The organism is Pseudomonas sp. LBUM1670, from assembly GCF_059695695.1.
The window spans coordinates 4344385-4802922 of record NZ_CP166783.1; the positions used below are offsets into that span (position 1 = coordinate 4344385).

Below are 458538 nucleotides of genomic sequence, written 5' to 3' on the forward strand. Positions count from 1 at the left end.
AAGCGTCTTTACGATGTGCCACGCCGACCTTGTTCAGGTAGTGCTCGGCTTTCTCGCGGGCTTCGGCCTTGGACATGCCGAGCACGTGGACCGGCGCTTCCATGATGTTTTCCAGCGCGGTCATGTGTGACCACAGATTGAAATGCTGGAACACCATCGACAGGCGCGAACGCATGCGTTGCAGCTGTTTCGGGTCGGCGGCCTTCAGCGCGCCGTCCTTGCTGGCCACCAGTTTCAGCTCTTCGTTGTTGAGCAGAATCTTGCCCGCGTGCGGCTGTTCCAGCAGGTTGATGCAGCGCAGGAAGGTACTTTTGCCGGAGCCACTGGAGCCGATGATGCTGATCACATCGCCAGCCGCCGCTTTCAGGGACACGCCCTTGAGCACTTCGTGACTGCCATAGCGTTTATGCAGGTCTTGGACTTCAAGTTTGTACATGCGGTCGGTTCTCACAAAAACAGTCAGTCAGTCGTTGAGCAAGCGCCCGTGACGCAGCGCTTCGCGCCCCGCCACCTTGGCCAGCCAGAAACCGGGTTGGGCATAACGCAGCCGTTCAATGGCAAACAGCACCCCGGACGTACCAGCACACACCGTGCTGACCCGATCCGATAACGGATCGATCACTTCGAAAATCTCGTCGCCGGCTTCAATCCACTCACCGGGTTTACGCAGGAAACTCACCACGCCAGGATGCGGTGCGAACAGCATTTCGGTGCCTTCGAACGGCATGCCTTCGCAGGCGTCCTGTGCAGGTTTCGGCCATTCGCCGCTGATCAAACCCTGCTCGGCGAGGAACGCGAGAATGCCTTCGGCGTAAGCCTCGGCGTCAGCGCGACCGGTGTCAGACTGACCACCTAATTCGATGGTAGTCGCCAGGCAGGCCAGTGGAATCTGCGCGTCCGGGAACTGACGCGACAGACGCAGCCACGGCAGCGAGCACGCCTCGTCGAAAGAACTGCCGCCGGAATCTTCCGCCAGCAGGCCCACTTTCACATTCAGGTGCGCGGCGAGCGAACGCCATTGCGGCCAGTGTTGCGGCAAGGCGTACATGTGCAACGCGGCTTCGCAATCGCAGTGCAGATCCAGCACCACATCGGCGGTGCAGGCATGGCTGAGCAAAACACGCTGCATGCCTTGCAACTGGCTCGCGGCGGGTGGCAATGCGGCCAGCGCATCGCTCATGGCCTGGCGGATCAAGCGGATGTTGGCGTGCGGATCATCGCCCAGATGTCCCTCGAGTTGGGCGGCCACAGGCTCACTCAGCTCGACGAAATCACGGTTGAAATTCTTGCCGCTGCCCGCTTCGAAACGCCCTTGATGACTGCCTTGCAGCAGTTGACCGAGACCCAGTGGATTGGCCACCGGCACCAGTTCGATCACACCGTTGAGCAAGCCTTGGGCTTCGAGTTCGGTCAGACGTTTTTTCAGCTCCCAGGCCGTGCGCATGCCCGGCAATTCGTCGGCGTGAAGGCTGGCCTGAATGTAAGCCTTGCGCTCGCCGCTGCCGAAGCGGAACACCGAAACCTGGCGTTCGCTGCCCAGGTGACTCCACGGCAATACATGATCGATGCGTTCCATATTAGTGCTTCCGCGGGGCCAGGTAGCCCAGCCAGCGGCGCTCGGCCAGTTTGAACAGCTTCACCAGCATGAAGGTCAGGCAGAGGTAGAACACGCCAGCGGTGATGTAGGCTTCGAACGGCAAGTAGAACTGAGCGTTGACCGTGCGCGCGGCACCGGTGATGTCGATCAGGGTCACGATGGACGCCAGACTGGTGGTCTGCAGCATCATGATCACTTCGTTGCTGTACTGCGGCAGCGCCCGGCGCAGGGCCGATGGCAGCAGAATCCGCTTGTACATCTTGAAGCGCGACATGCCCATCGCCTTGGCCGCTTCGATCTCACCGTTCGGCGTGGCGCGCAGGCTGCCGGCGATGATTTCTGCGGTGTAGGCGCTGGTGTTGATGGCGAACGCCAGGCACGCACAGAACGTTGCGCTGGACAGCCACGGCCACAAGAAGCTTTCCCGCACCGCTTCGAATTGCGCCAGACCGTAGTAGATCAAAAACAGCTGCACCAGCATCGGCGTGCCGCGGATCACGTAGGTGAAGAGCCAGGCGCTCATGTTGACGGCGGCGTTCTTCGAGACGCGCATCAGGCCCAGCGGCAAGGCCGCCAGCAGACCGAAAAACAGCGACAGCGCGAGCAATTTGAGGGTGGTCACCAGGCCGCCGAAGTACAGCGGCAAGGCCTCCCAAATGACGTTGTAGTCGAAGATCATAGATCAGCCGCCCTTACGCCTACCGAGTAGCGCTTCTCAAGGTGACGCAATGCCAGCAACGAGACACTGGTGATCACCAGGTACATCGCCGCCACTGCGAGGAAGAAGGTGAAAGGCTCGCGGGTGGCATCTGCCGCCTGCTTGGCCTTGAACATCATGTCTTGCAGACCCACCACCGAAATCAGCGCGGTGGCCTTGGTCAATACCAGCCAGTTGTTGGTGAAGCCCGGAATCGCCAGGCGAATCATCTGCGGCACCAACACCCGGAAGAACACCTGAAAACTGCTCATGCCGTACGCCATGCCGGCTTCTGCCTGACCTTTCGGGATCGCCATGAACGCGCCACGGAAGGTTTCCGACAGGTACGCACCGAAGATGAAGCCCAGGGTGCCGATACCGGCGGCCAACGGGTTCAGGTCGATGTAATCGTCATAACCGAGCATCGGAGCGACGCGGTTGAGCAGGTCCTGACCACCGTAGAAAATCAGCAGGATCAGCACCAGGTCGGGAATCCCGCGAATGACCGTGGAATACAGATCGCCCAGCCAGGCCAGCCAACGCACCGGGGAAAGACGCAGCGCAACGCCGATCAGACCCAGCAGGATGGCCAGGGCCATGGACGACAAGGCGAGCTGAAGCGTCAGCCATGCGCCATCGAGGATGACAGCCCCGTAGCCTTTCAACATGATTCAGGTCCTCGAAAGTTGGGATGAAAAAATGGCGCAAACCTCAGAGATCCTGTTGCTTGCGCCATTTCGGACTTGTCGCCGGGACGTGTTACTGGCCGTAGATATCGAAGGCGAAGTATTTGTCCTGGATTTGCTTGTATTTGCCGTTCTCGCGAATGGCGGCGATCGCGGTGTTGATCTTGTCTTTCAGCGCGTCACCCTTGCGAACCGCGATACCCACGCCGTCGCCGAAGTATTTGACGTCGGTGAAGGCCGGGCCAACGAAGGCGAAACCTTTGCCGGCGTCGGTTTTCAGGAAACCGTCATCCAGCAGCGTAGCGTCTGCCACGGTGCCGTCGAGGCGACCGGCAGCCACGTCGAGGTAGATTTCGTTCTGCGAACCGTACGGCTTGACCTCTGCACCCAGCGGGGCCAGGACTTCGCGGGCGAAACGCTCGTGGATCGAACCACGTTGCACGCCGATGTTCTTGCCTTTCAGCTCGGTCAGGCCTTCGCTGACTTGAGTGCCGGCCTTCATGACCAGGCGAGCCGGGGTGTTGTAGTACTTGTTGGTGAAGTCCACGGACTTCTTGCGGTCTTCAGTGATCGACATGGACGACAGGATCGCGTCGATCTTGCGCACTTTGAGTGCCGGGATCAGACCGTCGAACTCTTGCTCGACCCACACGCACTTGACCTTCATCTCTTCGCAGAGGGCGTTGCCGATGTCGTAGTCGAAACCAACGATGCTGCCGTCCGGCGCTTTGGAAGCGAACGGAGGGTATGCCGCTTCGATACCGATTTTTACGGGCTTGTCATCGGCGAAGGTTGGCAGGGACAGCACGGACAGTGCCAGGGCGCCAAGCAGCACGAGTTTCTTCATCTTGGGACTCCATCGGTAAAGGGCTAAAACGGCAGAGTGAGCGACAGCCCAATATGCGAGTGAGTGGAACCGGAAAGCGTTGCTGCGTCCTACAGTGCATGTGCGAGTTTTCAACACAGGCAACGACGAGCGAGTGATCGGCATTCTAACGACAGGCCGGAAGCCGATATTTCTTCAATGCGACAACAAATTACAGAAGCACCGAGAAAGCCGTTTAGGCACGTTGACAGCCTTGCAAATTCATGCAAGAGCAAAAGACAGTGAACCGACCTATGTTGCAAATTGCGGGCCTATTATTGGCAAAGCCTTCTAATCCGGCAAGCGTAGCGTGGCTTCTTATTTCTGGCGGGTCGCATGGCTGCGCTGATGCGGGGCTTTGCGTTTCCCATCGCCCCGTATCGGATCGAGCGGTTACACATTCAGTTACTTGAATCGTCGTAGGTAACAGTAGGAAATGACCTACGGATGAAGTCGATAATTATTGATCGTTGTTTATGTGGTGTCTGATCGGCCCTCTTCGCGAGCAAGCCCGCTCCCACAGTGGATTTGAGTCGGGCACCCATTTTGTGTTCGCTGGAGAGCCACTGTGGGAGCGGGCTTGCTCGCGAAGAGGCCCGACCTGCCAACTCAAAACCATCAGGCAATAAAAAGCCCCACCAGACTCAACACCTGGCAGGGCTTCAATCACTCCAAACGCTACTTACGCAACATTCATCGTCTTATGCGTATCAATCAAATGCTGCACCACACCCGGATCCGCCAGGGTCGAGATATCCCCCAACCCATCGTACTCAGCCGTAGCAATCTTGCGCAGAATCCGCCGCATGATCTTGCCCGAACGGGTCTTCGGCAGCCCCGGCGCCCACTGAATCACATCCGGCGAAGCAATCGGGCCGATCTCTTTGCGCACCCAGTTCTTCAGTTCCAGGCGCAACTGCTCACTCGCCTCTTCGCCAGCGATCAGGGTGACGTAGACATAAATGCCCTGCCCCTTGATGTCGTGCGGCACACCGACCACGGCCGCCTCGGCGACTTTCGGGTGCGCAACCATCGCGCTCTCGATCTCGGCGGTGCCCATGCGGTGGCCGGACACGTTGAGCACGTCATCCACGCGCCCGGTGATCCAGTAGTAACCGTCCTCGTCACGACGCGCACCGTCACCGGTGAAGTACATGCCGCGGAAGGTCTTGAAGTAGGTGTCGACGAAGCGATCATGGTCGCCATACAGCGTACGCGCCTGGCCTGGCCACGAATCGAGAATCACCAGGTTGCCCTCGGCAACACCTTCGAGGATGTTGCCCAGGTTGTCCACCAGCGCCGGCACCACGCCGAAGAACGGACGTGCCGCCGAACCCGGCTTGAGACCGTGAGCGCCCGGCAGCGGGCTCATCATGTTGCCGCCGGTTTCGGTCTGCCACCAGGTATCGACGATCGGGCAACGGGATTGGCCGACGTTCTTGTAGTACCAATCCCACGCTTCCGGGTTGATCGGCTCACCGACCGAACCCAACAGACGCAGGCTGCTGCCGTCAGCCCCTTCAACAGCGGCTTTGCCCGACGCCATCATCGCGCGGATCGCGGTCGGCGCGGTGTAGAGGATGTTGACCTTGTGCTTGTCGACGATCTTCGCCACCCGGGTGATGTCCGGGTAGTTCGGCACGCCCTCGAACAGCACGGTGGTCGCGCCGTTGGCCAGCGGGCCGTAGACGATGTACGTGTGGCCGGTGACCCAGCCGACGTCGGCGGTGCACCAGTAGATTTCGCCCGGGCGGTAGTCGAACACGCGCTCATGGGTCATGGCGGCGTAAAGCAGATAACCGCCAGTGGTGTGCTGCACGCCCTTCGGCTTGCCGGTGGAACCGGAGGTGTAAAGGATGAACAGCGCTTCTTCGGCGCCCATCTCTTTCGGCGCGCAGACACTGCCCGCCACTTTCATCAGGTCTTCGTACCAGATGTCGCGATGCTGGTTCCACTTGATGTTGCCACCGGTGCGCTTGCACACGATGACTTTCTGGATGCTGCTGGTTTCCGGGTTCGTCAGCGCGTCGTCGACGTTGGTCTTCAGCGGGATCTTCTTGCCGGCACGAATGCCTTCGTCAGCGGTGATCACCACTTTGGATTTGCAGTCGATAATCCGGCCGGCCAGGGCTTCCGGCGAGAAACCACCGAACACCACCGAGTGAATCGCGCCGATCCGGGTGCAGGCCAGCATGGCGACCACGGCTTCGGGAATCATCGGCATATAGATTGTCACCACGTCGCCGCGGTGCACATCCTGGCCGCGCAAGGCGTTGGCGAACTTGCAGACTTGTTCGTGCAACTCGCGGTAGGTGATGTTGCGGCTCTCGGAAGGGTCATCCCCTTCCCAAATGATCGCGATTTGATCGCCGCGCTCGGCCAGATGACGGTCGAGGCAGTTGTAGGAAACGTTCAGCGTGCCGTCGGCGAACCATTTGATGTCGACATGGTGATCGTCGAAGGACGTCTGCTTCACCGTGGTGAAAGGCTTGATCCAGTCGAGGCGCTTGGCTTGCTCGCGCCAGAAGCCGTCAGGGTTGACGACCGACTGCTGGTACATGGCTTTGTAGGTTGCCTCGTCGGTCAGCGTATTGGCTGCCACCTCGGGACGAACGGGATACAGAGAAGCCGCACTCATCTTTCTTACCTCGGTGAAATAGTTGTTTTTGTATGACCCCGTTGTAGCCCGGGCGGCCCTATAGAACCATTCGACGATGGTAGTAACAAGCCCCTACAAATTATCGTAATAAGCCCGGAACGGCCGTCCCAAACACCACGCAATCCCCTGTAGGAGCGAGCTTGCTCGCGATAAACCTGAGAACCCCACGGGGTGCCAGACATGGCGCGTTATCGTTCACGACCATCGCGAGCAAGCTCGCTCCTACAACGTTATCCACCGATTGTTACGAAATCTGTCAAAGGTGTTTATCAAAACCCCACCTATATGAACGTAACCCCCACGCCTAAAATCAGCCTCGCCAACCAGGCAAACCCTGATTAACCCAGTTGCAGCCCCCACGAAGGCAGTTAATCAAAAAAACCGGTAACCCAGTTCCACACGCAACCCCAAAACGGTTGCGTGCCCCCACTCGACCTCTAAAAGGTAAAACCGAAATGAAAGCTTTATTAGTTCTGGCCCTTTCCAGCCTGTGCGCAACCGCCATGGCAGACGAGGTCCCGGCTGATGTCGCACAGCAACAACCGGCCATCGAGGAATACACTTACTCGACTCACCTGGACATCGCCAAAGTTGTCTCCATGAGTGAAATCCCCAATGTTTGCGAAGTTGTCCCGATGAAAATGGAATACGACGACTCCAAAGGCCAACGCCACATTCTGCGCTACAGCGTCATGGGTAACGGCTGCTCCAACGGCTAATCACCCGCACCTCAACTTAACGGTTCGACCCACCCGCCCCGCTGCTCAAGGTAGATGAAGCGCTGACCCGTATAGATCGAATTAGACGATAGATTTAAGCGTTTATTTGCGCTTTTTAATCTATTTTATCGGCGTAGTATGAATTCCACACCAAGGCACACAACGCCAACGAACCTGGAGCCACTACCATGAAAACCCAACTGATCCTCGCCCTGACCCTGTCTGTCCTGGCCGCCAACACCTTCGCCGCCGATGGTTACGACCAAACGGGTTCGGCAGCTTTCACCACCGAAGCGGCTGTCGCGTCTGACGGATACGACCACACCGGTTCGGCCTCCTTCGCCGCCGATGGCGCCGATCACATCGGTGCAGGCAAACTCGCTTCCGACGGTTTTGATCACACCGGCGCCGCCAAAGTCGCCGCCGATGGCTCCGATCACACCGGTGCCGCCAAAGTCGCTGCCGATGGTGCAGATCGCGTCGGTGCCGCTCGCCTCAGCTGATCATCGAGCGTGACTTTACAGCCCGACTTCGGTCGGGCTTAGTTGTGTCTGGGGCCATCGAAAACCGACTCAAAACACAACATGTAGTGAAAAACGCAGTTTTTTGGCTGTTTTTTGAACACCACTAACATTTATGAAAAAAAATCTGCACCCGCGATCCCCAGCCAAAGCCCTATAAACCCTCGCTCCGACCGAAAAACCCTCCTTCTCGACCGCTCCATGCGCGGATTCGCCCCACCACGGCCGCAAAAATTTCCCTATAATGCCGGCTTAAACGGGCCTGCAATATTCCCTTACAGGGATGACAGCCAGTCCGAAGCCCAGGCCGAAGTCTTCACCGACTACAGCGCCGTCAGCGGCTCTCGGAACCCCGTACAAAATTATGTTTATTTGCCTGCGTGTACCGCGGCAAAAAACGCTATCCAACGCGGCTAGACCGGTCGTGTGAAAAACCAACCAATCAGTTTTCACACGGGCATCTGGCCCTCACGCAGGAGACGACACGTCATGCTGAGCTGGGACGAATTCGACAAAGAAGACAGCGGCGAGACCGTGGTAAAAGGCGCCAACGCCGGCCACGCAACTGAAGCCAACATGGACCGCCTCGACACCGCCGGTGGTGTTGCTGCTCAAGAAGCTCGCGCTGTGACCGCGTCTGACTCCGCCGCCATCGCTCGCGCCAAGGCTGCCCTGGACAACCTCGACATCGCCGAAGGCCTCGCCGAACTCGAAGGCGCCTCCGCCCGTGTCGCCGTCGACGAAAAGCGCATGATCAACTGCCGCGCCGACCTCAACCAACTCGTACCCTTCAAGTACGACTGGGCCTGGCAGAAATACCTGGACGGCTGCGCAAACCACTGGATGCCGCAAGAAGTCAACATGACCGCCGACATCGCCCTCTGGAAAGACCCGGAAGGCCTGACCGACGACGAGCGCCGCATCGTCATGCGCAACCTCGGCTTCTTCTCCACCGCCGACTCCCTGGTTGCCAACAACCTGGTCCTGGCCGTGTACCGCCTGATCACCAACCCGGAATGCCGCCAGTACATCCTGCGCCAGGCCTTCGAAGAGGCGATCCACACACACGCCTACCAGTACTGCATCGAATCGCTGGCCATGGATGAAGGCGAGATCTTCAACATGTACCACGAGATCCCATCGGTCGCGAAAAAAGCCACCTGGGGCCTCAAATACACCCGCTCGATCTCCGATCCGAAGTTCGAAACCGGCACCGTCGAAACCGACAAAGAATTGCTGCGCAACCTGATCGCCTACTACTGCGTTCTGGAAGGCATCTTCTTCTACTGCGGCTTCACCCAAATCCTCTCCATGGGCCGCCGCAACAAAATGACCGGCGTCGCCGAGCAGTTCCAATACATCCTGCGCGACGAATCCATGCACCTGAACTTCGGCATCGACGTGATCAACCAGATCAAAATCGAAAACCCGCATTTGTGGGATGCTGAGATGAAGGAAGAGGCTTCGCAGATGATTTTGCAAGGCACTCAGCTGGAGATTGAATACGCTCGGGATACTATGCCTCGCGGCGTACTCGGCATGAACGCGGCGATGATGGAGGACTATCTGAAGTTCATCGCTAACCGTCGTCTGTCGCAGATCGGTCTTAAAGAAGAGTATCCGGGGACTACGAATCCGTTCCCTTGGATGAGCGAGATTATGGACTTGAAGAAAGAGAAGAATTTCTTTGAGACTCGGGTTATTGAGTATCAGACTGGTGGGGCGTTGAGCTGGGATTGATGGCTCGAGGATTGAACCTGTTGTGATGAAAAAGCCAGGGGCGAAAGCTTCCTGGCTTTTTTACTTATCTTCAATGTACAAACCGAAGTTATGGCCGATAGACTTAAGAACAGATGCTCGTTTTTCAAAAATCATCTTTTGATAGAGTGCCACCAATACCGAACCGCTACGCACTCCCAATGCCAAGCGTGGAAGTTGGGAATCAGGAATAAAACCCTGATTCATTCTTTAGCCAATCAATTGCTACAGCGGAAGAATCATTGAAGGGTGCTTCAACTTCACTTCATCATCGAAAAAATTTCTGAACGTAATTACGTTATTGTGGCCAGCGTAAGCTGACTCTTTCGCTTTCTTCAAAGACTCCGGCACTATCAGTGAAATCGAGTTTCTATCCATCTCTTTAATGGCTTCACCCGACACTCGATCATCAACAGTAGCGAGAAAGATTGCCCCAAACGGCTTCTCTAACGCCAACTGCTTCCATCGCTCGCGCAGAGTTGTCTTTAAGGAAACTATAACTGCATCACCCTTGATATTGAGCTCCTTAACGTTAGGCAACACAAAATCCGGGCGCCGGCCACCGAAGACGGCCTGCGCTTCGTGACGAATTCGGCCATCCCTAAAAAGCCTGGCTACATGATGCTCAAACGAAAGCCCAGCCCTGCTCTTCCTGGTTTGAGCCGCACTGAGGAATATTGAGTCGAGCTCAGAGAACGCCCGAACAAGATTGCCAACAGGATCACCACCTCCATGAAGGAGAATTCGAGCGACTTGAGCTGCACGAAAGCGAATCTCGGCCTGTTTATAAATGGAATACTCAATGTCCCTGCTGATGCGCATTCGGTTGCGGGACATGCCTTGTGTGTTGGCGGATGATCCATTCAATCAGCGGGGATCTTGGTGGCGTAAGGTGTCACGAGTGTTGCGAGGGTTCTGATTGTTCATTGCCGTATAAAAAATCCGCTGATTGAATCTTAGGCAGCGGATTTTGAGTATTTGATAGGGTCATGTGTACGCTGTTTTTATCAGCCAGGGTTGGACTGCTATCAGTTGAGCCAGACTGATGGCGCAAATTCAAAGCAGCACCTGTGGAAAGCCACCTGAGTCGCAACGGCATGGGTGGCTTTTCGCATAGGGTGGGAGGTTCCGGCGGAGTATCGGTTTTAGATGCCCGCAACCTCACAGTGATGGATGATTACTTTACGCAAGGCACGCCGCCCTCTATTCGTGACTTGGGAGTTGCCAGTTGGTAAAACGCATTCAAGGCGATGTACCAACCAGGCACCTCTCCTGCTCTGGTTCCTCCAGCCCGATGAATCGCCGTACTCTTTGAGCCCCGGGCGCCTGGAGGATCGTCTGGGGGGATGCATCCAACTGCACGCGACCGTTTTCCATGAAGATCACCCGGTTGGAAATCGACAGGGCAAAGTCCATTTCGTGGGTGACAATCAGCAGGGTCATGCCTTCACGGGCCAGGCTGGTGATGACCGTGAGCACCTCGCCGACCAGTTCCGGGTCGAGCGCTGAAGTGGGTTCGTCGAACAGCAGGATGTCCGGGTCCATAGCCATAGCTCGGGCAATCGCAACGCGTTGTTGCTGGCCGCCGGACAGTTGATGCGGGTATTTGTGGACGTGGGCCAGCAGGCCGACTTTGTCGAGTAGCTGGCAGGCGCGTTGTTCGCTCAGTGCACGGCTGTCACCGTGATAACGCGGGGCGAGGCAGATGTTGTCCAACAGTGTCCGGTGCGGGAACAGGTTGAAGTTCTGGAAAACCATGCCGATGCGCCGCACGCCCTGACGAACCCGGCGGCCATCCGGTTTGTCCTCGGCATTGATGAAGCCCTCTCCGAACAACAGGATTTCGCCCTGATCGATGCGTTCCAGGCCATTAATGGTGCGGATCAACGAGGTCTTGCCGGAGCCGGACGGGCCGATGATGGAAATCACCTGGCCGCTTTGCACCTTCAAGTCGATGCCTTTGAGCACATGATGATCGCCGTAGCGTTTGTGCACGTCCCGCAGGTGCAGGGCCGGGGCCGCACCTTTGGCTGGGAGGCTGACTTTGCTCGGTACCCTAGGTGCCAGACTGTCACGCAGCACTTGTGTCGAGGCGCTCTCCAGGGTTTGCGGTGTACGCAGGTTCAGATCCAGGTAACGTTCCAGACGCTGCAAGGCGAAGCCAAACACTGTGACGATCAGCACGTAGTACACGCCCACAGCTGCCAGGGTCTCCATAACCAGGAAGTTCTGGGCATACAGGCGCTGGCCGACCGTCAGCAGTTCGGTCAGTGAAATCACCGAGATCAACGAGGTCAGTTTGACCACCGTGATGTATTCGTTAATCAACGTCGGCAGTGAGATACGAAACGCTTGAGGAATCACGATAAGCCGTTGCAGGCCAAGCAGCCCGATCCCCAGGGCACGGCCCGCTTCCTTCTGGCCCTTGGCGACCGAAATCAGCCCGCCACGATGAATTTCGGCCATGTAGGCGGCCTCAGTAACCACCAGTGCCAACAGACCGGAATAAAACGGCACCGACAGCACCGGCCCGGCACTGGGCAGCAGCTGTGGCAGGTTGTAGACGAAGACCACCAGCACCAGCAGCGGAATACTGCGAAAGAACCAAATGTAGAGTGATGCGGGGATGCTCAACCACCGCACGCTCGACAGTTTGGCCGATGCCAGGACGAAACCCAGCAGCATGCCCAGGAACCAGGCCAGGGTGCTCAGTTCGATGACAGTCAGGCTCGCCGCCCAGAAGTCAGCCATGGTGAACAGCGAAACAAAGTAAGACCAATCGAATTGCATAGATACCTCGCACAAGCCACGCCCCCGATCGAGGGCGTGGTTTCAGGCATTACTCGGAGACCGGTTCCAGGTCATAGGTCTTGAGAATGGCGGCGTACTCGCCGCTGGCCTTACTGTCGGCCAGGGCCTTGACCAGCGCCTGATAGGTCGCGTCGGCGTCTTTCTTGACGTAGATGCCCAAGGTCTGCGGGTAAACCAGCTTCTGCGAAGTGACGATCACACGGCCGTTGGTACGCTGGGCGATCATGTGCGCGGCACCAGCGATTTCCACTTGGGCCTGGATGTTCTTCGACAGCAGCGCCTGCGTCACCTCGGGTGCCGAGGGAAACTCGCTGACGGTGATTGCGCCTTTGTTGTTCGGCACGCAGTAGTCGCTGGACAACTGACGGAACTTGCCAACCCAGGTGGTGCCCTGCTCCAGCCCGACCTTCAGGCCGCACAAGTCTTCGGGAACCTGCGGGGTCAACTCACTGCCCTTCGGCACCATGATCGCCGCACCAGTGTTGGCATAAGCGATGGTACGCGCCTGGGCCTGACGCTCAGGGGTGATGTACATGCCGGAAATGATCGCGTCGTAATGCCCGGCGTTGAGGCCGTTGAGCAGATTGGGAAACTTGGTATCGACGAAGTTAGCCTTGACCCCCATCGCCTTGGCCAGGGAATGGGCCAACTCAGGATCGGAGCCGACCACGTTCTTGTTGGCGTCATAGGACTCGAACGGCGGATAGGTGATTTCCATTCCGACCTTCAACACACCGGGGGTCGTGGTGCTGGCGAAGGCGGTACTGGCGCAGGACAAAATAGCGGCGAGCAGGCTCAGTCGGGTCAAGACGCAGGGGGTTTTCATTATAGGAAGCTCCGGTGGTTGTTTTATCAGGAATGAGTGGCGGTGTTCTTAAGACGGCCGAAGCTCGATGGCTTGCGGGCCCGGGGCGGCAGCTCAAGCTCGCCGTTCTCGACGCGTTTGCGCAGGTACTGGTAGGTCTGCAGGGCTTGACTCCACATGTGTTCGCCAATCGCCAGCGCCTCGTAGTCCTGAGCGTCGTTGATGAATGCCGGCAACGGCTTGATCAGTGTGTGGTAGTCGCAGGCGTAAAACAGCGGGAAGCTATAGCGCTCCTGAGCCACCTTGCGCACTCGGTGCGCCGTGGCTACAAAGGTCCCAGCGGTCATAACTTCCAGCATGTCGCCGATGTTCACCACAAACGCATCGGGCATTGGCGGTGCGTCGATCCACTGATTCTGGTCGTTGAGCACCTCCAGCCCTGGCTGGTCGGCGTGCAGGATGGTGAAGCACTCGTAGTCGGTATGCGCGCCGATGCCCGGAGCGTCCACGGCGGTGGCGTCGAAGGGGTAATGGATCAGCCGCAGCTTGGAAGGCGGACGGGTGACCAGTGCGTCGAAGTAGCCCTCCTCCAGGCCCAGGGCCAGGGCGAAGCCATCAAACAGTCGGCGGCCGAGGGCAAACACGGCCTGATAGTAGTTTTGTACTGCAGCCTGAAAACCCGGCACGTCGGGCCAGTGGTTCGGGCCCAGCAGCGGCGTACGACTCAGGAACAGCGGATCATCCACCGGCACTTCGAAGCCAATGTCGAAGGCCTCTTTGTGGTCCGGCTTGCCCTTGGAGTACACCTCCTCACCTTCGGGCACGAAGCCCTTGTGGCTTTCCGAGGCGCCGATGTAATGGCGCATCTTGGTCTCCAGGGGCTGCGCGAAATAATCCCTGCTCGCCTGGCGCAGGCCCTCGATCAGCGCCGGTTCGATGCCGTGCCCGGTGATGTACAGAAAGCCCACATCGCTGGCGGCACGGCCCAGTTGCTCGGCCACCGCCAGGCGATGCTCCAGTTCGATACTGAAGAGACCGGCGATGTTCACCACCGGGATGCTGTTGAAATTGGCCTGGGTCGGCGAAGTCTTACTCATGGAGGGCTCCTTCACGGGTGAAACGGTCGAAGTGTTCGCGCTCGGTTCGCGCCATCCATTGGTTCAAGGTCCAGAGATCGGCCATCGGCATGTTGGTGAAGGGCAAGTGATGCAGATACCCGTCGGCACCGAACTCCGGGGTCAGGGTGCTGACTGCATAGCCGCGCTGAAGCTGAGAAGCCCAGACCGCCTCCCAGTGGCGCTGGTGAAACGCCAGTTCACGGGCATATTCCGGGGCGGCGGGATGGGGAACTTGCGGGCCTTGGTCATAACCGACCCGGGCTTGAATGTGATGCACGCGCTCGACGAAGGACGACAGATCGTCGGCCGGGTCGTCCAGCAACCGCTCACAGCACACCACCCAATGGCTGATGTCACTGGTGAAACGCAGTTCCGGCAGTTGGCGAATCAGTTCCAGAGTCACCCAAGGGCTGTACAGGGAGCGGGCACGGTGAGTCTCGAAACTGCAGAACACACCATGCGTGGCGGCCATTTCCATGGCCTGGCCAAAGAACTCGACCTGCTGCGCCAATGGCCAGCGGTCATTGCCCGCGAGCAGATTGACGAAACGAGGCGTCAGTTCCGAGGCCCAGCCCAGCTTGCGATCAATGTCGGCCAAATGCTGGGCAGGCGTGGCGCGCTGATCGGGCAACACATCGTAAGCACTGAATAGGGTGCAGATGTAGGGGACGTGATTACTGCGCAGGAAAGCGCCGAACTCGCCACGCTCATCGGCCTGCAGTGGCAGGCGTGCTTCGATGCCATCGAAGCCGGCGGCGAGCAATTCATCCAGGGCGGATGCGTGACTGGCGGTATAGCCCCACAAGGTACGGAAAATGTCTAACTTCATGCATTCCTCTCGACTGCGTCGGGCCACTAGCGGATTGGGCTGGTGGCGTTGCTGGGCAGTCAAAAAGGGGATGCTGCGGGCTGCTGCTCTGATGGCTTCGGTCCCGTGCGACGGATCCTAAGCCTACGAAGGCAAATAATTGAATAGCGTTCAGCAAATAGTTAGTTCAGAAATTCATGAACTAACAATGTCGGACTGGATTGTGCCTGCGGTAGTCCCTCCGACGATTAATGCCTGATGACTGGAGTGAAAGCTGTTGACCCGACTGTCCAACTGATCAAGCCCCATCCTTTGTAGGAGCGAGCTTGCTCGCGAAGGTCGTGAACGATAACAAATCCAGTTGCCCAGTGGCGTCCTTGGGTTTTTCGCGAGCAAGCTCGCTCCTACAGGGGGCGGTGTATTGCCGTTGGTTTTGCGGTGTTTTGAAAAGAGTCAGTGCAACCCGCCGCGCCTCCCGCTATTAATACCCTTCCCCACTCAAGGACCCGAGCCAACCATGAAATTCGATCTCGCCTACTGCCTCAGCCTCGACGACAAGTTGTCGATCTATGACGTGCGCGATTTGAATTTTGACGAGACGATGGAATTCGATTCCGCGAAGGAACACTTCCAATGTCCCAATGACGCATGCAGGGCGGCGTTCGATGTGGCGAATGTGTTGACGACGTTCAACGCCAAAAACGTGAACTACGTTCGCACCCCGCACTTCAAGAACACGCCCAGCACCCGGCATGTGGCGGATTGTCCTTATGTCAGTCTCAAGGCTTTGGCATCAGGTGTAGACGCGGACGGTGCGGAAACGGATGACAGTCGCGAGGAGCATTTCCCGTCGGAGTTGTTGCTGACTCGGCGTCAGTATGTGCGTAAGCCGTCGAACCCGGCGGTAGCGGCGGATGTGGAGCGGGATGATCCGAAGCCCTCTTCGGCGGCCAGTGATGCCGAGCACCCGAGCCACGAATCAGCACCAGACAAGACCAGCATCTTCGCCCACCCGGTGGAGTGTTTTGTCTCGAACTTCGAGGACAAGGACCTGCTCAAGCGCATGCCGCTGAAGATTGGCGAGCACACGGCGCCTTATGGATCGTTCTTCAAGAAGATCGAATATCTGACAGACAACAAGGGGTTGATTTACTGGGGCAAGATCAAGGAGATCAAGGATTACACGCAGAGCTTTCGCATCGATTTCGAGCAGAAGGTCTGGTTCAAGCAGGCGGATGAGGCGAAGAAGAAGCCTTATTCAGTCAACGTTTACTTGAGCAAAAAGTTGATCGAGAACTACCGCAAGCGCAAAGCGTTTCTGGAAGAGATCAAGCATGCCATCGACAGTGAGGCGGAGTTGTTTTGTTTCTTTTATGGCGTGACGCCGGAGCTGAAGCAGGTGCCGAGCAAGAAAAACCCCGAGCAGACGTTCGGGGTGTTCAGTGCGAATATCGAGAACCTGGATCACTTTATTATTCGTGAGGTGCCGGGGTTGGCGGGTAAGTAAGCGCCCCACGCAGGCCTCAGAACAACTCAAACCGCTGCTCCTTCACATCCCGCGAATCCAGGCCGATCAGTACGCTGAACTCCCCCGCCTCGGCTGCGTACTCCAGTTGCGCGTTGTAGAACTTGAGGTCTTCTTCGCTCAGGTTGAAGCGCACGACTTTTTCTTCCCCGACTTGCAGCATGATTTTTTGATAGCCCTTCAATTCTTTGACGGGGCGGCTGATCGAGGCGCTGATGTCGCGGATGTATAGCTGTACAACGGTTTCCCCCGCGCGCTGGCCGGTGTTTTTCACCACCACGCTCGCGCCCAGGACTTCGCCGCGCTTGAGGCTTTGGCGGGTCAGGGTGATGTCCGAGACGCTGAACCGGGTGTAACTCAACCCGAACCCGAACGGATAAAGCGGCCCGTACGCTTCATCGAAGTAGCGCGAAGTCACCGCTCGCGGCGCATCGGCTTTGTAGGGGCGACTGGTGTTCAGGTGGTTGTAGTACGTAGGCACCTGGCCCACGGAACGTGGGAAGCTGATCGGTAGTTTTCCTGAAGGGTTGTAGTCCCCAAACAGCACATCGGCGATGGCGTTGCCGCCTTCGGTGCCGCTGTACCAGGTTTCCAGTACCGCATCGGCCTGCTCGTGTTCCATGCCAATGGACAGCGGTCGCCCGTTCATCAACACCAGCACCAGGGGTTTGCCGGTGCTTTTAAGTGCGCTGATGAGCTGCGCTTGATACCCCGGCAAGGCAAGACTGGCGCGACTGGCGCCTTCGTAGGACATGCCCCGAGATTCACCGACTACTGCCACCACTACATCGGCCTGTCGGGCGATATCCACGGCTTCTTGCAACATGTGCGTCGGTGAACGGGGGTCGACTTCCACATCGGCTGGGTTGGCACCGGGAGCGTTGAGGTAGTCGAGGACCAGAGGGTCATCCGTGACATCGGCTCCTCGGGCATACAACAACCGGTCCGGCGCCCCCATGGCCCGGGCAATGCCGTCATACACCGAGATCGCCTGCGCGGGTGAGGCGATGGAGCTCCAGTTACCCAGTATGTCGAGGCGACTTTTGGCCAGAGGTCCGACGACAGCGACCACGGCGGACTTGTCGAGCGGCAGCACGGCCCGTTCATTTTTCAGCAACACCAGGCTTTTGCGGGCGATGTCCCGCGCCTGCTCGCGATGCAGGCGATGCTCGGCATTGATATCCGGTGGATCATCCTTGGCGGCGCCGATGCGCAGGTAGGGATCGGCAAACAATCCCAAATCGTACTTGGCACCCAGTACTTCTCGTACGGCATCATCGATGTCTTCCTGCGGCACCGCGCCTGATCGCAACAGGCCGGGCAGTTCATCACGAAACAAAGTGTCGGACATGCTCATGTTGACCCCGGCCTTGATCGCCAGCATGGCCGCTTCACGCCCATTGCTGGCCACCCCATGACTGACCAGGTCGGCCACGGCATTGAAGTCACTGATGATCAACCCTTTGAAGCGCCATTGCTGGCGCAGCAGATCGCGTATCAACCAGGTATTGGACGTGGCGGGTATGCCGTTGATGGCGACGTAGGTCAGCATCATCGCACCGACATCAGCCTTCACCGCGGCCCGATAAGGTGGCAGGTAGTCCTGATACATTCGCGGCAGGCTCATGTCCACCGAGTTGTAGTCGCGCCCGCCTTCCGCGGCACCGTACAGGGCAAAATGCTTGGCGCTCGCCATGACGTTGCTGGCGGCGTCGCGCGTGGTTCCTTGCAGCGCGTTGACCATCGCCTCGGTGTAGCGGGCAGACAGGTAGGTATCCTCGCCCCAGCCTTCCGACGCGCGGCCCCAACGCGGATCCCGAGCGATATCGACCATCGGCGAAAACACCATGTCCAGCCCGTCTGCGCTCGCCTCTTGCGCGGCGATGCGCCCGGACAGCGCAATCGCGTCGGTATCCCAAGTGGAAGCCAGGCCAAGGCCGATGGGAAACAGCGTGCGATGGCCGTGAATCACGTCGTAGGCGAAGAACAGCGGGATTTTCAAGCGACTGCGCAGGGCTGCGTCCTGGAACTGCCGCAGCTCCGCCCGGCCCACCACGTAAAAGACGCCGCCCAGTCGCGATACGGCAGCCTCCTCGAGTAATTGCTCGCGGGGCGATTGCACGCCGATGCAATTGAGTCTGAGCTGGCCGATCTTTTCTTCGACCGTCATCTGCTGCATCAGATTGTCGATGAAATGGAGCTTGGTAAAGTCTGGCGCAGATTCAGGCCGCAGTTGCGCCCAACTACACTCACTGCTCAAGAGAGTGATCAGGATCAACCAGGCGGCTTTGCGCATCGTTTCCGTCCCAAGGGCCAGGGTGTTCAGCGTCCCTCAAACAAAAATCAGCGTCTACTGTCAGCTCTGACAGGTGGCTGCTTCAAAATGCCAAATGCGGTAATGCCATGCTCGCCATCACCAGCCCTAATAAGCCAATGTACACCCGCGCATGGATTCGGTCCGGTATCCGCCCGATCCATGGCGTGGCCAGCCGGATGCCGAGCATTGATCCGGTGGTCAATATCGCAAACGCCAGCAGATCCACGTAACCGATAAACCACGGGCCCAGATCAAACTCAGTGAACCCCGCCATCGCTATGTAAGTCAGCGTCCCGGCCAGCGCCACGGGCAGGCTCAGCGGATTGGCCATTGATGTCGCCTGAGACATGCTCAACCCACAGCGCCGAAGTAGCGGCACGGTCATGACGCTGCCGCCCACGCCGAGAAATGTCGCGATGGCGCCGATTCCTACGCCGCCCCCGGACACTTCCGCCCTCCCCAATCGCCGTAGGACTCCGCTCTCGGACTGCGTGAGAAATCCGCGCCTGAACAGACAATCCACAATGGTCACGCCCAGGTACGCAATAAACGCATACCGAATCACCTCACCACTCACCCTTATCGCCGCCACTGCACCGACCACCGCCCCCAGCCCGATAAACCCACCCAACGGCCACAGGTAATGGCGAATCAGATTACCCGCGCGGTGATGTTTTCCAGTGGCGACCAGTGCGTTGACGATCATCACGCAGGTCGAGGTGGCGACGGCAATGTGCATCGCCGAGTGACCAATCGGATCGTCTGCACCGTGGCTGGCCATGAGCATGCGGTACAGCAGTGGCACGACGACGAAGCCGCCGCCGAAGCCGAACAGCACGGCGGTGACGCCGGTCATGCAGCCGAAGAGTGTCAGCAAGAGATAGAACATTGCGCGTCGTCCATTGGTTGAGAGCGGTCAACGATAGAGCGATGCGGCTTGGCCTGCTTCAGCAAGTCAGCCAATAATGTTTGCGTTTACGCCAACTGCTGGAAGCCGCTCGATGCGCAATGTTTCGATTGATTTGCTGGATGACACGCCACGGTCGGTGGTGGCGGTCGGTACGGATTATTCCTACGGTCAGGTGTTGCCCTGTCATACGCATAGGCGGGCGCAGTTGTTGTACGGCGCTACCGGGGTGATGCAGGTCAGCACGCATGACGGCAATTGGGTGGTGCCGCCGCAGCGGGCGGTGTGGATTCCGGCGGGGGTGGCGCATGAGGTGTTGATGCTGGGGGTGAGTACGCGGAGTTTGTACATCGAACCGGCGGCGGTTGATCTGGGGAGTCGTTGTCAGGTAATCAGTGTTTCGCCGTTGATGCGGCATTTGCTGATGGAGGCGGTGGAGATTCCACTGGCGTATGACGAGGCCGGGCGTGATGGGGCGTTGATCGACTTGCTGCTGCACGAACTGGCGCGCAGTGCTCACTTGCCGTTGCATATTCCGCTGCCGGTGGATGCGCGGCTGCTCGGGTTGTGCCAAGGCTTTTTGCAGCGGCCCGATGCGCATCAGTCGCCGCAGCACTGGGCGGATCAGTTGCACGTCAGTCTGCGCACGTTCAATCGCCTGTTTCGCCAACAGACCGACCTGAGTTTCAGCCAGTGGCGGCAGCGCGCTTGCGTGGTTTTGGCGCTCGCGCGGCTGGCGGTGGGTGAGCCGGTGACGCGGATTGCGCTGGATTTCGGCTATGACAGCCCGGCGGCATTTTCGACGATGTTTCGCCGTGTGTTGGGTCAGGCGCCGTCCGTCTGGTTGGAAGGGGCGAAATAGCAATAATCAAAAAATGAGTTTGATCCGGGCGCAAAACAACTGTACAAAAACACAGTACATTTTGAATCAGCACTCTCGAACCCGGAGAACACCATGGCCTCTTATGCGATGAAAATCACCCTGGAACGTATCGCCCTCTTCCAATTCACCCCAGCCCATTGCGCCCAGGCCCGGGCGATGTTGGGTTGGAGCGTTGATGAGCTTTCCCGGGAGTCTGGCGTTTCGGTCGACGTGATTGAGCGATTTGAGGCCAGGCGAGATGTGTCGGATGAAAACCGCTTGGCGTTGGCGTATCGGTTTGAGTCGGAGGGGTTGGTGTTCTTCCCGGGGTTTGCGCCGGGGCGGGGGATGAGTGTTAAAGGGTCTGCGTCGAATTCGGTGGGGCGGGCGGATTTTGCGATGGTTGAGTGATTTGAAAGGTCGCAGCTCTAATGCTCGATAAGCGTTTGAGCTGCGACCTTCATCAACTACGGCTTGAACGCAGGCGTCCGCCGCGCATGGGAAACTTGTTCATATCCATAGGCCAATGCCAGAAGCTTTGCCTCGCTCCACCGCGGTCCATAGAAGAAGATCGATGTCGGCACACCGTTATCGGCGATGCCGGTAGGCACCATGATGCCGGGGTATCCCGCCAGCGGTACGACGTTCATGGCAGGCGATTCGACATCCGAGACGATGGCATCCAGTTGATGTGTTACCAGCCATTGGTCGATGGCAGCGGCGTTTTCACTTTGAATTTTCTGCCAGAGGTGATTGTAGGTTTGCTCGTCGAAGACAACTTTGCTGGCCGCTATCAACGTGTCTTGATTGAAACCCTCAACGTTTGGAGCATTGAACAATAGAAGGTCTTCCAGTGTGTAGGCAGGAATGCCAGTGCGAGTCGCCAGGTAACGAGGCAGGTCTCGCTTGATACCCATGTGAAACGCTTCGTCTACCCGTTCCGACAATGGATCACTCAGTTCCACGGGTATCAACGTTGCACCTGCAGCCTGCATGAGTTCCAACGCTTGAGAAAACTGAGGGTCGCTGAGAAGCGGCAAATTGCTGCGATCGAATTTGGCGGGGTATCCGATTCGCCGCCCTACCAGTGCGTTCGGACGCAACAGAGCTGTGTAGTCCGTTTTATCCAGACCATGGGGTTTGTTCACCGGGTCGGCGGGATCGCTACCTGTCATGGCATTCAACAAGAGTGCCGCCTCGCGAACCGTGCGTGCCATGGGCCCGGGGGTATCCAGTTTTTGAGTCACGGGGATGATGCCACTACGGCTTAACAGACCTACCGTAGGTTTGATGCCCACTACCCCATTCATGGACGCAGGGCAGCTAATCGAGCCGGCGGTTTCTGTTCCGACTGCCAAGGGTGCAAACCCTGCAGCGACGGCAGCGCCTGAACCGGAACTGGAACCGCACGGATCACCACTCAACACGTGCGGATTTTTGGTTTGCCCGCCACGCCCGCTCCATCCGCTGGGGAGGGTCGGGTCGCGAAAATTGGCCCACTCACTGAGATTGGTTTTTCCGAGAATCACCGCGCCAGCCGCCCGGAGACGTTGCACGACGAAGGCATCCTGCGCGGCGGGTCGCCCGACCATGGCCCGCGACCCTGCGCTGGTCTGCATCTGGTCGGAGGTATCGATGTTGTCCTTGAGCAATACCGGAATGCCATGCAGGGGCCCGCGGATGTAACCTGCTTTCCGCTCCCGGTCCAGGGACTCGGCCATGGCCAATGCATCAGGGTTGAGTTCGATGATGGCGTTGACCATCGGCCCTTGTTTATCCAGCGCTGCAATCCGCTGTTGCAGGTGCTGCACGAGCCCTACAGCGCTCAACTGGTTGCGATCCATCCGCTGACTGAGTTCATCGACACTTAGATATTCCAGCCTTGTTTCGCGTACAGGCGAAGCGGCACTTAACGTTACTTCCATGTGAATTAGATCCTTTTTGACTGATTCCTGTAGGAGCGAGCTTGCTCCGGGCGGCGTTCCGACGATGTACGTAAAGGCGACGCGTTTATTCAGGAATTACGCGTTATCGTTAACGTCCATCGCGAGCAAGCTCGCTCCCACTTCCAGCCTACAGAGGCGGCTGGAAAAGTCGGTCATCACTTATCGCTGGATCACGTATGAATATTCGCGTTCATCTGTAGCCAGTGCAGCCAACACTCTGTTGATACACCCGCTGCTCCACCTCATACCACCACGCACTGCCCCGCTGCGGGTAGATCACATTGAATGCCTCACCCATTTGCGGCGTGGTAATCGACACACTGCGTTCCCAGGCCAATGCCAGAATCCGGTCAAACGGTTCGTACCAGGCGTGCATCGACAGATCGAAGGTGCCGTTGTGAATCGGCAGTAACCAGCGGCCTTTCAGGTCGATGTGCGCTTGCAGGGTTTGTTCCGGCTGCATGTGAACGTGCGGCCACTCAACGTTGTAGGCGCCGGTTTCCATCAATGTCAGGTCGAAGGGGCCGAATTGTTCGCCGATGCATTTGAAGCCGTCGAAGTAGCCGCTGTCACCGCTGAAGAAGATCCGCGTGTCGCCGTCGATCATCACCCATGAAGCCCACAACGTGCTGTTGCCATCGAACAGGCCACGGCCGGAAAAGTGTTGCGACGGTGTGGCGACGAACTGGATACCGGCGACTTCGGTGCCTTGCCACCAGTCCAGTTGCCGCACTTTGCTGGCGTCGATGCCCCACTTGATCAGGGTGTCGCCGACGCCCAGCGGGGTGAGGAAGTATTTGGCCTTGTCCGCCAGTTTGAGCACAGCCTGGTAATCGAGGTGGTCGTAGTGATCGTGGGACAGGATCACCGCTTCAATCGGCGGCAATTCTTCAAGGCTGATCGGCGGCTGGTGAAAGCGCTTCGGACCGGCCCATTGCACCGGCGAAGCGCGCTCGGCGAAGACCGGGTCGGTGATCCAGAATTTGTCCCGCAGTTTCAGCAATACGGTGGAATGCCCGAGGCGATAGACGCTGTGGTTGGGCGCGGCGATCAGCGCATCACGGGTCAGGCGTTGCACCGGAACAGCAGCGCTCGGCCGGGTGCTGCGCGGTTTGTGGAAGATCATGTTCCACATGATGCGCAGCATTTTGCGCAAGCCTTCTCGTTGCACGGGCGCATGGTTTCGGAAATGCCCTTCTGCCTGACGGGAAGCTTCAGGCGCAGAGGCGTTAGTGGAATTGGCCATGACAGAATTACTCCAGGAAACCGCACGATTCGCAGTTTCTGCTTTAAGACGATAAATGGCCAAGGCACGCACGCATCAGCCGAACACTCAATTTTTGACTGGGCAGGATTAACAAAACATTACACTGCACAGTGTAGTTTCTAGGTTGCATCAAAGCCGATGACAAGTAAACTGCTGAGTGTAATTCCTGACTTCTTCTGACGAAGCGTACTTATGACAGCTCCACAGCGCCTGACCGACCGAAAACGCGAAGCGATCATTCAAGCGGCGATTGCCGAATTCCGTGCCAACGGTTTCGACATCACCAGCATGGACAAGATCGCCGCCACCGCTGGCGTGTCGAAGCGCACGGTGTACAACCACTTCCCCAGCAAGGAAGAGTTGTTCGCCGAAATCCTCAATCAGTTATGGGCGCGGGTGACGGCCGAACAGGAAATGTCCTACCGCCCTGATCTACCTCTTCGGGACCAGATGAGCCGGATGCTGCTGGCGAAATTGCAGGTGATGGGCGATGACAATTTTCTCGACCTGGCGCGGGTGGCCATTGCGGCGACGATCCATTCTCCTGAACGTGCGCAGAACATGGTCGCGCGAATGGGCGAGCGTGAAGAAGGTTTGACCGTGTGGATTCGCGCCGCTCAGGCCGATGGACGATTGAAGCCGGTCGATCCGGAGTTTGCCGCCCAACAGCTTCAGGGAATGCTCAAATCCTTTGCCTTCTGGCCGCAGATTTCCATGGGGTTGCCCGGCCTTTCCCCCGAGATGCAGAGCACCGTCGTAGAGTCGGCGCTGGACATGTTCCTGGCGTGTTATCAGCTCTAGATCAAGCACTTATTCCCACTGGAATAAATGACAATGTCCGCCGTTTAACCGATGAACAGTAGCTCTGAAAAAACACGGCAATGTGTTTCAGAATGAATCTGGCGCAGATGTTATCGAAAACCAACGCGGCTCCGTAGGAGCGAGCTTGCTCGCGATGAACACAAATGCGCCGCGTTAATCCAGCAAACACGCATTATCGTTAACGTTCATCGCGAGCAAGCTCGTTCCTACAACGGCAATTTCAACGCCCGCCCCAACTCATCAAACAACGTCACCACCGAACGCAACGCACGACAGTCCGGACGGGTCAGCAACCACAATGCGGTGTCGTAACCGTGCAACGGTTCGCTCAACGGTTGCAGTCCGTCGCCCATCAGAAAGTCCGGCAACGCCGCAACCCCCAACCCGGCCCGCACCAGTTCGGTGACCGACAACATGCTGTTGCAGCGATAACCCGGTGTGACGCCGGGCAACTGCTGACGGCGCCACGCGACGGTGGGGTGATCGGGGAGGAAGTCGTCCGGGGCGACCCAGGTGAGCGACGCCAGGTCTGCGGCATTAACCGATTTCAGATACGCCGGGCTGGCACAGACGCGATAGGACACCTGTGCCAGACATCGGCCCACCAAGTGTTCGGGCGGGTTTCGGGTAAGGCGCAAGGCGATGTCCGCGTCCCGGCGGCTGAGGTTGGCGAAGTCGTTGGACGTGCTTAACTCGAGGGTCAGCGCGGGATAGCCGGGCATGAACTGCGCCAGCGCCGGCGCCAACAAACCTTGCAGGACCGAATCGGTGCAGGTCAGGCGCACGGTGCCGCTGATGACTTCACCGCCCTGCTCCACGCCGATGCGCGCCGCCTCCAGCGCTTGTTCGGCGCGCTCGGCCTGTTCGGCCAACGTCTGCGCCAGGCTGGTCGGCAAGTAGCCAGCGCGGCTCTTTTCGAACAGTTGCTGACCGAGTGCGGCTTCCAGCCGGCGCACGGCGCGGAACACGGTCGAGACGTCGACTTTCAACAACGCCGAGGCCCGGGCCAGCGAGCCGCCGCGCACCAGCGCGAGGATCAGGGCCAGGTCGGGGTAATCCAGTCGATAGTGCGTCGCTGCATTGATCACTTGGGATAACGCCAATATTGAGTGCGTGAACGCCAATCTATAGTGGGCTCCAGGAATCAACAAGCGTCGAGAGCACTCATGGAAAACACCGCCATCCGCATCGCCCTGATCGGCGATCACGACCCGCAAGTCACCGCCCACCAGGCGATCCCCGTCGCCCTCGGCATGGCTGCCGAACACACCGGACTGGACGTGCAGTTCCAGTGGCTGGCCACCGACCGCATCAACGACGACACGCCGCTGGAAGACTTCGACGGTTTCTGGTGTGTGCCGGCCAGCCCTTACCGCGACATGGACGGCGCGTTGCGAGCGATCCGTTTTGCCCGCGAACAACGGCGACCTTTCCTCGGCACCTGCGGCGGGTTTCAACACGCCGTACTCGAATACGCCCGCAATGTTCTGGGTTGGCAAGATGCCGAGCACGGCGAGAAATCACCCGATGCGACGCGAGCGCTGCTCACGCCGCTGACCTGTGAGCGGGTGGAAGTCATCGACAGCATTCATCTGGTTGAAGGCTCGTTGATCGCCAGGGCGTATGAAAGCGCCGAGATTCGTGAAGGTTATCGCTGCCGTTACGGTGTGAATCCCGAGTTTGAACGGGCGTTATTGAGCCAACAGCTGTGCGCTGTCGGGCACGATTCATCAGGGGACTTGCGAGCGGTGGAATTGCATGGGCATCCGTTCTTTGTCGCCACGCTGTTTCAACCGGAACGCGCGGCGCTCAAAGGTCTGTTGCCGCCGCTGGTTAGTGCATTGATCAAGGCGTGTGTGAGGCAAAAATCATGATTGCCCAGACACCGGAACCGCCTTACTACGCGGTGATTTTCACTTCCCTGCGCACCGAGGGCGATCAGGGGTACGCCGAGGCCGCCGAGCGCATGGTTGAACTGGCGCGTGAGCAACCGGGGTTTCTTGGGATCGAATCGGCGCGGGGCGAGGATGGGCTCGGGATGACGGTGTCCTATTGGGCCAGTGAGGCGGCGATTCTGGCGTGGAAACATCATCCCGAGCACAGCGCGATTCGTGAGCGTGGGCGTTCGACCTGGTATTCGGCGTGTCATACGCGGGTGTGCAGGGTTGAGCGGGCCTATGGGTTTCAGCAGTAGATGTGTGGTGTTCTTTAGGCCGCCTTCGCGAGCAAGCCCGCTCCCACAGAGGATATGTGTCGTTCACAAAACCTGTGGGAGCGGGCTTGCTCGCGAAGAGGCCGGCACAAACACTGCAAATCTCAACTCTGTACAAGACTGCGCACCGCCGAAATCTCCGGCACTTCCCGCCGATTCATATACACCCGCAACGGCTCGGTAATATTGATCCGGTCATCAATGTGCTGATCCAGCAACAACTGAATCAACTCGCGCTTAAGCGTCATGGCCTGCTCCGGCCCCGGCGCCCAGACAAATTCACTCGCAGGGATAATGCCGTCATCCGCCACGTCCATGCCGAAGGAATCTTCGCTGAAACGCACGATGTACTGGCCGGTTTTGCGATTGAGGCCGACGAAACCTTTGAGCTGGTCGGCGGCCTGGCAGATGAGCTGGGAAGTGATGCGCATGATAAACCTCACACAAGTGATCGATGGTTTACACGCAGGGCAAGATGAAAGGCGTTCCCTCTGCCGGGGAAATTGCCGGAGCCAAGAGTACTGCAAAGAGCCGCACAAAAGCGCTGAAAAAATCTGCTTTAAACACGTTTATGTCGGTCTCGCGATAGCGCAAGCGGCGCTCAGTTGTTAAAAGTGGACGTCTTAGAAAACACTCTGCGAAAGGATCTCGACCATGACTGTTACTTTCACCAAGAGCGCTCTGCTGCTGAGCGTGCTGCTCGGCCTCGGCCAGGCGCAGGCCGCCAGCGAGCCAGGCCCGGCCTCACTGGCAACACGCTCGGGCATCCCGCACCCGGCGGTGATTGCCCACCGTGGCGCCTCCTTCGATGCACCGGAATCCACCGCCGCGGCCTACAAACTGGCGCGCGATCTGGGTGCCGACTACCTGGAACTGGACCTGCAACGCAGCAAGGACGGCGTGCTGTTTGCCCTGCACGACAACAACCTGCAACGCACCACCGACGTCGCCAGCAAATTCCCTGAGCGCAAGGACAGCCCGGCCAACGCGTTCACGATCGCCGAGCTGAAAACCCTCGATGCCGGCAGCTGGTTCAACACCGCGTACCCGGATCGCGCGCGTCCTTCCTACGCGGGTCTGAAAATCCTGACCCTCGACGAAATCATCGACATCGCCCAAGGCACTCCGCTGCACAAGCCCGGCCTGTACATCGAAACCAAAGAACCCAAGCAATTTCCCGGCATCGAGCGCGACCTCAAGGATAAATTGCAGGATCGCGGCTGGCTGAGTCCGGCCGGTTCCAAACTGGCGAAAAGCAATCTGGCGGTCGGCCAGGGCAAAGGCAAGGTGGTGCTGCAAACCTTCGAGAAGAGCAGCCTCGAACTGCTGGAAAAAGAAATGCCGCAGGTGCCGAAGATTCTGTTGCTGTGGGTCGGCGAAGGCAGCATCGAGCCGAAGTCCAAAGTGACGTTCGCCGAGTCTGGCGACAAGGATAAAGCCACGTACTACGCCAAACAGGAACCGAAGGACAAGGCCGAATTCCAGCAATGGGTCGAGTACGCCAAGGCTCAGGGTGCGATCGGCACCGGGCCTTCAGCAGCACTGACCAAGGGCGGCGATCAGAGCTACTCGGACCTGGTGAAACCGTGGATGAACCAGTACACCCACGATCAGGGTTTGTTGGTGCACGTCTACACCGTCGATGATGCGGTGGATTACCAGAAAGTCATGGACGCCGGGGTCGATGGGATCTTCACCAACCGCGCCAGCGAGCTGCTCAAGTTCTACAAACGCCCGGCGGCGGCGAGTGTGGCGCAGCTGCTGACAAACAACGGTTATTGATCCAAAACCGTGGCGCACCCTTCGCGAGCAAGCCCGCTCCCACAGGATTGATGCAGAACATGTGGGAGCGGGCTTGCTCGCGAAGCCTTTGCAAACGACGCGGTCCCGGGAATTAAGCCTGAATTAAGTTGCCACATTTAATCTGGCCCCACTTAAACGGCTCACCCAAGGAAAGAACTTCATGATGACTTTGACTGCCCTGTTCACCGCTGCCGCCCTGACCCTCACCGCAGGCCTGGCCCAGGCGGCTGATGTTCCCGTCGATCAGATCCCGCAGTTGGTCAAAGACGGCAAGATCAAGTCGCTGGAAACGCTGAACAAAATCGTGCTGGACTTGCACCCCGGTGCCACGATCACCGACAGCGACCTCGACAAACACTCCACCATCTACGAGTACGAAGTTGAACTCAAAGACGCCAAAGGCGTTGAATGGGACGTGGACTTGAACGCCGCCACCGGCGAAGTCCTGAAAAACAAGCAAGACGACTGATACACACACAACAAAGCCGCACGATTTTCGGATCGTGCGGCTTTTTTGCGTTCCGGTGACGCCTTATGCGCTCAAACGCGCCGTCACTTCATTCAACTGCCCCGACAACCCGTGCAGGTTGTGGCTGGCGGCTTCGGTGCGCTGCACGTTGTCCAGGTTGGTACTGGCGATGCTGGTGATTTCGGTGAGGTTGCGCGAGATGTCTTCGGCGACCGAGGTCTGCTCTTCGGCAGCGGTGGCGATCTGGCGGTTCATGTCGCGGATGGCTTCCACCGCGTGGGTGATGCGCTCCAGCATGGCACCGGCCTGAGTCACTTGCTCGACGCTTTCTTCACTGCGCGACTGACCGCTTTCTATCGCCTGGGCCGCGTCCACCGCACCGGTTTGCACGGTCTGGATGATCTGGTTGATCTCGATGATCGACGCCGCCGTGCGCTGGGCCAGGCTGCGCACTTCATCGGCCACCACCGCGAAACCGCGCCCGGCTTCACCGGCACGGGCGGCTTCGATAGCCGCGTTGAGCGCCAGCAAATTGGTCTGCTCGGCGATGCCGCGAATCACTTCCAGCACTTTGCCGATGCGGCCGCTGTCGGTTTCCAGCTGTCGAATGACCGTCGCGGTGTTGGCGATTTCGCCGCGCATACGGGTGATGGTGTGGATGGTGCCCTGCATGACTTTTTCGCCTTGCTGGGCGGACTGGTCGGCGTCATCCGCCGCACGCGCGGCATCGGCGGCGTGGCGCGCGACTTCCTGCGCGGTGGCGGACATTTCGTTCATCGCCGTGGCCACCTGGTCGGTGCGGTTGAACTGCTCGTTGGTGCCGCTGGCCATGAGGCCGGCGATCGCTTTCAGCTCACCGCTGGCGCCGTCCAGATCCTTGGCACTGACCTGCAGGCGGCTGAAGGTGTCGGCGAGGAAATCGCGCAGCGTGTTGGCCGCGGTCGCCAGTTTGCCCAGCTCATCCTGGCGGGTGCTGGCCACGCGGTCGGCAAACTTGCCCTGGCTGAGTTGCGCCACGTAGTCGATCAGTTTGCGAATCGGCTCGACCAGATTGCGGTTGACCAGCCACAAGCTGAACAGGCCGATCAACAGACCTGAAGCGAGCATCACGATGATCCCCAGCAACACAGTGCGATCGGCGCTGGCGCTGATCAGCTTCGACTGTTCGGCACCCTGTTTGCGCAATTCACTGACCAGTTCGCTCAGTTGATCACTGGTCGCCCGGTCCACGCCCTTGACCGCCGTGTCGCCCGCGGTTGAATCGGCACCGGCCGCCACGTAGGCATCACGGCCCTTCTGGTAGGCCGCGCCTAACACGCGGTGTTCGTCACGCAGACGCTCGATGCGGGTCTTGAGTTGCGGCTCGATGCCCTTCTGCCCGGCCAGTTCGCCGAGGATGCCCTGCACTTCGCGCTGACGGTCTTCGAATTGCTTCCAGTATTTGTCCAGGTCCGCCGGTTGCTTGCCGCGCAGCAGGACGTTCTTCCATTCCTGGACCTGCACCTTGAATTGCAAGTTGGCTTCATCGATCAATTGTGAAGTGTGCAGCGGCCCTTCAATCAGATTCGCGTAGCTCTGAACGCCGCTGGACAGAAAGTGAAAACAGGCCAAAGCGATCAACAGCATCGCAAACAGACTGCCGCTCAGCAGAGCGAGAATTTGCGCTCTCAATGACTTTTGCAAAAACATCGGCAAGTACTCATGACAGGAATGAGGCACGCCCGGTGTGAGGCGTGAAAGTAATCCGGACATCCCTGTCTGCGGCGTGGGCCGGTGGTCGAAGGCGCGCAACTTAACCTAAGCGTGATCGGCGTTCCAGAGCGCTTCTTGAAGATAATCCGACCAACAGCAACGCAAACGTTTGCGTTACCAAATCGTCACAAAAATGTCATCACGCCTTGCGATGATGCGGCCTGTAGGAGCGAGCTTGCTCCGGGCGGCGTTCCGACGATGGTCGTTAACGAAAACGGGGCGTAGCAGGATGAACGCGGTGCCCTTGCGTTCATCGCGAGCAAGCTCGCTCCTACGAGAGTCACTCCCCTTGCGAGACTTCATGAACCACAGCATCGACCAAAGCCATCGCGACCCGGACCTGTTCGGTCTGCTGTACGGTTTCAGTTTTCGCCCCGGCGAACGCGGTCGCGAGATCGATTCGGCCATGGCATTGCGGTGCCTGCAGCAATCGGACGACAGCGACGAATTTCTCTGGCTGCACTTGAACCTCGCCCACGCCGCGTGCGAGCGCTGGATGAAAAGTCATCTGGAATTGCCCGACGAGTTTTTCGAAGCCCTACATGAAGGCTCGCGTTCGACGCGCATCGAGCATGTCGATTCGGCGTTGCTGGCGGTGGTCAACGACGTGGTATTCAACCTCAGCAGCATGGTCTCCTCGGATGTGTCGACGCTGTGGGTGTGCGCCCGCAGCCGGCTGATCATCAGCGCGCGCCTGCAACCGCTGCACTCGGTGGACAAGTTGCGTTCGTCGGTGAAGGCCGGTGAACGCTTTCGCTCGCCGCTGGAATTGCTGGTGCATTTGCTGCGCGACCAGGGTGAAGTGCTGACGCAGATCGTGCGCAAGACCAGCCTCAGTGTCGATCAGATCGAAGATGAGTTGCTGTCCTCGCGGCTCTCGACCAACCGCGCGGAGCTGGGCGCCAATCGCCGGGTGCTGGTGCGCCTGCAACGATTGCTGGCGCTGGAACCGGGCTCGTTGCTGCGCCTGCTCAACCGTCCGCCGCAGTGGTTGCAAAAGGAAGACGTGAAGGAGCTGCGCAAGTCCACCGAGGAGTTTGCGCTGATCATCAACGACCTCACGGCGCTGGGTGAACGGATCAAACTGTTGCAGGAAGAGATTGCCGCCAACCTCAACGAACAGAGCAACCGCACGCTGTTCACCCTGACGGTGGTGACGGTGCTGGCGTTGCCGATCAACATCATTGCCGGTTTCTTTGGTATGAACGTGGGTGGGGTGCCGCTATCCGAGGATCCGGAAGGGTTCTGGATTCTGGTGGCATTGGTGGCGACGTTTACCGTGATTGCGGGGCGTTGGGCGTTTCGTAAGCGCCAGGATCTGTAGGAGCGAGCTTGCTCGCGAAAAACCTGAGGGCGCCGCTGGATATCTGATTTTACGCGTTATCGTTCACGACCATCGCGAGCAAGCTCGCTCCTACAGGGGACTGTGTTGGGTTCAAAAAACTCAAACACTGATTTAGCGCAGCCTCTCTGTAACATTTGGCAATGATCATGACTGACACTCCCTCCCCCCTCAGGATTGTCCGTTATGGCTACTCCTTCCTACACCGCCGCCCAGGCGTCCGCCCGCAGCGCGAAGCCGCAGTTCGATAAAAAACCCGGCCTGCTGACCATTGTGATTTTCTTCGCCGTGCTGGCCATCGGGCTGTTGTTCACGGCATACAGCCTGATGCACGACATGAACGAACTCGGCACGGTGGTCACCACCTGGACGCCGTTTCTGCTGCTGGGCGTGGCGCTGCTGATCGCGCTGGGCTTTGAGTTCGTCAACGGTTTCCATGACACCGCCAACGCAGTGGCCACGGTGATTTACACCAACTCCCTGCCGCCGAACTTTGCGGTGGTCTGGTCCGGGTTCTTCAACTTCCTCGGCGTGCTGCTGTCGAGCGGCGCGGTAGCGTTCGGCATCATCGCCCTGCTGCCGGTGGAGCTGATTTTGCAAGTCGGGTCGTCCGCCGGTTTCGCGATGATTTTCGCCCTGCTGATCGCGGCGATTCTGTGGAACCTCGGCACGTGGTGGCTGGGTTTGCCGGCGTCTTCGTCGCACACCCTGATCGGTTCGATCATCGGTGTCGGCATCGCCAATGCCTTGATGCACGGGCGTGACGGCACCAGCGGCGTGGACTGGGCGCAAGCGACCAAGGTCGGTTATGCGCTGCTGCTCTCGCCACTGGTCGGCTTCGGCTGCGCCGCGTTGTTGCTGCTGGCCCTGCGCGCCTTCGTCAAGAACCGTGCGCTGTACAAAGAGCCCGAAGGCAACACCCCGCCACCGTGGTGGATTCGCGGCATGTTGATCCTGACCTGCACCGGCGTGTCTTTCGCCCACGGCTCCAACGACGGGCAGAAAGGCATGGGCCTGATCATGCTGATCCTGGTGGGCACCCTGCCGATGGCCTACGCGCTGAACCGCACCATGCCGGCGGATCAGTCGCTGCAATTCGCCGCCGTGGCCGAAGTCACCCAGCAGGCGCTGATGAAAACAACCTCGCTGCCGGCGCCGGCCGATCCGCGTCCGGTGCTCTCCGAATACATGCGCAGCAAGGAAGCCACGCCGCAACTGATCCCCGCCCTCGCCGCGCTGGCCGGCAACATCGGCAATGAAGTGAAGGGCTACGGTTCGCTGGCGAAAGTCCCGGCCGAGGCCATGGGCAACGTGCGTAACGACATGTACCTGACCAGCGAAACCATTCGCCTGATGGACAAGAACAAGGTCGGCAACTTCGACGCCGACACCACCGGCAAGTTGCAATTGTTCAAGCAGCAAATCGACAACGCCACGCGGTTTATCCCGCTGTGGGTGAAAATCGCGGTGGCGATTGCGCTGGGCCTGGGCACCATGGTCGGATGGAAACGCATCGTGGTGACGGTCGGCGAGAAAATCGGCAAGACCCACCTGACTTACGCCCAGGGTGCCTCGGCGGAAACCGTGGCCATGCTGACCATCGGCGCGGCGGACATGTTCGGATTGCCGGTGTCGACCACTCATGTGCTGTCTTCGGGTGTGGCCGGGACCATGGTTGCCAACGGCGGCGGTTTGCAGATGAAGACCATCCGCAATTTGCTGATGGCCTGGGTGTTGACCTTGCCGGCGGCGATTTTGCTGTCGGGCAGTCTGTACTGGCTGTTCACCCAAATCTTCTAACCCGCGCAGCCCGCCCCCCTGTAGGAGCGAGCTTGCTCGCGATGGACGCCAACGATAACGCGTATTCTCTGGATGCACGCGTCGCCCTGAAATCCATCGCGAGCAAGCTCGCTCCTACAGGGGGCGTTATGCTGCGATCTTTGGCTTTTATCCTTCACAAGCCTGGCGCATGAGGACCCGCTCCCGCACCACGTCATACGCCCAGTGGTAAACGTAGGTGTACGGCAGGAAAAACAGCAACACACCGATATCCAGCAGGAACGCCTGCCACAGGCTGACCTTCAGCCACCAGGCAATCAGCGGTACGCCAACCGCCACCAGTCCGCCTTCAAACAGCAGCGCATGGACCACTCGCAGCCAAGCGTTGCGCTCCAGGTCGAAACGCTCAAGCAGGCGATCGAAAATCCCGTTGAACACCACGTTCCAGGCCAGCGCCAACGCCGCGATCACCACCGTGACGACGCCCATGTCGAGCATCGGTTTGTCCATGATCCACGCCAGCAACGGGGTGCAGATCACGATGGCCAGCAGCTCGAAGCCGATGGCCTGAAAAATACGTTCAGTAATGGATTTTTGGATGTTCATGAGCAGAACTCCTGAGTGACTGTGGTTGCCATGATCCATCCTCACACCGATACTTCAAAACCAATAACCATCGACCAAGGCGATAGTTCATGGCCTCCCAGGAAGTGTTGCAGGCATTTGTGCAAGCGGCGACCCAAGGCTCGTTTTCCGCAGCGGCGCGCAAACTCGGCCGCAGTCAGTCGACCATCAGCGCGGCGGTGGCGAGCCTGGAGATTGATCTGGATCTGATCCTGTTCGATCGCAGCAGCCGCAAGCCGACCCTCACTCCGGCCGGACATGTGATGTTGCAGCGGGCCGAGGAAATCCTCGCGGCGACCAGCCGTCTGGAAATGACCGCCAGCCAGTTGGCTCAGGGGGTTGAACCGAAGCTGACCGTGGCGATTTCCGACACCTATCAATCCGACCGCTTCGAAGCAGCACTCAGTGCGTTCGAACAGCGATACCCGGACCTGGAACTCGAATGCCTGATCGCCGAATGCGATGACCTGGTGGCGCTGGTGCAAAGCGGTCGCGCGCATGTGGCGTTCGCCGAGCAGCAAGAAAGCTACCCGCCGGATCTGGTCAGCTCGACGGTGGCAGAGCGTACGGAAATTGCCTTGTTCGTGTCCCGCGAGCATCCGTTGGCGGCACTGGCGGGCGTCGATCAGGAAATCTTGCAACAGCACCGGGAGTTGCGTCTGGCGACGATCGTCAATCCGTATGAAAGCCGCGCCAAGGGGCGCGTCTGGTCGGCACCGAGTTATTTGATGCTGCTGGAAATGGCTCAGGGCGGCTTCGGTTGGGCACCGTTGCCGCGATGGCTGGTGGGGCGGTTTGGCGCCGGGACGTTGCAGGAGTTGAATGTGCGCGGGTGGCCGAAACCGTTGTTCGTCGATGCGCTGTGGTCGCGGCTGCATCCGCCGGGGCCGGCGGGGAGCTGGTTGTTGGGCAAGATGCTGGAATAGCGGTGAGGCATTCGCGAGCAAGCCCGCTCCCACGTTTGATCCGGTTCATCCAGGAAGGACTCGGTCAATGTGGGAGCGGGCTTGCTCGCGAAGAGGCCCGCCAGATCACATCACTTTAACGCCCTGATCCGAGCCTCGATAAACCGCCGCTCCGGCACCTGCTGCGTCAATTCCAGCGCCCGCTCAAACGCCGCCCGCGCCTCGTCCACCCGTCCCAACTGCCGACAAAACTCCGCCCGCGCCGAATGCGCCAAGTGGTAATCCAGCAATTCCCCGCGTGCAAGTATTCCTTCAATCAACGTCAACCCCGCCAGCGGCCCATCCCGTCTGGAGATCGCCGCCGCACGGTTCAACTCGATCACCGGCGAAGGCACGGCCGCCAACAGCACGTCATACAGCCCCACAATCTGCAGCCAGTCGGTCTCCCCCGCCGTCGGCGCTTCGGCATGCACCGCCGCAATCGCCGCTTGCAGGCAGTAAGGTCCGAACCGTCGCGTACTCAGTGCCCGCTCGATCAGCGCGCAACCTTCGGCCATCAACCCGGCGTCCCACAGTGAACGGTCCTGCTCATCCAGCAGGATCAGCTCACCACTTGGCGACGTACGCGCCGGACGCCGTGACTCGTGCAGCAGCATCAACGCCAGCAGGCCCATTACTTCGGGCTCTGGCAGTAATTCCATCAGCAAACGCCCGAGACGGATCGCCTCGCGGGTCAAGTCTTCCCGAGTCAGCTCGGTGCCGACGGACGCCGAGTAACCTTCGTTGAACACCAGGTAAATCACCCGCAGCACGCTGTCGAGTCGCTCGGGCAATTCCGCCAGGGTCGGTACTTGATAGGGGATTTTCGCGTCGCGGATTTTCGCTTTGGCCCGCACGATGCGCTGGGCAATGGTCGCCGGTGCCGAGAGAAACGCCCGGGCGATTTCTTCGGTGGTCAGGTCGCAGACTTCGCGCAATGTCAGCGGCACTTGAGCATCCGCCGCCAGTGCCGGGTGACAGCAAGTGAAGATCAGGCGCAAGCGATCGTCTTCCACGTCTTCGTCACTCCAGTCGGCCTGCTCCAGCGCCTCCAGTTGAGCGATCAACATCGGCCGGGACGCGGCAAACCGCGCACGGCGACGCAACACGTCGATGGCCTTGAAGCGCCCGGTGGACACCAGCCACGCCCGTGGGTTGTCCGGCACACCGTCACGCTGCCAGCGCTCGACCGCGATAAAAAATGCCTCGTGCAAGGCCTCTTCGGCGAGATCGAAATCGCCGAGCAAACGGATCAGGGTCGCCAGGATCCGCCGCGACTCTTCGCGGTAAACCTGCTCGACCCGAGCCTTGACCGACACCCCGGGCATCAGTCCTGCGTGCCTACGGTCACCAGCGTTACCATGGAATCTCCTTGCTTGTGATCGTCAGGGATTCAACTCGCGAACAGGTCGCACCTCGACACAACCCACCCGGGCCGCCGGAATGTTTCCGGCGACCTGGAGAGCTTCATTGAGGTCTTTGGCGTCGATCAGGTAGAAGCCGGCCAACTGCTCCTTGGTTTCGGCGAACGGGCCGTCGGTGATCGACATCTTGCCGTTGCGCATGCGCACGGTGGTGGCGGTCTGCACCGATTCCAGCGCCTCGGCGGCGAGCATGCGGCCGCTGCCCTGGATCGATTCGGCGTAGGCCATGCACTCGGCGTCCCGGGGGCTTTCGGGCAGTGAGTGCAACTCCTGTTCATTGCTATAGACCAGGCATAAATACTTCATGGGGCTCTCCGATCGAACTGATCAACTATGGTCGCAGTTTGGCGTTTTGGCGCTGCTTCCCGACGATCAGGGTTCCAGGTTGAACAGCGTGGTGCCGCTCAGCATGTCAAACGGGGCCGACCAGTGTTCGTGAACGATGCGCCATTGCCCGGCCTCGCGCCGGTAGCAGGCGGTCACGCGCATCCAGCAGGCCTGGGTTTCGCCCTTGTCGTTGGTGCCGCCGCAGTGAGCCAGCCAATGAGCGAAGGCGATGTGCTCGTCCGCCACGATGTTCATGTGGTCGAAGTCAAACGTGTGCGCGCCCTGGCACATTTCCATGCACTCCAGCCAATGTGCGCGGTAGGCGGCCTTGCCGCGGATTTGCAGGGCTTTGACCGCGTCGTAGGAGACGATGTCATCGCCATACAGGGCCATGATTTTTTCGACATCCTTGGCGATGACCGCCTGGCGATAGGTGTCGATCAGGGTCTGGATTTCGTGTGTCGCCGTCATGGTGGTTCTCCGTGGTTTTTGTTGTGAAGACACCCTTAGTCGTCCGGCAAGACGCCAGATCGACAGTCAAATTAAAAATAATCCATGGGCGCAAACTCGCTAGAATCCGACGCTCATTTCTGTTGGAAAAAGGACACTCCAGTGACAACCCGACTCGTGCCTTACGAAACCCTGAACCCGCGCCAGCGCCAGCAGGTCGAGGCCATCGAAGTTCACCAGGAACAGATCAAGTTCTCCGGCGACATCCACGGTGCGTTGCACACCTTGTTGTCCAAACCCGGCCCCGGCGTCAAAGGATTTGCCCTGCTGGTCGAGGCGGTGCCCGTTGCCTTCCTGCTGCTCAAACGCCCACCGGCGTTGCCCGCGTGGGCCGATGAACACAGCGCCACCCTGCACGCGTTGCAAGTCGACCAGCGTCATCAGGGCAAAGGTTATGGCAAGGCCTGTTTGCAAGCCCTGCCCGACGTCGCGCGTCAGGCGTTTCCGGAAATAAAAGCGCTGGAGTTGTCGGTGGACGCGGACAACGAGGCGGCTATCGCGCTGTATGCAAAGTTCGGCTGGGTCGACAGCGGCGAAGCGTATAAGGGCCGGATCGGTTACGAACGGCGCATGGGACTGGTTTTTTAGGTCGACCACATAACATGTGGGAGCGGGCTTGCTCGCGAATGCGGTGTGTCAGTCGATATCATCATGTGACTGATACACCGCATTCGCGAGCAAGTCGGATCGCCGCACCGCCGCTCCCACCGTAGGTTTTCGGTGTTTGATGGAATTTGGTTACAACGCCAACACCATCTCATGCCAAGCCATCCCGCCATGATCCGACGCGGAAGGCTTGACGTAGACAAACCCGAACCCGGCATACAGCGGAATATGCCGTTCCTTGCACATCAGGTTAATGCTGGTCTTGCCCAATACACGCATCCGCTCGATGAACTCGCCCATCAGACGTTTCGCCAGGCCCTGCCCCTGATACTCCGGGTGCACCACCACCGACATGATCACCACGTGCGGGCCGGCCGGGTCGTGGCCGATCAGTTCCTTGAACGCTTCGTCCGACATCTCGACCTGAAACGCCGCCCCGGAGTTGATGAAACCGGCTACAACACCTTCCACTTCGGCGACGATAAAACCTTCAGGCCAGGTGGCGATGCGGGTGGCGATTTTTTCCCGGGTGGCGGCTTCGTCGCCTTCGTAGGCAGCGGTTTCGATGGCGAAACAGCGGTCCAGGTCGATGGGGAGGACGTGGCGGATGACGGTTTTCATGGCGGGTCAGGAATCAGCGAGGGAAAGGCTGGGGATCATAAATTAATAAGGAGTTCATATCGATCACCGCGGGCGCCGTAAAGCCGGCGTATAGGCGCTGTCATTGCGCCTCGGTTCAGATTATTGATGTGTCCTGTCTCTTCCAGTCAACGAGGGAACACACCATGAGCAGCGTTCAGATCGGGCTTCTTATGCTGTTGGGCATCAACACATTTGGCTTTGCCACGTTGTCGATCGACCTGTTGCGGGTACGACGGTTGAAGCAAGGCAAATAACATTCAAGAGGCGGGCACGGGTCCGCCTCCTGACTGGGTTATCAAGCCTTGAGCGGCAGCCAGATTTCCAGCACGCCGGTGTTGAGCTTCGGGTTGAAGTCTTCGCTGTAGCGTTCGAATTCCGGGGCGTCCGCCGCCTCTTTACCGGACTGCGGCAACCAGGTTTTCCAAATGTACTGAAACGTCGCGGGCAACTGGTCCAGCGAGCCTTTGTGCTCGAACACCGCGTAATGCTGGGGTTGAACCTCAACCCAGCGGTACTTCTCGGGCAGGTCGTCGAGTTTGTCGATCTCGACGCCGGCGATGTATTCGAAGCCGCCCTTGCCATCCGGATTGCAGCAGATGCCGTAGGTTACTTCGCTTTTTTGACCGGGAATTTTGCCAATCTCGGGAACGAATTTCTCCCAGAGTTCGGGAATGCCTTGCGTGGTCTGCTGGGTAAATCGACCACCAAGCCCTGCAATGAGCAGAAAGTGCCCGTGCTCGAAACGTGGCTCGGCCGGTTTTACGCCTGATTGCTCGTCCATGACTCAACTCCTGAGACGAAAAAAGTGGGTTCGGCTGGGAGTATAGAACTCAAACCCGATTCGCCCAATTACAGTGCATGCAACGCCTCGACGGCGCCCGCGCCCACAAACTCGTTATAGCCAGATAGAATCACGTACACCGCGAAATAGCAGAAGATCGCCGCCGATGCCATGTAGGAGTAACGCAGCAGTTTGTCGCCCAGCAACTTGCCGCCATGGCTCGCCGCGAAACACAGACCTACGCACCACAGCACGCCGGCGCAGAGAAAACCGCCGAGAAACAGCGCCGAACTGAGGGTGCCACCGCCACCGGAACGCGCGATCAGTGTGCCGCCCACCGCGGCAAACCAGAGAATGGCGCTGGGTGACGACATGGCGAGAAAGATCCCACGGAAAAACTCTTTGCGGTGGGAGTTTTGACCGACTTCGGCGGCCTGGGCCAGTACCGCCTCGTGGTGAATCGCCGAATAAATCATCTTCGCCGCGAAGTACACCAGCAACGCCGAACCGCCGATCCACAGCACCCAACGCACGGTTTCGTATTGCAGCAAAACGGTCATGCCGGCCAGCGCCAGCACCGCGTAAACCAGGTCACCGACGCACGTCCCCAACCCCAGCGCAAAGCCTTGAAAATAGCCGCGCTGCATCGCCAGGGTGATCATCGCGATATTGGCCACGCCGATGTCCAGGCACAGTGAAAGGCTCAGCAAGAAGCCACTGCTAAATTCCATCGACCGATTTCCTTCGGAAAAAATTGTTTACGTTGAGGCTGGACAGTCTGCCACACCTGCCCTTACATTCCGCCACAGGTCACCGCAGTGACCAGCGTCGCTCGGACGGTTCCGGGCGCTTACGTTATCCGAGGCAACAATGGCCGAACAAGGTTCGCCGCGCCGCTTTGCGCGCATAGATCGACTCCCCCCTTACGTTTTCAACATCACCGCCGAGCTGAAGATGGCCGCCCGTCGTCGTGGTGAAGACATCATCGACTTGAGCATGGGCAATCCCGACGGCCCGACGCCGCCGCACATTGTCGAAAAACTCGTCACCGTCGCCCAACGCGAAGACACCCACGGTTACTCCACGTCCAAGGGCATTCCGCGTCTGCGCCGGGCGATTTCCAACTGGTACAAGGAACGCTACGAGGTCGATATCGACCCTGAAAACGAAGCCATCGTGACCATTGGTTCCAAGGAAGGCCTGGCGCATTTGATGCTGGCCACCCTGGACCAGGGCGACACGGTTCTGGTGCCGAACCCGAGCTACCCGATTCACATTTACGGTGCCGTCATTGCCGGCGCCCAGGTGCGTTCGGTGCCGCTGATTCCGGGCGTGGACTTCTTCGCTGAACTGGAACGGGCGATTCGCGGCTCGATTCCGAAACCGAAAATGATGATCCTCGGCTTCCCGTCCAACCCGACCGCGCAGTGCGTTGAGCTGGATTTCTTCGAGCGGGTGATCGCCCTCGCCAAGCAGTACGACGTACTGGTGGTGCATGACCTGGCCTACGCCGACATCGTTTACGACGGCTGGAAAGCCCCGTCGATCATGCAGGTTCCGGGCGCCAAGGACATCGCGGTGGAGTTTTTCACCCTGTCCAAAAGCTACAACATGGCGGGCTGGCGGATCGGCTTCATGGTCGGCAACCCGGAACTGGTCAACGCCCTGGCGCGGATCAAGAGTTACCACGACTACGGCACCTTCACCCCGCTGCAAGTTGCGGCGATTGCGGCGCTGGAAGGCGATCAGCAGTGCGTGAAAGACATCGCCGAGCAGTACCGGCAGCGACGCAACGTGCTGGTCAAAGGCCTGCATGAATTGGGCTGGATGGTGGAAAACCCGAAAGCGTCGATGTATGTCTGGGCGAAGATTCCCGAGGCGTATGCGCACCTGGGTTCGCTGGAGTTCGCCAAGAAACTGCTGGCCGAAGCCAAGGTGTGCGTGTCACCGGGCGTGGGGTTTGGTGAGTATGGGGATGATCATGTGCGCTTCGCGCTGATCGAAAACCAGGACCGGATTCGTCAGGCCGTGCGCGGGATTCGCGGGATGTTCCGGGCGGATGGGTTAGTCAGCAAAACCAACGCCTGACACATAACACTGTGGGAGCGGGCTTGCTCGCGAATGCGGTGTGTCAATCAACATCAACGTTGACTGACACGCCCCCTTCGCGAGCAAGCCCGCTCCCACATTTGGTTTTGCGGTGTTACTTAAACGAACAACGACAGCAGCAGGATGAAGCCCAGGCCCACGACGGACAGAATGGTTTCCATCGCCGTCCAGGTCTTGAAGGTTTCTGCCACGGTCATATTGAAGTACTGCTTCACCAGCCAGAAACCGGCGTCGTTGACGTGAGACAGGATCAGCGAACCGGCACCGGTGGCCAGCACCAGCAACTCACGGTTCACACCCGGCATCATCCCCACCACCGGCACCACAATGCCTGCGCCGGTAATGGTCGCCACGGTCGCGGAACCGGTCGCGATACGGATCACCGCCGCCACCAGCCAAGCCAGCAGGATCGGCGAAATTTGCGCGGCCACCGCCATGTTGCCGATGACATTACCAACGCCGCTGGTCACCAGCATCTGCTTGAAGCCACCACCAGCACCGATGATCAGGATGATCGCGGCGGTCGGCGCGAGGCTCGCGTCCAGCCACTTGAGCATCTGGTTGGAACCAATGCCCTGCTTGTAACCGAAGGTGTACAGCGACAGCAGCAATGCCAGCAGCAGTGCCGAGATCGGGTGACCGATCAGGTCCATGAAGGTGCGGAAGAAATTGCCGTCCGGCAGCACCACATCAGCAAAGGTCTTGAGCAGCATCAGGAACACCGGCGATAGCACGGTGATCAAGGTGATCGCGAAGCTCGGGAGATCGGCAGAATCGTTCTCACGCGCCAGTTGATCCACCAGTTCCTGATTCGGATGACCGGGAATGTACTTGGCAATGAAGGTGCCGTAGATCGGGCCGGCGATAATGGCCGTCGGCAGCGCAACGATCAGGCCGTAGAGAATGGTTTTACCGATGTCGGCACCGAACACGCCGATGGCCAGCAACGGGCCCGGGTGCGGCGGCACCAGACCGTGTACGGCAGACAGACCGGCCAGCAGCGGGATACCGATCTTGATGATCGACACGCCGGTACGCCGGGCGACGATGAACACCAGCGGGATCAGCAGCACGAAACCGATTTCGAAGAACAGCGGAATGCCGACCAGGAACGCGGCGAACATCATCGCCCACTGCACCTTGTCCTTACCGAACGCACGAATCAGGGTCTGGGCAATCTGATCCGCCCCGCCCGACTCGGCCATCATTTTGCCGAGCATGGTGCCCAGCGCCAGGATGATCCCGACGAAACCGAGCACCCCACCGAAGCCGTCCTGGAACGCTTTGATGATGGTGCCGATCGGCATGCCGGAAGTCAGCCCGAGAAAGGCTGCGGCGATGATCAGGGCAATGAACGGGTGAAACTTGAACTTGGTGATCAGGACAATAAGCCCGATCACCGTGACCACTGCATCGAGCAACAGGAACGTCTCGTGGGACATGCCAAACATTAGGGGTGTCTCCTGGTTGTTGTTGTTATTAAAGCGGGTAATTCGAAAGCCATAAGGACAGCGCTATCTCTTCAAGAAAAATTAACCGGCGCGTTTCAAGCCGTGTTCCAGCCACCAGTGGTGCGCTTGAACGGCCAACTCATCGACGCTGTGGTTCGAGGCGTCGAGGGCCAGGGTCAGCGGCTCGCCAACGGGGGACTCAAGGGTGGCGAACTGGCTGTCGATCAAGGTCGACGGCATGAAATGGCCCGGCCGATGGGAGACACGATCGGCAGCCACTTCAGGCGTGAGTTCAAGGAACACGAAGCCCAGGCCCGGCAAGGCGCTGCGCAGACGTTCGCGATAGATGTGTTTGAGGGCCGAGCAGGTCAGCACCGGGCGTTCGCCCTTGGCATCGACGCGGCGCAGTTCGTCGCACAGGCTGTCGAGCCAGCCGGCGCGGTCGTCGTCGTTCAGGGGAATGCCTGCGCTCATCTTTTCGATATTGGCGGCAGGGTGAAAAGTGTCGCCTTCAATGGCAGTGGCGCCGCTGAGCTCGCACAAGGCTTCGCTGACGCACGTCTTGCCGCAACCGGCAACGCCCATGATGACCAGGGCGGTGATGGGATGATTCATGTAACACCTCAGCGCGCAGACAGCGCTACCTTTGCCAGTTATGACACTCGACGAAAAGTAGAAGTTGCCGACGCCTTCTTGTCATTTTTGTGGGTTGCAGCATGTTCGTTCCCGACGCCGAAAAGCGAGGTTCAGGCAAAACTCGCTTACGCATTTGCAGCGGCTTCGGGACAGCGCTACCTTAGTGCCTTGAATTTTGTTTGGCAAGCCGCCCGATGACCTCTCCTAAAAACGATAAAAATACTCGAACCACTGGCCGCCCTACTCTGAATGAAGTCGCCCGACTGGCCGGCGTCAGCCCGATTACCGCCTCCCGCGCCTTGCGCGGCGTCAGCACGGTGGCCACTGAACTGGTGGAAAAAGTCCAGAAAGCGGCGCTTGAACTCAACTACGTGGTCAACCCCGCCGCCCGCGCGTTAGCCTCGGCCCAGAGCCATTCCGTGGTGGTGTTGGTGCCGTCGCTGTCCAACTTGCTGTTCATCGACACGCTGGAAGCCATTCATCAGGTTTTGCGTCCCAAGGGCTTCGAAGTGCTGATCGGCAACTTTCACTACTCGCGTGATGAAGAAGAAAACCTGCTGCGTAATTACATGGCGTATCAGCCGCGCGGCTTGCTGTTGACCGGGTTTGATCGCACCGAGAGTTCGCGACGGATGATCGAGGCGAGCAATATTCCCTGCGTGTACATGATGGAACTGGACAGTGCCGCCGGGCTCAATTGTGTCGGTTTCTCGCAGCTCGCCGCCGGTGAAACGGCGGCGGAGCATTTGCTGTCACGCGGTCGCAAACGCCTGTCTTACATCGGCGCGCAACTGGATCAACGCACGTTGCTGCGCGGCGAAGGGTTCCGCAAAGCCCTGCAAAAGGCCGGTCGGTATGACCCGGATCTGGAAGTGCTGACCCCGCGCGCGTCCTCCGTCGGTCTGGGTGGCGAATTGTTCCTGCAACTGATCGCCAGTCATCCTGATGTCGATGCAATCTTCTTCGGCAATGACGACCTGGCGCAAGGCGCACTGCTTGAAGCGATGCGCTGCGGAATCAAAATCCCCGAACAGGTGGCGATCCTCGGTTTCAACGACCTGCCGGCCTCGGCCCACATGGTCCCGCGCCTGAGCAGCATCAGCACCCCGCGCGAGGCGATTGGCCGACGCGCGGCGGAGCAGATGCTGACCTTGATGGCAGGCAACACGGTGGCGAAGCCGGTGCAGGACATGGGGTTTGAGTTGAAGGTGCGCGAAAGCACGTAAACCCTGTAGGAGCCGGCTTGCTGGCGATGGCATCACCTCGGTCCGTCAGATACAGCGAGGTGATGCCATCGCCAGCAAGCCGACTCCTACAGGGGTATTCTGTCCGTACGGGTAGTAGATTCCAAAAGCGTCTGATCGCTATAGGAGTGGCTCAATGGAACATGCACTGAAGATTCTCGGTAAAGCGTCGTCCATCAACGTCAGAAAAGTCCTTTGGACCTGCGACGAATTGGGCCTTTCCTACGAGCGCGAGGACTGGGGCAGCGGGTTCGCATCGACCCACAGCCCGGAATTTACCCGGCTCAACCCCAACGCGCAGGTGCCAGTGATCGTCGATGAGGCCGGCGTGCTGTGGGAGTCCAACACCATCTGCCGCTATCTGGCCGGCAAACACCCGCATGCGGATCTGCTGCCACACGAACCGGCGGCGCGTGCTCGGGTTGAGCAATGGATGGACTGGCAAGCCACCGATCTCAATACTTCCTGGAGCTACGCGTTTACGGCGCTGGTGCGCAAAGATCCGGAGTTCCAGGACGCGCATCGCATTGCCACCGGCGTGCGCGACTGGAATCAGAAGATGAGCATTCTTGAGCATCAACTCGCGACCACCAAAGCCTATGTCGCCGGACCACGGTTCACGCTGGCCGACATTGTCATCGGGCTGTCAGTCAACCGCTGGCTGATGACACCGATGGATCGACCTGACTTCCCCGCCATCGACGAGTATTTCCAACGGTTGGCGCAACGCCCGGGATTCCTGAAACATGGCTGCAACGGCCTGCCTTGAAGCCATGCCAGCTTCGCGGTGGTCGACGGCTGCCGCCCGGCGGCAAGCCGTAATGCCAGTCAGTCAAGCGAAGGTGATGCACTGTAGGAGCGAGCTTGCTCGCGATGGTCGTGAACGAAAACGCGTATTACCTGAGTAAACGTGGCGTTCTGAAGTCCATCGCGAGCAAGCTCGCTCCTACAGATCGGTGTTTCAGTTCAACTGCAGCGTTGAGTTGAACTGGCTGATCGCATCCACGACATGCCGCGACCCCTGCTGAATTTCCAGGATCACCTCCCCCGCCTCGTTTGCCAGTTCCACCCCGAGACCGGTCCGGCTCAAACTCGACTGCATGCTCGACACCGCGCTCAATGACAAATCGTGGTTCTTGCGCACCACGTCGACGATCTCCAGCGTCGCCTGGCTGGTCCGTGCGGCGAGGCTGCGAACCTCATCGGCGACGACTGCGAAGCCACGCCCGTGCTCCCCGGCCCGGGCCGCTTCGATCGCCGCGTTGAGCGCCAGCAGGTTGGTCTGATCGGCAATGCCGCGGATGGTCTGGACGATGGTGCCGATGCTGTCGGACTGCTTGCTGACCGCGTCGATGCTCAACGCCGCCTCGTTCAAATCCCTGGAAATGTCCTGGATGATCTGCACCGTTTGCTGCACCACCTGCGACCCCTTCTGCGCACAGGCGTCGTTCTGGACCGAGGTGCTGTGGGCCGATTCGGCAGCGGTTTGCAGGGTGGTCACCTGATTCGTGATGTCGCTGGCGAACTTGACCACTTTGTACAGCCGGCCCTTGGTGTCGAACAACGGGTTGTAGGACGCTTCAAGGAAAAGGGTATGGCCGTGTTTATCTTTGCGTTCAAAACGTTGCGAGTGATATTCGCCGCGATTCAGTGAGGCCCAGAACGCTTTGTAAGCCTGGGATTCGGCTTCGGCGCGGTGGCAAAACAGGCTGTGGTGTTGGCCAACGACTTCTTTAAGCGAGTAATGGGTGGGTCTTCAGGAAGTTTTCATTGGCGGTGATCACATGACCTTCGGGGGTGAATTCGATTACCGCCATGGAACGACCGAGCGCCGCGAGCATGCTTTCGCTTTCGTGTTCCTTGTAAACCCTGGCAGAGATGTCGGTGGCCACTTTGATCACGCTTTTTACCTGGCGGTCGGGGCCGAAAACCGGCATGTAACTGGCTTCGAGCCAGATCTCCTTGCCCCGCTTGTCCAAGCGCAGGAAGGTGCCGCTGACCGGTTCGCCACGGGCCAGCTCACGCCACAATCTGGCGTAGTCTTCGCTGCGATAAAACGCTTCTTCGCAAAAGATCCGGTGATGTTTGCCACGCACTTCTTCGACGCTGTAACCCATGGCGGCGCAAAAGTTTTCGTTGGCATCGAGGATGATGCCTTCAGGGGTGAACTCAATCATCGCCATCGAACGGCTGACGGCGGCCAACTTGGCGTTGGCCTCGGTCAGCGCGTCACTGTAGCGCTCGATTTCCAGCAGGTCAGCCTTGTGATGTCGGTTAAACATGGTCTATCACCCTAAGCGCGGTCTTTTGATTGATGAAAGTTCTTTGGTCTTTCAACGTTCCATGGAACAGGCACACGCATTCCTCCACAGGAGGGATGGTCAGGTGATCAATGATGTTGAATCGGAGAGTCCATGTGGCAACGCTCTTATCAAGACATCCGTCTCTTGATAGCCCGGGACCGGGCCAACCCTGATGTATTCATAAGTAACTCCCTTTATCGAAAAGCTCCCTGTTGCTCAGCGCCGGCGCCTTGGGTTGCGCACTCTTGAGCCTCGGTCCCTCATATTGTGACCGACATAGTTAATTACGACACAGCATAGACAGCCGCAATAGTCTTGCAAGGCCATTGTTATGCCACTACCGAGGACAAAATCGTTTCAGCTCAGGCCGATTCACTTTTTAGCCAGCACGCCCAACAGAGCCTGCACCGCCGCCGAGGGTGAATCAGTGGCCGGCGTTGGTGCGGTTTCAGGAGAGGGTTGATTTGCGCCCGACAGGGCAAGCAGCGTTGGCCGCGGAGTTGGTGTAGGTCTTGAGACCATTCGCGAGCAAGCCCGCTCCCACGTTTGATCGCATTCTTACAGGAAGAACCCGGTTAAATGTGGGAGCGAGCCTGCTCGCGAAAGCGGTGTAACAGGCGCTGAAGAAACTACAGACTCGAACTCACTTTGGTAGCCACTTCCCCCGGCACCCACCCCTTCCACACCTGCGGCTGATCCCGCAAAAACGCTTCCGCCACCTGACGCGGTTGCTGGCGCTTTTCGCTCATCTGGGCAAGGGTCTCGTTCAGCAGACCGATCGGAAAATCGACTTTCTCGAAGAACGATACCAAATCCGGATACTGCGTCTTGAACGGTGCGGACACGCCGATGGCCAGGCTCGCCGGCATCGAGCGTGTGCCTTTAGGGTTCGGGTTGTTGGCATCGGCCAGGGTCTTCCAGGCTTCGGCGTCGAACGGCGGCTCGTCGAGTTTCACCAGTTTGAAACGACCCAACAGCGGCGTCGGCGACCAGTAGTAGAACAACACCGGTTTGCCTCGGCGGATCGACGATGCGACCTCGGCATCCAGCGCCGCGCCGGAGCCGGTGCGGAAGTTGACGAAGCTGGCGGTCAGGTCATAGGCCTTGAGTTTCTGACTGTTGACGATTTCCGAGGTCCAGCCGGTCGGGCTGTTGAGGAAGCGTCCGCGGCTCGGGTCTTCGGGGTCGCGGAACACATCCTTGTAGCGCGCCAGGTCGGCGACGGATTTCAGCTCGGGAGCCAGCGGTTTGATGCCGCGCTCCGGGTCGCCCTTGATCACGTATTCCGGCACCCACCAGCCTTCGGTGGCGCCTTTGACCGTGTCGCCCAGACCAAACACTTTGCCTTCCGCGGCGGCTTTGACCCAAGCCGGACTGCGCCCGGCCCACTCTTCGCCAATCACCTGGATGTCGTTCTTGGCCAGCGCGGCTTCGAGGCTGACGGTGCTGCCTGGCAAGGTGTCGGTCGGGTAGCCGTAACCTTTTTCGACGATCAACCGCAGGATCTCGGTGATCAGGCTGCCGCTTTCCCAGGTGATGTCACCGAAGTGGATCGGTGCGGTTTTTTCTGCGGCGGGAACGTGGCTGGCCACAAGGCTCAGGGCGAGCAGCGAACTGCCGAGCAGGGTTTTGATCGATTTCATGCGGACCTCTGGTGCAAGGGTTCATTGGCGCTGTGCTGGGCGCACAACGCTTGGGAGCGGGTCATGTAGACGCTGACCGAGCGTTGGGAAATGCCCAGCTCGGCGGCGATTTGCGGGTAAGTCAGGCCATCGATTCGCGATAACAGGAACGCCGCCCGGACCTTGCCCGGCAAGCGTTCCAGCGTTCGGTCGAGGCCGTGCAATGCCTGGGTCAGTTGCAGCAGTTCCTCGGGTGAACCCGTTTGCGGCTGATCGAGGTGTTGCAGTTGATCGAGGTGCTGACGTTCCAGATCACGGCGACGCCAGAGCTGATAGATCAGCCGGTGGGCGATGGTGGTGAGCAAGGCACGAGGTTCGCGAATCGGGGTCAGGCCCGGGGATTCGAGCAGTTGCGCGAAGGTTTCGGCGGCGATGTCTTCGGCGTTGGGACTGGCCCCCAGATGCCGTCGCAACCGTGCGCACAGCCAGGGGTAATGGGCGCGGAACAATCCGCCCACGACGTTGCGATGGGAAAAGTCGGTGCCGGACATAGAGGCTCCAAGGGTTAAGGTCGCTGAATGTCCGGTGGTCCGGTGAAGCGAATCCTAGCAAGGAGCCTTATTCTTTAATAATACTTAAAATGCATTTTTATATTCGATTATGGAATTTAAGTTTGAGGGTGATCGTGTGATCGCCTTCGCGGGCAAGCCTCGCTCCTACAGATTCTGTGCCGATCATCAATCCAGAGATCGACACAGAACTTGTAGGAGCGAGGCTTGCCCGCGAATGGTCTCCAGTCAACGCAGGCGCCGGAACCCCAACACCTCGGCTTCCTGTTGATAGTCGAGAACAATTTGATAGTCGCTCTCGCTCGCCGGCAGCACCTCCTGCAAACCAAGGACTTCAGCCACATCGGGCAGCTCCCGCAACGCCTCGTTCATCACCTGCCGCAGCGCCTCAACCTGTTCATCGCTAACAGGCGCAGCGGTGATGTACGGCAAGGTCGGGCTGAACGCGCTACGCACCACCACTCGCAGCCCCGCCACTTCCTCTTCGGCGTGGCGCGAGAGGTAGGCGAAGGTCACGCTGTCGATGGCCGCCAAATCGGCCTGGTCTTCACGCAGCCAGCGCAGGCTCTCGCGGTGGCTGCCGCTGATACCGACACTGGCGAAGAACTGCCCGTCGCGGTGCAGCGGCGCCAGTCGCTGACGCAGCAAATTCATGCCGCTGTTGGAGTCTTCGCCGTTGATCACACCACGGCTGCCAAAAAACGCAGGCAAGGTCCGGCGTGGATCATCGGCGCGGCTCAACAAAAGGCTGCAATGGTTGCCTCCCGTACTGTCCGGCAGTTCGTAGCGAGGCCGGCCGATGACCCGAACCTGGCCGCGCAATGCGGTCATCAGCGGATAGCCGCAGGTTTGGGTCAGCAGCAAGTGCGGGGACAGCCATAGCTCCATCAGCGACAGTTTTTCGGCATTGCGGCGAGTGGTGCCCAGACGCTCGAGGATTCGCGTCAACCAGCGCTCGTTGGCCTGGCGGACCGGTTCGGGGGCGACGTACATGAGTAGCTCAGCGATGTCTTGAGTCATCAAAATATCCCATACAACAAAATTCAAATGTGGGAGCGGGCTTGCTCGCGAAAGCGGTGTGTCAGTCAACATCATTGTTGAAATTAAACCGCCTTCGCGAGCAAGCCCGCTCCCACAAGGGGGAATGCATTCGCACTCAGTGGAACGGGTGTTTCGGGCTGTCGATCGCCTTTATCCCATTCTCGCGCCACAACTGGCCATAACCCTGCACCAGAAACCCGCCGCTGCGCGCCAGCCACTGCTCGCGGCGCGTGTGATAGGCGCGGGGCAAGTCGTACCAGGGCAGGCCCGGCAAGTCGTGATGCACCAGATGAAAATTGAGGTTCAGGAACAGCCAGCGCCACGGCCAGGCAGCTTCATTGAGCACGGTGCGTTGCTCGGGTTGCGCATGGGGTCGGTGTTCGTAGTAAGAGCGGATCATCGCAATCGACAGCGCCGGCACACTGATCAGCAACAGGTAATGCCACACCGGCAGCACGCTGTAACGGGCGATGAACAGCAACATCAGCAGGGTCAGCGCGCCGTGGGTCAGCCACATCAACCAGGCCTGCCGCTGACCCGCTTTCAGACGTTGCAGTTCTTCCCCCGCCAGCGCCAGCAACGCCAGCGGTGCACCGAGGAGGAAGCGCCCGAGCAGGGTTTTGTTCAGCCAGTGCAAGCTCTGTTCGAACAGTGAACGGCCCTGCCACTGCTCGGCGCTCAGGTAGTGGCTTTCCGGATCGATACCAGGCAGGGTCAGGTCTTCGTCGCGGTGATGCAGCAAGTGGCTGTCGCGATACAAGGTGTAGGGATACCAGACGGCGAACGGTGCGTAGCCGAGGATTTTGTTCAGGGTGGTCCAGCGCGTGGGATGCCCGTGGAGCAATTCGTGCTGCACCGACAACCAGAGCACCACCAATGGAATCAACCACAGCGTGCTCCACCACACACCCAGTCGGGCACTGCCCAGCACGATGCTGAACCAGCCGGCGTACACGCCGATCAGCAGCAACCAGGTCGGCCACTCGGTGCGCGCGGTCAGGCGTTGGCGCAGGGTTTCGATTTCTTCTCGGTGGGCGCTATCGAAGTAATGGGGCATGGCGTTGCTCAGATCGGGGACCAGTCCCCTTCTGTGCAATGGCGCCGGGAAATCTTGCAGATTATTTGGTTATTTCTTCTAAACGCGTGTGGCGAGGGAGCTTGCTCCCGTTGGACTGCGTAGCAGTCCCTTTGAAGGACCGCTTCGCGCCCCAGCGGGAGCAAGCTCCCTCGCCACAAGTTCACTGTCAGGCTCGGTTGCTGCGGGGATCAATGGCCGAACACATCCACCTTCTTGGCCTTCTTGTCCGCGCGTTTCTCATCGGCGGTTTTCGCCGGTTTCTTCTTTGCCGCTTTTTTTGAATCCATGCCTTTGGCCATGATACGTACTCCACTCATACGGGATGTGAGATCAGGTATACACCTATCGCCGGGCGTGCGTTCTTTTATAATCGCGCACTTTGAGCACACACAGACCCCACCCATGCCCGACACCCAGTACACCTTGCTCGCCGAGCCGCTATGGCCCTTGATGAACAAATTTTATCGTGCTCACCAATCGTCGATGAAAGCGGTGCGAGACGCTCAATTGTGGGTCGCCAGACGCGACGAGATCATTGGCGCCCTGTGCTTGCGCCCGGTCTCGGGCGGGCATTGGCTGACCGGTTTGTTCGTCGATCCGGCGTGCCGCGAACAAGGGATTGCGGCGGCGTTAATCGCCGAAGCGGTGAAAGGTCTCGAACAACCGGTGTGGCTGTTCTGTCATCCGGACTTGCGCGACTTTTATGAACGACGCGGCTTTACCTGCGATCCGACCATGCCTTACGCCATGGTCGAACGGTTGAGCCGTTATGCGCGCAGCAAGCCGATGATTGCGATGGGCCTGGAACCGGTCGGGTAGCCTGCAGAGATTACTGTGGGAGCGGGCTTGCTCGCGAAGGCGGAGTGTCAGTCAGCATTGATGTCGCCTGACACTCCGCCTTCGCGAGCAAGTCGAATCGTCGCACCGCCGCTCCCACAATGGTTTTGTGGTGGTTTCAATCGTCGGCGTTGGGATCGAGATCCGGGAACATCACTTCGGTGAACCCGAACTTACTGAAGTCGGTAATCCGCGACGGGTACAACCGGCCGATCAGGTGATCGCATTCGTGCTGCACCACACGGGCATGAAAGCCCTCGGCAATGCGCACGACCGGCTCGCCCTTGGGGTCGAAACCTTCATAACGAATCTGCTGGTAACGATCCACCGCGCCGCGCAGGCCGGGCACCGACAGGCAGCCTTCGAAACCCTCCTCCATCACCGGGCTCAACGGCGTGATCAGCGGATTGATCAGAATGGTCTGCGGCACCGCTTCGGCATCCGGATAGCGCTCGCTGTGCTCGAAACCGAAGATCACCAGTTGCAGGTCCACCCCGATCTGCGGCGCAGCCAGGCCGACCCCGCCGACGCTTTCCATGGTCTGGAACATGTCGTCGATCAGTTGCCACAACTCCGGGCTGTCGAACATTTCGGCCGGGACCGGCGGTGCAACACGCAGCAGGCGCTCGTCGCCCATTTTCAGGATTTCACGGATCATTTTATGACTTCGTCAGTGGGTGGCTTGATCGAGTGATCCCGACCCAGCCCGGAAACGTGGTGTTTCTCTTCATGGACAGGACCATGCTCGCCGGGGACCTTTTCGCCGGGGTCCTTGCCTTCGGTCGACATGTGTTCGATCACCGCATTCATTTCCGCGCCAAGCAACAGCACCGCCGCGGAAATATAGAAGTACAGCAACAACACGATGATCGCGCCGATACTGCCATACATGGCGTTGTAGTTGGCGAACTCCTTGACGTACAGACCGAAACCCACGGACGCGAGGATCCACACCACGACGGCCAGCACCGAACCCGGCGTGATAAAGCGGAACTCCTGTTTGACGTCGGGCATGACGTAATAAATCAGCGCCACGGCCACCATCAGCAGAATCACCACCGCCGGCCAGCGGGCGATGGTCCACAGCGTGACGATGAAGTATTCGAGGCCGACTTGCGCCGCGAACCAGGTCATCACCTGCGGCCCGAGCACCATCAGTGCAGCGGCGATCAGCAACATGCCGGCGATGCCGACGGTGTAGATGATCGACAGCGGAAAACGCTTCCACGCCGGACGGCCTTCGACCACGTCGTAAGCAGCGTTCATCGCGCTCATCATCAGTCGCACACCGGCAGACGCCGTCCACAGGGCGATCACGATACCGACCGACAACAAGCCACCCTTGGCTTGCTGGAGTTGGTCAATCACCGGGTTCACCTGCTCCAGCGCCTGGGGCGGCAGGACCAGTTCCGATTGCAGGCGCAGCCAGGAGAAGAAGTCCGGCAGGTGCAGGAAACCGATCAGGGCGATCAGAAAAAGAATGAAGGGAAACAACGAAAACAGCATCTGATAGGCCAGCGCCGAGGCATAGGTCGACATCTCGTCGTCGACGAACTCGGTGACCGTGCGCACCATCACACGGTGGATGGGCAAACCTTTCATGTCCGGGAAAATCATGAGCGTCTCCTTTTCGCCGCAAATCGGTTGAAGTCGTGGCGACTCAGGGGCCGTTTTCTACATCAAAGTAGCCTACTTGGCGACTTTGAAACAATTTCCGTGAGCAAGTTCAGGCTGACACAAAAACGGCCATCCGCGGATGGCCGTTTCTGATACACATCAAAAGTCGAATCAAGCCTTGTCGACACCTTTTTTGATCGCGTCCTTGGCTTTGCCTACTGCTTGCTGAGCTTCGCCTTTCCTTTCCTGCAGTTTGCCTTCGGCTTGCAGTTTGGTGTTGTCAGTCGCCTTGCCGACGCCTTGCTTGACGTTGCCGACCGCTTCGTTAGCCATGCCTTTTACTTTATCGCCAGTGCTGCTCATGGTGTTTCTCCTGTGAACAAATCAATGAGAAAAGTCGTTACACAAGGATTGACCGGAGGCGTTTGCGCGGAGTTTCATTTATTTTCACCGCGACATTTCATCGTTCAGTGCAGGTTGCGCTTTATGTTTGCCGACCAACCCCCGAGAATGCGCAACGTATTCAGGCCGTGGCGCTGAAGATCCAATCCCGTAGGAATGTTATGAAACTCGATAAAAAGCAGGCCATTGCCCGCAGAAACCAGGAACTCGGCGGTGCTGTGCTTGGCGTCAACAACTGCCATTTCGCCGAATTGAACCGCAACCGCAACATCTGGTGGTTCGATCTCCCGGTGGCGCGTCTGGCCATTGGTCAGTACGAATGGATTCACCTGCTGATGCACACGCCGGACACCGACGAACTGCTGCACCTGAAAGTGCCGACGGTGTTCCTGCGCGAGAAGCTCGAAGGGCTGGTGGTGCGCAACCAGGGCAAGCGCAAGGCTGCGTTGAGCCTGGAATTGAGTGCGGACAAGGATTCGTACTTGCAGGACATGCGCCCGGCGGGCACCAACGTCAATTTCGCGCCGTTCCGCCAGTAGGCCAAAAGCAAAGCAAAAGCAAAAGCTTCGCGAGCAAGCCCGCTCCCACATTTTGGATTGCATTCTTTCTGCAGGAACTCGGTCAAATGTGGGAGCGGGCTTGCTCGCGAAAGCGGTCTGACAGGCGCTGAAATCTTGATCAGAAACAAGAAGCCCCGCATCTGCGGGGCTTTTTGTTTATTACGCGCCTACTTTCTTCGCATTCAGCTTCTTCAGCTCTTCATCCCGCAATTCCCGACGCAGGATCTTGCCAACGTTGGTAGTCGGCAGCGCATCGCGGAACTCGACCGAACGCGGCACCTTGTAGCCGGTGACGTTGGCACGCATGTGATCCATCACCTGGTCCTTGGTCAGCGTCACACCCGGTTTGGCGACGATGAAAATCTTGATCGCCTCGCCCGACTTCTCGTCCGGCACGCCGATGGCCGCGCATTGCAATACGCCTGGCAGGGTCGCGAGTACGTCTTCCAGTTCATTCGGGTACACGTTGAAACCGGACACCAGGATCATGTCTTTCTTGCGATCGACGATTCGCATGTAGCCGTCAGGCTGGATCAGCGCGATGTCACCGGTCTTCAACCAGCCTTCGCTGTCGAGCATTTCATCGGTGGCTTCCTGGCGCTGCCAGTAGCCCTTCATCACCTGCGGACCTTTCACACACAGCTCGCCGATCTCGCCCAACGGCTGCTCCACGCCGGCATCGTCGATGACTTTGCACAGGGTCGACGGAACCGGGATACCGATGGTGCCGATCTGGATGTGCTGAATCGGGTTCACAGTCGCCACCGGGCTGGTTTCGGTCATGCCGTAACCTTCGCAGATGGCGCAACCGGTGACCGCTTTCCAGCGCTCGGCCGCCGCCAGTTGCAGGGCCATGCCGCCGGACAGGGTGACTTTCAGCGCCGAGAAATCCAGCTTGCGGAAGCCTTCGTTGTTGCACAGGGCAACGAACAGGGTGTTCAGGCCCACGAAACCGCTGAACTTCCACTTAGACAGTTCCTTGACCATCGCCGGCAAGTCGCGCGGGTTGCTGATCAGGATGTTGTGGTTGCCGATCAGCATCATCGCCATGCAATGAAAGGTGAACGCATAGATGTGGTACAGCGGCAGCGGCGTGATCAGGATCTCGCAGCCTTCGTTGAGGTTGGACCCCATCAGCGCCTTGCACTGCAGCATGTTGGCGACGAGGTTGCGATGGGTCAGCATTGCGCCCTTCGCCACGCCGGTGGTGCCGCCGGTGTATTGCAGCACCGCCACGTCGCTGCCGGCCGGGTTGGCTTCAGCCACTGGCTGGCCATGGCCCTTGCTCAACACGTCGTTGAACTTGATGGCTTTGGGCAAGTGATACGCCGGGACCATCTTCTTCACGTATTTGATGACGCTGTTGATCAGCAGACGCTTGAGCGGCGGCAAGAGGTCAGCCACTTCGGTGACGATGACATGCTTGACGCCGGTTTTCGGCACGACGGTCTCGGCCAGATGCGCCATGTTGGCCAGGCACACCAGGGCTTTGGCGCCGGAGTCGTTGAACTGGTGTTCCATTTCCCGCGCGGTGTACAGCGGGTTGGTATTGACCACGATCAGCCCGGCGCGAATGGCACCGAACACCACGACCGGGTACTGCAAGACGTTGGGCAACTGCACGGCGATTCGATCGCCCGGCTGCAAGTCGGTATGCTGTTGCAGGTAAGCGGCAAAGGCACCGGACAATTCGTACAGTTCACCGTAGGTAATCGTCTTGCCCAGGTTACTGAATGCCGGTTTGTCGGCGAAGCGTTGGCAGGACTGTTTCAACACTGCCTGAATATTCGGATACTCGTCCGGATTGATGTCGGCAGCAATCCCGGCAGGGTATTTATCCTTCCAGAAGTCTTCGATCATGGAAGCCCACTCCTCAGCAACGCGAATTCAAATATCGCATTTGATGCGATTATTATTGGTGTTTTATTGTTGGTGAGTCTGGCTTTTACAGAAGGCCTAGATGTCACAAAACGCGCCGAGAGTAGCAGCTTTGCATAGGGCCTACTAGAGCCAAAAGTGTCCTACAAAGTCACGTTTGTGACTCAAGAATTACAAGCGGTCATTTTAGAGCAAAGATTCTATAAAAGCTCTGAACCCCCCTGAAACCGGGGCTTAAGGCGACAGTGTAGGAGCGAGCTTGCTCGCGAAAAACCAGAGGCCGCCGCGTGACTTCAGGTTTCTCGCGTTATCGTTGACGACCTTCGCGAGCAAGCTCGCTCCTACAGCGAACGCGCGAAGCGCGGCCATTCACCGATCAGGCAATATCCCGCAACTCCCGCCGCAGAATCTTGCCCACCGGCGTCATCGGCAACGACTCACGCAACACGATGTGCTTGGGCACTTTGTACGCCGTGAAGTTTTCCTTGCAGTAGGCCTTCAGCTCTTCAAGGCTGACCCCCGACTCACGCGCCACCACAAACAACTTCACCGCCTCGCCCGAACGTTCGTCCGGCACACCGATGACTGCGCAGTTGGCGACTTTCGGGTGAGCCATCACCACGTCTTCGATCTCGTTCGGGTACACGTTGAAACCCGAGACAATGATCATGTCTTTCTTGCGATCGACGATGCGCACAAAACCGTCCGGGTCGATCACCGCGATGTCGCCGGACTTGAACCAGCCTTCGGCATCCAGCACTTCGGCGGTGGCTTCGGGTTTCTGCCAATAGCCCTTCATGATCTGCGGGCCCTTGATGCACAGTTCGCCGCGCTCGCCCATCGGCTGCTCGACGCCTTCATCGTTGATGACTTTCAGCGTGGTGCCCGGCACCGGCAGGCCGACCGTACCGATTCGCGACTTGTTGCCGTACGGGTTGGTGCACGCCACCGGCGAGGTTTCGGTCAGGCCGTAGCCTTCGGTGATGCGGCACCCGGTCAGTTGCTCCCAGCGCTCGGCGGTGGCCTTGACCAGCGCGGTGCCGCCGGAGTTGGTCAGTTTGAGGCTGGAGAAATCCAGGGTCTTGAAATCCGGATGGTCCATCAACGCGACGAACAGTGTGTTAAGCCCCAGCAAACACGAGAACCGCCAGTTCTTCAGTTCCTTGATGAAACCGCCAATGTCCCGTGGATTGGTGATCAGCACGTTGTGGTTGCCGGTCACCATCATGCACATGCAATTCGCGGTGAAGGCATAGATGTGGTACAGCGGCAGCGGCGCGATCATCACCTCCTGGCCTTCGCGCAACAGCGGCTGGCCATCGTTGCCGAACTGCCCCAGGCACGCCCGCACCTGCTGCATGTTCGCCACCAGGTTGCCGTGGGTCAGCATCGCGCCCTTCGCCAGGCCGGTGGTGCCGCCGGTGTATTGCAGCACGGCGATATCGTTGAGACCGGCGTTGAGTGGCTTGATGCCCAGGCCCCGGCCCAGGCGCAGCGCGCTCTTGAAGGAAATGGCCTGCGGCAAGGAATAGTCCGGAACCATTTTCTTGACCTTGCGCACCAGGGTGTTGACCAGCCAGCCCTTGGCGGCGGGCATCATGTCGCCCATCTTCGCTTCGATCAGGTATTGCAGGTCGGTGTCGGGCAGCACTTCCTGGACCTTCTGCCCGAAGATGTTCAGGTAGACCAGCGCCCGGGCACCGGAATCCTTGAACTGATGACGCATCTCCCGCGCGGTGTACAGCGGGTTGGTGTTGACCACGATCAGCCCGGCGCGCAACGCACCAAACACGGCAATCGGGTATTGCAGGACATTGGGCATCTGCACCGCGATGCGATCCCCCGGCACCAGGTCGGTGTGGGTTTGCAAGTAACCGGCGAACGCGGCGCTGTAGCGTTCCAGCTCGGCGTAGGTCAGGGTCACGCCCATGTTGCTGAAGGCCGGGCGGTCAGCAAATTTCTTGCAGGAACGCTCGAACACCTCGATCACCGACTTGTAGGCCCCTTGATCGATGTCCAGGGGCACGCCGGCCGGGCGTTTGTCATTCCAGAAATCAGGTTGCATTGTTCTTGTCCTCTTTACCTGAACCTATCCGGGGGCCGCTTTCTGCTGTCTTGAAAACAAAAAGCAAAATGCGGAGCTTCACGGACACTAGCAGCTATGACGAAACAGGCAAATATGCCAATGGGCGACATTGATCCTGTGAATCTCGGTGCCGTGGCGTGGCCTGATCAGACGGCAAGCGAAGGATGCGCTATACAATGCACCGAGCCCATGCAAAGGAATCGCCATGATCCACGACACCTTCTGGCTGACCGCGAGTGACCGCAGCCGCCTCTTCGTCAACCAGTGGCTGCCCGCCGCGCCGTTGAAAGCGGTGATCCTGCTGGCCCACGGCATGGCCGAGCACAGTGATCGCTATGCCCGTCTGGCCGAAAAGTGCTGCGAACAGGGCTACGGCGTTTACGCGCCTGACTTGCGTGGACATGGCAAAACTGCCGAAAACGGGACACTCGGTCATTTCGCCGATGACGATGGCTGGTGCAAGGTGGTCGGTGACCTGGCCAGCCTCAATCAGCACATCGGCCAGCAACATCCCGGCGTGCCGATCGTGCTGCTCGGCCACAGCATGGGCAGTTACATCGCTCAGGCTTATCTGCTGCATCACAGCGCCAGCCTGCACGGCGCGGTGCTCAGTGGTTCGAATTTTCAACCTGTGGCGCTTTATCGCGCGGCCCGGCAGATCGCCCGCCTCGAACGATTGCGCCAGGGACCGAAGGGTCGCAGCGCGCTGATCGAATGGCTGTCGTTCGGCTCGTTCAACAAGGCCTTTAAACCGGCACGCACACAATTCGACTGGCTCAGCCGCGACCCGGCGGAGGTCGACCTGTACGCCAACGATCCGCTCTGCGGCTTTCGTTGCACCAATCAGCTGTGGATCGATTTGCTCGGCGGCTTGCAGCAAATCAGCAAAGCGTCCAATCTCGCTCAGCTTGATCCGGGCCTGCCGCTGCTGGTGATTGGCGGTGAATGTGATCCGGTGAGCGAAGGCAAGCGTCTGAAAGATCTTGCCGAGGCGCTACGCGCCGCTGGCAGCCAGAGCCTGCAACTGACGATTTACCCGCAGGCACGGCATGAACTGTTCAACGAGAGCAATCGCGATGAAGTGACGGCCGACGTGCTGAGCTGGATCGCGCAAGCCCTGAGCCACCGCCGCCCACCCCGATCCGAATAGTTTTTTTGTGGTTTTTTTATTTGTCACAGGAATTGAAACCGATGACCCAGGTTACCAACACCCCTTACGAAGCCCTTGAAGTCGGGCAGACCGCCAGCTACAGCAAGACGGTCGAAGAGCGCGACATTCAACTGTTCGCCGCGATGTCCGGTGACCACAACCCGGTGCACCTGGACGCCGAGTTCGCCGCGGGCACCATGTTCAAGGAGCGTATCGCTCACGGCATGTTCAGCGGCGCACTGATCAGCGCAGCCGTTGCCTGCGAGTTGCCTGGGCCGGGCACCATTTACATCGGTCAGCAGATGAGCTTTCAGAAGCCGGTGAAAATTGGCGACACGTTGACGGTGCGTCTGGAAATTCTCGAGAAGCTGCCGAAGTTTCGCGTGCGCATTGCCACTCGCGTGTTCAACCAGCGTGATGAGTTGGTGGTGGATGGCGAGGCGGAGATTCTGGCGCCGCGCAAGCAGCAGACCGTAACGTTGCCGACACTGCCGGCGATCAGCATCGGCTGATCGACCGTCCCCCTGTGGCGAGGGAGCTTGCTCCCGCTGGGGTGCGCAGCGCCCCCAAAATCCGACACCGCGGTTAATCTGACTAACCGTGGTGGCAGGGTTTACGACTGCTTCGCAGCCGAGCGGGAGCAAGCTCCCTCGCCACAGTGACTTCTAGCGCTCCTGCACCTGCACACTCGCCGTCATTCCCGAACTCAAGTTGATCCCCTCGGGCACCTTTTCCAGTTTGATCCGCACCGGGATCCGCTGCGCCAGCCTCACCCAGTTGAACGTCGGCTCCACCTCCGCCAACAACTGCCCATCCGGCGTGGTGTTGCGATCGGTAATCCCGCGGCTGACGCTTTCCACATGCCCTTGCAGCGCCTCGCCCGCACTCATCAACCAGACCTTTACCGGATCGCCGACACGAATCCGCGGCAGTTTGGTTTCTTCGAAATACGCCTGCACATAGAACGTCGAATCGTCGATCAGTGCCATCACCGCTTGCCCGGCATTCACGTAATTGCCTTGGGCCAGACGCAAATTAGTGATGTGTCCGCTGCGTGGCGCATGAACCTGGCTTCGGGCGAGGTTGAGTTCGGCCACCTTGGCTTCGGCCTGGGCTTCGCGCAGTTCGCCAAGGGCGATGCCGGCGTTGATTTGCGCATTCTCACGCAGCTCGGCACTGATCGCCTGCGGGCCGAGGGCAGCGCGGCGACTGGCTTCGCGCTCACGCAGATTGAGTTGTTGCTGACGGGTTTGTACCACCGCTTGCGCCTTTTCCAGCGCGGCTTCAAACCGGTCGCGGTCAATGCTCAGCAACAGATCGCCGGCTTTCACTGGCTGGTTATCGAACGCCTTGAGTTCACGCACCCAGCCCGATACGTCCGGGGCGATCACCACCACATCGGCGCGAATCCGCGCATCCCGCGTCCAGGGCGTGAGCATGTAGTACTGCCACAAATGGAAACCGGCAAAAATCGCCAGCGCCACCAGGCACAGGGTGACCGCGACACGTACGGATGTACGCATGTTCAACTCCTTATAAAGGTCCGAGGACGACGGTGATCAGGGTCAATACACAGACGTACAAGGCGCAATCGAATAACGCTTCGTGCCAGATCCAGCGGCCGGCCGGGGTCAGGCGCAACAGCAGGCGCAAGCCTGCGGTGACGAACAGCGCCAGCAGCACATAAATCAGAAACGGGCTGAGCAGCACGCCGCCCACCGACCATTCACGCAAGCCCATGGCTTTGCTCCTGTTGACGACACCATGCGCGCCAGCTGTTCTGCAATTGCAGCACGGCGCCCTGGGCCAGTTTCACCGGGTCGCTGGGCGGCAACGCGTACAAGGTTTTCAAGAATTCTTCGCTGGGCTGTTCCAGGGCATCGGCACAATGACCGCTCGGGCCATGTTCGAGGACTTTTTCCAGCGCCTCAAGATAGCGTCGCTGCGGCGCACTGACCGGCACCTGCGCCGCCGCCAGGCTCAAGCGCAAATGCAGCAATTCGTCGCCGATGTCCAGACCGAGCAAGCCGTCATCCCAACGACTGCGCGCCGGCTCCGGCAGTTCCGGATAGTGCCGCGCCAGTTGCAGTAAACGGTCGGCCATGCGCCCGCCGAACCAGCTTTCGGCACCGGGCAGATTGCGCCGGGTCAGGCGCACCAGATCGTCGAGGGTTGCCGCCAGCAAACGCCGACCGTGCCAGGCCGGGTTGCGCAGGATCAGCAAGTGAAACGCCAACACGGCGGCACCTACGCCCATCACCATGGCTTGAGCGCTGTTGAGGAACGTCGCGACGTCGAACTTCATCGCATTGAGCGGCGAGACCAGAACGATGAAGACCATGCAGAACGCAGTGGCCGTGGCGCCGATCTGTGGCTTGGCCATGCCCAGCGCACCCAGAAACAACGGCACGCCCATGCCCATGCAGAGCAGCTCGAAACCGCTCCATTGCGGCAGCAGAATCTGCCCGACGATAAACGCCGCCGGTATCGCCAGAAAAATCCCGCGCATAAAACTCATGCCGATTTGCGCGCCGTTTTCGCGACTGGCGAACAGGCTGCACACCACGCAGGTCAGCACCAATGCGCCTGAGGCGGCGGGCCAGGCAGTCGCCAGCCAGAAACACGACACCACCAGAAACGCCAAGGCACTGCGCGCCCCGAAGACCAGTGCCAATGACAGGTCGCGGTGCGGGGTGAGGGTGCGCGGCGGGTCGACGGTTTCCTTGCCCTCCTCCACCGCGGTCAATGCCGCGTTCGCCGCCATCGCGGTGTCCATCAGCAGGGTAAAACGGACCAGGCAATAACTCTGCGCGGAACTGATCTGTGGATCATGGGACGCATCGAGCAAGCGTGGTCGCAAGGCTTGCAACGTCGCGGTATCCGGGCTGGCGAGTGCTTCCTGAACCTCTGTCATCCACGGCATCAACTGTTCGGCTTCCTGTGGTTCCAACTGCTTCCACTGACGGTGCACCGAACGGGCAATGCGCAGCAGCATCAACAGTTTCTGGCTGAGTCCGCTGATGGCCCGCGCACGTTGACGGCCGAGCCCGCCTTCGAACCAGGCGTGCTCGCGCTGAGCATCCACCGCGACGATCCGGCCGAGGATTTCCAGCAGGCCCTTGCGCGCCTGACCATCGCCGGCCAATGTTGCGTGCGCGGCATTCATCCCGCTCTGCCACGCGGCTCGCGCCTGATCCGCCAGTTGCCGCTCAACCCGCATCGGCCACAGCAACGCACTGGCGGCGGTGGCGCAGAGAATGCCCAGACAGATTTCCGTGCCGCGCGCCACGGCTTGATCAAACACCGTCAGCGGATGGGTGATGGCCGGCAACGCGATGATTGCCACGGTGTACCCGGCCAGCACAAACGAATAGGACCAGGCACTGCGCAGCAAGGTCGAACTCGCCGTACACAGCCCGAGCCACAACGCCAATGCCAAAAGAAACAACCACGGCGTCTGTGCGAACAGGCTCATGAACACCACCGACATGATCGTTCCGATCAGCGTCCCCAACACGCGCGCCAAGCCTTTTTGCACCACCATCCCGGACAACGGCTGAGCAACGATGAACGCCGTCATCAACGCCCAGGCCGGTTGTTCCAGCCCCCAGCGCAATGCCAGCCACAGCGCGAGGCCGCCGCCGAGCAGGGTCTTGATCGCAAATTGCAAGGCGCGGCGGTCAGGCGCAAATAAAGCCTGCAGAGTGATGGGCACGTAAAGCTCTCACGGTTTAACGATTGTAGGAGCTGCCGAAGGCTGCGATCTTTTGATCTTGCTTTTGGCGACATTCAAAAGATCGCAGCCTTCGGCAGCTCCTACAAGGGCAATTACCGTGTTAATTCCCGGGCACAAAAAAAACGCCAGACTGGCTGGCGTTTTTGACAGGCTTTGCGCGCTTACGAGCGTGCGCGTGCCTGGTTACGCAGGGCTTTCACCTGATCGTGATTGCGTTGCACGCCGTGATACTGACGTTCAACCAGGTCACGAATGCCCACCAGGTTGTGCTTGTTGATTTTCTCGATGGCTTCTTTGTAAGCCTTCAGCGCATGGTCTTCACCGCGTTCGGCTTCGTTCAGCACGGCTTCTTCGTCCTTGCCGGTGAACATGGCTTTCACGTCGACCCAGCGACGATGCAGGTCGCCGCTGACGCTGGTGGAAGTTTCCGGATCGCCACCCATCGAACGCACGGCGGTTTGCAGTTCCGAAGCCGCAGTGGCGCAGTCGGCGGAACGCTGGATGAACAGCGTTTTCAGTTCTGGATGTTTGATGTCTTCAGCGCAGGTCTTGAACCCTTCCTGACCGTCTTTGCTGGTTTCAATCAGGTCGTTGAGTACAGAGATCGCTTCTTTATTCATGTCGGTCATTTTCAATTCCTCACGGGTTGATGAAAGATGCAATAGCTATTGCACCCTGCATGCCAGCTTTGAATTGATAACTTAGTTCTTAAATTTCAATGATTTAACTTTTAATTGGAAATCTGTATCCGCTTTTTTTGCATGATCTGTCATTTGGCCTGCATGCAGAATGCCTGTATTTTCCAGACTGATTGAATCAAGACGACTGATTGATGAACCCTGAAAAACTCGAACTGCTGATTACCCGCGAAATGCCCTTCGGCAAATACAAGGGACGCATCATTGCCGACCTGCCCGGTCCTTACCTTAACTGGTTCGCTCGTGAAGGCTTCCCCCATGGCGAACTGGGCGGCTTGCTGGCCCTGATGCAGGAAATCGATCACAACGGTTTGTCAGAGCTGCTTGAACCGCTGCGCGCCAAACATGGCAAACCCGCCCCTCGCCACTGAGCTGTCCGCATGCCCGACAACACCCGCCGCGCCCGTGATGAAATGTTTTGGCAGACCTTTGCCGACCGCTATGCCGTCGAAGCCGGCCCGGTGAATCTGGAAAACGGTTACTTCGGGCGCATGTCGCGCACGGTGGTCGAGGAATACCAACGCAACATCGAACTGATCAACCGCAGTAACTCGGTCTATGTACGCCAGCGTTTCGAACAGGGCGAAAACCTTGCGATCCTTGCCCAGCTTGCCGACCTGATTGGCGTGACGGCAGAATCCGTCGCCTTCACCCGCAACGCCTCGGACGGCTTGCAATCGCTGATCCGCAATTACAATCGCCTGCAGCCGGGCGATCAGGTGCTGATCTGCGATCTGGAGTACGACACGGTCAAAGGCGCCATGCGCTGGCTCGCGCGTCATCGTGGCGTGGAAGTGATCGAGATAGAACATGCGCACCCCGCCAGTTTCGACAGTTTGCTGGCCACCTATCACGACGCCTTCGTGCGTTATCCAAAACTCAAGCTGATGGCGCTGACCCACGTCACTCACCGCACCGGGCTGGTGATGCCAGTGAAGGCAATTGTCGCTGCCGCCAAGGAATACGGTATCGACGTGATCCTCGACGGCGCCCATGCCCTGGGTCAGATCGAATTCAAGCTCGATGACCTCGGCGTCGCATTCGCCGGTTTCAACCTGCACAAGTGGATCGGTGCGCCCTTGACCCTGGGCTTCATCCATATCGCTCCGGAGCGCCTGGCCGACATCGACCCGGACATGGGCGAGATGCATTTCCCGGTCACCGACATTCGCGCCCGCACGCCTTACAGCACGCCCAACATCCCGGCGCTACTGACACTGCCGCTGGTGTTCGAGGAGCATCGGGCGATGGGCGGTTCTGCCGCCAAGGGTGCACGGCTCAATTACCTGCGTAACCATTGGGTTAGCGCCGTGCGTGACTTACCGGGCATCGACGTCATGACCCCGGATGACCCTCGGCTGTATTGCGGCATTACGTCGATGCGTTTTACCCGCCATGTCGACCAGCAAGCGATGGTCGAGCGGCTGCTCAAGGACTACAACCTGTTTACCGTGATGCGCAGCGGTGCAGCGTCTGGCCCGTGCATCCGCATTACGCCGGGGCTGACCACCACCGCAGCGGACATGGATGCGCTGAGCGAAGCACTGAACGAGCTGCGCTGACCTCATACGGTGTACTTGTCAAAGTCCTCGGGTTTGATCTGCGAGGAAGCCGCAAACGTGTCGATGCCGATGGTCATGTGGCCGAAAAAGCCGTCTTCTTTCGAGTCCCGGCTGAGGCTGTGAACGGTCAGGGTCGAGGCTTCGCCGCCCATGGTTTCATAGAGAACGTCCTGGTTGTTGGTCAGTGGCGCAACGCCACGGCCGCTGTACTCCCGGGTGTTGAGCACCGAACGTGAAGCCACTTCGGGAAAGTAAAGCTGACCTACCCAGGCGACGTGACGTTCTTCCAGATAGTTGTTGCCGGCCGTCACGCGTACAGCGACGTGGATGTGCAGCGCGCGCCCGGCATAGAAACCCGGGTAGATCGTGGTAAAGCGCACGATGCCTTTGCGGTCCGTGAACTGGCCGCCGCGCAGGTACGTATCGTCATCGGTGCGCGGGATCGCGCCGATATCGTCGGCGTCGACTTCCTTGTCCGGGTCGATCTTGCTCCAACCCGAATACGCACCACGCGCATTGCAATGCCAGATATCGACGATGGTGCCGGGGACCGGCTGACCGGTCATCGCATCGACGATCGTCAGCCGCAGCACCAGGGGAATGCCATCCATGCCTTCGCTGATGTTTCGTCTGATCAGTTTCGGGTTTCGAAAATACGGGCCGGCGATCTGTTCGGGTGACAGCACGTGAGCCGGTTGTGCGGAGGTAACTGAAGTGTTGTCGTCCATGACGTTCTCTCTTCCATAAGATGAACGCAGGTTAACGCCGGACGAGCGGCGAGAGGCGGTAACTATGTATCGCGTGATGTCCCCCTGTGGGAGCGGGCTTGCTCGCGAAAGCGGTGTGTCAGGCAATATTGATATCGACTGACACGACGCCTTCGCGAGCAAGCCCGCTCCCACAGGTTTTTTCGCGGGCAAAAAAAAACGGTGCACCGACCAAGCGCACCGTAAAGCCGTAGAACACACAACGAAGTGTCAGGTAAAAACAATCAGTCCAGCAGCGCCAAGGCCTCGGCGGTGCATTCCTGAATGCGGGCCCAGTCGCCGTTCTTGATCCACTCCGGATCAAGCATCCAGCTACCGCCCACGCACATCACGTTTTTCAACGCCATGTAGCTTTTGATGTTAGCAGGGCTGACGCCGCCGGTCGGGCAGAATTTCACTTCGCCGAACGGGCCGCCCAGGGCTTTGATTGCCGCGACGCCGCCACTGACTTCCGCCGGGAACAGCTTGAAGCGGCGATAGCCCAGACCGTAGCCTTCCATGATGCCCGAGGCGTTGCTGATGCCCGGCAACAGCGGGATCGGGCTGTCGACGCTGGCTTCGAGCAGGTCACGGGTGATGCCCGGCGTGACGATGAACTGCGAACCCGCCGCTTCAGCGGCGGCCAGCATGTGGCGATCGAGCACGGTGCCGGCACCGGTCACCAGTTCCGGACGCTGCTCGCGCAGGATCTGGATGGCCTTGAGGCCGAATTGCGAACGCAGGGTCACTTCCAGGGCGGTCAGGCCACCGGCCGCGAGGGCGTCGGCCAGCGGCAGCACGTCCTGTTCGCGAGCGATGGTGATCACCGGCAGAATCCGCGCCTTGGCACAGAGGCTGTCGATCAGGGCAACTTTGTCCGCCATGGAAACGGTCGGGGATGGGCTTGTCATAGCGGCTGTTCCTTGGCTCATGGGCACCAGTAAATCTCTAACGTAGGTTGCAGAAACGCGCGAATCGGCATGGCGGCGACATCGTCACCGGCCAATGCGGCACTCAAGGTGGTCAGCTTGGACTGACCGGAAATCGATAGAACAGTGTGTCTGGCCGAGGCCAGCAGCGCGCGACTCATGGTCAGGCGTTGATGCGGCACGGTCGGCGCCAGCATCGGGTAGCAACGACGCGTGCCGTCGCTTTTCAAGGCGTCGACCAGGTTCGGGCTGTTCGGGAACAGCGACGCGGTGTGACCGTCGTCGCCCATACCGAGGATCAGCACGTCGATCGGTGGCAGCTCTGCTAACAGGCGGTCGGCTTGCTCGGCCGCTTGTTCAAGGTTGGCGCTGGCGCTATAGAGGCTCAGAAATTGAGCCTTGGCCGCCAGACCTTGCAACAGGTAACGCTTGAGCAGACCGGCATTGCTGTCGACGTGTTCCACCGGCACCCAGCGCTCGTCGGCCAGGGTCACCACGACCTTGGACCAGTCCAGCGTCTGCTTGGCCAGGTGCTGGAAAAACGCCACCGGACTGCGACCGCCCGAGACCACCAATGTCGCGGTGCCCGAGGCGTCAATCGCTTCGCTCAGTTGTTTAGCCACTTTCAGCGCCAGGCCTTCGGCCAGCAGCACCGGACTTTTGAACGCATGGGCGCTGACGCCCTGCGGCAATTGCAAATTAGATATCGCCATACCACGACCTCCCATCCCGCGTGATCAGAGCAATGGAGCTCATCGGTCCCCAGGACCCGGCCGCGTACGGCTTGGGCGCATCACCGGATTTTTTCCACCCGGCGATCAACTGGTCACACCACTTCCACGCGGCTTCGATTTCATCTTTACGGACAAACAGGTTCTGATTGCCGCGCATCACTTCCAGCAACAACCGCTCGTAGGCATCGGGAATCCGTGCGCTGCGCCAGGTGTCGGAAAAATTCAGCTGCAACGGACCGCTGCGCAGCTGCATGCCCTTGTCCAGGCCTTGTTCTTTGGTCATCACGCGCAAGGAAATGCCTTCGTCCGGTTGCAGGCGGATAATCAGCTTGTTGCTGATTTGCAGGCGCTGCTCCGGGGCGAAGATGTAGTGCGACGGTTCCTTGAAGTGGATGACGATTTGCGACAGCTTCTGCGGCATGCGCTTGCCGGTGCGCAGGTAGAACGGCACGCCGGCCCAACGCCAGTTGCGGATGTCGGCACGCAGGGCGACGAAGGTTTCGGTGTCGCTCTGGGTGTTGGAATTCGGTTCTTCCAGGTAGCCCGGCACCGGTTTGCCTTCGCTGTAACCGGCAATGTACTGGCCGCGCACCACCTGAGTGGTCAGGCCTTCCGGACTGATCGGCGCCAGCGCCTTGAGCACTTTGACTTTCTCGTCGCGGATGCTGTCGGCGGACAGGTCGGCCGGTGGGTCCATGGCGATCAGGCAAAGCAGTTGCAGCAGGTGATTCTGGATCATGTCCCGCAGCTGACCGGCCTTGTCGAAGTAGCCCCAGCGGCCTTCGATCCCGACCTTCTCGGCCACGGTGATTTCCACGTGGGAGATGTAATTCTGGTTCCACTGGGTTTCGAACAGGCTGTTGGCGAAACGCAGGGCGATGAGGTTTTGAACGGTCTCTTTGCCCAGGTAGTGGTCGATGCGGTACGTGCGGTTCTCCGGGAAGAACTGCGCCACGGCGTCATTGACCTTGCGCGAGGATTCCAGATCGGAACCGATGGGTTTTTCCAGCACGACGCGGGTGTTTTCCGTCAGGCCGACCTTCGCCAGGTTCTCGCAGATCGCACCGTAAACAGCGGCCGGCGTGGCGAAATAGGCAATCACTCGTTGAGCGCTGCCGGCCATTTCGGCCAGGGCCACATAGTCTTCGGACTTGAGGAAGTCGACGTGCAGATAACTCAAACGGGCCAGAAAGCGTTCGAGCACCGCTTCGTCCAGCTCTTTGGCCCCGACGTAGCGACGCAGCTCGGAAGCGATGAATGCCAGATGCTCCTGCTCGCTGCCGGGCTCACGGGCCAGCGCGATGACTCGCGTGTCCTCGTGCAACAGGCCTGCGCCATCAAGTTGATAGAGGGCAGGAAACAGCTTGCGCAAGGCCAGATCGCCGAGGGCGCCGAACAAGGCAAAGGTGCACGGTTCAACCGTAATCGAAGGCATGATGTTTGTTCTTTTATCAAGTTAAGCTACAAATACCTTTTTTCAAGGCATCGCTCAAGAGAAAATGTAGTAATAACCACAACATTTTCGCAAAATATAGATTCCGAGTGGTGGTCAGTCGGAGCCATCAGTAGGATAGGCCACCGCTTGGGGCCGCATCAAAGGCCCAATTTGCATAGCAACACCCTTATTTGCATTGCAGAGCACTCTTGTAGGCGAACCAAGGAAACCATATGGACCGCGTGCGAAATTTACTGGAACAGATCCAGAATCGCCTTGAAGACCTGAACAAGGCGGAACGCAAAGTCGCCGAAGTGATCCTGCTCAACCCACAGCAGGCCACCCGGTTCAGCATCGCCGCCCTCGCCCAGGCCTCCAAGGTCAGCGAGCCGACGGTCAACCGTTTCTGCCGTTCGTTCGGCGTCAGCGGTTACCCGGAGCTCAAGCTTCAACTGGCCCAGAGCCTGGCCAGCGGCGCGGCGTATGTCAGCCGTGCGGTCGAGGCCGACGACAATCCGGAAGCCTATACCAAGAAGATTTTCGGCAGCGCCATCGCCTCGTTGGACAGTGCCTTGCAGGCCCTGGACCCGAGCCTGATCAGCCGCGCTGTCGACCTGTTGATTCAGGCCCGGCAGATCCACTTCTTCGGCCTCGGCGCCTCGGCCCCGGTGGCGCTGGATGCGCAGCACAAATTCTTCCGCTTCAACCTGGCCGTCACCGCCCATGCCGACGTGCTGATGCAGCGCATGATCGCGTCAGTGGCCCACACCGGCGAGTTGTTCGTGATCATTTCCTACACCGGCCGCACCCGCGAACTGGTGGAAGTGGCGCGTATCGCCCGGGAAAACGGCGCTTCGGTGCTTGGTCTGACAGCGGAAGGTTCGCCGCTGGCCAAGGCCAGTACGCTGAGCCTGAACATTCCGCTGCCGGAAGACACCGACATCTATATGCCGATGACGTCGCGGATCATTCAGTTGACCGTGCTGGATGTGTTGGCGACCGGGATGACGTTGCGTCGCGGGGTGGATTTCCAGCCGCATTTGCGCAAGATCAAAGAGAGCCTGAATGCGAGTCGGTATCCGGTGGGGGATGAGTTCAACTAGCTCCTCTATTGCCTGCCAGGGCCTCTTCGCGGGCAAGCCTCGCTCCTACAGATTATCGGCGCTCTCGCGACTGGCGTAATCCTGTAGGAGCGAGGCTTGCCCGCGAAGGCGTCGGTTGTAACACCGCAAATTACGCGCCCACCCGCGCCTGCAAACTCAAATGCGCCTTCTGCCCCGGCGCCAGACTCAGGCTATCGGTGCCGCCGCTCGCCGCTTCCACACAGACAAACTCGGAAATCTCGTTCCAACTGACACCCAATAGCGGCCGCGCCCCCGGGTGCCAGACCACCGTGTCCGCATCGTCACCCGTATCAATGCACAACTCCCGCTGCCAGGCGTGGTCCTTGAGCTGCAATTCACCGTCATGCTGGAACACGCGCTGACAGCCACCCTCCACCCGTAACTCGCCTTCCTGCTGGCAAACCTGACGGTTCAACTGGTCATAACCTTGCACACCGTCGAGCCCAGACAGCGCTATCTCGCCGACATCACCAATACGCCAATAGGCATGCAACGCCTGGCTCAACTGGCACGGCAGGCTGTCCTGATGTTCGGTGCTCAGGCGCAAATCCATGCGTTCGCCAAGGTGGGCATGCAAGTCCACTTGCCAGTCGCACAACTGCAGTTGCCAGTGCAGGCGCACACCCTCTTCGTCATGGCTGCTGTCGAGCAGTTTCCAGTCCAGCAACCGCGCCCAGCCATGGGATGGCCACGCATTTTCACTCGGATGCCGGCCGTACCACGGCCAACACACCGGAACGCCGCCACGAATCGCGCCAACGTGCGGCCACTTCGCTGCGCACCAGAGCCAGGGTTTCTGGCCCTTGGGCTGGAAGTGCAGCAACTGCGCGCCCTGACGACTGAACACCGCCTGACACAGCGGATGATCGATCACCAGCACATCGCGCATCTGATAGCGCTCCCACGCGAACACCGGACGCTCGCGCAAGGATTTGAAGAAGCGTTGTAGCGGATGCTCATGCATGTGCCACGGTCCTGAAAATCATGGGTGTACTCGTCTATCCAAACAGCTCGCACAGTGCTTTTTGTGGCGAGGGAGCTTGCTCCCGCTGGGCTGCGAAGCGGCCCTAAAACAGCCACCGAAATTCTCCAGACAAACCGCACTCATCGGACTTGCGACTGCTTCGCAGCCGAGCGGGAGCGAGCTCCCTCGCCACAAATGCAATCGCCGGAAATGCCCGATTGCTCACTCCCAAAAAAAAGCGGACAGCCTGGGCTGTCCGCAAAAATGCGCACATAGAGAGGAGCTTATCGCAACAGCGTTAGAACACCGACTGAATTTTCAGGCCGGCGACCAGCGCGTTATCGACTTCATCCACACCACCCGGGTGAGTGATGTATTGCAGGTTAGGACGCACGGTCAGCCAGTTGGTAACGTGGAAGCCGTAGTTGATCTCGTAGTTGTACTCGGTGGTACGCAGTGGCGAGAACAACGGATCTTCGTACTCGGTGACACCATTGGAGGCGTTGACCAACTCGGCGTTTTTCTTCACGTCATCGTTGACATGGATACGGGCGAAACCGATACCGACGTCATCTTTTGGACGCGCATCGAACGGGCCCTTGTACACAAGCATCAGCGACTGGTAGTTGTCGACGATGTTGGTGTCCTTGTCGTGGAACGTGGCGTTGGCTGAAACGGTCAGGCCGCGGCTCTTGTCACCGTTGTGGTCGGTCAGCTGTTGCTGTGCCACAAACCAGTAGCCGGATTTACTGTCGTGGCTGCGGTAAGCATTGCCGCTGGTGGCCGCGTCATTACCGTTGGCGTCTTCACGAACGTCATCGGCGTTGGCCGTGCTTTTGTAATAACCGACACGGTATTCGCCCGGCAGGTTGTTCGGGTTAGGCAACCAGACCAGTTCGACCGGCAACACGGTGCCTTTGGTACCACTGCCGCTGAGCTTGAAGCCGTTACCGTGCTCCAGTTGCGACGGGTTCTGGTTGTAGGCGCCGATCTGCGCATAGAACTCAGGCGAGATGTTGTACTTCACGCGGATCGCGGCCTGGCTGACCGGCCAGTTGTACCAGATGTTGGTCGCCCAGTTACCCACTTGGGAACCGCAGAACGCCAGGTTCTGGAACTCGCAAGGGAAGGTGTTGAAGTCTTCGCCTTCGCCGAAGTAACCGGCCTTGACGTCCAGTTTACCGTCGAGGAACTGGTGCTTGATCCACAACTGGGTCAGACGGACCATGTGACCACGGCCGTAGACTTCCTGGGAAGAACTCAAGGTGCCGGCACGCGGGTCGCCGACACGGTCATTGGAGATGTTCTCGCCGTTACGGTTGGTCAGCTGGATCTTCGCTTGGGTGTTATCCCAGCCCCACAACTTTTGCAGGTCCAGCGCCACGCCCAGGCCAAACTGGTCGGCATAACGCGCAGTCTTGTCGTTGTTGTAGCCGCCGTGGAGGTTGCCGCCCACTTCACCGACGTAGTCCATCTTGATGTCGATGCCCTGCTCGATCAGCCGCGTCCGCTCGCCACCCCAATCGCCGGTCATCCATTCGGAATCGGCGCTGAACGCGTCAGCCGCGTGCACACTGCCGGCCAGCATCATTGCTGCAATCGCTGACAACTGGCAGATAAGCTGAGCGTTGTTGTTCTTCTTCATCCCTACATCCTCGTTTTATTGTTATTAACTGTTTTTATCTAACGCGGTTTACATCCCCTGTGGGAGCGGGCTTGCTCGCGAAAGCGGTGTGTCAGTCGACATCTGTGTTAAATGACACACCGCTTTCGCGAGCAAGCCCGCTCCCACATTTTTTGATCTTCAGCGGCCTTTGAACTGGGCTACGTTGGCACTGTGAGCCTCGGTTTTCGGAACACCGGCCACCCCCAAACGCTCCCCGGTCTTGGCATCAAAAAGCAGCACTTTCGATGGATCGAACTGCAGGGTCAGGGTCTCGCCCACGGCCGGTGCAACGTCCGGCGCCAGACGGCAGCAGACCTTGGTGTCATTCAGATTCACGAACACCAGCGTGTCGGGACCGGTCGGCTCGGTGACCTGCACTTCCGCGCGAATGGTCGGCAAACCGTTCGGTTCGCTGCCCGCCAGCACGATCTGCTCAGGGCGCATGCCGAGGATCACTTCGCGGTCTTCCAAACCGGCGTCCTGCATGCCCAACGGCAATTCACAGCGCGCCTGGCCGCTGTCGAGCAGCGCCACCAGACGACCGTCCTTGCGCTGCAAGCGCAGGGGAATGAAGTTCATCGGCGGCGAACCGATGAAGCTCGCGACAAACAGGTTGGCCGGGTTGTTGTAGATGTCTTTCGGCGTGCCGAACTGCTGAATGATCCCGTCCTTCATCACCGCCACTTTGTCGCCCAGTGTCATTGCTTCGATCTGGTCGTGGGTCACGTAGACCGTGGTGGTTTTCAGGCGCTGGTGCATCAGTTTCATTTCGGTGCGCATCTCGACGCGCAGCTTGGCGTCGAGGTTGGACAGCGGCTCATCGAACAGATAAATCTTCGGCCGCCGCGCCAGGGCACGGCCCATCGCCACACGCTGTTGCTGACCACCGGAGAGCTGGCCGGGTTTGCGGCTGAGCAGGTGTTCGATCTGCAACAGCTTGGCCACACGGGCGACTTCTTCGTCGATTTCCGCGGTCGGCATTTTGCGAATCTTCAGGCCGAACGCGATGTTGTCACGCACGCTCATGGTCGGGTACAGCGCGTAGGACTGGAACACCATGGCGATGTCCCGGTCTTTCGGGCTCATGCCGCTGATGTCGGCGTCGTCCACCAGAATCGCGCCGCCGCTGATGTTTTCCAGACCGGCGATGCAGTTCATCAAGGTGGATTTGCCGCAGCCCGACGGGCCGACCAGGATCAGGAACTCACCGTCATCGATCTTCAGTTCGATGTTTTTCAGGGTGTCCGGCAAACCGGCGCCGTAGGTCTTGTTGACGTTGCGTAATTCGAGAGTTGCCATGTTTCTACCCCTTGACCGCGCCGGACGTCAGCCCACGCAGGAAATACTTGCCAGCGAATATGTAGACCAGCAGTGTCGGCAGCCCGGCGATCATCGCGGCGGCCATATCAACGTTGTATTCCTTGGCCCCGGTGCTGGTGTTGACCAGGTTGTTCAGGGCCACGGTAATTGGCTGGGCATCGCCACTGGCGAAGACCACGCCGAACAGGAAGTCATTCCAGATCTGGGTGAACTGCCAGATCAGGCAGACCATCACGATCGGGATCGACATCGGCAGCAGGATCTTCCAGAAAATCGTGAAGAAACCCGCGCCATCCAGGCGTGCCGCCTTGACCAGCGCATCCGGAATGCTCACGTAGTAGTTGCGGAAGAACAGTGTGGTGAACGCCAGGCCATAGACCACGTGCACCAGCACCAGACCGGTGGTGGTGTTCGCCAGGCCGAATTTGCCGAGGGTGAACGAGGCTGGCAGCAGCACGGTCTGGAACGGCAGGAAGCAGCCGAACAACAGCAGGCCGAAGAACAGCTGCGAGCCACGGAAGCGCCACATCGACAGCACGTAGCCGTTCATTGCACCGATGAAGGTGGAGATCAGAACGGCCGGCACGGTGATTTTCACCGAGTTCCAGAAGTAGCCGCCCACCACGTCCCAGGCCTTGATCCAGCCGATGCCGTCGATCACGGTCGGCCAGCTCAGCAGGTTGCCGGTGCGGATGTCTTCCGGGGATTTGAAACTGGTCAGCAGCATCACCACCAGCGGGATCAGGTACACCGCAGCGGCCAGCAACAGCGTTGCGTAAATCGCGATGCGACTGAAGCTGATCGCCGGTTTGCCAAGTTGATTACTCATGGCGTTTGCCTCGCAATTCGGAGTACAGGTACGGCACCAGAATCGCCAGGATCGCGCCGAGCATCATCATGGCGCTGGCCGAACCAATGCCCATCTGGCCACGGCTGAAGGTGAAGGAATACATGAACATCGCCGGCAGGTCGGACGAATAACCGGGTCCGCCAGCCGTCATCGCGGCCACCAGGTCGAAACTCTTGATCGCGATGTGCGCGAGAATCATGAAGGCGCTGAAAAACACCGGGCGCAGGCTTGGCAGAACGATCTTCAGGTAGATGGTCGGCAGGCTCGCGCCGTCGACTTGCGCGGCACGGATGATCGACTGATCGACACCACGAAGGCCCGCCAGGAACATCGCCATCACAAACCCGGAGGCTTGCCACACGGCAGCGATCACCAGGCAGTAAACCACGCGATCCTGATCCACCAGCCAGTCGAGACGGAAGCCTTCCCAGCCCCAGTCACGCAGCATCTTGTCCAGGCCCAGGCCCGGGTTGAGCAGCCATTTCCACGCCGTACCGGTGACGATCATCGAGAGCGCCATCGGGTACAGGTAAACGGTACGGATAAAGCCTTCCTTGCGAATGCGCTGATCCAGCAGCACCGCGAGGAACACGCCCAATACCAGGCTGATACCGATGAACATGCCGCCGAACACCGCGAGGTTCTTGCTCGCGACCCACCAGCGATCGTTGTCCATCAGGCGGATGTATTGCTGCAGGCCGACCCACTTGTAGCTCGGCATGAAGCTGGAATTGGTAAAGGACAGTACGAATGTCCAGATGATGTAACCGTAGAAACCAACCAACACGATCAGCATGCTCGGCGCGAGTACCAACTTGGGTAACCAGCGTTGCAGCGCATCGAACGGTGAGGCTTTGCTGAAAACCGCCACAGAGCTCATCGGGATAATCCTGGTGAAGAGGAAGTGATACCGGCACGGTGATCCCCGGTGGGAGCGGGCTTGCTCGCGAAGGCGTATCAGTCGACATCAATGTTGAATGTCAGTCCGCATTCGCGAGCAAGCCCGCTCCCACATGGGGGTCAGGCTGTGTCAGGAATTACTGGGCAGCTTTGACAGCCGATGCCAGTTGGGCGCTGGCCTTGGCCGGGTCAGCGTCCTTGTCGTTCATGAAGTTGGTGACCACGTCGAAGATCGCGCCCTGCACGGCCAGGGAAGTGGCCATGTTGTGCGCCATGCTCGGTTGCAGGCCGCCGGTCTTCTCGTCCGCCAGGAAGTCCTTGGCGGAGGTTTGAGCGCAGGCGTCGAAGCCGAGCTTGTCCATCTCGTTCAGCATGTCGGTACGGACCGGGATCGAGCCCTTGTTGATGCTGAAGACTTTCTGGAAGTCTGTGCCCAGAGCAACCTTGGCCAGGTCCTGCTGAGCAGCGATGTCGCCCTTGCGATCCGCTTTCAACTTGAATACAGCCATCGAGTCGATGTTGTAGGTGAAGGCTTTTTCGGTGCCCGGGAACGGCACGCACTGGTAGTCCTTACCAGCAACTTTCTTCGCTGCGGTCCATTCGCTTTTCGCCCAGTCGCCCATCATCTGCATGCCGGCCTTGCCGTTGATGACCTCGGCGGCAGCGATGTTCCAGTCACGACCGGCGCGGTTCGGGTCCATGTAGCCGGTGAGTTTTTTCAGCTCGGTGAACGACTGGGTCATCTCAGGCCCGGAGAGGGTTTTCTGATCCAGGTCTACCAGGGCTTTTTTGTAACCGTCGGCGCCCATGACCGAGAGCACCACGTCTTCAAACACGGTGCTGTCCTGCCAAGGCTGGCCACCGTGGGCGAGCGCGATGAAGCCGGCGGCTTTGAGCTTGTCGCCGGCGGCGTAGAATTCTTCGAGGGTGGTCGGGGCTTTGTCGATCCCGGCTTTCTTGAACACTTCCGGGTTGATCCACAGCCAGTTGACGCGGTGAATGTTCACCGGCACGGCGACGTAATCGCCTTCGTATTTCACGGTGTCGGAGACTTTCTTCGACAGCAGGTCATCCCACTTTTCCGACTTGGCGACGTCGGTCAGGGTGTCGGTGCTGAGCAGGCCAGTGCTGCCCCATTCCTGGATGTCCGGGCCCTTGATCTGGGCTACGCCCGGCGGGTTACCGGCGACGGCGCGGCTTTTCAGTACGGTCATGGCAGTGGAACCGCCACCCCCGGCGACTGCGCCGTCCTTCCAGGTGAAGCCGTCTTTTTCGACTTGAGCCTTGAGGACATCGACCGCTGCTTTTTCACCACCCGACGTCCACCAATGAACGACTTCCACTGAACCTTTGGAATCGGCGGCAAGGGCGCTGAGGGGAAATGCACTGAGGGGAAGCAGCGAAGCGAGAGAAATGACAGTAGCGAGGCGAGAAATCGCGTTCATCGAGAAGTACCTTTCTTGTTGTTATGCATGCAAGTCTGGTGCTTGCGCTGCATAGGATTTTAAACAGGAGTCGTCCCTTCGCAGGTAACGAAGGGACGCGTGAATGTCACCGCATGGTTACATAGAGCCGCTCTGGGACAACCTCGCCAAGGCAGTGGCCATGCTCGGCGCCAGCGGCAGGCGCGGAATCAGCACGGCTTGCCAGGCGTGATAAAGATCGGGTTTTCCGCCCCAGATATCGGCGCTCGGCTGGTTCTGCGGATTGAGTTCATGGTGCCAACTGCCATCGCAGCGATCGATGAAATGACGGTCACAAAACTCCCAGAACAGTCGGTACCAGCTTTCGTATTGCGCCTCGCCCGTGCGTTTGAGCAGCGCGCTGGCGGCGGCGCTGGCTTCGCAGTGGGTCCAGTGCAAACGATGGCGAACCACCGCGCGGTTGTCCCAATCGAGGGTGTAGACAATCCCGGGCAGCCCGTCGACATCCCAGCCGTGACGGCAGTTGTGCTCGAAGAGTTTTTGCGCGTCGGTGACGAGCCATCCCGGCGTCAGCATTCCGGCCTGCACCCGCGCCGCTTCAAGGTGCAGCAACAGTCGCGCCCATTCGAAGCCGTGGCCCGGCGTGGTGCCGTAAGGACGAAAACCGTCGGCCGGGTTGTCGTGGTTGTAGTCGCGCAACGGCTGCCAGTCGCGGTCGAAATGCTCGACCACCAAGTAGTCGTTGGCGGCAGCGTGACCGTGGATCACACGCTCGACAATGCGTTGCGCGCGGCACAACCAGCGATTGTCTCGAGTGACATCGGCCAAGGCGAGGAAGGCTTCGGTGGCGTGCATGTTGCTGTTGGCGCCGCGATAGCGCTCTTCTTCACTCCAGTCGCGACTGAAGGATTCGCGCATCGAGCCCTCCTCCTCGCTCCAGAAATGCGTGTCGATGATGTTGATCGCGTCATCGAGCAAGGCTTGTGCGCCGGGTCGTTGCGCGACCACGGCGGAACTGGCGGCCAGGGCGACGAACGCGTGCAGGTACGCCGCTTTGCCGGTGTTGCCGTCGCGGTGTTCAGGGGCGGCGAACCAGCCACCGTGTTCGGCATCCTTCAATGGGCCGCTGAGTGCCTGGACGCCGTGATCGACCATCTCGGCGAAACCCGGCATGCCCTGGATATGCGCCATGGCAAAGCTATGGGTCATGCGCGCGGTGTTCATGGTTTCGGCGTGGGCGTTGGTCGGGAGACGGCCCTTTTCATCGAGATTGCCGAAACCTTCGGCAAGCTTCGACGCCTTGGCAAACGCCAGCAGGCGCAGGCCCTCGGCGGCGAGCCATTGCTGATGGGCCGGCGCGTTCAGCCAGCTGCTGAAGGCGGGTTGGAAGGTGTCCATGGGGTGCCTTTTTTGTTGTTATGACTGCGGGCAGTCTAAACAACGGGCGGTGGCGGGCTTGTAACGAAGGGGGCGAGTTATGTCACCAACCTGTGACATTTACCTTGAGGAATATGTTGAATCAAATGACGCCTTCGCGAGCAAGCCCGCTCCCACATTCAACTGCATTCCTTCAGAAGAAACTCGGTTGAATGTGGGAGCGGGCTTGCTCGCGAAGAACGATAACGCGGTCTAATTAGTCAACACTACGAGGCAACTGCAACGTCACCCGCAACCCGCCTTCACGCAGGTTTTGCAAACTGACCTCCCCGCCATGACTATGCGCAATGTTGCGCGCAATCCCCAACCCCAACCCATACCCCTGCTGCTGCCCGGCCAAGCGGAAGTGCGGCTCGAACACCTGCTCCAGCCGCTGCTCCGGCACACCCGGCCCTTCGTCATCGACATGCAGGACAAACGCGTTCTCATCGTCATCGATATGCAGATGCGCGTTCTGTCCGTACTTCAAGGCGTTGTCGATCAGGTTGCCGATGCAGCGCTTGAGCGCCAGCGGTTTGCCCGGGTACGCCGCCATCGCCCGGCCCTGCTGGGTCACACGGCCATTACCGGTGGGCGCCAGATACGGCTCCACCAGGCAATCGAGCACATGGTTGAGGTCCACCGGCTCGATGTTTTCGTGGATGTCGGTGTCTTTCACGCATTGCAGGGCGCCCTTGACCAGCAGCTCCAGCTCATCCAGATCGCGGCCGAACTTGGCTTGCAGCTTTTCGTCTTCGAGCAATTCGACACGCAGTCGCAAGCGGGTAATCGGCGTACGCAAATCATGGGAGATCGCGCTGAACAACTGGCTGCGTTCAGTCAGGTATCGGCTGATGCGTTCGCGCATGGCGTTGAACGCGCGGCCCACTTCAACCACTTCACTGCCACCGCCCTCTGCCACCGGCTCGACTTCCGCACCGAGGGACATGTCCCGCGCCGCCCGCGCCAGACGTTTGAGCGGCCGGCTCTGCCAGTGCACCAGCAGGCCGATAAACAACAGCAAAAAGCCGCTGGTGAGGACGATGAACCAGACTTGCTGCGCCGGCAGGCCTTGCTCTTCAAGGCTGGTGTAGGGCTCGGGCAACAGCGAAGCGATGTACAACCACTCGCCCGGCGCCATCTGGATTTGCGTGACCAGCACCGGCGGATTCACCGGCTCGAGCGTCAACGCGTAATGCGCCCAGGAGCGCGGCAACTCATCGAGTTTCAGGCCACCGTTGAAAATCCGCAGATCTTCGGGACTCACGAAGGTCACCGAAATATCCGTGTCCTGGCCGAGCGACTGGCGCAGCACTTCGTCCACCGCTTTGAGCACCGCTTCTTTGCGCGGGGTGATCGGCAGCACTTCCATGCCCAAAGGCTTGTCGTTCAGGGTCACCACAAAACGGGTGCCGCCCATGCTGCGCAACTGGTCGAGCACCAGCGGCCTGAACGCGACCGGCAGCGAGCGAAAGTAACTGACGCTGGCGGTCATCGAATGGGCGAGGCTGCGGGCGCTGGTGACCAGGCCTTCCAGCTGTGTGGCGCGCAGTTGCGAGACCCAGATCACGCTCGACAACGCCTGGGCGAACAGCACCGCCAGCAGGGTCAGCAACAACATCCGCCCGAGCAGCGAACGTGGCACTGGCACCTTTGCCGCAAGCTTGCGGAAAAACTCAGTGACCATTGCTGGCAACCACATTGGCTGCCAGTTGGTAGCCACTGCCGCGCACGGTGCGGATCAGCCGTGGCGGTTTTTCGGTATCGCGCAGGCGTTGGCGCAAACGGCTGACCGCCATATCGACGATGCGATCCAGCGGCATCAGATCGCGGCCACGGGTGGCGTTGCCGATAGTGTCGCGGTCGAGGATTTCCTGCGGGTGATCGAGGAACAGTTTCAGCAGGGCGAAATCGGCGCCGGAGAGAATCACTTCTTCGCCGTCGATGTGGAACAGCCGATGGCTGACCATGTCCAGCCGCCAGTCATCGAAGGCCAGCACTTCGCTGCCGGAACGTTCCTGACCGAACTGCGCGCGACGCAACAAGGCTTTGATGCGCGCCTGCAATTCACGGGGACTGAAGGGTTTGCCAAGGTAATCGTCGGCGCCCAGTTCCAGACCGATGACGCGGTCGGCTTCGTCGGAGCTGGCGGTGAGCATGATGATCGGCACCTGCGCCTGACGCGGGTGCTGGCGAATCCAGCGGCAGAGGCTGAAGCCGTCTTCGTCGGGCAGCATCACGTCGAGGATCACCAGATCGCTCGGCGCGTCGTTCATGGCTTGCCGGAAACCGGCGCCGTCGGGCGTGGTACGCACCTGAAAACCCGCGCGGGTCAGGTAGGTGTCCAGCAACTCGCGTATCTCTTGATCGTCATCGACCAACAAAATCGACTTGTTGACTGAGCTCACGGGGCGGCGTCCTTGTTGTTTGAATGGGCGGATTATGCCTTAAGCACCGATTTTACAAACACCACAAAACCAGTGTGGGAGCGGGCTTGCTCGCGAAAGCGGTGTGTCAGTCAACGAATGTGTTGAATGTTAAACCGTCTTCGCGAGCAAGCCCGCTCCCACATTTTTGATCGCATTTCAGGTCTGGTCGAGCGCCACACCCGCGCCAACCAACCCGGAATACGGCGCCGTCACCAGCCACACCGGTATCCCCTTGAAGTAATCGCTCATGCAGCCCTTGTCGGCAAAGCACCGCGCAAAACCGCTTTCAAGGAAGAAATCGGCAAACCGCGGAATCACTCCACCGACGATAAACACGCCACCGCGCGCGCCTGTGGTCAGCACGTTGTTGCCGGCCACGCGGCCGAGCCAGCAGCAGAACTGTTCCAGCACTTCCAGCGCAATCGGATCGCCTGCCAAACCGGCTGCCGTAATGGCTTCCGGCGTTTCGAGCACAGGCGTGTGACCGTCCACCGCGCAGATCGCCCGATAGACGCGCGGCAAACCGCTGCCGCTCAACGCCGTTTCAGCGCTGACATGGCCGATCTCGTTGAAGATGTGCTGCCACAGCTGAGTTTCCCGCGGGCTGCTCAGGGGTAGATCGACGTGACCGCCCTCGCCCGGCAACGCAGCGAAACGGCCTTCACCCAAGTCGAGCAACGTGCCAACACCCAGGCCGGTGCCCGGACCAATCACTACCGCCGGGCGCAACGGCTCCGGCGTGCCTTCGCAAACCACGCGGAATTCGCCCGGTTGCAAACGGGTCATGCCCAGCGCCATCGCCGAGAAGTCGTTGACCAGCAGCAGTTGATCGACCTGCAAGGTCTGGCAGAACGCCTTGCGACTGAGGCGCCAGTGATTGTTGGTGAACTTGAATTCATCACCACTCACCGGGCCGGCCACCGACAGGCACACCGAACCGATCGAACCCAACGCCAGACCGAGCCCGCTCAGGTAGAGCGCAATCGCCTCCTCCGGGCTGGCATGATCCGCCGTCGCCAGCACCTGAACCGATTCCAGCTGCTGGTTTTTCCACAACGCGAAACGTGCGTTGGTCCCACCGATGTCACCGACCAAAGCCAGTTTCAATTAAGCGTCTCCAGGGCAGAAGTAAAGGCGCTGGCGCCCTGCTCTGCGGAGCTGAAGGCCATGCGCATGAAACCAAACAGCTCGCGACCGCTGCCAATGTTGTTGCCCAACAGGCCCTTGGCAGGTTCGCGCGCGGCGAATTCGTCGGCGTCCACCTTAAGCTCCAGGATGCCTTTGACGCCATCGACGCGGATGATATCGCCCTCTTGCACCCGCGCCAAAGCGCCGCCCACGTACGCTTCAGGACTGACGTGAATCGCCGCCGGGATTTTCCCCGAGGCGCCGGACATGCGCCCGTCGGTGACCAGCGCGACTTTGAAGCCGCGATCCTGCAGCACACCGAGGAACGGCGTCATTTTGTGCAGTTCAGGCATGCCATTGGAGCGCGGGCCCTGGAAGCGCATCACCGCGACAAAATCCTTCTCCAGCAAACCGGCCTTGAACGCATCGGCCAGATCCTGTTGATCCTGGAACACCATCGCTGGCGCTTCGACGACCTGGTTTTCCAACGCGACCGCCGAAACTTTCATCACGCCACGACCGAGGTTGCCTTCCATCACGCGCAAACCGCCTTCCGGCGAGAATGCGCGCGCCACCGGACGCAGGATGTTTTCGTCGAGGCTTTCAATCGGGCCTTCGCGCCAGACCAGTTCACCGTTATCGAGGAACGGCTCTTTGGTATAGCGGCTCAGGCCGTGGCCGAGCACGGTGTTGACGTTTTCGTGGAGCAGCCCGGCTTCCAGCAGCTCGCGGATCAGGAAGGACATGCCGCCCGCGGCCTGGAAGTGGTTGATATCCGCTTTGCCGTTCGGGTAGACGTGGCTCAGGGTCGGCACGACTTCGGAGAGGTCGGCCATGTCCTGCCAGGTCAGTTGAATGCCCGCTGCCATCGCGATGGCCGGCATGTGCAATGTGTGGTTGGTCGAACCGCCGGTGGCGTGCAGCGCCACGATCGAGTTGACCAGCGAGCGCTCGTCGACGATTTCGCCGATCGGCATGAAGTCGCCGTTCTGCTTGGTCAGGCGCGTGACCTGGTGAGCCGCCTCGCGAGTCAGGGCATCGCGCAGGGGTGTGTTCGGGTTGACGAAAGAGGCGCCCGGCAAGTGCAAGCCCATGACTTCCATCAGCAACTGGTTGGTGTTGGCGGTGCCGTAAAAGGTGCAGGTGCCGGGGCTGTGGTAGGACTTCATTTCCGATTCCAGCAACTCTTCGCGCGAGGCCTTGCCTTCGGCATAGCGCTGACGCACATCGGCTTTCTGCTTGTTGGAAATGCCCGAGACCATCGGCCCGCCCGGCACGAAGATCGTCGGCAGATGACCGAAGCGCAACGCGCCCATCATCAGGCCCGGCACGATCTTGTCGCAGATGCCAAGCATCAGCGCGCCGTCGAACATGTTGTGGGAAAGGGCAACAGCGGTGGACAGCGCGATCACTTCACGGCTCGGCAGGCTCAGTTCCATGCCCGGCTCGCCCTGGGTCACGCCATCGCACATGGCCGGGGTGCCGCCGGCGAACTGGCCGACGGAACCAATCTCGCGCAAGGCTTTTTTGATCAGTTCAGGGAAGACTTCGTACGGCTGGTGCGCCGAGAGCATGTCGTTATATGACGAAACAATCGCGATGTTGGCGGAGTTCATCATCCGCAGGCTGTTCTTGTCTTCGGTGCCGCAACCGGCCACGCCATGGGCGAAGTTGGCGCATTGCAGCTTGCCGCGCATCGGACCGTCGCTGGCCGCACCGCGAATGAGCGCAAGGTAAGCCTCGCGTGTTGCACGGCTGCGGGCGATAAGCCGTTCGGTGACCTCAAGGACGCGGGGATGCATGTGTAGAACTCCAGGCTAACGGATGTGGCGACCTGATTGTCTATGCTGAACAAGCGCCGTTGTCGATGGGATGACAGACGGTTTTCTTGATCGGTCGGACCAGTTGATTCAGGTCACTCGTTGTAGATTGAACAAAATATTGCCATTAAAAAGGCTTGTTTTCTATTTTTATGCGAATAATCTTGTAATTCCAACAACAAAACGACGGCGGCCCTGTTAAATGACTCTTCGAATCGCAATCAATGGTTTTGGCCGTATTGGCCGCAACGTCCTGCGTGCACTGTATACCCAAGGTTATCGCCAGGATCTGCAGATCGTTGCCATCAACGATCTGGGCGACAGCGCGATGAACGCTCATCTGCTCAAGTACGACACCGTTCACGGCACGTTCGATGCCGATGTCCAGCACGATCAGGAAAGCCTGACCGTCAATGGCGACCGTATTTCCGTCAGCGCCATTCGTAACCCGGCCGACCTGCCCTGGGCCGCTGAAAAGATCGATGTCGTGTTCGAATGCACCGGTCTGTTCACCGACCGGGCCAAAGCCGCTGCGCATATTACGGCCGGCGCTCGCAAAGTGATTATCTCGGCCCCGGCCAAAGGCGCCGACGCCACTGTGGTTTATGGGGTGAACCACGACATTCTGCGCCAGTCCCACCAGATTATTTCCAACGCGTCGTGCACCACTAACTGCCTGGCTCCGGTAGCCCAGGTGCTGCACCGCGAGTTGGGCATCGAAAGCGGTTTGATGACCACGATTCACGCCTACACCAACGACCAGCACCTGACTGACGTCTACCACACCGACCCGTACCGCGCCCGTTCGGCCACCCAGAACATGATCCCGAGCAAGACCGGCGCCGCCGAAGCGGTCGGCCTGGTGCTGCCGGAACTGGCGGGCAAACTGACCGGTATGGCAGTGCGCGTTCCGGTGATCAATGTCTCGCTGGTGGACCTGACCGTGCAGCTGAAACGAGAAGCGAGCGCTGACGAAGTGAACGCGCTGCTCAAAGAAGCCAGCCAGCATTCGAAGATTCTCGGTTACAACACCCTGCCGCTGGTTTCCAGTGACTTCAACCACAACCCGCTGTCGTCGATTTTCGACGCCAACCACACCAAATCCAGCGGCAAGCTGCTCAAGGTACTGGCCTGGTACGACAACGAATGGGGCTTCTCCAACCGCATGCTCGATAACTGCCTGGCGCTGTGCAACGCCGAGTAAGCGAAGCTGACGAGTAGGAGCTGCCGAAGGCTGCTCCTACAGGACGCATTAAGCCTTGGAGCAACAGCCCATGATCGGTATCAGCTTTACGCAAAAGACCGTGGCGGCGCGCAAGCGTATCGCCTTGGTCGCCCATGACCACTGCAAGGTGTTTTTACTGGACTGGGCCGAGCGGCACAAAGACAAGCTCGCGCAACATGAACTGGTCGCCACCGGCACGACGGGGCTGTTGTTGCAACAACGCCTCGGCCTGCCGGTGGAAAGCATGATCAGCGGCCCGTTGGGCGGCGACCAGCAACTCGGCGCGCGAATCGCCGAGCAGCGCGTCGACATGCTGGTGTTCTTCTGGGACCCGTTCGAACCGCAGCCTCACGATCCGGATATCAAGGCGTTGCTGCGGGTCGCTGCAGTCTGGAACATTCCGGTAGCGTGCAACGAATGCAGCGCCGACTACCTGCTCAGCAGCCCGTTGATGGATCAGGCGCACTCACAGCGCATCCCGGACTACGCGACTTACCTGCTGGGCCGGGCATAAACCTTCACAATTCAATCCTTGACCACCCGAGCGGATGATAAGCATTATCATTCGCTCGAAATGGATCAGGTCCTCCCGTGAGTCAATCACGCTTCAATCACGTCTTCATCGCCCAGCGGGTTTCTCTGCTGCGCACGTTGGAGCGAATGGTCAACAATCACAGCACCGCCGAAGACCTCCTGCAGGAAACCTACCTTCGCGTGACCCGGGCGCTCAGCGAACGGACCATCGAACACCTTGAACCCTTCGTTTTCCAGACCGCCCGCAACCTGGCGCTGGACCATCTGCGTGCGCGGCGCATTCAGTCGCGCACGATGCTCGACGACGTCCCGCCGGACGTGCTGGAAAGCATCGCCGCCCCCGCCAGCAGTGCCGAGGACGCCGCCCATGCCGAACAATTGCTGGAGCGTTTGAACGTGAGCCTCGGTGAGCTCAGTGCCCGTCAGCAACAGATCTTCATCCTCAGTCGTCTGCACGGGCACAGTTATCTGGAGATTTCCGAAAAGCTCGGTGTGTCGTTGAGCACTGTGCAAAAGGAGTTGAAGCTGATTATGGCCATCTGCATCGGTGTCGCCGAGCGGGTAAACGGCGACTGAGCACGCAAGGCTTTGCTAACCTTGCCCATCTTCAAGCTTCACTAAAAAAACAGCCGTGCAAAGACACTGCCGAGGAAACACCGTGACGGACATCCACCGTTCCCCTCCGCCCTCCCCGGTGCGGGACGCCGCAAGCGCGATGGACCAGGCTTTGGACTGGTTGATCGTCATGGGCAGTCCGAGCGAAGAACAGACTCGCCAGTTCCACGAATGGCTGGATACCGATCCTTTGCATGCACAAGCGTTCGCCAAGGCCCAAGCGATCTGGGATGGCCCACAAGTCGTGCAATGTGCGCAAAACCTGGCCGCCCTGCCACCCAAAGTGACCGTGCTGTCGCGCCTGCGCCCGCACTGGAAACCGCTGGCCACCGCCGCCGTGCTGATCCTCGGTGTGTTCAGCTTCAGCAATTTGCCGATGCGCCTTCAGGCCGATCACTTGACCGTGGTTGGTGAACGCCAACGCCTGCAACTGGAAGACGGTTCGAAGGTCCTGCTCAATACCAATTCGGCGTTCTCCAGCACCATCAATGATCAAAGGCGTGTCGCACGTTTGTATCAGGGCGAGGCGTTTTTCGAAGTGCCGGCCCATCTCGGCCAGCCATTGGAAATCGACGCCGGCCCGGTGAAAGCCAGCGTGCACGACACGGCGTTCGCGGTGCGTTATCTCGACGGCGTGGCGCAGGTTCGGGTGCAGCGTGGCGATGTCGATTTGCTGGCAACCCGTGACAACGCACGGATCCGCTTGTCCGCCGGCGAGAGCATCAGCATCGGCCCCAACGGTTTCGACCGGCCCGCCAAGCTCGATGCCGCGACCGACCTGGCCTGGGTCCAGGGCCGGCTGGTGTTCGAGAACTGCCCGCTGAGCCAGGTGCTGGCGGAGCTGCGGCGTTACTATCCGGGCTGGATCATCAACAACAACGACCAGTTGGCGAACGTCGCCGTGACCGGCAATTACCGTCTCGATCAGCCGCTGGACGTGGTCCGGTCGCTGGCGCACATCACCTCGGCACGGCTCCAGGAATTCCCGGCGCTGGTGATCCTGAACTAAATGAGAATTATTTTTACTCGATAGCTGAAGCTCGTACGTCTCGTTATAGCCAATGCAATTGATTCGCATCTTTGGATGCCAATCAGCACCTATAAAGATTCGTGCGACACGGAGCGCTATCGATGTCCTCTCGCCTTACCCGCCACTCTTCCTCACCGTCCCGCGTGCTCTCGCTGTTGACCGCCGCCATCCTGATGGCCGGCAGCGCGCCGCTCATGGCCGCCACCGCCGCCGAGCAGCCGGCGCGCAACATGGGCGATTACGCGTTCGCCATCCCGCAACAGTCGCTGGTCTCGGCACTCAACGCCTTCACGGCGGTGACGGGCTGGCAGGTCGGCTTGCCGGCCGAACTGGCGCAAGGCGTAGCCTCGCCGGGTGCGCGAGGGTCCTTGTCGCCGGAGAAAGCCCTGGATCGCCTGTTGGTGGGGACCAACCTGAGCTATCGCAAACTGGGCAACCACAACATCGTCCTGGAGAAGCGCCTGAGCAGCGGCGCCCTCAACCTGCAACAGGTGACCATCAGCGCCACCCGTCAGGAACAAAGCATTGAAAGCGTGCCGGGCACCGTCACAGTTCACACCCGCGAAGAGCTGGACCGCAACAACGTCAACACCATCAAGAACCTGGTGCGCTACGAACCGGGTGTTTCGGTGGGCGGCGCCGGTCAGCGCGGCGGGATCAGCGGCTATAACATCCGCGGTATCGACGGTGACCGGATCCTGACCCAGGTCGACGGCGTCGAAGTACCCAACGACTTCTTCAACGGCCCCTACGCCAAGACCCAGCGCAACTACGTCGACCCGGAAATCATCAAACGCGTCGAAATCCTCCGCGGCCCGGCCTCGGTGCTCTACGGCAGCAACGCCATCGGCGGCGCGGTCAGCTATTTCACCCTCGATCCGGATGACATCATCAAGCCCGGCAAAGACGTCGGCGCCCGCCTGAAAACCGGCTACAGCTCCGCCGACGACAGCTGGCTGAAGTCCGCCACCGTGGCCGGCCGCGCCGATCAGTTCGATGGTTTGCTGCATTACAGCCAGCGCGACGGTCACGAAACCGAATCCTATGGCAGCAACAACGGTACCGGCCTGGCGCGCACCGCCGCCAACCCGGAAGACGTGCGCACTTCCAATGTGCTGGCCAAGATTGGCTGGAACTACAACGAAGATTCGCGCCTTGGCCTGACTTACGAAAAGTACAAGGATGATCGTGACACCGATCAGAAAAGTGCCTACGGCGGTCCGTACGACGCAGGCAAGCCTATTAATCCAAGCTTCCTGCCCGGCGGCATGTATCAGTGGCGCACCGGTAACGACACCATCACCCGCGAGCGCTTCGGCCTGGAACACAGCTTCGCCCTCGACAGCCTGCTGGTGGACAACGTCAAGTGGAGCCTGAACCATCAGGTGGCCAAGACCGACCAGAGCACCGAAGAGTACTACTACCCGTTCTCACGCAAAGTGCTGCGTACCCGGGAAACCCTTTACGAAGAAAAGCAGTGGGTGTTTGACGCACAACTGGACAAGGCTTTCAGCATTGCCGACACCGAGCACCTGCTGACCTACGGCACCACGCTCAAGCAACAGAAAGTCACCGGCTCGCGCAGCGGCAACGGCACCTGCCTAGCGGTCTTTGGCAGTTGCCGAACCGTTGGCGCCGTCAGCCCACTGGACGTACTGAAAAAGTCCAGCGACTTCCCGGACCCGACCGTCAACACCTACAGCCTGTTCGCCCAGGATCAGATCAGCTGGGACAAATGGACCTTCCTGCCGGGCCTGCGCTACGACTACACCGAGCTCCAGCCGCACATCACCCAGGAATTCATGAACACCGTTGCGGCCGATGGCCGTGGCACCGTCAGCAACGAGACCAAGACCTGGCACCGCGTGTCGCCGAAATTCGGCCTGACCTACGCCCTGACCGACCACTACACCTGGTACGGCCAGTACGCCGAAGGTTTCCGCACGCCGACGGCCAAGGCGTTGTACGGGCGCTTCGAGAACACCACCACCGGTTATCGCGTGAAACCGAACCCGAACCTCGAGCCGGAAACCAGCCAAGGCTTCGAAACCGGGCTACGCGGTAATTTCGAGTCGGGTTCCTTCGATGTGGCCGTGTTCTATAACAAGTACCGCGATTTCATCGAAGAAGATGCCATCACCCCGGGTTACAGCGAGCAGACCTTCCAGAGTGCCAACATCAAGCACGCCACCATCAAGGGCGCAGAGGTCAAGGGCCGTCTGAACCTCGACGCTTTCGGCGCGCCACAAGGTCTGTATACCCAGGGTTCGGTGGCCTACGCCTACGGTCGCAACAATGACAACGGCGAACCGATCAACAGCGTCAACCCGCTGACCGGCGTGTTCGGCCTCGGATACGACCAGGACAACTACGGTGGCTTGCTCAGCTGGACGCTGGTGAAGAAGAAAAATCGCGTCGACGACAGCAACTTCAAGTCGCCGGACGGCGTCAGCAGCCAGTTCAAGACGCCGGGCTTCGGCGTGCTGGACCTGACCGGTTTCTACAAAGTGACCGACGACGTGACCGTCAGCGCCGGGGTCTACAACCTGACCGACAAGAAGTACTGGTTGTGGGATGACGTGCGCGGTTACGACGGCGTCGGCGAGGCTTCGGTCATCAGCCCGGCCAATCTTGATCGCTTGACTCAGCCGGGTCGCAACGTTGCGGTCAATCTGGTCTGGGACATCTGATCCTGCCCACCTCGCTGCGCGGTTTTAATAGAACCGCACAGTGAGGTTTTTTTACGCTCAGGCGTCTTCTTGTTCGTCTCGTTACCAAGCGCCTCTTTTCTTCAAGGATTTCTCATGACTACCCAGGACACTGCTCAACGCCCGGCTTTGCGCTCGCAACGTTTGAATCAGGTTACCAACGAGCCACACACCAGACTCGATGCACTGGTGAAAGCTCACGCACCGTTCGAAACCCGGGCCAATTTCGCCCGCTTCGTGGTTGCGCAGTATTTGTTTCAGTCGGAACTGGTGGGGCTGTACAACGATGCCGAACTGATCGCCATCGTTCCTGACCTGCCGGCGCGCTGCCGTGCCGAAGCGGCCAAGGCTGACCTGGCTGATCTGGAAACGGAAGTGCCGGCGCCCGTCGCCGGAGCCGTGAGTCACCCGAGCAAAGCCGAAGCACTAGGCTGGCTGTTTGTTTCCGAAGGTTCGAAGCTTGGCGCGGCGTTCCTGATCAAGCGTGCAGTTGGCTTGGGCCTTAGCGAAACCTTCGGCGCCCGTCATCTCGGCGAACCGGCCGGTGGCCGCGCTGAAGGCTGGAAAAGTTTCGTCAAAACCCTGGATAGTCTGGAGCTCACCGAGCAGGAAGAAGCCGAGCTGGATAAAGGCGCCGTCGCTGCGTTCAACCGCTTTACTGTTCTGCTGGAACAGGCCTACGCCACCACCCCCGAACTCGCCTGACTGAATGCGATCCTGTGGGAGCGGGCTTGCTCGCGAAGGCGTAGGGTCAGCCGACATCAATGTTGACTGTCACACCGCCTTCGCGAGCAAGCCCGCTCCCACAGGAAATGCGTACATTCAAGACTCCATCAAAACCTGCCGATGTGCGCCGTACTGGTCACCCTAAGCCCCCATGTCTCGCCCAGCTGCCTCAAAACTATCCCGCCTGCTGTTCGGCGCACTCGCCTACATCAGCCTCGCCATCGGCCTGATCGCCATCGTCGTACCGGGCTTGCCGACCACCGAGTTCATCCTCCTGGCCGCCTGGGCCGCGACCAAGAGCTCGCCGCGCCTGAGTGCCTGGCTGGAAAACCATCGGTTGTTCGGCCCGATCCTCGTTAACTGGCGCAACGGCAAGATCGTCGCGCGTCGGGCCAAAGTCAGCGCCTCCGTCAGCATGCTGCTGTGCGCCGGACTGATGCTTTTCATGCTTGATCACGGCTGGCCGGTTTATCTCGCCATCGCCGGCATGAGCCTGGGCAATCTGTGGATCTGGTCACGACCGGAATCATTGCCGCAATCCTCCTGAAACACACCGCGATTTTTCCCTGTTTTACCGCGCTTTTCGGCACATTTTTCCGCGCAAACGTTCAACCATGACCGCTCGTCGGAGCCACCTTCATGCATCCTCCTCCCACGCCGATGGGCAGTGAATGGCGCTGAAGGGATTTGGCGAACCGGGTCGACCTCGACTCACAGCCAACACTTCATTCATTCGCGAGTTCGTCCTATGTTCGACTCTCTGTCCATCCGCCTGAAAATCGTTTTGCTCTCCGGTCTCTGCCTGCTGGGCGTGGTCGTCCTGATCGTCAGCATGAACTTCTACCAGACCAACCAGAACGATGAACTGGTCAGCGCCTCCAGCAGCAAAATGCTCACCGACAGCGTGCAGAACCTGCTTCAGGCCAAGGCTGCCGAACAAGCCGTGCGGGTGCAGAAAACGTTCGGCGAAAGCCTGCTGGTGGTAACTGCCCTGGCAGACCAGATCAAGGACATGCGCACCCTGGCCGCGAAGCGCTCGCTTGAGGCCGGTGCCCTGCGTGAAGAGTTGAACCAGAGCCTGAAAACCGCGTTCGAGCGCAACAGCAAAGTGCTGGGAATCTGGCTGGCGTTCGAACCCAACGGCCTCGACGGCAAGGACAGCGAGTTCGCCAATGACGCCGCTCGCCAGTCCAACGAAGCCGGTCGCTTCGCCAGTTACTGGAGCCGCGCCGGTGGTGCCGGGCTCAACACGATCATGGTCGAAGACGACATGACCAAAACCACCTTGAGCCTCAGCGGCACCCCTTACAACAGCTGGTACACCTGCCCCCGCGACAGCAAGCGCACCTGCCTGCTGGACCCGTATGCCGACACCGTCGGCGGCAAGGAAATGCTGATGACGACCATTTCCGTACCGCTGCTGGTGGACGGCAAATCCATCGGCGTGGTTGGCGTGGACATCGCCCTCGACGCCCTGCAGGCAGCGGCTGTCGATTCCCAGCGTGATCTGTTCAACAGCGCCGGGCACATGCTGATTGTCTCCGGCAGCGGCGTGCTCGCCGGTTACAGCGTCGACGCAAGCAAGGTCGGCAAAAGCATCGGTGAGACTCTGGGTGCGGAAGGCAAGGATGTCCTGCAATTGCTCAGCGGTGGCGCACCGAAAATCCTCGAACAAGGCGACTTGATCCGTGCGGTGTACCCGGTCAGCCCGATCAGCGATTCCAAAGCCTGGGGCGTGGTGATCGACCTGCCGAAACAAGTGCTGCTGGCCGATTCGGTGAAGCTGCAAACGGTACTCGATGACGCCCAGCAAAGCGGCACGATCGAAGCGGTGCTGGTGGCCGTCGCTGCTGGGCTCGTGGGTCTGTTGCTGATCTGGCTCACCGCGTCGGGCGTGACCCGACCAATCAACAGCGTGGCCGAGATGCTCAAGGCGATCGCCAGCGGCGACGGCGACCTGACGCAGCGTCTGCACTACGGCAAGAAAGATGAACTGGGCGAACTGGTGAGCTGGTTCAACCGCTTCCTCGACAAGCTGCAACCGACCATCGCGCAGATCAAACAGAGCATCACCGACGCCCGCAGCACCGCCGACCAGTCTTCTGAAATCGCCCGCCAGACCAGCGAAGGCATGCAGGTGCAGTTCCGCGAAATCGACCAGGTGGCCACTGCGTCCAACGAAATGAGCGCCACCGCTCATGACGTCGCCAACAGCGCCTCGAACGCGGCAAACGCGGCCAAAGGTGCGGATCAATCGGCCCGCGATGGCATGTCGATCATCGAACGCAGCACCCGTGACATCAATCAACTGGCCGACGAAGTCAGCAAGGCTGTGACCGAAGTCGAAGCATTGGCGGTCAACAGCGAGCAGATCGGTTCGGTACTGGAAGTGATCCGCAGCATCGCCGAACAGACCAACTTGCTGGCACTCAACGCCGCCATCGAAGCGGCCCGGGCCGGGGAAAGCGGTCGTGGCTTTGCGGTGGTGGCCGACGAAGTGCGCAACCTGGCCAAACGCACCCAGGATTCGGTGGAAGAAATCCGCCACGTCATCGAACGCATCCAGACCGGCACCCGCGGCGTGGTCGCCACCATGCACTCAAGCCAGACCCAGGCCCACAGCAACGCCGGGCAGATCCAGCAAGCGGTCCAGGCGTTGAGCAAAATCAGCGACGCGGTCACCGTGATCAGCGACATGAACCTGCAAATCGCCAGCGCCGCCGAACAGCAAAGCGCCGTGGCCGAAGAGGTCAACCGCAACGTCTCGGCGATCCGCACCGTCACCGAAACCCTGACCGGCCAAGCCACCGAATCGGCGCAGATCAGCAGCCAGCTCAATTCCCTGACCAACCATCAGATGAAACTGATGGATCAGTTCCGGGTGTAGAGAACCACCACAAATCCCTGTGGGAGCTGGCTTGCCTGCGATAGCGGTGTGTCAACCAACTTAGATGTCGGCTGACACACCGCTATCGCAGGCAAGCCAGCTCCCACAGGGTCAGGTGTTCGGCCGACAATCGGCGTTTTCATCTAATCGAGTAGTGTTTTGGACTATGCTCGGGCTCTCGCTCAGGAGGGCTTTCGATGACTGATTTACTCACGTCCATTCAAGCCGCACTCGGCTTGCCCCGCACCCCGATTCCTTTCACCTCAAACGGCGCCCTGCCCTCGGCGTTTGCCGTCACCGACCTGGCCTGCGCCAGCATCGCCGCCGCCGGCCAGGCTGCCAGCGAATGGCTGCAGCAGCAGACCGGTCGCTTGCCCAGCCTTGAAGTCGATCGGCGCCTCGCGTCTTTCTGGTTCGCAATGTCGATCCGTCCGGTGGGCTGGAGCGTTCCGCCGCTGTGGGACCCGGTTGCCGGCGACTACCCGACCCACGACGGCTGGATCCGCCTGCACACCAACGCACCTCATCACCGCGCAGCCGCCGAAAGCGTACTCGGCGCTTGTGCCGACCGCGCCGCCGTGGCGAGCAAGGTTGCGCAATGGGCGAAAAGTGACCTGGAACAGGCCGTGGTCGACGCCGGTGGCTGCGCGGCTGAAATGCGTACCTGGGCGCAATGGCAAGCGCACCCCCAGGGTTTGGCCGTGAACGCCGAGCCGTTGATTCAGTTCTGCGCCGGTAACCCTCAACAACCGAAATCGTGGAAAGGTTGGGTGGCGCAACCCCTGGCCGGGATCAAGGTGCTGGACCTCACGCGCGTGCTCGCTGGTCCCGTCGCCAGTCGTTTTCTCGCAGGCCTCGGTGCCGATGTCTTGCGTATCGATCCACCGACCTGGAACGAACCGGGCGTGGTGCCGGAAGTCACGCTGGGCAAACGCTGCGCAAGGCTGGACCTGCACAACCATGACGATCGAGCGGTGTTCGACAGCCTGCTCAAGGACGCTGATATCTTGCTCCACGGCTACCGCGCCGACGCACTGGAAAGGCTGGGTTACGGTGTCGCCGAGCGTCAAAAACTGACGCCAGGCCTGATTGATGTGTGCCTCAACGCCTACGGCTGGAGCGGGCGATGGCAGAACCGTCGAGGCTTCGACAGCCTGGTGCAGATGAGCAGCGGGATTGCCGAAGCGGGGATGCAGTGGAAGAAAGCGGACAAGCCGATGCCGTTGCCGGTGCAGGCGCTGGATCATGCGACCGGGTATTTGATGGCGGCTGCGGCGATCACCTTGTTGGGACGGGGAGGATCGGCGCGATTATCGTTGGCGCGGACGGCGAAGTTGTTGATCGAACAGGGTGCAGGGACGGATGAACCGTTGCGCGCAGAGGACGAAAACGATCAGGGCATGTTGGTTGAGCAGACGTCATGGGGGCCGGCGCATCGGTTGCAAGTGCCGCTGAAAATCACCGGAACGCCATTGCAGTGGGCGATTCCGGCCGGGGAATTGGGTTCCCATCGCCCACAGTGGTAGTGACTGTACCGGCCCCTTCGCGAGCAAGCCCGCTCCCACATTTGACCGAGTTCACCCAAACAAAACCGGTCCCTGTGGGAGCGGGCTTGCTCGCGAAAGCGGACGAAAATTCAGTACAAATTCCGGATCAGCTCAGTCAGACCGGCTCAATGATGTCCAAAGCACCTGCGCCGCATACCCTCGAAAAGGTCGCCAGACCTCAGCCCGAGCCAACAACTCCCGAGCCGTCACCCGCGCACCTTCAACCGCCGCCAATGCCTTGATCAACCCCACATCCCCACCCGGAAACGCATCCATCTCCCGCAACTGCCGCAACGCAATGTACTGCGCCGTCCAGTCGCCAATCCCGTGCAACGCCAGCAACCGCGCCACACCGCCCTCACGCCCCGGTTCAAACAACAACGGATCATCAAGCAACGCCTGAGCCACACCCGACAACGTACGGCCACGACTTTTCGGCATGCCCAACGTCGCCAGATCCGTCTCCGCCAAAATGCTCGCCTCAGGAAACACATGAGTGACACCGGGCAGAACAGATGCCAGAGGTTGCCCATACTGCGCCACCAGTTTCCCCGCCAGCCGGATCGCCGCGCCCACCGTAATCTGCTGACCCAACACCGCACGGATCGCCAGTTCCAGACCGTCCCACGCCCCCGGAACCCGCAACCCCGGCCGCTCGGCAATCAACCGCGCCATCAACGGATCAGTCTTCAACTGTCGATGGATCGTCGGCAGGTCCGAATCCAGATCAAACATCCGCCGCAGCCGCGCAACGATCTCCGGCACCGCCGCCGGGTCAGGAAAATCCAGCGTCACTTCAAGTGAGTTCGAAAATCCGGGCCCGATAGAAAACCTGCCGTGAACGCCATTCAAACCGATGCTGCGCGAGTAAACGCCATCAATCACCGTTTCCATGCCGACCACGGCCCGCGCCGACAAAAAACCCAGCATCGCCGGCCAGTCATAGGGCGGCTGATACTCCAGCAGCAACCTCACAGCGACAGCAAGCCGCTATACAACCCATAGGCCGCCAGCCCGGCGCCGGTGATCACGCAGGTAAAAATCCCTTTCTCGAGGGTCGTGAACAAGGGTTCGCCCTGTTCGTGTTTGGCCTTGGCGAACAGAATCACCCCCGGCGCATACAGCAGCGCCGAGAGCAGCAAATATTTGACCCCGCCGGCATACAGCAGCCACACCGCATAACCCAGGGCAATGCCGCCGATCATCAGGTCCTTGGTCCGTTCCGCCGACGCGTGTTCGTAGGTTTCACCCCGCCCGCTCAACAGCACCGCATACGCCGCCGACCACAAATACGGCACCAGAATCATCGAGGACGCGAGGTAAATCAGGCTGGTGTAAGTCCCGGCGGAAAACAGCGTGATCAGCAGGAAGATCTGGATCATCACGTTGGTCAGCCACAGCGCGTTGACCGGCACACGGTTGGCGTTTTCCTTTTTCAGGAAGGCCGGCATGGTTTTGTCTTTCGCCGTGGCGAAGAGGATCTCGGCGCAGAGCAGTGCCCAGGACAACAGCGCACCGAGCAGCGAAATCGCCAGGCCAATGCTGATCAACAACGCGCCCCACGGCCCGACGATGTGTTCCAGCACGGCCGCCAGCGACGGGTTCTGCAGGTTGGCCAGTTGCGGCTGGCTCATGATCCCCAGCGACAACACATTCACCAGCACCAACAGCGCCAGCACGCCGAGAAAACCAATGACCGTCGCCCGCCCGACATCGGAACGTTTCTCCGCCCGCGCCGAATACACACTGGCGCCCTCGATGCCGATGAAGACGAACACGGTCACCAGCATCATGTTGCGCACCTGATCCATCACGCCACCGAAAGTCGGGTTGCTGCGGCCCCAGATGTCGCGGGTGAAAATGTCGGCTTTGAACGCCACGGCGGCGATCACGATGAACATGATCAGCGGCACGATCTTGGCCACGGTAGTCACTTGATTGATGAACGCCGCCTCCTTGATCCCGCGCATCACCAGAAAATGCACGGCCCACAGCAACACCGACGCGCAGCCTATGGCGATGGGCGTGTTGCCCTCGCCAAACACCGGAAAGAAATAACCGAGGGTGCTGAACAGCAACACGAAGTAACCGACGTTGCCCAGCCAGGCGCTGATCCAGTAACCCCAGGCGGACGAGAAACCCATGTAATCGCCGAAACCGGCCTTGGCATAGGCGTAGACCCCGGAATCCAGCTCGGGCTTGCGATTGGCCAGCGTCTGGAACACGAAGGCCAGGGTCAGCATGCCCACGGCGGTGATGGCCCAACCGATCAATATCGCGCCGGCATCGGCTCGGGCCGCCATGTTTTGCGGCAAGGAAAAAATCCCGCCGCCAATCATCGATCCCACCACCAGCGCGATCAGCGCGCTGAGGCGAAGCTTTTGCGTCGGTTGCGACATTCCAGCGTCTCCTTTTTCCTCGTCACAAAGGGATAACTTTAACTTAATAGATAAACGGTAATAACGTTTATTAATTGATGGCAATTCGCGTCTTTTTATTTATAGCCGATGCTTCTATAGCCAAGGCCAGCAATAGCAATTTTTTATGCAGATCCTTATACATCCATTCAATAATGAGACAAGTGTCAAAAATTTGCGGAAACCGAAAAACAAACTAGCTTAAAAACTCCAAGCAATAGGAGTTATTCCTGCTTGATCTGGCCGAGGCCTCTGGATAGGGCTTTTCCGGCGATACCGCTATGCCCGTCGAAGATTCACAAGTCTGTCATTAACAATGGAATGTGCCCATGCACTGATCTATGTCAGCTGATTGAACTGCTAACAGAATTAATCTGTTGTCTCTTTTCTCCTGCATTGGAGTCATGCAATGTCTGAATCCCCCGGAAAACTGAAACTCGGTGCACTTGTTGCGTTGGTTGTCGGCTCTATGATTGGTGGCGGGATCTTCTCTTTGCCCCAGAACATGGCCGCCAGTGCCGACGTCGGCGCCGTGCTGATCGGTTGGGCCATCACCGCCGTCGGCATGCTGACCCTGGCCTTCGTCTTCCAGACCCTCGCCAATCGAAAGCCTGATCTGGACGGCGGGGTCTATGCCTACGCCAAGGCCGGGTTCGGCGACTACATGGGTTTCTCGTCCGCCTGGGGTTACTGGATCAGTGCGTGGCTGGGCAACGTCGGTTACTTCGTTCTTCTGTTCAGCACCCTCGGCTACTTTTTCCCGATATTCGGCGAAGGCAACACCGTTGCCGCTGTAATTGGCGCTTCAGTGCTGCTCTGGGGCGTGCACTTCCTGGTGCTGCGCGGGATCAAGGAAGCGGCGTTCATCAACCTGGTGACCACCGTCGCCAAGGTCGTGCCGCTGCTGCTGTTTGTCCTGATCGCGATTTTCGCCTTCAAGCTGGATATCTTCACCGCCGACATCTGGGGCGTGAAAAACCCGGACCTGGGCAGCGTAATGAACCAAGTGCGCAAGATGATGCTGGTCACCGTCTGGGTGTTCATCGGCATCGAAGGCGCGAGCATTTTCTCGGCCCGAGCGGAAAAACGCAGCGACGTCGGTAAAGCCACCGTGATCGGCTTCATCACCGTGCTGCTGTTTCTGGTGCTGGTGAATGTGCTGTCGCTGGGCATCATGACCCAACCGGAACTGGCCAAACTGCAAAACCCGTCGATGGCCGCGGTGCTGGAACACGTGGTCGGTCAATGGGGCGCGGTGTTGATCAGCGTCGGCCTGATCATTTCCCTGCTCGGGGCGTTGCTGTCGTGGGTGCTGCTGTGTGCGGAGATCATGTTCGCTGCCGCCAAGGACCACACCATGCCGGCGTTCCTGCGCAAGGAAAACGCCAACCAGGTGCCGGTCAATGCCTTGTGGCTGACCAACGCGATGGTGCAGCTGTTCCTGATCGTCACCCTGTTTTCGGCCAGCACTTACCTGTCGCTGATCTACCTCGCCACCTCGATGATTCTGGTGCCATACCTGTGGTCCGCGGCGTATGCGCTGCTGCTGGCGGTGCGCGGCGAGAGTTATGAAAACGCGGCGGGTGAACGCAGCAAAGACCTGTTCATCGGCGCCGTGGCGTTGATTTACGCGGTCTGGCTGATCTATGCCGGCGGGGTCAAATACCTGCTGCTCTCTGCCCTGCTCTATGCCCCCGGCGCGATCCTGTTTGCCAAGGCCAAGCTCGAAGTCAACAAACCGGTTTTCACCAACGTCGAGAAGCTGATTTTCGCCGCAGTCGTCGTGGGCGCCCTGGTGGCGGCTTACGGGCTGTATGACGGTTTCCTGACCCTGTAACACCTGACTCATTTGTCATCTGGAGGAACACGGTAATGACCACGGAAAAAGTTAAGTACGGCGTACATTCCGAAGCCGGCAAACTGCGCAAAGTCATGGTTTGCTCCCCCGGCCTGGCCCACCAGCGGCTGACCCCGAACAACTGCGACGAACTGCTTTTCGATGATGTGCTGTGGGTCGCCCAGGCCAAGCGCGACCATTTCGACTTCGTCACCAAAATGCGTGAACGCAACATCGACGTGCTGGAAATGCACAACCTGCTGACCGACATCGTCGCGATTCCCGAAGCGCTGGACTGGATTCTGGAACGCAAGGTCACCGCCAATTCGGTCGGCCTTGGTCTTATCAATGAAGTCGGTTCGTGGCTGCGCAGTCTGGAGCCGCGCAAGATCGCCGAGTTCCTGATTGGCGGCGTGTCCGCCGATGACCTGCCGGACAGCTTCGGCGGCAAGACCATTCAGATGTTCCGCGATTTCCTCGGCCACTCCAGCTTCATTCTGCCGCCGCTGCCCAACACCCAGTTCACCCGCGACACCACCTGCTGGATTTACGGTGGCGTGACGCTGAACCCGATGTACTGGCCGGCGCGTCGTCAGGAAACCTTGCTGACCACGGCGATCTACAAGTTCCACCCGCAGTTCACCAACGCCGACTTCGAGATCTGGTACGGCGATCCGGACAAGGAACATGGCAGTTCCACCCTTGAAGGCGGCGACGTCATGCCGATCGGCAATGGCGTGGTGCTGATCGGCATGGGCGAACGTTCGTCTCGCCAGGCCATCGGTCAACTGGCGGTGAACCTGTTCAAGAACAAGGCTGTGGAACGCATCATCGTCGCCGGCCTGCCGAAGTCCCGCGCAGCGATGCACCTGGACACTGTGTTCAGTTTCTGCGACCGCGACCTGGTCACGATCTTCCCGGAAGTCGTGAATCAAATCGTCGCCTTCACTCTGCGACCTGACGAAAGCAAACCGGGCAGCATCGACATTCGCCGCGAAGAAACCAGCTTCCTCGACACCGTGGCCAAGGCCCTCAATCTCAAAGCATTGCGCGTAGTGGAAACCGGCGGCAACAGCTTCGCCGCCGAACGCGAACAGTGGGACGACGGCAACAACGTGGTGGCCGTGGAGCCTGGCGTGGTGATCGGTTACGACCGCAACACCTACACCAACACCCTGCTGCGCAAGGCCGGTATCGAAGTCATCACCATCAGCGCCGGCGAATTGGGACGCGGCCGTGGCGGGGGCCACTGCATGACCTGCCCGATCATTCGCGACCCTATCGACTATTAAACGACCATCCCCCGGCCGCACTGACCCGGTAGCGGCCGGGCCGATTACCGAACTCAAGGAGAATCATCATGGCGTTCAACATCCACAACCGTAACCTGCTCAGCCTGGAGCACCACACGCCCCGTGAGCTGCGTTACCTGCTCGACCTGTCCCGCGACCTCAAGCGCGCCAAATACACCGGCACCGAGCAGCAACACCTCAAGGGCAACAACATCGCGCTGATCTTCGAAAAGACCTCGACCCGCACCCGTTGCGCCTTCGAAGTCGCGGCCTATGACCAGGGCGCCAACGTCACTTACATCGACCCGAATTCCTCGCAAATCGGCCACAAGGAAAGCATGAAGGACACCGCCCGCGTACTCGGGCGCATGTACGACGCCATCGAATACCGTGGCTTCAAGCAGGAAATCGTCGAGGAGCTGGCCAAGTTTGCCGGTGTGCCGGTGTTCAACGGCCTGACCGACGAGTACCACCCAACGCAAATGATCGCTGACGTGCTGACCATGCGTGAGCACGCCGACAAACCGATCCACGAGATCAGCTACGCCTACCTCGGCGATGCGCGCAACAACATGGGTAACTCGCTTTTGCTGATCGGCGCCAAGCTGGGCATGGACGTGCGCATCTGCGCGCCGAAAGCCCTGTGGCCCCTCGACGATCTGGTCTCGCGCTGCAAGCAATACGCGGAAGAAAGCGGCGCCCGCATCACCTTGACCGAAGATCCAAAAGCAGCGGTCAAGGGCGTGGACTTCATCCACACCGATGTTTGGGTGTCGATGGGTGAACCGGTCGAAGCCTGGGCCGAACGCATCCAGCAACTGCTGCCCTACCAGGTCAACGCGGAACTGATGAAAGCCACCGGCAACCCGCGCACCAAGTTCATGCACTGCCTGCCCGCGTTCCATAACAGCGACACCAAGATCGGTAAACAGATTGCCGAGCAGTATCCGAACCTGTCCAACGGCATCGAGGTCACCGACGACGTGTTCGAGTCGCCCGCCTGCATCGCCTTCGAGCAAGCGGAAAACCGCATGCACACGATCAAGGCGATCCTGGTATCGACCCTGGCTGACCTGTAACGGCTGACCCGGCTCCCACTGACAAAACACGGTCAATGTGGGAGCGGGCTTGCTCGCGAAGACGGTGTATCAGGCAACATTTATGGTTCTGACACGCCGCCTTCGCGAGCAAGCCCGCTCCCACACTTGATCCGGTTTCGACAGGAGGACCGGATCGCTCGCAATTTCTTTGTTTAGAAGGACTAAATCATGCGTATCGTCGTTGCTCTGGGCGGTAACGCCCTGCTCCGCCGTGGTGAACCCATGACCGCGGACAATCAACGCGCCAACATCCGGATTGCCACCGAGCAAATCGCCAAGATTTACCCCGGCAATGAACTGGTCATCGCCCACGGCAATGGTCCGCAGGTCGGCCTGCTGTCGCTGCAAGCGGCGGCCTACACCTCGGTTTCGCCTTACCCGCTGGACGTGCTCGGCGCCGAAACCGAAGGCATGATCGGCTACATCATCGAACAGGAACTGGGCAACCTGCTGGACTTCGAAGTGCCCTTCGCCACCCTCCTGACCCAGGTCGAGGTCGACGCCAACGACCCGGCGTTCCAGAACCCCACCAAACCCATCGGCCCGGTGTACGCCAAGGCCGAGGCGGAAAAACTCGCCGCCGAAAAAGGCTGGGCGATTGCCCCGGACGGCGACAAATTCCGTCGTGTGGTGGCCAGCCCGAGACCGAAACGCATCTTCGAAATCCGCCCGATCAAATGGCTGCTGGAAAAAGGCAGCATCGTGATCTGCGCCGGCGGTGGCGGCATCCCGACGATGTATGGCGCCCACGGCAAACTGCAAGGCGTGGAAGCGGTGATCGACAAGGACCTGTGCTCGGCGCTGCTGGCCGAACAGCTGGAAAGCGATCTGCTGGTGATCGCCACCGACGTCAATGCCGCCTTCATTGATTTCGGCAAACCGACCCAGAAAGCCATCGCCCAGGCGCATCCGGACGACATGGAAAAACTCGGTTTCGCCGCCGGCTCCATGGGTCCGAAGGTCCAGGCTGCCTGTGAGTTCGCGCGCCATACTGGAAAAGTCGCGGTGATCGGTTCACTCTCGGACATCGAAGCGATCGTCCAGGGCAAGGCCGGTACGCGTATCACCACGGCGAAACCTGGCATAACTTATTTATAAGGAGAAACGTCAATGGCAACGTTCGAGCCCGGTCACTTGCACATCGAGCGCCACGCGCTGACCCCTGATGATGTCAACTACAACGTGCACCTCGACTATGAGGTCACGCAGGATCCCAAGAAAGGCAAAGGGATGCTGTTCACCATGCACGGCAGCCTGCAGGGAAAGGACATGACGGAGACCTTCTTTCTGGCCAAGGAGGAGGCTTACAACTTCGCCAACAACGTGACGAAAATCGCCGAGAAGTACGGAATCCCGAAAACACACAGCCAGATCGGCTCGGTTCACAAGCACTACGATTTAATGTTTGAAGACATCCGGAAGCAGTTGGATATGAAATCCGGCGACCCGGTAAACCTTGAGAACTTCGAATAGCCCTATTCCCCTGGATGAACGCTGTACCTGTGGGAGCGGGCTTGCTCGCGAAGGCGGTGTGTCAGGCAACATTTATGGTTACTGACACACCGCCTTCGCGAGCAAGCCCGCTCCCACAGGGGATCATCGTTGCGTTGAAGTCCTGCGCCAGATTTCACCATTCGCCCGCCCCAAGGCATAATTGCCACCCTCCGCACTCCAGAACCAAAATCGCCCCATGCGTATCCACGTCAGCTTCATCGACCGCGTCGGCATTACCCAGGAAGTCCTGGCCTTGCTCGGTGGGCGCAATCTCAATCTGGATGCGGTGGAAATGGTTCCGCCCAACGTCTACATCGACGCCCCGACCCTCAGTCCCGAGGTGCTCGAAGAGCTGCACGATGCGTTGCTCAGCGTGCGGGGTGTGCAAGCGATGACGGTGGTCGATATCCTTCCAGGTCAGCGCCGGCACTTGCAGCTCGACGCATTGCTTGCGGCGATGACCGATCCGGTGTTGGCACTGGACAGCGCCGGCAAGGTGCTGCTGGCGAACCCGGCACTGATCGCCCTGTACGGGCGTGAACCTGCCGGTGAAAGTGTGGCGGATCTGTTTGCCGATCCCGCCCTGCTCGACACCCTGCTGGAACAGGGCTTTCGCTTGCCGTTGCGCGAGATCACCGTCAACGGCCAGACCCTGTTGCTGGACGCCACGCCGATCACCGACGCCGGCGCGCTGCTGACGCTGTATCAACCGAACCGCATCGGCGAACGCCTCTCGGCGCTGCACCACGACCATGCCGAAGGGTTCGACGCGTTGCTCGGCGAATCCCCGGCAATTCGTACCCTCAAGGCCCGCGCCCAACGTGTAGCGACACTTGATGCGCCGTTGTTGATCCAGGGTGAAACCGGCACCGGCAAAGAACTGGTGGCCCGCGCCTGTCACGCCATCAGCGCTCGGCACAGTTCACCGTTTCTGGCATTGAACTGCGCGGCATTGCCGGAGAACCTCGCCGAAAGCGAACTGTTCGGCTATGCACCCGGCGCCTTCACCGGCGCGCAACGGGGCGGCAAACCTGGGTTGATGGAACTGGCGAATCAGGGCACGGTATTTCTCGATGAAATCGGCGAAATGTCGCCGTACTTGCAGGCGAAACTGCTGCGTTTCCTCAACGACGGCAGCTTCCGGCGTGTGGGCGGCGATCGCGAGGTGAAGGTCAACGTGCGGATCCTCAGCGCTACGCACCGCGATCTGGAAAAAATGGTCAGCGAAGGCACGTTCCGCGAAGACTTGTTCTATCGCCTCAACGTCCTGAACGTCGAAGTCCCGCCGCTGCGCGAACGTGGTCAGGACATTTTGCTGCTGGCCCGGTACTTCATGCAGCAGGCCTGTACGCAGATTCAGCGGCCGGTGTGTCGTCTGGCTCCGGGCACTTACCCGGCGCTGCTGGGCAACCGTTGGCCAGGCAACGTGCGGCAACTGCAGAACGTGATCTTCCGCGCCGCCGCGATTTGCGAAAGCAGCCTGGTGGACATCGGCGACCTCGACATCGCCGGCACCTCCGTGGCGCGCCAGAGCGACAGCGAAGTCGACAGTCTGGAACAGGCGATGGAAGAGTTTGAAAAAACCCTGCTGGAAAAACTCTACGTCAGCTACCCCTCGACCCGGCAACTGGCCAGCCGCCTGCAAACCTCCCACACCGCGATCGCCCATCGGTTGCGCAAGTACGGCATACCCAACAAACCATAAGCCTTACTCAGTCAAAAATGTGGGAGCGGGCTTGCTCGCGAAAGCGGAGTGTCAGTCGACATAGATGTTGAATGTTGAGCCGCCTTCGCGAGCAAGCCCGCTCCCCCATGTACTTCGTCGCCTTCAAATCGAGTTCAAAAACGACCTCCATCTGTACTGAAAGCGCTACAGCGGAATGATATCGATACACCCCTTCCCGATCACCGCTGTGCAAGGCTTTGATCCACCTAGACTTTTTTCTTCCCTTCAAGCTGTAGCGATTTCGCTACAGACAACTCGTCTCCATCTCGCACAAAACCCCATAATCTATTGATTTATAAGAAATAAATAACATTGGCCGCAAAATTGCTTAGTAACCGCCCATAAAGCAGGGCTTTTGCCCAAGCATTCAATCGCGTCCACCAGACGAGTCTGGCCCCTTAGGAGTTTCCATGAGCGAGTTGCGTTTTACTGAAGATCACGAATGGCTGCGTACCGAAGCTGACGGCAGCGTCACCGTCGGCATCACCGCTTTCGCACAGAACGCCCTGGGCGACGTGGTTTTCGTACAACTGCCTGAGCTGCAGTCCTACGACAAAGGCGCAGAAGCCGCCACCGTGGAATCGGTAAAAGCCGCCAGCGGCGTGTTCATGCCACTCGATGGCGAAGTGCTTGAAGTCAACCCGGCGCTGGACAGCAGCCCGGAGCTGGTCAACGAAGATCCGCTGGGTGAAGGCTGGTTCTTCCGCTTCCAGCCAAGCGACGCCTCGGCTGTCGCCAAACTGCTGGATCAGGACGCTTACGACCGTCTGATCAAAGCCAACGCCGAAGCCTGAGGAGCGCGAACATGACTCAAGTAAACCTTACGACCGCCAACGAATTCATCGCCCGCCACATCGGCCCGCGCGCCGGCGACGAGCAAGCGATGCTCAACAGCCTCGGTTTCGACTCGCTGGAAGCCCTGAGCGCCAGCGTCATTCCGGACAGCATCAAAGGCACCAGCGTGCTGGGCATGGACGATGGCCTGAGCGAAGCCGACGCCCTGGCGTTGATCAAAGGCATCGCCGCCAAGAACCAACTGTTCAAGACTTACATCGGCCAGGGCTACTACGGCACTCACACGCCGTCGCCAATCCTGCGCAACCTGCTGGAAAACCCGGCCTGGTACACCGCGTACACCCCGTACCAGCCAGAAATTTCCCAGGGCCGTCTCGAAGCGCTGCTGAATTTCCAGACGCTGATCAGCGACCTGACCGGCCTGCCGATCGCCAACGCCTCGCTGCTGGATGAAGCCACCGCCGCTGCCGAAGCCATGACCTTCTGCAAACGCCTGAGCAAAAACAAAGGCAGCCACGCGTTCTTCGCCTCGGTTCATTGCCACCCGCAAACCCTCGACGTGCTGCGCACCCGTGCCGAGCCATTGGGCATCGACGTCGTCGTCGGCGACGAGCTTGAACTGACTGACGTGACGCCGTTCTTCGGCGCTCTGCTGCAATACCCGGCGAGCAACGGCGACCTGTTCGACTACCGCGCACTGACCGAACGCTTCCACGCCGCTAATGCACTGGTTGCCGTCGCCGCAGACCTGCTGGCCCTGACCGTGCTGACCCCGCCAGGCGAATTCGGCGCCGACGTGGCCATCGGCAGCGCGCAACGCTTCGGCGTACCGCTGGGCTTCGGTGGCCCGCACGCTGCTTACTTCTCTACCAAAGACGCGTTCAAGCGCGACATGCCGGGCCGTCTGGTCGGTGTTTCCGTGGACCGTTTCGGCAAGCCGGCCCTGCGCCTGGCCATGCAGACCCGCGAGCAACATATCCGCCGCGAGAAAGCCACCAGCAACATCTGCACCGCGCAGGTTCTGTTGGCCAACATCGCCAGCATGTACGCCGTGTATCACGGCCCGAAAGGCCTGACGCAGATTGCCAACCGCATTCATCACCTGACCGCGATCCTCGCCAAAGGCTTGAGCGCACTGGGCCTGACCGTCGAACAAACCAGCTTCTTCGACACCCTGACCCTGAACACCGGCGCCAACACGGCCAAACTGCACGACAAGGCGCGTGCGCAGCAGATCAACCTGCGCGTAGTTGATGGCGAGCGTCTGGGCCTGTCCCTCGACGAAACCACTTCGCAAGCTGATGTGGAAACCCTGTGGGCCTTGCTCGCCGACGGTAAAGCGCTACCGGACTTCGCCGCCATCGCCGCTTCGGTTGTTAGCGCAATCCCGGCCGCTCTGGTGCGTCAATCGCCGATCCTCAGCCACCCGGTGTTCAACCGTTATCACTCGGAAACCGAGCTGATGCGCTACCTGCGCAAGCTCGCCGACAAGGACCTGGCCCTGGATCGCACCATGATCCCGCTGGGTTCCTGCACCATGAAACTCAACGCTGCCAGCGAAATGATCCCGGTGACCTGGGCTGAATTCGGTGCCCTGCACCCGTTCGCTCCGGCCGAACAAAGCGCCGGCTACCAGCAACTGACCGATGAACTGGAAGCGATGCTCTGCGCCGCCACCGGTTACGACTCGATCTCCCTGCAACCGAACGCCGGTTCGCAAGGTGAATACGCCGGCCTGCTGGCGATTCGCGCTTATCACCAGAGCCGTGGCGAAGACCGTCGCGACATCTGCCTGATCCCGTCCTCCGCCCACGGCACCAACCCGGCCACCGCCAACATGGCTGGCATGCGTGTGGTCGTAACGGCTTGCGATGCCCGCGGCAACGTCGACATCGAAGACCTGCGCGCCAAGGCCATCGAGCACCGCGAACACCTCGCTGCGTTGATGATTACTTACCCGTCGACCCACGGCGTGTTCGAAGAAGGTATCCGCGAAATCTGCGGCATCATTCATGACAACGGCGGCCAGGTGTACATCGACGGCGCCAACATGAACGCGATGGTCGGCCTCTGCGCGCCGGGCAAGTTCGGCGGCGACGTGTCGCACCTGAACCTGCACAAAACTTTCTGCATCCCTCACGGTGGCGGCGGCCCGGGTGTCGGCCCGATTGGCGTCAAGTCGCACCTGACCCCGTTCCTGCCGGGCCATGCCCAGATGGAGCGCAAGGAAGGCGCGGTCTGCGCGGCACCGTTCGGCAGCGCGAGCATTCTGCCGATCACCTGGATGTACATTCGGATGATGGGCGGCGCGGGTCTCAAGCGTGCTTCGCAATTGGCGATCCTCAATGCCAACTACATTTCCCGTCGCCTCGAAGAGCACTATCCAGTGCTGTACACCGGCAGCAACGGTCTGGTGGCGCACGAATGCATCCTCGACCTGCGTCCGTTGAAAGACAGCAGCGGCATCAGCGTCGATGACGTCGCCAAGCGCCTGATCGACTTCGGTTTCCACGCCCCGACCATGTCGTTCCCGGTCGCCGGCACGTTGATGATCGAGCCGACCGAAAGCGAATCCAAGGAAGAGCTGGACCGCTTCTGCGACGCCATGATCCGCATCCGCGAAGAAATCCGCGCAGTGGAAAACGGCACCCTGGACAAGGACGACAACCCGCTGAAAAACGCTCCGCACACCGCCGCGGAAATCGTTGGCGATTGGACGCATCCGTACAGCCGCGAACAAGCGGTGTATCCGGTCGCGTCGCTGATCGAAGGCAAGTACTGGCCGCCGGTCGGTCGCGTCGACAACGTCTTCGGCGATCGCAACCTGGTTTGCGCCTGCCCGTCGATCGAAAGCTACGCTTAAACAAGTGGGGGCGGGTTCGCTCGCCCCACTCAAGAACACCGCATCCCCCCCTGTGGGAGCGGGCTTGCTCGCGAAAGCGCTGGAACAGTCACCATCAATGTTGCCTGACACACCGCTTTCGCGAGCAAGCCCGCTCCCACAGGGGTCCGTGTAACGCCTCAAATTTCCGCCAATTCCTATAACAAGAAACCGGAGAACAACCATGTCGTTAAGCGTGTTCGACCTGTTCAAGATTGGCATCGGCCCCTCCAGCTCCCACACCGTCGGCCCGATGCGCGCCGCTGCGCGTTTCGTCGAAGGTTTGCGCCGTGAAGGGCTGCTGGCCGCCACCACCTGCGTCAAAGTCGAGCTCTACGGCTCACTCGGCGCCACCGGCAAAGGACACGGCAGTGACAAGGCTGTGCTGCTCGGCCTGGAAGGCGAACACCCGGACACCGTGAACACCGAAACCGTCGCCGCCCGTCTGCAAGACATTCGTGGCAACGGTCGCTTGAACCTGCTCGGCGAACACAGCATTGCGTTCAACGAGAAAGAACACCTGGCGATGATCCGCAAACCGTTGGCCTATCACCCCAACGGCATGATTTTTCGCGCGTTCGACGCCGCGGGCCTGCAGATCCGCAGCCGCGAGTACTACTCGGTCGGCGGCGGTTTCGTGGTCGATGAAGACGCCGCCGGCGCCGACCGTATCGTCGAAGACGCCACACCGCTGACCTTCCCGTTCAAAAGCGCCAAGGACCTGCTCGGTCATTGCGCCACTTACGGCCTGTCCATCAGCCAGGTGATGCTGACCAACGAAAGTGCCTGGCGCCCGGAAGCGGAAACCCGCGCCGGCCTGCTGAAGATCTGGCAAGTGATGCAGGACTGCGTCGACGCCGGTTGCCGCAACGAAGGCATCCTGCCCGGCGGGTTGAAGGTCAAACGGCGAGCGGCAGCGCTGCATCGGCAACTGTGCCAGAACCCGGAATCGTCGTTGCGCGATCCGCTGTCGGTGCTGGACTGGGTCAACCTGTACGCCCTGGCGGTCAACGAAGAAAATGCCAACGGCGGGCGCGTGGTCACCGCGCCTACCAACGGTGCAGCGGGCATCGTCCCGGCGGTTTTGCATTACTACATGCGCTTCATCCCCGGCGCCAACGAAGACGGCGTCGTACGCTTTCTGCTGACGGCCGCCGCCATCGGCATTCTCTACAAAGAAAACGCCTCGATCTCCGGTGCCGAAGTCGGCTGTCAGGGTGAAGTCGGCGTGGCCTGCTCCATGGCGGCGGGCGCCTTGTGCGAAGTACTGGGCGGCACCGTGCAGCAAGTGGAAAACGCCGCCGAAATCGGCATGGAACACAACCTCGGCCTGACCTGCGACCCGATCGGCGGGCTGGTGCAAGTGCCGTGTATCGAGCGCAACGCCATGGGTTCGGTGAAAGCCATCAATGCGGTGCGCATGGCCCTGCGCGGCGACGGTCAGCACTTCGTCTCCCTCGACAAAGTCATCCGCACCATGCGCCAGACCGGCGCCGACATGAAAAGCAAATACAAGGAAACCGCCCGTGGCGGTTTGGCGGTCAACATTATCGAGTGCTGATGCGCGCTCATTGCATCTGCACACTTTTTTCAGGAGCTGGATATGTCCACCGAACAACTGTTGAAAACCCCGTTGCACGCACTGCACATCGAACTCGGTGCCCGTATGGTGCCGTTTGCCGGCTACGACATGCCGGTGCAATACCCGCTGGGCGTGATGAAAGAGCACCAGCACACCCGTGATCAGGCCGGGCTGTTCGATGTCTCGCACATGGGCCAGATCCGCCTGACCGGCGCCAATGCCGCCAAGGCCCTGGAAACCCTGGTGCCGGTGGACATCATCGACCTGCCGGTGGGCATGCAGCGTTACGCGATGTTCACCCACTCGACCGGTGGCATCCTCGACGACCTGATGGTCGCCAACCTCGGTAACGACGAACTGTTCCTGGTGGTCAATGCGGCCTGCAAGGATCAGGACCTGGCGCACCTGCGTCAGCACATCGCTGATCAGTGCACGATCGAGCCGTTGTTCGAAGAACGCGCATTACTGGCCCTGCAAGGTCCGGCGGCAGTCACCGTGCTTGCGCGCCTGGCGCCTGAAGTGGCGAAGATGACTTTCATGCAGTTCGCCCGCGTGAAACTGCTGGGTGTGGACTGCTTTGTCAGCCGCTCGGGTTACACGGGTGAAGACGGTTTCGAAATTTCCGTGCCGGCCACTGATGCCGAAGCCCTGGCTCGTGCCCTCCTGGCCGAACCGGAAGTCGCGGCCATTGGCCTCGGCGCCCGCGATTCACTGCGCCTGGAGGCCGGCCTGTGCCTCTACGGCCACGACATGAACACCAAAACGACCCCGATCGAAGCCAGCCTGTTGTGGGCCATCTCCAAGCCTCGTCGTGCCGATGGTGCGCGGGCCGGCGGCTTCCCTGGCGCTGAAACCGTATTCGCCCAGCAACAAGCCGGTGTCAGCCGCAAGCGCGTAGGCCTGTTGCCGCAGGAACGCACACCGGTGCGCGAGGGTGCAGAAATCGTCAACGAAGCGGGCGACATCATCGGCACCGTTTGCAGCGGCGGGTTCGGCCCGACCTTGGGCGGCCCCTTGGCCATGGGTTACCTCGACAGCGCTTACATCGCCATCGACACACCGGTGTTCGCGATCGTTCGTGGGAAAAAGGTGCCAATGCTTGTAAGCAAAATGCCATTTGTGCCACAACGCTACTATCGTGGCTGATTGACTGTTTCTATAAGTAACGCGGTTGCGTTAACAGTGCACTAATGTGTAACGCAATCGCCATAAAATAGTGCATGTCTCTGGCTCTAAGCTTCGTTTATGAACTTTGCTTATAACGATCGAAAACAATTGAACACCGCTATCGCATAAGCCAGCACTAGTTGGCGCGCGATGCCACCAACACGAGCAAAACCGGGCCTCTCACAGGGCTTGTTTTTTCTCCCGTAGTTGGCGTAGAGTTTATTCACTGTGTTTGCATGGGTCGCTTGGAATCGTGACCTGGGCAGTAGCCTACAAGTTAGCTACATCCCGTTCGACGTCTTCTTACTCTCCTGCAACCAGCCCCAGTACTCTTTCATGAGAAGGAGACTGTCATTAATTTTTGCGTCAAAGGAAATAAGAAATGTCCCAACGTCAGAGCGGTACCGTCAAGTGGTTTAACGACGAGAAAGGTTTTGGTTTTATCACTCCAGAAAGCGGTCCGGATCTGTTCGTGCATTTCCGCGCTATTCAGGGCAACGGCTTCAAGAGCCTCAAAGAAGGCCAGAAAGTGACCTTCATCGCCGTGCAAGGCCAGAAAGGCATGCAGGCTGACGAAGTTCAAGCAGAAGCCTAACCTTCTGTTACGAAAAAGCCCCTGATGCTGACATCAGGGGCTTTTTTGTGCGCGTAAATCCGTAAAATGGCTTTTTTTTCGCAGAGAACCCTGCCATGTCGAAACACCTGCTCAAACCACAGGGCGACTTTCCCGCCGCGACCCTGGGTCGCCGCCTGGCAGCGATGTTTTATGACTTCCTGTTGTGCACCGCCCTGCTGATCGTGACCAGCGGCGTTTACAAGATGATCCAGATGGCGATCATCGGCGAAGACAAAATGCGCACGCTGACCGAAGCCGGCGCGCTGGACGGTGATCCGTTGTTGTCGACGGTGTTGTTGTTCGTGCTGTTCGGCTTCTTCGCCAAATTCTGGACTTGGTCCGGCCAGACGCTGGGCATGCAGGTGTGGTGCATTCGTGTGCAGAATGCCGATGGCTCATCTATCAGCCTGTGGCAGGCGCTGCTGCGGTTCGTCGTGTCGATCGCATCCTTGCTGTGTGTGGGCCTGGGGTTTATCTGGTCGCTGTTCGATAAACAGAAACGCAGCTGGCATGACATGTATTCCAACACCCAGCTGGTGCGGATCCCGAAGAAAACAAAGTAACTGCGGATAGCAAAAATCACTGTGGGAGCGGGCTTGCTCGCGAAAGCGTTGTGTCAGACAACATCTATGCTGTCTGATACTCCGCTTTCGCGAGCAAGCCCGCTCCCACAATTTTTTTGCGACTTGACTGATAAATCTCAGGCGTTACCGGCCAGCTTCATCCGCGCAGCCTGGGTGAAGTCGAGCATCCGCTTCAACGGCCGAATTGCCTGCGGGATCAGCGCCGGATCAACAAAGATCTCGTTCGTCCCTTCTTTCAAGCTCTTCAGCACGCGCTCAAGCGTATTCATCGCCATCCACGGGCAATGTGCGCAACTGCGGCACGCCGCGCCGTTACCCGCCGTTGGCGCCTCGATGAAGACCTTGTCCGGGCACAGCTGCTGCATCTTGTAGAAGATGCCACGGTCAGTGGCGACAATCAGCGTCTTGTTCGGCAGGCTTTGTGCCGCAGCGATCAGCTGACTGGTGGAACCGACGGCGTCCGCCAGTTCGATCACCGAAGTCGGCGATTCCGGATGCACCAGAATTGCCGCATCCGGATACAGCGCCTTCATGTCTTCAAGCTGCTTGGATTTGAACTCTTCGTGAACGATGCAGGCACCGTCCCACAGCAACATGTCCGCGCCGGTCTTGCGCTGGATGTAGGTGCCCAGGTGTTTGTCCGGGCCCCAGATGATCGTCTCGCCGTTATCCATCAGGCTTTCGACGATTTCCAGCGCACAGCTTGAAGTCACGACCCAGTCCGCCCGGGCTTTGACCGCTGCTGATGTATTGGCGTACACCACGACAGTGCGTTCCGGGTGCTGATCGCAAAACGCCGAGAACTCATCCACCGGGCACCCCAGATCCAGCGAGCAGGTCGCTTCCAGCGTCGGCATCAGCACGCGTTTTTCAGGATTGAGGATTTTGGCGGTTTCACCCATGAACTTCACGCCGGCGACCACCACGGTCTTGGCCGGGTGAGCATTGCCGAAGCGGGCCATCTCCAGCGAGTCGGAGACACAGCCACCGGTTTCTTCAGCCAGGGCTTGAATGACCGGATCACAATAAAAGTGGGCAACCAGCACCGCGTCCTGAGCCTTAAGCTCGGCGGCGATGGCAGCACGGTAATAGGCCTCCTCCTCGACCGTCAGCGGCTTGGGCTGCTTGGCGTCGAGGTGGGCTTGAACCAGAAGGCGTTCGGAAATCTGCGTCATGTTCGCAAGACCTGCAGGCGCATTCGCGCGAAAGTCGAGTATACACCCGGCTCCGGACCCTTCAGGGTACCGCCGGGAAAGTGAGTATTCATCAGGCACGGAGAGCGTTGAAGCTGCGCAAGGCTACAGAATATCCCGTGGATGCAAAAGATGATTCTGACCTGCGTCATGCGGTGCCGCCCCGAACCGGGCCGACCTTAAATCGCGTGCAAAAAAAAATCCGGAAATCCTCACTTGCGTGGGCCTTCCAGACTTTTAAAACTGCTACAAAAATGGTGGGTCGTGTGGGATTCGAACCTACGACCAATTGGTTAAAAGCCAACTGCTCTACCAACTGAGCTAACGACCCGCTGTGTGGTGGCGCGTATAATACTGATTTTTAACGGTTATTCAACACCTAATTTGAAATAAATCAGAAATAAGGTGTTGGATCGCTGATTCCGGCGGTCGCGAAGCCTTCCGCACGCAGTCTGCAGCTGTCGCATTTGCCGCATGCACGACCATTATCGTCCGCCTGATAGCAGGAAACGGTCAGGCCATAATCAACGCCCAGCTTCACACCCGCCTCGACGATTTGCGCCTTGCTCAGGTTTTGCAGTGGGGCCTGGATACGGAAGCCATTGCCTTCCACACCGGCCTTGGTCGCCAGATTGGCCATGCGTTCGAAAGACTCGATGAACTCGGGACGGCAGTCCGGGTAACCGGAATAGTCCACTGCGTTCACACCAATGAAGATGTCACGCGCGCCCAGCACTTCGGCCCAACCCAGCGCGAGGGACAGAAACACCGTGTTGCGCGCCGGCACGTAAGTCACCGGAATACCTTCGCCAGCCTCTTCCGGCACGTCGATGCTGCTGTCGGTCAGTGCCGAGCCACCGATGCCGTTCAGGTTCAGACCGATCACCTTGTGTTCGACTACACCCAAATCCCGGGCAACACGCTCGGCGGCGTACAATTCGGCATGGGACCGCTGACCGTAGTCGAAGCTCATGGTGTAGCAGCTGTAGCCTTCAGCACGAGCCATGGCCACGACGGTTGCCGAGTCCAGACCACCGGACAGCAAAATGACCGCACGTTTTTCAGCAGTGTTCAGTGGTTCCGTCATATCAGCGCCCCGGCTCGTCATTCCAAAGATATTTATGCAGCTGCAATTGCAGTCGTACTGGCAGGTTGTCCGCCACCACCCAATCCGCCAGATCCCGAGCATTCAGGTCATGGTGGCTTGGCGAGAACAGCACTTCGCCGGCACGCCGGTCCAGACCGTACTGAATCAGCTTCGACACGGCCCAGTCGTAGTCTTCCCGCGAGCAGATGACAAATTTCACCTGATCGTTGGGCGTGAGCAGTTCGACGTTCTCGTAGAGGTTGCGATGCGCTTCCTTCGAACCCGGGGTTTTCAGGTCGACAACGCGACTGACCCGTGAATCTACCGCCGAGATATCCAGTGCACCACTGGTTTCCAGTGACACTTCGTAACCGGCGTCACACAACTGCTTGAGCAATGGGATGGCGTTGGGTTGTGCCAGCGGCTCGCCGCCGGTGACACAGACATAACGCGGGCGGAAACCGGCCACTTGCTCGAGGATATCGTCGAGCGTGCGAACAGTGCCGCCAGAGAACGCATAGGCGCTGTCGCAGTATTGGCAACGCAATGGGCAACCGGTCAGGCGCACAAAAACAGTGGGCAGCCCGGCGGTCCGCGTTTCACCCTGCAACGAGTAGAAAACTTCGGTGATTCTCAATGTTTCTTGCATAGTCGCCACGGGCATAACAGCTAAACAGGCTGTCCGCCTCCGTCAGGCACTTCAAGGAACCCCGCCAATGCGCAGATCCCAAAAAGCGTGTTTCATAAAAAGGGCGTGAATTCTAACGAAAAAACCCGCGACAAGCGCGGGTTTCTTCGAAACGGGTCTGGCAGGCTTACATGCGCTGCAGATCGCGTTGGGCCAGCTGAGCGGCGGAAGTGCCCGGATATTGGGACACGACCTGCTGCAGAATGCCTTTGACCTTGTCGGGATGACCGAGGCGGCGCTCTACATCAGCTAGCTTGTACAGCGAGTCAGGCACTTTGTTGTGCTTTGGGTACAGCTGCGAAACCTTGGCAAATGCCTGACCTGCACCCTGCAGATCGCCTTTGGCCAGGTTCACTTCGCCCAACCAGTATTGGGCATTGCCCGCGTACTGGCTGTTCGGGTATTTGCGCAGGAAAGCGGCGAAGGCCTGGCTGGCCTTGTCGAAATCCTTGGCCTTGATCAGGTCGAAGGCTGCATCGTAATACAGTTTTTCCTTCGCCGGATCCGCCGGTTCGCTACCCGCGGCAGGCGCTTGAGTGGAAGTGGCAGCGGCTGCCGCCCCCGCACCTGCGCCAGCTGCCGCACCGGGGGCGTTCAAATCGCCACCGGTAGAAGAATTCTCAGGAGTCGCGGCTGGTGCAACGCCGGTTCCTATGCGCCGATCAAGATCCTGATATCGCTCCAGGTTTTCCTGCTTCATGCGCGCTACATCGTTTTGCAGAACTTCGATGATGCCTTGTTGGCGCGAGATCTGCTCCTGCATCGATTGCAGTTGGTTGAACAGCTCGCCCTGTGCCGAGACAGGGGCCGAAACCCCTCCCCCGGCATAGGCGCCGTTCGTACCGTAACCCGCAGGCGGATAACTGCTCCCGCTATTGTTATAGCCGGAGTCATTATCGACCACAGGAACCGCAGCCCACACCGCAAGCGGTGCGAGACTGAGAGCCAAAACAGTTACAGCACGACGGCACGTTCGCATGACGAATTACTTACGCAGTTCGACGCGACGGTTTTGAGCCCAGGACTGCTCGTCGTTGCCGGTAGCAACTGCACGCTCTTCGCCGTAGGAAACCAGTTCCAGCTGAGCTGGGGAAACACCTTGCAGTACCAGGTAGCGTTGAACGGCTTTCGCACGACGCTCGCCCAGTGCCATGTTGTACTCACGAGTACCACGTTCGTCGGTGTTGCCTTCCAGAACAACGCGAGCGCCGTTTGCTTTCAGGTCTTTGGCGTGAACGTCCAGGGAGCGCATGGCTTCTGGCTTCAGGTCCGAGCTGTCGTATTCGAAGTAGAAGGTGGTGATTGCGCGCAGAGCAGCTTCTTCGCTCAGGGAGCCATCAACGGCACCAGTGTTAGCGCCGTAACCAGCGTTTGGATCGACAGCGCCTTCACCGGCATTGTCGCCGCCTTTGGACGAGCAACCTACAGCTACAGCCATGGCCAGAGCCAGCGCAGCAAATTTACCAAACTTCAGCATTTCCATCGTGAAACTCCTAATGAACCCCAGTGTGTTAAGTAAAACGTGTAGCGCCGCGTCAGTTCAGGTAAGGGGACCAGGACGGTTCTCTGACTTCGCCTTGTGCGGTAGGAAGCGGGAGCCTCACGCGTCCATTAATGGACACGAGCATCAAGACTCCCCGGCCCTGCTGGCGGGTGGCGTAGATTACCATGGTGCCGTTGGGCGCAACAGTAGGCGACTCGTCCAGAGTGCTATCAGTGAGGATTTTTACGCTTCCGCGCTGCAAATCCTGGGCCGCCACCTTGAAATTAGTGAAGCCATCCTGGCGGTGAATCATCACCAGGGTCTTTTCATCAGCCGAAAGCTTCGGGTTGGCGTTGTAGTTACCGATAAAGGTCACACGCTCCGCGCCGCCGCCGCCCACGCTGGTTTTGTAGATCTGTGGCTTGCCGCCACGGTCTGACGTGAAGTAGATGGTCGAACCATCCTTACCCCAGAACGGTTCGGTGTTGATGCCGGGACCGTTGGTGACGCGAGTGATCTGACGCGAACCCAGGTTCATCACATAAATGTCCGGGTTACCGTCTTTCGACAGCACGAACGCCAGGCGATTGCCATCCGGCGACCAGGCAGGCGCTCCATTCAGGCCTTCGAAGTTGGTGATCTGCTCACGGCGACCGGTGTCGATGTTCTGCATGAAAATACGCGGACGCTTCTGCTCGAACGACACATAAGCGATGCGCTTGCCATCCGGTGCGAAACGCGGCGACAGGATCGGCTCGCGCGATTGCAGCAGGGTCACGGCGCGGGCACCGTCATAGTCCGAACGTTGCAGCGTGTAACGCGTGTTCTTCTCGGAGAAACGCTCTGCCGTCACGTACAGCAGACGAGTCGAGAACGCACCTTTGATACCGGTGAGTTTTTCGAACGACTGGTCCGCAATGTAGTGCGACATGTCGCGCAGTTGATCAACGCTGCCCGACACGCTACCGGTCAGCACTTGCTGTTCGGTAGCGACGTTGAACAACGCGTATTGAACCTGCAGGCGACCGCCCGCCGGAGCGATGCTGCCGACCATGACGTACTGGGCGCCCAGCGCCTTGAAGTCACGGTAGATGATTTCGCTGGCCTGGCTCGGCTGGCTGATCATGTTCTGCTTTGGAATCGGCGAGTAGTAACCCGAGTTACGCAGGTCGTTCCCGATGATTTCCGCCATATCGTCCGGCAGCACGCTGCCGCCCTGGTTGCCGAACGGTACGACGGCGATCGGAGTAGCCCGATCGCTGCCGCTGGTGACCAGAATGTTTTTTTCATCTGCCGCCGCTATCCCTGCCATGCAGCAGATCACGACCAGCATTCCTCGAAGAAGGTTTCTCACAAGGCTAGATCCTCAGGTGTGAATGTCATCTTGAATGAACGATACGGGGCGAAATCGCCCGGCTTCATTCCCTGCATTTCTGTCAAACGTCCAATATTCTTCACCGCCGCTACAGCCGAAGCGTCAAACGGACCGTCGCCACTGGACCTGGACACGCTGACCGAAGTCACCGTACCGTCCGGCAACATGCCGATTTGCAACACGACCGTCATGCCTTTGCGTGCCGAAGGTGGACGAGCCCAGCCTTCCGCTGCACGCGCACGAATCAGGTCATCGAAACTGCCGGCGACTTCGTCACCCTGCTCATCCGCCAAGGCCTGCTGACGCTGCGGCGTGTCGGAAAGCAAATCTGCCAGGGCCTGAGCCTTTTTCTCTTCGGCGGATTTACGTGCCGCTTCCTGCGATTTCTTCTTCGCAGCATCGGCAGCAGCTTTCTTCTTCGCGTCTTCGGCGACTTTCTTCTTCGCCTCTTCAGCTTCAGATTTCTTCTTGGCGTCTTCCGCGGCTTTCTTCTTCGCGTCTTCGACGATCTTTTTCTTGGCTTCTTCAGCGGCCGCTTTCTTGGCCTCTTCTTCAGCCGCTTTCTTGGCTTCTTCTTCAGACTTCTTCTTGGCTATATCAGCCAATTGTTTCTCTTCAGCCTTTTTGGCTTCGGCGGTCTTCTTCGCTTCATCGGCTTTCTTGGCTTCATCAGCCTTTTTAGCCTCTTCCGCTTTCTTCGTCTCGTCGGCCTTCTTGGATTCTTCGGCTTTTTGAGCCGCGTCTTCCTTCTTTTGTTCCGCAGCCTTGATCGCTTCCTGCTCGATCAACTTCTGTTCCATCTGTTCGACTTCGGTCTGGCGCGCGGCGGATTTCTTCGCCTCACCCGCAATCTTCTGATTGGTCTGGGTGGTCGCCTGACTTTTCGATTTCAGCTGGTACAGGGTTGCCTGGACAATCGGCCTGGCCGGCGGCAGCTCCGGTGTGAAGGCAAAACTGACGAACAGCATGCCAAACACCAGCACGTGCAAGACAATTGCCCAGACACTAGGCCAGAAGTAGCTTTCCGAGGCTGTTGGCTCTCGCTGTTGCTGCATCAGGGCGCCTCGGTAATCAGGCCAACGTTACCGACGCCGGCTTTCTGCAACCCGCCCATGGCGCCCATGACGGAACCGTAATCAACGGTCTTGTCGCCGCGGATGAACACTTGGGTACGCTTGCCGCCTTCAGTACCGGCGCGAACGATCTTGGTCACGGCGTCAGTCATCTGCGGCAAGGTCATTGCCTTGTCCTGCTGCTTTTGTGTGTCGACTTCGCTGCCAAGGTTCCAGTAGTAGGTCTTGTCAGCCTTGATCGAAATGGTCAGGACCTGGGTGTTGTTGTCCTGCGGCAAGGCTTCGCTGGAAACCTTGGGCAGATCAACTTTCACGCCCTGATTGAGCATCGGCGCGGTCACCATGAAGATCACCAGCAGTACCAGCATCACGTCGATGTAAGGCACCACGTTCATCTCGGCGACCGGCTTGCGCTTTTTGCGAGCTCGAGCGATTAAAGCCATTGGAAATTACCTGCTTATTCTTCGCTGGTGTGCACTTTGCGGTGCAGGATCGCCTGGAATTCATCGGCGAAGGTGTAGTAACGACTGGTCAGCGTTTCGCTGCGAGCGGCAAAACGGTTGTAAGCGATAACGGCCGGGATGGCGGCGAACAGACCGATCGCGGTAGCAATCAGTGCCTCGGCGATACCTGGAGCCACAGTGGCCAGGGTCGCTTGCTGGGCAGTTGCCAGACCACGGAAGGAGTTCATGATGCCCCAGACCGTACCGAACAGACCGATGTACGGGCTGACGGAACCGACGGTGGCGAGGAATGGCAGGCTCTGCTCGAGCTTTTCTTCTTCGCGGGAAATGGCGACGCGCATGGCGCGGGCCACGCCTTCCATGACCGCTTCCGGGTCAACGCCTGGCTGCTGGCGCAGACGGGAGAATTCCTTGAAGCCGGCGCGGAAGATCTGCTCGACGCCCGAATCCGGATCAGGGTTGCTGCCGGCCTGACGGTAGAGTTTGGACAGATCGATACCCGACCAGAAGCGCTCTTCAAAGCTCTCCAGGGCACGTCGACCGGCGCGCAGCAAGTTGCTGCGCTGAAAGATCATGATCCATGAGGTCACCGATGCGGCTACCAGGATCAGCATTACCAGTTGCACCACGATACTGGCATTGCTGACCAGGCTCCACATGGAGGAATGGTCGACGACGTTAGCTTCCACGCTTTATCTCCTGCTTTGAGTGTGTACCCGCGCCGCTCACGTCGGCAAAGGCCGCACGTAGAGCTTCGGGAATGGCCCGGGGTTTCAAACTGTTAGTGCGCACACAGGCCACCAGAAACTGCCCTTCGCAGAGCAGCGCATTATCCGTGGCTCGCCTGACCTGCTGTTTGAAGCGCAGGCTGACACGGTTCAATTCGATTACTTCAGCGCTTACCAGCAGTTCGTCGTCCAGTCGCGCCGGCGCGTGATAACGCGCTTCGCTGGAATGCACGACAAACAACAGGTCCTCTCCTGCCAGCTGGGATTGGGCAAAGCCCAGCTCCCGGAGCCGCTCGGTTCGAGCCCGTTCCATAAACTTGAGGTAATTAACGTAATACACGATGCCGCCCGCATCGGTGTCCTCGTAATAAACGCGACAACGATGTGCGAACGGCTCAAGCCCGTTTTGCGCGCGCATACTCTAGTGCTTACTCCTCAGGTTGCCAATCCGGCCAGGCAACTGTTTTTCATTGATTCACGGCTTTCCGGCAAAACCACGGTCCTAGGACAGCACAATGCCCGAAAATTCTGCCCGCAAATGTTAATTAATCGTCCACGGCATCGAGGAACTCGTCTACCACGGGCATTTCGCCCAATCGTGACGGAATATTTAAACCGAAGTGCAGATAGGCGTGACGAGTGACAACACGCCCGCGCGGTGTGCGCATGATGTAGCCCTGCTGGATCAGGTACGGTTCCAGCACGTCTTCGATGGTGTGGCGCTCTTCGCTGATCGCGGCGGCCAGGCTGTCCACGCCGACCGGCCCGCCGTCGAACTTCTCGATCATGGTCAGCAGCAGACGTCGATCCTGATGGTCGAAACCACGCTCGTCGACATCCAGCAGATTCAACGCGAGATCGGCAATCGGTTTGGTGATGTGGCCCTGGGCACGAACTTCGGCGAAATCGCGCACCCGGCGCAGCAGTCGGTTGGCGATCCGTGGGGTGCCACGGGCACGGCGGGCAATTTCGAAAGCGCCTTCCGGATCCAGCGGCAAGCCGAGGATGGTCGCCGAACGGCTGACAATCGTTGCCAGATCAGCGGTGCTATAGAACTCAAGACGCTGGACGATCCCGAAACGGTCGCGCAACGGATTGGTCAGCATGCCGGCGCGAGTCGTCGCCCCCACCAGCGTGAAGGGCGGCAAATCCAGTTTGATCGAACGCGCGGCCGGCCCTTCACCAATCATGATGTCGAGCTGGAAATCTTCCATGGCCGGGTACAGCACTTCTTCGACAATCGGCGACAGCCGATGAATTTCGTCGATGAACAGCACGTCGTGCGGCTCGAGGTTGGTCAGCAGCGCAGCCAGGTCACCGGGACGCTCAAGGACCGGGCCGGAGGTGCTTTTGATCGACACGCCCATTTCCTGGGCGATGATGTTGGCCAGGGTGGTTTTACCCAGGCCCGGCGGGCCGAAGATCAGCGTGTGGTCCAGGGATTCGTTACGCCCACGGGCCGCCTGGATGAACAACTCCATTTGCTCGCGAACGGTCGGCTGACCAATGTATTCGGCCAGACTGACAGGACGAATCGCCCGGTCCTGGACTTCCTCGCGGTCGCGCGGGCCAGGCGTGGCGGTTATCAGACGATCAGCTTCAATCACTTAGATCATTCCCTTCAGGGCACGACGAATCATGTCTTCACTGCTCAAACCTTTCTCCTTGATCGCGGAAATCGCCTTGGTGGCTTCCTGCGGTTTGTAGCCCAGGGAGATCAGCGCGCTGACCGCGTCGTTTTCGGCGGTAGCGACCGGATGCGGCGCATCTGGCCCACCCGGCTGGTTTGGCACCAGGGCAAACATCGCCGGCGCGGTTTCCCAGGCCTTGAAGCGATCCTTGAGTTCCACCAGCAAACGCTCGGCCGTCTTCTTGCCCACGCCCGGCACCTTGGTCAGCGCCGAGGTGTCCTGGGATTGCACGCAACGTACCAGCTCATCGACTTCCAGACTCGACATCAGGGCCAGCGCCAGTTTCGGCCCCACACCATTGAGACGAATCAATTCGCGAAAAAAGTCTCGCTCACGCTTGCTGGCGAAGCCATAGAGTAACTGCGCGTCTTCGCGTACGACCAAATGGGTGTGCAGCGTCAGCGGTTCACCGACCGACGGCAACCGATACAGCGTGGTCATGGGCACTTCAAGTTCATACCCCAGACCGTTTACATCCAGAATCAGGTGCGGCGGCTGTTTCTCAGCCAGTGTGCCGCGCAAGCGTCCAATCACGTTTCAGATCCTTGAGCGTTGGCCAGCGCGGTGCTGGCGACTGACAGAACAAGGGTTTTGCGCCGACAACACAGGCGCAAAACCCTCATTCCGTAAAAAATGACTGCTGATGCTATCAGAGACGCAGGCGCCCGCCACGACTGCGTGCCGTGCCCAAGCCATGTGGCAGCAGGCTGGAACGGGTGTGGGCATGGCATATGGCAATCGCCAGGGCATCCGAGGCATCGATTTGCGGCTTGCTGGTCAGTTTCAGCATGTGCATGACCATCATCTGCACCTGCTCTTTATTGGCGGCGCCGGTCCCGGTCACGGCCTGCTTGACCTGGGTGGCGGTGTATTCAGCGATTTCCAGATTTTCCTCGGCGCCGGCAACGATTGCCGCACCGCGGGCCTGGCCGAGTTTCAACGCGGAGTCGGCGTTGCGAGCCATGAAGACTTTTTCGATGCCCATGGTGACCGGGCCGTAGGTCTGGATGACTTCCCGCACGCTGCGATAGACGATTTGCAAACGCTCATGCAGTTCGCCGGAACCGGTGCGAATGCAGCCCGACGCCACGTACACGCAGCCACGCCCGGTATCGCGTACCACGCCATAACCGGTAATGCGCGAACCGGGGTCGATACCAAGAATTAAAGTCATAACGCCTGCGGTTAAGGTAAGAGCACCATTTTCAATACAGCGAATAACAAATGTGGGAGCTGGATTGCCTGCGATGGCGTAGGCACATCAAACAATGATGTAGCCTGACACGACGCCATCGCAGGCAAGCCAGCTCCCACATTAGATCTTAGTCGTGCCTGTCAAAGCTGTGCGGCCACCGCCTCGGGGATATCCGCGTTGGAATAGACGTTCTGCACGTCATCCAGGTCTTCAAGCATGTCGATCAGCTTGAGAACCTTCTCGGCACCTTCCAGATCCAGTTCGGCACTGGTGGTCGGCAGCATGACGATTTCCGCATCATCGCCTTTGAAACCGGCCGCTTCCAGTGCGTTACGCACGGAGTAGAAACCGGCGAACGAGGTGAACACGTCGATGGAGCCGTCTTCGTTGGTGACCACGTCATCGGCGTCGGCTTCCATGGCCGCTTCGATCAGGGCGTCTTCATCAACGCCCGGCGCGAAGGAAATCTGCCCCTTGCGCTCGAACAGATAGGCCACGGAACCGTCGGTACCCAGATTGCCGCCGCACTTGCTGAACGCATGGCGAACAGCCGCTGCGGTGCGGTTACGGTTGTCGGTCATGCACTCGACCATCACCGCCACACCACCCGGACCGTAACCTTCGTAGGTCAGCTCAACCATGTCGTCGGTGTCGGCAGCACCTGCGCCGCGGGCCACCGCGCGATCGATGATATCGCGGCTCATGTTCGCGCCCAGCGCCTTGTCCAGGGCCAGACGCAGACGCGGGTTGGAGCCCGGATCACTGCCGCCCTGACGGGCTGCAACGGTCAGTTCACGAATCCACTTGGTGAAAATCTTGCCCTTCTTGGCATCCTGACGTTCTTTGCGGTGCTTGATGTTCGCCCACTTGGAATGACCCGCCATAACTCGCTCCGAATTCTCTTTGAAACGTTGCCCGCTGTGCACGATGCGACAGCCAGCAATACAAAAATCTTGACCTAAAGAAAAAGCGCATCCCAAAAGGATGCGCCTTTGCGGTCAGCCTTACTCTGCCTTTGGCGTTTCGCGCAGACGAATGTGCAGTTCGCGCAATGCCTTGGCATCTACAACGCCCGGCGCCTGAGTCATGACGCACGCCGCGCTCTGGGTTTTCGGGAAGGCAATTACTTCACGGATCGACTGGGCACCGGTCATCAGCATCACCAGACGGTCCAGACCGAAGGCCAGGCCACCGTGCGGTGGCGCGCCGTATTTCAGGGCGTCGAGCAGGAAGCCGAACTTCTCTTCCTGTTCAGCTTCGCTGATGCCCAGCAGACGGAATACCGACTGTTGCATTTCCTTGCGGTGGATACGGATCGAACCGCCACCCAGCTCGGTGCCGTTCAGGACCATGTCGTAGGCACGGGACAGAGCTGTCGCCGGGTTGGCTTCCAGTTCTTCCGGGGTGCATTTCGGTGCGGTGAACGGGTGGTGCAAGGCGGTGAAGCTGCCGTCGTCGTTCTCTTCGAACATCGGGAAGTCGACAACCCACATCGGCGCCCACTTGCAGGTCAGCAGGTCCAGATCGTTACCGACCTTGATCCGCAGCGCGCCCAGGGCTTCGCTGACGATCTTGGCCTTGTCGGCACCGAAGAACACGATGTCGCCGTCAACCGCGCCTACGCGATCAAGGATCACATTGAGGTTGGCTTCCGGGATATTTTTGACAATAGGCGATTGCAGCCCCTCGACGCCCTTCGCGCGCTCGTTGACCTTGATGTACGCCAGGCCCTTGGCACCATAGATGCTGACGAACTTGGTGTAGTCGTCGATCTGCTTGCGCGGCATGCTCGCCGCGCCAGGAACGCGCAGGGCGGCGATACGGCATTTCGGATCGTTGGCAGGACCGCTGAAGACCTTGAAGTCGACTTCTTTCAGCTGGTCGGCAACGTCCACCAGTTCCAGCGGGTTGCGCAAGTCTGGCTTGTCGGAACCGTAGCGACGCATGGCCTCGTCCCAGGTCATGTGCGGGAACTCACCAAACTCCAGATCCAGCACTTCCTTGAACAGGTTGCGGATCATGCCTTCGGTCAGGCCCATGATGTCTTTTTCATCGAGGAAGCTGGTTTCGATGTCGATCTGGGTGAATTCAGGCTGACGGTCGGCACGCAGGTCTTCGTCGCGGAAGCACTTGGCGATCTGGTAGTAACGGTCGAAGCCGGCCACCATCAGCAGTTGCTTGAACAGCTGCGGCGATTGCGGCAACGCGAAGAAGGAACCGGCGTGAGTACGGCTCGGCACCAGGTAGTCGCGAGCACCTTCAGGGGTGGCGCGGGTCAGGATCGGCGTCTCGACGTCGAGGAAGCCGTTCTCGTCCAGGTAGCGACGGATGCTGGTGGTCATGCGCGAACGCAGACGCAATTTTTCGAGCATTTCCGGGCGACGCAGGTCGATGAAGCGATAGCGCAGGCGGGTTTCTTCGCCGACGTCAGAGAACTCGTTGAGCGGGAACGGTGGGGTTTCCGCTTCGTTCAGGACTTCCAGCTCATAGCCCAGCACTTCGATCATGCCCGACGCCATGTTGGCGTTGCCGGCACCGGCCGGACGCAGACGGACCTTGCCGGTCACTTTCACCACGTATTCGCTGCGCACGCGGTCGGCGGCGGCGAAGGTTTCAGCGCGATCCGGGTCGAACACCACCTGGGCCAGACCGTCACGATCACGGATATCGAGGAAAATCACCCCACCGTGGTCACGGCGACGGTGAACCCATCCGCAAAGGGTAATTTCCTGGCCTTCCAGGCTTTCGTTCAGTTGGCCGCAATAATGGCTGCGCATCATGGTAGTGGTTTCACTTCTCGTAATTCGAAATTCGGTTGGAGGCCTTGCACTCGGAATGATGCAAGAGCTCGCACGTGTCGTTCAACTCAGGTTCCAGACCCTAGTCGGCTTTGTCGCCGCCGGCCAGGTTCTTCTTGGAACCGGTCTTGAAATCGGTTTCGTACCAGCCGGTGCCGCTGAGGCGGAAGCCCGGCATGGACAGCATCTTTTTAAGCTCTGGCGCCTGGCAGGCAGGGCAGTCGACCAGCGGTGCTGCGCTGATCTTTTGAATGGCTTCCAACTGATGACCACAGGAAGCACATTGATAGTCGTACATCGGCATGGGGGTTGTCTCGGCGATCAGATTGCTACCGCACACGCTGGGTTTTGCGGCAAAGAGCGGGATTATATCCATTAAATGCAGCCTGTGCAGCCGTAAGACTGCACAGACCGACACTCGACGCTTTCCGCTGCCACGGGGCTACGCCATGACGCCGCAACGCTCCTCCTTCAGGCTGTGCACAACGCAGACAACCCGCACCAGCCCGCTGAAATTCTTCACCCCGCCGTGCCGCAGATGCACTTCGCGATCCACGTGGGACAGCAGGGCACTGACCGAGCAGCAATTGATCCTGGCCATTTCCCCCAAAATATCCCAATAAACCTGCTCAAGCCGCAAACAGGTGGCAAAGCCATTCAAACGTATCGACCGGGATAATGGCCGAGCCAGGCCCATGTCGAATTCACTGACAAACGGATCGATCCTTACATCCTTGAACGGACCCACCCTCCCCTCGTTTAACCTGCTTTCATAAACCATCCGTTGACACTCCTTTGCCATCCCTGGTTTCTATAAGAGCCGTGTTGCGGGTCTTATAAAAGCGCAGGCGCAAAGTTATATCCAGATGACTTTATGACCATCAACGTAGGATAAGCCAACAACTGAAGGCAGATCATGGAGACCGTCCTAGTCAGGACAATGTCTTACGCAAACGGGTGAAAATTCACTCAACGGAAAGGCTCCGAACGACAGAGCGCGAACAACGCCTGACAGCGTCATCCGCGCACTGAAAACACTATCAGTCCAGCAACGAACGCAACATCCACGCGGTTTTCTCGTGAACCTGCATGCGCTGGGTCAGCAAATCCGCCGTTGGCTCGTCGCTGACTTTGTCGAGCAAGGGAAAGATCCCGCGCGCAGTCCGTGTGACGGCTTCCTGCCCTTCGACAAGTTGCTTGATCATGTCCTCTGCACTGGGCACACCCGCTTCTTCCTTGATGGAAGAAAGGCGCGCATAAATCGAATAGGCGCCCGGAGCAGGAAAGCCAAGCGCACGAATTCGTTCGGCAATCAAATCGACCGCCAGGGCCAACTCGTTATATTGCTCCTCGAACATCAGGTGCAGGGTCCGAAACATGGGACCGGTGACATTCCAGTGGAAGTTATGGGTTTTCAAATAAAGTACATAAGTGTCCGACAGCAGACGTGAAAGTCCGTCGACGATGGACTTGCGGTCCTCTTCACTGATACCGATATCGATTGCCATGTGTTTCCCCTAAAGGTGATGAATTTCATCCGACAGGTGCAGGACCACTCTAGCAAGGCTGTCGCGCAACCGCAGTCCGGATTGCCCCCGCGACCTGCGACAAATCGCCCCCGATGCACCGCTGGACTCCCTGATTTGAGTAGCTGCAAGCTTTGCTGTTAAATAGACAGTGTGTCGCTGGTGCCTATTTTTTCGGGCGCTGCGCATAGGCTGATACCGGGTGCGTGCCCAACGCCTCTTATAGTTCTGAAGCGAACCGCACCCCATCAGCTCTTCCTTGTGATCCGTCTTAACGTGAGTTAATCAAAATGTTGAAAATCGTCCACCTGCTAATGGGCGCAGCAGCCCTGCTGCTGTCCTTCATCCCTAGCCTGCGATCCGAAGCTGTTCCTTACCTGCAACAACCCGATGCGCTGTACCTGGCCTTTTTCGGCCTGCTCAACCTCACCCTCGCACCTGTCATTCCCTACTGGAACAAAGGTCCGCGTCATCAACTGCAAAACCTGGTCAGCGCCCTGCTGGTTCTGACTGTTGTTCTGCAAATGCTGACGCTGCTCGCGCCGATGCCTGTCATCGCCGGTCAACCTGCCGTTCTGTTCAGCCTGGTGGCTGCCCTGATCGCCGTTCTTCTGCACCTGGCCATCAGCTTCTACAAATCTTCACCGGCCACCGCCTCGCCAAGCTATGACATGAGCAACCGCGATACCGGCACCGTCAAGTGGTTCAACACCTCCAAAGGCTTCGGCTTTATTTCCCGTGATTCCGGCGACGATATTTTCGTGCATTTCCGGGCCATTCGTGGCGAAGGCCATCGCGTTCTGGTCGAAGGCCAGCGCGTGGAATTCTCCGTCATGAATCGTGACAAGGGCCTGCAAGCCGAAGACGTGATCGCCGCGCTGCCGCGACGCTGATTCAACGCTAAAAAAACCGCGAGCAGCCTGGCTGTTCGCGGTTTTTTATTGCCTTTTTTTAAACAAAAAGCCTTGAAATACAAAACTCAGTAATGCGGCGGTGGCGCTTCTTCTTCAAAGGTTTCGAACTGACCGGCCATTTCCTCCTGCCGCTTGAGCAGGGCGGCCATTTGCAGTTGCAGACGCTCCACTGCGCGCTGCTGCGTCGCCAGCACATCACTCAACGCCTGGATGGTGTCATCCTGAAACGCCAGCTGGCTCTCCAGATCGGTAACGCGTTCTTCCAGGCTCATGATTCAACCCTCCAGAAACGTGAAATCTTCGGTCAATACCAGACGCAGCCGCTCGCGAATGAGCGCGATCTGCTCCGCCGTGTACGGTTTGGCCGGGTGCTTGCCCCATACCGGCGCGGGCCAGGCGGCGTCCTCGCGTTTGCGCACAATCACGTGCATGTGCAACTGACTGACAACGTTCCCCAGGGCCGCGACATTCAACTTGTCCGCGTCGAACGAATCCTTGAGCATTTCCGCCAGCGCGGTCGTTTCCTGCCACAGCTGCCGCTGGTCGGCGACATCCAGCTGAAATATCTCACTGATATCGTCGCGACGAGGTACCAGGATGAACCACGGGTAGTTCGAATCATTGGACAACAGCAACCGGCTGAGCGGGAAATCCCCGATCGGTAACGTGTCTTGTTGAAGTCGTGGATCTAAAGCGAACACTGCGCGCACTCCCGGCTATTCATCATTTTCAGCTTAGCGCCCATCCCGAGAGACGGCGCACCAAGCGACAGGACGGCAGCATACCTGCGAACGTCGCCGGCTTCACGACGAACCGCCGCCAAGGCTCACCATCCCCGACAAACCATAATGCAGGCGCTCCGTGATGAGACATTTTTCGCCAGAGCGCACCAATACAGAACGGCAAACCCCGTAAAAAATACTGAATGACCGATAAACCGAGGTCTGTTCACGTTCCACGACAGGCCCTGCTGTATGAATTCAGTACAGCGATTAAGATTTTTTGCACCAAAACCGCACAGTACGTCTACGCTGAGTGCGTCGGGCATCCGCCAAGTACTCACTGACGGGGTGAACCGGTAACGTTTTGGGTTGTCGTGCAGTCGGCCAGGTAGGTGCAACACGATGCAAACCATGGCGTCAAGCCCCATTAAAAGGTGCTTGTAACCCCCGGTTTTATGCGATTTTTACGGAAACAGGCAGGCGTTCAGAAAAAAAACCTGCGAAAACCTGATTTGTGCACGCTTGTTGCATTCACACTCACATCGCCTTCGGAGCGTCCGCTGGAAGTGGAAGCCTCAAGGCAATAAAAACAGTGGCAAGGTTGCCCGATGGAGATTCAAACGTTTCACCAAGGACTCTTTTTACCGATGCTCAAGCCCTGGAAAACAGCGTTAAAGTTGTCCTTCCTATTGCATTGGGGCTGTAAATTTGCGACATCTACCAAGCCATTTGCGACAGGGTCGTAAAGAAGCTGAAAGGTTAGATGCGCAAGTATCGCCAACATGGTCGGCGTGATATAAGTTTGCGCCGACACAAAAAGAAAGAGCCGCCCAGATAATAAATCAGGTGGGACGGCAGTACTCTTCTAAAACCAAAGGAGCAAATCACGATGCGCGTGATGAAGTGGAGCATGATCGCACTGGCAGTTGCAGCAGCAGCCAGTACTCAAATGGCTACGGCCGCACCTTTCGTAAGTGACCAGTCTGAAGCCAAGGGTTTTGTTGAAGACAGCTCGTTGAACTTGCTGGTTCGCAACTACTACTTCAACCGTGACAACAAAGACGGCGCCCGCGACGTCAAAGACTGGACCCAAGGTATTTGGGGCACCTTCAACTCCGGTTACACCCAGGGTCTTGTTGGCGTCGGCGTTGATGCATTCGGTTACCTGGCCATCAAACTGGATGGCGGCGATGGCACTTCCGGTTCGGGTAACATGAGCCGTAGCGACACCGTCAACGCCAACGGTGGCCGCGACGTCAACGACAGCCAGGGTAAAGCCGGCGCAGCCGTTAAATTCCGCGTCTCCAAAACCGAGCTGAAATTCGGCGACATGTCGCCAAGCACTGCTCCAGTGTTTGCTGTTGGCGGTTCCCGTATCCTTCCTCAAGTTGCCAGCGGTTTCCAACTGCAGAGCAGCGAAGTCAAAGACCTTGACCTCGAAGCCGGCCACTTCTACTCGGGTTCCAGCCAGGACAAAAACGCCCGTGACGGCGACCTGTGGGCAAACTATGCTGGCGAGAAAGCCAACAGCATGGACTATTTCGGTGGCAAGTACGGCATTACCGATAACCTTTCCGCATCGCTGTATGGCGCCAAGCTGGAAGACATCTGGAACCAGTACTACGCCAACGTGAACCTCACCACTCCATTTGGTGGTGACACGTCGCTGAACACTGACTTCAACATCTATCGCACCACCGACACCGGTGACGCGAAAGCCGGTGACATCAGCAACACGGCCTACTCGCTGGCCACTGCTCTCTCGTTCCTGAAAGCACACACCATCACCCTGGCCTTCCAAAAGGTTAATGGCGATACCCCGTTCGACTACGTCGGTATCGGCAAGAACAACCGTGGCGGCGACTCGATCTTCCTCGCCAACTCCATCCAGTACTCTGACTTCAACGCCCCTGGTGAGAAGTCTGCCCAGGTTCGTTACGACCTGAAAATGGCTGAGTACGGCGTTCCAGGTCTGAGCTTCATGACCCGTTACGTGAAAGGTTGGGACATCGACGGCACCAACACCCCAGCAGGCAGCGCTTACGCTGGCCTGTACGGTGAAGATGGCAAGCACAACGAAACCAACTTCGAAGCCAAGTACGTTGTTCAGTCTGGCCCGGCAAAAGATCTGTCCGTCCGCTTCCGTCAAGCTTGGCACTTTGCTAACGCCGACGAAGGTGAAGGCGACGTGAAAGAGTTCCGTGTGATCGTCGACTACCCGCTGTCGATTTTGTAATCGCATCCAGCTAGTTTGCGGTAACAAACAAAAAGGCCCATCTTCGGATGGGCCTTTTTTTGTTGGCTTCTGCATTACGTCTTGAAGAACATGTCTGACTGAAAGGTCAGACATTAATTGAAAAACCGATCATTACACCGTTGCCGATTCCTGAACCACTCGAATAACTCGCTGTGGAAACGGAATATCGATACCCGCTGCTTTCAAACGATCACGGGCTTGTTCGTTAAACATGAACATCACATTCCAGTAGTCAGCGGTCTTGACCCAGACCCGTAGCGAAACAGTGATCGAGCTTTCGCCCAGCATAGAAATGACCGCTTCCGGTGCCGGTTCATTCAACACCCGCTCATCCCTGGCCAGTTCCAGCAATACTTCACGGGCCTGTTGCAGATCCGCGTGGCAATCCACGCCTACATCAAACACTACTTTGCGTGTCGACTGGCGGTTGGTATTGGTGATGATGCCGTTCGACAAATTGCCGTTAGGGACGATGATGGTTTTGTTATCGCCCGTACGCAGCACGGTATGGAAGATCTGAATGCTGTCGACCGTACCGGCGACACCCTGAGCTTCAATCCAGTCACCAATACGGAACGGACGGAACAGCAGAATCAACACGCCACCGGCGAAGTTCGCCAGGCTGCCCTGCAAGGCCAGACCAATGGCCAGACCCGCCGCACCGATCGCCGCGACGAAGGAAGTCGTTTCCACGCCGATCATCGAGGCCACGCTGACGATCAGCAAAACCTTGAGAATAATGTTTGCCAGGCTACTGATGAACCCTTGCAGCGCCAGGTCGGCGTTACGCAGCGCGATCAGACCGCCCAGTTTCTGCGTCACTTTATTGATCAGCCACCAACCGATGGCCAGTGTGATGATCGCCAGCAGCACACGACTGCCGTATTCCATGATCATCGGAATCCAGGCTTGGGACGCCTTTACCAGGTTGTCCACTTCAGCATTCAAGTCCATCTACGTTCTCCTGATTTCCCGGCTACCCGGCCGCGAAAAAATTATGCGGCAGAAAAAACCCACCGGATTGAGCACAATCGAGGTGGGAGCGGGCTTGCTCGCGAAGGCGGTGTGTCATTCAACATTAAGGGTGACTGATACACCGCTTTCGCGAGCAAGCCCGCTCCCACAGGGTCCAGCGCGAACAATCAGTCGCGGAAGTTGTTGAACTGCAGCGGCATGTCGAACGTCTTGGCGCGCAGGGCCGCGATGGCTTCCTGCAAATCGTCCCGCTTCTTGCCGGTGATGCGCACTTGCTCGCCCTGAATGGCCGCCTGAACCTTCAACTTGGCGTCCTTGACGTGAGCGACGATTTTCTTCGCCAGCTCTTTGTCGATGCCTTCCTTGAGGACGGCTTCCTGCTTCATCAGCTTGCCCGACGCGTAGGCGTCCTTGACTTCAAGGCACTGCACGTCGATTTTGCGCTTGACCAGCGCCAGCTTGAGGATCTCAATCATCGCTTCGAGCTGGAAATCGGCTTCAGCGGTCAGGTTGACGGTCAGGTCCTTTTCCTTGAACTCGAAGGTGCCTTTGCCTTTCAGGTCATAACGACGATCGAGTTCCTTGACGGCGTTCTCGACCGCGTTGGTGACTTCGTGTTTGTCCAGTTCGGATACCACGTCGAACGACGGCATGTAATCTCTCCAATAAAGGGCGCGCTCGATCAAGATGGAGCACGCCTGGCTTGCGGTTAAAATCCGCGCTGATTATAACGGGTCTTTCCCATCATTCACTGCGAGCCTCCGATGAGCGCCTTAAACAGAGCAAAAAGCTGATGTCCACGACCTGGCATGTTTTGGGCGCCGGCAGCCTCGGCACCTTATGGGCCACGCGTCTGGCGCGGGCCGGGGTGCCGGTCAGGCTGATTGTGCGGGATGCGGCGCGTTTACAGTCTTATCAGTCGGCGGGCGGTCTGACGCTGGTGGAGCATGGCGAAGCAAAAACCTGGGACATACCCGGCGAGACGGCCGACAGCGACGAGCCGATCAATCGCCTGCTGGTAGCCTGCAAAGCCTACGATGCCGAGCAGGCCGTGGCCCGACTGGCACCGCGACTGGCACCTGGCGCCGAGCTGATCCTGTTGCAGAACGGTCTCGGCAGTCAGGACGCCGTCGCCGCGCAGATTCCGCAGGCGCGCTGCATTTTTGCGTCGAGCACCGAAGGCGCGTTTCGCGATGGCGACTGGCGCGTAGTGTTCGCCGGTCACGGTTACACCTGGCTGGGGGATGCCGGACATCCCGTGGCGCCGATCTTGCTGGATGACGTGAGTGCCGCTGGCATCCCCCACGAATGGAGCACCGACATTCTCACAAGGCTGTGGCGCAAACTGGCGCTCAACTGTGCGATCAATCCGCTGACGGTGCTGCACGATTGCCGCAACGGCGGCTTGCAGGATCATCAGTGCGAAGTCGCCACCCTCTGCGGTGAATTGATCGAGTTGCTTGAACGCTGCGGCCAGCCGGCAGCGGCCGAGGACCTCCAGCAGGAAGTCGAGCGGGTGATTCACGCCACAGCAGCCAATTTCTCCTCGATGTATCAGGACGTCGCGAATCGGCGCCGAACCGAAATCAGCTACCTGTTGGGCTACGTCTGCAAAATTGCCTCGCGACATCAGCTGAACCTTCCGCACCTCAACCAGTTGCAACAGCGGCTGATCACCCATCTGCACAGCCTTGGATTGCCCAGCGACTGAGCAGCGGCTACGCTGGCCACTTGTTCCTTTTCAGCGATAAAACTGATGCCATTGCGCCAGCGCCTTGAAAACCTTCCGGTCGGCCAGAAACTGCTGGCCGCCCTGCTGGTGCTGTTGACCACCGTTTTGCTGGTCGCCAACCTGACCTTCATCAGCGCCGCGTACTACATTTCCCAGGAAAGCATGGCGCCCCAGGCCTTGCAGACCATCGGCCGGCTGGTGTCCAACCCGAGCCTGGTGTCCGAAGCACTGGCATCGCCCCAAAGTGCGCAACGCCTGCTCGATGAACTCAACAGCTACTCGCCGCTACGTGCCGCCGCCCTTTATAACGGCAAGGGTGAACGGCTGGCACAGTTGCAACATGGCGATCATCTGAACTTGCCGGAGCGCTTCCGCCACATCGAATCCTGGCAAGCCACCGAATTTCGCAGCAATCAGCTGATCACCCTGCCCCGCCCCGGCACTGCGCCCGGCCACTTGTTACTGGTCGCCAGCAGCGAGTTGCCCATGGCTTTCTACACCGGGACTTTGACCGCCAGCCTCGGCATCCTGATCTTCAGTGTGCTGTTGTGGCTGGTGATCGCCCGGCAGATCAAACGCCTGATTACCCGGCCGATCCATCAGCTGGAAGAGCTGTCCCGGCAAGTGACCCGGGAAGAGAACTACGCCCTGCGCGCCTCCCGCGGCAACCACGACGAAATCGGCAGTCTGGCCGAAGCCTTCAACACCATGCTCTCGCGGATCGAGGCGCGGGAGCAGCAACTCAAACGCGCGCGTGACGATTCCCAGGCCGCTTACGATCAGGCCCAGGGCCTGGCCGAAGAAACCCGTCACACCAACCGCAAACTGGAACTCGAAGTCCAGGTGCGCAGCAAGATCGAGAAGAAACTCACCGGGTTCCAGAATTACCTCAACAGCATCATCGACTCCATGCCATCAGCGCTGATCGCCCTCGACGAGCAGCTCTACGTGACGCAATGGAATCAGGAAGCCAGCGCCCTCTCCGGCACGCGGCTGGACGAAGCGCTGAATCAGCCGATCTTCCTCGCCTTCGAACCGCTCAAGCCGTTTCTGCCGCAGCTCAAACTAACCGTCGAGCAACACACCGTGGCGAAGATCGAGCGCGTGACCTGGTTCAAAGACGATGAGCCCAGGCATTACGCCCTGACGTTTTACCCGTTGATGGGCGGCGCCGGGCGTGGCGTGGTCATCCGGATCGACGACATTACCCAGCGCCTGTCCCTGGAAGAAATGATGGTGCAGTCGGAAAAAATGCTCTCGGTCGGTGGCCTCGCCGCCGGCATGGCCCACGAGATCAACAACCCGCTGGGCGCGATCCTGCACAACGTGCAGAACATTCGCCGACGCCTGTCCCCCGAGCTGCCGAAAAACCTCGAACAGGCCGAACAGATCGGCATCGAGCTGGACACGGTCAACGAGTACCTGAAAGCGCGTGAAGTGCCGCAGTTACTCGACGGCATCCAGCAGGCCGGTGCCCGGGCGGCGAAGATCGTGACCCACATGCTCAGTTTCAGCCGCCGCAGCACCCGACAAATGGCCCCGTGCGATCTGCCGGCGCTGATCGATCAGGCCGTGGAAATCGCCGGCAACGATTTCGACCTGGCGATCGGCTTCGACTTCAAGGGCCAGGCGATCATTCGCCAGTTCGATCCGGCGCTGGGCCCGGTGCCCGGCACCGCCAACGAACTCGAACAAGTGCTGCTCAACCTGCTGAAAAACGCCGCGCAAGCCATTCACCAGCGCGAAGACGACCGTGAGCCGGGGCGAATCATTCTTCGCACGAAGCTGAATCCACCGTGGGCGGAAATCCAGGTCGAGGACAACGGCATCGGCATGAGCGAGAGCGTGCGCAAACGCACCTTCGAACCGTTTTTCACCACCAAGGAAATCGGTCAGGGCACCGGGCTTGGGCTGTCGGTCTCGTATTTCATCGTCACCAATAACCACAAAGGTCAGATGGAAGTGCAATCAACCCTGGGCCAGGGCACCTGTTTCACTTTGCGTCTGCCGTTGGCGAGCAGCCCGCTCGTCTCTCAAGAACTCAATCAGCTATCGAGGTAACCATGGGCTTTCGCTTGTCGAAGATTTACACCCGAACCGGCGACAAAGGCGAAACCGGGCTGGGCGACGGCCGCCGCGTGACCAAGGACCATCCCCGGATCGAGGCCATTGGTGAAGTCGATACGCTGAACAGTCAGGTCGGTGTGCTGTTGGCCGGGCTGGCGGCGGAAAGTGGTGAGTATCCGGGTTTGAACGAAGTGATCGAGGTGTTGGCACCTTGTCAGCATAGGCTGTTCGATCTGGGCGGAGAGCTGGCGATGCCGGTGTATCAGGCGCTGAACGCGGCAGAAATTGAACGCCTGGAAGCGGCGATCGACGTGTGGAATGAAGAACTGGGGCCGCTGGAGAACTTCATTCTGCCGGGAGGTTCCGCGCTGATTGCCCAGGCTCATGTGTGCAGAAGTCTGGCGCGCGGTGCCGAGCGGCGGTGTCAGCAGTTGAATGCGATTGAGCCGTTGGCCGGGGTTGGGTTGGCGTATATCAATCGGTTGTCGGATGTGTTGTTTGTGGTGGCGCGGTTGATTGCCAAACGGCAGGGGATTGCGGAGATTTTGTGGCAGCCGGCGGTGAAGCCTCAGGATTGATCGGCGCCTGTCAGGACGCCTTCGCGAGCAAGCCCGCTCCCACAGTGGATTTGTGTACGCCACAATCCCTGTGGGAGCGGGCTTGCTCGCGAAGGGGCCAGCAGCCTCACAGCAGAATCAAGCCTCAGGCCAAAACGCCCGAATCCCCGCCACACCTTGGGCGCCTGCCGCCCAAGCTTTATCAACCTGTGTCGGCCCAACGCCACCCAGCAAAAACACCGGTTTGCTGAACCCCTCGATCAACGCCGAAGCCTGCTCCCAACCCAACGGCTGAGCCCCCGGGTGCGTCAAGGTCGGCTGCACGGGCGACAAGGTCACAAAATCCACGCCCATCTGCTCCGCCAGCGCCAGTTCTTCAGCGTTATGGCAGGACGCCGCCAACCAGCGCGACGCCGGTAGCGGACGGCCGGCAGCTGCGTATTTGCGCAGTTGTGCCGAGGTGATGTGCCAACCGGCCGACGGGAAATCGCCCAGCCACTCGAACGGCCCCTTGATCATCAACTGCGCCTTGCCGGCACACAGCCCCGCCGCATCCACCGCCAGATCGCGGTATTTCGGATCGTAGCCGTTGGGTGCCCGCAGCTGGATCAGCTTGATACCGCCCGCGATGGCTTTCTGAATTCCACGCAGCAGGGCCGGGGTTTCCAGGTCTTCGGGGGTAATCAGGTACTGCGCAGGCAACCGTGCGGCTGCAACAATCGGCTGGTTGGCTGCCGGAAATTCATAGCTCGGCAGATCACGCGGCGCGACCCACTCCAAAGGCTGGCCTTCGGCACCGTGTGGTTCGCCGGTAAAGGCCGAGACTTCCCAGACATCCAGCAACACTTGCTTGTCCGGGTAGTCATGACGGACCTTGATCAATGGTCGTGCAGCGTTGACCACAATCCCCAACTCTTCGTGAAGCTCGCGAGCCAGCGCGGTTTCGACTGACTCATCGGCCTCGACCTTGCCACCGGGAAACTCCCACAGGCCGCCCTGATGCTGGGTATCGGCACGACGCGCGATCAGAATTTTGCCAGCGCTGTCACGGATAACAGCGGCAGCCACGTGTACTCGTTTCACTGCCCGATCTCCTCCAGACCTGCCTTTTGCCATGCCTTGAAGGCTGGCCATTGGTAGATCGTTTCGACGTAGGCCTCATCCACCGCCGGCAACTTCACCTGATAGGTGCGCAGGCGAACGGCAATTGGCGCGAAGAAGGCATCCGCCAGGGTCGCACCGCCAAACAGAAACGGACCGGTTTCGGTCGCGGTTTCTCGGCACTCGGCCCACAACGCCAGCATGCGTTCGATGTCCGCCTGGACGTCAGCCGGCGTCGGCGACAGCGGTGCGTCGCGACTCAGATCGAACGGCATGTTGCCACGCATGGCGAAGAACCCGGCGTGCATCTGCGCGCACGCCGAACGCGCCTGTGCGCGGGCGGCGACATCTTTGGGCCAGAGGCCGGCGTCAGGGAATTGTTCGGCCAGGTATTCGGCAATCGCCAGGGAATCGGCGATGGTGCCTTGTGTGGTTTTCAGCAGCGGGACTTTACCGGTCGGCGAATGCTTGAGCAGACGTTCACGGGTGTCCGGCTGGTTCAGCTTGATGAGCTCTTCGGTGTATGGAGCGCCGGCCAGATCGAGGGCCAGTGCGCCGCGCAGGGACCAGGAGGAAAGCAGTTTGTCGCCGATGATCAGGTGGAGGCTCATGTTCGGGACCTTTTGATTAGGGAAACAGCCCAGAATTTTTAGTGTCTGGTAGTCCGCCTTCGCGAGCAAGCCCGCTCCCACAGGGTTAGCGCAGGTCCTGTGGGAGCGGGCTTGCTCGCGAATGGCGGCGACTCGGTGTTAAGTACGGTACTCAGCGTTGATCTTCACGTATTCGTGGGACAGGTCGGTGGTCCAGATGGTTTCGCTGCAATCGCCGCGACCCAGTTCGATACGGATGGTGATCTCTTCCTGCTGCATCACCGCCGCGCCCTGGGCTTCGGTGTAGGTCGATGCGCGGGCGCCATGGCTGGCAATGCACACGTCGCCAAGGAATACGTCGATCTTGCTCACATCCAGGTTTGGCACGCCGGCACGGCCGACGGCGGCGAGGATGCGGCCCCAGTTCGGGTCGGACGCGAACAATGCAGTCTTGATCAACGGCGAGTGAGCCACGGTGTAACCGACGTCCAGGCATTCCTGGTGATTGCCGCCGCCGTTGACTTCAACGGTGACGAACTTGGTCGCGCCTTCGCCGTCGCGAACGATAGCCTGGGCCACGTCCATGCACACTTCGAATACGGCCTGCTTGAGCTTGGCGAACAATTCACCGCTCGCGGAGGTGATTTCCGGCAGCGCGGCCTGACCGGTGGCGATCAGCATGCAGCAGTCGTTGGTCGAGGTGTCGCCGTCGATGGTGATGCGGTTGAATGACTTGTTGGCGCCATCCAGCAACAGGTTTTGCAAAACATCGCGGGAGACTTTGGCGTCAGTAGCGATGTAGCCGAGCATGGTGGCCATGTTCGGACGGATCATGCCCGCGCCTTTGCTGATGCCGGTGACGGTGATGGTCACGCCTTCATGCTGGAACTGGCGGCTGGCGCCCTTCGGCAGCGTATCGGTGGTCATGATGCCGGTGGCGGCGGCTTCCCAGTTGTTGACCGACAGATCGTCGAGAGCGGCTTGCAGCGCGCCTTCGATCTTCTCGACCGGCAGCGGTTCGCCGATCACACCAGTGGAGTACGGCAGCACCAGGCTGGCGTCGACGCCGGTCAGTTCAGCCAGTTTCGCGCAGGTGCGTTCGGCGGCGGCCAGGCCAGGTTCGCCGGTGCCGGCGTTGGCATTGCCGGTGTTGGTCAGCAGGTAACGCACCGGACCTTGCACGCGCTGTTTGGCCAGAATCACCGGCGCGGCGCAAAAAGCGTTCAGGGTGAACACGCCCGCGACGGTGGAACCTTCGGCGCAGCGCATGACCACGACATCCTTGCGCCCGGGGCGCTTGATGCCGGCCGAGGCGATACCGAGTTCAAAACCGGCAACCGGGTGCAACGTTGGCAAAGGACCAAGACCAACAGCCATGAATGCGCTCCTTAATAAATGATGTCAGCACCGCTTTCAGGAAGAACGGTGGTGTAAATGGCAAAACGCCGCGACGGCTGATGCCGGTCGCGGCGCGGGTATTTCAGCGTATGAAACGGGCTTTACTGGATCTGCCCGTGGCAATGCTTGAATTTCTTGCCCGAACCGCAGTAGCACAGTTCGTTACGGCCCAGCTTCTGTTCGTTGCGTACCGGCGCTACGGCGAGGGCTACATCGACCTCTTCACCGAGCAGTTCCGGTTGCTCGAGACCAGGTGCTTCGTCGTGCTGGAACTGCATGCGTGCCGCCAGAGCTTCGGCTTCCTGGCGCAGGCGCTGCTCTTCTTCGATCGGGTCTTCGCGGCGAACCTGAACGTGCGACAGCACACGGATCGAGTCGCGCTTGATCGAATCCAGCAGCTCGGAGAACAGCGTGAACGACTCGCGCTTGTACTCTTGCTTCGGGTTCTTCTGGGCGTAGCCACGCAAGTGGATGCCGTGACGCAGGTGGTCCATGGTCGACAGGTGGTCTTTCCACAGGTCGTCCAGCACGCGCAGAACGATTTGCTTCTCGAAGGTGCGCAGCGCATCGGCGCCCGCCTGGTCTTCTTTCTCGTTGTACGCTGCAATCAGCTCCTGCATCAGCTTCTCGCGCAGGGTTTCTTCGTACAGGTGATCGTCTTCGTCGAGCCACTGCTGGATCGGCAGTGCCACACCGAAGTCGCTCTGCAACGCCGCTTCCAGACCGGCCACGTCCCACTGCTCAGGCAGCGACTGCGGTGGAATGTGTGCGCTGACGGTCGCGTTGAGTACGTCCTGACGGAAGTCGGCGATGGTTTCACCGATGTTGTCGGCGGCCAGCAACGTGTTACGCATGTGATAGATCACTTTACGCTGTTCGTTGTTGACGTCGTCGAACTCGAGCAGTTGCTTGCGGATGTCGAAGTTGCGACCTTCAACCTTGCGCTGGGCCTTCTCGATGGCGTTGGTCACCATGCGGTGCTCGATCGCTTCACCGGACTGCATGCCCAATGCTTTCATGAAGTTCTTCACCCGGTCAGAGGCGAAGATGCGCATCAGGCTGTCTTCCAGCGACAGGTAGAAACGGCTGGAACCGGCGTCACCCTGACGACCGGCACGACCACGCAGCTGGTTGTCGATACGGCGCGATTCGTGACGCTCGGACGCGATCACCTGCAAACCACCCGACTCGAGCACTTGCTGGTGGCGTTTCTGCCAGTCAGCCTTGATCTGGGCAATCTGCTCTGGCGTTGGATCTTCCAGGGACGCGACTTCCACTTCCCAGTTGCCGCCCAACAGGATGTCAGTACCACGACCGGCCATGTTGGTGGCGATGGTCAGTGCACCCGGGCGACCGGCCTGGGCAATGATCTCGGCTTCTTTTTCGTGGAACTTGGCGTTCAGAACCTTGTGCTCGATGCCTTCCTTCTGCAGCAGTGCAGACATGTGCTCGGAAGTTTCGATGGTTGCAGTACCCACCAGCACCGGACGGCCGTGAGTCATGCATTCCTTGATGTCGTTGATGATCGCCGCGTATTTCTCTTCGGCGGTCAGGAACACCAGGTCGTTGTAGTCTTTACGCGCCAACGGCTTGTTCGGCGGGATGACCATGACCTGCAGGCCGTAGATCTGGTGGAATTCGAACGCTTCGGTGTCCGCGGTACCGGTCATGCCGGACAGCTTGTTGTACAGACGGAAGTAGTTCTGGAACGTGGTCGACGCCAGTGTCTGGCTTTCGGCCTGGATGTTCAGGTTTTCCTTGGCTTCGATGGCCTGGTGCAGGCCTTCGGACAAACGGCGCCCCGGCATGGTACGACCGGTGTGTTCGTCGACCAGGACGACCTGACCGTCCTGCACGATGTATTCAACGTTGCGATTGAACAGCTTGTGCGCGCGCAGGCCGGCATAAACGTGGGTCAGCAGGCCCAGGTTGTGCGCCGAATACAGGCTCTCGCCTTCAGCCAGCAGGCCGACGCGGGTCAGCATGTCTTCGATGAACTGGTGACCGGCTTCGTTGAGTTCGACCTGACGGGTCTTCTCGTCGACGGTGTAATGGCCGGCCTTGGTGACTTCGCCCTCGACTTCTTCAACGTGCAATTCGAGCTGCGGGATCAGTTTGTTGATCTCGATGTACAGCTTCGAGCTGTCCTCGGCCTGACCGGAAATGATCAGCGGGGTACGCGCTTCGTCGATGAGGATGGAGTCGACTTCGTCGATCACGGCAAAGTTGAGTTCACGCTGGAATTTTTCTTCCATGCTGAACGCCATGTTGTCGCGCAGGTAGTCGAAACCGAATTCGTTGTTGGTGCCGTAGGTAATGTCGGCGGCGTAGGCCAGACGTTTCTCTTCCGGCGGCTGGAATGGCGTGACCACACCGACCGACATGCCGAGGAACTCGTAGAGCGGACGCATCCAGTTGGCGTCACGGCGGGCCAGGTAGTCGTTCACGGTGACAACGTGCACGCCTTTGCCGGACAGCGCGTTGAGGTAAACGCCCAGTGTAGCCACCAGGGTCTTGCCTTCACCGGTACGCATTTCCGCGATCATGCCTTCATGCAAGGTCATGCCGCCGATCAGCTGGACATCGAAGTGGCGCATACCCATGACGCGCTTGCCGGCTTCGCGGGCGACCGCAAAGGCTTCTGGCAGCAGCTTGTCGAGGGTTTCCCCTTTGGCGATGCGGGCCTTGAACTCATCTGTCTTGGCACGCAATTGATCGTCCGAAAGGGCCACCATTTGCTCTTCGAAGGCATTGACGAGTTGCACCGTCTTGAGCATGCGTTTGACTTCACGCTCGTTCTTGCTTCCAAAAAGTTTCTTTAACAAAGGCGCAAACATATCGGCAGGATCTTCCACACTAAAGGGATGGAGGGCGGCCCCGTGAGTCGCCCGTGCAGCCCTCATGGCCGCATGCGAACGAGCATTCTACCCGGAAACGATGGTGAGGAAAGTGGCGTTATTCCACGATGCATGCACTGCGTTGTAACGGGGCTCACTTAAAATAAGGGCTTTTTGCTGAACTTCAAGCCGCTTACGGCAGAAGTTACTTGTTGATTTAATGGGTAAAGCGCGCGCAAAGCAATGGGTCGGGTGCATCCAGTGCTTTCTGCTACCATGGCGGCTCTGTTACTTCAGGTGTCTGATCATGGCATTTCGCCCTCTCACGGCCAGAGCACCCGCCGTTCTGCTTCGCGAAGCCAAGCCGCTCAAAGCCATCTTTGGCCACGCTCAACGCCTGGGTCATTTACAACGTCTGCTGGAAAGCCAATTGCAGCCCGCCGCCCGCGAGCATTGCCATGTGGCGTCGTGGCGCGAAGGCAGTTTGTTGCTGATTGTCACCGATGGTCATTGGGCAACGCGTCTGCGTTATCAACAGAAGCGTCTGCAACGGCAGTTACAGATGTTTGATGAATTCGCCAGCCTGACCCGGATTCTGTTCAAGGTGCAGCCACCGACCGTTCAGCAAGGGGCGGCGGGGCATACCATCAGTTTGTCCACCGATGCTGGTGCCACCATTCAGGCTACGGCTGACGGGATTACTGACCCCAACCTGCGAGCAGCGCTTGAGCGATTGGCGGCTCACGCCAAACCCAAGGATTGATTTAAATCAAATGTGGGAGCGAGCTTTGTGGTGAGGGGATTTATCCCCGTTCGGCTGCGAAGCAGTCGTAGATCCTAACAACTCGGTGTGGATGAAAGAATGACGGGGCCGCTTCGCAGCCCTACGGGGATAAATCCCCTCACCACAAGGCTCGCTCCCACAGTTTTTTTGACCGTGGTGCCCTGTTAGCGACGTTTGTTGCCGCCGAGCAGCGAGCCCATCAGCCCGCGCACCAACTGCCGCCCCAACTGATTGGCCGCCTGTCGCATCGCCGATTTCAGTGCCTGCCCTGCGGCCGTGCCGAGAAACTCCCCGGCCTTGTCGGTGAAGCTCGGCTCCTCCGGCGCAGACTTGCCCGGTGCTGTTTCGGCTTCTGGTGCCAGCCCTTTACGGCCCATCAACACCTCATAGGCCGACTCACGATCAACCGGTTTGTCATACCGACCCTTGAACGGCGAACCGGCGATCAGCACCGTGCGCTCGGTTTCGCTCAACGGCCCGATCCGCGATTGCGGCGGTGCGACCAGGACGCGCTGAACCATCTCCGGCGTGCCCTTGTCCTGCAACGTGCCGACCAGCGCTTCGCCAATCCCCAGTTCAGTCAACACCGACAAGGCGTCGAACGCCGGGTTCGGCCGGAAGCCATCGGCCACGGCCCGAAGGGATTTCTGTTCCTTGGCAGTGAACGCGCGCAAGCCATGCTGGACGCGCAGGCCGAGCTGCGCCAGCACGTCATCCGGCAAATCGCCCGGCGACTGGGTGACGAAATACACGCCCACGCCTTTCGAGCGAATCAGCCGCACCACCTGCTCCAGACGTTCCTGCAACGCCTTGGGGGTATCGGCAAACAATAAATGCGCCTCATCGAAAAACAGTGCCAGCAGCGGTTTGTCGGCATCGCCGCGCTCCGGCAGTTCCTCGAACAGTTCGGCCAGCAGCCACAAAAGGAAAGTCGCGTAGACCTTTGGCGCTTCGTGCACCAGACGACTGGCATCCAGCAAGTGAATGCGCCCGCGACCCTCGGCGGTTGGCTGCAGAATGTCTTCGAGTTGCAGTGCCGGCTCGCCAAACAACGCTTCGGCGCCCTGTTGTTCCAGAATCGCCAGCCGCCGCAACAACGCCTGACTCGACCCCGTGGTCATCAGCGCGGCGTCGTCCCCCAGCAATTCGGGGTGGTCACGCAGGTGATTGAGCAGCGCCTTCAGGTCCTTCAGATCCAGCAGCAGCAAGCCTTCGCGGTCCGCGACCTTGAACGCGGCGTACAACGCCGACTGCTGACTGTCGGTCAACTCCAGCAAGGCGCCAATCAATAGCGGTCCCATTTCGCTCAAGGTGGTGCGCAATGGATGACCGGACTGACCGTGAATGTCCCACAGGGTGACCGGATAGGCCTGAGGCGTGTGATTCAGCCAGGGCATCCCGGCGATTCGCTCGGCAATTTTGCCTTGAGGGTTGCCGGCCGCGCCGAGACCGCACAGGTCACCTTTGATATCCGCCGCAAACACGGCCACGCCGGCATCGCTGAACGCTTCGGCCAGTCGTTGCAAAGTGACGGTCTTACCGGTCCCGGTAGCGCCCGCGACCAGACCGTGACGGTTCGCCAGGCGCATGGCCTGGGCGATCGGTTGCCCCGCGAGATCGGCACCGATAACGAGTTGCGATGAATCAGGCATTTGGTCACCTTTGGTTAATCTTTGATCCAGCATGGCCGATAGCGATAGTTGTGAGACTCATCCAAAAACAGTGTCGGTAATCCCTAAGGAGAGGACGGAAACATCAGCTTGTTTTCATTACCGCCCGTTTTGCGTGCCTTTATAAAAGCATGCCCTAATAATAAGACCTTAGCGGAACCCCAAGCCATGAACAAAAATCTGCGCTTCAGCCATAAAATCCTGCTTGCCGCCGCCCTCATCGTCATTGCCGCGTTCGCCTCGTTCACGCTGTACAACGACTATTTGCAGCGCAACGCCATTCGCGAGGACCTGAACAACTATCTCAATGAGACGGGCGATGTCACCGCGAATAACATCCAGACCTGGCTCGCGGGCCGCATCCTGCTGATCGAGAGCCTCGCTCAGAACATCGCCCTCAATCCGGCACAAGCCAATGTCGCCAATCTGCTTGAGCAGAAAGCCCTGACGTCGACCTTCATGGCGTCCTACCTGGGCGACGCCAGCGGCAGCTTCACCATCCGCCCGGATGCAAAAATGCCCGACGGCTTCGACCCACGGGTTCGCCCTTGGTACAAAGGCGCGGAAAGCAGCAGCACCTCGACCCTGACCGAACCGTACATCGACGCAGCCACCGGCCAACTGATCATCTCCATGGCCACCGCCTCGAAAAAGGCTGGCCAAAGCGTCGGCGTAGTGGGCGGCGACCTGAGCCTGCAAACCCTGATCGACACCCTCAGCGCCCGTGATTTCGACGGCATGGGTTATGCGTTCCTGGTCAGCGCCGACGGCAAGATCCTGGTGCACCCGGACAAAGCGCTGGTGATGAAATCCCTGGTCGAGGCGTACCCGAAAAACACCCCGCGCATCAGCCGCGACTTCAGTGAAGTGGAGGTCGACGGCAAGACCCGCATCGTCACGTTCAGCCCGATCAAAGGCCTGCCCTCGGTCAACTGGTACATCGGCCTGTCGGTGGATAAAGACAAAGCCTTCTCGATGCTCAGCGAATTCCGCGCCTCGGCGGTCGTTGCGACCGTCATTGCGGTTGCGATCATCATTGCCTTGCTGGGCATGTTGATCCGCCTCCTGATCCAGCCGCTGCACGTCATGACCCGCGCCATGGCCGACATCGCCGACGGCGAAGGTGATCTGACCAAGCGCCTGACTATCCAGAACAACGATGAGTTCGGCCTGCTCGGCACCGCATTCAACCGTTTCGTGGAGCGCATTCACGGTTCGATCCGTGAAGTGTCCTCGGCCACCGGCCAAGTTAACGAAGTTGCCCTGCGCGTGGTCGCGGCTTCCAACTCGTCGATGTACAACTCCGACCAGCAAGCTTCGCGCACCAGCAGCGTCGCCGCCGCGATCAACCAGCTCGGCGCCGCCGCCCAGGAAATTGCACGCAACGCCGCCCAGGCGTCGAGTCAGGCCAGCGATGCCCGCAGCCTGGCCGAAGACGGCCAACAAGTGGTGGATCGCAGCATTGTTGCGATGAACCAACTGTCGAGCATGCTCAGCGCCTCCAGCACCAACATCGAATCGCTGAACAGCAAAACCGTGAACATCGGACAGATTCTCGAAGTGATCACCAGCATTTCCCAGCAAACCAATCTGCTGGCGCTCAATGCCGCTATCGAGGCCGCCCGCGCCGGTGAAGCCGGGCGTGGTTTTGCCGTGGTGGCCGATGAGGTACGCAACCTGGCACACCGCACGCAGGAATCGGCGCAGCAGGTGCAAACCATGATCGAGGAGCTGCAAGTCGGCGCCCGCGAATCCGTCAGCACCATGAGCGACAGCCAGCGTCATAGCCAGGACAGCGTGGAAATCGCCAACCTGGCGGGCGAGCGTCTGAACAGCGTGACCTTGCGGATTGGCGAAATCGACGGGATGAACCAGTCGGTGGCCACGGCGACCGAGGAACAGACGGCGGTGGTCGAGTCGATCAATGTCGACATTACCGAGATCAATACGCTGAACCAGGAAGGGGTGGAAAACCTGCAATCGACGTTGCGGGCGTGTTCGGACCTGGAGCAGCAGGCGGCGCGGCTGAAGCAATTGGTGGGTAGTTTCCGTATCTAGTGTCTGAACCGACCCCTTCGCGAGCAAGCCCGCTCCCACAAGGTCTTGCGCTAGACCTGTGGGAGCGGGCTTGCTCGCGAAGGCGGTCTGCAACACACCGCAAAAACCTCGCCGACATCCCCGCCACAAAACCCCAACCGAACATCTATCCTTCATAAAGGTCAACCAAGGGAGAACAACGGACCGGAGGAATGTTCATCGTGCATATCGCTGACATAACCATGTTCTACGCCCCTGCCAGCGGTGGCGTGCGCACTTATCTGGATGCAAAGCACCGTCGCCTGGGAATCAAGCCGGGCATTCGCCACAGTCTGCTGATCCCTGGGTCACACCTGAGTGAACAGGATGGCGTTTACACAGTTCCGGCCCCCGCCCTGCCGTTCGGCAAGGGCTATCGTTTCCCTCTCCGTCTCGCGCCCTGGCGCAATGTCCTGCAGGATCTGCAGCCCGATCTGATTGAAGTCGGCGATCCGTACCTCACGGCCTGGGCGGCGCTCGATGCCCGCCGCCAACTCGATGTGCCGGTGATCGGCTTTTATCACTCCGACCTGCCGCTGCTGGTCAGCAACCGCATGGGCAACTGGGTCACCCCCAATGTCGAGGCCTATGTCAGCAAACTCTACGGCAATTTCGACCGGGTGCTGGCACCGAGCCGGATCATGGCCGACAAATTGATCAGCCTCGGTGTGAAGAACGTTTTCGTCCAACCGCTGGGTGTCGACCTGCACACCTTCCACCCCGATGCCCGAGACCCGGGCCTGCGCGCAGAATTGGGCATCGATGAAAATACCCATCTGCTGATTTTCGCCGGGCGCGGCTCCAAGGAAAAAAACCTGCCGGTGTTGCTCGACTGCATGAAACGCCTGGGCCGCCGCTATCACCTGCTGCTGGTGGGTTCGTCGATGCCGGCGGCGGTGCCGGACAACGTGACCGTGGTCGATGAGTTCTGCCCGGCGGCGCAAGTCGCAAGACTGATGGCCAGCGCCGATGCGCTGGTACACGCCGGCGATCAGGAAACCTTCGGCCTGGTGATCCTCGAAGCCATGGCTTGCGGCATTCCAGTGGTGGCCGTGGCAGCCGGGGCTTTTCAGGAAATCATCAGCGCTGAATGCGGCCTGCTTTGCGCGCCGAACAACTCAATGGCGATGGCCAACGCCGTACGGGAGCTGTTCGGTTCGGGCAGTGCCGTTTTGGGCCAACAGGCCCGCAGTCATGTCGAGCGACAGTATTCCTGGGACACGGTGGTCAACAGCCTGCTGGGCCATTATCACGCCGTCCTCGGCAGCCATTGGCCGCAGATCGCCAATGGCTAAGCCCATGAACGCGCCCAGCCTGTTACTGGTGTTGCACGACGTCGCGCCGCACACCTGGGCCGATTACCAACCCTTTGTCGAAGACGTCGACGCCTTGGGCGAAGTGCCGATGACCTGGCTGGTGGTGCCGGATTTCCACAGGTACAACGATCTGGAGGCGCATCCGGGATTTCGGCGTTTGCTCACCAACCGTGTCGCCCGAGGCGACGAACTGGCGTTGCACGGCTATTTTCATTGCGATGAAAGCCCGTCGCCTCACACCCCACGAGACTGGTTCATGCGCCGCATCTATACCCACGAAGGCGAGTTTTACAGCCTGTCTCGGGAAGCTGCCCTCGCCCGCCTGCGGGCCGGCATTGAAGTGTTCCATCGCTACCACTGGCCGCTCGAGGGTTTTGTCGCCCCGGCCTGGCTGATGAGCGAAGGGACGCGCCAGGCCTTGCGCCAGTTGCCCCTGAGTTACACCAGCGATCCGCAGCACCTGTATCGTCTGCCGGATTTCACCCCGGTAGATGCGCCGGGATTGGTCTGGAGTGCGCGCAGTGCCTGGCGTCGGGGTTTGTCAAAGCTGGTCAGCGATCAACGCGAACACCGCTGGCATCAGGCCCCGGTGATTCGCCTGGGGTTGCACCCGGTGGACATGCGTCACCCCTTCTCACGCAATTATTGGCTGCAAACCCTCAAGCGCCTGCTCGACGAGGGCCGCGTGCCGATGACCAAGGCGCGGTGGCTGGCGCTGCACAACGACCGTGCCGGTCGCGCCGCATGAACCGCGCAATTCTACTGTTTGTCGCGCTGCTCGCTGCCGTGCTGATTCCTCTGTTGCTCGGCGGTAACCAGACCTGGTCGCGACTGCAGGGTTTTCCATTGACGTGGCTGTTGATCATGTTCGGCATGATCCTGCTGTGCTGGGTGGTGAACACGATGCGCTTGCGTCTGTTGCTGGGTGATCAGCGCGATAAGGTCAGCCCGGTCAAAAGCCTTGGCGTGGTGATGGCGGCCGAGTTCGCCTACTGCGCCACACCGGGCGGCAGCGGCGGACCGCTGACGATCATGGCGCTGCTGGCACGCAACGGCGTGCGCCCGGCCCGGAGTAGCGCGGTGTTCGCCATGGATCAACTGAGCGATCTGCTGTTCTTTCTCTGCGCGTTAAGCGGGATTTTGATTTATGCGCTGTTCCAGCACCTCAGCGAACGGATGGAATGGTTGCTGATTGTCAGCGCCGGGTCGATGTTCGGCGGGTTGCTCAGTTGCGTAGTGATCGCGCGTTACCACCGACTGCTGATCCGTTTGAGCGGGCGGTTGCTCGTTCGTCTTAATGTCAAAGGCAGCACGCGAATGCGTTGGGCGCGAAAACTCCTGCATTTTCTGGCGGCGTTTACTGACACGCTGAAGTTGCCCTTTCAGACGTTGATCAAGGTGTTTGCCCTGACCTGTGTGCATTGGATGCTTCGGTACAGTGTGTTGTATCTGGCGTTGCGCGGGCTTGGCGCGGATTTGCAGTGGGCCTGGAGTTTTTTGATTCAGATGCTTTCGCTGAGTGCGGGGCAGTTCAGCCTGTTGCCGGGCGGTGCTGGGGCGGCGGAGCTGACTTCGGCGGCGCTGCTGGCGCCGATGGTGGGGAAATCTACGGCGGCGGCGGCGATTTTGATTTGGCGGGCGGTGACTTATTACTTTTATCTGGTGGTGGGGGGGCCGGTGTTTTTGTTGATGCTGGGGCGGCCGCTTTTGAAGAAGTTGATGAGGTTTAGGCAGGTTTAGTGGGTTTTGATTGTGTACATATCCGTTTCTGCGGTGATGGCGGCTATTGGTTTCGCCCTTATGGCGAGTCACTTGGAAGAGCCCCAAGTAACCAAGGGCTCTTGCCCGAATGGCACTTACTTAGCTGCCGGCAACGTCATTTACGCTGTGAAATTGGAGAAGGCTGGCCTTGGTCTACGGTGATAGTTGCGAACACACGCCGAAAACCAAGGACACAGCCCAGATGAATCGTAGACGCCAAATTGTTCAGCATCAACAACATCGCCTGCGTCAGCACGCCTCCAACGCCGACGCCTACGCATTCTTCGATTTGCTCACGGCCCCGCAGCTATTGCCCGTTGTAGAGTCCTCACTGCCCGAGCATCGGGAGCGGTTGTTTCCGCCGACCGAAACGCTTTCCATGTTTCTCGCCCAGGCGATGGGGGCTGACCGCTCCTGTCAGAATGTCGTCAATGATTTTTCAATAAAACGCGTCTGTGGAGGCTTGAGCCCTAGCAGTACCAGGACCGGGGCCTATTGCAAAGCCAGAAAACGACTGCCTGTCGAAATGGTCTCTACATTGCTCCATCACACGGGCGCGTTGATCAGCGATCATGCCCCGACATCCTGGCGCTGGCTGGACAGGCCGGTACGACTGGTGGATGGCACTACGATCAGCATGCCCGACACGGCGGCAAACCAGGCCGCCTACCCTCAATCTCGTGGTCAGAAAGTCGGTATTGGTTTTCCACTGTCTCGAATGGTCGGTATCGTTTGTTTGTCCAGTGGCGCTGTCTTAAATGCTGCCGTGGGCCGTTTCCAAGGCAAGGGCGGGGATGAGCAGACGCTCCTCAGGTCGATGCTGGATACGCTGAAAACAGGCGATATCCTTTTGGGCGATGCCTATTACGCCACTTATTTTCTGCTTTGCGAATTACAGCGCAGAGGCGTGGACGGTGTGTTTGAACAATACGGTATACGTCGGCGCAGTACTGACTTTCGACTGGGCCAAAGTTTGGGCACAGAAGATCACCTGATCGAATATCAAAAACCTGCGCGACGACCTGTGTGGATGAGCCAGCGGTATTTTGAACAGGCCCCGGAGCGATTGCAGGTTCGGGAACTTAGAGTGGATGGCAAAACCTTGGTTACCACCCTGAGGTGCCCCAGGCAGGTACCGAAGACGGCGCTCAAGTCGCTGTACAAGAACCGCTGGCATGTGGAGCTGGACTTACGCAATCTCAAAGCGACGCTGGGCTTGGGGAAGCTGAGCTGCAAGACGCCGGATATGGCTATCAAGGAGCTGTGGGTTTATTTACTGGCGCACAACCTGATTCGAATGATCATGGCGCAGTCGGCCGCACTGGCAGACTGTTTGCCACGAGAGCTGAGCTTCAAGCACAGCCTCCAGCTTTGGCTGGCACTGAGGCAATACGGCGATCCCGGAAGAGACAATTTTTTAACATTGCTGGAATTGATCGCCCAACGACGCGTTGGAAATCGCCCGGGCCGCATCGAGCCGCGTGCTGTTAAACGACGACCCCAAGCCTACCCTTTGCTGACCAAGCCACGTTCGCTGGCAAGGGCAGAGGTTCGGGCGAATGGTCATCCGAAACACGTTAAGTAAGTGCCATTCGGCTCTTGCCCCTTTCGTTCGGTGCCTCGCTAAGGCTCGGCATGCCCTCGCTCCGGTCCTGCTCCGTGGGCCCGCCGCGATCGGCCATCCATGGCCGTGCGCGGCCTCTCGAGGGGGCGACTACCGCAACAGCAAAACGAGGCGGCCTGTGGGCCGACCTGGGCATCAAGCGGGCGCGCTTCGCTGACTTCATCGTTCACATAATCTGGACTTGCAATGAGTACCTGTGGGAGCGGGCTTGCTCGCGAAAGCGGTGGGTCAGACAACATTTATGGCGACTGACACTCCCTCTTCGCGAGCAAGCCCGCTCCCACAGTTAGATTTTTGTGGGGCATGGCATTGCTGTTCACCGTTCACCGCCGATGACCTGACCGGACTAGACGTCAGGTCGGCTCTCAGGCCGCCTCGCTTTGGCTTTTGATCTTCTTGCCCCCTCGAGAGGCCGAGTGGAGGTTCTGCGCAGTGGGCAACCCGGCATGGATGCCGGGTTAGCCGCGCACGGCCATGGATGGCCGATCGCGGCGGGCCCACGGAGCAGGACCGGAGCGAGGGCATGCCGAGCCTTAGCGAGGCACCGAACGAAAGGGGCAAAAGCGCTTTGGTTACTTTCGCGCTTTTCGAAAGTGACTCGCCGTAAGGGCGAAACCAATAGCCGCCATCACCGAAGAACCGGATATGTACCCAATCAAAGCGCCCGCACGCCAAACCTCAAGGTCGCTTCGCCGGCAAGCCAGCTCCAACAGGCTCAGAATCCGGATTCAACTCCTCCCACAACTCCACCGCCCCCGGAAACTCCGTGCCATCTTCAGGACTCAAGTCATCCGGATCATAGCGGCTCAAACACCCCTCCCCCAACGTCGCGGGAGCCTTGGAAACAGCTTTGTCGAGCGGATCGGCCATAGTCAAATCCTCAGTGCAGAAACGGCGAAGGGCCTGAAGCGATTGAACGCCCAGGCCCTTCGAATTTCAACCGTATCGTGCGGGTATCAGAACACCACGGTTTTGTTGCCATGCACCAGCACCCGGTCTTCCAGGTGATAACGCAGACCACGGGCCAGCACCATCTTCTCGACGTCACGACCGAAACGCACCATGTCTTCGATGCTGTCGCTGTGGCTGACACGCACAACGTCCTGCTCGATGATCGGGCCGGCGTCCAGCTCTTCAGTCACGTAGTGGCACGTCGCACCGATCAGCTTTACCCCACGCAGGGAAGCCTGGTGATAGGGTTTGGCACCGACGAACGACGGCAGGAAGCTGTGGTGAATGTTGATGACTTTGTGGGCATATTCACTGCACAACTCGGGCGGCAGGATTTGCATGTAACGGGCAAGTACCACCACTTCGGCTTCGTGCTGTTTGACCAGGCGCGAGACTTCGGCGAACGCCGGTTCTTTATCCTGTGGATTGACCGGCACATGGTAGTAAGGAATACCGTGCCATTCGACCATGCTGCGCAAATCGTCATGGTTGGAAATCACGCAGGAGATTTCGCAGTCCAGTTCATCGCTGTGCCAGCGGTGCAGCAAGTCAGCCAGGCAATGAGACTCGCGGCTGGCCATCAACACCACGCGCTTTTTCTGCGCGGTATCGGTGATGCGCCAGTTCATCGAGAACTCTTCGGCAATCGGCGCGAACGCTTCGCGGAAGGCCTCGATACCGAAAGGCAGCGAATCGGCACGAATTTCGTGACGCATGAAGAACCAGCCACTGAGATTGTCCGAGTGGTGGCTCGCTTCAGTGATCCAACCGTTATGTGACGCCAGAAAGTTACTGACTTTAGCAACGATGCCGACGCGGTCCGGGCAAGCAATCACCAGCCGAAAAGTGCGCATGAGGGGGAAACTCCAGAACTTCGCAAAGGCCGCCATTCTAGCGATTGCGCGGAAAAACTGCAGTATAGATGACACCTTGCGTTGTGCCAGGGCGGCTGGCACAAGCGTTGAAGCACCCGCTCACCCGCGCAATGGTGCTCTTGTTGTCAATCTTCAACTGCTCAATTGTGAATATCTGTGATACCGCGCCACACTACTTAACTGCACATCCAGTTTGTGCCCTATTCACCACAACTAATTTAAATAAACTCCGGTTTAATGTTTACTTGATGAAACACCCTGACTATTATTGCCGCACTGTCCCCTGCCATCCAGCGCCCTACATAAGGTAGTCCTCATGTCCTTGATCAACGAATATCGTGCCACCGAAGAAGCTATCAAAGAGCTGCAAGCCCGTTTGAAGAACCTGTCCCAAGACGACAAACTGCAAACCGAGCTGGAATTCGAAGGCAAACTGCGCACCCTGATGGGCGAATACTCCAAGTCCCTGCGTGACATCATCGCGCTGTTGGATCCAGAATCCAAAACCAAAGCTCCACGCGGCGGCGCAGTAAAAACTACTGGCACCAAACGCGCTCGCAAAGTTAAACAATACAAAAACCCGCACAACGGCGAAGTCATCGAAACCAAAGGTGGCAATCACAAAACTCTGAAAGAGTGGAAAGCCAAGTGGGGCGGTGACGTGGTTGAAGGCTGGGCTACCCTGCTGGGCTAAGCCGCAACGCTTTTCGCCGCGACAAAAAAGAACGCCAGCAAACGCTGGCGTTTTTTTATGCCCGGTATTCAGAGCCGGGCACTTTCATTTTCAAAGATTCAAACGTTTGCGCAATGCCTGGACATAATTGCTCCACTCGTTGAGCACGTTTTGCTGGAATGGCGTCGCAGTAATATTCAAGTGGGCCGCGGCCTCTACAAAAGTTTCCAGCGTATTGGGTGCTCCCCACTCAGGATCTGACAAACGTTGCTGACAGAATATTCGCCAACGATCTTGCTCCTCGAAACTCAACGTATCGGGAAAGTTACGCGCTCGATATCGAAACAATAATTCGGGCAAACGTTCATCATCGAAAGGCCAGTGTTCCTTTGCTAATTGCGCCGGGTCAGCCGCTCGGACTTGCTCACAAAGGCGCCGATCCCGATCACCAATAAATCCATCGTATAACTGTTGCTCAGGGTCCTGGCTCTGGGTGAAATCTTCGCTGGCATAAATCGCCTGAACTTTATCTCGCCAAACTTGTTGTGCGTCACTTAGCCGCAGCGCGCGCTCCTGATAAAGCGCCATATCCAGTCCGAGGCGTTGCTGATCATCGGGACGAAGTACCGACAGCGGCGCCACCACCGGGCATTTGTTGATATGGATAAGCTTCAGTGGCACCGGCAACTCGCCCGCGGCCAAGTCGTCGCGACGGGTATACAAGCGCTGGCGCAAGGTGTCGGCGTCCAGATCAAGCAAGCCCTGCGGGTCCAGGTGCAGATCACACACAATCAACGCGTTCTTGTTGCGCGGGTGCCAGGCCAGCGGCAGCACCACGCCGACATAACTGCGCGCCGCCGAAAAGCGCCCGGAAATGTGCACCATCGGTTGCAACAGCCGAATCTGATCCATCACCTTTTGTTTACCGCGCAACTGAAACAGCCAGTCGTACAGCTTCGGCTGTTTTTCCCGAATCAAACGGGCCAGCGCGATCGTCGCGCGAACGTCCGACAGCGCTTCGTGGGCGTTGCCGTGATCAATGCCATTGGCTGCGGTCAGGCGTTCGAGTTTGAGCGTGACCCGACCCTCGTCATCCTTCGGCCAGACGATGCCATCCGGACGCAAGGCATACGCCGCGCGCACCACATCGATCAGGTCCCAGCGGCTGTTACCGCCCTGCCACTCGCGCGCGTACGGGTCGAAAAAGTTGCGGTACAGACTGTAACGAGTCATCTCGTCGTCGAAACGCAAGGTGTTGTAACCCGCGCCACAAGTGCCGGGCGCCGCCAGCTGGGCATGCACCCGGGTCATGAAATCAGCTTCGCTCAAACCGTGCCCGGTCAATTGGCCGGGCGTGATGCCAGTGATCGCGCAGGCCGCCGGATGCGGCAGGATGTCTTCACTGGGCTGGCAGTAAAGGTTGACCGGCTCGTCTATTACATTGAGATCGAAATCCGTGCGAAGCCCCGCCACTTGCAGCGGACGGTCGCAACGGGGGTTGATGCCGGTGGTTTCATAGTCGTACCAGAAGATCGAGGTCACGGGCTATTCCTGAACTGAAGATCGGCGAAGTCTAGGCGTTTGCATCCCGCCCCGGCCAGTGATCTTGCATTCAATCATCTCTGGCCACGCACCGTGCAATACATAGTTATGTCGTTTTCCCCCAAGAGACTGCTAGCATCGGCCGGACAGAGAATCCCGATCAGGCCTCATCATCAGGTTGCCCATGCTCGAGACCACAGCACTGCCAAGGAAAGCGACGCTGGCCCCGCCACTGGATACGCGGTATCAGGTTGAAACGCCGGAAGGCATCGACTTGCCACTGCGCCCGGCCGGGTTGATGGTTCGTGCGCTGGCGTTCTCCATCGACCTCGGACTGCGCGGGTTGATTCTGGGTCTGCTGTTTATCGTCCTCGCGTTTCTGGGAAAACTCGGCGCCGGGCTGGGCTCGATCCTGCTCTTCGGGGTGAGCTGGTGGTACATGGTGCTGTTCGAGGTGCTCAATCAAGGGCGCTCGCCGGGCAAGCAATGGATGGGCCTGCGGGTGGTGCAGGATGACGGCACGCCGATCGGCTGGTCCGCTTCGCTGCTGCGCAACCTGCTGCGCTTTGTCGACCTGTTGCCGTTCGGTTATTTCCTCGGCGTCATCAGTTGCCTGCAACACCCCAATTTCAAACGTCTCGGCGACCTGGCCGCCGGCACGCTGGTGATCTACCGCGAACAGCCGCTCACCCGACCACAACTGCCTGACGCCGAGCCACGGCGCCCGTCGTTTGCCCTGACGCTGCCCGAGCAACGCGCCATCCTCGGGTTTGCCGAACGCCAGGGCGAACTCTCCGAAGCGCGGGTCACCGAACTCGCCTCCATCCTCGCGCAACCGTTGAAGGTTTCACCGCCACGCGCCGTGGCGGAACTCAACGGCATCGCCCGCGGCTTGTTGGGCCCCGCATGAAGCAAAGTCTTTTCGAGAATCGCCACAAGGCTGAATGGGTGCAATTTTCCCTTATGCTCGACAGGCTGGAGCGGAACAAGGACACCTCACGGCTTGCCAGTTTCCCGAAAGATTATCGAAGGCTCTGCCAGCATCTGGCCCTGGCTCGTGAGCGCGGTTACAGCAGTTTTCTGATCGACTCTTTGCAGCAACAAGTCCTGCGCGGGCACCAACAGCTCTATCGGCATCGCAGCCGACTGGGTGCCAATGTGCTCGGTTTCATCCTCGCGGACTTCCCGCGACTGGTGCGCGAGCAATGGCGTTTCGTGCTCGCCGCCAGCCTGATGTTTTTTGGCAGCCTGATCGGCTTTGCGTTGCTGGTGTACCTATTCCCGGATCTGGTCTACAACCTGATCCCGGCCGAACAGGTCAGCGAAATGCAAGGCATGTACGACCCTGTCGCCGGTCACCTGGGGCGCTCGGCGGAACGGGCGGCCAGTGAAGACTGGGTGATGTTCGGTTTCTACATCATGCACAACATCGGCATTGCCTTTCAGACCTTTGCCAGCGGTTTGCTGTTTGGCCTGGGCAGCGCGTTTTTCCTGTTCTTCAACGGGTTGATGATCGGCGCGGTGGCCGGGCACCTGACGCAGATCGGCTACGGGCAAACCTTCTGGTCGTTCGTGATCGGCCACGGCGCCTTCGAACTCAGCGCCATTGCCCTGGCGGGCGCTGCCGGCCTGCAACTGGGCTGGGCCTTGATCGCACCGGGACGACTGCCGCGCGCCGAAGCCTTGCGAGTGGCGGCGCGCAAAAGTGTACTGCTGATTTGCGGGGTCATGCTGTTTCTGCTGATTGCAGCGTTTATCGAAGCTTACTGGTCGTCAATGACCGGGCCTGCGCCGATGACCAAGTATCTGGTCGGTGCGACGCTGTGGTTTTTGGTCGCGATGTATCTGCTGTTTGCCGGACGGACCCGCCATGCGCCTGAGTGACGCGACCGTGGTAATCCGCCCGCGTACAACCTGGGAAGCCATGGACCTGGGCGTGCTGCTGAGCCAGCGGCACCGACGCCTGCTGATGACCAGTTGGGCCCTCGTGACCCTGCCGGTTTTCGCCCTGCTCACTTTGCTGCTGTGGGATTCCCCCTCCCGCGTAGCGTTCATCTTCTGGTGGCTGAAGCCCGCGTTCGAACGCCTGCCGCTGTACATCCTGTCCAAAGCCATGTTCGGTGAAACGCCCACGCTGAAGCAGGCGCTGCGCCAATGGCCACGCCTGCTCAAGCCACAATTGCTGGCCAGCCTGACCTGGCGACGCTTGAGCCTGAGTCGCAGCTTCCTGTTGCCGGTGGTGCAACTCGAAGGCCTGAGTGGTCTGGCACGACAACAGCGCTTGCAGGTGTTGTTGCAACGCGACGGTGGGGCTGCGCGCTGGCTGACGATCATCGGCGTGCATCTGGAAAGTGCGTTGTGGATCAGCCTGATGGTGCTGTTCTACCTGCTCCTGCCGCCACAGGTCGAACTCGACTGGAGCTGGCAGACATTGCTGTCCGCCGCCTCACAAGACTGGCGCTGGCTGGAGCACCTGACCAATGTGTTTTACGTGTTGGTGCTGGTGGTGTGGGAACCGATCTACGTAGCCTGCGGCTTCAGTCTTTACCTGAACCGGCGCACGGTGCTGGAGGCCTGGGACATCGAGCTGGTGTTCCGCCGCCTGCGCCAACGCTTGAGCGGGACCGCCATCACCTTGCTGTTGGCGGCATTCCTGCTGATGCCAACCGGGCAAAACGTCTGGGCCGCCGAGCCGGCCATTTCCCCCGACAGTCCGCGTTTGCTGGACCAGCCACTGAGCAGCCAGGCGTCCCGTGACAGCATCAAGGCAATCCTCGATCAGCCTCCGTTCAAGAACAAGGAAACCGTCACGCGCTATCGCTTTGGCGAGGACAAGCCATCCGCCGAAACCCCTGGCGACGGCAAAGCCCCCGAATGGCTGAAGGCCCTGCTCAAGTTACTGAATACCCAGCGCTTCGGCACATTGGCGACCTTTATAGAAGTCGTGCTGTGGGGCGCCGTCATCGGCGCGATCGGTTTGTTGATCTGGCATTACCGGGAGTGGTTGCGGGCCTTTGTCAGTCGTCGACCGGCGTTGAAGGGTAAAGTCGCACGACCGTTACTGCAGCAGGCATTCGGCCTGGACCTGAACCGTGAGACCCTGCCCGACGACATCGCCGCCAGCGCCGAAAGCCTCTGGCAATCCAACCCTCGCGAGGCGCTCGGGTTGCTCTATCGCGCCCTGCTCAGTCACTTGCTGCACGATTACAACATGGCGCTCAAACCCGCCGACACCGAAGGCCAGGTACTGGAGCGCGTCGAACAACTGCAACAACCCGCCCTGTTGGCCTTCAGCAAAAACCTGACCGGGCACTGGCAGAACATGGCCTACGGACATCGCCTGCCACCGGCGCATGTGCGACAGGAACTGTGTGATGGCTGGCGGACCTTGTTCGGTCCGGGAGCGGCGCATTGAACCGGCGATTGTGGTTGGCCGCTGGCGTGTTCATCGCCGTGCTGTTGGGCGCGTTGAGTCTTTATCTGTACGCCAGGGCGACGCCCTATCAGGCAGAAATCGATCACGGTCCGTCGCCCGAAGCCCAGGCCAACCCTTATCTGGCCGCCGAGCATTTCCTGCGCAAGCAAGGCCTGACCGTCAGCCATGCCAACAGCCTCGACATGCTGCCCACGCTGGAACCTCGACAACGCAGCCTGTTGTTGCTCGGCGACCGCTCCAGTATGACCCCGCGCCAGATCGATCAAGTGCTGAACTGGACCCGCGCCGGCGGGCGGCTTTTATTCATCGCCGAGTCGTTATGGGATGAAAAACTGGGCCAGAGCAACGACCTGCTGCTCGACCGGGTGAAGGTGCACCAGTCTCTGAGCAAAGACCTCAAGGACCCGCCGCCCGACACCGGCAAGGATCCCTACCCCAAACTGACCAAGCTGTACCTTGAGGACGAAGACGCGCCGGCCTACGCCACCTTCGATACCGCGTTCCATCTCGAAGACCCGAAAAATCTCGCGCAAGCCTGGGCCAACAGCGGCAAGGCCACGCACATGATGCAGCTGAACCACGGGCTCGGGTCGATCATCGTGGTCACTGACGCCGAGCTGTGGAAAACCCCGGCCATCGACCGGTACGACAACGCCTGGCTGCTCTGGTACCTGACCGCTGACACGAACGTGACCCTGCTGTTCAACACCGACCACGACAGCCTGCTGACCTTGTTGCTGCGCTATTTCCCCCAGGCGCTGGTCGCCCTCGTCGCCCTGATCGGCCTTGGCCTCTGGCATGTCGGCGTGCGCCATGGCCCGTTGATCGAACCCGCCCCGAGAGCCCGTCGGCAACTCCACGAGCACCTGCGTGCCAGCGCCGATTTCATGTGGCGCCGCACCGGTCAAGCCAGCCTGTTGCAAGCCTTGCAGCAAGACATCCTGCACCGGGTCCGGCGCCGTCATCCCGGTTTTGAACAACTCGGCGTCGCCGAACAATGGCTGGTGCTCGCACGCCTGACCGGCCAACCCACACGCGCAATCAGCCAGGCCATGAGCCCGCGACCGAAGCAACGGCTGTCCAGCGTTGAATTCAGCCGTCAGGTCGCCCACCTGCAAACCTTGAGGAACGCCTTATGATGAGTGAACAGATCGAGCCCGGCGCACCGAGCCATGCCGCGCAGCAACGCCAGCGCGCCAGTCAGTTGGCGCAGGCCGTGCGCAGCGAATTGCAAAAAGCCGTGATCGGCCAGCACACGGTGATCGACGACGTGCTCACAGCGCTGATTGCCGGCGGCCATGTGCTGCTCGAAGGTGTGCCGGGGTTGGGCAAAACCTTGTTGGTGCGCGCCCTCGCCCGCTGCTTCGGCGGCGAATTCGCGCGCATCCAGTTCACCCCGGACCTGATGCCCAGCGACGTCACCGGACACGCGGTGTACGACTTGCACACCGAGCAATTCAAACTGCGCAAAGGTCCGTTGTTCACCAACCTGCTGCTCGCCGATGAAATCAACCGCGCCCCGGCGAAAACCCAGGCGGCGCTGCTCGAAGCCATGCAGGAACGCCAGGTCACCCTTGAAGGCCGCGCCCTGCCCATCGCGCAACCGTTCATGGTGCTCGCGACGCAAAACCCCATCGAACAGGAAGGTACGTATCCCCTGCCGGAAGCCGAGCTGGATCGCTTCATGCTCAAGGTGCGCATGGATTACCCCGACGCCGATCAGGAGTTGGACATGGTGCGCCAGGTCAGCCGCTCGACCCGGGCCGACATGCTCGACGTGCAGCCGCTACGGACTGTGTTGCAAGCCAAAGATGTGCTGGCACTGCAACGCATCGCCAGCGATCTGCCGCTGGACGATCAGGTCCTCGACTACGCCGTACGTCTGGCGCGCACCACCCGTAGCTGGCCAGGCCTGACGCTCGGCGCCGGGCCTCGGGCCTCCATTGCCCTGGTACGCTGCGCTCGGGCGCGGGCCTTGTTGCGCGGTGGCGAGTTTGTGATTCCGGATGACATAAAAGGCTGCGCACTGGCGGTGCTGCGCCATCGTGTGCGCATTGCGCCGGAGCTGGATATCGAAGGGTTGGAGGTCGATCAGGTGTTGCAGCAACTGCTCGATCAAGTGCCGGCGCCGCGGTTGTGAACATCGTCGCCGGGGGAAAATATCGCAGCCTTCGGCAGCTCCTACGGGGGTGCGCGTTCAACGTAGGCGCTGCCGAAGGCTGCGATCTTTTGACCTGCCTGCACGGTGCCAAATCATGAAACCCTCACGCGTGCTATTAATCTGGCTCGCCGTGCTGCTGGTCATTGGCATCGTGCTGGGCGCATTGCGGGCATTGGAGATCGCCGTTCCATCAACGCTGTTGTCGATCAACTGGGGTTTATTGCTGGCGCTACTGGCCCTGGCAATACTCGATGCTGTGCGCCTCAAACGCCTGCCGTCGCCCCGGATAACACGACAAATGCCCGGCAGCCTGGCACTCGGCCGTTGGAGCGAAGTGCGTCTTGAGGTTGAGCATGACTTTCCCCAGCCACTGACGATTCAGATCTTCGACCACGTACCTGACGACCTAAACTTCGAAAACCTTCCCCTGTCAGTCGAGCTTCAACCAGACCAGCACAGCCGGATCGGCTATCGCCTGCGTCCGCTCAAGCGCGGCCACTTCACCTTCGAACACTGCGAAATCAACCTGCCGAGCCCCTTGGGCCTGTGGTCCGACAAACGCCTGCTAAACGTGCCCGACCACACCCGCGTGTACCCCGACTTCGCCCGCCTCTACGGCGGCCAACTGCTGGCGGTGGATAACTGGCTCAGCCAGCTCGGCGTGCGCCAGCGGCAACGACGCGGCCTGGGCCTGGAGTTTCATCAGCTGCGGGAATTCCGCGAAGGCGACAGCCTGCGCCAGATCGACTGGAAAGCCACCGCCCGCCAGCGCACGCCAATTGCCCGCGAGTATCAGGATGAACGCGATCAGCAGATCATTTTCATGCTTGATTGCGGACGACGCATGCGCAGCCAGGACGGCGAACTGGCGCATTTTGATCACGCGCTCAATGCCTGTCTGTTACTGAGCTACATCGCCCTGCGCCAGGGTGATGCGGTGGGGCTCAGCACCTTTGCGGTCGAGCAACCGCGCTATCTCGCCCCCGTGAAAGGTGCCGGTCAACTCAACGTTTTGCTCAACACGGTCTACGACCTGAACAGCACCCAACGCAGCGCCGACTATCAAGCCGCTACAACGCAACTGCTGGCCCGGCAAAAACGCCGCTCGCTGGTCGTGCTGGTGACCAACCTGCGGGACGAAGACGATGAGGAGCTGCTGACTGCCGTCAAACGCCTGAGCAAGCAGCATCGGGTACTGGTCGCGAGCCTGCGCGAAGACGTACTCGACAACCTGCGTCAGACGAGTGTGCAAACGCTGTCGGAAGCATTGGTCTATTGCGGGACGGTGGACTTCTTGAATGCACGGACCGAACTGCATGAACGGCTGCATGCCCATGGCGTGCCAGTGCTGGATGCAAGCACCCATGAACTGGGTGCCGCGCTGGTGACGCGCTACCTGGAATGGAAGAAAGCCGGGGCGTTTTAGTGACTGTGACGCGAGTGCGGAACGGGACCGCGTGCGGGACGTAAAGGGGCTACATCGGCTTGCGCCGTTGCCTACAGATCAGCCAGAATCCGCCGGCTTGTGCGCCTTGGGCTCGCCACGTAACTTGATCCGCGTCGCTGATTTCCAGCGATCGGGTTTAGTCGCCCGGGTGGGATACGGCTCATTGAAGGGATAAAACGCAAATGTCCAACTCCACACCGAATTCCCCGTACGCGGCATGTCGATGTTCACCGTCGCCCCCGACGCCGACCCCAGATCCATCGCCATCCAGGCCTTCGAAACCTTTTGCTCCGTCAACGACCTCTTGCTCGATCTGGCCGACAGCCTCGACGACAAGGCACGGCGTGCGGCCGTGGTCATTTATCAGTTGAGTGAGTGGGGGTTGATGCTGGTGGAGAAGTCATTGGCAGATGAGCAGGCAAGCGGCGCGGTTTAGCATCTATCCGTTCAAATTGTGTTGTTTTATCTGACGCCTTCGCGAGCAAGCCCGCTCCCACACTGGACCTCCGAGGTACACAAATCTGTGCCCAAAGAAGATCCAATGTGGGAGCGGGCTTGCTCGCGAAGGCGCCAGATCAAACACCGCAACCTTCAGGCAGACGCCGGCAACGGCTGAAAACTGAAGTACTGCTTCAACGCCTCCACCAATTGCTCATACTCCGGCGGTGCCCGTTGCAGGCTGAACCCGGCGTCGTAATGGTGAGGGGTTGCGTCTTCATGGCACCACAAGCAGCAAGCCCTGATATCGATGACCTGCTGGCAGCCATCGGCCATGGGGATCTTCAGGCGCAAATCGAAATCCGCGCCGATCATGATTGGCAACTGACTAATGAGCATCAGCCCGTGTTCAGAGACATTGCCCAGGAAGCCAATCGGTTTGTCGGTGACACTGTTGAACACTTTCAGAAAATACGGCAGTTGATGCCGCTCGATCCGGCGGTCAGTAAACATGCTCAATTCGCCCAGCAAGGCCCTTAAGCAGGGCCGCACTAATGCTTCGGAACGGGCCTGCCTGCCTGTATAAAACGTGAGCCAGACAAAGGGCGCGCTCTCCCCGATCCCGGTGCAACAGTCCATAAAGCCGCTGTCGCTTACTCCCGCCGATCACAGGTGTTACGTCGATTTAGAAACAAGATTCTAAACCGGTTATTCGACTATAGCTCACCACCGCCGGTGAGCCAGCCGTTGAACGACTACTGCAATCAGAACCGGGTCGGACGCACCGCCGCCGAGCTGCGCAGCGGGTAATGACCCAGCGACTGCAAGGTTTCCAGACGGGCCTGGGCGCGGTAGGCGTATTCGCTTTGCGGGTACGAAGCGATGATGAACTGATAGGTCTGCGCCGCATCGACAAACAGTTTCTGCCGCTCCAGACACAAACCGCGCAGCATCGACACTTCCGGCCACACATAAGACCGCGCGCGGCTGGCGCGTTCGACTTTGGACAGTTCGAGTGTCACCTGCTCGCAATTGCCACGGTCATAGGCCTTGTAGGCATTATTCAAATGATGGTTCATCGAAAAACGGGTGCAGCCCACAACACTGAGGGCAAGAATGGCTATGAGCACGAATCGCATGGGGGTTCTCCTGTCGTGAACTCTTTATCGACCCGTTGACGAAAATCTTCAAGAATGTTCGTTTCAATAAACAAGCGAATAACAAAGCTCTTCACAAAAAGTAGTGCACATGAACAATGACTACACCCCGAGAGCATAGTAGCCTCACTCAGCGCTTGAACTCAGGAGTCTTTGCATGTCCGTCCGTCGTACCAAAATCGTCGCTACCCTTGGCCCGGCCAGTAACTCGCCGGAAGTTCTCGAACAGCTGATTCTGGCTGGCCTGGACGTCGCCCGCCTGAACTTTTCCCACGGCACTCCCGACGAGCACAAGGCTCGCGCGAAGCTGGTGCGTGACCTGGCCGCCAAGCACGGGCGCTTCGTTGCCCTGCTGGGCGACCTGCAAGGCCCGAAAATCCGTATCGCCAAATTCGCCAACAAGAAGATCGAGCTGAAGATCGGTGATCAATTCACCTTCTCCACCAGCCATCCTCTGACCGAAGGCAACCAGCAAGTGGTCGGCATCGACTACCCGGACCTGGTCAAGGACTGCGGCGTGGGCGACGAGCTGCTGCTCGACGATGGTCGCGTGGTGATGCGCGTCGATACCGCCACTGCCACCGAACTCAACTGCACGGTGATCATCGGCGGCCCGCTGTCCGACCATAAAGGCATCAACCGTCGCGGCGGCGGCCTGACGGCTCCAGCCCTGACTGAAAAAGACAAGGCCGACATCAAGCTCGCCGCAGAAATGCAGGTCGACTACCTGGCCGTGTCCTTCCCGCGTGATGCCGCCGACATGGAATACGCCCGTCAACTGCGCGACGAAGCCGGCGGCACTGCCTGGCTGGTGGCGAAGATTGAACGCGCCGAAGCCGTGGCCGACGACGACACACTCGACGCACTGATCAATGCCTCCGACGCTGTCATGGTCGCCCGTGGTGACCTCGGCGTGGAAATCGGCGACGCCGAGCTGGTGGGCATTCAGAAGAAGATCATTCTGCACGCACGCCGCCACAACAAGGCGGTGATCGTCGCGACCCAGATGATGGAGTCGATGATCCAGAACCCGATGCCGACCCGCGCCGAAGTGTCCGACGTGGCCAACGCCGTGCTCGACTACACCGACGCCGTGATGCTCTCGGCCGAAAGTGCTGCCGGTCTGTACCCGCTGGAAGCCGTGCAAGCGATGGCGCGCATCTGCGTCGGCGCTGAAAAGCACCCGACCAGCAAGACTTCCAGCCACCGCATCGGCAAAGTGTTCGAAAGCTGCGACCAGAGCATCGCCCTGGCGGCCATGTACACCGCCAACCACTTCCCGGGCGTGAAGGCGATCATCGCCCTGACCGAAAGTGGCTACACGCCGTTGATCATGTCGCGCATCCGTTCTTCGGTGCCGATCTACGCGTTCTCCCCGCACCGCGAAACCCAGGCCCGCGCGGCCATGTTCCGTGGCGTCTACACAATTCCGTTCGACCCGGCGTCCTTGCCGCCTGAGCAAGTCAGCCAGGCTGCGATCGACGAGCTGTTGAAACGCGGTGTTGTGGAAAAAGGCGACTGGGTCATCCTGACCAAGGGCGACAGCTACCACACCATCGGCGGCACCAACGGGATGAAAATCCTGCACGTTGGCGATCCGATGGTCTGAGTGACCGGTTGCTGAAAAAAGAAAGCCCCGCCGTGTGAATGGCGGGGCTTTTTGGTTTCTGATCCGGAAGATTTGTTGTCTGGGCTGACGCCTTCGCGAGCAAGCCCGCTCCCACATTTAACCGAGTTCTACCAGAAAGAATGCAGTCAAATGTGGGAGCGGGCTTGCTCGCGAAGGGGCCAGCCCGGTCACCACAAACTCAATGCCTGTTGATAAACCCCGACAACGCCGCCACCGCTTCCGGCGAACGCAGCCGTTGGGTGAACAACGCGCCCTCTTCTTCTATCACTTTGCGCAATGGCTCCCGGTCCGGGGCTTTCATCAATTGCTTGCTGATGCGCACCGCTTCCGGTGGCAGCGACTCGAAACGCAGCGCCATCTGCCGCGCCTTGGCCAATGCGGCTTCGCCACTGTCCAGGGCTTCGGTCGCGATGCCCCACTCCGCAGCCTGTTCACCGCTGAAGCCTTCACCGAGCAGCAACAGCTCCGCCGCTTTGGCGTGCCCAAGCAATCGAGGCAGGAGCAGGCTGGAACCGAACTCCGGGCAAAGCCCGAGATTGACGAAGGGCATACGCAATCGCGCATCCCGGCTGATATACACCAGATCGCAATGCAGCAGCATCGTCGTGCCGATTCCCACGGCAGCACCGGCCACGGCGGCGATCACCGGTTTGCGGCATTTGAGCAGGGTCAGCATGAACTGGAACACCGGACTGTCCAGGTTACTCGGTGGTTGTTGCAGGAAGTCGGCGATGTCGTTGCCGGCGGTGAAGCACTCGGCGGAACCGGTGATCAGCACGGCGTTGATTTCGGGGTCGGTGTCAGCCTGTTTCAGCGCTTCGGCCAGATGGCTGTACATGGCGCGGGTCAGGGCGTTTTTCTTGTCGGGGCGGTTCAGGCGCAGGGTCAGCAGGCCGCGTTCGCGTTCAATCTGGATGGCATCGGTCATGGAAGGTCTCGCGTCTGAAAAGTCAGCGCTCAACCGCGGGGCAGGAAGACGTCGGCCAGCAGTTGATTGCGCGGCAGTCCCGCCAGGTACAGGCGCCGGGCAAAGGCGTCGACGCTGTCGGGAGACCCGCAGAGTAAGGCTTGGGTTTGCCGGGAAACAAGCCGCAGTTGCGCCAAAGCCGCGGGCAACTCGGTCGGTGTCCACAGTTCGATGCTGAGGTTCGGGCGGCTGGCAGCCATGGCTTGCAGGGGCTTGGCCAGATAATGCTCATCGGCATCATGGGCGAGGTGAATCACGCGGATAGCGCCTTGGTGATCCTGGCGCAAGGCTTCGCGCAAGACGCCAAACAACGGGCCCAGCCCCGTCCCGGCAGCCACCAACCACAGCGGCCGGGTGTGCCAGTCGGCGTCGTAATGCAGCGCGCCGCCCCGCAGTTCACCGAGACGCAGCGGGTCGCCGATCTTCAACTGACGCGCGGCGTCACTGAATTCACCGGGGTGGCGACAATCGAGGTGGAACTCCAGAAAACGGTCTTCTTCCGGCAGGCTGGCCAAGGAATAAGGCCGCGCCACGTTGCCGGCCCACAAGACCAGATGCTGACCGGCGCTGTAGCGCATCGGGCGTTGTGGTGTCAGGCGCAGACGCAAAACGCTGCTGCTCAACCAATCGACGGCGGCGACTTCGGCCGGGCGGCCGTCCTGTTGCGGGTCGAAGGTGTGCACCTGCAAATCCTCGACCACCTGACACTGGCACGCCAGGCGCCAGCCTTGCTGACGCTGCTCTGCGCTCAGGGCATCGGGCCGGCTGTCGCTCGGCAATCCTTGCGTACATTGCACCAGGCACGCATGACAACTGCCGGCGCGACAGCTGTAAGGAACGGACACACCGTTTTGATTCAACGCGTCCAGCAGGTTGCTGCCAGGCGCCACCGACCATTGACGATCGCCGACCCGCAACTCAGGCATCAACGTTCTCCCACGCCGCCGCGCAACGATTGCGGCCGTCACGTTTGGCGCGATAGAGCGCCTGATCGGCACGCTGCAAGGCATCGTCGAGATCGTCGCCCAGCTCCAGCAGCGTCATGCCCGCCGACAGGCTGAGGTTGCCCACTTTCAAGCCGATCAACTCGACGTCGGTGAAGGCAATCCGCAACCGCTCGCAGCAAGACGTCAGGCGTTCAGGGCCGCAATCGGGCAGCAGCACCACGAACTCTTCGCCGCCATATCGGGCCAGCACGTCCCCCTCACGCAAACAGGCGCTGGCCACACCGGCAAAAGCTTGCAGCACCTGATCGCCCGCCGCGTGGCCGTGCACATCGTTGATGCGTTTGAAATGGTCGAGGTCGATCAGCGCCAGGCCATGCACCACGCCGAGTTCCATGGCGTTGAGTTCGCGTGAGGCCAGGCGCAGGAAATGGCGGCGGTTGAACAGCCCGGTCAATTCGTCTGTCGCCACCAGGTCTTCGAGCTGACGCATCATCCCGCGCAGGGTGTCCTGATGCGCCTGCAAGGCGAACCGGCGCTGACGCATCCGTTGGCGGGAGGCCTGGACGTGACGTGCATAAAGCTCCAGCCAGACCAGCACGATAAACAGCACGCACACCTGCAACGCTGCCAGCGCCGGGTCGGCCAACTGGAAGTGGTAGCCCTCCCACAGCGTGATCGCACTGAAACTGAAAAACACCAGCAACGCGCACCGCACAAAGGCACGACGCGACAGATGAAATAGCCCGAACAGCAGAATCAGCACGTAGAACACCAGAAACGCGCCGCGTGCCTCATCCAGATTGGCGACCAGCCAGGTTTGCCAACCCAGCCCCAGCAACACTTGCGCTTCGGTCAGGCTGGGGTCGGAAAACCGCAGATTCCAGCCGCTGTAAAACAACGCGAACAACGTCGCCTGGCTGATGACCACCAGCGCGCTGCCGACGGCGACGTTGGCCAGCGGTTCATCGTAATGGTCGGTGAAAAACGCCAGCCACAGCAGCAGTAAGGCCAGGGCATAAGTGCCGGCTGCGAGGGCAAAACGTCTGAGCAAAAGGCGCTGGATGGCGTTATGGGTCAATCGTTGACTCACCGTGCGAAAGGAGGCTGACCGAGTGTCCTACTCTACAGACCGAACGCCACTTTAGTGGCGTGCCTGACAAATGACCATTCAATTTTTAGAGCTATAGCCTGGCGTCAATGCCATGGCCCGACTGACCGCTGATTTGCGCACGGCTCTTTGTGGGAGCGGGCTTGCTCGCTAAGGCGTCGGCACATCCAGCATTGATGTGGCTGGCACACCGTCTTCGCGAGCAAGCCCGCTCCCACCAAAAGCCCATCCGCAGGTTTATTTGCATCGTCGGCTTATGCGACCAACGATTGACTGCCGGCGCGTGTGCCCGCCAGCGAGGCGCGTTATACTGCCGCGCCTTTTTAGCGTCGCGCCAGCATGCCCGGCGTGCCTTGAAAGGTGCTTGCAACCGACCGATGCACCCAAGCTGCAAGCACCTTATTGAATGTTCCCGTCTTTTAGAGGAGCGCGACTCATGACCGTGATCAAGCAAGACGACCTGATTCAGAGCGTTGCCGACGCCCTGCAGTTCATTTCCTATTACCACCCCGTTGATTTCATCCAGGCGATGCACGAAGCCTACCTGCGCGAAGAATCGCCAGCGGCCCGTGATTCGATGGCGCAGATCCTGATCAACTCGCGCATGTGCGCCACCGGCCACCGCCCGATCTGCCAGGACACCGGCATCGTGACCGTGTTTGTCCGCGTGGGAATGGACGTACGTTGGGATGGCGCCACCATGGGCCTGGACGACATGATCAACGAAGGCGTGCGCCGGGCTTACAACCTGCCGGAAAACGTCCTGCGTGCCTCGATCCTCGCCGACCCGGCGGGCGCTCGTAAAAACACCAAGGACAACACCCCGGCCGTTATCCACTACTCCATCGTTCCGGGTAACACCGTGGAAGTGGACGTGGCGGCCAAGGGCGGCGGTTCCGAGAACAAGTCGAAAATGGCCATGCTCAACCCGTCCGACTCGATCGTCGACTGGGTGCTGAAGACCGTTCCGACCATGGGTGCCGGCTGGTGCCCACCGGGCATGCTCGGCATCGGCATCGGCGGCACCGCCGAGAAAGCTGCGGTGATGGCCAAGGAAGTGTTGATGGAATCCATCGACATTCACGAGCTGAAAAAACGCGGCCCGTCCAACCGTATCGAAGAGATGCGCCTGGAGCTGTTCGAGAAGGTCAACCAACTGGGCATCGGCGCTCAGGGCCTCGGTGGCCTGACCACCGTGCTCGACGTGAAGATCATGGATTACCCGACCCACGCCGCTTCGTTGCCGGTGTGCATGATCCCGAACTGCGCCGCCACCCGTCACGCGCACTTCGTGCTCGACGGTTCCGGCCCTGCCTCGCTGGAAGCGCCACCGCTGGACGCCTACCCGGAAATCGTCTGGGAAGCCGGTCCGTCGGCCCGTCGCGTCAACCTCGACACCCTGACCCCGGAAGACGTGCAGAGCTGGAAGCCGGGCGAAACCGTCCTGCTCAACGGCAAGATGCTCACCGGTCGCGACGCCGCGCACAAGCGCATGGTCGAGATGCTCAACAAGGGTGAAACCCTGCCGGTGGACCTGAAAGGTCGCTTCATCTACTACGTCGGCCCGGTTGATCCGGTGCGCGAAGAAGTCGTTGGCCCTGCCGGTCCGACCACTGCAACGCGGATGGACAAGTTCACCCGTCAGATCCTCGAGCAAACCGGCCTGCTGGGCATGATCGGCAAATCCGAACGCGGCCCGAACGCGATCGACGCGATCAAGGACCACAAGGCCGTTTACCTGATGGCGGTCGGCGGCGCGGCTTACCTGGTGGCGCAAGCGATCAAGAAATCCCGTGTCGTTGCGTTCGCTGAACTGGGCATGGAAGCGATCTACGAGTTCGACGTGAAAGACATGCCGGTCACCGTTGCCGTTGATAGCAAGGGTGAATCGGTACACATCACCGGTCCTGCCATCTGGCAGCAAAAGATCAGTGAAAGCCTGGCGGTAGAAGTGCAGTAAGCGCTTCGACTGACAAAGAAAAGGCGACAGGGTCATGCTCCTGTCGCCTTTTTTTTTGCCCGCACATCCCCCTGTAGGAGCGAGCCTGCTCGCGATGGTCGTGAACGATAACGCGCGTAATCTGAATAAACGCGGCGTTCTGGAGACCATCGCGAGCAAGCTCGCTCCTACAGGGGGCGCGGTGTGCATGGTATGGTGCGCCCCCTCCGCAAACATTGTGTAATGCCCGGCATGTCTGAGTCTTCCCGCACCCTGCGCCTGACGCTGTACACCTTTCTTATCCTCGCCGGTGCAGCCCTCGCCGCCACGCTGGCCATGCGTCAAGCCGAGCGTCAGGCCCTGGTGGAAGACGCCGCCCGTGCCAATCAGCAACTCGGGCTCTACGCCACGTCGTTGCACACCCTGATCGAACGCTACCGCGCCCTGCCCGCAGTCCTGGCGCTTGACCCCGAGTTGCGTTCAGCGCTCAACGGTCCGGTCACGCCCGACCAGCAGGACGCGTTGAACCGCAAACTGGAAAAGATCAACGGCGCCGCCCAGTCCTCGACCCTGGAACTGCTCGATCACACCGGCCTCGCCGTGGCGGCGAGCAACTGGCGTTTGCCCAGCAGTTACGTCGGCCACAACTACGGTTTTCGTCCTTACTTCAGCCAAACCCGCACCCACGGCACCGGGCGTTTTTATGCGGTGGGCGTGACCAGCGGGATTCCGGGGTACTTCCTGTCCAGCGCCGTGACCGATGACGCTGGCCGGTTTCTCGGCGCGATGGTGGTGAAGCTCGAGTTTCCCGAACTGGAACGCGAATGGCGTCAGGGCAGCGACACGCTGCTGGTCAGCGACGCACGCGGGATCATCTTCATCGCCAATCAACCGGGCTGGCGCTATCGCCTGTTGAAACCGCTGGGCGACAGCGATCACGCCGAGCTCAAGGCCACCCGCCAATACGACAAGCAACCGCTGACGCTGCTGGACTATCAATCGCTGCGCCGCTTCGACGACAACAGTGAGCTGGCGCGGGTCGATGGCCCGGACGGCAAAGCGGATTACCTGTGGGAATCCCTGCCGCTGACCGCCGAAGGCTGGACGCTGCACCTGCTGCGCCGCCCACAGGTCGCGTTCGAAGACAGTCGCAACGCCGCGCTCGCCGCTGCCGGGCTGTGGCTGACGCTGGTGTTTCTGCTGCTGTTCCTCAACCAGCGCTGGCGTCTGGCAAAAATGCGTCAGCGCAGTCGCGAAGAGCTCGAACAGCTTGTACTAGAGCGTACCCGCGATCTGCGCACGGCTCAGGACGGTCTGGTGCAATCGGCCAAACTCGCGGCCCTCGGCCAGATGTCCGCAGCGCTGGCCCATGAAATCAACCAACCGCTGACCGCGCAGCGCATGCAGCTGGCGACACTGCGACTGTTGCTCGATCACGGCCGCGTCGACGACGCCTACAAGGCATTGAAACCGGTGGATGACATTCTGACGCGCATGGCCGCCCTCACCGGCCACCTTAAAACCTTCGCCCGCAAAAGCCCCAGCGGCTTGCGCGAGCGCGTGGATTTGGCTTCGGTGGTGGACCAATCGCTGGAGCTGCTCGACACTCGCCTGCGCGATGAACAGGTCAGCACCGTGCTGCACCTGACCCGTCCGGCGTGGGTGCGGGGCGATGCGATCCGGCTGGAACAGGTGCTGATCAATTTGCTGCGCAATGCGCTGGATGCGATGCAGGATAAACCCTGTAAACGCCTGGAAATCCGCCTCCAAACCGAAGGACAGCTCTGGCGCCTGAGCGTCATCGACAACGGCGGTGGCATCGCCGAAGAAAACCTGGCGAAGGTCTTCGATCCCTTTTTCACCACCAAACCGGTGGGCGATGGCCTGGGCATCGGTCTGGCCGTATCCTTCGCCATCGTTCACGAATCGGGCGGACGCCTGAGCGCCGATAATCACGACAACGGCGCGGTGTTCACATTCACCCTGCCCATCGATCCGGAGGCGCCTGGCGCATGCTGAATTCAGTGATGGTGGTCGACGACGAAAGCAGCATCCGCAGCGCCGTCGAACAATGGCTGAGCCTGTCGGGTTTCGAGGTGCAACTGTTCAGCCGCGCCGATGAATGCCTGGCGCAGTTGCCGAAGCATTTTCCCGGCGTGATCCTCAGCGACGTGCGCATGCCCGGCATGTCCGGGCTGGAACTGCTGGCCGAAGTTCAGCGCCGCGATGCCGACTTGCCGGTGATTCTGCTGACCGGCCACGGCGACGTGCCGATGGCCGTCGATGCGATGCGCGATGGCGCTTACGATTTCCTCGAAAAACCCTTCAGCCCGGAAACTCTGCTCGGCAGCTTGCGCCGTGCGCTGGACAAACGCCGGCTGGTGCTGGAAAACCGCGCCTTGCACGAGCAGGCCGACAACCGCGCCAAACTCGACGCGACATTGCTCGGCGTGTCCCGTGGTTTGCAGACACTGCGTCGGCAAGTGCTGGACCTGGCGGCGTTGCCGGTCAACGTATTGATCCGCGGTGAAACCGGTAGCGGCAAGGAGCTGGTTGCCCGTTGCCTGCATGACTTCGGTCCGCGCGCCGACAAGCCGTTTGTCGCGCTCAACTGCGCGGCGATTCCCGAGCAATTGTTCGAGGCCGAGCTGTTCGGCCACGAGAGCGGTGCGTTCACCGGCGCTCAGGGCAAACGCATCGGCAAGCTTGAATACGCCGATGGCGGCACGCTGTTTCTCGATGAAATCGAAAGCATGCCGCTGGCCCAGCAAGTGAAATTGCTGCGGGTGTTGCAGGAACAGAAGCTTGAGCGGTTGGGTTCCAATCAGAGCATTCGCGTGGATCTGCGGATCATCGCTGCGACCAAACCGGACTTGCTGGACGAGGCGCGGGCCGGGCGTTTTCGCGAGGATCTGGCCTATCGGCTGAACGTCGCCGAGTTGCGGTTGCCGCCGTTGCGTGAGCGCCGTGAAGATATTCCGTTGTTGTTCGAGTCGTTTGCGCAAAACGCTGCCGAACGATTGGGGCGCACATTCCCGCCACTGAGCGGCCCGCAGTTGAGCCATTTGCTGAGCCACGACTGGCCGGGCAATGTGCGCGAACTGGCAAACGTGGCCGAACGTCAGGTGCTGGGGCTGGGCGAACCTGCGCCCGAGGGCGTCGATCCCGGGCAATCGCTGGCGGCGCAGCAGGAAGCGTTTGAAGCGCATTGCCTGCGCGCGGCGTTGACCCGGCACAAGGGCGATGTGAAAGCGGTGCTTGAAGAGCTGCAACTGCCGCGTCGCACGTTCAATGAAAAGATGCAGCGGCATGGGTTGACCCGTGAGATGTTTCTGCAAGACAGCTGATTTTTGTGTGTCTGATCCGGCCCCTTCGCGAGCAAGCCCGCTCCCACAATGGATCGGTGTACACAGTTCAAATGTGGCAGATGTTTTTGCAGGAAAGCTGATTTTTGTAGTGTTTGATCGGGCCTCTTCGCGAGCAAGCCCGCTCCCACAATGGTTCGGTGTACACAGTTCAAATGTGGGAGATGTTTTTGCAGGAAAGCTGATTTTTGTAGTGTTTGATCGGGCCCCTTCGCGAGCAAGCCCGCTCCCACAATGGTTCGGTGTACACAGTTCAAATGTGGGAGCGGGCTTGCTCGCGAAGAGGCCGGCACAGACGACACAAACCCATGAGCCAAATAAGCGAATTTCCGCTCACACCCACTTTCCAATAAGCGGATTTCCGCTCATGAAATCCTGCCACCCCCTCTAAACCGGCCCTCCTTCGATTGGCACACCTCCTGCTATAGCCCCAGCAGGCTGCGTTTTAACGCGCTCCACAAAAACAATTAAACGAAGGATCCTTCAATGGATAACTCCAACGCCCTGCCCCTTGGGTCGGCTGCCGTGCCGGCCAAAGAAAGAACCACCGCCAGTCGCATCAAATCGATTTTCAGCGGCTCGGTCGGCAACATGGTCGAGTGGTACGACTGGTACGTCTACGCCGCCTTCTCCCTGTACTTCGCCAAGGCCTTCTTCCCCAAAGGCGACACCACCGCACAACTGCTGAACACCGCCGCGATCTTCGCCGTGGGCTTCCTGATGCGCCCGATCGGTGGCTGGCTGATGGGCCTGTACGCCGATAAGGCCGGTCGCAAGAAAGCACTAATGGCTTCGGTGTACCTGATGTGTTTCGGCTCGCTGCTGATTGCCCTGAGCCCCGGTTATGAAACCATTGGCATTGGCGCACCGATCCTGCTGATTTTCGCCCGCCTGCTGCAAGGCCTGTCGGTCGGCGGCGAGTACGGCACCTCGGCGACCTACCTCAGCGAGATGGCGACCAAGGAACGTCGCGGTTTCTACTCCAGCTTCCAGTACGTGACCCTGATCTCCGGCCAGCTCATCGCGTTGGCGGTGTTGATCGTGTTGCAACAAGTGCTGACCACCGAAGAGCTGTATGCCTGGGGCTGGCGTATCCCGTTCGCCATCGGCGCGCTGTGTGCCGTGGTCGCGCTCTACCTGCGTCGCGGCATGGAAGAAACCGAGTCGTTCACCAAGAAAGAGAAGGCCAAGGAAAGCGCGATGCGCACCTTGATGCGCCATCCGAAGGAACTGATGACCGTGGTCGGCCTGACCATGGGCGGCACCCTGGCGTTCTACACCTACACCACGTACATGCAGAAATACCTGGTGAACACCGTCGGCATGAGCATCTCCGACTCCACCACCATTTCCGCGGCCACGCTGTTCCTGTTCATGTGCCTGCAACCGATCATCGGCGGGCTGTCGGACAAGGTCGGTCGTCGGCCGATCCTGATTGCCTTCGGCATCCTCGGCACGCTGTTCACCGTGCCGATCCTGACCACCCTGCACACCATCCAGTCGTGGTGGGGCGCGTTCTTCCTGATCATGGCGGCGCTGATCATCGTCAGCGGCTACACCTCGATCAACGCGGTGGTGAAAGCCGAACTGTTCCCGACCGAGATTCGCGCGCTGGGCGTTGGTCTGCCGTACGCGCTGACCGTGTCGATCTTCGGCGGTACTGCTGAATACATCGCGCTGTGGTTCAAGAGCATCGGCATGGAAACCGGTTACTACTGGTATGTCACCGCGTGCATCGCGGTGTCGTTGCTGGTGTACATCACCATGAAAGACACCCGCAAGCATTCGCGGATCGAGACGGACTGAGTTCGCCAGCGCAACAAAAAATGGGGCAGACCTTAACGGGTCTGCCCCGAATGGCACTTACTTAACGTGTTTCGGATGACCATTCGCCCGAACCTCTGCCCTTGCCAGCGAACGTGGCTTGGTCAGCAAAGGGTAGGCTTGGGGTCGTCGTTTAACAGCACGCGGCTCGATGCGGCCCGGGCGATTTCCAACGCGTCGTTGGGCGATCAATTCCAGCAATGTTAAAAAATTGTCTCTTCCGGGATCGCCGTATTGCCTCAGTGCCAGCCAAAGCTGGAGGCTGTGCTTGAAGCTCAGCTCTCGTGGCAAACAGTCTGCCAGTGCGGCCGACTGCGCCATGATCATTCGAATCAGGTTGTGCGCCAGTAAATAAACCCACAGCTCCTTGATAGCCATATCCGGCGTCTTGCAGCTCAGCTTCCCCAAGCCCAGCGTCGCTTTGAGATTGCGTAAGTCCAGCTCCACATGCCAGCGGTTCTTGTACAGCGACTTGAGCGCCGTCTTCGGTACCTGCCTGGGGCACCTCAGGGTGGTAACCAAGGTTTTGCCATCCACTCTAAGTTCCCGAACCTGCAATCGCTCCGGGGCCTGTTCAAAATACCGCTGGCTCATCCACACAGGTCGTCGCGCAGGTTTTTGATATTCGATCAGGTGATCTTCTGTGCCCAAACTTTGGCCCAGTCGAAAGTCAGTACTGCGCCGACGTATACCGTATTGTTCAAACACACCGTCCACGCCTCTGCGCTGTAATTCGCAAAGCAGAAAATAAGTGGCGTAATAGGCATCGCCCAAAAGGATATCGCCTGTTTTCAGCGTATCCAGCATCGACCTGAGGAGCGTCTGCTCATCCCCGCCCTTGCCTTGGAAACGGCCCACGGCAGCATTTAAGACAGCGCCACTGGACAAACAAACGATACCGACCATTCGAGACAGTGGAAAACCAAGACCGACTTTCTGACCACGAGATTGAGGGTAGGCGGCCTGGTTTGCCGCCGTGTCGGGCATGCTGATCGTAGTGCCATCCACCAGTCGTACCGGCCTGTCCAGCCAGCGCCAGGATGTCGGGGCATGATCGCTGATCAACGCGCCCGTGTGATGGAGCAATGTAGAGACCATTTCGACAGGCAGTCGTTTTCTGGCTTTGCAATAGGCCCCGGTCCTGGTACTGCTAGGGCTCAAGCCTCCACAGACGCGTTTTATTGAAAAATCATTGACGACATTCTGACAGGAGCGGTCAGCCCCCATCGCCTGGGCGAGAAACATGGAAAGCGTTTCGGTCGGCGGAAACAACCGCTCCCGATGCTCGGGCAGTGAGGACTCTACAACGGGCAATAGCTGCGGGGCCGTGAGCAAATCGAAGAATGCGTAGGCGTCGGCGTTGGAGGCGTGCTGACGCAGGCGATGTTGTTGATGCTGAACAATTTGGCGTCTACGATTCATCTGGGCTGTGTCCTTGGTTTTCGGCGTGTGTTCGCAACTATCACCGTAGACCAAGGCCAGCCTTCTCCAATTTCACAGCGTAAATGACGTTGCCGGCAGCTAAGTAAGTGCCATTCGGGTCTGCCCCTTTTTCGTTCTGTGGACACAAATCCTGTGGGAGCGGGCTTGCTCGCGAAAGCGGATTAACATTCGATAAATGCGTTGCCTGACACACCGCCTTCGCGAGCAAGCCCGCTCCCACAGTTGAACCGCATCGCTGGAAATTATCCGCTCGTCCTTGCACCATGTCCGCGTCCCGAAAATCCCAGGAATTTACGCTATGCCCGACGACATCCACTACTACGAACCCGCCAACGGCCACGGCCTGCCGCATGACCCCTTCAACGCCATCGTCGGCCCGCGCCCCATCGGCTGGATTTCTTCGCAGGATGCCAACGGCCGCCTGAACCTGGCGCCGTACAGCTTCTTCAACGCGTTCAACTACATTCCGCCGATCATTGGATTTTCCAGCGTCGGACGCAAAGACAGCCTGAACAACATCGAACAAACCGGCGAGTTCGCCTGGAACCTGGCGACCCGGCCGCTGGCCGAGCAGATGAACCAGAGCTGCGCCATGGTCGGGCCGGAGGTCAACGAGTTCGAGTTGTCGGGGCTGACGCCCGTCGCGTCGAAAATCATTCAGGTGCCACGCGTCGCCGAAAGCCCGGTGTCCTTCGAGTGCAAGGTCACGCAGATCATTCAGTTGCAGCGGGCCGACGGCAACGTGGTGCCGAGCTGGCTGATTCTCGGCGAAGTGGTGGCCGTGCACATTGCCAAGTGGCTGTTGAAAGACGGGGTGTACGACACCGCCGCGGCAGAACCGATTCTGCGCGGCGGCGGGCCAGCGGACTACTTTCAGCTGGGCCCGGAGGCATTGTTCAAGATGTTCCGCCCGGGAGCGGTCAAGTAATTACCAGAGCAGGTCGGTTTCTTCTTTGACGTCTTTAAGGCGGGTCAGCTCTTTGGCGGCAGCCAGATCGGCCTCATTGGCAGTCTTGAAGATTTGCCCTGCAAGGACTTTGTGAAAGCGTGGCGCCCCTGAACCACCCAGGGCTTTGACGGCAATCGCGGCGTGGTAACCGCCCTCGCCCGGTACTACAGCGGAAACAGCTTCGAAATGTTCAAAGGCTTTGCGTGCCATGTCGCGGATCCTGGCTGATTGAGAATTGCGCCATTAAACCCTCAACCTGCCATTTTGTGTACCCAGGACTGGGACTGCCCCGTCGCCTGAGCTGCCGACACTTCCTTGAAGGTATGAAAATCCAGGCTGTTGACCACCAGCTCCTGCACCAGCTCGGCGAAAACCTCCATCGCTGGCGTGCTGAAATAGGCAGTCATGGCTTGCTGATGAGTCCAGAAACCGGACACCAGCCACAGCTCGGGATCGCATTGCGAATGCTGCAGGGAAAAATTCAGGCAGCCAGGCGCGGTGCGCGACGGTTCGATCAAGGCGCTCAGGCGCGCACCGAGTTCCGCCGAACGCCCGGCGCGGGCGCGGACAAAGGCCATATGACTGACGGGGATCTGCGTAGACATGTTCAACCCTCCCAGATACTCGAGTGGCAGCCGTGGGACGGGCTGCGACAGGATCCAAGGTTAAGCGCCCGCACGCCGCCCCGTTAGTCGATTCCTGCCGGCTTGTTGCACAATCCTGCGAGGCTGCATTTCGCACCTGTAACAATGTGTAAAACTTGTCACGGGGCTGAAACACAAGGTTCGAGCAAGTTTTCCCTACGCTAAACAGCCAGAGCCACCCGCCTCTGCAACCCCGTGCAGAATCAGGCAAGCTTTTCGCAGGATGTGTCTACCGCTGTGCCTTGCACAAATTTAAGCTCAGCTCATTCCCACTGCTTCACCGAGGATGCCCTGCATGTCGTCGCTCGATCACTTTCAAGCCCCGCTGGACGCCGACATGGAGAAACAACGCGCGGAACTGGCGGCCATCATCCGCCGCAACACCACGGAGGATGGCAATTATGCGACCGCCGTCGACTCGCTGTTCCTGGGTAAACACAGCCAGTCCCATGACTTCGCCCCGGTGCTGGCGCAACCGGCGTTGTGCATCATGGCGCAGGGGCGCAAAGAGGTCAGGCTGGCCGACGAATACTTCAATTACGATCCGCTGAATTACCTGGTGGTGTCGGTCTCCATGCCCCTGAGCGGGCGAATAGTGAACGTCACGTCTGAAGAACCGATCCTCGCGGTACGGCTGGACATCGACCCGGCGGAAATCACCGCGCTGATCGCCGACGCCGGCCCGCTCGGCGTACCGACCCGCCCTACCGGTCGCGGCTTGTATGTCGAACGGATCGACACGGCGATGCTCGACGCAGTGCTGCGTCTGGCGCGATTACTGGACACACCGAAAGACATCGCCATGCTCGCACCGTTGATTCGGCGGGAGATTCTCTATCGGTTGCTGCGCAGTCAGCAGGGCTATCGGCTGTATGAAATTGCCATCGCCAACAGCCAGAGCCACCGCATCAGCCAGGCGATCAAATGGCTCAACGGCAATTATGAGCAGCCGTTGCGCATTGATGATTTGGCGAAGGAAGTGAATTTAAGCGTGTCGACGTTGCATCACCGGTTCAAGGCGATGACGGCGATGAGTCCGTTGCAGTATCAGAAGCAGTTGCGCTTGCAGGAAGCCCGGCGGTTGATGCTGGCGGAAGGGCTGGAAGCGTCGGCGGCGGGGTATCGGGTGGGGTATGAAAGCCCGTCGCAGTTCAGCCGGGAGTACAGCCGGTTGTTCGGGGCGCCGCCGTTAAGGGATTTGGCGCGGTTGCGGTTGACGGTCTAGCTGAGATTTATAGTGTTTGTGCCGGCCTCTTCGCGAGCAAGCCCGCTCCCACAATGGTCCGGTGTACACAGTTCAAAATGTGGGAGCGGGCTTGCTCGCGAAGAGGCCAGTCAGGCCAACATCAAATCCGGATCAAGCGCCGAGAACCCGGCATGCCTCAGCCGGAAGGGTCACGGAAACCGGGTTGCCAATGCTCAACCCAAACCCCTGACACGGCGTGCTCAACGCCGTAAACGACACGCCCGAACACTCCACGGTCGTCTCGATCGTCGCACCGATATCACGCACGAACGTCACCTTGCCCAGCAACCGGTTCCCCGCCGTCGCCTGCGGGTGCGACAGTTGCAGGTCTTCAGGGCGGATCAGCATTTTCACCTTCTCGCCGGCCACGATGCTGCTGCAGATCGGCACTTCCAGCGCATCGCCGCCGGGCAAGCCCACCTTGCCGTTACCCAGCGCCGTGGCCGGGAAGATGTTGCCCGAGCCGATGAAATCCGCGACGAATTCGTTCGCCGGATGACGATAAATCTCGATCGGCGTGCCGACCTGCTGCACGCGATGCTCACCCAGCACGACAACGATATCGGCCATGGTCATGGCTTCACGCTGGTCGTGGGTCACCATGATGGTGGTGATGTTCAAGCGCTGTTGCAGTTGACGGATTTCCACCTGCATCGACTCGCGCAGCTTGGCATCCAGCGCCGACAGCGGTTCGTCCAGCAGAAGGATTTTCGGGTGGTTGGCAATCGCTCGGGCAATCGCCACGCGCTGACGTTGGCCGCCCGACAGTTTCGCCACCGGGCGATCAATCATTTCCTTTAACTGAATCAGTTCCAGCAACTCCACCACCCGCGCCTGCTGATCAGCCTTGCTGACCCCGCGCAGTTTCAGCGGATAGGCGATGTTCTCCCCCACGGTCATGTGCGGGAACAGCGCCAGGGATTGAAACACCATGCCGAAATTGCGCTGATGCGCCGGCGTGTGGCCGATGTCTTCACCGTCCAGGCGAATCTCGCCGCCGGTCAGGGTTTCGAGCCCGGCGATCATCCGCAGCAGCGTGGTTTTTCCACAGCCCGAAGGGCCGAGGAAACACACCAGCTTGCCTTCCGGCAAATGCAGGTTTACATCTTTTACCGCGCAGGCCGAGCCGTAATGTTTCTCGACGTTTTCCAGAATCAGACCAGACATGTGAATCACCTCAAGAAATCAGAACGAAACGCCACCTTCACCGACCAGCTTCTCCAGCGCCCAGATCAGGACGAAGTCGATCAGCACGATCAGCACGGCAAACGAAAATACGGTGGGGTCGAGCGACGACACGGTGCGGCTGTACATCCAGATCGGCACGGTCATCACGTCGATGGTGTAGAGGAAATAGGTCACGGTGAATTCGTTGAACGAGACGATGAACGCGAGCAGCATTCCCGCCAGAATCCCCGACTTCATCAGCGGCACCACCACATCGACAATCGCCCGCAACGGTGAGGCGCCGAGCATTTGCGCGGCCTCTTCGACTTCGCTGCCGATGGAGAGCATGGCCGCCGTGCAGTTTTTCACCACGAACGGCAAGGCCAGAATCACGTGGGCAATCACCAACCGCGAGGTGGTCATCTGGAACGGCAGGCTGTCGAACACCAGCAGCAACGCCAGGCCCAACACCACCATCGGAAACACCAAGGGTAGCGACATCAATTGCAACGCCACGGCTTTGCCGCGGAACTCGCAACGGGTCAGCGCGTAGGCCGCCGGCACGGCGATGATCGTGGCGAAGACCATGGTCAGGCACGCGACCATCAGGCTGGTGGACATGGCTTTGCCGAGGCTCAGCACATCGCTGGAATCCGGTGACACGAAGGTGTGCCAGGCGGCCTTGTACCATTGCAGGCTGTAGCTGCTCGGCGGGAAGTCGAGGTTCGACGCACCGCTGAACGACATGACGATCATGGTCAGGATCGGCAGTACCGCCAGCAGCAGAATGAAGCCCGAGAGGATGCCGGCAAATTTGCCGGTATCGCCCGGCAACAGTGAGTGACGCTTCTTGATCACAGCGCTCATTGCGAAGCCTCCAGCATGCGCCGACGACGGCCGGTGACGTATTCGGACAAGGTCATGATGGCGAGCGTGGTGACGATCAGCACCACACCGGCGGCGGATGCGGCGGGCCAGTTCATCAGCGGGGCAATCTGGTCATGGACCATCACCGCCAGCATCGGCACGCGCCGGCCACCGAGCAGCAAAGGCACCACGAAACTGCTGGCGTTGTAGGCGAAAACCAACGTCGCGCCGGTAATGATCCCCGGAAAACTCATCGGCAACACCACTTGGCGAAACACCTGCAAGCGACTGGCGCCGAGGGTGGCGGCGGCCTCTTCGTACGTACGGGCGACGCCGCGCATGGCGCTGGCAATCGGCAATACGGCCAACGGGAACGCGGTTTGCACCAGGCCCATCAACACGCCGTTCTGGTTGTACAGCAGCATGATCGGTCGCTTGATCAGGCCCAGGCCCATCAGTGCCTGATTGAGCATTCCGCCCGGGCCGAGAATCACCAGCCAGCCGTAGCTTTGCAGCAGCAGGTTGACCAGCAATGGCAACAGCACCGCGGCGAGGAAGATCCGGCGCACAAACGGCGAAGTCAGGCGCGACATGGTGTAGGCCACCGGGATCGCCAGCACCACGGCGATCACCGCGCTGATCAGCGCCAGGCGCAGGGTCAGCAGCAAAGATTTGAGGTAATACGGTTCTAGCAGCTGGGCGTAGCTGGCCAGGCTGAACCCGGTCCATTCCGCGCCTTTGGTGCCCACGCTCATGCGCAGCACCAGCAGGCTGGCGGCGATCAGCACGCCCAGAAACAGCATCGACGGCGAAAGGAAAAACCAGGCGCGCGTCGTCGGCGAAACACCCCGGTTGGCGCGCGCGGGAGCCGCGGCGACCGGATGGGTCAGAGGTTGGTGTTCCATAGCAAGGGTCTCGTCAATGGAAAGCAGCTGGCAAACACAGCCTTCGAAATCACCGTAAACCCTGTGGGAGCGGGCTTGCTCGCGAAAGCGGTGTGTCAGTCACATCAATGCTGGATGTGCCTACGCATTCGCGAGCAAGCCCGCTCCCACATTTGATTTGTGGTGTTCTCGGGACTGTGTTCGCCACTCGATCAGGAAGAAAAGATTTCCGTGTAACGACGAATCCATTGGTCATGCACGGTGGCCAGGAAGGCGTTGTCGTGCATGATTGCTTTCTCGGCGATCTGATCCGGCGTGAGGATGTACGGGCTCTTGCGCGCTTCGGCGGAGATGATCGCCTTGGCGTTGACGGGGCCGTTGTAGATATCCTCAGCCATCTTGCCCTGCACCAGCGGGTCCAGAGAGTGGTTGATGAACGCGTAGGTCAGGTCGGTATCGCCCGGGCGATTCTTCGGCATCACCGAGAGCATCAGGTCGGTGTAGAAACCTTCCTTCATGCCAAACGTGGCGCCCAGACCGTAGGCTGGATCGCGGATCTGTTTCGGGAAGAACGCCGGTGCGTACAGGCCGCCCATGTCCAGGGAACCGGTGCGGAACAGCTCGGCGATCTGGTTCGGGTTTTCACCCAGGGTCACCACACGACTCTTCAGCTCGGCGAGTTTCTTGAAGCCAGGCTCGATGTTGTGCTCGTCACCACCGGCCAGTTTGGCGGCGATGATGATCAGGTCCATGGCCTCGGTCCAGTTCGGCGGCGGCAGGAAGATGTTCGGCGACAGGTCCGCGTCCCACAGGGCGGCGTAACTGTTCGGCGCTTCCTTGATGCTGCGGGTGCTGTAGACCAGGCTGTTGCACCAGAGCAGGTAACCGATCCCGTGGCCATTGGCGCCGGTGCGGTATTTCTCCGGCACATCGACCAGGTTGGGAATGCGGTTGAGGTCGGGTTTTTCCAGCAGGTTGGCGGCGGCCAGACCTTCGGCGCCGACGCCGGCCAGGGTGATGATGTCGTATTGCGGACGATCACCGCCGGCCTTGAGTTTGGCGACCATTTCCGAGGTACTGCCGGTTCGGTCAGCGATGACCTTGCAGCCGTACTTGTCTTCGAAAGTTGCCGCGATGTTGCGCAGCGCTGCCAGCCCGGTGTCATCGGACCAGGTCAGCAAACGCAGGGTTTTACCCTGGAAACGGGTGTCGCTGGCATTGGCCTTGACGAAGGGCAAGCTCATGGCCGCCGCTGCCACCGAGGCTACGCCCACGGTTTTTATGAATTGACGTCTGTTCAGATCGTGCTCGCCCATTACGGACTCCCTTTGTTTTTTTAAGTATGAGGTTGGTCGCAACCGTTGCATCCGCGCGGCCAGATCTGCGTAAGCCCCCGTATTCAAAGGGCTTGAGCTGAGCCGGCGGTTCATCCTGAGGTCGTGCAAAACACCTGACTATCGATAAATATTCATTGAAGCCATGACGCCAGCGCATGCCTCATCGCGAGGCACACGCTCACCTTTTTCGTGCCGTCAGACGGCGCGAATCACGTGTTTGATTTCCTGGAAAGCCTGCAAGCCCCACGGCCCCAATTCGCGGCCGAAGCTGCTCTGCTTGTAGCCACCCCAGGCGGTCTGGGGGAAGATCACTTGCGGCGCGTTGATCCACACAAGCCCCGCCTGCAAAGCGTTGGCGACCCGATCGGCCGCCTCGGCGTCGCGCGTGACGACGCTGGCTACCAGACCGAACTGGCTGTCGTTGGCCAGGGCAATCGCCTCGGCTTCAGAGGTAAAACTGCGCACGCAGATCACCGGGCCGAAAATCTCTTCACACCACAACGCACTGTCGAGGGGCACTTCGGTGAAAATCGTCGGCTGCAAAAAATAACCGCGCGGCAAATCTGCAGGACGATTGCCGCCGCAAATCAACTTGGCGCCCGCACTCAAACCACGATCGATGTGGCCGAGCACGCGCTGGTATTGCGCCTGATTGACCAGCGCGCCCATTTCCACATTCGGGTCGAACGGGTCGGCCACGCGAATGGCTTCGGCGCGCGCCTTCAGGCGCAGGAGGAATTCGTCGGCCAGTTCATCGGCGACCAGCACGCGGCTGGTGGCGGAACACATTTGCCCGGCGTTGAAGAAACCACCGCCACAGGCCACTTCCACGGCCAGTTCGATGTCGGCATCGGCCAGCACCAGCAGCGAGGATTTACCACCGAGTTCCAGGCTCACGCCCTTCACGGTTTCGGCGGCACGCTGCATCACTTGCACACCGACCGCGTTGCTGCCGGTGAAGGAAATCTTGGCGATTCGCGGGTCCGCCGAGAGCGGCGCGCCTACCGCCAGACCGGTGCCACAGACCACGTTGAACACGCCCTTCGGCAACCCGGCCTCAGCGATGATCGCCGCCAGTTCCAGCTCCGGCAGTGGCGTCACTTCGGAAGGCTTGAGTACCACGCAGCAACCGGCGGCCAGGGCCGGGGCGAGTTTCCAGGCGGTGGTGACCATCGGGAAATTCCACGGCACGATCAGGCCGACCACACCGCACGGCTCACGGCGCACACGGGCGCTGAAGTCGTCGGTGGGCAGTTCGACGTTGCTGTCCTGTTTCGCGTCGAGGCCTTCGGCCAGACCGGCGTAGTACTCGAAGGTAGCAATCACGTCATCGACGTCGATGGCGGCTTCGAACAGTGGCTTGCCGTTGTTGCTCGACTGCAACTGCATCAACTGCTCGCGACCGGCCTGCACCCCTGCGGCGATGTTGCGCAGGATCGCGCCACGCTCGGCGCCGGTGGTTTGCGACCAGGCCTTGAAGGCTGCGGTCGCCGCATTCACGGCTTGCTCGACGGCGCTTGCATCACCGCCATTCACGGTGGTCAGCAGCGCTTCGGTGGCCGGGTTGATCACGCGCAGATGTTCGCTGCCAGCCGACCATTTTCCGTCAATGAACAGACCATCGAGCGTGGTGGGGAAAGTCATTTCGACACCGCCTTCATCCACTGGGTCTGGTCGATTTCAATCAGGGTCGGACCCTGGCGATCGGTGGCGGCGCGCAGCGCACTGCGCAACTGATCAACACCGTCGACCGCTTCAGCCGCGCAGCCCAGCGCTTTGGCGACACCGATGAAGTCCGGGGTGTAGATGTCCACGCCGACCGGTTCGATGGCGCGGTTGACCATGTATTTCTTGATCTCTTCGTAGCCCTGGTTATTCCACAGCAGGACGATCACCGGAGTGCGCGCTTCAACGGCGCTGGCCAGTTCCGGCAGGGTGAATTGCAGGCCGCCGTCGCCGATCAGGCACACCACCGGAGGACGCGCGCCGCTTTCAACGCTACCGCCAAGCCAGGCGCCAATCGCTGCCGGCAAGGCGTAGCCGAGGGTGCCGTAACCCGTGGACGAGTTGAACCAGCGGCGCGGACGCTCCGGGTTGAAAGTCAGGTTGCCGGTGTACACCGGTTGGGTCGAATCGCCGACGAATACCGCATCCGGCAATTCGTGCAGGACGGTTTCGAGGAAGCGGGTCTGGGCCAGTGTCGGCGCGTCCCAAGTGGCGGCGAGGTCTTCGCGCAGACGCGCAGCGCGGACCTGGCCCCAATCGTTGCGGCGCTCGGCCAGCGACTTGTGCGACAACGCGCTGAGCAAGGCTTGGGCAGCGTTGCGCGAGTCGGCCACCAGGGCAATTTTCGGCGGGTAGTTGCGCACGGTCTGGTCCGGGTCGATGTCCACGCGCAGCAGCACGCCGGGAATCTCGAAACCGCCGGCGAAAGTGACGTCGTAATCGGTCTCGGCCAGTTCGGTGCCGATCGCCAGCACTACGTCGGCCTCCGCTACCAGCGCGCGGGTCGCGACCAGGCTTTGGGTCGAGCCGATCAGCAGCGGATGGTTGGATTCGAGCATGCCTTTGGCGTTGATGGTCAGGGCCACCGGCGCGTCGAGCAATTCGGCCAGTTCAGTCAATTCAGGGGCAGCATCGATGGCACCGCCACCGGCAAGAATCAGCGGGCGCTTGGCACCGGCGAGCAGGTCGGTCATGCGGCTGATCGCGCTCGGCGAAGCACCGGCGCGGTCGATGTTGACCGGCAGGCTGCTGAGCAGGTCATCGGCTTCTTCGACGAGGACGTCCAGCGGAATTTCGATGTGCACCGGACGTGGACGACCGGCCTGGAACAGGGCGAAGGCGCGAGCCAATACGCCCGGCAACTCGGACGCCGACATCAGGGTGTGGGAGAACGCTGCCACGCCGCCGACCAATGCGCTCTGGTTCGGCAGTTCGTGGAGCTTGCCGCGACCGCCGCCCAACTGGCTGCGCGATTGCACGCTGGAGATCACCAGCATCGGGATCGAATCGGCATAGGCCTGGCCCATGGCGGTGGTGATGTTGGTCATGCCCGGGCCGGTGATGATGAAGCACACACCCGGTTTGCCGCTGGTGCGTGCATAACCGTCGGCCATGAAACCGGCGCCCTGTTCGTGACGCGGAGTAACGTGGTTGATGCTCGAACGGGCCAACCCGCGATACAGCTCCACGGTGTGAACCCCGGGAATGCCGAACACCTGCTCAACCCCGTAATCTTCGAGTAACTTGACCAATACTTCGCCGCACGTCGCCATGTCTTTTGCCCTTTTTGTTCGTTTGAGACGCCGGGCCTGCGCAGTGTTTATGATGAGTGGGCAGGTCCAGGGATGGCCTCATTGGAACGGGCGACACGTAGCCGCAACAATGGATAAAAAGTCATACTAGCCATGTCCTCACGTCATACCTTGGATCCCAATGAAACGATTGCCTCCCCTGCCGGCGCTGCACACTTTTCTGATCACCGCGCAGTGCTGCAACTTCACCCGCGCGGCCGAACAGCTGTTCATCACCCAGGGCGCGGTGAGTCGGCAGATCGCCGGGCTGGAAGAGCATCTCGGTTATGAGCTGTTCATTCGCCAGGCCCGAGGCCTGGACCTGACGGCCGAAGGACGGGAGTGGCTGCCACGGGTGCAGCAGATTTTCGGCTTGATCGACGAGGCGGTGGAACAGATCGGCGAGAAGCGCGAAACCCTGCAACTCAAGGCGCCGACCTGTGTGATGCGCTGGTTGTTGCCGCGTCTTTTGCAGTGGCAACGGGAGCGTCCGGACGTGCCGGTGGAGCTGACCACCACGGTCAAGCACGGCGTGGATTTCCATCGTGAGCAGTTCGATGCGGCGGTGATGTATGGCGCGCCGCCGGACAGTACGCTGACGTCTTATCTGCTGTTCGATGAGCAACTGACGCCCGTGTGTTCACGACCGATGCTGGAAGGCCCGACGGCACTGCAGACACCGGCGGATCTGCAACAGCACTTGCTGCTGCACCCGACAAGGGATGAGCGCGACTGGAATGCCTGGTTGAAAGCGGCAAACCTTCAATTGAGCAACGTCAGCAAAGGCCAGCATTTCGAAACGCTGGACCTGGCGATGTCGATGGCGTCTCAAGGGACGGGCATCGCGATTGGGGACTGGTCGTTGATTGGCGACGATCTCAGCGCCGGGCGGCTGGTCATGCCGTTTGAATTGAAGGTGAAGACGGGGTTGGCGTATTACCTGGTGTCCCCGGAGAAACCCGGGCCTTCGCCGAAATTGCGCGAGTTGATGGGGTGGTTGGTGGAGCAGGCTCAAAGCCGCTGAAAAGCTGAAAAGCTTCGCGAGCAAGCCCGCTCCCACATTGGATCTGCTGTGACACAGAAATGTGAACACCTCAGATCAATTGTGGGAGCGGGCTTGCTCGCGAATGGTATACGCCGCGCTATCAATACCCGACAGTAAACCGCTGGCGGGAGTGCTTCGGCATCTCCACTTCATCCAGCAGCGCAATCGCATAATCGGCGAAGGTAATCCAGCTCCGCCCTGCACTGCTCACCAGCAAATCATCCTTGCCAATCCGAAACGCTCCCGTGCGCTCGCCTTCGACAAACTCCGCCGACGGTGACAGAAAAGCCCAGTCCAGATCCTTTTCCTGACGCAGGTTTTCCAGAAACAAAGCACCCGCGCCCGCTTCGGTTTTGTACTCCTGCGGAAAGCCCTCGCTGTCGACAACGCGAGTACCGTCCGGCAACAACAGCGAACCGGCACCACCCACCACCAACAAGCGTTTCACGCCGGCCTGTTTCACCGGCCCGATGACGGCGCTGGCAGGAAGGGTCGCGAAGTGCGCGGCGCTGATCACCACATCATGACCCGCGATCGCCACTTGCAACGCTTGGGCATCGAGGGCATCGACACGCTTGCTGACCACCCCGGCACGCTGGCCGATCTTCGATGTATCGCGGGCGATGGCGGTAACGCTGTGACCGCGACGCAGGGCTTCTTCCAACAGTTGGCTGCCGGCACGACCGCTGGCACCGATGATTGCGATGTTGCTCATGACGTTCTCCAGTTGGCTGTATCTGTGAAAAAAAGTAGTGCGAAAACGTTTCCTTGTGGCGAGGGGATTTATCCCCGTTGGACTGCGCAGCAGTCCCGAGCTTTTAAAGTTCGGTTGCATCAGTGGCGTTCTCTGACGACTGCTTCGCAGCCGAACGGGGATAAATCCCCTCACCACAGACAAGCTCTATAGCCACAGATAATCCCACGGTCACATAAACTCATTCACCCCACTTCATCTCGCCCTTCGCGACTTTCGCGCTCAGTTCCAGCGAGCTTTCTTCGCCCAGTGTCGGGTAGCGTTTTTTCATGGCGACGATCAGCGCAGCAGCGTCTTTGGCCTTGGCGGTTTCCTGGTCGAAAGCCTTGATGTATTCGGCGGTGAACTGCACAGCCGCGAGGGAGCGCGCGCTCTTGCCGAGGTAATGACCCGGCACGAGGGTGTTCGGTTTCAGGGTTTCGATGGCGTGCAGCGTAGCCAGCCAGTCGGTGTGGGATTGCGCGGTTTGGGTGTCGGCCATCCACACGTGAATGTTTTCCGCGACGACCACGCCACCGACCACTGCCTTGATCGACGGGATCCACACAAATGTGCGATCCGGTTGCTTGCCCTCAAGCCCCACCACCTGCAACTTCTGCCCTTCGAGCATCAGGCTGTCGCCCTTGAGCACGCCCGGCACGATGGTTCTGGCCGGCACATCGGCGCCCATTTTCGGGCCCCAGAACGCCAGTTTGCCGTCGACGGTTTTCTTGATGTGATCCACCGTCGGTTGCGAGGCGAGCACTTTGGCGTTGGGGAATGCAGCGGTCAGGGTGTCGAGGCCGAAGTAGTAATCCGGGTCACCGTGGCTGATGTAAATGGTGGTCAGTTGCTTGCCACTGGCGCGGATTTTTTCCACCACCTGCTCGGCCTGGGATTTGCCGAACTGCGCGTCCACCAGAATCGCGTCTTTCTCGCCGCTGACCAACACCGAGGTCACCGGGAAGATTGCCTTGTCGCCCGGGTTGTAGACATCCAGCGTCAACGTCGAGGCCGCCGCGTGAGCCGCGAAACCGAGGGTGGCCGTGGCCAGCAAAATGCGCTTGAGGGAAGTGAAACCGATCATCTGTTGCTCCGTTGGTAGTCGACGCCTTTTGTAGGAGCGAGCTTGCTCGCGATGGACTTCAACACACCGCGTTTAACCGGTGAGCACGCGTAATCGTTAACGTCCATCGCGAGCAAGCTCGCTCCTACAGTTGGACAGAGCTTAGTTGCCTTATTCATTACAAAAAATGCGATGCTGGAACATAGTTTGTTTCTGAAAGCGGGCAAATCATGGATCGTCTACAAGCAATGCGGGTGTTCGTCACGGTGGTCGACCTCGGCAGCCAGTCGGCCGCCGCCGATCACCTGGAGCTGTCACGGCCGGTGGTTTCGCGGTATCTGGCGGAGTTGGAAGACTGGGTCGGCGCACGCCTGATGCACCGCACCACGCGCAAGTTGAGCCTGACTGCCGCCGGCAGCGAGATCCTGCCACGGTGTCGGCAGATGCTCGACCTGTCTTCGGACATGCAGGCCGCCGTCAGCGAACCCGACGATGCACCGCGCGGCCTGCTGCGGATCAGCGTCAGCACCTCGTTCGGCCAGGCGCAATTGGCGGATGCCATGGCCGCCTACGTCAAACGTTACCCCCACGTCAGCATCGACCTGCAGATGCTCGACCGTACGGTAAACCTGGTGGATGAGCGCATTGATCTGGCGATTCGAACCAGCAATGACCTGGACCCGAACCTGATTGCGCGGCGGCTGACGGTCTGCCGCTCGGTGGTCTGCGCCGCCCCCGCTTACCTGCAAGAGCATCCGGCACCGACGCAGGTCGAAGACCTGAGCCAGCACAACTGCCTGACCCATTCCTATTTCGGCAAAAGCCTGTGGCATTTCGAGCAGGACGGCGAACCGGTCTCGGTGCCGGTGCAGGGCAACATCAGCGCCAATGAAGCCAGTACGCTGCTGCGCGCGACGATGGCCGGCGCCGGGGTGGCGATGCTGCCGAGTTATCAGGCGGGTGTGCATATCCACAGCGGCGAACTGATCCGCCTGTTGCCCCAGGCCGAACCGCGCCAGATGAACATCTACGCGGTGTACGCCTCCCGCAAACACATGCCCGCGGCGCTGCGTACCCTGCTGGACTTTCTGGTGGTGAGATTTCCGGAAGAGCCGGAATGGGATATCGGCCTGTAACCGGATCCCTTTGTGGGAGCGGGCTTGCTCGCGAAGGCGGTGGATCATTCAACACAGATAGCGACTGACCCACCGCCTTCGCGAGCAAGCCCGCTCCCACAGGGGGATATCAGTGTTCTGAATGTCGGGTTACATGCGCAGGACGCGTGACTGGCAACTCACCGCCGCTGACCTATGCTGAAAGTAGTACCGAAAGGTATTCGTTCAGAGGTCAACGCCATGAACATCAAAACAAGAAGATACCTCGCGATTTTCATCACCTGCGCGGCCTCGCTGGCGTTGTATGGCACGGCGGCCTGGCGCGTCGAGCAGTTACGGCAACTGCCCCGTGAATACGCGAGCTGTAACTTCGAGCGTTGCATCCCCCACAACGCGACCCTCAACGCCCTTCGGTAACGAAGGGGATCAGGCCTCGTTGTCCTGATCGGCCTTCAAGCGGTCGCGAAAAGCCTTGGGCGAGATCCCCACCCGGCGTCGGAACAGGCGCGTGAAGTTGGTCGGATCGGAAAACCCCAACACGTCGGACATTTCGTAAATGGTCATGCTGGTGTAGGTCAGCAAGCGCTTGGCCTCCAGCAATTGCCGCTCGTGCATGATCTGCAACGCCGGTTGTCCCGCCAGCTCACGGCAGGTGCCGTTGAGGTGCGACACCGAAATCCCCAGTCGATGCGCCAGGTCCTCGACCTTGACGTGCTGACGATAAGTCTCTTCCACCAGCTGGATAAAGCCGTTGAGGTACTCCCGGGCGCGTTGCGGACGCTGACTGGCGGAGCGACGCTGAAGCGCCTGACGACTGACCCATACCATGATCACGCTGACGAGCGAATGCATGTGCATTTCCCGGGCCGGTTGATGGCCGGTGTATTCGTTTTGCAAAGCCGAAAACAGACTGTTGAGGTACTCACCGTCATTGCCGGCCAGATAACTGTCGGCCTGGGCCAGAGCATTCACCGAGTTGCCCAGTTGCGCCTGAAGATGGGCGATCAGCGGCGCGGCCAGGGTCACGACAAACCCTTCGACATCCTCGGAAAAACGATAACCGTGCACCGATAACGGCGGTAAAACCAGGATGGCCGGTTCGCTCAGCTGCGTACGTTTACCTTCGATTTCAAGCTCTGCCTGACCTTTGAATACGAACAGCAACTGGCACAAATCAGCGTGGCGATGGGGTTTGATTTCCCATTGGTGCTCGCGGCTGCGTTTGGAGATGGTTTCGCAATGCAACAAGTCCGGAGTCGGCCAGTCCAGGCTTTCACCGTAGAGCTTGAATACCGGTATCGAAGGCAGGTCAGGCTTGTTCATAACGTCAATCCAGGCCTCGGGAGGTAGCGGGCGATAATCGCACCGATTGGCAGAATGTACAGCGATCGGCTCAGTTTTCACCTTCAATTGACAGACCCGCAAGTGAAAAATGCAAGCACTCGATCCATAAAATAATCACCGACCCTCGTCTGGTCCGATCATCGCTTCTGGGATGAGCTCAAATCCCGGCTGCCGACTGCGCTGGCCGAGTCGCCGGTGACCGGGCCTTCCATCGAAAGAAGCATCGCTCTGAAGCGGGTCGAAAAACCATTGCGGAAAATTACGTCGGGCTTCCTTATGAGGCTATCGAATAGCTTCCTACCGACTTACACTGGCGAGCATCCCCGCTCGCCCTCAGCTCTTGCGGGACCCTCACTGCCCGCAGGTTCTCCCGTGACCAATCTCAACCAGCCTGAAACGCCCAAACCGGCCATTCGCAGCGTGCTGATCGCCCTGATGCTGGCGATTTTTCTCGGCGCGCTGGACCAGACCATCGTCGCCGTATCGATGCCGGCCATTTCCGCGCAGTTCAAGGATGTCAGCCTGCTGGCCTGGGTGATTTCCGGCTACATGGTGGCGATGACCGTGGCGGTGCCGATCTACGGCAAACTGGGCGACCTGTACGGTCGGCGCAAGTTGATGCTGTTCGGCATGGGGCTGTTCACGATGGCGTCGTTCTTCTGCGGCATGGCGCAAAGCATGGAGCAGCTGGTGCTGGCGCGGATTGTTCAGGGCATTGGTGCCGGCGGGATGATTTCGGTCAGCCAGGCGATCATCGGCGACATCGTGCCGCCTCGCGAACGCGGTCGCTATCAAGGTTATTTCAGCAGCATGTACGCGGTGGCCAGCGTGGCCGGCCCGGTGCTCGGCGGTTACATGACCGAATACCTGTCGTGGCGCTGGGTGTTCCTGATCAACCTGCCACTGGGTCTGGGCGCGTGGCTGGTGGCCAATCGCACGCTGGTGGGGCTGCCCGTGCCGCAGCGCAAGCCGATCATCGATTACCTCGGCACGCTGCTGATGATCATCGGTCTGACGGCCTTGTTGCTCGGCATTACCCAGGTCGGCCAGGGCCATTCGTGGCGTAGCGCGCAGGTGTTGGGTTTGCTGGGTTGTGCGGTGGTTGTCCTGGCGTTGTTCGTCCGGCATGAACGCAGTGCGCGGGAGCCGTTGCTGCCCATGCACCTGTTCGCCAACCGCAATGCGATCCTGTGCTGGTGCACGATTTTCTTCACCAGTTTCCAGGCGATCTCGCTGATTGTGCTGATGCCGTTGCGCTTCCAGAGTGTGACGGGCGCCGGAGCTGACAGTGCCGCGCTGCACCTGTTGCCACTGGCTATAGGTTTGCCGATCGGTGCGTATTTCGCCGGGCGCCGGACCTCGGTGACCGGGCGCTACAAGCCGATGATCCTCACCGGCGCCATCCTGATGCCGCTCTCGATTCTCGGCATGGCGTTCAGCCCGCCCCAGGCGCTGGTGCTCAGCAGTCTGTTCATGGTGCTCAGCGGGATTGCCTCTGGCATGCAGTTCCCGACGTCATTGGTCGGGACGCAGAACTCGGTGGAACAACGGGACATCGGCGTGGCGACCAGCACCACCAACCTGTTCCGCTCCTTGGGCGGCGCGGTGGGTGTGGCGTTGATGTCGGCGCTGTTGCTGGCATTGCTGCAAGACTCGAGTTTCGCCCACCTGGCCGGCTCGACGCTGATTGCCGAGGGCAGCTCGGGGAATGTCTTGCTGGACGGTTTGAACGCCGCAGCGGGGGATGCGCAAGACGCCTTGCGCGCAGAATTGCAGCTGACCTTCCGGCATTTGTTGATGGTGAGTGCGGCGGTGTCGTTGCTGGGGTTGGCGGCGGCGATTGCGATGCCGAACCGGGTGTTGCGGGGGCGGGAGGACAAGGTTCGGTAGGCGGACCGAGTCGTCTGCATTCGCGAGCAAGCCCGCTCCCACAGTTGACCGCGTACTCTGGAACAACTCGGTCCAATGTGGGAGCGGGCTTGCTCGCGAATGCGGTCTGTCAGCCACCACCACTCAAGGGCTGTAATACCCCACAGCCACCAAAAAATGTCCAACCTTTTTCAGGTACGCGTGCTTGTCCTCGACCTTCCCGGTCACCGGATTTTTCCACCGATATTCGTATTCGCCATCATCCTGTTCTGCCATCAACGCCCTTCTTATACGACTGCTTCGCAGCCGAGCGGGACGGTGCGGCGTTCCGACAAGCTCCCTCGCCACGTGTCGAGCAAACAGGTTCTTACGGCTTGGCCCGCAACTGCTGCTGCAAATTCTGAATCTGCGCCTGAAGGGTGTTGATGTTGCGGGTGACCTGGCCACGGAAGGCGTCGAACTCGGCGGTGTTGGACGAGGCTGGCGCGGCGGCCGGGCGGTTATCCTGCTCGCTTTTGAGCACGATCACATCCTGTTCCAGACGCTCGATCGCGGCGCTCGGGTTGCCTTGTTTCTTCAGCGCGACGATGTCGGCGCCGAGGCTTTTCAGCTGTGCGTCGAATTTGTCAGTGTCCGCCGGGGCACTTTTCAGCGCGGCCAGTTCGCTGCTCAAGGCTTTGACCTGGGCCTGCAATTGCGCGTTGGCGGTCTGGTGCTCGGTGTTCTGGGCGGTGGCTTGCGCCAGGCGCTTGTCCAGATCAGCGGTTTGCGCGGTCATCTGCGCCAGACGCTTGTCCAGGTCCGAGGTCTGGCCGACAACGCCTTGTTGCTGCTTGCTCTGATCCTGGAGTTTGCTTTCCAGTTGCTTGATTTGCAGTTTCAGCGCTTCGCTGTCGCTGGTGACGTTGGTCTGGCTGGCGACGACCTTGCCGGAAATATCCTGCAAGCGCCCCGCCGCGTCCTCACTGATACGCGCGAAACTTTCCTGGGTCGCCACCAGTTGCTGTTCCATCAGCGAGATCTGCTGAAAGCTCCACCAGGCCAGGCCGGCGAACGCAAAAAACAAGGCACCGACCAGTGCCCACAACGGGCCGGTGCTGGCAGCCTTGACCCTGACCACTGGCGGCGTACGCGAATGCACCGTGGTGCGCGCGGTGGTCGGAAAATCATCGTCGTCGAGGAGGTCGGCACGCAGGCTCGGTACATCGTCGAAGTCGTCGTTGGCATCGTTACGCATGGACATTGAGTCAACCTTTGTGGAACGCGGTGATGGCTTGATGTGGCGCAGTATAAACCCGTCTGCCGCACCGATTGACCCTGAACCTCACTCTCCGTTCAGTAACGGGATTTGTCAGTGAATAGCCTGAGCCTTCCACCAGCCGCAGAATTCATCGAGGGCGGTCCAGAGACTGACTTTCGGATCGTAGTCCAGATAATGCTGCGCGCGGCTGATGTCCAGGGTGAAATTTTTGTTCATCACCTGCATGCCCAGGCGCGACAGGGTTGGCTCGGGGCGACCCGGCCACAGCTTGCACACACCCTCGTTGAGCGCCGCCACGGTGTAGGCCAGGCCGTAGGAACGGTAGCGGGTCACTTGTGGGACATCCATCTTGCGCATGACGTAATTGACCACGTCCCACAACGGAATCGGCGTGCCGTTGCTGATGTTGTAGACCTTGCCCAACGCCGATCCGCTGGCCAGCAAACTGCTGAGCAACGCTTCGTTGAGGTTTTGCACGCTGGTGAAATCGACCTTGTTCAGACCGTTGCCGACGATGGCCAGCCGACCCTTGCGTTGCATCTTCAGCAGACGCGGGAAGATGCTCATGTCGCCGGCACCGGTCACGAAGCGCGGGCGCAGGGCCAGGGTTTCGAGGCCGAATTCCTGGGCACCGAAGACCTTTTGCTCGGCCAGGTATTTGGTCGCCGCATAGGGATGCTTGAAGCGCTTGGGGACCTGTTCTTCGGTCAACCCGAGGTGATCGCGGCCATCGAAGTAGATCGACGGCGAGGACAAATGCACCAACCGCCGGACACGCTGCTTCAGGCAGGCTTCGACTACGTTTTCGGTAACCTGCACATTGCCTTGATGAAAGTCCTGATAACGTCCCCACGCGCCGACAGCCCCGGCGCAATGCACCACGGCTTCGACGTCGGAACACAGGTCGCGCGCCAGTTCCGGGTCGCTCAGGTCGCCCTGAATGAACTCGGCGCCGCGGCGCACCAAGTGTTCGACGCCTTCGGCCCGGCGACCGTTGACCCGCACGTCCAGGCCCTGCTCCAGGGCGAAACGCGCAAAGCGTCCGCCGATGAAGCCGCTTGCGCCGGTGACCAGAATCTTCATGTAGAGCTCCGAATATTTCGTTTTGCGTAGTGCGTGTGGTCTTGACGCTGCCGGTCAGTGCAACGGCACCAGCCATTGCTTCGACGAGCGCACCAATTGATCGGTCAGCAACCCCAGCAACTGACCGCCATTACGCCAATGATGCCAGTACAGCGGCACATCGATGGGCTTATCTGGCAAAAGCTCGCGCAAAACCCCTCGTTCCAGTTGATCGCGCACCTGCAATTCTGGTACCAGGCCCCAGCCGAGACCGGCTTCGGTCAGGCGAATGAAGCCTTCGGATGAAGGGCATAGATGGTGTTCGAAACCGCCGTCTACGCCGAGGGACGCGAGGTAGCGATGCTGTAGGAAATCGTCGGGGCCAAAGACCAGCGCCGGCGTTTTCGACAACTGATCGGCGCGAACTCCTTGCGGAAAATGCCGGGCGATGAACGCCGGGCTGGCCAGCGCGCGATAACGCATGGCGCCCAACAGCACGCTGCGTGCACCGGCCACCGGTCGTTCGCTGGCGCAGACACACGCCGCCACTTCGCCTGCGCGCATGCGTTTAAGGCCGACGGTCTGGTCCTCGACCACCAGATCGAGCAGCAGGTGTTGCTCGGCACAAAACTCACTCACCGCTTCCGCCCACCACGTGGCGAGACTGTCGGCATTCAGGGCGATGCGCAGACGTTCCGGCAGGCCTTCTTCATCCAGCGCCGGGACCAGCGTTTGCAAGTCTCGCTCCAGCAAGCGCACTTGCTGCACATGGTTGAGCAAGCGTCGACCGATTTCCGTCGGGGCCGGCGGCGTGATCCGTACCAGCACTGGTTGGCCGACCCGCGCCTCCAGCAGTTTGATGCGCTGGGAGATCGCCGATTGCGACAAGCCGAGCACCTGCGCGGCGCGTTCAAAACCGGCCTGCTCGACCACGGCGGCCAACGCAGAAAGCAATTTATAGTCGAACATCAGTTTTCCTAATGAGCGATCAGCATGATTGGTTTTTCTTATACAGGTTAGCAGCGGAGAATGCCCGCAAGAACTCTTGAACAAGGATCACCGACATGGCTGGGGAAACTTCATTGGCAACGCTTCTACGCAGCATGAGCCCGCAACTCAACGCCGGCGAGTATGTGTTCTGCACGTTGCGCGACGGCCAATTGCCGCCGGGTCTTGAGATCGTCGGCAGCTTTCGCGAGCAGGAAGGTCTGACGGTGATTCTGGAACGTTCCCACGCTGAACGATCAGGTTTCAGCTTCGACTACGTCGCTGCCTGGATCACCCTGAACGTGCACTCGGCGCTGGAAGCCGTCGGTCTGACCGCCGCATTCGCCACGGCTCTGGGCCAGGCCGGCATCAGCTGCAACGTGATTGCCGGTTATTACCATGACCATTTATTCGTCGGCCAGGCCGATGCCGAACGTGCCCTGCAAGTGTTGCGGGACCTGGCGGCGAACGCGGAGTAAGACCTTATGTGGCAAAGCTATGTAAACGGCCTGTTGGTGGCCGCGGGGCTGATCATGGCGATCGGTACTCAGAACGCGTTTGTGCTGGCCCAGAGCCTGCGACGTGAACATCACCTGCCGGTGGCGGCGCTTTGCGTGACGTGCGATGCGTTGCTGGTGGCTGCCGGCGTTTTCGGTCTGGCGACCGTGCTGGCGCATAACCCGATGCTACTGGCGGTGGCCCGTTGGGGCGGCGCGGTGTTTCTGATCTGGTACGGCAGCCTCGCGTTGCGCCGGGCCTTCTCGAAACAAAGCCTGCAACAGGGTGAAAACCAGACGGTACGTTCACTGCGCGCCGTGCTGCTCAGCGCCTTGGCGGTCACCCTGCTCAACCCGCACGTTTATCTGGATACCGTATTGCTGATTGGCTCCCTTGGCGCGCAACAAACCGAGCCTGGCGCTTATGTAGTGGGCGCGGCCAGTGCGTCGTTGCTGTGGTTTTTCACCCTTGCCCTCGGTGCCGCATGGTTGGCGCCGTGGTTGGCTCGGCCAAGCACATGGCGGATTCTGGATCTGTTGGTGGCCGTGATGATGTTCACCGTGGCGGCTCAACTAATCACCAGCGCCTGATTTATTCCAAAAGGCTCTGGAACCTCTATTCCACACAGTTGTTGCGTGGTTATGCCGCACCCCCGGTGCTATGATCCGATCCGATGCGCCGCAAAGAGTACAAACTCCCCCGGCGCTTGTCTGGCCGCCCGTGATCGGCCTTGCGCTCACCGCAACTGACCTGATTAGGAGAATCATCATGGCTTTCGAACTGCCGCCGCTGCCTTACGCACACGATGCCCTGCAGCCGCACATTTCCAAGGAAACTCTGGAATACCACCACGACAAGCACCACAACACCTACGTCGTGAACCTGAACAACCTGGTGCCAGGCACCGAGTTCGAAGGCAAGACTCTGGAAGAAATCGTCAAATCTTCCTCCGGCGGTATCTTCAACAACGCCGCTCAGGTCTGGAACCACACTTTCTACTGGAACTGCCTGGCGCCAAACGCCGGCGGTCAACCAACCGGCGCACTGGCTGAAGCCATCAACGCTTCTTTCGGTTCGTTCGACAAGTTCAAAGAAGAATTCAGCAAAACCTCCATCGGCACCTTCGGTTCCGGTTGGGGCTGGCTGGTGAAAAAGGCTGACGGTTCCCTGGCCCTGGCCAGCACCATCGGCGCCGGCAACCCGCTGACCAGCGGCGACACCCCGCTGCTGACCTGCGACGTCTGGGAACACGCTTACTACATCGACTACCGCAACCTGCGTCCGAAGTACGTCGAAGCATTCTGGAACCTGGTCAACTGGAAATTCGTGGCTGAGCAATTCGAAGGCAAAACCTTCACCGCTTAATCTCGACGCCAGTCAAGAAGCCCGGCTTTTGCCGGGTTTTTTTTTGCCTTTTAAAATCCCTACAGAATTCGCGTACACCCGCAAGAAATTGGTCGGCTGTCAGGTCGTCATCGCAGGCAAGCCAGCTCCCACAAGGTCCGGGGAACATCCGCGAAAATCTGATCCGCCGTCAGGCCGCCTTCGCCGGCAAGCCGGTCTCGCTCCCACAATGGGAATACGGCCAAACCAACCAAACCACGAGGTCGAGCGTTAGCTCGCCTTGCGCTTTTGATCTTGCTTTTGATCTGCCCGCCCCTTCGGAAGGCCGAGTGGAGGTTCTGCGCAGTGGGCAGCCCGGCATGGATGCCGGGCTAGCCGCCCCCGGCCATGGATGGCCGATGGCGGCGGGCCCACGGAGCAGGACCGGAGCGAGGGAACGCCGAGCTTTAGCGAGGGGCCGGACGCCGGGGCGAAGACCTTTGCTTCCTTTGGGGCGTTTGCCAAAGGGAGTCGCCGTAAGGGCGAAACCATAAGTAGCCGTTACCGCAGAAATGGATATGTACACCCGAAAGAAAATGGTCGGCTATCAGGCCGCCATCGCAGGCAAGCCAGCTCCCACAGGGTCAGGGGACATTCACAAAATCGAGTTTGCTGTCAGGCCGCCTTCGCGAGCAAGCCCGCTCCCACACACAGGCCGATTTCCGACAATGAAACCAGCCTTCACCCCCTTGCCCCAACGCCACAGCCGTCTAACATCAACCAAATGGAAAATATGTCCAAATCCCCCTCAAGTTGAAGGACTCGACTACCGACACAGTACTAATAGGGCAAATACTCCAGGCACCAGCATTTCGGCCAACCCACAGGCAAATCACCCTGTGTTTGATTGTCCCTTTGACTGCCATCACGGGATTGCCAATACTCATGGCAACTTGATGCTACCTGCACGGAACAAGGAATGACTCTTTGAAGCTGGAACTCAAGAACAGCTTGTCGGTAAAGTTGCTCCGGGTCGTGCTCCTGTCGGCATTGATCGTCGGCGTGGTCTTGAGCTGCGCGCAGATTGTTTTCGATGCCTATAAAACACGCCAGGCCGTGGCCAGCGATGCCCAGCGCATCCTCGACATGTTCCGCGACCCCTCGACCCAGGCCGTCTACAGCCTGGACCGGGAGATGGGCATGCAGGTGATCGAAGGCCTGTTTCAGGACGACGCTGTGCGCCAGGCCTCCATCGGCCATCCCAATGAAGCCATGCTCGCGCAAAAATCCCGCGACTTGCAGCAATCCAACAGTCGCTGGCTGACCGACCTCATCCTCGGCAAGGAACGCACCTTCACCACCCAACTGGTGGGGCGTGGCCCGTACAGCGAGTACTACGGCGACCTGAGCATCACCCTCGACACCGCCACTTACGGTGAAGGATTCATCGTCAGTTCGGTGATCATCTTCATTTCCGGCGTGTTGCGCGCCATGGCCATGGGGCTGGTGCTGTATCTGGTTTATCACTGGCTGCTGACCAAACCGCTGTCGCGGATCATCGAGCACCTGACCGAAATCCACCCGGACCGCCCCAGCGAACACAAGATTCCGCAGCTCAGGGGTCACGAAAAAAACGAACTGGGCATCTGGATCAACACCGCCAACCAGCTACTCGAGTCCATCGAACGCAACACGCACCTGCGCCACGAAGCGGAAAACAGCCTGCTGCGCATGGCCCAGTACGACTTCCTCACCGGTCTGCCGAACCGCCAGCAATTGCAACAGCAACTGGACAAGATCCTCGTCGACGCTGGCAGGTTGCAGCGGCGGGTCGCGGTGCTGTGTGTCGGCCTCGATGACTTCAAGGGCATCAACGAGCAGTTCAGCTACCAGACCGGCGACCAGTTGCTGCTGGCCCTGGCCGATCGCCTACGAGCCCACAGTGGTCGCCTCGGCACTCTCGCCCGTCTTGGCGGCGACCAGTTCGCCCTGGTACAGGCCGATATCGAACAACCTTATGAAGCGGCCGAACTGGCCCAAAGCATTCTTGATGACCTCGAAGCGGCGTTCGCCCTCGATCATCAGGAGATTCGCCTGCGCGCCACCATCGGCATCACCCTGTTCCCCGAGGACGGTGACAGCACCGAGAAGCTGCTGCAAAAGGCCGAGCAGACCATGACCCTGGCCAAGACGCGCTCGCGCAACCGTTATCAGTTCTATATCGCCAGCGTCGACACGGAAATGCGCCGCCGTCGCGAGCTGGAAAAAGACCTGCGCGATGCCCTGACCCGTAACCAGTTCTACCTTGTCTACCAACCGCAGATCAGCTACCGCGATCATCGGGTGGTGGGCGTCGAAGCGTTGATTCGCTGGCAGCATCCCGAACATGGGCTGGTGCCGCCGGACCTGTTCATCCCGTTGGCCGAGCAGAACGGCACCATCATCGCCATCGGCGAGTGGGTGCTGGATCAGGCCTGCAAACAATTGCGCGACTGGCATGACCAGGGTTTCACCGACCTGCGCATGGCCGTGAACCTGTCGACCGTACAGTTGCACCACGCCGAGCTGCCGCGAGTGGTCAACAACCTGCTGCAGATGTACCGCCTGCCACCTCGCAGCCTGGAGCTGGAAGTTACCGAAACCGGCCTGATGGAAGACATCAGCACCGCCGCCCAGCATCTGCTGAGTCTGCGTCGCTCCGGAGCGCTGATCGCCATCGACGACTTTGGCACCGGATACTCATCACTCAGTTATCTGAAAAGCCTGCCGCTGGACAAGATCAAGATCGACAAGAGCTTCGTTCAGGACCTGCTCGATGACGACGACGACGCGACCATCGTTCGGGCCATCATCCAGTTGGGCAAGAGCCTGGGCATGCAGGTCATTGCCGAGGGTGTGGAAACCGCCGAGCAAGAGGCCTACATCATTTCTGAAGGCTGCCATGAAGGTCAGGGTTACTTCTACAGTAAACCGCTGCCGGCGCGGGAATTGGGTGCCTACCTGAAGCAGTCCCAGCGCAGCAATGCGGCGATTTTGTAAAAATCCAAAGATCGCAGCCTCGTTTCACTCGACAGCTCCTACAGAAGCACGCGGTCCAATGTAGGAGCTGCCAAGTGAAACGAGGCTGCGATCTTTTTCTGAACGAGAAATATTTACAAGCACAACCCTTTACACATAATGCGAAAGATTTGCATTATGTCGCAGTTTTGCGCGCCCGCTGCGCCATTCCACCCCCTCTCGAAGCAGGATGTTCGCCATGATTCGTATGCCTCTGGCTACCGCCAGTCTGTTGGCCATCGCTATTTCCCTCGCCGGTTGTGGCGAAGGCAAAGACAAAGCTGCCGCACCAGCGCCTACTCCAGCCGCCACCACCGCGCCGGCCCCGGCTGTTGCGCCTGCCGCTGAAGCTAAAGTCGACGAAGCCGCCGCCAAAGCCGTTGTCGCGCATTACGCCGACATCGTCTTCGCCGTTTACAGCGATGCCGAATCCACCGCGAAAACCCTGCAAACCGCCGTCGACGCCTTCCTCGCCAAGCCGAACGCCGACACCCTGAAAGCCGCCAAGGCGGCCTGGATCGCTGCTCGCGTTCCTTACCTGCAGAGCGAAGTGTTCCGCTTCGGCAACACCATCATCGACGACTGGGAAGGTCAGGTGAACGCCTGGCCACTGGACGAAGGCCTGATCGACTACGTCGACAAATCCTACGAGCACGCACTGGGTAACCCGGGCGCCACGGCCAACATCATCGCCAACACCCAGGTTCAGGTCGGCGAAGACAAGATCGATGTGAAAGACATCACTCCGGAAAAACTCGCCAGCCTGAATGAGCTGGGCGGTTCCGAGGCTAACGTCGCCACCGGCTACCACGCCATCGAATTTCTGCTCTGGGGCCAGGACCTGAACGGCACCGGCCCTGGCGCCGGCAAGCGTCCGGCTTCCGACTACCTGGAAGGCAAAGGCGCCACCGGCGGTCACAACGATCGTCGTCGCGCTTACCTGAAATCCGTGACCCAGCTGCTGGTCAGCGACCTGGAAGAAATGGTCGGTAACTGGAAGCCGAACGTGGCCGACAACTACCGCGCCACCCTGGAAGCGGAACCGGCTGAATCCGGCCTGCGCAAAATGCTGTTCGGCATGGGCAGCCTGTCCCTGGGCGAACTGGCGGGCGAGCGCATGAAGGTTTCCCTGGAAGCCAACTCCCCGGAAGACGAACACGACTGCTTCAGCGACAACACCCACAACTCGCAGTTCTACGATGCCAAAGGCGTTCGTAACGTGTACCTGGGCGAATACACCCGCGTCGACGGCAGCAAAATGACCGGCGCCAGCCTGTCGTCCCTGGTAGCCAAGGCCGACCCGGCTGCCGACACCGCGCTGAAGGCCGACCTGGCTGCGACCGAAGCCAGGATGCAGGTCATCGTCGATCACGCCAACAAGGGTGAGCACTACGACCAACTGATCGCCGCCGGCAACACTGCCGGCAACCAGATCGTCCGTGACGCCATCGCTTCCCTGGTCAAGCAGACCGGTTCGATCGAAGCGGCCGCTGGCAAACTGGGCATCAGCGACCTGAACCCGGACAACGCTGATCACGAGTTCTGATCAACGCTGGCTGAGTGATTAAAGAGGCGACCTCCGGGTCGCCTTTTTTGTTGGCCCGAACGCAGATCAAAATGTGGGAGCGGGCTTGCTCGCGAAGGCGCCGTCACATTCAACATCATTTGGGACTGACACACCGCTTTCGCGGGCAAGCCCGCTCCCACAGGGATTGTGATTACCCTGATGTAATAATCATCGCCAAACCCTGCCCCACATCAACCAAACGATAATTCCTCTTATTCAATCCCCCCTGCCCTGTTAGACTTTGCGCCCTTGTTTTGCTCGTCTTGCAGGATGTCTGATGCCCTCGCTGCTTCTTCGCTTGTCCGCACTGTTTCTGGCCCTGGGCCTGAGTGCCTGCGATGACGCCCCGCGTTTTACCCAAGCCGAACCCGGTGAAGCCCGGTCCGGTGGCAGCGCGACCGTGCGCAAGACCGATCAGAATGCCTTCTCCTTGCCCTCCGCCAACCTGCCGCCCTCCCGGCGCGTGGACTTCAGCGTCGGCAACAGTTTCTTCCGCAACCCCTGGGTGATCGCCCCGTCGACCACCACCGCGCGGGACGGCCTCGGCCCGTTGTTCAACACCAACGCCTGCCAGAACTGCCACATCAAGGACGGCCGCGGTCATCCGCCTACGCCTGATGCGGCGAATGCCGTGTCGATGCTGGTGCGTCTGTCGATACCCGATGCGCCGGCCTACGCGAAAGTCATCGAACAGCTCGGTGTCGTCCCGGAGCCGGTCTACGGTGGGCAATTCCAGGACATGGCCATCCCCGGCGTCATTCCGGAAGGCAAGGTACGGGTCAATTACTCGCCGGTGCCGGTCCGCTTCAAGGACGGCACCGAGATCGAGTTGCGCAAACCCAGCCTGAACATCACCCAGCTGGGTTACGGTCCAATGCACCCTGACACCCGTTTCTCGGCCCGCATCGCTCCGCCGATGGTTGGCCTCGGCTTGCTCGAAGCGATCCCCGAGGAAGCAATCCTGGCCAACGCCGACGCACAGGCAAAAGAAAAAAACGGCATCACCGGGCGACCGAACCGGGTCTGGGATGACACCCAACAGAAAACCGTCCTCGGACGATTTGGCTGGAAAGCCGGGCAGCCGAACCTCAATCAACAAAACGTGCACGCGTTTTCAGGTGATATGGGCCTTACCACGCGCCTGCGACCGATGGATGACTGCACCGACGCGCAAACCGGGTGCAAGCAGGCGCCCAACGGCAACGGACCGGAGGGCGAACCGGAAGTCAGCGACAACATCCTGCGCCTGGTGCTGTTCTACAGCCGCAACCTGGCCGTACCGGCCCGCCGCGATGTCGGCACGCCGCAAGTGCTGGCCGGCAAGAATCTGTTTTTCCAGGCCGGCTGCCAGTCCTGTCACACGCCGAAATACACCACCGCCGCCAACGCGGCAGAACCTGAACTGGCCAATCAAGTGATTCGCCCCTACAGCGATCTGCTGCTGCACGACATGGGCGACGGTCTGGCCGACAACCGTACCGAATTCCAGGCCAGTGGCCGCGACTGGCGCACCCCGCCGTTGTGGGGCATCGGCCTGACGCAGGCGGTCAGTGGCCACACTCAGTTTTTGCATGATGGCCGCGCCCGCAACCTGCTCGAAGCCGTGCTCTGGCATGGCGGCGAGGCGCAAGCGGCGCAGCAACAGGTTTTGTCTTTTAACGCCGAGCAGCGCGCTGCATTGCTGGCGTTTTTGAATTCCCTTTAATTCGCGTTAAATCAGCGGGAGCCTCACATGTTCCGTCCCAAGTTGTTGTTCACCAGCCTTGCCGCACTGGCCCTCGGCGCCTGCTCACCGCAGGATCCGCAGGCCGTCACGTCGGCGGCTATCGCCAAGTCGGTGATCCTGCCGACCTACACGCGCTGGGTTGAAGCCGACCGCCAGTTGGCTGTCAGCGCTCTGGCCTATTGCGAAGGCAAGGAAAACCTCGACACCGCCCGCGCCGACTTCCTGCACGCGCAGAAAGCCTGGGCCGAGCTGCAACCGCTGCTGATCGGGCCGCTGGCCGAGGGTAATCGCGCCTGGCAGGTGCAGTTCTGGCCGGACAAGAAAAACCTTGTCGGTCGTCAGGTCGAGCAACTGGTCACCGCCCAGCCGCAGATCGATGCCGTAGAGTTGGCCAAGTCCAGCGTTGTGGTTCAAGGCCTCTCCGCCTACGAATACATCCTGTTCGACAGCAAGCCGGACGTGGCCAACGACGCGCAAAAAGCCAAGTACTGCCCGCTGCTGAAAGCGATTGGCGAGCGCCAGAAACTGTTGGCCGAAGAGATCCTGAAAAGCTGGAACAACACCGACGGCATGCTCGCGCAGATGAGCAAGTTTCCGAACCAGCGCTACGCCGATTCCCACGAAGCCATCGCCGATCTGCTGCGCGTGCAAGTCACCGCTCTGGACAGCCTGAAGAAAAAACTCGGCACGCCGATGGGCCGTCAGACCAAGGGCGTTCCGCAACCGTTCCAGGCCGATGCGTGGCGCAGCCAGTCGTCCCTGACCGGCCTCGAAGCCAGCCTCGCCGCCGCCAAAACAGTGTGGGAAGGCGTCGACAACAAAGGCTTGCGCGGTCTGTTGCCGAGCGAGCAGAAGCCGCTGGCCGACAAGATCGACGCCGCTTACGCCGCGTCCCTGAAACTGTTCGCCAGCAACCAGCGTTCGCTAACCGAGATGCTCAACGACGACGCCGGTCGCCAGCAACTCAACGACCTCTACGACAGCCTCAACGTCGTCCATCGCCTGCACGAAGGCGAACTGGCCAAGGCGCTGGGCATCCAACTGGGCTTCAACGCCAACGACGGTGACTGATGAGGGCGAGTGCCATGCTGCGACGACAGGCTCTGACGTTAGGTAGTTTGCTGCTGGGAGCAGTGACACTGGGCGGCTGGACGCTGTTCAAGCAAAAGGACAAGAGCCCGCTGTTGCTCTCGGCGCGGGACGATACTGACGGCAAGCATTACGCCGTCGGTTACCGGCTGGACAGTACACGGGTGTTCGCCACCCGGGTCGGCCAGCGGTGCCACGACATCATCAATCACCCGACGCTGCCAATTGCGCTATTTGTCGCCCGTCGCCCAGGCACCGAGAGCTACCTGATCGACCTGCGCGACGGCACGCTGTTGCAAACCGTGGCCTCGCAGCCGAACCGGCATTTCTACGGTCACGCGGTGATTCACCAGAGCGGCGACTGGCTGTACGCCACCGAGAACGACACGTCCGATCCGGGTCGCGGTTTGCTCGGTGTGTATAAGTTTGAAGGCGAGCGCCTCGTGCACAGCGGCGAAATTTCCACCCACGGCATCGGCCCGCATCAGGTGTCGTGGATGCCCGATGGCGAAACCCTGGTGGTGGCCAACGGCGGGATTCGCACCGAGGCGGAAAGCCGGGTCGAGATGAACCTTAACGCCATGGAACCGAGTTTGGTGCTGATGCAACGCGACGGTACTTTGTTGAGCAAGGAAACCCTGGCTCAACAGATGAATAGCGTGCGGCATCTGGGGATCGCCAGCGACGGCACCATCGTCGCCGGTCAGCAATTCATGGGCCCCTCCCACGAATCTTCGGAACTGTTGGCCATCAAGCGGCCCGGGCAACCGTTCGTGGCATTCCCCGTGCCCGAGCATCAGCTGCAGGCGATGGGGCATTACACCGCCAGCGTCGCGGTACACAGTGACTTGCGGCTGGTCGCTTTGACGGCGCCACGAGGCAACCGCTTTTTCATCTGGGACCTGGACAGCGGTGAAGTGCGCCTGGATGCGCCACTTCCCGATTGCGCCGGGGTGGGTGCGGTGGCTGACGGCTTTGTCGTGACGTCGGGTCAAGGGCGCTGCCGTTACTACGATTGCCGCCAGACAGATCTTGTTGCAAAACCGCTGGAGCTGCCGGCGGGGCTTTGGGATAACCACTTGCATCTCATCTGAACGACCCGCTCTTGTAGGAGCGAAGCTTGCTCGCGAAGGCGGCGGCACATTCAAATTTGATGTGTCTTGACGTACCGCCTTCGCGAGCAAGCTTCGCTCCTACAGGTTTTGCGCATGCCTGAGAAAAGTGCCAGTTGGAATCCCCCTTCCACTCAGAGTAATGTGCCCGCCTGTCTCACCTGATTTTCTCCAAGGAACTGGAAATATGCTGCGTCGCCGCATGCTGATCATGTTGGGTGTTGTTCTGCTGATCGTGCTGGTCCTGGCCGGTTACAAAGCCTTTTCCATCTACACGATGGTGCAAGGCTTCTCCGCGCCGAAACCGCCGATAAGCGTTGCCGTGGCCACGGCCACCGAGCAGCCATGGCAGGCGCGTCTGCCGACTGTCGGCACGCTCAAGGCACTGCAAGGCGTGGACCTGAGCCTGGAGACCGACGGCACCGTCATCGATTTGCAGTTCGAGTCAGGGCAGAAGGTCAAGGCCGGTCAACCCCTCCTGCGCCTCGACAGCGCCGTGGAAAGTGCCTTGCTGGAAACCGCCCAGGCCGACCTCGGGCTGGCCCAGCTCGATTACGGTCGCGGTAGCCAACTGGTAGGCAGCCAGGCCATTTCCAAAGGCGAATTCGACCGACTTTCGGCGGTGCTGAAAAAGAGCAAAGCCACGGTCAATCAGCTCAAGGCTGCGCTCGGCAAAAAAAGCATTTTGGCTCCCTTTAGCGGCACCATCGGCATTCGTCAGGTGGACGTCGGCGACTACGTGGCCAGCGGCACCATGATTGCCACCCTGCAAGACCTCAGCAGTCTCTACGTCGACTTTTTCGTGCCCGAACAGTCGGTGCCGAAGATCGCCATCGGCCAGCCGGTTGAAATCATCGTCTCGGCCTACCCGGCGCAGACCTTCCCCGGCACCATCAGCGCGATCAATCCGAAACTCGAGAACAGCACGCGCAACATGCAGGTCCGCGCGACCCTGGCCAACCCCGACGGCAAACTGTTGCCGGGCATGTTCGCCAGCCTGCAGGTGATGTTGCCAGACCCGCAGCCGCGCATCGTCGTGCCGGAAAGCGCGGTCACGTACACGCTGTACGGCAACTCGCTGTACGTCGTCGCACAGAAAAAAACCGAAGACGGCAAGCTGGAAAAAAACGACAAGGGTGAGCCGATTTTGATCGCCGAACGCCGTTTCATCGAAACCGGCGAGCGCCGCGACGGTGTGGTGATGATTACCAAAGGTGTGCAGAACGGTGAAAAAGTGGTCACCGCCGGCCAGATCAAACTGGACAACGGCGCGCACATCGCGATCAGTGACGACAAGACTTTAGCCGGGCAGAACAGCCCGCCGCGTGCGGACTGATCAAGGAATCCCCATGGCTTTTACCGACCCGTTCATCCGCCGCCCGGTGCTCGCCTCCGTGGTCAGCCTGTTGATTGTACTGCTGGGCTTTCAGGCCTGGAGCAAGCTGCCACTGCGCCAGTATCCGCAAATGGAAAACGCCCTGATCACGGTGACCACCGCCTACCCCGGTGCCAACGCCGAAACCATCCAGGGCTATATCACCCAACCGATGCAACAGAGCCTGGCGAGCGCCGAGGGCATCGACTACATGACCTCGGTCAGCCGCCAGAACTTCTCGGTGATCTCGATCTACGCGCGCATCGGTGCCAACAGCGACCGCTTGTTCACCGAGCTGCTGGCCAAGGCGAACGAGGTGAAAAACCAGTTGCCTCAGGATGCCGAAGACCCGGTGCTGAGCAAGGAAGCTGCCGACGCCTCGGCGCTGATGTACATCAGCTTCTTCAGCAAGGAACTGAGCAACCCGCAGATCACCGATTACCTTTCGCGGGTGATTCAGCCCAAACTAGCGACCCTGCCGGGCATGGCCGAGGCCGAGATTCTCGGCAACCAGGTGTTCGCCATGCGCCTGTGGCTGGACCCGATGAAGCTCGCCGGTTTCGGCCTGAGCGCCAGCGATGTGACCGATGCCGTGCGCAAGTACAACTTCCTCTCCGCCGCCGGCGAAGTGAAAGGCGAGTACGTGGTCACCAGTATCAACGCCAACACCGAGCTCAAATCCGCTGAAGCCTTCGCTGCGATTCCACTCAAGGTCGATGGCGACAGCCGCGTGCTGCTCAGCGATGTCGCGCGGGTTGAAATGGGCGCGGAGAACTACGACACCATCAGCTCCTTCGGTGGCACGCCCTCGGTGTACATCGGCATCAAGGCCACGCCCGGCGCCAACCCGCTGGACGTGATCAAGGAAGTGCGCAAGATCATGCCGGACCTGGAAGCCCAGCTTCCGCCGAACCTCAAGGGTGAAATCGCCTACGACGCCACGTTGTTCATTCAGGCCTCGATCGACGAAGTGGTGAAAACCCTGTTTGAAGCGGTGCTCATCGTGATTGTGGTGGTGTTCCTGTTCCTCGGGGCGCTGCGCTCGGTAGTGATCCCGGTGGTGACAATTCCGCTGTCGATGATCGGCGTGATGTTCTTCATGCAGATGATGGGTTACTCGATCAACCTGCTGACCCTGTTGGCGATGGTGTTGGCCATCGGCCTGGTGGTGGACGACGCCATCGTGGTGGTGGAAAACATCCACCGCCACATCGAGGAAGGCAAGACCCCGCTCGATGCAGCCATCGAGGGTGCTCGGGAAATCGCCATGCCGGTGGTCTCGATGACCATCACTCTGGCGGCGGTCTATGCGCCGATCGGTTTCCTCACCGGCCTCACGGGGGCGCTGTTCAAGGAGTTCGCCCTGACACTGGCCGGGGCGGTGGTGATCTCCGGCATCGTCGCCCTGACCCTGTCGCCGATGATGTGCGCCTTTCTGCTGCGCCACGACGAAAATCCCAGCGGCCTGGCCCATCGCCTCGACCTGATTTTCGAAGGCCTCAAGCGCCGTTACCAGCGCATGCTGCACGGCACGCTCAACACGCGCCCGGTGGTGCTGGTGTTCGCGGCGATCGTGCTGTGCCTGATTCCGGTGTTGCTCACCTTCACCAAATCGGAGCTGGCACCGGACGAGGATCAGGGCATCATTTTCATGCTGGCCAACGCCCCGCAGCCGACCAACCTGGATTACCTGAACACCTATACCGACGAGTTCATCACCATTTTCAAGGCGTTTCCCGAGTACTACTCCTCGTTCCAGATCAACGGTTTCAACGGCGTGCAATCGGGGATCGGCGGCTTTCTGTTGAAACCATGGAACGACCGCGACCGCACGCAAATGCAGATCCTGCCTGAGGTGCAGAGCAAACTGGAAAGCATTCCCGGGTTGCAGATTTTCGGCTTCAACCTGCCTTCCCTGCCGGGTACTGGCGAGGGGCTGCCGTTTCAATTCGTCGTCAATACCGCCAAGGATTACGAGTCGCTGCTGCAAGTGATGGACCGGGTGAAAAAACGCGCGATGGCGTCCGGCAAGTTCGCCTTCGTCGACGTCGACCTGGCGTTCGACAAGCCCGAAGTCGTGGTGGATATCGACCGGGCCAAGGCCGCGCAGATGGGTGTGTCGATGCAGGATCTGGGCGGCACACTGGCGACGTTGCTGGGTGAGGCGGAAATCAACCGTTTCACCATTGAAGGCCGTAGCTACAAAGTGATCGCGCAGGTCGAACGGCCGTTCCGGGACAACCCCGACTGGCTGAACAACTATTACGTGAAAAACACCCAGGGTGAACTGCTGGCCCTGTCGACCCTGATCACCGTGTCCGACCGGGCGCGCCCGCGGCAGTTGAATCAGTTCCAGCAACTCAACTCGGCGATCCTGTCCGGGGTGCCGTTGGTGAGCATGGGTGAAGCCCTCGACGCTGTGCGCCAGATTGCCCGGGAAGAGGCGCCGGTGGGTTTTGCCGTCGACTATGCCGGGGCATCGCGGCAGTACGTTCAGGAAGGCAGCGCGCTGTGGGTGACGTTTGCCTTGGCACTGGCGATCATTTTCCTGGTGCTGGCGGCTCAGTTCGAAAGTTTCCGCGACCCGCTGGTCATTCTGGTGACGGTGCCGCTGTCGATCTGTGGCGCGTTGATCCCGCTGTTCCTCGGCTGGTCGAGCATGAACATCTACACCCAGGTCGGGCTGGTGACGCTGATCGGGCTGATCAGCAAGCACGGGATCCTGATCGTCGAATTCGCCAACCAGCTGCGCAAGGAAAAGGGCCTGACGCCGCGCGAGGCGGTGGAGGAAGCCGCGGCCATACGCCTGCGCCCGGTGTTGATGACTACCGCAGCGATGGTGTTCGGCATGGTGCCGTTGATCATTGCCACGGGGGCAGGCGCTGTCAGCCGGTTCGACATCGGCACGGTGATCGCCACGGGGATGTCGATCGGGACGTTGTTTACGTTGTTTGTGTTGCCGTGCGTGTACACGCTATTGGCTAAACCCGACGCCATCAAAGAACACACATAACCCTTGTGGGAGCGGGCTTGCTCGCGAATGCGGTGTGTCATTCAGCATTAATGTTGACTGATACACCCCATTCGCGAGCAAGCCCGCTCCCACATTGGTGGGGTGGTGTGGTTGAAATTGAATTCCATAAAAAAGGCCTCGCATTTGCGAGGCCTTTTATTTGGGCTTCAATCTGGTCAACTCTGCGGCCTCAGTCCTTGAGAAAGTCCGAACATGAACAGCAGTAAATCATGATCGGGTTGGGTTGCAACGGCTGCTTTGGCAACCCGCGGCATCGGACAACGCGCGTCCCCGTTCACTGAACTGAGGACTTGCGTGCGGGGCTGCTCCCAAGCCGCCACCGCCAGTGAAGCAACTGCCAAGGCTCCTATCAAAAACAAACCTCGTGCAATTTCGAGTTTCATTGCTTTAAACCTTTGATAGCGCTGCCAAACGCCGTCTCATAAAAGTAGACGAGTTTCTTCCAGTCCGTCGTGCTGAACGACGAGTGGCGACGCAATTGCTTCAGGTCATGGGATGCGGCGCGACGGGCGGTCAAACGTCGGCGGCATTTCTCCAGATCGATCAACGCAACGTCGACTTTCGCCGCCTCGCCCTCACCGGTAACCCGGACGAAGACGTGCTTGATGTAGAGACAACTGTGCTGCCACCGCCCCTTGTGCATGCGCACCAGGTTATCGGCCAGCTCCTTCAGCACGCGATCGTGCACCGCTTCACCATGACGCTCGCTCCCGCCGCCTGCGTACCAGTGCTCGATTTCCTCGAAACCGTCCAGTGCCTTGGTCACCAGCAATGCGCGCCACTTGTGAACAGGATCGCGCTGCGCACCACAGAAAACGATTTCCGGAACACCCACGCCGATCAGACTCAACCCGATGAGCGCGTCCCGTTCACGCAGCACCGTCGGCCGACCGAACGGGTGCAGCCAGCTGCGGTAGACATGCCCGGTCTGTCGCTTGGCGTAGAACAGCTGTCCATCATTATTCTTGACGCGCTGCACGCCACTTTCACCACCGCGACGAACGTTGGGCTCTTCAACCCACTCGCCGCGCTGGTTCCAGAAATAGTCGAAGCGATCCTTGGAAGCGATATCCGTATCTGCTGCACATTGCACTGCCATCCTGTTACCTCTTGCGTAATACATAAATCCGCCACATGGCATAGAGCGGGATAAAGTCCAGTCGTTCCTGAATACGGAACCCCGCCTGCTCAAATTCCTTTTCGACCGTAGCAGCCGGTAACACGAAACGATTTTGGTAACCTGTGTGCCCACGTTTTTCTTCAAGCCGCTTACGTTTCCAGGCTTTGAAATTGCCGTCGACCCATAACGAAAGGATCACGCTGTCACGGCTGACGCGCTCGAATTCACGCAGAATGGCCAGTCGATGCTCGGCTTCACCAATGTGGTGCAGCAAACGCATGCAGAAAATGCTGTCGACGGCGTTATCAGGCAAGGCGATGTCGAATGCAGAAGTGTGCAAGGGTTGTACCTTTTTCACGACTTCGGCGGGCTGCGCTTGCAAAGCGATCTTGAGCATGGATTCGGAGTTGTCTGCACCGATAATCACGCGGTTGGATTTTTCCGCCAGCAATGGCCAGAAACGCCCCGCACCACAGGGTAAATCGAGGATCAGGCCGGGCTCGCCCGCCAACGTCAGTGCCTTGCGTGCCAGTTGCTCGTCACGCCAGTGGGACAGTCGACGGCCGAGGCCGTCCTTATGTTTTCGCAGGTATCTCTGAGCGTGTTGATCGTCGTACTTTTCGGAAAAATCGAGTTTGGTCGGGGCGGCCATCATCAGGGACTCCTGAGCGTTTGATGACGACCACGATAGGTAGCGCCGTGTCAGCGTCAGGTCATGCCTTCGTGAAAAAGTTGTCATGTAAAACCCCGAACTATTTCGAGGTTTTACAGGGCGAAAACGATGGCTGAGGGCCACCAACGATAAGGTCGCAGCGCCTGCATGAAATGGCGTACACCGTAGGAGCTGCCGAAGGCTGCGATCTTTTGAGCCTTCAAATATCCAGCTGACTCAATTCCACCTGAAAACGACAGCCATGGGGTTCCATGTTGGTCAGGTTGACGCTCCATCCCTGGTTTTCGCAAATCCGCTGCACCAGCGACAACCCCAGTCCCAGGCCTTCGCCGCGCTTCTCGTTACCCCGCACGAAAGGCTCGAACATCGCTTCGCGTTTTTCTTCGGGAATACCCACACCACTGTCTTCGACCATGAAACCCGAGTTCGTCAGGGTCAAGCGGATGAAGCCCCGTTCGGTGTAATGCAGCGCATTGCGCAACAGATTGCCCATGACCGCTTGCAGCAGGGTGGCGTTGTAGCAGGTGCTGGCCGGATTGCCCGGTTCGAACATCAGCGACAACCCTTTGGCCTCGATCGGGTCGCGCCACAGGCTGAGAAGCCCGTCGGCGACCTGGGCCAGCGATTGTTGCGGCGCCACGCCGACGTCTTCACGCTGGGCCCGGGCCAGCATCAGAAAGGTTTGCACCAGTTCACGCATCTCTTCGCAGGCACGGGCGATTCGCTCGACCTGAGCCCGACCGCGCTGGTCGATACCGGGATTTTCCAGCAGCAGTTCACAGGAACTGGCCAGCACCATCAACGGGGTGCGCAATTCGTGACTGACGTCACTGGTGAACAAGCGCTCCCGGGTCAGTGCCTGGCGCAGGCGTCCGAGGGTGGCGTCGAAGGCCACGGCCAGCTCGCCCACTTCATCGGCGGCATAGTCCGGTGCCAGCGGTGGCGCCAGCCCCAGCAACTGGTCGCGGTGGCGTACCTGACGGGCCAGCCGCACCACGGGCGCCATCACTTTGCGCGCCAGGATCCAGCCGAGGAATACCGCCAACGCCAGACTCAGGACGAAGCCCACCAGCACCACGGCGAACAACACCCGCTCACGTTCTTCGAAATCACTCTGGTCCTGTAGCAGCACATAACGCCGGCCATCGACGACTTCGACCATCGCGTGATAGGAAAGCTGCTCCCGGAACACTTCATGAAAACCCGGCTCGAGATGGCGCAGATCCTTGGGCAACTCAAAGTCGCCCGGCCCACCGCTGAAATAGAACAGCTGGTCCGGCTCGGGGCGGTGACTCCAGTCCGTGACACTGTCCATCAGCAGCAGGCGCTGCAAATCTCCGCCGAGGCCTGCCGAAATCAGTTTTTCTTCCACCAGGTGCACGGTCGCGACAATGCCCATGGCGAAAGCCCCGGCGACCAGTGCGCTCATCAATGCAAAGGCAATGATGATCCGTTGAGCGAGGCTCTGTTTAAACTCCATCACGGCCCTCGGCCAAGCGATATCCCACACCGTGCACGGTTTGCAGCAAAGGCTTGGCGAACGGTTTGTCGATCACCTGCCGCAATTGGTGGACGTGGCTGCGCAGGCTGTCGCTGTCCGGGCAATCATCGCCCCACAGTGCTTCTTCGAGAATTTCCCGGCGCAGGACGTGCGGGCTTTTCTGCATCAGCACGGCCAGCAACTTCAGGCCCACCGGGTTGAGTTTCAGCAAGCGACCTTCGCGGGTGACTTCCAGGGTATCGAGGTCGTAGCTCAGATCGCCAACCAGCAAGGTGCGACGGCCGCCGCCCTGTGCCCGACGCATCACCGCTTCGATCCGCGCGGCCAGTTCAGACAGGGCAAAGGGTTTGATCAGGTAATCATCTGCGCCGGATTTGAAGCCTTGCAGGCGGTCGTCCAGTTGATCGCGGGCCGTGAGCATGATCACCGGCGTGTCGCGTCGGGCGTCTTCGCGCAGGCGTTTGCACAGGGTGTAGCCGTCGATGCCGGGCAACATGATGTCGAGCACGATCAAATCGTAGTGCTCGGTAGCCGCCAGGTGCAGGCCTGACAAACCGTCCTGCGCGCAATCCACGGTGTAACCCTTGAGCCCCAGGTAATCGGCCAGATTGGCCAGGATATCGCGGTTGTCTTCAACCAACAGAATGCGCATAGGCACCTCCTCCGTACACAGTAACGGCCGTCTTGGCCCGCGCAGCTTAAGGCCTGGCGTGGCGCAGGGCTAGGGCTGTGTGCAGTTGAAAACCCTGGCCATAAACCTGTCGAGTCCTTGACGACTTTTTCACTATCGATTCACACAGTGGCGACACACCCGGGCTCACACTCCGCGCGGCTGCGCTCTCAAGAACATTTAACCGACCAAGGAACTGCCATGGTTTCGACCCTTGCCCGCCCCGCCTCTCGCCCGCTCAATTTCTGGGTGTGCCTGGGTGTTCCCGCCGTTACGGCGATCATTCTGGTGCTGCTCGAACTGACGTCCCTGGACATGGACCTGGCAAGGTTGTTCTATGACCCGGCGGCCGGAGACTTCATCGGGCGCCACAGTTACTTCCTCGAAAACATCCTGCATGACCGTGCCAAGCAAGTCGTCATCGCCTTCTCGGTGTTTGCAATCGTCGGTTTCATCGGTGCTTTTTTCATCGACAGGCTCAAACCGTTCAAACGGGAACTGGGTTGTCTGGTGCTGTCCCTGGGACTGGCGACCTCCTTTGTCACGCCGGTTAAAGCGGTGACGGCGGTTCAATGCCCGTGGAGCCTGGAGCAATTCGGCGGCCACGAGACGTATAGCGAACTGCTCAGTCCGCGCCCACCTACCGACAAACCCGGCCGTTGCTGGCCCGGCGGGCATGCCGCGACCGGTTTCACGCTGTTTGCGTTGTTCTTTGTGCTGCGGGACCGGCGTCCGCGTCTGGCGCGTAAAGCTTTTATCTTTGCCTTCGCACTGGGCACGGTGTTTTCCGTGAGCCGGATGATGCAGGGCGCGCACTTTTTCTCACACAACGTGTGGACGGCGATTTTCTGCTGGGTGATTTGTCTGGGGTCGTATTACTACATCCTGTATCGACCGGCTTCCAAGGTTGAGCGGGAGTCCGAAGCACAACCGGTAAACTCCTGAAACACAGATCCAAAATGTGGGAGCGGCGGTGCGACGATTCGACTTGCTCGCGAAAGCGGTGTGTCATTCAACACATAAGTTGACTGTTCCACCGCTTTCGCGAGCAAGCCCGCTCCCACATTTGGACTGATGTGACCATCGAAACTCCGGACAATAAAAAACCCCGCCTGCTTTCGCAGGCGGGGTTTTCACGTACGGGGTAAGGCTGGCTTACATCATGCCGCCCATGCCGCCCATACCGCCCATGTCTGGCATGCCGCCGCCAGCTGGTGCGTCGTCCTTGATCTCAGCGATCATGGCTTCAGTGGTGATCATCAGGCTGGCAATCGACGAAGCCGCTTGCAGAGCCGAACGAGTCACTTTGGCCGGGTCCAGGATACCCATTTCGATCATGTCGCCGTATTCGCCGGTGGCAGCGTTGTAACCGTAGTTACCCGAACCCTGCTTGACCTTGTCTACAACTACGCTTGGCTCGTCGCCGGAGTTGGCAACGATCTGGCGCAGTGGCGCTTCAACAGCGCGACGCAGCAACTGGATGCCAACGTTCTGGTCATCGTTGTCGCCTTTCAGCTCGGAGATTGCCTGCAGAGCGCGAACCAGTGCCACGCCGCCGCCAGGTACCACGCCTTCTTCAACGGCTGCACGGGTAGCGTGCAGGGCGTCTTCAACGCGGGCTTTCTTCTCTTTCATTTCAACTTCGGAACCAGCGCCAACCTTGATCACTGCAACGCCGCCGGACAGCTTGGCCAGACGCTCTTGCAGTTTTTCACGGTCGTAGTCGGACGAAGTGTCGGCCACTTGCTGACGGATCTGCAGAACGCGAGCCTGGATGTCAGCCTCAACGCCGGCACCGTCGATCACGGTGGTGTTTTCTTTGGACAGGATCACGCGCTTGGCATTACCCAGGTGTTCCAGGGTAGTGCTTTCCAGGCTCAGACCGATCTCTTCGGAGATAACGGTACCGCCAGTCAGGACAGCGATGTCCTGCAGCATGGCCTTGCGACGGTCGCCGAAGCCTGGAGCCTTGACGGCTGCGACTTTGACGATGCCACGCATGTTGTTCACAACCAGAGTCGCCAGGGCTTCGCCTTCAACGTCTTCGGCCACGATCAGCAGTGGACGGCCGGCTTTGGCAACGGCTTCCAGTACTGGCAGCATTTCGCGGATGTTCGAGATCTTTTTGTCGACCAGCAGGATCAGCGGACCGTCGAGCTCGGCAGTCATGGTCTCTGGCTTGTTGACGAAGTACGGGGACAGGTAGCCACGGTCGAACTGCATGCCTTCAACAACCGACAGTTCGTTTTCCAGGCCCGAGCCTTCTTCAACGGTGATCACGCCTTCTTTACCGACTTTTTCCATGGCTTCGGCAATGATGTCGCCGATGGAGTTGTCGGAGTTGGCCGAGATGGTGCCGACCTGAGCGATGGCCTTGGTGTCAGCGCAAGGCTTGGACAGGGCTTTCAGCTCTTTGACGATCGCGATGGTCGCTTTGTCGATACCGCGCTTGAGGTCCATCGGGTTCATGCCGGCAGCGACGGCTTTCAGGCCTTCGTTGACGATCGACTGAGCCAGAACGGTAGCGGTGGTGGTGCCGTCGCCTGCGTCATCGTTGGCACGGGAGGCAACGTCTTTGACCAGCTGCGCGCCCATGTTTTCGAAACGGTCTTTCAGTTCGATTTCTTTGGCTACGGAAACGCCGTCCTTGGTGATGGTCGGAGCGCCGAAGCTCTTCTCGATGATCACGTTACGGCCTTTAGGGCCCAGGGTCGCTTTTACCGCGTCAGCCAGGACGTTGACACCGGCGAGCATTTTCTTGCGGGCGGAATCGCCGAATTTAACTTCTTTAGCAGCCATGATCGATATTCCTTAAATACTTTGTAGTAGCGGGAAAATGAGCGGGGAATCAGCCTTCGATAACAGCGAGGATTTCGCTCTCGCCGATGACCAGCAGGTCTTCGCCGTCAACTTTCACGGTGTTGCTGCCGGAGTAAGGGCCGAACACAACCTTGTCACCCACTTTCACGGCCAGCGCGCGCACTTCACCGTTTTCCAGTGCCTTGCCCGGGCCTACAGCCAGGACTTCACCCTGGTTTGGCTTTTCAGCAGCCGAACCTGGCAGGACGATACCGCCAGCGGTTTTCTTTTCTTCTTCGCTGCGACGGACGACGACGCGGTCATGCAGAGGACGAAGCTTCATTGTCGATCTCTCCTAATTGTGGTTTTCATCGGCCGGTGTAGTCCCGGCGGGTTTAACAAATCCGGCGGTGCCGGGTGCGGTTCGTCGAGCGAACCGCGGAAGTCTGTCTGGCGTGATCGCCAGAAACCTTGCGGTGACCGTTACATAAGGGCGCATAAGCTTATTACAAGGGCGGGGATCGAAATTTTTTACATCAATGCCCCGAAAACGAACACGGCACCCGAAGGTGCCGTGCAGGTGGAACGATTTACTTGGTATCCCGGTGTTCGAACTCGCCTTCGATCACGTCGGGCTCACGGCCCAGCGGCTCGCGGGGAACAGGACCGCCACGTGGCTGAAGGTCATCGGCGAACGCACGCTGACGGATCGCCGCCTCTTCGGCGCGCTGGCGCATTTTATTGGCCAGCAACCGGCGGGAGATCGGCAGCAACATGATCAGACCCAGCACGTCAGAGACGAAGCCCGGAAGGATCAACAGGCCACCGGCCAGAGCCAGCATCAGGCCTTCAAGCATGGTCTGGGCTGGCTGTTCGCCGCGGTTCAGGCTTTCACGTGCACGCAGCGCAGTGGCCAGGCCGGCGATACGCAGCACGAACACGCCGAGCATCGAGCCGAGAATGACCAGCAGCAGGGCCGGGAAAAACCCGATCGCCCCGGTCACTTTGACGAATACGAACAGCTCCAACACCGGAAACAGCACAAAGAGCAATAAAAAAGGGCGCATCAAAAGGTTCCTCAACGCAAGAATGCCTTGCCAGTCTTCCCTAGATGACGTCGCCATTGCGTGAATTCAAGCGTCAGCCACTTCATTTTTCGGCCAATGCTCGGCGTGAGCCAGGAAAACCAAGGCTTCGCGGACTTGTGTCGGCGTATTACATGGCGCTTGAAACGGTAGCCAGTAGAGTCCCTGCCCGATGCGCAGGTGCATGCCTTCTGTGTCGATCCCGGCCAATTGTGCCGGCTCGGTTTTTGGCAGGCCGGCGAGTTCGACATAGTGGGCGATGGCTTTGCCGTGGTCGGCATTCATGTGCTCGACCATGCTCACTTCTGCCTTGCCCGCGAAGGGATTGGCCAGTGTCAGTTGATCGACCCAGTGAATCGCGCCGAAGCCACCGATGTAACGGTGACGCACTGGCTTGAGCACCCAGAAATCGAAATCGTGGGCCTTGTGGTAGCTCTGCGAGTCCGGGAAATAGCGGTAATAACGCTCGGCTGCCGCTTCGATAGCGGCCTCGTCCTCGAGCTTTTCTGCTTCGGCGAGGTAGGTCAGGCGACCAACGGCTTGCACGTCTTCAGCCTCGCGCTCACCCACAAACAATGAGCATTTCGGGTCTTTTTGCAGGTTATGGGTGTGCTGGGCGATGCGGCTGATCAGGATCAGCGGCCGGCCCTGCCCGTCCAGGCAATACGGGACCACGGAGCCAAACGGGAAACCGGGCATCGCCTTGGAGTGCGTCGAAAGCACGCCACGGTATTCCTTGAGAAGCAATTCTCGTGCATTCTTGGCCGCTTCAGCGCTCAATTTATGACTCCTTTTGTAGAATTCGTCTAAAAAACGGACAGGCGACTGGTGAAAGTTCCAGCCCGCCATTGGGGAAGTTCTCATGTGCAACCAGGCCACATCCGGTGCAGATCGAGACTCTCTTGAAGGAAGACCACACCAACCTTAATACCGGGGCATACGAATGAAAATCACTGACAAAGTAATCATTATCACCGGCGGTTGCCAGGGTCTAGGCCGTTCGATGGCCGAGTATTTCGCCGACAAGGGCGCGAAGCTGGCGTTGGTTGACCTGAACCAGGAAAAACTCGACGACGCTGTTGCCGCGTGCAAAGCCAAGGGTGTCGAGGCCCGTTCCTATCTGTGCAACGTCGCCGATGAAGAGCAAGTGACGCACATGGTCGCCCAGGTGGCTGAGGATTTCGGCGCGATTCATGGCCTGATCAACAACGCCGGGATTCTGCGCGACGGCCTGCTGCTCAAGGTCAAGGACGGTGAAATCACCAAGATGAGCCTGGCTCAATGGCAGGCGGTGATCGACGTCAACCTGACCGGCGTGTTCCTGTGCACCCGCGAAGTTTCGGCGAAAATGGTCGAGCTGAACAACAGCGGCGCGATCATCAATATCTCGTCGATCTCCCGTGCCGGCAACATCGGTCAGACCAACTACTCCGCCGCCAAGGCCGGTGTCGCAGCGGCGACCGTGACCTGGGCAAAGGAACTGGCGCGCTACGGCATTCGCGTGGCGGGTATTGCGCCGGGCTTTATCGAAACCGAGATGACGTTGGGCATGAAGCCTGAAGCGCTGGATAAGATCACGTCCGTGATTCCGCTCAAGCGCATGGGCAAGCCGGAAGAGATCGCCCTGTCGGCGGCGTACATTTTCGAGAATGACTACTACACCGGTCGGATTCTGGAAATGGATGGCGGGTTGCGGATCTAAGGCCTACATATAACCAATGTGGGAGCGGGCTTGCTCGCGAAGAGGCCGTGTCAGTCAACGTTGATGTTGTTTGACACACCGCCTTCGTCGGAACGCCGCCCGGAGCAAGCCCGCTCCCACAATTGGACCGCGTTTCTTCCGCGGTTTAATCGTCGCTGATGGTGATGTTTGGCATCGCCGGCGATACCGCTTCCTGCAACACGATCCGCGCTCCGACATGGCGGGCGAGTTCCTGATACACCATCGCAATCTGGCTGTCCGGCTCGGCGATCACCGTTGGCTTGCCGCCATCGGCCTGCTCGCGAATGACCATCGACAGTGGCAACGAGGCCAGCAATTCGACGCCGTATTGGTTGGCCAGCTTCACGCCACCGCCCTCACCGAACAGATGCTCGGCATGCCCGCAGTTCGAGCAGATGTGCACGGCCATGTTTTCCACCACGCCCAGCACCGGGATGTTGACCTTGCGGAACATCTCCACGCCTTTGCGCGCGTCCAGTAACGCCAGGTCTTGCGGGGTGGTGACGATAACCGCGCCGGCCACCGGGACTTTCTGCGCGAGGGTCAACTGGATGTCGCCGGTGCCTGGCGGCATGTCGATGACCAGGTAATCCAGATCGCCCCACGCCGTTTGTGTCACCAGTTGCAACAACGCGCCGGAGACCATTGGCCCGCGCCAGACCATCGGCGTGTTGTCGTCGGTCAGGAATGCCATGGACATCACTTCGACGCCATGGGACTCGATTGGCACGAACCACTTCTGATCCTTGACCTTTGGTCGGGTGCCTTCGGGAATGCCGAACATGATGCCCTGGCTCGGACCGTAGATGTCCGCGTCGAGGATCCCGACCTTGGCGCCTTCTCGGGCCAGGGCCAACGCCAGATTGGCGGCGGTGGTGGATTTGCCCACGCCCCCCTTGCCGGACGCCACGGCCACGACGTTCTTGACGTTGGCCAGCCCCGGAATCTGTGCCTGCGCCTTGTGCGCGGCGATCACACTGGTGATATCAACGCGGGCGCTGGTAACGCCGTCGAGACCTTCGATGGCCATTTGCAGCATCTGCGCCCAGCCACTTTTGAACAGGCCGGCGGCGTAACCCAACTCCAGCTGGACGCTGACGCGATCACCCTGGATGTCGATGTTGCGCACGCACCCGGCGCTGACCGGGTCCTGGTTCAGGTAAGGGTCGGTGTACTGGCGAAGGACGGCTTCCACCGCTGCGCGATTGACGGCGCTCATGGGCAACTCCGATAGCAAGACTGGAAAATCAGGCGGGTATCCTACGCCGGACACACATTTGTGGCGAACAGATTACTGTGGCGGGAGAGCTTAACTGTGGCGAGGGAGCTTGCTCCCGCTCGGCTGCGCAGCAGTCGTAATCAAGTTGACGCGATCCTTCTGACAGAACCGGGTCGCAGGGTTTGGGGCGGCTTCGCCACCCAGCGGGAGCAAGCTCCCTCGCCACAGGTTTCGTCATCGATGCATCCGGAAACAGGCCCGAAGGGTGAAAAATATGCGCCGGCGCTTTATAGTGGCCGACCTCCGTTTCATCAAGTAGCCGAGCCCCATGTCCGAGCCACGCAAGATCCTCGTCACCAGCGCCCTGCCCTATGCCAATGGTTCGATCCATCTTGGCCACATGCTGGAATACATCCAGACCGATATGTGGGTGCGCTTCCAGAAGCACCGCGGCAATCAATGCATCTATGTCTGCGCCGACGACGCCCACGGTTCGGCCATCATGCTGCGCGCGGAAAAGGAAGGCATCACCCCGGAACAACTGATCGCCAACGTCCAGGCTGAACACAGCGCCGACTTTGCCGAGTTCCTGGTGGACTTCGACAACTTCCACTCCACTCACGCCGAAGAAAACCGTGAGCTGTCGAGCCAGATCTACCTGAAGTTGCGCGATGCCGGGCACATCGCCCAGCGCTCGATCACTCAGTATTTCGACCCGGAAAAGAAAATGTTCCTGGCCGACCGCTTCATCAAGGGCACCTGCCCGAAATGCGGCACCGAAGACCAGTACGGCGACAACTGCGAAAAATGCGGTGCAACTTATGCACCAACCGACCTGAAGGATCCGAAGTCGGCGATCTCTGGCGCCACCCCGGTGCTCAAGGATTCCCAGCACTTCTTCTTCAAACTGCCGGACTTCCAGGAGATGCTGCAAACCTGGACCCGCAGCGGCACCCTGCAAGACGCCGTCGCCAACAAGATCGCCGAATGGCTGGACGCCGGCCTGCAACAGTGGGACATCTCCCGCGATGCGCCATACTTCGGTTTCGAAATTCCAGGCGAGCCCGGCAAATACTTCTACGTCTGGCTGGACGCGCCGATCGGCTACATGGCCAGCTTCAAGAACCTGTGCAACCGTACGCCTGAGCTGGATTTCGATGCGTTCTGGGGCAAGGATTCCACCGCCGAGCTGTACCACTTCATCGGCAAGGACATCGTCAACTTCCACGCCCTGTTCTGGCCAGCGATGCTCGAAGGCGCCGGTTTCCGTAAACCGACCGGCATCAACGTGCACGGCTACCTGACCGTCAACGGCCAGAAAATGTCCAAGTCCCGTGGCACCTTCATCAAGGCCCGGACCTACCTGGACCACCTGTCGCCGGAATACCTGCGCTACTACTACGCGGCCAAGCTGGGCCGTGGCGTCGACGACCTCGACCTGAACCTCGAAGACTTCGTGCAGAAGGTCAACTCTGACCTGGTGGGCAAAGTCGTCAACATCGCCAGCCGTTGCGCCGGTTTCATCCAGAAAGGCAATGCCGGTGTGCTGGTGGCGGGTAACGCCGCGCCGGAACTGACCGAAGCCTTCCTCGCCGCAGCACCAAGCATCGCCGAGGCCTACGAGGCTCGCGACTTTGCCCGTGCCATGCGCGAGATCATGGGCCTGGCCGACCGCGCCAACGCCTGGATCGCCGACAAGGCGCCGTGGTCGCTGAACAAACAGGAAGGCAAGCACGACGAAGTCCAGGCCATCTGCGCCCTGGGCATCAACCTGTTCCGCCAGTTGGTGATTTTCCTCAAGCCTGTACTTCCGTTGCTGGCCGCCGATGCCGAGGCGTTCCTGAACGTCGCGCCGCTGACCTGGAACGACCACGCGACCTTGCTCAGCAACCATCAGCTGAACGAGTTCAAACCGTTGATGACCCGTATCGACCCGGTGAAAGTGCAAGCCATGACCGACGCTTCGAAAGAAGACCTGACCGCCAGCCAGACCGACACTGGCGAAGCGTCACCTGCCGGCAACGGCGAACTGGCCAAGGATCCACTGTCGCCGGAGATCGAGTTCGATACGTTTGCCGCCGTCGATCTGCGCGTCGCGCTGATCGTCAAGGCCGAACACGTGGAAGGCGCCGACAAGCTGCTGCGTCTGACCCTCGACATCGGTGACGAGCAACGCAACGTGTTCTCCGGGATCAAGAGCGCGTATCCGGACCCGTCCAAGCTCGATGGTCGCCTGACCATGATGATCGCCAACCTCAAGCCACGGAAAATGAAGTTCGGTATCTCCGAAGGCATGGTGATGGCGGCCGGCCCTGGCGGTGAAGAAATCTACCTGCTCAGCCCCGACAGCGGTGCCAAGCCGGGTCAGCGCATCAAGTAAGGTTCTGCGGTAAACCGATCCCACAGTCGTGCCCGGCGCGCCTGTGGGATTTTCATGTCTGGCCCACCCTCCTTCCTTGCCGGATAATGCCTAAGCTTTTTAGACCACCTCCTGTAGGAGCGAGCTCGCTCGCGATGGCCGTTAACGATACTGCGTGTCCACAGGTTGAACGCAGCGCCCTTGAGTCCATCGCGGGCAAGCTCGCTCCTACAAAAAACTACTGTTCCTGTCGGCACGATCATGACCGAACTGCTTCTTACGCTTATCAGCGCTGCCCTGATCAACAACTTCGTGTTGCACTGGCCGCTGGGCGTCGATCCGCTGCTGAGCGCCGAGCGCCGTCAGGGGCATGCGCTGGGCATTGCGACGACGTGCCTGATGCTGATCGTCGGCATACTCGGTCATGCCCTCTACCACTGGCTGCTGGTGCCGCTAGGGTTGAGTTCGCTGGGTCTGTTCGTGTTTTTACCACTGAGCGTTTTGCTGATCGCGCCGCTGCTGACACTGCTGCCGAAGCTGTTTTCAACGTTTTCGTTCGAAGGTCTCTGGCCATTGCTTCTCGGCAATGCCGGCGTCCTGGGGCTGGCGCTGATCAACGTGCGGGACGACAAGGGATTTTTCCACGCCACAGCCCTGAGCCTCGGCGCGGGGTTGGGTTTCTGGCTGGTGCTGAGTCTGTTCAGCGACTTGCGCCAGCGCACCCTCGATAACGATGTTCCCCTGCCCTTTCGCGGCTTGCCGATCGACCTGATCGGCGCCGGATTGATTGCAGTGGCTTTTCTCGGATTCAGCGGACTGATCAAAACATGAGTCTGATTCAACGCATCGACGCCCTTTTGCCGCAGACCCAGTGCGGCAAGTGTGGGCACCCCGGATGCAAGCCGTACGCCGAGGGCATTGCCAGCGGCGAACCGATCAACAAGTGCCCGCCCGGTGGCAGCGAAACCATCTCGGCACTGGCCGATTTGCTGAAAGTGCCGGTGCTGGAACTGGATGTCAGCCGCGGTTCGGCCCCGGCGCAACTTGCCTACATCCGCGAGGCCGAGTGCATCGGCTGCACCAAATGCATTCAGGCCTGTCCGGTAGACGCCATCGTCGGCGCGGCGAAATTGATGCACACGGTGATCATCGACGAATGCACCGGTTGCGACCTCTGTGTGGCGCCGTGCCCGGTGGATTGCATCGAGATGCGGCCGTTGCCGCTGGCCACCGTGTTACCGATTGTCGGTGGACTGGCGTTCAGCCCTGAAGAACAACAGGCGCGTGCCGCCAAACGCGATCACGCACGGCGCCGTTTTGAACAGCGCAATGCGCGCTTGCGCCGTGAGGAAGAACAAAAACTCGCCGAGCGTCAGGCCCGGGCACATCGCGCGGTGCAACAGACTGAAGTGACGACGCTCCACCCGGTTCAGGCTGCGCTGGAAAGGGTCCGTGCGCAAAAAGCAGCGAATGCCGATGCCGCACTGAAGAAAGCCAAAGTCGATCTGGCAATGAGCCGGGCGCAACTGAACAAGTCGCTCAAGGCGTTCGGGCATCCTCCGACTTTCGAACAGCAATCGCAACTGATTGTCCTGCAACAGCAGTTCGAAGTGGCCGAACACGCCCTGACGCAGTTGGAAAGCAGCGCACCGCCCGCCGCTGCGCCCACTGCTCCAGTGAAGGACGCCGAGTTGAAACGGGCGAAAATCCAGTTAGCCATGCGCCGCGCCGAACTCAAGAAAGCCCAAACCAGCGAAGCGCCAGCCGAGCAGATCGAAGCCCTGGAACGCGCACTCGGCGACGCCGAAAAAGCCCTCCACGCCGCCGAGGCTTCGAGCGAACAACCTTTACCTGACCTGGCGCGCGTTGAAAAACGCCCCATCGACAGCCAGCTTCGCCAGTTGAAAACGGAATTGGCCTACGCTCGCGCCGACGTCAGCAAACTTGAACGGCGCAGCGACACACCCGCCGATCTGATGAACAAGGCGCGCGCCCGTCTGCAGGAAGCCGAGCGTCAGGTGGATGCCTATGTCGCCCCTTGAATCGGTCGACGAGCGCCTGCAGCAGGCCATGAAGCTGGTGTTGCTGGCCACTGTGCCGGGGATGCTGGCGTTGTTCTGGTTGTATGGCTGGGGCGTGTTGATCAACCTGATTCTAGCCGGCTTGACCGCGTTGGCCGTTGAAGCGGCGGTGTTGCAACTGCGCAAGCGAGAGCTCAAACCCACCTTGAGCGACGGCAGCGCGCTGGTCAGTGCGACGCTGCTGGCCCTTGCCTTGCCGCCGTATTGCCCGTGGTGGCTGACGGTCAGTGCCGCGGCGTTCGCGCTGTTCGGCAAACAGCTGTATGGCGGAGTCGGGAAAAATCCGTTCAACCCGGCGATGCTCGGTTTTGCCCTGGTGCTGGTGACGTTTCCCCAGCAGATGACCCATTGGCCGTCGTCCCACGGCATGGACCTGCTCGGCGGTTTGCAGCAAGTGTTCGGTTTCAGCCTCAGCCAGACGCCGGATGCCTGGGTCCAGGCCACGGCGCTGGACAGCTTGCGAATCAACAAAAGCCTGACCATGGACGAACTCTTCGCTGGCAATCCGGCCTTCGGCCACTTTGGCGCGCGCGGTGTGGAATGGGTCAACCTGGCCTTTCTGGCGGGCGGCGTGTTTCTGCTGCAACGGCGGGTGTTCAGCTGGCATGCGCCGGTCGGCATGCTTGCCAGCCTGTTCGTCATCAGCTTGCTGTGCTGGAACGGCTCGGGTTCCGATTCCCATGGCTCGCCACTGTTTCATCTGCTCACGGGCGCGAGCATGCTGGGTGCATTCTTTATCGTCACAGAACCGGTGTCCGGCGCAAAAAGCCCTGGCGCCCGACTGATGTTTGGCGCGGGTGTGGGGCTGCTGACTTACCTGATTCGTACGTGGGGCGGTTATCCGGACGGCGTGGCGTTTGCGGTGCTGCTGATGAACCTCTGCGTGCCGGCGCTGGACCGGTTTGTCGCGTCGAGACAGGAGCGTGCTGCGCCATGAGCCGAGCGTCGAGCGTTGTGATTCTGGTGCTGCTGGCTGGCCTGGGGACTGGCGCGACTTACCTTGTGCAGCAGAGCAGCGCGCCACGCATTGCGACCGAACAGCGGCTGATCGACAGCCGCAATCTGCTGGACCTGCTGCCCGCTGACAGTTACGACAATCAACCGCTGGAACAACCGTTGCGCCTCGACGATACCGTGTTGACCAACAGCACATTGCAAGGCGGCTACCTGGCAACCAAGGCCGGCCAACCCAGTATCGTTTTGTTGCGCAGTCAGGGATTGGGTTATGCGGGCAGCATCGACTTGTTGATCGCCATCGGCGCAAACGGCAAGTTGGTGGGAATCAAAACCCTCAAGCAATCGGAAACTCCGGGGCTGGGTGCGCGAATCGCCGACTGGCCGAACGCCTGGCTCAATGACTTTGCCGGCAAGTCGCGAAGCGAACCGGCCGACAACGGCTGGGCGTTGAAAAAGGATCAGGGCCAGTTCGACCAGATCGCAGGGGCGACCATCACTTCAAGAGCCGTAATCAACGCCATCCACGACGCCTTGCGCTACTTCGATGAACATCGGCACCAGTTGATCGGGAACAGTCCCCATGAATAAGTCATCGACGCTGCAGAACTCGCTGATGCTCGCACCGCTGATCGGCGCCACCGACTCATGGATGACCGCGCTGGGCCTGTGGTTGATGTTTATGGTGGTGATCAGTGCTTACGGCGTCGGCATGGCGGCCCTGCGACCACGACTTGTCCCGTCCGCCCGATTGTTTGCCGGCATTTTGCTGGCTGCCACGCTGACCAGTTGTGCGGAAATAGCCGCACAACTCTGGTCACTCAAATGGCACCAGCAGGTGGGAATCTATGCCGGGCTGATCGCCTTGCAATGTGTCGTTCTTGACCACACGGGCTTCTTTCAGAGCGCATTGCGTGACCGTCTTCGCCTGTGTGGCCTGTTCGGCGCGCTGATGGTGGGCTTGGCCCTGCTGCGCGAACTCATCGGCAATGGAGGCCTGCACCTGGCCACTCTCGCCCCCGGAGGATTCATTCTGTTGGGGCTGGTGATCGCTGCGTGGCAGGCATGGCCTCGCCCGAATCCCTCACACTGACCGCTTTTCGAGGAAACGCACTGCCCATGAATGCTGCAAAACGTCTGGAAATTTTCCGCAGGCTGCATGAAGACAACCCGGAACCGAAGACCGAACTGGCCTACTCCTCGCCCTTCGAATTGCTGATCTCCGTAATTCTCTCAGCGCAATCGACCGATGTCGGCGTAAACAAGGCCACTGCCAGGCTCTATCCGGTGGCGAATACGCCGGCCTCCATCTATGCCTTGGGTGTCGAAGGATTATCGGAGTACATCAAGACCATCGGCTTGTTCAACAGCAAGGCAAAAAACGTAATCGAGACCTGTCGCTTGCTGGTGGAACGCCATGGAGGCGAAGTACCACAGACCCGCGAGGAGCTGGAAGCGCTACCCGGCGTTGGCCGTAAAACCGCCAACGTGGTGCTCAACACAGCCTTCCGCCAACTGACGATGGCCGTGGATACCCACATTTTTCGGGTCAGTAATCGTACCGGCATTGCGCCGGGTAAAAACGTGGTCGAGGTCGAGAAAAAACTGATGAAGTTTGTGCCCAGGGAATACCTGCTCGATTCCCACCACTGGCTGATTCTTCACGGACGTTACGTCTGCCTGGCCCGCAAGCCCCGCTGCGGCAGTTGCCGGATCGAAGACCTGTGCGAATACAAACACAAGACTTCGGACGATTGAGGCACTATTAGGTTTTTTGATTTATCGATTGAAAAAATCTTTTTTACCCGCAGAGCGATTGTCGCTATAAGGGGCGCCAAAGGCAGTCTTCGCCTGGAGTTAACCTTATGAGCACTGGCAAAGAGCAATTGGACGTAGAAGACGACTTCACACCCGTTGAGGCCGATGACGCGGAACCGGTGGTTGAAGTGGCAAAAACCAACCTGAACAAACGCCGCACGATCGACAACCTGCTGGAGGAGCGCCGACTGCAAAAACAGTTGGCCGATTACGATTTTGACCTATGACACCTGAAAGCCTCCCGAAACGGAGGCTTTTTTTAAGTGCGAAACCTCGAAAACGCCCATTTACCAAGCCCCGTGAAGCGCGGGTGCAGTCACACCAGCCCATTGCGTTGAGCCAGCTCGATCAAATCCACCAGGGATCGCGCATTGAGTTTCAATAACAGGCGAGTCTTGTAAGTACTGACGGTTTTATTGCTGAGGAACATTCCATCGGCAATTTCCTTATTGGTCTTGCCTCGGGCCAACTGTTGCAAAACCATCATTTCTCGCCCCGACAGACGATCCACCATATCGGCTTCACTGGCGTTCCCCAGACTGGAACGCACTGTATGAAGGGCTTGATTGGGAAAATAACTATAGCCTGACAATACAGCCTTTATTGCACTGAGCAACTCAGTGAGATCCTGTTGCTTGCAAACATATCCGGCAGCACCAGACTGCATGCAACGCATCGAAAAATGTCCAGGCGCCTGAGAAGTCAATATCAGCACTTTCATGGGCATTGCTGCCGAGACGAGGCGCGCAATGACTTCCAGTCCATCCAGCTTCGGTATTCCTATATCCAGAATGACAATATCCGGCATATGTTCACGAGCCAGTTGTAATGCATCCACGCCATTATCTGTTTCTGCAATGACTTCGTAGCCATGACGTTCCATCAGCATACGTACCGCAAGACGAATGACGGGGTGATCATCCACGATCAGCACTTTATTCATGGGCAAGTCCAATTTTCGCTGTTCGAATTTTTAGAGCCCGCACAATAGCCTAGTCGTTTCACCCATGGCATGCCGCCCCCCCCGGCCACCTGCACCGAGAGACATTCCCTACAAACAACGCGGAATATTCTTACAAGAAATCTTCGAGATCAGCCCGTTGAAAACTTTATTTACTTTATGACATCCCACTCATCAACAATTTTTTGTATCAATTTACAAAAAGAAAACCAAAACAATAAATTGATAACTGTGACCCGACGTGAGCCTACAGTTGAGCTACCCTTCACGAAAAGCGGAACTTCAGGGCTCGCACGACTCCTTGAAAACAATACACACAAAACCTTACAGCAAAAGGACCCCAACAATCCAACCAGCATAAAACAGATATAGGCTAACTATAAATCAACAGCTAACATCAATACTGCACAACCAAACCATTACCCATTAACCAAATGAGAAAAGATAAACTTATATGAGTACAAAACATGATCAAACTAAAACAACGAATCACCAACCCCATGACAGTCATCGCAATATTCGCAACACTGTCTGAAGCATCGGCAGCGGTTTCTCTGCCGTTCCTCGACAACAAGGAGCGCGAGATCTATATCTGGTTTTTGATCAGCTTTCCTTTTTATTTGCTTCTCCTGTTCTTCGCCACTCTCAACTTCAACTATCGATCGCTCTATGCACCGTCCGATTTTGAGAAAGGAAAGCATTTCATAAAAGTCATGGACAATGCCGAGCGTCCGGATGTTGCTCAAGGCATGCATGGCGAGAACGGCGTACGGGAAAACCTCTCGGTCCAGCACCACATCGAGTTGCCCGAGCGACTGAAGGATTTGCACATCATTGATGCGCGATGGATGAACAGAAAAATGGAGTTCCGCGAGCTACTGGAAAGGATTCGGTTACCCAAGGGAGATTCGACGCAAGTCGTCGTGTTTCTCACCAGTGCCGAATCAGAGAATTTACTGAAAGAAAGCGCGCTCAAATTTTTCAGACACGTAAAGAAACGCAGCGGCGCACCGTTTTGCATTGCTTACAATGTGAGCTCACACGACGTGACGGTCGTCGATCAACTCGCCAACTGATTCACAACGGTCAGTAGCTTTTCAGGATCAAGGGAGGGAAGCAGGCGGGAATGGCGTTACAAAAACAAGAAAGATGAATCGCAATGTCAGAAAGAAAACCCCTATTTTCAAATTTGTGGCCCTGTCGAAAACAAGGCCACAAATTCCATCAAGGCGCTAGAAACCTCAGAAAAGCTTCCGACCCTTGTTCGCCGCGATACGCATGCGCAGGGCGTTCAGCTTGATGAAGCCGGCCGCATCCGCCTGGTTGTAGGCGCCGCCGTCTTCTTCAAATGTCGCGATGTTGGCGTCGAACAACGACTCGTCGGACTTGCGGCCAGTGACGATCACGTTGCCCTTGTACAGTTTCAGGCGCACAACGCCGTTCACGTGAGCCTGGGAAGCATCGATCATCTGTTGCAGCATCAGACGCTCAGGGCTCCACCAGTAACCGGTGTAGATCAGGCTGGCGTATTTAGGCATCAACTCGTCTTTGAGGTGAGCCACTTCGCGGTCCAGGGTGATCGACTCGATCGCACGGTGAGCGCGCAGCATGATGGTGCCGCCAGGGGTTTCGTAGCAACCACGGGACTTCATGCCCACATAACGGTTCTCGACGATGTCGAGGCGGCCGATACCGTGTTCGCCACCGATACGGTTCAGGGTCGCCAGCACGGTGGCCGGGGTCATTTCGACGCCGTCCAGCGCAACGATGTCGCCGTTGCGGTAGGTCAGTTCCAGGTACTGGGCCTTGTCAGGAGCGTTCTCCGGGGAGACGGTCCATTTCCACATGTCTTCTTCGTGCTCGGTCCAGGTGTCTTCCAGCACGCCGCCTTCATAGGAGATGTGCAGCAGGTTGGCATCCATCGAGTACGGGGATTTTTTCTTGCCGTGACGCTCGATCGGGATGTTGTGCTTTTCAGCGTAATCCATCAGCTTTTCACGGGACAGCAGGTCCCATTCGCGCCACGGCGCAATCACTTTTACACCTGGCTTCAGGGCGTAGGCACCCAGTTCAAAACGAACCTGGTCGTTGCCTTTGCCGGTGGCGCCGTGGGAAATGGCGTCAGCGCCGGTTTCGTTGGCGATTTCGATCAGGCGCTTGGCGATCAACGGACGAGCGATGGAAGTACCCAGCAGGTACTCGCCTTCGTAAACGGTGTTGGCGCGGAACATCGGGAAAACGAAATCGCGTACGAATTCTTCGCGCAGATCGTCGATGTAGATCTCTTTCACGCCCATGGCCTGAGCCTTGGCGCGTGCAGGTTCGACCTCTTCGCCCTGACCCAGGTCAGCGGTGAAGGTCACGACTTCACAGTTATAAGTATCCTGCAGCCACTTGAGGATCACCGAAGTGTCCAGGCCGCCGGAATACGCCAGAACGACCTTGTTTACGTCCGCCATGCCATCACTCCACGGGGTTCTACGGAAAGCCGTCAAGTCTACCGGGCATGCAGGATAATTTACAGAGGCGCGACAGCTTATGACGACGAAGCGACAGATTATGTCGAGGCAGCGACGATGACCGCTTGGTCAGGAAGTCTTCGCGGCACTCGCCGACGCTGTTATCTGGGGTGCCGGCTGCTCGGTGGGCGCGACCCGGGCGAGGTGCACGTTGACCCGACGGTTCTTCGCCCGATTGGCCGCATTGGTGTTGGGAGCCATCGGATAACGCTCGCCGTGAAAGCGCACGGTAATCTGCGATTCCTGAAAACCGTTGGCCTTGAAGAACTCCATGACCGCCAGAGCCCGACGCCGCGACAGGTCTCGATTGGTCAGGCGGTTGCCACTGTTGTCGGAGTGGCCGTCGAGTTCGATGTGATTGACCGTCGGATCGGCCTTCATGAACTCCAGCATCACCTGCAGCTGAGCCTTGGCCTGCGCGTCGAGATCCAGGCCGTCGCCGGGAAAGCCGATCTGCGTTTGTTTGACCTGCTCGAAATTCTTCGGCAGCAGTTTCGCCACACAGCCCTGATAATCGTTAAACGCCTTGCTGAACTTGACCGGCAACAGGCGCACTTCCGACACCCGGCCATCGCCCGAATAATGTCGGACGACCGGGCTGCGCCCATCCATCAGACCACTGATCAAGCGCCCGGCCTGAACCTGCGAGCTGTTGAACAGCACATTGCCGCTGCCGATCTGCACGGAACCGAGATTGATGTCGCCACGCCCCGGCTGCCAGGGTGCAGCGGCCGCCAGCAAGGTCGCCGAGCCGCCGCCGACCATCGAGTTGTAGGCTTTCAGACGAAACGTCGCCTGCTCGCCGGCGCGACGCACGAACTCACCCGAACCGAAATCGGTGATCGGTTGAGTCAGGCGGCACTCGAACTTGTCCCCTTCGACCGTCCACTCGATGCTCTCCAGACGGGTCTGGAAAGTGAGCGCCATCGCGGGAAGGCTGGCAAACACACTGAGCAAGGCTAAATAACGCTGGCGCACGGGAGGCTCCACTGGCTTCTACAACAAAAAGACCGACACACACATGTTTACGGCATACCTGTTGGATATCGGAAGCTTCCAGCAAAACTTGATAGCGAGTGCCTGAGAGAGTCTTTTCCGGTAGCATTCCCCTCAGTTTGACCCGCCTGGAATCCCCTCATGTCCGACCGCCTGACCCTGCTGCGTCCCGACGACTGGCACATTCATCTTCGCGATGGTGCCGTGTTGACCAATACCGTTGCGGATGTCGCGCGCACCTTTGGTCGCGCCATCATCATGCCCAACCTGGTACCTCCGGTGCGTAACGCCGCTGAAGCCGACGGCTATCGCCAGCGGATTCTCGCTGCACGTCCGGCCGGCAGCCGTTTCGAACCGTTGATGGTGCTTTACCTGACCGACCGCACCCAGCCCGAAGAAATTCGTGAGGCCAAGGCCAGCGGCTTCATTCACGCCGCCAAGTTGTACCCGGCCGGTGCGACCACCAACTCGGACTCTGGCGTCACCAGCATCGACAAGATCTTCCCTGCACTCGAGGCCATGGCCGAAGTCGGGATGCCTTTGTTGGTTCACGGTGAAGTCACCCGTGGCGATGTCGACGTGTTCGACCGCGAAAAACTCTTCATCGATGAGCACATGCGTCGTGTGGTCGAGCGTTTCCCGACGCTCAAAGTGGTGTTCGAACACATCACCACCGCGGACGCCGTGCAGTTCGTCAACGAGGCTTCGGCCAACGTTGGCGCGACCATCACTGCGCATCACTTGCTGTACAACCGCAACCACATGCTGGTTGGCGGGATTCGGCCGCACTTCTATTGCCTGCCGATTCTCAAGCGCAATACGCACCAGGAAGCCTTGCTCGACGCCGCCACCAGCGGCAGCGAGAAGTTCTTCCTCGGCACCGACTCGGCGCCGCACGCCCAGCACGCCAAGGAAGCCGCTTGCGGTTGCGCCGGTTGCTACACCGCTTATGCGGCGATCGAGATGTACGCCGAAGCGTTCGAACAGCGCAATGCGCTGGACAAGCTCGAAGCCTTCGCCAGCCTTAACGGCCCGCGCTTCTATGGCCTGCCGGTGAACACCGATCGCATCACCCTGGTCCGCGAAGAGTGGACCGCCCCAACCAGCCTGCCATTTGGCGAGCTGACCGTTATCCCGCTGCGCGCCGGTGAAAAACTGCGCTGGCGCCTGCTGGAGGAACACGCGTGAGTGAAGACCATTTCGACGACGAACAGGACGGTCAAGGCGGCGGAGGTGGTCCACGCCACCCGATGGCAGCTCGATTCCGTGGATACCTGCCAGTCGTTGTCGACGTTGAAACCGGTGGTTTCAACTCTGCCACTGACGCCTTGCTGGAAATAGCCGCTACCACCATCGCCATGGATGAGAAGGGTTTTGTATACCCTGATCACACCTACTTCTTCCGCGTCGAGCCTTTTGAAGGCGCGAACATCGAAGCGGCTGCGCTGGAGTTCACCGGAATCAAACTCGATCACCCGCTGCGCATGGCGGTGAGTGAAGAAGCGGCGCTGACCGATATCTTCCGTGGCATCCGCAAGGCGTTGAAAGCCAACGGCTGCAAGCGGGCGATTCTGGTCGGGCACAACAGCAGTTTCGATCTGGGCTTCCTGAACGCGGCAGTTGCGCGCCTGGACATGAAGCGCAACCCGTTCCATCCGTTCTCCAGCTTCGACACGGCAACCCTCGCCGGTCTGGCCTACGGTCAAACCGTGCTGGCGAAAGCCTGTCAGGCCGCCGACATCGACTTCGACGGTCGCGAGGCCCACTCGGCTCGCTACGACACCGAGAAGACGGCAGAGCTGTTCTGCGGCATCGTCAATCGCTGGAAGCAGATGGGCGGCTGGGAAGACTATAACGATTGATTGCGGTCGCGGATGCGATTCGATTACGGGATTGCGCTTGTTGTAGGAGCGAGCTTGCTCGCGATGGTCGTCAACGATAACGCTGGCGGCCTGACACTGCGTAGCGCTCTCAGGTTCATCGCGAGCAAGCTCGCTCCTACAAGGGACCTGCGTTTATCCCGCCCATAAAAAAACCGGCCTCAACGGCCGGTTTTTTTATGCCTCGAACGCGCCTTACAGGGCAGCAGCGTTCTCGGTCAGGTAAGCCGCGACGCCTTCGGTCGAAGCGGTCATGCCTTTGTCGCCTTTTTTCCAGTTGGCAGGGCAGACTTCGCCGTGCTCTTCGTGGAATTGCAGAGCGTCGACCAGACGGATCAGCTCTTCCATGTTACGGCCCAGCGGCAGGTCGTTGATGATCTGCGAACGGACAACGCCTTTGTCGTCGATCAGGAACGCGCCACGGAAAGCCACGCCGCCTTCGGACTCAACGTCGTAGGCCTTGGCGATTTCGTGCTTCATGTCGGCAGCCATGGTGTAGCGAACCTGGCCGATACCGCCATTGTTCACCGGGGTGTTGCGCCATGCGTTGTGAGTGAAGTGCGAGTCGATCGAAACGGCGATCACTTCAACGTTGCGTGCCTTGAAGTCGGACATGCGGTTGTCCAGAGCGATCAGCTCGGATGGGCAAACGAAAGTGAAGTCCAGTGGGTAGAAGAACACCAGGCCGTATTTGCCTTTGATGGCCGACGACAGGGTGAAGCTGTCGACGATTTCGCCATTGCCGAGTACGGCGGGTACGGTGAAGTCAGGGGCTTGCTTGCCTACGAGTACGCTCATTGAATATCTCCTGGTGTAAAAACGTGAAGTTCCGGGTTTGCGCCAGCCTGCCACTCTCAGGCGACAGCCCTGTGACACCCACCCGCTTCATAAGGACCGGCCATCATACACTGCGTTTTTGAGCTGTCCTCAACGGTTTTTTCGCCAACACCTGAAATTGCCGTCGTCGTGATTACTGGCAGATTGCCCCGAAGAAAACCGTTCGTCAGTCACGCCGCCTTATAACGCAAAGCTTTCAGAAACCACTTTGACAATCATTCTCGTTAACATTAAGATCCATCGCAATTGAGTCACAACCAGCGACGGTTTTCACTTATGTATGTCTGCCTCTGCACTGGCGTCACCGACGGACAAATCCGCGAAGCAATCTATGAAGGATGCTGCAGTTACAAGGAAGTGCGTCAGGCTACCGGCGTAGCCAGCCAATGCGGCAAATGTGCCTGCCTTGCCAAGGAAGTGGTGCGTGAAACCCTGACCAAATTGCAAACAGCCCAGGCTGCAATTCCTTTCCCTGTAGAATTTACTGCCGCGTAAGTATCCCATTTCAAAGAACCGGACTTCATGTCCGGTTTTTTTATGCCTGAAAATCAATTGGTTACGCTCTAGACGCGGAACACAAACATTCTTATTCCGATTAATTTTCATTTAAGTTTCAATAACTTAGGTTTGACACTCTTAGTTGTGCGGCTCAAACTCTGGTTTATAGACAGCTATTACAGGGCAGGCCCCCCATCATGAAAGGCGACGTTACAGTCATCCAGCATCTCAACAAGATCCTTGCCAATGAGCTGGTCGCGATCAATCAATATTTTCTGCATGCGCGCATGTATGAAGATTGGGGCCTGAACAAGCTCGGCAAGCACGAATACCACGAGTCCATCGACGAGATGAAACACGCGGACAAGCTGATCAAGCGCATCCTGTTCCTGGAAGGCCTGCCGAACGTGCAAGACCTGGGTAAGCTGCAGATCGGCGAACACACCCAGGAAATGCTCGAGTGTGACCTGCGTATCGAACGTACCGGCCACGCCGACCTGAAAGTCGCGATTGCTCATTGCGAGACTGTTGGCGATTTCGGTAGCCGTGAACTGCTCGAAGACATTCTAGAATCCGAAGAAGAACATATCGACTGGCTGGAAACCCAACTGGGCCTGATCGATAAAGTCGGTCTTGAGAACTATCTGCAATCGCAGATGGGCGAAGAATAATTAGCGCCCGCTAAACTCGAGACAATAAAAAGCCCCGCGCTCTTTTCAAGAGGCGGGGCTTTTTTATGCCCGGTTTCAGGTTCACCCTGAAACAAATGTGGGAGCGGGCTTGCTCGCGAAAGCGGTAGGTCAGTCAACGTATCTGTTGAAAGTTGTACCGCTTTCGCGAGCAAGCCCGCTCCCACACAAGGCGGATCAGGCTTCGGACTTGTTGGCAGCAGCCGCTTCAACAGCCGCTTTGATGGTGCTTTGCAGCGAACCGTCTGCAGCCATTTCGGTCATGATGTCGCTACCGCCGACCAGCTCACCACCGACCCACAGTTGCGGGAAAGTTGGCCAGTTGGCGTATTTTGGCAGGTTGGCGCGGATTTCCGGGTTCTGCAGGATGTCCACGTACGCAAACTTTTCACCACATGCCATCACGGCCTGCGCGGCTTTCGCGGAGAAGCCACACTGCGGGGCATTTGGCGAGCCTTTCATGTAAAGCAGAATGGTGTTGTTAGCAATCTGCTCTTTAATCGTTTCGATGATATCCATGGAGCACCTCGGCTGAACTTTCCGACTCAAGGGTCGGCACGGTGGCGCATTGTAACGGAAACCCGAGCGCCATGCTCGGTCTCCCCGACAGACTCAGTCACGCTGCCGCCACGGTCACCGGCACACCGTTCAACGCCGCATTCCCCGACAACTCATCGAGCTGACACTCGTCGGTCAGGTCATTGGCGCTGGAACCCGGCTGGCCGCTGGCAATCGTCATCTGCACGCCGGGCCTCGCATGACCCCAGCCGTGCGGCAGGCTGACCACGCCTTTCATCATATCCAGACTGCCCTGCACTTCCACTTCGATCATGCCGACCCGGGAACTGACCCGCACCCGCTGCCCATCGCTGAGCCCGCGGCTAGCCAGGTCGTCCGGATGCATCAGCAATTGATGACGCGGCTTGCCCTTCACCAGTCGGTGATAGTTGTGCATCCACGAGTTATTGCTGCGCACGTGACGACGGCCAATCATCAGCAGCTCATCGGCGGCCGGCGCCTGCAGCGCGGCGAAGCGAGCCAGGTCGGCAAGAATGGCCGCGGGGGCAGCCTGGACGCGTTGGTCAGCGGTTTTAAGGCGCGGAGCAAGGTTGGGTTTCAGCGCACCAAGATCAACACCATGTGGATGATCGAACAACGTCGCCAGCGACAACTGGTGCTCCGAGGCATCGCCATACGAGCCCATCCGCAAACCACGATCAATCATCTGTGCGGGTGGAATCGTCGGTTTCAGCTCTTTGCCGGTCTTCGCGGCAAAGGCCTTGGCCAGCCCGACGAAAATTTCCCAGTCGTGCAGCGCGCCTTCCGGTTTGGCCAGGATCGCGCGGTTGAACCGGGTGACGTTACGCACCGCGAACATGTTGAAGGTGGTGTCGTAATGATCGTTTTCCAGGGCCGATGTCGAGGGCAGAATCAGATCGGCATAGCGCGTGGTTTCGTTGATGTACAGGTCGACACTGACCATGAACTCCAACCCGTCCAGCGCCTGTTCGAGTTGTCGGCCATTGGGCGTCGACAGCACCGGATTGCCCGCCACGGTGATCAGTGCGCGGACCTGCCCTTCCCCTTCGGTGAGCATCTCTTCGGCCAACGCCGACACCGGCAACTCGCCGCCGTATTCCGGACGCCCGGACACGCGGCTCTGCCACAGGTTGAAATGCCCGCCCGAGGTAGACGCCACCAGGTCCACCGCCGGTTCGGTGCATAACGCGCCGCCCACACGGTCGAGGTTGCCGGTGACCAGGTTGATCAGTTGCACCACCCAATGGCACAACGTACCGAACACCTGGGTCGAGACACCCATGCGGCCGTAGCAGACCGCTGTCGGTGCCGCCGCGAAGTCCCGGGCCAGTTGGCGAATCTGCCCGGCTGGCACGGCGCACAGCGGGCTCATGACCTCGGCAGTGAAACTCGCGACCGCCTCGCGCACCTCATCCAGACCGTCCACCGGCAGATGGCTGTCGCGGGTCAGGCCTTCGGCGAACAAGGTATTGAGCAGCCCGAACAACAGCGCCGCATCGCCACCAGGACGCACGAACAGATGCTGATCGGCCATCGCCGCCGTTTCGCTGCGGCGCGGGTCGACCACCACCACTTTGCCGCCCCGGGCCTGAATCGCCTTCAGGCGCTTTTCCACATCCGGCACGGTCATGATGCTGCCGTTGGAGGCCAGCGGATTGCCACCGAGAATCAGCATGAAATCGGTGTGATCGATGTCCGGGATCGGCAACAACAAACCGTGGCCGTACATCAAATGGCTGGTCAGGTGATGGGGTAACTGATCGACCGACGTCGCGGAAAAGCGGTTGCGGGTTTTCAGCAGGCCGAGGAAGTAATTGCTGTGGGTCATCAGCCCGTAGTTGTGCACGCTGGGGTTGCCTTGATAAACCGCCACCGCGTTCTGCCCGTGCCGCGCCTGAATCCCGGCCAGACGTTCGGCGACCAGGTTGAAGGCGTCGTCCCATTCGATAGGCTGCCATTCGCTGCCGACCCGCAGCATCGGTTGATGCAGGCGGTCCGGATCGTTTTGTATGTCTTGCAGGGCGACAGCCTTGGGGCAGATGTGCCCGCGACTGAACGTATCCTGGGCGTCGCCCTTGATCGAGGTGATCTGCACGTTGCCATCGGTCTCGGTGGTCTCGATGGTCAGGCCGCAGATGGCTTCACACAGGTGGCAGGCACGGTGATGGAGAGTCTTGGTCATGGCCAGTCTCTGTTTTGTTCTGTGCGGGCAATATCGGCCGCGGGATCAAAACTATGGCCCGTGCCCCGCCGCTGCGCCAGCGACGTTCGTCTTGTGAATCGGCGACCATCAGGCCAGCCGATGGGCGCCCGGGATCAGTTTGGCGGCGCCTGCAACTGGATCTCCTCAATGGTTTCGATCTGCTCGTGGCCGACATGCACGCCGGTGAGCTCGCCGATCAGTCGCCAGTGCTCGTCGAGCCCTGCGCTGACGGTAGCCATGCGATCGATCATTCGCCGGCCAGCGGCCTTGGTGATCTCGTCGTTGCTTCGCATAAGCTCGAAGGACATCGAGGTCATGGAAGCCGTGAGATGCGTCAATGAGCGGGCCGTGAGGCCGAGCAGTTCCATGAGTTGCTGTTCTTTCGATTCCATTCCGAAGGCTTCCTGCGTCGTTCGTGACTTAGTTATAACCCAGCACATTGCATTAGCAAGTGTTTCAGTTGAGGCACATTGCCATCAGCGACTTCGAATAACGGATCAGAAACCGACCGCAGCAGCGCCATCCCCGCCCCGCTTGATTGCAAAGCCCCGCGAGCCCAGTGTACAAATGACGGGCTGCTGTCAGGAAACCGGCTTCATACGCGCTACTGCAATCACCCCGTAGCCCTTCTGAAATCCCCTAAACACCGTAGCCTATTGGAAAAACGCGACATTTAATGTCAAGATCGCGCCTTCCCTATTTCGTCGCCCCGTGCGGCTTACGCCGCAGGTCTCGCCCGTTTTTCAATTAAACAAGGCTTTGAGTATCTGCGGTCTGTTGCAAAAAGGTAGTCAATGATGAGCGCAAGGCACTTTCTCTCCCTGATGGATTGCACGCCCGAAGAGCTGGTCAGCGTGATCCGTCGAGGCGTTGAGCTCAAAGACCTGCGTAACCGCGGCGTACTGTTCGAGCCTCTGAAAAACCGCGTGCTCGGGATGATTTTCGAGAAGTCCTCGACCCGCACCCGTATCTCGTTCGAGGCCGGCATGATCCAGCTCGGAGGCCAGGCGATCTTCCTCTCGCCGCGCGACACGCAACTGGGCCGTGGCGAGCCGATCGGCGACTGCGCGATCGTCATGTCGAGCATGCTCGACGCGGTGATGATCCGTACCTTTGCCCAAAGCACCCTGACCGAATTCGCCGCCAACTCCCGCGTGCCGGTGATCAACGGCCTGTCCGATGACCTGCACCCGTGTCAGTTGCTGGCCGACATGCAAACCTTCCTCGAACATCGCGGCTCGATCCAGGGCAAAACCGTGGCCTGGATCGGCGATGGCAACAACATGTGCAACAGCTATATAGAAGCGGCGATCCAGTTCGACTTCCAGCTGCGCATCGCTTGCCCCGAAGGCTATGAACCCAACCCTGAATTCGTGGCCAAGGCCGGTGATCGGGTGACCATCGTCCGCGATCCGAAGGATGCCGTGCGCGGCGCGCATCTGGTGAGCACCGACGTCTGGACCTCCATGGGCCAGGAAGAAGAAACCGCCAAGCGCCTGAAGCTGTTCTCGCCCTTCCAGGTCAATCGCGCGCTGCTGGATCTGGCCGCCGAGGACGTGCTGTTCATGCATTGCCTGCCCGCCCACCGTGGCGAGGAAATCAGCCTCGACCTGCTCGATGACCCGCGCTCCGTCGCCTGGGATCAAGCGGAAAATCGTCTTCACGCACAAAAGGCCCTGCTCGAGTTTCTCGTCCCGCCTTCGTATCACCACGCATGAGTCAGCCACTCCTGCTAAACCTGCGCAACCTCGCTTGCGGCTATCAAGACCAGCGCGTTGTGCAGAACCTGAACCTGCATTTGAATGCCGGCGACATCGGTTGCCTGCTTGGCTCTTCAGGCTGCGGCAAAACCACGACCCTGCGGGCGATTGCCGGTTTTGAACCGGTGCACGAAGGTGAAATCACCCTGGCGGGCGAAACGATCTCCAGCGCCGGTTTCACCCTCGCCCCGGAGAAACGCCGGATCGGCATGGTGTTCCAGGATTACGCGTTGTTTCCGCATTTGAGCGTGGCCGAGAACATCGCGTTCGGGATTCGCAAGCACCCGCAAAAAGACCGCGTTACCGAAGAACTGCTGGAACTCGTCAACCTGAAAAACCTCGGAAAACGCTTTCCGCACGAGCTTTCCGGTGGTCAGCAACAGCGTGTCGCATTGGCCCGCGCCCTCGCACCGGAACCGCAATTGCTGCTGCTGGATGAACCGTTTTCCAACCTCGACGGCGAACTGCGGCGCAAGCTCAGCCACGAAGTGCGCGACATCCTCAAGGCCCGTGGCACCAGCGCGATTCTGGTGACCCACGACCAGGAAGAAGCCTTTGCGGTCAGCGATCATGTGGGGGTTTTCAAGGAAGGTCGCCTGGAACAGTGGGACACGCCCTACAACCTGTATCACGAACCGCTGACGCCGTATGTGGCCAGTTTCATTGGCCAGGGTTACTTCATTCGCGGTCAGTTGAGCAGCCCGGAATCGGTGCAGACCGAGCTGGGTCAATTGCGCGGCAATCGTGCTTACACCTGGCCGGTTGGCGGTGCCGTGGACGTATTGTTGCGCCCGGACGATATCGTTTATGCACCGGACAGCGATTTGAAGGCGCGGATTGTCGGTAAATCCTTCCAGGGTGCGTCGACGCTGTATCGCTTGCAGTTGCCCACCGGGGCGCAGCTGGAATCGATTTTCCCGAGCCACGCTGATCATCTGGTCGGTGCAGAGGTTGGCATTCGGGTTGCCGCTGAACATTTGGTCTTGTTCCAGGCATCCGGCAGCACTGCCGCACAGATTCCGGCGGTTGACTCCGGTGTCCGGCGGTACAGCGCCGCTAACTGACAAACACGAACCCAATGTGGGAGCGGGCTTGCTCGCGAAGGCGTAGTTTCAGTCGACATCATCATTGACTGACACACCGCTTTCGCGAGCAAGCCCGCTCCCACATTAGGTTTTCGTTAACCCAGCATCAGCGTTCCGCTCGCAACGAGCGTCGCATTCCCGCCAATCTTCACCCGATCCCCTTCCAGCCGGCAGAACAACTCCCCGCCGCGTTTCGAACACTGATACGCCGTCAGCCTCGACTTTCCCAAACGTTTCGACCAGTACGGAATCAGGCTGCAATGGGTCGATCCGGTCACCGGATCTTCATTGATACCAATCGCCGGCGCGAAGTACCGCGACACAAAATCATGCTTGCTGCCCTTGGCGGTAACGATAGCGCCGGGCCACGGCAGTTTGGCCAAGGCAACCATGTCGGGCTGGCAATCGAGCACGGCCTGCTCCGACTCCAGCACTACGAACAATTCATTCGAACCCAGCACATCGACCACTTCGACACCCAAGGCGCGTTCGACATCCAGTGTCACGCCCACTTCAGACGGTACGATTGCCGGGAAATCCAGCCATAGCCGCTCACCTTCGCGACTCACGCTCAACGGGCCGGATTTGCAGATGAAATCCAGTCGCTCGGCGGGCTCTTTATAGATTTCAAACAAGACATAAGCGCTGGCCAGAGTGGCGTGCCCACATAAAGGCACCTCGGTGGTCGTCGTAAACCAGCGGATGTGCCAGCCCTGCCCTTCACGCACCACAAAAGCGGTTTCGGCAAGGTTGTGCTCGGCGGCAATCTTCTGCATCAACTCATCGGCGAGCCAGGCATCGAGGCGATAGACCATCGCCGGGTTGCCACTGAAGGGCCGATCACTGAACGCATCGACCTGATGAAATTCGAGCTGCATAACCTTCTCCCTGATTCAGGCGCGGCCGATATCGGCGAACTTGGCCTGGGTGTGTTCGGCCAGTACAGCGGGAGCCAGTTCCACTTCGAGACCCCGTCGACCGGCACTGACAAAAATGCTGGCGAAGGGCTGAGCCGAATTGTCGATAAAAGTGCGCAGGCGCTTTTTCTGCCCCAGCGGGCTGATGCCACCCAATAGATAACCCGTCGAACGTTGCGCGGCCGCCGGGTCGGCCATTTCAACTTTCTTCACGCCGGCCGCATGGGCCAGGCCCTTCAAGTCCAGACTTCCGACGACCGGCACCACAGCCACCAGCAGTTCCCCTTTCTCGCTGGCCGCCAGCAACGTCTTGAACACCTGCGCCGGGTCCAGACCCAATTTTTCCGCGGCTTCCAGCCCATAGGACGCTGCCTTCGGATCATGTTCGTAACTGTGCACGCGATGTTCGGCACGAACTTTTTTCAACAAATCCAATGCGGGGGTCATGACAGCTCCAGACTGGGCGGCAGAGAAAAATACTGCACTCGATTCTAGGTCATTGACTGCCAAAAGGCTCTATCCCGCCCACGTTTCCACCGCTCTGTGCGGGTCATTACCGTTCGTCTGAGTTCGCCTCGCGGGCAAAACAAAACGATCATTCATGTGACTAATAGTTTCAATGTGACTGTTAGTTCACTTTCGACCTTTGACAGCAGTGTTTCTTGTCTATATTTTTTCGAATCTGAATACCGTACCAAGGTGACAACGCAGCACCCGGCAGCAAGCCAGGAACAGGATGGGGATCCTGCCCTGGTGAAAATCGCGCTTTGGCCATGACGAAAAAAGCGCCAGACAACAAAAACAAAGAGGTTTCAATGACAACTGCTTTACAACAACCGTCGCTCTCCAGCCAATGCATGGCCGAGTTTCTGGGTACTGCACTGCTGATCTTTTTTGGCACCGGTTGCGTAGCTGCGCTCAAGGTCGCGGGGGCCAGCTTTGGCTTGTGGGAGATCAGCATCATCTGGGGCGTCGGCGTGAGCATGGCGATCTACTTGACCGCCGGGGTTTCCGGGGCTCATCTCAACCCTGCCGTCAGCATCGCCCTGAGCATTTTCGCCGACTTCGAGAAGCGCAAACTGCCGTTCTACATCCTTGCCCAAGTGGCTGGCGCGTTCTGCGGCGCCTTGTTGGTTTATACGCTGTACAGCAACCTCTTCTTCGATTACGAACAAACTCACCATATGGTTCGTGGCACTCAAGCCAGCCTCGAACTGGCGTCGGTGTTCTCCACGTTCCCCAATCCGGTCTTGTCCACCGCCCAGGCTTTCCTGGTTGAAGTGATCATCACCGCGATCCTGATGAGCGTGATCATGTCCCTGACCGACGACAACAACGGTTTGCCGAACGGGCCAATGGCGCCGTTGCTGATCGGCCTGTTGATCGCGGTGATTGGCAGCTCGATGGGTCCGCTGACCGGCTTTGCGATGAACCCGGCGCGGGACTTCGGACCGAAACTGATGACTTTCTTCGCCGGCTGGGGTGAAATTTCCCTCACTGGCGGGCGCGATATCCCGTACTTCCTGATTCCGGTTTTTGCACCGATTGTCGGTGCCTGCCTCGGTGCTGCAGCGTATCGCGGGCTGATTGCCCGCCATCTGCCCAGCGCCATACCTGCTACAAAGGACGCAACACCGGCCATTGACGGCAAACCAAGAACTTCTTGATACCGTAGGCGCGTGATCCTGCCCATTTGATCCCGCGCCTGACCTCACTCCCTTATTTCGTCCAAGGCAATCGACATGACCGACATTCAGAATAAGAACTACATCATTGCCCTCGATCAGGGTACGACCAGCTCCCGCGCGATCATTTTCGACCGCGACGCGAACGTGGTTTGCACCGCCCAGCGCGAATTCGCCCAGCATTACCCGCAAGCCGGCTGGGTCGAACATGACCCGATGGAAATCTTCGCCACCCAAAGCGCCGTGATGGTCGAGGCCCTGGCGCAAGCCGGCCTGCATCACGACCAGGTGGCCGCCATCGGCATCACCAACCAGCGTGAAACCACCGTGGTCTGGGACAAGACCACCGGCCGCCCGATCTACAACGCGATCGTCTGGCAGTGCCGCCGCAGCACCGAGATCTGCCAGCAACTCAAACGCGACGGCCACGAGCAATACATCAGCGACACCACCGGCCTGGTCACCGACCCGTACTTCTCCGGCACCAAACTCAAGTGGATCCTCGACAACGTCGAAGGCAGCCGTGAGCGTGCGCGCAAAGGCGAGCTGCTGTTCGGCACCGTCGACAGCTGGCTGATCTGGAAATTTACCGGCGGCAAGGTGCACGTCACCGACTACACCAACGCCTCGCGCACCATGCTCTTCAACATCCACACCCTGGAGTGGGACGCGAAGATGCTGGAGGTGTTGGATATTCCGCGCGAGATGCTGCCGGAAGTTAAGTCCTCGTCGGAAATCTACGGCCATACCAAAAGCGGCATCGCCATTGGCGGTATCGCCGGCGACCAGCAAGCCGCCCTGTTCGGCCAGATGTGCGTGGAGCCAGGCCAGGCGAAAAACACCTACGGCACCGGCTGCTTCCTGCTGATGAACACTGGCGACAAAGCCGTGAAATCCAAGCACGGCATGCTCACCACCATCGCGTGCGGCCCGCGTGGCGAAGTGGCCTACGCGCTGGAAGGCGCGGTGTTCAACGGCGGCTCAACCGTTCAGTGGCTGCGTGACGAACTGAAGATCATCAACGACGCCCACGACACCGAATACTTCGCCAACAAGGTCAAGGACAGCAATGGCGTCTATCTGGTGCCGGCCTTCACCGGCCTGGGCGCTCCGTACTGGGATCCGTATGCCCGTGGCGCCCTGTTCGGCCTGACCCGCGGCGTACGCGTGGATCACATTATTCGTGCAGCGCTGGAGTCGATTGCCTACCAGACGCGCGACGTGCTCGACGCCATGCAACAGGATTCCGGCGAACGCCTGAAAGCCTTGCGCGTGGATGGCGGTGCAGTGGCGAACAATTTCCTGATGCAGTTCCAGGCCGACATTCTCGGTACTCAGGTCGAGCGTCCGCAAATGCGCGAAACCACAGCACTCGGCGCGGCTTACCTCGCCGGCCTGGCATGTGGCTTCTGGGGCAGCCTGGACGAGTTGCGCGGCAAGGCCGTTATCGAACGCGAATTCGAACCGACGCTGGACGAAACCGCGAAGGAAAAACTCTACGCCGGCTGGAAAAAAGCGGTCAGCCGCACTCGTGATTGGGAACCTCATGAAGGCGCTGAATAAGCCAACGTAAGTACTCGTATCTGCATGTAACTGGTAGGGAGCAGATTCCTGCGGCATCATGGGCAAATTTTGCACGGCAGCCCAAAGGAAGCCCCATGAATCTGCCTCCCCGTCAGCAGCAAATCCTCGAACTGGTCCGCGAACGCGGCTATGTCAGCATCGAGGAAATGGCCACGCTGTTCGTCGTTACACCGCAGACCATCCGCCGCGACATCAATCAGCTCGCGGAAGCCAATTTGTTGCGTCGCTACCATGGTGGCGCAGCCTACGATTCCAGTGTCGAAAACACCGCCTACGCCATGCGCGCCGATCAGATGCGCGATGAAAAGCAGCGTATTGGCGAAGCCATTGCTGCGCAGATTCCCGATCATGCCTCGTTGTTTATCAACATCGGCACGACAACGGAATCGATTGCCCGGGCACTGCTCAACCACAACCACCTGAAGATCATCACCAACAACCTGCACGTGGCTTCGATGCTCAGCGCCAAGGACGACTTCGACGTTCTGTTGACCGGCGGCAATGTGCGGCGTGACGGGGGTGTGGTCGGTCAGGCGAGTGTCGACTTCATTAACCAGTTCAAGGTCGATTTTGCGCTGGTCGGCATCAGCGGTATCGATGAAGACGGCAGCCTGCTGGACTTCGATTATCAGGAAGTGCGGGTATCGCAAGCGATCATTGCCAATGCACGACAAGTGATTCTGGCGGCGGACTCCAGCAAGTTCGGGCGCAATGCCATGATTCGTCTGGGACCGATCAGTTTGATTGATTGCCTGGTGACGGATCAGCAGCCTGTGCCGGCGTTGGCGCAGTTGTTGAGTCAGCACAAGATTCGACTCGAAGTGGTTTAACCCCCTCCCCTGTGGTAAGAGCACTCTCCTGTGGCGAGGGGATTTATCCCCGTTGGGCTGCGCAGCGGCCCCAATCTGACGACTGCTTCGCAGCCGAACGGGGATAAATCCCCTCGCCACAGTTGTTCTTCGCAACGACCTAAATGTTCGTAAATTTTCCTTTACCCGCCCTTCGATGAGTTTTTTCAATCGAAGTTGACTGGCCGTGCGCGCCTATATGGGCTACCATTTTCGCAAATGAACATTCATGTTCGAATTCCAATACCGAAAATCAAAAGAGCCCGAGGCCAGCCGATGCCCACTTCTACCTTGCCTACGCCCCCTCTCGCTGAGGTCTACGACATTGCCGTCATCGGTGGCGGGATCAATGGTGTGGGGATCGCAGCGGATGCCGCCGGCCGCGGTCTCTCGGTGTTCCTTTGTGAAAAGGACGATCTGGCCAGCCATACCTCGTCGGCCAGCAGCAAGCTGATCCACGGCGGCCTGCGCTACCTCGAACATTACGAATTCCGTCTGGTGCGTGAAGCCCTCGCCGAGCGCGAAGTGCTGTTGGCCAAGGCTCCGCACATCGTCAAGCAGATGCGTTTCGTGCTTCCGCACCGCCCGCACCTGCGTCCCGCGTGGATGATCCGCGCCGGCCTGTTTCTGTATGACAACCTGGGCAAACGAGAAAAACTGGAAGGTTCGAAAAGCCTGAAGTTCGGCGCGGACAGTCCGCTGAAAAGCGAAATCACCAAAGGCTTCGAATACTCCGATTGCTGGGTCGACGATGCTCGCCTGGTGGTACTGAACGCCATGGCCGCCCGCGAGAAAGGCGCCCACGTTCACACCCAGACCCGTTGCGTCAGCGCTCGTCGCTCCAAAGGCCAGTGGCATCTGAACCTGGAACGCGCCGACGGCAGCCTGTTTTCGATTCGCGCCAAGGCATTGGTGAATGCGGCCGGTCCGTGGGTCGCCAAGTTCATTCGTGACGACCTGAAGATGGAATCGCCCTACGGCATCCGCCTGATCCAGGGCAGTCACCTGATCGTGCCGAAACTGTATGAAGGCGAACACGCGCACATTCTGCAAAACGAAGATCAGCGCATCGTGTTCACCATCCCGTACCTGAACCACTTCACCCTGATCGGCACCACCGACCGCGAATACACCGGCGATCCGGCGAAGGTGGCAATCACCGAAGGTGAAACCGATTACCTGTTGAAAGTGGTCAACGCCCACTTCAAAAAGCAGATCAGCCGCGACGACATCCTGCACAGCTATTCCGGTGTTCGTCCGCTGTGCAATGACGAATCCGACAATCCGTCGGCCGTCACCCGCGACTACACCCTGGCCTTGTCGGGCACTGGAGAAGAAGCGCCATTGCTGTCGGTATTCGGTGGCAAGCTGACCACCTACCGCAAACTGGCCGAGTCCGCGCTGGCACAACTGGCGCCGTACTTCACGCACATCAAGCCGAGCTGGACCGCCACGGCGACCCTGCCGGGTGGCGAAGACATGACCACCCCGCAAGCGCTGAGCTCGCGGATTCGTGACCAGTTCGACTGGGTGCCGACTGAAATCGCCCGCCGCTGGGCCACCACCTACGGTAGCCGCACCTGGCGCATGCTCGAAGGCGTGCAGAACCTCAGCGATTTGGGTGAACACATTGGCGGCGGTCTCTACAGCCGCGAAGTCGATTACCTGTGCAGCGAAGAATGGGCGACCACGGCGCACGACATTCTGTGGCGCCGCAGCAAGCTCGGCTTGTTCACCACGGCGGCCGAGCAGCAGAAACTCGCGGACTACCTGAGTAAGGTCGAGCACAACCGCAGCAAGATCGAAGCGGCCTGATCGGGAATCCGGTTAAAACAAAGCCCTTGAATTGAGAGATTCAGGGGCTTTTTGCATTCTGCCAGACACCACAGATCCAATGTGGGAGCGGGCTTGCTCGCGAAGGCGGTGTGTCAGCCAACATCACCGTGACTGACACACCGCCTTCGCGAGCAAACCCGCTCCCACAGGGGAAGTGCCAGGCACAATATTCGGTTTTCCGAACGCGACCTGCCGGTCGATTCGGTTAACCGGATTCCTGATTGAAAAAAATCACATAAAAAATAATAAATATCGTTATAAATCAATAGCTTGATCAGTTGCGCCTGGCCTGGCATGAGTCATGCTCTACACTCTTGGACGAATGCTTTGTTGCGCGGACTTTCAGAAGCCAACAGACATTCGAAGCACAAAAGGGCCGGTGAACTGGCTCCATATAAAAACAATGTCGAGGAAAATTTGATGCGCATCGTTCCCCATATCCTGGGCGCAGCCATTGCTGCCGCTCTGATTACCACTCCAGTTTTCGCTGCCGAACTCACCGGCACACTGAAGAAGATCAAAGAGTCCGGTGTCATCACCCTCGGGCATCGTGACGCTTCCATTCCGTTTTCCTACATCGCGGACGCTTCCGGCAAACCGGTTGGCTACTCCCACGATATCCAGCTGAAAATCGTTGAAGCCATCAAGAAAGACCTGGACATGCCGAACCTCCAGGTCAAATACAACCTGGTGACCTCGCAAACCCGTATCCCGCTGGTGCAGAACGGCACCGTGGACGTCGAGTGCGGCTCCACCACCAACAACGTCGAGCGTCAGCAGCAAGTTGACTTCTCCGTTGGCATCTTCGAAATCGGCACCCGTCTGCTGTCCAAGAAAGATTCCACGTACAAGAACTTCGACGACCTGAAAGGCAAGAACGTCGTGACCACCGCGGGCACCACGTCTGAGCGCCTCCTGAAGTCGATGAACGCCGACAAGCAGATGGGCATGAACGTCATCTCCGCCAAAGACCATGGCGAATCCTTCCAGATGCTGGAATCGGGCCGTGCTGTCGCTTTCATGATGGACGACGCGTTGCTGGCCGGTGAAGCGGCAAAAGCCAAGAAGGCGAGTGACTGGGAAGTGACCGGCGATCCACAGTCGTACGAAATCTACGGCTGCATGGTCCGCAAGGGCGACGAGCCGTTCAAGAAGGCTGTGGATGACGCGATCGTCGCCACCTACAAGTCCGGCGAGATCAACAAGATCTACGAAAAATGGTTCATGCAGCCAATCCCGCCAAAAGGCCTGAATCTGAACTTCCCGATGAGCGACGAGCTCAAGGCCTTGATCGCCAATCCGACCGATAAAGCGGCTGACGACAAGAAATCCTGATTTCTGACTAACCTTACCTCCTGAGAGGGCCGTTGCCCTTCCAGGAGGTTGTCACTCCCTGCTGGCATTTTTGGAAACACTCGAATCGGTTGCTGTCGAGCCGCTCGTGTGTGCCTGATCGAAGTGGCCTGTACGGTCAGTTCGTTAGCTCAAATTCGGTGCCGGATGTTCATATCCAAGGCGCTGTGACGAGTCATAGCCCGCTATGGCGAGGAACAGCAACGCAGGAGATGGACTTCCGGCGCCGGAGTTGAGCTGACAGAACTGACCACACAGGCCACCTGATCGGGCGGGAACGGAGCTTCCCCAGACGGGCACTTGTACATCGATCGAATCCGAGGGGAGACCCTAATGAATTACAACTGGGACTGGGGCGTGTTCTTCAAGTCCACCGGCGTGGGCAGCGAGATTTATTTCGACTGGTACCTCTCCGGTTTGGGCTGGACCATCGCCATCGCCATCGTGGCCTGGATCATCGCCCTGACGCTGGGCTCGATTCTGGGCGTCATGCGCACCGTACCGAATCGCATCGTATCGGGCATCGCGACCTGCTACGTCGAACTCTTTCGTAACGTGCCGCTGCTGGTTCAGCTGTTCATCTGGTACTTCCTGGTGCCCGACCTGCTGCCGCAAAACCTGCAGGACTGGTACAAGCAGGACCTGAACCCGACCACCTCGGCTTTCCTCAGCGTTGTTGTCTGCCTGGGCTTGTTCACCACTGCTCGCGTTTGCGAACAGGTGCGCACGGGCATTCAGGCGTTGCCGCGCGGTCAGGAATCCGCCGCTCGCGCCATGGGCTTCAAGCTGCCCCAGATCTACTGGAACGTGCTGCTGCCCCAGGCCTATCGGATCATCATTCCGCCGCTCACCTCGGAATTCTTGAACGTGTTCAAGAACACCTCCGTCGCCTCGCTGATTGGTTTGATGGAGCTACTCGCACAGACCAAGCAAACCGCCGAGTTCTCCGCGAACCTGTTCGAAGCCTTTACCCTGGCGACGCTGATCTACTTCACCCTGAACATGAGCCTGATGCTGCTGATGCGTATGGTCGAGAAGAAAGTCGCCGTACCGGGCCTGATCTCCGTAGGGGGTAAATGATGGAATTCGACTTCTCGGGCATCATCCCGTCCCTGCCGGGCTTGTGGAACGGCATGGTCATGACCCTGCAACTGATGGCGCTGGGCGTCGTCGGCGGGATCATCCTCGGCACGATCCTCGCGCTGATGCGCCTGTCCCACAGCAAACTGCTGTCGAACATTGCCGGCGCCTACGTCAACTACTTCCGTTCGATCCCGCTGCTGCTGGTCATCACCTGGTTCTACCTGGCGGTGCCGTTCGTGCTGCGCTGGATCACCGGCGAAGACACCCCGATCGGCGCGTTCGCTTCGTGCATCGTGGCGTTCATGATGTTTGAAGCGGCGTACTTCTGCGAAATCGTCCGCGCCGGCGTTCAGTCCATTCCCAAGGGTCAGATGGGCGCTGCCCAGGCCCTGGGCATGAATTACGGCCAGATGATGCGTTTGATCATCCTGCCGCAAGCGTTCCGCAAGATGACCCCGCTGCTGCTGCAACAGAGCATCATCCTGTTCCAGGACACCTCGCTGGTCTACGCGGTCGGTCTGGTGGACTTCCTCAACGCCTCGCGTGCCAGTGGCGACATCATCGGTCGCTCCAATGAGTTCCTGATCTTCGCAGGTCTCACGTACTTCACAATCAGCTTTGCCGCCTCGCTGCTGGTCAAGCGTCTGCAAAAAAGGTTTGCCGTATGATCTCTATCAAGAATGTCAACAAGTGGTATGGCGACTTCCAGGTACTGACTGATTGCAGCACCGAGGTCAAAAAAGGCGAAGTGATTGTGGTGTGCGGGCCGTCCGGCTCTGGCAAATCCACCCTGATCAAATGCGTCAACGCGCTGGAACCGTTCCAGAAAGGCGACGTGGTGGTCGATGGCACGTCCATCGCCGACCCGAAGACCAACCTGCCGAAACTGCGTTCGCGCGTCGGCATGGTGTTCCAGCATTTCGAACTGTTCCCGCACCTGACCATCACCGAAAACCTGACCATCGCGCAGATCAAGGTGTTGGGCCGCAGCAAGGAAGAAGCCACCAAGAAAGGCCTGCAGCTGCTTGAGCGTGTCGGCCTTTCGGCGCACGCCCACAAGCATCCGGGCCAGCTCTCCGGTGGTCAGCAACAGCGCGTGGCGATTGCCCGTGCGCTGGCGATGGACCCGATCGTCATGCTGTTCGACGAACCGACCTCGGCGCTCGACCCTGAGATGGTCAACGAAGTGCTCGACGTGATGGTGCAACTGGCCCACGAAGGCATGACCATGATGTGCGTAACCCACGAAATGGGCTTCGCCCGTAAAGTGGCGGATCGGGTGATCTTCATGGACGCGGGCAAGATCATCGAAGACTGTCCGAAAGAAGAGTTTTTCGGCGACATCAGCGCTCGCTCCGAACGTGCGCAGCATTTCCTCGAGAAGATTCTGCAGCACTAAGAAAGACACCGCTCCCCAAATGTGGGAGCGGGCTTGCTCGCGAAGGCGGTTGATCAGTCAACATTGATGTCGCCTGACACGACACCTTCGCGAGCAAGGCCGCTCCCACACTGGATCGGTGGTGGCTTGGAGATTTGTGTTGTGGTTGACCCAAGGCATCTGTGATGAAATGCGACCCCACTCTCTATCGCGCTGCGCCGCCATCACTCGCCGTGAAACCCCGTCTGATTCGTCATCTGTTCCTGCCGCCGCTGATCATCGCCCTGATGATCGGATTGGGTTACCTCGGCTTCTGGGTCAGTGAACACTACGGGATCCGCAGCCTCAGCGAGAACGGTCAGCGTCAGCTCGAACTGCACGCCCGCGCCGTCGAAAGCGAGATCAGCAAATACACCTACCTGCCCAGCCTGCTGGAACTTGAATCCAGTGTGTCCAGGCTGATGGCCGATCCGTCGCCGGAACACCGGCAAACGGTCAATGAATACCTCGAAGGCCTGAACCGGCGCAGCCGCAGTCGGGCCATCTACGTGATGGACACTACCGGCCGTGTCATGGCCACCAGCAACTGGCGCGACGTCGACAGTTACCTCGGTGAAGACCTGTCCTTCCGCGCCTACTTCCAGAACGCCGTTCGCGGCCAGCCGGGGCGCTTCTATGGGATCGGCAGCACCAGCGGCGAACCCGGTTACTACCTGGCGCATGGCCTGGAAGAACACGGCAAGATCATCGGCGTCGCGGTGGTCAAAGTGCGCCTCGAAGCGATGGAAGAACGCTGGCAACGAGCGCGCCTGGAAGCCTTCGTCAGTGATGAAAACGGCATCATCATTCTGTCCAGCGATCCGGCGCGACGGCTCAAATCAGTCGTTCCGTTAAGCGACGAAACCAAAGAAAAACTCGCCCGCAGCCTTCAGTACTACTGGTTCCCGCTGAACGAACTGCAACCGCTGGCCCGTGAAAAACTGGCCGAAGGCGAGGAAAAGCTGACTTTCCCGGCCAACAGCGAAGTGGAGTCCGACCAGGAGGACATCAGCTACCTCTCGCAAACCCGGCCCTTGAGCGACACCCCGTGGAATTTCACCCTGCTCACGCCGTTGCAGGATTTGCGCCGCGAAGCGATCAATCAGGGGATTCTGGTCGCCGTGGCGTTTGCCCTCGTGGCGTTCCTGCTGATCGCCTGGAACGAGCGCCGCAAGGTGATCGCCACTCGCCTCGCCGCCCGGGAAGCCCTGCAGGAAGCCAACAATCAACTGGAGCGTCGGATTACCGAACGCACCACCGACCTGCGCGCCAGCAACGAACGGCTCAAGGGCCAGATCCGTGAACGGCGGCACGCTGAAGAGACGCTGCGCCGTGCTCAGGATGAACTGGTGCAGGCCGGAAAACTCGCGGCCATCGGCCAGATGTCCACCAGCATCGCCCACGAATTGAACCAGCCACTGGCCGCGCTGCGCACCTTGTCCGGCAATACCGTGCGCTTTCTGGAACGTGGCCAGTTGGACGTGGCCAGCACCAACCTCAAGACCATCAACGAATTGATCGACCGCATGGGCCGGATCACCGCCAGCTTGCGTTCCTTCGCCCGACGGGGTGACGACAAGGGGCAAGCCTGCCTCGGCAAAGCGGTAGACGCTGCACTGCAACTGCTTGGCGGACGAGTCGAAAGTGTTCATCTGCAAGTGCATCGCGAATTCGCCGATGTGCAGGTGCAGATCGACCAGACACGCCTGGAGCAGATTCTGGTCAACCTGATTGGCAATGCCCTCGACGCCATGCACGCCCAACCCTTGCCGGAGCTGTGGCTGGAAGGCGAGGAATTCGACGGCAAATATCGCCTGCGGGTACGCGACAACGGTCACGGCATCGACGCCGAAGCGCGCAAGCATCTGTTCGAACCGTTCTTCACCACCAAACCCGGCGAGCAGGGCCTGGGCCTCGGCCTGACCTTATCCGCCAGCCTGGCCGCCGCGACGGGCGGACATTTGGGTGTCGAACACCCGGCCAGCGGTGGTACCACCTTCGTCCTCAGTTTACCGTTGGTAAGCCCTACTCCTGCCGAGCCAATATGAACAACGACCTTAGTGTGCTGATCGTCGAAGACGACCCCCATGTGCTGCTCGGCTGCCAACAGGCGCTGACCCTGGAAGACATTCCCTGCGTCGGCGTGGGCAGCGCCGAAGAAGCGCTGGAGCGGGTCGGCGACAATTTTGCCGGCATCGTCATCAGCGACATCCGCCTGCCGGGCATCGATGGCCTCGAACTGCTGACCCGGCTCAAGGCTCGCGATCGCAGCCTGCCGGTGGTGTTGATTACCGGTCACGGTGACATCTCCATGGCCGTCGGCGCGATGCAGAAAGGCGCTTATGACTTCATGGAGAAACCCTTCTCCCCGGAACGTCTGGTGGATGTGGCGCGGCGCGCGCTGGAGCAACGCAGCCTGGCGCGGGAAGTCTCTTCGTTGCGCCGGCAACTGGCGGAGCGGGATTCTCTGGAAGGCCGGATCATCGGTCGCTCGCCAGCGATGCAGAACCTGCGGGAACTGATCGCCAATGTCGCCGACACCTCGGCCAATGTGCTGATCGAAGGCGAGACCGGCACCGGTAAAGAACTGGTTGCGCGTTGCCTGCACGATTTCAGTCGGCGACACACCAAGCAGTTCGTTGCGCTGAACTGTGGCGGTCTCCCGGAAAACCTGTTCGAAAGCGAAATCTTCGGCCACGAAGCCAACGCCTTCACCGGCGCCGGCAAGCGGCGGATCGGCAAGATCGAACACGCCGACGGCGGTACGCTGTTCCTCGACGAAGTAGAAAGCATGCCGCTGCCGTTGCAGATCAAACTGCTGCGGGTGTTGCAGGAGCGCACCCTCGAACGCCTCGGCTCCAACCAGAGCGTGGCGGTGGATTGCCGGGTGATCGCGGCGACCAAGTCCGACCTCGACGAGTCGAGCAAGGCGGGTGAGTTTCGCAGCGACTTGTACTACCGCCTTAACGTGGTGACCCTGGAATTGCCGCCGCTGCGCGAACGGCGCGAAGACATCCTGCAACTGTTCGAACATTTCCTGCAGCAGTCATCACTGCGCTTCGACCGTGCGGTGCCGGATCTGGACAACCAGACCCTGTCGAACCTGATGAGCCATGACTGGCCGGGTAATGTGCGCGAATTGCGCAACGTCGCCGAGCGTTTTGCCCTGGGACTGCCGGCCTTCAAGAAATCCGGCGCCAGCGGCAGCAATCAGGGCCTGGCCTTCGCCGAAGCGGTGGAAGCCTTCGAACGCAACCTGCTCGTCGATGCCTTGCAACGTAGCGGCGGCAACCTGACCCAGGCCAGCCTGGAATTGGGGATGGCCAAGACCACCCTGTTCGACAAAGTGAAGAAGTACGGGCTGAGCCACTGATGGACCTGATGCTCAAAGCAACCCTGGGCGCGGCGGTGGTGTTGATCCTCGCTGCGCTGGCCAAGACCAGAAACTATTACATCGCCGGCCTGGTGCCGCTGTTTCCGACCTTTGCGCTGATTGCGCATTACATCGTCGGCAAAGGGCGCTCGCTGGACGATTTGAAGACCACCATCGTGTTTGGCATGTGGTCGATCATTCCGTACTTCATCTACCTGGCGACGTTGTATGTGATGGTGGATCGTATGCGGCTGGAGGCTTCACTCGCCGTCGCGGCGTTGGCGTGGTTGATGGCGGCGACGGTGTTGGTCAGCGTGTGGGTGCGCTTTCAAGCCTGACCACAATTCCCTGTGGGAGCGGGCTTGCTCGCGAAGGCGGTGTATCAGTCAGTATCAATATTGACTGATACACCGCCTTCGCGAGCAAGCCCGCTCCCACAGGGGATTTTCGTTTACTGCCCTGCGCCTGCGTCAGCGCGTCTTCAAAGGCACCGGCGCCGTTTTCTGCGCACAGCCAGCCCAGGTGACACGGAGGAAAGTGACAGAAATCAGCTGACCGTACCGCCTTTCGTTTCGCTCATGATCTGCCGAATCGCCCCGACAAAGGTTTCCACCGGTTGCCCGCCGCTGACCGCGTACTGCCCGTTGAAGACAACGGTCGGCACCGAACTGACGCCACGGGACAGCCACACCTGCTCTTCCTCGCGCACTTCGCTGGCGAACTCGTCCGACCCAAGGATCGCCTCGGCCCGCTGCCGGTCCAGGCCAACGCTTTGCGCGATCTGCGCCAACTGACCGTGGTCGGAAGGATTGCCGCCATCTGTGAAAAACGCCTTGAACAGCGCCTCCTTCAAATTGAACTGCAACCCTTCCAGCCCCGCCCAGTACAGCAAGCGGTGAGCATCGAAGGTGTTGTAGATGCGGCTGTTGCCATCAATGCGAAAGGCAAAACCGACTTCGGCGCCGCGTGCGCGAATCATTTCGCGGTTCTGTTGCGATTGCTCCGGGGTCGAACCGTATTTCTCGGTGATGTGTTCGGTGATGTTCTGCCCTTCGGGGCCCATCTTCGGGTTCAGCTCGAACGGCTGGAAACGGATTTCGGCCCGGACCTCATCGCCCAACACATCCAGGGCCTTGGTCAGGCCGTACAGGCCAATGACGCACCAGGGGCAGGAAACGTCGCTGACGAAATCGATTTTCAGGGGGGCACTCATCACACACCTCGCAGGCTGAACACAGGCCGGAAAAGGATGAACGATACACCTGTGGAAGCGAATTTGTGCGGGAGACAGCGAGTACATCGGCGGGAAATTGGTCGGCCGTCAGGCCGCCTTCGCGAGCAAGCTCAACTCCTGCAAAAGCAGATCGGCGTACACCAACCAAACCACGAGATCGAGCGTTAGCTCGCCTTGCGCTTTTGATCTTGCTTTTGATCTGCCCGCCCCTTCGGGAGGCCGAGTGGAGGTTCTGCGCAGTGGGCAGCCCGGCATGGATGCCGGGCTAGCCGCCCCCGGCCATGGATGGCCGATGGCGGCGGGCCCACGGAGCAGGACCGGAGCGAGGGAACGCCGAGCCTAAGCGAGGGGCCGGACGCTGGGGCAAGACTTTTTGGTTCCTTTTGTGGCGTTTGACAAAAGGGACTCGCCGTCAGGGCGAAACCCTAAGTAGCCGTTACCGCAGAAATGGATATGTACACCCGAAAGAAAATGGTCGGCTGTCAGGCCGCCTTCGCGGGCAAGCCCGCTCCCACAGTGGATTGAGGTGTTACAGAAGGTTGTGTTCCACCACGGGATCGATTTGCGCCCAATGCGAAGTGTCCTCGCGATGAGCCTGCAAATAAGGCAACACGGCGCCGAGCAACGGTGCTTTGAAAGCCTCCTGAAAACGATGGGCCAACCCGGGAATCAGCTTCAACTGACTACCGTGAATATGCGCCGCCAAATGCACCCCGTGCATCACCGGCAACAGCGGATCGGCGGTGCCGTGCACCACCAGCGTCGGCACGCGCAACTGATTGAGCAACGCCACCCGACTCGGCTCCGCGAGGATCGCCATGATCTGGCGCTTCACGCCCTCGGGGTTGAATGCGCGGTCATAGGACTGCGCCGCCTGATGCAACAGTGCCTGCCGATCATCGCTCACTGTCGGGCTACCCAACGCCGCGAGCAAATCAGCCTGCTGCTCCAGCGCCACTTCACGATTCGGTGCACCCCGGCGCGACAGCAACTGCACCAGTGCCGCACTCGGTGCCGGCAAGCCTTCGGCGCCGGAACTGGTCATGATCAGCGTAAGGCTCTCGATCCGCTGCGGCGCCATGGCCGCCATGTGCTGGGCGATCATCCCGCCCATGCTCGCGCCCAGCACGTGGAATTGATTGACGTGCAACGCATCCATCAAACCCAGCGCATCGTCGGCCATGTCCGTCAGTGAATACGGCGCCGCCACCGGCAATCCGAGTTTGTAGCGCAGCACTTCGAAGGTCAGGTTGGCGTCGACTGGCGCCTGTCGCCAGGTGGACAGGCCGACATCGCGATTGTCATATCGAATCACCCGAAAGCCTTGCTGGCACAGCGCGACCACCACCTCGTCCGGCCAGTGAATCAACTGCCCGCCCAGCCCCATCACCAGCAGCAGCGCCGGATCCGAGGCACGGCCGATGCTCTGGTACGCCAGGCTCACCTGCGCCAGATCGACGTGTTCGGTCGGAACATTCACATCACAACGAGAGGCCGCCAGGGATGGCAGGCTGAACAATGCGCCCAGAAAAATGGCCACTGATAAAAACAAAGCACGCATGAAAAAACACCAAAACGCAGAACCCCAGTAGAGCGCGAGTCTGATGAAGTTTGTTCAAGCGCGCTGCCACAGTTCCATGACAGTTTGATGAAGAGTGCTGAACGGTCATATTTGAGACCGAGTTGCCTGCTTCGCGAGCAAGCCCGCTCCCACATTCGACCGTATTTCTACTGAAAAAACTCGGTCGAATGTGGGAGCGGGCTTGCTCGCGAAGGCGCCGGAATGGACGCCGCTGATTTAAGCCAACGCAACTGCCGCGCCGCCGCCACCATATTCACCAACGCGGCCTCCGTCTCCGGCCACGCGCGGGTTTTCAAACCGCAATCCGGGTTCACCCACAACCGCTCCGCCGGAATCCGCTTCACCGCTTTGCTCATCAACTTGACCATCTCCGCCGTGTCCGGCACCCGTGGCGAGTGAATGTCATACACACCCGGGCCGATGTCGTTCGGGTAGTCGAACGCTTCGAAGGCCTCCAGCAATTCCATGTCCGAACGCGAGGTTTCGATGGTGATCACATCAGCATCCATCGCCGCAATGGACTCGATCACGTCATTGAACTCGCTGTAGCACATGTGGGTATGGATCTGGGTTTCATCCCGCACACCGGAAGCACTCAAGCGGAACGCTTCCACCGCCCAGTCCAGGTATTCCTGCCATTGCGCCCGACGCAGCGGCAAACCTTCGCGAAACGCCGCTTCGTCGATCTGCACGATCTTGATGCCGGCATTTTCCAGGTCCACCACCTCGTCACGCAGGGCCAACGCCAACTGCTGGGCCTGGATTTTGCGCGAAACGTCTTCACGCGGGAACGACCACATCAGCATGGTCACGGGACCGGTGAGCATGCCTTTCATGACCTTGTCGGTCAGGCTCTGCGCATAGGTGATCCAGTCGACGGTCATGGCGTTCGGACGGCTGAGGTCACCGTAGATGATCGCCGGTTTGACGCAGCGCGAACCGTAGCTCTGCACCCAGCCGAAGCGGGTGAAGAGATAACCCTCAATCTGCTCGGCGAAGTACTCGACCATGTCGTTGCGTTCGGCCTCCCCGTGTACCAGGACGTCCAGTCCCAGGCGTTCCTGGACTTGCACGGCGTGGCGGATTTCGCTGTGCATGGCGTCGGTGTAATCGTTGGCCGACAGCTTGCCTTGCTTGAACGCCTGACGCGCCAGACGGATCGAACCGGTCTGCGGGAACGAGCCGATGGTGGTGGTCGGGAACGCCGGCAGTTTCAACCGCGCACGTTGTTGCTCGATGCGTTTGGCAAACGGCGAATGGCGTTGGCTGTCGGCTGCACCGATGGCGTCGATGCGTGCTTGGACTTCAGCTTTATGGATACGCGGCGACTCGGCGCGGCCGGCCTGAATCGCGCGGCTTTGGACCAGCGCGGCTTGCACCTTGGGTGATTGCGGATCGTTAAGCGCATCCCGCAGCACCGCAATTTCGCCACACTTCTGCACGGCAAACGCCAGCCAGCTTTTCAGTTCCGGGTCGAGCTTGTCTTCACGCTCCAGGTCCACCGGGCTGTGCAACAGCGAACAGGAACTGCTGACCCACAGGTTGTCGCCAAAGCGTTCCTGAGCAGGTTGCAGTTGCGCAAGGGCTTGCTCAAGTTCGCAGCGCCAGACGTTGCGGCCGTTGACCAGGCCCACTGACAGAATCTTGTAGGTCGGCAAACGATCGAGCACCTGGCCGAGTTGATCCGGCGCCCGCACCGCGTCGATGTGCAGGCCTTGTACCGGCAGGCTGACCGCCAGACCGAGGTTGTCTTCCAGACCGCTGAAGTAGGTCGCCACCAGTTTTTTCAGCGGCGAGTATTGAAGGATGTGGTAAGCGCGTTCGAACGCATTTTTCCAGGCTTGTGGCAGGTCGAGGGTCAGGATCGGCTCGTCGATTTGCACCCATTCAACGCCTTGCGCGGCGAGGCGACCGAGGATTTCGCCGTAGATCGGCAGCAGGCGTTCCAGCAGGTCGAGCTTGTCGAAGTCGTTGCCTTTGGCCTTGCCCAGCCACAAGTACGTCAGCGGGCCGATGATGACGGGTTTGACGTTGTGGCCGAGGGCCTTGGCTTCTTCAACTTCGTCGAACAGCTGCTCCCAGCTCAGCTTGAACTGCTGGTCAGCGCTGAGTTCCGGGACCAGGTAGTGGTAGTTGGTGTCGAACCACTTGGTCAGTTCCTGAGCGTATTGCGCCTTGTCGTGATCGCCGCCGCAGCAGGTTGCCGTGGCGCCACGGGCCATGGCGAACAGCGTGTCCAGAGTCGGCAAGCCTTTGGCATTTTTGGCGCTGTCGAAACGCTCGGGGATCACACCGAAGGTCAGGGAATGGGTCAGCACCTGGTCGTACCAGGCGAAGTCACCGACCGGCAACAGATCGATGCCGGCGTCTTTCTGCAATTGCCAGTGGGTGGCGCGCAGTTGGCGGCCGACGTTTTTCAGCGCGTCCTGATCGAGATCGCCCTTCCAGTAGGATTCGAGGGCTTTTTTCAGTTCGCGGTCCGCGCCGATGCGTGGAAAACCGAGTGTGTGGGCCAGCGCCATGGTGAATTTCTCCCTGTAAAAGATGGCGCTATTGTCGACAGCCAACCCAACATGAGACAAACTCAACCTTTTCGTGTTGATCACAAGTTTTCCTCATGGAGCCCCGCCGGTGCTTGAAATCCGTCACCTGAAGACCCTGCACGCCCTGCGCGAAGCCGACAGCCTGGTCGATGCCGCCGACCGTCTGCACCTGACGCAATCGGCCCTGTCCCACCAGTTCAAGGAGCTTGAGGAACGACTGGGGATGCCGCTGTTCGTGCGCAAGACCAAACCGGTGCGATTCACCAGCGCCGGTTTGCGCCTGCTGCAACTGGCCGACGCCACCCTGCCGTTGCTGCGCGGCGCCGAGCGCGATATCGCGCGGCTGGCCGGTGGCACCGCGGGGCGTTTGCACATGGCGATCGAGTGCCATAGTTGCTTCCAGTGGCTGATGCCGACCATCGACCAGTTCCGCGATGCCTGGCCGGAAGTCGAACTGGACCTGGCGTCAGGCTTCTCTTTCGCTCCGTTACCGGCCCTGGCCCGTGGCGATCTGGACCTGGTGGTGACCTCCGATCCGCTGGAAATCGCCGGCATCACGTATGTGCCGCTGTTCACTTATGAAGCGATGCTCGCGGTGGCCAACCAGCATCGTTTGGCGAGCAAGGCGTATATCGTGCCGGAAGACTTGCTGACCGAGACCTTGATCACTTACCCGGTGGAGCGTGATCGGCTGGACATCTTCACCCGCTTCCTTGAGCCGGCCGATATCGAACCGGCCCAGGTCCGAACCTCGGAACTGACGGTGATGATGATGCAACTCGTGGCCAGCGGCCGCGGCGTGTGCGGCATGCCACACTGGGCGCTGCATGAATACAGCTCGCGGGGGTATGTGAAGGCCAAGCGGCTGGGTGAGAAAGGGCTGTTTGCAACGTTGTACGCGGGAATTCGCGCAGACATGCTGGATGCGCCGTACATGCGCGATTTTCTGCTGACGGCGAAGGACACGTCGTTTTCGACACTCGACGGTGTCAGCGCGGTTAAATAGGAAGACACAAACCCTGTGGGAGCGGGCTTGCTCGCGAATGCGGTCTGACATTCAGCATTGATGTTGGCTGAACTACCGCTTTCGCGAGCAAGCCCGCTCCCACATTAGGCCGTGGTGGTTTTAGATCTCGCGCCACATGTGGATTTTGTCGAAGTAGTCTTCGCCCACCCGCACCGCCAGCGGTTCGAGGCCGAACTGGATGAAGCCGCATCGCTGATAAAGGTTGAACGCCGCTTCGTTGCCGGCGGTGACGGTCAGTTGAATCAGCCTCAGTCCCGGGCGGGTTTGCGCCTCGGCCAACGCCGCCTGCACCAGTTGATAACCGAGCCCGCGCTGGCGGACCTGGCCGGACACGTACATGCCAAACAGCGTCGCCTTGTGCCGGGCCTTTTCACGAGGTTCGAAGGCAAGGCCGACGATGCCTGCCAATTGCCCTTCCTCAAATGCGCCGAACACCACATCCTGCTTGCTGGTCAGGCGCGCCTCCCACCAGCCCAGCGGCATCGTGGCGCGCTCGCGCACACTTGAGGTAAACGCCTGGGGGTGCAAGTCATAGGCTTCGAGCATCAACGCCCGATAGTCCAGGGCATGACTGGCATCAAGCCGCTCAATCCACATGTTCACGCCGCCCTTCGTTGCTCAAGCATCAGCCGCACCGCCAGCGCCGACAGCACGAACCCCATGAAATAGCGTTGCACCGCCAGCCAGATCGGGTTGTTCACGAACCAGGACGCGATGCCTGCCGCAAACACCGCGATCAACAGGTTGACGCAGAAACTGACGCTGATCTGGGTCAAACCGAGAACGACGCTCTGGGTGAACACCGAGCCATGCTCAGGCGTGATGAACTGCGGAAACACCGACAGGTAAAACACGGCGATTTTCGGGTTCAGGGCACTGGTCAAAAAACCCATGGTGATCAGTTTGCGCGACGAGTCTGGCGGCAACTGCTGCGCCTCGAACGGCGACCGCGCCCCCGGTTTTACCGCCTGCCAGGCCAGCCATATCAGGTACAGCGCACCGGCCCACTTCAACATTTCATAGGCCATTGGCACCGCCAGGAACACCGCCGTCAAACCCGCCGCCGCGGCGAACAGGTGCACGAAGAATCCGGCGACCACACCGAGCAACGAGGTCACTCCGGCCTTGCGGCCCTGGCAGATCGAACGGGAGATCAGGTAGATCATGTTCGGCCCAGGCGTCAGTACCATCAGCAACGCGGCAGCAGCGAAGATCAGCAAGTCTTGAAGCGGAATCATGGGCAATCCTTGGTCCGTGAATAATCAGGCGATCGCGGTCAGCGAGGCTCGATAAAACGGCAGGATCAGGTCCCGTGTCAATGGCGCCAGCGGGACATCACCGTCGGTCGTCGGGTCAATCCAACGCACCTCTTCGATCTCCGCTGCCGGGGACACGTCTGCATCGATCGTCAGCTGAAAGAGATCGGCCTGTACGATAAATCCCGGCTCATTAGCGGCCTGTGCCGAGAATTGCCCCAGATAGAGGGCGTGCGCCGGATCAATGACCAATCCCAGCTCTTCATCCAGTTCACGGGCCAGCGCGATGGCCGGTTGTTCATGGGCCTCGATCTTGCCGCCCGGTTGCATAAAGGCCTCGGTGCCGCGCTTGCGAACCAGCAGGGTGCGACCGTCGGGACCGATCAACAGGGCGGCGGCGATGCGGATGAGGTGGGGTGAAGCGGTGGCTGAAAGCGTCATGGATGAGGATTAGCCTTGGTTAAAAGGCGCAAGGATCACATGTGTATCGGTGCGTCGTCACTCCGATAAAAATCTTTGCGGAGCACCGACCCCCTGTGGGAGCGGGCTTGCTCGCGAATGCGGTCTGACCTTCAGCATTGATGTTGGCTGATCCACCGCTTTCGCGAGCAAGCCCGCTCCCACAAAGATCAGCGCGAGGATCGGGAAATTTGACCGGCGTCTAGAGTCGCTTCTTCCGGCACCTTCACAAAAATGCTGTATTTCGCCCCCTCCATGCCTTCGAAAGCGATCAATTTCTCCACCAGCGGCCCGTTCAACACCTTGCCGGCATTGAGCAGCAGCATGCCGTTGTCGGCATTGAGGTTGCGCGCCAGGATCATCCCCGCTGCCAACTCCCGGGTGGTCATGACCTTGACCGTCGGATCGGCCAGAGAAACTTCGCTCAGGTAGGCGCCACACACCTGAATGAAATCCTCCACCATCCCGGGGTCGTAGCGTTTTCCGGCATAGCTGCGGATATACACCAGGGCCTCATCACTGTTCATCTGCCGTTCCAGGATCAACCCGCGCTGCAACTCGATGAAATCCACCGCCATTTTCAACAGCCGGGAACCGAACGGTATCGCCTTGCCCTTGAGCCGGTCAGGGAAACCGGTGCCATCCCAACGCTCCTGATGATGAAGAATCAGACGGGCGGCATCCTTCATCGGGTCGAGCGTCATCAGCAGCGATTCGCTCTGCTTCGGGTAATTGCGATAACGCTCACGATCATCGTGATGCAACAGGTCCGCGGGGGTGGTCGTCATGCTGTCGGTCCAGCTCAGCTTGCTGATGTTGTAGAGCGCCGCCGCCATGCTCAGGTCACGACTGATGACTTCATCCAGCCCATGGCGCTTGCAGTACACCCGCACCAGCTCGATGATCTGGCGGTTGGTCTGTTTGGCCGGCGGCATGCGCAGGTTGGCCAGCAGCGAGAACATCTCGGTGCCAGTGACGTAGCTGTGCTTGAGCTCTTCGTAGGCCAGGTCGAGCATGTCGGCGGTCTGCTGCAGTTCAGCGGTGCGGGAGGCGACGCGTTTGTCCAGGTCGATGTTGAGGAGCTTCAATTCCTCGTTCTGATCCCACGTCTCCTGCACCAGACGCAACCGTTCACGCTCGGAATGCTGATACGCGAGTGATTGTCGCAATGTCAGCAGCAATTCCCCATCGTGCCAGGGCTTGCTGATGTAACGGTGAATCTGCCCGTCATTGATGGCTTTGATAATGGCTGACGGATCGGCATAACCGGTCAGCATGATCCGGACGGTATCGGGATAACGCTCGTGGATACGGGCCAACAGCGTGGCACCGTCCATGTTGGGCATGCGTATATCGCTCATTACCAGGTTGATGGGCACTTTCGCCATGATATTCAGGGCTTCGGCGCCACTGGTGGCCAGCAGCACGTCGTAGGGCTGGCCGCGTAACAGGCGACCCAGGCTATTGAGGATGGACTCCTCATCATCGACCAGCAACACCTTGGGTTTATGGGGGGACGTCGCGGGGATTGGCTCTTCCATGGCATTACCTCAGGCGAAAACTGGTACAGCGTCATGTCGGGACCCGGCAAACATCCCCTATTGCCGGGTCCTGACCTACAGGCTAGATGATTTTCGCCCCGTCGCTGTAATGATTCGTTTCCAGTTGCGCGAAGTCTGATCCGGGCGACTATGCTCACTTTACTCGGATCCATAATCTGTACGTTCGGCCAAGTGGTCAGGGAAAAGGATGCCCCTTATGAACACTGCGCACCAAACCGCTGTCGGCCCAGGGACATGGCGATGAATACGCTATTGGCGCGAACCAACCGGCGGATTCTTATTGTCGACGACACCGCTTCGATCCATGAGGACTTCCACAAGATCCTCAGCCCGCCATCGTCCGATGACGACAACCTGACCCGTGCTGAACTCGCCCTGTTCGGCACGACGACGGCCACACTGCTGAGTTTCGTACTCGATTCGGCATTCCAGGGCCTCGAAGCGCTGAACAAGGTCGAAACCGCATTGGCCAACGACCTGCCCTACGCGATGGCGTTCATCGACATGCGCATGCCTCCGGGCTGGGACGGCCTGGAAACCATCGAACGGCTGTGGCAAGTCGACCCCAAACTGCAAGTGGCGCTGTGCACGGCCTACTCCGACTATTCCTGGGAAGACATCGACGAACGCCTGGAACTCGGCGACCGTCTGCTGATTCTCAAGAAACCGTTCGATGCCATCGAAATCCGCCAGATGGCCAGCGCACTGACCGCCAAGTGGCAAATGACCGAAGATGCCGAGCTGAAGATGTCGCTGCTGGAACAAGCCGTCGAGGAGCGCACCCGGGAACTGTCCGATGCCAACATCATTGTGCAGAACAGCCCGACCATTCTGTATCGACTGCGGGGCGAGCCGTCGTTTCCGTTGATGTACATCTCCCACAACATCACCAAGTACGGTCATGTCGCGGCGAAACTGGTGGCCTCGGCCAATTGGGCCCGGGAGTTGATTCATCCCGACGATCAAACGAAGGTCGACACCGCCATGGCCCAAGTGCTGGACCGCCATGCCGCAGGCGCCTCCATCGAATTCCGGATGCGCACCGGCGCGGGTGACTGGCGCTGGGTGGAAAACCGCTATATCCCGGTACGCGACGATGAAGGCCGTCTGCTGGAAGTCGAAGGCATCATCATCGACGTCACCGAACGCAAGCTGGCCGAGGAGAAAATCTCCCTGCTGGCACGCACCGACGGACTGACCGGACTGGCCAACCGCGCGACGCTGATCGAGCGGCTGCACCAGGCCTTCGCGGCCGCACGTCGCGGCGCGACCCCGTTCGCCATGTTTTACCTGGACCTGGACCACTTCAAACGCATCAACGACACCCTCGGCCACCCGGTGGGCGACTTGTTGCTGCAAGAAGTTGCCCGGCGCATCAAGGCCTGCGTGCGGGAAAACGATGTGGTCGCCCGCCTCGGCGGCGACGAGTTCGCGATCCTGCAGCTGGACGTCGGCGACCCGACCCACTCCGCGTCCCTCGCCACCAAAGTCCGCGATACGCTGGTGCTGCCCTACTCCCTGGCCGGCAACGATGTCCGCGTGTCGGTCAGCATCGGCATCAGCAGCTACAGCCCGATCACCACCAGCGCCGACGGCCTGTTGATCCAGGCTGACATGGCGCTCTATCGCTCGAAGGAAAAGGGCCGCAACCAGTATCACTTCCACTCCGACGAGATCAATCAGGAGGTGGTCGAGCGCATGACCATCGCCAGCGAGTTGAGAGCGGCCATCGCACACAATGAACTCGAACTGCATTACTGGCCGGAAGTGGACCTGAGCAGCGGCAAGATCCTCGGAATGGAAGCGCAGGTCACCTGGAATCACCCCGACCGCGGTTTGCTGGACGCCGCCGCGTTTCTGCCCGCCGCCGAAAAGACCGGCACGATCATCGCCCTCGGTCATTGGGTGCTGGATCAAGCCTGCCGGCAGATGCGCCAGTGGCGTGATGAAGGTGTCGCGCCGCCGGTGATTGCGATCAAGCTGTCCCTGGCGCAGCTCAAGAGTGGCCCCGAACTGATCTATGACGTGCTACGCACCACCGCGCGCTGGGAACTCTGCGCCGGGGATCTGCGATTCGACGTCACCGAAGCGACGCTGGCCCAGACCAAATGGACCCACAACGACGTGTTGCCACGCTTGCGTGATCTGGGGGTGAAGATCGCCATCGACGACTTCGGCACCGAGTATTCCTCGTTCGACTACCTCAAGACCTACCAGGTCAATCACCTGAAACTCGCCCAAGCCTTCATCGACACAGCCGCTCGCGATCCGTCCAGTGCCAATACCTTGCGCGCAATTATCAATTTCGCTCGGGACGTTGGCATCGGCATCATCGCCGAAGGTGTCGAAACCCAGGAGCAGCGCAGCTCACTGATGGCCACCGGGTCACCGATGAACGCCCAGGGTTATTACTTCAGCAAGGCCGTCAGCAGCCAACAGGCCGCCGAGTTGCTGAAAGCCGGGAGAATCATGCCGTCCACGGAGGACAAAGGATGAAAGTGCCTTTCGTGCGGACCAACCGACGCATCCTGATCATCGACGATACGCCTTCGATCCATGATGATTTTCGCAAGATCCTCGGGGCCGAAACGGACGAACAGAGCCTGGCCGACACGGAAGCGGCACTGTTTGGCACGCCGCAGATTGATCGGCTGACGTTTCAGCTCGACTCGGCCTACCAGGGTCAGGAAGCCCTCGATCTGGTCAAACGCGCACTGGCCGAAGGTCGCCCCTATGCCATGGCGTTCACCGACATGCGCATGCCCCCCGGCTGGGACGGGCTGGAGACCATCGAACAACTGTGGCAGGCAGATCCGCACCTGCAAATTGCTTTGTGCTCTGCGTATTCGGATTACACCTGGGAAGCCATGGCCGAGCGGCTGGAATTCGGCGACCAGATGCTGGTGCTGAAAAAACCTTTCGACAGCCTGGAAATCCGCCAAATGGCCAGCGCCCTGACCTGGAAGTGGCAGATGGCGCAGGATGCGGCGATGAAGGTGCTGAGCCTGGAGCAAACCATCGAAGCGCGGGTTCACGAATTGCTCAAGGTGTCTCATCTGTTGCAGTACGACGTGTTGACCGAGTTGCCCAACAGCACGTTGCTGGGTGACCGGTTGAACCAGTCGCTGGCGTTGTCGCGACGCCATGACAAACAATTGGCGGTGATGTTTCTGGGACTTGATCGCTTCAAACGCATCAACAATGCCCTCGGCCATCCGGCCGGTGACGAGATGCTCAAACAGGTCAGCCGCAACCTGGTGGAAACCGTGCGCGAGTCAGATTCGGTGTTTCGCTATGGCTCCGACGAATTCGTGGTGATCCTCGCCGATATCCGCCACCCCCAGCAGACCAAGGGCATCGCCGAAAAACTCTTGAACGCCATTCGCGCCCCCCTGCACATCGCCGGGCACGACCTGAGCGTGACCGCGAGCCTGGGCATCAGCATTTACCCTGATGATGGTTTCGACGCCGTGGAATTGATCAAGAAAGCCGAAACCGCGATGCGCAACATCAAGGAAAGCGGCCCGAACGATTTCAGTTTTTTCATCGACGAAATGAACCAGCGCGCCCGGGATCAGCAGAGCATCGAGACCGGCATTCGCCTGGCGCTGGAGCGCAATGAGTTTGTCCTGTATTACCAACCCAAACTGGATCTGGGCAGCGGCCAGGTGGTCGGCGCCGAGGCGTTGATTCGCTGGCAAAAACCGGGACACGGGTTGGTCTACCCATCGGAGTTCATCAGCGTTGCCGAAGACAGCGGCCTGATCGTACCGTTGAGTAAATGGGTGCTGGCCGAGGCCTGCCGGCAAGCCTGCGCCTGGCAGGCCGCCGGGCTGCCGAAGATCTGTATGTCGGTGAACATGTCGGCGATTGATTTCCGTCAGCGCGACTTTGTCGACAGCATCGAACTGACACTCAAAGAAACCGGGCTGGAGCCGGCGTTGCTGGAGCTGGAAATCACCGAAGGTGTGTTGATGCAAAACATCGAGAGCACCGTCACCGCCCTGAACCGACTCAAGGTCATGGGCATTCGGCTGGCAATCGATGACTTCGGCACCGGCTATTCCAGCCTGAGTTACTTGCGGCGCTTTCCCATCGACGTGCTGAAAATCGACCAGTCGTTCGTTCGCGGTTTAAGCACCGACAGCAATGACGCCGCCCTGGTCAGTGCCATTATCAGCCTGGGCCGCAGCCTCAAGCTGACCATCATCGCCGAAGGGGTGGAAACCCTTGAACAACTGAATTTCCTCAAGGCTCATCAATGCGAAGAAGGCCAGGGTTACTACTTCAGCAAAGCTGTCGAACCGGACGCCTTCGCCCGCTATCTTGAGTCTGTGAGACCTGCTCCATTTACCGCCGAGTGAACGATGCGCAACGACACACAGGCCATCCGCCAGGGAATCATCAGATGTCGCCATCCCTTCACCGCCTGCTCCTGGTGCCGCTGCTCGGATTTTGTCTGAGCGCGGGCGCCGTGCCGCTGGATGAACCGCTCAAGCCGCTGCCCCCGGTGCCACAGCAAAACCCGTTGCGGGTCGAACTCGGTCGCCAGTTGTTCAATGAACGGCGCCTGTCGGTCAACACAACGCTGTCCTGCGCCAGTTGTCATCAGCTGGAAAAAGGGGGGGCCGATACCCGGGCGTTTTCCATCGGTTTCAACGGTGTGCCAGTGACGATCAACACCCCCAGCGTGTTCAACGCCACCCTGAATTTCAGGCAGTTCTGGAACGGCCGCGCCGACACCCTGGAAACCCAGATCCATGAAGTGGTGAAGAGCCTCAGCGAAATGGGCAGCAACTGGGACCATGTGGTGGAGGTGCTGTCGGCCGATCCGGTTTACCGCAGGGCATTTGGCAACGCCTACCCGAACGGCGTGACCATGAACAATGTGCAAAACGCCCTGGCCACCTACGAACGTACTTTGCTCAGTAGCAATTCACGGTTTGATCAATACCTGCTGGGTGACACCGACATCCTCACGACCGAGGAAAAGTACGGATACCAACGTTTCAAGGACTATGGCTGCATCGCCTGCCATCAAGGCGTGAACATCGGCGGCAACATGTTCCAGAAGTTCGGCGTCCTGGGCGATTACTTCAAGTTTCGCGGCAACCCGATCGACACCGACCTGGGGCGGTATCTGGTGACCAAGGATGAAGAGGACCGCAACGTGTTCAAGGTGCCGAGCCTGCGCAATGTTGCGGTGACCGCACCGTATTTTCACGACGGTTCGGCCAACACCCTCGAAGAGGCGGTGGACGTGATGTTCAAGTTCCAGCTCGGCCGCATTCCTTCCACCGAGGATAAAACCCTGATCATCGGTTTCCTCAAGACCCTGACCGGTGAATGGGGAGGTAAACCCTTATGAAAATGTCCCGCCGTCGCAGCCTTGCACTGCTGGGCGTCGCCACTTTGTTGCTGGCCTCGACGCTACTGTTCCTGTATCTCAAATCGAATTCGAACCATACGTCGACCTACGCCGAATCACGGGACCTGATCGGGCGGATCAAACAGCTGAACGCGCAATGGGAAACAGAGATCCTCAAAGCCAGGATCTCCACCAACCACAACTATGATCCGCTGGTCACGCCGCTGATCGAGATGTCCCAGTTGTGGGAACGGTTCGACACCATGGAATCGAACCACGGTCGCAACGACTCGCCGATCTGGCGCGCCAGCCACGATGCGTACCTGACCGCCATCCTGGAAAAGACCCGGCTGGTGGAGCAGTTCAAGTCCCACAACGCCGTTCTGCGCAACTCACTGGCGTTCCTGCCCACCGCCGAGGACGACATTCAGGAGCTAATGGCTCAGGTGGTTGATGGTGACAAACTGCAACTGCAGAACATCGCTACCGACACCTACGACTTGCTGCTCAGCAGCCTTGAATTCGCCCAGGTCACTTCCGACGATAAGGCTGCCGACATTCTGGTCGGACTGAACAAACTGGGGGTGAACAAGTGGCGACTGCCCGAGCAGTTTCACAGCCCGATCGACATTCTGAGCAACCACATCTCACTGATTCTGCGGGAACAACCGGTGGTCAACCGCTTGTTGGAAAACATCGAAGCGATTCCCTTGGCCGAACGCCTGGACGACATCACCAGCCTGTTGAACACGGACCAGCAACAGGCCGATGCGATCAAGCGGCGCTATCACCTCTATATGTTGGTGTTCTCAGTGTTGCTGGTCCTGTTGCTGGTGTACCTGGCGATCCATCTCATGCGCAGTTTCACCGTCATCAACCACGTTAACAAAGCCCTGAAAACCGCCAATGACGACCTGGAGCTGCGGGTGGAAGAACGCACCCGTGAACTCAAGGACACCCAGAGCGAACTGCTGGACACCGCACGCCAGGCCGGCATGGCCGAGATCGCCACCAATGTGTTGCACAACGTCGGCAACGTGCTCAACAGCGTCAACATCTCGGCCGATCTGGTGTCGCGCAAACTGCGCGCCAGCAAGGCCCAAGGGCTGGGCAAGGCCATGCAACTGATCAACCAACACCCCGGTGACCTCGGCACCTTCCTGACCCTGGACGAGAAAGGCAAGCTGCTGCCCGGTTACCTCAATCAACTGGTGGAGGCCATCGCCCTCGAACAACAAGGCATGACCGACGAACTCGCGCAGCTGAGCAAAAGTGTCGACCACATCAAGGACATCGTCGCCACCCAGCAATCCTACGCGGGCGCCAACAGCCTGATGGAGCCGCTGCACATCAGCGAGTTGCTCGAGGATGCCCTGCGCATGAACGCCGGCGCGCTGACCCGGCATCACGTCACGGTGGTCAAGGAGTACGGCGAGGTGCCGCAGGTCATGGGTGACAAGCACCGCTTGCTGCTGATCCTGATCAACCTGATCAGCAACGCCAAATACGCCATGTCCGCCCTCAGCGACCGCCCACGGCAAATGACCCTCGGGGTCAAAATCGTCGACGACACGACGCTGCAAGTCAGCGTCAAGGATGACGGCGAAGGCATCGCTGCGGAAAACATGACGCGCATCTTTGCCCACGGTTTTACCACCCGCAAGGAAGGTCATGGCTTCGGCCTGCACAGCTGCGCCCTGGCCGCCATCGAAATGAACGGCCACCTCAGCGCCCACAGCGACGGGCCGGGCAAAGGCGCGCAGTTCACCCTGCATATCCCGCTGAAAACCGTCATGGAGGAGGCATGAGCGAACGGTCAAACCGGCGCATTCTGCTCATCGACGACACACCGTCCATTCATGAGGATTTCCGCAAGATCCTTACACCGACGCCGGCGCCCACCGTCGAACTGGACGCGATGGAAGCGGCGCTGTTTGGCAGTGAAGTGAAAAACACCCAAACCCAGTTCGAACTGGATTCGGCGTATGGCGGGCAAGAGGGCCTGGGTAAGCTCAAGAAAGCCTTGCAGGAAAACCGCCCCTACGCGCTGGCCTTCGTTGACATGCGCATGCCGGACGGTTGGGACGGCGCAAAGACGATCGAGCATTTATGGCAGGAAGCCCCGCGCCTGCAAGTGGTGGTGTGTACCGCCTACTCCGACTATTCCTGGGATGAATTGCTGGACCGGTTGCAGGCCCATGATCGGCTGCTGATTCTGAAAAAACCGTTCGACAACATTGAAGTCCAGCAGATGGCCAACACCCTGCTGACCAAATGGGACATGACCGAACGGGCCTTTGTGCAAATGAGCCACCTGGAGCATCTGGTGGATCAACGCACGACCCAGTTCAAACAGGCCAGCGAGGCGTTGCAACGGGAAATCGACGAGCGCAAGCAGCTTGAATCGCAACTGGTGCAATCGGAAAAACTCGCTTCACTGGGGCAACTGGCGGCCGGCGTCGCCCATGAAATCAACAACCCCATTGGCTTTATTTCCTCCAACCTCGGCACCCTGGACGGTTATTTCAAACAGCTGCAGGAAATGCTCGATGCCTATCGAGAAGCGGAAGAGGCGATGGGTTCCAGCGAGCTGGTCGAGCGTTTGAAACAGCTTCGTGACCGGATCGAGCTGGAATTCCTGCGTGACGACATACCGCTGCTGATCAAGGAATCCAAGGACGGCATCAGCCGCGTCGGGAAGATCGTCAAAGACCTGAAGGACTTCTCGCGGGCGGACTCCAACCAGGAATGGCAGTGGGCAAACCTGCAGCTAGGCATCGAATCGACGCTGAACATCGTGGCCAATGAGCTGAAGTACAAGGCCGATGTGGTGAAGGACTATCAGGTCCTGCCCGAGATCGAATGCCTGCCCTCGCAAATCAACCAGGTGTTCATGAACCTGATCGTCAACGCGTCGCAGGCCATCGGCCCGGAGCGCGGCACCCTCACCCTGCGCACCGGGTCTGAAGGGGAAACCGTATGGATCGAAGTCGCCGACACCGGCACCGGCATCCCGCCGGACATCCTGCAGAAAATTTTCGACCCGTTTTTCACCACCAAACCGGTAGGCCAGGGGACAGGGCTGGGGTTGTCCTTGTCCTATGGCATCGTGAAGAAACATGGGGGGGATATTTCGGTGGTGAGTGAAGTCGGCAAAGGAAGCACATTCCGCGTCGAACTACCTGTTCACCAATCAAAACCCGCCACCTGAACACCGTCTCAATGTGGGAGCGGGCTTGCTCGCGAAAGCGGTGTGTCAGTAAACATATTAGTGACTGATACACCGCCTTCGCGAGCAAGCCCGCTCCCACAAGGTTGATCATCTGTCCGGTGATTATGCAGCTTCCTGGAAATCCATCTCCGGTGGCTGACGACGGAATCCGCCCGTCAGCACCGCCAGGTACACCACGCCAATCGCCAGCCAGCTCAGCCCCAGATAAATCGCCAGGTGATCGAGGCTGACCATCAGCCACAAGTCCGCCGCCAGACCGATGAACGGAAACAACAGGAACAGCACGAACTCACGCAGCCCCTTCTTCTCGCCGCCGATCCAGTAGTGAAAGATCACCGACAGGTTCACCAGACTGAACGCCAGGAACGCGCCGAAGTTGATGAACGAGGTCGAGGTGGTGACGTCCAGTTTCAGCGCCAGCAACGCCACGACTGCGCACAGCAGGATGCTGTTGATCGGCGTGCCAAAGCGTTCGTGCAAGGTGCCGAAAAACGATTTCGGCAGCACACCGTCACGGCCCATGGCATACAGCAGCCGCGAGCCGCTGGCCTGAGCCGACAGACCCGAAGCGAATTGACCGACGATCAGACCGATCAGGAAGATCGACACGAACAGGTCGCCCCCGATGTTGCGGGCAATTTCATAGGCCGCCGAATCGACGCTGTCGAACTGGAACGACGGGTGAGCGATCTGCACGAAGTACGACACGCTGACGAAAATCAGCCCGCCGATCAGGGTAATCAGCATGATCGCCCGCGGGATGGTGCGGCGCGGGTCGCGGGTTTCTTCGGTCAGGGTGCTGACCGCGTCGAAACCGAGGAAGGAGTAACAGGCGATGGCCGCACCGCTCATGATCAGCGGCATCTGCATGTCGCCGTTGAAGAACGGTTTCACTGACCACAACGGCGTGCTGGCATCACCGCCGACGTAATGCACGCACAGCGCAACGAAGGCGATCAGCACCAGAAACTGCACCAGCATCAGCAAGGCGTTGATGCCGTTGGCCAGTTTCAGGCCGACGATATTGATCGCGCTGGTGATGCCGATGAAGGCCAGCACCCAGATCCATTGCGGCACCGCCGGGAACGCGGAGTTGAGGTACGCCGCGCCGATCAGCCAGATCGCCATCGGCAGGAACAGGTAATCGAGCAGCACCGCCCAACCGGCGATGAAACCGAGTTTCGGGCTGATCGCCTTGCGCACATAGCTGTAAGCCGAACCGGCCACGGGAAACACCGAAGCCATTCGGCCGTAGCTCATGGCGGTGAAGAACATCGCCACCAGCGCCGCGAGGTACGCGGCCGGCACCATGCCGGCGGTGGATTGAGCGAGGATGCCAAAGGTGCCGAGCACAATGATCGGCGTCATATAGGCGATGCCAAACAGCACCACCGCCCCCAGTGAAAGGGTTCGTTGCAAACGAGCCATGAGCGACTACTCCGAATTTTATTGGATTTATGGCAGAGCCGAGTTCGGCGCAAATTACGGGTGTTGCGTTTGTTGTTTTAGGTGAAAGGTCAAACAGGTGAGTCGCCTGTCAGGGCCTCTTCGCGAGCAAGCCCGCTCCCACATTTGATCTCGAGTGTTCACAAAACCAATGTGGGAGCGGGCTTGCTCGCGAAGGCGTCAGCCCGGGCGACACAGAATCAGGATCAGCCCTTAGGAATCAGCAACTCCCTCAATCCAGAAGCATGCTCAACCATCTCCCCCGGCAACTTCAGCCGCTGATCATCCAGATACCGATAATCCTGCCGCGCCGCCGTCAGCTGATTCAGATCCAGCTCAACCGCAAACTGCCCTTCATCTCGTCCAGCCTCAAACAACAGCGTGCCCAGCGGATTCACCAGCGCACTGCCACCGGCAAACAACAACCCGCCATCGCCCTCTTCCACCCGGTTGACCATCAGCGCAAACGCCTGGTTTTCCTGGGCGCGGGCCATGATCGCGGTGCGGTGTGTCGGGCCGTAAGGGTCCATGTTGCCGTTGGTGACGATCAGCAGTTCGGCGCCCAGTTGTGCCAGGGCGCGGGCGGTTTCCGGGAACTCGATGTCGTAGCAAATCAGCAGGCCAACCCGCACGCCGTTCCACAGGCACGTGGCGTAGCGGTCGCCCGGCTCGTACACACCGCGGTCCGACGCCCACAGGTGCGTCTTGCGGTATTTCAGCGCGATGCCTTCCGGGGTAATCAGCAGCGTGGTGTTGAAAAAGCGACCGTTGTCGTTTTCGGCCGTCCCGATCACCACGGCGATGTTGCGCTCACGGGCAGCGGCGACGATCACGCTGACGGTGGGGCCGTTCAGCGGTTCGGCAACGGCGGCCACGGTTTCAGCCGACGGGAAGCCCATCAAATGGCTTTCCGGAAACATGATCAACTGCGTGTCGGCCGCGCAGGCAGCAATCGCCGCCAGCGCGCGTTCGAGGTTGTAAGCCGTGTCGTTGTCACGGCCCGCCAATTGGGCGAGTTCGACCTTCATGGGTAGTCCTTGTTCTAGTGGCCGGGCGGCAGAAAGATTGCCCGGCCGGTGTCTGTGCGCCAGTATGCGCAGCAAGCAACCGGCCAGGGAATCACGCGGCCGGGGTAACCCGATAGGGGTAGACCCATGACACTCTCGTTAGACGACATCGCCTGGCACCGTTCGGTCGGGCAACTGATCGACGCCCTCGACAAGCCCAATTTCTGGACGCAACTGGTGCGCCTGCTGGATCAGTACGTACCCTTCGACAGCTGGGTGGCGCTGCTTTTCAGTGCCGATCAGCACCCGCAAGTGTTCGCCGAATGCCCGGGCGAAGATGGCAGCCCCGATCAGTTGTTCCAGGATTATCTGCGCGGTTTGTACCTGCTCGACCCGTTCTACATCGCCTGCCGCGAGCAGTCGCGTACCGGGCTCTATCGCCTGTCGGAAGTGGCGCCGGAGCATTTCGAGCTGACCGAGTATTACCAGCGCTACTTTCGTCTGAATGTGGTGGCCGACGAAATCCAGTTCAATTGTCAGCTCGAAGGTGACCGTACGCTGTGCCTGTCGCTGGGCAGCAAACAGCGTTTCAGCGGTCAGCAGGTAGCCTTGCTGTCGTTGATCCAGCCGTGGGTGCTCGGTCTGTTGCGCCAGCGTCTGCCTTACGAAATCAACGAAGTCGTCGCTCTCGCGCCGGCGCCGGTCCAGGGTGACTGGCGGGTGCAGCTGGAAGCCTCGGTGCAGCAACTCAAAGGTGCGCAACTGACCGCGCGCGAGCTGGATGTCGGGCGTTTGATGCTCAGCGGTTGCTCCAGTAAAGAAATCGCCCGTAAGCTGGAAATCTCTGTTGAAACCGTGAAAGTCCATAAGAAACACATGTACAGCAAGCTGGGGATCAAGTCCCAGTCCGAGCTGTTTTCGATTTTTCTCCAGGCACAGAATGCCTGACTGCTTTTTTGTGGGAGCGGGCTTGCTCGCGAAAGCGGTATGTCAGCCAACACAATTGCTGAATGTGAAACCGTCTTCGCGAGCAAGCCCGCTCCTACAGTGTTTTGTGTTTAGCCACTTTATTGAGTCCGAACCCAAGGAAACCGTATGAGCCTGTCACTCCTGAGCCGCTACGCCTTCTTTGCCGCTTGCGTGATCTTCACCCTCGCCAGCCTGCCCTTCCTGGAACACGACTGGCTCTGGCCGATCACCGCCGTCACGGGCGTGCTCAGCCTGATCGGCCTGTTCGATCTCCTGCAAAGCCCCCACGCGGTGCGACGCAATTACCCGATCCTCGGCAACATTCGCTATCTGGTGGAGGGCATTCGTCCGGAAATCCGCCAGTACCTGCTCGAATCCGACAGCGACGCCCTGCCCTTCTCCCGGGCCCAGCGTTCGCTGGTCTATTCCCGCGCCAAGAATGAAAGTGCCGACAAACCCTTCGGCACGTTGATCGACGTGTATCAGTCGGGTTTCGAATTCATCGGCCACTCGATGCGCCCGGCACCGTTGAGCGATCCGAGCAGTTTCCGCACCCTCGTCGGCGGCCCGCAGTGCACTCAGCCGTACTCGGCATCGGTGTTCAACATCTCGGCCATGAGTTTCGGTTCCCTCAGCGCCAACGCCATTCGCGCGTTGAATCAGGGCGCCAAGCTCGGCAACTTCGCCCACGACACCGGTGAAGGCAGCATCAGCGCCTATCACCGGGAAAACGGCGGCGACCTGACCTGGGAACTCGGCAGCGGCTACTTCGGTTGCCGCACCGCAGACGGGCGCTTCGACCCGGAACGCTTCGCTGCACAAGCGCAGACGCCGCAGGTGCGGATGATCGAAATCAAGATGTCCCAGGGTGCCAAGCCCGGCCACGGCGGGATTCTGCCCAAGCACAAAGTCACCAGGGAAATCGCCGAAACCCGCGGCATCCTGATGGGCGAAGACTGCATCTCGCCGTCGCGGCACAGTGCGTTTTCCACACCGATCGAACTGATGCACTTCATCCAGCAACTGCGTGAACTGTCCGGCGGCAAACCGGTGGGCTTCAAGTTCTGCCTCGGCCATCCGTGGGAATTCATGGGCATCGCCAAGGCCATGCTGGAAACCGGCATCCTCCCGGACTTCATCGTCGTCGATGGCAAGGAAGGTGGCACCGGTGCGGCGCCTGTGGAGTTCACCGACCACATCGGCGTACCGATGCGCGAAGGACTGCTGTTCGTGCACAACACGCTGGTGGGCCTGAACCTGCGGGACAAGATCAAACTTGGCGCCAGCGGCAAGATCGTCAGCGCCTTCGACATCGCCAGCGTGCTGGCCATCGGTGCCGACTGGGCCAACTCGGCGCGCGGCTTCATGTTCGCCATCGGTTGCATCCAGTCGCAGTCGTGCCACACCAACAAATGCCCGACCGGCGTCGCCACCCAGGACACCTTGCGCCAGCGCGCACTCGTCGTCCCGGACAAGGCCCAGCGCGTGTTCAACTTCCACCGCAACACCCTCAAGGCCCTGGCGGAAATGCTCGCCGCCGCCGGCCTCGAACATCCGTCGCAGTTGTCGGCCAAGCACCTGGTGCGGCGCATGTCGGCGACCGAGATCAAGCTGTTCTCGCAGTTGCATGTGTTCTTGAAACCGGGGGAATTGCTCACCGGCGAGGTGAACGGCGAGTTCTACTCGCGCATGTGGCAGATGGCACGGGCGGATAGCTTTGAGCCTGATGAGCCGGTCGCAGCCTGAGGGCAAACAGGCGCTTCACCAACGAAGCGCCTTGATCGGGGCCGGTTCTTTCATGACGATGAAACCGTAATCACCCAGCAGATAAATCCGGTAAAACGGGCGCTCCAGCAGCGGCGGATACCCCTGATACCCCACCCACGTCGCATTGCGGCGCTCCCTCTCCGCGACGACGTTGGTGATGCCCACTTTCGGCAGATTCTCGGCCAGCATGAAAAAGTCGATGTTCAGCAAATAGTGCAGCACCGGCATCTGCTTGAACGAACCCGCGGCCCCCAACAACCAGTGATCGGAGTACGTCACCGACATATAAATCCGCTTGGCCTCGCGCAGTTGTCGATGAGTTGCAATGTCCTGCTCAAGCTTGAACAGCGCACTGGTCGTGAAGGCTTTCTGCACCGTTAGCACCCGGCCGTAGGCGTACGACAACGACAGCATCGCCAGCAATGGCACCACCAGCAACAGCGGCAGCCGTTCATGGATCTGCGCCAGCGCCAGGTGGCTCAAGTAGAACAACAGCACCAGCAGCACGGCGAAACCCATCAAGGTCCGGGCGCCCTCATTGAAGTCGCGGAAAAACAGCGCGACGCCCGACACCAGCAGCGTCACGATCGGCAAGGTCAGCAAACACAGCAGGCCGATCAGGCCTTTCTTCAGTCCGTTGTCCTGACGCTCCAGCACCTTCAGCCCCACCTGGACAACACCGGCAATGGCGCACAGCAACAGCGCGATGAACACCCAGGCGAATCCGCCGTGAAACAGCAGCACGACTTTTTCCAGCACTCTGCCGATGTTGACGTGCAATTGCAGCAGCGGCGCGGCGGCCCAGTTCAACAACAACGCACGATCCTGACTCATGAACGCCACGGCACTGACGCAATACATCAACCAGCCCATGGTGACCTGCGCCAGTTTCCAGCCGATCAACCCGCACAGCTGCGGCCAGGCCAATCGGTCATTCGCGCCTCTGAGCAGTTCCAGGCAACAGAGCCCCAGAAACACATTCAGGCTGATCTGATACAGCCCCAGCGCCAGTGCAATCAGCAACGCCGGCACCAGCCATTGTCGACTGCGCGAAGGGTGACGAAAGGTGATCGCATAAATCACCGCCACCAGGCTCAAAGCCATGGCGGGACCGTCATATTGATAGGACAGGTTTTGCAGAAAAAACGGGTTGTACCAAAGTGGCAATGGCACCAGGCAACAGGCAATCGTCGGCTGTGGATAGTAATGAAACGTCAGCCGGGTCAATGCCGAGGCCATGGCCAGCGTGGCGATCAACAGTGGCAACGGAAAGATGTTCGGCGCGGCGTTGCTGAACGTCAGCAGGTTGTAGAACAGCTGGGTAAACAAGCGTCCCTGTTCCGCCCAGGCCGTGCCGGCCGACAGCGAACGCCAGTTGTCATCGATGTACGGGTAGTCCGCGAGGATCAGCGGCACGACATACAGCAACGTCGCGAGCAGAAAAAACAGCCAGACCTGGCGCGGCCCGGGTTCTTTACCGAGGAAATCGCTGAACCGGCCCATGCTAAAGCCCGAGCCGGTCTTTACCGCCGACGATGTCTCTCACCACATAGCGCGGCCGATGCTTGGACTCGATGTAGATCCGCCCGACGTACTCGCCGAGAATGCCGATGCCGATCAGCTGCACGCCGCCGAGAAACAGAATGGCCGTCATCAACGACGGGTAACCGGGGACGCTGTTGCCGAAGAATATCTTGTCCAGGACCATGTACACCGCGTAAAGCACCGCGAAAATCGAAATGCCGCCGCCGATGTACGTCCACAAGCGCAACGGAACGGTGCTGAACGACGTCACGCCTTCGAGGGCCAGGTTCCAGAGTTTCCAGCCATTGAACTTGCTGGCACCGGCCACCCGCCCGGCTCGCTCGTATTCGATCACTACCGTGTTGAACCCGGCCCACGACAGCACGCCCTTCATGAACAACTGGTGCTCGGGCAGTGCGCGGATCACGTTGACCACCTTGCGATCCATCAGCCGGAAATCGCCAACGTTCTCCTCTATCCGGGTGTACGAGATACGGTTCAGCACATGGTAGAACAGCGATGCAGTGTGGCGTTTCAGGTAACTATCGGCGCCACGATTGCGGCGTTTGGCGAGCACCACATCCGCGCCTTTCTGCCATTCGTCAATCAACAGCGGAATGACACTGATCGGGTCCTGCAGATCGACATCCATGGGAATCACCGCGTCGCCGGTCGCATATTCCAGGCCGGCGAACAGTGCCGGCTCCTTGCCGAAGTTGCGCGAAAAGTTGATCAGCAGCACCAGCTCGTCGGCCTGCGCCAGTGCTTTGGCCTGCTCTGCCGTGCCATCGGAACTGCCATCGTTGATGAACACGATCTCGACCTCGCTGCCGCCAAGCCTCAACTCGCGGCGCACCGCCTTATAAAACAAGCCGATCGCCTGCTCTTCGTTGAATACCGGAACGATCAGCGACACCTTCACGTCTCACGCTCCTGAACAATGCCATGTAACCGTTCGACAGAGGCCGTCTGCCGTCATTCTTGCGCGCCATCGCCCCGCCAGACCGGTGGGCGGATTCGTACAGCCAGCTTAGGTCAAGGTAGGCATTTGAGACATTCAGTAATATCGGGATTTTGCAATTGCCGACGAATCACGCCACCCTGCGCGCCGCCGATGTGCGGCGCGCAACCTGTGGCGCCTCCGTTCACTTCTTAATTCAACACCCGTTCACGAGCCTGCTGTCATGACGTTTGAACGCGATCACCGAATCGACTTTTTTCGAGGCCTGGCGCTGATCTTCATCTTCTGGGATCACGTGCCTCACAACCCCCTCGGTCAAATCACCCCGCGTAACTTCGGTTTCAGCGACGCCGCCGAAATCTTCGTGTTTCTGGCCGGTTATGCGGCGGTCCTGGCTTACGGCAAAATCCTTCAGCGCGATGGTTATCTGATCGCCTGCGTGAAGATCCTGCGCCGCGCCTGGGTGCTCTACGTGGTGCATATTTTCCTGCTGGCGATGCTGATGGGCATCGTGTTCTTCGCCAACAGCCATGTGGAAACCCGGGATCTGGTGGAGGAAATGGGCATGCACCATTTCATCACCAACCCTCAGCAAGCCTTGGTGGATGAACTGCTGCTGCGCTTCAAACCGAACCTCATGGATCCGCTGCCGCTGTACATCGTGTTGCTGGCCGGTTTACCGCTGGTGTTGCCGATGCTGGTGCGCAAGGCCTGGGCGGTGGTGGCAGTGTCGCTGACGGTGTACTTGCTGGCGCCGTGGTTCGGCTGGAACCTGGCGGCCATCAAGGACGGCGTGTGGTACTTCAACCCGGTTGTCTGGCAATTGTTGTTTGTACTCGGCGGTGCCGCTGCGACTCACGGGCAGCGGCCACGCTTGCCCGAGACTCGTCTGCTGCGGTGTCAGCCATTGTTTATCAGTGCGTTGATGTATGTGGTCATCACCGGTGTGATTACGGTCTCGTGGCGATGGCCGGAGATTCATGATGCGGTGATGCCGGGTTGGCTGAGTAACCTGTTGTACCCGATCAGCAAGACCGACCTGTCGCCGGTGCGATTGCTGCACTTTCTGGCGCTGGCGTATGTGACGGCGAAGCTGTTGCCGGACACTGGCTGGACGCAGAACTGGCTGGCGCGGCAGTGCTGTCGCATGGGGCGTTATTCGTTGGAGATTTTCTGCCTTGGCGTGTTGTTGGCGCCTCTGGCGGACATGGTTAACGCGTTGACCGATGATGCATTTGCCATGCAGGTATTTACTGCGCTGGTGGGGGCCGGGTTGATGGGGTTGCTGGGGGTTTGGCTGGATTTCAACAAGCGATTGAATCGACTTCAGCAGGTTGTTACGGCGTGAAACCCAATAGCCTTCGGTCGTGGGGTTCGGTTTGGTGTTAACGCGTTTGGGTGTATATCCGTTGCTGCGGTAACGGCGGCTATTGGTTTCGCCCTTACGGCGAGTCACTTTCGAAAAGCGCGAAAGTAACCAAAGCGCTTTTGCCCCTTTCGTTCGGTGCCTCGCTAAGGCTCGGCATGCACCGCAAAAGCAAATCGAGGCGGCCTCTGGGCCGACCGGGGCACCAAGCGGGCGCGCTTCGCTGATTTGGCCGTGCACATATTCTGGGCTGACGCTGATTCCCTGTGGGAGCGGGCTTGCTCGCGAAGAGGCCGTGTCAGTCGCATCAATGTTGAATGGCACACCGCCTTCGCGAGCAAGCCCGCTCCCACAGTTGGAAATTTGTTGGACATGGCATTCGTGTTCACCCCCACTGCCGAGGCAATGGTCGGACTAAACGTCAGGTCGGCTCTCAGGCCGCCTCGCGCGCTTTTGATCTGGCTTTTGATCTTCTTGCCCCCTCGAGAGGCCGAGCGCAGGTTCTGCGCAGTGGGCAACCCGGCATGGATGCCGGGTTAGCCGCCCCCGGCCATGGATGGCCGATGGCGGCGGGCCCACGGAGCAGGACCGGAGCGAGGGTATGCCGAGCCTTAGCGAGGCACCGAACGAAAGGGGCAAGAGCCGAATGGCACTTACTTAGCTGCCGGCAACGTCATTTACGCTGTGAAATTGGAGAAGGCTGGCCTTGGTCTACGGTGATAGTTGCGAACACACGCCGAAAACCAAGGACACAGCCCAGATGAATCGTAGACGCCAAATTGTTCAGCATCAACAACATCGCCTGCGTCAGCACGCCTCCAACGCCGACGCCTACGCATTCTTCGATTTGCTCACGGCCCCGCAGCTATTGCCCGTTGTAGAGTCCTCACTGCCCGAGCATCGGGAGCGGTTGTTTCCGCCGACCGAAACGCTTTCCATGTTTCTCGCCCAGGCGATGGGGGCTGACCGCTCCTGTCAGAATGTCGTCAATGATTTTTCAATAAAACGCGTCTGTGGAGGCTTGAGCCCTAGCAGTACCAGGACCGGGGCCTATTGCAAAGCCAGAAAACGACTGCCTGTCGAAATGGTCTCTACATTGCTCCATCACACGGGCGCGTTGATCAGCGATCATGCCCCGACATCCTGGCGCTGGCTGGACAGGCCGGTACGACTGGTGGATGGCACTACGATCAGCATGCCCGACACGGCGGCAAACCAGGCCGCCTACCCTCAATCTCGTGGTCAGAAAGTCGGTCTTGGTTTTCCACTGTCTCGAATGGTCGGTATCGTTTGTTTGTCCAGTGGCGCTGTCTTAAATGCTGCCGTGGGCCGTTTCCAAGGCAAGGGCGGGGATGAGCAGACGCTCCTCAGGTCGATGCTGGATACGCTGAAAACAGGCGATATCCTTTTGGGCGATGCCTATTACGCCACTTATTTTCTGCTTTGCGAATTACAGCGCAGAGGCGTGGACGGTGTGTTTGAACAATACGGTATACGTCGGCGCAGTACTGACTTTCGACTGGGCCAAAGTTTGGGCACAGAAGATCACCTGATCGAATATCAAAAACCTGCGCGACGACCTGTGTGGATGAGCCAGCGGTATTTTGAACAGGCCCCGGAGCGATTGCAGGTTCGGGAACTTAGAGTGGATGGCAAAACCTTGGTTACCACCCTGAGGTGCCCCAGGCAGGTACCGAAGACGGCGCTCAAGTCGCTGTACAAGAACCGCTGGCATGTGGAGCTGGACTTACGCAATCTCAAAGCGACGCTGGGCTTGGGGAAGCTGAGCTGCAAGACGCCGGATATGGCTATCAAGGAGCTGTGGGTTTATTTACTGGCGCACAACCTGATTCGAATGATCATGGCGCAGTCGGCCGCACTGGCAGACTGTTTGCCACGAGAGCTGAGCTTCAAGCACAGCCTCCAGCTTTGGCTGGCACTGAGGCAATACGGCGATCCCGGAAGAGACAATTTTTTAACATTGCTGGAATTGATCGCCCAACGACGCGTTGGAAATCGCCCGGGCCGCATCGAGCCGCGTGCTGTTAAACGACGACCCCAAGCCTACCCTTTGCTGACCAAGCCACGTTCGCTGGCAAGGGCAGAGGTTCGGGCGAATGGTCATCCGAAACACGTTAAGTAAGTGCCATTCGGGCAAGAGCCCTTGGTTACTTGGGGCTCTTCCAAGTGACCCGCTGTAAGAGCGGAACCGCCAGCAGCCGTTACCGCAGCAACGGATATGTACTCCAACTCCAAAAACTCAATCACGCAAATCCGACTCATGAATCGGCTGATCCCGATGCGTCGCCCGCTGATACTGCGCCGGCCAGATCGCCTTGTGCCCACCCAAATCATCATCAGCATGCAACGGCCAATACGGATCACGCAGCAACTCACGGGCAAGAAAAATGATATCTGCCTGACAGGTACGCAAAATGTGCTCGGCCTGAGCCGGCTCGGTAATCATGCCCACCGTGCCAGTCGCCATGCCTGACTCCTTACGCACACGCTCGGCAAAACGCGTCTGATAACCGGGCCCGGTAGGAATTTCGGCATTGGCCGCCGTACCGCCCGAAGAGACATCAATCAGATCAACGCCCAACCCCTTGAGCCGTCGCGCCAGTTCAACGGTTTCATCCGGATTCCAGCCGTCCTCCACCCAATCGGTAGCCGACACACGCACAAACACCGGCAACTCCTCAGGCCACACCGCCCGCACCGCTTCAGTGACTTGCAACACCAGCCGAATCCGGTTTTCGAACGAGCCACCATACTGATCGCGCCGCTGATTACTCAACGGCGAAAGAAACTGGTGCAACAGATAACCGTGAGCAGCGTGGATTTCGACGACTTTGAAACCGGCGGTCAGTGCACGTTTCGCCGAGTCGACGAACGCTTGAATGACCTCGGCGATCTGCCCCTCATCGAGCTGCTTCGGTGGTGTGTGCTGCGGGTCGAACGCAATCGGCGAAGGACCGACGGGTGTCCAGCCGCCGTCTTCCGGTTTGAGGCTACCGTGCTTGCCAATCCACGGCCGATGGGTGCTGGCCTTGCGCCCGGCATGGGCCAACTGAATGCCGGCGACAGCCCCTTGGGCGGCGATGAAGCGCGTGATGCGTTGCAGGGGCTCGATCTGTTCGTCATTCCACAAACCGAGGTCTTCAGCGGTGATGCGCCCATCCGCAGTGACGGCCGTGGCTTCAGTAAAAATCAAACCGGCCCCGCCAACGGCACGGCTACCAAGGTGGACCAGGTGCCAGTCATTGGCCAGGCCATCGACGCTGGAATACTGGCACATCGGGGACACCGCGATGCGGTTGAGCAGGGTCAATTGGCGAAGGGTATAGGGTTCAAGCAGCAGACTCATGGGGCACCTCTCGAATCAGTGGGCAGGCTCCAGGGTTCTGTTTGAAAAGTCGACGAGTGACAGGAAACAAAGGTGCAGCACCCGCCCCCGCGGGCAAAAAATTCGACAAGACGTCACAAGGCCAATCAAGCAGTGCTTAGAGCCTAGTCGACAATGAAGGATGGTGGAGGGTTCCGGGGGTATTTGGCGTCAGGGAGATCGCCTTCGCGAGCAAGCCCGCTCCCACAGGATCTGCGCAGAACCTGTGGGAGCGGGCTTGCTCGCGAAGGGGTCAACGCGGTTCGATGTGGGCAATCATCAACTGAACCGTCTCATTCCCACGAAACTCGTTAAGGTCAAGTTTGTAGGCCAATTCGACCCATTTGATCGTCGGGTTCGGCCAGATATCGCGGTCGATGCCAAAAGCGATGCCGTCCAGCTTCACCGAACCACATTCGCTTCTCAGCACCACCTTGAGGTGCCGCTCGCCGACAACCCGCTGTTCGACCAACTGGAACACGCCATGGAACAAAGGCTCCGGAAAGTGCTGCCCCCACGGCCCGGCGTGACGCAGTGCACGCGCGAGTTCGAGGTGAAACTCCTCGACCGCCAGCGTCCCGTCCGACAGCAGACGCCCGGTCAGGTCTTCCTCGCGTAATTGCCTGCGCACTTCAGCGTCAAAGGCTTCGGCGAACAACGGAAAATTCGCTTCCGGCAAGGTCAAACCGGCCGCCATGGCGTGGCCGCCGTACTTGCTGATCAGGTTTGGATGCTGCGCCGCCACCACGCTCAAGGCGTCGCGAATATGAAAACCCTGGACTGAACGCCCCGAGCCCTTGAGCATGCCATCGCCCGCGTCGGCAAAGGCGATGGTCGGACGGAAATAACGATCTTTCATTCGCGAAGCGAGGATGCCGATGACACCCTGGTGCCACTCGGGATCGAACAGGCACAAACCGAACGGCATCGATTCCACCGGCAAGTCTTTGAGCTGAGCCAGCGCCTCGCGCTGCATGCCCTGCTCGATGGATTTGCGGTCCTGGTTCATGCCGTCGAGCTGAACGGCCATTTCCCGGGCGAGTCCGGCATCGTCGGTAAGCAGGCATTCGATGCCCAGGCTCATGTCATCCAGCCGCCCTGCCGCGTTGAGGCGCGGGCCGACAATGAACCCCAGATCCGTTGAGGTAATGCGCGTGTGGTCGCGCTTGGCGACTTCGAGGATCGCCTTGACCCCCGGCCGCGCGCGTCCCGCGCGAATCCGCTCCAGGCCCTGGTGCACCAGAATCCGGTTGTTGGCGTCCAGCGGCGCCACGTCGGCGACGCTGCCCAGTGCCACCAGATCCAGCAACTCACCGATGTTCGGCTGCGGCTTGCTCTCGTACCAGCCGAGGCTGCGCAAACGCGCGCGCAATGCCATCAGCACGTAGAAAATCACCCCGACACCGGCCAATGCCTTGCTCGGAAACCCGCAACCCGGCTGATTGGGATTGACGATGGCATCGGCCAACGGCAGTTCATCGCCGGGCAAGTGGTGGTCGGTGACCAGCACCTGAAGGCCCGCCTTTTTCGCCGCCGCCACGCCTTCGACGCTGGAGATGCCGTTGTCCACGGTGATCAGCAGCTGCGGCGTACGGGTCAGCGCCACTTCGACGATTTCCGGTGTCAGGCCGTAGCCGTACTCGAAACGGTTCGGCACCAGATAGTCGACATGCGCCGCGCCCAACAGGCGCAAGCCCAGCATGCCCACGGTACTGGCCGTCGCGCCGTCAGCGTCGAAGTCGCCGACGATCAGAATCCGCTGGCGCTGTTCCAGCGCCGTCACCAGCAAATCCACCGCGGCATCAATGCCTTTGAGCTGCTGGAACGGAATCAGCCGCGCCAGGCTCTTGTCCAGTTCAGCCTCGGACTGCACGCCCCGCGCCGCATACAGGCGGGTCAGCAGCGGCGGCAGATCACCGAGGAATGGCAGGGTGTCGGGCAACAGGCGAGGTTCGATGCGCATGGGGTGACAGGTGCTTCTCTTGGATACGTAGGATAAAACCGGATTACGCGGTGAAAAATCAGCCGCGTTCGCCGCTCAGCCACTGCAACTGGACTTCGTGCTGACCACGGTCGTCGGTGACGAATATCGTCCCTTCGCTGATCATCACGTCCCACTTGATAACGCGCGGCATGTCTTTGGCCAAAGTTTCCAGGACTTCCTGCGGCACGGCTGCGATGTGCACGTTTTTCAGGTTCTTGATCGCCGGGATCACTTTGGTTTCCCAGACGCGCAGGCTGCCGTAGGCCAGCAGGCTGGTGCGCTCGGTGCGACGCGAGCACCAGGTCAGCCGATCGGCGTCTGGTTGACCGACTTCGATCCAGTGCAGGACACGGTCGTCCAGGCTCTTTTCCCACAGGGCGGGTTCATCCACGTCTGACAGACCACGGCCAAACGACAGCTGCTCGTTGTACCAGAAGGCGTAGGCCAGCAATCGCACAGTCATGCGCTCTTCGGTTTCCGAAGGGTGACGGGCGATGGTCTGCTTCACCGTCTCGTAAACGCTGCGGTCGAGGTCGGTGAGGTTCAGTTCAAACTTGTAGGTCGTGGACGGCTGGGCCATGAACGGGCTTCTTGATACGTGGAAAGGCGGCAAGTCTAACCGATGCGGCAGGCAATCAACGAATTGCCGACCATCAACCTTGAGCGACTGACGGCGGGCTGTGCTAAAACGCTCTATCAGCCAAGCTTTTGTCCTACAGGATCCAGCATGCCGTTCACCGCCAAGCCACTCTCAGGTCTGAAAGTCATTGAATTGGGCACCTTGATCGCCGGGCCGTTTGCCTCGCGCATCTGCGGCGAATTCGGTGCCGAAGTGATCAAGATCGAATCCCCCGACGGCGGCGACCCGTTGCGCAAATGGCGCAAGTTGTACGAAGGCACTTCGTTGTGGTGGTTCGTTCAGGCGCGTAACAAGAAGTCCCTGACCCTGAACCTGAAACACCCGGACGGCCTGGCGATCCTGAAAAAGCTGCTCGGTGAAGCGGATATCCTGATCGAGAATTTTCGCCCCGGCGTGCTGGAAAAGCTCGGCCTGGGCTGGGAAGTCTTGCACGCACTAAACCCGAAACTGGTGATGGTGCGTCTCTCGGGGTTCGGCCAGACCGGGCCGATGAAGGATCAGCCGGGCTTTGGCGCCGTCGGCGAATCCATGGGCGGCCTGCGCTACATCACCGGTTTCGAGGATCGGCCACCGGTGCGTACCGGGATTTCCATCGGCGACTCGATTGCCGCGCTCTGGGGCGTGATCGGCGCGCTGATGGCCTTGCGTCATCGCGAGGTCAACGGTGGCCAGGGTCAAGTGGTGGATGTGGCGCTGTACGAAGCGATCTTCGCCATGATGGAAAGCATGGTCCCGGAGTTCGACGTGTTCGGCTTCATCCGCGAACGCACCGGCAACATCATGCCGGGCATCACGCCCTCCTCGATCCATACCAGCGCTGATGGCAAACATGTGCAGATCGGCGCCAACGGCGATGCGATTTTCAAACGTTTCATGCTGATCATCGGCCGCGAAGACCTGGCCAACGACCCGGCGCTGGCCAGCAACGACGGGCGTGACGGCCGTCGCGACGAGATTTATGGGGTGATTGATCGCTGGGTCAATTCGCTGCCGCTGGACGCCATCATCGAGCAGTTGAATCGGGCCGACGTTCCCGCCAGCCGGATCTTCAGTGCCGAAGACATGTTCAATGATCCGCAGTACCTGGCGCGGGAAATGTTCCTCAAGGCGAAGCTGCCGGACGGTAAAGATTTCAAGATGCCGGGAATCGTGCCGAAACTCTCAGAGACACCCGGCAGTTCGCAATGGGTCGGGCCGCAGTTGGGCGAACATAATGCGCAGGTACTCAACGATCTTGGCTATGACAAGGAACAGATCGCAAAGCTGCGTGAAGACGGGGCTATATAAGCTGAAGCGCCTGCTTTCAACAGCACTCCACCACTCCCGCGTCTGGCGGGCGGCGGCGGCTTGCGCGCTATTGGCAGGGCCGGTTTCGCCAGTCTGGGCGCAACCGAAGGAAACGCTGATCTGGTTGCTGCGAGATCTACCACCCACGATTATCTTCGAGGGGCCAAAAAAAGGTCAGGGGATCATCGATCAAATGTTGCCCCAGCTGATCGCCAGTATGCCGCAATACCAGCACGCGCTGATGCGGGTGAACCGGGCACGCGCCCTGCAAATGCTCCATGAAGAACCGTTTACATGCGACCCCTCGTTGGTCAAGACCAAGGAGCGCGAACAGTGGATTTCATTTTCTGTTCCAGCGTTCCGCGCTGTCAGCAATGGACTCGTCGTCCGGCAGGGAGATCGACCGGTGCTGGAACCTTTTCTGATTGAAGGAGAAGTCGATCTGGAGGCGCTGCTGAAAAGCGGTAGTAATAAAGTCGGCGTGGTTGCCGAGCGCAGTTATGGTGAAGTGGTCGACGCCCTTCTGCGGCAGGCACCGGAAGGCGCCCTGACGCCTCATTACGGCAACGATGCCCTTGGCAGCCTGCTGCAGATGCAGCGCCTGGGCCGATTGCAGGTGGTCTTGGGTTACTGGCCAGAGATCCGCTATCAGGCCAGTCAAAAATTCATCACTGACGACCAGCTGGAGTTTTATCCGATCAAGGGCAACGGCAAGTACCTGTCCGGGCACATCGGTTGTTCGAACACGCCTCAGGGTCGGCAGGCGATCAGCGAGATCAACCAACTGCTGCGCAACCTGTCCCGCGATCACCTGGATTCGCTGTACGCAGACTGGCTGGATCCGGTGCGCCGTAGCGACTACTTGAAGGAAACCAAGGCGTTTTTTGAGAATCAGGCCGGGCAATAACAAATCGCGGGCAAAAAGAAACCCCGAGAAGTGGGGAGACGACTCGGGGTTAAACGTGGCCTACATAAAGACCAGTAACAGCACGACTACAAGCACCGGAGCACAATGCTTGATCCTGCTGTTACATGCTCTGACTGACCTTGGCCAAGGAAGGTTCCCACAAAATTCAATTCAATTACGGCAGGCCCAGGACCTTGTCCTGTGCCGCATTGCGCAACGCCGCGATAACGCAGGGTTCCAGGCGTCCTTCGGCAATCATCAGATCGCGGTGCAAACCGTCGACCACATCCGTGAGCAGACGTTTGTCGGTCAACTGAGCCTGATTGAATTCCCGTTCGACTACGATCGCGCCAGTCGCGCTCTTTAATGTCACCAGGCATTCGCCATGGGCGCCCGACGGGGTCAACGTCACCTGGTAAGGGCTCAGAGCCTCACCGAGCAATAGACTGATACTTTCCATCTCGATCACCACTCAATAGTCCGAAAACGAAGTGCCTGGGGCGGGCTCACTGTAAATGACCACCGGCCTGGGGGGAAAGTTCTGGATTCCAGTTGCAGGCGCATTGGCGTCTCTGGTTGATGGAGCATGCATGGCGCAGATGACAGGTTTGTGTATGGGCTTATGCGTCAGTGGGGATTTGGATTGGAGATGGGATTGGGATTGGGATTGGGATTGGGATTGGGATTGGGTGAATATCCGTTTCTTCGGTAACGGCGGCTATTGGTTTCGCCCTTACGGCGAGTCACTTGGAAGAGCCCCAAGTAACCAAGGGCTCTTGCCCAGGCTCTTGCCCCTTTCGTTCGGTGCCTCGCTAAGGCTCGGCATGCCCTCGCTCCGGTCCTGCTCCGTAGGCCCGCCGCCATCGGCCATCCATGGCCGTGCGCGGCTAACCCGGCATCCATGCCGGGTTGCCCACTGCGCAGAACCTGCGCTCGGCCTCTCGAGGGGGCGTGCACCGCAATAGCAAAAAGCGAGGCGGCCTGACAGCCGACCTGGGCATCACGCGGGCGCGCTTCGCTGACTTGATCGTTCACATAATCTGAATTTTCAATGAGTACCTGTGGGAGCGGGCTTGCTCGCGAAGAGGCCGTGTCAGTCGACATCAATGTTGAATGCCAGTCCGCATTCGCGAGCAAGCCCGCTCCCACAGTTGGAATTTTGTTGGGCATGGCATTGGTGTTTGCATCCGCCCACCACCGATGACCCGATCGGACTAGGTGTCAGGTCGGCTATCAGGCCGCCTCGCGGTGCTGTTGCGGTAGGCGCCCCCTCGAGAGGCCGAGTGCAGGTTCTGCGCAGTGGGCAACCCGGCATGGATGCCGGGTTAGCCGCCCCCGGCCATGGATGGCCGATGGCGGCGGGCCCACGGAGCAGGACCGGAGCGAGGGCATGCCGAGCCTTAGCGAGGCACCGAACGAAAGGGGCAAAAAGCGCTTTGGTTACTTTCGCGCTTTTCGAAAGTGACTCGCCGTAAGGGCGAAACCAATAGCCGCCGTTACCGCAGAAACGGATATGTACAAAGCCAATCCGTTACAGCGGCTTACCACGATTCCCATGCTGACTGACAAAAGCCTGCACAGCCTTCAGATCATTAGGCAACACAGTGCACCGCTCATCCCGCTCAAACAGATCAGCCAAATGCACCGGCAATTCCAGCGCCTTGCCCACACCAGCCTTCTCCACCGCATCCGGGAATTTGACCGGGTGCGCAGTGCCAAGAATCACCATCGGAATATCCAGACTACGACGGCATTCCCGCGCAGCCTTCACGCCGATAGCAGTGTGCGGATCCAGCAACTCACCCGTCTGCTCATAGACTTCAGCGATGGTTTCGCAGGTTTGCGCATCATCCACCGCCAGCGAATCGAACAGCTTGCGAGCTTCTGTCCAACGCTCCTGTTCAACGCTGAAACCACCACCCTGCTTGAACGAATCCATCAACCCGGCAATTGCCACACCGTTACGACCGTGCAAATCAAACAGCAGACGTTCGAAGTTCGACGACACCATGATGTCCATCGACGGCGACAACGTAGCGTGCAGGGTTTCCTTGACGTACTGATTGCCGCTCATGAAGCGGTGCAGGATGTCGTTGCGGTTGGTGGCGACGATCAACTGGTTGATCGGCAGGCCCATGTTGCGTGCCAGGTAGCCGGCGAAGATGTCGCCGAAGTTGCCGGTCGGCACCGAGAACGACACCGAACGCGCCGGGCCGCCCAACTGCAGGGCTGCGTGGAAGTAGTAAACGATCTGGGCCATGATCCGCGCCCAGTTGATCGAGTTCACCGCCACCAGACGCGTGCCCTTGAGGAAACTCTGGTCGGCGAAGCTCGCCTTGACCATTTCCTGGCAGTCATCGAAGTTGCCTTCGATGGCGATGTTGTGAATGTTCTCGCCGAAGATGGTGGTCATCTGGCGACGCTGCACTTCGGACACACGGTTGTGCGGGTGCAGGATAAAGATGTCGACGTTTTCGCAGTGCTTGCAGCCTTCGATGGCGGCCGAACCGGTATCACCGGAGGTGGCGCCGACAATCACCACGCGCTCACCGCGCTTTTCCAGCACGTAGTCGAGCAAACGACCGAGCAGTTGCAGGGCGAAATCCTTGAACGCCAGGGTCGGGCCGTGGAACAGCTCCAGCACCCATTCGTTACCGTTCAACTGACGCAGCGGCGCGACGGCGTTGTGCGAGAACACGCCGTAAGTCTCTTCCAGAATCTTTTTGAAATCGGCATCAGGAATGCTGCCGGTGACGAACGGGCGCATCACCCGGAATGCCAGCTCGTGGTACGGCAGACCGGCCCAGGAAGCGATTTCTTCCTGGGTGAAACGTGGCAGGTTTTCCGGGACGTACAGACCGCCGTCGGTGGCGAGACCGGCCAGCAGGACGTCTTCGAAATTCAGGGCCGGTGCCTGGCCGCGGGTACTGATATAACGCATGACTGGCTCCAATAGACAGTGTTCGCAAACCCGGGCCCGCACGCAGGCCCGGTGAACGATAACGGCTTAGTTCAGGTGCTCGACGCGGATCCGTACGACCGGACCGACCACGCCTGTCAGGGCTTCGAGAGCGGCGATCGCGTCGTTCATGTGCTGTTCCAGCACACGGTGAGTCAGCAGGATCATCGGTACCAGACCGTCATGCTCTTCGACTTCTTTCTGCATGATCGATTCGATGTTGATGCCGCGCTCCGACAGGATGCTCGCGACCTGAGCCAGCACGCCCGGATGGTCCTTGGCCTGAATGCGCAGGTAGTAAGCGCTTTCGCAGGCTTCGATCGGCAGGATCGGATGCGCCGACAGCGAATCCGGCTGGAAGGCCAGATGCGGCACGCGGTTTTCCGGGTCGGAGGTCATGGCGCGAACCACGTCCACCAGGTCGGCGATCACCGACGAAGCGGTCGGCTCCATGCCAGCGCCGGCGCCGTAGAACAGGGTCGAACCGGCAGCGTCACCGTTGACCATCACCGCGTTCATCACGCCGTTGACGTTGGCGATCAGACGATCGGCCGGGATCAGCGTCGGGTGAACACGCAACTCGATGCCAGCCGCGGTGCTGCGAGCGACACCCAGGTGCTTGATGCGATAGCCCAGCGCTTCGGCGTAATTCACGTCAGCGGTGGTCAGCTTGGTGATGCCTTCGGTGTAAGCCTTGTCGAATTGCAGCGGGATGCCGAACGCGATGGAGGCCAGGATCGTCAGCTTGTGGGCTGCGTCGATGCCTTCAACGTCGAAAGTCGGATCGGCTTCGGCGTAACCCAGGGCTTGCGCCTCGGCGAGTACGTCTTCGAAGGTGCGACCCTTCTCGCGCATCTCGGTGAGGATGAAGTTGCCGGTGCCGTTGATGATGCCGGCGACCCAGTTGATGCGGTTGGCCGACAGGCCTTCACGGATCGCCTTGATTACCGGAATGCCACCGGCCACAGCCGCTTCGAATGCCACGATCACGCCTTTCTCGCGCGCCTTGGCAAAAATTTCATTACCGTGAACGGCGATCAGTGCCTTGTTCGCGGTGACCACATGCTTGCCATTCTCGATGGCCTTGAGTACCAGCTCGCGGGCAACGGTGTAGCCGCCCATCAGCTCTATAACGATGTCGATCTCAGGGTTCGTGGCCACTTCGAAGACATCGTTGGTAATCGCAATACCGGTCGTTTGGAACTGAGGCTTTGGCGTGCGCATGGCAATTTGTGCCACTTCGATACCACGCCCGGCGCGACGAGCAATTTCCTCGGCGTTGCGCTGAAGTACGTTGAAGGTTCCGCCACCGACGGTCCCTAACCCACAGATGCCTACTTTGACCGGTTTCACTGTGAACTCCCCATGAAACGGCCGACTCAAGGCCGGCCGTAAAAACAGCCGCGTGCTCGCGGCTCTCTATTAATGGCCCGGCAAATATTGCCGCCGGACCATGATCGTCAAAGGCTGGCCGTGACGATGCGAATTTACTTCGCGCCCAGCGCCAGTTTGGCGACTTGTGGCGCAGGCTGGTAGCCCGGAATGACCTGACCGTCGGCCAAAACGATAGCCGGTGTGCCATTCACGCCGATCGACTGACCGAGGGCGAATTGCTTGGAAACCGGGTTATCGCACTTGGCGGCCTTGATTTCCTTGCCATCGACCATTTTGTCCATGGCGGCTTTCTTGTCTTTCGAGCACCAGACCGCTTGCAGCTGTTCGTCACCCGGCGAGCCCAGGCCCTGGCGCGGGAACGCCACGTAACGCACTTCGATGCCGCGCTTGTTCAGCTCAGGCACTTCGGCGTGCAGTTTGTGGCAGTACGGGCAGGTGGTGTCGGTGAACACGGTGATGTGCGATTTGGTTTCGCCGATGGCCGGGTAAACCACGGTCTCCGCGACCGGAATCTCGTTGACCAGCTTGGAAATGCCCAGGCGTTCGGTCTTCTCGGTCAGGTTGACCGGTTTGCCGTCCTTGAGCTGGAACATGTAGCCCTGAACCACGTACTGGCCGTCTGCGCTGGCGTAGAGCACGCGGCTGCCCTTGAGTTTGACTTCATACAGACCGGGCAGCGGACTGGCGGAAATGCTTTCTACCGGCACTTCGAGCTGGAGGTTTTCCAGGCTTTTACGGATGGCTTTGTCAGCCGCGTCATCGGCGACGGCAAAGGTGCTGACCAACGCAATGGCGGCGGCGGCGAAAATCTGGGTCAGACGCATGTGAACTCCTGAAGGCGGACAAATGGGACGATCAGAACGCCCGTGCCGAAACACCGGGTCATAACCGCCCATCGTGCAAACCGGCAAAGCCTACCACATAAGGCCAGCGGGGCCGAATGCGGGTGATACAAGGGGTTGGCGAATGCTTTTCTGTGGGAGCGGGCTTGCTCGCGAATGCGGTGTGTCAGTCGACATTATATTTGACTGACACACCGCATTCGCGAGCAAGCCCGCTCCCACAGGGAATTGTGATCAGCCACGCGGGTGGTGTTTGGCGTGCAGGTCTTGCAAACGGGCGCGGGCGACGTGAGTGTAGATCTGGGTGGTCGACAGGTCGCTGTGGCCGAGCAGCATTTGCACCACCCGCAAATCGGCACCGTGGTTGAGCAAATGTGTGGCGAAGGCATGGCGCAAGGTGTGCGGCGACAGCGACTTGCCGATCCCGGCGACTTTGGCCTGATGCTTGATCCGGTGCCAGAAGGTCTGGCGGGTCATCTGCTCGCCGCGCTGGCTGGGAAACAGCACATCGCTGGGACGCCCGCCGAGCAGCTCGCCACGGGCGTCGCGCATGTAACGCTCGACCCAGACAATCGCCTCCTCACCCATCGGCACCAGGCGCTCCTTGCTGCCCTTGCCCATCACTCGCAGTACGCCCTGGCGCAGGTTGACCTGCTCCAGTGTCAGGCTGATCAGTTCCGTCACCCGCAGGCCGCAGGCGTAAAGCACTTCGAGCATGGCGCGGTCCCGCTGGCCGATGGCTTCGCTCAAGTCGGGCGCCTTCAGCAGCGCCTCCACATCGGCTTCTGACAAGGATTTGGGCAACGGCCTGCCGAGTTGAGGCATATCGACGCGTAACGTCGGATCGACCGCGATCAACTTTTCCCGCAGCAAATAGCGATAGAAACCACGCACGCCGGAGAGAAACCGTGCGGTTGAGCGAGGTTTGTAGTTTTGCTCCAGACGCCAGGCCAAGTGATCGAGGATCAATTCGCGGCCGGCGTTGATCAACTCCAGCCCCTTCTCCTGCAACCAGCCGTTGAACAAGGCCAGGTCGCTGCGATAGGCATCGCGGGTGTTATCGGAAAGACCTTTCTCCAGCCATAGCGCATCGAGAAACTGGTCTATCAAAGGATGATCGATGGCGGGCATAAAGGCTCAGGCAGGACCGACAGTACGGCCAAGGAAGATAAATCGCAGGCAACAAAAAAGCAGCCCGTAGGCTGCTTTTTTCTGCATCGGAAGCTGGACTTAAGCCAGTTTTTCCTTGATGCGAGCTGCTTTACCGGACAGGTCACGCAGGTAGTACAGCTTGGCTTTACGTACGTCACCGCGACGTTTAACGGCCATGCTGTCGATTTGCGGGCTGTAGGTCTGGAAAGTACGCTCTACGCCAACACCGTTGGAGATTTTACGAACGGTGAAAGCACTGTTTACGCCGCGGTTACGCTTGGCGATAACAACACCTTCGAACGCTTGCAGACGCGAACGGTCGCCTTCCTTCACTTTCACCTGAACGACAATGGTGTCGCCCGGGGCAAAGGTAGGGATTTCTTTGGTCATCTGCTCTGCTTCGAGTGCAAGGATGATTTTGTTAGTCATGCTGTGCTCCTAAGGTAAATCAACGGACTTACCATCGATACGTTGTTAACTATCGTCCCGCTCGCGGATGTATTCCTCGAGCAGCTTCTTCTCTTCTCCAGAAAGCGAGCGGCTTTCCAGAAGATCGGCGCGTCGTTCAAAGGTCCTACCAAGGGACTGCTGTAAACGCCAACGCCGGATGTGCGCGTGATTGCCACTTAGCAATACGTCGGGAACACGCTGATCCGCATACACCTCCGGTCGGGTATAGTGCGGGCAATCCAGCAAACCATCCGTAAAGGAATCTTCCTCGGCGGAGTCCGCATGCCCTAAAGCTCCAGGCAGCAGTCGTGTAACCGCATCGATCAGGACCATCGCCGGCAGCTCGCCGCCAGACAGTACATAGTCGCCAATCGACCACTCTTCATCGACATGAGCATCAATAAAACGCTCGTCAATGCCTTCATAGCGGCCGGCAATCAGGATCAATGCATCCAGATTCGCCAACTCGCGTACCGCCGCCTGAGTCAGTTGACGGCCTTGGGGGGACAGGTAAATCACCTTCGCCGCCTCCCCGGCTGCTGCCTTGGCCTGAACCAGAGCATCTTCCAGGGGCTTGATCTTCATCACCATGCCCGGACCACCGCCAAATGGGCGATCATCCACAGTGTGATGTCGATCCGTCGTGTAGTCTCGCGGGTTCCAACAGGTGAGCTGCAAGAGCCCCTGTTTCACCGCCCGACTGGTGATGCCGTACTCGCTGATGGCGGAGAACATCTCGGGAAACAAACTGATCACTTCTACGCGCAAGTTAGCCACGCTTAGAAGTCCGCGTCCCAATCCACCTTCATCTCGCCTGCGACCAGGTCGACGGCCAACACGCATTGCTCCGTATAGGGCAACAGGCGTTCGCGATCATCCAGGCTGCCAGCGCAAGGCTTGACCACCATTACATCATTGGCGCCGGTTTCCAGAAGATGATCGATTTTCCCGAGCAATTGCCCAAGTTGATCAATAACCTTCAGACCTTCCAGCTGGTACCAGTAGTACTCGCCGTCGGTCAATTCAGGGAACAGGTTGCGCGGCACGCAGATCTCATAACCGGCCAGAAGACGCGCTTCTTCACGATCATCGAGACCCTTGAGCTTTGCGACCAGGAACTTGTCGTTCCCACGTCCGCTGACCAGCTCGACCTGTTTCACATTGCCTTCGCGCTTGAGCGTCCAGGTTTTGTACTGCAACAGGTTTTCAGTCGGATCAGTAAAGGAATAAACCTTCACTTCGCCGCGAACGCCATGAACAGAATAAATCTTGCCGATAACGATCAAATCATCAGCAACAGCTGGCGTCGCGCTCATATTGCTCAGGCCGCAGCCTTAGCAGCGTCCTTCAACAACTGAGCAACACGCTCAGAAGGTTGTGCACCAACGCTCAGCCAGTAGGCTACGCGCTCTTGGTTCACGGACAGACGGACTTCTTGACCACGAGCAACAGGGTTGAAGAAACCAACCTGTTCCTTGTGCGAACCGTCGCGCGGGTTGCGGCTGTCGGTTACGGTCAAGTGGTAAAACGGGCGCTTTTTGGAGCCGCCAAGGGCAAGACGGATTGTTAGCATGTGAACATCGTTCCTGTAGTCGGTGCTGCAAATCTAAAGGCACAGCGGGCATAGGTGCCCGAAAGGCCGCATATTCTAAGGAATATCCGGACTTTTGCAAATGACTTTTTCCGGCGGCCTATCGGACGCCATCCAGATTTGCTATAGAGCCGTCGTTGAAAACGGCCAGTCAGCTCCCGCCAAGTGCGGGTTTGCTGGAGATCCCACTTCCTTGTGGGGCTGCGCAAGAGCAAGCCCTTGCGCGAATTCTTTACATTTTCGGCATGCCGCCGCCGGGCAACATACCGCCCATGCCGCGCATCATTTTGGCCATTCCGCCTTTCGCGGAGAACTTCTTCATCATCTTCTGCATCTGCTTGTGCTGCTTGATCAAGCGACCGATGTCCTGCACCTGGGTGCCGGAACCCATGGCAATCCGGCGCTTGCGCGAACCGCTGATCATCTCAGGGTCGCGGCGCTCGGCCGGGGTCATGGAATTGATGATGGCTTCCATCTGCTTGAATTGTTTCTCTGCCGCGCCCTGGGCGTTGCCCATCTGCGCCAGGTTCACGCCGCCGATGTTCGGCAGTTTGTCCATGAGGCCGCCAAGGCCGCCCATGTTCTTCATCTGTTGCAACTGATCGCGGAAGTCTTCGAGGTCGAAGCCCTTGCCCTTCTTCAGCTTCTTGGCCAGCTTGTCGGCCTTGTCCTTGTCGAGGGTCGCTTCGGCCTGTTCGATCAGGCTGAGCACGTCACCCATGCCGAGGATGCGCGACGCGATACGCTCAGGGTGGAACGGTTCGAGCGCTTCACTCTTCTCGCCCATACCGATGAACTTGATCGGCTTGCCGGTGATGGCGCGCACCGACAGCGCGGCACCGCCACGGGCATCGCCGTCGACCTTGGTCAGGATCACACCGGTCAGCGGCAGTGCATCGCCGAAGGCCTTGGCGGTGTTGGCGGCGTCCTGACCGGTCATGGCGTCAACCACAAACAGCGTTTCGACCGGGTTGATCGCGGCGTGCAACGCCTTGATCTCGCCCATCATCTCTTCGTCGATGTGCAGACGACCGGCGGTATCGACGATGACCACGTCGATGAATTTCAGTCTTGCTTCTTTAATAGCCGCTTGCGCGATCTCGACCGGCTTCTGGCTCAGGTCGGACGGGAAGAAGGTAACACCGACCTCACCCGCGAGCATTTCCAGCTGCTTGATCGCCGCCGGACGGTAAATGTCCGCGGACACGACCATGACAGACTTTTTCTTACGCTCTTTAAGGAAGCGCGCAAGTTTGCCGGCGGTGGTGGTTTTACCCGCGCCCTGCAAACCGGCCATCAGCACGACGGCTGGCGGAACGGCGCTCAGGTTCAGGTCTTCGTTGGCCGCGCCCATCAGGCTTTCGAGTTCGGCCTGGACGATCTTCACGAAGGCCTGGCCCGGCGTCAGGCTGCGCGACACCTCGGTGCCGACGGCGCGTTCCTTGACCGAATTGACGAAGTCCTTCACCACCGGCAAGGCGACGTCGGCTTCGAGCAACGCCATGCGCACTTCGCGCAGGGTGTCTTTGATGTTGTCCTCGGTCAGCTTGGCCTTGCCGGTGACATGGCGCAGCGTCTGCGAGAGACGGTCGGTTAAGTTTTCAAACATTGCGCGATCCTTTCAGGCCCTGTGTAGACCGGGATAATGGCGGCCCAGACCGGAATTAACATGTGCTCGGCGAGCCTGCGGCGTGGGCAGGTCGCGGATTATAGCGAAGACTGCGACTGGCGGACACCTCGCACTTTCGTGACATGTGGGTTCTATGCCAAACTCAGCGCCTTTCGGGCTTGCCTAACAGGATTTATGCTCCCCTTGTCACCCAGTTTGCTGACCACCCTCGCCGCCGCCTGCTTATATGCCGCTGCGACAATCTATCAGGGCACTCGTCTGGCCTCCGGCGCCAAGGCGAACAAGCGCCTGCTGGTTACGCTCGGCGTGCTGGCCGTCCTGGCCCATAGCGCCAGCCTGTTCACCCATCTATTGACACCGATCGGCCTGGGCCTGGACTTCTTCAGCGCCGCCAGCCTGATTGCCGCCGCAGTCATCGCCCTGACCCTGCTGGCCTGCTCGCGGATCCCGGTGGAAAACCTGCTTATATTACTGTTCCCGCTGGGCGCCGCGACCGTGTTGCTGGCGCAGTTCGCCCCGGCCGGGACGGTGCAGATCATCGACGAAGAGCCGGGCATCCTCGCGCACATCCTGCTGTCGATCCTCGCGTATGGCATGTTCACCATCGCGGTGTTCCAGGCCTTGCTGTTGCTGGTTCAAGACCATCAGCTCAAGCACAAGCATCCGTCCGGGCTGATCAAGAACTTCCCGCCGCTGCAAACCATGGAAAGCCTGCTGTTCGGTTTCCTCTGGGCCGGCTGGACCTTGCTGTCACTGTCGCTGATCTCTGGCTGGCTGTTCGTCGACAACCTGTTCGCCCAGCACCTGGTGCACAAAACTCTGCTGGCGTGCCTGGCCTGGATCGTCTTTAGTGTGCTGCTCTGGGGTCGTAACCGCCTCGGCTGGCGCGGACACAAGGCCATTCGCTGGACCCTCGCCGGTTTCTGCCTGCTGATGCTGGCGTATTTCGGCAGCAAGCTGGTTCGTGAATACATCCTGCACATCTGACGGGCGGCATTAATGGACGACTTGCCCATAGGGCCGATGCTCGCAGTAGTGGCCCTGTTGATTTTATGGTCGGGGCTGTTTACCGCCATCGAGGCGGCGCAGCAGCACTTGCTGGCCCATCGCACTGCCTCGCGCGCCAGCGACAAGCCGGTGGCAAAGCTGAGTTTTCCGCTCAACAGCCTGATTTTCTGTAACACCCTGTGCCGCGCGCTGGTGGTGGTCATCAGCACCTTGCTGGCGATTTTCACCTGGGCCGAAAATGGACCATGGGCGGCTTGCCTCGGCGCTGGCGTGATTCTGCTGGTATTCGCCGACTACCTGCCGCGCACCCTCGCCGCCCGCTACCCCGACGCAATCCTGGCCCTGGGCAACACCTTGCTCGGCGTGCCGTTGAAAATCATCTACCCGGCCGCCTGGCTGCTTAACGGCGTCAGCCAGTTGCTGATGCGACCGTTTGCCCGCAAAACCAACGTGGTGCAGCAGAGCGAGGACGAGACGCCGAATGATCGGCGCGACGACCTGGAACACCCTGTCTCTCGCCCGCACCCGGTGTCGGGCATCCACGCGCTGGACAACATCACGGTCAACGACATTCTGGTGCCGCGCAGTGACGTCGACGGGATCAACCTGGACGACTCGATCGAAGAAATCCTCGAACAGCTTCGTGCCAATCGGCGCACGCGCCTGCCGGTTTTCCACAGCGACATCAATCAAATCGAGGCGGTGCTCAACACCCGGCAGATCCGCCATCTGTTGCCCGATGGCCGTCTGACTCGCGAAGCGCTGGAGGCAGCGTGTCACGATCCCTACTTCGTGCCGGAAAGCACCCCGTTGCAGCTGCAACTGCTGAATTTCCACAAGCAGCAGCGGCGCCTGGGCATGGTGGTCGACGAGTACGGCGAAGTGCTGGGCATCGTCACCCTGGAAGACATTCTCGAAGAAATCGTCGGCGAATTCGAAAGCCAGCACAGCCTGGACAACCCGCACATTCATCCGCAGGCCGATGGACGCCTGGTGATTGATGGCGCGGCGTCGATTCGCGACCTGAACAAAAGTCTCGGCTGGCACCTGCCCAGCGACGGCCCGAAAACCCTTAACGGGCTGGTAACCGAGGCGCTGGAGACCATTCCGGAGAGTGCGGTGTGCCTGAAGATCGGGCGTTATCGGCTGGAGATTCTGGAAACCGAGGACAATCGCGTGACGCGGGTTTTGATCTGGCACACCAGCTCTATTCCAGCCGTTATCTAAAGCCGGACAAATTCCCTGTGGTAAGGGGATTTATCTGTGGCGAGGGGATTTATCGGACCGCCGCACCGCCCCGTTGCGTTGCGAAGCAGCGCCAAAACCTGCGACCGTGCTCTACCTGATACACCGCGCATACCGATTTGACGACTGCTTCGCAGCCGGACGGGGATAAATCCCCTCGCCACAGATAAATCCCCCACCACAATTGCATTGCCAGCCTTTAATCACTTGTTGCCATCGCCAGCGCTCGGCCACTTGTTCGATCGTTAGCCGCCTTCCTATAATCGAATCCGCTTACCCAAGCCCCGCCCCACCCCCGTGCTACCCGCACTCCGCTTTAAACCCACATCCCTGGGTGTTCGACCATAATAATTCGCTCCACTGGGGCACATGACTGTCAGGGATAACCGCATGACGACCAGCACGACTTATACCGAAACCACGCCTGCGCAACCGACGAACTCCGCCACCCGTGTGGCGACCGCGAGTTTCATCGGCACCGCCATCGAGTTCTACGACTTCTACGTGTATGCCACTGCCGCGGCGCTGGTGATCGGCCCGGTGTTCTTTCCGCAGACCTCCGGCACCGCGCAGATGCTGTCGGCATTTCTCACCTTCGGTATCGCCTTCCTCGCTCGGCCGCTGGGCTCGGCGCTGTTCGGCCACTTCGGTGACCGCATCGGGCGCAAATCAACCCTGGTTGCCTCGCTGCTGCTGATGGGCGTGTGCACCACGCTGATCGGCGTGCTGCCGGGTTACGACAGCATCGGCGCCTGGGCGCCGATCCTGCTCTGCGTGCTGCGCTTCGGCCAGGGTTTGGGATTGGGCGGCGAATGGGGCGGCGCGGCATTGCTGGCGACGGAGAATGCGCCCAAAGGCAAACGCGCCTGGTTCGGCATGTTTCCGCAGCTCGGCCCTTCGATTGGCTTTCTCGCCGCCAATGGCCTGTTTCTGACGCTGGCAATGACGCTGAACGACGAACAGTTCCGTTCGTGGGGCTGGCGGATTCCGTTCCTGCTCAGCGCCGCGCTGGTGATGGTGGGCTTGTACGTGCGCCTCAAGCTGCACGAAACGCCGGTGTTCGCCAATGCCATGGCGCGTCAGGAGCGGGTGAAGATCCCGCTGGTCGAGCTGTTCAGCCAATACTGGGCACCGATGCTGTTGGGCGCCGGTTCGATGGTGGTGTGCTACGCGCTGTTTTACATCTCGACGGTGTTTTCGTTGAGTTATGGTGTGTCGACGCTCGGCTACACCCGCGAAACCTTCCTCGCCCTGCTGTGCTTCGCCGTGCTGTTCATGGCCGCCGCTACGCCGTTGTCGGCCTGGGCCAGTGACCGTTACGGGCGCAAACCGGTGCTGATCATCGGTGGCGTGCTGGCGATTCTGTCCGGGTTCCTGATGGAGCCACTGCTGACCCAGGGTTCGACCTGGGGCGTGGCGCTGTTTCTGTGCATCGAGCTGTTTCTGATGGGCGTGACGTTCGCGCCGATGGGGGCGCTGCTGCCGGAACTGTTTCCGACGCATGTGCGCTATACCGGAGCCTCAGCGGCTTACAACCTGGGCGGTATTGTCGGAGCCTCGGCGGCGCCGTTCTTCGCACAGAAGCTGGTGGCGATGGGCGGTTTGAGTTATGTCGGCGGGTATGTGTCGGGGGCGGCGGTGCTGAGTTTGATTGCGGTGCTGTGCCTGAAGGAGACGCGGCATAACGATTTGAATCGGGTTGCCTGATAGGAAAAGCTTCGCGGGCAAGCCTCGCTCCTACAAGGGATCACACTGGACCTGTAGGAGCGAGGCTTGCCCGCGAAGGCCGCGCCTCGGTTTACAGCTCTACAACAACAGCCTGAGAAGCACGGGTCGCTTTAGCCCGAGCAGCCTCGATCGACTCATCCCGCGCCAACGCCACACCCATCCGCCGCTGACCATTCACCTCAGGCTTGCCGAACAGACGCAAGGCCGTATCCGGCTCGCTCAACGCAGCACCCAGGTTGGCGAAGGCGGTCTGGGTCGATTGCCCTTCCACCAGAATCACCGCCGAAGCCGAAGGCCCGAACTGACGAATCAACGGAATCGGCAGGCCCAGAATGGCCCGCGCGTGCAGCGCGAATTGCGACAGGTCCTGAGAAATCAGAGTCACCAGACCCGTGTCATGCGGGCGCGGCGACACTTCGCTGAACCACACCTGATCGCCTTTGATGAACAGCTCGACACCAAACAGACCACGACCGCCCAAGGCTTCAGTGACCGCCTTGGCCACGCGCTCGGATTCCGCCAGCGCAACCGGGCTCATGGCTTGCGGCTGCCAGGATTCCTGGTAGTCGCCCTTCTCCTGACGGTGACCGACCGGCGCGCAGAAGGTGGTGCCGCCGACGTGACGCACGGTCAGCAGGGTGATTTCGTAGTCGAAGTCGATGAAACCTTCGATGATCACGCGACCTTTACCGGCGCGGCCGCCTTCCTGGGCGTAATCCCACGCGGTTTTCACGTCATCGGCGCTGCGCAGCAGGCTCTGGCCTTTGCCCGACGAACTCATGACCGGCTTGACCACGCACGGGAAACCCAGGTCCTGAACGGCCTTGCTGTAGTCCTCGAAGGTATCGGCGAAGTAGTACGGCGAGGTCGGCAGATCCAGCTCTTCAGCGGCCAGTCGACGGATGCCTTCACGGTTCATGGTCAGTTGCGCGGCGCGTGCAGTCGGGATCACGGTGAAGCCTTCGGCTTCCAGTTCGACCAGGGTTGCGGTGGCGATGGCTTCGATTTCCGGCACGATGAAATGCGGCTTCTCGGCTTCGATTACCGCACGCAGGGCGGCGCCGTCGAGCATGTTGATCACGTGGCTGCGATGGGCGACTTGCATGGCCGGCGCGTTGGCGTAGCGATCCACGGCAATCACTTCAACGCCCAGGCGTTGCAGCTCGATCACCACTTCCTTGCCCAACTCGCCACAGCCACACATCAATACGCGGGTCGCGGTGGGCGACAATGGAGTTCCGATACGGGTCATCTCAGGTCCTCTATGGAGCGGATCATCGAGGGTCGCGCCGTGATTGACCTATAAAAGCCTGCGCGCTTCCCATGGGGAGAAAGCGCGGCATTTTACATGAACCTGAGGGTTTGGCTTCAGCCGCTTATGCAGGAGCGATCTTGCTCGCGAAGATCGTTAACGATAACGCGTAAAACCAGGAATATAGCGGCGTCCTTGGGTTTTTCGCGAGCAAGCTCGCTCCTACAGGGAAAGCAATCAACTGTCGGACTTGCTACCGATCATCCAGATCAACCCACTCGATTTGGCCCGCTCATGACACAACCCCAACACCTTGCGCCGCTCTTCATTGTCCATCCGGCTCCAGCGCGTGATTTCTTCCACCGTGCGCTGGCACCCGGTGCAAATGTCATCGTCGTCCAGCGCACAGATATTCACGCAGGGCGATCGCACCGGGCGTTCGGGCGTGTTCATTCTTCCTGCTCGACCAGATCGCGGGCATAACGCTGCGAGTTATGCACATAGTGCGCAGCGCTGGCCTCCAGCATCTTCTTTTGTGCCTCGGTCAACTCACGAACAACCTTGCCCGGCGAGCCCATGACCAGCGAACCATCCGGAATTTCCTTGCCTTCGCCGATCAGCGAGTTGGCGCCGATGATGCAGTTCTTGCCAATCTTCGCACCGTTGAGAATCACCGCGTTAATGCCGATCAGGCTGTAATCGCCGACGGTGCAGCCGTGAAGCATGGCGTTGTGGCCGATGGTCACGCCAGTGCCGATGGTCAGCGGGTAGCCCATGTCGGTGTGCATCACGGTGCCGTCCTGGACGTTGCTGTTCTTGCCGATCAGGATCAATTCGTTGTCGCCACGCAGCACCGCGTTGAACCAGACGTTGGCGCCCTCTTCCAGTTTGACCTTGCCCACCAGCACGGCGTTGGGGGCGACCCAGCTCTGCGGATGGGTCTCGACACGGGCGTCGCCCAGGCGGTATTTCATCGTGTTGTCCTCAGGCTCAGGCAGCCGCGGTTTCACGCCATACGAACGATGGCTTCAGGTGTTGATAAAACTCTTGGGAGGCTGATGAAGGCTGATCCTGGCGTCATAGAGCAGGTTGATCAACTCGACGATCATGATCGCCGTCAGGCCCCAGATCTTGTATTCGCCATAACGATAACTCGGCACGTACCAGCTATGCCCTTGGTAATCGATGCGATGGGTATGTTCGCGCGGGTCCTTGCGGAAGAACTCCAGGGGCACGCTGAACACGGCGGCGATCTCGGCATCGTTGGCCCGGTACTCGACGAAATCCGGAATCACGCCGACATAAGGCGTGACCTTGATGCCGTGCAGGGAGATCAGCGGGCTCAGCGGTCCGATCACTTCGACCAGTCCCGGTGGCAGGCCGATTTCTTCTTCGGCTTCGCGCAGCGCGGTGAAAATCAGGTCCGGGTCTTCCGGGTCGCGGCGTCCGCCGGGGAAGGCAACTTCGCCGCCATGGGTCGAGAGCCCGCTGGCGCGCAGGGTGAGAACCAGTTCCGGTTCATCACTGCGAGTGATGGGCACCAGTACCGCGGCCTCAGGGAAACGCGTGTCGGTTTCCAGTGTGCGTGGGGTGTGGTTACTTACTCGATGCAGTAGCTCGTCCAGCATGAGTCTTCTCGATTTATTCTCTACTTCGCATCATGCACCAATCACACCCACCGCCCAACCCCCGAACTGCCGCGTGTCGCGAAACGACAACTTGCCGACAGACACCGCCGCACGCCAAGATAGGCGCAGCATTCAGGAACCCAAGCATGAAATTTTGCAGTCAGTGCGGCAACCCGGTGACACAACGCATTCCGGAAGGTGATTCGCGTCTGCGTTTCGTCTGTGACAGCTGTCACGCGATCCACTACCAGAACCCCAATATCGTCGCCGGCTGCGTGGCGACCTGGGGCTCGAAAGTGTTGCTGTGCCGACGCGCCATCGAGCCACGGCTCGGTTACTGGACCCTGCCCGCCGGTTTCATGGAGAACGGCGAAACCATCGAGCAGGCGGCCATTCGCGAAACAGCTGAAGAAGCCTGTGCGCGGGTGCGCAACCTGAGCATCTATACGTTGATCGACGTGCCGCACATCAGTCAGGTGCATGTGTTCTTTCGCGCCGAGCTGGTGGACCTGGATTTTTCCGCCGGCCCCGAGAGCCTGGAAGTGGCACTTTTCGACGAAGCCGACATCCCGTGGTCCGACCTGGCTTTCCGCACGGTGGGCCGTACCTTAGAATGCTTCTTCGCTGACCGGCGGACCGAGGTCTACCCTGTGCGGTCCGAGTCGATCCCGCCGCTTGCTCAGCCTGTCATTATCTGATTTCAATCGGAACCTGCGCAGACGTTAAAAGATCGCAGCCTGCGGCAGCTCCTACCCATAAAATAGCCGCGACACCTTTCAGGGATATCGTTTCAATGCGCTGGTTGCTTGCCGTGTTTTGCTTGTCGTTCGTTGCCCTGTCACAGGCTTCCGTTGCGGAAACCCTGGACGGCAAAGTCATCGAAAAAGTCCTGGTTCTCAAGTCCACCCATCAATTGCAATTGATCAACGACGGCAAGCCGCTCAAGACCTATCGCATTTCCCTGGGCAAACGCCCCAAGGGGCCGAAACTGATGGAGGGCGACAAACGCACGCCGGAAGGTTTCTACTGGATTGACTGGCGCAAGACCAGCGACCGTTTCAACCTGGCGATGCACATTTCCTACCCGAACATCAGCGACTCCGCCCGCGCCCGCCGTGAAGGCGTCGCGCCTGGCAGCATGATCATGATCCACGGCACGCCGGACACCGAAGACACCCCTGAGGACCTGTTCCATACCCTGGACTGGACCGACGGCTGCATCGCCATGCGCAATATGGACATGCGTGAAATCTGGAACCTGGTGCCGGACGGCACGATGATCGAAATCCGCCCGTAGCCCGCAAAGGTTTGGAACGTTGGCGTCGGATAGTCCGCCTTCGCGAGCAAGCCCGCTCCCACATTGGATCCGTGTACGATACAGAACCAGTGTGGGAGCGGGCTTGCTCGCGAAGAGGCCCGCCCAGGCAATAAAAAACCCGCTGACGAAATCAGCGGGTTTTTTCATTTCAGCAGCCTGGAAAGATCAAAAATCCTCCAACCGCCACACCTCATAAGCCGGCGTCTCATAGGGATGGCTGAGTTTCAACGCGGCCACCACGGCCACGATTAACTCATCCGCCACCACCAGCTCAACCTTCCATTCCTCAACCTGTTCGACCTGCCCCGCTTCGCCAATGAACGGCTGACTGCCGTCCAGTGGACGAAACTGGCCCCGGCCCAACACCTGCCACGCGCAATGATCGTAAGCCCCGATCCGCCCACCACCGGCAGCGAACACAGCGCTCTTGACCACCTCGACATGGCTGGTCGGAACAAAAAAGCTGAGCTTGTACACGACGCTTAGTTAACCCACACGCGAGCGTTACGGAACATACGCATCCAAGGTGCGTCTTCGTTCCAGTCTTCCGAACGCCACGAGTTCTGCACGGCGCGGAACACACGTTCCGGGTGCGGCATCATGATCGTTACGCGACCGTCGCGGCTGGTCAAACCGGTGATCCCGCGCGGCGAGCCGTTCGGGTTGGCCGGGTAGCTTTCGGTGACCTTGCCGTGGTTGTCGACGAAACGCATTGCCACGCAACCCGACAGATCGGCTTCCAGCAGCGCCTCTTCGCTTTCGAACTCGGCATGACCTTCACCGTGTGCGATGGCGATCGGCATGCGCGAACCGGCCATGCCCTGCAGGAAGATCGAGTTCGACTCCTGGACCTGAACCATTGCCACGCGGGCTTCGAACTGCTCGGAACGGTTACGCACGAAGTGCGGCCAGAACTCGCTGCCCGGGATCAGCTCGTGCAGGTTGGACATCATCTGGCAACCGTTGCACACGCCGAGGGTGAAGCTGTCGTTGCGTTCGAAGAAGCCCTGGAAGGCATCGCGAGCACGGCTGTTGAACAGCGCGGACTTGGCCCAGCCTTCACCGGCACCCAACACGTCGCCGTAGGAGAAACCGCCGCAGGCCACCAGGCCTTTGAACTCGTTCAGGTCGACACGGCCGGCCAGAATGTCGCTCATGTGCACGTCGATCGCGTTGAAACCGGCGCGGTCGAACGCGGCCGCCATTTCCACCTGGCCGTTGACGCCCTGCTCGCGCAGCACGGCAACCTGTGGGCGGATGCCTTTCTTGATGTAAGGCGCGGCGACGTCCTGGTTGACGTCGTAGCTCAGCTTGACGCTCAGGCCCGGGTTGTCTTCTTCCAGCAGCACGTCGAACTCTTGTTCGGCGCAGTCGGCGTTATCGCGCAGACGCTGGATCTGGTAGCTGGTTTCAGCCCACTGACGTTGCAACAGACGACGCTGACCTTCGAAAACAGTGTCACCGTTAAAGGTGATGTTGATCTCGCCGTTGTTCATCGGCTGACCGATCACCGACACGCAGTCGCCCAGGCCAGCAGCGCTGAACTGCGCGAGGATGTCCGGGGTGGCGTCCTGACGAACCTGAATCACGGCGCCCAGTTCTTCGTTGAACAGGATCGCGGCGATGTCGGCGGAGGTTTCCGCCAGGCCGTCGAGGTTCAGGCTCAGACCGCAGTGGCCGGCGAAGGCCATTTCCACAACGCTGGTCAACAGACCACCGTCGGAACGGTCGTGGTAAGCCAGCAGGTGACCGTCGGCGTTGAGGCCCTGGATCACGGCGAAGAAGGCCTTGAGGTCTTCGGAATCGTCAACGTCCGGCGCTTGCGAACCGAGCTTGCCGTGAACCTGAGCGAGGATCGAAGCGCCCATGCGGTTCTGGCCACGGCCCAGATCGATCAGGATCAGGTCGGTGGTGCCCTTGTCCATGCGCAGTTCCGGGGTCAGGGTCTGACGGATGTCAGCCACTGGCGCGAAACCGGTCACGATCAGGGACATCGGCGAGGTGACAGTCTTGTCTTCGCCGTTGTCGTTCCAGCGCGTGGCCATGGACATTGAGTCCTTGCCCACCGGAATGGTGATGCCCAGCTCAGGGCACAGTTCCATGCCGACCGCTTTCACGGTGTCGTACAGACGCGCGTCTTCACCCGGGTGGCCGGCGGCGGACATCCAGTTCGCCGACAGTTTGATGTCGGAGATCTTGTTGATGCGCGAAGCGGCGATGTTGGTCAGGGTTTCGCCGATGGCCATGCGGCCCGACGCCGGAGCGTCCAGCAGAGCCAGCGGAGTACGCTCGCCCATGGCCATGGCTTCACCGGTGTAGACGTCGAAGCTGGTGGCGGTGACGGCAACGTCGGCCACCGGAACCTGCCACGGACCGACCATTTGATCACGGGCCACGAGGCCGGTGATGGTGCGGTCGCCGATGGTGATCAGGAAGCTTTTGCTCGCCACGGCCGGGTGATGCAGAACGCGTTCGACGCAGTCGGCAATTTCCAGCGTGCTCGGATCGAAATCGTCGCCCAGTTCGTTTTCGCGAACGGCCGAACGGTGCATGCGCGGGGCTTTGCCCAGCAGCACTTCCAGCGGCATGTCGACCGGGCTGTTGCCGAAGTGGCTGTCGGTAACAGTCAGCTGCGGCTCGGCAGTGGCTTCGCCGACCACGGCAAACGGGCAACGCTCACGTTCGCAGATCGCCTGGAAGCGTTCGAAGTCCGCCGGGCCAACCGCCAGAACGTAACGTTCCTGGGATTCGTTACTCCAGATTTCGTGCGGGGCCATGCCCGGCTCGTCGTTTGGAATGTTGCGCAGTTCGAAGCGACCGCCACGGTTGCCGTCGTTCACCAGTTCCGGGAAGGCGTTGGACAGACCGCCCGCGCCGACGTCGTGGATGAAGCTGATCGGGTTTTTGTCGCCCAGTTGCCAGCAACGGTCGATCACTTCCTGGCAGCGACGTTCCATCTCAGGGTTTTCGCGCTGTACGGAAGCGAAGTCCAGGTCAGCCGAGCTGGTGCCGGTGGCCATGGAGGAAGCCGCGCCGCCGCCCAGACCGATCAACATCGCCGGGCCGCCGAGCACGATCAGCTTGGAGCCGACGGTGATTTCGCCTTTCTGTACGTGTTCGGCACGGATGTTACCCATGCCGCCGGCCAGCATGATCGGCTTGTGGTAACCACGAACTTCGTCGCCACGCGGGGTGGTGATCGACTGTTCGAAGGTACGGAAGTAACCGGTCAGGGCCGGACGGCCGAATTCGTTGTTGAACGCGGCGCCACCCAGTGGGCCTTCGATCATGATGTCCAGCGCCGTGACGATGCGCTCAGGCTTGCCGTACGGCACTTCCCACGGCTGTTCGAAGCCAGGGATCTGCAGGTTCGATACGGTGAAACCGGTCAGGCCAGCCTTTGGCTTGGCGCCGCGACCGGTAGCGCCTTCGTCGCGAATCTCGCCACCGGAACCGGTGGATGCGCCCGGGAACGGGGCAATCGCGGTCGGGTGGTTGTGGGTCTCGACTTTCATCAGGATGTGCACCGGTTCCTGCACCGCGCCGTACTGGCGGGTTTCAGGGTCCGGGAAGAAACGGCCGGCGACGTTACCGACGATCACCGAAGCGTTGTCCTTATAAGCGGACAGAACGCCTTCGCTGTGCATCTGGTAAGTGTTCTTGATCATGCCGAACAGGCTTTTTTCCTGGCTCTGACCGTCGATGTCCCAACTGGCGTTGAAGATCTTGTGACGGCAGTGCTCGGAGTTCGCCTGGGCGAACATCATCAGTTCGATGTCGTGGGGATTGCGCTTCAAACCAACGAAGGCGTTGACCAGGTAGTCGATCTCGTCTTCGGCCAGGGCCAGGCCCAGCTCGGTGTTGGCTTTTTCCAGCGCGGCGCGGCCGCCACCCAGCACGTCGATCGCGGTCAGCGGCTTCGGCTCGGCGTGGCTGAACAGGCCGGCGGCCTGTTCGAGGTTGCCCAATACGATCTGGGTCATGCGGTCGTGCAGCGCATCGGAGATCAGCTGCGCGTCGGCGTCGCTGAACTGGCCGGCCACGTAGAACGCGATACCGCGCTCCAGGCGCTGGATCTTGCTCAGGCCGCAATTGCGAGCGATGTCGCTGGCTTTACTGGACCACGGCGAGATGGTGCCGAAACGCGGCAACACCAGGAACAGGCGACCGGTCGGCTCTTGTACCGGAACGCTTGGACCGTACTTCAGAAGGCGCGCGAGCACCTGCTGTTCGTCGCCGGTCAGGACGCCGGTCACTTCGGCGAAGTGAGCGAATTCAGCATACAGGCCGCTGACAGCCGGGACCTTCTGGCTCAGTTGCTCAAGGAGTTTGCTGTGGCGAAAGGCAGAAAGGGCAGGAGCGCCGCGCAGGATCAACATCTTCGGGACAGCCTCGGGAAGGGGTGTGCTTTGAGGCCGTGCATTCTAGCCTAAACAGCCCGCGACATCACCCGAAACGGTACGCATGGCCGTACCCGAACGTCGGGCCGGGTATTTGCGCCTGAAACAGCGCTTCGCAGGGGGTTATTTTTACTGTCATAAATTGTCGTTCGGGCCCATTCCTGCGGGCTCCAGAGCGGTTTCCAACTCCCTAGCAGACAAGGCCTTCGCTGTCGAGATATGGCGCTCGTGGTCCTTTGCGTATACTGCGCAAATGTTTTCCCCAACGGCTTTGCGTCCGCGGTACGCCAAATGGCTGATCGCAACCGGACTCTTCCTGGTGCTCAGTGGCTGTGTTGATAAACCCAACACGCTGGAGCGCGTAAAGGAGGATGGCGTGCTGCGGGTGGTTACCCGAAACAGCCCCGCCACCTACTTTCAGGATCGCAACGGTGAAACCGGCTTCGAATACGAGCTGGTGAAGCGCTTCGCCGACGATCTGGGGGTCGAACTCAAGATTGAAACCGCCGACAACCTCGACGACCTGTTCAATCAGGTGGGCAAGCCCAACGGGCCGGTGATCGCTGCGGCCGGCCTGGTCAGCAGCGAAGCGCGCAAGAAGCAGGTGCGGTTTTCCCACGCCTACCTGGAAGTCACCCCGCAGATCATCTATCGCAACGGCCAATCGCGGCCGACCGATGCAAAAGATCTGGTCGGCAAAAAGATCATGGTGCTCAAGGGCAGCACCCACGCCGAGCAATTGGCGCAGCTGAAACGGAAATTTCCCGGCATCGAATACGAAGAGTCCGACGCGGTTGAAGTCGTCGACCTGCTGCGCATGGTGGATGAAGGCCAGATCGATCTGACGTTGGTCGACTCCAACGAAGTGGCGATGAACCAGGTCTACTTCACCAACATTCGGGTCGCCTTTGACCTGGGTGACGCCAGCAACCAGAGCTGGGCGGTGGCGGCCGGCGACGACAACAGCTTGCTTAACGAGATCAACGACTATCTCGACAAGGTCAAGAAAAATGGCACCTTGCAACGCCTGAAAGACCGCTATTACGGGCACGTCGATGTGCTCGGCTACATGGGTGCCACCACCTTCGCCCAGCACTTGCAGCAACGGCTGCCCAAGTACGAGCCGCACTTCAAGGCCTATGCCAAGCAAGAGAAAGTCGACTGGCGCCTGCTGGCGGCGGTCGGTTATCAGGAATCCCTCTGGCAACCGGCTGTCACGTCGAAGACCGGCGTCCGCGGCCTGATGATGCTGACCCAGAACACCGCGCAGGCCATGGGCGTGTCCAATCGCCTGGACCCCAAACAAAGCATCATGGGCGGCGCCAAGTACCTGGCCTACATGAAGGAACAGCTGGACGAATCGATCCAGGAACCGGACCGCACCTGGTTTGCACTGGCGGCCTACAACGTCGGCAGCGGTCACCTGGACGACGCGCGCAAACTGGCGGCCAAGGAAGGGCTGAACCCGGACAAGTGGCTGGACGTGAAGAAGATCCTGCCGCGCCTGTCCGAGAAGAAGTGGTACAGCAAAACCCGCTACGGCTACGCCCGCGGCGGCGAGCCGGTGCATTTCGTGGCGAACATCCGTCGCTACTACGACATCCTGACGTGGGTAACGCAGCCGCAGCTTGAGGGTAATCAGGTCGCCGAGGGCAATCTGCATGTGCCGGGGGTCGACAAGACCAAACCGAGCCAGGAAACCCCGCAGCTTTAATGTCACCCCCAAATCAATTGTGGGAGCGGGCTTGCTCGCGAATGCGGTGTATCAGTCGACATCAACTTTGACTGACACAACGCATTCGCGAGCAAGCCCGCTCCCACATTTTGGTTTTGTTCGACTTAGGGTTTTGCTGCGGCCAGGATCAAAGCTTTCATCTCCGACACCGCCGACTTGAACCCGACAAACAACGCATGCGCCACCAGCGCATGGCCGATGTTCAGTTCGTTGATGCCCTTGATCGCCGCAACCGCCTCTACGTTGTGATAGTGCAAACCATGGCCGGCATTGACGATCAGCCCCTGGGCCAGGCCAAACGCCACGCCATCCGCCACACGCTTCAGCTCTTCAGCCACGTCCGTTGGCGTCTCGGCGTCCGCATAACGACCGGTGTGCAATTCAATCGCCGGGGCGCCGACGCGGCGGGACGCTTCGATCTGCCGCTCGTCTGCATCGATGAAAAGCGAGACTTCGCAACCGATCTTCGCCAGGCGATCCACCGCTGCCTTGATCCGCGCCTCCTGCCCCGCCACGTCCAGGCCGCCTTCGGTGGTCAGCTCCTGACGGGTTTCCGGGACCAGGCAAATGTGCGCCGGATGGATGTGTTCGGCGAACGCCATCATTTCTTCGGTGACGCCCATTTCGAAGTTCATGCGGGTTTGCAGCACATCCTTGAGCACCAGAACATCGCGTTCCTGGATGTGTCGACGGTCTTCGCGAAGGTGCACGGTGATACCGTCAGCGCCCGCCTCTTCCGCGTCCAGTGCGGCCTTGACCGGATCGGGATAGCGAGTGCCCCGGGCCTGACGCAGGGTGGCAACGTGGTCGATGTTCACGCCAAGAAGAATGCGATTGCTGGTGGTCACGGAAGCGCTCCAGAAGAAGAGAAAGTTCGGTGCACAGCATACGGGGTGATCAGGGCTTGCGAAACAACTCGCGACTGACCAAGGGACGACCGCCCAAGTGAACGGCCAATGCCTGGCGCATCAAACGCTTGGCGGCGGACAACGCGCCGGGGGCTGACCAGTCGGCGTCGGCCATGGCCAGCAACTCGGTGCCGTTGAACAAACCGGGTTGCAGCAGGTAAACCTGTTCCAGACCGGCGTCCACTTGCAAACGATAGAGACCGTTCGGGGCGATGGGTTCGCCGTGGATGTCGGTAGTCAGGGCGAAACCGTAACCGAGATCGTCGAGCAAGCGCCATTCGAAGGAACGCAACAACGGCTCCAGCGGACGGCCTTCGGCCAGCGCAAGCAACGTCGCGGCGTAGTGATCGAAGACTGCGGGATGGGGGTCTTCTGATGGCAACAGGCGAATCAGTAGCTCATTGAGGTAAAGACCGCTGAACAGCGCTTCGCCGTTGAGCCAGGTGGAAACGCCGGCACTTTCCATGCGGCCGACATTCTTCAACTCCCCACGCCCCCGGAACTCGACTTCCAGCGGTACGAACGGCCGCGCGAGCGTCCCCGCCTTGCCCCGCGCACTGCGCAACACCGCCCGCAGCCGACCTTGCGGCGTGAGGAAATCCACCAAAGCGCTGTTTTCGCGGTAGGCGCGGGAGTGGAGGACGTACGCGGGTTGGCCGATGGGTGGGGTTGAGGACATGGGCGTCGAGTATCTCTATAGGGAGAATACAGCCAGTGAAAACAGAGCTATCCAATGTGGGAGCGGGCTTGCTCGCGAAGGCGGTGTATCAGTCAAAGTTGATGTCGACTGACACATTGCATTCGCGAGCAAGCCCGCTCCCACAGTGGATCGATGTGCTGCTGGATGATTTACAGGTCGCCGTAACCCAGCGAACGCAAGGCGCGCTCGTCGTCGGACCAGCCGCCCTTAACCTTGACCCAAAGGTTGAGCATGATCTTGGAGTCGAACAGCAGCTCCATATCCTTGCGCGCCTCGGTGCCGATGCGCTTGATGCGCTCGCCCTTGTCGCCAATGATGATTTTCTTCTGGCCATCGCGCTCGACGAGGATCAAGGCATGGATGTGCAGGGTTTTGCCCTGCTGCTTGAACTCTTCGATTTCCACGGTGATCTGGTACGGCAGCTCGGCGCCCAGCTGGCGCATGATTTTCTCGCGCACCAGTTCGGCGGCGAGGAAGCGGCTGCTGCGGTCGGTGATCTGGTCTTCCGGGAAGAAGTGATCGTTTTCCGGCAGGTGCTCGGCGATCACACGCTCCAGCGTGTCGAGGTTGTGCCCGTGCTGAGCCGAGATCGGCATGATCTGCGCGTTCGGCAGCTGTTCCTGCAACCAGGTCAGGTGCGGCATCAGCTCGGCTTTGTCTTCGATGCGGTCGGTCTTGTTCAGCGCCACGATCAGCGGGCCGGTCACGTACTGGACGCGCTCGAGAACCATTTGGTCTTCGTCGGTCCACTTGGTGCGATCCACCACGAAGATCACCACGTCGACGTCTTTCAACGCCGCCGAAGCGGTCTTGTTCATGTAGCGGTTCAAGGCCTTTTCGCCGCCCTTGTGCATGCCCGGGGTGTCGACGTAGATCGCCTGAACGGCGCCTTCGGTCTTGATGCCCAGCATGTTGTGGCGGGTGGTTTGCGGCTTGCGCGAGGTGATCGCCAGCTTCTGGCCGAGGATGTGGTTCAGCAGCGTGGACTTGCCCACGTTGGGACGGCCAACGATGGCAACATAGCCACAGCGTGTTGCGGTTGAATCAGTCATTGCCATTCTCCACACCCAGGGCAATCAGTGCTGCGGCGGCCGCTACCTGTTCGGCAATACGACGACTCACACCCTGACCTCGGCTTTTTTCGTTCAGTAAGGTGATTTCACATTCGACGAAGAACGTCCGGCAATGCGGCTCACCCTGGATATCCACCACTTCGTAACGCGGCAGCTCACAACCACGCGATTGCAGAAATTCCTGCAAGCGGGTTTTTGGATCTTTGTTGGTGTCGACCAGCGTCAGGCCTTCGAACTCTCCGGCCAGCCAGGCCAGCACGCGCTCGCGCGCCACGTCCATGCCGGCGTCCAGGTAGATCGCACCGATCAGCGCTTCCAGGGCATCGGCCAGAATCGACTCGCGACGGAAACCGCCGCTTTTCAACTCGCCGGAACCCAGACGCAAGTATTCGCCCAGATCGAAACCGCGAGCCAGTACAGCCAGGGTCTCACCTTTCACCAGGCGTGCGCGCAATCGCGACAACTGGCCTTCGCGGGCCAGCGGGAAGCGATCGAACAAGGCCTCGCCAGCGACGAAGTTGAGAATGGCATCACCCAGGAATTCCAGGCGTTCGTTGTTGCGCCCGGCAAAGCTGCGGTGAGTCAGGGCCAGGACCATCAGTTCCTGATCCTTGAAGGTGTAGCCGAGCTGACGCTCTAGACGGCTTAAGGAGACGCTCACGGTTTACCCACGCTGAGTTCGTGGCTGAATTCCACCGCCATCGCCGTGGTGCGGCGCAGGCTTGGGACAATTAACGCTGTGTTCAAAAATTACGTCCTGAATATCATTGTTTTCATGCGTCTGGCGCCGATTGTGCCGGTTCCAGAAATGCATTCGGCGCTGTGTTCAACAGCGCCGTGTGTGATTACTTGATCAGGCCAACCCGCGAGAAATTCGGCAGGTGACTGAGTTTGGGTTCCGGCCAGCTCATCCAGACTGCGAAGGCCTTGCCGACGATATTCTTGTCGGGAACCATGCCCAGCAGATCCTTGGGAATGCTCGGATCATCCCAGTAGCGACTGTCGTTCGAATTGTCGCGGTTGTCGCCCATCATGAAGTAGTGCCCGGCAGGCACGGTCCACGTATGGTCCGGCGAGGCGCGATAGCGGGTCATTTCCTTGCGGATCAGGTGCTCGGCGACGCCGAGTTTTTCCTTGTAGAGCTCGGCGCTGCCCAGCGTACCCGGCTCGGAACCGATCAGTTGCTCGGCAATCGACTGACCGTTGACGAACAGACGCTTGTCGGCGGTGTAGCGAATCTGGTCGCCCGGCAAGCCGACCACACGCTTGATGTAGTTGACGTTCGGATCGCTTGGGTAGCGGAACACCATCACGTCGCCGCGTTGCGGATCACCGACTTCGATGACTTTCTTGTCGATCACCGGCAGGCGGATCCCGTAAGAAAACTTGTTCACCAGAATGAAGTCGCCAACATCCAGGGTCGGTTTCATCGAGCCGGAAGGGATCTGGAACGGCTCCAACAGGAACGAACGCAGCACCAGCACGATGAACAACACCGGGAAGAACGACTTGCCGTATTCGACCAGCAACGGCTCTTTGTTCAGTTTTTCGACCACCACCCCATCAGGCTGGCTGACGCTGCCCTGATAGGAGGCAATGGCGGCACGCCGACGCGGCGCCAGGAAAACCAGATCGAGCAACGCCAACAGGCCGCAGACGAACACGGCGATGACCAGCAACAGCGGGAAATTTAGTGACATAGGACCTAACTATCCAACCTGAGCACTGCAAGGAAGGCTTCTTGTGGAATTTCCACGTTGCCGACTTGCTTCATGCGTTTCTTACCGGCCTTCTGCTTTTCCAACAGCTTGCGCTTACGGCTAACGTCACCGCCGTAGCATTTGGCCAATACGTTCTTTCTGAGTGCCTTGACCGAAGTCCGCGCAATGATCTGCCCGCCGATGGCGGCCTGGATCGCAACGTCGAACATCTGCCGTGGAATCAGTTCTTTCATCTTCTCGGTCAACTGGCGACCTTTGTAGTGCGCATTATCGCGGTGCACGATCAGCGCCAGGGCGTCGACCTTGTCACCGTTGATCAGCACATCCAGTTTCACCAGATTAGCCGATTGATAACGATCGAAATGGTAATCCAGCGAAGCGTAGCCGCGGCTGGTGGATTTCAGTCGATCGAAGAAGTCCAGGACCACTTCGTTCATCGGCAAATCGTAGGTCACCTGGACCTGAGTACCGAGGAACAGCATGTCGTGCTGCACGCCACGCTTCTCGATGCACAGGGTAATAACGTTGCCCAGGTGCTCTTGCGGCACAAGGATATTGGCCCGCACGATCGGTTCACGCATGTCTTCGATCGAAGACAGGTCTGGAAGCTTCGACGGGTTATCGACGTAAATCGTTTCGCCGGTTTTCAGCAACAGCTCGAAAATTACCGTCGGTGCCGTGGTGATCAGGTCCAGGTCGTACTCGCGCTCCAGGCGCTCCTGGATGATTTCCATGTGCAGCATGCCGAGGAACCCGCAACGGAAGCCGAAGCCCAGGGCGTCGGAGCTTTCCGGTGTGTACTGCAGGGACGAGTCGTTGAGCGTGAGCTTTTGCAGGGCTTCGCGGAAATCTTCGAAGTCGTCGGAGCTGACCGGGAACAGACCGGCGTAGACCTGCGGCTGAATGCGCTTGAAGCCGGGTAGCACGTCAACGTCCGGTGTGGAGCTCAAGGTCAGGGTGTCACCGACCGGTGCACCGTGAATGTCCTTGATACCGGCAATGATGAAGCCTACTTCGCCGGCCTTCAGGTCAACGGTGGCGGTGTGTTTCGGGTTGAAAACGCCGACGCTGTCCACCAGGTGGATCTTGCCGGTGGACTTGACCAGAATCTTGTCGCCCTTCTTCACACGACCGTGGCGCACGCGTACCAGGGAAACGACGCCCAGGTAGTTGTCGAACCAGGAGTCGATGATCAATGCTTGCAGCGGATCTTCATAGTTGCCGGTTGGCGCAGGAATGGTCTGCACCAGGCGCTCGAGCACTTCGTCGACGCCCAGACCGGTCTTGGCACTGCACTCGACAGCGTCGGTAGCGTCAATGCCGATGATTTTTTCGATTTCTTCTTTGACACGGTCCGGATCGGCCTGTGGCAGGTCGATCTTGTTCAGGACCGGCATCACTTCCAGGCCCTGCTCGATGGCCGTGTAGCAGTTGGCAACCGATTGTGCTTCTACGCCCTGACCGGCATCGACCACCAGCAACGCACCTTCACAGGCCGCCAGCGACCGGCTGACTTCGTAGGTGAAGTCAACGTGGCCCGGGGTGTCAATGAAGTTGAGCTGGTACTTGATGCCATCGCGAGCGGTGTAATACAGGGTGACGCTGTGGGCCTTGATGGTGATCCCGCGCTCACGTTCCAGGTCCATGGAGTCCAGCACCTGGGCTTCCATTTCGCGCTCGGCCAGGCCGCCGCACATCTGGATGAAGCGATCGGCCAGCGTCGACTTGCCATGGTCAATGTGGGCGATGATGGAGAAATTGCGGATATGACTCAAATCACTCACGGATCAACACTCAAAAAGGCTGCAGGCATAGCCCGCCGAAAAATAGCCGGGAATTGTACCTGATCCACGGCGCAAGCGTCACGTTCGCAGGTCAGACGGCACCTACAAAAAACGCCCCGGTCTTGCGACAGGGGCGTTTTTTATCAGCGACGAGGTCGGGAAATACCCGATATCAACCGGCCCGGCGCAGTAACCAGACCCCGGCCAGAGCGCACACACCCGCCGGCACCAGCACCGCAAACAGCGGCGAGAAACCGAACACCAGGCTTGAAGGTCCCAGCAGATCCTGGACGATGCGGAAGGTGAAACCCACCAGCACGCCAGTGAAAACCCGCTGACCGAGGGTGACCGAACGCAGCGGACCGAAGATGAAGGAGATTGCCATCAGTACCAGCGCGGCAGTGACCAGCGGTTGCAACACCTTGACCCAAAATGCCAGCCAGTAACGGCCATTGTTCAGCCCCTGATCCGCCAGGTAGTGGATATAACCCCACAGACCGGTGATCGACAACGAATCCGGCGACATCACCACGGTGCTGAGCAACTGCGGGCTCAGCGCCACGTTCCAGCGCTCGACCGGCGCCGTCACCACTTCGGTGCTCTTGTCATGGAACAGCGTGGTCGTGACATCGCTCAACTGCCAGTGATCCTTATCGAACTCCGCACGCTTGGCGAAGCTCGAGGACAGCATGTGACGCTGATCGTCGAAGCGATAACGGGTCACGCCGTACAGCAGACCGTTGGGCTGCACCGAGTTGACGTGGATGAACTCGTCACCCTGACGGTGCCACAGGCCATGCTTGGCACTTTGCGCATCGCCACTGCCCTGAGCCAGCGAGCGATTGGCCTGCGCCGTGCTTTCAGTCGCCGGCGCGATGTACTCGCCGATCAACAGACCGACCAGCATCAGCACCAACATCGGCTTCATCACCGCCCAGACGATCCGCCCGACCGACACGCCTGCTGCGCGCATGATGGTCAGTTCGCTGTGGCTGGCCAGACTGCCGAGGCCGATCAGGCAACCGATCAGCGCCGCCATCGGCAACATGTCGTAGAGACGGCGCGGCGCCGTCAGCAGCACGTAACTCAACACATCGACCAAGGTGTAGGTGTCACTGACCTCCCCCATCTCGTCGATGAAGGCAAACAGTGTGGCCAGACCGAGAATGATCCCCAGTACCGCCAGGATCGCGATGAAAACGCTGCTGCCGATGTAGCGATCGAGCTTAACCACGGGCCACCTCCAGCGCGCTGCGGCGACTTGCCCGCTTCAACTGCAAGGGTTCCCAGTAGAGCAGGCCCAGACCGATGACCAGGAAAACCCCATGCACCCACCACAGGCCCAGCGCGGGCGGGATCTTGCCCTTTTCGAGGGCGCCGCGAGCGGCAATCAGGATGCTCAGGTAAGCCATATAAAGAAGAATCGCCGGCAGCAGCTTGAGGAAACGGCCCTGGCGCGGATTGACCCGCGACAGCGGCACCGCCATCAAGGTCACGATGAAGACCAGCAACGGCAACGACAGACGCCATTGCAGTTCGGTGCGGGAACGGAGGTCGTCGCTGCCGAGCAAGGAGCTGGTAGGCATCGCGTCGCGGTCGGTGACTTCGTCGCTGACATCCGGCTTCGGCAGCAATACGCCGTACTCTTCGTACTTGATTGCACGGTAGTCGGCCTGTCCCGGGTTGCCGTCGTAGCGATAGCCATTGTCGAGAATCAGGTAGCGGTTACCGTCGGGGCGGATTTCCTGACGGCCCTTCTCGGCCACCAGCACGGAAATCCCGCGATCCTTCTTGTCGGACGAGACGTTCTTTTGCGAAATGAACACGCCGCCGAGGTGGATGCGGTCATCCGACAGCGTCTCGGTGTAGGTCACCCGGGTTCCGTCACGCAGGGCCTGGAAGCGACCCGGCTCAAGGGTATCGAACTCGGTCAGGGCGTCCTGCTTGTTCAGCAGCAACTGGAACTGATTGGCGCCTTGTGGCGCCAGGCTCAGGCTCAGCCAGGCCACAATCAGCGCAACCAGCGTGGCCGGAAACAGCGTCATGGTGAACAGACGCTGCTGGCTCATGCCGGTGGCCGACAGCACTGTCATTTCGCTTTCAAGGTACAGGCGACCGTAAGCCAGCAAAATCCCGAGGAACAGGCCCAGCGGCAGGATCAGCTGCAGGAAGCCCGGCAGACGAAAGCCCATGATCAGGAACAGCGAGCCCGGGTCCAGAAGGCCTGCTGCCGCCTGGGCGAGGTACTTGATGAAGCGCCCGCTCATGATGATGACCAGCAGCACGGCGCTGACGGCGCTCAAGGTCAACAGGACTTCGCGGGACAGATAACGGAAGACAATCAAACCAGACACTCCAGGGTTGTCAGGCTAAGGCGGCCAAACAAGCAAACGTATCAGGCAGCCCGCAAGACAGAGCCGCCGAAAAAAGTTGGCGCATTATCCTGTGATTGGGTGCGCCTGTCACTGCGCAATGCGGTGCGCACCCTCGCCCTCAACGATAACGAACAATGTTGCGGCGTACCCTTTGTAGGAGCGAGCTTGCTCGCGATGGTCGTCAACGATCACGCGGGAAGCCTGACACCCCACGGTGTTCTCGGGTTCCTCGCGAGCGAGCTCGCTCCTACAGAGTCCGTCGGCACGACATTGTAGAGCCGAGGGTTGTCAGGCGCCGGTAGCGAGGTTCAAACTGCGGCCTTTGTCGCAGGCCGTGACTTGCGTCTTACTACTTATTTATAAGCAGGCTCGATCGAATGCCATCGAGCCCTTGCGTGTTGACCATCAATTCAGGTACCCGGACATGGAACTGGTTGTAAAAAGCGTTAACCCAGAAACGTTGAAAACCGCCACGCTGGTGGTCGCCGTCGGCGAAGGCCGCAAGCTCGGTGCCGTTGCCAAACAACTCGACGAACTGAGCGGCGGCGCAATCAGCGCTGTACTCAAGCGCGGCGACCTGGCTGGCAAGGTTGGCCAGAGCCTGTTGCTGCACAGCCTGCCGAACCTGAAAGCCGAACGCGTGCTGCTCGTGGGCGTGGGCAAGGACGAAGAGCTGGGCGACCGCCCGTTCCGCAAAATCATCGCCGGCGTCGTCAACACCCTTAAAGGCCTGGGCGGCAGCGATGCCGTGCTGGCGCTGGACGAAGTCGTGGTCAAGGGTCGCGACAGCTACGGCAAAACCCGTCTGCTGGCGGAAACCCTGGTGGACGGCGAATACTCTTTCGAGCAGTTCAAGAGCCAGAAAGCCGATCCTCGCGCCCTGAAGAAAGTCACGCTGGTGACCATCAAGGCCGCCCAGGCTGAAGTCGAGCGCGCCGTGGCACACGCTACTGCTATCGCCAACGGCATGGCGTTTACCCGCGATCTGGGCAACCTGCCGCCGAACATCTGCCACCCGACGTTCCTCGGCGAACAAGCGAAGAACCTCGGTAAAGAATTCAAAACCCTGAAAGTCGAAGTCCTTGATGAGAAGAAGATCAAGGAACTGGGCATGGGCTCGTTCTACGCCGTTGGCCAGGGCAGCGCCCAGCCGCCGCGTCTGATCGTCATGCAATACAACGGTGGCAAGAAATCCGAAAAGCCGTACGCTCTGGTCGGCAAAGGCATCACCTTCGACACCGGCGGCATCAGCCTGAAGCCGGGCGCCGGCATGGATGAAATGAAGTACGACATGGGCGGCGCCGCCAGCGTCTTCGGTACCCTGCGCGCCGTGCTCGAACTGAAACTGCCGATCAACCTGGTGTGCATCCTCGCCTGCGCCGAGAACATGCCGAGCGGCAACGCTTCGCGTCCTGGCGACATCGTCACCACCATGAGCGGCCAGACCGTGGAAATCCTCAACACCGACGCCGAAGGCCGTCTGGTGCTGTGCGACGCCCTGACCTACTCCGAGCGTTTCAAGCCACAAGCCGTGATCGACATCGCGACCCTGACCGGCGCCTGCGTGGTTGCACTGGGCTCCCACACGTCGGGCCTGCTGGGCAACAACGACGAACTGATCGGCCAACTGCTGAGCGCCGGCAAGGCTGCCGACGACCGCGCCTGGCAACTGCCGCTGTTCGATGAATATCAAGAACAGCTGGACAGCCCGTTCGCCGACATCGCCAACATCGGTGGCCCGAAAGCCGGCACCATCACCGCCGCCTGCTTCCTGTCGCGCTTCACCAAGAACCTGAACTGGGCGCACCTGGACATCGCCGGCACGGCATGGACCAGCGGCGGCAAGGACAAGGGCGCCACTGGCCGTCCGGTTCCCCTGCTGACCCAATACCTGCTGGACCGCGCCAAAGCCTAAACATCAACTCACTGCCTACTGTAGGAGCGAGCTTGCTCGCGAAAAACTCAAGATCGCCGCGATTAACCAGGTTTCCCGCGTCATCGTTGACGACCTTCGCGAGCCAGCTCGCTCCTACAGATTCCGGAGACGTTGTATATCCGCTCCGGATTCCAGGAACCGCAATGACCAAAGTCGACTTCTATATCCTGCCCAGCGCCGATCCTTCGGCACGGCTGGATTTCGCCTGCAAGCTCACCGAAAAAGCCTGGCGCATGGGCCATCGCATCTACTTGCATTGCAGCGATGCCGCTCAGCGTGACGATCTCGATGCGCGTCTGTGGGCCTTCAAAGGCGAAAGCTTCGTGCCCCACGGTCCCGCTGAAAGCGAACCTGACGGTTTGATCGTGCTGGGTCTCGGCGATGACTGCGGTCAACATCAGGATCTGCTGGTCAACCTTGACCTGAAAGTCCCGGCGTTTGCCAACAAGTTCGCCCGCGTGGCGGAAGTGGTGGTCGAGGATCCGGCGATACGCACGGCGGCGCGGGAGAGTTTCCGTTTCTACCGCGAACAGGGCTATCCTCTGCAAGATCACCGTTTACAGCGACTCTGAGCATTCCGATGGACACTCCAAAACCGCTGCAAAAGTCCGCGCTCCTGCTGGACGACCTCGAGTCGATCCGCCAGTTGCTCGGCGATGACAACCTGCAACCGCCCCTGCTGACCCACACGGTCGAGGACGGAGACCAGGAACAGATTCCGATGTTGTTCGACACGGTCAGCGCGTCTCAGCCAACCGTCGAACCGACACCACCCGCCGCTGCCACCCCGTCAGCAGCTACCCCCGGCAAGAACCCCGACGACCTGCTGCACCTGGACCGCGAACTGCGCGCCGCTGCGCAATTGATCATGCAAGACGTGATCGACGATTTCGCCCCGCACATCGAAACCGAAATCAAACGCCGCCTCAGCGCGCGGCTGGAACGGTTGTTGAGCCAGTACAACGACTGAACCACCTGTGAGAGATTCCATATTTGCCCCCCCCAAATATGGAATCTGGCTATCGGTATTGGCATTCCTGATCGCGCACGATTGGGGAACCTGCAAAATTACGCTCGCCAATTTGCCTTTTTCCAATAGGCGGCAGAAGTTGAGTTCGCCGCTTCATCGGGAATCCCGATCCAGCCCCCCCGAAAACTTGCGCTGAAGGATGTTCTCATAACGTGCATCTTCCACCGCCGGGTCGCTGTAACCCGTATTGAGGTGGGTATTCCACCAAACCTGAAAGTCTTTTTCAGAGTTCACTTTGGAAAATAAACCCCCTACACAACAATTCTAATTAATAGTTTATTTCTCCGAGCAATTACCGCACACACCAACTAAATACTTTCAAAAAACGCTCAACCACCCACAAATAAACCTGTTGATTATTTATCCAGGCCTTCTTATATTTGCCCTGCCTTAGCGCACTTGGGGCCGATTAGGATTCGACGTCGGTAACAAAACTTTAGGGGCATGCCGAGTGGGTAACAGCACTCGTAAATCCACTGCTGCATACTTAATAGTTGCCAAATTCGCCAACTACGGTGCTCCTGAAATGAACGCTTCCTCCTTTGAGGAAAAGATCTACGCTTAAGCACTTCTGGCTGCCTCGGCGCCAGCAATCAGTAGGGGATTTCTGTAAACCCGACCTGATTGTCATACAGAACAGAATCGCCGCGTAGTGTGCTGTGGACGTAACGGCTAAATATTACACAGCTCGCCCCAAGCACCCTGCCCCTCGGGTCGCGACGGGTTAACTTAATTGAACGGGCTAAGCATGTAGAACCGACAGCGGAGTACTGGCGGACGGGGGTTCAAATCCCCCCGGCTCCACCAAATGAAGTAAGTACTTCACCAGTTTGCTGACAAAACGTCATTGGCAGCAAAACAAGTCACCTGGAGAGGTGACCGCCAGATCATCAGAAGTGATGATCGATTTAAAGCCACCCTGAGGGGTGGCTTTTTTTTTGGATTATTTACCGCAATCGAGGAAATACAGAAATAAATTCGCCGACATGATTGATGATGTACGCATTAGCAATGCACATTAACAAACAGACTTACTTATGCCCGATGTAATTACCTACTTTTTCTATTTCTTGAGGGATTGTCTGCCGTCTCGATCAAGCCTGATGGCGATACTCTACAGACCCATCTGACGCCCGGAGCTATCTGCCTCCTTTCCAGTGATTGATGTCAAAAGGATGTTCCGACAAATCCCCTCGCCACAAAAGCTGGTTTGCACATTCGCTCCGCGCCTGTCCGCCCTCGCTCGCCCTGCGCCCCATGCCCCGCTATACTCGTCGGCTTTTCCTGAATTAATGCCAATAGGGTCCCGCCGCGCATGGATAAGACCTACCAGCCGCACGCCATTGAAACTTCCTGGTACAACACTTGGGAGTCAGAGAATTACTTCGCCCCGCAAGGCGCGGGCGAGTCCTACACCATCATGATCCCGCCGCCGAACGTCACCGGCAGCCTGCACATGGGTCACGGCTTCAATAACGCGATCATGGACGCCCTGATCCGTTTCCGCCGCATGCAGGGTCGCAACACCCTGTGGCAGCCGGGCACCGACCACGCTGGTATCGCCACGCAAATGCTGGTGGAACGCCAACTCGAAGCCAAAGGCCAGAGCCGCCACGACCTCGGCCGCGAGAAATTCCTGGAGAAAATCTGGGAATGGAAAGATGAATCCGGCGGCAACATCAGCCGTCAGATCCGTCGCCTAGGTTCGTCCGTCGACTGGAGCCGCGAGCGCTTCACCATGGACGATGGCCTTTCGGAATCGGTGAAAGAAGCCTTTGTGCGCCTGCACGAAGACGGCCTGATCTATCGCGGCAAGCGCCTGGTCAACTGGGACACCAAGTTGCACACGGCGATTTCCGACCTCGAAGTGGAAAACCACGACGAGAAAGGTTTCCTGTGGAACCTGAAGTACCCGCTGGCCGACGGCGCCAAGACCGCTGAAGGCAATGATTACCTGATCGTCGCGACCACTCGCCCGGAAACCATGCTCGGCGACGCTGCCGTGGCCGTTAACCCGAACGATGAACGCTACCAGGCCCTGATCGGCAAATTTGTCGAGCTGCCGCTGGTCGGCCGCCGCATTCCGATCATCGCCGACGATTACTGTGATCCAGAATTCGGCACCGGCTGCGTGAAAATCACACCAGCCCACGATTTCAACGACTACGAAGTCGGCAAGCGCCACAACCTGCCGCTGCTGAACATCTTCGACAAGAACGCCAACGTCCTGCCAGCCTGTCAGGTGTTCAACCTTGACGGCACGCTGAACGAAAGCATCGACGGCAAGATCCCGGCTGAATACGTCGGCCTCGACCGCTTCGAAGCGCGCAAGCAGATCGTTGCTGCGTTCGAGGCTGCCGGCCTCTTGGTCAGCATCAACGATCACGCGCTGAAAGTGCCGAAAGGCGACCGTTCCGGCACGATCATCGAGCCGTGGCTGACCGACCAGTGGTACGTGTCCACCAAGCCGTTGGCCGAGCCTGCGATTGCCGCCGTTGAAGACGGTCGTATCCAGTTCGTGCCCAAGCAATACGAAAACATGTACTTCTCGTGGATGCGCGACATCCAGGATTGGTGCATCAGCCGTCAGCTGTGGTGGGGCCACCGGATTCCGGCCTGGTACGACGAGTCTGGCAAAGTCTACGTCGGTCGCGACGAAGCCGAAGTACGTGCCAAGCACAACCTCGGCCCGGACGTTGCGCTGCAACAGGACAACGACGTTCTCGATACCTGGTTCAGTTCGGGCCTGTGGACGTTCTCCACGCTTGGCTGGCCTGAGCAGACCGAATTCCTGAAGAAATTCCACTCCACCGACGTGCTGGTCACCGGTTTCGACATCATTTTCTTCTGGGTTGCCCGGATGATTATGCTCACCATGCATTTGGTGAAAAACGAAGACGGCACGCCGCAGGTTCCGTTCAAGACCGTTTACGTTCACGGTCTGGTGCGCGATGGCCTGGGCCAGAAGATGTCCAAGTCCAAGGGCAACGTCCTGGACCCGCTGGACATCATCGACGGTATCGAACTGGAAGACCTGGTGCAGAAGCGCACCTCCGGCATGATGCAGCCGAAACTGGCGAAGAAGATCGAGAAGCAGACCCGCGACGAGTTCGCCGACGGCATCGCCAGCTACGGCACCGACGCCCTGCGTTTCACCTTCTGCTCGCTGGCGTCCACTGGTCGCGACATCAAGTTCGACATGGGCCGCGTCGAAGGCTATCGCAACTTCTGCAACAAGATCTGGAACGCCGCGCGCTACGTGCTGGACAAGGGCGAAGACTGCGGCCAGAACGGCGAAGCCTACGAACTGTCGCTGGCGGATCGCTGGATCATCTCGCAGCTGCAACGCACCGAAGCCGAAGTGACCCGTCAGCTCGATCAGTTCCGTTTTGACCTGGCCGCACAAGCCTTGTACGAGTTCATCTGGAACCAGTATTGCGACTGGTACCTGGAACTGTCCAAGCCAGTGCTGTGGGACGAAAACGCGCCAGTTGAACGTCAGCGCGGCACTCGCCGTACGCTGGTTCGTGTATTGGAAGTCGCGCTGCGTCTGGCGCATCCGTTCATGCCGTTCATCACCGAAGAAATCTGGCAGCGCATCGCACCGCTGGCCGGTATCGAAGGCAAGACGATCATGCTGCAGCCTTGGCCAGTGGCCAATGAAGAGCGCATTGATCCGGCGGCCGAAAACGATATCGAGTGGCTCAAGGAACTGATGCTCGGCACGCGCAACATCCGTGGCGAAATGAACATCGGTCCAGGCAAGCCGCTGAACCTGTTCCTGAAAAACGTCAGTGCCGAAGATCAGCGTCGTCTCACCGAGAACGAAGCCCTGTTGAAGAAACTGGCTCGCCTCGAATCCATTACCGTTCTGGCTGCCGGCGAAGAAGCTCCGCTGTCCGCCACCGCGCTGGTGGGTGAGATGGAAGTGCTGGTGCCGATGGCTGGTTTGATCGACAAGGACGCCGAACTGGCGCGTCTGGACAAGGAAATCCTGCGTCTGCAGGGTGAAGTCCAGCGCGTGGGCGGCAAACTGTCCAACGCCGGTTTCGTCGACAAGGCTCCGGCCGAAGTCATCGAGAAGGAACGCGCCAAACTGGCTGAAGCCGAACAGGCTTTGGGCAAGTTGGCCGAGCAGCATGCGCGGATTGCCAGTTTGTAACGGCACTGCGTGATGAAAAAGGGAGGCCCGCAACGGCCTCCCTTTTTTGTGCCTGCCACACTCGGCCAAACCCCACAAATCCCTGTGGGAGCGGGCTTGCTCGCGAAAGCGGTGTGTCAGCCAGCATTGAAGTTGACTGACACACCGCTTTCGCGAGCAAGCCCGCCCCCACAGGTATTGCGTTCACAAGGCTTGGATGTGGGACAATACCCGCCACTTTCAGCCATACCCGAATCGACCACGCCCATGACCGCCCCCCGCACACCCCGCCCTGCGCGCAAGAAGCCTGACTCCGCCACCCCGGCCAAAGCCGTGGAACCGCGTGAAAAGGCCAGCCTGCACCCGCGCAATCGCCATCAGGGTCGTTACGACTTCCCGGCGCTGATCAAAACCACGCCGGAACTGGCGAAGTTCGTGATCATCAACCCGTACGGCAAGGAAAGCATCGACTTCGCCAGCCCGGACGCGGTGCGGGTGTTCAACCGGGCGCTGCTCAAGTCGTTCTATGGCATCGCCCATTGGGACATTCCGGCCGATTACCTCTGCCCGCCGGTGCCTGGCCGTGCCGATTATGTGCACTTCCTGGCCGACCTGCTGGCCAGCGTCAACGACGGCGAAATCCCGCGCGGTGCGCCGGTCAAGGTGCTCGATATCGGCATGGGCGCCAACTGCGTCTATCCGTTGATCGGTTACAGCGACTACCGCTGGCACTTCCTCGGCTCGGAAATCGACCCGACAGCCGTGGCTGCCGCCAAAGCCATCGTGCAGTCCAATGGATTGAACAAAGCCATCCAGTTGCGCCAGCAAAGCAATCCCAAGCACATCCTGCTGGGTCTGCTCGAGCCGGGCGAGCGCTTTGACCTGACCATGTGCAACCCGCCGTTCCACGCGTCGATGGACGAAGCGACCAAGGGCAGCGAGCGCAAATGGCGCGCACTGGGCCGCGCCGACCCGAAACGCAAACTGCCAGTGCTGAACTTCGGCGGTCAGTCGGCTGAGCTGTGGTGTGAAGGCGGCGAAGCCCGTTTCGTGACGCAACTGATCGCCGAGAGCGCGCACTTCCAGCACAAAGTGCTGTGGTTCAGCACCCTGGTCTCGAAAGCCTCGAACCTGCCGGCGATTCAGACGGCGCTGAAAAAGGCTGGCGTACTGGAAAGCCAGGTGGTGGAAATGTCCCAGGGACAGAAGCAAAGCCGCTTCGTCGCCTGGACCTTCCAGACCAAATCCGAACAACAGGTCTGGCGCGAGCGTTGGGCGCGTAAAAGCTGAGTAAGGTTTATTTCCAAGCTGCGAAAATCTAATGTGGGAGCGGGCTTGCTCGCGAAAGCGGTGTGTCAGCCACTGTTGAAGTCGACTGACACACCGCTTTCGCGGGCAAGCCCGCTCCCACAGTGGCTTCGCGGTGTTTTGAGAAATCGCAGGCACAAAAAAGCCGTGCCCGGATCACTCCGGAGCACGGCTTTTTTTACTGCGTCTTACTTGTTAACAGCGTCGGTCAGGCCTTTGGCCACAACCAGCTTGATAACTTTCTTGGCAGCGATTTCGATGGCAGCGCCAGTCGAAGGGTTACGGCCGGTACGGGCAGGACGCTCAGTCACTTTCAGTTTGCCGATACCTGGCAGAGTGATTTCGCCGCCGTTTTCCAGCTGATCGGCAACGATTTGGCCCAGTTGGTCCAGAGCGTTACGCGCGGTGGTTTTTGGCGCGTCGATAGCTTCAGCGATGTCGGCGATCAGTTGGTCTTTAGTAAGAGCCATGTAGTGTTCCTTCCCTATCAAATTCATATGGATTGCAGAGTGCAGTGTCAGCCATCGAGCCCGATCTTCTGGATCTGGCACCCTCGGCCAATAACTACGGGATCGGGGTTATAGATACCGAAATCAGGGTTTGGTTCGACCTGACAAATGCTGAATGCACGCTTAACGCAGTGACTTTGCGTAAGACCGGGCAAAACTAGCACAGAGACGGGGAAATATCCGCCTCTAGCTACCCATTTGGTCAGCTTTATTGCTCTAAAACAGGAAAAAACCGCATAAGCGCTGCCGGGCGACTGCGAATTGCCCTTCGTACCGCGCCGAAACCAATGGTTGCGGTACACTTGGCACTTTTTGGGGGAGCACGCCCTCCTCTCTTCAATCAGCCGAGAAGCCCATGCCGATCCGTCATTGCATCGTCCACCTGATCGACAAAAAACCCGACGGCACGCCCGCAGTTCTCCACGCTCGCGACTCGGAACTGGCCGAGTCCAGCGCCATCGAGAACATGCTTGCCGACCTCAACGAGAGCTACAACGCCAAACAAGGCAAGGCGTGGGGGTTCTTTCATGCCGAGTCCGGGGCGCATCCGTTCAGCGGCTGGCTGAAGGAATACCTCGAGGGCGGCAAGGATTTCACGGCGTTCAGCCGTGTGGCGGTGGAACACCTGCAGAAGCTGATGGAAGAGTCGAACCTCTCTGTGGGCGGCCACGTGCTGTTTGCGCATTATCAGCAGGGCATGACCGATTACCTGGCGATCGCCCTGCTGCACCACAGTGAAGGCGTTGCAGTGACCGATCAGCTGGACGTGACCCCGTCCCGCCACCTCGACCTGGGCCAATTGCACCTGGCGGCGCGGATCAACGTCTCCGAATGGCAGAACAACAAGCAGTCCAAGCAGTACATTTCGTTCATCAAAGGCAAGAACGGCAAAAAGGTTTCGGAGTATTTCCGCGACTTCATCGGCTGCCAGGAAGGTGTCGACGGCCCGGGCGAAACCCGGACCCTGCTCAAGGCCTTCAGCGACTTCGTCGAAAGCGAAGACCTGCCGGAAGAGTCCGCTCGCGAGAAAACCAAGACCCTGGTGGATTACGCCAGCAGCCAGGCAAAAATGGGCGAACCCATGGGCCTGGAAGAACTCTCGGGGCTGATCGATGAGGAGCGCCCGAAAGCCTTCTACGATCACATCCGCAACAAGGACTACGGCTTGTCGCCCGAGATTCCGGCGGACAAACGCACCCTGAACCAGTTCCGTCGCTTTACCGGCCGCGCTGAAGGCTTGTCGATCAGCTTCGAAGCGCACCTGCTGGGCTCGAAGATCGAATACGACGAAGAGGCCGGGACGCTGATCATCAAAGGCCTGCCGACTCAGCTGACTGACCAGCTCAAGCGACGCAACTGATGCTCGGCAGCGTACTGAAGAAATGCCTGCTGATCCTGCTGGTGGTCGTGGTCTATCAGAACTGGGGCAAGATCGAGCGGGTGTTCAACCCCTCGCAGGTAGTGTCCGAGCAGACCCAGGCCAAGGCCAATGTCGTGCTCTACGCCACCGAGTGGTGTGGTTACTGCAAACTGACGCGGCGCTTTCTCGATCAGAAAGGCATTCCGTACAAGGAATTCGATATCGAGAAAGATGCCGAGGCGCGCAAGGCGTATGAGGCGTTGGGTGGCGGCGGCATTCCGATCATCGATGTGAACGGGACGTTGATTCGCGGGTTTGACCCGGACCAGATTCTCGCCGCCCTGAAATAATTCTCTCGGGATTATCAATACCTGTGGCGAGGGGATTTATCCCCGTTGGGCTGCGAAGCGGCCCCAAAGAAAAGGGACTGCTACGCAGTCCAACGGGGATAAATCCCCTCGCCACAAGTGTGTGTTTATCCGCGTTTTTCGATGCGAAACCCGAACCGCGGAAAGTGCACATGCACCACGCCGCCACGCTCGTCTTCTCGACGCAGAATCAATTCTTCACGCCCGGCAAACAGCAACTCCCCGACCACCGGATCAACACCGTAATCGGTCGCGGCGATGACCACCTGCTGACCCGCCTCAAAACCATTCGGTTCATCAAACTGCTCATCCGGCAAAGCCGCCGGCGTCGCGTTGCGCGCCACTTCCAGCGCCTCTTCGGCAGACATCTCGCTGGACGCGCCGTGACCGAAACCCATCACCCGCCCGAACCATGCTGATACCGCCGGATAAGCATCAACCAACGGTGCAGTCACCGGCGTCGCCTTGAGGAACCAAAGACAATGAGCCAGGGAGAAGTCGGCAATCGACGGTTTGCCGAACAGGAAATCGCCCTGCTCACGCTGAAGCTGCTGCTCCAAGCGCGCCATGATCGTCGGCCATTGATGCCGCGCTTGCCCGGCCGACAACTTTGTAGCGCTGCCACCACTGAACAGCCCGGCGCGATCAGCGAGGAATGCCTTGATCGCTTCCGGCGGCAGATGGCCGAAACGCACTGCTATCGATTCTGGCTGAAACACCAGACTCACAGCATGCTGGAACACTACCGAATCGGCCCACGCAGCGAAGGTCGCGGCGATCATTTCCTGACCTTCCGGGAAGAACGCTGGCAAGGCTTTTTCCTGCTCCAGGCGACGGGCGATCAACGAAGTGTCGCAGTAGATGTCCGCGCCAATCTGCAACACCGGGGTCTTGCGGTAACCGCCGGTCAAGGCCGTCAAATCGGGTTTTGGCATCACCGGCGAGATCTTCACCGAGCGCCAGGACAACCCCTTGAAGCCCAGCAGCAGGCGAGCCTTTTCGGCGAAAGGGGACGTCGGGTAATGATGCAGAATCAACTCGGACATGCTCGGCACCGCCGCACGGAAAAGGAATTCGCAGCTTAGCGCGCAATCCGCAGGCAGCCTACAGATCTGCCTGATGGGAAATGATCACTCAGATTGATAAGCCCGCAGCAAAGGTCGCCACCAGGCATTCCTTGGCGCTTTTCTTGAGTTTTTTGATCAGCCGTTCCTGGCGCAGCGCTTCGCTTTTGTCGCGGCAGATTTCGGTGTAAACCAGTGCCATGGCCGGGCTGGAGAGAAAGAAGCGTGCGCCTTTGCCGCTTTGGTGTTTGGCGAAGCGGCGTACGGGATCGTCGCTGATCCCGCAGTAAAGCGAGCCATTGGCCGCGCGAACGAGGTAGACAAACCAGGGTTTGCTGACCGGCACCGATTCGGCGGCAATGAGGGAAGATTCGCTCTGGGTGTTCACGTGACGATCAAGGCTTGTAGGAAACAAGCCGCGATCTTATCAGCGACTGGCCTGGAATGCCTTCAGCCCCTTCAAGGCCTGAGCGCGAACGGCGTTTCTCACCAGCGGCGTCCAGCCCAGCAGCAGCCCCTTGAAACCCAGCGCCTGACGCGACCAGGTCCACAGATCGAAGCGGTCGTGATGCTCGCAGATCTTGCCGTCGCGAAAAACGAAACGGGCCTGAATGTCGTTGACCACGGTGTTGCCGGTCTGGCTGAACAGGTACGTCGCCACCCAATGCGCGCCGCCGGTACGCTCATCGCTGCGCACGTTGTCGAAGGTCAGGGAAAAATCCTTGGCCCGGGTGGTGAGCATGCGCCACATGTCGCCGGCATCACGACCGCGCAGTTCGCCGAACGCCGGATCGCTGAACACCACATCGTCGGTGTAGCAGGCGGCCATGGCCTCGGCATCCAACCGCTGGAAGGCTTGGTAGAACCGGGTGATCAATGCGCTGTGGACATCACTCATGGGCAGGCTCCTTGGGCTTGCAAAGTCACTTCGAAAGATTGCCTGCACGATAGTCAACAAACGCGCGGAACACTATTGGCATTCTTGGGCCGAATACCGACAGTGCGGGTGTCAGACCTTTTCGCTTTCGACCTGGACGTACAGCGAACGCCCGGCGCCAAGGCCGGCGATGATCGCGCCGAGGCCGATCACGCCGAAGATCCAGCCCACGGCGTTCCAGCCGCCGGTCCAGTCGTGCACGATGCCGACCGCGAACGGCCCCATCGACGCCAGGGTGTAACCGAAGCCCTGAGCCATGCTCGACAGGTTGGCCGCGACGTGCGCGTCCCGCGAGCGCAAGACAATCAGGGTCAACGCCAGACTGAACGTCCCGCCCTGCCCCAGACCGAGCAGAATCGCCCAGCCCCACAGGCCTTCGATCGGCGCGTAGAGGCAACCGAACAGACCGCCGAGCGTCAACACCATGACGATCACGATCGCCAGACGCTGATCCTTGCCGCGAGTCGCCAGCCACGGCGCGGCCAGTGAACTGGCCAGCTGGACAATGACAGAACCCGAGAGCACCAGGCCAGCCTGGGTCGGTGTCAGCCCGCGGCCGATCAGGATCGACGGCAACCAGCCGAACACGATGTACGCCAGGGATGATTGCAGTCCCATGTACAAGGTCACTTGCCAGGCCAACGGGTCACGCAACAGACCGCGAACCCGGTAGGCAACGTGATGCGCGCCGTGTTTCTGACCGACTTGCGGCAACCAGAACATCGCCGCGACCAGCGCCGGAATCACCCAGAAGCCGAGGCCCAACGCCCAGCTCTTGTCGAAGTGTTCGCTCAACGGCACGGTCGCGCCCGCCGCCATCGCGGCGCCCAGACACAGGGCCATGGTGTAGACGCCGGTCATGGTGCCCGCGTGTTTCGCGAAGTCGCGCTTGACGATGCCCGGCAACAACACGCCGATGACACCGATGCTTGCGCCGGCCAGCACGCTGCCGGAAAACAGGCCGATTTCACCGAACGAACTGCGCAGAATGATGCCGCCGGCCAGAGTCAGAAGGATGCCCAACACCACCCGTTCCGCGCCGAAACGCCGCGCCAGAATCGGCGCCAGTGGCGCAAACAGACCCAGGCAAAGCACTGGCAACGTGGTCAGTAAACCGGCCTGCGCCGCAGACAACCCGAGGCTTTTCGACACCTCACTCAGCATGGGCGCCATGCTCGACAACGCCGGCCGCAGGTTCAGTGCGACCAGAATCAAACCGAGCAACAGCAGCCATGGACGGCGCAGGATCGGGTGACTTTGCTGGACTTGTTCGTCATCGGCCTCGGCGTCAATCAGCAGTTCTTCGAGTTCTGCTGTGCGCTTGGGACTGGACATGGCGTTTTCGCTTTCAAGGTTCATTGATCAATTGTCTCGACAAGGCTTTGGCCCGTTCCGGGTCGCGTTGTTCGACGGCATCGAGCAGTTCGATGTGCAGGTCGAACACTTCCTGGCGGCGCGGGGTGATGTTCAAGGTCTGGCGCAATTGCGCGCCGATGACGCTGGAGAAATAGCGATACAACTCGCTGAGGGTCGGGTTGTGCGCGGCGTCCACCAGACGGCGGTGGAACACCAGATCGCAGGCGATGTAGGTGTCGAGATCACCGTGGTAATGGCTGCCGCTGACGCCCAGCGCCTCGCGCAGCTCTTTCAAATCCTCATCGGTACGACGCAGCGCCGCCAGGCCGATGGCTTCGACTTCCAGGATGTGCCGGGTTTCCCTGGCTTGCTCAAGAGAGCAGCGGGACAACGCTTTCAGGGTGTCGAGCGGATCAATCACCGCTCGCAAATAGCTGCCGTCGCCCTGACGGATTTCGATCAACCCGGAAAACGCGAGCACACGCATGGCTTCGCGGACGGTATTGCGGCTGATGCCCAGCTCTGCGGACAGTTCCGGTTCGGTGGGCAAGCGTTGACCAACGGTCCAGACGCCTTCGGTGATGCGCAGGCGTAGCTGATCCAGAGCCTGATCGACCAGGGAGCGTTTAACTAATGGAGAAATGTCTGACATAAGGCTCGCCTTTTCATCCAATCATAGGATGAATTTTCTGACATGTTAGTCAGCTCCGAGTAGGACGGCAACCGCCTACGGTAATGGAGAGGCAAAAGGAGCGGGATTTTCGATTAGTCAAAATTACCCTTTAAGGGTAATTTCAGGGACAGGGTTCAGGGTTTCTTATGGACAAGAACAAACCCCATTACGACCTGGCAGTGATCAAGGCGGATGTCAGGCGGCTTGGAAGCAAAGGATTCACCAGCACCGCTAAAAACAGCGGCAGGGTTCTCGGCTTGAACCTCTTGGAGATGCAAGAGGTCATTTTCGAGCTTCAAGGAAAGATGCTGTTCAAGTCGATGACCACCTATGACGATCATCGAGTATGGCAAGACGTCTATCACATCAACTCACACGGTATGGAGATCTACATAAAGGTGACGTACCGCCCCGGCGGTGGACCACCAGTGATCTCCTTCAAGGAGAAATCCCAATGAAAACCCAGCAGTGTTTTAGCTGCGGAGCCCGGGAAGGAATGCGACATTTCGAGGGTCGCAGTGAAACCATGAGCGTCAAAGGAATGGAGCGCCGCGTCGACGACTTATCTGGCTGGGAATGCCAGATGTGTGGGGAGGTCGAGTTAGACGACAGTTGTTCAGAGCGTCATTCAGACGCGGGCGACGAACTGGTTATTGCAGCAAGGCAGATGATCGGCGACGAGATGAAGCGAATCCGTCGCAAACTACACTTATCACAAAAAGAAGCAGTCCAATTGTTGTCCGGTGGAGGCCACAACGCGTTTTCCCGGTACGAGCGCGGCGAAGTATTGCCACCTAAGGCGTTGATGCTGTTGATGCGACTGCTTGATCGCTATCCGCATTTACTCGCCGATGCGAAAGCCTTGGGTGAGGGGGCGGATTTAAGGGGGTTCAAGCATACAGAGCACAAAGAGCACGAAACCCTCACCGTTTCCTGAGCGCAAAAAAACCCGGCGCGAGGCTAATGCCTGTCAGTTAAGAGAGTTTGTAGGAGCGAGCTTGCTCCGGGCGGCGTTCCGACGATGGACTTCAGGACGACGCGTGTATCCAGAAAATACGCGTTATCGTTGGCGTCCATCGCGAGCAAGCTCGCTCCTACAAGAGTCAGCTTTCGCTTAACTGATCAGCATTACGGCACGAGGCCGGGTTTATTTTTTTGAGTCAGTCTGGCATCAATGCAGAATCTGGCTCAGGAACAACTTGGTCCGCTCATTCTGCGGATTATCGAAGAAGTCGTTCGGTGCAGCCTGCTCAACGATTTCACCCTTGTCCATGAAGATCACGCGGTTGGCCACGGTGCGGGCGAAGCCCATTTCGTGGGTCACGCAGAGCATGGTCATGCCGTCTTCGGCGAGGCCGATCATGGTGTCCAGAACCTCCTTCACCATCTCTGGGTCGAGTGCGGAAGTCGGCTCATCGAACAACATGATTTTCGGTTTCATGCACAGGGCGCGGGCAATCGCCACGCGCTGCTGCTGACCGCCGGACAGTTGCCCCGGGAATTTATGCGCCTGCTCCGGAATGCGGACGCGCTCCAGGTAATGCATGGCGATTTCTTCGGCCTGACGCTTGGGCATCTTGCGCACCCACATCGGCGCCAGCGTGCAGTTCTGCAGGATGGTCAGGTGCGGGAACAGGTTGAAGTGCTGGAACACCATGCCGACTTCACGGCGGACCGATTCGATCTGCTTGAGGTCGTTGGTCAGTTCCACGCCATCGACCACGATACGGCCCTGCTGGTGTTCTTCCAGACGGTTGAGGCAGCGGATGGTGGTGGATTTACCGGAACCCGACGGGCCACACAGGACGATACGCTCGCCCTGTTTGACATTCAGGTTGATGTCTTTCAACACGTGAAACTGGCCATACCACTTGTTCACGCCCTGCATCTGAATAATGCCTTCAGGGCTCACAGGCTTTTTGATTGCTTCGCTCATGACAAAACTCCTAACGCTTGTGGCCTGTGTCCAGCTTACGTTCCAAATGCATGGAATAGCGGGACATACCAAAACAGAAAATCCAGAACACCAGGGCTGCGAACACATAGCCTTCAGTGGCCATGCCCAACCATTTCGGGTCGGCGGCGGCTTGTTTGACGCTGTTGAGCAAGTCGAAAAGACCGATGATGATCACCAGGCTCGTGTCTTTGAACAGCGCAATGAAGGTGTTGACGATGCCCGGGATCACCAGCTTCAGGGCTTGCGGCAGAATCACCAGGCCCATGCTGCGCCAGTAACCGAGGCCCATCGCGGCGGCCGCTTCGTACTGACCTTTGGGAATCGCTTGCAAACCGCCGCGCACCACTTCGGCGACGTAGGCCGACTGGAACAGGATCACGCCGATCAGTGCCCGCAGCAGCTTGTCGAAGTTCATGCCTTCTGGCAGGAACAACGGCAGCATCACCGAGGACATGAACAGCACCGTGATCAACGGCACGCCGCGCCAGAATTCGATGAAGGTCACGCAGACCACCCGAATCGCCGGCATGTTCGAACGACGGCCCAGAGCCAGGACGATACCCAGCGGCAGTGCGCCGGCAATACCGACAGTGGCGATCACCAGGGTCAGCATCAGGCCGCCCCACTGGCTGGTCGCTACTTGGGTCAGGCCGAAAACGCCGCCATGCAACAGGCACCAGGCAATGATCGGGTACAGCACCAGAAAGCTCAGGCCATACACGGCTTTACGGTGAAAGCGCGAGATGAATAATGGTGCCACGCCGATGACCGCCAGCCACACGGTCAGGTCCACACGCCAGCGCAGTTCCGGCGGATAGTAGCCGTACATGAACTGGCCGATACGCTGCTGGATGAACACCCAGCAGGCGCCTTCCTTGGTGCAGTCGGCGCGGGTGGTGCCGACCCAGTTGGCGTCGATGATTGCCCATTCCAGGATCGGCGGAACCACCAGGTAAATCAGGTAGAACGCAAACAGGGTCAGCAGGGTATTGAGCCAGCTGGAGAACATGTTCGCACGCATCCACGCCATCGGCCCGAAGACTTTGCTCGGTGGCGGCATGTCAGGTTTGAAAGTATGAGTACTCATGCGCTTTTCCTTACCGCTCGATCAGCGCAATGCGCTTGTTGTACCAGTTCATCAGCAGGGAAATGCTGATACTGATCGCCAGGTACACGCTCATGGTGATCGCAATCACCTCGATCGCCTGCCCGGTCTGGTTCAGCACCGTACCGGCGAACAACGAAACCATTTCCGGGTAACCGATACCGGCCGCCAGCGAAGAGTTCTTCGCCAGGTTCAGGTATTGGCTGGTGAGCGGTGGAATGATCACGCGAAGGGCTTGCGGGATGATCACCTTGCGCAGGGTCGGACCGTTGCGCAGACCCAGCGAGTGCGCCGCTTCGGTCTGGCCGTGGCTGACCGACTTGATGCCCGAACGCACGATCTCGGCGATGAACGCCGCGGTGTACACGGTCAGGGCCAGGGTCAGCGCCAGCAGTTCCGGGATCAGCACCCAGCCACCGACGAAGTTGAAGCCCTTGAGTTCAGGCATTTCCCAGTGCACAGGTGCGCCGAAGATCAGCGCGCACAGTGCCGGGATCACCAGGAACAGCGCCAGGCCGGTCCAGAATTTGTGAAACGGTACGCCGGTTGCTTCGAAGCGCTTGTTGGCCCAGCGAGTCATCAGCACGATGGCGACAATGGCCACGACGATGCTGACCACAAACGGCCAGAAACCGTCGGCCGCCAGCGCTGCGGGCATGTTCAGGCCGCGGCTGCTGACGAAGAAGGTGTCGCCGAAGTTATGGCTGTTGCGCGGCCCCGGCATGGTCAGGAACACTGCGAAGTACCAGAACAGGATTTGCAGCAGCGGCGGAATGTTGCGGAAGACTTCCACATAAACAGTCGCCAGCTTGGCGATGATCCAGTTCTTCGACAGCCGTGACACGCCGACGATGAACCCGAGGATCGTCGCCAGGATCACGCCGATGAAGGTCACCAGCAACGTGTTGAGCAGGCCGATGACAAACACCCGGGCATAGCTGTCCGATTCGGTGTAGTCAATCAGGTGTTGAGCGATGCCGAAACCGGCACTGCGCTCCAGAAAGTCGAAACCGGAAGTAATGCCCCGGTGCTGAAGGTTGGTCTGCGTGTTGTCGAACAGGTACCAGCCCATCGAGACCACCGCCACAATGGTGATGATCTGAAATAGCCACGCACGCACTTTGGGATCGCTGAGGCTGAGCCTCTGCTTTGGTGCGCCGATTGAATTTTGCATGAAGTGCCCCGGATGTAATGGAACAGAACATCACCCGGCGGTTGGCCCACCGGGTGATAGAACCATCAGCGCACTGGTGGTGCGTATTGAATGCCGCCAGCGTTCCACAAGGCGTTCAGCCCGCGGTCGATTTCCAGCGGAGTGCTCTTGCCGAGGTTTTTCTCGAACACTTCGCCGTAGTTGCCGACCTGCTTGACGATCTGTACGACCCAGTCTTTCTTCACTTTCAGGTCTTTGCCGTATTCACCGTCGGTGCCCAGCAGACGAGCGACGTCCGGGTTCTTGGTGCCCTTGGCTTCAGCTTCGACGTTTTTCGAAGTGACGCCTGCCTCTTCAGCGTTGAGCATGGCGTAGCCAACCCAGCGCACGATGGCCAGCCACTCGTCGTCGCCGTTACGCACGACAGGGCCCAGTGGCTCCTTGGAAATGGTTTCCGGCAGAACGACGTAGTCCTTCGGCGAAGCCAGCTTGCTGCGCTGGGCGAACAGCTGGGATTTGTCGGAAGTCAGTACGTCGCAACGACCGGATTCCAGCGACTTGGCGCTTTCGTCGGAGGTGTCGAAGGTGATCGGGGTGTACTTCAGGTTGTTGCCGCGGAAGTAGTCGGAAACGTTCAGCTCGGTAGTGGTACCGGCCTGGATGCAGATGGTTGCACCGTCCAGCTCTTTGGCACTTTTCACGCCCAGCTTGTTGTTTACCAGGAAGCCGATGCCATCGTAGTAAGTGATGAAGCCAGGGAATTTCAGACCCATGCCCGAATCACGGGAGCTGGTCATGGTGGTGTTCCGCGACAGGATGTCAATTTCGCCCGACTGCAGCGCGGTGAAGCGCTCTTTGGCGTTCAACTGACTGAACTTGACCTTGGTCGCATCGCCGAATACGGCAGCGGCCACAGCGCGGCAGTAATCAGCATCGATACCAACGATCTTGCCGGTGGAGTCCGGAACCGAGAAACCCGGCAGGCCATCACTGACGCCGCACTGTACAAAACCTTTCTTCTGTACTGCATCCAGGGTTGCACCCGCCTGAGCGAACCCGCTGACACCGAGCACTGCGGCTGCAGTCACGATGGCCAGGGTGGATTTCAACATCTTCATTCAAACCTCCAGTTTTGCTCTTGTTGTGTCGGAGCTTGAGTCCAGTCGCACCCTTATGAGGCGTAGTCGACCCGTGTTGGCTTTTTTTGGGGTCAACCGACGTAGGACCTGCGCTATGAGTCTAGTAGGAGAAAATCCACATCATGGACCACTCACTTCTCACCAATCGGCCGAACGGGCTGTAGCCCTTTCACGTTCGCGAAGCCCGTAGCGGCCGCTGGCGAACATCCATCACCGGATTTTTTGCTATCCCACCACGAACAATGGCCTGATAGTGTTACCGACAGGCGTGGGATTTTCGTACAGGCTTTCCTATAGCAAAGCCCGTACCAGACCGCCCGCCAAAGCACTTACGGGACAGGTCAATAGCAAAACTTGTAGCCTTGCGACATCTTCGTAACTGATCAACCTGACGCGCACTCACATCACGCACTCAATGAGAGCGCACGCACACATTTGGAGCAGCCATGACCGAGCCCTTGATTCTTCAACCCGTCAAGCCCGCAGACGCCTGCGTTATCTGGCTGCACGGCTTGGGCGCCGACCGCTATGACTTCCTGCCAGTGGCCGAAGCCCTGCAGGAAACCCTGTTGAGCACCCGCTTCGTGCTGCCGCAAGCACCGACCCGCGCGGTGACCATTAATGGCGGTTACGAGATGCCGAGCTGGTACGACATATTGGCCATGAGCCCGGCGCGCGCGATCAGCCGCGAGCAGCTTGAGGCGTCGGCAGACAGAGTCATTGAATTGATCGAAGTGCAGCGCGCCAGCGGAATAGACGCCTCGCGGATTTTCCTGGCCGGTTTTTCCCAAGGCGGCGCCGTGGTGTTACACGCCGCGTTTCTGAAATGGCAGGGGCCATTGGGTGGCGTACTTGCCCTCTCTACTTATGCACCGACTTTCAGTGACGAACTGGAGCTTTCCGCCAGCCAGCAACGCATTCCGGTGCTGTCGTTGCACGGTCAGTACGATGACGTGGTGCAAAACGCCATGGGTCGCACCGCTTACGAGTATTTAAAGCAGCATGGTGTCACCGTGACATGGCAGGAATACCCAATGGGCCACGAAGTGTTACCCGAGGAAATTCGCGACATCGGCGTCTGGCTCGCCGAGCGCTTGCGTTAACGGCTCAAGCGAAAAACCGCCCATTGATCCCTCCCACTACGCCGCGCCCGATTCTTGCATTACACTGGCCGGCACTTAACCAATTGATGAGATGACCGTGCTCAAAGCACTCAAGAAAATGTTCGGTAAAAGCGAGACTGAGCAGCTCGCGCCAGCCTCCAGCGCTCCGTCTCACACCCCCAGCCACCGCACCGACGGTAATCAGCCTGGCCGGACCGCCCCCGTAGCGGCACCGAAACACGCGCCGAAGGCCCCATCGGTTACTCCCGCCGCCCCGCCCATTGCCGCTGAAGCGCCGCAAACCGAAGCCCCGAAACCGGCAAAACCGCGTCGCGAGCCCAAGCCAAAGGCGCCGGTCATTCCCTGGAAGCTCGAAGATTTCGTCGTCGAACCCCAGGAAGGCAAAACCCGTTTCCACGATTTCAAACTCGCCCCGGAACTGATGCACGCCATCCAGGACCTCGGCTTCCCGTATTGCACGCCGATCCAGGCCCAGGTGCTGGGTTTCACCCTCGCCGGCAAAGATGCCATCGGTCGCGCCCAGACCGGCACCGGCAAAACCGCTGCATTCCTGATTTCGATCATCACCCAGTTACTGCAAACCCCGCCGCCGAAAGAGCGCTACATGGGTGAGCCACGGGCGCTGATCATCGCGCCGACCCGTGAACTGGTGGTGCAGATCGCCAAGGACGCCGCCGACCTGACCAAGTACACCGGCCTCAACGTCATGACGTTTGTCGGCGGCATGGACTTCGACAAGCAGCTCAAGCACCTCGAAGCCCGTCACTGCGACATCCTCGTCGCGACCCCGGGCCGCCTGCTCGACTTCAACCAGCGCGGAGACGTGCACCTGGACATGGTCGAAGTGATGGTGCTGGACGAAGCCGACCGTATGCTCGACATGGGCTTCATCCCGCAAGTGCGACAGATCATTCGCCAGACACCGCCGAAGAATGAACGTCAGACGCTGCTGTTCTCCGCGACCTTCACCGAAGACGTGATGAACCTCGCCAAGCAATGGACCACCGACCCGTCGATCGTCGAGATCGAGTCGCAGAACGTGGCCAGCGAAAACGTCGAGCAGCACATCTACGCGGTGGCCGGTGCCGACAAATACAAACTGCTCTACAACCTGGTCAACGACAACGGTTGGGAACGGGTGATGGTCTTCGCCAACCGCAAGGATGAAGTGCGTCGCATCGAAGAACGCCTGGTGCGCGATGGCGTCAACGCCGCGCAACTGTCCGGCGATGTGCCGCAACACAAGCGCATCAAAACCCTCGAAGGCTTCCGCGAAGGCAAGATCCGCGTGCTGGTGGCGACCGACGTGGCCGGTCGCGGTATTCACATCGACGGCATCAGCCACGTGATCAACTTCACCCTGCCGGAAGTCCCGGACGACTACGTGCACCGTATCGGCCGAACCGGTCGTGCTGGCGCCGATGGTGTGTCCATCAGTTTTGCCGGGGAAGACGACTCCTACCAGCTACCGTCCATCGAGGCGCTGCTGGGTCGCAAGATCAGCTGTGAAACGCCACCGACGCATCTGTTGCGGGCGGTTGAGCGCAAGCGCCCGTAACGCGGGTCGCAACAAAAGAGGCGCAGCCGGCAACGGACTGCGCTTTTTTTTCGCCCGGATTTTTTCGTCAGGAGTGTCGAAAACATACTGTAGGAGCGAGCTCGCTCGCGATGGTCGTGAACGATAACGCCTAAAATCAGACGCCCCGTGGCGCCCTAGAGTTTTTCGCGAGCGAGCTCGCTCCTACAGGATGGAATGCGGTGTAAACCTATTTCAGCAGTAAACAAGGAGCTTGCCTCACATAACAAAAAGTCCATAATGGACAAATTAGTTTATTTCCAGCTCCCGGAGCCGCTCATGTCCAGCACGCCTTATGTGATCACCCAACCCCAGGCTCGCGAACTGCTGGCGCAGGTCGACGTTCCGCAGATCCTGCGCAAGCTGTTCCGCGACCTGGCCGTCGGGCAGGCTGTGCAACCGGCGCAGCAACTGGTGGAATTTCCCAAGGCTGCCGGCGACTTCATCAACTACCTGGGCGTGCTGGCCGAAGACGGGGTGTACGGGGTCAAGACGTCGCCGTATATCGTGCGCGAACAAGGCCCGCTGGTGACCGCGTGGACCTTGCTGATGTCGATGCAGACCGGCGAACCGCTGCTGTTGTGCGATGCCGGCGAACTGACCACCGCGCGCACCGCCGCGACCACCGCGGTCGCCGTCGATGCCCTCGCCCCGCTGAATGCAAAACGTCTGGCGATCATCGGCAGTGGCAAGGTTGCGCTGGCGCATCTGCATTACGTCAAAGGCCTGCGCGACTGGAAAGGCATCAACCTTTACTCGCCGAACCTGAGCGACCTCAGTCCTGAAACGCTGGCACAGATCAAAAGCCTCGATCCACGCCTGACCTTTGTCGACAGTCGCGACGCAGCCGTTCAGGGCGCCGACGTGATCATGCTCTGCACTTCGTCCGCAGGACCTGTGATCGACCCGGCCAGTCTGGGCAAACCGGCGCTGATCACCTCCATCAGCACCAACGCCCCACGCGCCCACGAAGTGCCGCCGCAGAGCCTCAATGATATGCAGGTGTTCTGCGACTATCGTCTGACCACCCCGGGGTCGGCGGGCGAAATGCTGATTGCCGGCGAGCAACATGGCTGGGACAAGCGCTTGATTGTCGGCGACCTGCCCGATCTGCTGAGCGAAAAAGTCCAGCGCCCCGGTTATGACCGTCACGTGTTCTTCCGCTCCATCGGCCTGGGCCTGGAAGACATCGCGCTGGCCAATGCCATTTACCGCCTACAGCCCTAACACTTAAATCCCTGTGGGAGCGGGCTTGCTCGCGAAAGCGGTGTGTCAGTCAACATCATTGGTAACTGACAAACCGCATTCGCGAGCAAGCCCGCTCCCACAAGGGGTTCTCTACAATTTCGGCATTTTCGCCCCATCAGGAGACGTTCATGAGCCAGGCAGATTTCATCATCATCGGCGGCGGGATTGCCGGCGCTTCCACCGGTTTCTGGCTGTCGCAGCACGCCCGCGTGATTGTGCTCGAACGCGAATCCCATCCGGCCTATCACTCCACCGGACGTTCGGCCGCGCTATTCACCGCTGCTTATGGAACACCGCAAGTCCGGGCACTGACCCAGGCCAGCCGCGATTTCTTCGACGCCCCGCCCGCCGGTTTCTGCGAACACCCGCTGCTGACCCCGCGCGGCGAGATGACCGTGGATTTCACCGGCGACCCGGTCGAGCTGAACAATCAATACCTCAGCGCCAAAGCCACGGTGCCCGAAATGCAATTGCTCAGCGCCGACGACGCCTGCACGCGCCTGCCGATCCTGCGCCGGGAAAAAGTCCACGGAGCGATCTACGATCCGACCGCCAGCGACATCGACACCGACGCCTTGCATCAGGGTTACCTGCGCGGCATCCGGCGCAATAAAGGTGAAGTGCACACCGACAGCGAAGTCCTGAGCCTGACCCGCGATGCCGAAGGCCTGTGGCACGTTCAAACCAACGGCCAGACCTTCAGCGCCCCGGTCATCATCAACGCCGCCGGTGCCTGGGCCGACAAGATCGGCGAACTGGCCGGCGCCCGACCGCTGGGCCTGCAACCGAAGCGCCGCGCCGCGTTCATCTTCGCCGGGCCGGAAGGCGTGGACATCCACCATTGGCCGATGCTGGTCAGCCTCGACGAATCGTTCTACATGAAGCCCGACGCCGGCATGTTCCTCGGCTCGCCGGCCAACGCCGACCCGGTGGAACCGCACGACGTGCAGCCCGAAGAACTGGACATCGCCATGGGCATCTACCAGATCGAAGAAGCCACCACCCTGACCATCCGCCGTCCGACCCGTACCTGGGCCGGCCTGCGCAGCTTCGTGTCCGACGGCGACTTGCTGTCCGGTTTCGATCTGCAGGTGCCAGGCTTGTTCTGGGTGGCAGCGCAAGGCGGTTATGGCATCCAGACCTCGCCCGCCATGGGCCAGGCCAGCGCCGCACTGGTACGCGGCGAACCCTTGCCCGAGCAGCTCACGCGTTTCGGTCTGGATGCCGGGATGCTCTCCCCCGCTCGCCTGGGCTGATCCGCGTCCTCAGGTGACGTGTCGCCACGATTGCGGCAAACTTCCAGCGCCCTTTTTGCAGGGCGCTGACGCTGCCTGGAGCTCCACTGTATGAACGCACCTGTAAAAGACCCGGCCCTGGACAACTTCCGAGCGATTGCCGATGCCATCGCCACGTTGTTCTTTCCCCACGCCGAGGTGGTGCTGCACGATCTGCGCACACAGAAAGTCGATTACATCGCCAATAACCTGTCGAAACGGGAAGTCGGTGACGACTCCGCGCTGGAAGACATGCTCAGCGATGACATCAGCGAACGAAACATCGGTCCGTACGAAAAGCTCAACTGGGATGGTCAGAAGATTCGCAGCCTGAGCAGCGTCCTGCGCGACAGCAACGGTCATCCACTGGCCGTGCTGTGCATCAATCTGAATATTTCGCTGTTCGAAAATGCCAAGGCAGCGCTGGATCTGTTCCTGTCGCCGAGCAAGCTGATTCCGCAACCGGATTCACTGTTTCGCGATGACTGGCAGGAGAGGATCAACACCTTCCTCCACGGCTGGCTGCGCGAACGTCAACTGAGCCTGAACCTGCTGACCCGCGACCACAAACGCGAACTGGTGCTGGCCCTGCACGCCGAAGGCGCCTTCAAGGGCAAAAGCGCCTCCAACTATGTGGCGAACGTGCTGAACATGGGACGGGCGACGGTGTACAAGCATTTGAAGGAATTGAAGGGCTGAAACGCCAACGTTCACTGTAGGAGCGAGCTTGCTCGCGAAAAACCTGAGAACGCCTCGGGGTGTCAGGCTTCCAGCGTTATCGTTAACGTCCATCGCGAGCAAGCTGAACTGGTCAAGTAATTTTGGACACCAGTTAAGGTTTTCACGCCGCCAGTTTCTCCATAGCTACCGGCGACCGGTAGTCGTTGTAGCTATGGAGTCTGACGTTGTTGTAACGCATCACATAACGCTGCACATCCACGCGGGCTTCATGCTCTGAGCGGTAGCCGTCTTCTGGCACCCACTCTGATTTCAGGCTCCCAAAGAAACGCTCCATCGGGGCGTTGTCCCAGCACTCACCTTTGCGACTCATGCTTTGCAGGAGTCCATGCTTGCGCATCTCATTCCTGAATTTATGGCTGGTGTATTGGCAGCCTTGATCAGAGTGAAACAGCACTTCTTTGGGACGGCCTCGCAACTCGACTGCCATTCGCAATGCTTCGCAGGTCAGCGTGGCATCGGAAATCATTGAAAACGACCAACCCACGATCCGGCGAGCGAACAGATCCAGCACCGCCGCAAAATACATCCAGCGCTTGCCGACCTTGATGTACGTCACATCGCCACACCACACCTGGTTGATCGCCGTGACATCAAACTTGCGCTTGAGCACATGTGGCGCCACCAGTGCTTCCACGCCGGAAGATTTGTACTTATGCCGCCTGCGCTGATGACTGGCGACACCGGCTTCGCGCATCAAGCTGCGAGCCATATGGCGCCCGACACGATGCCCCTTGGCTTGCAGCTCCCTGGAAAGGGTGCGAGACCCTGCGGACGCTCTGGATTCCTTGTGATGCTCGACCAGCACGGCTTTAAGTTTCTCCCGCTCAGGCTTCACCTTGCCTTGGCGCTGACGCCAGGCGTAAAAGCTGCTGCGGTTGACTCCAAACGCCCGACAGCAATTGTTAACGCCGTACTGCTCGTCCAGCTCATTGATCAACGAGAATGATCTTTGGAGTCCAAAAGCAGGAGAGCACTGGCCTTTTTTAGGATTTCAATGTCCAGGTCTTTTTGCCTGAGCAACGCTTTGAGCTGCTGAATCTCTCGCTGATCGGCGGTAATCGCCTTGGCGCCCTCAGGGGTCGAACCCAAGCGCTCCTTGCGAACCTGATCGACCCAACGGCGCAAGGCGGTAGGGCCAATATCCAGACTGGTACAGACTTCTGGAACTGACCGGCCCTCGTCCAGCACCATGCCGGCAGCCTTGAGCTTGAACTCACTGGAATAAGATTTACGCATATCCAAACACCTCAGATTTGGGCGCCATCATAGCGCCCGATTGAAGTGTCCAAAATCATTAGGCCAGTTCAAGCTCGCTCCTACAGGGGATATTTGGCGGTTATTCCAACGCCGAAGCCGGGCCGAAGAACTCGTAACGGCTTTGCGTCTCCGGCACACCCAACGCTTTCAGGTGACGCTTCACCGCCGCCATGAAGCCTTTTGGCCCCAGGAAGTACGCATCCAGATCGCGTTCCTGCGGCAACCACTCTGTAGGAGCGAGCTTGCTCGCGAAAAACCTGAGAACGCCACGGGGTGTCAGGCTTCCAGCGTTATCGTTAACGTCCATCGCGAGCAAGCTCGCTCCTACAGGGGATATTCGGCGGTTATTCCAAAGCCGAAGCCGGGCCGAAGAACTCGTAGCGGCTTTGCTTCTCCGGCACACCCAACGCTTTCAGGTGACGCTTCACCGCCGCCATGAAGCCTTTTGGCCCCAGGAAGTACGCATCCAGATCGCGTTCCTGCGGCAACCACTCGCCCAGTTGCTCCTGACTCAACAACCCGACCTTGTGCGCCGCCGGGCTCACGCCGTCATCTTCGTTGTAGCAATAGAAGCGCTTGAGTTGCGGGTGACGCTCGGCCAATCCATCAATCCAGTCGCGGAAGGCGTGAACGCTGCCGTTGCGTGCGCAGTGGATAAAGTGCACCGGCCGTTCGGTTTTCAGCGCTGCTTCGAGCATGGCCAGGGTCGGGGTGATGCCGACGCCGCCGCTGATCAGCACCAACGGTTTGTCGCTATCGGTCAGGGTGAACTCACCCGATGGCGGGAACAGCTGAAGGCTGGCGCCGACATGCAGTTGATCGTGCAGATGATTTGAGGCACGACCGCCCGCCTCACGTTTGACACTGATACGGTACTGGCCTTTGTTCGCCAGGGCCGACAGCGAATAGTTACGACGAATCTCTTCACCATCGAGGATCAGTTTCATACCGATGTACTGGCCGGGTTCAGCGGCAAGGATCGGGCCTTTGTCAGCCGGCTCGAAGTAGAACGAAATGATTTCCGCGCTTTCCTCGACCTTGGCCGCGACAATGAATTCCCGCGCACCGCGCCAGCCGCCGGGTGCCTGCTCTTTCTGGTCGTAGATGCTGGTTTCGGCACCGATCAGGATCTCGGCCAATTGACCGTAGGCCGCGCCCCAGGCGCTCATGACTTCCGGCGTGGCAATCTCGTCACCCAGCACTTCGGAAATCGCCCGCAGCAGGCAGGTGCCGACAATCGGATAGTGTTCGGGGAGGATTTGCAGGGCCACGTGTTTGTTGATGATCTTGGCCACCAGGTCGCCCAACTGGTCGAGCTGATCGATGTGGCGCGCATACATCAACACGCCATTGGCCAGGGCGCGGGGCTGATCACCGCTGGCCTGGTGAGCCTGGTTGAACAGCGGGCGGACTTCCGGATATTCGGAGAGCATCATGCGGTAGAAATGCGTGATCAATGCTTCGCCACCGCTTTCCAGCAACGGCACGGTGGATTTGACGATTGCACGATCTTGAACGCTAAGCATAAGGTGACTCCTGAGCGACTTGGGTTTCTAACTGATTGCTCTATCCTTATCAGTTTCCGTGCCAGTTATTTAATCGTTAAAAATCAATATGTTATAAACATTCTAGTCATAACGACACAGCCTGGCTTATAGTCATATCGACTACATGGAGTCACTATGACTGCAAAATCCCTGCTGACTGCCCTATTGCCGCTGGTCTCGGACCTGTCCCGCGAACTCCCTGAAGGCGAGCGCTATCGGCGCCTGCTCGAAGCCATGCGCGCCCTGCTCCCCTGCGACGCCGCCGCACTGTTGCGCCTCGATGGTGAATGGCTGGTGCCGCTGGCCGTCGACGGCTTGAGCACTGACACCCTCGGCCGACGCTTCAAGGTCAGCGAACATCCGCGTTTCGAAGCGCTGCTCAGCAGTCCCGGCCCGACCCGCTTCGCCGCCGACAGCGACCTGCCCGACCCTTACGACGGGTTGGTCGATGGTCTCCATGAACATCTGGAAGTCCACGACTGCATGGGCTGTCCGCTGTTTATCGACGAGCGCCCGTGGGGCTTGCTGACCCTCGATGCGCTCGACCCGGAGCGCTTTGAACCGATCGAACTGGACGCCCTGCAAGCCTTCGCCAGCCTCGCCGCCGCCACGGTCAATGCCGCCGAGCGCATCGAACGGCTGGCCAATCGTGTCGAAGACGAACATCAGCGCGCCGAGGTTTACCGTCAGGCCAGCGGTCAGCAGAACCGCGAGATGATCGGCCAGAGCAAGGCCCACAAACGGCTGGTGGAAGAAATCAGCCTGGTGGGCGGCAGCGACCTGACCGTGTTGATCACCGGGGAAACCGGGGTCGGCAAGGAGCTGGTGGCCCAGGCGATTCACGCCGCCTCGCCCCGGGCCGACAAACCGATCATCAGCCTCAACTGCGCCGCGCTGCCGGACACGCTGGTGGAAAGCGAACTGTTCGGCCATGTGCGCGGCGCCTTTACCGGGGCGACCAGCGACCGCCGTGGCAAGTTCGAACTGGCCAATGGCGGCACGCTGTTTCTCGATGAAGTCGGCGAGCTGTCGCTGACCGTGCAGGCCAAACTGCTGCGCGTGCTGCAAAGCGGTCAGTTGCAGCGGCTGGGGTCGGACAAGGAACATCAGGTCGACGTGCGACTCATCGCCGCGACCAATCGCGACCTCGCCGAAGAAGTGCGCAGCAGCCGTTACCGAGCCGATTTCTATCACCGTTTGAGCGTTTACCCGCTGCTGGTGCCGGCCCTGCGGGATCGCGGGCGGGATGTGCTGCTGCTCAGCGGTTTCTTCCTGGAGCAGAACCGCTCGCGCATGGGCCTCAACAGCCTGCGCCTGAACAGCGATGCCCAGGCCGCGTTACTCGCGTATGACTGGCCGGGTAACGTGCGAGAGCTGGAGCACTTGATTGGTCGTAGCGCGTTGAAAGCCTTGGGTAACTGCAAGGAACGGCCGAAGATTCTAAGCTTGAGTGCAGCGGATCTGGACTTGCCCAGCGGCAGCGTAGAAGTGGCGGTCGAGCAACCGGCTGCGACTCCGGTGGCGTTGGTGTCAGGGGATTTGCGCGAGGCGACTGAAAATTATCAGCGCCAGTTGATCGGCGCATGCCTGGAACGGCACCACAACAACTGGGCGAGCGCGGCGCGTGAGCTAGGCCTGGATCGGGCGAATCTTGGGCGGATGGCCAAACGACTGGGTATGAAGTGACGGCCCCTTCGCGAGCAAGCCCGCTCCCACACTGGATCTGCATGAGACACAGATAGTGTGCTCGACGAAAATCACTGTGGGAGCGGGCTTGCTCGCGAAAGCGCCCTACCATTCACCCGATTTTCTAAAGCCTTCCCCCAACAAGTCGATAACCCGGCATCGATAGCTTTCGGCGATCCTCGTGATCGCCCATCACCTTTTTCCACAGAAGGTTTTTATGTCCTCCACCAAAGCCCGCGCAGACTCACTTTCGCTTCTGCTGTTTACCTTGCGCAGTGGCAAGCTGATGGCAATCAACCTGCTCAAAGTCAGTGAAATCATCCCCTGCCCGCCGCTGACCAGGCTGCCGGAGTCGCACCCCCACGTCAAAGGCATCGCCACCCTGCGTGGCGCGTCGTTGTCGGTGATCGACCTCAGCCGTGCCATTGGCGAGCGGCCGCTGGAAGACCCTAACGGTGGCTGCCTGATCGTCACTGACGTCAGCCGCTCCAAGCAGGGCCTGCACGTTCAGGCCGTGAGCAAGATCGTCCATTGCCTGACCACCGACATTCGTCCGCCGCCCTTCGGCTCTGGCGGCGGGCGTTCGTACATTACCGGTGTGACCTCGGTCGACGGCACGCTGGTGCAGGTGCTGGACATCGAAAAAGTCATCCACGGTATCGCTCCGGTGCAGATCGACATGGCCCCGACCGAACTGAGCATGGAAGACGCGGAAGTGCTGGGCCTCGCGCGCATCCTGGTGGTCGACGACAGTCAGGTCGCGTTGCAACAATCGGTGCACACCCTGCGCAACCTCGGCCTGCAATGCCACACCGCGCGCAGCGCCAAGGAAGCCATCGACTGCCTGCTGGACCTGCAAGGCACGGCGCAGCAGATCAACCTGATTGTCTCGGACATCGAGATGTCGGAGATGGACGGCTACGCCTTCACCCGCACGTTGCGCGAAACCCCGGACTTCTCGCACCTGTACGTGCTGCTGCACACCTCGCTGGACAGCGCGATGAACAGCGAAAAAGCGCGGCTTGCCGGGGCCAACGCGGTGCTGACCAAATTCTCCTCGCCGGAGCTGACCAAGTGCCTGATCGAAGCGGCCAAGGCGGTCGCCGAACAAGGTCATTGAGTTTGGCCGAGGCCTTTTGTTTTCTGATGCGGCGCAATCTGGCTGAGGTTGCGCCCGCAATCAACTGGCCACAGGGAATCGTCCTCAGCGAATATCGCCCCGAATTCGCAGAAGCCGTTCATCGCCTGATGGAACTGGGTTACCAGGAAGGTGGCGGTCGCGTGCCGACGCTGGCTACCTGGCAACAGCGATTCGAAACCGATCCCGAGTACGATCCTTCACTGTGCTTCATCGCGCTGGATGCCGACGGTATCGTTGGCGTGTGCCAGTGTTGGACCAGTGCCTACATCAAGAATCTGGTGGTGCACCCGCGTGCTCAGAGACGGGGTTTGGGTCGGGCATTGCTGCTGAATGCGTTCAATGTGTTTCAGCAGCGTCGTGAAGGATTTGTGGATCTGAAGGTGCTGGAGGACAACGTTCGGGCGCTGCGGTTGTATGAAAGTTGCGGGATGTATGTGGTCCGTCGGGAATTGGTTCCAGCCTGATCCACCGCCTTCGCGAGCAAGCTTCGCTCCTACAGGTGATCACCGTTCCTGTAGGAGCGAGGCTTGCCCGCGAAGAGGCCGACACATTCAAACTAAAACCCTCAGGCATACTCCAAACCTTGGCCAACCCAATGCCCAAGGATGCTTGAACCATGAAAGCTGTAACCCTCACTTTCCTCTGCCTCACCACCCTCGCCACCCAGACCCAAGCCTCCAGCCCGGAAGCCTGGGCCGCCTTCGACAAAGCCATGCTCGCCAGTTGCATCAAGGCCAGCGGCCTGACGGACGCCTTCCCCGTTGGCAAAGCCGCACAGTTCGACGACCGTGTCGACTACACCGCCGTGCTCCTGCAAGGCCGGTACCCGCAAAAACACATGAAAGGCCAGCAAGGCACCGAGCTGTGCCTCTACAACAAGAAAAGCAAAACCGCCTACGTGACCGAATGGGACTCCATCCGCCTACCCGCCAAATCTCAATGAATGGCGCATAACTTGCTTCGACGCACACCTTCGCGGTGGCATTCTGTCGCCGTTTCGAGCCCTGATAGGCGACTGATCCTTCAATGAATACGACGTTTTCCTGCGTAGGTTGTGGCAAATGCTGCAATGACCATCACGTGCCCCTGACCCTGACAGAAGCTCAAATGTGGGCGGCCGACGGCGGCCAGGTGATCGTGCTGGTGGAAGGTTTCCTGGGCAATGGCCTGGGTCTGCCGGTGCAGCAACGCGAACATGCCGAACGCCGTTCGGTGGTGGTTCAAAGCGGCGCCACCGATGCCTGCGTGGCCATCACGTTTGCGGCGTACAACGTCGGTCCCTGCCGGAATCTTGACGAAGACAACCTCTGCCGCATCTACGAACGCCGGCCGCTGGTGTGCCGTATCTATCCGATGGAAATCAATCCGCACATTCCACTCAACACGGCGATCAAGGACTGTCCGCCCGAGTCGTGGGAAAAAGGCCCGGACCTGATCGTTGGTGGTGAACTGGTCGATCAGGAACTGGCGGGACTTATCCAGCGCTCCCGTCAGGCGGATCGCGATGACATCCGCACCAAGGATGCGATTTGCGCGTTGCTGGGGATTCGGACTACAGCGCTCAAGGGCGATGGATTCACCGCGTACCTACCGGACATGACCGCGTTTGCCACGGTCATTGATCAGGTGACGCAACAACCGCAGACGGGTTCGGGCAGTGACTGGCAGTTCCACGTGTCCGGCGACGACATCGCCGGGCAAGTACTGGCGGCCGGCGCACAAGTGACCACCGAAACACCGCTCAACTACGCGTTCATTTCGTTGCGCGCGGCTTAACGGCGCTCTCGCCAGAACTCCTGCGCCAACTGCCGCAAATCCCCCGCCAGCTCCGCTACGTCTTCAGAGTGGGCCTGGCTTTGCCGGCCCTCGCTCACCGTGACTTCGCAGGCGGAGCGAATGCTGCTGATGTTGCGGTTGATGTCTTCGCTGACCGTGCTCTGCTCCTCCACCGCCGAGGCGATTTGCAGGCTCATTTCGGTGATCTGATTGACCCGTCGACTGATCGCGTCCAACGCATCGGCGGCGCGTTGGGCCTGGTCGACGCTGTTTGCCACCTGCTCACTGCTTTGCTGCATCACCGCCACCGCATCCCGCGTGCCGTTTTGCAGGGTGCTGATCATGCGCTGAATCTCGTTGGTCGATTGCTGGGTGCGCTGGGCCAGGCCCCGCACTTCGTCGGCCACCACCGCAAAACCGCGCCCGGCATCCCCGGCGCGTGCGGCCTCGATGGCCGCGTTGAGGGCCAGCAGATTGGTTTGCTCGGCGATGCTGCGGATCACTTCCAACACCCCGGTAATCTCGCTGCTGTGCCCTTCCAGCTGATGAATTACCTCGGTGGCATGCGCCAGTTCCTCGGCCAGACGCAGCACCGCATGGCGACTCTCACTCACCAATTGATGACCTTCGCGGGTTTCGCTGCCGGCCAGATCGGCCGTTAGGGAGGCTTGCTGCGCATGACTGGCAACCTGAGCGACGCTGGCGGACATCTGATGAATCGCCGCCGCCACCTGATCGGTTTCAGCCTGCTGGCCCAGCGTGCTGTTGTGGCTGCTTTGCAAGTGCTCGACCAGTTCCGCCGCATGCCCGGCCAGGCGCTGCGAGGCATCGCCGATGCGCCCCACCACCGCACCGACCTGAGCTTCGAGCATCTGCAGGGCAAACTCGATCTGACCGAACTGATCCCGGCGGCCGGTGTAAATACCCTGGCTCAGCGGGTTATCGGCAATCTTCCGTGCGCGTTCGGTCAATGCCTTCAGTGGGCGCAACATCACTCCGGTTCCGAGCGCCGCCAAACCACTGCCCACGACAAACGCCAGTACGCCGAAAATCGCTGACGAAGGGTTCAGCCACGCCTCGACGCCCACCACACAGGCCAACATCGCGCTGAACAGCGCCACCACTTTCAAACCCGGTGCGAGCACAGGCAGGCGCTGCAACAATGGCACGCGACCGTCGCGAAGGTGTGTGTAGGCTGTTTCCGCGGCTTCGATCTGCCGCGCCGAGGGACGGGTCCGGATCGACTGATATTCCACGGCCTGACCGTTCTGCGTCACCGGCGTGGCATAGGCGCTCACCCAATAGTGATCGCCATTCTTGCAGCGATTCTTCACCAGCCCCATCCACGAACGGCCGCTTTTAAGGGTCTGCCACATGTGCGCGAAAGCCGCTGCCGGCATGTCCGGGTGACGCAGCAAGTTGTGCGTCGAGCCCAGCAACTCCTCACGGCTGTAACCGCAGATGTTGATGAAATCGTCGTTGGCGTAAGTAATCGCGCTGGTCAGATCAGTGGTCGAGAGGATGTTCGCATCAGCCGCAACGTCGACATGACGGCCGGTCACCGGGAGGTTGATCTTCATGGAAAGCGCGCTCGTTGTAGGGAAAGAGTCGGCAGGGCTGCTGACTCTAAGCGCACTGATTCCACAAACGTTGATCTGGCTCAGGGTATGAGCACTTAGCCATCACCGCGATTGAAAACCGCAGTCGATGGCCAATGGCGAGGGGTGGAAACTCAGCGTTTGCCCATCGAACGACGGGTGCCCGGAGGCGCTGCGCCGGGGGTCTTGGTGTGGCCGTTCTTGGCGCCGTTCTTGTACCACGGCTGGCTGGCGGCTTTCGCGGCCGCCAGTTCACCCGGCTTGAACGGGAACTTGAACGCCGGGATCGCGGCTTTGGTTTCGCTGTCTGCGCTGGAGTCGACGCTGTCTGGCAGGTCAGCCTGGTCGTCGCTCAAGGCGTCGGCAACCGGCGGTTGTGTCGGGGAAGTCATGAAAGCTCCGGGTGATGCAATAGAGTCGGGCCCGGTCAGCGAGCCGCGAAAGGCGGCAGTATACCTGTGTCGGGGGCGGCAAGCTTCACGCGGCGAGTGAGTCTGTCGGGTTTTGTGTTGGTCGGGCTGGCCTCTTCGCGAGCAAGCCCGCTCCCACATTTGATCGCGTCCGTCGGCACAACTCGGTCAAATGTGGGAGCGGGCTTGCTCGCGAAGGGGCCAGCAAAGTCAGCACACATCTTGAGACTTGTATCATCCCCCACACAAACTGACAGCGCCGTCAGTTAGCAGTCACCTTCCTGACCGGCGAACAGGTTTATAAAGGGAGGTATAACCCTGACAAAACTCCGTCCATCCAGCCCCGGCGCCCCACTCGCATGCGAATTCAGAAAAAACCCGCCTTGATCGCCGCCCTTCTGATTGTCCTGGCAGCGCTGGGCGTGTGGTACGCCACCAAACCCGTGACGGCCAAACTCGCCGCGCCCACGGCGATTCCGGTTCGGGTGGTGAACGTCGCCGAAAAAGACGTCCCTCGCTACGTCAGCGGCATCGGCTCGGTGTTGTCCCTGCACAGCGTGGTGGTACGCCCGCAGATCGACGGCATCCTCACCAAAATACTGGTCAAGGAAGGCCAACTGGTCAGCAGAGGTGACTTGCTCGCCACCATCGATGACCGTTCGATCCGCGCCAGCCTCGACCAGGCCCGCGCGCAACTCGGCGAAAGCCAGGCACAGTTGCAAGTGGCGCTGGTGAACCTCAAGCGCTACAAACTGCTGAGCGTCGACGATGGCGTGTCCAAGCAGACCTACGACCAGCAACAAGCGCTGGTCAACCAGCTCAAAGCCACCGCTCAAGGCAATCAAGCTTCGATTGATGCCGCACAAGTGCAGCTTTCCTACACGCAGATTCGCTCCCCGGTCACCGGTCGCGTCGGTATTCGCACGGTGGACGAAGGCAACTTCCTGCGCATGACCGACACTCAAGGCTTGTTCACGGTGACCCAGATCGACCCGATCGCCGTGGAGTTTTCCCTGCCGCAGCAGATGCTGCCGACCCTGCAAGGCCTGATCAACGATCCGGAGCGCGCTCAGGTGAAGGCCTACATTGGCGCCGACACCGACGGCGAAACCGGCAACCTGCTGGGCGAGGGTCACCTGACCCTGATCGACAACCAGATCAATGCCAACACCGGGACCATCCGCGCCAAGGCCGAATTCAACAACCCCGGGCAGAAACTCTGGCCGGGCTTGCTGGTGACGGTAAAGATTCAGACAGCACTGGATAAAGATGCACTGGTGGTGCCGCCCACCGTCGTACAACGTGGCCTCGATCAACACTTCGTGTACCGGGTCAAGGGTGACAAAGTCGAGACCGTTCAGGTGCAGATGGTCTATCAAGGTAGCGGTCAGGACATCATCAAAGGCGTGAAACCGGGCGACGTGCTGGTCAGCGACGGCCAATCAAGACTCAAACCCGGCTCGACCGTGCAGGTACTGACCGAGCCACCGCATGTGGTCCAGTCGGAGTCGAAGCCATGAAGGGCCACGGTTCGGTTTCTGCGTGGTGCATCGATCATCCGGTGGCGACGATCCTGCTGACGTTTGCCCTGGTACTGCTCGGCGTCATCGCTTTCCCACGGTTGCCGATTGCACCGCTGCCGGAAGCCGAATTCCCGACGATTCAAGTGGCCGCGCAACTCCCCGGCGCCAGCCCGGAAACCATGGCGTCGTCCGTGGCCACGCCGCTTGAAGTGCAATTCAGCGCCATCCCCGGCGTGACCCAGATGACCTCGAGCAGCGCCCTCGGCTCGACCAACCTGACCCTGCAATTCACCCTCGACAAAAGCATCGACACCGCCGCGCAGGAAGTGCAGGCCGCGATCAACACCGCCGCCGGCAAACTGCCCAAGGACATGCCGAACCTGCCGACGTGGCGCAAGGTCAACCCGGCCGATAGCCCGGTGCTGATTCTCAGCATCAACTCAACGCTGATGCCCGGCCCCGAACTCAGCGATCTGGTGGAAACCCTGCTGTCCCGTCAGATCAGTCAGATCGACGGCGTAGGCCAGATCAACATCACCGGTCAGCAACGTCCGGCGATTCGCGTTCAGGCCTCGGCGGACAAACTCGCGGCCATCGGCCTGACGCTGGCGGACATCCGTCTGGCCATTCAGCAGACCAGCCTCAACCTAGCCAAAGGTGCGTTGTATGGCGAGTCGAGCATCTCGACGCTGTCCACCAACGATCAGTTGTTCCATCCCGAGGAATACAGCCAACTCATCGTTTCCTACAAGGACGGAGCGCCGGTTCACCTGAAGGATGTGGCGAAAGTCGTCAACGGTTCGGAAGATGCCTACGTGCAAGCCTGGGCCGGTGACAAGCCCGGGGTGAACCTGGTGATTTCCCGGCAACCGGGGGCCAATATCGTCGAGACCGTCGACCGCATTCAGGCTGCCCTGCCCGGCCTCGAAGCGATGTTGCCAGCCTCGGTACAAGTTAAGGTGCTGGTCGATCGGACCCAGACCATCCGCGCTTCGTTGCATGAAGTGGAAATCACCCTGTTGATCGCGATCATGCTGGTGGTGGCGGTGATGGCGCTGTTTCTGCGCCAATGGTCGGCGACGCTGATCGTGTCCGCCGTATTGGGCGTTTCGCTGGTCGCCAGTTTCGCCCTGATGTACATCATGGGTTTCAGCCTGAACAACCTGACGCTGGTGGCCATCGTGGTGGCCGTGGGGTTTGTGGTCGACGATGCGATTGTGGTGGTGGAGAACATTCACCGTCACCTGGAGGCCGGTGACGGCATGCGCGAAGCGGCGATCAAGGGCGCCGGCGAGATTGGTTTCACCGTGGTCTCGATCAGTTTTTCGCTGGTGGCGGCGTTCATTCCGCTGCTGTTCATGGGCGGCGTGGTCGGGCGACTGTTCAAGGAGTTCGCTCTGACGGCCACGTCTACGATCATGATTTCGGTGGTGGTGTCGCTGACGTTGGCGCCGACCCTCGCGGCGCTGTTCATGCGTGCGCCGGTGCATCACGCCCACAGCAAACCCACGTTTGGCGAACGCTTGCTGGCGTGGTACGAGAAAGGCCTGCGTCGCGCCCTCGCCCATCAGAAATTGATGATCGGTGTGTTTGGGTTGTCTCTCGTTCTGGCCATCGCCGGTTACATCTTCATTCCGAAAGGTTTCTTCCCGGTCCAGGACACCGGTTTCGTCCTCGGCACCACCGAAGCCGCCGCCGATATTTCCTACGGCGACATGGTGAAAAAACACCTGGCGATGGCCGAAATCGTCGCCGCAGATCCGGCGGTCGCGGCGTTTTCCCACTCCGTGGGTGTGTCCGGCAGTAACCAGACCATCGCCAACGGCCGCTTCTGGATCTCCTTGAAAAAACGCGGCGACCGCGACGTCTCGGCCAGCCAGTTCATCGACCGGATCCGTCCGCAACTGATGAAAGTACCCGGCATCGTGCTGTACTTACGCGCTGGCCAGGACATCAACCTCAGCTCCGGCCCGAGCCGCGCGCAGTACCAATACGTGCTCAAGAGCAACGACGGCGCGACCCTCAGCACCTGGACCCAGCGCCTGACGGAAAAACTGCGCGCCAACCCGGCGTTCCGCGACATTTCCAACGACCTGCAACTGGGCGGCAGCATCACGCACATCAACATCGACCGCAGCGCCGCCGCGCGTTTCGGCCTGACCGCCAGTGATGTCGACGAAGCGCTGTACGACGCGTTCGGTCAGCGCCAGATCAACGAATTCCAGACCCAGATCAACCAGTACAACGTGATTCTGGAACTGGACACTCAGCAACGCGGCAAGGCCGAAAGCCTCAACTATTTCTACCTGCGCTCGCCCCTCAGCGGGGAAATGGTGCCGCTGTCGGCGCTGGCGAAGTTCGATGCGCCGACGGTGGGTCCATTGTCGATTGCCCACGACGGCATGTTCCCGGCCGCCAACCTGTCGTTCAACCTGGCACCCGGCGTGGCACTGGGCGATGCCGTCATCATGCTCAATCAGGCCAAGGCCGACATCGGCATGCCGGCGGCCATGAGCGGCAACTTCCAGGGCGCGGCCCAGGCGTTCCAGAGTTCATTGGCCAGCCAGCCGTGGCTGATTCTGGCGGCGCTGGTGGCGGTGTACATCATTCTCGGCGTGCTCTACGAGAGCTTCGTGCATCCGCTGACCATCATCTCGACACTGCCATCGGCAGGGCTCGGTGCGGTGATCATGCTGTGGATTTGCGGCCAGGATTTTTCGATCATGGCGCTGATCGGGCTGGTGCTGTTGATCGGCATCGTGAAGAAAAACGGCATCTTGATGATCGACTTTGCCCTGGAAGCACAGCGCAAGGGTGGCCTGCCACCGGAAGAAGCGATTTACCAGGCCTGTATCACCCGGTTCCGGCCGATCATCATGACCACCCTCGCCGCCCTGCTCGGCGCGCTGCCGCTGATGCTCGGCTACGGCACCGGCGCCGAGTTGCGCCAGCCATTGGGGATTGCGGTCGTCGGCGGCCTGCTGGTCAGCCAGGCGCTGACGCTGTTCACCACTCCGGTCATATACTTGTGGCTCGAGCGGCTTTTCCATCGGCCCAAACCCGCGCCCGTACTGGCGCTGGCGACCACAGACTGAGGCGGGGTCATGCGCGTTCTGATTATCGAAGACGAGGAAAAAACCACGGACTATTTGCACCGCGGCCTGACGGAACAGGGTTACACCGTGGACCTGGCGCGGGACGGCGTTGAAGGCCTGCACCTGGCGCTGGAAAGTGACTACGCGGTGATCGTCCTCGACGTCATGCTGCCGGGCCTCGACGGCTTCGGCGTACTGCGCGCGTTGCGTGCGCGCAAGCAAACCCCGGTGATCATGCTCACTGCCCGCGAACGTGTCGAAGACCGGATCAAAGGCCTGCGCGATGGCGCCGACGATTACCTCGGCAAACCGTTTTCCTTCCTTGAACTGGTGGCACGCCTGCAAGCGCTGACCCGGCGCAGCGGCGGGCATGAACCGGTGCAAGTGAGCATCGCCGACCTGTGGATCGATCTGATCAGCCGCAAGGCCACCCGCGCCGGCACACGTCTGGACCTGACCGCCAAGGAGTTCTCGCTGCTCAGCGTGCTGGCCCGCCGGCAAGGTGAAATCCTCTCGAAAACGGCGATTGCCGAAATGGTCTGGGACATCAATTTCGACAGCGATGCCAACGTCGTTGAAGTCGCGATCAAACGCCTGCGCGCCAAGCTCGACGGGCCGTTCGACGAGAAACTGCTGCACACGATCCGTGGCATGGGTTATGTGCTGGAGAGCCGTGGTGTCCAGTAATTCGATTGCGCTGCGCCTCAGTGGAATGTTCACGCTGGTGGCGCTTCTGGTGTTTCTGTTGATTGGCTGGGCGCTGTATCAACAGGTCGACAAGGGCTTGGGCTTGCTGCCCGAAGCCGAGCTGGAAGCGCGTTACAGCGTGCTCGAATCCACCGTCGGCCGTTACGGTACGCCGGAGCATTGGGTGAAGATCAACAACAAGCTCAAGCTGCTGGGTGAAGAAGACAAACGCATCAGTTTCTGGATCATCAGCGGCGATCCGCACTACGAATACGGCAACCTGACGCCGCAAATCCGCGCCTTCGCCGAAGGGCCGCTGGGCATGCGGGATTTGCAGTTGCCGGATCAGCCTTATCCGCTGAAAGTGCTGGTCAGCCAGTTCCCGGCCAAGGATCAACGACCGCCATTGCGCTTCATGATCGGCATCGACACCGAGACGTTTTTCCAGACCCAGCATCATCTGTTGATCGCGCTGATTAGCCTGGCAATTATCGGCGTGCTGCTGGCCTCGGCACTGGGTTACTGGGTGGCGCGGATCGGCCTCAAGCCGCTGATCAAGCTGTCTCAGGAGGCCCAGCGACTGGCGCCGCCGTTGCGTTCCGGGCGCTTGCGCCTGTCGTCGCTGCCACCGGAACTCAATCAGTTCGTCAACTCGTTCAACTCCACGCTGGAGCGGGTCGAACAGGCGTACTCGCGGCTTGTGTCGTTCAATGCCGACGTCGCTCATGAACTGCGTTCACCGCTGACCAATTTGATCGGCCAGACGCAGGTGGCGCTGACGCGCGGACGTTCGGCCGAGCACTACTTCGAAGTGCTGCAATCGAACCTTGAAGAGCTGGAGCGGCTACGTTCGATCATCAACGACATGCTGTTTCTTGCCAGCGCGGATCAGGGCAGCAAGGCCACCAAACTGACGTCCACTTCGCTGGCGGATGAAGTGGCGACGACCCTGGAGTATCTGGATTTCATTCTTGAAGATGCGCAGGTTCAGGTGCAGGTCAGTGGTGATGCGCAGGTGCGGATCGAGATCGCGCATTTGCGTCGGGCGCTGATCAATTTGCTCAGCAACGCGGTGCAACACACCGAGCCTGGGCAAGTGATTCAGGTGCGGATCGAAGTCGAGGAGCATCAGGTCAGCATCGGCGTCGCCAATCCAGGATCGCCGATTGCCAGCGAGCATTTGTCGCGGCTGTTCGAACGCTTCTACCGGGTCGATGCGTCGCGTAGCAACAGCGGCAACAACCACGGTTTGGGGCTGGCGATCGTCAAGGCAATTGCGCTGATGCACGGCGGCGATGTGTTTGTGCGCAGTGATCACGGCATGAATACCTTCGGCATCCACCTCCCCGTGTGACCCAACCCGGCTCTCTGTGGTGAGGGGACTCTGTGGTGAGGGGACTCTGTGGCGAGGGGACTTGTCCCCGTTCCAGTGCGCAGCACTGGCAAGATCTCGGTAACGCTCTAGATTTTTGGGGCCGCTTCGCAGCCCAACGGGGACAAGTCCCCTCGCCACAGAGTCCCCTCGCCACAGGAGCTCGTTCACCTCGGCTCAGCTACTGTTGCCTTAACCGCAACAGTCCTTTCTTGAATTGGCTCTGTTTCCCATCGGCCAGGATCCTTATCTTTGCGCCACCAAACAGCACTTGCCAAGCAAGAAGGTTCTAAAGATGTCCAACACTATGGGTATTGCCAGCGTTTTCGTTTTGTCCTCTTTGTTCCTCTCCCCGTTCGCCGTCGCTGAAGAGTCGCAGACCTTCGTCACGCACAATGCAGCGCGGGCCGCAGCGTTCGAAGCGTATCAGAACGAAAAGACGGCCAAGGCTCAGGACGCTGCGCAACCCCCTCAAGCGTCGACCACTCTGGCCCAGCCACGGGTCGAGAAAGACAGCTGAGCACCCCATCACTCTGTTCCCTCGACACTTTTCATGGGCTCTTCCTTGTGAAAAGTTGTTTTCAAAGCCGCTGCTGTCAGCGGCTTTTTTTCGTCACTGCGTCGACTGTTCATTGCAGCAGCTGCAACGATTAACCTGATCGTGGGTAGATGCCTGGCGAACCAGGCCACGGATGAATACCCGGTGATCGTCGACTACCCGTTCAATGTCTTCTAAGCTTCGATCAGTAAAAGGCCAGCACGTCTTGCTGGCCGTTTTTTTGTACAGGATTTATGCAGGCGCGGTGAACGCACCGGTTTCTGGGACTCTGCCCGATTCTTGCAAGATGAACTTTATAACGCCTCATTAGCAGAAGTCAGAACCATGAGTGTGAGCAGTGCGATATCCCTCCTTCCGGTCCGTTCGACGCGATCGGAACGGCTTCTGGTTCTCAGCAGTTTGCTGTTGGTGATTGCAATACTGAGCATCGTAGCCTTCTTGCTGATCCGTGAACGCGCCAATGCCGAACTGTCGGCTACTCGCTCAGCTTCCAATGTCGTGCAATTGATCGACGCCGACGTGCTACGCAATGTCGAACTCTATGATCTGTCCTTGCTCGGTCTGATCGCCGCCTCGCAACGTGAAGACCTGAAGGCCGTGTCCCCGACCATCCGCCATTTGGCCTTGTTCGACCGCGCCACCGCAGCGCCGTACAAGGGCGACATTTTGTTGCTCGACAAACAGGGCTATGTGATCGCCGACTCGGCCTCGGTGGAACCCAGAAAAGGCAACTTTGCCGACCGCGAGTACTTCCAGTCCCATGTAAACAATCGCGACCCGAGCATGTTCATCAGCCGCCCCTTCCGCTCCAAGCTGGCCGAGCATGAGTGGCGCATCAGTTTCAGTCGCCGGGTCAGCGGCACGCAGGGCGAATTCCTCGGGGTGGCCGAAGCGGCCATGCGTTTGAGTTACTTCGATCAGTTGTTCAATAGTTTGAATGTCGGTCGTGACAGCTCGGTCAACCTGATCAGCACGGACGGAATTCTTCTGGCCCAGGAACCTCGCCTGGCCGAAGAGCTGATCGGCAAGGACTTCAGCAGCCGCCCCAACTTCCAGCGCATCGTCAAAGAAGGCAACGGTAGTTTCACCGGTGTTTCGAGCCGCAACCAGGAACGCCTGTACACGTTCTCAAGAGTGGGCAATTTACCGTTGATCGTCATCGTTGCCCTGTCCAGTGATGAGGTGTTTGCGTCGTGGAAGCGCACAGCGGTGGTGGTCAGCCTTGCGACCATCGCGCTGTGCGTCAGCCTGCTCTGGCTGACCTGGTTGTTCAGCCGGGAACTGCGCCTGCGCCACACCGCCGAGCAGGAACTGGCGCAACTGGCCGCCACCGATGCCTTGACCGGCGTGGCCAATCGCCGAACGCTGGATCAGACCCTGCGCCATGAGTGGTTTCGCGCCCAACGGTCGGGCAAACCGCTGTCGGTGCTGATGATCGATGCCGATCACTTCAAGGCCTTCAATGATCAACATGGCCACCAGGCCGGCGACGATGCGCTACGCGCACTGGCCAAGGTGATCGCCGAGAACGTGCGGCGACCGGCGGATCTGGTCGCCCGGTACGGTGGAGAAGAATTTTCGGTGGTCCTGGCGGAAACGGACAGCGCGGGGGCGCAGCAGATTGCCGAACACATCCGCGTTGCAGTGGAGCAACTGCGGATTGCGGCGGGCGTTGAATCGCCGATGACTGTCAGTATCGGCATCAGCACCTGGACCACGACCACCGATGGCGGCCTTGAGCAGTTGCTGTTTGCAGCGGACAAGGCGCTGTATCAGGCGAAGGAAAGCGGGCGGAATCGGGTGGTCGCCACACAGTGAGATTTTCGCTGTAGCGGCCGGCCTCTTCGCGGGCAAGCCCGCTCCCACATTTGACTGTGGGAGCGGGCTTGCTCGCGAAGGGGCCAGAACAAACACCGCATTACTTTCCCGCAGACATAAAAAAAGGCCACCCGAAGGCAGCCTTTAAAAACTAGAGAGGTTTTTTACTTACACCGCCGCAACCGGACGCATGTAAGAGATCGGTGCAGTGCTGGCGTCTTCGAAAGTCACGACTTCCCAAGCATCTGTCTGCTCAATCAACTTGCGCAGCAGCTGGTTGTTCAATGCATGTCCGGACTTGAAGCCCTTGAACTCACCAATCAGGCTATTGCCCAGCAGGTAGAGGTCACCAATTGCATCGAGGATCTTGTGCTTCACGAATTCGTCTTCATAGCGAAGGCCGTCTTCGTTCAGTACACCATCCGCGTCGACCACAATAGCGTTTTCAACGCTGCCGCCGAGTGCGAGGTTGTGCTTGCGCAGGTACTCGATGTCACTCATGAAACCAAAGGTACGGGCGCGGCTGACTTCTTTTACGAACGAAGTGCTGGAAAAATCCACGCTTGCACTTTGTGTGCGGTTACGGAAAACCGGGTGATCGAAATCGATCTCGAAACTCACCTTGAAGCCTTCGAAAGGGACGAAAGTGGCGCGCTTGTCGCCGTCTTCCACTGTCACTTCCCGCAGGATCCGGATGAACTTCTTCGGTGCGTCCTGTTCTTCCAGGCCGGCCGATTGAATCAGGAATACGAAAGGTCCAGCGCTACCATCCATGATCGGGACTTCGGACGCGGAGAGCTCGACGTAGGCGTTATCGATGCCCAGGCCAGCCATGGCCGAGAGCAAGTGCTCCACCGTATCCACTTTGGTGTCACCACTGACCAGCGTGGTCGACATCGTGGTTTCACCAACGTTTTCCGCGCGGGCAGGAATCTGCACCACAGGGTCGAGATCGGCACGACAAAACACAATGCCGGTGTCGATAGGTGCTGGCTTGAGGGTCAGGTATACCTTCTCCCCGGAGTGCAGGCCTACACCTGTGGCACGGATAATATTTTTCAGTGTGCGTTGTTTAATCATGGCTTGGGCCGCTTCAGCGCAAATTGCGAACTGGTATCAACAAAGGCTGGCGATGATAGCAGACCAGACCTTTGCTGAACACCAATCACCTTCATAGCCCTGATACATTCCATTAATCGGCCTGACGACGCAGGAAAGCCGGGATGTCCAGGTAGTCCAGATCATCTTGCGGATTCATCTTCGCAGCAGTCGCAGCACCGGCCTGAGCCTGGTTGCGCATGACGGTCGGACGGTCCAGATCACGGTAGTTCACCGCTGGCGCTTCCTGACGAGCGGGAGCCGATTGTTGCGGCTGCGACGCCATGGAGGTGTGAACGGTGTTGTCGATGACCTTCACAGGCTTCTCGATTTTCGCGCCCAGACCTGTGGCAACGACAGTCACGTGCAGCTCGTCGCGCATGTCCGGATCGATAACAGTACCGACCTTGACCATCGCGTGCTCGGAAGCGAAGGCTTCGATGATGCTACCCACGTCGGAGTACTCACCCAGGGACAGGTCAGGACCGGCGGTGATGTTCACCAGGATGCCGCGTGCACCTTGCAGGTTCACGTCTTCCAGCAACGGGTTGCGAATGGCCGCTTCGGTGGCCTCGCGTGCACGGTTCGGACCGCTGGCGCAGCCAGTGCCCATCATCGCCATGCCCATTTCGCTCATCACGGTACGTACGTCGGCAAAGTCGACGTTGATCATGCCCGGACGCTTGATGATGTCGGAGATACCGCGAACGGCACCGGCCAGTACATCGTCAGCCTTGGCGAAAGCCGACAGCAGGCTGGCGTCTTTGCCGAGGATGGTCAGCAGCTTCTCGTTGGGAATGGTGATCAACGAGTCGACGCTTTCGGACAGCAGACGAATACCTTCGTCGGCGATCTGCATGCGCTTGCGACCTTCGAACGGGAACGGACGGGTCACCACCGCAACGGTGAGGATCCCCATTTCCTTGGCCACTTCGGCAATGATCGGCGCAGCACCGGTACCGGTGCCACCGCCCATGCCGGTGGTGATGAACACCATGTTGGTGCCCTGCAGGACTTCGGCAATGCGCTCACGATCTTCGAGAGCGGCCTGACGACCTACTTCAGGGTTGGCGCCAGCGCCGAGACCTTTGGTCACGCCGGTGCCCAGTTGCAGGATGGTCCGCGCGCCAATGCTCTTCAGCGCCTGGGCATCAGTGTTGGCGCAGATGAATTCCACGCCTTCAATGTTGCTCTTGACCATGTGATTGACAGCGTTGCCGCCGCCTCCGCCAACACCGATAACTTTAATGACCGGGCTTGCGGGGATGTTGTCTACGAGTTCGAACATTTTCCCTCTCCTTTGATTCTCTAGTTTTTTCGCCTACTGCCTGTATCTACAACGGTGCTGCGGTAACTCTTTAGAAGTTGCCTTGTACCCAGCTCTTGATGCGATCGATCAAGGCGGCTTTCGGTTCTTCATTGCTGTAGCTGTCGCGGCTGCTGATGCCCGAGAACGAAATCCCGTCGGACTGCTTTTGCAGGCCGTACATCAACAGGCCGACGCCGGTGGAATAAATCGGGTTGCGCACCACGTCGTCGAGGCCCTTGACGCCATGGGGCACGCCCAGGCGGACCGGCATGTGGAAGATCTCTTCGGCCAGTTCGACAGCGCCTTCCATCTTCGAAGTACCACCGGTCAGCACGATGCCGGCCGGAATCAGGTCTTCGTAGCCGCTGCGACGCAGTTCGGCCTGGATCAGCGTGAACAGCTCGTCGTAACGCGGCTCGACCACTTCGGCCAGGGCCTGGCGGGACAGCTCGCGCGGTGGACGGTCGCCAACGCTTGGCACCTTGATGGTTTCGCCGGCACCGGCCAGTTTGGCCAGGGCGCAGGCGTAGCGAATCTTGATTTCTTCGGCGTACTGGGTCGGGGTGCGCAACGCCATGGCGATGTCGTTGGTCACCTGATCGCCCGCAATCGGGATCACTGCGGTGTGACGGATCGCGCCTTCGGTGAAGATCGCGATGTCGGTGGTGCCGCCGCCGATGTCCACCAGGCACACGCCCAGCTCTTTCTCGTCGTCGGTCAGTACCGAGTACGCGGACGCCAGTTGCTCGAGAATGATGTCGTCGATTTCCAGACCGCAGCGACGCACGCATTTTTCAATGTTCTGTGCGGCGTTGACGGCGCAGGTGACCACGTGAACCTTGGCTTCCAGACGTACGCCGGACATGCCCAGGGGCTCACGGACGCCTTCCTGGTTATCGATCACGTAATCCTGCGGCAGGGTGTGCAGCACGCGCTGGTCCGCCGGGATCGCCACGGCCTGGGCGGCGTCAAGGACGCGCTCAAGGTCGGCGGAGCTGACTTCGCGATCACGAATCGCCACGATGCCGTGGGAGTTCAGGCTGCGGATGTGATTGCCCGCGACGCCAACGAACGCCGAGTGGATCCGGCAACCGGCCATCAACTGCGCTTCTTCGATCGCGCGCTGGATCGACTGCACGGTGGACTCGATGTTCACCACCACGCCTTTCTTCAGGCCGCGGGACGGATGAGTGCCGATCCCGACGATTTCCAGCGTGCCGTCGTCCGCGACCTCGCCTACCAGCGCCACCACCTTGGAGGTGCCGATATCGAGACCGACGATCATTTTGCCGCTTTGCACGTTTGCCATGGGTCCTGCCTCTTCTTAATTCTTCGCGACAGCGGGTTGGGCTATCGTGGGCGCTACAGGTTCCCGCCAGCCAACAGCGAGGCCGTTGGCGTAGCGCAGATCGATGCGCGCAATGTTCGTAATCTGTTCTTTAAGCGTCTTGTCGTAGATGGCTATGAAGCGGCGCATCCTTTCCACCAGCTTGCCGCGGCCCAGTAGCAGTTCGATTCCCGGGCCTGAACTACCGGCGCCGGTGGTCAGGAACCAGCTGCCCCGTTCACGCAACTCCAGGCGTGCAATCGAGAAGCCCAGCGGCCGGAGCATCTGGCTCAGCACCTGGTATTGCTGCATCACTTGCTGCTGAGCCCGTTGTGGGCCGAACAGCTGTGGCAAGTGTTCGTAGTTCGCCAGCTCACGCGGGGTGAACGCCTGACCCTGGTTGTTCAACAGCGATTCATCGCCCCAACGGGCCACCGGTAGTTGTTCTTCCAGGCGGATCACCACTTGATCCGGCCACACCCGACGCACTTCGGCGTGGGCAATCCATGGCATCTGTTCCAGCTCGGTGCGCATGCTCGCCAGGTCGATGGTGAAGAAACTCGACGCCACGTACGGGGCGATCCGCTGCTGCACCGCTTGCTGGCTGATGTAACTCAGGTCGCCCTGCACCGCGACCTTGGTGATCGGCCGGTCGGCGTACGGCAGCAATCGCTGTGCGCCTTCGTAAGTGCCAAACCCCAACGCCACCAGCATCACTGGCCAGAACAAGGCTTTGAGAAAACCAAAATTGGCTTTCGGCAGGCGCGCGGACATCGGCTCTTTGGCCACCATTCGGCTGGCACCCCGTGGCACCGGCTTGCGGCCGGTTGCTGGTGGGGGCTGATGTCTTAGCTGTGCGCCTTGCATGGTCTTAACCTCGCAGCTCTTCGTTGCCGGCAACACTGGCCGCCAGAATCGCCAGGACCAACTGCTGGAAATCCAGACCGGCAGCACGGGCCGCCATCGGCACCAGGCTGTGATCGGTCATGCCCGGTGCGGTGTTGACTTCGAGGAACCAGAACTGCCCGTCGGCGTCCTGCATCACGTCTGCCCTGCCCCAACCGGCGATACCCAGCGCCTCACAGGCTTTCGCCGTGAGGTCCATCAGTTCTTTTTCCTTGGTGCTGTCGAGGCCGCACGGAATCCGGTACTGGGTATCGGAGGCCACGTACTTGGCGTCGTAGTCGTAGAAACTGTGCGTCGTGCCCAGGGCAATCGGTGGCAACACCTGGTCACGCAGGGTGGCGATGGTGAACTCCGGACCTTGAATCCATTGCTCGACCAACACTTGCGAATCGTAGGTACTGGCCGCTTTCCAGGCGTCGATCAACTCCGACGCGGACGTCACTTTGGCCATCCCGATACTTGAACCTTCATGGGCCGGTTTGACGATCAAAGGGAAGCCCAGTTCCGTCGCCGCCGAAATACAATCGGCCTCGGAACTCAGTACCGCGTGGCGTGGCGTCGGAATACCGAGGCTGTGCCAGACCTGTTTGGTGCGCAGTTTGTCCATGGCCAGTGCCGAGGCCAGAATGCCGCTGCCGGTGTACGGAATGCCCAGGCACTCCAGCAGGCCTTGCATGCTGCCGTCTTCACCGCCACGACCGTGGAGAATGACGAAGGCGCGGTCGATTTTTTCGTTGAGCAAACGCTGCAACAGGTCATCGCCCACGTCGAGACCGAACGCGTCCACGCCGGCGCTTTGCAGCGCGTCGAGAACCGCGTTACCCGACTTCAGGGACACCGCGCGCTCGGCACTCTTGCCGCCGAACAGCACGGCGACGCGGCCGAAGTCTTTCGGCGCGATTGTGGAGACGAGGTTGGCGTAAGCAGCAGTCATTTCAACTTCCCCACGCTTGGCGCGGCAACGGCGCCAGCGAACAACGGACTTTTCAACAGTTTCGGTGCGAGACCGCCGATATCACCGGCGCCCTGGCACAGCAGGATGTCGCCGGCACGCAGCAGCGGCTTGACCACCGGCGCGAGGTCGACACCGCGCTCGATGTAGATCGGATCAAGCTGACCGCGCTGACGGATGCTGTTGCACAGCTTGCGGCTGTCAGCGCCCGGGATCGGCTCTTCGCCCGCTGGATAAACTTCCATCAACAGCAAGACGTTGGCGTCGGCCAGTACATTGACGAAATCGTCGTACAGGTCGCGGGTGCGGCTGTAACGGTGCGGCTGGTAGACCATCACCAGACGGCGCTCCGGCCAGCCACCGCGCACGGCTTTGATCACGGCGGCAACTTCGGTCGGGTGGTGACCGTAGTCATCGACCAGCATCACGCTGCCACCGTCTACCGGCAGTTCGCCGTAAACCTGGAAGCGTCGGCCGACACCCTGGAACCCGGACAGGCCCTGGACAATGGCTTCGTCGCTGACGCCTTCGTCGGTGGCGATGCAGATGGTGGCCAGCGCGTTCAGCACGTTGTGGTTGCCCGGCATATTCACCGAGACATCCAGCGGCTCGCGGTCAGGACGCAGCACGGTGAAGAAGGTTTGCATGCCCTGCTGACGCACGTTGATCGCGCGTACGTCGCAGTCATCGCCGAAGCCGTAAGTGACGGCCGGACGTTTGACCTGCGGAAGAATTTCACGCACCACCGGGTCGTCCAGGCACACCACGGCCAGACCGTAGAACGGCAGGTTGTGCAGGAACTCGACGAAGGTTTTTTTCAGTTTGTTGAAGTCACCGTCGTAGGTCGCCATGTGGTCGGCGTCGATGTTGGTGACCACGGCCACCAGTGGCTGCAAGTGCAGGAAACTGGCGTCGCTTTCATCGGCCTCGGCGATCAGGTAACGGCTGGTGCCGAGCTGGGCATTGGTGCCTGCGGCATTCAGACGGCCACCGATGACGAATGTCGGATCGAGGCCACCGGCCGCGAACACCGAAGCGATCAGGCTGGTGGTGGTGGTTTTGCCGTGCGTACCGGCGACGGCGATGCCGTGGCGATAGCGCATCAGCTCGGCCAGCATCTCGGCGCGCGGCACCACTGGAATACGGCGTTCCAGCGCAGTGGCGACTTCCGGGTTGGAAGTGTTCACGGCACTCGACACCACCAGCACGTCGGCGGCGGCAGCGTTCTCGGCGCGGTGGCCGATGAAAATCTGCGCGCCAAAGGTTTCCAGGCGCTCGGTCACCGGCGAAGCTTTCAGGTCGGAACCGGACACTTCATAGCCCAGGTTCAGCAACACTTCGGCGATCCCGCACATGCCCACGCCGCCGATACCGACGAAGTGGATGCGACGGATGCGGCGCATTTCCGGTTGCGGCATGGCTTTCTGATTCTCAACCATGGGCCACCTCCAGGCAGGTATCGACCACGTTACGGGTCGCATCGGGTTTGGCCAGGCGGCGTGCCGCAGTGGCCATGTCGGTGAGTCGTTGTGGTTGCATCAGGACCTCTGTCAGGCGTGCGGCTAGATCCGCTGCGCCAGTCGTTCTTTGCGGCATCAGGAAGGCAGCGCCTTCACGGGCCAAATAATCGGCGTTGCGGGTCTGGTGATCGTCGATCGCGTGGGGCAAAGGCACCAGCATCGAGGGCAGACCGGCGGCGGCCAGTTCACTGATGGTCAGCGCACCTGCGCGGCATACCACCAGGTCGGCCCAGCCATAGGCGTGAGCCATGTCTTTGATGAAAGGCTGCACTTGCGCCTCGACGCCAGCCGCGCGATAGCGCTCTGCAGTCACTTCATCGTGGTTTTTGCCGGCCTGATGGAACACTTCCGGGCGCAGGTCGGGGGCGACGTGCGACAGGGCTTCAGGCAGCAACTTGTTCAACGGTTCTGCGCCCAGGCTTCCGCCCAGGATCAGCAAACGCGCCTTGCGGCCAGCCAGGGCTGGTCGCGGTGTGTCGAGGAACAGCTCGGTGCGCACCGGGTTACCGGTGGTCCGGCGGCTGTCCGACAGGGTAAAGGTGTCGGGGAACGCTTCACAGACTCGGGCGGCCAACGGCACCAGCAACCGATTGGCGGTACCGGCAACGGCGTTCTGTTCGTGAACGATCACCGGCACGCCGGCCAGTTTGGCTGCAACGCCGCCAGGGCCGGTCACATAACCACCGAAGCCGACCACACACACCGGCCGCAGCTGGCGAATGATCGCCCGCGCCTGCCAGACGGATTTGAGCAACATCAACGGCGCCTTGAGCAAGGACAATTTGCCCTTGCCGCGCAGACCGCTGGCGTTGATCCGGTGCAGCTCGATACCGGCCATCGGCACCAGATCGTTCTCGATGCCACGCGGTGTCCCGAGCCAATGCACGGTGTAACCGCGCGCCTGGAATTCGCGAGCACAGGCCAGCGCCGGGAACACGTGGCCACCGGTGCCGCCCGCCATGATCAAAACGTTAGCGCCCATGGGTCGACTCCTCGGCGAAGTCGCTCTCATGAAACTCCATCTCTTCGCTGCCGAGGTGGGTTCGACTCTCCCACTCAATGCGCAGCAACAAGCCGAGACAGGCACAGCAGATCACCAACGAACTGCCGCCGTAACTGAGGAACGGCAGGGTCAAACCCTTGGTCGGCAGCAGGCCGACGTTCACCCCGATGTTGATCAGGAACTGACCGATCCACAGGAATGACAGGCCGTACGCGATGTACGCAGCAAAGAACTGCTTGGCTTTCTCGGCCCAATAACCGATGTACATGCCGCGCACACAGACAAAGACGAACAGCGCGACCGTGCACAAGGAACCTACGGCGCCCAGTTCTTCGGCCAGGACCGAAAACACGAAGTCGGTGTGGGCTTCCGGCAGGTAGAACTGTTTCTGCACGCTGTTGCCCAGGCCCACGCCCAGCCATTCACCGCGACCAAACGCGATCAATGCCTGCGACAACTGATAACCGGCGCCGAACTGGTCAGCCCACGGATCGGCGAAGTTGGTCAGACGGGCCATTCGATACGGCTGCACTTGAATCAGCAACACCACCGCCGCGAACGCCAGAACCACCATCAAGGAAAAACGGAACAGCCCGACCCCGCCAAGGAACAGCATCGCCGCAGCCGCCCCCATCATCACGACGGTGGCACCGAAGTCCGGCTCCATCAGCAACAGGCCCGCCATCGGCAGCAGCACGATGAACGGCTTGAAGAAGCCCATCCAGCTTTCACGCACTTCTTTCTGGCGACGCACCAGATACCCGGCTAGGTAGATCACCACGAACACCTTGGCGATCTCGGAAGGCTGAACGTTGAAGAAGCTGAAACCGATCCAGCGCATCGAACCGTTCACTTCACGACCGATCCCCGGAATGATCACCATCACCAGCAAACCGAACGCACCAATTAGCATCAGCCAGCCCAGGCGTTGCCAGGTAGCGATCGGAATCATCATGGTGACGATGCAGGCACCCAGGCCCAGCACCACGTAGATCAGGTGGCGAATCATGTAGTACAGGGCACTGCCCGACTGCACGGCCGCCACTTCGGTCGAGGCCGATGCAATCATGACCAACCCGAGGCCGAGCAAGGCCAGGCAACCGGCGAGCATGGGGAAATCGAGGTCGATACCGCGTCCGGTAATGAGCGGCGAAGGAAACGGCTTGATGATGTTAAGCAGGCTCATGCCAGATCCTCCACGGCGCGGACGAACTGGTGACCACGGTCTTCGTAATTCTTGAACATGTCGAAACTGGCGCAAGCCGGAGACAACAGCACCACGTCGCCCGGTTGCGCAGCGGCGCGGCATTGTTCCACCGCTTCGATCAGAGAACCGGCGCGGATCAGCGGCACGGCATCGCCAATGGCCTCACCGATCTTGTCGGAGTCGCGGCCCATCAGGATCACGGCGCGGCAGTTGGCCGCCACCGGATCACGCAGATCATTGAACTCGGCGCCCTTGCCGTCGCCACCGGCGATCAGCACGACCTTGCCGTCGATGTCCGCGCCCAGACCTTCGATGGCCGCCAGGGCGGCACCGACGTTGGTGGCTTTGGAATCGTTGTAGTAGCTCACGCCGTCCAGGTCACGGACCCACTGGCAACGATGTTCGAGACCGGCGAACGTGCGCAGGCTCGACAGCATGGCGTCGAACGGCAGGCCGACCGCGTGGCCCAGGGCCAGCGCCGCGAGGGCGTTGGACTGGTTGTGGGCGCCGCGAATTTTCAACTCGCGCACCGGCATCAGGTTCTGGAACTCGAAGGCCAGGTATTTCTCGCCGTCCTCTTCCCGGATACCAAACGCCTTGAAATCGGGTTTGCTCAAACCGAAAGTCCAGCAGGGCTGGCCTTCGCCCATCAACGGACGGCTCAGCGCATCCTGACGGTTGACCACAAACTGTCTGGCACCGCGGAAGATCCGGTGCTTGGCCAGGTGATAGGCCGGCAGACCGCTGTAGCGGTCCATGTGGTCTTCGCTGACGTTGAGCACGGTCGCCACTTCGGCGTTGAGTTGGTCGGTGGTTTCGAGCTGGAAGCTCGACAGTTCCATGACGTACAGCTCGACGTCATCGCTGAGCAGGTCCAGCGCCGGGGTGCCAAGGTTGCCGCCGACGGCGACACGCTTGCCCGCCGCAGCCGCCATCTCGCCTACCAGGGTGGTCACGGTGCTTTTCGCGTTGGAACCGCTGATGGCCACAATCGGCGCCTTCGCGTTACGCGCGAACAGCTCGATGTCACCGGACAATTTCACGCCACGGGCAGCAGCGGCCTGCAGGGCCGGGGTCGCCAGCGCCAGGCCGGGGCTCACGTAGAGCTCGTCGGCACGGCACAGGAATTCGACGTCCAGCTCGCCACAACGCACTTCCACGTGCGGATAGTCACGCTTGAGCGTGGCCAGTTCCGGTGGATTGTCCCGCGTATCGGCGACGGCAAACGACGTGCCCCGGTTCGCCAGGAAGCGAACCAGAGACATGCCGCTCTTGCCGAGGCCGACAACGATGCGGAAGTGGTCAGAAGCGATCAGAGACACTCTTTCTACCTCAGCTTCAGGGTGGCAAGGCCAATCAGCACGAGAATCACGGTGATGATCCAGAAACGGACGATCACGCGCGGCTCGGGCCAGCCCTTGAGTTCAAAGTGGTGGTGAATCGGCGCCATGCGGAACACACGGCGACCGGTCAGTTTGAAGGAAGCCACCTGAATGACGACCGACAGGGTTTCCATCACGAACACGCCGCCCATGATGAACAGGACGATTTCCTGACGGACGATCACCGCGATGGTGCCCAGGGCCGCGCCCAGCGCCAGTGCGCCGACGTCGCCCATGAAGACTTGTGCCGGATAGGTGTTGAACCAGAGGAAACCAAGGCCCGCACCGATCAGTGCACCGCAGAACACGATCAGTTCGCCTGCGCCCGGTACATAAGGGATCAGCAGGTATTCGGCGAATTTCACGTTACCCGACAGGTAGCAGAAAATCCCCAGGCCGCCGCCGACCATCACGGTCGGCATGATCGCCAGGCCGTCGAGGCCGTCGGTCAGGTTGACCGCGTTGCTCGAGCCGACGATCACGAAATAGGTCAGGACGATGAAGCCGACGCCCAGCGGAATGCTGTAGTCCTTGAGCATCGGCAGGATCAGGGTGGTTTCGACCGGCGTCGCGGCGGTCATGTAGAGGAAGATCGCCGCGCCCAGGCCGAACACCGACTGCCAGAAGTACTTCCAGCGGCTAGGCAGGCCTTTAGAGTTTTTCTCGATGACCTTGCGATAGTCATCGACCCAGCCGATGGCACCGAACAGCAACGTCACCAGCAACACGGTCCACACATAGCGGTTGCTCAGGTCAGCCCAGAGCAAGGTGCTGACACCGATGGACGACAGGATCAGCGCGCCACCCATCGTTGGCGTGCCGGATTTGGACAGGTGCGATTGTGGACCGTCGTTACGAACGGACTGACCGATCTGACGGTTCTGCAACGTGCGGATCATCCACGGGCCGAAGCACAGCGACAGGACCAGCGCGGTCAGCACACCGAGAATCCCGCGCAGGGTCAGGTACTGGAAGACCGCGAAGCCTTTGTAGAACTGTTGCAGGTACTCCGCTAACAGCAGCAGCATCAATGTTTCTCCAGACTGGACCCGCACAAAGCGGCGACGATGTTTTCCATCGCTGCGCTGCGCGAGCCCTTGATCAAAATGGTGGTGTTTGTGTCTTGCTCGGCGCCTAGGGCCTTGATCAATTCAGCTTGGGTGCCAAAGTGAAAAGCCTGCTCGCCGAAAGCCTTCACGGCGTGGGTCATCATTGGCCCGACCGCGTAAAGCGCGGAAACCTTGCCACGGGCATACTCGCCCACGTCACGGTGCCCCTGCTCCGCCCAATCGCCCAACTCGCCGATATCCCCGAGCACCAAAACGGTGCGACCGGAAAAGCCGGCGAGTATATCAACGGCGGCGCACATGGAGGTGGGGTTCGCGTTGTATGTGTCATCAATCACGCGCATGCCATTGCTGGCCAGTTGCGCAACGGTGCGACCCTTGACCGGCTGCACCGCGCCAAGGCCGGTGGCGATGCCGAACAACGACACGCCCAAGGCATGCGCGGCAGCGGCGGCGGCCATGGCATTGGCAACGTTATGGGTGCCGAGCAGGTTCAGTTGAACGCGCTCCACACCGTCCGGGCTGTGCAGGTTGAAGGCTGGGCAACCGCGAGCGTCGCGATCCAGATCGCTGGCGTAGAAGTCGGCGCTGACGTTGCTCAGGGCGAAGGTCAGGACTTTGCGACCGGCGGCGCGGGTCTTCCAGATCTCGAAGGCCTTGTCGTCAAGGTTGAGCACAGCGACGCCATCGGCCGCCAGCCCTTCAATAATCTCGCCTTTGGCTTCAACGATTTTTTCCGGCCCGCCGAACTCGCCGACGTGGGCGGTTCCGGCATTGTTGAGCACGGCCACGTGGGGCTTGGTCATGCCGACGGTGTAGGCAATTTCGCCAAGACGTGAAGCGCCGAGCTCGATCACTGCGGCGGTGTGTTCCGGCGCAAGTTCCAGCAAGGTCAGCGGCACGCCGAGGTCATTGTTCAGGTTGCCACGGGTCGCCAGCACCGGACCGCGCGTGCGCAGGATGCTCGCGAGCATTTCCTTGACCGTGGTCTTGCCGCTGGAACCGGTGATGGCCGCCACCGGATGGGTAAACGCTGCGCGATTCATCGCGCCCAGTTGACCCAGTGCCTGACGGGTGTCCTTGACCAGCAATTGCGGCAGCGTGCTGTCGGCGACTTCGCGTTCGACGAGGGCACCCACGGCGCCTTTGTTCGCCACGTCGTTCAGATAGTCATGGCCGTCGAAGCGCGGACCGGTCAGGGCAATAAACAGCTGGCCCGGTTTGATCGCACGGCTGTCGATGCTGACGCCATCGAACGTGGCATCGGCGGCGATCAATCGGCCATTCAGTGCGCCGGTCAGTTCGCTCAGTTTCAGGTTCTTAAGCATGGGCCACCTCCCACGCGGTCAAGGCGTGATCGGCTTCGACCAGATCAGAAAAGTCATGGCGCTGGCCGTTGATTTCCTGATAGTCCTCGTGACCTTTACCGGCCAGGACAATCACGTCATCCATCGAAGCGCCAGCGATCAACTGCGCAATCGCCTGACCACGGCCAGCGACGAAGGTGACCTTGTCCACATCGGTGAAACCGGCGCGGATGTCGTCGAAGATCACGGACGGGTCTTCGGTACGCGGGTTGTCATCGGTGACCACAACGCCATCGGCCAGGCGCTCGACCACTTCCGCCATCAGCGGACGCTTGCCGCGATCGCGATCACCACCGCAACCGAACAGGCACAGCAACCGGCCCTTGGCGTGCGGACGCAGGGCCATCAATACTTTTTCCAGCGCATCCGGGGTGTGGGCGTAATCGACCACCACCAACGGCTGAGTACCACCGCCAAGACGCTGCATGCGTCCGGCGGGGCCTTCGAGTTTCGGCAGGACCTTGAGGATTTCATCCAGCGCGTAGTCAAGACCGAGCAAGGCGCCGACCGCGGCCAACACGTTGCTCAGGTTGAAGCGACCGAGCAAGGCGCTGCGCAGATGGTGCTCGCCCTGCGGCGTGACCAGCGTGGCGCGCACGCCTTCGTCGTTGAACTGCGCTTCGCGGCAAAACAGATAGGCGCGGCTGTCGAGCAGGCTATAGGTGATCAAGCGCGATTCGCGTTTTTCGGCGGCCAGTTGCCGACCGAAATCGTCGTCGAGGTTCACCACCCGGCATTTCAGATTGTCCCAGGCAAACAGCTTGGCCTTGGCTTCGCCGTAGGCCTGCATGGTGCCGTGGTAATCCAGGTGATCGCGGGACAGGTTGGTCATCACCGCCACATCGAACGCCAACGCGGTAACGCGCCCCTGATCCAGACCGTGGGACGACACTTCCATGGCCACGGCTTTGGCGCCGGCCTTTTTCAGGTCAGCCAGGGTCGCTTGCACGGCGATCGGGTTCGGCGTGGTGTGCAGGCCGCTTTCCAGCGCGCCGTAGAAACCGGAGCCCAATGTGCCGACGATGCCACAGTGTTGGCCGAGCAAATCCAGCGCTTGCGCAACCAGCTGGGTCACGCTGGTTTTGCCGTTGGTGCCGGTCACGCCGACCAGATTCACGTGGCGGCTCGGTTCACCGTAAAAACGCCCGGCAATGTCCGACAGCTGCGCCGCCAGGCCTTTGACCGGAATCAGCGGCACGTCAGTGATCGGCAGCACGGTCGCGCCTTCGACTTCATAAGCCACGGCCGCCGCACCGCGCTGCAAGGCGTCGGTGATGTGCGCGCGACCGTCGAACTTGCCGCCGGGGACAGCGAGAAACAGATCGCCTGCCCGTACGTTACGGCTATCCAGTGCCAATTCACGGATCAACAGATCGCGGCCAGCGTGGGCGAAAATCTTGTTCAGACTCAGAGACATCAGCCGCGCCCTCCATTGGCTTTCAGCGGAACAACCGGTGTTGCGTTGGCCTGTTGCACCGGCGGCAGGTTGTCCGGCGTGACGTTCATCAGGCGCAAGGTCCCGGACATCACTTTGCTGAACACCGGCGCCGATACCAGGCCACCGAAATAGCCGGCTTTGGTCGGTTCATCGATCACCACCACAATGGCGTATCGCGGATCGCTCATCGGGCCGAAGCCGGCGAACAGCGAACGGTAGGAATTCTCGGCATAGCCTTTGGTGCCGACCGACGTTTTACGCGCCGTACCGGACTTGCCGCCGACGTGATACGCCGGCACCTGCGCACGGAATACACCGCGCGGGGCTTCGATCACTTGTTGCAACATGGTCTGCATGGTTTTCGCCACGGCTTCCGGCAGCACTTGCGTGGTTTGCGGCGCCTTGTCGGTCTTGATCAGGGTCAGCGGTGCGAGGCGACCGTTGTTGGCCAGGGCCGAGAAGGCGTGGACCAACTGGATCGCGGTCACGGAAATACCGTAGCCGTAGGACAGCGTGGCGGTTTCAGCCTTGCGCCATTCGCGGTAGTTCGGCAGGTTGCCCACGCGCTCGCCCGGGAAGCCGAGGCCTGTGTCCTGGCCGAGGCCGACTTTCTGTGCCAGACGGAAAATGGTTTCGCCGCCGATATCGAACGCGACCTTGCTCATGCCGACGTTACTGGAGTTGATCAGGATGCCGGTCAGGTCGAGTACCGGACCTTCGGTCTTGGATACGTCCTTGATGGTGTACTTGCCAATCTGCAAGCTGCCCGGGTACACCTCGACGGTATCGGTCGGTTTCCAGCGGCCGGTTTCGATCGCGGCACTCATCGAGATCGCTTTCATGGTCGAACCCGGTTCGAACACGTCGATCATCGCGCGGTTACGCATCATCGCCGGTTGCAGGTTGCGACGGTTGTTCGGGTTGTAGGTCGGCTGGTTGACCATGGCGAGGATCTCGCCGGTCTTCACGTCCATGATCACCAGGCTGCCGGCCTTGGCGCCGTTCTCGATGATCGCGTTGCGCAGCTCGCGGTTGGCCAGGTATTGCAGACGCAGGTCAATGGACAACGCCAAGGGCTTGCCGGCCTTGGCGTTTTTGGTCACCTGAACATCTTTGATAAGTCGACCGCGCCGGTCCTTGATGACCTGCCGCTTGCCGGGGACCCCGGCCAGCCATTCGTCATAAGCCAGCTCGACACCTTCACGACCGTGGTCATCGATGTCGGTAAAACCAACCATATGAGCAGTCACTTCACCGGCCGGGTAGAAACGACGGAATTCTTCAATGCCGTAGACGCCCGGCACTTTCAGGTCGAGCACGGACTGGCCTTGCTCAGGCGTCAGCCCGCGCACCAGATAAATGAATTCTTTGTTGGCCTGGGCTTCGAGACGTTCGGCCAGGGCTTTTTGATCCTGACCCAGCGCGACCGCCAATGCAGGCCACTTCTCTTTGGCCAGCTGCATTTCCTTGGCATTGGCCCACAGGGTGGTGACCGGTGTACTGACGGCCAAAGGCTCGCCGTTACGGTCGGTGATCAGACCACGGTGAGCCGGAATCGGAATGTGACGAACGCTGCGCGCGTCACCCTGGCCTTTCAGGAAGGCACGGTCGACTACTTGCAGATCGATGATGCGCCAGCAAATCGCCGCGACCATGACGCCGAGCAAACCCAGCACCAGACGAAAACGCCATGGAAACAGTGCGCCTTCGAGTTTCATCATGGCGCCACCATCTGCACGTCAGCCGCGCCGGGGATGTGCATCTTCAGTTGCTCGGTGGCCAGGACTTCGATACGGCTATGGGCGGTCCAGGTGCTCTGCTCGAGAATCAACCGGCCCCATTCCGCCTGCGCCTTGTCGCGCACGCTCAACTCGTTGTACAGCGAATTCAACAGCTGGCGGTTCCAGTGAGCGCTGTACGACACGCCGATCGCCGACACGAGCACGCCAACAAACAGCAGCAGCATGAAAAAGCTTCCGCCGGGCAGTGGCTTGGCGAAAAGCTTGCTCACCGCAGCTTCTCCGCCACGCGCATGACGGCGCTACGGGAACGTGGGTTGGCTTTGAGTTCGGCCTCGGAGGCGGACTGCGCTTTGCCATGGACTTTGACTTTCGGTTCGAAAGCGACGTGACGGACCGGCAGGTTGCGCGGCAGGTTGTCGGCTTCGCCTTTCACCAGCTTGCGCATGAACAGTTTGACGATGCGGTCTTCCAGCGAATGGAAACTGATGACCACCAGACGGCCGCCGATTTCCAGGCATTCCAGCGCGGCTTCGAGACCGGCTTCCAGATCGCCCAGTTCGTTGTTGACGTGGATACGCAGGCCCTGGAACGCGCGGGTCGCCGGGTTCTTGCCTTTTTCCCACGCGGGGTTGGCGACTTTCAGGACTTCAGCCAGGTCGCCGGTGCGCTCGAACGGCTTGATGTCGCGACGCTCGGCCACGGCACGCGCCATGCGACCGGAGAAACGTTCTTCGCCGTATTCCTTGAACACCCGGGCGATTTCTTCCACCGGCGCGGTGTTGACAAATTCGGCCGCGCTGATCCCGCGGGACGGGTCCATGCGCATGTCCAGCGGACCATCGTTGAGGAAACTGAAGCCGCGCTCAGGGTCGTCGAGCTGCGGCGAAGAAACGCCCAGGTCGAGCAAAACGCCGCTGACCTTGCCGGCCAGACCGCGCTCGGCCACTTCCGAACCGAGCTCGGCAAAGCTGCGCTGCACAACGACAAAGCGGCCGTCTTCGGCCGCTAGCGTCTGCCCGGTAGCAATCGCTTGAGGATCCTTGTCGAATCCGAGCAACCGACCCTCTGGACCGAGCTGGCTGAGGATCAGCCGGCTGTGCCCGCCGCGCCCGAACGTGCCGTCCAGATAGCAGCCATCAGGGCGTACGGCGAGAGCCTCGACGGCTTCGTCAAGCAGTACGGTGATGTGGTTAAAGCCGCTATCAATAGTCACAGGATCAAATCACGCAGTTCATCAGGCATGGCGCCCGGTTGTTGAATAGCAGCCAGGTCAGCGGCAGAAACCGCATCCCAGGCATCCTCGTCCCACAATTGGAACTTGTTCAGTTGGCCTACCAGCATCGCGCGCTTATCCAGCCGGGCATATTCACGAAGACGCGGTGGAACCAGAAAACGACCACTGCCATCGAGCTCGAGGTCGACGGCATTACCAATCAGTAAACGTTGCAGGCGGCGGTTCTCTTCGCGAAGCGAAGGCAGTGCGCGCAGTTTGGTTTCAATAATTTCCCACTCATCGAGGGGGTAAACACACAAACACGGATCAACGGCATCAATTGTCACGATCAACTGACCGGAACTACGCGAAACGAGCTCGTCACGGTACCGGCTCGGCATAGCGAGACGGCCCTTTGCGTCGAGACTGATAGCGTTAGCTCCGCGAAACACGTCAGCGTTTCTCCAAATATTAGCGTTTTGCGTTTAAAAAACCCACTTCATGCCACTTTCCGCCACTTGCGCACACTATAGGAATGCGGCCACCGCACCGTCAAGGCGCGGATAAAAGGAAAACCCTTACAGAACTGAGATTTAGGAGCGTATCAGGAGGGGTAACGAGAATCCGGGGAATGAATCTGTCCAATAACTTGAATCAGCACTGAAGGCTGCGTTCAGAAGTTAAAGTAGTTTGTTAAGAGTAAGATTTTTTCGGTATTACAAAAGAGGATATGCGATGGATTGTGCAAGGAGGGAAACTGCCATTACGAGCGCCCTGCTCAATCATTCAAACAGGGAGAAAAAAAGGTGGAGAGTCGATCTGTAAGCCGGGTTCTGTCTTGAACAGTCATTCGTCTACGATGGCCATCACTGGACATCTTTAGCAACCTACCCGGTCCCAGCGCGGGCCACGCCTTGGGACCCTATTTGGTCTTGCTCCAAGTGGGGTTTACCTAGCCACGAACTGTTGCCAGACGTGCGGTGCGCTCTTACCGCACCTTTTCACCCTTACCGGCGCCGAAGCGCTTAGGCGGTTATTTTCTGTGGCACTTTCCGTAGGCTCACGCCTCCCAGGCATTACCTGGCACTTCGCCCTATGGAGCCCGGACTTTCCTCCCCCCCCTAATTTTCATAGAGGGCAGCGACTGTCCGATCGACTCTCCGCCGCGAAGGTTAACGGCAGAGCGCCCGAAGAACAAGCGCTAAACGCCTGAAGCCACTCCAGCACGTCGGGTTTTACTCGCCCTTCTGTTTATCCAGCGCGACCTGATACAGAACATTCTTGCGCTCGCCGGTAATTTGCGCCGCCAATGCCGCGGCACGCTTGAGCGGCATCTCTTCGAGCAACAGGTTGAGGATGCGCATGGCTTCACTGCTGACGGCATCTTCGGTTTCAGGGGCTGACCAGCCCGCCACCAACACCACGCACTCACCGCGCTGCTGATTGCTGTCCGACTCGACGAACTCGCGCAGCTCGGCCAAGGGCAGGCCTTTGAGGGTTTCGAAGGTTTTGGTCAGTTCCCGCGCCAGCAACGCCGGACGATCCGGACCAAAGACCAGCTCCATGTCTTGCAGGCATTCAAGGATGCGGTGCGGCGCTTCATAGAAAATCAGCGTGCGCGGCTCTTCTTTTACCAGCTCCAGACGAGCACGCCGCCCGACGGCCTTGGCCGGCAGGAAGCCTTCGAAGATAAAACGATCCGACGGCAGGCCCGCCGCCGACAGCGCCGCAATCAATGCACAGGCGCCCGGAACCGGCACCACGTTGATTCCCGCCGCGCGGGCCTGACGCACCAAGTGATAACCCGGATCGGAAATCAGCGGCGTGCCGGCATCGGAGATCAGCGCCACATCATCGCCGGCGAGCAGGCGGGTAATGAAGCGGCTACCTTCATCCCGTTCGTTGTGTTCATGGCAGGCCGCCAGCGGCGTGGGGATGCCGAAGTGCTGCATCAACCGCTGGGAGTGACGCGTGTCTTCGGCGGCGATCAATGCCACTTCGCGCAGGATCTTCAGCGCGCGCGCACTGATGTCGTCCAGGTTGCCGATGGGCGTCGCCACCACATAAAGCGAGCCAGCAGCGGAATTCAAAGCACCTGGAGCAGTCAAAGCGCACACCTCATGATCGGTAAAAGCCGCCATTGTAGCGCGTAGCGATGTTTTCGATACGCGCAAGCAAGCCCGGTTTTTTCAACCTTTTGTGCGGTGCTGCAACATTTGCACGAGCTAAATTGATCGATTCACGCCAGTAACATCGCGCCCCGGCCAGTGCTTGGGTACAATTCCACGCTAATTTGATCGAGTAACAGGAACACTACATGATCGCTTGCCTGCGGCTGTTCACTGCCCTCTGCCTCGCTGCCTTGCTGGCGGCTTGCGCCAGCTCGCCCTCTTCCAGCCTTGGCGAACTTCCACGGACCCCGGATGCCAGCATCGAGCAACTGCTCGATCAGGCCGCCAAAAGCAAAACGCCGGAGCAAGCGGCGCTGCTTCGCCTGAGTGCGGCAGACCTGGCTTATCGCCAGGGCAATGCCGGCCAGTCCGCGCAAATCCTGCAACAAGTGCCGGTCGAACAACTCAAGCCTGGCCAACAGGTGTTCGCCAGCACCCTGGCGGCTGAACTGGCCATGGTGCGCAACCAGCCAAAAGCAGCGCTGACTGCCTTGAGCCACCCGAGCCTGCAACGTCTGGGCGAATTGCCCGTCGAGCAACAGGTTCGCACCGGCACCGTGCATGCCCGTGCCCTTGAGGCCGATGGCCAGACCCTCGCCGCCGCACGGCAGCGTATTTTCATTGCGCCGATGCTGAGCGATGAAGCGGCAAGCAAAAACCACGAAGCGATCTGGACCCTGATCGCCTCACTGCCAACCGATCAACTGCAGCCGACCACCAACGACGACCTCGGTGGCTGGATGGGCTTGGCGCTGGCCGTGAAAACTGCCGGCACTGTGGAGCAGCAGCAAGCCGCGATCGACAACTGGCGCGCCCAAAATCCCAAACACCCGGCCGCCGTCCAGCTGCCGCTGCCATTGACCAAACTCAAGGAACTGGCCAGTCAGCCCCTGGGCAAGATCGCCCTGCTGCTGCCGCAAGACGGCCCGCTGGCATCGGTTGGCAAAGCGCTTCGCGAAGGTTTCATGGCCGCTCACTACCAGGCTCAACAAGCCGGTCAGAAGCCGCCAGCCATCGAGTTCTACGACAGCTCGCGCCTGACTTCCCTCGACGAGTTCTATCGCAAGGCTCAGGCCGATGGCGTGCAACTGGTCGTCGGCCCGCTGGAGAAACCGCTGGTCAAACAGCTCAGCGCTCGTCCGCAACTGCCGATCACAACCCTGGCGCTGAATTACAGCGAAGGCGAACAAGGCCCGGCGCAGTTGTTCCAGTTCGGTCTTGCCGCTGAAGACGAAGCTCGCGAAGTGTCCCGCCGCGCTCGCGCCGACGGCCTGCATCGCGCCGCCATCATGGTGCCAAAAGGCGAATGGGGCGATCGCGTACTGAGAGCGTTCAGCCAGGATTGGCAAGCCAACGGCGGCAGTATCGTTGCCACCGAACGTGTCGACCAGCCGGTGCAATTGGCCCAGCAGATTGCCGACATGTTCCAGCTGCGCCAGAGCGAAGGCCGCGCCAAGAGCCTGCAAAGCACTGTTGGCTCGCAGGTAGCCGCCCAGCCGTCGCGCCGCCAGGACATCGAGTTCATCTTCCTGGCCGCCACGCCTCAGCAAGCCCAGCAAATCAAACCGACCCTGAACTTCCAATACGCGGGTGACGTACCGGTTTACGCCACCTCCCACGTGTTCAGTGCCAGCGGCGACGTCAACCAGTACAACGACATGAACGGCATTCGCTTCTGCGAAACCCCATGGTTGCTGGATGCCAACGACCCACTGCGCAAGCAAGTGACCGCGCAATGGCCACAAGCCGGCGGCAGCCTGGGTCGCCTGTATGCGATGGGCGTCGATGCCTATCGTCTGGCTCCACGCCTGGGGCAACTCAAGGCGTTGCCGGACAGCCGCATCGAAGGTCAATCGGGCAGCCTGGGCATGACTCAGAACCAGCGCGTCGTACGTCAGTTGCCGTGGGCACAGTTCGTCAACGGCCAGGTTCAACGCCTGCCGGACACCCCGCGCTGATGCCTGACAGGTCACGCCAGCAAAGCGGTAAAGATGCCGAGCGCCATGCGCTCGAGCATCTTCAGCAACAAGGTCTGCGCCTGCTGGCGCAGAACTGGTTGTGTAAACGCGGCGAGCTTGATCTGGTCATGCTTGATGGCGATACAGTAGTATTCGTTGAAGTTCGCTACAGAAAAAACACTCAATGGGGTGGCGCGCTCGATAGCATCGATGGGCGCAAACGGCAGAAACTGATTTTTGCCGCGCAGTATTTTCTTCAGCGCGAGTCACGTTGGGCCAATTCCCCTTGCCGTTTCGACGTGGTTGCCATCGACAGCAGCCACGATCAGTTGAACTGGCTGCAGAATGCCTTCGACAGCTGATCGCGAGCGCCCCGAAACGGACACTTTCACCCAACAATTTTGCTCTTTGCTTTGCGGGCTGCACATTCATGTGCCGAGTAGCCGCGCTAATTAAGGTCACACAGATGGACATGCAATCCCGAATTCGCCAGCTTTTTCAGGCCAGTATCGACACCAAGCAAATGGCGATGGACGTACTTGCACCGCACATCGAGCAAGCCAGCCAGGTGATGGTCAACGCCCTGCTCAATGAGGGCAAAATGCTTTCCTGTGGCAACGGCGGTTCCGCTGGCGACGCTCAGCACTTCTCGTCCGAGCTGCTCAACCGCTTCGAACGCGAGCGCCCGAGCCTGCCGGCCATCGCGCTGACCACCGACAGTTCGACGATCACCTCGATCGCCAACGACTACAGCTACAACGAAATCTTCTCCAAGCAAATCCGCGCGCTCGGTCAGCCGGGCGACGTATTGCTGGCGATTTCCACCAGCGGCAATTCGGCAAACATAATTCAAGCGATCCAGGCCGCACATGATCGCGAAATGATTGTCGTAGCATTGACCGGTCGCGATGGCGGCGGCATGGCGTCGCTGCTATTGCCCGAGGACGTCGAGATTCGCGTACCGGCAAACGTCACTGCACGTATCCAGGAAGTCCACCTGCTGGCGATCCATTGCCTTTGCGACTTGATCGACAGCCAACTGTTCGGGAGTGAAGAATGACCCCTAATCGCCTAGGCCTTCTGGCCTTGACCCTGTGCCTTGGCATCAGCGGCTGCACCTCGGTGGTTAACGCCAGCCGTGAAGCGCCGATCGATGATGACCGCGGCACGCGCACCTTAGGCAGCAAGATCGACGACTCTCTGATCGACACCAAGGTGGGTGTGAACATCGCCAAGGCCGATCCGGCCCTGGACAACGATTCGCATATCGTCGTCACCAGCTTCAACGGTGTCGTGCTGCTCGCCGGCCAAACGCCACGCGCAGATCTTAAGGCCAAGGCCGAACAGGCTGCCGCTGCCGTCCAGCGTGTGAAGACGGTGCACAACGAACTGCAAGTGCTGCCACCCTCCGGCTTCCTTGCCCGTCAGAACGACACCTGGCTGACCTCCAAGATCAAGACCCAGATGCTCACCGATAAGAACATCCCGGGTTCACGCATCAAGGTTGTCACCGAGAATGGCATCGTCTATTTGCTGGGTTTGCTGACCAAACAGGAAGCGGCTCAGGCGACTAACCTGGTGCAGGGTGTTTCCGGCGTGCAGAAGATTGTGAAGTTGTTCGAATACATCGACTGATCCCCCCCTTGTGGGAGCGGGCTTGCTCGCGAAGACGGCTTAACTTTCAACAATGATGTTGACTGACACTCCGCTTTCGCGAGCAAGCCCGCTCCCACACGAATTACGCGCACAAAAAAGGCGATCCTTTCGGATCGCCTTTTTTATTACTTCACCACTTTCAAACTGGGTCGACCGCTTGGACGCGGCGGCTCACTGTCCGGTGGCGGCAGTTCATCATCCGGCTCGATCTCTTCCTCGTCTTCCATAGGCGATTCCAGATCAAACACCATGCCCTGACCGTTCTCCCGGGCGTAAATGCCCAGGATCGATGCGATAGGCACGTACAGGGTGTGCGGCACGCCACCGAAGCGCCCTTCGAAGCTGACGGCTTCGTTGTCCATGTGCAAATGACGCACGGCGGCCGGCGATACGTTCAGGACAATCTGTCCGTCACTGGCAAAACCTTGCGGCACCTGCACCGACGGATACTCGGAATTGACCAGCATGTGCGGGGTGCAATCGTTGTCCACAATCCACTCGTAGAGCGCGCGGACCAGATAAGGTCGACTGGAGTTCATAGCGGCTCCTTAAGCCTTAGCGCATATCGCGTTCGACACCAGACAGACTCGCCTGGAAAGCCTCACGCGCAAACGAGCGCTCCATATAATCAAGCAGCGGCTTGGCAGGCCGCGGCAGTTCAATACCCAGAATCGGCAAGCGCCAGAGTATTGGCAGTAGGCAGCAATCCACCAGACTTTGTTCCTCGCTGAGGAAAAACGGCTTGTCGGCGAACAACGGCGACACGCCCGTCAGGCTTTCGCGCAGCTCTTTACGAGCCACCACGCGGGCTGCTTCCTTGGTCCGCGAATCCAGGATCAGATCCACCAGACCACACCAGTCACGCTGAATACGATGAATCAGCAAACGGCTGTTGGCACGCGCCACTGGATAAACCGGCAGCAGAGGCGGATGCGGGTAACGCTCATCCAGATATTCCATCACCACGGTCGACTCCCACAACGCCAGGTCACGATCGACCAGGGTGGGCAGGCTTCCGTAAGGGTTCACCTCAATCAGTTTAGGCGGCTGGCGGCCAGCTTCCACGTAAATGATCTCGGCGCTGACACCCTTCTCTGCAAGTACGATGCGCACTCGGTGGGAATAGTGGTCGGCGGGGTCGGAGTAACAGGCCAACCGATTGGTCACGCCCATGGCGGTCCTCCTCGCTTGTTGAAATTATCGGAAGCGGAAAAACGAGCGCGCCCAGAGGGCGCCTCCCGTAACGCCTGGATCACCAGGCTCGTTACACCTTCAGAGACGCCCTTGGGCGCGCGCGATTGACAGCAATTGCTTGAAACTTTATCAGTGCACATCTTTCCAGTATTCGCGCTTGAGCAAGTACGCGAATACGAAGAAGAACGCCAGGTACAGCAAGACGTAGGTACCGATGCGCTGATGCTGCAGCTTAACCGGGTTAGCCGAGTAAGCGAGGAAGGTTACCAGATTCTTGACCTTCTCATCGAACTGCTCTTCGGTCAGAGCACCACTCTTCGGCACGATGGTCAGCTGATCGCACGCTTCATGAGTCAGCGCGGTACCGGTCAGCGGATCATATTGCTTCTTGCCGTCTTCGACGATCTGGACCTGTTTGCAACCGACGACCTGACGACCCTGCAGGCCAACCAGTACGTTAGGCATGCCCACGTTCGGGAAGACCTTGTTGTTCACGCCCCAAGGACGCGACGGATCTTCATAGAACGACTTCAGGTAACCGTAAAGCCAGTCAGTACCACGAACACGAGCCACCAGGGTCAGGTCGGGCGGTGCAGCACCGAACCAGGTCTTGGCGTCAGCCGGCTGCATGCCGATGCTCATGTGGTCGCCGATCTTGGCGCCAGTGAACACCAGTTTCGACAACATCAGATCGTGAGGAATGCCCAGATCATCGGCAACACGCTCGTAGCGCTGGAACTTGGCGCTGTGGCAGCCCATGCAATAGTTGGCGAACGTACGTGCGCCGTCCTGCATGGCGGCCTTGTCGGAAACGTCGATGTCGACCTTTTCCAGTTCAGGACCACCGTGTTCAGCCGCGAAGGACAGTACAGGCAAAGCAGCAAGAATCAGTACAGCAAATAGCTTTTTCATCAGCCAGTCACCCTTTCCGGAACCGGTTTGGTCTTCTCGAGCCTGGTGTAGAACGGCATCAGAATGAAGTAGGCGAAGTACAGGAACGTACAGACCTGCGACAGCAACGTACGCTCAGGGGTTGGGGCCAGTACGCCCAGCACACCCAGGATCACGAACGAGATGCAGAACACCCAAAGCCAGATCTTGCTCAACCAGCCCTTGTAGCGCATCGACTTGACCGGGCTACGGTCCAGCCATGGCAGGACGAACAGCACAGCGATGGCCGCGCCCATGGCGATAACGCCCAGGAGCTTGTCCGGAATCGCCCGCAGAATCGCGTAGAACGGGGTGAAGTACCAAACCGGAGCGATGTGCTCTGGCGTCTTGAACGCGTTCGCCACTTCAAAGTTCGGCTTCTCGAGGAAGTAGCCGCCCATTTCCGGGAAGAAGAACACGATCGAGCAGAAGATGAACAGGAACACCACCACGCCGACGATATCTTTCACGGTGTAGTACGGGTGGAAGGCAATGCCGTCCAGCGGTACGCCGTTTTCGTCTTTGTACTTCTTGATGTCCACGCCGTCCGGGTTGTTCGAGCCGACTTCGTGCAGCGCCAGAACGTGCAGCACCACCAGACCGAGAATCACGATCGGCAGGGCAACAACGTGCAAGGCGAAGAAGCGGTTCAGGGTAATACCGGAAATCAGGTAGTCACCACGGATCCACTGGGTCAGGTCGTTGCCGATGACCGGGATCGCACCGAACAGCGAGATGATCACCTGGGCACCCCAGTAGGACATCTGGCCCCACGGCAGCAGGTAACCCATGAAGGCTTCCGCCATCAGTGCCAGGTAGATCAGCATGCCGAAGACCCACACCAGCTCACGCGGTTTCTGGTACGAACCGTAGAGCAAGCCACGGAACATGTGCAGATAGACCACGATGAAGAACGCCGAAGCGCCGGTGGAGTGCAGCAGACGCAGGATCGAGCCGTACTCGACGTCGCGCATGATGTATTCGACGGAGGCAAATGCTTCTTCCGCCGACGGGGTGTAGCTCATGGTCAGCCAGACACCGGTGACGATCTGGTTGACCAGAACGAGCAGTGCCAGGGAACCAAAGAAATAGAAGAAGTTGAAGTTCTTCGGGGCGTAGTACTTGCTGAGATGGTCTTCCCACATTTTGGTTGCAGGAAAGCGCGCATCAACCCAATCCATGAACTTGCTCATCACGCTTTCTCCGTATCGACGCCAATGACAATGATCTCATCGGTCTCATAGGAATGCGGGGGAACTGGCAGGTTCAAAGGCGCGGGTTGCGACTTGTAGACGCGGCCAGCCAGATCGTAGTGGGAACCGTGGCAAGGGCAGAAATAACCACCTACCCAATCCTTGCCCAGATCCGCAGGTGCCACTTCTGGACGGAAGGTCGGCGAGCAACCGAGGTGCGTGCAGATACCGATCAGCAGCAGAACCTCTGGCTTGATCGAACGCGTTTCCGGGTCGACATAGGTCGGTTGTGTCGAGTTCTTGGAGGTCGGGTCAGACAGCTGGCCCTCGATCTTTTTCAGATTCCCCAGGATTTCCTCGGTACGGCGGACGATGAACACCGGCTGACCGCGCCACTCAGCAATCATCTGCTGGCCTGGCTCGATTTTGCTGACATTCACTTTCACCGGTGCACCTGCGGCTTTCGCCTTGGCACTGGGAAACCATGACCCCACGAACGGGACCGCAGCCCCCACCGCTCCTGCAGCACCCACCACGGATGTGGCTGCTACCAAGAAGCGACGCCGGCCTGCATTCACGCCGTCATTGCTCATTCAGTCCTCTCCCATCAGCTTTGTGGCCTGTTAAATCAGGCATCTACTAAATAAAACTTTGTACTTATAAAAATTTTGCCGAATGGTAATGAAAAGCCCCAATTCTGACAAGGTAATTACCGAAGGGCTCCACTGCCAAGCCTTGCAGTATAGGGGCTCTACGGCTGTGGCAAGTTGTCACAGAGCAATTCTTTGATAAATCGCGCCCATAAAAAAACGCCCAGCTCCGTGAGGAAACTGGGCGTTCTTTTTGAACGAGAAAGCGAATTAACGCTTCGAGTACTGCGGACGCTTACGCGCTTTACGCAGACCGACTTTCTTACGTTCAACTTCACGAGCGTCGCGGGTAACGAAGCCAGCTTTGCGCAGAGCGCCACGCAGGGTTTCGTCGTAGTCCATCAGAGCGCGAGTGATACCGTGGCGGATTGCGCCAGCTTGACCACTTACACCACCGCCAATCACGGTGACGTAGATGTCGAACTTCTCGACAGTCTCAGTCAATTCCAGCGGCTGACGAACTACCATGCGGGCAGTTTCGCGGCCGAAGAAATTATCCAGCGAACGGTTGTTGATGGAGATGTTACCAGTGCCCGGACGCAGGAAAACGCGTGCGGTTGCGGTCTTGCGACGGCCAGTGCCGTAATTTTGAGTCGCCGACATAATGAACTATTCCGTTAAAACTTCAGTTCTTGGGGCTGCTGAGCAGTATGAGGGTGTACAGCGCCCGCATAGACTTTCAGCTTACGATACATGTCGCGACCCAGCGGGTTCTTAGGCAGCATGCCTTTGACCGCGGTCTCGATCACGCGCTCAGGGGCTTTAGCGATCAGCTTTTCGAAGTTGATCGACTTGATGCCGCCCGGGAAACCGGAGTGGGAGTAGTAGATTTTGTCGGTGGTTTTAGCACCGGTTACACGAATCTGCTCGGCATTGATAACGACGATGTAATCGCCGGTGTCAACGTGAGGAGTGTACTCAGCTTTATGCTTGCCACGCAGACGGCTCGCGATTTCGGTGGCCAGACGACCCAGGGTCTGACCTGCAGCGTCGACGACAAACCAGTCGCGCTGTACTGTTTCCGGTTTAGCAGTAAAAGTTTTCATTCTTTATAGCCTCAGGGGCCGCCCTGTAAATTAGACGGCGGATCTTACTGAATAGTGCGTACTTTGACAAGTCAAAGGCAGCCGGATACAGACGCTTTCGGGGGCTCGGGTCGGCGCGTCCGTTCAACGGCAAGATTCTTCGGCGGCGGCGCATCACTTCCACTGCAGAAAGAGGTGCGCAATTATGCAGATTGCGAAAAATATTTCAACCTGCTTTTATGATTGTTTTGCCCAAGGAGCACCCGATGGACTATCGCCAGCTAGGCCGAACCAATCTGAACGTGAGCGCCATCTGCCTCGGAACCATGACCTGGGGCGAGCAAAACAGCGAGGCTGAAGCCTTCGCACAGATTGAACGGGCCAAAAGCGCCGGGATCAATTTCATCGACACCGCCGAGATGTACCCGGTGCCGCCGAAGGCCGACACCTACGCCACCACCGAGCGCTACATCGGCAATTACTTCAAAAGCCGCGGTGATCGTGCCGACTGGATCCTGGCCAGCAAAATCGCCGGCCCCGGCAACACCATCGACTACATCCGCGACAAAAACCTGCGTCACAACCGCCAGCACATCACCGAAGCGGTGGATGCGAGTCTCAAGCGCCTGCAAACCGATTACATCGACCTCTATCAGTTGCACTGGCCTGAGCGCAGTACCAACTTCTTTGGCCAACTGGGTTACAAACACAAGATCGAAGCCAACCTGACGCCGCTGGAGGACACCCTCGAAGCACTGGACGAACAGGTCAAGGCCGGCAAGATCCGCCACATCGGCCTGTCCAATGAAACGCCGTGGGGCACCATGCGTTTCCTGGCGCTGGCCGAAGCGCGTGGCTGGCCGCGCGCGGTGTCGATCCAGAACCCGTACAACCTGCTCAACCGCAGCTTCGAAGTCGGCCTGGCGGAAATCGCCATCCGCGAACAGTGCGGCCTGCTGGCCTATTCGCCGCTGGCGTTCGGTTTCCTGTCAGGCAAGTACGAAGGTGGCGCGCGTCCACCGAAGGGTCGCCTGAGTCTCTACAGCCGCTTCAGCCGCTATTTCAATCCACAGTCGGAAGCGGCGTGCAGCCGTTATGTGGCACTGGCCCGTGAGCACGGCCTGGACCCGGCGCAAATGGCGTTGGCGTTCGTGACGCAGCAGCCGTTCGTGACCAGTAACATCATTGGCGCAACGACGCTGGAACAGCTGGACAGCAACATTGCCAGCTTCGAGCTGAAACTTTCCGATGAAGTGTTGGAGGGGATTGAGGCGATTCACAAGGATCACCCGAATCCTGCACCTTGATCGATAGGTAAAAAGCTTCGCGAGCAAGCCCGCTCCCACATGGGTTCCGTGTTGATGCACACATTTGTGATCAACACAGAGCACGGGTGGGAGTGGGCTTGCTCGCGAAGGCGTCAGTCCAGCCACCGCAAATCAAAGCGATCTGGCAATAATCTCCTTCATGATCTCGTTGGTGCCAGCATAAATCCGCTGCACCCGCGCATCCGCCCACGCCCGGGCGATCGGGTATTCCCACATGAACCCGTAGCCGCCATGCAACTGCACGCACTCGTCGAGCACCTTGCACTGCAGGTCCGTGCCCCAATACTTGGCCATCGCCGCCGTTGGCACATCGAGTTTGCCTTGCAGGTGCAACTCCAGACAGCGATCGACGAAGACCCGGCCAATCTGAATTTCAGTCGCCATTTCCGCCAATTTGAATCGTGTGTTCTGGAAGTCGGCAATCGCCTTGCCGAACGCCTTGCGTTCGCGGGTGTACTCCAACGTCCATTGCAGCGCAGCCTCAGCCGAGGCCAGCCCGCCAACAGCGACCGTAAGGCGTTCCTGCGGCAATTCCTGCATCAGATAGGCAAAACCCATCCCGGCCTGCCCCAGCAGGTTCTCTTTCGGCACACGAACATCCTGGAAGAACAGCTCCGAGGTGTCCTGCGCCTTCATGCCGACTTTTTCCAGACGCTTGCCCTTGGCGAAGCCAGGCGTGTTGGCCTCGACCAGAAACAGACTGGTGCCCTTCGCGCCCGCCTTCGGATCGGTCTTGGCCACGACAATCACCAGATCCGCGAGATAGCCGTTGGTGATAAAGGTTTTCGAACCATTGATCACGTATTCGTCGCCATCGAGCACCGCAGTGGTTTTCACCCCTTGCAAGTCGGAGCCGGCGCCCGGCTCGGTCATGGCAATCGCAGTGACCATCTCGCCGGACACCAGTTTTGGCAGGTATTTTTGTTTCAGCGTTTCACTGCCGTAATGCAGGATGTACGGCGCAACGATGTCGGAATGCAGGGAAAAACCGATCCCGGTCAGCCCCAGACGACCCACTTCTTCGATCACCACCGCACTGTAGAGAAAGTCCGCCCCCAACCCACCGTACTCTTCCGGCAGGTGCGAACAGAGCATTCCCGCCTCCCCCGCCTTGTTCCAGAGTTGGCGGTCGATATAGCCTTGTTTTTCCCATTGCCCATGAAACGGCACAGCCTCTTTTTCGAGGAAGGTTCGTACGCTGTCGCGAAAAAGTTCGTGCTCGGGACTGAACAAGGTTCTGGGGATCATGCGGCACCTGTCGTTATTGTTAGAAGGAATTGACCTTCAGAGACTAAGCCGCACATCCGATACAGGACACTGGACACATCAGACAAAAAATAAGACGATCCAGCCGTCTGGTGACCACTTTCCCCTATAAGAATAAAGTTGAATTATGTCTAACCAAGTCTCCACGCCCTTGCGGCGCGTCAGCATCCTGGCTATCGACCGGGTTTTCGCTTCCACCCTCATGCAAGCCAAGGATTTCTTCCACCTGGCCAGCCTGCGTTACGGCAAACAACTGGGCCAGGGCCTGACACCGGCGTTCGAAACGCGGCTGGTCAGCCCCGACGGCAAACCGGTGAACAGCTTCAGCGATGTGATCATGCCGGTGGACGGCGGCCTGGAAAACACTGATGTCATCATCCTCCCGGCGTTCTGGGACGATTTCGAAACCCTTTGCCAACGTTATCCACAGGTCCTGCCGTGGTTGCGCCAGCAACATGCTCGCGGCGCGGTACTCTGCGGCGAGGCCACGGGGGTGTTCTGGCTCGCCGAAGCCGGGCTGCTCGATGGCAAGGAAGCGACCACCTACTGGCGTTTCTTCAACGCGTTTACCGAGCGTTTTCCGAGGGTGCACCTCAATCAGGACAAGCACCTGACCGACGCCGACAACCTGTATTGCGCCGGCGGCACGACCTCGGCGTGCGACCTCTACATCTACCTGATCGAACGCTTCTGCGGCGCCAACGTGGCCCAGGCCGTGGCCCGCGACATACTCTATGAAGTGCAGCGCAGCTACTCGCCGGGGCGCATCGGTTTCGGTGGCCAGAAGCTGCACCAGGACGTGATAATCCTGCAGATCCAGCACTGGCTCGAAGAACACTTCGCCGACAAGTTTCGCTTCGAAGACGTCGCCCGCGAGCACGGCATGAGCATCCGCAACTTCATGCGCCGCTTCCAGACCGCCACCGGCGACAAGCCGCTGCATTACCTGCAACGCCTGCGTATCGAAACCGCCAAGGGTCTGCTGTCTGGCAGCCGCAAAAGCATCAAGACCATCAGTTATGAGGTCGGTTACGACGATGCGAGCTTCTTTGCGCGGCTGTTCCGCCAGCACACGGAGTTGTCACCGAACCAGTATCGGCAGCAGTTTCAACAAGCGGCGTAACCCTGGATCCGGAAGGGGATTCCTGCCGAACAAAAAGACCTGCCATACATAATGCCTATTGTAGGAGCGAGCTTGCTCGCGATGGACTTCAGGACGACGCGTGTATCCAGAGACTACGCGTTATCGCTGGCGTCCATCGCGAGCAAGCTCGCTCCTACAGGAGTCAGCTTTTTTCCCACGATAAAAAACGAATGAAGAGTACCCGCGAGCCCAGTTTGACGGCTAGGCGCTGATCGCCCGGAACCGCAACATCTTCCCTGCAAACACCATCAGGGAAGATCATCAGTGACTATCGGATCAAGCTACGACTACCCGCCATACCTGCCCCAGGAAAATGCCCCCAAAAAGCACTCGGAGAAAAACAAGTGGGCCGCCCGTTTCCCCAACCCACCCGATTTGTGCTTCGACTATCGAGCACTGGTTGAACAGGAAAGCGGCATCGCCAGGGCAACTGATCCGCAGCACAGGATTTGTATCATCGGCGCCGGAGTCACCGGACTGACTGCGGCCAGAGAACTGTATCGCTGCGGCTTCACCCATATCTCCCTCATCGAACAATCCACGCGCATCGGCGGCAGGCACCTGACCGTTGCCGCAAATCCACACTCCACACAAAGCCATACCCCGTTTGAAATGGGTGCCATGCGCATGCCCTTCTTCAACCGGGCGGACGAGTCGCCGACAGAAGGCCGATCGCTGATGACCTACTACACCAAGGCATTTGATCTGGCGTTTTCGGATTTCCCCAACCCCGGTAGCCAATGGGTCCGTTCGACCGGCATTTATCTTCGAGAGGGCCGCCTGGACGGCGGGCCGACGCCGCACATGTTGATATGGACCAACGTCGATGGCATGACTCCACCTCCGGGCGAAGATCTGCAAAAGGTCTACGCCAAGTGGAAAGCCTTTTCCGATCGCATGACCCTGCACGTTGCACAGGTGTACGCCAGCCAGGAATGGGAAGCCATATGGGGCGCCATCGTCGAAAAATACGAGAGCATTTCGTTCCGTGACCTGGTCCGCATGCCGACACTGGAAGCCTTGGATGAACGCTCGCCCGGGGACTTTGGCGGTTTGGGAATGTCTGCAGAAGAGTCCGCGATTTTCTACGCGATCGGCATCGGTGACGGCAGCTGGGGTGCGTTCTACGACGTCTGCTGCCTTTACCCGCTGCGCACAGCCATCTTCGGATTCAGTAGCCGGTTGCAACTGATCCACGGTCGAGTGGATGCAAAGGGCAATCCGCTGCCCTCACCCTACCTGCACGCCGAAGCTGTTCATGATTGCGCCGGGCTCAGTTTCGACAGACCCCGCTACATCGGGCTCGCCGCTTTGGACGAATGCCTGTTGTTCATGAAAACCGAAGAATGAGCGATCCAACAAGCCCTGTTCGTGTAGCAGTCGTGCAATTCGACCCGCAAGTGGGCACCGAGAAATGTGCAGATAACCTGCGTTGCAGCCTGGAATTAGCCCTGGAAGCGGTCAACGGTGGAGCGAATCTCATCGTCCTGCCCGAGCTTTCCAATACCGGCTATTTCTTCAGCAATCGCCAGGATGCCTTTGCCCATGCGGAGTCCGTTCCCGACGGGCCAAGCGTGCAGCTCTGGATGGACTTTGCACGACAACACAAGGTTTATCTTGTAGCCGGCCTGACCGAGCGCGACGGCATGCGCCTCTTCAACACCGGCGTTCTGGTCGGGCCTGACGGCTTTATCGGCAAGTATCGAAAAGCTCATTTGTGGAACCTGGAGAAACTCTGGTTTACCCCCGGCGATCTGGGCTTTCCGGTTTTCGATACACCGATCGGCCGCATCGGTTTGTTGATCTGCTGGGACATCTGGTTTCCGGAAGTGCCGCGAATTCTCAGTCAGCAAGGCGCCGACATCATTTGCAGCCTGAACAACTGGGTCTGGACGCCGCCGCCGCTCTTCGACGACGCCGGCAAGTGCATGGCGTCCTACCTGACGATGACAGCGGCGCACGTAAACAATGTGTTTATCGCGGCGGCCAGCCGGATCGGCGAAGAGCGAGGCGCGCGTTACCTGGGTTGCTCACTGATTGCCGGCACCAACGGCTGGCCGATTGGCGCGGTGGCTTCGGCAGACAAACAGGAGATCCTGTTCGCTGACATCGACCTGACCAGTTCCCGCAGTGCGCCGATCTGGAACGACTTGAACGATCTGCATCGCGATCGTCGAGCCGATCTCTACGATCAGATGCTCGGTTACACCCAGCACCCTTGTCTGCCGCGTTGATAAGGGGCCATGACCGATGGAATCCACCACTGAAAAGAACCTGCCTGATCGTCTCGCCGCGAGATCATCACTGGACATCGCCATCCTCTTGCTGATGCTCGGCACGGCATTGCTGATCATCTGGCTGTCATTCACTCACCGTTCTGCCTGGGCCGCCCATTGGCCCGACTATCGTCATCTGCTTTTGAACCTCCCCGAACCGAGCGCGTGGCTGCGCTGGGTGCTGGGGGACATCAGCGAGGTGGCGTTCTACAAACACGAGTTCGCCTCCATCGGGTTGTTGGCGGGCGCGTATCTGGCCTACCGGGCGAACCGCACCGGGAAAGCCTGGCAAGGCTTTGCCATCTCCTACGGCAGCGGATTGTGGCCGTGGCTGGTGACCAGTTCGTTGCTTGGGCTGATGCTAAGCAATCTGCTTTGGGGCTGGACGGTGGCTGCCGACAGTTGGCAACCGACGTTTGCCGCATTCGTTTCATTGCCGGCGGCCATGGTGTTGATGTTCGGCAGAGGCTGGAAGGTCACGATCAACGGCGCAATCCTGGGGGCGGTACTCGTTACGCCGATGTGTTTGCTGATGGTCAATTACGTGTGCAACCCACTGGAATTGCCCGTGGTGATTGGCAATGTCTCGGGCATGGCGGTCGCCAGCGTGTTTGCCTTTCTGTTGTGTCGTTACCTGCCGAGCCTGGTGAAATCCGACGCCTGTGAGAAACCGTCCAGTCCAGCGCCCGAAACCGCCATCACCAAAGCGCCGGACTATGGTGTCGTCTGGAGCCTGCGCCGGGTGTTGGCTGACTTTTCGGAAGCGCCGTTCTATGGCAACGAATGGGCCAGCCTTGGTCTGATACTCGGTGCTCTGCTGGCGTTCACGCTGAATCCGTTGAGTCCGGTTTACGGCTCGGCCTTGCTGCCACAACTGATCGCTGCGCAGGCGCTGACTTCAGCATTGGGCGTGGTGATCTGGCGTCGACAATGGATGTCGCTTGGCTGGTATCCCACCTACGTTCCGTTGGTGTCCGTGGTGCCGGCGGCGGTTCTGACGTACGGCGGCAGCTGGCAGGTCATCGTCATGAGCGCACTGCTCGGCGCCTTGATTGCACCGCCTCTGGCGTGCGCGATTGCCAAGCGATTACCGCCCGACATGCATGGCTTCATCGGCAATGTGCTGTCGATGGCCATCAGCACGCTGCTGATCATTCCGTTTATCGGTTTCCTGATCGCCAACTGACCCACGTCGCCATCGGCTGTGCCTCGAACGGGGTACAGCCGACTTCTTCACACTCAAGCGAGGTATCACATGGACTTGCCCAAACTGGCCATAGCCGCACTTGGCGGTACTGTGAGCATGCAAGCCAGAAACGCCGATGAAGGCGTTATCCCGACAGTCAGTGGCGAAACGCTGCTGGCATCCGTTCCGGAATTGACGTTGCTGGCCGAGGTGACCATTGAAACGCTCGGACTGCTGCCCAGTGCCTCACTGGATTTCGAGTTTCTGCTAAGCGTGCTTTCCTGGGCGAATTTCCAGATCAAGCAAGGCGCCGCGGGTGTCGTCATCATTCAGGGCACTGACACACTGGAAGAAACCGCCACATTTTTTGACTATCTGTGGGACCACGACGCTCCGCTGGTCCTGACGGGCGCAATGCGTTCGGCAGGCCAGGCCGGGGCTGATGGTCCGGCAAATTTGCTGGATGCCTGTCGGGTGGCGCTGGCGTGTAGTAGCCGTTCGCGCGGTGTCCAAGTGGTCATGAGCGGGCAGATTCACTCGGCAAGCGCCGTGCGCAAAACCGATTCATTGGCGTTGCAGGCGTTTTCTTCTCCCATCGTGGGTCCAGCGGGTCTGTTGGTGGAGGACACTGTTCGCTATCTACGCCCGGCGCCTCTGCGCAAAGTCCTGTCATTGCCTTTTCAAACCACACAGAGGATTGCGCTTCTGGAGGCATCGCTATCTGCCGACAGCCTGTTATTGGAAAGTATCCTCGCGCTGGGCTATGACGGACTGGTAATCGCGGGTTTCGGTGCGGGGCATGTTTCCGAGAGCTGGGCTGACGGGATCGAAACAATCGCTCAGAAGATTCCGGTGATCGTTGCCACCCGGACGGGTTCGGGCTCCACCGCTCGCTCAACGTATGGTTTCAAGGGTGGCGAGATAGACCTGAGGCGCAGAGGCGCTTTGATGGCGGGGTTTCTCTGTCCGCGCAAAGCCAGAATCCTGTTGTGGCTGCTGGTGGGTTGCCAGCGACAGGAGGAATTGGCGAACTATCTTTTTGAAAGTTGACGCACAACCCTGTGGGAGCGGGCTTGCTCGCGAAAGCTGTCTAACAGGCAATATTTATGTCGACTGATACACCGCTTTCGCGAGCAAGCCCGCTCCCACAGGGGATCTACGGTGCACAAAAAAGGGCCTGCGTATTTTGCAGGCCCTTTTGGTTTTCCGAATTCGCCTAAGGCTTATGCGCCCGTGACAGGAATTCGTGCGATTGCATTTCCAGCAGACGGCTGAGAGTGCGCTGGAACTCGAAGTTCAGGCGACCGCCGGTGTAGAGATCCTTGAGCTCGACTTCAGCGGAAATGATCAGCTTCACGTTACGGTCGTAGAACTCATCGACCATGTTGATAAAGCGTCGGGCGATGTCGTCAGTGGTGACGCTCATCTGCTCGACACCGCTGAGCAGCACGGCGTGGAAGATCTTGCCCAGTTCGATGTAATCGTTCTGGCTGCGCGGGCCGTCGCACAGTTCGCGAAAGTCGAACCAGGCCACATCATCGCAGGTGCGCAACGCACGGATTGCGCGGTTTTCGATCATCAGCACGTCGTTTTCGACCGCTGCAGTGCATTCCGGCGTCAGGGCGCGGAAGCTCTTGCGCAGGCTTTCGTGGGACGCTTCATCGAGCGGGAAGTGGAACAGCTCCGCTTGCTCGAGGTGACGCAGGCGATAATCGACGCCGCTGTCGACGTTGACGATCTCGGTGTTCTGCTTGATCAGCGCAATGGCCGGCAGGAAACGCGCACGTTGCAGGCCGTCCTTGTACAGGCCGTCCGGGACGATGTTCGAAGTGGCGACCAGGGTCACGCCGTTCTTGAACAGCTCTTCCATCAACGTGCCGAGAATCATGGCGTCGGTGATGTCGGAGACGAAGAACTCATCGAAACAGATCACTCGCGATTCGTCGGAGAAACGCTTGGCGATGATGGTCAGCGGGTTTTTCTCCCCACCGAGGGTTTTCATTTCTTCGTGCACGCGCTTCATGAAGCGGTGGAAGTGAGTGCGGGTCTTTTCCTTGAACGGCAGCGCTTCGAAGAAGGTGTCGACCAGGTAAGTCTTGCCGCGCCCCACGCCGCCCCAGAAGTACAGGCCCTTGACCGGCGCCTGTTCTTTCTTGCCAAACAGTTTGCCCAGCAGGCCCGGTTTGTTCTGCGAGGCTGCGACCAGATCGTCGTACAGGCGCTGCAAATGGCGCACGGCGGTTTCCTGCGCGGCGTCATGAAAGAATTCCGGGCGTTTCAGATCAGCTTGATATCGTTCTAGGGGCGTCATAATTCGTTAGCAAGGCAACAAAAACGGGCCGTCACTGTAGCGACGGCCCGTGGGAATGGCAATCGGCCCTTGGTCGGGCCGCGCCGTTGATTATTCCTGAACCGGCGTCAGCGCAATCCGCAGGGCGTCGATGGCGACGTCGCGAGCAGCACTGTCGGCGAAGGCCGGGCTATCGGCAACGCACTCGCCTTCCAGCCAGACGCTGAAGCTCAAGTCTTCGCTGCGCACGTCCAATGGCTGGCCCGCTTGCAGTTGCTTGGTCACCTGACCGGCGGTTTTGCCGTCGGCGAAGTTGCGCGACAGCAGCAATTGCTCGCCATCGGCCGCCAGCAGACGGAAACGGAAACTGCCGTCGTCTTCGCGGAAGCTGACAAAACGCGCAGCTTTCGCGGCTTTCTTTTTTGTGGTCGCCGCAACTTGGGTCTGGGCCACAAAAGAACGCAGGCCGACCGCTTCACGCAGTTCGTTGAGGAACGGCGTCGCCACGGCACGAGCCTTTTTGGCGCCGATTTGCAGGATGTCTTCCAGATCAGCCGGGCGTTCAATCAGTTGGTAATAACGCTCGCGGGACTCGCCCAGCTCGCTGTCGAGTAGCTGGAACAGACGATTCTTCGCCTCGCCCCAACCCAGGCCCTGCAACAGTTCGCTGCGGAACTCGTCGGACTGCGCCGGGGTGGCGAAGGCCTGGAACAGGGTGAACAGGTGCGAATTGTCCGGATCTTTCGCTTCGCCCGGAGTACGGGAGTCGGTGACGATCCGCGAAATCGCGTCTTTCATTTCCTTGGCGCTGCTGAACAACGGGATGGTGTTGTCGTAGCTTTTCGACATCTTGCGACCGTCGAGGCCTGGCAGCGTGGCGACGCTTTCTTCGATCAGCGCCTCGGGCATGGTGAAGAATTCTTTGCCCTGGCCAAACAGGTGGTTGAAGCGCTGGCCGATGTCGCGGGCCATTTCCACGTGCTGGATCTGGTCACGACCGACCGGGACCTTGTGCGCGTTGAACATCAGAATGTCCGCGGCCATCAGCACCGGGTAGCTGTACAAACCCATGGTGATGCCGGCATCCGGGTCTTCGCCGGTTTCGACGTTCTTGTCCACCGAGGCCTTGTAAGCGTGTGCGCGGTTGAGCAGGCCCTTGGCGGCAACGCAGGTCAGCAGCCAGGTCAGCTCGGGGATTTCCGGGATGTCGGACTGGCGATAGAACGTCACGCGGTCCACATCGAGGCCACCGGCCAGCCAGGTCGCGGCGATTTCCAGACGCGAGCGCTGGATGCGCAGCGGGTCATCGCATTTGATCAGGGCGTGGTAGTCGGCCAGGAAGTAAAACGAATCGGCATTGCTGTCGCGGCTGGCAAGGATCGCCGGGCGGATGGCGCCGGCGTAGTTGCCCAGGTGCGGCGTGCCGGTAGTGGTGATGCCGGTGAGGATACGGGTACGAGTCGTCATGGGTAATCGCTTGTCAGACTGCAATCAATTCGAAAGACGCGGCAGGATCAGATCCTTGAGATCGGTCAGCTTGCCATGAAAAAAGTGTCCGCATTCTGCCACTTTCAGCAGCTCATGGGGGCGCTCGAGTTTCGAGGACCAGTCGTAGACGGCTTGCGGGTCGATGACTTCGTCGGTTTCCGGCTGGATCAGGGTCAACTCGCCGTGGTGTGGCAGTTGATCCTGATCGCCAAGGCGCATGACCGCAGGCGCGACCATGAACACATGCTCAAGCTGTTCGCCCTTCGCTTCCAGGCGTCCACCGAGACTTGCTGCAACAAAACCGCCGAAGGAAAAACCGAACAGGGTCAGCGGCAAATCAGGATGTTTCGCCCGCAGCCATTCGGCCGCCGCTTGAGCATCGTCGACTTCGCCGGTACCCATGTCGTGTGTGCCTTCGCTGGCACCGACGCCACGGTAATTAAAACGCAAGGTAATCAAACCGGCATCGCGCGCGGTGCGCTGCAGGGTCGAGACCACTTTGTTGAGCATGGTGCCGCCCTGCACCGGGTTCGGGTGGCAGATCAGCGCGATACCGCGAGGCGCTTCGTTATCCAGATACAGTGCTTCCAGTTGACCGACCGGACCATCAATCACTACAGGGGTTTCGCGCATAAGCAAGGAAGGAACTCCGTGACCTCGAATCGGGTCGACTCGTCTAGCAAATTGTCTGTGCGAGTGTATTGCGAGTGAATCGCGGTATACAGCGCAGGTTCGAGCCGTTAACGTAAAGCAAAGCCGTTTATAGAGGAAGGACTCGTGGAACACTCGCTCTTAGTTTGGTTGTTGCCGACTCTTGCCCTGGTTGTGGGTGTCGCCGTCGGATTCCTGATCGCTCGCCTGGTGCCAAGCGCCGCGCCGAGCAGCACACAACGTCAGCTGGATGACATTCAGGAACGTTTCGACAGTTATCAGAACGAGGTGGTTACTCACTTCAACAGCACTGCAACCCTGGTCAAGAAACTGACTCAGAGCTATCAGGAAGTGCAGGATCATCTCGCCGAGGGTGCCAACCGCCTGGCCTTGGACGAGCAAACCCGCCAACGCCTGCTGGCCTCGCTGCACGCCGACACGGCAGCGGCCCCACGGGAACGCCTGACGCCACCGCGCAATCAGGAACCGCCTCGCGACTACGCCCCAAAAGCCCCGAACGCGCCGGGCATGCTCGATGAGCATTACGGCCTGAAGAAGTAATCAGGTTTCGCGCGACACAAAAAGCCTCCGGACAAGTGATTGTCCGGGGGCTTTTTTGTTTCTGATCCAGTATCTCGGGCGCCCAGCCGGACCTCTTCGCGGGCAAGCCCGCTCCCACAGTGTTCTATGTCGATCACAAGATAGTGGCAATACACAACTTCCTGTGGGAGCGGGCTTGCTCGCGAAGGGGCCAGAACTGGCGACAAAAAAACCCGCCCGATCTGTTTAGGATCGGACGGGCTTTTTTACGCCTGGGGTTCAGTCAGGCGATTACGGGTACTGCTGAACCGTACCCGGCTGCTGGCCACCATACTGCTGGCCCGGAATTGCCTTGAGGTTGACCTCGACCCGGCGGTTCTGCGCCCGGCCATTGACGTCACCGTTGCTGGCAACCGGGTTATCCGGGCCGGCACCGCGCGCCGACAGGTTGGCACCGCTCACACCCTGGGAGGTCAGGTAGGTTGCCACGCTCTGGGCGCGACGCTGGGACAGGTCCATGTTGTGCTGACGGCTGCCGGTGCTGTCGGTGTAGCCGACGATCTCGATCTGGTTCTGGCTGAACTCCTTGAGCGAACCTGCCAGGTTGTTCAGCGGCTGATAGAAACTTGAGGCGATGTTCGCTGAATCGGTAGCGAACGTGATATTGCCCGGCATGATCAGCTTGATCTGATCGCCTTGGCGCTGCACTTCAACACCTGTGTTGGCCATGCTGGCGCGCAATTTTTTCTCTTGCTGGTCCGCGTAATAACCGTAACCGGCAGCGGAAGCGCCCACCACGGCGGCGCCAATCAGCGCACCCTTGCCCCGGTTATCGTGGCCGATAGCGGCACCTGCGAGCGCGCCGGCCAGTGCGCCTAGGCCACCGTACTTCGCGGTTTTGCTCATGCCCTCGGAACCACTGTCGACCTGTCCCTGGTTATCGTAAGGGTTAGGCGAGGCGCAGCCAGACAGCAAGGCCACAGCCGTAGCGACAATAATCAAACGCTGCTTGGTGAACATGAAGAGCTCCTACTTTTTGCATTCTGTGGTGCAACGGACCAAGGCATCTGCCTTTGCGGGCGTTGGATCACTTCAGGCGACAAAAATTCCATCGATTACCGTCAAGCCCGCACAAAAGGGTTTTCGCGCATCTCATCGCCCAGACGCGTGTCCGGACCATGCCCGGTCACCACTGTCGCGTCTTCATCAAGGGTATACAGGCGCTGCTTGATCGAACGCACGATGGTCGCCTGATCGCCACCCCACAAATCGGTGCGCCCTACCCCGCGACGAAACAGCGTGTCACCGGCAATCAGCAACTTGGCCTCTGAAAACCAGAAGCTCATGGAACCCGGCGTATGACCTGGCGTGTGCAATGCCACGCCGCAGCCGCAAGCCAGTTCTTCATCATCGGCCAACCACCGATCGGGGGATGGAACCGGGGTATAAGGCACACCGAACATCTGGCATTGCATCTCCAGATTGTCCCAAAGGAACTGATCTTCCTTGTGCAGGTGCAAAGTCGCGCCGGTTTTTTCCTTCAACTGACCGGAGGCCAGGAAATGATCCAGGTGCGCGTGGGTGTGAATGATGCTGACCACCTTCAGGCCCAGAGCGTCGAGCCGAGCCAGGATCAGCTCGTGATTGCCGCCCGGATCGACCACGATGGCCTTTTTCGTGACCGGATCGCCGATGATCGTGCAGTTGCACTGCAACGGGCCGACGGGGAAGGTTTCGCGGATGAGGGTCGATGCTATTTTCATAACCAAAAGTCCAAATAATGAGCGTAATGAAACCCCGCGTTCACAAAAATATCTCGTTTATGAGTTAACATCATCAAACAGCGCTTGCATTACCTCTGACATTACTCCACCCCCTGCGCCTTCAATTAACAATCGCTCTTCCTCACGCTTTCTTGCGTCTAAAAGATACGCCATACACCTGTCATAAGGCTGAGGATTAAATGAAATATCACCTGTAGTTTTCAGAAACTTTCTGACCATTTCAACCTTGTTAACGCCATGACGCCTTATCACACCTTCTTGACTAATAGAGTATATTCTTGCAACCGACTCAAGCTCTCCGGAATTAGAATCAATATATTGAAACGCACCTGACTTATACAAAACAAAAAGAAAAAACTTATTAAGAAAAGATGCCGGAGAACCATTAAACATACTGCAAAACCCTTCCCCCTTATAACTATACAAAATAACCCTAGTATCCTCTCTTCGATTATCATTAAAATACTTAAGAATCCCTTTCCAACTATCAGTAACCCCTTTTCGCCTAGCACTAAACTTATTAAGCGCGCCTAGCAAATCAAAATTATCTTCGCTACGCACCTTCAGTTTTATTTCTTGAAGTTTTTCATGAATATCGTTGAGCTGAGTAATTTCTTTAATTGCGCGATCCGGCCGAAAGTGCTTAGTGGTCAATCGAAGCAAGTCACTGATCGCTCCATCCCCTAGCCCAGAAACAATAGAAATACGTTGAATACCATCTATATGAAGTTGGCCATAGTTTTCATTCCGCCAGTATGAGGAAGAAACATCTGACTCGATTCCAAAGCCCGTTGCCAGTACGAGGCGAGAAAAACGCTCCAAGCCACTATTCCCCCCTTTTGACCCGGCAAATCCTACCGGCCTAACACGTGAATCTCTAATCCACTCGACTTCGACTCCACCTATGTACGGTGAAACATTTATATAAGTCACCCCCACGTGTACAGAAATGACTCGCTCAGGTCTTCCTTTATGAGAAATTGTTTCCTGTGAAGTTTTCGACCCAACAATTGATGACACCTCTTGCAGCCAATCCTTTTCCATTTTGTAAGTCACGTTGGAGGCTGTAGATGCGATCCAATCGAGCGTACCAAGGTGAGACTCATCTACATCGCTACCTACATCAGGCCAATCAATAATATGAGGATGAACCCATCGGGTATCACATCCGTTTTGCACCGCCATAAGATCCGGGAGACGCTCCAGTATTGTAATATCTGTCCAACCTGCCCGCAGTAACTCAAGCGAGAAAGTTAACCCAGACACACCACCACCAACGATGCAAATACTACTTCTATCAACTTCCGGCGTACCTTCCGAAAGCAATCTGGCCAAACAAATCGCCCGTGCTTGCTGACTATGAATTGTTACAAGCTGATCATTCAAGCCAATAGCATATGTATGGAAAGCACCGTTAACTTTAAAATCTTCAAGCACTATCTTGGACGAAGACATAATCACTCTCAAAAATACACATTTTAACCATAATTCCACTGCACTTGCGTCACATCACCCGATTACCCCCAACGCCTTCGCCCGCGCCACCGCCTGAGTGCGCCGCTCAACCCCGAGCTTGCTGTTGATGTGACTGGCATGGGTTTTAACCGTGTGCAGGGAAATGAACAGCTGATCGCTGATTTCCTGATTCGAGCAGCCTTGGGCAATGAGTTTCAGAACCGACAGTTCGCGGGAGCTGAGCTGTTCGCAGGCTTGTGAGGGCTCCGGGGCAATGCGCGCAGCGACAATGGGGAGCCGTTCTGAAAGGCTTTGCGAAACCGCAAATTTCACGCAGCACTGGAGTTGCTCGCGAAGCCAGTCGGGGTATTTGCTCAACAAGCGATCAAAAGGCAGCAGCGCGCCGCCGCTGGCCACTTCCAGGGACTGAGCGAAGGCTTGTCGGGCTTCAGGCTCACGGTTGTGCGCAAGGAGCAGTTCGGTTTTCTGCGTCAGGGCCATCACACTGAGCAACTGCCGGCCGGTTTGCTGACCATGCTCAAGCAACGCATTCAATCGCCCCTCGGCCAGCATCGGCTGCGCCTGAATGACCTCCAGCAAGGCCTGCTGGAACTCGATATACAGCGGCAGTTGCGGATGGAATTCCGGGGGCGCCGCCGGTTGTTCGCCGTTGTAGGTCTGGCCCAGTCGCGCGAGCCAGGCTTCCGCCAGATCGGTACGCCCCTGAGCCAGCCAGAGTTCGCATTTGACCAGGGTGATCATCGCCAGATAGTAGATCGGCGGTACGTCCCAGATGTGCATCAGTCGTTCGGCTTCGGCGAGTTCGGCGAAGGCCTTGGCGAATTCGCCGCTGCTGCCTTCGAGCCTGGCGATCACGCAATGGCCGATCAGTACGCTGATGTCGCGACAGGCGCGGGCTTCAGTCAACCCCGCCTGCAAGCGCAGCCGCGCCGTCTGCGGCTGCAGACGCAGGGCCAGCAGAAACCCCTCGTACAAGGTCAGCCGGGCGCGTACGGCATAGAGCCGTTGCGGCGACAATCCTTGCAGACGTTGCAGCCCCTGGCGGACTTCATCCAGTGAACGCAGGATTTCCCCTCGCGCCTGCAATACCCGGGCGCGATCGTAATGGGCCAACGCTTCGAACAATGGATTGCCGACCCGTTGCGCCAGCTCCAGTGAATCACGGTTCAGGCCGCGTGCCCGCCATAAGTCGCCGTCGGCAATCGCCAGGTTGGACAGGGTTGAAAGGCACATCAGGCGCTGGCCATATCGCTTGGGCGGAAGACTCGCCAGCGCTTCGGTGCAATACAGCAGCGTCAACTCGCGATTGCCACGACCGCGGGCGATGATCCCGCTCAAGGCCAGCCATTGCGCCAGCATGGACTTCTGCGCAGTGGCCGACGGCGCCGGCAGGAAGCGGCTCAGGTGACTGGCCAGCTCCTCGGCGGCATCCAGCTGACAGGCCAGCCCCAACGCCCAGCTGTAGAGCACGATCAAACGTGGCGTGCTGATCAGCAGGCTGTCGGGCAAGTCCATTTTCCAGCGCAGCAACATGCCGACATTCTGTTCGGCCAGCAGCTGTTCTTCGGAAAGGTTCTGCACCAGGTTTGCCGCCACGTCCAAGTGCCCGGCGCGCAACGCCTGCTCCACCGCTTCATCCAGAAGGCCCTTGGCGTTGAACCAGCGACAGGCGCGCAGGTGCAGGCTGGCTGCCGGCACCATCGCCTGAGAAGTCGGCCGGGTACGCAGCAGGTCGGAAAACAGGTGGTGATATCGATACCAGTGACCGTGTTCATCCAGCGGCACCAGGAACACTTGATGCGCGAGCAGAAACCCCAGGATCTCAGCACTGTCATGCGCCTCGCGAACGGCGTCGCACAGCTCGCTGCAGAAACGCTCCTGAGACGCTGTGTCATACAGAAATGACTGCACCTCGGCCGGCAGGCAATCGATGACTTCTTCAAGCAGGTAATCGCGAATCAGCCCTTCCCCGCCATGCAAGGACTGGGGCAATGCGCCTTCGGAGCCGGCTTCGGAGGCCGCCAGCAACCAGAAACGCAAGCCTGCGACCCAGCCCTCGCTGCGCTGGATCAGACTCTCCAGCGCTTCGCCGCGCAAGGACGTGCTATGTCGATCGAGCAGGGTCACGGCTTCGTCGTGGGTCAGGCGCAAATCCTGCTCATGCAACTCGAGCAATTGCCGTGACAGGCGCAGACGTGCCAGATGCCAGTCCGGACGCTGGCGACTGGTGACCATCACCAGCAAGCCGTCGGGAAGATGATTGAGGAAAAATTGCAGGCAACGATCGAGCACCGGGCCCTGGGCCAGATGGTAGTCATCGAGTACCAGCAGCAGTGGTGCCGTCGGCAACAAATGCACGGCCAACTCGTCGAGCAAACCGTCCAGCCATTCTTCGAAGGCAAACGGCTGATGCCGCTGACGCATTTTCAACAGGCCCAGGGACTGCCGGCCCAAGTGCGGAAAAAAGTCCTGAAGGCCTTCGAGCAACCGCTCAAGGAAACGGCCGGGGTCGTTGTCTCGCGGACTCAACCCCAGCCACAGACTTTGCCAGTGTGCTGGCAGCCCCTGACAGAACTCTACTGCCAGCGAACTCTTGCCAAACCCCGCCGGTGCGCTGACCAGCAACAGCCTGCCACCGAGGCCGGCACTCAGGCGCTCGCATAAACGAGGCCGCAGCACGTGCCCGTCAGGCAGCGGTGGCCGAAAGAAACGACCGTCCAGTGTCGCGACGGCAACGCTTGCAGGGCCCGGGGGTGGGGACAGATCAGTCATGGCCGGCTCTTGTTTGAATTGCTGTTGGCGGCGTCGCAGATGTCCGCAGACTAGCGGTAAACGAAGAGGTATTGAAGGTTGTTGCTACAAATGGCTACAAAAAGTCTACGAACAAAAAAAAAGCCCCGAACCAGTCGGGGCTTCTTTCGAGGATGCGGCCTCTGTTCAGGGCAGGTTAACGAACCCCGGTCTGACGCAATGCCGCCGGTGTGAAGTCGCTGGTGGTGGCAGTGAAACCGAAGTTATATGCCGATTTCTCTTCGTTCTTCATACCCAGTGCCAGGTAACGGCCGGACTGCAAGTCGTACAGGGCTTCCAGGGTGTACCACGGCACTTGAACGTTGTAGTAATTCTGGGAGTGAGCTTCCGCCACACGCCAGAGTTGATTGCGACCATCGTAGTGATCGATGACCGCTGCTTGCCAGGTGTCTTCATCGATGTAGAAGTCACGCTTGGCGTAGATGTGACGCTGACCTTCCTTCAGGGTGGCGACCACATGCCAGACCCGACGCAGTTCATAGCGAGCCAGGTCCTGGTTGATGTGACCGGCCTTGATGATGTCGTCGTACTTCAGCTTCGGATCGTCAAGTTTGTAGCTGTCGGAGGCGATGTACATCTCTTTCTTGCCTTCGAGCTTCCAGTCGTAACGATCCGGTGCTCCGTTGTACATGTCCAGGTTGTCGGAGGTACGCAGGCCGTCCGCCGCAGTACCCGGCCCGTCATAGGACACTTGCGGTGCGCGACGCACACGACGCTGACCGGCGTTGTAGACCCACGCCGAACGCGGTTCTGCCACCTGATCGAGGGTTTCGTGCACCAGCAGCACACCACCGGCCAGGCGTGCCGGCGCGGTCACTTCCTGCTTGAAGTAGAACAGGATGTTGCCTGGGTTCGCCGGATCCCAATCCTTCATCTTGTCGCGGAATACGAACTGGTCCTGGAAGTACACCAGGCTGTACGAGCCGTTCGGCTGCGGCGTGGCCTGGGTGATCAGACGGGTCACGCTGCCACCGCGATAGCGGGTGATGTGGTTCCAGATAACCTCGACGCCGCTCTTTGGAATCGGGAACGGTACGGCTGTCTCGAAGTTTTTCAGCCCGTTGCCGCCGGACACCAGCTCCGTGGCAGTGGCGTTTTTCTTAATGGCAGCGAACACGTCATCCGGCACGGTCGCGCCGCGATGGGACGGGTAGACCGGCATCTTGAAAGATTCCGGGTAGCGCTTGAACATCGCGTACTGGCCCGGAGCGAGCTTGTCCTTGTACTGATCGACGTTCTGCGCCGTGATGGTGAACAGTGGTTTTTCACTGGCGTACGGGTCGGCCAGGAAACCTTTGCCGTCGATGGTGCCGGCGTTTTTCGCCATTGGCTTCCAGGCTGGAATCGAACCGTCGGCATTGCCCGCCATCTCGGCGCCCATCGGCGTCAGGCTCTTGCCCAGCTTGTCCGCTTCGGCCGCAGGGACCGCAGCCATCACGCTGGTCGCCAACAGCGTAAGCCCCAGAAATCCGGCGTGGAACAGACTCTTTGTTGTTTTCATAGGTATGTTCGTCCTGAAAATGCAGTGCTTAGAAGTTCACGCCGAAGCTGAGCGCAACGAAGTCGCGGTCATCCACGGTGGTGTACTTACCGTCAAAGAAGTTGGTGTAGGCCAGGGATGCGGTGTAGGTGTTCTGGTACTCGGCATCGAGACCCAGGCTGACCGCTTTGCGACCTTCCTCGAAGTTGCCGCCAGGGCCTGGCGAGTAACCGTCCACGTCATGGGACCAGGCGATGTTCGGCTTGAAGTTCACACCGGCGATTACGTCGTTGTATTCCCAGATGGCACGAGCTCGATAACCCCAGGAGTCTGTGGTGGTGAAGCCATCGTTTTCACAGTAGCGATTGACGTTGTTTTGTGGTCCGGTTGCTCCCAGGGTGCCGGCGTTCAATGTCTGGCACTGACCACCTGGCAGTGGACCAGGGCCGTAGCTCGGGTCGCGACCGTAACGCGCTTTCGACGTGCTTTCCAGGCCGCCGACGTGGGTCCAGCCAACCTCGCCAACCAGGGTCAGCCGCTCGGCGCCCATCACTTGGTCGAAGAAGTGCGTGAAGGTTGTCTGCAACTGGCTCACTTCCTTGCGGCGATAGCCATGTTGATCCTCCCCCGGACGTCCTTGAAGTACGGAAACGTTAGGGTTCAGTGGCGTCAGGCCGGAAAAGAGGATGTCGGTGGTGTTGAGCTGTACCGGTGCGTTCGGACGGTAGCTGAATTCACCACTCCACGCGGTACCGGTTGGCAACGTAGTGGAGAAGCTCAGGCCATACAGCCGAATATCTTCCGGGTATTCGACGAAGTAGCTGGAGTTACCCGCTACTACCAGCGGTAGCAAGGTCGGAGCCAGGCCAACCGCGACACCACCCGGAACACCTGCGCCAATCAGTGAGCCCACCAGGCCCGCCGCGCTGTAAGCGCTCGCCGGAGCACCCTTGCCGCTGAAAATAGGCGCACGGCTGTGGTAGTTCATGAAATAGGCACCGAATTCGGTGTCCAGCGGCTCGAACATGTACTTGAAGGACACGCCGAACTGGCCGCTGTCCCGTGCATCACGATCCGCGCCGCGACGAACGATGACACCTTCATCCGGGTTACCCCAGCTCACGCCCCTGGCAGCCAGGGTGTTGATGGCGGCATTACGCAACCCGGCCGGCAGTCCCGCGGCCCCCAGTGCGCCGTTGAGCCCGTTACGGGTACGCAGCACGGCCAGGTTTTGGTCGCAGCCATCCGAGATCACGTCAGGTTGCGAGAAGAACGTGCCGCAGTTGTCGGTAACGGTCTGGTCCCATTCCAGCTGATAGAACGCTTCCGTGGAAAGGTTCTCGGTCAGGCTCTGGGACACGTAGAACATGTTGACCGGGATCAGGCCTTCCTTGATCTCGGCACCTGGACGGCGAAACGCGGAAACGTCGATCGGGTTGATCGAGTTGATGCCGCCACCAATGAAGGTACTTTCACCCCAGCTCACTACCTGCTTGCCCAGACGCACGGAACCCGGCTGATCGGCAATCGCGTAGTTGTGGTAGACGAAGGCGTCGAGGATCTGCCCGCCGGAAGACTTGGCGCCTTCCTTGCGGTTGCTGTCGCTGATGTCCTTGAACAGACGGTCTTCGTCCTTGAGTTCGAAGTCATACCAGTATTTGCCCCGGACGAAGACGCCGGTGTCGCCATATTTCAATTCAAGATCATGGATGCCTTTGAAGATCTTCGAGAAGGTTTCCCCGCTCTTGAAGTTCAAGTGACCGTCATCAGAGGTCTGGGACAGGCCGCGACCGCCGTTGTTGACGCCGATGAGGTTCTTGTTGGCACTCTCGGTAGACCAACTGGCACCGATCGACAGGGATGAGTCGAACTGACCTTCGATTTCACCAACGTTGAAACTGACGCCGAATGCGGGCCCGGCGAGCGTAGAGGCAAGACTGACGGCCAGAGGCAGTTTTGCCCGGCGCCAGAACTGGTTTACTGATGTCATCGACGCTACTCCATGTGCATTATTGTTATGGCAGTGAGTACTTTTAAAAACGCTGTGGTTGACCGGGAGCCAGGGCTTCCCGAAGTCACTCCAAAGTTGCATCGCCCCGTTTTGTGCGTTTGCTCCGTTCTTAAAAATCCTTGAGCGGACTATAGCCAGCAGGTAGTACTGCTTGATCCCTCTAAAGTGTGATTTGCAGCTGCCGGCCACTCTGGAACAGTCCTTTCGCCATACCGACACCTGTCGGCACGGGAAGGATGGCTCAAAATTCGGATTTCACAAGCCAAGCGCTTGCTTGGTGGGGCTGGCGTGCCTTTTCGGGCACGCCGGAGGACGCTTAAAGCGTCGAGAGGAAGGTGCTGTTGTTGGCTTGCCATTCGGTGATGTCGACGCGAATCCGCTTCTTGTCGAGCTTGCCGACGCTGGTCTTGGGAATTTCAGTAACAAGGGCGATCTGGCTCGGGATGGCCCACTTGCTCAGGTGCCCCAGCTCGACAAATGGCTTGAGGTGTTCCTTGAGCTCTTTGGCCCCAATGGCATGGCCCTCGCGGATCACCAGCAAGGCAAACGGGCGCTCGCCCCACTGTGGATCGGCAATGCCCACCACTGCTACTTCGCGTACCGCTGGATGGCGACTGATCAGGTCTTCGAGGTCCAGGGAGGAAATCCATTCGCCGCCGGTCTTGATCACATCCTTGATCCGGTCGCGAATGTCGATCACGCCCATGCTGTCCAGCGTCGCCACGTCACCGGTGTGCAGCCAGCCGCCGGCCCAGAGCTCGGCGCCCTTCTGCGGTTCATTGAAATAGCCTTCGGTGAGCCACGGCGCACGCAACACCAGTTCGCCCTGGGTCTCGCCATCGGCGGGCAGGAAGTTGCCGTCAGTGTCGACAATCGCCGCCTCTACCAAAGGCCCCGGCACGCCGGCCTTGATTCGATACGTAGTGCGCTCGTCTTCGGTGCCGGCCATCAGCTCATCGTTGAGGTGCGCACACGAGATCAGTGGCCCGGTTTCCGACATGCCGTAAGCGGCGGTCAGCTGAATGCCCTTGGCCTTGGCGGCTTCGTACAACGCACGATTCAACGCACTGCCGCCGATCACGATTTTCCAGCCACCGAAATCCGTGATTTGCGCAGCCTTGGCGTTGAGGACCATTTGCAGGATGGTCGGTACGCAGTGCGAGAAGGTGACCTTTTCCTTGCGCCACAGCTCCACCAGATATTCCGGATCGTAGCGCCCCGGATAAACCTGCTTGAGCCCGAGCATGGTCGCCACATAGGGCAACCCCCAGGCGTGCACGTGGAACATCGGGGTGATCGGCATGTACACGTCGTTGGTGCCCAGCAACCGCACACTGTCGATGGCGCCCATGATGGTCGACACGCCCATGGTGTGCAGCACCAGTTGCCGATGGGTGAAGTACACACCTTTGGGATTGCCGGTGGTGCCGGTGGTATAGAACGTGGTCGCGACCGAGTTCTCGTCGAAGTCCTGGAAGTCGTACTGCGCGCTCGCGGCCGCCAGCAACTGCTCGTACTCGCCGACGAGGTTCGGCAAATCAGCGGTTTTCTCCGGCAGGTCGGTCAACAGCAGTGTTTTTTCCACCGTGGTCAGATGACCGGCAATCGCGTTGTACAGCCCGACGAACTCGCTGTTGACCAGCACGAAGCGGTCCTCGGCGTGGTTCATGGTGTACAGGATCTGTTCCGGCGACAGGCGCACGTTGATGGTGTGGATCACCGCGCCGATCATCGGGATGGCGAACATGCACTCCAGATAACGATGGCTGTCCCAGTCCATCACCGCCACGGTATCGCCGGCCTTGACGCCGGCCGCCGTCAGTACGTTGGCCAGGCGTGCGACCCGTTCGATCAGGGTCGGGTAGCTATAGCGCAACTGGTCGCGGTAAATGATCTCGCGGGTTTTCTCATAGCGCGCGCCAGACATCAGCAATCGTTTGATCAGCAACGGATACTGGTAAGCGCCTTCGGCTGGGGGGATAACGCGAGTCTGCAACATAAGAATCCCTTTTCTGACTGCACGGTCGTGGCTGAAAGTAAGCACTCTAGTGCCCTTCCATGACAACCAAATCAGCCGAAGGAATGATTTGCAACATTCAGCAAATGCTAGCGTTGCGCCAGCATTCGTAGGAGCTGCCGCAGGCTGCGATCTTTTGATCTTCGCGATTTCGATACAGCCAAGGATCAAAAGATCGCAGCCTTCGGCAGCTCCTACCGGATTCCGCAGTTGATCAATGCATCTCGGTAAACGCGAGTTTTACGCCGATGGCAATCAGCACCGCGCCCATGGTCCGGTCGAACCAGTGGCCCATTCGGGCGAAACCGGCGCGCACGCGCTGCTGACTGAACAGCATCGCCACCAGGCAGAACCAGACGGCGGTCGCCGCTGCGAGGTAAACCCCGTAACCCGCCTGCACGGCCAGCGGCGTGTGCGGATTGATCACCACGGTGAACAACGACAGGAAGAACAGCGTGGCTTTCGGGTTCAGACCGTTGGTCACGAAACCCGAGGTGAAGGCGCCGCGAGCGGTGCGCTCACCCGCTTCCTTGTGCAGATCGTCAGCCGCAGGTGGGGCCGGTTGCGCACGCAGGGCCTTGAAGCCGATGTACAGTAGGTAAGCGGCGGCGGCCCATTTCAAGGCGTTGAACAGCACAATCGACTGGGACACGATCAAGCCGATGCCGAGCAGCGAATAGCCGACGTGCAGGAAAATCGCCGTGCCGACGCCCAGCGCGGTCCAGGTGCCGGCGCGGCGACCGTGGGTCACGCTCTCACGCACCACCACGGCAAAGTCCGGGCCGGGGCTGGCCACGGCCAGCAAATGGATGAGGGCAACGGTCAAGAACTCTGTCCAGTACATGGGGGCTCCTCTGGGGCAGATCAGTCGAATTGAAACTTAAAGGCTGAAATCTTCCCCTGTGGGAGCGGGCTTGCTCGCGAAGAGGGTGCGTCAGTCATCATTTTTGCCTGACACACCGCCTTCGCGAGCAAGCCCGCTCCCACAGGTTCGGCGTCTAGCCTGGCAGTGAGTAACCAATTGTTTCATCTGGTAGGCTCGGCAGATTACGCCTTCAGTTCAATGCACAAAAGGTACAGTTGATGACGAACCCTCGCCGCGCCGTTTTCCTCGACCATCCATCGCTGGACCTCGGCGATCTCGACCTCAACCCCTTGCGTGATTGTTTTGACGATTTGCAGTTGTTCGCGCAGACCACGTCCGAACAGGTCATCGACCGTCTCAAGGGCGCCACCGTCGCCATCAGCAACAAAATCCTGATCGATGCCGCGGCCATTGCCGCCAGCCCCGATCTGAAGCTGATCCTGATCACCGCCACCGGCACCAACAACGTCGACCTCGCCGCCGCCCGCGCCCATGGCATTACTGTGTGCAACTGCCAGGGCTATGGCACGCCATCGGTGGCGCAGCACACGATCATGTTGCTGCTCAACCTGGCAACACGCCTCGCCGACTATCAGAAAGCGGTCGGCGAAGGTCGCTGGCAACACGCGAAACAGTTCTGCCTGCTGGATTACCCGATCGTCGAGCTGGAAGGCAAAACCCTCGGCCTGCTAGGTCACGGCGAGCTGGGTGGCGCGGTCGCACGACTGGCCGAAGCCTTCGGCATGCGCGTGCTGCTCGGGCAGATTCCGGGGCGCCCGGCCCGGGCGGACCGTTTACCACTGGATGAACTGCTGCCGCAGATCGATGCGCTGACCCTGCACTGCCCGCTCAACGAATACACCCGTCACTTCATCGGCGCCCGCGAACTGGCCTCGATGAAACCGGGCGCCTTCGTGGTCAACACCGCCCGTGGTGGCTTGATCGACGAACAGGCGCTGGCCGATGCCTTGCGCAACGGCCACCTGGGCGGCGCCGCCACCGACGTGCTGAGCGTCGAACCGCCGACCACCGGAAATCCGTTACTCGCCGCCGACATTCCACGCTTGATCGTCACGCCGCACAACGCCTGGGGCAGTCGCGAGGCGCGGCAGCGGATCGTTGGCCAGTTGACCGAAAATGCTCAGGGATACTTCAGCGGTACAGCGCTGCGGGTCGTCAGTTGATAGACTGCGGCACTTTTTTTCACAGGAGCAGAGTATGGATCCGCGCAGTGAAGTACTGCTTCGTCAGGCCGAGTTATTCCAGGGTTCGGTGTTGCTGGCCGGTTTGCCCGCCGATGATTTGCTGGGGCGCCTGCCCGACGCCCATGGCTGGTGCTGGCACGCCGGCGACCAGGCCGCGCTGGACGCTCGCTTCGTTGAGCGCAGCCATTTCGGCGTGACCGTACCCGAGCGCGAGTTCGACACCGCAGTGGTGTTTCTGCCCAAATCCAAAGACCTCACCGACTACATCCTCAACGCCCTCGCCTCGCGCCTGGCCGGTCGTGAACTGTATCTGGTGGGTGAAAAACGCAGCGGCATCGAAGGCGCGGCCAAGCAGCTCAACCCGTTCGGCAAACCGCGCAAGCTCGACAGTGCGCGTCATTGCCAGCTCTGGCTGGTCACCGTGGCCAATGCACCAGAAGCCAAATCGCTGGAAAGTCTGGCTCAAACCTATGAGCTGCCGCTGGCCGAAGGTCCGTTGAAAGTCATCAGCCTGCCGGGCGTGTTCAGCCACGGTCGCCTGGATCGCGGCAGTGCGTTGTTGCTGGAGCACCTGGATAAATTGCCGAGCGGTCATTTGCTGGATTTCGGCTGCGGCGCCGGTGTTTTGGGCGCGGCGGTCAAGCGTCGCTATCCGCACAATCAGGTCACGTTGCTCGACGTGGATGCTTTTGCCGCTGCCAGTAGTCGGCTGACGCTGGCCGCCAATAGTCTGGAAGCTGAAGTGATTACCGGTGACGGCATCGATGCAGCACCGATGGGTTTGAGCGCGATTCTGAGCAACCCGCCGTTCCATGTCGGCGTGCACACCGACTATTTCGCCACCGAGAACTTGCTGCGAAAAGCGGCGAAACATCTGAAAAACGGCGGCGAACTGCGTCTGGTTGCGAACAGCTTCCTCAAGTATCAGCCGCTGATCGAAGAGCACCTCGGCGTGTGCGCGATCAAGGCCGAAGGTCAGGGTTTCAGAATCTACCGGGCCAAACGCGGTTAGAAATTTGTACTTGCCCAATCGGATTTGCCTAGGCAGAATCCGCTCCGTCCTAGGGGAGTAGTCTCCCACGAGCGCCATGCTCGTCCGGCATACGTCAACATACTTGGTCCTCAGACCATGGCGTATGCGACCCAAGCGTCCGTATCAGACGGATCGCCAGGGTTTGACAAGACCTATGACACGAACACCTTACCCGGGGCGGGAAGGCTGTACGTGTCATAGCCGTGTCGACCCGCCCCTTAGGAAAACCCTGATGCTGGATTCACTGCTCGTTCCCACCGCAATCGTTGCCTTGGCCGAAATCGGCGACAAGACGCAACTGCTCGCGCTCATTCTCGCTGCCCGCTTTCGCAAACCGTGGCCGATCATCGCCGGCATCGTCGCCGCGACCCTGGCCAACCACGCGGCAGCCGGTGCGGTAGGTGCCTGGGTTGGCAGTTTCTTCTCGGATGCGATGTTGCACTGGATCCTCGCCGCGAGCTTCACCGCGACGGCGTTGTGGACCCTGGTGCCAGACAAGATGGATGACGACGAAGCCAGCACCGCCCGCAAGTTCGGGCCGTTCCTGACCACGCTGATCGCGTTTTTCCTCGCGGAAATCGGCGACAAGACCCAGATCGCGACCGTGATGCTCGCCGCGCAATACCCGGAACTGTGGCTGGTGATCATCGGCACCACCGCCGGTATGTTGATTGCCAACGTGCCGGTGGTGCTGGCGGGCAACTTTGCGGCGGACAAACTGCCTTTGACGCTGATTCGTCGCCTGGCGGCTTCGGCGTTCTTCGTCCTGGCGATTGTCGCGGTGTACAAAGCGATGCAGAGCAGTGGGTGGGTTTGATGCGGTAGGTCAGTAGACCGCGTAATCGTTCTTCGCGAGCAAGCCCGCTCCCACAAGGGTCAGTGTCGATCACAAAACCAATGTGGGAGCGGGCTTGCTCGCGAAGGCGTCTTCAAAGACGCCGCATGACCATCAGGATTTCGGCGCTTTCTCGTACAACGGCATCACCTTCGGAATCGCCGCCTGCAACGAAGCAATCCGACTGGCCGACGCCGGGTGAGTGCTCATGAACTCCGGCGGCGAACCTTCCGAGGCCTTGCTCATCTTGTTCCACAAGGTGATCGCGGCGTTCGGGTTGTAACCGGCGCGGGCCGCCAGCTCCAGGCCGATCAGGTCTGCCTCGTTTTCGTTGGAGCGGCTGTTGGGCAACGTCATGCCATAGTTGGCCACGGTGTCTGCCAGCGCGAGGCTGTCCTGGCCCAGACCCAACAAGGCACCGGCACCCTGCTTGGCCATTTCGATGCCGTACGCCTTGGACATCGCTTCACGACCGTGCTCGCGCAGGGCGTGGGCAATTTCATGGCCCATGATCGCGGCGATTTCATCGTCGGTGAGTTTCAGGCTGTCGATCAGCCCGGTGTAGAAAATGATCTTGCCGCCAGGCCCGCAGTTGGCGTTGAGCTCGTCACTCTTGATCAGGTTGACTTCCCATTTCCACTGGGCCGAATCCGGACGGAAAATCGGCGCCTGGGCAATCAGTCGATTGGCGATCGTCTGGATGCGCTTGGCATCGTTACTGGTCTTGTCCAGCACACCCTTGCTGCTCGCCTCGCCAACGGCCTTTTGATAAGACTGGGCGTACATCTGGTTGACCTCGTCCGTGGACAACATGCTGAACATGTACTGCTTGCGCTCCACGCCCACGGCACCGCCGCTGGTGGTGTTGACCGACTGACAGCCGGCGAGCATCAGACCCGCGCTCAGAGCACACAAAACCAATCGCTTGTTCATCAAAAAACTCCTTGAAACATGCCGGGTATCCTAGGCGGGGAAATGTATCGACGCCAGATACAACAGACATTCAGACGCATATTTCGGATAAAGCTCTCATCGCCGTAGAAAAAAATTCTCATCACCTCCCCCGCCACGGCCAGCAACCTGCAACCTGCAACCTGCAACCTGCAACCTGCAACTGAGCCGTGAGCAATTGATCAGCCTGGTCAAGAAAAATGAGTCGAGCGCGGATTTGACCAAGCTGGCGGAACAGCAGCGGCGGTTGATCAATCAGTTCAAGGTTTGAGCCGAAGGCCCCTTCGCGAGCAAGCCCGCTCCCACATTGAATCTGTGGCGTTCACAAATCCTGTGGGAGCGGGCTTGCTCGCGAAGAGGCCAGCACAGCTACCGAATCAGCCAGGAGTCAAACACTCCGGCCCATTCAACTTCGGATCATTCACCAGATTCGCCAACACCCGCTCGCGCAACGCCGCAGGCTCACTGGCCAGCAACCCTTGCAGCACATGCAACGGCGTCTCGGGATCAAGCCAGGCTTCCTGCCCCGCCGCATCCAGTATCAACGGCCGACGCTGACTCGCGGCCGGCTGCGTAATCACTGCCGTGCTCAACCACACCTGCTCCTGCACCGGATAGGCTTCCCAGATCGCCGCAAAAAACAGCGTCGAGCCCTCCCCCGGCGTCAGCCAGTAAGGCCGCTTGCGCGTCGTGCCGCGCCATTCGTAAAAACCGTTGGCCGGCAGCAGGCACCGGCGCTCACGCAAGGCCTGACGGAACATCGGTTGCTCGGCCACGGTTTCGGCCCGGGCATGGGCCGGCGTGCGGGACAGATCGGTCAGCCACGGCGGCGTCAAACCCCAGCGTGCGCGGGCCAGTTCACGCTGGCCGTCAGCGACGGCACGCAGCATCAATACCGAATCGTTTGGGGAAATATTCCACTGGGCCTGCTGATCGGCGGGAAAGCCAGGCAGGGCCGCGAACGCGGGGTTCCAGCGAAACAGGGCATAACGTCCACACATGGGGCAACACGACTCTTGATAAAACGAACGCCAGCCTAACAGACCAGCGTGCCGGGAAAGCTTTCCGGTTCATCGCCGGGCAGCGGCAGCGCGGCATTGTACGCGGCGATCAACTCACGGGCGTATTCGGCCTGGTCATTATCGACCGACAACCCCAACAGACCGAAGATGGGCAACTCCCCGCTGCCACCGAGCAAATCACGCCCGACCAGATGCGCCTCGACGCCCTCGCTGGCCAGCATGCCTTGCAGCAACTCGCCTTCCATCAGGTTTTCCGGTTCATAGATTCGCTGCATGGAGCGCCCCTTTCATTCGTTTTCGCTGTGAACTTCAAGCAACCATTCCTGACCATCGGTCTGCAGGACAAACGTGATGGGGCGGCAACACACCGGACAGTCTTCGATATAGGTCTGATCGCCACCAGACAAATCCAGCACGGCCTCGGCCTCTTCACCACAATACGGACATTCGTAGCGCTCGGTTTCCAGCATCGCGGTCTCCAGGGTGACTTGTGCGTATAATCGCCGGTCTATTTGCAGGGCTATTTTTGTCTGGCTGACTTTTCAGACCGTGCCCCGTCGGTTTTCGATCAAAACCTTTACTTACCCTAGCCGTTTCTAACAAGAGAGCATGATGGGCGAATTCGATGCCATCCGACCTTACGACGACAGCGAAGTCCCAGCGGTGCTGGCACGGTTGCTTGGCGACAAGGCGTTTCTAGATATCCTCACCCACTTCCGCTTCCCGCGTTTCGCCGGTGCCTTCGGCTGGATGCTCAAACCTCTTATAGCTCATCGGTTGCGCCGTGAGTTCGCCGGCATCAATTCGGTGGCCACGCTGCAGGACAAAGTCGAGTATTACGTCGACCACACCATCGAACGCGCCACGGACGGTGTGACGTACACCGGCGTCGAGCAGTTCAAATCCGGCAGCGCCTACCTGTTCATCGCCAACCACCGCGACATCGTGATGGACCCGGCCTTCGTCAACTATGCCGTGTACCACGCCGGCCTGCCGACACCGCGCATCGCGATTGGCGACAACCTGCTGCAGAAACCCTTCGTCAGCGACCTGATGCGCCTGAACAAGAGCTTCATCGTGCACCGCTCGATCACCGGTCGCCGGGAAAAAATGGCGGCTTATCAACTGCTGTCAGCCTACATTAACCACTCGATCCGCAACGATTGCGCCTCGATCTGGATCGCTCAGGCCGAAGGCCGGGCGAAGGACGGCGACGACCGCACCGAGTCAGCGATCCTCAAGATGTTCCACATGAGCCGCAAGGATGAGCCGTTCGGCGAAGTCATCCGCTCGCTGAACGTCACCCCGGTGTCGATCAGCTACGAATACGACCCGTGCGATCAGGCCAAGGCGCGCGAGCTCTACATTCGCGCCACCACCGGCAGCTACACCAAAGTGCCGGGCGAGGACGATGTGAGCATCGCCAAGGGCATCACCGGCTACAAGGGTCGCGTCCACGTGAACTTTGCCGCGCCGATCACCGAGCGGTTCGAAGACACCAAGCAATTGGCAATCGAAATGGACAAGCAGATCCTCGGCGGTTACCGCTTGTTCCCGGTGCACTACCTGGCGTACGCACAGTGGAAAGACGCCGATCCGCAATTGCAGGTGCCGAGCGCCACGCAAGTGTTTGCAGCCGATGAGCTGGCCAAGGCCCGGGAAGAATGGCAACAGCGTCTGGACGCCTGCCCTGAAGAGCATCGCCCGTTTTTGGTGTTGCAATACGCCACGCCGGTTCGCAATCAGTACCGGGTGAAAGCGGGATTGCCGCTGTAAGTCCGCTTACCCAAGTGCAAAACTTGTGGGAGCGGGCTTGCTCGCGAAGGCGGTGTGTCAATTGACATCATCGGAACCTGACACACCGCCTTCGCGAGCAAGCCCGCTCCCACAGGGGGTTACAGTGTGTTCAGATCCGCGTGCTGATCCACGACACCAGCAACGCCAATCCCAGGCAGGCAAAACCGAAACAATAGAAAAACCGGTTCATGCGCAAGGTCGCCCAATCCAGCATGGGCTCTTCACTGGGACAGCTCTGACGCTGCGCTGCCAGACTGGCCAGCGCGCGCTGTTCGCGGCGACGCGTAGCGTGCAGCAACCAGCTGCCCGGGAAGGCAAACAGCAAGGCGAGCAGGTTGATCAATTTGGCGGGATGGGCAGTAAACAGCGTCATCAAATGCAGCGACATCACAAACCTCAGACAAAACAGGTGTGGCAGACGCCAGACCGACGACCGCGGCGCGGATTCTACCGAAAGCCACTCCTCCTGCCCGCCGCTTTACGATAAATAACTCACCATTTGGCAGATTCCTGTCCTGCGTCACGGCTTCGTCATCTGAATGCGCCAGTCTCTCGGCCCATCAAAAACGACAAGGAAACCGTCATGCTGCACGCCGAAAACCAGGATCGCCTCTACCTCATCGCTCAAAGCGACGAACAACAAGCTTTGGTCGGCAGCCTTGCCTTCAATGTTCAGGATCGCCATTGGCTGGTGTATTGCGCACTGGGCGGGCATCAACATGCGGATTTGCCGGAGGCGGATTTGCTGACGGGTGTGAGTGTGCTGGATTTTTATTCGCAAGCCGCCTGACACCAACGCCCTTCTGTAGGAGCGAGCTTGCTCGCGAAAAACCTCAGGACAACGCGTTCATTCAGACAACCCGCGTCATCGTTCTCGTCCATCGCGAGCAAGCTCGCTCCTACAGGGGCTCGCATTACTCGCTCAGGATCTGACCAATCGTCGGGTCCTTGAACAGACGCGTCAACGCGTCGCTCAACACATCGCTGACCAGCTTGGTGTTGGTTTCCTGATTCGGCGCCATACCGAAACGCTGATCCAGCGACGCACCGTAACGACCGCTGTAGCGGCGGTTGGCGTTCTGTACGTCGGAGCGGAAGGTCGCGCCAATGGTCGCCTCGGTCACGTACATGCCTTCCTTCGGCGACTGGTACTTCAGCTCGTCCAGGGTCACGGTCAATTGCGGTGCATTCAACGCATTGGACGTTGGGGTAAAGCCCAGCAGACGCACGGCCGCTTCGGCCTGGGCCTGCAACTTCGGCAGGATCTGCGCGCCCTGCACCGTGATCGCACTGGTCTCCGGATACAGACCGCCACGGGTGCCCAGGGTTGGCGAACGACGACCGTCCACCACACGCACCACCACTGGCTGACCATGGCCGACCGGTGCCAGCTGAGTCGTCAGCTTTGGCTCCGGGTTCAGTTGTTGCGGGCTGTGGGCGCAGCCAACCAGGGTCAAACTGGTCACAGTGATCAAACCGAACAACAGGCGTTGCAACATGCGCTTCTCTCCAGAATCAGGCACAAACAGGCCGGCAGTATAGCGGTGCGCCATCGTCGCTAACCAGCGCCTCGCAGTGAATACTGAAATGTCTGACAAACCCTTGGAAAACCGGTTCCTGTCACACAGATGTCACCGCCCATACACTTGCATGTCACGGCGCTCTGACAACCTTCACGGCAGTCACCCCTTCAAGGTACTTTGCCATGCGCCACCTGATCTCGCTGTTCGCTCCACGCCCGTTGCATCGCTGCTTCGCCCTGCTCGACCGCAACGGTCATTGCCAGGCGTTCAAGCAGTGCAGCCTGCAGCCAATGGGCGATGGCTGGGTCGAAATCGAAGAAATCCGCCTCAACTGGCTGCACCATCCCCTACCCGCCAGTGCCCGTGTCAGCCAGCGCCAACCGCGCGCGCGGGCGCAACAGCTGTCGGCCATCTGACCAGACGCCTAATAAAAGTCATTAAACACGCCCATTTCCCTGCGTTTCTTAGATACAATCTCCCCCCGATTATAAGGACGTCTCCTGATCGGGCCTCGCAGCATCGTCAATGCTTCGGTATTGGCACCCCGCACCGCCCACAGAGAGCCGCCCACACAGATCGAGTGAAGCTGGCGCGCTTGCTGTTCCTTGAGCAAAACCCCCACTTTTCGCGAATCTGCAGAGCTGTCATTACGCTCGGTCACTGAGTTGTTTGCCCGTTTTGCCGGTCATGTATCCCATGGCGGCAATCCCTCCGGGCACGGTGCCAGGCTGGGGCAGCCCTTTTTTGAGGTTCACGTCTTCAAAAGAGCGTGAAAAAAACGGGTTTTCACAACTTCACAAGAGTGTGGCGAGCAAATGAATAGTTTTGCGTCTGAATATGCACCATTAGCGTCTGGAACAGCCCAACGACACAGGACCGAGTATTCCTTGAACACCGGGGCCTGAAGCCTGTCCGCTACGGATTTGGTTGCACAAACGGATGTCTCGACCATAAGTCGAATTGCCAGTCGTGCGTTGAAATGAGTTCATAGACCTCATTGACCCGACCGGTAGCGTCCGTCGAAGTTGCGATAAATTGCGAAGATTCGGACATGGCGACACTGCCATGGGTACGAGGGGCATCACTGACACGCCCCGGAACGCCTGGCAGCCATGCCGACAATTTGGTGCTGCAGATTTTGGAGACGCGTTAAATGGCGCATAACGAAGCAGTCGACGTAGTACTGGTTGGGGCCGGCATCATGAGTGCCACCCTGGCTGTACTGCTCAAAGAGCTCGACCCCGCGATCAAGCTGGAAGTCGTCGAGCTGATGGATTCCGGTGCCGCGGAGAGTTCGAACCCGTGGAACAACGCCGGTACCGGTCACGCCGGGCTGTGTGAGCTCAATTACACGCCGCAGGCCGCCGACGGCACCGTCGACATCAAGAAAGCCGTGCACATCAACACCCAGTTCGAAGTGTCGAAGCAGTTCTGGTCCTACCTGACCAAAAAAAGCTCCTTCGGCTCGTGCAAAACCTTCATCAGCCCGGTGCCACACCTGAGCTTCGTGCAGGGCGACAGCGGCGTGTCCTTCCTCAAGGAACGCTTCAACGTGCTGAGCAAGCACCACGCCTTCTCGGACATGGAATACACCGAAGACAAGGCAAAAATGGCCGACTGGATGCCATTGATGATGCCTGGTCGTCCGGCTGACGAAGTCATCGCCGCCACCCGCGTGATGAACGGCACCGATGTCAACTTCGGCGCCCTGACCAACCAGTTGCTCAAGCACCTGACCAGCGCACCCGATGCCCAGGTCAAGTACTGCAAGCGCGTGACCGGCCTGAAGCGCAACAACGGTGGCTGGACGGTCAGCATCAAGGACGTCAACAGCGGCAACTCCCGTGAAGTCGACGCGAAGTTCGTTTTCCTCGGCGCGGGCGGTGCGGCATTGCCGTTGCTGCAAGCGTCGGGCATCGAAGAAAGCAAAGGCTTCGGCGGCTTCCCGATCAGCGGCCAGTGGCTGCGTTGCGACAACCCGGAAGTGGTCAAACACCACCAGGCCAAGGTGTACAGCCAGGCCGCCGTGGGTTCGCCACCGATGTCCGTGCCGCACCTGGACACCCGCGTGGTCGATGGCAAGAAGTCCCTGCTGTTCGGACCATACGCCGGCTTCACCACCAAGTTCCTCAAGCACGGCTCCTTCATGGACCTGCCAATGTCGGTTCGCGCCGGCAACATCGGCCCGATGCTGGCCGTGGCGAAAAACAACATGGACCTGACCAAGTACCTGGTCAGCGAAGTGATGCAGTCGATGGAGCAACGCCTGGAGTCCCTGCGTCGTTTCTACCCTGAAGCGAAAGCCGAAGACTGGCGCCTGGAAGTGGCCGGCCAACGGGTGCAGATCATCAAGAAAGACCCGAAAAAGGGCGGCGTCCTGCAGTTCGGCACCGAACTGGTCGCGGCCAAGGACGGTTCCCTTGCTGCACTGCTTGGCGCTTCGCCAGGCGCGTCGGTGACCGTTTCGATCATGCTGGAGCTGATCGAAAAATGCTTCCCGACCAAAGCGTCCGGCGAGTGGGCTGCCAAACTGGCGGAAATCTTCCCGGCCCGGGAAAAGGTTCTGGAAGCCGATGCTGCGCTGTATCGCAAGATCAACACGCAGAACAACATCGCGCTGGAACTGGTTGAAGAAAGCAGCGAGACCCCAAGCTACGCTTGATCGTCGCGCATAAAAAACGCCCCGTTCTCATTGAGAGCGGGGCGTTTTTTTTTTGCCGGTGAAACAGTTAGCCCTAAGATGTTTGGTGTTAGTTGCACCGCCTTCGCGAGCAAGCCCGCTCCCACATTTGATCGAGTTGAATCATCATTTTTTGTGATCGACACAGTTCAAATGTGGGAGCGGGCTTGCTCGCGAAGGGGCCAGCACAAACACCAACCAAGTCAGGGCAACAACCGATGCACCTGAAATTAACCGCGAGCCTTGTCGATCAACTCGATGTACTCGGCCGCATTGCGCTGATCCTTGATCAGGGTCACAAAGTCATTGCCGTGCTCATCCTTGCCGTTCAAATCCAGACCGGCTTCAACAAAGAACGTCAGAAAACGCTCGAAGTCGTCGATGCGCAGGCCACGATAAGCCTTGATCAGTTTGTGCAGGGACGGCGAAGTGGCGTCGACCGGTTCGAAATCGAGAAACAACTTGATCTGCTCATCGCCGATCTCGTCACCAATCACTTGCTTCTTATCTTTACGCATTGCCGACTCCAGCTCGCAGACATTTCACGGGGCGGGCAGTTTACCCCTCACTGGCCGCCGGGCTCAACGCGGACGAACGGCTCCGGTGTGCAGATCAGCCCAGACATGGCCATTGGCGTAGCTGAGGAACTGGCAATACACCGTGTCATTGCGCAACAAGTCGATCACCACGCGGTACTGCGCCATCGGATAAAACAGCGTCAGGGTTTTGCTCTTGTCGTCGTAGATCGGCTTTTTCAGGCTTTTGCTTTCGCCATCGAAGTTGACCAGCACCTGATTGATGGTCGCACCCTTGTTCAAGGATTTGCCCTTGAGGCGGATCAGCAGCGGAGACGTCACCGGGATCGGCTGTTGGGTGGACTGGCGCTGACTGCCGACCACTACCGAATATTCGGTGACCTGCAGCAGTTGTTGCTGCTCGGGTTCGGCGTCACGCAGAGTCAGGTCGTCCGGCGGCAGAAACTGTGCGTGCATCGGCGCCGGCGCGGCGGCCAGAGGCAGGCTGAGGGTCAGCAAGAGGGCGGCGCAGCTGCGGATCAAAAGGCTCATGACAGGCTCCGGAGGGCGGGGCCGAGCACTCTAGCATGAGGAGACACAAATCAATGTGGGAGCGGGCTTGCTCGCGAAAGCGGTGTGTCAGGCAACACAACATTGACTGACACACCGTTCGCGAGCAAGCCCGCTCCCACAGGGGCGGCGGATATCAATCGAACTGAGCGCGCATCCAGGCCTGATACTCGGCCACACCCGGCTCACCTTCACGCGGTGCCCAATGAGCAAGCTCACCTTCGCCCACCGGGCGATAAGGGCCAGCCTTGCACTCGAACATCAGACTGTCGGCTTCCAGCACCACCAGGCCATGAAACACACCGGTTGGCAGGTCAACACCCACACAGTCGCCACCGGCCTGCAGGATTTGCTTGCGCACCACCACGCCGGCCTCATCGAAGATCAACACGCCAAGCCGCCCTTTGAGGACCAGCAAGGTTTCCGCCTTGTTGTCCCCCAGATGCCGATGAGGCGGGATGTACGTGGACGGCTGCAAACCCACCGCCATGCGGTGGCAAGCCTCTTCCATCTGGTGGAAATTGTGGTGCTGGCGACCCCGCGGGTTGGCCGCCGCTTTCTCGGCAAGCTCAGTGAACAATGTTTGATCAAGAAAGCTCGGGGCGGCCATGTGCTTACATCCCTTTAACAGCAAAAATCCCGTTGGCATTACGCCAGTAGCCTTTGTAGTCCATGCCGTAACCGAAGATGTAACGGTCAATGCACGGCAAACCGACGAAATCGGCTTTCAGGTCCGGGCGAGCCTTGCGGTCGTGGTCCTTGTCGATCAGCACGGCGGTGTGCACTTTGCGCGCGCCAGCGTGTTTGCAGAAGTCGATGATCGCGCCCAGGGTGTGACCTTCGTCGAGGATGTCGTCGATAATCAGCACGTCACGGTCGATGAACGACACTTCCGGCTTGGCTTTCCAGAACAGCTCGCCGCCGCTGGTTTCGTTGCGATAGCGGGTGGCGTGCAGGTAGGACGCCTCCAGCGGGAAATGCAGATGGGTGAGCAGCTTGCCGGCGAAAATCAGGCCGCCGTTCATCACACAGAACACCACCGGATTGCTGTCCGCCAGTTGTTCGTTGATGTGTGCACCGACGCGGGCGATGGCCGCCTCGACTTCAGCTTCGGTGTACAGGCAGTCAGCCTCTCGCATGATTTGACGGATATGCTCGAGATCAGCGGACATGGCGCTCTCCAGGGGGTTTGGGGGTGGCGGATTCAGGAAAAGCGGGCAAAGGTACGCATCCCGCACGGCCAGATCAAGCGTTTGTGGACTAACGTACTCTATGTCTATAGGACAACACCCTCGGATAGATTAATCTACGCCGGTTTTTTTGCCCGCCGCCGGAGCCCCTCCCATGCCCATCCTCGAGATCCGCCATCCGCTGATCCGTCACAAACTTGGCCTAATGCGCCGCGCAGACATCAGCACCAAGAATTTCCGTGAGCTCGCTCAGGAAGTCGGCGCCCTTTTGACCTATGAAGCCACCAAAGACCTGCCGCTCGAATCCTACGACATCGAAGGTTGGTGCGGCACCGTGTCGGTCGAGAAAATCGCCGGCAAGAAAATTACCGTGGTGCCGATCCTGCGCGCCGGTATCGGCATGCTCGAAGGCGTGCTCAGCCTGATCCCGGGCGCCAAAGTCAGCGCCGTGGGCGTGGCCCGCAACGAAGAAACACTGCAGGCCCACACCTACCTGGAAAAACTGGTTCCGGAAATCAACGAACGCCTGGCGATGATCATCGACCCGATGCTCGCCACCGGCAATTCCATGGTCGCCACCATCGACCTGCTGAAAAAAGCCGGTTGCCGCGACATCCGCGCCATGGTGCTGGTCGCCGCGCCAGAAGGCATCGCCGCTGTGGAGAAGGCTCACCCGGACGTGACCATCTACACCGCTTCCATTGACGAAAAACTGAACGAACACGGTTACATCATCCCGGGCCTGGGCGATGCCGGTGACAAGATTTTCGGCACCAAGCAGAAGGACGCGTGACCATGCAACAAGAGTTTAACGATCCGCTCTGGCGCACAGTGCTGTCCGGCGCACAGATGCTGTTCGTGGCGTTCGGCGCGCTGGTGCTGATGCCGCTGATTACTGGCCTCGACCCGAACGTGGCACTGTTTACCGCAGGTTTGGGAACGATTCTGTTCCAGATCGTCACCGGGCGTCAGGTGCCGGTGTTCCTGGCGTCGAGCTTCGCCTTCATCACCCCGATCATTCTCGCCAAAGGCCAGTTCGGCCTCGCGGCGACCATGGGCGGTGTGATGGCGGCCGGTTTCGTCTACACCTTCCTCGGCCTGGCCGTGAAGATCAAAGGCACCGGGTTCATCGACCGTTTGCTGCCACCGGTGGTGATTGGTCCGGTGATCATTTCGATCGGCCTGGCCATGGCGCCGATCGCCGCCAACATGGCGATGGGCAAGGCCGGCGACGGTACTGAACTGATCCATTACCAGACAGCCATGCTGATCTCGATGCCAGCGCTGCTGACCACCCTGATCGTCGCGGTGTTCGGCAAAGGCATTTTCCGCCTGGTGCCGATCATCTCCGGCGTGCTGGTGGGCTTTGGAATGGCGTTCTATTTCGGCGTGGTTGATACGGCGAAGATTGCCGCTGCACCGTGGTTCGCGATCCCGAACTTCACCGCGCCGGAATTCAACTGGCAGGCGATTCTGTTCATCGTTCCGGTAGCCCTGGCTCCAGCCATCGAACACATCGGCGGCGTAATCGCCGTCGGTAGCGTGACCGGTCGCGATTACCTGAAAAAGCCCGGCCTGCACCGCACCCTGCTCGGCGATGGCATTGCCACCACCGCAGCCGGTCTGTTCGGCGGTCCGCCCAACACCACGTACGCCGAAGTGACGGGCGCGGTGATGCTGACCAAAAACTACAACCCGAAAATCATGACCTGGGCGGCGATCTTCGCCATCAGCCTGGCGTTCATCGGCAAATTCGGCGCGCTGCTGCAAAGCATTCCGGTGCCGGTGATGGGCGGGATTCTGTGCCTGTTGTTCGGTTCGATTGCGGCGGTGGGGATGAACACGCTGATTCGCCACAAGATCGACCTGGGCGAAGCGCGCAATCTGGTGATTGTGTCGGTGACGCTGGTGTTCGGGATTGGCGGTGTGCTGGTCGGCACCGGCACCGGTCCGGACGACTTTGGCCTCAAAGGCATCGCGCTGTGCGCGGTGGTGGCGATTGCGCTGAACCTGTTGCTGCCGGGGAATGACAGCTGGAAGCACAAGAAGGCGAATGAGCCGCTGTTGTAACGGCTTGAGACCTATGTCGCTAGTTAAATAGCTTTCGCGAGCAAGCCCGCTCCCACATTTGATCGGTGTCGAACACAAAATCTGTGCACACCGAATATCCAATGTGGGAGTGGGCTTGCTCGCGAAGCTTTTAGAGCGCCAACGGCGCTCGCTCGCACAAGATGCTCAACGCCCGCGCCCACTGCGGATCATCGTTGAGACACGGCACCAGCACCAATTCCTCTCCCCCCGCTTCGCGGAACAGTTCCTTCCCACGATCACCGATCTCCTCAAGCGTCTCGATGCAATCGGCAACGAACGCCGGGCACATCACCAGCACCTTCTTCACGCCCATTCCCGCCAGCTCATCGAGGCGCGCTTCGGTGTAGGGCTCGATCCATTTTGCCCGGCCCAATCGCGACTGAAACGACACCGACCACTTGCCATCCTGCAAGCCCATGCGTTTGGCAAACTCGGACGCCGTGCGCAGGCATTGGGCGCGGTAGCACGTCGCCAATACTTCCTGTGAGGCGTTTTGGCAGCAATTTTCGCTTTTGAAACAATGATGCCCCGTCGGATCGATTTTGGTCAGGTGCCGCTCCGGCAAACCGTGGAAGCTCAGCAGCAGGTGATCATGATCCTGCTCCAGATAGGGCTTGGCACTGGCCACCAAAGCGTCGAGGTACTCCGGCTGATCGTAGAACGGGTGGAGAATCGACAACTGCACATCGAGCCTTTTGTCCCGCACAACCCGCCTGGCTTCCTCGATCACCGTGGTCACGGTGCTGTCAGCGAACTGTGGATAAAGCGGCGCGAGGGTAATCTTCTTGTGGCCCTGAGCAGCGAGCTGCACCAGTTTCGATTCAATCGACGGCTCGCCGTAACGCATTGCCAGCTCTACCGGCCCGTGGGTCCACTGTGTGGTCATGGCCTGTTGCAAGCGACGGCTGAGCACCACCAGCGGAGAGCCCTCTTCCCACCAGATCGAGGCGTAGGCGTGGGCCGATTGCTCCGGGCGTTTGATCAGGATCAGCGAGACCAGCAAACGCCGCACCGGCCATGGCAGGTCGATCACGTACGGGTCCATCAGAAATTGATTGAGGTAGCTGCGCACATCCGCCACCGAGGTGGAGGCAGGTGAACCCAGGTTGACCAGAAGCAACGCGTGATCGGTCATGCAACGTCCTATTTCAAAGGCGGCTGGACAGGTCGTCCAGGGCCGCGCGCAAATCTGTGAACTGGAATGTGAAACCCGCTTTCAGCAAGCGCGCCGGTACGGCCTTCTGGCCGCCCAGCAACAGCAACGACAACTCGCCCAGACACACCTTCAATACCAGGGCCGGCATGGGCATGAATGCCGGGCGATGCAGTACGCTGCCCAGCGTCGTGGCAAACTCACGATTGCGCACCGGTTTGGGCGCGCAGGCATTATAAGGACCGCTGACGTCTTTCTGATGCAGAAGAAAATCAATCACAGCAATTTGATCGTTGATATGGATCCACGGCATCCACTGCCGACCATCGCCAAGAGGCCCGCCCAGCCCCAGTTTGAACGGCAACAGCAGCCGCGACAAAAAGCCGCCCTCGGCGGACAACACCAACCCCGTGCGAATCAGGATCACTCGAATGCCCAAGGCCTCGGCGCGCTGCGCGGTTTCCTCCCAGGCAATGCACAACTGACTGGCGAAATCGTCGATGACGGGTGGAGACTCTTCAGTCAATTCCCGCTCGCCACCATCGCCGTACCAGCCGATAGCGGAGCCAGAGATCAACACCTGCGGTTTCTGTTCGCGGGTTTCGAGCCAGGCCAGCAGGGTTTCGGTCAGGGTGATGCGACTGCTCCAGAGCAAAGCTTTGCGCCGGGACGTCCATGGCCGGTCGGCAATCGGTGCACCCGCCAGGTTGATGATCGCGTCCACCGGTTCTTGTCCGAGGTCTTCCAACCGCACGATGCCGCGAACCTCTGCACCACAGATTTTTGCGACTTTTTCAGGCGTCCGACTCAATACTGTCAAGCGATGTCCCTGGCTCAACCAGTGTCGGCAGAGTTGACGTCCTATCAAACCAGTACCGCCGGTCAGCAATATGTGCATGACTTCTTCCTCGCGTGGCGTTTTACCCTGATCACTAGTCTATTTTTATAAGCAGGGATCTTTGATATCGGGCAGGCTCTGTTGTTAACAATAGGCCAAGCCGTCAGAAGGAGAACGATAAAAGTTATACCAAAAAACAATATTGTACAGGTTTCAACCACGGCGTAGTCTGTACAGAAAGGTAAACGAGGCCCCTATGACTGTACCTATCGCAATCATCGGCACCGGCATCGCCGGTCTCTCAGCCGCCCAAGCCCTTGCGGACACCGGGCATGTCGTTCAGCTTTTCGATAAAAGCCGCGGCAGTGGCGGACGCATGTCGAGCAAGCGCAGCGACGCGGGTGCTCTGGACATGGGCGCGCAATATTTCACTGCCCGCGATCGCCGCTTCGTCACGGAAGTCCAGCGCTGGCAAGCCAAGGGCTGGGTCGCCGAGTGGACGCCGCAGCTCTACACCTTTCACGGTGGCCAGCTCAATCTGTCGCCGGACGAGCAGACGCGCTGGGTCGGCACGCCGCGCATGAGCGCCATTACCCGTGGCCTGCTTGGCGATTCTGAAGTGCATTTCGCCTGCCGCATCACCGAGGTCTATCGGGGTGAAGAGCACTGGCATCTGCAGGACGCCGAGGGGTTCACCCATGGCCCGTTCAGTCATGTCATCGTCGCCACGCCGGCGCCACAGGCGACCGCATTGCTGGCCTCCGCGCCGAAGCTCGCCGGTGCCGCCGCCGGGGTAAAAATGGACCCGACGTGGGCGGTCGCACTGGCCTTCGATACACCGCTGGATACCCCCATGGAAGGCTGCTTCGTGCAGGACAGCCCGCTCGACTGGCTGGCCCGCAACCGCAGCAAACCGGGGCGTGACAACACGCTGGACACGTGGGTGCTGCACGCCACGAGTGCCTGGAGCCGGCAACATATCGACCTGCCCAAGGAGGCCGTGATCGAGCAACTGCATGGCGCGTTCGCCGAACTGCTCCACAGCGCGATGCCGGCACCCACGTTCAGCCTCGCCCACCGCTGGCTCTACGCCCGCCCCGCCAGCAGTCACGAATGGGGCACCCTGGCCGATGCCGATCTGGGCCTTTACGCGTGTGGCGACTGGTGCCTGTCCGGCCGCGTCGAAGGTGCATGGCTCAGCGGCCAGGAAGCCGCCCGCCGCTTGCACGAACATCTGCAGTGAACCGCATCAATCCGAGCAAATTGCTGCTGTCGAAATGGACAGCAGCCCACCCGCAAAACCACGAACAATATTTTCAAAGACAACAACTCCCGGCACTCACGCTAGAAATTGACCCTGTGGGAGCGGGCTTGCTCGCGAAGGCGGTGTGTCAGCTACATCATTGTCGACTGACACAATGCCTTCGCGAGCAAGCCCGCTCCCACCATGAAATCGTACCCCCAACAAAACCTATACAAACAATTTGACTTGTACACCTTTGAATCTATGATGAAGTTATGTTGTACAGAATTAACATTCTGTACAGGTTCAGATTCGAGGTGCTCCGATGCTCCCTGCCAGCGCGAAACCGAAAATCGCCATCAGCGCCTGCCTGATGGGCGCCGAGGTGCGCTTCAACGGCGGTCACAAGGAATCGCGGCTGTGCAGCCGCACCCTCACTGAATATTTCGATTTCGTCCCGGTATGTCCGGAGGTCGCGATCGGTCTCGGCATCCCTCGACAACCCATCCGGCTGATTGGCGATGTTGGACATCCCCAAGCCGTCGGCACCGTTGACCCCGAGCTCAATGTGACCCGGCCGCTGACCGACTACGGCGAAAAAATGGCCGTCGAGCTGAGCGACATCTGCGGCTACATCTTCATGCAGAAATCACCGTCGTGCGGCCTGGATCGAGTCAAGGTCTACCACGCCAACGGCGCCCCCGTGGACGGCGGTGGCCGCGGCATCTTTGCCCGGGCTTTCTGTGCCCGGCACCCGGATCTGCCGGTGGAAGAAGACGGTCGGCTCAGCGACCCGGTGCTGCGGGAAAATTTCCTCACCCGCGTGTTCGCCTTCAGCGCCTGGCAGCAGTTGCTACGCAAAGGCTTGACCCGTCGAGGACTCACCGAATTTCACTCGCGCTACAAATACCTGCTGATGGCCCACCACCCGGTGCAATACAAAGCCCTGGGCAATCTGTTGGGCAACATGGGCCAGACCGATCCCGATGAACTCGGCCCACGCTATTTCAGCGAACTGATGGCGGCCTTGAAAAAATGCGCCACGCGCCGCACCCACACCAACGTTCTGCAACACCTCAGTGGTTACCTCAAACAAGTCATCAGCGCTGAAGACAAACAGGAAGTGCAGCACGTGATTGGCCAGTACCGGCACGGCATCGTGCCGCTGGTGGTGCCGTTGACGCTGCTCAAGCACTACTTTCGCCAACACCCGGATCCGTACATTGCGCAACAGGTCTACCTGCAACCGCACCCGGAAAACCTCAGCCTGCGAAACGCGATCTAATGAAAACCCTGATCGACACCAGTGCCAGCGAAGACTCCGGCACCGACTTCAAAAAAGCCCTCGACGAGGGCTGGCTGCCGATTCGCGAAGTGGCACGGCAGACCGGCGTCAACGCCGTCACCTTGCGTGCCTGGGAACGGCGCTATGGCCTGATCGTGCCGCAACGCACACCTAAAGGGCATCGGCTGTTCAGCGCCGAACACGTGCAACGCATTTTGACGATCCTCACCTGGCTCAATCGCGGCGTGGCCGTCAGCCAGGTCAAACAACTGCTCGACACGCCCCAGGCCTTTACCGGACCGGTCGAAAACGACTGGCAGATTCTGTGCACTACATTGCTGCAAGCGGTCATGAATCTGAACGAACGCACCCTTGATGACACGGTCAACCAGGCGATGGCCTTGTATCCGCCGCGGACCTTGTGCGAACACTTGCTGATGCCGTTGCTGGCCGAACTGGAACAACACTGGCAAGGCCAGTTTGGTGCGCAGATGGAGCGCGTATTTTTTTACTCCTGGTTACGCAGCAAATTCGGCGCGCGCATCTACCATAACAACCGTCAGTTGCGCACCGCGCCGCTGCTGTTGATCAATCAATCGGACCTGCCACTGGAACCGCATCTGTGGCTCACCGCGTGGCTGATCAGCAGCGCCGATTGCCCGGTGGAAGTATTCGATTGGCCACTGCCGGCGGGCGAACTTGCGCTGGCTGTCGATCACCTGCAAGCCCGTGGCGTATTACTGTATTCCAGCAAAGCCATGAATCTGTCGCAGCTGCCGAAACTTTTGAATGGCGTCAGTTGCCCAAAAATGATCGCCGGACCAACGGTGTGCATTCACCACGGCGAGTTGTCCGCAAGAACTTCAGAAATCGCTGATCTGTTCCTGGCTGAAGACCCGTTATCGGCTCACCAGGATCTGGTTCAGCGCGGGCTTGTTTAATGATGGGTGCGGACAAAAACATGCAATTGATCTGGCTGCGCAGCGACTTGCGCCTACATGACAATACAGCCCTATCGGCCGCCGCAGCCCGTGGCCCGAGCGTGGCGGTGTATCTGCTGAGCCCGGAGCAATGGCAGGCGCATGACGACGCGCCGTGCAAAGTCGATTTCTGGCTGCGCAACTTGAGCGCATTGAGCCAAGCGCTGGGCGAACTGAACATTCCCCTGCTGATCCGCACCGCCTCTCGCTGGGATCAAGCACCGACATTGCTGCTCGATCTTTGCCAGCAATTGAACATCGACGCGGTGCACGTCAACGAGGAATACGGCATTCACGAAAGTCGTCGTGACGCGGCGGCGGCCGACCTGCTGAACAGTAACGGCATCACCTTCCACAGCTACCTTGACCAGTTGCTGTTCAAACCTGGCACCGTGCTGACCAAAACCGGTACTTACTTCCAGGTCTTCAGCCAGTTCCGCAAGGTCTGCTACGACCGTCTGTACAGCTCATTGCCGAGTCTGGTGAACGCGCCAATGGCTCAATCGCGGCTGAACTTCGATAGCGATGAAATCCCTTCCAGCGTCGAGGGTTTCGAAGCGCCCAGCGAAACCTTGCGCGCTCTCTGGCCCGCCGGCGAAGCCGAGGCCCGACGCCGCCTCAACACCTTCGCCGACACCCAGATCGACTACTACAAAAACGAGCGCGACTTCCCGGCCAAACCTGGCACCAGCCAGCTCTCGGCCTACCTCGCTGCCGGCGTCATTTCCCCGCGCCAGTGCTTGCACGCCGCGCTGCAAAGCAATCAGGGCGAGTTCGAAAGCGGCAAGGTCGGCGCCGTCACCTGGATCAACGAATTACTGTGGCGCGAGTTCTACAAACACATTCTGGTGGGTTATCCGCGCGTCTCGCGCCACCGCGCCTTTCGCCCGGAAACCGAAGCGCTGGCCTGGCGCGACGCTCCGCAGGAACTGCTGGCGTGGCAAGAAGCGCGCACGGGTTTACCGATCATCGACGCGGCCATGCGCCAACTGCTCGAAACCGGCTGGATGCACAACCGCCTGCGCATGGTGGTGGCGATGTTCCTGACCAAGAACCTGCTGATCGACTGGCGCGAAGGCGAACGGTTTTTCATGCGGCACCTGATTGACGGCGACCTCGCGGCGAACAACGGCGGCTGGCAGTGGAGTTCGTCTACCGGCACCGATTCGGCGCCCTACTTCCGCATTTTCAACCCGCTGAGCCAATCGGAAAAATTCGATAGCGAAGGCCTGTTCATCAAGCACTGGCTGCCAGAGCTGGCCCTGCTGAATAAAAAGGACGTGCACAACCCGGCGAACCTTGGCGGCTTGTTCGGGGTGGCAGGTTATCCGTCGCCAATCGTCAATCTAAGTACGAGTCGCGCGCGCGCGTTGGCCGCGTTCAAGAATCTGGCATCGCGACAAAATGCCGGAGGCGGCTATGAGTGATTTCCTGCGGCACTTCGCCCGGCAGTTTGCCGAGCTGAACAAAGACAATCTTCAGCGCCTGAATGAGCTGTATACCGACGACGTGTACTTCACCGATCCGCTGCACGACCTGAAGGGCATCAGCCATTTACGCTGCTACTTCGGCGAGCTCTACGCCAACGTCAGCGAACTGCGTTTCGATTTTCACGGCTTCGACCAGGTTGCTGAAGGCGAAGGTTACCTGCGCTGGGTCATGAGTTACCGCCATCCACGCCTGGCCAAAGGCCGTTTGATTCGGGTCGACGGCTGCTCGCACCTGCGCTGGCGTGACAAGGTTTATCGCCACCGGGATTACTTCGATGCCGGGGCCTTGCTTTACGAACACTTACCCGTATTGGGTCGCGCGATTGCCTGGCTGAAAAGGAGAATGGGATGAGCCTTACACCTCCACGACGATTCTGGTTGACCGGCGCCAGCAGCGGCATTGGCGCCGCGCTGGCCGAAGAAATCCTGAAAACCGGCGCTCACCTGGCCGTCAGTGCGCGCTCGGTTACGCCGCTGAAAGTCTTGTCGCAACGCTATCCCGGGCAAGTACTGGTGGTCGCCGGCGACCTGACCAACAGCCAGACCGTGCGCGAAATCGGCGAGCAGATTGCTGAAGACTGGGGCTCGCTGGATACGGTGATTCTCAATGCCGGCACCTGCGAATACGTCGACGCCCAGCAATTCGATGCGTCGATCATTGAGCACGTCGTGCGCACCAATCTGCTGGCCAGCAGTTATTGCATCGAAGCGGCCCTGCCCCTGTTACGCAAAGGCACCGCACCGCATCTGGTGGGAGTCGCCAGTTCGGTGACGTACATCCCGCTGCCTCGGGCCGAAGCCTATGGTGCGTCGAAAGCCGGGCTGCGATATCTGTTCGAATCGTTGCGCATTGACCTGGCGCCCGAAGGGATCGAAATCACCGTGGTCAGTCCGGGGTTTGTCGAGACACCGCTGACAGCAAAAAACGATTTCCCGATGCCGCTGAGTTGGCCAGTGGGCAAAGCCGCACGGCACATTTTCGCCAAACTGAAGAACCGTCCTCTGGAGATCGCCTTTCCGGCGCTGTTCATGGCCGCGCTCTGGCCGCTGTCGAAAATGCCCAACCGCGTGAAACTCGCCATCGGCAAACGCATGGTGCGCAGCAGTCCGCCGATCAAGGACGTGCCGTGAACATCGCCATCATCGGCAGCGGGATCTCGGGGCTGACCAGCGCTTACCTGCTGAATCGCATCCACGAAATCACCCTGTTTGAGGCCGGCGACAGGATCGGTGGCCATACCCACACGGTGGACGTGAGTGTGGATGGTCGGCGCTACGCCGTGGACACCGGTTTCATCGTGTTCAACGACTGGACATACCCGAACTTCATTCGCCTGCTGGGTCAGATTGGCGTGGGTTTCAAACCGACGCAAATGAGTTTCTCCGTCACCGACCCGGACAGCGGTCTCGAGTACAACGGCAACAACCTCAACAGCCTGTTTGCCCAGCGCCGCAACCTGCTATCGCCCGGGTTCTGGGGCATGCTGCGGGACATTTTGCGCTTCAACAAACAAGCCCAGCGGGACCTGGCTGAGGGCCAAATCGCGGCCGACACCACGCTGGATGAATACCTGCAGGCCGGCGGTTACGGCGAGCGGTTCATCCTGCATTACATCGTGCCGATGGGCGCGGCGATCTGGTCGATGTCCATGGCGCAGATGCTGAACTTTCCGCTGGAGTTTTTCGTCCGGTTTTTCAAGAACCACGGTTTGCTGTCTGTCAACAATCGCCCGCAATGGTGCGTGGTCGAGGGTGGCTCAAGTGCTTACATCACGCCGCTGACGGCGACCTTTAGAGAGAAAATCCGCCTTGACTGCCCGGTGACACGGGTCGATCGCGATGGGGATGGCGTAGTTATCCATAGCGCCGTCGGCAACGAGCGCTTCGACAAAGTGGTGTTCGCCTGCCACAGCGATCAGGCCCTGAAGCTGCTGGCCGAGCCGAGCGCCACCGAACAATCGATCCTCGGCGCCCTGCCCTATGCCGACAACGAAGTGGTGCTGCACACCGACACGCGCCTGCTGCCTTCGCGACCACTCGCCCGGGCCAGCTGGAATTACCGTCTGGGCGGTGCAGGCCATACGCTGGCTGCGGTCACCTACGACATGAACATTCTGCAAGGCATCCAGAGCGACACCACGTTCTGTGTCAGCCTCAACCAGAGCGCCGGCATCAGCCCGTCCATGGTGCTCGGTCGCTTCACTTACGCCCATCCGCAATACAGCCTGGCGGCAGTGGCTGCGCAAGAACGCTGGGAAGAATTGAACGGCGCGCAGCACACCTTTTATTGCGGCGCGTATTGGGCCAACGGTTTCCATGAAGATGGCGTGGTGAGCGCGCTGCGTGTTGCCCGCTCGTTCGGGGAAGTGCTGTGAACAGCGCCCTCTACAGTGGCTGGATCGCCCATCGGCGGTTCGCCCCAAGGCACCATGAATTCCGTTATCGGATCGGTCTGCTGTACCTCGATCTCGACGAACAGGACGCCGTACTCGGGTTATCACCACTGTCGGGGGCCCATCGTTTTTCGCCCTTTTCGTTCCGCGAAAGCGATTACCTCAAAACCTTCACCGGCAACGGCATGCGCCTGAAAGACGCCGTGCGCGAGCAGATCCGCCAAGCCATTGGCCATGCACCGCAAGGCTCGATCTGCCTGCTGACCCAGCCTCGCAGCTGGGGGCTAGCGTTTAATCCGGTGAGTTTTTTCTACTGCTACGAAGCCGACGGGCAACTGGCGGCGATTCTCGCCGAAGTGACCAACACCCCGTGGCGCGAGCGTTATCACTACGTGTTGCCGGCCAGGACGCCGGAGGATCTGCGCGATTTCCATCAACATTTTGCCGTGGCCAAGGCCTTTCACGTGTCACCGTTTCTGCCGCGTGATCTCGAACACCGAATGAGTTTCAGTCCCGTCGCGAAAAAGCTCGGCGTGCACATGGCTGACTGGCAGGGCGAACTGAAACTGTTCGACGCCACGCTCAACCTGAAACGCGAAGCCCTGGATCGCGCCAGCCTGCACCGTTACTTGCGGCGCTTTCCGTGGATGACGGCGAAAACCTGCCTGGCGATTTATTGGCAAGCCCTGCGTCTGCTGCTCAAACGCGTACCCATTTTTGCTCATCAGGCTGCCGATGGCAGCGTTCAAACCGCCACCGTTCAGCCCAAGGATCGCCGCCATGAAATCCTCTAGTGTATCGGCCAAAGCCAATCGGCTCAGCACCAACGGCCTGACCGGATTGCTGCTGCGCCGAGGCGTGTTGCGGCAAATGGCGCACCTCAAGCACGGGCAATTGGTGATCGTCGAAGACGGCGAGCGGCATGTCTTTGGCGCCGCTGGCGGCCATCTTCTGGCAGAAATCCAAATTCTCGACACCGCAGCCTGGGGAATGGTTGCGAGTAACGGTTCAATCGGCGCGGGTGAAGCCTTCATCCATGGTTACTGGAGTTCTCCGGATCTGACCGCGGTTGTCCGGGTGTTCGTCAGCAATCTCGAGGTGCTGGATGCGCTGGAAGGTGGCCTGGCGAAACTCGGCCGGCCGTTCGTTCAAGGGCTGCATTGGCTCAACCGCAACACGCGCAAGGGATCACAGAAAAACATCGCGGCCCACTACGACCTGGGCAATGATCTGTTCGAGCAGTTTCTCGACCCGACGATGATGTATTCGGCCGCACAATTTTTGAGCCCCGAAGACAGCCTGGAGCAGGCGCAGTTGAACAAACTGACGCGAATCTGCCAGAAGCTCGACCTGAAACCGAGCGATCACCTGCTGGAAATCGGCACCGGCTGGGGCAGCATGGCACTGTACGCCGCGCAGAATTATGGCTGCAAAGTCACCACCACCACGCTCTCCAAGGAGCAGTACGCTTTTACCGCGCAACGGATCGAAGCCCTCGGTCTGCAACATCAGGTCACGCTGTTGCTCAAGGATTACCGCGACCTCACCGGGGAGTACGACAAACTGGTGTCGATCGAAATGATCGAAGCCGTTGGCCACCGCTTTCTGCCGACTTACTTCAAGCAGTGTGCGCACCTGCTCAAGAGCAACGGCTTGATGCTGTTGCAGGCCATCACTATTCGCGAACAGCGCTATGAACAGGCCAAGACCAATGTCGATTTCATCCAGCGCTACATCTTCCCCGGTGGCGCCCTGCCCTGTGTGCAAAAGATGCTGGAAATCATCAGCCGCGATACCGACATGAACCTGCTGCACATGGAGGATTTCGGCCTGCACTACGCGCGAACCTTGCGCCTCTGGCATGAGAACTTTCGCCGCGCCCACGGTCGTTTGAGTGAATTGGGCTACGACGATTATTTCTTGCGGCTGTGGGAATTTTACTTGTGCTACTGCGAAGGCGGCTTCCTGGAGCGCACCATCGGCACTGCGCAGTTGCTGCTGGCCAAACCTGCGGCGATCACCGCGCCTCTGCTCGGCCGTTTCGATGCTTGAGCGACTGGTCAATGCAGTGTTGTTCCAACTCGGCTGGTTTGCCTGCGTGATCGGCGGCAACAGTCGGTGGTTGTTGGTGGCACTGAGCGCTTTGGCGATTCATCTGCTGTGGATAAGTCGTTGGGCGGACGAGGGACGACTGATCCTCAGCGTTGTACTGCTGGGCACGACCGTCGACAGTTCATTGCGCTGGCTGGGTGTGTTCGAGTTCAACGATGTCGCGCCACTGATTCCCCTGTGGCTGATGCTGTTGTGGGCGCTTCTGGCAACGACGTTGCGACATTGCCTGCAATGGACCGCAAAGCCCTGGTGGCTCGGTAGCTTGCTAGGCGCCGTGGGTGGCCCCTTGTCCTATTACGCTGGAGGACAACTGGCCGGAGTGCAATTTCCCTACGGGCAATTGCCGACGCTGATTGGCATCGGACTACTCTGGGCACTGCTGTTTCCCACGCTACATTTCATGGTCCAGCGGCTGGCGGCCTCCGACACTCACCGCTGAGCGTCCGTCAGGCCTTTCACACAGCGCCGACCGACTGACTTACACTGCGCGACATGAAGACCATTCCCCACACGCAAATCGCCGAACCGGCGGTCACCTGCTCGACCTGCGCAGCCTGCTGCTGCCAGCTCGAAGTCATGCTGATCACCGACACCGGTGTGCCCGAACGTTTTATCGATACCGATGATTGGGGCGGGGAAGTCATGCTGCGTCTGGACGACGGCTGGTGCGCCGCGCTGGATCGCAACAGCATGATGTGCACGATCTACGAGAAACGCCCGCTGATCTGCCGGGAATTCGAGATGGGTGCACCGGAGTGCATCGATGAACGCCAGGGGATTACCACGGCGTATCGCTGAGAATCAGATCACCGAAAATCCAGGGTGGGAGCGGGCTTGCTCGCGAAAGCGGACTTTCAATCAACATCAATGTTGAATGTTAAACCGCTTTCGCGAGCAAGTCGGACCGCCGCACCGCCGCTCCCACATTGTTTTGCAGTGTCCTTACAACGGCATCGTGTAGTGCAGCGCGTAACTCTCTACACCATCGTTAGGGCTGCTGATCCCGGCATTGGAATAGTGCGTCGCGCGAACCCCGACTTCATGCCCGCCGGCAAAGCGCAGACCAAAGCCGAACCGGTCTTCGAACTGAAAGGCATTGCCGAGGTTGTTGTTTTCGACTTCGGTATTGGCAAACAACGCTACGCCAACTCCCAACTCCAGGTAGGGTTTGACGGTCTGCCCGGCAAACTCGTAAACAAACACCGGCGAGAACGACAGGCTGTGGTTGCTGGAGGTCTTGTCGCCTTCCCAATAGGTGTAGGCACCGCTCCAGTAACCAGTCAAACGACCGACATCACTCTGCAACCAGCTCTTGTCCCAATCGAATTGCATGCCCAGTCGATAGGTCATGGTCGACTCGCTGGTCTCGCCGACCGCGAACTCCACGCCTGCCGCCTGTGCGGTAAAACTTTGCCCCAGCAGTGCGGCCGCAATCGCGGCCAAGCAGAATAGTCGCTTCATAGAAACATCCTTTTCGAACGATTTCGTATGGTTTTTGTTGTTGCTCACCGCTATAGAAGTCGACGCTTGATCAGAAGTTCACCCCAATTATTCGTTTGTACTTACCCCTTGAAGCTTTGCACAACGCCAGCGGTATTCCACAGGATCGGCAAGATATTTCTGAAATGCTCCGGATCGGCACTCGTCCAGAATTGCGCAGCACGTGCAGGCCCCTCGGCGAGCAATTCACGCTCGGCCAACAGGCGCTGAAGTTGCCGCGCTACAGCGGCGCCGGTGTCAATCAAACTGATGTCATCCGGGATCATCTGCTTAAGCAACGGCTTTAGGAAGGGATAATGCGTGCAGCCTAGAATTATCGTGTCGCACCCGGCGCCGAGCAACGGTTCGACATACCTGGCGAGCAACTGACGCAGAGTCGGACTGTGCAGATCGCCGTTTTCAATCAGCTCCACCAGGCCAGGGCACGGTTGAGTGATCACCTGCACATCGGTGGCGAAGCGGTCGAGTAGCGCGGCGAATTTGGCACTCTGCAAGGTGCCGGTGGTGGCGAGCACACCGACCACCCCGCTGCGGGTCGCGGCTGCAGCCGGCTTGACCGCAGGCTCCATGCCGACGATGGGCCACTCGGGATAGTCGCGACGCAAGTCGGCAACGCCGGCGACCGTCGCCGTGTTGCAGGCCAGCACCAGGGCCTTGGCGCCCTGCTGCTGAAAAAAACCGGCCATCACGCTGCAACGATGACGAATGAATTCCGGGGTTTTCTCGCCGTAGGGAATATTTCCGCAATCGGCGACGTACAGCAGCGTTTCGTTGGGCAACGTTCGCTGGATCTCGGCCAGCACCGACAGCCCACCGACACCGGAGTCGAACACGCCAATCGGCGCTTCACGCATGTTTCGGCCCACAGACGCTGCAGCCCGGATCACGCTTGACCCGCAACTCACGGAAGCGCGAACCCAGGGCATCGATCAACAACAACCGTCCCACTAGCGGCTCGCCGAAACCCACCAGCAGTTTCATCGCCTCCAGCGCCTGGAGGCTGCCGACCAGCCCAACCAATGGACCGACGACGCCGGCTTCACTGCACGTCAATTCAGCTTCGCTGCCGTGCCCATATAAACAGTGGTAGCACGGACTTTCCGGACGTCGCGGGTCGAACACCGACAATTGCCCTTCGAGACGAATCGCCGCGCCGCTGACCAGTGGCTTGCCGCCGGCCACGCACGCGGCGTTGACCGCTTCGCGGGTGGAAAAATTGTCGGAGCAGTCGAGGACCAGATCCACCGCAGCCACCGCAGCGGCCAGGGAATCTTCGTCCAGTGCCGCGCGATGGGCGATCAGTTTGATCTCGGGGTTGATCGCGCTCAGTCGGCGAATCGCCGAATCGACCTTGGTCAGGCCAACGCTGTCAGTGTCGTGAACGATCTGGCGTTGCAGGTTGGTCAGGTCGACGGTGTCGAAGTCCGCCAGATGCAACTCACCGACGCCGGCGGCGGCGAGATACAGCGCAACCGGTGAACCGAGACCGCCAAGACCGACAATCAACACGCGGCTTTCTTTCAGTCGCAACTGACCGTCGATGTCGACGTGCTGCAACAGAATCTGCCGACTGTAGCGCAACAATTCCTGATCATTCAGCACGGCAGGCGCCCCAGGCTGATCCGTTGATGGCCGCCCAGATCGGTGCGGCTGTGAACCTCTTCAAAGCCGCGAATCAGCAGCAAATCGCGCACGGCCCCGGCTTGATCGTAACCGTGTTCGAGCATCAGCCAGCCGCCCGCTTCAAGGTAATCCGGCGCCTGGGCGACGATCAGACGCAAGTCGTCGAGCCCGTCGATACCGGCGACCAAAGCGCTCGCCGGTTCGAAACGCACATCGCCTTCCACAAGATGCGGATCGGCCGATGCGATGTAAGGCGGATTGCTGATGATCAGCTGAAAACGCTGACCTTCCAGCGCGCTGAACCAGTGGCTACTCAGCACGGTGGCATTGTTCAGGTGCAGACGCTGACGATTGCGTTCGGCCAGGGCCACGGCTTCGAGCACGCGATCCACGGCAGTGACGGTCCACGCCGGACGTTCACTGGCCAGAGCCAAGGCGATGGCGCCACTGCCGGTGCCGAGATCGAGGACTTTGGCAGGCGTGGCCGGCAACAGTTCCAGCGCGGCCTCCACCAGCAATTCGGTGTCCGGACGCGGGATCAGCGTGTGCGGCGCGACTTCCAGATCGAGTTTCCAGAAACCTTGCAGGCCGAGAATGTACGCCACCGGCTCACCGCCACGACGGCGTTGCAGGTAGTCGGCAAACTTCAGCGCGGCGTCGCTCGGAACGATGCGCTCCGGCCAGGTGTGCAGAAAACTGCGGGACTTGCCCAACGCCGCGGCCAGCAGTAATTCGGCGTCCAGACGCGCCGTCGGCGAGTCGGGCAAATCAGCGGCGCGCAACAGACTGGCAATGATCGTCATTCGATGGCCGCCAGTTGGTCAGCTTGATATTCAGCCAGCAATGGCTCGATCACCGCATCGACACCGCCTGCGAGGATTTCATCGAGGGAATACAGCGTCAGGTTGACCCGGTGATCGGTGACCCGGCCCTGGGCAAAGTTGTAGGTGCGAATGCGCTCCGAACGATCCCCCGAACCCACCAGCAATTTACGCTCGCTGGCGATGGCATTGGCGGCGGCGCTGGTCTGCTGATCGTTGAGCTTGGCCGACAGCCAGGACATCGCCCGGGCGCGGTTCTTGTGCTGGGAACGTTCCTCCTGGCACTCGACGACGATACCGGACGGCAAGTGCGTGATGCGGATCGCCGAGTCGGTCTTGTTGACGTGCTGACCACCGGCACCGGAGGAGCGATAGGTATCGACCCGCAAATCCGCCGGGTTGATCTCGATCGCTTCCTGCTCGTCCGGCTCGGGCAACACTGCCACGGTGCAGGCCGAGGTGT

At 59.5% G+C, this 458538-nt stretch carries 420 protein-coding genes, 1 tRNA gene, 2 other RNA genes, 11 pseudogenes and 1 riboswitch (2 of these 435 cut by a window edge); of the genes and pseudogenes, 193 read left to right on the top strand and 241 right to left on the bottom strand.

The genetic code is table 11. From position 1 onward, the window contains the following. The 6 genes from ACA073_RS19745 to acs form a co-directional block, all read right to left on the bottom strand. Positions 1-436: the 5' portion of an ABC transporter ATP-binding protein gene (locus ACA073_RS19745; RefSeq protein WP_461953631.1), read on the bottom strand. The gene continues 329 nt to the left of window position 1, outside the view; 436 of the gene's 765 nt are visible here — the first part of the coding sequence; the start codon lies at positions 434-436; its stop codon lies off the left edge, out of view. 27 nt (positions 437-463) lie between these two features. Further along, entirely contained in the window at positions 464-1576 is a 1113-nt protein-coding gene (locus ACA073_RS19750) for a M14 family metallopeptidase (RefSeq protein ID WP_497398817.1), read from the bottom strand. A 1-nt stretch (position 1577) separates the two neighbouring features. Further along, on the bottom strand, positions 1578-2276 hold the full coding sequence (locus ACA073_RS19755; RefSeq protein ID WP_497398819.1) for an ABC transporter permease: 699 nt from the start codon (positions 2274-2276) through the stop codon (positions 1578-1580). Beyond that, positions 2273-2962, bottom strand: coding sequence for an ABC transporter permease (locus ACA073_RS19760; RefSeq protein ID WP_017340229.1), 690 nt, complete (start codon positions 2960-2962; stop codon positions 2273-2275). Before ACA073_RS19760 ends, ACA073_RS19755 begins: the two co-directional genes overlap by 4 nt. A 91-nt stretch (positions 2963-3053) precedes the next feature. Then, positions 3054-3827 (bottom strand): ABC transporter substrate-binding protein, encoded by a 774-nt coding sequence (locus ACA073_RS19765; protein WP_497398822.1) that lies wholly within the window; start codon positions 3825-3827, stop codon positions 3054-3056. Positions 3828-4527: 700 nt separating this feature from the next. Continuing rightward, positions 4528-6483, bottom strand: coding sequence for an acetate--CoA ligase (acs, locus tag ACA073_RS19770; RefSeq protein WP_497398824.1), 1956 nt, complete (start codon positions 6481-6483; stop codon positions 4528-4530). A 476-nt stretch (positions 6484-6959) separates the two neighbouring features. Between acs and ACA073_RS19775 the strand changes: the two genes are divergently transcribed. From ACA073_RS19775 to ACA073_RS19785, 3 genes are all read left to right on the top strand, one after another. Next, a complete protein-coding gene (locus ACA073_RS19775) occupies positions 6960-7223 on the top strand; it encodes a DUF2790 domain-containing protein (RefSeq protein WP_497398826.1) in 264 nt (87 codons plus the stop codon). A 188-nt stretch (positions 7224-7411) separates the two neighbouring features. Further along, a complete protein-coding gene (locus ACA073_RS19780) occupies positions 7412-7726 on the top strand; it encodes a hypothetical protein (protein ID WP_497398828.1) in 315 nt (104 codons plus the stop codon). A 507-nt stretch (positions 7727-8233) separates the two neighbouring features. Further along, positions 8234-9484, top strand: coding sequence for a ribonucleotide-diphosphate reductase subunit beta (locus ACA073_RS19785; RefSeq protein WP_008034875.1), 1251 nt, complete (start codon positions 8234-8236; stop codon positions 9482-9484). 243 nt (positions 9485-9727) lie between these two features. On the opposite strand, the gene ACA073_RS19790 is transcribed toward ACA073_RS19785, so the two are convergent. The 5 genes from ACA073_RS19790 to ACA073_RS19810 form a co-directional block, all read right to left on the bottom strand. Next, on the bottom strand, positions 9728-10369 hold the full coding sequence (locus tag ACA073_RS19790) for a type II restriction endonuclease (protein ID WP_497398830.1): 642 nt from the start codon (positions 10367-10369) through the stop codon (positions 9728-9730). Between the two features lie 375 nt (positions 10370-10744). Then, a complete protein-coding gene (locus ACA073_RS19795; RefSeq protein WP_497398832.1) occupies positions 10745-12292 on the bottom strand; it encodes an amino acid ABC transporter permease/ATP-binding protein in 1548 nt (515 codons plus the stop codon). A 49-nt stretch (positions 12293-12341) separates the two neighbouring features. Beyond that, a complete protein-coding gene (locus tag ACA073_RS19800) occupies positions 12342-13139 on the bottom strand; it encodes a transporter substrate-binding domain-containing protein (RefSeq protein WP_497398834.1) in 798 nt (265 codons plus the stop codon). 26 nt (positions 13140-13165) lie between these two features. After that, positions 13166-14215 (bottom strand): isopenicillin N synthase family dioxygenase, encoded by a 1050-nt coding sequence (locus ACA073_RS19805; protein WP_497398836.1) that lies wholly within the window; start codon positions 14213-14215, stop codon positions 13166-13168. Next, on the bottom strand, positions 14208-15065 hold the full coding sequence (locus ACA073_RS19810; protein WP_497398838.1) for a sugar phosphate isomerase/epimerase family protein: 858 nt from the start codon (positions 15063-15065) through the stop codon (positions 14208-14210). Before ACA073_RS19810 ends, ACA073_RS19805 begins: the two co-directional genes overlap by 8 nt. A gap of 496 nt (positions 15066-15561) precedes the next feature. On the opposite strand from ACA073_RS19810, the gene ACA073_RS19815 reads away from it, so the two are divergent. After that, positions 15562-16551 carry a hypothetical protein gene (locus tag ACA073_RS19815; RefSeq protein ID WP_497398840.1) on the top strand — a complete coding sequence of 330 codons (990 nt, stop codon included), beginning with the start codon at positions 15562-15564 and terminating at the stop codon, positions 16549-16551. A 16-nt stretch (positions 16552-16567) separates the two neighbouring features. Here ACA073_RS19815 and bglX read toward each other — a convergent pair whose 3' ends face one another. Both bglX and ACA073_RS19825 read right to left on the bottom strand, forming a co-directional pair. Continuing rightward, positions 16568-18865, bottom strand: a complete 2298-nt coding sequence (gene bglX / locus ACA073_RS19820; protein ID WP_497398842.1) for a beta-glucosidase BglX — start codon at positions 18863-18865, stop codon at positions 16568-16570. An 82-nt stretch (positions 18866-18947) separates the two neighbouring features. Beyond that, positions 18948-19775 (bottom strand): sulfite exporter TauE/SafE family protein, encoded by an 828-nt coding sequence (locus ACA073_RS19825; RefSeq protein ID WP_497398844.1) that lies wholly within the window; start codon positions 19773-19775, stop codon positions 18948-18950. A 112-nt stretch (positions 19776-19887) separates the two neighbouring features. On the opposite strand from ACA073_RS19825, the gene ACA073_RS19830 reads away from it, so the two are divergent. Further along, positions 19888-20655 (top strand): AraC family transcriptional regulator, encoded by a 768-nt coding sequence (locus tag ACA073_RS19830; protein ID WP_497398846.1) that lies wholly within the window; start codon positions 19888-19890, stop codon positions 20653-20655. Between the two features lie 93 nt (positions 20656-20748). Continuing rightward, on the top strand, positions 20749-21066 hold the full coding sequence (locus ACA073_RS19835) for a helix-turn-helix domain-containing protein (protein WP_497398848.1): 318 nt from the start codon (positions 20749-20751) through the stop codon (positions 21064-21066). A gap of 56 nt (positions 21067-21122) precedes the next feature. Here ACA073_RS19835 and ACA073_RS19840 read toward each other — a convergent pair whose 3' ends face one another. Next, positions 21123-22580, bottom strand: a complete 1458-nt coding sequence (locus tag ACA073_RS19840; RefSeq protein WP_497398850.1) for an amidase family protein — start codon at positions 22578-22580, stop codon at positions 21123-21125. Between the two features lie 211 nt (positions 22581-22791). Continuing rightward, the gene (locus ACA073_RS19845) at positions 22792-23847 is read right to left on the bottom strand and encodes an MBL fold metallo-hydrolase (protein WP_497398852.1); all 1056 of its coding nucleotides are present in this window, start codon (positions 23845-23847) and stop codon (positions 22792-22794) included. 213 nt (positions 23848-24060) lie between these two features. On the opposite strand from ACA073_RS19845, the gene ACA073_RS19850 reads away from it, so the two are divergent. Further along, a complete protein-coding gene (locus tag ACA073_RS19850; protein WP_497398854.1) occupies positions 24061-24669 on the top strand; it encodes a TetR/AcrR family transcriptional regulator in 609 nt (202 codons plus the stop codon). Between the two features lie 227 nt (positions 24670-24896). On the opposite strand, the gene ACA073_RS19855 is transcribed toward ACA073_RS19850, so the two are convergent. After that, positions 24897-25841, bottom strand: a complete 945-nt coding sequence (locus tag ACA073_RS19855) for a LysR family transcriptional regulator (RefSeq protein WP_497404159.1) — start codon at positions 25839-25841, stop codon at positions 24897-24899. A 15-nt stretch (positions 25842-25856) separates the two neighbouring features. On the opposite strand from ACA073_RS19855, the gene ACA073_RS19860 reads away from it, so the two are divergent. Together ACA073_RS19860 and ACA073_RS19865 are read left to right on the top strand one after the other, a co-directional pair. Next, positions 25857-26564 (top strand): CTP synthase C-terminal region-related (seleno)protein, encoded by a 708-nt coding sequence (locus ACA073_RS19860; RefSeq protein WP_497398856.1) that lies wholly within the window; start codon positions 25857-25859, stop codon positions 26562-26564. Next, a complete protein-coding gene (locus ACA073_RS19865; protein ID WP_497398858.1) occupies positions 26561-26884 on the top strand; it encodes an antibiotic biosynthesis monooxygenase family protein in 324 nt (107 codons plus the stop codon). The genes ACA073_RS19860 and ACA073_RS19865 overlap by 4 nt, the downstream gene beginning before the upstream one ends. A 122-nt stretch (positions 26885-27006) precedes the next feature. Here the strand turns inward: ACA073_RS19865 and ACA073_RS19870 are convergent, their stop codons facing one another. Beyond that, complete coding sequence (locus tag ACA073_RS19870; protein ID WP_497398860.1) at positions 27007-27333, bottom strand: DUF2025 family protein; 327 nt, start codon at positions 27331-27333, stop codon at positions 27007-27009. Positions 27334-27556: 223 nt separating this feature from the next. Here ACA073_RS19870 and ACA073_RS19875 point away from each other — a divergent pair, with 223 nt between their 5' ends. After that, complete coding sequence (locus ACA073_RS19875; protein WP_497398862.1) at positions 27557-28684, top strand: glycerophosphodiester phosphodiesterase; 1128 nt, start codon at positions 27557-27559, stop codon at positions 28682-28684. A 181-nt stretch (positions 28685-28865) separates the two neighbouring features. After that, complete coding sequence (locus ACA073_RS19880; RefSeq protein ID WP_497398864.1) at positions 28866-29174, top strand: PepSY domain-containing protein; 309 nt, start codon at positions 28866-28868, stop codon at positions 29172-29174. Between the two features lie 63 nt (positions 29175-29237). Here ACA073_RS19880 and ACA073_RS19885 read toward each other — a convergent pair whose 3' ends face one another. Then, positions 29238-30863 carry a methyl-accepting chemotaxis protein gene (locus tag ACA073_RS19885; protein WP_497398866.1) on the bottom strand — a complete coding sequence of 542 codons (1626 nt, stop codon included), beginning with the start codon at positions 30861-30863 and terminating at the stop codon, positions 29238-29240. A 364-nt stretch (positions 30864-31227) separates the two neighbouring features. Here ACA073_RS19885 and ACA073_RS19890 point away from each other — a divergent pair, with 364 nt between their 5' ends. After that, positions 31228-32250: a transporter gene (locus ACA073_RS19890; protein ID WP_497398868.1), complete on the top strand. Its 1023-nt coding sequence runs from the start codon at positions 31228-31230 to the stop codon at positions 32248-32250. Between the two features lie 204 nt (positions 32251-32454). Next, a complete protein-coding gene (locus tag ACA073_RS19895) occupies positions 32455-34068 on the top strand; it encodes an inorganic phosphate transporter (protein WP_497398870.1) in 1614 nt (537 codons plus the stop codon). Positions 34069-34215: 147 nt separating this feature from the next. Here ACA073_RS19895 and ACA073_RS19900 read toward each other — a convergent pair whose 3' ends face one another. Then, positions 34216-34653: a multidrug/biocide efflux PACE transporter gene (locus tag ACA073_RS19900; RefSeq protein WP_497398872.1), complete on the bottom strand. Its 438-nt coding sequence runs from the start codon at positions 34651-34653 to the stop codon at positions 34216-34218. Between the two features lie 89 nt (positions 34654-34742). Here ACA073_RS19900 and ACA073_RS19905 point away from each other — a divergent pair, with 89 nt between their 5' ends. Then, positions 34743-35597, top strand: a complete 855-nt coding sequence (locus ACA073_RS19905) for a LysR family transcriptional regulator (protein WP_497398874.1) — start codon at positions 34743-34745, stop codon at positions 35595-35597. 110 nt (positions 35598-35707) lie between these two features. Here ACA073_RS19905 and ACA073_RS19910 read toward each other — a convergent pair whose 3' ends face one another. The 3 genes from ACA073_RS19910 to ACA073_RS19920 all read right to left on the bottom strand — a co-directional run bounded on the left by ACA073_RS19910 (position 35708) and on the right by ACA073_RS19920 (position 37837). Then, positions 35708-36943 (bottom strand): RNA polymerase sigma factor, encoded by a 1236-nt coding sequence (locus ACA073_RS19910; protein ID WP_497398876.1) that lies wholly within the window; start codon positions 36941-36943, stop codon positions 35708-35710. Between the two features lie 57 nt (positions 36944-37000). After that, positions 37001-37345: a YciI family protein gene (locus tag ACA073_RS19915; protein WP_461953595.1), complete on the bottom strand. Its 345-nt coding sequence runs from the start codon at positions 37343-37345 to the stop codon at positions 37001-37003. A 66-nt stretch (positions 37346-37411) separates the two neighbouring features. Beyond that, positions 37412-37837: a YybH family protein gene (locus tag ACA073_RS19920; RefSeq protein WP_497398878.1), complete on the bottom strand. Its 426-nt coding sequence runs from the start codon at positions 37835-37837 to the stop codon at positions 37412-37414. A 141-nt stretch (positions 37838-37978) separates the two neighbouring features. On the opposite strand from ACA073_RS19920, the gene ACA073_RS19925 reads away from it, so the two are divergent. Further along, on the top strand, positions 37979-38464 hold the full coding sequence (locus ACA073_RS19925; RefSeq protein ID WP_497398880.1) for a GNAT family N-acetyltransferase: 486 nt from the start codon (positions 37979-37981) through the stop codon (positions 38462-38464). A 150-nt stretch (positions 38465-38614) separates the two neighbouring features. Here ACA073_RS19925 and ACA073_RS19930 read toward each other — a convergent pair whose 3' ends face one another. From ACA073_RS19930 to ACA073_RS19940, 3 genes are all read right to left on the bottom strand, one after another. Next, on the bottom strand, positions 38615-39103 hold the full coding sequence (locus tag ACA073_RS19930; RefSeq protein ID WP_497398882.1) for a GNAT family N-acetyltransferase: 489 nt from the start codon (positions 39101-39103) through the stop codon (positions 38615-38617). Positions 39104-39419: 316 nt separating this feature from the next. Further along, entirely contained in the window at positions 39420-39905 is a 486-nt protein-coding gene (locus ACA073_RS19935) for a GyrI-like domain-containing protein (protein ID WP_497398884.1), read from the bottom strand. A 68-nt stretch (positions 39906-39973) separates the two neighbouring features. Continuing rightward, complete coding sequence (locus ACA073_RS19940; protein WP_497398886.1) at positions 39974-40636, bottom strand: LysE family translocator; 663 nt, start codon at positions 40634-40636, stop codon at positions 39974-39976. A gap of 139 nt (positions 40637-40775) precedes the next feature. On the opposite strand from ACA073_RS19940, the gene alaC reads away from it, so the two are divergent. Further along, a complete protein-coding gene (gene alaC, locus ACA073_RS19945; RefSeq protein ID WP_497398888.1) occupies positions 40776-41993 on the top strand; it encodes an alanine transaminase in 1218 nt (405 codons plus the stop codon). 119 nt (positions 41994-42112) lie between these two features. Here alaC and ACA073_RS19950 read toward each other — a convergent pair whose 3' ends face one another. Then, positions 42113-43465 carry a GntP family permease gene (locus ACA073_RS19950; protein ID WP_214378087.1) on the bottom strand — a complete coding sequence of 451 codons (1353 nt, stop codon included), beginning with the start codon at positions 43463-43465 and terminating at the stop codon, positions 42113-42115. 81 nt (positions 43466-43546) lie between these two features. Continuing rightward, a complete protein-coding gene (locus ACA073_RS19955) occupies positions 43547-44080 on the bottom strand; it encodes a gluconokinase (protein WP_497398890.1) in 534 nt (177 codons plus the stop codon). Positions 44081-44295: 215 nt separating this feature from the next. Between ACA073_RS19955 and gntR the strand changes: the two genes are divergently transcribed. After that, positions 44296-45327 (top strand): HTH-type transcriptional regulator GntR, encoded by a 1032-nt coding sequence (gene gntR, locus ACA073_RS19960; RefSeq protein WP_497398892.1) that lies wholly within the window; start codon positions 44296-44298, stop codon positions 45325-45327. 154 nt (positions 45328-45481) lie between these two features. Beyond that, the gene (locus ACA073_RS19965) at positions 45482-46114 is read left to right on the top strand and encodes a glutathione S-transferase family protein (protein ID WP_497398894.1); all 633 of its coding nucleotides are present in this window, start codon (positions 45482-45484) and stop codon (positions 46112-46114) included. Positions 46115-46306: 192 nt separating this feature from the next. On the opposite strand, the gene ACA073_RS19970 is transcribed toward ACA073_RS19965, so the two are convergent. The 7 genes and pseudogenes from ACA073_RS19970 to ACA073_RS20000 form a co-directional block, all read right to left on the bottom strand. Beyond that, a complete protein-coding gene (locus ACA073_RS19970; protein WP_497404161.1) occupies positions 46307-46879 on the bottom strand; it encodes a methyl-accepting chemotaxis protein in 573 nt (190 codons plus the stop codon). Positions 46880-46897: 18 nt separating this feature from the next. After that, a pseudogene (locus ACA073_RS19975) lies at positions 46898-47053 on the bottom strand (PAS domain-containing protein); the annotation flags it as partial. A 25-nt stretch (positions 47054-47078) separates the two neighbouring features. Continuing rightward, positions 47079-47627, bottom strand: a complete 549-nt coding sequence (locus ACA073_RS19980) for a PAS domain-containing protein (RefSeq protein WP_497398896.1) — start codon at positions 47625-47627, stop codon at positions 47079-47081. A 650-nt stretch (positions 47628-48277) separates the two neighbouring features. Then, positions 48278-49291 (bottom strand): ABC transporter substrate-binding protein, encoded by a 1014-nt coding sequence (locus ACA073_RS19985; protein ID WP_497398898.1) that lies wholly within the window; start codon positions 49289-49291, stop codon positions 48278-48280. Continuing rightward, positions 49288-49821, bottom strand: a complete 534-nt coding sequence (locus tag ACA073_RS19990) for a sigma-70 family RNA polymerase sigma factor (RefSeq protein ID WP_497398900.1) — start codon at positions 49819-49821, stop codon at positions 49288-49290. Before ACA073_RS19990 ends, ACA073_RS19985 begins: the two co-directional genes overlap by 4 nt. A 246-nt stretch (positions 49822-50067) precedes the next feature. Further along, complete coding sequence (locus tag ACA073_RS19995; RefSeq protein ID WP_497398902.1) at positions 50068-50859, bottom strand: phosphate/phosphite/phosphonate ABC transporter substrate-binding protein; 792 nt, start codon at positions 50857-50859, stop codon at positions 50068-50070. Positions 50860-50995: 136 nt separating this feature from the next. Continuing rightward, on the bottom strand, positions 50996-51937 hold the full coding sequence (locus ACA073_RS20000) for a fatty acid desaturase (protein ID WP_497398904.1): 942 nt from the start codon (positions 51935-51937) through the stop codon (positions 50996-50998). Between the two features lie 423 nt (positions 51938-52360). Between ACA073_RS20000 and ACA073_RS20005 the strand changes: the two genes are divergently transcribed. Further along, on the top strand, positions 52361-52777 hold the full coding sequence (locus ACA073_RS20005) for a GNAT family N-acetyltransferase (RefSeq protein ID WP_497398906.1): 417 nt from the start codon (positions 52361-52363) through the stop codon (positions 52775-52777). Between the two features lie 136 nt (positions 52778-52913). On the opposite strand, the gene def is transcribed toward ACA073_RS20005, so the two are convergent. The 3 genes from def to ACA073_RS20020 form a co-directional block, all read right to left on the bottom strand. After that, a complete protein-coding gene (gene def / locus ACA073_RS20010) occupies positions 52914-53453 on the bottom strand; it encodes a peptide deformylase (protein WP_214378113.1) in 540 nt (179 codons plus the stop codon). Then, positions 53450-54412, bottom strand: coding sequence for a YihY/virulence factor BrkB family protein (locus ACA073_RS20015; RefSeq protein ID WP_497398908.1), 963 nt, complete (start codon positions 54410-54412; stop codon positions 53450-53452). The genes def and ACA073_RS20015 overlap by 4 nt, the downstream gene beginning before the upstream one ends. A gap of 171 nt (positions 54413-54583) precedes the next feature. Then, entirely contained in the window at positions 54584-54775 is a 192-nt protein-coding gene (locus ACA073_RS20020; RefSeq protein WP_497398910.1) for a CsbD family protein, read from the bottom strand. 200 nt (positions 54776-54975) lie between these two features. On the opposite strand from ACA073_RS20020, the gene ACA073_RS20025 reads away from it, so the two are divergent. Next, positions 54976-55353, top strand: coding sequence for a hypothetical protein (locus ACA073_RS20025; protein WP_008032995.1), 378 nt, complete (start codon positions 54976-54978; stop codon positions 55351-55353). Between the two features lie 180 nt (positions 55354-55533). Here ACA073_RS20025 and fadD1 read toward each other — a convergent pair whose 3' ends face one another. Beyond that, positions 55534-57234 (bottom strand): long-chain-fatty-acid--CoA ligase FadD1, encoded by a 1701-nt coding sequence (gene fadD1 / locus ACA073_RS20030; protein ID WP_497398912.1) that lies wholly within the window; start codon positions 57232-57234, stop codon positions 55534-55536. Positions 57235-57628: 394 nt separating this feature from the next. Next, the gene (gene fadD2, locus ACA073_RS20035; RefSeq protein WP_497398914.1) at positions 57629-59317 is read right to left on the bottom strand and encodes a long-chain-fatty-acid--CoA ligase FadD2; all 1689 of its coding nucleotides are present in this window, start codon (positions 59315-59317) and stop codon (positions 57629-57631) included. A 226-nt stretch (positions 59318-59543) separates the two neighbouring features. Here fadD2 and ACA073_RS20040 point away from each other — a divergent pair, with 226 nt between their 5' ends. Together ACA073_RS20040 and ACA073_RS20045 are read left to right on the top strand one after the other, a co-directional pair. Beyond that, positions 59544-60488, top strand: coding sequence for an alpha/beta hydrolase (locus ACA073_RS20040; protein WP_497398916.1), 945 nt, complete (start codon positions 59544-59546; stop codon positions 60486-60488). Between the two features lie 41 nt (positions 60489-60529). Then, on the top strand, positions 60530-61000 hold the full coding sequence (locus ACA073_RS20045) for a MaoC family dehydratase (protein WP_008151121.1): 471 nt from the start codon (positions 60530-60532) through the stop codon (positions 60998-61000). 153 nt (positions 61001-61153) lie between these two features. Here ACA073_RS20045 and ACA073_RS20050 read toward each other — a convergent pair whose 3' ends face one another. From ACA073_RS20050 to ACA073_RS20065, 4 genes are all read right to left on the bottom strand, one after another. Further along, on the bottom strand, positions 61154-62011 hold the full coding sequence (locus ACA073_RS20050) for an efflux RND transporter periplasmic adaptor subunit (protein ID WP_497398918.1): 858 nt from the start codon (positions 62009-62011) through the stop codon (positions 61154-61156). A gap of 10 nt (positions 62012-62021) precedes the next feature. Beyond that, positions 62022-62228 (bottom strand): DUF1656 domain-containing protein, encoded by a 207-nt coding sequence (locus tag ACA073_RS20055; protein WP_497398920.1) that lies wholly within the window; start codon positions 62226-62228, stop codon positions 62022-62024. After that, on the bottom strand, positions 62215-64203 hold the full coding sequence (locus ACA073_RS20060; protein ID WP_497398922.1) for an FUSC family protein: 1989 nt from the start codon (positions 64201-64203) through the stop codon (positions 62215-62217). Before ACA073_RS20060 ends, ACA073_RS20055 begins: the two co-directional genes overlap by 14 nt. Before the next feature lie 182 nt (positions 64204-64385). Then, positions 64386-64853 (bottom strand): ferritin-like domain-containing protein, encoded by a 468-nt coding sequence (locus ACA073_RS20065; RefSeq protein ID WP_497398924.1) that lies wholly within the window; start codon positions 64851-64853, stop codon positions 64386-64388. 203 nt (positions 64854-65056) lie between these two features. Here ACA073_RS20065 and ACA073_RS20070 point away from each other — a divergent pair, with 203 nt between their 5' ends. Both ACA073_RS20070 and ACA073_RS20075 read left to right on the top strand, forming a co-directional pair. After that, positions 65057-65293, top strand: a complete 237-nt coding sequence (locus ACA073_RS20070) for a DUF3820 family protein (protein WP_003213031.1) — start codon at positions 65057-65059, stop codon at positions 65291-65293. Between the two features lie 9 nt (positions 65294-65302). Continuing rightward, positions 65303-66484, top strand: a complete 1182-nt coding sequence (locus ACA073_RS20075) for an aminotransferase class V-fold PLP-dependent enzyme (RefSeq protein ID WP_497398927.1) — start codon at positions 65303-65305, stop codon at positions 66482-66484. Between the two features lie 2 nt (positions 66485-66486). On the opposite strand, the gene ACA073_RS20080 is transcribed toward ACA073_RS20075, so the two are convergent. From ACA073_RS20080 to zwf, 4 genes are all read right to left on the bottom strand, one after another. After that, on the bottom strand, positions 66487-67212 hold the full coding sequence (locus ACA073_RS20080) for an intradiol ring-cleavage dioxygenase (RefSeq protein WP_497398929.1): 726 nt from the start codon (positions 67210-67212) through the stop codon (positions 66487-66489). A 263-nt stretch (positions 67213-67475) separates the two neighbouring features. Continuing rightward, on the bottom strand, positions 67476-68141 hold the full coding sequence (locus tag ACA073_RS20085) for a bifunctional 4-hydroxy-2-oxoglutarate aldolase/2-dehydro-3-deoxy-phosphogluconate aldolase (RefSeq protein ID WP_497398931.1): 666 nt from the start codon (positions 68139-68141) through the stop codon (positions 67476-67478). 17 nt (positions 68142-68158) lie between these two features. Further along, positions 68159-68872 (bottom strand): 6-phosphogluconolactonase, encoded by a 714-nt coding sequence (gene pgl / locus ACA073_RS20090; protein ID WP_497398933.1) that lies wholly within the window; start codon positions 68870-68872, stop codon positions 68159-68161. Next, entirely contained in the window at positions 68859-70328 is a 1470-nt protein-coding gene (zwf, locus tag ACA073_RS20095; protein WP_497398935.1) for a glucose-6-phosphate dehydrogenase, read from the bottom strand. Before zwf ends, pgl begins: the two co-directional genes overlap by 14 nt. A gap of 242 nt (positions 70329-70570) precedes the next feature. Here zwf and ACA073_RS20100 point away from each other — a divergent pair, with 242 nt between their 5' ends. Next, on the top strand, positions 70571-71431 hold the full coding sequence (locus ACA073_RS20100) for a MurR/RpiR family transcriptional regulator (protein ID WP_214384917.1): 861 nt from the start codon (positions 70571-70573) through the stop codon (positions 71429-71431). 130 nt (positions 71432-71561) lie between these two features. Here ACA073_RS20100 and ACA073_RS20105 read toward each other — a convergent pair whose 3' ends face one another. The 11 genes from ACA073_RS20105 to edd form a co-directional block, all read right to left on the bottom strand. Then, positions 71562-72416 carry a D-hexose-6-phosphate mutarotase gene (locus tag ACA073_RS20105; protein ID WP_497398937.1) on the bottom strand — a complete coding sequence of 285 codons (855 nt, stop codon included), beginning with the start codon at positions 72414-72416 and terminating at the stop codon, positions 71562-71564. 298 nt (positions 72417-72714) lie between these two features. After that, positions 72715-74061, bottom strand: a complete 1347-nt coding sequence (locus tag ACA073_RS20110) for a carbohydrate porin (RefSeq protein WP_497398939.1) — start codon at positions 74059-74061, stop codon at positions 72715-72717. A gap of 159 nt (positions 74062-74220) precedes the next feature. Beyond that, positions 74221-75381, bottom strand: coding sequence for an ABC transporter ATP-binding protein (locus ACA073_RS20115; protein WP_497398941.1), 1161 nt, complete (start codon positions 75379-75381; stop codon positions 74221-74223). 4 nt (positions 75382-75385) lie between these two features. Continuing rightward, on the bottom strand, positions 75386-76231 hold the full coding sequence (locus ACA073_RS20120) for a carbohydrate ABC transporter permease (RefSeq protein WP_497398943.1): 846 nt from the start codon (positions 76229-76231) through the stop codon (positions 75386-75388). Then, positions 76224-77132 carry a carbohydrate ABC transporter permease gene (locus ACA073_RS20125; protein WP_007902369.1) on the bottom strand — a complete coding sequence of 303 codons (909 nt, stop codon included), beginning with the start codon at positions 77130-77132 and terminating at the stop codon, positions 76224-76226. The genes ACA073_RS20120 and ACA073_RS20125 overlap by 8 nt, the downstream gene beginning before the upstream one ends. 157 nt (positions 77133-77289) lie before the next feature. Next, positions 77290-78597 carry an ABC transporter substrate-binding protein gene (locus tag ACA073_RS20130; RefSeq protein ID WP_497398945.1) on the bottom strand — a complete coding sequence of 436 codons (1308 nt, stop codon included), beginning with the start codon at positions 78595-78597 and terminating at the stop codon, positions 77290-77292. A 117-nt stretch (positions 78598-78714) separates the two neighbouring features. Then, a complete protein-coding gene (locus ACA073_RS20135) occupies positions 78715-79974 on the bottom strand; it encodes a D-mannose isomerase (RefSeq protein ID WP_497398947.1) in 1260 nt (419 codons plus the stop codon). Positions 79975-80209: 235 nt separating this feature from the next. Then, positions 80210-81679 carry an ATP-binding protein gene (locus ACA073_RS20140; RefSeq protein WP_497398949.1) on the bottom strand — a complete coding sequence of 490 codons (1470 nt, stop codon included), beginning with the start codon at positions 81677-81679 and terminating at the stop codon, positions 80210-80212. Next, positions 81669-82400, bottom strand: coding sequence for a response regulator (locus ACA073_RS20145; protein WP_123409256.1), 732 nt, complete (start codon positions 82398-82400; stop codon positions 81669-81671). The genes ACA073_RS20140 and ACA073_RS20145 overlap by 11 nt, the downstream gene beginning before the upstream one ends. 177 nt (positions 82401-82577) lie before the next feature. Further along, positions 82578-83528 carry a glucokinase gene (locus ACA073_RS20150; protein WP_497398951.1) on the bottom strand — a complete coding sequence of 317 codons (951 nt, stop codon included), beginning with the start codon at positions 83526-83528 and terminating at the stop codon, positions 82578-82580. Continuing rightward, positions 83525-85351, bottom strand: a complete 1827-nt coding sequence (edd, locus tag ACA073_RS20155; RefSeq protein ID WP_497398953.1) for a phosphogluconate dehydratase — start codon at positions 85349-85351, stop codon at positions 83525-83527. The genes ACA073_RS20150 and edd overlap by 4 nt, the downstream gene beginning before the upstream one ends. A gap of 220 nt (positions 85352-85571) precedes the next feature. Here edd and gap point away from each other — a divergent pair, with 220 nt between their 5' ends. From gap to ACA073_RS20205, 10 genes and pseudogenes are all read left to right on the top strand, one after another. Next, positions 85572-86573, top strand: coding sequence for a type I glyceraldehyde-3-phosphate dehydrogenase (gap, locus tag ACA073_RS20160; RefSeq protein ID WP_497398955.1), 1002 nt, complete (start codon positions 85572-85574; stop codon positions 86571-86573). Between the two features lie 70 nt (positions 86574-86643). Continuing rightward, positions 86644-87108, top strand: a complete 465-nt coding sequence (locus ACA073_RS20165) for a methylglyoxal synthase (RefSeq protein WP_497398957.1) — start codon at positions 86644-86646, stop codon at positions 87106-87108. 77 nt (positions 87109-87185) lie between these two features. Beyond that, complete coding sequence (locus ACA073_RS20170; protein WP_497398959.1) at positions 87186-87704, top strand: RNA polymerase sigma factor; 519 nt, start codon at positions 87186-87188, stop codon at positions 87702-87704. 82 nt (positions 87705-87786) lie between these two features. Further along, on the top strand, positions 87787-88752 hold the full coding sequence (locus ACA073_RS20175) for a FecR family protein (RefSeq protein ID WP_497398961.1): 966 nt from the start codon (positions 87787-87789) through the stop codon (positions 88750-88752). A 122-nt stretch (positions 88753-88874) separates the two neighbouring features. Beyond that, positions 88875-91463, top strand: coding sequence for a TonB-dependent receptor (locus ACA073_RS20180; RefSeq protein WP_497398963.1), 2589 nt, complete (start codon positions 88875-88877; stop codon positions 91461-91463). A 114-nt stretch (positions 91464-91577) separates the two neighbouring features. Continuing rightward, positions 91578-92186: a biliverdin-producing heme oxygenase gene (locus ACA073_RS20185; protein ID WP_497398965.1), complete on the top strand. Its 609-nt coding sequence runs from the start codon at positions 91578-91580 to the stop codon at positions 92184-92186. Between the two features lie 172 nt (positions 92187-92358). Further along, complete coding sequence (locus ACA073_RS20190) at positions 92359-92754, top strand: YbaN family protein (protein ID WP_497398967.1); 396 nt, start codon at positions 92359-92361, stop codon at positions 92752-92754. A 465-nt stretch (positions 92755-93219) separates the two neighbouring features. Continuing rightward, positions 93220-94236: pseudogene (locus ACA073_RS20195) on the top strand (methyl-accepting chemotaxis protein); the annotation flags it as partial. Between the two features lie 102 nt (positions 94237-94338). Next, a complete protein-coding gene (locus tag ACA073_RS20200; RefSeq protein ID WP_497404163.1) occupies positions 94339-95094 on the top strand; it encodes a methyl-accepting chemotaxis protein in 756 nt (251 codons plus the stop codon). 197 nt (positions 95095-95291) lie between these two features. Then, positions 95292-96620, top strand: coding sequence for a CoA transferase (locus tag ACA073_RS20205; RefSeq protein ID WP_497398969.1), 1329 nt, complete (start codon positions 95292-95294; stop codon positions 96618-96620). A gap of 132 nt (positions 96621-96752) precedes the next feature. Here the strand turns inward: ACA073_RS20205 and ACA073_RS20210 are convergent, their stop codons facing one another. Both ACA073_RS20210 and arcD (ACA073_RS20215) read right to left on the bottom strand, forming a co-directional pair. Further along, the gene (locus tag ACA073_RS20210) at positions 96753-97616 is read right to left on the bottom strand and encodes a DNA-3-methyladenine glycosylase family protein (RefSeq protein WP_497398971.1); all 864 of its coding nucleotides are present in this window, start codon (positions 97614-97616) and stop codon (positions 96753-96755) included. Continuing rightward, positions 97613-99040: an arginine-ornithine antiporter gene (gene arcD / locus ACA073_RS20215; RefSeq protein WP_497398973.1), complete on the bottom strand. Its 1428-nt coding sequence runs from the start codon at positions 99038-99040 to the stop codon at positions 97613-97615. The genes ACA073_RS20210 and arcD (ACA073_RS20215) overlap by 4 nt, the downstream gene beginning before the upstream one ends. Positions 99041-99467: 427 nt before the next feature. Here arcD (ACA073_RS20215) and arcD (ACA073_RS20220) point away from each other — a divergent pair, with 427 nt between their 5' ends. The 12 genes from arcD (ACA073_RS20220) to ACA073_RS20275 all read left to right on the top strand — a co-directional run bounded on the left by arcD (ACA073_RS20220) (position 99468) and on the right by ACA073_RS20275 (position 114111). Further along, a complete protein-coding gene (gene arcD / locus ACA073_RS20220; RefSeq protein ID WP_497398975.1) occupies positions 99468-100895 on the top strand; it encodes an arginine-ornithine antiporter in 1428 nt (475 codons plus the stop codon). Positions 100896-100930: 35 nt separating this feature from the next. Next, positions 100931-102187 carry an arginine deiminase gene (gene arcA, locus ACA073_RS20225; RefSeq protein WP_497398977.1) on the top strand — a complete coding sequence of 419 codons (1257 nt, stop codon included), beginning with the start codon at positions 100931-100933 and terminating at the stop codon, positions 102185-102187. 68 nt (positions 102188-102255) lie between these two features. After that, entirely contained in the window at positions 102256-103266 is a 1011-nt protein-coding gene (locus tag ACA073_RS20230) for an ornithine carbamoyltransferase (protein WP_497398979.1), read from the top strand. A gap of 189 nt (positions 103267-103455) precedes the next feature. After that, the gene (arcC, locus tag ACA073_RS20235) at positions 103456-104385 is read left to right on the top strand and encodes a carbamate kinase (RefSeq protein ID WP_497398981.1); all 930 of its coding nucleotides are present in this window, start codon (positions 103456-103458) and stop codon (positions 104383-104385) included. Positions 104386-104397: 12 nt separating this feature from the next. Further along, positions 104398-104760, top strand: coding sequence for a DUF5064 family protein (locus tag ACA073_RS20240; RefSeq protein ID WP_497398983.1), 363 nt, complete (start codon positions 104398-104400; stop codon positions 104758-104760). 217 nt (positions 104761-104977) lie between these two features. Then, positions 104978-106486: a transcriptional regulator GcsR gene (gcsR, locus tag ACA073_RS20245; protein WP_497398985.1), complete on the top strand. Its 1509-nt coding sequence runs from the start codon at positions 104978-104980 to the stop codon at positions 106484-106486. 431 nt (positions 106487-106917) lie between these two features. Beyond that, positions 106918-107301: a glycine cleavage system protein GcvH gene (gene gcvH / locus ACA073_RS20250; protein ID WP_497398987.1), complete on the top strand. Its 384-nt coding sequence runs from the start codon at positions 106918-106920 to the stop codon at positions 107299-107301. Between the two features lie 11 nt (positions 107302-107312). Then, a complete protein-coding gene (gcvP, locus tag ACA073_RS20255) occupies positions 107313-110165 on the top strand; it encodes an aminomethyl-transferring glycine dehydrogenase (protein ID WP_497398989.1) in 2853 nt (950 codons plus the stop codon). Between the two features lie 202 nt (positions 110166-110367). Further along, positions 110368-111744: an L-serine ammonia-lyase gene (locus ACA073_RS20260; RefSeq protein WP_497398991.1), complete on the top strand. Its 1377-nt coding sequence runs from the start codon at positions 110368-110370 to the stop codon at positions 111742-111744. Between the two features lie 42 nt (positions 111745-111786). Then, positions 111787-112911, top strand: coding sequence for a glycine cleavage system aminomethyltransferase GcvT (gene gcvT / locus ACA073_RS20265; protein ID WP_497398993.1), 1125 nt, complete (start codon positions 111787-111789; stop codon positions 112909-112911). 403 nt (positions 112912-113314) lie between these two features. Further along, the gene (locus ACA073_RS20270) at positions 113315-113527 is read left to right on the top strand and encodes a cold-shock protein (protein ID WP_007977299.1); all 213 of its coding nucleotides are present in this window, start codon (positions 113315-113317) and stop codon (positions 113525-113527) included. Between the two features lie 95 nt (positions 113528-113622). Continuing rightward, positions 113623-114111: an RDD family protein gene (locus tag ACA073_RS20275; RefSeq protein ID WP_084318981.1), complete on the top strand. Its 489-nt coding sequence runs from the start codon at positions 113623-113625 to the stop codon at positions 114109-114111. 137 nt (positions 114112-114248) lie between these two features. Here ACA073_RS20275 and nadA read toward each other — a convergent pair whose 3' ends face one another. The 19 genes from nadA to ACA073_RS20370 form a co-directional block, all read right to left on the bottom strand. Continuing rightward, positions 114249-115307: a quinolinate synthase NadA gene (nadA, locus tag ACA073_RS20280; protein WP_084318979.1), complete on the bottom strand. Its 1059-nt coding sequence runs from the start codon at positions 115305-115307 to the stop codon at positions 114249-114251. Positions 115308-115580: 273 nt separating this feature from the next. Then, positions 115581-115656, bottom strand: a tRNA-Lys gene (locus ACA073_RS20285). A 63-nt stretch (positions 115657-115719) separates the two neighbouring features. Beyond that, positions 115720-116412, bottom strand: coding sequence for a 7-cyano-7-deazaguanine synthase QueC (queC, locus tag ACA073_RS20290; protein ID WP_497398996.1), 693 nt, complete (start codon positions 116410-116412; stop codon positions 115720-115722). Position 116413: 1 nt separating this feature from the next. After that, a complete protein-coding gene (gene queE / locus ACA073_RS20295; protein WP_497398998.1) occupies positions 116414-117061 on the bottom strand; it encodes a 7-carboxy-7-deazaguanine synthase QueE in 648 nt (215 codons plus the stop codon). A gap of 166 nt (positions 117062-117227) precedes the next feature. Beyond that, a complete protein-coding gene (ybgF, locus tag ACA073_RS20300; protein WP_497399000.1) occupies positions 117228-118079 on the bottom strand; it encodes a tol-pal system protein YbgF in 852 nt (283 codons plus the stop codon). Between the two features lie 6 nt (positions 118080-118085). Further along, positions 118086-118583: a peptidoglycan-associated lipoprotein Pal gene (gene pal / locus ACA073_RS20305; protein WP_497399002.1), complete on the bottom strand. Its 498-nt coding sequence runs from the start codon at positions 118581-118583 to the stop codon at positions 118086-118088. Positions 118584-118635: 52 nt separating this feature from the next. Further along, complete coding sequence (gene tolB / locus ACA073_RS20310; protein ID WP_461954356.1) at positions 118636-119916, bottom strand: Tol-Pal system beta propeller repeat protein TolB; 1281 nt, start codon at positions 119914-119916, stop codon at positions 118636-118638. A gap of 17 nt (positions 119917-119933) precedes the next feature. After that, entirely contained in the window at positions 119934-121013 is a 1080-nt protein-coding gene (gene tolA, locus ACA073_RS20315; RefSeq protein WP_497399004.1) for a cell envelope integrity protein TolA, read from the bottom strand. After that, positions 121013-121465, bottom strand: coding sequence for a protein TolR (gene tolR / locus ACA073_RS20320; protein ID WP_497404166.1), 453 nt, complete (start codon positions 121463-121465; stop codon positions 121013-121015). The genes tolA and tolR overlap by 1 nt, the downstream gene beginning before the upstream one ends. Positions 121466-121488: 23 nt before the next feature. Continuing rightward, positions 121489-122184, bottom strand: coding sequence for a protein TolQ (tolQ, locus tag ACA073_RS20325; protein WP_095078554.1), 696 nt, complete (start codon positions 122182-122184; stop codon positions 121489-121491). Continuing rightward, positions 122174-122641, bottom strand: coding sequence for a tol-pal system-associated acyl-CoA thioesterase (gene ybgC / locus ACA073_RS20330; RefSeq protein ID WP_054044992.1), 468 nt, complete (start codon positions 122639-122641; stop codon positions 122174-122176). Before ybgC ends, tolQ begins: the two co-directional genes overlap by 11 nt. 127 nt (positions 122642-122768) lie before the next feature. Further along, entirely contained in the window at positions 122769-123830 is a 1062-nt protein-coding gene (ruvB, locus tag ACA073_RS20335) for a Holliday junction branch migration DNA helicase RuvB (RefSeq protein WP_497399007.1), read from the bottom strand. Further along, positions 123831-124448 (bottom strand): Holliday junction branch migration protein RuvA, encoded by a 618-nt coding sequence (gene ruvA, locus ACA073_RS20340; RefSeq protein ID WP_497399009.1) that lies wholly within the window; start codon positions 124446-124448, stop codon positions 123831-123833. A 115-nt stretch (positions 124449-124563) separates the two neighbouring features. Beyond that, a complete protein-coding gene (gene ruvC, locus ACA073_RS20345; RefSeq protein ID WP_461953516.1) occupies positions 124564-125088 on the bottom strand; it encodes a crossover junction endodeoxyribonuclease RuvC in 525 nt (174 codons plus the stop codon). Between the two features lie 161 nt (positions 125089-125249). Further along, positions 125250-125993, bottom strand: coding sequence for a YebC/PmpR family DNA-binding transcriptional regulator (locus ACA073_RS20350; RefSeq protein ID WP_497399011.1), 744 nt, complete (start codon positions 125991-125993; stop codon positions 125250-125252). A 120-nt stretch (positions 125994-126113) separates the two neighbouring features. Next, positions 126114-127889 carry an aspartate--tRNA ligase gene (aspS, locus tag ACA073_RS20355; RefSeq protein ID WP_497399013.1) on the bottom strand — a complete coding sequence of 592 codons (1776 nt, stop codon included), beginning with the start codon at positions 127887-127889 and terminating at the stop codon, positions 126114-126116. A gap of 100 nt (positions 127890-127989) precedes the next feature. Then, positions 127990-128211, bottom strand: coding sequence for an FmdB family zinc ribbon protein (locus ACA073_RS20360; RefSeq protein ID WP_010457489.1), 222 nt, complete (start codon positions 128209-128211; stop codon positions 127990-127992). Positions 128212-128349: 138 nt separating this feature from the next. Continuing rightward, positions 128350-128688, bottom strand: coding sequence for a ribbon-helix-helix domain-containing protein (locus ACA073_RS20365; protein ID WP_461953513.1), 339 nt, complete (start codon positions 128686-128688; stop codon positions 128350-128352). Positions 128689-128947: 259 nt separating this feature from the next. Continuing rightward, positions 128948-129415 carry a Dps family protein gene (locus ACA073_RS20370; protein ID WP_497399015.1) on the bottom strand — a complete coding sequence of 156 codons (468 nt, stop codon included), beginning with the start codon at positions 129413-129415 and terminating at the stop codon, positions 128948-128950. A 308-nt stretch (positions 129416-129723) separates the two neighbouring features. On the opposite strand from ACA073_RS20370, the gene ACA073_RS20375 reads away from it, so the two are divergent. Beyond that, positions 129724-130326, top strand: a complete 603-nt coding sequence (locus ACA073_RS20375; protein ID WP_497399017.1) for a cold-shock protein — start codon at positions 129724-129726, stop codon at positions 130324-130326. 86 nt (positions 130327-130412) lie between these two features. Here ACA073_RS20375 and ACA073_RS20380 read toward each other — a convergent pair whose 3' ends face one another. Both ACA073_RS20380 and ACA073_RS20385 read right to left on the bottom strand, forming a co-directional pair. Next, positions 130413-130619 carry a SlyX family protein gene (locus ACA073_RS20380; RefSeq protein WP_008029236.1) on the bottom strand — a complete coding sequence of 69 codons (207 nt, stop codon included), beginning with the start codon at positions 130617-130619 and terminating at the stop codon, positions 130413-130415. 3 nt (positions 130620-130622) lie between these two features. Next, entirely contained in the window at positions 130623-131048 is a 426-nt protein-coding gene (locus ACA073_RS20385) for an HIT domain-containing protein (protein ID WP_497399019.1), read from the bottom strand. Positions 131049-131958: 910 nt separating this feature from the next. Between ACA073_RS20385 and ACA073_RS20390 the strand changes: the two genes are divergently transcribed. Beyond that, entirely contained in the window at positions 131959-133305 is a 1347-nt protein-coding gene (locus ACA073_RS20390; protein ID WP_497399021.1) for an OprD family porin, read from the top strand. A 132-nt stretch (positions 133306-133437) separates the two neighbouring features. Here the strand turns inward: ACA073_RS20390 and ACA073_RS20395 are convergent, their stop codons facing one another. Both ACA073_RS20395 and ACA073_RS20400 read right to left on the bottom strand, forming a co-directional pair. Further along, on the bottom strand, positions 133438-134280 hold the full coding sequence (locus ACA073_RS20395) for a mechanosensitive ion channel family protein (RefSeq protein ID WP_497399023.1): 843 nt from the start codon (positions 134278-134280) through the stop codon (positions 133438-133440). 188 nt (positions 134281-134468) lie between these two features. Further along, positions 134469-134954, bottom strand: a complete 486-nt coding sequence (locus ACA073_RS20400) for a YajQ family cyclic di-GMP-binding protein (RefSeq protein WP_007906601.1) — start codon at positions 134952-134954, stop codon at positions 134469-134471. 140 nt (positions 134955-135094) lie between these two features. On the opposite strand from ACA073_RS20400, the gene ACA073_RS20405 reads away from it, so the two are divergent. Genes ACA073_RS20405 through ACA073_RS20415 form a run of 3 tightly spaced genes read left to right on the top strand, consistent with a single transcriptional unit; the run spans position 135095 to position 138678 of the window. Next, complete coding sequence (locus tag ACA073_RS20405) at positions 135095-136012, top strand: putative 2-dehydropantoate 2-reductase (RefSeq protein ID WP_497399025.1); 918 nt, start codon at positions 135095-135097, stop codon at positions 136010-136012. A 45-nt stretch (positions 136013-136057) separates the two neighbouring features. Further along, positions 136058-138094 carry a sensor histidine kinase gene (locus tag ACA073_RS20410; RefSeq protein WP_497399027.1) on the top strand — a complete coding sequence of 679 codons (2037 nt, stop codon included), beginning with the start codon at positions 136058-136060 and terminating at the stop codon, positions 138092-138094. Between the two features lie 2 nt (positions 138095-138096). Beyond that, positions 138097-138678: a cob(I)yrinic acid a,c-diamide adenosyltransferase gene (locus tag ACA073_RS20415; protein WP_497399029.1), complete on the top strand. Its 582-nt coding sequence runs from the start codon at positions 138097-138099 to the stop codon at positions 138676-138678. Between the two features lie 117 nt (positions 138679-138795). Here ACA073_RS20415 and ACA073_RS20420 read toward each other — a convergent pair whose 3' ends face one another. The 4 genes from ACA073_RS20420 to secA form a co-directional block, all read right to left on the bottom strand. Next, positions 138796-139740 carry a Nudix family hydrolase gene (locus ACA073_RS20420; RefSeq protein ID WP_497399031.1) on the bottom strand — a complete coding sequence of 315 codons (945 nt, stop codon included), beginning with the start codon at positions 139738-139740 and terminating at the stop codon, positions 138796-138798. Next, the gene (locus tag ACA073_RS20425) at positions 139737-140369 is read right to left on the bottom strand and encodes a glutathione S-transferase family protein (RefSeq protein WP_497399033.1); all 633 of its coding nucleotides are present in this window, start codon (positions 140367-140369) and stop codon (positions 139737-139739) included. The genes ACA073_RS20420 and ACA073_RS20425 overlap by 4 nt, the downstream gene beginning before the upstream one ends. A gap of 138 nt (positions 140370-140507) precedes the next feature. Beyond that, positions 140508-141725, bottom strand: coding sequence for a bifunctional glutamate N-acetyltransferase/amino-acid acetyltransferase ArgJ (gene argJ / locus ACA073_RS20430; protein ID WP_497399035.1), 1218 nt, complete (start codon positions 141723-141725; stop codon positions 140508-140510). A gap of 122 nt (positions 141726-141847) precedes the next feature. Continuing rightward, positions 141848-144583, bottom strand: a complete 2736-nt coding sequence (secA, locus tag ACA073_RS20435) for a preprotein translocase subunit SecA (RefSeq protein WP_497399037.1) — start codon at positions 144581-144583, stop codon at positions 141848-141850. 307 nt (positions 144584-144890) lie between these two features. Between secA and ACA073_RS20440 the strand changes: the two genes are divergently transcribed. Next, positions 144891-145346: a DUF721 domain-containing protein gene (locus ACA073_RS20440; protein ID WP_497399039.1), complete on the top strand. Its 456-nt coding sequence runs from the start codon at positions 144891-144893 to the stop codon at positions 145344-145346. Positions 145347-145531: 185 nt separating this feature from the next. Here the strand turns inward: ACA073_RS20440 and ACA073_RS20445 are convergent, their stop codons facing one another. Continuing rightward, positions 145532-147019, bottom strand: a complete 1488-nt coding sequence (locus ACA073_RS20445) for a helicase HerA-like domain-containing protein (protein ID WP_497399041.1) — start codon at positions 147017-147019, stop codon at positions 145532-145534. A gap of 186 nt (positions 147020-147205) precedes the next feature. Between ACA073_RS20445 and ACA073_RS20450 the strand changes: the two are divergent. From ACA073_RS20450 to ACA073_RS20475, 6 genes and pseudogenes are all read left to right on the top strand, one after another. Then, positions 147206-148237 (top strand): annotated as a pseudogene (locus tag ACA073_RS20450) (HAMP domain-containing protein); the annotation flags it as partial. 93 nt (positions 148238-148330) lie between these two features. Next, a complete protein-coding gene (locus tag ACA073_RS20455; protein WP_430955024.1) occupies positions 148331-149095 on the top strand; it encodes a methyl-accepting chemotaxis protein in 765 nt (254 codons plus the stop codon). Positions 149096-149286: 191 nt separating this feature from the next. After that, positions 149287-150408, top strand: coding sequence for an N-acetylglucosaminyl phosphatidylglycerol synthase (gene gpgS / locus ACA073_RS20460; protein ID WP_497399043.1), 1122 nt, complete (start codon positions 149287-149289; stop codon positions 150406-150408). After that, positions 150401-151177, top strand: a complete 777-nt coding sequence (gpgD, locus tag ACA073_RS20465; protein ID WP_497399044.1) for an N-acetylglucosaminyl phosphatidylglycerol deacetylase — start codon at positions 150401-150403, stop codon at positions 151175-151177. The genes gpgS and gpgD overlap by 8 nt, the downstream gene beginning before the upstream one ends. Further along, a complete protein-coding gene (gene gpgF / locus ACA073_RS20470) occupies positions 151174-152169 on the top strand; it encodes a glucosaminyl phosphatidylglycerol flippase (protein ID WP_497399046.1) in 996 nt (331 codons plus the stop codon). Before gpgD ends, gpgF begins: the two co-directional genes overlap by 4 nt. A 223-nt stretch (positions 152170-152392) precedes the next feature. Next, on the top strand, positions 152393-153775 hold the full coding sequence (locus ACA073_RS20475) for an IS4 family transposase (protein WP_497404001.1): 1383 nt from the start codon (positions 152393-152395) through the stop codon (positions 153773-153775). Positions 153776-154492: 717 nt separating this feature from the next. Here the strand turns inward: ACA073_RS20475 and ACA073_RS20480 are convergent. Together ACA073_RS20480 and purU are read right to left on the bottom strand one after the other, a co-directional pair. Continuing rightward, positions 154493-154684: a hypothetical protein gene (locus ACA073_RS20480; protein WP_497399047.1), complete on the bottom strand. Its 192-nt coding sequence runs from the start codon at positions 154682-154684 to the stop codon at positions 154493-154495. Positions 154685-154770: 86 nt separating this feature from the next. Next, a complete protein-coding gene (gene purU, locus ACA073_RS20485) occupies positions 154771-155619 on the bottom strand; it encodes a formyltetrahydrofolate deformylase (protein ID WP_017340494.1) in 849 nt (282 codons plus the stop codon). 337 nt (positions 155620-155956) lie between these two features. On the opposite strand from purU, the gene mvaT reads away from it, so the two are divergent. Next, entirely contained in the window at positions 155957-156334 is a 378-nt protein-coding gene (mvaT, locus tag ACA073_RS20490) for a histone-like nucleoid-structuring protein MvaT (protein WP_007933316.1), read from the top strand. A 90-nt stretch (positions 156335-156424) separates the two neighbouring features. Here the strand turns inward: mvaT and sbcB are convergent, their stop codons facing one another. After that, positions 156425-157855, bottom strand: coding sequence for an exodeoxyribonuclease I (gene sbcB / locus ACA073_RS20495; RefSeq protein ID WP_497399049.1), 1431 nt, complete (start codon positions 157853-157855; stop codon positions 156425-156427). 184 nt (positions 157856-158039) lie between these two features. Here sbcB and ACA073_RS20500 point away from each other — a divergent pair, with 184 nt between their 5' ends. The 7 genes from ACA073_RS20500 to ACA073_RS20530 all read left to right on the top strand — a co-directional run bounded on the left by ACA073_RS20500 (position 158040) and on the right by ACA073_RS20530 (position 165335). After that, complete coding sequence (locus ACA073_RS20500) at positions 158040-158765, top strand: RDD family protein (RefSeq protein WP_497399051.1); 726 nt, start codon at positions 158040-158042, stop codon at positions 158763-158765. After that, entirely contained in the window at positions 158762-159739 is a 978-nt protein-coding gene (locus ACA073_RS20505) for a stage II sporulation protein M (RefSeq protein ID WP_497399053.1), read from the top strand. Before ACA073_RS20500 ends, ACA073_RS20505 begins: the two co-directional genes overlap by 4 nt. Beyond that, complete coding sequence (locus tag ACA073_RS20510) at positions 159726-161270, top strand: DUF4129 domain-containing protein (RefSeq protein WP_497399055.1); 1545 nt, start codon at positions 159726-159728, stop codon at positions 161268-161270. Before ACA073_RS20505 ends, ACA073_RS20510 begins: the two co-directional genes overlap by 14 nt. Beyond that, positions 161267-162430: a DUF4350 domain-containing protein gene (locus ACA073_RS20515; RefSeq protein ID WP_497399057.1), complete on the top strand. Its 1164-nt coding sequence runs from the start codon at positions 161267-161269 to the stop codon at positions 162428-162430. Before ACA073_RS20510 ends, ACA073_RS20515 begins: the two co-directional genes overlap by 4 nt. Continuing rightward, a complete protein-coding gene (locus ACA073_RS20520) occupies positions 162430-163431 on the top strand; it encodes an AAA family ATPase (protein WP_497404168.1) in 1002 nt (333 codons plus the stop codon). Before ACA073_RS20515 ends, ACA073_RS20520 begins: the two co-directional genes overlap by 1 nt. A gap of 115 nt (positions 163432-163546) precedes the next feature. Next, entirely contained in the window at positions 163547-164878 is a 1332-nt protein-coding gene (locus ACA073_RS20525) for a DUF58 domain-containing protein (protein WP_497399059.1), read from the top strand. Between the two features lie 238 nt (positions 164879-165116). After that, positions 165117-165335, top strand: a complete 219-nt coding sequence (locus tag ACA073_RS20530) for a DUF6124 family protein (RefSeq protein ID WP_497399061.1) — start codon at positions 165117-165119, stop codon at positions 165333-165335. A gap of 155 nt (positions 165336-165490) precedes the next feature. On the opposite strand, the gene ACA073_RS20535 is transcribed toward ACA073_RS20530, so the two are convergent. Together ACA073_RS20535 and ACA073_RS20540 are read right to left on the bottom strand one after the other, a co-directional pair. Continuing rightward, complete coding sequence (locus tag ACA073_RS20535; RefSeq protein WP_497399063.1) at positions 165491-165850, bottom strand: PilZ domain-containing protein; 360 nt, start codon at positions 165848-165850, stop codon at positions 165491-165493. 251 nt (positions 165851-166101) lie between these two features. After that, positions 166102-166476, bottom strand: coding sequence for a tetratricopeptide repeat protein (locus ACA073_RS20540; RefSeq protein ID WP_497399065.1), 375 nt, complete (start codon positions 166474-166476; stop codon positions 166102-166104). Positions 166477-166651: 175 nt separating this feature from the next. Here ACA073_RS20540 and pyk point away from each other — a divergent pair, with 175 nt between their 5' ends. After that, positions 166652-168103 carry a pyruvate kinase gene (pyk, locus tag ACA073_RS20545; protein ID WP_497399067.1) on the top strand — a complete coding sequence of 484 codons (1452 nt, stop codon included), beginning with the start codon at positions 166652-166654 and terminating at the stop codon, positions 168101-168103. Between the two features lie 199 nt (positions 168104-168302). Here pyk and ACA073_RS20550 read toward each other — a convergent pair whose 3' ends face one another. Genes ACA073_RS20550 through ACA073_RS20560 form a run of 3 tightly spaced genes read right to left on the bottom strand, consistent with a single transcriptional unit; the run spans position 168303 to position 171116 of the window. Beyond that, on the bottom strand, positions 168303-169052 hold the full coding sequence (locus tag ACA073_RS20550; protein WP_497399069.1) for an enoyl-CoA hydratase-related protein: 750 nt from the start codon (positions 169050-169052) through the stop codon (positions 168303-168305). A 29-nt stretch (positions 169053-169081) separates the two neighbouring features. Then, positions 169082-170017, bottom strand: coding sequence for an iron-sulfur-binding ferredoxin reductase (locus tag ACA073_RS20555; RefSeq protein ID WP_497399071.1), 936 nt, complete (start codon positions 170015-170017; stop codon positions 169082-169084). Next, entirely contained in the window at positions 170010-171116 is a 1107-nt protein-coding gene (locus ACA073_RS20560; RefSeq protein ID WP_497399073.1) for a GGDEF domain-containing protein, read from the bottom strand. The genes ACA073_RS20555 and ACA073_RS20560 overlap by 8 nt, the downstream gene beginning before the upstream one ends. A gap of 466 nt (positions 171117-171582) precedes the next feature. Between ACA073_RS20560 and ACA073_RS20565 the strand changes: the two genes are divergently transcribed. The 4 genes from ACA073_RS20565 to ACA073_RS20580 all read left to right on the top strand — a co-directional run bounded on the left by ACA073_RS20565 (position 171583) and on the right by ACA073_RS20580 (position 178256). Next, complete coding sequence (locus ACA073_RS20565) at positions 171583-173106, top strand: fumarate hydratase (protein WP_497399075.1); 1524 nt, start codon at positions 171583-171585, stop codon at positions 173104-173106. Positions 173107-173337: 231 nt separating this feature from the next. Beyond that, entirely contained in the window at positions 173338-175104 is a 1767-nt protein-coding gene (locus ACA073_RS20570; protein ID WP_497399077.1) for a sensor histidine kinase, read from the top strand. Beyond that, positions 175098-176432 (top strand): sigma-54-dependent transcriptional regulator, encoded by a 1335-nt coding sequence (locus ACA073_RS20575; RefSeq protein WP_497399079.1) that lies wholly within the window; start codon positions 175098-175100, stop codon positions 176430-176432. The genes ACA073_RS20570 and ACA073_RS20575 overlap by 7 nt, the downstream gene beginning before the upstream one ends. Before the next feature lie 504 nt (positions 176433-176936). Further along, the gene (locus ACA073_RS20580) at positions 176937-178256 is read left to right on the top strand and encodes an MFS transporter (RefSeq protein ID WP_131063246.1); all 1320 of its coding nucleotides are present in this window, start codon (positions 176937-176939) and stop codon (positions 178254-178256) included. Positions 178257-178313: 57 nt separating this feature from the next. On the opposite strand, the gene ACA073_RS20585 is transcribed toward ACA073_RS20580, so the two are convergent. Next, on the bottom strand, positions 178314-179696 hold the full coding sequence (locus tag ACA073_RS20585) for an IS4 family transposase (RefSeq protein ID WP_497404122.1): 1383 nt from the start codon (positions 179694-179696) through the stop codon (positions 178314-178316). Positions 179697-180015: 319 nt separating this feature from the next. Between ACA073_RS20585 and ACA073_RS20590 the strand changes: the two genes are divergently transcribed. Further along, positions 180016-180645 (top strand): flavin reductase family protein, encoded by a 630-nt coding sequence (locus tag ACA073_RS20590; RefSeq protein WP_497399081.1) that lies wholly within the window; start codon positions 180016-180018, stop codon positions 180643-180645. On the opposite strand, the gene ACA073_RS20595 is transcribed toward ACA073_RS20590, so the two are convergent. Next, positions 180646-180876: a hypothetical protein gene (locus ACA073_RS20595; protein ID WP_497399083.1), complete on the bottom strand. Its 231-nt coding sequence runs from the start codon at positions 180874-180876 to the stop codon at positions 180646-180648. Positions 180877-180917: 41 nt separating this feature from the next. Next, a complete protein-coding gene (locus ACA073_RS20600) occupies positions 180918-181271 on the bottom strand; it encodes a putative quinol monooxygenase (protein ID WP_497399085.1) in 354 nt (117 codons plus the stop codon). Between the two features lie 334 nt (positions 181272-181605). Between ACA073_RS20600 and ACA073_RS20605 the strand changes: the two genes are divergently transcribed. Continuing rightward, on the top strand, positions 181606-182535 hold the full coding sequence (locus ACA073_RS20605; protein WP_497399087.1) for an AraC family transcriptional regulator: 930 nt from the start codon (positions 181606-181608) through the stop codon (positions 182533-182535). Between the two features lie 132 nt (positions 182536-182667). On the opposite strand, the gene ACA073_RS20610 is transcribed toward ACA073_RS20605, so the two are convergent. From ACA073_RS20610 to ACA073_RS20635, 6 genes are all read right to left on the bottom strand, one after another. Then, positions 182668-183723: an ABC transporter ATP-binding protein gene (locus tag ACA073_RS20610; protein ID WP_497399088.1), complete on the bottom strand. Its 1056-nt coding sequence runs from the start codon at positions 183721-183723 to the stop codon at positions 182668-182670. An 18-nt stretch (positions 183724-183741) separates the two neighbouring features. Continuing rightward, a complete protein-coding gene (locus tag ACA073_RS20615) occupies positions 183742-184590 on the bottom strand; it encodes an ABC transporter permease (protein WP_497399090.1) in 849 nt (282 codons plus the stop codon). After that, positions 184587-185495 (bottom strand): ABC transporter permease, encoded by a 909-nt coding sequence (locus ACA073_RS20620; RefSeq protein WP_497399092.1) that lies wholly within the window; start codon positions 185493-185495, stop codon positions 184587-184589. Before ACA073_RS20620 ends, ACA073_RS20615 begins: the two co-directional genes overlap by 4 nt. Positions 185496-185686: 191 nt before the next feature. Then, positions 185687-186790 carry an extracellular solute-binding protein gene (locus ACA073_RS20625; protein ID WP_497399094.1) on the bottom strand — a complete coding sequence of 368 codons (1104 nt, stop codon included), beginning with the start codon at positions 186788-186790 and terminating at the stop codon, positions 185687-185689. 216 nt (positions 186791-187006) lie between these two features. Beyond that, positions 187007-188455, bottom strand: coding sequence for an aldehyde dehydrogenase family protein (locus tag ACA073_RS20630; RefSeq protein WP_497399096.1), 1449 nt, complete (start codon positions 188453-188455; stop codon positions 187007-187009). Then, entirely contained in the window at positions 188452-190089 is a 1638-nt protein-coding gene (locus ACA073_RS20635; RefSeq protein ID WP_497399098.1) for a 5-guanidino-2-oxopentanoate decarboxylase, read from the bottom strand. Before ACA073_RS20635 ends, ACA073_RS20630 begins: the two co-directional genes overlap by 4 nt. Positions 190090-190249: 160 nt before the next feature. Between ACA073_RS20635 and ACA073_RS20640 the strand changes: the two genes are divergently transcribed. Continuing rightward, positions 190250-191131: a LysR substrate-binding domain-containing protein gene (locus tag ACA073_RS20640; RefSeq protein WP_497399100.1), complete on the top strand. Its 882-nt coding sequence runs from the start codon at positions 190250-190252 to the stop codon at positions 191129-191131. Positions 191132-191252: 121 nt separating this feature from the next. Here ACA073_RS20640 and ACA073_RS20645 read toward each other — a convergent pair whose 3' ends face one another. Both ACA073_RS20645 and ACA073_RS20650 read right to left on the bottom strand, forming a co-directional pair. Beyond that, positions 191253-191867 carry an NAD(P)-dependent oxidoreductase gene (locus ACA073_RS20645; RefSeq protein ID WP_497399102.1) on the bottom strand — a complete coding sequence of 205 codons (615 nt, stop codon included), beginning with the start codon at positions 191865-191867 and terminating at the stop codon, positions 191253-191255. 220 nt (positions 191868-192087) lie between these two features. Next, complete coding sequence (locus ACA073_RS20650) at positions 192088-192972, bottom strand: MBL fold metallo-hydrolase (RefSeq protein WP_497399104.1); 885 nt, start codon at positions 192970-192972, stop codon at positions 192088-192090. 209 nt (positions 192973-193181) lie between these two features. Here ACA073_RS20650 and ACA073_RS20655 point away from each other — a divergent pair, with 209 nt between their 5' ends. Together ACA073_RS20655 and ACA073_RS20660 are read left to right on the top strand one after the other, a co-directional pair. After that, on the top strand, positions 193182-194087 hold the full coding sequence (locus tag ACA073_RS20655) for a LysR family transcriptional regulator (RefSeq protein ID WP_497399106.1): 906 nt from the start codon (positions 193182-193184) through the stop codon (positions 194085-194087). A 219-nt stretch (positions 194088-194306) separates the two neighbouring features. Then, complete coding sequence (locus tag ACA073_RS20660) at positions 194307-194483, top strand: hypothetical protein (protein ID WP_497399108.1); 177 nt, start codon at positions 194307-194309, stop codon at positions 194481-194483. Positions 194484-194492: 9 nt separating this feature from the next. On the opposite strand, the gene ACA073_RS20665 is transcribed toward ACA073_RS20660, so the two are convergent. After that, positions 194493-195389 carry a helix-turn-helix domain-containing protein gene (locus ACA073_RS20665; RefSeq protein WP_497399109.1) on the bottom strand — a complete coding sequence of 299 codons (897 nt, stop codon included), beginning with the start codon at positions 195387-195389 and terminating at the stop codon, positions 194493-194495. A 150-nt stretch (positions 195390-195539) separates the two neighbouring features. Here ACA073_RS20665 and ACA073_RS20670 point away from each other — a divergent pair. Next, a pseudogene (locus tag ACA073_RS20670) lies at positions 195540-195638 on the top strand (hypothetical protein); the annotation flags it as partial. Positions 195639-195782: 144 nt separating this feature from the next. Then, positions 195783-197300, top strand: coding sequence for an MDR family MFS transporter (locus ACA073_RS20675; RefSeq protein ID WP_497399111.1), 1518 nt, complete (start codon positions 195783-195785; stop codon positions 197298-197300). A 123-nt stretch (positions 197301-197423) separates the two neighbouring features. Here ACA073_RS20675 and ACA073_RS20680 read toward each other — a convergent pair. The 4 genes and pseudogenes from ACA073_RS20680 to ACA073_RS20695 form a co-directional block, all read right to left on the bottom strand. After that, positions 197424-197561 (bottom strand): annotated as a pseudogene (locus ACA073_RS20680) (cache domain-containing protein); the annotation flags it as partial. Positions 197562-197646: 85 nt separating this feature from the next. Continuing rightward, the gene (locus ACA073_RS20685; RefSeq protein ID WP_497399113.1) at positions 197647-198522 is read right to left on the bottom strand and encodes an ATPase; all 876 of its coding nucleotides are present in this window, start codon (positions 198520-198522) and stop codon (positions 197647-197649) included. 108 nt (positions 198523-198630) lie between these two features. After that, positions 198631-199623 (bottom strand): NAD-dependent epimerase/dehydratase family protein, encoded by a 993-nt coding sequence (locus ACA073_RS20690; RefSeq protein WP_497399115.1) that lies wholly within the window; start codon positions 199621-199623, stop codon positions 198631-198633. Positions 199624-199677: 54 nt separating this feature from the next. Beyond that, complete coding sequence (locus ACA073_RS20695) at positions 199678-200571, bottom strand: LysR family transcriptional regulator ArgP (protein ID WP_497399117.1); 894 nt, start codon at positions 200569-200571, stop codon at positions 199678-199680. Positions 200572-200666: 95 nt separating this feature from the next. Here ACA073_RS20695 and ACA073_RS20700 point away from each other — a divergent pair, with 95 nt between their 5' ends. The 10 genes from ACA073_RS20700 (at position 200667) to ACA073_RS20745 (ending at position 215349) form a co-directional block, all read left to right on the top strand. Beyond that, the gene (locus ACA073_RS20700; protein WP_497399119.1) at positions 200667-201068 is read left to right on the top strand and encodes an ACT domain-containing protein; all 402 of its coding nucleotides are present in this window, start codon (positions 200667-200669) and stop codon (positions 201066-201068) included. Positions 201069-201074: 6 nt separating this feature from the next. Next, complete coding sequence (locus tag ACA073_RS20705; protein ID WP_497399121.1) at positions 201075-201677, top strand: LysE/ArgO family amino acid transporter; 603 nt, start codon at positions 201075-201077, stop codon at positions 201675-201677. Positions 201678-201855: 178 nt separating this feature from the next. Continuing rightward, positions 201856-202452, top strand: coding sequence for a superoxide dismutase (locus tag ACA073_RS20710; RefSeq protein WP_149419098.1), 597 nt, complete (start codon positions 201856-201858; stop codon positions 202450-202452). A 945-nt stretch (positions 202453-203397) separates the two neighbouring features. Continuing rightward, positions 203398-205449, top strand: a complete 2052-nt coding sequence (locus tag ACA073_RS20715) for a putative bifunctional diguanylate cyclase/phosphodiesterase (protein ID WP_497399123.1) — start codon at positions 203398-203400, stop codon at positions 205447-205449. Between the two features lie 217 nt (positions 205450-205666). Continuing rightward, entirely contained in the window at positions 205667-207013 is a 1347-nt protein-coding gene (locus ACA073_RS20720) for an imelysin family protein (protein ID WP_497399125.1), read from the top strand. Between the two features lie 298 nt (positions 207014-207311). Further along, the gene (locus ACA073_RS20725) at positions 207312-208739 is read left to right on the top strand and encodes a di-heme oxidoreductase family protein (protein ID WP_497399127.1); all 1428 of its coding nucleotides are present in this window, start codon (positions 207312-207314) and stop codon (positions 208737-208739) included. Between the two features lie 27 nt (positions 208740-208766). Next, entirely contained in the window at positions 208767-209831 is a 1065-nt protein-coding gene (locus ACA073_RS20730) for an imelysin family protein (RefSeq protein ID WP_497399129.1), read from the top strand. Between the two features lie 14 nt (positions 209832-209845). After that, positions 209846-210943, top strand: a complete 1098-nt coding sequence (locus tag ACA073_RS20735; RefSeq protein ID WP_497399131.1) for a DUF1513 domain-containing protein — start codon at positions 209846-209848, stop codon at positions 210941-210943. A gap of 205 nt (positions 210944-211148) precedes the next feature. Next, positions 211149-212297 carry an efflux RND transporter periplasmic adaptor subunit gene (locus ACA073_RS20740; protein ID WP_497399133.1) on the top strand — a complete coding sequence of 383 codons (1149 nt, stop codon included), beginning with the start codon at positions 211149-211151 and terminating at the stop codon, positions 212295-212297. Positions 212298-212310: 13 nt separating this feature from the next. Further along, on the top strand, positions 212311-215349 hold the full coding sequence (locus ACA073_RS20745) for a multidrug efflux RND transporter permease subunit (protein ID WP_497399135.1): 3039 nt from the start codon (positions 212311-212313) through the stop codon (positions 215347-215349). Positions 215350-215525: 176 nt separating this feature from the next. Here the strand turns inward: ACA073_RS20745 and ACA073_RS20750 are convergent, their stop codons facing one another. The 5 genes from ACA073_RS20750 to colR all read right to left on the bottom strand — a co-directional run bounded on the left by ACA073_RS20750 (position 215526) and on the right by colR (position 219316). Beyond that, positions 215526-215753 carry a hypothetical protein gene (locus ACA073_RS20750; RefSeq protein WP_497399137.1) on the bottom strand — a complete coding sequence of 76 codons (228 nt, stop codon included), beginning with the start codon at positions 215751-215753 and terminating at the stop codon, positions 215526-215528. Next, on the bottom strand, positions 215750-216469 hold the full coding sequence (locus tag ACA073_RS20755) for a lipopolysaccharide kinase InaA family protein (RefSeq protein WP_497399139.1): 720 nt from the start codon (positions 216467-216469) through the stop codon (positions 215750-215752). The genes ACA073_RS20750 and ACA073_RS20755 overlap by 4 nt, the downstream gene beginning before the upstream one ends. A 4-nt stretch (positions 216470-216473) precedes the next feature. Next, positions 216474-217142, bottom strand: coding sequence for a class I SAM-dependent methyltransferase (locus tag ACA073_RS20760; RefSeq protein WP_497404170.1), 669 nt, complete (start codon positions 217140-217142; stop codon positions 216474-216476). Between the two features lie 220 nt (positions 217143-217362). After that, positions 217363-218643, bottom strand: a complete 1281-nt coding sequence (locus ACA073_RS20765) for a sensor histidine kinase (RefSeq protein ID WP_497399141.1) — start codon at positions 218641-218643, stop codon at positions 217363-217365. Continuing rightward, complete coding sequence (gene colR / locus ACA073_RS20770; RefSeq protein ID WP_497399143.1) at positions 218633-219316, bottom strand: two-component system response regulator ColR; 684 nt, start codon at positions 219314-219316, stop codon at positions 218633-218635. The genes ACA073_RS20765 and colR overlap by 11 nt, the downstream gene beginning before the upstream one ends. Positions 219317-219535: 219 nt before the next feature. Between colR and ACA073_RS20775 the strand changes: the two genes are divergently transcribed. After that, the gene (locus ACA073_RS20775) at positions 219536-220279 is read left to right on the top strand and encodes a phosphatase PAP2 family protein (protein ID WP_497399144.1); all 744 of its coding nucleotides are present in this window, start codon (positions 219536-219538) and stop codon (positions 220277-220279) included. Positions 220280-220489: 210 nt separating this feature from the next. Here the strand turns inward: ACA073_RS20775 and groL are convergent, their stop codons facing one another. The 4 genes from groL to ACA073_RS20795 form a co-directional block, all read right to left on the bottom strand. Further along, positions 220490-222133: a chaperonin GroEL gene (gene groL / locus ACA073_RS20780; RefSeq protein WP_027922861.1), complete on the bottom strand. Its 1644-nt coding sequence runs from the start codon at positions 222131-222133 to the stop codon at positions 220490-220492. A 49-nt stretch (positions 222134-222182) separates the two neighbouring features. After that, positions 222183-222476, bottom strand: coding sequence for a co-chaperone GroES (locus ACA073_RS20785; protein WP_008155545.1), 294 nt, complete (start codon positions 222474-222476; stop codon positions 222183-222185). A gap of 247 nt (positions 222477-222723) precedes the next feature. Beyond that, on the bottom strand, positions 222724-223200 hold the full coding sequence (locus ACA073_RS20790) for an FxsA family protein (RefSeq protein WP_497399147.1): 477 nt from the start codon (positions 223198-223200) through the stop codon (positions 222724-222726). 66 nt (positions 223201-223266) lie between these two features. Next, on the bottom strand, positions 223267-223998 hold the full coding sequence (locus ACA073_RS20795; RefSeq protein WP_497399149.1) for a HugZ family pyridoxamine 5'-phosphate oxidase: 732 nt from the start codon (positions 223996-223998) through the stop codon (positions 223267-223269). Positions 223999-224161: 163 nt separating this feature from the next. On the opposite strand from ACA073_RS20795, the gene ACA073_RS20800 reads away from it, so the two are divergent. Further along, positions 224162-224920 carry an SDR family oxidoreductase gene (locus ACA073_RS20800; protein WP_497399151.1) on the top strand — a complete coding sequence of 253 codons (759 nt, stop codon included), beginning with the start codon at positions 224162-224164 and terminating at the stop codon, positions 224918-224920. A gap of 145 nt (positions 224921-225065) precedes the next feature. Here ACA073_RS20800 and apbC read toward each other — a convergent pair whose 3' ends face one another. Further along, positions 225066-226160, bottom strand: a complete 1095-nt coding sequence (gene apbC, locus ACA073_RS20805) for an iron-sulfur cluster carrier protein ApbC (RefSeq protein WP_497399152.1) — start codon at positions 226158-226160, stop codon at positions 225066-225068. 328 nt (positions 226161-226488) lie between these two features. On the opposite strand from apbC, the gene metG reads away from it, so the two are divergent. From metG to ACA073_RS20845, 8 genes and pseudogenes are all read left to right on the top strand, one after another. Further along, complete coding sequence (metG, locus tag ACA073_RS20810) at positions 226489-228540, top strand: methionine--tRNA ligase (RefSeq protein ID WP_497399154.1); 2052 nt, start codon at positions 226489-226491, stop codon at positions 228538-228540. A 240-nt stretch (positions 228541-228780) separates the two neighbouring features. Continuing rightward, positions 228781-229350: an electron transport complex protein RnfA gene (locus ACA073_RS20815; protein WP_497399156.1), complete on the top strand. Its 570-nt coding sequence runs from the start codon at positions 228781-228783 to the stop codon at positions 229348-229350. A gap of 17 nt (positions 229351-229367) precedes the next feature. Next, a pseudogene (gene rsxB, locus ACA073_RS20820) lies at positions 229368-229742 on the top strand (electron transport complex subunit RsxB); the annotation flags it as partial. Between the two features lie 805 nt (positions 229743-230547). Continuing rightward, positions 230548-231537, top strand: coding sequence for an RnfABCDGE type electron transport complex subunit D (locus ACA073_RS20825; RefSeq protein WP_497399157.1), 990 nt, complete (start codon positions 230548-230550; stop codon positions 231535-231537). Then, positions 231534-232145: an RnfABCDGE type electron transport complex subunit G gene (locus tag ACA073_RS20830; protein WP_497399159.1), complete on the top strand. Its 612-nt coding sequence runs from the start codon at positions 231534-231536 to the stop codon at positions 232143-232145. Before ACA073_RS20825 ends, ACA073_RS20830 begins: the two co-directional genes overlap by 4 nt. Then, entirely contained in the window at positions 232138-232647 is a 510-nt protein-coding gene (locus tag ACA073_RS20835) for an Rnf-Nqr domain containing protein (protein ID WP_497399161.1), read from the top strand. The genes ACA073_RS20830 and ACA073_RS20835 overlap by 8 nt, the downstream gene beginning before the upstream one ends. A gap of 26 nt (positions 232648-232673) precedes the next feature. Continuing rightward, on the top strand, positions 232674-233312 hold the full coding sequence (gene nth, locus ACA073_RS20840; protein ID WP_497399163.1) for an endonuclease III: 639 nt from the start codon (positions 232674-232676) through the stop codon (positions 233310-233312). A gap of 107 nt (positions 233313-233419) precedes the next feature. Beyond that, the gene (locus ACA073_RS20845) at positions 233420-233599 is read left to right on the top strand and encodes a PA3496 family putative envelope integrity protein (protein ID WP_462036224.1); all 180 of its coding nucleotides are present in this window, start codon (positions 233420-233422) and stop codon (positions 233597-233599) included. An 89-nt stretch (positions 233600-233688) separates the two neighbouring features. On the opposite strand, the gene ACA073_RS20850 is transcribed toward ACA073_RS20845, so the two are convergent. Then, complete coding sequence (locus ACA073_RS20850) at positions 233689-234315, bottom strand: response regulator transcription factor (RefSeq protein ID WP_084322710.1); 627 nt, start codon at positions 234313-234315, stop codon at positions 233689-233691. A gap of 485 nt (positions 234316-234800) precedes the next feature. Between ACA073_RS20850 and ACA073_RS20855 the strand changes: the two genes are divergently transcribed. Then, complete coding sequence (locus tag ACA073_RS20855; protein WP_497399166.1) at positions 234801-235409, top strand: hypothetical protein; 609 nt, start codon at positions 234801-234803, stop codon at positions 235407-235409. A 165-nt stretch (positions 235410-235574) separates the two neighbouring features. On the opposite strand, the gene ACA073_RS20860 is transcribed toward ACA073_RS20855, so the two are convergent. After that, the gene (locus tag ACA073_RS20860; RefSeq protein WP_088422930.1) at positions 235575-236792 is read right to left on the bottom strand and encodes an argininosuccinate synthase; all 1218 of its coding nucleotides are present in this window, start codon (positions 236790-236792) and stop codon (positions 235575-235577) included. Between the two features lie 129 nt (positions 236793-236921). After that, on the bottom strand, positions 236922-237830 hold the full coding sequence (locus ACA073_RS20865; RefSeq protein WP_497399168.1) for a flagellar protein MotY: 909 nt from the start codon (positions 237828-237830) through the stop codon (positions 236922-236924). 159 nt (positions 237831-237989) lie between these two features. Between ACA073_RS20865 and pyrC the strand changes: the two genes are divergently transcribed. Continuing rightward, entirely contained in the window at positions 237990-239036 is a 1047-nt protein-coding gene (pyrC, locus tag ACA073_RS20870; protein ID WP_497399170.1) for a dihydroorotase, read from the top strand. Then, complete coding sequence (gene rnt / locus ACA073_RS20875; protein ID WP_007938919.1) at positions 239033-239710, top strand: ribonuclease T; 678 nt, start codon at positions 239033-239035, stop codon at positions 239708-239710. The genes pyrC and rnt overlap by 4 nt, the downstream gene beginning before the upstream one ends. 213 nt (positions 239711-239923) lie before the next feature. On the opposite strand, the gene ACA073_RS20880 is transcribed toward rnt, so the two are convergent. Continuing rightward, positions 239924-240526 (bottom strand): peroxiredoxin, encoded by a 603-nt coding sequence (locus ACA073_RS20880; protein ID WP_017340570.1) that lies wholly within the window; start codon positions 240524-240526, stop codon positions 239924-239926. 315 nt (positions 240527-240841) lie between these two features. Here ACA073_RS20880 and ACA073_RS20885 point away from each other — a divergent pair, with 315 nt between their 5' ends. Further along, complete coding sequence (locus ACA073_RS20885; RefSeq protein ID WP_008032160.1) at positions 240842-241060, top strand: bacterioferritin-associated ferredoxin; 219 nt, start codon at positions 240842-240844, stop codon at positions 241058-241060. Between the two features lie 200 nt (positions 241061-241260). Then, positions 241261-241734 (top strand): bacterioferritin, encoded by a 474-nt coding sequence (bfr, locus tag ACA073_RS20890; RefSeq protein ID WP_008155586.1) that lies wholly within the window; start codon positions 241261-241263, stop codon positions 241732-241734. A 195-nt stretch (positions 241735-241929) separates the two neighbouring features. Here the strand turns inward: bfr and grxD are convergent, their stop codons facing one another. The 3 genes from grxD to plzR all read right to left on the bottom strand — a co-directional run bounded on the left by grxD (position 241930) and on the right by plzR (position 244887). After that, positions 241930-242271: a Grx4 family monothiol glutaredoxin gene (gene grxD, locus ACA073_RS20895; protein WP_016773402.1), complete on the bottom strand. Its 342-nt coding sequence runs from the start codon at positions 242269-242271 to the stop codon at positions 241930-241932. 97 nt (positions 242272-242368) lie between these two features. Further along, positions 242369-244474: a molybdopterin oxidoreductase family protein gene (locus ACA073_RS20900; RefSeq protein WP_497399173.1), complete on the bottom strand. Its 2106-nt coding sequence runs from the start codon at positions 244472-244474 to the stop codon at positions 242369-242371. 134 nt (positions 244475-244608) lie between these two features. Beyond that, entirely contained in the window at positions 244609-244887 is a 279-nt protein-coding gene (gene plzR / locus ACA073_RS20905; protein ID WP_497399175.1) for a PlzR type 4 pili assembly inhibitor, read from the bottom strand. 405 nt (positions 244888-245292) lie between these two features. On the opposite strand from plzR, the gene argF reads away from it, so the two are divergent. Then, a complete protein-coding gene (gene argF, locus ACA073_RS20910; protein WP_497399177.1) occupies positions 245293-246213 on the top strand; it encodes an ornithine carbamoyltransferase in 921 nt (306 codons plus the stop codon). Further along, on the top strand, positions 246210-247319 hold the full coding sequence (locus ACA073_RS20915; protein WP_497399178.1) for an ABC transporter ATP-binding protein: 1110 nt from the start codon (positions 246210-246212) through the stop codon (positions 247317-247319). Before argF ends, ACA073_RS20915 begins: the two co-directional genes overlap by 4 nt. Positions 247320-247435: 116 nt before the next feature. On the opposite strand, the gene ACA073_RS20920 is transcribed toward ACA073_RS20915, so the two are convergent. Together ACA073_RS20920 and ybaK are read right to left on the bottom strand one after the other, a co-directional pair. After that, complete coding sequence (locus ACA073_RS20920) at positions 247436-248218, bottom strand: PhzF family phenazine biosynthesis protein (protein ID WP_497399180.1); 783 nt, start codon at positions 248216-248218, stop codon at positions 247436-247438. 15 nt (positions 248219-248233) lie between these two features. Further along, positions 248234-248704 (bottom strand): Cys-tRNA(Pro) deacylase, encoded by a 471-nt coding sequence (ybaK, locus tag ACA073_RS20925; RefSeq protein WP_007971306.1) that lies wholly within the window; start codon positions 248702-248704, stop codon positions 248234-248236. 368 nt (positions 248705-249072) lie between these two features. On the opposite strand from ybaK, the gene ACA073_RS20930 reads away from it, so the two are divergent. From ACA073_RS20930 to ACA073_RS20980, 11 genes are all read left to right on the top strand, one after another. After that, positions 249073-249924, top strand: coding sequence for an MIP/aquaporin family protein (locus tag ACA073_RS20930; protein WP_497399182.1), 852 nt, complete (start codon positions 249073-249075; stop codon positions 249922-249924). 75 nt (positions 249925-249999) lie between these two features. Next, positions 250000-251505: a glycerol kinase GlpK gene (gene glpK, locus ACA073_RS20935; protein WP_497399184.1), complete on the top strand. Its 1506-nt coding sequence runs from the start codon at positions 250000-250002 to the stop codon at positions 251503-251505. A 95-nt stretch (positions 251506-251600) separates the two neighbouring features. Then, complete coding sequence (locus tag ACA073_RS20940; RefSeq protein WP_007916700.1) at positions 251601-252356, top strand: DeoR/GlpR family transcriptional regulator; 756 nt, start codon at positions 251601-251603, stop codon at positions 252354-252356. 294 nt (positions 252357-252650) lie between these two features. Then, positions 252651-254189 (top strand): glycerol-3-phosphate dehydrogenase, encoded by a 1539-nt coding sequence (gene glpD / locus ACA073_RS20945; protein WP_497399186.1) that lies wholly within the window; start codon positions 252651-252653, stop codon positions 254187-254189. A 441-nt stretch (positions 254190-254630) separates the two neighbouring features. Then, positions 254631-255545 carry a glutamate/aspartate ABC transporter substrate-binding protein gene (locus tag ACA073_RS20950; protein ID WP_497399188.1) on the top strand — a complete coding sequence of 305 codons (915 nt, stop codon included), beginning with the start codon at positions 254631-254633 and terminating at the stop codon, positions 255543-255545. 351 nt (positions 255546-255896) lie between these two features. Beyond that, positions 255897-256643: an amino acid ABC transporter permease gene (locus ACA073_RS20955; protein WP_497399190.1), complete on the top strand. Its 747-nt coding sequence runs from the start codon at positions 255897-255899 to the stop codon at positions 256641-256643. After that, complete coding sequence (locus tag ACA073_RS20960; RefSeq protein ID WP_497404172.1) at positions 256643-257314, top strand: amino acid ABC transporter permease; 672 nt, start codon at positions 256643-256645, stop codon at positions 257312-257314. The genes ACA073_RS20955 and ACA073_RS20960 overlap by 1 nt, the downstream gene beginning before the upstream one ends. Beyond that, positions 257311-258045, top strand: coding sequence for an amino acid ABC transporter ATP-binding protein (locus tag ACA073_RS20965; RefSeq protein ID WP_186530234.1), 735 nt, complete (start codon positions 257311-257313; stop codon positions 258043-258045). Before ACA073_RS20960 ends, ACA073_RS20965 begins: the two co-directional genes overlap by 4 nt. A 164-nt stretch (positions 258046-258209) precedes the next feature. Continuing rightward, complete coding sequence (aauS, locus tag ACA073_RS20970) at positions 258210-260111, top strand: two-component sensor histidine kinase AauS (protein WP_497399191.1); 1902 nt, start codon at positions 258210-258212, stop codon at positions 260109-260111. Then, a complete protein-coding gene (aauR, locus tag ACA073_RS20975) occupies positions 260108-261436 on the top strand; it encodes a two-component response regulator AauR (RefSeq protein ID WP_497399193.1) in 1329 nt (442 codons plus the stop codon). Before aauS ends, aauR begins: the two co-directional genes overlap by 4 nt. Positions 261437-261444: 8 nt before the next feature. After that, a complete protein-coding gene (locus tag ACA073_RS20980; RefSeq protein ID WP_497399195.1) occupies positions 261445-261774 on the top strand; it encodes a GlpM family protein in 330 nt (109 codons plus the stop codon). Positions 261775-261983: 209 nt separating this feature from the next. Here ACA073_RS20980 and ACA073_RS20985 read toward each other — a convergent pair whose 3' ends face one another. The 3 genes and pseudogenes from ACA073_RS20985 to metE all read right to left on the bottom strand — a co-directional run. Next, complete coding sequence (locus tag ACA073_RS20985; RefSeq protein ID WP_497399197.1) at positions 261984-262649, bottom strand: DsbA family oxidoreductase; 666 nt, start codon at positions 262647-262649, stop codon at positions 261984-261986. Between the two features lie 550 nt (positions 262650-263199). Continuing rightward, entirely contained in the window at positions 263200-264231 is a 1032-nt protein-coding gene (locus ACA073_RS20990) for an alpha/beta fold hydrolase (protein ID WP_497399199.1), read from the bottom strand. Positions 264232-264476: 245 nt separating this feature from the next. Beyond that, positions 264477-266774: pseudogene (metE, locus tag ACA073_RS20995) on the bottom strand (5-methyltetrahydropteroyltriglutamate--homocysteine S-methyltransferase); the annotation flags it as partial. A gap of 109 nt (positions 266775-266883) precedes the next feature. Here metE and metR point away from each other — a divergent pair. Further along, positions 266884-267801 carry a transcriptional regulator MetR gene (metR, locus tag ACA073_RS21000; RefSeq protein WP_497399201.1) on the top strand — a complete coding sequence of 306 codons (918 nt, stop codon included), beginning with the start codon at positions 266884-266886 and terminating at the stop codon, positions 267799-267801. A gap of 120 nt (positions 267802-267921) precedes the next feature. Here metR and ACA073_RS21005 read toward each other — a convergent pair whose 3' ends face one another. The 4 genes from ACA073_RS21005 to nosR all read right to left on the bottom strand — a co-directional run bounded on the left by ACA073_RS21005 (position 267922) and on the right by nosR (position 271078). Continuing rightward, entirely contained in the window at positions 267922-268419 is a 498-nt protein-coding gene (locus tag ACA073_RS21005) for a GNAT family N-acetyltransferase (protein ID WP_497404174.1), read from the bottom strand. 2 nt (positions 268420-268421) lie between these two features. Further along, on the bottom strand, positions 268422-269060 hold the full coding sequence (locus ACA073_RS21010; protein WP_497399203.1) for a LysE family translocator: 639 nt from the start codon (positions 269058-269060) through the stop codon (positions 268422-268424). A gap of 24 nt (positions 269061-269084) precedes the next feature. Then, positions 269085-269519 (bottom strand): NUDIX hydrolase, encoded by a 435-nt coding sequence (locus ACA073_RS21015; RefSeq protein ID WP_497399205.1) that lies wholly within the window; start codon positions 269517-269519, stop codon positions 269085-269087. A 188-nt stretch (positions 269520-269707) separates the two neighbouring features. Next, positions 269708-271078 (bottom strand): response regulator c-di-GMP phosphodiesterase, NosR family, encoded by a 1371-nt coding sequence (nosR, locus tag ACA073_RS21020; protein ID WP_497399207.1) that lies wholly within the window; start codon positions 271076-271078, stop codon positions 269708-269710. Positions 271079-271333: 255 nt separating this feature from the next. Here nosR and ACA073_RS21025 point away from each other — a divergent pair, with 255 nt between their 5' ends. From ACA073_RS21025 to ACA073_RS21045, 5 genes are read left to right on the top strand one after another with little or no spacing between them, the layout of a single operon-like run. Then, entirely contained in the window at positions 271334-273595 is a 2262-nt protein-coding gene (locus ACA073_RS21025) for an EAL domain-containing protein (protein ID WP_497399209.1), read from the top strand. Then, entirely contained in the window at positions 273592-275463 is a 1872-nt protein-coding gene (locus tag ACA073_RS21030; protein WP_497399211.1) for a putative bifunctional diguanylate cyclase/phosphodiesterase, read from the top strand. Before ACA073_RS21025 ends, ACA073_RS21030 begins: the two co-directional genes overlap by 4 nt. A gap of 44 nt (positions 275464-275507) precedes the next feature. Then, positions 275508-276467, top strand: a complete 960-nt coding sequence (locus ACA073_RS21035) for a cytochrome-c peroxidase (RefSeq protein WP_497399213.1) — start codon at positions 275508-275510, stop codon at positions 276465-276467. Beyond that, complete coding sequence (locus ACA073_RS21040) at positions 276464-278275, top strand: DAHL domain-containing sensor histidine kinase (RefSeq protein ID WP_497399215.1); 1812 nt, start codon at positions 276464-276466, stop codon at positions 278273-278275. The genes ACA073_RS21035 and ACA073_RS21040 overlap by 4 nt, the downstream gene beginning before the upstream one ends. Further along, on the top strand, positions 278272-279678 hold the full coding sequence (locus tag ACA073_RS21045) for an ATP-binding protein (protein ID WP_497399217.1): 1407 nt from the start codon (positions 278272-278274) through the stop codon (positions 279676-279678). Before ACA073_RS21040 ends, ACA073_RS21045 begins: the two co-directional genes overlap by 4 nt. 123 nt (positions 279679-279801) lie before the next feature. On the opposite strand, the gene ACA073_RS21050 is transcribed toward ACA073_RS21045, so the two are convergent. Both ACA073_RS21050 and ACA073_RS21055 read right to left on the bottom strand, forming a co-directional pair. After that, positions 279802-281127, bottom strand: a complete 1326-nt coding sequence (locus ACA073_RS21050; protein ID WP_497399219.1) for an APC family permease — start codon at positions 281125-281127, stop codon at positions 279802-279804. 224 nt (positions 281128-281351) lie between these two features. Then, positions 281352-282173 (bottom strand): carbon-nitrogen hydrolase family protein, encoded by an 822-nt coding sequence (locus ACA073_RS21055; RefSeq protein WP_497399221.1) that lies wholly within the window; start codon positions 282171-282173, stop codon positions 281352-281354. Between the two features lie 126 nt (positions 282174-282299). Here ACA073_RS21055 and ACA073_RS21060 point away from each other — a divergent pair, with 126 nt between their 5' ends. Continuing rightward, on the top strand, positions 282300-283100 hold the full coding sequence (locus tag ACA073_RS21060) for a helix-turn-helix transcriptional regulator (RefSeq protein WP_497399223.1): 801 nt from the start codon (positions 282300-282302) through the stop codon (positions 283098-283100). Positions 283101-283247: 147 nt separating this feature from the next. Then, a complete protein-coding gene (locus ACA073_RS21065; RefSeq protein ID WP_497399225.1) occupies positions 283248-284867 on the top strand; it encodes an FMN-binding glutamate synthase family protein in 1620 nt (539 codons plus the stop codon). A 15-nt stretch (positions 284868-284882) separates the two neighbouring features. Here the strand turns inward: ACA073_RS21065 and ACA073_RS21070 are convergent, their stop codons facing one another. Beyond that, positions 284883-286391, bottom strand: coding sequence for a glucosyltransferase domain-containing protein (locus ACA073_RS21070; protein WP_497399227.1), 1509 nt, complete (start codon positions 286389-286391; stop codon positions 284883-284885). A gap of 1 nt (position 286392) precedes the next feature. Next, the gene (locus ACA073_RS21075) at positions 286393-287334 is read right to left on the bottom strand and encodes a glycosyltransferase family 2 protein (RefSeq protein ID WP_497399229.1); all 942 of its coding nucleotides are present in this window, start codon (positions 287332-287334) and stop codon (positions 286393-286395) included. A gap of 262 nt (positions 287335-287596) precedes the next feature. On the opposite strand from ACA073_RS21075, the gene ACA073_RS21080 reads away from it, so the two are divergent. Both ACA073_RS21080 and ACA073_RS21085 read left to right on the top strand, forming a co-directional pair. After that, complete coding sequence (locus ACA073_RS21080; RefSeq protein WP_497399231.1) at positions 287597-288721, top strand: OpgC family protein; 1125 nt, start codon at positions 287597-287599, stop codon at positions 288719-288721. Positions 288722-289499: 778 nt separating this feature from the next. Then, complete coding sequence (locus ACA073_RS21085) at positions 289500-290882, top strand: IS4 family transposase (RefSeq protein WP_497404122.1); 1383 nt, start codon at positions 289500-289502, stop codon at positions 290880-290882. 117 nt (positions 290883-290999) lie between these two features. Here ACA073_RS21085 and ACA073_RS21090 read toward each other — a convergent pair whose 3' ends face one another. The 3 genes from ACA073_RS21090 to ACA073_RS21100 form a co-directional block, all read right to left on the bottom strand. Continuing rightward, positions 291000-292106 (bottom strand): NADH:flavin oxidoreductase/NADH oxidase, encoded by a 1107-nt coding sequence (locus ACA073_RS21090; protein WP_497399233.1) that lies wholly within the window; start codon positions 292104-292106, stop codon positions 291000-291002. Between the two features lie 271 nt (positions 292107-292377). Next, a complete protein-coding gene (recJ, locus tag ACA073_RS21095; RefSeq protein ID WP_497399235.1) occupies positions 292378-294087 on the bottom strand; it encodes a single-stranded-DNA-specific exonuclease RecJ in 1710 nt (569 codons plus the stop codon). A gap of 58 nt (positions 294088-294145) precedes the next feature. Continuing rightward, complete coding sequence (locus ACA073_RS21100) at positions 294146-294688, bottom strand: YaeQ family protein (RefSeq protein WP_007944886.1); 543 nt, start codon at positions 294686-294688, stop codon at positions 294146-294148. A 147-nt stretch (positions 294689-294835) separates the two neighbouring features. On the opposite strand from ACA073_RS21100, the gene ACA073_RS21105 reads away from it, so the two are divergent. Together ACA073_RS21105 and ACA073_RS21110 are read left to right on the top strand one after the other, a co-directional pair. Beyond that, on the top strand, positions 294836-296035 hold the full coding sequence (locus tag ACA073_RS21105) for a CaiB/BaiF CoA transferase family protein (RefSeq protein WP_497399237.1): 1200 nt from the start codon (positions 294836-294838) through the stop codon (positions 296033-296035). Next, a complete protein-coding gene (locus ACA073_RS21110; protein ID WP_497404176.1) occupies positions 296016-296942 on the top strand; it encodes a TIGR02285 family protein in 927 nt (308 codons plus the stop codon). The genes ACA073_RS21105 and ACA073_RS21110 overlap by 20 nt, the downstream gene beginning before the upstream one ends. Positions 296943-297117: 175 nt before the next feature. Here the strand turns inward: ACA073_RS21110 and ACA073_RS21115 are convergent, their stop codons facing one another. The 10 genes from ACA073_RS21115 to ffh all read right to left on the bottom strand — a co-directional run bounded on the left by ACA073_RS21115 (position 297118) and on the right by ffh (position 306940). Then, positions 297118-297402, bottom strand: coding sequence for a DUF3509 domain-containing protein (locus ACA073_RS21115; protein WP_497399239.1), 285 nt, complete (start codon positions 297400-297402; stop codon positions 297118-297120). 1071 nt (positions 297403-298473) lie between these two features. Continuing rightward, positions 298474-299883: a threonine synthase gene (gene thrC, locus ACA073_RS21120; RefSeq protein WP_497399241.1), complete on the bottom strand. Its 1410-nt coding sequence runs from the start codon at positions 299881-299883 to the stop codon at positions 298474-298476. Positions 299884-299949: 66 nt separating this feature from the next. After that, positions 299950-301254: a homoserine dehydrogenase gene (locus ACA073_RS21125; protein WP_027924910.1), complete on the bottom strand. Its 1305-nt coding sequence runs from the start codon at positions 301252-301254 to the stop codon at positions 299950-299952. Positions 301255-301388: 134 nt separating this feature from the next. Then, the gene (dsbC, locus tag ACA073_RS21130; RefSeq protein WP_462009004.1) at positions 301389-302120 is read right to left on the bottom strand and encodes a bifunctional protein-disulfide isomerase/oxidoreductase DsbC; all 732 of its coding nucleotides are present in this window, start codon (positions 302118-302120) and stop codon (positions 301389-301391) included. Between the two features lie 252 nt (positions 302121-302372). After that, entirely contained in the window at positions 302373-303269 is an 897-nt protein-coding gene (gene xerD / locus ACA073_RS21135; protein ID WP_008025604.1) for a site-specific tyrosine recombinase XerD, read from the bottom strand. A gap of 99 nt (positions 303270-303368) precedes the next feature. Next, positions 303369-303719, bottom strand: coding sequence for a 50S ribosomal protein L19 (rplS, locus tag ACA073_RS21140; protein ID WP_003175895.1), 351 nt, complete (start codon positions 303717-303719; stop codon positions 303369-303371). A gap of 45 nt (positions 303720-303764) precedes the next feature. After that, the gene (gene trmD / locus ACA073_RS21145; protein WP_497399244.1) at positions 303765-304517 is read right to left on the bottom strand and encodes a tRNA (guanosine(37)-N1)-methyltransferase TrmD; all 753 of its coding nucleotides are present in this window, start codon (positions 304515-304517) and stop codon (positions 303765-303767) included. Between the two features lie 2 nt (positions 304518-304519). Then, on the bottom strand, positions 304520-305056 hold the full coding sequence (rimM, locus tag ACA073_RS21150) for a ribosome maturation factor RimM (protein ID WP_497399246.1): 537 nt from the start codon (positions 305054-305056) through the stop codon (positions 304520-304522). Positions 305057-305061: 5 nt separating this feature from the next. Beyond that, positions 305062-305313, bottom strand: coding sequence for a 30S ribosomal protein S16 (gene rpsP / locus ACA073_RS21155; protein WP_007944872.1), 252 nt, complete (start codon positions 305311-305313; stop codon positions 305062-305064). Between the two features lie 250 nt (positions 305314-305563). Next, positions 305564-306940, bottom strand: a complete 1377-nt coding sequence (gene ffh / locus ACA073_RS21160; RefSeq protein WP_497399248.1) for a signal recognition particle protein — start codon at positions 306938-306940, stop codon at positions 305564-305566. Positions 306941-307135: 195 nt separating this feature from the next. On the opposite strand from ffh, the gene ACA073_RS21165 reads away from it, so the two are divergent. From ACA073_RS21165 to ACA073_RS21175, 3 genes are all read left to right on the top strand, one after another. After that, positions 307136-307948: a cytochrome C assembly family protein gene (locus tag ACA073_RS21165; protein ID WP_213939838.1), complete on the top strand. Its 813-nt coding sequence runs from the start codon at positions 307136-307138 to the stop codon at positions 307946-307948. 12 nt (positions 307949-307960) lie between these two features. Further along, complete coding sequence (locus tag ACA073_RS21170; protein ID WP_497399251.1) at positions 307961-309196, top strand: HlyC/CorC family transporter; 1236 nt, start codon at positions 307961-307963, stop codon at positions 309194-309196. A 408-nt stretch (positions 309197-309604) separates the two neighbouring features. After that, positions 309605-310921 carry an MFS transporter gene (locus tag ACA073_RS21175; protein WP_192228455.1) on the top strand — a complete coding sequence of 439 codons (1317 nt, stop codon included), beginning with the start codon at positions 309605-309607 and terminating at the stop codon, positions 310919-310921. Between the two features lie 91 nt (positions 310922-311012). Here ACA073_RS21175 and purT read toward each other — a convergent pair whose 3' ends face one another. The 4 genes from purT to ACA073_RS21195 all read right to left on the bottom strand — a co-directional run bounded on the left by purT (position 311013) and on the right by ACA073_RS21195 (position 313822). Next, positions 311013-312194, bottom strand: a complete 1182-nt coding sequence (gene purT, locus ACA073_RS21180) for a formate-dependent phosphoribosylglycinamide formyltransferase (protein WP_497399253.1) — start codon at positions 312192-312194, stop codon at positions 311013-311015. A gap of 237 nt (positions 312195-312431) precedes the next feature. Further along, on the bottom strand, positions 312432-312647 hold the full coding sequence (locus ACA073_RS21185) for a DUF1289 domain-containing protein (RefSeq protein ID WP_497399255.1): 216 nt from the start codon (positions 312645-312647) through the stop codon (positions 312432-312434). Continuing rightward, positions 312644-313168, bottom strand: coding sequence for a gamma carbonic anhydrase family protein (locus ACA073_RS21190; RefSeq protein ID WP_095138284.1), 525 nt, complete (start codon positions 313166-313168; stop codon positions 312644-312646). Before ACA073_RS21190 ends, ACA073_RS21185 begins: the two co-directional genes overlap by 4 nt. 54 nt (positions 313169-313222) lie before the next feature. Continuing rightward, positions 313223-313822, bottom strand: a complete 600-nt coding sequence (locus ACA073_RS21195) for a CoA pyrophosphatase (RefSeq protein WP_497399258.1) — start codon at positions 313820-313822, stop codon at positions 313223-313225. Between the two features lie 146 nt (positions 313823-313968). Here ACA073_RS21195 and ACA073_RS21200 point away from each other — a divergent pair, with 146 nt between their 5' ends. Further along, positions 313969-314520, top strand: coding sequence for an NUDIX hydrolase (locus tag ACA073_RS21200; RefSeq protein WP_497399260.1), 552 nt, complete (start codon positions 313969-313971; stop codon positions 314518-314520). A 95-nt stretch (positions 314521-314615) separates the two neighbouring features. Continuing rightward, positions 314616-315119, top strand: a complete 504-nt coding sequence (locus ACA073_RS21205) for a L,D-transpeptidase family protein (protein WP_497399262.1) — start codon at positions 314616-314618, stop codon at positions 315117-315119. Between the two features lie 186 nt (positions 315120-315305). On the opposite strand, the gene ACA073_RS21210 is transcribed toward ACA073_RS21205, so the two are convergent. Beyond that, a complete protein-coding gene (locus ACA073_RS21210) occupies positions 315306-315617 on the bottom strand; it encodes an NGG1p interacting factor NIF3 (RefSeq protein ID WP_497399264.1) in 312 nt (103 codons plus the stop codon). Positions 315618-315622: 5 nt separating this feature from the next. Then, positions 315623-319519, bottom strand: coding sequence for a phosphoribosylformylglycinamidine synthase (purL, locus tag ACA073_RS21215; protein WP_497399266.1), 3897 nt, complete (start codon positions 319517-319519; stop codon positions 315623-315625). A 274-nt stretch (positions 319520-319793) separates the two neighbouring features. Here purL and mltF point away from each other — a divergent pair, with 274 nt between their 5' ends. Beyond that, the gene (gene mltF / locus ACA073_RS21220; protein ID WP_497399268.1) at positions 319794-321254 is read left to right on the top strand and encodes a membrane-bound lytic murein transglycosylase MltF; all 1461 of its coding nucleotides are present in this window, start codon (positions 319794-319796) and stop codon (positions 321252-321254) included. Between the two features lie 125 nt (positions 321255-321379). On the opposite strand, the gene pdxJ is transcribed toward mltF, so the two are convergent. The 8 genes from pdxJ to lptF form a co-directional block, all read right to left on the bottom strand. Continuing rightward, on the bottom strand, positions 321380-322123 hold the full coding sequence (gene pdxJ / locus ACA073_RS21225; RefSeq protein WP_497399270.1) for a pyridoxine 5'-phosphate synthase: 744 nt from the start codon (positions 322121-322123) through the stop codon (positions 321380-321382). 49 nt (positions 322124-322172) lie between these two features. Next, complete coding sequence (gene recO / locus ACA073_RS21230) at positions 322173-322862, bottom strand: DNA repair protein RecO (RefSeq protein WP_497399272.1); 690 nt, start codon at positions 322860-322862, stop codon at positions 322173-322175. A gap of 170 nt (positions 322863-323032) precedes the next feature. Next, entirely contained in the window at positions 323033-323935 is a 903-nt protein-coding gene (era, locus tag ACA073_RS21235; RefSeq protein ID WP_008026691.1) for a GTPase Era, read from the bottom strand. Further along, the gene (rnc, locus tag ACA073_RS21240; protein ID WP_017340629.1) at positions 323928-324617 is read right to left on the bottom strand and encodes a ribonuclease III; all 690 of its coding nucleotides are present in this window, start codon (positions 324615-324617) and stop codon (positions 323928-323930) included. Before rnc ends, era begins: the two co-directional genes overlap by 8 nt. 184 nt (positions 324618-324801) lie before the next feature. Then, positions 324802-325656 carry a signal peptidase I gene (lepB, locus tag ACA073_RS21245; protein WP_497399275.1) on the bottom strand — a complete coding sequence of 285 codons (855 nt, stop codon included), beginning with the start codon at positions 325654-325656 and terminating at the stop codon, positions 324802-324804. 5 nt (positions 325657-325661) lie between these two features. Next, complete coding sequence (gene lepA / locus ACA073_RS21250) at positions 325662-327461, bottom strand: translation elongation factor 4 (RefSeq protein WP_497399277.1); 1800 nt, start codon at positions 327459-327461, stop codon at positions 325662-325664. 172 nt (positions 327462-327633) lie between these two features. Next, positions 327634-328695, bottom strand: a complete 1062-nt coding sequence (gene lptG, locus ACA073_RS21255) for an LPS export ABC transporter permease LptG (protein WP_497399279.1) — start codon at positions 328693-328695, stop codon at positions 327634-327636. Further along, positions 328688-329806 carry an LPS export ABC transporter permease LptF gene (gene lptF / locus ACA073_RS21260; protein WP_497399281.1) on the bottom strand — a complete coding sequence of 373 codons (1119 nt, stop codon included), beginning with the start codon at positions 329804-329806 and terminating at the stop codon, positions 328688-328690. Before lptF ends, lptG begins: the two co-directional genes overlap by 8 nt. A gap of 454 nt (positions 329807-330260) precedes the next feature. Here lptF and ACA073_RS21265 point away from each other — a divergent pair, with 454 nt between their 5' ends. The 6 genes from ACA073_RS21265 to rlmF all read left to right on the top strand — a co-directional run bounded on the left by ACA073_RS21265 (position 330261) and on the right by rlmF (position 338233). Further along, entirely contained in the window at positions 330261-331751 is a 1491-nt protein-coding gene (locus ACA073_RS21265; RefSeq protein ID WP_497399283.1) for a leucyl aminopeptidase, read from the top strand. A gap of 164 nt (positions 331752-331915) precedes the next feature. Beyond that, on the top strand, positions 331916-332344 hold the full coding sequence (locus tag ACA073_RS21270; protein ID WP_497399285.1) for a DNA polymerase III subunit chi: 429 nt from the start codon (positions 331916-331918) through the stop codon (positions 332342-332344). A gap of 8 nt (positions 332345-332352) precedes the next feature. Continuing rightward, positions 332353-332742 (top strand): DNA polymerase III subunit chi, encoded by a 390-nt coding sequence (locus ACA073_RS21275; protein WP_497399287.1) that lies wholly within the window; start codon positions 332353-332355, stop codon positions 332740-332742. Positions 332743-333203: 461 nt separating this feature from the next. Then, positions 333204-333609: a transfer-messenger RNA gene (ssrA, locus tag ACA073_RS21280) on the top strand. A 508-nt stretch (positions 333610-334117) separates the two neighbouring features. Next, entirely contained in the window at positions 334118-336964 is a 2847-nt protein-coding gene (locus ACA073_RS21285) for a valine--tRNA ligase (protein WP_497399289.1), read from the top strand. A gap of 246 nt (positions 336965-337210) precedes the next feature. Then, entirely contained in the window at positions 337211-338233 is a 1023-nt protein-coding gene (rlmF, locus tag ACA073_RS21290) for a 23S rRNA (adenine(1618)-N(6))-methyltransferase RlmF (protein WP_497399291.1), read from the top strand. 206 nt (positions 338234-338439) lie between these two features. Here rlmF and ACA073_RS21295 read toward each other — a convergent pair whose 3' ends face one another. Continuing rightward, complete coding sequence (locus tag ACA073_RS21295) at positions 338440-338721, bottom strand: HU family DNA-binding protein (RefSeq protein ID WP_007905514.1); 282 nt, start codon at positions 338719-338721, stop codon at positions 338440-338442. Between the two features lie 394 nt (positions 338722-339115). On the opposite strand from ACA073_RS21295, the gene yejK reads away from it, so the two are divergent. Together yejK and ACA073_RS21305 are read left to right on the top strand one after the other, a co-directional pair. Further along, positions 339116-340120 (top strand): nucleoid-associated protein YejK, encoded by a 1005-nt coding sequence (gene yejK, locus ACA073_RS21300; protein ID WP_461953345.1) that lies wholly within the window; start codon positions 339116-339118, stop codon positions 340118-340120. Next, entirely contained in the window at positions 340120-340470 is a 351-nt protein-coding gene (locus ACA073_RS21305; protein WP_497399293.1) for a glutaredoxin family protein, read from the top strand. The genes yejK and ACA073_RS21305 overlap by 1 nt, the downstream gene beginning before the upstream one ends. Before the next feature lie 125 nt (positions 340471-340595). On the opposite strand, the gene ACA073_RS21310 is transcribed toward ACA073_RS21305, so the two are convergent. From ACA073_RS21310 to ACA073_RS21330, 5 genes are all read right to left on the bottom strand, one after another. Next, positions 340596-341534 (bottom strand): glutathione S-transferase family protein, encoded by a 939-nt coding sequence (locus ACA073_RS21310; protein WP_497399295.1) that lies wholly within the window; start codon positions 341532-341534, stop codon positions 340596-340598. 88 nt (positions 341535-341622) lie between these two features. Beyond that, positions 341623-341940, bottom strand: coding sequence for a GIY-YIG nuclease family protein (locus tag ACA073_RS21315; RefSeq protein WP_497399297.1), 318 nt, complete (start codon positions 341938-341940; stop codon positions 341623-341625). Positions 341941-341979: 39 nt separating this feature from the next. Then, positions 341980-342450 (bottom strand): nuclear transport factor 2 family protein, encoded by a 471-nt coding sequence (locus ACA073_RS21320; protein WP_497399299.1) that lies wholly within the window; start codon positions 342448-342450, stop codon positions 341980-341982. 111 nt (positions 342451-342561) lie between these two features. Beyond that, positions 342562-343848 (bottom strand): CynX/NimT family MFS transporter, encoded by a 1287-nt coding sequence (locus tag ACA073_RS21325; RefSeq protein ID WP_497399301.1) that lies wholly within the window; start codon positions 343846-343848, stop codon positions 342562-342564. Further along, positions 343838-344497: a FadR/GntR family transcriptional regulator gene (locus ACA073_RS21330; RefSeq protein WP_497399303.1), complete on the bottom strand. Its 660-nt coding sequence runs from the start codon at positions 344495-344497 to the stop codon at positions 343838-343840. The genes ACA073_RS21325 and ACA073_RS21330 overlap by 11 nt, the downstream gene beginning before the upstream one ends. 167 nt (positions 344498-344664) lie before the next feature. On the opposite strand from ACA073_RS21330, the gene ACA073_RS21335 reads away from it, so the two are divergent. Both ACA073_RS21335 and ACA073_RS21340 read left to right on the top strand, forming a co-directional pair. Beyond that, on the top strand, positions 344665-344976 hold the full coding sequence (locus ACA073_RS21335) for a type II toxin-antitoxin system MqsR family toxin (protein WP_497399305.1): 312 nt from the start codon (positions 344665-344667) through the stop codon (positions 344974-344976). Then, a complete protein-coding gene (locus ACA073_RS21340; protein ID WP_497399307.1) occupies positions 344973-345455 on the top strand; it encodes a type II TA system antitoxin MqsA family protein in 483 nt (160 codons plus the stop codon). The genes ACA073_RS21335 and ACA073_RS21340 overlap by 4 nt, the downstream gene beginning before the upstream one ends. Positions 345456-345689: 234 nt before the next feature. Here ACA073_RS21340 and ACA073_RS21345 read toward each other — a convergent pair whose 3' ends face one another. From ACA073_RS21345 to ACA073_RS21360, 4 genes are all read right to left on the bottom strand, one after another. Then, positions 345690-346454, bottom strand: coding sequence for an amino acid ABC transporter ATP-binding protein (locus tag ACA073_RS21345; RefSeq protein ID WP_149628833.1), 765 nt, complete (start codon positions 346452-346454; stop codon positions 345690-345692). 10 nt (positions 346455-346464) lie between these two features. Continuing rightward, the gene (locus tag ACA073_RS21350) at positions 346465-347562 is read right to left on the bottom strand and encodes an amino acid ABC transporter permease (protein WP_497399309.1); all 1098 of its coding nucleotides are present in this window, start codon (positions 347560-347562) and stop codon (positions 346465-346467) included. Positions 347563-347572: 10 nt separating this feature from the next. Beyond that, complete coding sequence (locus ACA073_RS21355; protein WP_497399311.1) at positions 347573-348754, bottom strand: amino acid ABC transporter permease; 1182 nt, start codon at positions 348752-348754, stop codon at positions 347573-347575. Positions 348755-348819: 65 nt separating this feature from the next. After that, on the bottom strand, positions 348820-349851 hold the full coding sequence (locus ACA073_RS21360) for an amino acid ABC transporter substrate-binding protein (protein ID WP_497399313.1): 1032 nt from the start codon (positions 349849-349851) through the stop codon (positions 348820-348822). Between the two features lie 467 nt (positions 349852-350318). Between ACA073_RS21360 and ACA073_RS21365 the strand changes: the two genes are divergently transcribed. The 5 genes from ACA073_RS21365 to ACA073_RS21385 all read left to right on the top strand — a co-directional run bounded on the left by ACA073_RS21365 (position 350319) and on the right by ACA073_RS21385 (position 355793). Beyond that, positions 350319-350975 (top strand): alpha/beta hydrolase, encoded by a 657-nt coding sequence (locus ACA073_RS21365; protein WP_497399315.1) that lies wholly within the window; start codon positions 350319-350321, stop codon positions 350973-350975. A 91-nt stretch (positions 350976-351066) separates the two neighbouring features. Then, a complete protein-coding gene (gene rhlB, locus ACA073_RS21370) occupies positions 351067-352554 on the top strand; it encodes an ATP-dependent RNA helicase RhlB (protein ID WP_497399317.1) in 1488 nt (495 codons plus the stop codon). Between the two features lie 297 nt (positions 352555-352851). Further along, positions 352852-353799 (top strand): ornithine cyclodeaminase family protein, encoded by a 948-nt coding sequence (locus tag ACA073_RS21375; protein ID WP_497399319.1) that lies wholly within the window; start codon positions 352852-352854, stop codon positions 353797-353799. A gap of 149 nt (positions 353800-353948) precedes the next feature. After that, on the top strand, positions 353949-355076 hold the full coding sequence (locus ACA073_RS21380; RefSeq protein ID WP_497399320.1) for an NAD(P)/FAD-dependent oxidoreductase: 1128 nt from the start codon (positions 353949-353951) through the stop codon (positions 355074-355076). 90 nt (positions 355077-355166) lie between these two features. Next, positions 355167-355793, top strand: coding sequence for a helix-turn-helix transcriptional regulator (locus tag ACA073_RS21385; RefSeq protein WP_084320493.1), 627 nt, complete (start codon positions 355167-355169; stop codon positions 355791-355793). Between the two features lie 12 nt (positions 355794-355805). On the opposite strand, the pseudogene ACA073_RS21390 reads toward ACA073_RS21385, so the two are convergent. From ACA073_RS21390 to hmpA, 5 genes and pseudogenes are all read right to left on the bottom strand, one after another. After that, positions 355806-355886: pseudogene (locus ACA073_RS21390) on the bottom strand (outer membrane lipoprotein carrier protein LolA); the annotation flags it as partial. Between the two features lie 49 nt (positions 355887-355935). After that, positions 355936-356772, bottom strand: coding sequence for an IS3 family transposase (locus ACA073_RS21395; protein WP_497397024.1), 837 nt, complete (start codon positions 356770-356772; stop codon positions 355936-355938). Further along, positions 356769-357071, bottom strand: coding sequence for a transposase (locus ACA073_RS21400; RefSeq protein ID WP_497397026.1), 303 nt, complete (start codon positions 357069-357071; stop codon positions 356769-356771). The genes ACA073_RS21395 and ACA073_RS21400 overlap by 4 nt, the downstream gene beginning before the upstream one ends. A 100-nt stretch (positions 357072-357171) precedes the next feature. Continuing rightward, positions 357172-357399: a hypothetical protein gene (locus tag ACA073_RS21405; protein ID WP_497399322.1), complete on the bottom strand. Its 228-nt coding sequence runs from the start codon at positions 357397-357399 to the stop codon at positions 357172-357174. Between the two features lie 37 nt (positions 357400-357436). Further along, positions 357437-358618 (bottom strand): NO-inducible flavohemoprotein, encoded by a 1182-nt coding sequence (gene hmpA, locus ACA073_RS21410; protein WP_497399324.1) that lies wholly within the window; start codon positions 358616-358618, stop codon positions 357437-357439. A 156-nt stretch (positions 358619-358774) separates the two neighbouring features. On the opposite strand from hmpA, the gene norR reads away from it, so the two are divergent. The 5 genes from norR to ACA073_RS21435 all read left to right on the top strand — a co-directional run bounded on the left by norR (position 358775) and on the right by ACA073_RS21435 (position 363242). Next, positions 358775-360325: a nitric oxide reductase transcriptional regulator NorR gene (norR, locus tag ACA073_RS21415; RefSeq protein ID WP_497399326.1), complete on the top strand. Its 1551-nt coding sequence runs from the start codon at positions 358775-358777 to the stop codon at positions 360323-360325. Positions 360326-360542: 217 nt separating this feature from the next. Then, positions 360543-361445: a chemotaxis protein CheV gene (locus ACA073_RS21420; RefSeq protein ID WP_497399328.1), complete on the top strand. Its 903-nt coding sequence runs from the start codon at positions 360543-360545 to the stop codon at positions 361443-361445. 26 nt (positions 361446-361471) lie between these two features. Continuing rightward, positions 361472-361930: a GNAT family N-acetyltransferase gene (locus ACA073_RS21425; RefSeq protein ID WP_497399330.1), complete on the top strand. Its 459-nt coding sequence runs from the start codon at positions 361472-361474 to the stop codon at positions 361928-361930. Between the two features lie 152 nt (positions 361931-362082). Further along, positions 362083-362409, top strand: coding sequence for a hypothetical protein (locus tag ACA073_RS21430; RefSeq protein WP_497399332.1), 327 nt, complete (start codon positions 362083-362085; stop codon positions 362407-362409). 83 nt (positions 362410-362492) lie between these two features. Next, positions 362493-363242, top strand: a complete 750-nt coding sequence (locus ACA073_RS21435; protein ID WP_497399334.1) for a YkgJ family cysteine cluster protein — start codon at positions 362493-362495, stop codon at positions 363240-363242. Here the strand turns inward: ACA073_RS21435 and ACA073_RS21440 are convergent. The 3 genes and pseudogenes from ACA073_RS21440 to ACA073_RS21450 all read right to left on the bottom strand — a co-directional run bounded on the left by ACA073_RS21440 (position 363239) and on the right by ACA073_RS21450 (position 365232). After that, on the bottom strand, positions 363239-364345 hold the full coding sequence (locus tag ACA073_RS21440; RefSeq protein WP_497404178.1) for a methyl-accepting chemotaxis protein: 1107 nt from the start codon (positions 364343-364345) through the stop codon (positions 363239-363241). The two genes, ACA073_RS21435 and ACA073_RS21440, sit on opposite strands and share 4 nt — an antisense overlap. Positions 364346-364540: 195 nt before the next feature. Beyond that, positions 364541-364822, bottom strand: a pseudogene (locus ACA073_RS21445) (PAS domain-containing protein); the annotation flags it as partial. 152 nt (positions 364823-364974) lie between these two features. After that, positions 364975-365232 carry a hypothetical protein gene (locus ACA073_RS21450; RefSeq protein WP_461991164.1) on the bottom strand — a complete coding sequence of 86 codons (258 nt, stop codon included), beginning with the start codon at positions 365230-365232 and terminating at the stop codon, positions 364975-364977. Between the two features lie 377 nt (positions 365233-365609). Between ACA073_RS21450 and ACA073_RS21455 the strand changes: the two genes are divergently transcribed. The 6 genes from ACA073_RS21455 to ACA073_RS21480 all read left to right on the top strand — a co-directional run bounded on the left by ACA073_RS21455 (position 365610) and on the right by ACA073_RS21480 (position 374304). Next, entirely contained in the window at positions 365610-366770 is a 1161-nt protein-coding gene (locus ACA073_RS21455; protein WP_497399336.1) for an efflux RND transporter periplasmic adaptor subunit, read from the top strand. Continuing rightward, positions 366767-369868, top strand: a complete 3102-nt coding sequence (locus tag ACA073_RS21460) for a multidrug efflux RND transporter permease subunit (RefSeq protein WP_497399338.1) — start codon at positions 366767-366769, stop codon at positions 369866-369868. Before ACA073_RS21455 ends, ACA073_RS21460 begins: the two co-directional genes overlap by 4 nt. Before the next feature lie 9 nt (positions 369869-369877). After that, positions 369878-370555: a heavy metal response regulator transcription factor gene (locus tag ACA073_RS21465; RefSeq protein ID WP_497399340.1), complete on the top strand. Its 678-nt coding sequence runs from the start codon at positions 369878-369880 to the stop codon at positions 370553-370555. After that, a complete protein-coding gene (locus tag ACA073_RS21470; protein WP_497399342.1) occupies positions 370545-371909 on the top strand; it encodes a heavy metal sensor histidine kinase in 1365 nt (454 codons plus the stop codon). The genes ACA073_RS21465 and ACA073_RS21470 overlap by 11 nt, the downstream gene beginning before the upstream one ends. A 313-nt stretch (positions 371910-372222) precedes the next feature. Next, complete coding sequence (locus ACA073_RS21475; protein WP_497399344.1) at positions 372223-372447, top strand: hypothetical protein; 225 nt, start codon at positions 372223-372225, stop codon at positions 372445-372447. A gap of 363 nt (positions 372448-372810) precedes the next feature. Beyond that, positions 372811-374304 carry a diguanylate cyclase gene (locus tag ACA073_RS21480; protein ID WP_497399346.1) on the top strand — a complete coding sequence of 498 codons (1494 nt, stop codon included), beginning with the start codon at positions 372811-372813 and terminating at the stop codon, positions 374302-374304. A gap of 168 nt (positions 374305-374472) precedes the next feature. On the opposite strand, the gene lpxC is transcribed toward ACA073_RS21480, so the two are convergent. The 18 genes from lpxC to rsmI form a co-directional block, all read right to left on the bottom strand. After that, the gene (lpxC, locus tag ACA073_RS21485; protein WP_017340679.1) at positions 374473-375384 is read right to left on the bottom strand and encodes a UDP-3-O-acyl-N-acetylglucosamine deacetylase; all 912 of its coding nucleotides are present in this window, start codon (positions 375382-375384) and stop codon (positions 374473-374475) included. Between the two features lie 112 nt (positions 375385-375496). Continuing rightward, positions 375497-376690 (bottom strand): cell division protein FtsZ, encoded by a 1194-nt coding sequence (gene ftsZ / locus ACA073_RS21490; protein ID WP_017340680.1) that lies wholly within the window; start codon positions 376688-376690, stop codon positions 375497-375499. Positions 376691-376760: 70 nt separating this feature from the next. Further along, positions 376761-378020, bottom strand: coding sequence for a cell division protein FtsA (gene ftsA / locus ACA073_RS21495; RefSeq protein ID WP_461953318.1), 1260 nt, complete (start codon positions 378018-378020; stop codon positions 376761-376763). Positions 378021-378035: 15 nt separating this feature from the next. After that, complete coding sequence (locus ACA073_RS21500; protein ID WP_497399348.1) at positions 378036-378905, bottom strand: cell division protein FtsQ/DivIB; 870 nt, start codon at positions 378903-378905, stop codon at positions 378036-378038. 4 nt (positions 378906-378909) lie between these two features. After that, positions 378910-379878, bottom strand: a complete 969-nt coding sequence (locus tag ACA073_RS21505) for a D-alanine--D-alanine ligase (RefSeq protein WP_497399350.1) — start codon at positions 379876-379878, stop codon at positions 378910-378912. Then, positions 379875-381335: a UDP-N-acetylmuramate--L-alanine ligase gene (gene murC / locus ACA073_RS21510; protein ID WP_497399352.1), complete on the bottom strand. Its 1461-nt coding sequence runs from the start codon at positions 381333-381335 to the stop codon at positions 379875-379877. The genes ACA073_RS21505 and murC overlap by 4 nt, the downstream gene beginning before the upstream one ends. Next, on the bottom strand, positions 381328-382398 hold the full coding sequence (gene murG, locus ACA073_RS21515) for an undecaprenyldiphospho-muramoylpentapeptide beta-N-acetylglucosaminyltransferase (RefSeq protein WP_253431704.1): 1071 nt from the start codon (positions 382396-382398) through the stop codon (positions 381328-381330). The genes murC and murG overlap by 8 nt, the downstream gene beginning before the upstream one ends. Continuing rightward, positions 382388-383605, bottom strand: coding sequence for a putative lipid II flippase FtsW (gene ftsW / locus ACA073_RS21520; RefSeq protein ID WP_497399355.1), 1218 nt, complete (start codon positions 383603-383605; stop codon positions 382388-382390). Before ftsW ends, murG begins: the two co-directional genes overlap by 11 nt. Continuing rightward, the gene (gene murD, locus ACA073_RS21525) at positions 383602-384948 is read right to left on the bottom strand and encodes a UDP-N-acetylmuramoyl-L-alanine--D-glutamate ligase (protein WP_497399357.1); all 1347 of its coding nucleotides are present in this window, start codon (positions 384946-384948) and stop codon (positions 383602-383604) included. The genes ftsW and murD overlap by 4 nt, the downstream gene beginning before the upstream one ends. Before the next feature lie 5 nt (positions 384949-384953). Further along, positions 384954-386036, bottom strand: a complete 1083-nt coding sequence (gene mraY, locus ACA073_RS21530) for a phospho-N-acetylmuramoyl-pentapeptide-transferase (RefSeq protein ID WP_497399359.1) — start codon at positions 386034-386036, stop codon at positions 384954-384956. Further along, positions 386036-387403 carry a UDP-N-acetylmuramoyl-tripeptide--D-alanyl-D-alanine ligase gene (locus ACA073_RS21535; RefSeq protein ID WP_497399360.1) on the bottom strand — a complete coding sequence of 456 codons (1368 nt, stop codon included), beginning with the start codon at positions 387401-387403 and terminating at the stop codon, positions 386036-386038. Before ACA073_RS21535 ends, mraY begins: the two co-directional genes overlap by 1 nt. Continuing rightward, the gene (locus tag ACA073_RS21540; RefSeq protein ID WP_497399362.1) at positions 387396-388859 is read right to left on the bottom strand and encodes a UDP-N-acetylmuramoyl-L-alanyl-D-glutamate--2,6-diaminopimelate ligase; all 1464 of its coding nucleotides are present in this window, start codon (positions 388857-388859) and stop codon (positions 387396-387398) included. The genes ACA073_RS21535 and ACA073_RS21540 overlap by 8 nt, the downstream gene beginning before the upstream one ends. Continuing rightward, positions 388859-390598, bottom strand: coding sequence for a peptidoglycan D,D-transpeptidase FtsI family protein (locus ACA073_RS21545; protein WP_497404180.1), 1740 nt, complete (start codon positions 390596-390598; stop codon positions 388859-388861). Before ACA073_RS21545 ends, ACA073_RS21540 begins: the two co-directional genes overlap by 1 nt. Then, complete coding sequence (gene ftsL / locus ACA073_RS21550; protein WP_032828607.1) at positions 390598-390891, bottom strand: cell division protein FtsL; 294 nt, start codon at positions 390889-390891, stop codon at positions 390598-390600. The genes ACA073_RS21545 and ftsL overlap by 1 nt, the downstream gene beginning before the upstream one ends. Then, entirely contained in the window at positions 390888-391835 is a 948-nt protein-coding gene (rsmH, locus tag ACA073_RS21555) for a 16S rRNA (cytosine(1402)-N(4))-methyltransferase RsmH (RefSeq protein WP_461953309.1), read from the bottom strand. Before rsmH ends, ftsL begins: the two co-directional genes overlap by 4 nt. Beyond that, positions 391832-392287: a division/cell wall cluster transcriptional repressor MraZ gene (mraZ, locus tag ACA073_RS21560; RefSeq protein ID WP_008025967.1), complete on the bottom strand. Its 456-nt coding sequence runs from the start codon at positions 392285-392287 to the stop codon at positions 391832-391834. The genes rsmH and mraZ overlap by 4 nt, the downstream gene beginning before the upstream one ends. A gap of 354 nt (positions 392288-392641) precedes the next feature. Then, positions 392642-392995: RNase P RNA component class A (rnpB, locus tag ACA073_RS21565), an RNA gene on the bottom strand. A 75-nt stretch (positions 392996-393070) separates the two neighbouring features. Next, positions 393071-393976, bottom strand: a complete 906-nt coding sequence (rsmI, locus tag ACA073_RS21570; RefSeq protein WP_497399364.1) for a 16S rRNA (cytidine(1402)-2'-O)-methyltransferase — start codon at positions 393974-393976, stop codon at positions 393071-393073. Between the two features lie 176 nt (positions 393977-394152). Here rsmI and ACA073_RS21575 point away from each other — a divergent pair, with 176 nt between their 5' ends. The 4 genes from ACA073_RS21575 to ACA073_RS21590 all read left to right on the top strand — a co-directional run bounded on the left by ACA073_RS21575 (position 394153) and on the right by ACA073_RS21590 (position 397599). After that, positions 394153-395964 (top strand): penicillin-binding protein activator, encoded by a 1812-nt coding sequence (locus ACA073_RS21575; RefSeq protein WP_497399365.1) that lies wholly within the window; start codon positions 394153-394155, stop codon positions 395962-395964. After that, positions 395964-396326, top strand: a complete 363-nt coding sequence (locus ACA073_RS21580) for a YraN family protein (RefSeq protein WP_497399366.1) — start codon at positions 395964-395966, stop codon at positions 396324-396326. The genes ACA073_RS21575 and ACA073_RS21580 overlap by 1 nt, the downstream gene beginning before the upstream one ends. A 104-nt stretch (positions 396327-396430) precedes the next feature. Further along, positions 396431-397024, top strand: coding sequence for a phosphoheptose isomerase (locus tag ACA073_RS21585; protein ID WP_008025961.1), 594 nt, complete (start codon positions 396431-396433; stop codon positions 397022-397024). After that, a complete protein-coding gene (locus tag ACA073_RS21590; protein WP_214378574.1) occupies positions 397021-397599 on the top strand; it encodes a BON domain-containing protein in 579 nt (192 codons plus the stop codon). The genes ACA073_RS21585 and ACA073_RS21590 overlap by 4 nt, the downstream gene beginning before the upstream one ends. Positions 397600-397745: 146 nt before the next feature. Here ACA073_RS21590 and ACA073_RS21595 read toward each other — a convergent pair whose 3' ends face one another. The 7 genes from ACA073_RS21595 to rplM form a co-directional block, all read right to left on the bottom strand. Continuing rightward, a complete protein-coding gene (locus tag ACA073_RS21595; protein ID WP_461953305.1) occupies positions 397746-398159 on the bottom strand; it encodes a ClpXP protease specificity-enhancing factor in 414 nt (137 codons plus the stop codon). Between the two features lie 16 nt (positions 398160-398175). Continuing rightward, entirely contained in the window at positions 398176-398793 is a 618-nt protein-coding gene (locus ACA073_RS21600) for a glutathione S-transferase N-terminal domain-containing protein (protein ID WP_007905304.1), read from the bottom strand. Between the two features lie 150 nt (positions 398794-398943). Beyond that, positions 398944-399726 carry a cytochrome c1 gene (locus ACA073_RS21605; RefSeq protein ID WP_008025956.1) on the bottom strand — a complete coding sequence of 261 codons (783 nt, stop codon included), beginning with the start codon at positions 399724-399726 and terminating at the stop codon, positions 398944-398946. Beyond that, positions 399726-400937 carry a cytochrome b gene (locus ACA073_RS21610; protein ID WP_046026710.1) on the bottom strand — a complete coding sequence of 404 codons (1212 nt, stop codon included), beginning with the start codon at positions 400935-400937 and terminating at the stop codon, positions 399726-399728. Before ACA073_RS21610 ends, ACA073_RS21605 begins: the two co-directional genes overlap by 1 nt. Continuing rightward, the gene (gene petA, locus ACA073_RS21615; RefSeq protein WP_150633468.1) at positions 400937-401530 is read right to left on the bottom strand and encodes a ubiquinol-cytochrome c reductase iron-sulfur subunit; all 594 of its coding nucleotides are present in this window, start codon (positions 401528-401530) and stop codon (positions 400937-400939) included. The genes ACA073_RS21610 and petA overlap by 1 nt, the downstream gene beginning before the upstream one ends. 267 nt (positions 401531-401797) lie before the next feature. Next, on the bottom strand, positions 401798-402190 hold the full coding sequence (gene rpsI / locus ACA073_RS21620) for a 30S ribosomal protein S9 (protein WP_003205364.1): 393 nt from the start codon (positions 402188-402190) through the stop codon (positions 401798-401800). Between the two features lie 14 nt (positions 402191-402204). Next, positions 402205-402633, bottom strand: a complete 429-nt coding sequence (gene rplM, locus ACA073_RS21625; RefSeq protein WP_007905295.1) for a 50S ribosomal protein L13 — start codon at positions 402631-402633, stop codon at positions 402205-402207. A 245-nt stretch (positions 402634-402878) separates the two neighbouring features. Between rplM and ACA073_RS21630 the strand changes: the two genes are divergently transcribed. Next, on the top strand, positions 402879-403919 hold the full coding sequence (locus ACA073_RS21630; protein ID WP_497399367.1) for an NADP(H)-dependent aldo-keto reductase: 1041 nt from the start codon (positions 402879-402881) through the stop codon (positions 403917-403919). 132 nt (positions 403920-404051) lie between these two features. Here ACA073_RS21630 and ACA073_RS21635 read toward each other — a convergent pair whose 3' ends face one another. Further along, on the bottom strand, positions 404052-405188 hold the full coding sequence (locus ACA073_RS21635) for an acyl-CoA dehydrogenase family protein (RefSeq protein ID WP_497399368.1): 1137 nt from the start codon (positions 405186-405188) through the stop codon (positions 404052-404054). A gap of 244 nt (positions 405189-405432) precedes the next feature. Between ACA073_RS21635 and ACA073_RS21640 the strand changes: the two genes are divergently transcribed. From ACA073_RS21640 to ACA073_RS21660, 5 genes and pseudogenes are all read left to right on the top strand, one after another. Further along, complete coding sequence (locus ACA073_RS21640) at positions 405433-406329, top strand: GlxA family transcriptional regulator (RefSeq protein WP_497404182.1); 897 nt, start codon at positions 405433-405435, stop codon at positions 406327-406329. 285 nt (positions 406330-406614) lie between these two features. Further along, positions 406615-407697: pseudogene (locus ACA073_RS21645) on the top strand (NAD(P)-binding protein); the annotation flags it as partial. Beyond that, positions 407697-408584 (top strand): nitrilase family protein, encoded by an 888-nt coding sequence (locus ACA073_RS21650; RefSeq protein WP_461953298.1) that lies wholly within the window; start codon positions 407697-407699, stop codon positions 408582-408584. The pseudogene ACA073_RS21645 and the gene ACA073_RS21650, both read left to right, overlap by 1 nt. 16 nt (positions 408585-408600) lie before the next feature. Beyond that, a complete protein-coding gene (locus ACA073_RS21655) occupies positions 408601-409812 on the top strand; it encodes a hypothetical protein (protein ID WP_497399369.1) in 1212 nt (403 codons plus the stop codon). A 69-nt stretch (positions 409813-409881) separates the two neighbouring features. Next, a complete protein-coding gene (locus tag ACA073_RS21660) occupies positions 409882-410862 on the top strand; it encodes an asparaginase (protein WP_497399370.1) in 981 nt (326 codons plus the stop codon). Positions 410863-411028: 166 nt separating this feature from the next. On the opposite strand, the gene zapE is transcribed toward ACA073_RS21660, so the two are convergent. The 3 genes from zapE to ACA073_RS21675 all read right to left on the bottom strand — a co-directional run bounded on the left by zapE (position 411029) and on the right by ACA073_RS21675 (position 414223). Continuing rightward, positions 411029-412123, bottom strand: coding sequence for a cell division protein ZapE (zapE, locus tag ACA073_RS21665; RefSeq protein WP_461953295.1), 1095 nt, complete (start codon positions 412121-412123; stop codon positions 411029-411031). A gap of 90 nt (positions 412124-412213) precedes the next feature. Next, positions 412214-413569 (bottom strand): tryptophan--tRNA ligase, encoded by a 1356-nt coding sequence (locus ACA073_RS21670; protein WP_497399371.1) that lies wholly within the window; start codon positions 413567-413569, stop codon positions 412214-412216. 24 nt (positions 413570-413593) lie between these two features. Continuing rightward, positions 413594-414223 (bottom strand): alpha/beta hydrolase, encoded by a 630-nt coding sequence (locus ACA073_RS21675; protein ID WP_497399372.1) that lies wholly within the window; start codon positions 414221-414223, stop codon positions 413594-413596. Positions 414224-414367: 144 nt separating this feature from the next. Here ACA073_RS21675 and ACA073_RS21680 point away from each other — a divergent pair, with 144 nt between their 5' ends. Beyond that, positions 414368-414802 carry a Z-ring associated ZapG family protein gene (locus ACA073_RS21680; RefSeq protein WP_497399373.1) on the top strand — a complete coding sequence of 145 codons (435 nt, stop codon included), beginning with the start codon at positions 414368-414370 and terminating at the stop codon, positions 414800-414802. A gap of 270 nt (positions 414803-415072) precedes the next feature. On the opposite strand, the gene ACA073_RS21685 is transcribed toward ACA073_RS21680, so the two are convergent. From ACA073_RS21685 to ACA073_RS21720, 8 genes are all read right to left on the bottom strand, one after another. Next, the gene (locus ACA073_RS21685) at positions 415073-415801 is read right to left on the bottom strand and encodes a YiaD family glycine zipper/OmpA-like lipoprotein (RefSeq protein WP_497399374.1); all 729 of its coding nucleotides are present in this window, start codon (positions 415799-415801) and stop codon (positions 415073-415075) included. A 101-nt stretch (positions 415802-415902) separates the two neighbouring features. Next, positions 415903-416544: an MBL fold metallo-hydrolase gene (locus ACA073_RS21690; RefSeq protein ID WP_497399375.1), complete on the bottom strand. Its 642-nt coding sequence runs from the start codon at positions 416542-416544 to the stop codon at positions 415903-415905. Between the two features lie 57 nt (positions 416545-416601). Continuing rightward, positions 416602-418020, bottom strand: coding sequence for a hypothetical protein (locus ACA073_RS21695; protein WP_497399376.1), 1419 nt, complete (start codon positions 418018-418020; stop codon positions 416602-416604). A 54-nt stretch (positions 418021-418074) separates the two neighbouring features. Next, positions 418075-420813 carry a winged helix-turn-helix domain-containing protein gene (locus ACA073_RS21700; RefSeq protein WP_497399377.1) on the bottom strand — a complete coding sequence of 913 codons (2739 nt, stop codon included), beginning with the start codon at positions 420811-420813 and terminating at the stop codon, positions 418075-418077. A gap of 175 nt (positions 420814-420988) precedes the next feature. Beyond that, the gene (locus tag ACA073_RS21705) at positions 420989-422353 is read right to left on the bottom strand and encodes a DUF1329 domain-containing protein (RefSeq protein WP_497399378.1); all 1365 of its coding nucleotides are present in this window, start codon (positions 422351-422353) and stop codon (positions 420989-420991) included. Between the two features lie 28 nt (positions 422354-422381). Beyond that, positions 422382-424322 carry a DUF1302 domain-containing protein gene (locus ACA073_RS21710; protein ID WP_497399379.1) on the bottom strand — a complete coding sequence of 647 codons (1941 nt, stop codon included), beginning with the start codon at positions 424320-424322 and terminating at the stop codon, positions 422382-422384. A 337-nt stretch (positions 424323-424659) separates the two neighbouring features. Continuing rightward, positions 424660-426342, bottom strand: coding sequence for a fatty acid--CoA ligase (locus ACA073_RS21715; RefSeq protein ID WP_497399380.1), 1683 nt, complete (start codon positions 426340-426342; stop codon positions 424660-424662). A 232-nt stretch (positions 426343-426574) separates the two neighbouring features. Further along, entirely contained in the window at positions 426575-427204 is a 630-nt protein-coding gene (locus ACA073_RS21720; RefSeq protein ID WP_461953286.1) for a LysE family translocator, read from the bottom strand. 239 nt (positions 427205-427443) lie between these two features. Here ACA073_RS21720 and ACA073_RS21725 point away from each other — a divergent pair, with 239 nt between their 5' ends. The 3 genes from ACA073_RS21725 to ACA073_RS21735 all read left to right on the top strand — a co-directional run bounded on the left by ACA073_RS21725 (position 427444) and on the right by ACA073_RS21735 (position 430280). Continuing rightward, on the top strand, positions 427444-428409 hold the full coding sequence (locus ACA073_RS21725; RefSeq protein ID WP_497399381.1) for a 2-hydroxyacid dehydrogenase: 966 nt from the start codon (positions 427444-427446) through the stop codon (positions 428407-428409). Positions 428410-428443: 34 nt separating this feature from the next. After that, positions 428444-429442: a methyltransferase gene (locus ACA073_RS21730; protein ID WP_497399382.1), complete on the top strand. Its 999-nt coding sequence runs from the start codon at positions 428444-428446 to the stop codon at positions 429440-429442. Positions 429443-429481: 39 nt separating this feature from the next. After that, a riboswitch (yybP-ykoY riboswitch) is annotated at positions 429482-429607 on the top strand. A gap of 88 nt (positions 429608-429695) precedes the next feature. Beyond that, positions 429696-430280, top strand: a complete 585-nt coding sequence (locus ACA073_RS21735) for a TMEM165/GDT1 family protein (protein WP_497399384.1) — start codon at positions 429696-429698, stop codon at positions 430278-430280. A 132-nt stretch (positions 430281-430412) separates the two neighbouring features. Here ACA073_RS21735 and ACA073_RS21740 read toward each other — a convergent pair whose 3' ends face one another. The 4 genes from ACA073_RS21740 to ACA073_RS21755 all read right to left on the bottom strand — a co-directional run bounded on the left by ACA073_RS21740 (position 430413) and on the right by ACA073_RS21755 (position 432741). Beyond that, positions 430413-431231, bottom strand: coding sequence for a M48 family metallopeptidase (locus ACA073_RS21740; RefSeq protein ID WP_497399386.1), 819 nt, complete (start codon positions 431229-431231; stop codon positions 430413-430415). A gap of 395 nt (positions 431232-431626) precedes the next feature. Continuing rightward, on the bottom strand, positions 431627-432250 hold the full coding sequence (locus tag ACA073_RS21745; protein ID WP_214378623.1) for an SOS response-associated peptidase: 624 nt from the start codon (positions 432248-432250) through the stop codon (positions 431627-431629). A 35-nt stretch (positions 432251-432285) separates the two neighbouring features. Beyond that, positions 432286-432546, bottom strand: a complete 261-nt coding sequence (locus ACA073_RS21750; RefSeq protein WP_454841258.1) for a putative signal transducing protein — start codon at positions 432544-432546, stop codon at positions 432286-432288. A 12-nt stretch (positions 432547-432558) separates the two neighbouring features. Then, on the bottom strand, positions 432559-432741 hold the full coding sequence (locus ACA073_RS21755; protein ID WP_008153387.1) for a CPXCG motif-containing cysteine-rich protein: 183 nt from the start codon (positions 432739-432741) through the stop codon (positions 432559-432561). A gap of 139 nt (positions 432742-432880) precedes the next feature. Here ACA073_RS21755 and ACA073_RS21760 point away from each other — a divergent pair, with 139 nt between their 5' ends. Continuing rightward, a complete protein-coding gene (locus ACA073_RS21760; protein ID WP_497399388.1) occupies positions 432881-434047 on the top strand; it encodes a 1-acyl-sn-glycerol-3-phosphate acyltransferase in 1167 nt (388 codons plus the stop codon). Between the two features lie 130 nt (positions 434048-434177). On the opposite strand, the gene ACA073_RS21765 is transcribed toward ACA073_RS21760, so the two are convergent. Continuing rightward, positions 434178-434456 (bottom strand): hypothetical protein, encoded by a 279-nt coding sequence (locus ACA073_RS21765; RefSeq protein WP_497399390.1) that lies wholly within the window; start codon positions 434454-434456, stop codon positions 434178-434180. Between the two features lie 195 nt (positions 434457-434651). Between ACA073_RS21765 and ACA073_RS21770 the strand changes: the two genes are divergently transcribed. Continuing rightward, positions 434652-434858, top strand: coding sequence for a hypothetical protein (locus ACA073_RS21770; protein ID WP_214378627.1), 207 nt, complete (start codon positions 434652-434654; stop codon positions 434856-434858). A 124-nt stretch (positions 434859-434982) separates the two neighbouring features. Here the strand turns inward: ACA073_RS21770 and ACA073_RS21775 are convergent, their stop codons facing one another. Further along, complete coding sequence (locus ACA073_RS21775; RefSeq protein WP_497399392.1) at positions 434983-435567, bottom strand: YajG family lipoprotein; 585 nt, start codon at positions 435565-435567, stop codon at positions 434983-434985. Positions 435568-435773: 206 nt separating this feature from the next. Here ACA073_RS21775 and ACA073_RS21780 point away from each other — a divergent pair, with 206 nt between their 5' ends. Together ACA073_RS21780 and mqo are read left to right on the top strand one after the other, a co-directional pair. Further along, positions 435774-436007 carry a hypothetical protein gene (locus tag ACA073_RS21780; protein ID WP_497399394.1) on the top strand — a complete coding sequence of 78 codons (234 nt, stop codon included), beginning with the start codon at positions 435774-435776 and terminating at the stop codon, positions 436005-436007. Between the two features lie 737 nt (positions 436008-436744). Next, positions 436745-438253, top strand: coding sequence for a malate dehydrogenase (quinone) (gene mqo / locus ACA073_RS21785; protein ID WP_497399396.1), 1509 nt, complete (start codon positions 436745-436747; stop codon positions 438251-438253). Between the two features lie 248 nt (positions 438254-438501). Here the strand turns inward: mqo and ACA073_RS21790 are convergent, their stop codons facing one another. The 4 genes from ACA073_RS21790 to ACA073_RS21805 all read right to left on the bottom strand — a co-directional run bounded on the left by ACA073_RS21790 (position 438502) and on the right by ACA073_RS21805 (position 440528). Beyond that, positions 438502-438789 carry a PA4642 family protein gene (locus ACA073_RS21790; RefSeq protein ID WP_084320437.1) on the bottom strand — a complete coding sequence of 96 codons (288 nt, stop codon included), beginning with the start codon at positions 438787-438789 and terminating at the stop codon, positions 438502-438504. A 63-nt stretch (positions 438790-438852) separates the two neighbouring features. Further along, positions 438853-439338: a hypothetical protein gene (locus tag ACA073_RS21795; protein ID WP_497399398.1), complete on the bottom strand. Its 486-nt coding sequence runs from the start codon at positions 439336-439338 to the stop codon at positions 438853-438855. 154 nt (positions 439339-439492) lie between these two features. Further along, positions 439493-439966, bottom strand: coding sequence for a WbuC family cupin fold metalloprotein (locus ACA073_RS21800; protein WP_497399400.1), 474 nt, complete (start codon positions 439964-439966; stop codon positions 439493-439495). Positions 439967-439970: 4 nt separating this feature from the next. Next, positions 439971-440528: a hypoxanthine-guanine phosphoribosyltransferase gene (locus tag ACA073_RS21805; RefSeq protein ID WP_047533108.1), complete on the bottom strand. Its 558-nt coding sequence runs from the start codon at positions 440526-440528 to the stop codon at positions 439971-439973. 172 nt (positions 440529-440700) lie between these two features. Here ACA073_RS21805 and upp point away from each other — a divergent pair, with 172 nt between their 5' ends. Both upp and ACA073_RS21815 read left to right on the top strand, forming a co-directional pair. Beyond that, positions 440701-441339, top strand: a complete 639-nt coding sequence (gene upp, locus ACA073_RS21810) for a uracil phosphoribosyltransferase (RefSeq protein ID WP_461953271.1) — start codon at positions 440701-440703, stop codon at positions 441337-441339. 2 nt (positions 441340-441341) lie between these two features. Further along, positions 441342-442616, top strand: a complete 1275-nt coding sequence (locus ACA073_RS21815) for a uracil-xanthine permease family protein (RefSeq protein WP_497399401.1) — start codon at positions 441342-441344, stop codon at positions 442614-442616. 130 nt (positions 442617-442746) lie between these two features. On the opposite strand, the gene hemH is transcribed toward ACA073_RS21815, so the two are convergent. Beyond that, positions 442747-443772, bottom strand: coding sequence for a ferrochelatase (gene hemH, locus ACA073_RS21820; protein WP_497399403.1), 1026 nt, complete (start codon positions 443770-443772; stop codon positions 442747-442749). Positions 443773-443785: 13 nt separating this feature from the next. Continuing rightward, positions 443786-444688 carry a TIGR01777 family oxidoreductase gene (locus tag ACA073_RS21825; protein WP_497399404.1) on the bottom strand — a complete coding sequence of 301 codons (903 nt, stop codon included), beginning with the start codon at positions 444686-444688 and terminating at the stop codon, positions 443786-443788. 196 nt (positions 444689-444884) lie between these two features. Here ACA073_RS21825 and ACA073_RS21830 point away from each other — a divergent pair, with 196 nt between their 5' ends. From ACA073_RS21830 to ACA073_RS21885, 12 genes and pseudogenes are all read left to right on the top strand, one after another. Beyond that, complete coding sequence (locus ACA073_RS21830; protein WP_497399405.1) at positions 444885-445871, top strand: NAD(P)/FAD-dependent oxidoreductase; 987 nt, start codon at positions 444885-444887, stop codon at positions 445869-445871. Beyond that, positions 445868-445945 (top strand): annotated as a pseudogene (locus tag ACA073_RS21835) (TIGR02450 family Trp-rich protein); the annotation flags it as partial. The gene ACA073_RS21830 and the pseudogene ACA073_RS21835, both read left to right, overlap by 4 nt. Before the next feature lie 251 nt (positions 445946-446196). Continuing rightward, the gene (locus tag ACA073_RS21840; RefSeq protein ID WP_497399407.1) at positions 446197-447156 is read left to right on the top strand and encodes a YbgA family protein; all 960 of its coding nucleotides are present in this window, start codon (positions 446197-446199) and stop codon (positions 447154-447156) included. Continuing rightward, positions 447156-448097, top strand: a complete 942-nt coding sequence (locus tag ACA073_RS21845) for a MerR family transcriptional regulator (protein ID WP_497399409.1) — start codon at positions 447156-447158, stop codon at positions 448095-448097. Before ACA073_RS21840 ends, ACA073_RS21845 begins: the two co-directional genes overlap by 1 nt. Before the next feature lie 20 nt (positions 448098-448117). Continuing rightward, positions 448118-449563, top strand: a complete 1446-nt coding sequence (gene phrB, locus ACA073_RS21850) for a deoxyribodipyrimidine photo-lyase (protein WP_497399411.1) — start codon at positions 448118-448120, stop codon at positions 449561-449563. Continuing rightward, entirely contained in the window at positions 449556-449978 is a 423-nt protein-coding gene (locus tag ACA073_RS21855) for a nuclear transport factor 2 family protein (RefSeq protein ID WP_497399413.1), read from the top strand. Before phrB ends, ACA073_RS21855 begins: the two co-directional genes overlap by 8 nt. Beyond that, the gene (locus ACA073_RS21860) at positions 449975-450757 is read left to right on the top strand and encodes an SDR family NAD(P)-dependent oxidoreductase (protein ID WP_497399415.1); all 783 of its coding nucleotides are present in this window, start codon (positions 449975-449977) and stop codon (positions 450755-450757) included. The genes ACA073_RS21855 and ACA073_RS21860 overlap by 4 nt, the downstream gene beginning before the upstream one ends. Continuing rightward, the gene (locus tag ACA073_RS21865) at positions 450754-452001 is read left to right on the top strand and encodes an NAD(P)/FAD-dependent oxidoreductase (protein WP_497399417.1); all 1248 of its coding nucleotides are present in this window, start codon (positions 450754-450756) and stop codon (positions 451999-452001) included. The genes ACA073_RS21860 and ACA073_RS21865 overlap by 4 nt, the downstream gene beginning before the upstream one ends. Then, positions 451998-452813 carry a DUF1365 domain-containing protein gene (locus tag ACA073_RS21870; RefSeq protein ID WP_497399419.1) on the top strand — a complete coding sequence of 272 codons (816 nt, stop codon included), beginning with the start codon at positions 451998-452000 and terminating at the stop codon, positions 452811-452813. The genes ACA073_RS21865 and ACA073_RS21870 overlap by 4 nt, the downstream gene beginning before the upstream one ends. Next, the gene (locus ACA073_RS21875; RefSeq protein WP_497399421.1) at positions 452800-454071 is read left to right on the top strand and encodes a class I SAM-dependent methyltransferase; all 1272 of its coding nucleotides are present in this window, start codon (positions 452800-452802) and stop codon (positions 454069-454071) included. Before ACA073_RS21870 ends, ACA073_RS21875 begins: the two co-directional genes overlap by 14 nt. Next, positions 454064-454570: a DUF2878 domain-containing protein gene (locus ACA073_RS21880; RefSeq protein ID WP_497399423.1), complete on the top strand. Its 507-nt coding sequence runs from the start codon at positions 454064-454066 to the stop codon at positions 454568-454570. The genes ACA073_RS21875 and ACA073_RS21880 overlap by 8 nt, the downstream gene beginning before the upstream one ends. A gap of 53 nt (positions 454571-454623) precedes the next feature. After that, on the top strand, positions 454624-454929 hold the full coding sequence (locus ACA073_RS21885) for a YkgJ family cysteine cluster protein (protein ID WP_084320418.1): 306 nt from the start codon (positions 454624-454626) through the stop codon (positions 454927-454929). 144 nt (positions 454930-455073) lie between these two features. On the opposite strand, the gene ACA073_RS21890 is transcribed toward ACA073_RS21885, so the two are convergent. The 5 genes from ACA073_RS21890 to prfA form a co-directional block, all read right to left on the bottom strand. Next, entirely contained in the window at positions 455074-455592 is a 519-nt protein-coding gene (locus ACA073_RS21890; protein ID WP_497399425.1) for an acyloxyacyl hydrolase, read from the bottom strand. A 101-nt stretch (positions 455593-455693) separates the two neighbouring features. After that, entirely contained in the window at positions 455694-456485 is a 792-nt protein-coding gene (gene murI, locus ACA073_RS21895) for a glutamate racemase (RefSeq protein ID WP_497399427.1), read from the bottom strand. Continuing rightward, on the bottom strand, positions 456478-457233 hold the full coding sequence (locus ACA073_RS21900; protein ID WP_497399429.1) for a molybdopterin-synthase adenylyltransferase MoeB: 756 nt from the start codon (positions 457231-457233) through the stop codon (positions 456478-456480). Before ACA073_RS21900 ends, murI begins: the two co-directional genes overlap by 8 nt. After that, positions 457227-458057 carry a peptide chain release factor N(5)-glutamine methyltransferase gene (gene prmC / locus ACA073_RS21905; RefSeq protein WP_497399431.1) on the bottom strand — a complete coding sequence of 277 codons (831 nt, stop codon included), beginning with the start codon at positions 458055-458057 and terminating at the stop codon, positions 457227-457229. The genes ACA073_RS21900 and prmC overlap by 7 nt, the downstream gene beginning before the upstream one ends. Further along, positions 458054-458538 carry the end of a peptide chain release factor 1 gene (gene prfA, locus ACA073_RS21910; protein WP_461953257.1) on the bottom strand. The gene runs 595 nt beyond the window's last position, so only the last 485 of its 1080 coding nucleotides appear in the window; its start codon lies beyond the right edge, outside the window — the gene reads right to left on this strand; its stop codon occupies positions 458054-458056. Before prfA ends, prmC begins: the two co-directional genes overlap by 4 nt.

Bases quoted from the DNA above. Each gene is read 5' to 3' on its own strand.
- ACA073_RS19750 (WP_497398817.1), bottom strand. From the start codon at position 1,576: ATGGAACGCATCGATCATGTATTGCCGTGGAGTCACCTGGGCAGCGAA.
- ACA073_RS19755 (WP_497398819.1), bottom strand. From the start codon at position 2,276: ATGATCTTCGACTACAACGTCATTTGGGAGGCCTTGCCGCTGTACTTC.
- ACA073_RS19760 (WP_017340229.1), bottom strand. From the start codon at position 2,962: ATGTTGAAAGGCTACGGGGCTGTCATCCTCGATGGCGCATGGCTGACG.
- ACA073_RS19765 (WP_497398822.1), bottom strand. From the start codon at position 3,827: ATGAAGAAACTCGTGCTGCTTGGCGCCCTGGCACTGTCCGTGCTGTCC.
- acs (WP_497398824.1), bottom strand. From the start codon at position 6,483: ATGAGTGCGGCTTCTCTGTATCCCGTTCGTCCCGAGGTGGCAGCCAAT.
- ACA073_RS19775 (WP_497398826.1), top strand. From the start codon at position 6,960: ATGAAAGCTTTATTAGTTCTGGCCCTTTCCAGCCTGTGCGCAACCGCC.
- ACA073_RS19780 (WP_497398828.1), top strand. From the start codon at position 7,412: ATGAAAACCCAACTGATCCTCGCCCTGACCCTGTCTGTCCTGGCCGCC.
- ACA073_RS19785 (WP_008034875.1), top strand. From the start codon at position 8,234: ATGCTGAGCTGGGACGAATTCGACAAAGAAGACAGCGGCGAGACCGTG.
- ACA073_RS19795 (WP_497398832.1), bottom strand. From the start codon at position 12,292: ATGCAATTCGATTGGTCTTACTTTGTTTCGCTGTTCACCATGGCTGAC.
- ACA073_RS19800 (WP_497398834.1), bottom strand. From the start codon at position 13,139: ATGAAAACCCCCTGCGTCTTGACCCGACTGAGCCTGCTCGCCGCTATT.
- ACA073_RS19805 (WP_497398836.1), bottom strand. From the start codon at position 14,215: ATGAGTAAGACTTCGCCGACCCAGGCCAATTTCAACAGCATCCCGGTG.
- ACA073_RS19810 (WP_497398838.1), bottom strand. From the start codon at position 15,065: ATGAAGTTAGACATTTTCCGTACCTTGTGGGGCTATACCGCCAGTCAC.
- ACA073_RS19815 (WP_497398840.1), top strand. From the start codon at position 15,562: ATGAAATTCGATCTCGCCTACTGCCTCAGCCTCGACGACAAGTTGTCG.
- bglX (WP_497398842.1), bottom strand. From the start codon at position 18,865: ATGCGCAAAGCCGCCTGGTTGATCCTGATCACTCTCTTGAGCAGTGAG.
- ACA073_RS19825 (WP_497398844.1), bottom strand. From the start codon at position 19,775: ATGTTCTATCTCTTGCTGACACTCTTCGGCTGCATGACCGGCGTCACC.
- ACA073_RS19830 (WP_497398846.1), top strand. From the start codon at position 19,888: ATGCGCAATGTTTCGATTGATTTGCTGGATGACACGCCACGGTCGGTG.
- ACA073_RS19835 (WP_497398848.1), top strand. From the start codon at position 20,749: ATGGCCTCTTATGCGATGAAAATCACCCTGGAACGTATCGCCCTCTTC.
- ACA073_RS19840 (WP_497398850.1), bottom strand. From the start codon at position 22,580: ATGGAAGTAACGTTAAGTGCCGCTTCGCCTGTACGCGAAACAAGGCTG.
- ACA073_RS19845 (WP_497398852.1), bottom strand. From the start codon at position 23,847: ATGGCCAATTCCACTAACGCCTCTGCGCCTGAAGCTTCCCGTCAGGCA.
- ACA073_RS19850 (WP_497398854.1), top strand. From the start codon at position 24,061: ATGACAGCTCCACAGCGCCTGACCGACCGAAAACGCGAAGCGATCATT.
- ACA073_RS19860 (WP_497398856.1), top strand. From the start codon at position 25,857: ATGGAAAACACCGCCATCCGCATCGCCCTGATCGGCGATCACGACCCG.
- ACA073_RS19865 (WP_497398858.1), top strand. From the start codon at position 26,561: ATGATTGCCCAGACACCGGAACCGCCTTACTACGCGGTGATTTTCACT.
- ACA073_RS19870 (WP_497398860.1), bottom strand. From the start codon at position 27,333: ATGCGCATCACTTCCCAGCTCATCTGCCAGGCCGCCGACCAGCTCAAA.
- ACA073_RS19875 (WP_497398862.1), top strand. From the start codon at position 27,557: ATGACTGTTACTTTCACCAAGAGCGCTCTGCTGCTGAGCGTGCTGCTC.
- ACA073_RS19880 (WP_497398864.1), top strand. From the start codon at position 28,866: ATGATGACTTTGACTGCCCTGTTCACCGCTGCCGCCCTGACCCTCACC.
- ACA073_RS19885 (WP_497398866.1), bottom strand. From the start codon at position 30,863: ATGTTTTTGCAAAAGTCATTGAGAGCGCAAATTCTCGCTCTGCTGAGC.
- ACA073_RS19890 (WP_497398868.1), top strand. From the start codon at position 31,228: ATGAACCACAGCATCGACCAAAGCCATCGCGACCCGGACCTGTTCGGT.
- ACA073_RS19895 (WP_497398870.1), top strand. From the start codon at position 32,455: ATGGCTACTCCTTCCTACACCGCCGCCCAGGCGTCCGCCCGCAGCGCG.
- ACA073_RS19900 (WP_497398872.1), bottom strand. From the start codon at position 34,653: ATGAACATCCAAAAATCCATTACTGAACGTATTTTTCAGGCCATCGGC.
- ACA073_RS19905 (WP_497398874.1), top strand. From the start codon at position 34,743: ATGGCCTCCCAGGAAGTGTTGCAGGCATTTGTGCAAGCGGCGACCCAA.
- ACA073_RS19910 (WP_497398876.1), bottom strand. From the start codon at position 36,943: ATGCCCGGGGTGTCGGTCAAGGCTCGGGTCGAGCAGGTTTACCGCGAA.
- ACA073_RS19915 (WP_461953595.1), bottom strand. From the start codon at position 37,345: ATGAAGTATTTATGCCTGGTCTATAGCAATGAACAGGAGTTGCACTCA.
- ACA073_RS19920 (WP_497398878.1), bottom strand. From the start codon at position 37,837: ATGACGGCGACACACGAAATCCAGACCCTGATCGACACCTATCGCCAG.
- ACA073_RS19930 (WP_497398882.1), bottom strand. From the start codon at position 39,103: ATGAAAACCGTCATCCGCCACGTCCTCCCCATCGACCTGGACCGCTGT.
- ACA073_RS19935 (WP_497398884.1), bottom strand. From the start codon at position 39,905: ATGGACGAGCAATCAGGCGTAAAACCGGCCGAGCCACGTTTCGAGCAC.
- ACA073_RS19940 (WP_497398886.1), bottom strand. From the start codon at position 40,636: ATGGAATTTAGCAGTGGCTTCTTGCTGAGCCTTTCACTGTGCCTGGAC.
- alaC (WP_497398888.1), top strand. From the start codon at position 40,776: ATGGCCGAACAAGGTTCGCCGCGCCGCTTTGCGCGCATAGATCGACTC.
- ACA073_RS19950 (WP_214378087.1), bottom strand. From the start codon at position 43,465: ATGTTTGGCATGTCCCACGAGACGTTCCTGTTGCTCGATGCAGTGGTC.
- ACA073_RS19955 (WP_497398890.1), bottom strand. From the start codon at position 44,080: ATGAATCATCCCATCACCGCCCTGGTCATCATGGGCGTTGCCGGTTGC.
- gntR (WP_497398892.1), top strand. From the start codon at position 44,296: ATGACCTCTCCTAAAAACGATAAAAATACTCGAACCACTGGCCGCCCT.
- ACA073_RS19965 (WP_497398894.1), top strand. From the start codon at position 45,482: ATGGAACATGCACTGAAGATTCTCGGTAAAGCGTCGTCCATCAACGTC.
- ACA073_RS19980 (WP_497398896.1), bottom strand. From the start codon at position 47,627: ATGTTTAACCGACATCACAAGGCTGACCTGCTGGAAATCGAGCGCTAC.
- ACA073_RS19985 (WP_497398898.1), bottom strand. From the start codon at position 49,291: ATGAAATCGATCAAAACCCTGCTCGGCAGTTCGCTGCTCGCCCTGAGC.
- ACA073_RS19990 (WP_497398900.1), bottom strand. From the start codon at position 49,821: ATGTCCGGCACCGACTTTTCCCATCGCAACGTCGTGGGCGGATTGTTC.
- ACA073_RS19995 (WP_497398902.1), bottom strand. From the start codon at position 50,859: ATGACTCAAGACATCGCTGAGCTACTCATGTACGTCGCCCCCGAACCG.
- ACA073_RS20000 (WP_497398904.1), bottom strand. From the start codon at position 51,937: ATGCCCCATTACTTCGATAGCGCCCACCGAGAAGAAATCGAAACCCTG.
- ACA073_RS20005 (WP_497398906.1), top strand. From the start codon at position 52,361: ATGCCCGACACCCAGTACACCTTGCTCGCCGAGCCGCTATGGCCCTTG.
- def (WP_214378113.1), bottom strand. From the start codon at position 53,453: ATGATCCGTGAAATCCTGAAAATGGGCGACGAGCGCCTGCTGCGTGTT.
- ACA073_RS20015 (WP_497398908.1), bottom strand. From the start codon at position 54,412: ATGATTTTCCCGGACATGAAAGGTTTGCCCATCCACCGTGTGATGGTG.
- ACA073_RS20020 (WP_497398910.1), bottom strand. From the start codon at position 54,775: ATGAGCAGCACTGGCGATAAAGTAAAAGGCATGGCTAACGAAGCGGTC.
- ACA073_RS20025 (WP_008032995.1), top strand. From the start codon at position 54,976: ATGAAACTCGATAAAAAGCAGGCCATTGCCCGCAGAAACCAGGAACTC.
- fadD1 (WP_497398912.1), bottom strand. From the start codon at position 57,234: ATGATCGAAGACTTCTGGAAGGATAAATACCCTGCCGGGATTGCTGCC.
- fadD2 (WP_497398914.1), bottom strand. From the start codon at position 59,317: ATGCAACCTGATTTCTGGAATGACAAACGCCCGGCCGGCGTGCCCCTG.
- ACA073_RS20040 (WP_497398916.1), top strand. From the start codon at position 59,544: ATGATCCACGACACCTTCTGGCTGACCGCGAGTGACCGCAGCCGCCTC.
- ACA073_RS20045 (WP_008151121.1), top strand. From the start codon at position 60,530: ATGACCCAGGTTACCAACACCCCTTACGAAGCCCTTGAAGTCGGGCAG.
- ACA073_RS20050 (WP_497398918.1), bottom strand. From the start codon at position 62,011: ATGCGTACATCCGTACGTGTCGCGGTCACCCTGTGCCTGGTGGCGCTG.
- ACA073_RS20055 (WP_497398920.1), bottom strand. From the start codon at position 62,228: ATGGGCTTGCGTGAATGGTCGGTGGGCGGCGTGCTGCTCAGCCCGTTT.
- ACA073_RS20065 (WP_497398924.1), bottom strand. From the start codon at position 64,853: ATGACCGACATGAATAAAGAAGCGATCTCTGTACTCAACGACCTGATT.
- ACA073_RS20070 (WP_003213031.1), top strand. From the start codon at position 65,057: ATGAACCCTGAAAAACTCGAACTGCTGATTACCCGCGAAATGCCCTTC.
- ACA073_RS20075 (WP_497398927.1), top strand. From the start codon at position 65,303: ATGCCCGACAACACCCGCCGCGCCCGTGATGAAATGTTTTGGCAGACC.
- ACA073_RS20080 (WP_497398929.1), bottom strand. From the start codon at position 67,212: ATGGACGACAACACTTCAGTTACCTCCGCACAACCGGCTCACGTGCTG.
- ACA073_RS20085 (WP_497398931.1), bottom strand. From the start codon at position 68,141: ATGACAAGCCCATCCCCGACCGTTTCCATGGCGGACAAAGTTGCCCTG.
- pgl (WP_497398933.1), bottom strand. From the start codon at position 68,872: ATGGCGATATCTAATTTGCAATTGCCGCAGGGCGTCAGCGCCCATGCG.
- zwf (WP_497398935.1), bottom strand. From the start codon at position 70,328: ATGCCTTCGATTACGGTTGAACCGTGCACCTTTGCCTTGTTCGGCGCC.
- ACA073_RS20105 (WP_497398937.1), bottom strand. From the start codon at position 72,416: ATGCATGAGCATCCGCTACAACGCTTCTTCAAATCCTTGCGCGAGCGT.
- ACA073_RS20110 (WP_497398939.1), bottom strand. From the start codon at position 74,061: ATGAAGAAGAACAACAACGCTCAGCTTATCTGCCAGTTGTCAGCGATT.
- ACA073_RS20115 (WP_497398941.1), bottom strand. From the start codon at position 75,381: ATGGCAACTCTCGAATTACGCAACGTCAACAAGACCTACGGCGCCGGT.
- ACA073_RS20120 (WP_497398943.1), bottom strand. From the start codon at position 76,231: ATGAGTAATCAACTTGGCAAACCGGCGATCAGCTTCAGTCGCATCGCG.
- ACA073_RS20125 (WP_007902369.1), bottom strand. From the start codon at position 77,132: ATGAGCTCTGTGGCGGTTTTCAGCAAAGCCTCACCGTTCGATGCGCTG.
- ACA073_RS20130 (WP_497398945.1), bottom strand. From the start codon at position 78,597: ATGAACGCGATTTCTCGCCTCGCTACTGTCATTTCTCTCGCTTCGCTG.
- ACA073_RS20135 (WP_497398947.1), bottom strand. From the start codon at position 79,974: ATGGACACCTTCCAACCCGCCTTCAGCAGCTGGCTGAACGCGCCGGCC.
- ACA073_RS20140 (WP_497398949.1), bottom strand. From the start codon at position 81,679: ATGGTCACTGAGTTTTTCCGCAAGCTTGCGGCAAAGGTGCCAGTGCCA.
- edd (WP_497398953.1), bottom strand. From the start codon at position 85,351: ATGCATCCCCGCGTCCTTGAGGTCACCGAACGGCTTATCGCCCGCAGC.
- gap (WP_497398955.1), top strand. From the start codon at position 85,572: ATGACTCTTCGAATCGCAATCAATGGTTTTGGCCGTATTGGCCGCAAC.
- ACA073_RS20165 (WP_497398957.1), top strand. From the start codon at position 86,644: ATGATCGGTATCAGCTTTACGCAAAAGACCGTGGCGGCGCGCAAGCGT.
- ACA073_RS20180 (WP_497398963.1), top strand. From the start codon at position 88,875: ATGTCCTCTCGCCTTACCCGCCACTCTTCCTCACCGTCCCGCGTGCTC.
- ACA073_RS20185 (WP_497398965.1), top strand. From the start codon at position 91,578: ATGACTACCCAGGACACTGCTCAACGCCCGGCTTTGCGCTCGCAACGT.
- ACA073_RS20190 (WP_497398967.1), top strand. From the start codon at position 92,359: ATGTCTCGCCCAGCTGCCTCAAAACTATCCCGCCTGCTGTTCGGCGCA.
- ACA073_RS20200 (WP_497404163.1), top strand. From the start codon at position 94,339: ATGCAGGTGCAGTTCCGCGAAATCGACCAGGTGGCCACTGCGTCCAAC.
- ACA073_RS20205 (WP_497398969.1), top strand. From the start codon at position 95,292: ATGACTGATTTACTCACGTCCATTCAAGCCGCACTCGGCTTGCCCCGC.
- arcD (WP_497398973.1), bottom strand. From the start codon at position 99,040: ATGTCGCAACCGACGCAAAAGCTTCGCCTCAGCGCGCTGATCGCGCTG.
- arcD (WP_497398975.1), top strand. From the start codon at position 99,468: ATGTCTGAATCCCCCGGAAAACTGAAACTCGGTGCACTTGTTGCGTTG.
- arcA (WP_497398977.1), top strand. From the start codon at position 100,931: ATGACCACGGAAAAAGTTAAGTACGGCGTACATTCCGAAGCCGGCAAA.
- ACA073_RS20230 (WP_497398979.1), top strand. From the start codon at position 102,256: ATGGCGTTCAACATCCACAACCGTAACCTGCTCAGCCTGGAGCACCAC.
- arcC (WP_497398981.1), top strand. From the start codon at position 103,456: ATGCGTATCGTCGTTGCTCTGGGCGGTAACGCCCTGCTCCGCCGTGGT.
- ACA073_RS20240 (WP_497398983.1), top strand. From the start codon at position 104,398: ATGGCAACGTTCGAGCCCGGTCACTTGCACATCGAGCGCCACGCGCTG.
- gcsR (WP_497398985.1), top strand. From the start codon at position 104,978: ATGCGTATCCACGTCAGCTTCATCGACCGCGTCGGCATTACCCAGGAA.
- gcvH (WP_497398987.1), top strand. From the start codon at position 106,918: ATGAGCGAGTTGCGTTTTACTGAAGATCACGAATGGCTGCGTACCGAA.
- gcvP (WP_497398989.1), top strand. From the start codon at position 107,313: ATGACTCAAGTAAACCTTACGACCGCCAACGAATTCATCGCCCGCCAC.
- ACA073_RS20260 (WP_497398991.1), top strand. From the start codon at position 110,368: ATGTCGTTAAGCGTGTTCGACCTGTTCAAGATTGGCATCGGCCCCTCC.
- gcvT (WP_497398993.1), top strand. From the start codon at position 111,787: ATGTCCACCGAACAACTGTTGAAAACCCCGTTGCACGCACTGCACATC.
- ACA073_RS20270 (WP_007977299.1), top strand. From the start codon at position 113,315: ATGTCCCAACGTCAGAGCGGTACCGTCAAGTGGTTTAACGACGAGAAA.
- ACA073_RS20275 (WP_084318981.1), top strand. From the start codon at position 113,623: ATGTCGAAACACCTGCTCAAACCACAGGGCGACTTTCCCGCCGCGACC.
- nadA (WP_084318979.1), bottom strand. From the start codon at position 115,307: ATGACGCAGATTTCCGAACGCCTTCTGGTTCAAGCCCACCTCGACGCC.
- queC (WP_497398996.1), bottom strand. From the start codon at position 116,412: ATGACGGAACCACTGAACACTGCTGAAAAACGTGCGGTCATTTTGCTG.
- queE (WP_497398998.1), bottom strand. From the start codon at position 117,061: ATGCAAGAAACATTGAGAATCACCGAAGTTTTCTACTCGTTGCAGGGT.
- ybgF (WP_497399000.1), bottom strand. From the start codon at position 118,079: ATGCGAACGTGCCGTCGTGCTGTAACTGTTTTGGCTCTCAGTCTCGCA.
- pal (WP_497399002.1), bottom strand. From the start codon at position 118,583: ATGGAAATGCTGAAGTTTGGTAAATTTGCTGCGCTGGCTCTGGCCATG.
- tolB (WP_461954356.1), bottom strand. From the start codon at position 119,916: ATGCTGGTCGTGATCTGCTGCATGGCAGGGATAGCGGCGGCAGATGAA.
- tolA (WP_497399004.1), bottom strand. From the start codon at position 121,013: ATGCAGCAACAGCGAGAGCCAACAGCCTCGGAAAGCTACTTCTGGCCT.
- ybgC (WP_054044992.1), bottom strand. From the start codon at position 122,641: ATGCGCGCGCAAAACGGGCTTGAGCCGTTCGCACATCGTTGTCGCGTT.
- ruvC (WP_461953516.1), bottom strand. From the start codon at position 125,088: ATGACTTTAATTCTTGGTATCGACCCCGGTTCGCGCATTACCGGTTAT.
- ACA073_RS20350 (WP_497399011.1), bottom strand. From the start codon at position 125,993: ATGGCGGGTCATTCCAAGTGGGCGAACATCAAGCACCGCAAAGAACGT.
- aspS (WP_497399013.1), bottom strand. From the start codon at position 127,889: ATGATGCGCAGCCATTATTGCGGCCAACTGAACGAAAGCCTGGAAGGC.
- ACA073_RS20360 (WP_010457489.1), bottom strand. From the start codon at position 128,211: ATGCCGATGTACGACTATCAATGTGCTTCCTGTGGTCATCAGTTGGAA.
- ACA073_RS20365 (WP_461953513.1), bottom strand. From the start codon at position 128,688: ATGGTTTATGAAAGCAGGTTAAACGAGGGGAGGGTGGGTCCGTTCAAG.
- ACA073_RS20370 (WP_497399015.1), bottom strand. From the start codon at position 129,415: ATGGCAATCGATATCGGTATCAGTGAAGAGGACCGCAAGTCCATCGTC.
- ACA073_RS20375 (WP_497399017.1), top strand. From the start codon at position 129,724: ATGTTGAAAATCGTCCACCTGCTAATGGGCGCAGCAGCCCTGCTGCTG.
- ACA073_RS20380 (WP_008029236.1), bottom strand. From the start codon at position 130,619: ATGAGCCTGGAAGAACGCGTTACCGATCTGGAGAGCCAGCTGGCGTTT.
- ACA073_RS20390 (WP_497399021.1), top strand. From the start codon at position 131,959: ATGCGCGTGATGAAGTGGAGCATGATCGCACTGGCAGTTGCAGCAGCA.
- ACA073_RS20395 (WP_497399023.1), bottom strand. From the start codon at position 134,280: ATGGACTTGAATGCTGAAGTGGACAACCTGGTAAAGGCGTCCCAAGCC.
- ACA073_RS20400 (WP_007906601.1), bottom strand. From the start codon at position 134,954: ATGCCGTCGTTCGACGTGGTATCCGAACTGGACAAACACGAAGTCACC.
- ACA073_RS20405 (WP_497399025.1), top strand. From the start codon at position 135,095: ATGTCCACGACCTGGCATGTTTTGGGCGCCGGCAGCCTCGGCACCTTA.
- ACA073_RS20410 (WP_497399027.1), top strand. From the start codon at position 136,058: ATGCCATTGCGCCAGCGCCTTGAAAACCTTCCGGTCGGCCAGAAACTG.
- ACA073_RS20415 (WP_497399029.1), top strand. From the start codon at position 138,097: ATGGGCTTTCGCTTGTCGAAGATTTACACCCGAACCGGCGACAAAGGC.
- ACA073_RS20425 (WP_497399033.1), bottom strand. From the start codon at position 140,369: ATGAGCCTCCACCTGATCATCGGCGACAAACTGCTTTCCTCCTGGTCC.
- argJ (WP_497399035.1), bottom strand. From the start codon at position 141,725: ATGGCTGTTGGTCTTGGTCCTTTGCCAACGTTGCACCCGGTTGCCGGT.
- secA (WP_497399037.1), bottom strand. From the start codon at position 144,583: ATGTTTGCGCCTTTGTTAAAGAAACTTTTTGGAAGCAAGAACGAGCGT.
- ACA073_RS20440 (WP_497399039.1), top strand. From the start codon at position 144,891: ATGGCATTTCGCCCTCTCACGGCCAGAGCACCCGCCGTTCTGCTTCGC.
- ACA073_RS20445 (WP_497399041.1), bottom strand. From the start codon at position 147,019: ATGCCTGATTCATCGCAACTCGTTATCGGTGCCGATCTCGCGGGGCAA.
- ACA073_RS20455 (WP_430955024.1), top strand. From the start codon at position 148,331: ATGTACAACTCCGACCAGCAAGCTTCGCGCACCAGCAGCGTCGCCGCC.
- gpgS (WP_497399043.1), top strand. From the start codon at position 149,287: ATGTTCATCGTGCATATCGCTGACATAACCATGTTCTACGCCCCTGCC.
- gpgD (WP_497399044.1), top strand. From the start codon at position 150,401: ATGGCTAAGCCCATGAACGCGCCCAGCCTGTTACTGGTGTTGCACGAC.
- gpgF (WP_497399046.1), top strand. From the start codon at position 151,174: ATGAACCGCGCAATTCTACTGTTTGTCGCGCTGCTCGCTGCCGTGCTG.
- ACA073_RS20475 (WP_497404001.1), top strand. From the start codon at position 152,393: ATGAATCGTAGACGCCAAATTGTTCAGCATCAACAACATCGCCTGCGT.
- ACA073_RS20480 (WP_497399047.1), bottom strand. From the start codon at position 154,684: ATGGCCGATCCGCTCGACAAAGCTGTTTCCAAGGCTCCCGCGACGTTG.
- purU (WP_017340494.1), bottom strand. From the start codon at position 155,619: ATGCGCACTTTTCGGCTGGTGATTGCTTGCCCGGACCGCGTCGGCATC.
- mvaT (WP_007933316.1), top strand. From the start codon at position 155,957: ATGTCCTTGATCAACGAATATCGTGCCACCGAAGAAGCTATCAAAGAG.
- ACA073_RS20500 (WP_497399051.1), top strand. From the start codon at position 158,040: ATGCTCGAGACCACAGCACTGCCAAGGAAAGCGACGCTGGCCCCGCCA.
- ACA073_RS20505 (WP_497399053.1), top strand. From the start codon at position 158,762: ATGAAGCAAAGTCTTTTCGAGAATCGCCACAAGGCTGAATGGGTGCAA.
- ACA073_RS20510 (WP_497399055.1), top strand. From the start codon at position 159,726: ATGCGCCTGAGTGACGCGACCGTGGTAATCCGCCCGCGTACAACCTGG.
- ACA073_RS20520 (WP_497404168.1), top strand. From the start codon at position 162,430: ATGAGTGAACAGATCGAGCCCGGCGCACCGAGCCATGCCGCGCAGCAA.
- ACA073_RS20525 (WP_497399059.1), top strand. From the start codon at position 163,547: ATGAAACCCTCACGCGTGCTATTAATCTGGCTCGCCGTGCTGCTGGTC.
- ACA073_RS20530 (WP_497399061.1), top strand. From the start codon at position 165,117: ATGTCGATGTTCACCGTCGCCCCCGACGCCGACCCCAGATCCATCGCC.
- ACA073_RS20535 (WP_497399063.1), bottom strand. From the start codon at position 165,850: ATGTTTACTGACCGCCGGATCGAGCGGCATCAACTGCCGTATTTTCTG.
- ACA073_RS20540 (WP_497399065.1), bottom strand. From the start codon at position 166,476: ATGCGATTCGTGCTCATAGCCATTCTTGCCCTCAGTGTTGTGGGCTGC.
- pyk (WP_497399067.1), top strand. From the start codon at position 166,652: ATGTCCGTCCGTCGTACCAAAATCGTCGCTACCCTTGGCCCGGCCAGT.
- ACA073_RS20550 (WP_497399069.1), bottom strand. From the start codon at position 169,052: ATGACCGATGCCATCCAGATTGAACGCGAACGCGGCCTGCTGACCCTG.
- ACA073_RS20555 (WP_497399071.1), bottom strand. From the start codon at position 170,017: ATGCCTGAGTTGCGGGTCGGCGATCGTCAATGGTCGGTGGCGCCTGGC.
- ACA073_RS20565 (WP_497399075.1), top strand. From the start codon at position 171,583: ATGACCGTGATCAAGCAAGACGACCTGATTCAGAGCGTTGCCGACGCC.
- ACA073_RS20570 (WP_497399077.1), top strand. From the start codon at position 173,338: ATGTCTGAGTCTTCCCGCACCCTGCGCCTGACGCTGTACACCTTTCTT.
- ACA073_RS20575 (WP_497399079.1), top strand. From the start codon at position 175,098: ATGCTGAATTCAGTGATGGTGGTCGACGACGAAAGCAGCATCCGCAGC.
- ACA073_RS20580 (WP_131063246.1), top strand. From the start codon at position 176,937: ATGGATAACTCCAACGCCCTGCCCCTTGGGTCGGCTGCCGTGCCGGCC.
- ACA073_RS20585 (WP_497404122.1), bottom strand. From the start codon at position 179,696: ATGAATCGTAGACGCCAAATTGTTCAGCATCAACAACATCGCCTGCGT.
- ACA073_RS20590 (WP_497399081.1), top strand. From the start codon at position 180,016: ATGCCCGACGACATCCACTACTACGAACCCGCCAACGGCCACGGCCTG.
- ACA073_RS20595 (WP_497399083.1), bottom strand. From the start codon at position 180,876: ATGGCACGCAAAGCCTTTGAACATTTCGAAGCTGTTTCCGCTGTAGTA.
- ACA073_RS20600 (WP_497399085.1), bottom strand. From the start codon at position 181,271: ATGTCTACGCAGATCCCCGTCAGTCATATGGCCTTTGTCCGCGCCCGC.
- ACA073_RS20605 (WP_497399087.1), top strand. From the start codon at position 181,606: ATGTCGTCGCTCGATCACTTTCAAGCCCCGCTGGACGCCGACATGGAG.
- ACA073_RS20610 (WP_497399088.1), bottom strand. From the start codon at position 183,723: ATGTCTGGTCTGATTCTGGAAAACGTCGAGAAACATTACGGCTCGGCC.
- ACA073_RS20615 (WP_497399090.1), bottom strand. From the start codon at position 184,590: ATGAGCGCTGTGATCAAGAAGCGTCACTCACTGTTGCCGGGCGATACC.
- ACA073_RS20620 (WP_497399092.1), bottom strand. From the start codon at position 185,495: ATGGAACACCAACCTCTGACCCATCCGGTCGCCGCGGCTCCCGCGCGC.
- ACA073_RS20625 (WP_497399094.1), bottom strand. From the start codon at position 186,790: ATGGGCGAGCACGATCTGAACAGACGTCAATTCATAAAAACCGTGGGC.
- ACA073_RS20630 (WP_497399096.1), bottom strand. From the start codon at position 188,455: ATGACTTTCCCCACCACGCTCGATGGTCTGTTCATTGACGGAAAATGG.
- ACA073_RS20635 (WP_497399098.1), bottom strand. From the start codon at position 190,089: ATGGCGACGTGCGGCGAAGTATTGGTCAAGTTACTCGAAGATTACGGG.
- ACA073_RS20640 (WP_497399100.1), top strand. From the start codon at position 190,250: ATGAAACGATTGCCTCCCCTGCCGGCGCTGCACACTTTTCTGATCACC.
- ACA073_RS20645 (WP_497399102.1), bottom strand. From the start codon at position 191,867: ATGAGCAACATCGCAATCATCGGTGCCAGCGGTCGTGCCGGCAGCCAA.
- ACA073_RS20650 (WP_497399104.1), bottom strand. From the start codon at position 192,972: ATGATCGGTTTCACTTCCCTCAAGCGCATTTTGCTGGCCACGGCCACC.
- ACA073_RS20655 (WP_497399106.1), top strand. From the start codon at position 193,182: ATGGATCGTCTACAAGCAATGCGGGTGTTCGTCACGGTGGTCGACCTC.
- ACA073_RS20660 (WP_497399108.1), top strand. From the start codon at position 194,307: ATGAACATCAAAACAAGAAGATACCTCGCGATTTTCATCACCTGCGCG.
- ACA073_RS20665 (WP_497399109.1), bottom strand. From the start codon at position 195,389: ATGAACAAGCCTGACCTGCCTTCGATACCGGTATTCAAGCTCTACGGT.
- ACA073_RS20685 (WP_497399113.1), bottom strand. From the start codon at position 198,522: ATGTCCATGCGTAACGATGCCAACGACGACTTCGACGATGTACCGAGC.
- ACA073_RS20690 (WP_497399115.1), bottom strand. From the start codon at position 199,623: ATGAAGATTCTGGTCACCGGCGCAAGCGGCTTCATCGGCGGACGCTTT.
- ACA073_RS20695 (WP_497399117.1), bottom strand. From the start codon at position 200,571: ATGTTCGACTATAAATTGCTTTCTGCGTTGGCCGCCGTGGTCGAGCAG.
- ACA073_RS20700 (WP_497399119.1), top strand. From the start codon at position 200,667: ATGGCTGGGGAAACTTCATTGGCAACGCTTCTACGCAGCATGAGCCCG.
- ACA073_RS20705 (WP_497399121.1), top strand. From the start codon at position 201,075: ATGTGGCAAAGCTATGTAAACGGCCTGTTGGTGGCCGCGGGGCTGATC.
- ACA073_RS20710 (WP_149419098.1), top strand. From the start codon at position 201,856: ATGGCTTTCGAACTGCCGCCGCTGCCTTACGCACACGATGCCCTGCAG.
- ACA073_RS20720 (WP_497399125.1), top strand. From the start codon at position 205,667: ATGATTCGTATGCCTCTGGCTACCGCCAGTCTGTTGGCCATCGCTATT.
- ACA073_RS20725 (WP_497399127.1), top strand. From the start codon at position 207,312: ATGCCCTCGCTGCTTCTTCGCTTGTCCGCACTGTTTCTGGCCCTGGGC.
- ACA073_RS20730 (WP_497399129.1), top strand. From the start codon at position 208,767: ATGTTCCGTCCCAAGTTGTTGTTCACCAGCCTTGCCGCACTGGCCCTC.
- ACA073_RS20735 (WP_497399131.1), top strand. From the start codon at position 209,846: ATGCTGCGACGACAGGCTCTGACGTTAGGTAGTTTGCTGCTGGGAGCA.
- ACA073_RS20740 (WP_497399133.1), top strand. From the start codon at position 211,149: ATGCTGCGTCGCCGCATGCTGATCATGTTGGGTGTTGTTCTGCTGATC.
- ACA073_RS20745 (WP_497399135.1), top strand. From the start codon at position 212,311: ATGGCTTTTACCGACCCGTTCATCCGCCGCCCGGTGCTCGCCTCCGTG.
- ACA073_RS20750 (WP_497399137.1), bottom strand. From the start codon at position 215,753: ATGAAACTCGAAATTGCACGAGGTTTGTTTTTGATAGGAGCCTTGGCA.
- ACA073_RS20755 (WP_497399139.1), bottom strand. From the start codon at position 216,469: ATGGCAGTGCAATGTGCAGCAGATACGGATATCGCTTCCAAGGATCGC.
- ACA073_RS20760 (WP_497404170.1), bottom strand. From the start codon at position 217,142: ATGGCCGCCCCGACCAAACTCGATTTTTCCGAAAAGTACGACGATCAA.
- ACA073_RS20765 (WP_497399141.1), bottom strand. From the start codon at position 218,643: ATGGAGTTTAAACAGAGCCTCGCTCAACGGATCATCATTGCCTTTGCA.
- colR (WP_497399143.1), bottom strand. From the start codon at position 219,316: ATGCGCATTCTGTTGGTTGAAGACAACCGCGATATCCTGGCCAATCTG.
- ACA073_RS20775 (WP_497399144.1), top strand. From the start codon at position 219,536: ATGGTTTCGACCCTTGCCCGCCCCGCCTCTCGCCCGCTCAATTTCTGG.
- groL (WP_027922861.1), bottom strand. From the start codon at position 222,133: ATGGCTGCTAAAGAAGTTAAATTCGGCGATTCCGCCCGCAAGAAAATG.
- ACA073_RS20785 (WP_008155545.1), bottom strand. From the start codon at position 222,476: ATGAAGCTTCGTCCTCTGCATGACCGCGTCGTCGTCCGTCGCAGCGAA.
- ACA073_RS20790 (WP_497399147.1), bottom strand. From the start codon at position 223,200: ATGCGCCCTTTTTTATTGCTCTTTGTGCTGTTTCCGGTGTTGGAGCTG.
- ACA073_RS20800 (WP_497399151.1), top strand. From the start codon at position 224,162: ATGAAAATCACTGACAAAGTAATCATTATCACCGGCGGTTGCCAGGGT.
- apbC (WP_497399152.1), bottom strand. From the start codon at position 226,160: ATGAGCGCCGTCAATCGCGCAGCGGTGGAAGCCGTCCTTCGCCAGTAC.
- metG (WP_497399154.1), top strand. From the start codon at position 226,489: ATGTCCGAGCCACGCAAGATCCTCGTCACCAGCGCCCTGCCCTATGCC.
- ACA073_RS20815 (WP_497399156.1), top strand. From the start codon at position 228,781: ATGACCGAACTGCTTCTTACGCTTATCAGCGCTGCCCTGATCAACAAC.
- ACA073_RS20825 (WP_497399157.1), top strand. From the start codon at position 230,548: ATGTCGCCCCTTGAATCGGTCGACGAGCGCCTGCAGCAGGCCATGAAG.
- ACA073_RS20830 (WP_497399159.1), top strand. From the start codon at position 231,534: ATGAGCCGAGCGTCGAGCGTTGTGATTCTGGTGCTGCTGGCTGGCCTG.
- ACA073_RS20835 (WP_497399161.1), top strand. From the start codon at position 232,138: ATGAATAAGTCATCGACGCTGCAGAACTCGCTGATGCTCGCACCGCTG.
- nth (WP_497399163.1), top strand. From the start codon at position 232,674: ATGAATGCTGCAAAACGTCTGGAAATTTTCCGCAGGCTGCATGAAGAC.
- ACA073_RS20845 (WP_462036224.1), top strand. From the start codon at position 233,420: ATGAGCACTGGCAAAGAGCAATTGGACGTAGAAGACGACTTCACACCC.
- ACA073_RS20850 (WP_084322710.1), bottom strand. From the start codon at position 234,315: ATGAATAAAGTGCTGATCGTGGATGATCACCCCGTCATTCGTCTTGCG.
- ACA073_RS20855 (WP_497399166.1), top strand. From the start codon at position 234,801: ATGATCAAACTAAAACAACGAATCACCAACCCCATGACAGTCATCGCA.
- ACA073_RS20860 (WP_088422930.1), bottom strand. From the start codon at position 236,792: ATGGCGGACGTAAACAAGGTCGTTCTGGCGTATTCCGGCGGCCTGGAC.
- pyrC (WP_497399170.1), top strand. From the start codon at position 237,990: ATGTCCGACCGCCTGACCCTGCTGCGTCCCGACGACTGGCACATTCAT.
- ACA073_RS20880 (WP_017340570.1), bottom strand. From the start codon at position 240,526: ATGAGCGTACTCGTAGGCAAGCAAGCCCCTGACTTCACCGTACCCGCC.
- ACA073_RS20885 (WP_008032160.1), top strand. From the start codon at position 240,842: ATGTATGTCTGCCTCTGCACTGGCGTCACCGACGGACAAATCCGCGAA.
- bfr (WP_008155586.1), top strand. From the start codon at position 241,261: ATGAAAGGCGACGTTACAGTCATCCAGCATCTCAACAAGATCCTTGCC.
- grxD (WP_016773402.1), bottom strand. From the start codon at position 242,271: ATGGATATCATCGAAACGATTAAAGAGCAGATTGCTAACAACACCATT.
- ACA073_RS20900 (WP_497399173.1), bottom strand. From the start codon at position 244,474: ATGACCAAGACTCTCCATCACCGTGCCTGCCACCTGTGTGAAGCCATC.
- plzR (WP_497399175.1), bottom strand. From the start codon at position 244,887: ATGGAATCGAAAGAACAGCAACTCATGGAACTGCTCGGCCTCACGGCC.
- argF (WP_497399177.1), top strand. From the start codon at position 245,293: ATGAGCGCAAGGCACTTTCTCTCCCTGATGGATTGCACGCCCGAAGAG.
- ACA073_RS20915 (WP_497399178.1), top strand. From the start codon at position 246,210: ATGAGTCAGCCACTCCTGCTAAACCTGCGCAACCTCGCTTGCGGCTAT.
- ACA073_RS20920 (WP_497399180.1), bottom strand. From the start codon at position 248,218: ATGCAGCTCGAATTTCATCAGGTCGATGCGTTCAGTGATCGGCCCTTC.
- ybaK (WP_007971306.1), bottom strand. From the start codon at position 248,704: ATGACCCCCGCATTGGATTTGTTGAAAAAAGTTCGTGCCGAACATCGC.
- ACA073_RS20930 (WP_497399182.1), top strand. From the start codon at position 249,073: ATGACAACTGCTTTACAACAACCGTCGCTCTCCAGCCAATGCATGGCC.
- glpK (WP_497399184.1), top strand. From the start codon at position 250,000: ATGACCGACATTCAGAATAAGAACTACATCATTGCCCTCGATCAGGGT.
- ACA073_RS20940 (WP_007916700.1), top strand. From the start codon at position 251,601: ATGAATCTGCCTCCCCGTCAGCAGCAAATCCTCGAACTGGTCCGCGAA.
- glpD (WP_497399186.1), top strand. From the start codon at position 252,651: ATGCCCACTTCTACCTTGCCTACGCCCCCTCTCGCTGAGGTCTACGAC.
- ACA073_RS20950 (WP_497399188.1), top strand. From the start codon at position 254,631: ATGCGCATCGTTCCCCATATCCTGGGCGCAGCCATTGCTGCCGCTCTG.
- ACA073_RS20955 (WP_497399190.1), top strand. From the start codon at position 255,897: ATGAATTACAACTGGGACTGGGGCGTGTTCTTCAAGTCCACCGGCGTG.
- ACA073_RS20960 (WP_497404172.1), top strand. From the start codon at position 256,643: ATGGAATTCGACTTCTCGGGCATCATCCCGTCCCTGCCGGGCTTGTGG.
- ACA073_RS20965 (WP_186530234.1), top strand. From the start codon at position 257,311: ATGATCTCTATCAAGAATGTCAACAAGTGGTATGGCGACTTCCAGGTA.
- aauS (WP_497399191.1), top strand. From the start codon at position 258,210: ATGAAATGCGACCCCACTCTCTATCGCGCTGCGCCGCCATCACTCGCC.
- aauR (WP_497399193.1), top strand. From the start codon at position 260,108: ATGAACAACGACCTTAGTGTGCTGATCGTCGAAGACGACCCCCATGTG.
- ACA073_RS20980 (WP_497399195.1), top strand. From the start codon at position 261,445: ATGCTCAAAGCAACCCTGGGCGCGGCGGTGGTGTTGATCCTCGCTGCG.
- ACA073_RS20985 (WP_497399197.1), bottom strand. From the start codon at position 262,649: ATGAGTGCCCCCCTGAAAATCGATTTCGTCAGCGACGTTTCCTGCCCC.
- ACA073_RS20990 (WP_497399199.1), bottom strand. From the start codon at position 264,231: ATGCGTGCTTTGTTTTTATCAGTGGCCATTTTTCTGGGCGCATTGTTC.
- ACA073_RS21005 (WP_497404174.1), bottom strand. From the start codon at position 268,419: ATGTGGATTGAGCGGCTTGATGCCAGTCATGCCCTGGACTATCGGGCG.
- ACA073_RS21010 (WP_497399203.1), bottom strand. From the start codon at position 269,060: ATGATTCCGCTTCAAGACTTGCTGATCTTCGCTGCTGCCGCGTTGCTG.
- ACA073_RS21015 (WP_497399205.1), bottom strand. From the start codon at position 269,519: ATGACGCTTTCAGCCACCGCTTCACCCCACCTCATCCGCATCGCCGCC.
- nosR (WP_497399207.1), bottom strand. From the start codon at position 271,078: ATGGAAGAGCCAATCCCCGCGACGTCCCCCCATAAACCCAAGGTGTTG.
- ACA073_RS21025 (WP_497399209.1), top strand. From the start codon at position 271,334: ATGGCGATGAATACGCTATTGGCGCGAACCAACCGGCGGATTCTTATT.
- ACA073_RS21030 (WP_497399211.1), top strand. From the start codon at position 273,592: ATGAAAGTGCCTTTCGTGCGGACCAACCGACGCATCCTGATCATCGAC.
- ACA073_RS21035 (WP_497399213.1), top strand. From the start codon at position 275,508: ATGTCGCCATCCCTTCACCGCCTGCTCCTGGTGCCGCTGCTCGGATTT.
- ACA073_RS21040 (WP_497399215.1), top strand. From the start codon at position 276,464: ATGAAAATGTCCCGCCGTCGCAGCCTTGCACTGCTGGGCGTCGCCACT.
- ACA073_RS21045 (WP_497399217.1), top strand. From the start codon at position 278,272: ATGAGCGAACGGTCAAACCGGCGCATTCTGCTCATCGACGACACACCG.
- ACA073_RS21050 (WP_497399219.1), bottom strand. From the start codon at position 281,127: ATGGCTCGTTTGCAACGAACCCTTTCACTGGGGGCGGTGGTGCTGTTT.
- ACA073_RS21055 (WP_497399221.1), bottom strand. From the start codon at position 282,173: ATGAAGGTCGAACTCGCCCAATTGGCGGGCCGTGACAACGACACGGCT.
- ACA073_RS21060 (WP_497399223.1), top strand. From the start codon at position 282,300: ATGACACTCTCGTTAGACGACATCGCCTGGCACCGTTCGGTCGGGCAA.
- ACA073_RS21065 (WP_497399225.1), top strand. From the start codon at position 283,248: ATGAGCCTGTCACTCCTGAGCCGCTACGCCTTCTTTGCCGCTTGCGTG.
- ACA073_RS21070 (WP_497399227.1), bottom strand. From the start codon at position 286,391: ATGGGCCGGTTCAGCGATTTCCTCGGTAAAGAACCCGGGCCGCGCCAG.
- ACA073_RS21080 (WP_497399231.1), top strand. From the start codon at position 287,597: ATGACGTTTGAACGCGATCACCGAATCGACTTTTTTCGAGGCCTGGCG.
- ACA073_RS21085 (WP_497404122.1), top strand. From the start codon at position 289,500: ATGAATCGTAGACGCCAAATTGTTCAGCATCAACAACATCGCCTGCGT.
- ACA073_RS21090 (WP_497399233.1), bottom strand. From the start codon at position 292,106: ATGAGTCTGCTGCTTGAACCCTATACCCTTCGCCAATTGACCCTGCTC.
- recJ (WP_497399235.1), bottom strand. From the start codon at position 294,087: ATGCGCATCGAACCTCGCCTGTTGCCCGACACCCTGCCATTCCTCGGT.
- ACA073_RS21100 (WP_007944886.1), bottom strand. From the start codon at position 294,688: ATGGCCCAGCCGTCCACGACCTACAAGTTTGAACTGAACCTCACCGAC.
- ACA073_RS21105 (WP_497399237.1), top strand. From the start codon at position 294,836: ATGCCGTTCACCGCCAAGCCACTCTCAGGTCTGAAAGTCATTGAATTG.
- ACA073_RS21115 (WP_497399239.1), bottom strand. From the start codon at position 297,402: ATGGAAAGTATCAGTCTATTGCTCGGTGAGGCTCTGAGCCCTTACCAG.
- thrC (WP_497399241.1), bottom strand. From the start codon at position 299,883: ATGCGTTATATCAGTACCCGCGGCCAGGCACCGGCCCTGAATTTCGAA.
- dsbC (WP_462009004.1), bottom strand. From the start codon at position 302,120: ATGCGTCTGACCCAGATTTTCGCCGCCGCCGCCATTGCGTTGGTCAGC.
- xerD (WP_008025604.1), bottom strand. From the start codon at position 303,269: ATGCCCGCCATCGATCATCCTTTGATAGACCAGTTTCTCGATGCGCTA.
- rplS (WP_003175895.1), bottom strand. From the start codon at position 303,719: ATGACTAACAAAATCATCCTTGCACTCGAAGCAGAGCAGATGACCAAA.
- rimM (WP_497399246.1), bottom strand. From the start codon at position 305,056: ATGAGCGCGACGCCAGCTGTTGCTGATGATTTGATCGTTATCGGCAAG.
- rpsP (WP_007944872.1), bottom strand. From the start codon at position 305,313: ATGCTAACAATCCGTCTTGCCCTTGGCGGCTCCAAAAAGCGCCCGTTT.
- ffh (WP_497399248.1), bottom strand. From the start codon at position 306,940: ATGTTTGAAAACTTAACCGACCGTCTCTCGCAGACGCTGCGCCATGTC.
- ACA073_RS21165 (WP_213939838.1), top strand. From the start codon at position 307,136: ATGCTCCCCTTGTCACCCAGTTTGCTGACCACCCTCGCCGCCGCCTGC.
- ACA073_RS21170 (WP_497399251.1), top strand. From the start codon at position 307,961: ATGGACGACTTGCCCATAGGGCCGATGCTCGCAGTAGTGGCCCTGTTG.
- ACA073_RS21175 (WP_192228455.1), top strand. From the start codon at position 309,605: ATGACGACCAGCACGACTTATACCGAAACCACGCCTGCGCAACCGACG.
- purT (WP_497399253.1), bottom strand. From the start codon at position 312,194: ATGACCCGTATCGGAACTCCATTGTCGCCCACCGCGACCCGCGTATTG.
- ACA073_RS21185 (WP_497399255.1), bottom strand. From the start codon at position 312,647: ATGAACACGCCCGAACGCCCGGTGCGATCGCCCTGCGTGAATATCTGT.
- ACA073_RS21190 (WP_095138284.1), bottom strand. From the start codon at position 313,168: ATGAAATACCGCCTGGGCGACGCCCGTGTCGAGACCCATCCGCAGAGC.
- ACA073_RS21195 (WP_497399258.1), bottom strand. From the start codon at position 313,822: ATGCTGGACGAGCTACTGCATCGAGTAAGTAACCACACCCCACGCACA.
- ACA073_RS21200 (WP_497399260.1), top strand. From the start codon at position 313,969: ATGAAATTTTGCAGTCAGTGCGGCAACCCGGTGACACAACGCATTCCG.
- ACA073_RS21205 (WP_497399262.1), top strand. From the start codon at position 314,616: ATGCGCTGGTTGCTTGCCGTGTTTTGCTTGTCGTTCGTTGCCCTGTCA.
- purL (WP_497399266.1), bottom strand. From the start codon at position 319,519: ATGTTGATCCTGCGCGGCGCTCCTGCCCTTTCTGCCTTTCGCCACAGC.
- mltF (WP_497399268.1), top strand. From the start codon at position 319,794: ATGTTTTCCCCAACGGCTTTGCGTCCGCGGTACGCCAAATGGCTGATC.
- recO (WP_497399272.1), bottom strand. From the start codon at position 322,862: ATGTCCTCAACCCCACCCATCGGCCAACCCGCGTACGTCCTCCACTCC.
- era (WP_008026691.1), bottom strand. From the start codon at position 323,935: ATGACTGATTCAACCGCAACACGCTGTGGCTATGTTGCCATCGTTGGC.
- lepB (WP_497399275.1), bottom strand. From the start codon at position 325,656: ATGTCACTAAATTTCCCGCTGTTGCTGGTCATCGCCGTGTTCGTCTGC.
- ACA073_RS21265 (WP_497399283.1), top strand. From the start codon at position 330,261: ATGGAACTGGTTGTAAAAAGCGTTAACCCAGAAACGTTGAAAACCGCC.
- ACA073_RS21270 (WP_497399285.1), top strand. From the start codon at position 331,916: ATGACCAAAGTCGACTTCTATATCCTGCCCAGCGCCGATCCTTCGGCA.
- ACA073_RS21275 (WP_497399287.1), top strand. From the start codon at position 332,353: ATGGACACTCCAAAACCGCTGCAAAAGTCCGCGCTCCTGCTGGACGAC.
- ACA073_RS21285 (WP_497399289.1), top strand. From the start codon at position 334,118: ATGGATAAGACCTACCAGCCGCACGCCATTGAAACTTCCTGGTACAAC.
- rlmF (WP_497399291.1), top strand. From the start codon at position 337,211: ATGACCGCCCCCCGCACACCCCGCCCTGCGCGCAAGAAGCCTGACTCC.
- ACA073_RS21295 (WP_007905514.1), bottom strand. From the start codon at position 338,721: ATGGCTCTTACTAAAGACCAACTGATCGCCGACATCGCTGAAGCTATC.
- yejK (WP_461953345.1), top strand. From the start codon at position 339,116: ATGCCGATCCGTCATTGCATCGTCCACCTGATCGACAAAAAACCCGAC.
- ACA073_RS21305 (WP_497399293.1), top strand. From the start codon at position 340,120: ATGCTCGGCAGCGTACTGAAGAAATGCCTGCTGATCCTGCTGGTGGTC.
- ACA073_RS21310 (WP_497399295.1), bottom strand. From the start codon at position 341,534: ATGTCCGAGTTGATTCTGCATCATTACCCGACGTCCCCTTTCGCCGAA.
- ACA073_RS21320 (WP_497399299.1), bottom strand. From the start codon at position 342,450: ATGAGTGATGTCCACAGCGCATTGATCACCCGGTTCTACCAAGCCTTC.
- ACA073_RS21325 (WP_497399301.1), bottom strand. From the start codon at position 343,848: ATGAACCTTGAAAGCGAAAACGCCATGTCCAGTCCCAAGCGCACAGCA.
- ACA073_RS21330 (WP_497399303.1), bottom strand. From the start codon at position 344,497: ATGTCAGACATTTCTCCATTAGTTAAACGCTCCCTGGTCGATCAGGCT.
- ACA073_RS21335 (WP_497399305.1), top strand. From the start codon at position 344,665: ATGGACAAGAACAAACCCCATTACGACCTGGCAGTGATCAAGGCGGAT.
- ACA073_RS21340 (WP_497399307.1), top strand. From the start codon at position 344,973: ATGAAAACCCAGCAGTGTTTTAGCTGCGGAGCCCGGGAAGGAATGCGA.
- ACA073_RS21345 (WP_149628833.1), bottom strand. From the start codon at position 346,454: ATGAGCGAAGCAATCAAAAAGCCTGTGAGCCCTGAAGGCATTATTCAG.
- ACA073_RS21350 (WP_497399309.1), bottom strand. From the start codon at position 347,562: ATGAGTACTCATACTTTCAAACCTGACATGCCGCCACCGAGCAAAGTC.
- ACA073_RS21355 (WP_497399311.1), bottom strand. From the start codon at position 348,754: ATGCAAAATTCAATCGGCGCACCAAAGCAGAGGCTCAGCCTCAGCGAT.
- ACA073_RS21360 (WP_497399313.1), bottom strand. From the start codon at position 349,851: ATGAAGATGTTGAAATCCACCCTGGCCATCGTGACTGCAGCCGCAGTG.
- ACA073_RS21365 (WP_497399315.1), top strand. From the start codon at position 350,319: ATGACCGAGCCCTTGATTCTTCAACCCGTCAAGCCCGCAGACGCCTGC.
- rhlB (WP_497399317.1), top strand. From the start codon at position 351,067: ATGACCGTGCTCAAAGCACTCAAGAAAATGTTCGGTAAAAGCGAGACT.
- ACA073_RS21375 (WP_497399319.1), top strand. From the start codon at position 352,852: ATGTCCAGCACGCCTTATGTGATCACCCAACCCCAGGCTCGCGAACTG.
- ACA073_RS21380 (WP_497399320.1), top strand. From the start codon at position 353,949: ATGAGCCAGGCAGATTTCATCATCATCGGCGGCGGGATTGCCGGCGCT.
- ACA073_RS21385 (WP_084320493.1), top strand. From the start codon at position 355,167: ATGAACGCACCTGTAAAAGACCCGGCCCTGGACAACTTCCGAGCGATT.
- ACA073_RS21400 (WP_497397026.1), bottom strand. From the start codon at position 357,071: ATGCGTAAATCTTATTCCAGTGAGTTCAAGCTCAAGGCTGCCGGCATG.
- ACA073_RS21405 (WP_497399322.1), bottom strand. From the start codon at position 357,399: ATGGACGTTAACGATAACGCTGGAAGCCTGACACCCCGTGGCGTTCTC.
- hmpA (WP_497399324.1), bottom strand. From the start codon at position 358,618: ATGCTTAGCGTTCAAGATCGTGCAATCGTCAAATCCACCGTGCCGTTG.
- norR (WP_497399326.1), top strand. From the start codon at position 358,775: ATGACTGCAAAATCCCTGCTGACTGCCCTATTGCCGCTGGTCTCGGAC.
- ACA073_RS21420 (WP_497399328.1), top strand. From the start codon at position 360,543: ATGTCCTCCACCAAAGCCCGCGCAGACTCACTTTCGCTTCTGCTGTTT.
- ACA073_RS21425 (WP_497399330.1), top strand. From the start codon at position 361,472: ATGCGGCGCAATCTGGCTGAGGTTGCGCCCGCAATCAACTGGCCACAG.
- ACA073_RS21430 (WP_497399332.1), top strand. From the start codon at position 362,083: ATGAAAGCTGTAACCCTCACTTTCCTCTGCCTCACCACCCTCGCCACC.
- ACA073_RS21435 (WP_497399334.1), top strand. From the start codon at position 362,493: ATGAATACGACGTTTTCCTGCGTAGGTTGTGGCAAATGCTGCAATGAC.
- ACA073_RS21440 (WP_497404178.1), bottom strand. From the start codon at position 364,345: ATGTTGGCCTGTGTGGTGGGCGTCGAGGCGTGGCTGAACCCTTCGTCA.
- ACA073_RS21450 (WP_461991164.1), bottom strand. From the start codon at position 365,232: ATGACTTCCCCGACACAACCGCCGGTTGCCGACGCCTTGAGCGACGAC.
- ACA073_RS21455 (WP_497399336.1), top strand. From the start codon at position 365,610: ATGCGAATTCAGAAAAAACCCGCCTTGATCGCCGCCCTTCTGATTGTC.
- ACA073_RS21460 (WP_497399338.1), top strand. From the start codon at position 366,767: ATGAAGGGCCACGGTTCGGTTTCTGCGTGGTGCATCGATCATCCGGTG.
- ACA073_RS21465 (WP_497399340.1), top strand. From the start codon at position 369,878: ATGCGCGTTCTGATTATCGAAGACGAGGAAAAAACCACGGACTATTTG.
- ACA073_RS21475 (WP_497399344.1), top strand. From the start codon at position 372,223: ATGTCCAACACTATGGGTATTGCCAGCGTTTTCGTTTTGTCCTCTTTG.
- ACA073_RS21480 (WP_497399346.1), top strand. From the start codon at position 372,811: ATGAGTGTGAGCAGTGCGATATCCCTCCTTCCGGTCCGTTCGACGCGA.
- lpxC (WP_017340679.1), bottom strand. From the start codon at position 375,384: ATGATTAAACAACGCACACTGAAAAATATTATCCGTGCCACAGGTGTA.
- ftsZ (WP_017340680.1), bottom strand. From the start codon at position 376,690: ATGTTCGAACTCGTAGACAACATCCCCGCAAGCCCGGTCATTAAAGTT.
- ftsA (WP_461953318.1), bottom strand. From the start codon at position 378,020: ATGGCAAACGTGCAAAGCGGCAAAATGATCGTCGGTCTCGATATCGGC.
- ACA073_RS21500 (WP_497399348.1), bottom strand. From the start codon at position 378,905: ATGCAAGGCGCACAGCTAAGACATCAGCCCCCACCAGCAACCGGCCGC.
- ACA073_RS21505 (WP_497399350.1), bottom strand. From the start codon at position 379,878: ATGACTGCTGCTTACGCCAACCTCGTCTCCACAATCGCGCCGAAAGAC.
- murC (WP_497399352.1), bottom strand. From the start codon at position 381,335: ATGGTTGAGAATCAGAAAGCCATGCCGCAACCGGAAATGCGCCGCATC.
- murG (WP_253431704.1), bottom strand. From the start codon at position 382,398: ATGGGCGCTAACGTTTTGATCATGGCGGGCGGCACCGGTGGCCACGTG.
- ftsW (WP_497399355.1), bottom strand. From the start codon at position 383,605: ATGAGCCTGCTTAACATCATCAAGCCGTTTCCTTCGCCGCTCATTACC.
- mraY (WP_497399359.1), bottom strand. From the start codon at position 386,036: ATGCTGCTGCTGTTAGCGGAGTACCTGCAACAGTTCTACAAAGGCTTC.
- ACA073_RS21535 (WP_497399360.1), bottom strand. From the start codon at position 387,403: ATGCTTAAGAACCTGAAACTGAGCGAACTGACCGGCGCACTGAATGGC.
- ACA073_RS21540 (WP_497399362.1), bottom strand. From the start codon at position 388,859: ATGTCTCTGAGTCTGAACAAGATTTTCGCCCACGCTGGCCGCGATCTG.
- ACA073_RS21545 (WP_497404180.1), bottom strand. From the start codon at position 390,598: ATGAAACTCGAAGGCGCACTGTTTCCATGGCGTTTTCGTCTGGTGCTG.
- rsmI (WP_497399364.1), bottom strand. From the start codon at position 393,976: ATGGCGGCTTTTACCGATCATGAGGTGTGCGCTTTGACTGCTCCAGGT.
- ACA073_RS21575 (WP_497399365.1), top strand. From the start codon at position 394,153: ATGATCGCTTGCCTGCGGCTGTTCACTGCCCTCTGCCTCGCTGCCTTG.
- ACA073_RS21580 (WP_497399366.1), top strand. From the start codon at position 395,964: ATGCCTGACAGGTCACGCCAGCAAAGCGGTAAAGATGCCGAGCGCCAT.
- ACA073_RS21585 (WP_008025961.1), top strand. From the start codon at position 396,431: ATGGACATGCAATCCCGAATTCGCCAGCTTTTTCAGGCCAGTATCGAC.
- ACA073_RS21590 (WP_214378574.1), top strand. From the start codon at position 397,021: ATGACCCCTAATCGCCTAGGCCTTCTGGCCTTGACCCTGTGCCTTGGC.
- ACA073_RS21595 (WP_461953305.1), bottom strand. From the start codon at position 398,159: ATGAACTCCAGTCGACCTTATCTGGTCCGCGCGCTCTACGAGTGGATT.
- ACA073_RS21600 (WP_007905304.1), bottom strand. From the start codon at position 398,793: ATGGGCGTGACCAATCGGTTGGCCTGTTACTCCGACCCCGCCGACCAC.
- ACA073_RS21605 (WP_008025956.1), bottom strand. From the start codon at position 399,726: ATGAAAAAGCTATTTGCTGTACTGATTCTTGCTGCTTTGCCTGTACTG.
- ACA073_RS21610 (WP_046026710.1), bottom strand. From the start codon at position 400,937: ATGAGCAAGTTCATGGATTGGGTTGATGCGCGCTTTCCTGCAACCAAA.
- petA (WP_150633468.1), bottom strand. From the start codon at position 401,530: ATGAGCAATGACGGCGTGAATGCAGGCCGGCGTCGCTTCTTGGTAGCA.
- rpsI (WP_003205364.1), bottom strand. From the start codon at position 402,190: ATGTCGGCGACTCAAAATTACGGCACTGGCCGTCGCAAGACCGCAACC.
- rplM (WP_007905295.1), bottom strand. From the start codon at position 402,633: ATGAAAACTTTTACTGCTAAACCGGAAACAGTACAGCGCGACTGGTTT.
- ACA073_RS21630 (WP_497399367.1), top strand. From the start codon at position 402,879: ATGGACTATCGCCAGCTAGGCCGAACCAATCTGAACGTGAGCGCCATC.
- ACA073_RS21635 (WP_497399368.1), bottom strand. From the start codon at position 405,188: ATGATCCCCAGAACCTTGTTCAGTCCCGAGCACGAACTTTTTCGCGAC.
- ACA073_RS21650 (WP_461953298.1), top strand. From the start codon at position 407,697: ATGAGCGATCCAACAAGCCCTGTTCGTGTAGCAGTCGTGCAATTCGAC.
- ACA073_RS21655 (WP_497399369.1), top strand. From the start codon at position 408,601: ATGGAATCCACCACTGAAAAGAACCTGCCTGATCGTCTCGCCGCGAGA.
- ACA073_RS21660 (WP_497399370.1), top strand. From the start codon at position 409,882: ATGGACTTGCCCAAACTGGCCATAGCCGCACTTGGCGGTACTGTGAGC.
- zapE (WP_461953295.1), bottom strand. From the start codon at position 412,123: ATGACGCCCCTAGAACGATATCAAGCTGATCTGAAACGCCCGGAATTC.
- ACA073_RS21670 (WP_497399371.1), bottom strand. From the start codon at position 413,569: ATGACGACTCGTACCCGTATCCTCACCGGCATCACCACTACCGGCACG.
- ACA073_RS21675 (WP_497399372.1), bottom strand. From the start codon at position 414,223: ATGCGCGAAACCCCTGTAGTGATTGATGGTCCGGTCGGTCAACTGGAA.
- ACA073_RS21685 (WP_497399374.1), bottom strand. From the start codon at position 415,801: ATGTTCACCAAGCAGCGTTTGATTATTGTCGCTACGGCTGTGGCCTTG.
- ACA073_RS21690 (WP_497399375.1), bottom strand. From the start codon at position 416,544: ATGAAAATAGCATCGACCCTCATCCGCGAAACCTTCCCCGTCGGCCCG.
- ACA073_RS21695 (WP_497399376.1), bottom strand. From the start codon at position 418,020: ATGTCTTCGTCCAAGATAGTGCTTGAAGATTTTAAAGTTAACGGTGCT.
- ACA073_RS21700 (WP_497399377.1), bottom strand. From the start codon at position 420,813: ATGACTGATCTGTCCCCACCCCCGGGCCCTGCAAGCGTTGCCGTCGCG.
- ACA073_RS21705 (WP_497399378.1), bottom strand. From the start codon at position 422,353: ATGAAAACAACAAAGAGTCTGTTCCACGCCGGATTTCTGGGGCTTACG.
- ACA073_RS21710 (WP_497399379.1), bottom strand. From the start codon at position 424,322: ATGACATCAGTAAACCAGTTCTGGCGCCGGGCAAAACTGCCTCTGGCC.
- ACA073_RS21715 (WP_497399380.1), bottom strand. From the start codon at position 426,342: ATGTTGCAGACTCGCGTTATCCCCCCAGCCGAAGGCGCTTACCAGTAT.
- ACA073_RS21720 (WP_461953286.1), bottom strand. From the start codon at position 427,204: ATGTACTGGACAGAGTTCTTGACCGTTGCCCTCATCCATTTGCTGGCC.
- ACA073_RS21725 (WP_497399381.1), top strand. From the start codon at position 427,444: ATGACGAACCCTCGCCGCGCCGTTTTCCTCGACCATCCATCGCTGGAC.
- ACA073_RS21730 (WP_497399382.1), top strand. From the start codon at position 428,444: ATGGATCCGCGCAGTGAAGTACTGCTTCGTCAGGCCGAGTTATTCCAG.
- ACA073_RS21735 (WP_497399384.1), top strand. From the start codon at position 429,696: ATGCTGGATTCACTGCTCGTTCCCACCGCAATCGTTGCCTTGGCCGAA.
- ACA073_RS21740 (WP_497399386.1), bottom strand. From the start codon at position 431,231: ATGAACAAGCGATTGGTTTTGTGTGCTCTGAGCGCGGGTCTGATGCTC.
- ACA073_RS21745 (WP_214378623.1), bottom strand. From the start codon at position 432,250: ATGTGTGGACGTTATGCCCTGTTTCGCTGGAACCCCGCGTTCGCGGCC.
- ACA073_RS21750 (WP_454841258.1), bottom strand. From the start codon at position 432,546: ATGCAGCGAATCTATGAACCGGAAAACCTGATGGAAGGCGAGTTGCTG.
- ACA073_RS21755 (WP_008153387.1), bottom strand. From the start codon at position 432,741: ATGCTGGAAACCGAGCGCTACGAATGTCCGTATTGTGGTGAAGAGGCC.
- ACA073_RS21760 (WP_497399388.1), top strand. From the start codon at position 432,881: ATGATGGGCGAATTCGATGCCATCCGACCTTACGACGACAGCGAAGTC.
- ACA073_RS21765 (WP_497399390.1), bottom strand. From the start codon at position 434,456: ATGTCGCTGCATTTGATGACGCTGTTTACTGCCCATCCCGCCAAATTG.
- ACA073_RS21770 (WP_214378627.1), top strand. From the start codon at position 434,652: ATGCTGCACGCCGAAAACCAGGATCGCCTCTACCTCATCGCTCAAAGC.
- ACA073_RS21775 (WP_497399392.1), bottom strand. From the start codon at position 435,567: ATGTTGCAACGCCTGTTGTTCGGTTTGATCACTGTGACCAGTTTGACC.
- ACA073_RS21780 (WP_497399394.1), top strand. From the start codon at position 435,774: ATGCGCCACCTGATCTCGCTGTTCGCTCCACGCCCGTTGCATCGCTGC.
- mqo (WP_497399396.1), top strand. From the start codon at position 436,745: ATGGCGCATAACGAAGCAGTCGACGTAGTACTGGTTGGGGCCGGCATC.
- ACA073_RS21790 (WP_084320437.1), bottom strand. From the start codon at position 438,789: ATGCGTAAAGATAAGAAGCAAGTGATTGGTGACGAGATCGGCGATGAG.
- ACA073_RS21795 (WP_497399398.1), bottom strand. From the start codon at position 439,338: ATGAGCCTTTTGATCCGCAGCTGCGCCGCCCTCTTGCTGACCCTCAGC.
- ACA073_RS21800 (WP_497399400.1), bottom strand. From the start codon at position 439,966: ATGGCCGCCCCGAGCTTTCTTGATCAAACATTGTTCACTGAGCTTGCC.
- ACA073_RS21805 (WP_047533108.1), bottom strand. From the start codon at position 440,528: ATGTCCGCTGATCTCGAGCATATCCGTCAAATCATGCGAGAGGCTGAC.
- upp (WP_461953271.1), top strand. From the start codon at position 440,701: ATGCCCATCCTCGAGATCCGCCATCCGCTGATCCGTCACAAACTTGGC.
- ACA073_RS21815 (WP_497399401.1), top strand. From the start codon at position 441,342: ATGCAACAAGAGTTTAACGATCCGCTCTGGCGCACAGTGCTGTCCGGC.
- hemH (WP_497399403.1), bottom strand. From the start codon at position 443,772: ATGACCGATCACGCGTTGCTTCTGGTCAACCTGGGTTCACCTGCCTCC.
- ACA073_RS21825 (WP_497399404.1), bottom strand. From the start codon at position 444,688: ATGCACATATTGCTGACCGGCGGTACTGGTTTGATAGGACGTCAACTC.
- ACA073_RS21830 (WP_497399405.1), top strand. From the start codon at position 444,885: ATGACTGTACCTATCGCAATCATCGGCACCGGCATCGCCGGTCTCTCA.
- ACA073_RS21840 (WP_497399407.1), top strand. From the start codon at position 446,197: ATGCTCCCTGCCAGCGCGAAACCGAAAATCGCCATCAGCGCCTGCCTG.
- ACA073_RS21845 (WP_497399409.1), top strand. From the start codon at position 447,156: ATGAAAACCCTGATCGACACCAGTGCCAGCGAAGACTCCGGCACCGAC.
- phrB (WP_497399411.1), top strand. From the start codon at position 448,118: ATGCAATTGATCTGGCTGCGCAGCGACTTGCGCCTACATGACAATACA.
- ACA073_RS21855 (WP_497399413.1), top strand. From the start codon at position 449,556: ATGAGTGATTTCCTGCGGCACTTCGCCCGGCAGTTTGCCGAGCTGAAC.
- ACA073_RS21860 (WP_497399415.1), top strand. From the start codon at position 449,975: ATGAGCCTTACACCTCCACGACGATTCTGGTTGACCGGCGCCAGCAGC.
- ACA073_RS21875 (WP_497399421.1), top strand. From the start codon at position 452,800: ATGAAATCCTCTAGTGTATCGGCCAAAGCCAATCGGCTCAGCACCAAC.
- ACA073_RS21880 (WP_497399423.1), top strand. From the start codon at position 454,064: ATGCTTGAGCGACTGGTCAATGCAGTGTTGTTCCAACTCGGCTGGTTT.
- ACA073_RS21885 (WP_084320418.1), top strand. From the start codon at position 454,624: ATGAAGACCATTCCCCACACGCAAATCGCCGAACCGGCGGTCACCTGC.
- ACA073_RS21890 (WP_497399425.1), bottom strand. From the start codon at position 455,592: ATGAAGCGACTATTCTGCTTGGCCGCGATTGCGGCCGCACTGCTGGGG.
- murI (WP_497399427.1), bottom strand. From the start codon at position 456,485: ATGCGTGAAGCGCCGATTGGCGTGTTCGACTCCGGTGTCGGTGGGCTG.
- prmC (WP_497399431.1), bottom strand. From the start codon at position 458,057: ATGACGATCATTGCCAGTCTGTTGCGCGCCGCTGATTTGCCCGACTCG.